Here is a 461,373-nt window from a genome sequence, read left to right as displayed (position 1 = left end):
ACCTAATCTTTACTGCAAGATACTCGAATTCTAATAAGTGCTATCGTAAGTCACATAAAAAATATATAAAAATATTTCTTAGCAAGGTGTAACTTAAAAGCCCTATCTACCCTCATTATATATTTAGCTCCCTATTGGTATGTTTTAAATAAATGTTGTTAGTATTTTTTATGCCCAAAATATGTGACTTTTTAATCTAAGATCCTAATGTAATATTACTATAGGTATCCTTTAAAAAAACTTAATTTATATATATTTTATGATACCGGTTTCTTTGGATTAGCAGATGTCATTACTTTCAGCAAACTTTGCCAAACTTCCTATAGCATGAATGAATTAATGGTTTAAGTAGGATACCTATAAAAAATTCCTATATAGAAACCTACCAATTTATACTTGTCCCAAAATCATAGCTTATAGGGATTTTCGTCCACGTATAAATTAATAGCTGAGTTATGGGAACTTTATACTAGTAGCCTATTCTTAAATATAACTTTCGCTGTTGCAACTATGAAGAAAATGCCACCCACATTTCTTTAATACATTCCTATATAGTAGTAAAAATTAGTATGATACTCTATTGAAAGCTTGTTTCAGGTTAACATTCAATATCAATGCATCTGAAACCCCTTGGAGTTCAATGCCTTATCAACGCATAATTAAAAATATTAATTTCTACCCTATACATATAAATTTTGCTCTCTATCAGTATGTATTAAATAAATGTTGTCAGCACTTTTGATATCTAAAGTACATTCCTCATTAATTCAAGATTATGATATATATTTACTGTTTTAAAAATTTTTAATATAGCTTTCACTGCTGCAACCATAAAGAAAATATCCACCCACATTTCTTTAATACATTCATATATAGTAGTTAAAGTTAGTACTATACTCCCTTGATGACTTATGTAAGATGCATGACTCCTATTAGTATGAAAAAACTGCTATAGAACTTGTCTATTCAATGCAATAATTCAATTCGATCTTGTATTTTATTTGTAAATACTAGCTTTATATGAATTTTCGTCTTCATAGTATAATCTGTATTTTAGTAGTAACTATTTAAATCAATCTTTAGACACATACCTATTTAATACTTTTATCAGAATTTACTTAAATCAAAGTCCTAAAAATATGTTGGAGACTGAAGCCATATTGCTTTAACCTATTATTAATAATTATTTTAAAGATGAATTTCTATTTAAAACCAATATTGCCGCTACTATAAGAAGTACACCCATAAAGGCTGGTGCAGCATGACCTAGTGCTACATAGATTTGACCTCCAATGATTGGCCCAATCATTCTTGCTAAGGCCTGGATAGATTGACTGCCTCCTTGAATTCTTCCTTGTTCACTAGAAGCCACGGACTTTGAGAGCATACCATTGAATGAAGGTCCAAAGATTGAATCACCAAAGCCAAATATAAACATTCCAATGATAAAAATAGGATAGAAGGAGAATAACGCTGATGCCGCAATAAGACCGTAGCCTGTCATCTCAGAGACCATTCCAAGAGTTGCTATTTGTTTATCACTAAGTCTTGTCAAAAGCCTTGGCATGATTAACCCTTGTGAAACAATATCTTGAAATCCCATTATTGAAAACATAAGTCCTATTATTGCAGGCTTCCAGCTGAAGGTATCCATTGTGAACTGTGAAAAAACTGCTTGCAAAGAACCGTTAGGTATCCAAAGTAAGAATGCTGATATAAGAAGTCTATTTAAGTTTTTCATGGAAAGTATGCTTGCAAGCTGTATAAAAGGATTTAGTCTTCCTACAGTGATTTCTTGAAGTCTATTATTCTTAGCAAGACTTTCAGGCATAAAGAAGTAGCCATAAACCACATTCACTAAAGTTATTGCTGCTCCAAAGTACATTGGTACTGAATAACCAAACTTTGCAAGCAAGCCGCCTAGGGTTGGACCTATTACCGTCCCTACACCTACAACTGCACTTATCCAACCAAAGTATTTAGTTCTTTCTTTTGGAGGAATTATGTCTGCAAAATATGCGAAGATAGTGCTTATGCTACCACCGGTTACACCTTCTATTATTCGTCCAGCAAATAGCACCCACAAAGCTCCGCCTATACCGAATACTAAGTATCCAATTGATGATCCTAAAAGGCATACTAAAAGCAATGGTCGACGGCCATATTTATCACTTAAAGCTCCAAGCACTGGAGCTGCAAAAAATACACATACTGCATAAACAGAAGTCAGTAGTGTAACCACTATAGCTTGCTCTCCTGGACTGGTTGTGTAAGGCTTCACTAAGAATGGAACTACAGGTGATATGATACTGAAGCCTATTCCACATAGGAACACAGATATAAGACCAAATATAAGAGCGTGTCTATCTACAGTTTGTACTACATTGTTTTGATCAGATGATTTAGATTTGAACATTTGAATTCTCCTATCTATTTTTTGTTTCCTAGGAAACATATTTGATACATTCATACTATATGATTTTTGTTTCCTTGTCAACAAAAAAATAAAAAAACAATAGTATTATCACCTTCGCTAAACTTTACTATTTTTTCTATCATAAATATTTATTAAGGAATGCAAAGGCTCACTGAAGTAATATTCTTCAGTGAGCCTTATTTATTAGTTGTCTTAGATATGAAAAACTTTATTCTCTTACAATACAACCAAGCTACTTTTACTTATATTTTTAGTAGACTTTGCTTACGTGCTATAAGTATACAACTTCAACTGTTAATTTATATATTCCTGATGATCACCAGCCCCCGGGATCATCTTCCCCCCATAAGCCATGATTATCGAACATACATAAATTAAGTTTTCGTAAATAATACCTATAGATTAATTTACAATAAAAAAGGCAACCTCCTCCCAATTGAGTTGGCTACCATTGAATTTATTCTCATAACTTATTCTTACTCTGACTTATTATTTATATGGTTTTTCTTTATTTCCTCGTCCAAATGTTTACTATAACTTTCTATAAATTTAAGCATACCATCAAACTGCTCATCAGTTACATTCTCAAATATAACTTTATCACGCTCTTGAAACTCTTTATGCAGTCCTTCATGGATTTCGTAAACTTTTTGCCCTTCCTCAGTAAGCCTAAAATAAATTTCTTTCTTATTATCTGGCTTTTGGTAGCTTTCAATTAGCCCTTTACTCATGAGCTTTTTGGTTAATTTACTTATAGCACCATTAGTCATATAGAAGGCCTCAGCAAGCTTTGTCACATTAGGATCAACATTGCCTCCAATATATTCGATGCAATGTACTTCAGAAGACTTATAATCCTTAAGAATATCTTCCATCTTGATTTTATTAAGTGAACTCATCTTGTTAAATAAGTCCCTGAATTCTTTTATTACTTGCTCCCCTTTGTTCATGCTTTATCCTCCCGCTAATTGGTACATTAATACTATTATATTAAATTATTGTTTCTCTTTCAACAATATAGAGTAGCTATTTTACAACATAACTTACCACCTAACAAACTCAACTATTCTAATCCTTCATCAAATAAAGGCTAATTGTCCCTTAACAGTGATTAATTTACTAAATTCACTAAACACTTTCTATCTCAAAGATTTTTTATATTTTTTAAAATACCCTAGCCCAAAATTAAAGTAAAGTGCGCTGAAAGCAAAATAAAATACTGTTCCAAATGTTCTCTTAGAAAATAGATTTATTATTGTAAATGCTAAAAAAAGTAAAGCAAACCCAGTGTTAATAATTCCCAAGCTTTTGTTCATAGTGGCTGACTTCATCTTCCCAGTACTTTCTATTTGATTAACCCTATATTTGTAGGCAACATAAGGCATAAAATTAAATACAAATATAAACAAATCAATTATCACAAGAACAAATAGTGGCCAAAATAAATATTTTGAAATTATCACACTAAAAATCATTAAAATAATTAAAAGTATTCCTGCTATGGAGGAATAGATGGATCCTCTCTTGGTTCGTATCCTCATACTCTCATACTTATCTGTTTCTGTGTTGTAGTCTGTATAGATAGGTTTAGTTCCAGGCTTAGCTGAAAATATATGCATGTTCCCAGCTGAGCAAGCCTTCTTCCAACCTGCTTCCTCAAATAATGAAAAGTATTCTTCATCTGCATCTGCTTGATAATCCAGGCAATATGAAAGCTCCTGTGGTTCAGCTTTCTTAAATTTGTAGAAAATTCCTAAAGCAAAGCCATCGATTAACCACCCTTCACTAGCGTATTTCTTAAACTTTTCCATATCCTCTTCTTCACTAAAGGCAAGACCACCGCTCAATACATATTTGTTTTTCATAAACTCCAACTCCTTACTCACAAGATAGAAATTTCTCAGCAAACTTTATCATCTGTTTTTTTCTTCTTATCTCATTTTTGAGCATCTCTCGTCCCTTTTCCGTTATCTTATACACCTTTTTATTTTCTTCCACCGCTAAGCTTAACTCTACTAGTTCTGCTGATAGAAGCTTTTTCAAGGTTGTATAAAGCGAAGCCGGCCCAATGCTTACTTCATTATCAGTAAACTTTTCAATGGCCTTCATAATTAGATATCCATGCTTTTCCTCAATTACACTAACTAAGATGTAGAAAGCAGAATCAGTTAATTCACCAATATCTATAGAATCTTTTCTCGGCATAAACTACCTCTTCTCCTTCTCAATTATATCATTTAATGATATATCATTTAATGATATATCATTTAATATAATATATCATTAAATGATATATATGTAAACCCCATAATATACATTTTTTGTAGCAACATTTTTTTAATACATTGCTATATAACCGAAATATAATTTAAGAGCTTTCCTCATAAATTTCCACTTCTTTATAGATATTTTATTTCTTCATACCATCATCCCAGCAAAAATGATATTCAGATAAAAATTTATCTAGACTTAATTTTTCAACTTAGGGGCAGCTTTGCTATAATTTCACAAAACGCTTGCACACCATCCGCTACAAGATGTATAATTTAGTAATAATTTCCTAAAGTAACAACCCATGATGCTGCTATCACAGTCAAATGCGGTAATTCATGGACATGGATTTTTTAGTTAACCATCAAATTACTTTTTATAATTAAGGGGGGAAAACAATGGGGTTTGAGGTTGAAAATATGGATGTGCATTTTAATAAATGTGCTTCAAATTATGACAGGCATTTTTATGAAGATCTTGGTATGAGTGAGTTCTATGACGAAATAGAAAAGCAGATTATTAACTGTGGTGAGCCTAAAAACATTTTAGTTCTTGGCTGTGGTACTGGCCTAGAAGTAGAGAGAATTAAACATTCTTCTACAGTTACAGCCATTGATATTTCAGATGGAATGTTAGAGCAACTGAAGGAAAAAACTTTGGATCCAGCTGTGACACTAAATACAATTTGTGGTTCATACTTTGATATTCCTTTTGTGGAAAATAGTTTTGATCTTGTGCTTTCAACTTACTCTTTGCATCATTTTAAGTTAGAACAAAAGTCAGAGCTATATAAAAAGATATACAGTGCATTAAAAGTAGGTGGAGCTTTCATCAATGGTGACACAGCTTGCAATGACAAAGCTACTGAAATAAGCTTGCTAAACCATGCTGAAGAGATCTATGAAAAGCAGCAAGTTCCCTTTGGAACCATTCATATTGATGTTCCTCTTGCTCTTGATACAGAAACCACCCTACTTTCTGACGCTGGTTTTAAAAGTATTTCATTAGAAAAAAGATGGACCAAGGCTGCATTAATTAAAGCAGAAAAATAACATTTTTTATTTAATTGCAAATTTTAAGAGAAGTCACTTCAGACTTCTCTTTTTAGATTTTTTAGAAAAGCAATCATCAAATTATGCATATTCACTACATATTAACTACTTTTCCAACTGAAAATTCTTTAATTTTATATGATAATTAAAACTATTTGATTGAGAATAAGTGGCTAGAGCAGCCCCCACAGATAGTAAATCATAGAGAATTAGCTAAAGTTTAATTCTAAAGACTATTAGAATAGTTAGTTTTCTTAATATATAGAAATGAAAATCTGTTTCTCTGAATAGATATGCTAATTTAATTATTAATATCCCAATAGATATCTCTATAATCTTTTCGATCTCTATTGGGATAAATCTTAATATGAAATTTACGATTGCTTAGCCTTATCTTTTCCACTTATAACACCTTTTAATTCTATACCAAGCCACATCAGCAATGTGGGAAGTAATGCTGCAATGAAGTATACAAAAGGACTTTTTATATTAAAAATATTAATTAAAGGTAAGAAATAGGCAGTATAAACGCCATATATTATCCAATTAGAATTTGACGATATAGAACCAAAACCTATTGCAGCAACACTTATTATCCAAATCACTGTCCCTATGCCGAAGATTATAGCCACAGATTTAAGATTATCCAATACTGCCCCCTTGCTATCCATAAAGGACCCACTTAACAAATACATTATAAATATTAAGGCAATATTCAGCATTGATATTTTTTTATCAGCAAATCTACAAGTGATAGCATAGGACAAATATGCTACTACACATATAATTACATGAGCTTTTAACGCTTTATAAAAATTCATCAATTCACCCCCTTATTAATTATTTTTATCTATATATTTTAAATTGAAATACTGTATCTTCATCCTTTAATTAATGGCTCAATAATCATGAAATAAAGCTTTCCTTGAAAGTAGCTTTTTAAGTTTTCCCAAAATCTCAACTTGTAAGCAAGCCTAATTATAGTATAATATGTACAAATCATAATTGGAATAAAAAGGGGGTGAAAAATATAAATTACACATTCCTTAACTATTGATTTTTAAGTAATTATGCTACCTTTAACTGTCAAAGTAAAGTTATGTTTATTTTCTATAGCTCTGTTAATTTTCAGTTGCTTGTACAAGTTAATGGTCTACTTATAGCTTTGTTTTTGAAGCCTATGCTTATGTATTTAAAAAATGTTGCTAATACTTTTATTCTTGCTCTTATTTTCACTAAATATTTTTTCTAACCTATTAAATATGGATTATAGTTTAAAGGATCATGATTATTTCAGCATGAATATCTTATTTATAAAATGCTCAATTATTCTACAATGATATATTAAACTAACTCCACCATTTACATTGAGAGGCATATATGATAGCCTGTCTTTGCTATAGCCTTATTCAATGTGGGTATATATGCAAGGCTATAAAACCCAGATATGAGGCTGCTCAATGTTAATGGCTAATATATTTGCTTCGTAATTTTGATGCATTTCTATTTTAGAGTTTTTCTATTTTCTACCTTCTGCTATTACTATGGACACTGTTCTTTTAATCCTTCACTCTATTTTTTCAAGTATCTAGCTACCACATTTTATTATCTATATTAATGTACTAAAATAATGTTGCTATTATTGTATATCTATACCGCTTAGTAATAAAACTTATATCTATTTCTATTCTAGAATACCTAATCCAATATTTAAGCCTCACTGAGATATCCTTGTGAATCCCTTATAATATAAGTTCTTATAAAGTTATTCTCTTTTAGAAAATTTTCATTCATTAATTTCAAGTAACTTTGCCCACCGTTGGTATTTACCAACACATAAAGTTCAAGATATCTTTGTAAGTATTTTGTGGCAACTCCTCTGAAAACCGCTATAAACTCTCTAATATTTCTCCTTAAATATATCATCCTAGGATCTTTTTCAACTTCCATAAATCTCTTCCCGTTGTACTCTTTAGCAATTGTAGCTGAGTACCCATCCTGATTATACGGCACAATATAGGATTTTTTGTCAACTCTTGAGAATATCTTTTCTTTAAAGAACTTCATCTTTATATGAGGTTTAACTGAAGTTGCAAACATGCAGCCGTTATCTGAAATAGCGCTAAAAACCCAAATGCTTTTCCTTGGGTTTCTCAAATCCCACATATTCCATTTACTTTCCTTTATTTCTTTACTCTTTATGTCTCTGCAACCTTTAAAGCTTTCTTTACAATGCACTCTTCCTGCATGGACGACTCCCCCTAGGACTTCCTTTTTTACTTGTAAAGTCAAGCTATTAAGGATCTTATGACGCCAATAAAAAGCAGTAGTTAAGCTTATTTTCAATTCTTTAGCAGAAAGTCTCAGAGATTTCTTTTCTAATGTAAATTTAAGAAATCTAGTCCATGCCTTAATATCTTTCTTTGAATAACTCCATAATGAACTAGTAGAATTTGAGAAAGTTTTATCGCATTCACTGCACTTATATCTTTGAATATGATTGTAAAACCCATGTTTATTAAAAGTCTTGCTACCACATTGTGGACAACATTCAACTTTTCTATTTTTGTAATACTCTTCTTTTGAAGTGTATTCAGTATTGAATTTATCATCACTGGATTTGCTTTTTGACTTCACCATGGAAACACTCTCCAATACAAGTTAATAAGAATTATTAGAATGCATATAAAATTTTCATATTAAACATTTCTATATACACTATTGAAATTCTTGACAACTGGCTAAGTTTTTAATCCATTTCTTCAATAAATAAATGCTAACAACATTTTTTTAGTACATTCATATAGGCATTTTGAAAAATAAATCTCCCTATATCTTCTTCAAAGTTAGTTGTGATTTAATTTTTGTTATAGGAAATTTTTGTATAAATAATTATTCATAATTTTAATTGCTGGCTCAAGTCTTACTTATACTAAATTTATCCTAATATTACTTCGCCCACATTTTTTAAATACATTCGCATATAGAGTTAAAACTGTATCCCACACCCCTGCTCTCTTAAAAATGTTATCCATAACACCCAAACTATAGTATCTTCCTCCACATAAAAAATGCGCAAAAAATTGCTGAAGCATCCTTCTCCAGTAATCTTTTTGCGCAAAAATAAAGCATCAAACCAATCTCTTGATTTCACTCCAAACAATTATACAAACAATTCTTTATTAATAATAATTAATTTGTCAGAATTTTATCTTAATAGCTGCCATATTACCTTTTTCATTCTCTATTAATAAAATAAACTATGTTTCAAATCACTACGTAAATTCACATTTCTAAGGCCTAATACTACATCATCTTTCCAATCATTCAATGGGTGTTATATCTTTACCACATATTTAACTGAAGCTAAAGTTAAAGTTAAAGTACTACTTTCTTACATATATATTTGACACCACTGTATCATAAAAACCTGTCTTAGTATAAATCTTAAAAGCCTCATTGCTTATTCCAGTACTTAAATATATGCTTTTCATATTATGTTTACTTGAGTCATTGATAACATGATTTATCATAGCTTCTCCTATGCCCTTTTTCCTATGATTTTCATTAACAACAAGGTACTCTAGTCTTGAAAAGTCTACATTATCTAAGTAAGCCCAAACAACTAAGCCAAGAATATTATTCTCATTGTCCAGTACACAGCCTACCTTATATTCATCTCTAAGCAGTTCATTAAAATTATCTCTAGCTCCATCCCAATCAAAAGTCTTATCTAAAATATAAAAAATCTCATTATTTTTTGAGACTTCGTCCTTGTCCAATTCTAATACTTGCCACTTAACTTCTCTTATTGTATTATCTATATCATATTGCATTTCCCTTTGCGTAGTTTTATATTGCCAGCCCATAGCTGTATAGCTTCCATTTAAGGCTTGGTTCTTATCAGTGCATACCCCTGTTAATTTTTCAAAAGTATATTTCTTGCTTTCCAATATTAATTTTATAGCTTTCATGACATTTTCCTTATTAAGATATTCATCAACTAATATGGGACCTACAAAATAGGCTTCATTTTCCCCTTCAGTATATAAAAAGCCCCCTATGCCTATAGGTTCATCTTCATCTAATATTACACATATGCTTTCACTTAATTTGTTGTCATAAAGCTCAACCTCTGATATCAATTCTTTCATATCCTCACATCTAGGGTACCCTATTCCCATATGATGATTTTCATTTGAAAGCTTAAGCAACTTGTCTATAAAATCATAATCTTTATCTGTATAATATTCTACTTTAAACTCTTTCATAAAGTATCTAGCCCCCTTATTGTATAGTATTTATCATATGTTTAATTATACCCAAGGCTAATACATTACTTAAGATATTTTACATTGCATAACTAATTGTACCTCTAATATTCAGTATCCATAAAGCCACTCATAGGATTATCCCCCTAAGTCTAATATGCTCACAATCTATACAGAACCATTTATTAGATTGAAGTAACATTTTCAATCATGTTATCATTGCCATGTGGAAATCCAATGATAACTGCCTTTTTTATTTGTAGATTGATGAGGCTACAGCTATTGGATCAAATTCAACTATTAAGTTATGCCTGCCTGATGATTACCAGAGCCCGTGATCATCTAATCACCAGAACCAGTGATGATCTGGTTTCCAAAAGCCTAGATCATAAAACATGTATAAATTAGTTTTCCTAAAGGATACCTATATACATATGAGCTATTAGAAAATTAAAAATTTAGAAATGAGGTAAAAACTTACATGAAAACTTTTATAAAGAAAAATCAATTTAATTATATAAAAAGATGCTTAAACGACTTGGCCAATAATTACAAGTCTTGTGTAGATATCAATGTTGTTGAAGCTTCAAAGGCTTATACACAGGATAAAATATTAAATCTATTTACTAATTTATCTGAGGAAGAAAGAGAAATTCTAAATATAAGCAAACTAAAGGAAGCCTCTCAAATAGATAGCTATTTAGCTGATTTAGATAACTATGTCTATGGAATGGCTACAATCACAAGTGCGCAGGTAAGCAAGTTATTTAAGAAAGAAAAGAAGCTTAAGTTACCAGAATTAAATCAAGAAGCTTCAAAGAAGGTGTATTTAGGCTGGGTGGACAAAGCTAGCAACAAACTATTTGTAGCCTACAATATGGACGAAAAACTCATAGGTATGGCTTGTAGAATAACCAACGGCGGTTCCAGCAAAGCTAATATATGTTCATTGTGCAACTGTATTCATGTGGACAATGAAGTGATCTTTGTTTCACCTATTTGTAAAGTCTCAAATGCCGGTGAAGGCGGATACAAGTCAATAGGTTTTAGCATTTGTGCAGATAGTGAAAAATGCAATGAAAGAATAGAATCAGTAGACAATCTTGAGAAAATTTTAAAGGATGTTAATAATATAAAGTGATAAAGATATTAACCATGGGCCCCACCTGCAAATAACAAGGCAAACTACCATTAATAAAAATGCTAATCTATCAAATATTATATTATGATTTTAAAAAAATACATTATTTTGTCGAAATACCGTAAAATTTGTTTATTTTTTCGGTATTTTTTTAATTCACTTCATTTATTTATTAACCAAAGCCATATAATTCTACATTATTTCCATTGCTTTAGCTAGTACTAAAATGATAAAATTTAGATAAGTCTATAGTATTAGAAAGAGGGTATGCATATGCCGTTTCAACTTATATTACTAAGTATATACTTCTTTTTCGCAGCACTGCTTGCAGGACTTTTTGCTACATATGCATTTTCAAAGGGAACCAACTGTTTAATAAGAACTTTTTCAGCCTTGTGTCTGCTAGTAAGTATATGTCTGTTTGGTTATTTACTTGAGCTTAATAGTAACTTATTGCCTCAGATGATATTTTACAACCTTATTGAATATACTGCACTGCCATTTTACCCAGGTTGCTGGCTTTTATTATCTCTAATCCATACCAAAACGATTAGAACCTTTAAAATAAGTGTTGCATGGTTAATATTTATTATTCCCATTTTAACTTTCTTCATAAGGTTTACCAATTCAATACATCACTATTTTTACAAATCAATGACCTTAAAAGAACTGTGGGGCTTGAACTTTTTATATTTAGAAAAGGGACCTTGGTATTTAGTTTTTAATTCTTGTATGGTGCTTTATCTCCTGGTATCAATATACGTATATATGAAAAATTATAAAAAAGTTACTGCTTTTGAAAAATCCACTTATAAAGTTATGATTTTAGCTTCATTACTACCATTTATAGGTTTGGTATTGATACTAGTTAATCCTATGCAATTAGGCCTTAACTATATAGCACTATTATTGCCTTTTTCCCTATCCTTAATTCTTGTAGCACTTTTTAAGTATGATTTTCTTAGGCTAAAGACCTTGGCTAGAGAGGTTTTGTTCGAAAAAAGCACTGAAGCTATGATTTTACTAGACAACACTAACAGAATCATGGATCACAACACTACAGCAGAGAGTATTTTCAGCGAATTGAAAGGTCAAGTAAATGGGAAAACTATAGAATATGTACTATATAGACATCCAGACTTTATTGAAGCTTTGAAAAGCGATTGTAATCAGGACATAAAATCTATCTGCGGAAGCAGCGAGGTATATTTTGAGATAAAAATTCTAAAAATAACTGATGATTTCGGATGTACAGTTGGAAGACTTATAAATTTGGTTAATATAACTGAAAGAAAAAATGCTCAAGAAGCCCTTAGTATATTAGCTACCACCGATTCTTTAACGGATTTGTACAACAGAAGCCGATTTGAGGAATTAGCCAAGCTTACAATGGAAAGAGCAAAGCTTTACAATACCACTTTTTCACTGCTTATGATAGATATAGATCATTTTAAAATAATAAATGATACCTATGGACATGGTGCAGGAGATGCTGTATTAAAGCATTTAGGAACCCAAATGAAAGACTATTTTAGAAAAACAGATATATTAGCCCGTCTAGGTGGAGAAGAATTCATAGTTATTCTTCCAGATACAGAGTTAGAAGATGGTGAAAATCTGTCAGAAGTGTTCCGCAATATGATTTCTAAAAGACCAGTAGTTTACCAGGACAAATCAATATCCTTTACCTTAAGCATTGGAATTTCAAGATTTGATCCTAAACTAAGTAATTTTGATGAAATAATGAAGCTTGCTGATGATGCCCTGTACCAATCAAAGAAAAACGGTAGAAATAAAGTAACTACTAAGGTTGCTATCTAGAAATGTTAAACTGTCAAACCAACAGCTTACCAATTCAACAAGCTAACAATGAAATAAGCTATTCATTTACAAAGGACAAACGGGCTTGAATTGGTCAGGCTTATAAACTAATTATATAATATTATAATAGTACTCTTCTAAGGTATAGTGTTGAACATAGAAAATAATAAAGTAGAAAACAATAAAATACTAATAGCAACACAAGAAAATATCAAGTATTAAAAGCTCTCATTTCCAATTCAGTATCAACGATTAAATTAATTTATGTTTAGAAAATCTTCTTAAATTGATTTTTTCTTTTTCAGAAAATTAAGAAAATATCTTTATTCCGATAATTTTAAAAATAATATCTTAGGTTGCTTTGCAACCAATAAAATTTTTTCTATTTTTTTGTTCCATAGTCTTTCTTTTTATCATCACCTTTGTTAAAATTATATTGTTATAGGTCTCGTATTTTTATATGTTGATTTAATCGTGATATATCTTCAGATATTAGAGGTTCTCGTCGAAAAGATTCTAATATTCTTGAAGATATTTCTTTTATACCAACTTTTAATTCTCTTATTGCTACGCTACCTTTTTCTAACAGTTGTCTTAATATGTCTGATATCTGTATTAATAAATAGTGGTTTTTCATAGCTTGATAATTTAAACAACAAGCATGCTCTATGTCATATCTTATATTCTTCTGGTTATTAAAGCCTTCATTTTCAATTTTCCACCTACTTCTACCAGCAGATACAATTTTGAACGCATTTCTTTTGGTAATCTGTATATTCGTAACAAAAACAAAGTTTTTGGTCGTTTTTTCACGGCTGTCTTTATCTTTAGATTTCTTAAAAATTGTCTCAGTAAAATCTACGGTATTAATAAATCTATGTTTATATGAGACTTCATTAATATAAGTTGCATCCCAACTAAACTCTTGTTTTTCAAAAGCCAATGTAGAAGTAATTTCGTTGTTTTCAAAGCTTTTTATAACCTGAATTTCTTCCCAGAGAGTTTTGGCTCTTCCTTCTTTAAATCTAAAGATAAATTCCCAATTATACTCATCACATAATTCATAAATCGGTTCACAAGCATAAAGACTATCCCCTAGAAGACAGATATTTAGCTTTCTAAACTTGTATTTTAATTTTTTCATTAGCCTTTTAGCTGCATTTATTTCACAATCCTGTTTGCTGACGCTCTCGTCCTCATTTTCAACAAATTCAGTTAATATACTAAATACCATATCTCCTAAGACTAACTTTGCTTCTAAAACCGTATGATAGTATACAGTTTTTTCTACTTCTCCAGTTTCTTTATTTTTATATTCTTTTTTTAAACAGTGATCACAATGCCTTTCGTTAAAAGAATATAGTTGTGAACCATCAATGGCAATACACCAGTATTTATCCATCAATCTATATTTCTCTAATGATCTTTTTCTGAAAAGTTCTCTTATCATGTAGTCTCTAATTTTTTCTAATTCACTTACTTCTAACTCTTTTAGAAAGTTATTAATTGTATCATAATGTGGTATTTCTTCTAAAGAATCATATCCTAATGACGTCGCAATATTTTCTATTACGGCGTCATTATTAAAATCTTTTGTCATTTTGTTCATGCTTACTATGCCTGAAACATTTTTCATTATTACCGTAAATAGTATTATTTCTGGTGTATAAGTAACATAATTCTGATTTCTTTTGTCTTTTACAATTGCTAATTTTTTATTTAGATCTTTAAAAAAGTGGTTTTTAATTTTCGAAAATTCTCCGAAATAATTTATTTCATTCTCTTTTTTTCTCTTTTGTTTTCTTGTCATTTTATCCATATTTCATCCCCGCAAACGTAGTAAATTAGGCACTTTCCCTTATTATATTATACCATATTTTATTACATTTTTGGATTTTTTTAACTCGAAATATATTTACTCCTTAATGCTGTTTCCAATTACAGTGGATAAGAGAGCTTTATTTTTTTCTTATAATCACTACTTATATAATTTAATATTCTAATGATTACTTTCTTACAATTATTTTTCCTACAATTACTTTTTTATAATTACTTTTTTATAATTACTTTTATAATTACTTTCATATAATCAATTTTCTTGTTACTTTAAGCCATGTTACTTAAGGCTACTTCTTTTAAAATCCCCTTAAAATGCTTCAACTTAATAAGTTATCTTAATATACTACCGCTGCTAGCTTTAGCTTCATATAGCATGTCATCAGCTTCATTGATAACTGCTTCAAAATAGGTACTTTCATCAGGTGTACATATTGAATAGCCTAAGCTAATAGATAGCTTATAAGGCTTTTTAGCTGTAGCATTGTACACTTGGAAGTTATTATTTATATTTTCTATTAGATTTCTTGCAGCATCATGGGAGGATTTATTCACTGCTATGGCTATGAACTCATCACCACTTACCCTTGCAACTATGTCTTCTCTTCCGAAGGATCTTCTTAATAGAGATGCAGTCCTTTTTATGGCTTCATCTCCCTCTTTATGGCCAAAGGTATCATTTATTATCTTCAATTTATTCAAATCACCGTAAAATAATGTGAAGCTGCTTCCGTTCTTAAGGCAAGCATTGAAAAAATTCTCTCCTCTTTCATAAAAACCTCTTCTGTTTAGAAGTCCAGTGAGTTCATCAGTATACACTGCCTTATTTTCTTCAACTAATTTTTCCACTTCCATAAATGCATCGGAGAAATTTGATGCAAGCAGATAGGATTGGGAAAATATAAATATGAAAAATCCAGCTGGTATCAGCGAATTTGTATATATTATGCCTGCTTGAAGGATTATATCGTGTATAACACTAATCAAAAATACAGTAAATCCAAACAATATTATCAAGGCTCCCTGATTCTTATTCATAACAGCTTTGATAATCATGTATAAAATATATACGAAAAGGGCCAGTATCCATATTTCATAATACAGTAGAAAATCATCATAAATTTGTATCCTTGTAAATATTGTTACCAAGCTGACAACTATTGATATAATGTTCATGAGCTTTACCAGTTTTGATGAAATCTGATTACCCAAAATTTCTTTAAAAAACATTATTATAAAAGGTAGCGAACAATATACTGTGAGGTATGCAAGCTTATTAAATAAAGAAAATGATATATTAGGAAATACATCAAAGATTATTCTCTCACCTACTATCGCATTTCTCAAAGCAATCAATAAACAAAACACTCCAAAATACAATGTGGCTTTATTGCTTGGCCTCTTATAGTAAAGTGCAAAATGATATATACCCATTATAAATAAACATCCAATGATAAATGCATCTGAAACAACACTTCTTATATAATCGTTTTTCAATTGCTTATTATAACCTATGTAGATGTTTTGAACCTTCCCAGTTACATTATTATAATTGGACATTTGAATAACAATCTCATTTTCAACTACGTCATTTCTGAAAAATGCAATCTGGTGTTCAAAGCTTCCCAAAGCACCATCTACATCCCTGCTTACCTTTCCAGTGGAAGTAACTAACTGTCCATTAATCCATATCTTTGAAGCTGAAAGTATGTACTGACTTTTTATACCATAAAGTGCGTCTTCATTAGGCTTAAGCTTAACCTTTAGCCTAAGGGTAGCATAGCCAAATTTAGGCAGACTTTTGTTCTTAGCTGTAGTAACAAAATTGTTAGGCACCTTGAAATAGTCCACTGAAGCTTTATTATAATTCCCCTGCTTAAAGTCCTTTGGTTCTAGCAATTCTCCACTATATATTTCCCACTGTCCATCCAATTTGGCAAGTCCATCTTTTTGAAAATTCCAACTGCTTAAATCAATTCTTCCATCACTAGCCTTTGGCATTTCCCTTTTCCCATTACTAATAAACCCAAAAAGAATGAATATAATTAAAAACAAAACTATAAGCACTAAACTTTTTCTTTTTCTAAGCAAATTATTTTTTTGTACCATTACCAATAGTCCTTCCCCAAATGTTCTTGCCTATTATTAATAGAATAATACTATATCATAAATAATAAAACCTAAATTAACCTTACATCCTAGTATACACAAAGTAACACTTTTTCAATAATTTAATTAGCTTTCATAAATATTATGTTATTTATACAATATTTCCACTATTACATATAGAATGTTTTTTCTCAATAAATCCAAAGATTTTTTTAACTTTATTTAACAGAACTATACTTACAATTGTAATCTACCTCATTGTTTTTGGAATATCTCATTTGATTATCTATTATACATAGTAAACTAACCATTTGATATAAGGCATAATCTATTGTAAATTCGTATATTTTCAGTAGTAAAAAAACTAAATCGAGTAGGAGCTGAATAATTATTTTATTCAGCGTCCTCTCACACCACCGTGCGTACCGGTCTGGTACACGGCGGTTCTTTAAGTTGAATGAATTTTAATATATTGACGCGTTAGGCTTTTTAAGCCTAAGTCCGAGAAGAATTTATTTGTAAGAGTTGTGTTTAAAATTGCACTATTTGCTACTCGCCAGTATCCTTTGCGGGTATTGGCAAACTTTATAGCTTGGTAGTGTTCAAGTCCCAGCTTCTTAAGGTTTTTATATCTAGTTCTAACTTTCTTCCACTGTTTCCATATACACATTCTTAATCTTTTCCTTATCCAAATATCTAAGTGCTCCACTATTCCTTTGCATTTGGCTATTCCATAATAGTTAATCCACCCAACATTAATTAGGTTAAGTTTTCCTACCCTTTGTTCCAAAGTCATCGGTTTTGACCTAGATAGTATCTCTTTAATTTTATCTTTATATCGATTTAATGATTGCTTTGATATAGATGCATATGCTTTTCCATACATTAGGTTCAGTGTGAATCCTAGAATTTTCTTCTCCAAGGTCTGTCTACTGCACTTTTCTCTCTGTTTACTTTAAGTTTGAGTTTACGTTCAATAAATGCAGTTATGTTCTCCATAACTCTTTTACCTGCTCTCTCACTCTTAACATAGATATTACAGTCGTCCGCATAGCGACAGAATTTATGACCTCTCATTTCTAACTCTTTATCTAGTTCATCTAGCATTATGTTAGATAAGAGTGGACTCAACGGTCCTCCTTGAGGAGTTCCTTCTTCATTTCTGACCACTACACCATTTATCATTATTCCTGACTGAAGGTATTTCCTTATTAGTGATAATACTCTCTTATCCTTAATGCTTCTTGATAATTTATACATTAATATATCATGGTTGACCTTATCAAAGAATTTCTCTAAGTCCATATCAACAACCCACCTATAGCCTTCATTGATATACTGCTCTGCTTTCTTAATTGCATCTTTAGCTCCTCTTTGAGGGCGGAAACCAAAGCTACTTTCAGAAAATCTTCTATCATAAATACTATTTAATTCTTGAGCAATAGCTTGTTGGATAAGTCTATCCAAAACTGTAGGTATACCTAAGAGTCTAGTTCCACCATTAGGTTTTGGTATTTCTACTCTTCTAACTGGCATTGGTCTATACTCACCATTAAGAATATTCTCTCTAATAGATATCCAGTTTGTTTTCAGAAATTGTTTAAGTTCATAAACTGGCATTCCGTCCACGCCGTGGCTACCTTTATTAGATATTACTCTTTTAAGAGCCAAGTTCATATTATCCTTGGATAATATCCTTTCTAGTGAGCCATATTCAAATCCACTGATTTTTCTCCTTTGGAGTTGCCGAGAATTCTCTATGCACTCTTTGCTTATCTTCGAGTTCCACTCTATCTTGGGCACTAGAGCCTAAATATTTAGTTTTCTGCAATCTTTGAGTATTCTTCGAAACTTTCAAACTTGAAAACCTCCTTAAAGTTCAGTCCTTCATCCGCTATCGCGATTAGCGGAGTTACTATGACTTCTGCTGACTTCTGATAGTTCAGTTACATATCGCTATGTAGGTTATCGCCCTAGAAATTCATCTTTGTAAGCGATGTATCTATCAGACCTCCCCAGGTAAGAACAACAACCTTCATCTCATATATCTGCTACATTTACTCCTAGAAATTCGGATAGTGTTGGACTTCGTTTTGTTTTGCAAACTCGTCCGTTCCTAGTAAGCCTTATATGTAGTTCGTATCCCTCAGACCGAGACTTTGCCTTAGGCTTCCTTCAGATTCCACCTCACGATGGACACCCTTGCCCTTAGCTAGTGGTTCCCACTACCAAGCCCACAGCGGACTTTCACCGCCAAGTTGTTGCCCATGCTGGGCACACAAAAATCTTGAAAGAAGATTTTTTTATCTACTTTCAAGACTATCTTTTTTCTGTCCTCAAGATTGTTGTTTATCCAACTTTAGGATTTTTATTGTTCCTTAACTAATTTTTTGTGCTGTTATTAAGCATGTTATTACTCTCTATTTTCTCTATTTCTATAATCTAATTAACGTAATCCTTATCTATTTTTTCTGATCTAATCGATAGTGCTAACCTTCTCTATTAACCTTGACCTTACTAAGCAAGCTATCCTTCTCTACTGTTTTTAACTTGGTAAAGCATGTTGTCGGCCTCATGAATTAACTCTTCAAAGCTTTTATTACTTTTACCATCATATAAAGAGTAGCCTACACTGATTGTAAGCTCATAGGGTTTTCTAGAAACCAAATTATACTTATAAAAATTAGTACTTATCCTATCCACGATCTTCTTTGCTTCATCCAAGGAGCCTCTACCATATGCTATAGCGGTAAACTCGTCTCCGCTTATCCTTGCCACTAAATCTTCTTTTCCAAAAATCCTCTTTAGAATATAAGCTGTTCTCCTTATGGCCTCATCGCCTTCCTTGTGTCCAAAGGAATCGTTTATAGTCTTTAATTTATTAAGATCTCCATAAAACAATATAAGGTTTCCGCCTTTCCTAGCTACCTCATTAAAGATTTTTTCTCCATGCTCGTAAAAACCTCTTCTGTTAAATATTGTTGTTAATTCATCTAAATAAACCTCTTTATTTGCTTCTAGCAACTTTTCTATCTCAACATAAGCGTCTGAAAAAACAGCTGCCATCATGTATGACTGTGAAAAGACAAAAACTAAAAATCCAAAGGTCAAAAGTGAATTCCCTTGCAGCCATCCAAGATGCAACAGCATATCATGGAATATAGTAATTATAAAAATGATGAACCCAAATAAAATCAGTTGAGCTCCATTTTTACCATTGATAACAGCCCTAACAATAATATATAAAATATACGCTAGTAAAACTGTGCCATAAACTTCATAGCCTATCAAGAAATTCTCATACACTTCTATATTGGTAAATATAGTTGCTGTGGCAAGCAGTATTGATACTGTATTTATTCCATATACTATCTTCGGTGAAAGATCTTCAACGAAAAATTCCTTAAAAAACAAAACTATAAACGGCAAAGGACAATAAACCGTCAAATACGCTATCTTGTTAAACAAATCGAAAGTTATATTAGGAAAAAAGCTATAAACAATTCTTTCTCCTACTAAAGTATCTCTTAAGGCAACAAATAAGCAGAATATAGCAAAGTACAATGGGGCTCTTTTATTAACTCTCTTAAAATACAAGGCAAAATGATATATGCTCATTATAAAAAGTGCCCCGATAACAATAGAGTCTAGCACTACATTTTTAATATATTCCCTCTTTATATCCTGTGAATAACCTATATCTATACTTTGGAATTTACCAGTGACATTATTGTAATTAGAAGTTTCTATAACAATTTCAACTTCATTTTTGGTATTCTCAAAGAAGGCCATGTTGTGTTCAAAGCTTCCAACCGCATCTGTTGAAGATTTAGTAACTACACCATTGGTAATTAATAGTTTACCATCAACCCATACCCTTGACGCTGAAAGGAGTGATTGAGTTCTTAAACCATAAGACTTTCTATCGCCATCCTTCAATTTAATTGTAAGCCTTAAGGTTCCATAACCTGACTTTGGAAGCTTATTATTACTTAGGGTTTTACTGAAAGAATTAGGCGCATTAAAAAAGTCTCTTCCTTCTTTATTATAGTTAGCTTCATCAAAATCCTTTGGCTCTATTAACTGACCATAATATAATTCCCACTGTCCATCAAGTCTAGCAAGTCCATCTTTATCAAAATTCCATTTACTTAAATCAATTTTTCCTTGCGCAGCTTTAGGTATATTACTTTTAGGTGTTCTAACTCCTAATAAAATAAATATCACCAAGGCTAATGATAGGATAATCCAAATTAGCCTTGTATTAAAATATTTATTTTTCTGAAACATCTATTTGCGGCCCATCTACAAGTTGTCCCCTTTTTATGAAGGGTAAGCTGCCTGCATTTGAAAAATCCTTAGGTTCATAACTGTTAGGTGGATATTTTTCACTTAATATTCCCATATGAATATAGGTATCTGATATCAATTTACTACAGAAATAATCTCCATTATCTACTGCCTTACCTAAAATCCTACCTTCAAATACTTCCTTTTTAAGATCAAACTCAGTTTTAGGAAAAGTATCCAAGTGAACTTTTTCTATAAAAGCTTTAAGCTTAAGTATCATATCCTCTGTTATATCACAAGTATTATAACGAATCTGGAATATATTATCCTTCTTATCCTTTAAATCTGTTATAAGTCTCTGTTCTAAGTCAACTAGCATAGGACCTATCTTAGTTTTATTTAGCTCAACATCCTCTAAGTTTACTAAGGTATTAGACTCCCACAAAAGTAATTTGTCAGTAGACTTTATACCTAAATCCTCCGGTCTTACTACCATTCCAACATGAGACCAGTGACTACCTGTCAAAAGCTCATTTATCTCGCTGCTTATTAGCATTCCATGAAATAATATAAGGTCTCCAGTTCTTAATTCATTCTTGATTTCATTATAAAATACAGTATTATGTTCCACTATGTAACGCAACCTCCTACGCTATTCAATTCTACAAAATTTATGTTATATCTACATTATTTTCACTATTACATATAGCAATTTATTTGTCAAGAATATTATGGTTAAACCTATATATACTGGAAAATACATTTTCCTGAAATTTTATTAATCTAATTTTCCCCTAAATTTCTATAACTATATTCTAGCAACAAAAGAAAGATCTTTAGGATAGTAAATACTATAATTAAACCAAATAATAGTAATGCTCCTAAAGCTATAAAGTTTAAAGAGTAAAATACCATAAATAAATCCAAAACTACCAAGCATGCTGCTATATACCAAAAATATTTTATGTGCTTTTTAGCCTTAAATATCTCACTTTCATAAAAGCCTCTTTTTAAAGAATAATACTCTTCTGATTTTAAAAATTCTACTATCAATGTATCCTCTTCACTTAGCTTCTCTTTAGTATTCATTAATTCTATTGCTCTCTTTTCCAGTAAGAATATCTTTTTTATTTCTTCCTTACTCAATTGGTCCTTCTCTTTAATATTGTTTATAAAAGTTTCCGTTATCTCCATCTGTTGTCCCCCTCTAGCTGAATATCATGAGTAAATTATACAATAAATTCTATAACATATAAATAAACTACTAATCGAAGTAAGCTAAAAGCCTACAACTTCAATTATTCATTTATGCATGCCAGATAATCTCCAGACTCCAGCACTACCAACATGTATAAATTAAGTTCACATAAAGGCTTCCTATAAATAAAAAAATTATTTTTCCAAATTACTATTGTACTGACATATATCTTAATTGAAAGCGTTAGTGCAGTACCTAATTCATCACTTAATTCTTAGGCTTTTTCACCGTAAAGAGCTGTATATTTACAATCACCACTTGTTTTAACTATTAATACCTCTATGCTTAGAGCTCAGTATAGTAGTAAGGGTTAGGTGTCCACAACTTCAAAGCTCTCTCGCTTCTAATTTTAATAATAAAAAGGAGGAAAACATTATGGCAGTTAACAAAGTTTTAGACTCTACTACATTTTCTATGGAGGTAGAAAGCGGAACCGATAAAACCGGAGCAAAAATCTATAAAAAGAAGACTTATTCTGGAATAAAGAATACAGCAGCTCCTGAGTCTGTATTCGCTGTTGCTGAAGCTATCAAAGCAGTTTTGGCAAATGGCACTAGAGACTACTACCTAAACGAAGCATCTAAGCTAATTAATGCCTAGTTTCATAGATAAGCTAATTAATTCATAGTTCTATATAATAGTAGGCAAGCCGTTTTAAAATGCAAGTCTCTATTTAGTATCCACACATATTTACTATGTATTAGCTTAAAACAATCACTACATTTTGAAATATATCAAAATGTACTAACACAAATTCACAATATAAAAATCAATTAATCATCATCAATAAAACTGTATCACTTTATTGAAAAAGCTATGCTTAAGAGTCTTCTTAATTTTAATCATAAGATTATAAGCACTAATTTTAAATCAAGTGGTACATCAAACAATTAAACTTAATTTCAATAAATTAAAGGAAAAGAAAGGAGATCAATCATGGAATATACATTATCTTTAACATTCGTAAATGTCGCTGGGGACAAGGTTAATTTAAGCATAGCAGGTGTAAAACCTGATATAACAAAGGATCAAATCAACAGTCTTATGGATACCATAGTTGCTAAGGACGTATTTGAAAGCAAAGGCATCGCTTTAGCATCAAAGTATGGTGCCCAGCTAAGCCAAAGACAAACTACTAAGTTTGAACTATAGGACAAGCTGCTAGACTTGAATTATAGGACAAGTTTCCGTATTTGTACTATAGAACAAGCTTTTAGTTTTTAGCTATAACTATAACCCCTTAGAATATTAATTTAATACCCTTTATAAATAAAAAAGTAGCTGAAGCGACCTAAAATGGCCCCTATGTCAAGGACATTTTAAATCTTCTTCAGCTACTTTTTTGCGCATCTGCCTTTCCCAATGAATATTAATAAAATATGGCAGGAGACTAGGCTCTCTTTTTGCTGTTATCTCATATATTTTAATCTTCTATTTGCTGATTCTATATCAAAGCTTTCATATCCCTGATATCTTGCCCAATTGATTAAATCCTCATATTCTGGATCCTCTGCATCTGCCATTACCCTAAGAAACTCCTGATATCCATCTACACCACCAACATCCTCTGGTGGTGCATCTCCACTTCCCTGGATACATATTGGATAATTTTTTTCAAAGTCAGCTACAATTCCTTCTATAACAACTTCATGCTTCCAATAGTCTCCAAAATCATAACAATAAAATATTTTCAAAGCTTTATCCACATAATCAGCTAGATAAACTTGCGATTCTATTGCAATCTTAGATTCTTCCTGCATATCAATAAACTCATTATCTTTACTTACAATTCTTAACCTATCTTCATCCTTTTCATCAAAAATTATAAATTCATGTATATGATTGTTATTCCACGGAATACTTTTTTGAATTATAGCATGCAAATCTTTAAAGGTTATATCATTAGGCGTAACAATTCTTCTCTCTGCTATATAGCTACCTAAGTATAATTTAACTAATATTTCAATTCCTCCGCATTGGATAATATCTTCCCCATAGGCATTTGTAAAATCTTGCATCAGCAAATTGCAAGGTTCCTCATATTTATTGGAAGCATCTATTTTTACATAATCGGTATTTATATATCTTGACATAATCGATTGATAAACCTTATCTTTATCTATACTTTTCTCTTGCCACTGACAATATTCACAGACAGTGTTTAGTCTAGAAACATATTTTCTCCCTCTTGTCTTAGAATAAACCGCCTTCCCTGCATCTTTTAAATAAGCTTCAATAATCTCTTCTTTTATCTTCTGACTTCTAAGAGATTTTCTAATTCCATCTATAACAACATTGTCAAAATTCTTAAAATCCTTTGCTTTCAACCCATAAAGAATAAAGCCGAATCTACTGCTATCATTTACCACTACAACAGACTTTCTTCTATTTATCATAACTATATTAGCAGTCCAAGAAAACAAATCATTTCCATCTTCTATATTTTCACATTTTACTCCAATCTGTTCCTGTAACTTTTTTGTACAACATATAAGCATCTTACATTTTCTCCTCACTTACCATATGTATAGCTATCCAACTTTAACTATTAATTTATGTATGCCTGATATTCCCCACAATCCTGGATTATCTAATCCCAATAACCTGGGACTATTGAACATCTATAAATTAAGTTTTCATAAAGGATACATATAGGTATCCAACTCCAACTATTAATTTATATATGCCCGATAATCCCCAGAAGCCGGTATTATCGAACATTTATAAATTAAGTTTTCGTAAAGGATACCTATATATGAACAACTTCAACTATTAATTTTTTACATGCCACAAAATCGTCAGAAGCCGAGATTTTGTAACAAGTATAAATTAAGTTTTTGCAAAGGTTCCCTATATATAACATTAATATATTTAACAATTAAAGCAAAACATATTACAGAATTGCCCATCTTTATTGAATATATCTTTTATTTTTTATCTGTTAAATTATCATGTCTAAATATACCATAATCTTTAAGTATTTTCTCAACTAATTAAGTTATTCCTCTCCTAGATATAAAGGAGGAGCTTATAAGAATCTTCTTTGCATACTTCCTTTTAAATGGCTTTTCCTAGGTGCTCCACTGGTATTGGTACTACTATTTCAACTCCCTATGGCTATGTATTTAAAAAATGTGTGTGGAGCTTATAGGCGCAATTACGTGACTAAATCTCATTAGAATAATGTTCATTAAATAATTTCTTACGATCATATTTCCTTAACTTTGGCAGTTCCTAAAGCCACTGTTGAAATTAAGCATAATCCTAAGTTGATTTCTAACTGATATAATAATCAACCCTATAGGTATTTTCTAAATTGTTCTCTTGTAAATGATATTTTCTTAGATGCTTCACTGGTATTGGTACTACTATTCTAACTCCTTATGGCTATGTATTTAAAAAATGTGGGTGAAGGTTATACTAGTATCTATTAGTTTAAACTTATAATGATATTGTTTTAGAAGTATGCTTATCCCCTAAGCTTGCATACGTTTATAAAAGAGCCAATAATTTTTCTGACTATCCAGTAACAACATTTTTTAAATACATATATATAGGTACTGAAAATCCTATCACATACGCTGGCCAATGCCTATATTTCCCAAATCTATAAAATAGTCTACATCTATATCCAAAGATATAGCCTTACTGCTATTTTAGAACTTATACCTTCAAATTCTCAGCTCATAAAGAAATGAATTTTTAAAATGGCTTTCCTGCTAAAATACTGCTTATTTAGTACAATAAAATGCTCAACTATATGATAACAACATTTTTAAATACATACATATAGGCACTGAAAATACTATCACACATACTGCCTAATACCTATATTTCCCAAATCTATAAAATCGCCTACATCTATGCCCAAAGATGTAATACTTACTGCTTTTTTAGAATTTATACCGTTAAATTCTCAGCTCATAAAGGTATCTACATCTACATTTGAAGATGCACCACTTCATACCTTTTTAAATTCATACTATTTTAAAGACTAATGGTGTGAATATATTATATTTTAAGAGAACCCATAGAGTCCCCTAAAATTAGATTATATAATCATTGCGTGCTGATTTTTAATATAAACTTTGATAAGTTTTTAGAATTGATTTTATAACATATGCCATTAATCTTATTATTATGGAAAACGTAGTATATTGTTTCATCATCTTTTCTAACTAATTGAATAACCGAATCAGTAAAAGAAATATTCAGTTCCACCAAGCCACCTTCATATTCAGTAACTAAATCTTTTTTAGAGTCCTTTACTGTTTGCAGTATATATTTGGCATCTTCTTTATTTAATGAAACTGCTTTTTTATTATGAGAGCTATCGAACACCTTTGAGTTACTTATATCTCCTTTAGGATATATTTCATTCTCTGAATTTTTTTTAGATGTGCCACTTTTTATATAGACAGTTACAGAGATAAATAGAATACAGAAAATTAATAGCGTTGCTGTGGTTATCATTTTACTTCTTTTTCCCATATACATCACCACAATCCTATTTATTACATCCAAGTAATAGGAATCCAAGATATTTGGATGTTTACTAAATTATATATAATATACCCGAAAATATTCAATCATTTATAATAGCAATTCATAAATTACTTCTCTAATCTTAAATTCCTTTAACTTTGTATTAATATTAGTGGTCTGAGATTGTACTTATAAATCCTTGCTCTTTATAGTTCCTTCTCTTTATTGAAGATTTATGCCATTTAGAACAATACCTAGAATTAGCATGAAAGTTTAAAAATAATATTTCTTTTTTTATTATTTCTCCTAAAAATCTATTCAAAGGCTTTATATTAGTATGTTAAGCTAACAGAGCATTTAATAATTTCCTAGGAAGAATAAAACTTTTTATTGTACTTTTGTTATGGATTTAGATTTCATGTTTGCTTCCTAAAAAAAACCTTTTCATTATACTTGGCAGAGATTTTATCTTTCATAATATATTATTTTACAGAGTAAAAAGGAGCTCAGTTCTGCTGTTGCTACAGACTCTGAACTCCCTTTAAGGGAATATTAGCTAAATGTTAATCTTCTTTTCTTTTTCTTCTAAATACACCTATGGATCCTGCACCAACTAGTAATGATCCCATTAATCCTAGTAGGTTGCTATCTATCATTGCTCCAGTTTTAGGCAATGATGAAGTGCTTGTCTTAACAGTATTGCTTCCAGTACTATTACTTGAACCATTCACTGTATTATTTATAGTACTTGAGCTGCTTCCACCGTTATTAGAATTTGAATTGTTACCTGTATTATTAGTTGTAGTGTTTGAATTACTTCCAGAATTATTAGTGGTGGTATTGGTATTGCTTCCTGTAGTGTTAGTATTTGATGGAGTACTTGGATTACCATTGCTTCCACCATTTCCACTATTATCTGTAGGTTGAGTACTAATTACTGCTTGACCAGATATTGCAACGGTAGTTTGTCCATTTACTCCTGAACCGTCTTTAGCTGTTGCTACTACTTGTACATTGCCATCCTTTAATGCAGTTAATAAACCATTTTGATCTATAGATGCTAAATCTGTATGTTTTCCATCTGCTCCTAAAACTGACCAAGTAACTGATTTGTCAGTAGCATTATCTGGACCTACATTAGCAAGCATTTGTAGCTTACCGCCTCTTGTTGTAATTGAAGAAGCTCCATCTTTTCCGCTTACAGCTATTGTGTTTACTTTTACAACATTTGTATCGACTAATTTTAGACTAATATTATCAGCGTTATAGTCAAGTGAAACCTTATAATTGCTTGGAAGACCTGTTGTAACTAATGAAGTAAATTGTCCAGTACGTCCATCCTTCTTATAAGTTATTATAGGAGTTCCATCTTGAGGTACATAGTTATTTAAAAAGTTTAACTTTAGATTTCCAGAAAGATCAGCTTTGTCTGCTATATTTAATAAATCATCCTTGCTACCTATGCTAAGTTCAAGTGTGCTATTTGGTGCTTGATCAAACTCACTTCCTATATTTGCAGCACCAGCTACAGCTTCAGTTATTGTCCCACCATTATTGTTGACCTTACCAGAACCTAAGGCATTAGCTGAGTCCATTTCTAGAGTTCCGTTGTCCACTTCTGTACCACCAGAATAGCTGTTATTGCCTATAAGCTTTAAGGTACCAGTTCCATTCTTAACTAAGCTTCCATTTCCAGCAATATCATTTTTCCAAATATCTAAAGCATTGAAACCACCTTTAGCAGCGTCCATATTTACATTAACCTTGTCCAATAATGCTCCATAGCCATCTGCTGCTGCGAAAAGATTAAGACGTCCCCATCCTTCAGCATCATCAAGTAATGGGAAACCTGATTGCACACCTGTAGTAGCTAGCACCGCACGACGTTGATTTGCATCAAGATATGGAAGTCTGGTTTCTAGTAACACCTCTGCTCCCTTTGGCACTATCATAGCCTTACTCTTGTCCCCAATCTGAGGAAAACCATAAGTTAATCTATCAGTATAATTCTTCTTATTCTTAGCATAATCACTGAATCTATCAACGGAAGAAGCATTGCTTTGTGCTAAAAGCTTACGTCCATCGTTATAAGCTGCAAGTTTTGCAATTTGATTGTCTGGATTATTTAACGCTGCAGCGGCAATAGCTGTAGAAGTCATACGTCCTCCCATTACGTCAAGAGGTGAATGCATTCCTGCTACGATTCTATCATAACCTAACTCTGAGGCACGAGTAATCATTTCCTGAAAACGCTCTGGAAATGCATAAGCTAAGCCTATTGCAGCTAAGTATGCCGCGTTTGTATGTCCACTTGGGAAGCCTCCATCAGTTTCTGGAGTAGTGCTCTTAGCTGGTTCCAAGGTAGGCAATACTTTTACATCAGTGCTCCAACGCCAAGGACGTGGATATTGATAGTAAGACTTTGCTGGAGTTGTTGAAGCAGCACTACTTCTAAGTACATTAACCAAATTAACCATATTTCCAAGGTTTGAATTAGTCTCAGCCCAATTTCCATTGCTATTACCTTTATCATCGTATTTTTTTGTAGTAGCATCCTGAGGAATATCATAAGGTATTGAGGTTCCCGCATTAGCTCCAGCAATAAAGGCATCAGTGTACTTACCAAGTCCATTAATTATGCCATAGCTCTGATTTCTACGATCATCGAGATAAGCCTGATGAGCTTCAGCTTCAGAACGGTTGTTAGTAATATCTATAGATTTTTGAATATTTGAATTTAGTATTGGTGCATTGAGTATAGTACCATTATTCCAAGCAGTTCCTGGAGTCCATAGCTTAAGATATTCTGAAAGCACCCCAATAGCTGGATTGGTACTTGGAGTCATATTAGAAGTGGTATTATTTTTCCATGAGTCTACATAATAACCGTAAGCTGCCGGTTGTGGTGCATTAGGTGCATCAGCTAGAGCGGTTCTTGTAAAGCAGCTTGTGGTAACCGCCGCCAGTAAAACTAGTGGAACTATCCTTTTATTTAAGCCCATTTAAATCTTATCCTTTCATAAAACCTATATTAATGCTACTTTTAAGATGCATAAACCTACTTAAGTAGAAACTTTAGCCTATCATCTGTATCCAGGAAGTGAAAATTCAACTAATAGAACCTCTACCTTTTTCAACTATAAGATACGACTTATAAGATTTTAGGTTGCCAAAATCTATTATTATATAGATTTATCTTTCCGAATAATACCAGGTTTAAATCTGATTAATTACTAATTCATAATCAGATCTACTACATCTATAAAATCTGCATCAAGTATATTATAGTAAGTATTTTTCCCAACTATATTATGCCAAGGTTAAGCGGATGTTAAAATATGGATAATAATTGTAAAATCTATTAAATATTCAGCTTTATATTTTATATAGCTGTTCCCCTTCAATAGAGAGCAAAGAATGTAACTGCTCAAAGTAAAATATATAAATCAATAAGAATGCCATTAATAGCTAAAATGCTTCCTAGTATTTTCAAAATTATAAAACTGGAATATCTATTTCTTTTAAGAGACATTCCACTTCATTCCTTAGACTCAAATAAAACTTTCAATAAATTTAAGAAGCTTTGCATTTGATAGATATAATTTTGAAGTAGTATGCTATAGGTATCCTTTACGGGAACTTAATTTATAAATGTTCGATAATACCGGCTTCTGGGGATTATCAGGCATGTATAAATTACAGTTGAAGTTAGATACCTGTATCATTATCTTCTTAGAGCTTCTCTAGGTTCTTGTATATCTCATAAGTTAATTTTTATGAAATTATATAAAATATTGGATATTTATTTCCACATACAATATAATTAAACAAAATGCTGTTATTACAATATGAATTTTATTATGTTTTTAGGAGGTATCATGAATAAAAAAATTGGTATGCATTCGGCTATTGTCACTTTAATTGGTGTCATAGGCTTTGCTATTTCTATGATAGTAGGTAAAAATGCTGGAGGTTATTTCTTCAGTATTATTATTTCCTTAGGATTTATTCCAATGATTTGCACCTTTTCTTCGTTAAACAGTAAGGAAAATAAAGCTGCCGGCTATGCTGCAATTGCTTTTTCTTCTGTATATGCTGTACTTGTTGGACTGGTGTACTTTGCACAATTAACAACTATTCGCTTATCAAAATTAAGTCCTGAAGCTCTTGCCATACTTGACTATCAGCACCTGGGCAGTTTATTTTTCAACTATGATTTGTATGGTTATGCTTTTATGGCACTTTCCACATTTTTTGTAGGCTTGACCATAGAAGTCTTTAATAAAAGAGATAAATGGTTAAAGGCATTACTATTGATTCATGGAGTATTTGCATTATCCTGTATTATAATGCCTATACTTGGTGTGTTTAGCACAGCTGCAAAGGGCAGTTATACTATGGGTGTACTGGCTTTGGAGTTCTGGTGTGTATATTTTACTCCTATTTGTATTCTTGCATATCAATATTTCAAAAAGAATCTCTAAATATATATTTATCTAATTTGATAAGGAAGGTTAGCCTTATGATATTTAAAGAATTGGGGTATAATAGCAAACTACCAATTCTATTAATACATATCTATAGGTTTTCTTCTTTAATTTTTTCCTTTATTCCATTATATGTTATAATTATTTGCGTATTTAATATAAGAAACTTATTAAGGGGATTCTATGAAAAAGACTTCATCAGTGTTATTCATAATCTCAGCTATTGTGAACCTTGCAGCAAAAAGAAGAGCTGAAGTAGACACTTAAAGAATTTTTACATATGCAGCAATTTCTCAGTGTGTATAAGGCTAGTAAGAAAGGAGATTACATATGGCTTCTTGGATAGTACATCTTCGTGTAGCAGAATATTTACTTGATAAAATCCCCAATCTCTCACCAACTGAGTTCGTAGTTGGCAATATAGCACCGGATAGTGGTGTCCCAAATGAGGATTGGTCAGCTTTTACCCCAAGTGGAGATGTTTCACATTTCAAAACCACTAATGAAGATGGTTTTAAAGATATTCACCTAGATGAATATGTTGAACAGTTCTATAATTTAGAACAAAGGAAAAAATACACCCCACCGCAAAAGTCTTTTTATCTAGGCTACTTAACTCATCTACTAACTGATATTCTGTGGGTGAAGCAAATATTTCGTCCTTGCAAATACAAGTTTAAAGCTCTATATGCTCAAAACAGAAATGATTGGATATGGGCACAAAAGAAAGATTGGTATGACCTAGATTTTCTTTATCTTAAGAAAAATCCTAACTTCAAGGCTTTTTCTATATATAAGTCTGCAGTTGGATTTCAAAATCACTATATAGACTTCTTCAGCAAGGATGCCTTTTCAAACAGGCGAGAGTATATAATAGACCTCTACAGTGGTGAGAGAGACAACTTGGATAGAGAATATATATACCTTAAGGAAGAAGAAATGGATAACTTTATTATGGAAAGTTCTGAAAAAATAAATCAAATTCTTAAAGAAGAGTATTTATAAAGAAGCGAATGAAGCTGTTCTAAGTAATAAATTTCAATAGGATTCGCTAATATGATTTATAAAATCAAAAGCCAACATCCTAACCCAGCTTCTGGTAACATTCATATATTCACCAATATAATCTATAAAGTAAAAAGTAGTAGTGTCCTTTCCCAAAAAAAGAATCACTACTACTCTACTTACTTATTATATATACCACCTTATGGGCGAGAAATCCGCAGACTTTATAAATATAGTTATCCTACTTACTTATTATCTACCACCTTAGTCCTTAAACTTAGTGATCTTTTCAAGTACCCTGTAAAATTAAGTCGTTAGTCATCCCTCAACCGGCTTCAAATTATATAAGTCCGTTAAAGTACCCTGTTTAAATTAGGTAGCCTGTCATCCTATGCTTTAACTCCAAAAAAACTATCCTACCTTATATTCATCCACATTCTTACTTATCATCTGTGCTCCAACCTTTTGCACCAGTTTTCCCCCTGAACTAGAAAAGGCATTCTTACTTATCACCATATCCATTGTATTCGATATTTCTTGTTGTGTTAGATTGTCCCTTACTCCACGTAGAGATATATTTATCTTATCTCCCTTTTCGTTTTTAAATGCGAGTACAAGGTATTTTACCTCCATAAAGGCACCTCCTTTCTTAATAAATTAGGTCTACACCATTATTGAGGCTATAAGGATGTCCTAATTAATTCTTAAACAACATATAACACTTCCATAATAAGACCCAAGACTTTGCATTTGTAGCTTAAGGCTTTTAAATATCCTCAACTAAATAGTCGTGCTGCTTTCTTATACTAACAGCATCAGAACTCATGAGACCTGCTAGTGCCTTTCCAACTGCATAAAAATCATCATCGCTTATGTCTAGCCTCACATCTGAAAACCTCTGACTGTTAAATATATCATCGCCTTTTTCATTGGTACCAGTCTTGTACTTTATTATCATGGAGTTATTACTCAATATTGAAGTTGCCATATCTTCACCTCCCTTCAAGCTTCACTAAGCCTAATACTTCCGTCACTCTCTCAATTTATGCCTATAGACATACTGATTAATAATGAAATCTATCATAATCCTGTTTAGTAAACTTAGATATATTATTACTTAGAACTAGAACTTATTCTGCATTTCCAACAATCTAAAATTCTTAAACACCTTAGTTACTAGTAAAAGCTAACTGCTTGCCCTTTTTACAATTATTCTTAAAAATTAAAGCTGCTGATAACTTTAGTTGTTTTGTCAGTGTAATCCTTAGCTATAGATTCAACCTTGTGACAGATATAGTTTAAGGAACATCCTTCACAATCTTCTAAAACCTCATTTTCCAGCAATGAACAACCAAGCCCATCCTCATAAGTAGAATCTCTTATGGCCAAAGCAATCTTTAGCTTATCGAAATTTCTTCCCTCCTCTAAGTTAATTGAAATACAGTCATTAATCATAACATTTCCTTCCCTTCTTTAAAAATAGATTGGATTTGAAGTTGTCTATCCTTAAGCCGTCCCTTGTCCACGGCCAAGTATATAATATGTGATTCATAAATCACCTGAAGTAGATAACATACTTTCTCCGTTTTTAATGCCTAGCAAAATAAGCAACTTCATTCCCTTCTAATTAGCTTATATGCTTAAAGCTAATACTTTGGGGAATTTAATATTCTTTCCACTTCTACTTTCCTGTAAAAATCATTTCTGTATATACTGCTTTACCATTTAAAATGATAGTATTTATAAAAAGTCGCTGAAGCGATCTCCTTCAATTAGCTTATTTTGCACCTCTGCCTTTTCTAAAGGTATGTGAAGAAATTCTGCAGGTGACATAATTTTATTTTTTACTGTTTAACCTAAATAGCTACTACAAAGCCTTAATATTACTAGGCTTAGCTAACAAAAAAAATTATACTCTCCTATACAGTAGAAAAGTGACGCCAAGTATCCAAAGCATTTCTTAGTATATCTTAAACTTTTCCTCAATCCCTTTCCTTAAGCATATATACCATATGAATGGAGGTGAATTTCACATTCAGGTTAATGATTTAGTAAACTTAGTAGCCAATGTAGGATTTCCAGTTGTTATAAGTGCCTATCTGCTTATAAGACTTGAGAAACAGATCATCTCACTAACAGCCTCAATCAATAAACTCAATACCATAATCTCAACCAAACTCGGAATTGTTATAGATAATTCTGAGGAAAACAAAAGTGCTTAAACCACTATAAAGAATAAAAAATCTCACTGAAGCGACTATTTCAGTGAGATTTTTGCATATATAATTTTTCAAGCTTATATAAAAAAATTGTACCATTGAATAAACTTTCTTTTTTACTGTATACCTAAAAAACATATTAAGCCCTTTATTTTACTAGGTTTAGCAAGCAAATCATTTTATAATTTCAACCGATTATGTTTATCAGAATATTTGTAACACTCTATTCCACGGATTATGTTTAGCAGATTATTTCTCACATTCTATTCCATAGATTATGTTTAGCAGAATATTTTTACATCGTATTCCATTTCATCACTACAAATAATATAATTGTATTATATTTACATATAGTACCCTTCCAATTATGAACCTCACTAATTCTTAGCGTATGTTCATTAGCCTTTAAAATGGCTTAGCTGTTTAACTTCAGCACTGTAATTTATGTATAGATGCACTACTTCATAATAAATTTATATTTTCAAATTTTCAGCTCAAAACCTAGAGGAGTTTTAAAAATAGATTTCTGATTGAAGCTGTGAAGCTTTAAACTCTCTTACTTAGCACTTGTATATTTTTTTCTCATAGATATATTTTCAATGTCCACGTAATATATCTTACTATAATATGTAACTTTAATATGTAACTTCTATGAAACAGAAAGGCTTTTCCATTATACTTTTGGGGAACTTTAGCCTTTATGGGAAATTCCTACGAAGAACAATGTGGTTTTCATCATACTCTGTGAAGGCTTCACTTTCATATACGGTTCATAAAAAATAAAGAGAGCTTATACAATTGGGGGAATATTACTATGAAACTAAGAATTAATAAGAAAAAAACACTAGGTATGCTTTTTGTTGCACTAATTATATTTAGCATGATATTTTCTTTAGCTACTACTAACTCAGTACCACTGGGGGATATTATCTTAAAAAGATTAGGTTTAAAGACCTGGTCTAATGGAACTGAAGGCTTTCACTATACAGTTCTGTACTCTATAGCAATGCTAATAATAGGCTATAACGGCGCTTATCATTACTTACATGATATTTATCCAAAATTTATTAAAAGAATTCCTCTACTATTAGTAATTTTACTATTAATATTTCCATCAATACAGTCCAGCATTGATAAAACAGCTAAATCCTTCTCAAAGGGAGTTAATGCCATAGATTATAGAAAAGATATTAGCTATTGCAATTTTACCAAGGACTCCTCTGGCAATGTTGTATTGAATACCCATCTTCAATTTAAAAACTATAGCAACAAGGATGTAAAAATTTATATAAAGCTGGTTCCAGATAACCTTGGTCCAGAAAACTCTATTATCAAAGATCCTGTTGTTGCTTTGGACATAAGAAGCAATGCTCCAAGAGAATTTCTCATTCACGCTAAAAGTTTACAAGGCTTAGATGTGCAATTTAAAACTAATTTGCAAACTACAACTTCATACCAAGGCAGTGCCCAAGGCTTAAATCTAATCATCTATGACAATAATCAAGAGAAAAGTTTTACAACTGATTATCAGTACAACCTTCAATAAGGGACTTTGTTAAAATATTGTGTTGAGATTGAATGGTTAATCATCCAGTTTCAACAATAATATTAAACACAGCCTAGTAAAAATTCAAGTTTTTTTTAACAGAGTAATACATAAATAGATAACGAGGAGAGCTAATTTATGCTGAAGGAAAATAAGAAGTATATTCTAATGACCATAGTTAGTGTAATGATAATACTTTGCTATCTATATATTCAAATCTTTGGTATTCCACCTAAATATGATAGTGGAAAAACTATAGAGAAAGCTTTAAATGTAGGCTATGAAAAGAACCATAGTAATGCTGGCTTATCCCAAATACTATCTACAGTCGATCTTCCTAAAGATGAGAAATTAGTATTTTATAAGAGCAATGAAAATATATTATGCTATGGACTAGTAAAAAGAAAATCAAAGGATAATTGGATAGTTCTAAGTAAAGGTGGCAGTTATCAACTGGATCAAACAACAGCTTCCCAATATAAAGATAAGCTTTATTGGGCTTGGTCTAACATGCAGGAGTTTGGCCTAACCGTAGGAGTTGTTGAAGATTCTGATATAGATAAAATTACAGTTGACGAGAAAAATGCTACAATAATAGATACTCCTATCAACAAAAGAGTATGGTATTTCATTGATAGAAAAGCTTCTTCTTCAGGAAGACATGAATATAGCGATAATATTAAAGGCTATGGCAAAGGAAATTTAATTTATACCTTTCCTACTCAAGCTAAATCTTTATAATCGAAACAATGACGCGTATACAAAATTAAATACGCACCTTTTCAATTTATATTCAAGCATATAGATAACTGCTGAATCTAAACGAAAACTACTTTTAATAATATCGTTGATAAAGGAGACACGTTATGAAATTATTACCACCAACACTGGAATATAAAAATCAAATTTTAGAGTACAAAAATGAATTTCTTAAGGATGGGGATAGCTTGGCATGATCATCCTATCTATAAGACTACGAGACATATGAAAAATGACTTCAATTTGTACAGGATAATGAAAATGCAGCTACAAAACATACTGAGATAACTGCAAGCCTATTCTTAGCCATAAGAGAGGAAGACAATAAGTTACTAGGAATGATAAATATACGACATGCTTTAAACGAATACCTCTTCAATTACGGAGGACATATTGGCTATAGCGTAAAAAAAGAAGAACGTAGAAAAGGTTATGCTAAGGAAATGCTAAAGTTAGCTTTAGAAAAATGCTCAGATTTAGGCCTTAAAAAGGTATTGCTCATCTGTGACGCTGATAACATTGCTTCCTCAAAAACCATAAAAGCTTGCGGGGGAATACTAGAAAATGAAGTTTTAGAAGAAGATACTTTAATCCAAAGGTATTGGATAGAATTATAGGTAGGTGGCTTATTATAAAGCCTCACTAAAGTAACATTCTTCAGTGAGGCTTTGCAATCTGCCTACATTCAAATTCCACCACTCATAAAAATACTATAGGTAACCAACTTCAACCATTAATTTATAATTATTATGAATTAAGTTTCATATAGGTTCCCTATACACTAACTATTCATGATATTTTACTTAGTTTGCAGTTTTATTTAGAAGTAGTACATCTTTAGAATTAACATTTTCTTTTATAGTACTCCACCTTTTTTAAAATTCCAGGAGTTTTTATTAGCTTCAAAGTCCTATCAAAATAATCTAAAGCAGAATTCTTATTACCCTTTTTAAAATAGTAGATTCCATAGTATAGGTATAAACTACTTCTAAGAATATCGTTAGGCTTTTCCTCAAGCATTTTATTAATGGAATGCACGCCTCTTTCAAGATCACCATCTAGTATATCTAGTTGTATTTTCCTATATTCTAAGGATAAATAAAAAGACTGCATATGCTTTTCACTCTTTATGTTGGATATTGCTTTTTCCAGCATTAAAATATATCGTCTAGCCTCTGAAAATTTATCCTGTTCAATTAATGGACTAATTAAGTTTATAAGAATAGAGCTATAAAAAATGTCTCCATTTTGTTCAGCTTTACTCATATTGTAATATGAAAGGAGCTCTCGTAGTAAATCTTCCGCCTCTTGATATTTTCCGCAATTAATAAGAGCAGTTGACTTTTGGAAGCGATAATAAGAGATCTTTCTCTCCCACATCTTTTTTTCAGAGGCTCTTATTCCTCTATCTACTGTATCTTTAATATAAGCATCTATGCCATTAATATATCTCATTGGATCTTCATAAAGCAATTTCTTTAGTTTTCTTTTCGGAATAAGTTTAGTTTTTCTTTGTTCCTTTCCAACCTCACTAGCCCAATATCTGCTTGGAAGTATAATAGATGCTTCTGTTTTTTCTGGACACATCAGTACAGGAAAATATTCAAAATCAATGTACCTGTTAGGAAGCTGTTCTCTATGAACCATGAAGGTAGTTAAGTAAACTTCTTTACCAAAAGTAATACTTTCAGGAAGTTTTGCATTAAATAAGGTTACAATCTCATCATCTAATATATCTGCAAATCCTTGCAGCTTCTCATCATTGCATACTTTACCTTTTATCTTAGTAAGCTCCGATGCAATAGCTTTTAATGCTTTTGGATTTTCTTCAAAATATGGATCTTCTGAAAACACCATAACCGCTGGGTTATTATTAATTTCTAAAGAGAACAATCTGTAGTTAGCTTGAACTATAGTTCCTATAGCTATTCTTCCCTTTCTCTTCAAAATGCTCTGATCTTTATATGTAGCCGCATACCTATTATCATTTAAATTTTTCATCCACATTGGCTTTAACAGTATATTATAATCATTAAAGGTAAAAGAGCTTTTTTTCCGCTCATTGTAATAAATCTCTCTCGTCTTGTTCATAAACTCAACCATCTATTTTCCCCCTTCAATCCCTGTCTGCTACCCACATTCAGCTATTTTAAAGCTACAGTACTTCGTTTTCTAAAGTAGCTGTGCCCCCCTAAATCCAAATTGACCATAAGGTTCTTCAATATCATTAACAACCTAACCAAAGCATTAATTTTTGCTTATATAGTTGTACTTCTCAATAAGATTTATATTCTAAAAATTATCTCATATAAACTAATAGTAAAGTTTAAAAAAGATTTAATAAGTATCTTATGCAGCTTTTTATGTCATATCATCTATAATAAAAACAAAACCTATATGCTCATTATCTTAATATTTTTTCATCAAATCTTACTTATAACTTAGTAACAATATTATAGCACAAACAATATTGTGTCCGAAAGCAAACCTTATCTCCTACACTTTAATATACATTAATTGTCTAAAGCATTTTTATTAGTTATAATAAATTGATAAAGCAAATTAAATATAGCTTATATAATAAAAGTATAATTATTGATAATAACACACCACATTAACCAAAGAAGTACTACATCATTATATAGATTGAAAGGCGGTTTATAGAATTTATGAAACCTTGGGCCATTTTAGATATTGAACCTACCGATGATATTTCAGAAATAAAAAAAGCCTATGCTAAAAAGCTTAAAATTCACCATCCAGAAAGTGATCCTGAAGGATATCAAGTTTTGCGTGAAGCCTATGATACCGCTGTAAAATATGCAAAAGCCTCTAAAAAATCTGTCAATATAGATTCCACCACTGAAACAAATGATACATCCATAAATATAGATTTTATCACTAAAACAACTGATATTTCCCCTCAGTTTACTATTGAATATGGACCAGGCTCTCCTTTACATATGGAGGAAGTACCTCATGAAGAATCTCCAAGTATATATGAGCAAAATGCCCATTTCCTAACTCAGGTTGAAGCTTTGTATGATGACTTTTATTCAAGAATTGATATTGGAAATTGGAAAACTCTCTTAGACAGCGATTTATTATGGCTTATAGAAAACAAGCTAGTGCTCAGCAGAATGTTGCTAGACTTTCTCTCTAGTCATCACCACCTTCCAAAAGACATATGGATACTTCTTGAGGATACTTTTAAATGGTGCGACGAAGAAGCTAAGGTCACTTATTCCCATGAGTCTGACTTCGTTGATTATATAAAGAAACAGTTAAATACACCAATACCTTTAAACTACTCCTACTTTAGGATTATAGATTGTGTGGATTATGAATTATTTTTTGACCATAGAGAAAAAGTTCAAGATAACATCATGGCGAATAATATTTCTGCTGCAAAATATCATCTAGAACAAGCAAAAAAACTTTACACTGATGATCCAGACTTATTTCGTCTAGAAGGTATAATCTACCTACTTAATGAAGACTTAGTTAATGCTTATGGTTCCTTCGAAAAAGCTTTAACAATTAATACTGAGGACCCTGCTGCTTTAAAATACGTTATCACTACCTATTGCGAAAATAATCAGACTGCAGAAGCCCTGGAAACCTATAAGTATCTTTATCCAGAATCTGCTGATACCAATGCTCTACCACTTTTCGTCGCAAAAACCTATTTTAAATTAGGTGCCTTAGATAAAGCTAAAACCTGGGCTTTAAAGGCCATTAAAACTTTTCCCCCAGAAAATGAGGCTAATATATTACTTTCCCAGATATATGCAAACCTTAGGAAAAAGCTATCTAAAGCATTGGCCGAAGACCCTTCCAATGAGAAAATTAAACTTAAACTGGATGCAATAAACTCTGAGGTCTTTGGAAGAACCACTGAAAATACCCAACTAAACGAACCTAAAGGCATCCTCAAAGCCATACAGCTGATATTTAAAATTGTACTAGCCATTCTTTTATTTGTGATAAGCCTAGCATTAATCTTTGCATCAAGAATCGGTATAGTAGTAGTAGCTTTCTTCGCTATTATGAGATTTGTATTAAAAAAAGGAAAATAATATATAAGACTAGTTAATATAATTAGCCAATGAAATCTTGATTCTGCTTCCAATGATTGAAGCAAAATGTGTATTCACAGCAATTAAAAAGTTAAGGCTCAAAAGTAATATAGACCTTGCTTACAACAAAACAGCTGATACTAAAGAACCTCACTGTTCCTTACTTTGACCATGAGTCATAGTAAACTTATAACAAAACAACTGATAATAAAGAACTAAAGTAATATTCCCTTAATCAAATATATTATAGTTGTTAATGTCATTGTTGGCACACTAACTTTATTGGTGGAGGTAAAAAAGTGATTACATATAGAGAAATTGATAGCTCATACTTTGACAAATATGATAAGATTCCAATGCTTGTTAATGCTAAAAGCATACTTAAACTAGAAAAAATCCAGAATGGGTTTGGAGGTATTTTATTAAAAGAGCTTCCAGTGGAAGCATATATAAAAGATTTAGGCCAATATGCAGAAGTAAGCAAATATGCAGAAGAATTTGATATAACTAATTGGGCCTTCTTTATGGCTTTTGATAATGAATTTCCTATTGGAGCAGTTACTGTTGTTTCAAAAACAAAAAATATTCATATGCTTGATGGTAGAGATGACATGAGTGTATTGTGGGATATAAGGGTTGACGATAGCTATAAGCAGCAGGGAGTGGGTACAAAGTTATTTAATATGGCTGCTGAGTGGTCAAAATTAAAAGGATTAAAACAAATGAAAATTGAATGTCAAAATAACAATGTCCAAGCATGTAAGTTTTATCATAAACAAGGTGCAGTATTAGGCAAAATAGATGAATATGCTTATTATGAGGATATTGAAGACAGAAATGAAGTTCAGCTTATATGGTATTTAGATTTGTAAAATTATCTTTAGATTTATAGAATCATATTGAGTATGATATGAAATCTTTTTAAAAGTGCTATTTCCTAATGGCCTGGCTAGCCTTGCCAAAGTATAGTAAAATACAGACCTGCCTGTGCTCTGTATGTATATATTTAACTCCCTATAGGTATGTGTTAAATAAATGTTGTTAACCTCTTTGACTTTTAAAAACCTTTCTATTTAATCTAAAATCATTAGATACCTCACTACTAATAATATAAGTTAAAATTCATATTTCATTGTTGAAGTTATAAAAAAATGCTCACCCACATTTCTTTAGTACATTCCCATATAGTAGTTAAAAGTAATATTCTCCACTCTCCAAAGCTAGCTTCTGATATTATGATTATATCAATTCAAAGAAGTTCATAATAAAGTTCAAAACATCTCAAAAATAATACTCAACGCACATTTTTTTAATACATTCCCATATAGTAGTCAAAACCAATATGCTCCACTCTCCAAAGCTGGCTTCTGATATCATGATTATATCAATTCAAAGAAGTTCATAATAAAGTTCAAACCATCTCAAAAGCAATACCCACACACATTTTTTTAACACATTCACGTATAGTAGTCAAAACCAATATGCTTCGCTCCTCAAAAATCACTTTTCAAAGTATCTATTTTGAAGCTAAAAGAGTTTTTTATAAAGCTCACTCCATTCCAAAGAAAATGCTCACCAACAATTTTTTAATACATTCACGTATAGAAACAAAAATCAATACACTATCCTCTCCAAAGTTTGTTTCTACTAATAATATTGGATTATATATCAATACGAAAGAAAATTTCTCTAAAGTTCAGACCATCTCAAGAAAAATACCTACCCACATTTTTTTAATACATTCCCATATAGTAGCGAAACCCAATATGCTTACCCTTGAAGCCTTTTTTAATCACTTCCTATACAAAAGTTTCAAGTTTTAAATAAAGATAGCCTATATTTATTTAGATGCACACATCATATGGCTAATATATTTAATATGGTTGATATGTTATAATTATCCATAGCTCGATATGCAGTTGCATTTTTTTACGAAATAGTGATTATATCAGAACAAAGTATTTAGAAAATATATAATTTCGGAGGTTGATATATTTTGCAAAAGATAGTCTTTATGCGACATAGCGAACCTGATTACTCATTGGTTGAAGAAAAAAAATACATAGGGCATGGGATAGATTTAGCCCAACTTACCGAAAATGGTATTCGAATTGCTGAAAATGCTTCGTTGGACAGTAGATTAGATAATGCAGATATAATTGTTTCTTCTCCATATACACGAGCTTTACAAACAGCAGCAATTATATCAAAAAACAGACAATTGGACATAAAAATAGAACTTGATTTACATGAATGGATGCCAGACCTGTCTTTTCAATATTCATCTAAAGAACAAGCTTCAAAAGCAAATAGGTTATGCATTGAAAATAAGGGGATTTGTCCAAACGATAGCGAGATAAAGTTTGAGAACCTAGAAGATGTCTTTATCCGAGCTAAAAAGGCACTTTTAAAGTACAGCAATTATAAAAAAATCATTGTAGTAACCCATGGCATTGTTATACGACGATTTTCTTTTGAACCCAATATACCTTTTTGCGGGATATCTGAGATTGACTTTGATGAATCATTTATATGTACAGCCTTTCAAGCCTATTAAAAGTAACTAATAGGCATAACCTGAAGAATAGCTACTTCACTTTCTTATTATATACAATCTTAACGGGTGAAATTTATTCGCCCATTAATTTTTAAGCAAACTTATCAAAGCATAATATAACTAGCATTCAAGTACGGTACTTTAACAAAACTAAATTCTATAATAAAATTATACCTATATAAAAAACGCTAAATAGATAAACTATAGAAAAAGCACTAAGGAGATCAAGCTATGGCAGAATTTTGGGAAGCGAGCTTTATAGAAAATCAAAGGATGTGGGGCTTTGAACCTGCAGACTCAGCAATATTAGCAAAGGATTTTTTCCTTGAACATAACGTTAAGGACATATTGATACCTGGCATTGGCTACGGCAGAAATGCAAAGATTTTTCTTGATAATGGAATAGATGTAACTGGAATTGAGATTTCAAAAACGGCAATTGACTTAGCCAGACAAAGCGATCTTAATATTAATATTTATCATGGCTCAGTAAATGATATGCCCTTCGATGACAAAGTTTATGATGGCATATTTTGCTATGCACTCCTTCACCTGTTAAGTAAGGCTGAGCGAAGTAAATTTATTGAGGCTTGCTATAATCAGTTGAAGCCAGAGGGATATATGATTTTTACTACTATTTCAAAGGATGCTCCAATGTTCGGAAAAGGTAAACAACTAGATAAAGACTATTTTGAGATAATGGATGGACTAAAAATGTTTTTCTATGACGCTGAATCTATAGAAGAAGAATTCGGTAAATATGGACTGATGGAAATTTCAGAAATAATTGAGCCTCATAAGAATGCAGAAAATAAGCCTCCATTTAAATTTTTGATGATAAAGTGTCAAAAATAAGACTAACAAAGCTTTTAAGTTTATCTAGGATTTTATTATTATTTTAAATATTAAAGTAGTATATATATTAAGCTGTCAATGCTCCTATATTTGTTATTATAGGATGGAAATTTTCAATATAATTTCTTAGATAGATTGCAACATTATATTAGAATATAGATAAATAAAAAGTCTCACTGAAGCTGCCTTCTTCAGTGAGACTTTTTCAGCCCATCTAACTCAAACTCAACCATTCCAACCCGTTGAAAACACCACATCTCTATCTTAGTATGATCAAATAAACTATGGCTTTTCAACTATCTTAGTGTGATCAAATAAACTATGGCTTTTCAATTAAATATCCCTGCAATTACCTACACCTCAAGCCCCTCAGCTATCCTAAATATTTCAGCCTTCCTAGAAGCGTCAAGTGCTTCAAGGTATTCCTTAAGCTTTCTTTGCCATTCTTTTTCACTTTCTGATCCATACTCATTGTCAAAGGCTTTGCTGGTGGAGGTGGATTTGATTAGAAGTGCCATTTCAAATTCATTTAAAGACTTAAAGATTTCAATAAACTCGTCTTCAAATATGCAGTCAGCACCTAGAGTATCTATTAGGTCCTTTAAGCTATGAAGCCCTTCTCTTATTATTGTTATCTTTTCCTCTGGATTTTTGCAGGCTCTTATCTCCTCAGTAATTTTTCTAAACTCACTATTGGTTAGGACTTCTCCATCCTCATATTTAAAAATATTGTCTTCTGAGCGCTTTAGAGTAATAAATACTTTTTCCAGCTTATCAATTTCTAAAGCATTTTCTAGCTGTATAATTATTTCCTTAGAAACTTCTCTTATATACTTAATAAGCTCCTCATCTATTATGGATAGTTCATCGCAGAGTTTAGCTCCAGCAGAAAATATTAATTTTTCAATTTGTTCACTAGATAAACCTTCCATTCTACTGCTTATATATACCCTATCCCCTTCATTTAAATCCAGAAGTACCGCAGCTTTTCCTACAAGAACACAGCCTAAGCTATTAGTCAGTACAAGCTGAAAAATATTAATAAGCATATGAATATAATCCTTTTTAAAGCCTTTTAGCAAAGCTTCAATATCCTCACCGTTAAAAAAGGCACAGAATTTATTTTCAACCCTCAACCTATTTAAATACTCTTCTAAGCATTCCACTCCAGTCAAGTTTCGAACATCAATAGCCAACTGATAATCTATAGATCCTGGCATGTCGTGGCTTGCAAATCTAGTGTCGTATTCTTTAAAAAACAGAGGAATTCCGTAGTCTATAGTGTCTGTATATGCATAAGTCTCAGTGTTTAATCTAGTTTCATATATATTATTTAATAAACTCTTACATAGCTCTACCTTGTCCCTTAAGATCTTCTCTCCTTCTTTGAAAAGCTGCTTTACCCCTGCATTTTTAATTAAAGCTATATTATCCTTCATGGTGCTCTGCTGTTTCAAATAAAGTCCTATGGTAAAACAAATGGACAACATAATCTGCTCAGCCACTTCTACTCTAACAGAGGAGCTCTCATATCTTGTATAATAAGAAACAGTTTCCTCAAGCAGTTCTATAAGTTGAAACTGAACCTTCTCCAGCTGTTTTGTGCTGAGAAGCTTATTGGAATAAAGAAGCTGAAGCATAGACTGAAAATAATGCTCCTTGCTTACTAAACCTAGTAACGACTCCTCTTGATTAATAATAAAGTTTTCCACTATTCATCATATCCTTCCTCATCAAAGTAACTGTCAGATAGCTCCTCCATATCATCTTTTAAATAATCATTGGAACCGTACTTTACATTGTGAGTCAATTGATATAAGTATCTGTACCTCAATAAATCAAAATCTCCCTGACACTTATTATCAAAACAATCCTTCATAAATGAAATAAGGTCATCATCACTTATCTCGTCTAAGGTTTCATTCTTAAAGTAATAAAAGATTTCTATAAGCTCATCTATGCTTTCCACATAATTTTGCTGGTGAATATACGGCGAATCACAAAAGGCCTCAATTATTTTTGTGATTACACCTCCACCAAACTCTATTCTTCCATTGCTGTTCAATGAACTATTCCTTGTGTCCACGATAGCTCTTATATCTTCTTCAGTAAGCTTTAAGCCATACTCTAAAGTTTCTTCGTTAATCTTCTGAATTTCCAACAAAGTCTTTTTCATTAAACTTGAGCTTTTGATAAACATTAGATTATTTTCCACGAATTAACCTCCTAACTTTTTTTAGAATACCTATTGACTTCTGTTTGAAAATGTGTTATATTTAAATTATATATAAACTAAGTCATTCAATATGAATAATTCTATCATTGCGCTTGTTAAACGTCAATGATATTTTTTATTGTTTAAAAACTTATATTTTAGATAAAACTGTATATAATTATGCTGTATATAGATTAAATGTACATTGATCATAGAAAGAATAAAAAAGAATTTATGTCGCCTGCCAGAATTTCTTCACATACGTTCAGAAAAGGCAGATGCGCAAAAAAATCACTAAAGAAAATCACTTTAGTGATTTTTTATACCCTTTTTTACTTTATTCCCCCCCTATATTGGTATGTACTCAAGGTACCATTAACCAATATCACTAAAGCTTCAAATCTTAAAGCATTAACCTTTTGCTCTATTAAAGAATAGCGTTGAAAGAAGTGTTTGTGTTAGGCTCATTTGCTACAGAGGTTACAAATGAAGTTAAGAAAAACAGATTTTCAAGTGGGAAAGTCTGCCCTCATTATGGTCATGATGAAGTATTAAGAAATGGGAAATATAAAGAGAAACAAAGATATATCTGCAAGTTCTATCGAAAGACTTTTACCGACTTACACTCCCCCCAAAGCATAATATTAAGAAAGATACCATAATTTATTTGTTCAATCCCATACCTCTCATCCTGACACAAAATTAAAGGATTTTAGGATTAGAGAAGAAATCTATGCATAATGTATGTAAAATATTTGAAATTATACCTCTACATGTTATATAATAAAATAATTAGAGAATTATAGATTTTTCTGGCACAATGGTAAGAAATGTGAAGCTAAGAAAGTTTATATAATATACATGATGATGAGGAGGATTTTTATGAAGAACCCATATGAGACATGCCCCACTTTTGAAACAGAAAGTTTTATTTTAAGACTGGTTTCAGAAGAAGATTCCGAAGGTCTACTTAAATGTTATTCTGATAGTAAGGCACAAAAAATTTTTAACTCTGATAAGTGTACAGGTGATTTTTGTATTTACAAAAATGAGGATATGTTACAATGTATTAAAGCTTGGCTTTACGCATATTCTCAACAAGAATTTATACGCTTTGCAATTATAGATAAATCACTATCTAAAGCTATTGGAACAGTAGAAATGTTTGGTTATGTTGGTAAATATAAAGTTAAAACTGGAATACTCCGAGTTGATGTTTCTTCTGAATACGAAAAGGCACATTACTTAACCCAAATATTTAGTGTTTGTAACGAGAACTTTTTTGATTTGTTTGAGGTTGATATCATTGCAACTAAAGCAATCCCTCAAGCTGTTGAAAGGCGGAATACATTATTAAAAATTGACTTTTATGAAGACAATGCCTATGAAGGAGATCACTATTTTGTACGTTCAAAATAAACATAATCTACAGTAAACTTAATATTCTTAAAATGTGCATTAAGGGAACTTTTAAAAAGTTCCCTTAAAAAATTGCATATTAAATTCCATATCTTATAAAATAGCGTAAACTATAAATATAAATTGCATTTTTGAAAGGGGTTTTCTATGTCTTTGTATAAATTACCTTTAGGAATTAGAATTCCTACTAATGATGAATATCCTAATGAATATGATGTTAAATCAATTAACACTGCTAGAGATACCGCAAATATAACTGAAGGTTTTAAAATAGCTAAGGTTTCAGACCAAAATTTCACTTACTTTGCAGAAGTAAATCTCGATGTGGATAAAATCTGGGATGTATTTTCCCATTTAGCAAATAACTTGATAGATCATATTGCTTACGGAATTTTAGGCTTTAAGGATGAAGAACCTCTACTAAGCAATTTTGCTGAAAAACAAGCTATTATAAATATTTTCGAAGAATACAAATTTGAACTAACAAATGACGGCTATCTAGAATTTGGTATAGCCTACTACGACAACAGCACACTGAATGAAATATATATTTCAAGCTTTAAATACATGAGAATATGGACAACAAAAAAAGAGCCATTAATCAAGTGCTTAAATAACTTTGGAATAATTGAATCAGACAATCTTCAATTTATTGATAGCTTTCCTGTTGTATCAGAAGCACTTTCCGCTGACAGTTCTAACGGTATAAGGCACTATTCAGAAGTTATTAGCTGCATAGAAGAAGAGTTCAACAAATTATGAGTTTAAACTTACTGCTTAATAGTGATTATATGAAATATGTCCAAGTTATTTGGGGATATCAATTATGAATATTAACTTAAATGAATACTTTAAAATGCAAAAAAAATTTAGTGGAAGTGTATTGTTATCAAAAAATAACGAAATTATATTTAATGAATCCTATGGATATTCAAATAAGGAAAAAGGAATAAAAAATACACCTGAAACAAAATTCATGATTGGCTCTATGACGAAGTCGATAACTGCATTATGTATTATGCAGTTATCAGAAAAAGGTTTCCTTTCAACACAACAGAATGTTGAAGATTATATTCCAGACTTCTACAATGGTCATGGAATTACAATTCATCATCTTCTAACTCATACTTCTGGGATACCTAATCACTTGACTCTAAAAAATCAAATAAAATGGGGACAACGTCATCCCCCCAAGAAATACTACAAATTGTAAAAGGTTATAAATTGAAATTCCCTGCTGGCGAAAAATGGTCCTACGGTAATACTAATTATCTTATTCTTGGCTTGATAATCGAAAAGATTTCTGGAATGAATTATCACCAATATGTTAAAAATCATATATTTATTCCTGCTAAAATGAATAATTCAGGTTTTATTCAGGAAGAACAAAAAAATGTAGCCAATGGCTATATTAATGGTAAAAAAGGGTTCTATATTGACCCATCACTGTGTTTTGCTGCTGGTGATATTGTATCAACTGTTGGTGATTTTTATTTGCTTGATAGAGCAATTAAGGATGGCAAACTATTGAAACCCCAAACAGTAAAGGAAATGCAAAAGCCTCACTACGACGGTAAATATGTAAAGTATGGGTATGGATTGCTTGTAAAAAACAATTTCGATTGTAAAAGTATATGCCATGGTGGATCACTTCCAAGTGGTTATACTTCTCATTTTGAGAAATATATTGATGATGATATTACCATTGTTGTATTAAGCAATGATATAGTAAGCTACCAATTCTTATCAATGAAAGGGGCTGGTGGTACATATATAAGTAGAGAGATTGCTTCATTAATTTATGGTAAAAAGTTAGGTGCTTTAAAGAAGATATTCTAAAAGAGATTCTTATATATAGGTAGTTACTGCACATCTTTCTTCAATATCGAAATAAAAACAGTATTAATATCCGTGAATATTAATACTGTTTATTTGTTATTATCAATGATATACTTTGTTTTGCACCTAAAAACGGAAGCAGTTGCCTAAAATACTACCTATTTTCATAAACTTCTATGTTTCTTTACTTCTTTACTTTTTTAAAACCTATACAAACTTCTCTCTTGTCCTCATTTTATTCCAAACCTTATGGCATCTCCATATCCTTGAGAAAGCTGATATTATAACCAGCATTAAGGTTATATAAAGCAATATATATCCATACCTAAGGTCTAGCCCTTCATAGCCAAGCATAAATGCTCCTGGTATTAAAAAAAAGTTTACCGCTGCTACTCTTCCAAGATGATCAAATACAAAGAAGGAGCTTTTAAGATCGTCATACTTTTTAATAAGCTTAGAGGTTATCAAAAACTCTGAAAACTTAAATATGATAACTAGTATAAACCACCTTGGGACTAAACCATATAGGCTCAGCACAATATTCGAAGAGCTTATGAAAATCAAATCCGCAGTAACATCGAAGTAGCTGCCAAACCGAGATGAAGCTTTCGTTTTTCTAGCGACTTTCCCATCTATTAAATCTGTTAAACATATTATTATAAATAAAATCACCGCTGCATTTATAAGTGTTTTATGAGCTTCATTTACTTCTACCAGCCTTATAAGATATATCCATACCACTGTCAATACAATTCGTAATGATGTTAAAATATTAGGAAGCCATTTTAACATTGCCATAATCTATTTCCCAGCAAAGCTTTTTCCTGTTTTATAAGCTAAAGTCTCATCTGCCTTCCCACTCTTAAAGCCTATTTTTTCCGTAGCTTTCACACTACCTAATTGTTGTTCCAAGGTATCTAATTCCCCATTATTCAATTGTCCACCAGTGGCAAATAAAAGTATTTTAGCATTTGTTAAGCTTTTTACTGAATTCATGTACTGAGTTAAAACCGGTGAGATTTGCCCCATATACACTGGAGAACCAAAGACTACAATGGAATATTCGGAGAGATCTGTTTTGAGATGCTTTCCTGGATTGTCTAAAGTGACCTCATAGCCAGCATCATGGATTCCCTTAGCCAGGTTCTCAGCTACTTTATCTGTCTTTCCTCCCCTAGAAGGTTGATATACAATTAGCGCCTCCTTACTATTTCCGTTTGTAATATTTAATACCCTTCTGTTATCTCCATAGTCCTTTGTATTTGACCTTGTGTACCACGAGCAAAATACAACTGCTATAACACATATACCAACAAAACCAAAAAACACTTTTCCTATGATTTTTAATATATTGACCATACTACACCTCTCATTAATAAAATTTTATACTATATAGATTAAAGGGTTCCTATAGGGTACCATTACGAAAACTTAAGTTACGCATGTTCAAAAATCATGCATCTATGAACTTTAGGCATGCATGACTTAATAGTTGAATTTAGATGTCCCCCTTCAATCCTTAGAATCAAAATATGCTAAAGTTACACCATGATTACTGGATTAACAACTTATACAAAGTCTTTACATTAGTTAATATCATAGCTTTCGTTCCTTCTCTATCACTGTCTACTAGTCCTCTGTTATTAATCCATTTGCAGAACTCCCCGTGAAAATAGCTGTGCAATATATTGGCCACCTGCTTAGCCTTATCATCATCAATTTCACTATTAGCAATCTTAACAAGAGTTACAAAACCCTCCCCAGGTCTGTGTATACTTATAGCCACTTCCGGAGAAGGTCTCCCTCCTAAAGAATCAAACCACATAAACCTATACCAGCCTGGATGTTCCATAAAAAAGTCTATCACTTTCGATATAGTTAAATATATTTTGTTCTCCCCCTGCTGCTGCTCACTGTCCCCTGAGTTTGAATAATCCATCATCAAACTAAGCAGTTTGCTTAAAGACTCCCAAAATATTTCATCTAAACTTCCAAAATAATTGTATAAGTTCGTATGAGCACAACCAATTTCCTTAGCAATATCTCGTAAGGTTACCTCTTTTATCCCTTGCTTCTCATCAATTAGCCTTAAAGCCGTTTCTATAATAATTTCTTTATTCACCTGTTTTTTATTAATAACCATCTGAGTTGCTCCCTTCATTACCAGCGGTAATTACCACTGGTAATATAATAACAATAATATACTTTTATGTCAATAGTATTCATAACAACCTATAGGATACAGGAATTATATGAGATTTTGTAACCAGGCTTTGAATGACTGCCCCCTTATTTTCACACAGTACTTTTAATAAATCCTTGATTATAAACCAATGAAAAAAGAGCCCAGCCACCGGCCAAGCCCTTTAATATCCTACACAAGCTTCATTTCAAATATTCCGCTCAAATTAAGCTTTTCTATTCTTCTAGCTATTTCACTCTTATCTATAGTATACAAGCCTAAAGCATCCATTCTCTTAAAATACTCTGAGCCAGCAAAGGTGAATCTTGCCTTTCTTCCCTCTCTAGTTTCAGATCTCTCATTTGCATAAGCTATCATATCGCCAATAGCTGTAGCCCTTGGAAGTATCAAAGCTGGCATTCCTAGACCATACCTTACTGCATTGTGACCTGCTAAGGTTCCAGTACATATTGCCTCTGTATGTCCTACAAACAAGCCTGCTTTTTCTCCAGCACAGAATAGATTATCCACTCCTGTTACCTTCATTTCATCAGTTCTTGGTGCAACTGACAAATATCTTATAGAGTTTCCCTTACTTCCTGCATATGGATCCACGTATTTTGCACTCTCTAGTCCCTTTATTTTTCTAAGCTTTTCTAAAGGGTAATAGGTGGTCATAAGCTTGGCGTGGCCAGTATCCAGAAGGATGATATTTTCCGCAAACTCCTTTAAAGCATACTGCTGACATACCTTTGTCTCCAGCTTTCCATAGTTTACATCTTCCTTTGGTATCTGAAGAATAACAACTCCTGTCTCATCCAATTGTTCTACGATTTCATCAGATAAGCTTTCCTTAGCTAGTTTGCAGGATCCGCTAAAAGCTCCAAGCTCATCGCCATTTCTCTCACCCTGTATATCCCTAACCCCTGCTCTCTCACTTATACTAATCCTTGGTCCAAAAGCAGGACATCTCAATATACACATAGAGCATCCATTACCATACCTTAAGCAGTTGCCCATTGGTCCTGTAGAGCCAGTAGCCTCAATAAATACATCGCCCTCCACATAGTCACCATCTGCCAGGTATATGCCAGTTATCTTCTTGCCCTCCATACTTATATCCGTAACTCTAGCAACAGTATGGACATTTATCCCCATATCCTTTATATATCTAGAAACTTCACCTTCTATTTTATTTACATCATATAAGCTTGCATGTTTATGTCCCGGGAAATCAATATCCCTATGCCTGCTTACCTTATCTGTTACATTAATAAGATCTCCTGCTCCCAGTGCGATTAGTTCCTCTGAAGCGGTATACCTTCCGTTGTTCCTCATTATCCCGCCTACGTTTCCTAATCCAAGCAAAAGATCAGTTTTTTCAAAAATGTGTACTTCTGCTCCAGCTTTCTTAGCTGCAATTGCTGCTGCGCACCCAGCCCAGCCTCCACCTATTACAACTATCTTCATATAAATCTTCTCCCCTCAAAAATATTCCTTGGATCTGTCTGCACTTTGCATAGTCTCTTTACCCTGTGTCCCTGGAACCTTGCAGTACAACTACCACAAACCCCTTCCCCACAGCACATTTTTGCATTGTTGCAGCAGGACACCTTAACCTCTCTCTGATTAATGCTGTCTAAGAACTCGATAACCTTATAGCTCAATATATCTGCCCCAGCTACATGAATAAGCTTTACTCCATTCTTTATTTCTTCCTCTATTGTCTTCTTTATTTCATCAGAAAGCTTACCCTTGTCAATGGTATTAATCTCTTCATAGCCATCAGTATATTGAGCAAGGTATTCATCTACATATACTTCTTTATAGGGAGACTTATCCATTATTATCTTTAAAGCATTCTTGTTGTTTGACAGCTTCCTAATAACAGGAATTGCTGGAGCCATACCTATTCCTCTAGCAATAACCAAGGCTTTGCTATCCTTTAATTCATTTATTGATTTAAGCCCAAATACTCCATTCCAGTAAGGCCCTCTAATAACCATCTCATCATCTATCTTTATATCTAATAACTTCTTTGTTTTAATTCCCCTTATTTCAATCATCAATGACACTAAGTCGGTTTCTATATCGGATTCCATAATAGATATTGGCACATCGAAATAGAAGTTTTCATCAGTTCGTATAAATACATAACTACCAGGATGGACTAAATCTAAGGCAAGCTTGTGTGGGGCAATGAACCTTATAAGTAATATATCTCCTTCAAGGTGAGCTACTTCCTTTACCTTACATCTAAAAGTCTCTCTACCCTTTTTAGCCACATTCCCATTATTATTAAACTCTTGATATATACAAACACCTTTCCAACTCAGGCAATCACAAAAACACTTCCCATGGAGCTGCGAGCAAAGTATGCATTCCCCAGCTTCTGCTAAATGACAAGGGCATGCTTCTGTTCTTAAAAAGCAGCCTTTCTAAACGTATTTTTTATAGCAATACATTTTTTAACAAATATAGATCAGGTTTAAGATATATAAACTCTTTAATAGCCATATAGATTTTTATTTTTCCTAAAAAGCCCTTAGCTTTACCAGAGCTCTAAAAATAATTTTGGATTATTAGGAGACATTCTATACTAAATCCTTCCTAGGGGTATATAGATAATATAAATGAATGCCTATAGGTATGTATTTAAAAAATGTTGGTGAATAATAACTTCATTATAAAATGTAACTTTTCAGTGAAAACTTCTTTCTGCATACTTACATTGTGACTCTTTTGTATACTAAATTAATTATTTAACAATACATAGTCCATAACTTTGTCCTCTATCCAATACTCCCAAAACACTTAACAACATTTTTTTAATACATTAATATATAGAGTCAAACCCTACATATAACCCTCTCCTAAATATTAGTGCACCACCTCAAAGTAGAATTTTAAGTCCATACGGCACTCCCAAATACCTAACAACATTTTTTTAATACATTCCCATATAGAGTAGAAACCTTATATATCCCCCCTCTCAAAGCTATATACCACTCTGTAGTAGATTTTTCATTTTCATATTCTTTCACAGAACCATAATAGTATGAAAAATATCTGTTAGCTTAATCATAAAATAATTATATAATTTTATTCCAATAGCATCATAGTCTAAAAACCATAGGAAATTAACACTAAATTTGATAATTAAATCATTGTATGGCATAATGAAATAATTACCAAAACAGATTACTATTCATTTCTAAAAGATTAAAACCCTAACTTTATAATACTTACATTACGGAGGTTCAAAGTTATGACAACATTGCAATCAGAGAACTTATTCTTAAGACCATTATCCTTTAATGAACTGTTATATTTACATAATAATGAATTAGGTTCCTTGAAAATATTTATAGAAGCAGAAGCCTTGTCTGATTCTATCCAATCAGCCATCTCTAAGAAAATAGAAAAGATGAAACATGTTAGTGACAAAGTGCATCAGTGGTATACTTACTGGCTCATCATTGATAAAGCTAGTGAGAAAGGTATTGGGTTTATTGGTTTTAAAGGCTTGTCTAATGAAGACAGCTATATAGAGGTTGGCTATAGCATTTCTCCTAATTATAGAAAGAAAGGTTTTATGACAGAGGCTCTAAAAACACTAATAGACCATACTTATACTTTTAAAACTTTTAAAGGTATAACTGCAAAAAAAGTTTTAAAAACGAATATTGGTTCTATAAAAGTATTGACTAATTGCAACTTCAGCCTCATCGGTTCAGATGAAGAAAAGTATACTTACCTACTTGATTTTTAGTAAAGCAGAACTCATCAATTTCATATAAAAATGATATATCCTTAACTATTTTTCTGGATAAATAAACTATAGACTTCATAGTTGAAAGTCTAAGTTAACTTTCGATACAAGAACTCTTTAGAGGTGATTAAAAACATGAAAGAAATAAGAAAAGAATCTGACTTAATAATTTTAAGGACTACCAGAGAAGATGATTTGAATTTTGTACTAGCTGCTGAAGAACAACCTGTCAACGCAAGGAGTATATCATCTGTATTTATAATAAAAATAGATGGCAATCACTAAGACTTGCCACCTAAAATATTAAATTAGGAGTATATATCTGAAAACTCTATACTGATTCTTTCTACATTAGTTTGTGAATTCATCTCTCTAACCACATTATTGTCCTCTTCTATAACCTCTACAGGTAAAACTATTGAGAATTCTGTTCCTTCCCCTACTTTACTCTTAACAGCTATAGTACCTCCGTGAAGCTCTATTAGTGCTTTAACCAAGGATAATCCTATTCCAGTTCCTTGGGCTTTATTTAAACCTCCATCAGCTTGTCTATATCTTTCAAATATAAGATTTAGCTTATCTTCCTCTATTCCAATACCAGTATCCTTAACGATTATATTTATTCTATCTTCCAAATCTCCAACATATACAAATATCATATCTCCTGGTCCTGTGAACTTAATAGCATTAGATAGCAAATTTAATATTATCCTCTCTAATTTATCATGATCAAAAGCCATAAACTTTTCCTCTATGTCTGTATCAAAAACTATATTTATATTTTTACTTTCACAATAGCTCACTACAGACATAGTTATATCCTCAACAATCTCAACTATATTTCCATTATGCCTATTTAATTCAAAGAAACCAGAATCAATCTTGGATAAATCAATGAGATTATTAACCAACCTTAAGAGCCTGTAGCAATTCTGTTTTATAGTCTTATGATAATTCTGAATTTTTTCTATAGAATTCACTATGGTATTTTCTGTTTTGTAGAATCCTAGTATTTGTATTGCTCCTAATATTACATTTAATGGGGTACGAAGTTCATGAGAAACGTTAGCAAAGTGCTCTGTTATAAGTTTATTCAAGGTTACTGTATCTTCAAGTTGTTTGCCTTTCTCCTCTATATCTACTGATAGCTTTTCTACCTTCTTTTTATCAGTCAAATCCTTCATTACTATTAAAACAGAAGGAGCTCCCTGATATAGTATCCTGGTACACTTAATCTTGACAAAGATACGTTTTCCATCTAAGGTAAAAAACATTGTATTTTTAACAGAAGTATTTCGTTTATTATTAATTACGTCTCTTATCAAAGCTCTACAAACAGTCAAATCTTCCTTATCAATAGTTTTAAAGACATCAGTCTTGATCATTTCCTCAACACTTGAAAAACCGAACATTCTTGCAGCAGTTTCATTAGAGAATACCTGCCTCTTATTGGAGTAAATAAATATAACATCACTAGAGTCCTCGATTAAAATTTTATAACACTCTTCACTATTGAGTAATGCTTTTTCAAACATAATTCTTAACTCATCTTGTTTATCCAATTTATCAGTCACATCCACTAGTGCTCCGCTAATATTATCAAAAGGTTCCCTCAGTCCAATCTGAACTATGGCCTTATATCTCAAGTAAAATGCTATAGTCCTAAGTACAAAGGCACTGGTATTTTCAATGGAATGGTTATGGTTAAAAAATATGAAAAGTAGCTCATTTAAAATATTAAGAACTATTGATAGCTCCATATAAAAAACTAAGCCTATGTTTAATTTATTTAGACTTTTCTTAAAGATTGTTAGACTTGCAAAGAATATTAAAATTATGATTACCCTACTTATATTATTAAAAGTTGTATTACCCACTCCTTCAACATAGTTAACCGGAAAGTTTCTAAAAATGTAAACACTTAAAATAATAGAAATGAAGAGAATTAAATATAAGAGCTTTATTGCTCTTATATTCAATTCTTTTTTATCTAGATACAAGACTATACTGGAAAGAAGAACTGTTATACCCCCAATATACCTGCCAATAATCCAAAGACTTGCAGCTAAATTATTAGGTTCTAATCCAAATAAGCCTACATTAAAATATGAAACAGTGTGAAGCATATCTACTACCCCAACTACAAGAGATCCTATTCCTAAAACCATAAAGAAATCGTTTCTTACCATTCTATGAGTATTATTGGCAAATAGATATATAGCGAAACATACAACTATCCCTATAAGCATAACTATGCTATGAAAAAATAAATAATCTATCTTTACCATTTTTACAGAAACTACTGTGCTTAAAAATATTAATAGTAAACATTTTATAATCTCGTTCCTCATATTAAAATCTTCAAAATTACTAACAATCTCTTTTGCTTTTTTTATCATTTTATCACCTACACTTATAAATTTTGTTCTTTTAATTTTTATCTTTCTACATTCGAGTACTAAACACCTTTTGATTCCTCTTATAACTATAAGTGGTTTTATAGTTCAATAAACATAAACTAATACTCTTACTACTCTAAAACATAATTATTCTGTGAAGTATATTTCATAAAAATAAAAAACAAGCCACATCAAAATCGATGGCTTGTCTAAAAAAATATTTTTATAATATTACTTAAGGATTATTTTATCAATCTGAACTATAATAAGTTTATTGTCAAATTTACCTTAGCATATATTGCCAGCACATTAGATGTCAAATAGTGTAAAAGTATAGATATAAATCTAAAGGTATCTTTAAGCCAACGATTCGCATTTCTGTCTGTAGCTTTAAATAATACATTTTAATTATCCCCCCATTCTTTTAAATTTTTCACTTAATCAACCTCTCCTCCCTATAGAAATTTCATCAAGTTATATTTTCTTGATTAACCATATTATAGCAACTTATTGTGTGCAAGCGCTATATTTACTGTAATAAATTTGTAATACATACTAGCATTAATAACCTTCTACTTTTCAATATTATTATCTTATTTCTTTCTACATATATTTTTAAAATCGAGTAGGAGCTGAATAATTATTTTATTCAGCGTCCTCTCACACCACCGTGCATACCGGTCTGGTACACGGCGGTTCTTTAAGTTGAATGAATTTTAATATATTGACGCGTTAGGCTTTTTAAGCCTAAGTCCGAGAAGAATTTATTTGTAAGAGTTGTGTTTAATATTGCACTATTTGCTACTCGCCAGTATCCTTTGCGGGTATTGGCAAACTTTATAGCTTGGTAGTGTTCAAGTCCCAGCTTCTTAAGGTTTTTATATCTAGTTCTAACTTTCTTCCACTGTTTCCATATACACATTCTTAATCTTTTCCTTATCCAAATATCTAAATGCTCCACTATTCCTTTGCATTTGGCTATTCCATAATAGTTAATCCAACCAATATTAATTTGGTTCAATTTTTCTATTCTTTGTTCCAAAGTTATCGGTTTTGATCTAGATAGGACTTCTCTGATTTTATCTTTGTATCTCTTTAACGATTGCTTTGATATAGATGAGTATGCTTTACCAAACATTAGGTTTAGCGTGAATCCTAGAAACTTTCTCTTCCAAGGTCTATCTACTGCACTTTTATCTCTGTTCACCTTCAATTTGAGTTTGCCTTCAATGAAATTTGTTATATTTGCCATTACTCTTTTCCCAGCTCTCTCACTTTTAACATAGATATTACAGTCGTCCGCGTAGCGACAAAATTTATGACCTCTCATTTCTAACTCTTTATCTAGTTCATCTAGCATTATGTTAGATAATAGTGGACTCAACGGTCCTCCTTGTGGAGTTCCTTCTTCATTTCTGACCACTACACCATTTATCATTATTCCTGACTGAAGATATTTCCTTATTAGGGATAATACTCTCTTATCCTTAATGCTTCTTGATAATTTATGCATTAAGATATCATGGTTAACCTTATCAAAGAATTTCTCTAAGTCCATATCAACAACCCACCTATAGCCATCATTGATATACTGTTCTGCTTTCTTAATTGCATCTTTAGCTCCTCTTTGAGGGCGGGAAGCCAAAGCTACTTTCAGAGAATCTTCTATCATAAATACTATTTAATTCTTGAGCAATAGCTTGTTGGATAAGTCTATCCAAAACTGTAGGTATACCTAAGAGCCTAGTTCCACCATTAGGTTTTGGAATTTCTACTCTTCTAACTGGCATTGGTCTATACTCACCATTAAGAATACTTTCTCTAATAGATATCCAGTTTGTTTTCAAAAATTGTTTAAGTTCATAAACTGTCATTCCGTCCACGCCGTGGCTACCTTTATTAGAAATTACTCTTTTAAGAGCCAAGTTCATATTATCCTTGGATAATATCCTTTCTAGTGAGCCATATTCAAATCCACTGATTTTCTCCTTTGGAGTTGCCGAGAATTCTCTATGCACTCTTTGCTTATCTTCGAGTTCCACTCTATCTTGGGCACTAGAGCCTAAATATTTAGTTTTCTGCAATCTTTGAGTATTCTGCGAAACTTTCAAACTTGAAAACCTCCTTAAAGTTCAGTCCTTCATCCGCTATCGCGATTAGCGGAGTTACTATGACTTCTGCTGACTTCTGATAGTTCAGTTACATATCGCTATGTAGGTTACCGCTTAGAAATTCATCTTTGTTAGCGATGTATCTATCAGACCTCCCCAGGTAAGAACAACAACCTTCATCTCATATATCTGCTACATTTACTCCTAGGAATTGGGATAGTGTAGGACTTCGTTTTGTATTGCAAACTCGTCCGTTCCTAGTAAGCCTTGTATGTAGTTCGTATCCCTCAGACCGAGACTTTGCCTTAAGCTTCCTTCAGATTCCACCTCACGATGGACACCCTTGCCCTTAGCTAGTGGTTCCCACTATCAAGCCCACAGCGGACTTTCACCGCCAAGTTGTTGCCCATGCTGGGCACACAATAAAAAAGCTCGCTGAAGTGGACTTCAACAAGCTTTTTTTGCGCATCTGCATTTCAGATTACATATGAGAAAAATCTGGAGTAGGAATATGTTTTGTTTCCTTTACCACATTGATAAACCCTCCGGATTTCATCTAAATGCCTTATATAAGTTTTAAAGATATGATTGGTATTTTGGGACAGAAACTCCATCTCCGTGTGCCGTTTTAAACGTAAAAAAGACTTCACAAAATGTGAAGTCTTTTTTATACCATCAAGGTATTTTATTCACCTAGCGACCACTTACTCTCCCACACAGTCGCCCATGCAGTACCATCAGCCGTTCATGTCTTAACCTTCGTGTTCGGTATGGGTACGGGTGTAACCCATGAACGCATCATCACTAGATATTGAAAGATTATTCTTTCAAAATTGCACTTAAGTTTACTTTGTAATATTTATTTTGGTTAAGCCCTCGATCTATTAGTATCGGTCAGCTGAACATGTTACCATGCTTACACCTCCGACCTATCAACCTCGTGTTCTTCAAGGGATCTTACTAGCTTACGCTATGGGAAATCTAATCTTGAGGTGGGCTTCACGCTTAGATGCCTTCAGCGTTTATCCCTTCCCGACGTAGCTACCCAGCTATGCTCCTGGCGGAACAACTGGTGAACCAGAGGTCAGTCCATCCCGGTCCTCTCGTACTAAGGACAGCTCCTCTCAAATTTCCTACGCCCGCGACGGATAGGGACCGAACTGTCTCACGACGTTCTGAACCCAGCTCGCGTGCCGCTTTAATGGGCGAACAGCCCAACCCTTGGGACCTACTTCAGCCCCAGGATGCGACGAGCCGACATCGAGGTGCCAAACCTCCCCGTCGATGTGGACTCTTGGGGGAGATCAGCCTGTTATCCCCGAGGTAGCTTTTATCCGTTGAGCGATGGCCCTCCCACGAGGTACCACCGGATCACTAAGCCCGACTTTCGTCCCTGCTCCACTTGTAAGTGTCGCAGTCAGGCTCCCTTCTGCCTTTGCACTCTACGAACGATTTCCGACCGTTCTGAGGGAACCTTTGGGCGCCTCCGTTACTTTTTTGGAGGCGACCGCCCCAGTCAAACTGCCCACCTAACAATGTCCCGTCACCAGCTTCATGGTGCCCGGTTAGAATCCCAGTACTGTCAGGGTGGTATCCCAAGGTCGACTCCACATCCCCTAACGAGGATGTTTCCCAGTCTCCCACCTATCCTGTACAGACAATACCGAAACTCAATGCTAAGCTACAGTAAAGCTCTACGGGGTCTTTCCGTCCAATCGCGGGTAGCAAGCATCTTCACTTGCACTACAACTTCGCCGGATTTACAGTTGAGACAGTGCCCAAGTCATTACGCCATTCGTGCGGGTCAGAACTTACCTGACAAGGAATTTCGCTACCTTAGGACCGTTATAGTTACGGCCGCCGTTTACTGGGGCTTAAGTTCACCGCTTCGCGTTACCGCTAACGATTCCCCTTAACCTTCCAGCACCGGGCAGGCGTCAGCCCCTATACATCAGCTTTCGCTTTAGCAGAGACCTGTGTTTTTGCTAAACAGTTGCTTGGGCCTATTCTCTGCGACCTACTCTCGTAGGCACCCCTTCTCCCGAAGTTACGGGGTCAATTTGCCGAGTTCCTTAACTGTAATTCTTCCGCCGGCCTTAGGATTCTCTCCTCACCTACCTGTGTGTCGGTTTGCGGTACGGGCACTACATTTCTCCCTAGAAGCTTTTCTTGGCAGCGTAGAATCAAGTACTTCAGCCTCAAGGGCCTTCCCCATCACACCTTAACTTAGCAAGCGGATTTGCCTACTTGCATGTCTAAGTGCTTAGACTAGCATCCAATAGCTAGCACACTCTATCTTCCTGCGTCACTCCATCGGTAATAACGATTTGCAGTGGTATCGGAATATCAACCGATTGTCCATCACCTACGCCTTTCGGCCTCGGCTTAGGTCCCGACTAACCCTCAGCGGACGAGCCTTCCTGAGGAAACCTTAGGTTTTCGGCCACTAGGATTCTCACCTAGTTCTCGCTACTAATGCCAACATACTCACTCGTAATCAGTCCACCGCTCCTTACGGTACGACTTCAGCCCGATTACGACGCTCCCCTACCCCAGTAGATTAAATCTACTAGCCGTAGCTTCGGTGATAAGTTTGAGCCCCGAACATCTTCGGCGCAGGATCTCTCGACTAGTGAGCTATTACGCACTCTTTTAATGAGTGGCTGCTTCTAAGCCAACATCCTAGTTGTCTTAGAAATCCCACATCCTTTTCCACTTAACTTATACTTTGGGACCTTAGCTGACGATCTGGGCTGTTTCCCTTTTGACTACGGATCTTATCATTCGCAGTCTGACTGCCGGACTAATACTATATGGCATTCGGAGTTTGATAAGGTTCAGTAAGCGATATGCCCCTAGCCCATTCAGTGCTCTACCTCCATTAGTCATATCCGACGCTAGCCCTAAAGCTATTTCGGGGAGAACCAGCTATCTCCGAGTTCGATTGGAATTTCTCCGCTATCCACAGCTCATCCCATGGTTTTTCAACACCAACGTGGTTCGGTCCTCCACGAAGTTTTACCTTCGCTTCAACCTGGCCATGGATAGGTCACCCGGTTTCGGGTCTACGGCATGCAACTATTCGCCCTATTCAGACTCGGTTTCCCTTCGGCTCCGTACCTTAAGTACTTAACCTCGCTACATACCGTAACTCGTTGGCTCGTTCTACAAAAAGCACATCATCACACACATATGGTGCTCTGATCGGTTGTAGGCACACGGTTTCAGGTTCTATTTCACTCCCTCCCGGGGTTCTTTTCACCTTTCCCTCACGGTACTTCTTCACTATCGGTCATCAAGTAGTATTTAGCCTTGGGAGGTGGTCCTCCCTGCTTCCCACAAGGTTTCACGTGTCTCGTGGTACTCTGGAGCAGAACTATGGTCTTCTTGTTTCACTTACAGGACTATTACCTTCTACGGTGTATCTTTCCAGATATCTTCAATTACAATAGCCACCACATTTATGTTCTGTCCGCAACCCCAAAGATAAATCTTTGGTTTGGGCTCTTCCGATTTCGCTCGCCGCTACTGACGGAATCGATTTTTCTTTCTCTTCCTCTAGGTACTTAGATGTTTCAGTTCCCTAGGTTTACCCTCTTATAGCTATGTATTCACTATAAGATACGTAGGGTTACCTACGTGAGTTTCCTCATTCGGAGATCTTTGGATCACAGGCTATTTGCGCCTACCCAAAGCTTATCGCAGCTTGTCACGTCCTTCTTCGGCTCTTGATGCCAAGGCATTCACCATGCGCCCTTTCTAACTTAACCTATGTCGTATTATTATAACCGGCGCATTACTGCGTCAGCTCGGTCACTGCGCTGCTCACTTGTTTGAAACAAGCTCCGCTGCTCGTTCGGTTGCTTCCTTGTTCTGCTTGGTTCTAATAATACTCCGAATTTGCTTCGCAAATTCTGCGTATGACTTATAGATGTACTGTTCACACTTGAGTGCGTTTGTACTAGGTATAATTCATTGCATAGATGCGTTGAACTAGTAGAACTACTTAGTAAAATGGTTAGTTTTAAGAAGTAATAGTTCGCAAATTCATTACTGACTTCAATACTAGCGTGCATTGTTTGTCAGTAGTTATATTACAAAGAATTAGTAAATATCTTTACTTTAACTTATGTGCAATTTTCAAAGAACAATCTGAGATACTTGGTATCTCAAAATTAAACAGAGTAAATAACAACCAGAATTCGTGTATATTAAGTCTGAAATGCATCAGTGCTTAATAATTTCTCCATAGAAAGGAGGTGATCCAGCCGCAGGTTCTCCTACGGCTACCTTGTTACGACTTCACCCCAATCGCTGACCCTACCTTCGGTCACGCCTCCCTTACGGGTTAGCTCACAGACTTCGGGTATTGCCAACTCTCATGGTGTGACGGGCGGTGTGTACAAGGCCCGGGAACGTATTCACCGCGACATGCTGATTCGCGATTACTAGCAACTCCGGCTTCATGTAGGCGAGTTTCAGCCTACAATCCGAACTGGGACAAGTTTTTGAGATTTGCTCCACCTCACGGTCTTGCGTCTCTTGTACTTGCCATTGTAGCACGTGTGTAGCCCTAGACATAAGGGGCATGATGATTTGACGTCATCCCCACCTTCCTCCCGGTTAACCCGGGCAGTCTCGCTAGAGTGCTCAACTAAATGGTAGCAACTAACAATAAGGGTTGCGCTCGTTGCGGGACTTAACCCAACATCTCACGACACGAGCTGACGACAACCATGCACCACCTGTCTTCCTGTCGATACCAAAGGTACCGACTTCCCCGGTTAAGGGTAATTCAGGAGATGTCAAGTCTAGGTAAGGTTCTTCGCGTTGCTTCGAATTAAACCACATGCTCCGCTGCTTGTGCGGGCCCCCGTCAATTCCTTTGAGTTTTAATCTTGCGACCGTACTCCCCAGGCGGGATACTTATTGTGTTAACGGCGGCACGGAGGTGTTGAAACCCCCACACCTAGTATCCATCGTTTACGGCGTGGACTACCAGGGTATCTAATCCTGTTTGCTCCCCACGCTTTCGAGCCTCAGTGTCAGTTACAGTCCAGAAAGTCGCCTTCGCCACTGGTGTTCTTCCTAATCTCTACGCATTTCACCGCTACACTAGGAATTCCACTTTCCTCTCCTGCACTCTAGATATCCAGTTTGGAATGCAAAGACCCAAGTTAAGCCCGTGTATTTCACATCCCACTTAAACATCCACCTACGCTCCCTTTACGCCCAGTAAATCCGGACAACGCTTGCCACCTACGTATTACCGCGGTCGCTGGCACGTAGTTAGCCGTGGCTTCCTCCTTTGGGTACCGTCATTATCGTCCCCAAAGACAGAGCTTTACAACCCGAAGGCCTTCATCACTCACGCGGCGTTGCCGCATCAGGGTTTCCCCATTGTGCAATATTCCCCACTGCTGCCTCCCGTAGGAGTCTGGACCGTATCTCAGTTCCAATGTGGCCGATCACCCTCTCAGGTCGGCTACGCATCGTCGCCTTGGTGAGCCATTACCTCACCAACTAGCTAATGCGCCGCGGGTCCATCTTATAGCGGATTGCTTCCTTTGATTTTCATTTCATGCGAAACGAAAATGTTATGCGGTATTAATCTTCCTTTCGGAAGGCTATCCCCCTCTATAAGGCAGGTTACCCACGTGTTACTCACCCGTCCGCCGCTAAGAAAGTTCCAAAGAACTTTCTCCGCTCGACTTGCATGTGTTAGGCACGCCGCCAGCGTTCGTCCTGAGCCAGGATCAAACTCTCAATTTAAAGTTTAATCATAGCTTACTTACTTAGTAAGTCTTTTTTCAAAAGAATTGCTGGTTTAAGTCTAGTTTTAGACTTTGTTTATTTTACTCTGTTTAATTTTCAAAGACCAAGTTTGTTATGCTGCATTTCTGACAGCTCATTTATCTTACCACCGTAAGATTTCTTTGTCAACATACTTTTCAAATTTATTTTTTAATTTAATTAAAAAATCTAAACTTAAATTTCTGTGTTTTGTCGCTTTCTGTTCCAACGACATGACTAATAATATCATATAGCTATTCTTTAATATAAATATAATAGGTCCTAAGAGCTAACTACTTGTCCATAATTAAATATATCTCAGTTTTTCGACATTTTTCACCAATTGATACGCCTGGTACTGTATACATAAGATGGATTTATTCAGCTAATAAGCATATCTTTAGCTTTATCTCTTATCCTCAAGCCTGCTTATGTAGGTTACAAGATATAGCAGTTCTAATTGGATACTAGTATTAGGTTATATTTAATCTCAGTTTTAAAATAAGGCCAATGTGCAGGAACTGCTATATTAGCCAGCCATTAACCTAAGCTCCTTAAAGCATAGGTTGATTAGCCACCTAATCTAAAATACTTTAACAATCCTAAAAAATATATAAAAGCATTTTTTAATTAAAACTGTTCATATATTTTTTAGTTAGTCGCTTTGCCCTTCATCAAAATTATAGCCTTAACCTTCAAAACTTACGTTATTCTTACTTTTGTATTATCAGTATTAGTTTACTGGTATTACAAATTTTGAAAAGCAACATTTTTTTGATATTGCTCATAGCTTTTTAACGGTATAACCGACCGCCCACCACCCGCTTAGTAGGTGGTTTTCTTTAAACACTAAAGCACATAATAACAAAGACTCAATATGACCTTTATCATATCGAGTCCTTGTTATTGCTGTGTTATATGTTCTTGAATATACCTTTTAATTAGAAAACATAGATCATACTATTATACTTATTTTTGAGATACTTGGTGAAACTCTATATAATTGTTAAAGTATAAACCTTAGCTATAGATATCCTTTACGAAAACTTAATTTATATATGTTCGGTAATACCGGCTTCTTGGGATTATCGGGCATATATAAATTAATAGTTGAAGTTGAATACCTATATCATAAATATATAAGCTATAAATAAAATCTAGCTTGATATTAAAATTATACTATTAATAGTTAATAAAACTATCCTGTTTTTAAAATAGAATTTCTCTGAACAGATAGCATTAATAGCAGAATTATTATCTATTGATGTTTTATTAAGCATCTAGAATTATCCTACATTTGCTTTTGCCATGTGATCATTGTACCATTTCCCAAAAACAACTTTTATAGATGCAGCCAGAGGCACTGCTATAAGCATTCCTATTAGACCACCTACTTTTCCACCGATTAAAATAGCAAGCATTGTAAACACTGGATGTAGTCCTACACTGTCACCAACAATCTTAGGTGCAAGGAAGTTGTTGTCCACTTGCTGTACTCCGAGCATACCAATAGTTGCCCAAAGTGCTGTGATTGGTTGGCCACTAAGAAGAGCCATAATTATAGCTAAGATAGTTCCAACAAGAGGTCCTACATAAGGGATCATATTGCATAAACCAGCGATTATTCCTATTACAAAAGCATAGTCTATACCTAGTATTGCAAGGACTATAGCTGATAAAATACCTACCATAGCTGCTTCTAAAAGTTGGCCCCTTATATATTTGTTGAAGGTATCATTTAAGATTGCGAAGATCTCTCTTAACTTTATTCCAGCTTTACTTTTCCCAAAAATAAGATTAAATATCTTGTTCCAAATATCTAAAAAATACTCCGAATCTTGAACTAGATAAATACTTAGCACTAATGCTATAAAAAATGATGCTATATTACCACCCATAGAAATTATGAAGTTAGATATTCCCCCTATGCTTGCTACTATATAAGTTTGCACAGAACTAATTATTTGAGCAATCTTCTCATTCAAATCATTAGGTATTGATATATTAAGGCTTTGTAACTTTTCACTTATGTATCCTACAGACAAAGTTGAGCTATTCAAATACTCACTAAGATAGGACGCTATATTAGCTATAGTAGTATTGTTAGAAAGCTTGCCTCCTACCATTATATATATTCCAACCATTATTGCCACAAATACTCCAATAACTGCAGCATATACTATGATTATGCCTATGGTTCTTCTTGGAGCAGCCTTTTTGAATATATTTCTCTTTTCCAGGAACTTTTCAATAAAAGTAACCCCTGGTTTTAATAAATACGCAATAACCAGAGCTATTAATAATGGCTTAATTAGTACAAAGGTCTTACTAAGGGTACCAGTGACCATCATATAAATATTCATTATGTTGTTTAGTATAGCAATTGCTATATAAATCACTATTACTGTTGCAGCAACATATAAAGAGTATTGTAATAACTTTTTATCTAATTTCATCCGCACCTAACCTTCCTATTATTGATGTACCACTTCATGCTAAAACTTATATTTTGGATTGAAGTGGTACATCTATATAACGACTTTTTACATATAATTACTTTACATTATAATAAATGATTGAAGTGCGGTAAAGCTAAAATATTTAATAATAACTCCAATGAACAGCTTCTCTGCTAATTTCTTACTTAATTATAACTAAATAAAAAATGTATCTTAATCATTCTTTGATTTCTTATTTCTAAATAGTGATATTCCACCAAATCCACTGATTACAGCAGCATAAAAACCTAAATCATAAAACCATCCTGTGTTATTCACCTCGTATACCCTCAGATGCTTATTAAATAATCCTCCAACAAGAGATATTGGCGCTATCCAGCCATGCCAAATCCCTGAAAAGAAGCCTGCTGGCTTTGCTACTGTATGGCTTCCATCCCCTGGAATGCATCCTGTTAATAAAGCCAGTGCCCCTACAACCATTAATCCAATTATTAATATTTTTCTCTTCTTCATCGATTACTTTTAATGGAGAAGCTAAAATATTTCCCCATTAAAATCCCCCCTTCTTATTTTGTATTATTTTATATATTTTAGCTTAGTTATCACAGCCATTGGCTGGTGCTATATAGCTCCTAACTCTACCATTAATTTATATGTGCATGATGATCCCCAGAAGCCGGGATTATCTAATTGCCATAAGTCAGGATTTTATAACAAGTATAAATTAAGTTTTAATAAAGGTTCCCTATAGGTATCAAACTTCAACTACTAATTTATACATATCCAAAAAGCCACAAAAACCAGCGATTTTCCAACATTCATAACTTAAGTTTTCATAATAGAACCTGGTATATATATGTATCTCTTAATTTAAAATTTACGTTTCTAAATTGCCATCTCTGAAGCACGGTGAATTTTGAGAATAGATTAATAATGTTGAAGTTGTACATCTTTAATAATTAATATGCCATTGTAACTTTCTCTATGATATGTAAGCTATATAAAAACTTATTTCTATCTAAACTTTCAAAATGGATTGTCCAACTGAAAGAGTACATAATTTATCAAGCGCCCTATTACAAATAATAACATATAACACTCATTATTCCAATCAGCTCTCCACAATTCTGAATTGTCTTAATATTCTAGTAAAGAAAGAATCAAAAGCCTCCGAAAGTTATGTATACATCTAACATAAGACAAAGGAGAGTTTTATATGGGCTTTAACAAAGTTAAATTATCTAACAAGTTGATACTAGGTTTTTCTTTAATTATCCTGCTTTCAGTATTATCTTCAGCTCTAGCTATAGTCAGGCTAAACAGCATAACTAAGACTGTAAACACATTAGCCAATGTAGAAAACAAGAAGGTAACCTTATCTTATCAGATAAGAGGTAACATCAATAAAATGGCTATAAGTATAAGAAATCTATCTATAAGCGCAAGTGACAGCTATATGACAGAGCAGAAAAAAATAGTTGATGAAAATAAAGAATTATTCTACAAGAATTCAAAAAGTTTAGAGTCACTGCTATATTTAGAAAAAGGTAAGGCTTTGTTTAAAGATATCGAAACTAAAGCAGAACCAGCATTGGCTGCCTTTGATGCGGCAACTAAGCTTGGAATGACTGGAGCACTTACAACAGATCAGCTAGAAGCACTAATAAATACTATAGATAAGCCTCAAAATGAACTTGTAACTTCCATACAAACAATGATAGACTTTCAAAATGAATTAGTTCAAATAGATGCGGAAAAGGCAAGACAAACAGCAGTTTCTTCAACTAATCAGATGATCACACTATTAATTATAAGTATTGTAATCGGTATACTATCGACTGTTATGATAAGAAGAAGCATAGTGATACAAGTTAAAGAAGTTATGGATGCGTCTAAAAAACTTGCTGAAGGAGACTTAAATCTTCATATGGAGGCTGCAGCTAAGGATGAAATAGGTAATACTATTGAAGCCCTTAATGATGCAGTAGAAAAACTTAACTCCAGTATGGTATTGATAAAGAACGAAAGCGATAGCATTCTCCATAGCAGTGAAGTCAGTAATAATTTATTCCTAGAGGTAAGTTCACAAATCCAGCAAATATCTGCGGCAACAGAAGAAATATCCGCTGGAATGGAAGAATCCGCAGCTGCTGTTCAAGAAGTATCTTCTATGACTTCTAATTTTAAGGATGAGGTTTCGGACTCTTCAAGAAAAGCTGAGGAAGGCTTAAATATTGCTATGTCCATACAGAAAAAGGCTATATCCATCAATAAAGACTCCATAAACTCAAGGAATACTGCAGAAAACATATATAAGGAAACAAAACTTAATCTAGAAAATGCTCTAAATGAGGTAACTGTTGTCAATGAAATATCTGAAATGGCAAATAGTATTGACGCTATAGCTAAGCAGACTAACTTACTTGCTTTAAATGCAGCAATAGAATCAGCTAGAGCTGGAGAAGCTGGAAAAGGCTTTGCAGTAGTAGCAGATGAGGTTAGAAGACTAGCTGAGCAATCTTCCGTTGCGGTTTCAGAGATTCAAAACAAGGTTAATGCTGTATTAAACTCCGTAGGTAAGCTTTCAAATTCTTCTCAATCAATTCTAACCTTTATAGAAAAAGATGTTTTAAAGGATTATGAAAACCTAATTTTAATAAGTAATGAGTATAAGAAAGATGGAGATACTGTTAAAGATATAATCGAAAGATTGTCAGAGACTTCAAGAAGCATTTCCAATTCTATGGAGCAGATTTCAAGAAGTATGGATGACGTATCAATATCAGTATCAGAAGTGGCAAAATCATCTACAGATATAGCTTCAAATATTGTAGATGTAAGCGGCAAAAATGACTCAATTATGGCGTCCTCAGATAGTAATGCCGAAAGTGCTTTAAAACTTGACAATCTTATTAAACAATTTAAACTTAAATAGCCTGTGTTAAGATAGGTGTCATAGCTTATTTTTATGCCTATGAAAAAGTAAAAAACACTCATATAGGGAAATTAACTTCCCCCATATGAGTGTTTTTTTATATTCTAGCATACTTTATTAACTCTACTTAAAAAGTAACCAGTGATAAAATGCTTTTGTAGAATCTTATTAATTATTTATCTAAGCTTAATTAATTGTGGAGTATATATCCGAAAACTCAATACTAATTCTTTCAACATTAGACTGATTATCATAGGTAACTGGTTTATTGATTTCTCCCTCACTAAGAAATGCAGGAAGTGTAATTCTAAACTCTGTTCCTTCTCCAAATTTACTGCTCACTGCAATACTTCCTCCATGAAGCTCTACAAGTGATTTGACTAAAGATAATCCTATACCTGTACCTTGATTTTCTTTGCATAAAGGACCCTCGGCCTGTCTATATCTTTCAAATATAATATCAAGCTTATCACTTGGTATACCTGCTCCTGTATCCTTAACTATTATATCTACATATTCATCTCTATCTTCAAGAAATACCAATATATCATCGCCTTCTTTTGTAAACTTTATGGAGTTAGATAGTAAATTAAGCATTATTCTTTCAATCTTATCGTTGTCAAAAGCCATATATTTTTCTTCTATATCTGTATCGAAGATTATATTTACGCCCTTATTTTCACAATAACTAACAATGGATAATGTTACATCCTCCACAACCTTTACTATATCCCCATTACTTTTATTCAACTCAAAGAATCCTGAGTCAATCTTTGATAAATCTATCAAATTGTTGACTAATCTTAAAAGTCTATAACAATTTTGTTTTATACTTTTATGGTAACTCTCTACCTTTTTTTTGCAATCTACCACTGAAGCTTCAGTTCTATAAAAATCCAGTATTTGGGTTGCTCCTAATATTACATTTAAAGGTGTCCTAAGTTCATGAGATACATTAGCAAAATGTTCCGTTATAAGTCTATTTAATTCCAAGGTCTCTTCAAGCTTTCTACCTTTTTCCTCCATGTCCGAGGATAACTTTTCAAATCTTTTTTCTGTGCTCAGATCCCTAAAAACAAACATTATACAAGGCTCTGCCTGAAAGATAATATAGGCACTTTTAATCTGTACATCTACATAATTGCCTTGAGCTGTTACTATCTTAATGTTCTTATGTTCTCCTCCCTTTTTACTTTCTAACACTTTTATAACTTCTCTTCTTGCATGGGCAATATCTTCTTTGGGAAGAAAACTTTCAATTTCCATTCCAACTAGCTCTTCTGCATTATTAAGCCCAAATAGCTTGGCGGCAGTGTAGTTAGCAAAAAGATGCTTCTTCTCATTTGCTATTAAAATAGCATCGTTAGAGTCCTCAATTAAAAGCTTATAACATTCATCACTTTTTATCATGGCTTCTTCAAAAAACTTCTTTTGGTTATTTTCTAGCTCTAATTCATTGTTAGCTTGTACTAGAGCTGAACAGACCTTACGATAAGGTTCTCTTAAGCCTACCTTTAACACAGCCTTATAAAGCATATAAAAAGCTAATACTCTAAGTATAAAGGCTGTTATGTGCTCTATGCTGTTAGGATCAATATATAAGGTAAATAATATTTCATTAATTATTCTTAATATTATATATGCCTCTATAAATGTAACTAGTTTCTTGTTAGAATAGTTTTTAGATTTATGTATTACTACAAGACTTATAAAATATATAAGAATTACAACATATCTGCTTATTTTTCCAAACAAGGTATAACCTGTTCCATCTATATAGCAAACAGGAAATCTCCTTAATCCATAGATTTCAATTAGGCTTAATACCAAAACTCCACTATAAATAAATATTATAAGCTTTATATTTGCATCTTTAATACCTTTATAGAGCAATATACTAGCAATTAATACAGTTGCCCCACCAAAATACCTTGATACAATCCAAAGGATTTCAGCTAGATTGGATGGATTAAGCCCAAAAACACCAATATTTAGATGTGCTGATAGATGCAGCATATCTAATATTCCCACAACTCCATAGCCAACACCTAGAACCATAAAAAAATCATCCTTTGCAATCTCATAAGTAGCCATTGCAAAAAGTAGTATACAAAAGCATACCACTATACCTAGTGTCATGATCATTGTATGAAAAAACATATTATCAATTTTGGCTATTGGGCTAAGGACTATTATTGCTAAAATGACTAATAATAAGTATTTAATCGCTTCTCTAAATATAATATTTTTAGAGTTTTCTTCATCAGTGTCACCTACGTTATTATTCATTTTTATCACCTACATTTATAAACCTTTAATTTTTATATAGATATATAGTTTCTATGATATAAAGCTAAATTTATAATTTCATTTACTACTGCGAAGAATTTTACATCTACTTATATGTTTTATTTTGGACTGATATATCTATAAATAGAGCATACAATCACGCCTTAAAGCATGTTTATATAAAAGTACTTATTATTCATTCCCCCTAAATTATTATGCATTTTACTCAAAGACTAATGTTTCTATACTCAAAGACATTTATATGGAAATTATACCATAATGTTACTAAATTTTCATTATTTAATTATAATCTTGTTTATTTTATTATTATGAAATTCAGCCTGTATAAATCTTCCATACCTATTCTATATTACAATCCAGTTATAGCTTAATTTATATAAGTAAGTATTAAATTTTTCTCTTGTTACACTTTGTATTTGATATATGTGGAACCAACTTCAACTATTAATTTATGCATGCATCACAAATCCCCAGAGCCCGCGATTCTCAAACATACATAACTTAATTCTTCGTAATGGAACCCAATATATTCTTCACAGCTAGAAGTCTTAGGCATACTTAAAACTGAAGTTTTACAAAACCTATTAATTACGAGTCCCACACGTAACTTTAAACCATAAACTTTCTTATAAATTGATAATTCCATATATAATTTAAATTACAATTTGAGCTTCTTTAGGACAAGTTTAAATACTAACTTTCGAAAATCAGAAAGTATTGCTCCAATAATGAATATATGGATTTTCAAGAGAATATATTTTAATTGTTAAGGTGGTGAAAAAATGGTCAATGAGTCTATGCATAGCTCCGATTTTCAAAATATTCATTGGTTACAAGATCACATATACCAGATACTAAAATACTATTATCCTAGGTGTATGGATTACGAAAATGGAGGCTATTTTAATTATTTTCTTGATGACGGAACTATTGGCGACTTGGAGAATAAACATCTTATTGAAACCTCTAAATTTATCTACATCTTTAGCATAGGTGCAATTTTAGATCCTAAGTCCTCCTGGTGTACTAAAGCTGCAGAACATGGCTTGAAGTTTTTGCAAGAATTTCATCTAGATAAAAAGAATGGTGGTTACTTTTGGAAACTAAAAGCACAAAATCCTTGTGACTCCACCAAATATGCTTACGGACAGGGCTTTGTACTTCTCGCTGCCTCTAAAGCCTATGAAGCTGGCATACTCTGGGCTAAAGATATAATTGAATATGTTTATGAACTACTAGAAGAAAAGTTTTGGGAGGAACAATACGAATTATACGCTGATGAAGCCAGTGACGACTTCTCAAAGCTTTCTAAATATAGAGGGCAAAGTTCTAATATGCAAATATGCGAAGCTATGATAGCCGCTTATGAAGCAACCTCGGATAAAAAATTTCTTAAAAAATCCTTCGAACTATGTAGAGCGGTTACCTCAAAACTAACACCAAAGTCTGGCGGACTTATCTGGGAACACTATGATGAAAATTGGAACATAAATTGGGACTATAAAGAGCTGGATGAAAATAAAATTTTTCTTCATCCTGAAGGCTTTATACCAGGGCACTCTATTCAGTGGAGCAAACTTCTATTGATGCTGAAACGAAATTTTCCACAAGAATGGATGGGCCAAAAAGCTGAGTATCTATATAACACCTCGATGTCAAAAGCTGTAGACAACGAATATGGCGGACTCTTTTATTCTTTAGCTAGAAACAATTCTGTTATAGATTCAGATAAATATTACTATGTGATGGCAGAAACCCTTGGTGCCTCTGCACTTTTAGCAGCCGACAGCAAGGAAGCCTATTACTGGAACGTCTACACCTATATCTTCACCTATTGTCAGACCTTTTTTATAGATAGTACCCATGGCTGTTGGTACGAAAAGCTCAGTAGAAAGAATGAGAAGTATAAAGATTTGAAAAATATCACTCCAACAAGAGACTACCACCCTATTGCGGCCTGCTATGAAGCTATCAAAGCTCTTAGGTCTATTGAAGAAGAATAAATAAAAGACTTTGTTAAAATCCCCATTTGAAATTAAAAATGTTCAATCCAATGATGCTTAAACTCAGAATAAAGCTTTTCATCAATCTACGAAGTTTTATTTTGGTAAACTTTAACACGAAGTAGTTTACCTATAGCTCATGCACATAATTAATATAAACATATCATATTCTATGGCTAATAATTTAAACTCACTGAAGCTAGTTTCTTCAGTGAGTTTTTTATAAAGATCATAAACATGTACCGCTTCAATATTTAAACTCAGGATAAAGCTTTCAATAACTCTTCAAAATTTTATTAAAATAAATTTTGATACTAAACTTTATTTTAATTTAATAAATTATAAGACGAAGTAGTATGTCTATAGTTATATTGCTTGGGTTAAAACACATCTTATTATTTATTATTCCACCTGCCAAGCCTTCTAAAACAACAAAAAAGTTTTAGAAAAATTTTTTTGATAAAATCTTGACAAATTAATCCAGTAGGAATATATTAATACTGTACCAAGTCAGTATACATTAGGAGATGCAAGATGAAAATAACACAAGAAGCAGATTATGGATTACGTGTTGTATTATATTTATCAAAACTAGAGAATGGTGCAAAAATAAATGCTGCAGTTATCGCTGAGCATGAGGGACTTCCCTTAAGATTTTTATTAAAGCTTCTAAGAAAGCTTATAGCCAAAGGAATTATAAGATCCTACAGAGGTGTAGCTGGCGGTTATTCTCTAAACAAACTTCCTGAAGAAATAACTCTAAAGGATGTTATCGAAGCAATTGATGGACCTATATATGTAAACCGCTGTATCATTGATCCAGCCTATTGCAATGCCCAGAAAGGTAATAGGTGCGAGATTCATAGAGCCCTTGGTGAAATACAGACAAGTCTTATAAAACAGTTGTCAGATATTAATTTTAAAGCCTTAAAGGATGGGACCTATAAACTCCCAGTTTAAAAAGTAAACACAGCAAATTATTAGCCTTTTTGACTTTTTTAATTTGCAGCTGGCAAGGAAATAGCTTTTTGCTATGTAAGCTATACGACTATTTTAAACTCTAAGGAATCGGTAGTTTTAGAGCCATAAACTTTGTATTTTTTAGATAAAATTCTACTGAGGCTACTTTCTTCAGTATGTTTTTATAAGTATCTGCCTTTCCCAAAGTACTATGATGTAAATCGGACAGGCCAATAAATTTTATTTTCAAATTATATGAAAAAGCTAACACAATCCTCAGAAATTACAAGGTTTAGCTAGCTAAAAATCTTATATTTTCAAAACAGTAAATAAGATGTACCACTTCATTGCCCACCTCTTACTATTCACAAAAAAGAGGATTTGAAAAAGTCATTTTCAATAAGAAGTGCTACATCATATATTATAAATTAAAAGTATACCATTTTGGTTAACATTGAGGAGGTATTATTAATGTCTAGTTGTGGAAATTGTACAATTTGTAGCAGTGCTGATAAGGTGCTTGAAAACTTTATCGCAAATACTGAGGTAGAAACCTCTCATCACAGAGTTAAGGATCAAAGCGTAAAGTGCGGCTTTGGTAAACAAGGTGTTTGCTGCCGTCTATGTGCAAATGGCCCATGTCGTATTACACCTAAGGCTCCTCGTGGAGTATGTGGCGCTACCGCTGATACTATAGTAGCTCGTAACTTCTTAAGAACAGTTGCAGCAGGTGCCGGCTGTTATTTGCATGTAGTTGAAACTACAGCATTAAACTTAAAGAAAACTGGAGAAAACAAAGATAAGATTAAAGGTGTAAATGCCCTAAATCACCTTGCTGAGATATTTAACATAGAAGAATCAGATATGCACAAGAAAGCAATACTTATAGCTGATGCTGTATTAAAAGATCTATACAAACCAAGATATGAAAAGATGGACCTAACTGAGAAAATGGCTTACGGTCCTAGATTTAAAAAATGGCAGGAGCTTAATATTCTTCCTGGCGGAGCTAAGTCAGAGGTTTTTGACGCAGTAGTTAAGTCCTCTACTAACCTAAGCAGTGATCCTGTAGATATGATGTTGAACTGCTTAAACCTAGGAATATCAACTGGTCTATACGGTCTTACTTTAACTAACTTATTAAACGACGTTATGTTAGGTGAACCTGTTATACGTCAAGCAAAAGTTGGCTTTAAGGTTGTTGATACTGACTATATAAACATAATGGTTACTGGTCATCAACACTCAGTTATTGCTCACTTACAGGACAGACTTTTAGACGAGGATATAGTTTCAAAGGCTAAAGCTGCTGGTGCTAAAGGCTTCAAGCTGGTAGGCTGTACCTGCGTAGGTCAAGACTTACAGCTTAGAGGTGAACACTACAAGGATGTATTCTCTGGACATGCTGGAAACAACTTTACTAGTGAATCCTTAATCTCTACAGGAAGCATTGATATAATACTTTCAGAGTTTAACTGTACTCTTCCTGGAATCGAACCAATTGCTGAAGAGTTTGAAGTAAAGATGATCTGTCTTGATGACGTTGCTAAGAAAGCTAATGCTGATTACATCAACTATACTTATGAAGACAGAGAAAAGATAACTGATACCATAATTGAAGAAGCTGTTAAGAGCTATTCAAGCAGAAGAAAGAATGTTGGAATAAACTTGCCTGTAGATCACGGTCATGATGATGTTATAACTGGTGTAAGTGAAACTTCTTTAAGAGAATTCTTAGGTGGTACTTGGAAGCCTCTAGTTGACTTAATAGCAAGTGGTAAGATCAAAGGGGTAGCTGGTGTTGTAGGCTGCTCAAATCTAACAGCTAAAGGCCACGATATCTTTACAGTAGAACTTACAAAGGAACTTATCAAGAGAGATATCATAGTACTTTCTGCTGGATGTTCAAGCGGAGGATTGGAAAACGTAGGCTTAATGTCTCCTTCTGCTGCTAGTCTTGCTGGAGATAACTTAAGAGAGGTTTGTGAATCCCTTGGAATTCCTCCAGTATTAAACTTTGGACCATGTCTTGCTATAGGAAGACTTGAAATTGTTGCTTCAGAGCTTGCAGCATTCTTAAATATAGATATACCACAATTGCCATTAGTGCTTTCTGCTCCACAATGGTTAGAAGAACAAGCTTTAGCTGATGGTGCTTTCGGACTTGCTTTAGGACTACCTCTACACCTTGCAATCCCACCATTCATCACTGGAAGCGAAGTTGTTACTAAGCTATTAACTGAAGATTTAAAAGATATTACTGGTGGTCAATTAATCCTTGAAGATGATGTAGTTAAAGCTGCTGATAGACTTGAAGAAATAATTATTAATAGAAGAACTGGTCTAGGCTTAGCCTAAGAAAGTTTTAGGAGGACGATGCTATGAGAAGAATAATCATAGATAAGGCCTTATGTGAAGGGTGCTTAAATTGCACCCTTGCATGTATGGCTGAACACAATGAAACTAGTAAATCAGTAATGGACCTAAATCTTCATGACAGTAAGAATGGAAGCAGAAATCATATTGTATTAGATGAAAACGGTAAACCTACTCCAATCTTTTGCAGACACTGCGATGAGCCAGAATGTGTCAATGCTTGTATGAGTGGCGCTATGACAAAGGATCCAGTTACAGGAGTTGTATCCTATGACGAAAAGCAATGTGCTTCTTGCTACATGTGTGTTATTTCCTGCCCTTACGGAGTGCTTAAATCCGCTGATGACTCTAGAGTTATATTAAAATGTGATTTATGTAATGGCCGTGAAGTTCCAAGATGTGTTGAAAGCTGCCCTACAGGTGCTATTCAGCTTTGTATGGAGGTGTAGTCTTATGAAATATGTAATAATAGGTGCCAGTGCTTCAGGTATAAATGCTGCCAAAACTTTAAGAAATTTAGATTTAACTTCTGATATAACTGTTATCTCTAAAGATGTAAACGTATATTCTAGATGCATGCTTCATCATCTAATAAGCGGTGAAAGAAATCTAGATAGACTTTCCTTTGTGGAAAAGGACTTTTTTGAAAAAAACAACGTAAACTGGCTTAAAGGCCTAGATGTAAAAGACCTTAATACTGCTACTAAGACACTTGTATTAAGTGACGGACAAACTATTAGCTATGATAAGTTACTTATAGCTTCTGGTGCTTCTGCTTCTATACCTCCTATAAAGAATTTAAGAGAAGCTACCAACGTGCATCCTTTGAGAAATATAGAAGACGCTATCTCTATAAAAGAAAGCTGCAAGCCTCAAGATAACGTTGTAATAATAGGTGCTGGACTAGTTGGTATAGATGCTGCAGTTGGTCTTATAGAAAAGAAGGTAAATATTCATCTAGTAGAAATGGCAGATAGAATACTTCCTCTTCAGTTAGACAAAAAAGCAGCAGTAAAATATGAAAAGCTACTAAAGGATAATAACGTTACCCTTCATCTTAGCTCCTCTGCAAAAGAAGTAGTACTTAATGAAAAAGGAGAAGCAACAGGATTAATAATAAACGATAATGAGCTTATTCCCTGCAGTACTATTGTTGTAGCCGCTGGAGTAAGACCAAATATAGACTTCTTAAAGAATTCTAATATCAACTGTGATAGAGGAATATTAATTGATGAATTCTGTAGAACAAATATTGAAGATATTTATGCAGCTGGAGATGTTACAGCATTATCCCCTATCTGGCCTGTAGCTGTAAGACAAGGAAAGACTGCTGCTTCAAACATGGCTGGAAAGGAAATTTCCTGCAAGGATAACTTTGCTTTCCTCAACTCAATGAACTTCCTAGGTCTTCAAGCTGCCTCCATAGGAATAGCCAACGCTCCTGACGACAGCTATGACATAAATACCTTAGAAACCAAGAATGTATACAAGAAAATAATCCATAAAGATGGTGTAATCTACGGTGCTTTACTTGTGGGAGATCTATCCTACTGTGGAGTCTTAACCTATCTTATAAAAAACAAGATAGACGTGTCCCACATTAAGAAGAACTTATTTGACTTAAACTTCGCTGATTTTTATGGAACTAAAGAAAATGGTGAATACACTTATGCTATATAAAATTCGTATTTGTTAAAATGCAGTTTTGAAACTAAGTGTTCAAGTATACCAGGCTTTGATGACATTTCATAAACAATTAACATGCTTTCACCATATCCACTTAAATTTAAAAATATTATTTGACATAGACTAAGACTTAAATAAAAGCTGATAGTAATATATAAACTTACTATCAGCTTTTTCTATTTTATATTTATATTAAGAACATATTCCTTATTTCTTTGTACATTCACCAACATATCATTGATTGCAAATTTATGTTTTACCAATTACCCTCTTTTTAAGTTTCACTTTTCTAGTTAGGACTTTGATGTCCTTTATTATATATAGTGGTTCATTCCTTATATTCAAAATAAATATCTATGATGCTTCGTTTTTAAATTTATATTTTCAAATTCTTTTCTCAGACGCCTGAGGAGCTTAAAAATAAATTTCTGATCAAATTAATTCATCTTAATAAACTCTTTAATTTTTTGGAATAATTATGATCTTCAAATATAAATGTAAAACAAACTTGACATTACAAATGGAATTAATTACAATAATAATGTAAAGTGCATTTTACATAGAAAGAGTGATTATATGAAAAACCATATAAAAGAGTTAAGAGAAGCGCAGAACTTAACCCAAGATGATTTAGCCAAATTAGTAGAAACCTCAAGACAAACTATAATTTCATTAGAAAAAGGAAAATATAATCCGTCAATCATCCTAGCTTATAGAATATCAAAAGTATTTAATAAAATAATTGAAGAAGTGTTTTGCTTTGAATAGGAGGATTTAACATGGAAGATAATAATCAAAAGAAGTCAGATTCAATATTAGTTGGTGCAATAGTATGGACGATACTATTTTTGAGCATTGGATTTTTTAAGTTGATTTTTACAAAAGAAATAGACTTACTTGCCTTTTTATTAGGTTCTTGCTCTCTTATATTTTTAATTTATTTATTAAAGAAAACAAAATCAAATCAGAATGAAAGATATGAAGATGAGAGAAAACATTACTTAAGCGAAAAATCTTCAAGCATTAGTTATGAAGTCATATTTCTCGTAATTGTTGTACTATCAGCCTTAGTTAGAAGTGGAAAGCTTGTAATAGGTGCTGCTGATGTACTTTTAATTATATTATGTAGTGCGTTAATAATAAAATTTATTGCTTATCTGTCAGTATCAACGATTAAATTAATTTATGTTTAGAAAATCTTCTTAAATTGATTTTTTCTTTTTCAGAAAATTAAGAAAATATCTTTATTCCGATAATTTTAAAAATAATATCTTAGGTTGCTTTGCAACCAATAAAATTTTTTCTATTTTTTTGTTCCATAGTCTTTCTTTTTATCATCACCTTTGTTAAAATTATATTGTTATAGGTCGCGTATTTTTATATGTTGATTTAATCGTGATATATCTTCAGATATTAGAGGTTCTCGTCGAAAAGATTCTAATATTCTTGAAGATATTTCTTTTATACCAACTTTTAATTCTCTTATTGCTACGCTACCTTTTTCTAACAGTTGTCTTAATATGTCTGATATCTGTATTAATAAATAGTGGTTTTTCATAGCTTGATAATTTAAACAACAAGCATGCTCTATGTCATATCTTATATTCTTCTGGTTATTAAAGCCTTCATTTTCAATTTTCCACCTACTTCTACCAGCAGATACAATTTTGAACGCATTTCTTTTGGTAATCTGTATATTCGTAACAAAAACAAAGTTTTTGGTCGTTTTTTCACGGCTGTCTTTATCTTTAGATTTCTTAAAAATTGTCTCAGTAAAATCTACGGTATTAATAAATCTATGTTTATATGAGACTTCATTAATATAAGTTGCATCCCAACTAAACTCTTGTTTTTCAAAAGCCAATGTAGAAGTAATTTCGTTGTTTTCAAAGCTTTTTATAACCTGAATTTCTTCCCAGAGAGTTTTGGCTCTTCCTTCTTTAAATCTAAAGATAAATTCCCAATTATACTCATCACATAATTCATAAATCGGTTCACAAGCATAAAGACTATCCCCTAGAAGACAGATATTTAGCTTTCTAAACTTGTATTTTAATTTTTTCATTAGCCTTTTAGTCGCATTTATTTCACAATCCTGTTTGCTGACGCTCTCGTCCTCATTTTCAACAAATTCAGTTAATATACTAAATACCATATCTCCTAAGACTAACTTTGCTTCTAAAACCGTATGATAGTATACAGTTTTTTTCTACTTCTCCAGTTTCTTTATTTTTATATTCTTTTTTAAACAGTGATCACAATGCCTTTCGTTAAAAGAATATAGTTGTGAACCATCAATGGCAATACACCAGTATTTATCCATCAATCTATATTTCTCTAATGATCTTTTCTGAAAAGTTCTCTTATCATGTAGTCTCTAATTTTTTCTAATTCACTTACTTCTAACTCTTTTAGAAAGTTATTAATTGTATCATAATGTGGTATTTCTTCTAAAGAATCATATCCTAATGACGTTTAATATTTTCTATTACGGCGTCATTATTAAAATCTTTTGTCATTTTGTTCATGCTTACTATGCCTGAAACATTTTTCATTATTACCGTAAATAGTATTATTTCTGGTGTATAAGTAACATAATTCTGATTTCTTTTGTCTTTTACAATTGCTAATTTTTTATTTAGATCTTTAAAAAAGTGGTTTTTAATTTTCGAAAATTCTCCGAAATAATTTATTTCATTCTCTTTTTTTCTCTTTTGTTTTCTTGTCATTTTATCCATATTTCATCCCCGCAAACGTAGTAAATTAGGCACTTTCCCTTATTATATTATACCATATTTTATTACATTTTTGGGTGTTTTTAACTCGAAATATATTTACTCCTTAATGCTGGCTTATCTGTTTTGTAGATATAAGTACTAAATAGTTCCTATAAATGTACCCATTCACTACAAAATTTATATTTTCAAAATCCCCTCTAAAACCACAGAGGAGATTTTGAAATAGATTTTACAACTCTGTTATCTAATAATAAAGTTTCGTAATAAATACCCCTCAATTGAAAATGCTCTCTATAGATGTACAGCCTAATTAACTATATGTATTTTCAAACATAGAGTCTTGAAAAAGGCTTTTGACTATTTGTATCACCTCTTGTATATCACCAACATTTATTTAAAACATATAATGGTCTAAGAAAACTCAACAAAAATATGAGTTAAATATAATGAACCTGATATAATAAAAGTATCAAAAGAAAGCAGGTTTTCATTATGAGAAAAAGAACATTCACACCAGAATTCAAAGCTAAAGTAATAATAGAGCTACTAAAAGGCGAAAAGGAGTTGAGCCAGCTGGCAAGTGAACACGAGATTGCTCCAAACCAGTTGCGTAACTGGAAGAGCGAATTCCTCGAAAACGCCGCCAATGCCTTTGATAATAAAAAGGATGAAAAGCTTAAAGAAAGCCTTAAATCAAGCGAAGCGGAGAAGGATGATCTATATAAGAAAGTTGGTCAGTTAACTACGCAGGTTGATTGGCTCAAAAAAATCTGAAGAACTCTTTGGACCTGATTGGGAGAGTAAATTTACTCCGCGCCCAAAAGATAGCAAGGAACTCCCTTTATCCACAGTAGCTGAATTACTGGACGTAAACCGTACCAGTGCATACTACAAGAGTAAAAGTCCGTCTGAAACAGAATTAGCTATAAAAGACTCCATAGATAGAATGCACACTGACAACCCATCCTGGGGCTCCAGGGCAGATTTCAAAGCATTTGCGGCATAAGGATTCGATATAGGTAGATTGAAGACTCGCAGGTACATGCAGGATATGGACATACATGCGATCTACCCTAAACCCAACCTGTCCAAGCCTGCTAAAGGACACAAGATATACCCTTATCTTCTTAGGAATGTGGATATTGTAAGGCCGAATCAATCATGGTCTATCGATATAACCTACATCCGCCTCAAACATGGTTTTGTCTATCTGACAGCCATTATCGACTGGCACAGTCGTCTCATCGTAGGCTGGGAGCTGGACGATACGTTATCCACAAATATGGTTAAAAGCGCTCTTGAAAAAGCCTTTTCTGTTGCTAAACCTGAAACATTGAACTCTGATCAAGGCGGTAATTCACAGGTCATGAGTATATTAGCTTTGTGGAAAACCATAGAGTCAAAATTAGCATGGATGGTAAGAGCAGATGGGCAGACAATATCATGATTGAACGCTGGTTCCGCACGCTCAAATATGACGAAGTCTACCTGAAGGACTATGTTAACATAAGAGATGCCCGTAAGCAGATTGGTGATTTTATCCACAGCTACAATTTTGAAAAGCTCCACTCTGCACTTGGCTATCAAACTCCGGCAGAAAACTACTATCCTGTGCTACTTGGTATTACTGCATAGTGCAACTACATAATGGTAAAATATGGTTCATTGTAAACTTAAATATTTTTGTCTTGACAATCGAGCCACTATAACATTCATATATACATTAAAATTTGTGCTGCTCACCCTTAACTACCCTAAGTTTTTCCAGCATTGATAGAAATGCTCCCCCTCTGTGCTCTCCTCTATCAACTTAAATCCACTAGTGCTTATCAATTTTCTAAAATACTCTGCATCCTGATATGCATCCTTTTTTCCTACTCCATAGGTTGTACTAATAACCTGCTCATCTATGGTAATTTCAATATCTGCTAAAAAAGGATTTGCTTCTTCTATTTTTGTGTCCCATACATATAAACGGCCTCCGTCCTTTAGCACCCTGCTTATCTCTTTAATGACTTTTGGATGATCATCCTTATTAATAAACATAAAACTATAAAAAGCAGTAACGTTATCAAAACATTCATCTACAAAACACATTTCTCTGGCATCCATAATAAGCTTAATAGGGCCTTTAGGCGCCTCCAGAAGTTCATCCTTACGATTATCTATAACAATAGCTTGGGTAGGATATAACCTTCCGATTATACCTTCTCCCCCACCTCCTATATCTAAAATGTTACCTTCTATGTCTCTAAAAAGTTTTATTTTTTGCATACAATATTCTCCCTAATCCCCATAATAAGCTTCTCTATACGGAAAATTATTAATTCTATAACCTCTTACTCAGATTACCTTAGTCTACAATTAGCAACACTGCCAATCATACTCAACCTTTGAAAAGTCTTTATTCTTCAAATCCTCCTTAGAGATAAAGAAATTACAGTTTCCTGAATCGCCAAACATAATACCACATTTATCTTCAACATCTAGCTGAAGAAGCAAAACATCATATTCTCCATAAAATTCAGGTTCTGCTTGAACAAAGTATGGATACCCACCTACTCTGCTTCCTGCACCATCAAATTCTTCCCATGCCTCCTCTTCCAGCTCTTCAGTAAAAGGCTTTCCAACGAAAGCTTTATCAAAGTCCTCACAGCTACAGGTTATTGGCATTTCTCTTAATTCAAAACTCATCTTTCCGTTTTTATTAAAAGGTAAGAATTGTTCATATTCTTTTTCATAAGGATTCTCTGAAAGCAATCTACTTTCTTCCTTTATGTGATTCTCAATATACCTAACCTTACAAGGAGCATCAAAGCCGTAACAATCATCATTATTTATGAAAAACTGAAGAAGCCCTTGCTTTGGCATATCTTCAAGTTCAATCAAATCGGCTAGATTTATCTGTGCTAGGAATATCATTGGTTTGCCGTTCTTTCCTGAAGGATATTCCTCAATATTCTCAAGATAAGGACACCCACCTAGTTTACTATCCCAAGGCTTTGTTTGTTCTATTGTAAAAGTTATTTCGTTAGCTTTGCGCAGTGATTTCTTTATTGTATCCTCATAATCTCTAAATAGTTCTGGAACTTGATATGTCATATATTTTCCTCCAAACATTTATCTAAATTATTTATTTACTTCAAAATCAGTTTTATAGGCAACCAACTTCAACTATTAATTTTACATGCCTGATGATCCCCAGAAGCCGGGATCATCTAATCCCCAGAAGCCGGGATTTTATAACATGCATAAATTAAGTTTTCATAAAGGTTCCCTATATATTATAACTTTAAAGTTTTTCCATAATACCAATTACTAAAAAAGTACGCTGACAAACCTAAAATAATATACATAAAACAATAAATCATTGCTGAGCTATTCAAATAAATACTAGATAATATCATAAAAAAACTACCTTATAATACAATTCTGTACTATAAAGTAGTTTTATTCAAGGAATTTCTATCTACACTTATGTTTAGAAAATAAAACTTCTTATATAATTATTCCTTATATAAAGAGTTATCAACTTAAGTCAAATCTCCTTTAGATGTCTTCTCCATTTGATGCTATAACCTGCTTAAACCATTCAAAACTTTTCTTTTTATATCTCTTTAAATCTTTCAAATCAGTCTCATCACGGTTAACGAATATGAATCCATATCTCTTCTTCATCTCTCCCTGGGAGCTTAAAATATCTGTGCAGCCCCAAGTAAGATACCCTATTACTTCTACTCCTTCTTCCATGGCAAGCTTCATCTGTTTTATATGTTCTCTTAGATAATCAATTCTGTAATCATCATTTACAGTATTATTTTCATCCAACTGTTCTCTAACACCAATTCCATTTTCAGTAACGAATATAGGCATCCTATATCTAGCATATACTTTCTTTAAGGCAATTCTAAAGCCTATTGGGTCAATAGCCCATCCCCATTCATTAGCCTCTAGATATGGATTCCTTTTTATTCCTTTAAGTAACCCTCCATCCTCTTCACCAGCTATATATTCTACAATATCGCTTCTATAATAGCTGAATGTAAGGTAATCTACAGTATTCTCTTTTAATAATTGTTCATCTCCTGCTTCAAATACTGGCTTTATACCTCTCTTTGCCCATAAGCTAGTGATAAAGGATGGATATTCACCATTAGCAAATACATCAAAATGTAAGTCATTAAATAATTCCTTTACTTTCTGGTTGGCCAATGCATCCTCTGGCTTGCAAGTAGCAGGGTAAGTTGTAGTATAAGCTATCATTCCGCCCATCTTTCCATCAGGTATTATCTCATGCAACAGTTTAGTTGCCTTAGCATGAGCTATAAAAACATTATGACATACCTGGAAACCAACTGCTTCCTTATTATCACCTTCCTTTGTTTTAACTCCCCAATGATCAATTCCAAAAACTGAAAAATTCTGCTCATTGAAGGTTATCCAGTATTTAACCTTATTCTTATATCTTTCAAATACAAGCTTTGCATAATTCGCAAAAAGCTCTACTACTTTTCTTGATGCAAATCCATTGTACTTCTCTGCTAAAGCCTGTGGTAAATCAAAGTGATATAGAGTAATTACAGGTTCTATGCCATTTTTCAATAATTCATCAAATAAATCATCATAAAACTTTAAGCCTTCTTCATTAACTTGTCCTTCTCCATCCGGTATAACCCTTGCCCATGAAATACTGGTACGATACGAATTGATTCCTAGCTCCTTAAACAACTTAATGTCTTCCTTATATCTATGATAAAAGTCAACAGCTACCTTCCAATCTGAAAACCCTTCTTTTATTTCTCTTTTATCTACTATGGAAAGTCCTTTTCCACCTTCATTATAAGCTCCCTCACTCTGAAAAGATGTTACTGCACCCCCCCATAAAAATCCTTCTGGAATTATGCCCTTTATATTCTTATCCATTGTCCCACTCTCCTCCTATTAATAAATATTCTGTTTCATTAGTTAGCAAGCAATCATCTACTTTAATCAGCTTCCGTAAAGAATTATAGATGTACCTCTTAATTCAAAATAAATCTTTACCTTACACACGCTAAATGTAATTGATTACTACAAACATATTTTAACTCTCATTTTTATTATATGGGGAGTTTGTCTATACAAGAATTTTATCTTACATCTAATCTAACACATTGCCTTCACTAAAAAATAAAACCACTTCCTCAATAAATTATACTGAGAAGTGGTTATTTAATCACATATTAAAAACCTATCCAATAAAAAAGTCGCTGAAGCGATCTTCTTCAGTGAGCTTTTTTGCGCATCTGCCTTTCCGAATGTATATGAGGAAAATCTGGGAGGCGAATATGATTTATTTTTTACTGTTTCCCCTAAATAGCTGTTATAAGTCCTTGATATTACTAGGTTTAGCTAACAAAAAAAATTTACACTTTCCTTTACAGTAAAAAAGTATCTATTATACCTAAACAAATTAAAAGCCATTATATCCATTATAATTTTTAATCCTTATTCTATAAGCTATCATAAACATACATAACAAAATTATATACATTATGGAGGTTAATACAAACATATTTTCAGTTAAATATGCTAAAGAGAATTTAGAGTTGGCGCTAATAATAAGCAATCCTGGTTGTCCTTTAATACTAGCTAGATTTGAAAAAAAGTCTGTGGCAATATGTATACCTACTGACATATAAAGTGATTTAGTCACTATATAAACATAGCCAAGTAAAATTCCGCCGGTTAAAACCGCTAACAACTGACTTATACTCTGGTATCTTGTACAGTGAAAAATCATAAAAACTATTGAGCTTACTACAAGCCCAAACATCTTCCCTTTATATCTTGAGAAATAATTTAGTAACACACCTCTAAAAAATACCTCTTCACAAACTCCAGCAAAAGCAGCTCTTACAAATAAGCTTAAAACAAAGACTAATACTATATTCCAAGAGTAAAAGCTAAATCCGATTCCGTCATAAAAATAAAGTTTTATTACACAGCCTGCAACAAACATAAATATGGAACCAAAAAGTCCCATGACTACTCCTGACCATATTTTCTTTCCACTGTTTTTTTCCTTCTTAAAACCTATGGTCTTAAAGAAACTTTTTTCACTATATTTTTTTACGATAATAAACTGAACAATAAAGATAACAGCTTCTAATAGTACGTTTCCCAGAAGACTATCTGGCAGTATATCTACTCCCACTCTCTTTAGTGATGAAAGAAGAACCTCTAATACAATCAGTGCTGCAAGGGTAAAAAATATTGACTTTACTGCTACTAAAGCATTTTTATTAAATTTAGTATCTTTCATTTTATCGCCTCTTTTTTTATATGTGCAACCTTAATTTCAGCATAGTTACTAACCCTTATTAAAATTTTAGTTCCGTTTAAAAACATAATGGGTTTAACATGGCCCTAATTTATAATAAGAATTTTTATATTAAAATCGCACATCTATATTTAACTTTAGTCAACATCCAAATTATACCACAACTCTAATTAATATTAAAAGCTTGTACTAAAAAACAGCACCTCACTACAACTATTTATTAATCATATTTTAAGATTTTGCTCAGCATATACTTTTCACTTAGACCTATAAACCCTAATTCAGAATAAAAAGACCCTGCATCATTTCCTACATGGACACTAAGTCTTAGTGCTGGATATTTATCTATTAATAGATTTAAGGTTCTTTTTACCATCTTCGAAGCTAAGCCTCTTCTTTGAAAATCAGGATGCACCACAAAATCTAATATGTACGGAAGCTCATTCACTAATCCAACAGTACAATTACCAATCAATCTATTGGTTTTAGCTTCGAAAATCAGTGTGGACCACTCTCTTGGTACAGCATTAAGGAGTAAATATATTTCGAGTTAAAAACACCCAAAAATGTAATAAAATATGGTATAATATAATAAGGGAAAGTGCCTAATTTACTACGTTTGCGGGGATGAAATATGGATAAAATGACAAGAAAACAAAAGAGAAAAAAAGAAAATGAAATAAATTATTTCGGAGAATTTTCGAAAATTAAAAACCACTTTTTTAAAGATCTAAATAAAAAATTAGCAATTGTAAAAGACAAAAGAAATCAGAATTATGTTACTTATACACCAGAAATAATACTATTTACGGTAATAATGAAAAATGTTTCAGGCATAGTAAGCATGAACAAAATGACAAAGATTTTAATAATGACGCCGTAATAGAAAATATTGCGACGTCATTAGGATATGATTCTTTAGAAGAAATACCACATTATGATACAATTAATAACTTTCTAAAAGAGTTAGAAGTAAGTGAATTAGAAAAAATTAGAGACTACATGATAAGAGAACTTTTCAGAAAAAAGATCATTAGAGAAATATAGATTGATGGATAAATACTGGTGTATTGCCATTGATGGTTCACAACTATATTCTTTTAACGAAAGGCATTGTGATCACTGTTTAAAAAAGAATATAAAAATAAAGAAACTGGAGAAGTAGAAAAAACTGTATACTATCATACGGTTTTAGAAGCAAAGTTAGTCTTAGGAGATATGGTATTTAGTATATTAACTGAATTTGTTGAAAATGAGGACGAGAGCGTCAGCAAACAGGATTGTGAAATAAATGCAAACTAAAAGGCTAATGAAAAATTAAAATACAAGTTTAGAAAGCTAAATATCTGTCTTCTAGGGGATAGTCTTTATGCTTGTGAACCGATTTATGAATTATGTGATGAGTATAATTGGGAATTTATCTTTAGATTTAAAGAAGGAAGAGCCAAAACTCTCTGGGAAGAAATTCAGGTTATAAAAAGCTTTGAAAACAACGAAATTACTTCTACATTGGCTTTTGAAAAACAAGAGTTTAGTTGGGATGCAACTTATATTAATGAAGTCTCATATAAACATAGATTTATTAATACCGTAGATTTTACTGAGACAATTTTTAAGAAATCTAAAGATAAAGACAGCCGTGAAAAAACGACCAAAAACTTTGTTTTTGTTACGAATATACAGATTACCAAAAGAAATGCGTTCAAAATTGTATCTGCTGGTAGAAGTAGGTGGAAAATTGAAAATGAAGGCTTTAATAACCAGAAGAATATAAGATATGACATAGAGCATGCTTGTTGTTTAAATTATCAAGCTATGAAAAACCACTATTTATTAATACAGATATCAGACATATTAAGACAACTGTTAGAAAAAGGTAGCGTAGCAATAAGAGAATTAAAAGTTGGTATAAAAGAAATATCTTCAAGAATATTAGAATCTTTTCGACGAGAACCTCTAATATCTGAAGATATATCACGATTAAATCAACATATAAAAATACGCGACCTATAACAATATAATTTTAACAAAGGTGATGATAAAAAGAAAGACTATGGAACAAAAAAATAGAAAAAATTTTATTGGTTGCAAAGCAACCTAAGATATTATTTTTAAAATTATCGGAATAAAGATATTTTCTTAATTTTCTGAAAAAGAAAAAATCAATTTAAGAAGATTTTCTAAACATAAATTAATTTAATCGTTGATACTGCTCTTGGTATGTTATTCTGGCTTGTATGACTAAAATATGTATCAACGCTTATACTTTGAAATTCATAACTCTGCTCCGAAATAGCTTTAAGTTTATTTGCTCTATAGGTCTCATAATATAACTCTGTCATAGCTTCTTTATATTCTAACTTAGGCTCACAGAGCTTGTATTCTGACCCAAAACTCGCCTCAAATTTTTCAGTAGCACGCACCATTATTTTATTAACCTCATTAAGCTCATACCCTAAGCAAGTATAATAACCAAAACTGTCCTTATCAGCATCTTGTACTACAATCACTTCATTATTATCAGTAATCGTCTCTGCATAATTAGCTACAACCTCAATGATATGCTCCATTTTATACGGAGGAATAACAAATACACATTTAATCATATTAGGCTTTATTATAGCTCCACCAACTCTTATCCCTTTATGTAATACCCAGCAACAAAAATTCCCATTCTTATATCTTTCTATGTCACCCTGAAAGCTAAGCGACATCCACTCATTAACCTTGGTTAATCTGTAAATAGCATGATATCTAGCCCATTCTTCACTAATAGCTTGTACAACTTCATATTGATCTATGTCCATATATAATCCTACCTTTCGTTATCTACTTTTTTCAATAGAACTTACAGTTCTTTAATTCTTAAACTAGTAGCAACCCTTTTAATTATTACTGGTACTTTTCTTGATTTATGTACTTTATCTTGAGCTATTATGCTTTAAGTCCCTTTAGAGTAACTATTATACCTATTACCACAATAATAGCTGCAATAAACTCAAATAACCAAAGGCCTAGCAAAGCTAAAATCCCAGCAAATATTCCTACCAATGTGATTTCAATTCCCAATAGCATCAGTTTAATGTCACTAATATTGCTTTCTTTTATCATAAGAACAAAAGCTGTTAAAATTACTATGCTTACCACTACTGTAATTATTCCTGCTAATATAGACATATAAGCCTCCCTTTTATTCACTTAGAAATTTAAGAACATAATTTCAAATTGAAGTGCTGCATCTTTAAAAAATCTATATTCAATTTGCACTTCATAGAGACATACTACTTCAAGATAAAGCTAGCTATATTCTCGAAAGCTTTATTTGAGTGTAACAATTGAAGTAGCACATCTTTAATCATATCTTTTACAATAATTATACTCTCAGGCTCGGCTCTACGTACAATATTATACATTCAATTTAAAATTTAACATTATCTTAATCATAATTCTAGGGATAAAATGATGCATAAATAAAAAATATATCCCTAATCATAAAGGCTATCTTCATGAGCCCTGCATAAAAATTGACTAACATATAAAATTACTCTTATCAGCTTTATTTTAAATATTCTTTTGTAGATACTGTAGGAGCTTAACGCAGTCTTCTCTTCCATACTCCTCCAGCAATATCTTAGCTAAGGCCTTGGCATATTGTCCCTTCAGCTTATCTGAGAGTGCTCCTTCTAGCTTCACTGTTATTTTATTCTCCATGTTTTATATAACCTCTTAATTATTCCAACTAACATATAATATGAAGCTACTTATATTAATGTCATAACTAAAATTATTGTCATATATAAGCTCTTTAAAAATAGAATAATACCAAAAGCCTCAGGAGGTTTTTATGAAAGCAGCTATCTATAGCAGAAAATCTATATTTACTGGTAAAGGTGATTCAATTGAAAATCAAATAGAGTTTTGTAAGGAGTATGGGAAAAAATTAGGTATTGAGGAATACATAGTTTACGAGGACGAAGGATTCTCTGGTAAAAATACTAACAGGCCAAGATTTCAGCAGCTTTTAAAAGATGCCAAGAAAAAAGCCTTTGATTTTCTAATATGTTATAGACTTGATAGAATAAGTAGAAATGTAGCGGACTTTTCCTCAACCCTAGAAATACTTCAAAAATATAATATAGACTTTATAAGTATTAGAGAGCAATTCGACACCTCTACTCCAATGGGCAGAGCCATGATCTATATAGCCAGCGTATTTGCTCAGCTTGAGAGAGAAACTATAGCTGAAAGAGTTAGGGACAATATGCTTCAGCTTTCAAAATCAGGCCGCTGGCTAGGTGGTCAAGAACCCTTTGGCTTCAAGGCTGAAAGAGTCACTTATCTAGACGAAGATTTTAAGGAGCGTTCTCTCATGCAGCTTTCCCCATATGAGGAAGAACTTACGGTTGTAGCTATGATTTTTTCTAAATATATGGAGTATAATTCCTTATCTAAGGTAGTTAAATATCTAGACTTATGCTGCATAAGAGGTAAAAACGGGGGACATTGGTCAACTATCCAGCTTAAAAGAATTCTCTCTAGCCCCCTATACGTTAAATCTTCAAAGGCTACAAATGACTATTTAAAAAATCTAGGAATCAATGTATTTGGTGAAGCAAATGGCAACGGATATCTTACCTATAATAAAACTAAAAATATTACTGAAGAGAGAAATATAAATGAATGGATAGCTGCTATTTCAAGGCATCCTGGCATCATAGACGCTGATTCCTGGCTAAGTGTACAAAATAAAATTACAGCTACTAAGGAAAAGACTATAAAAAGACTAGGTACAGGCAACAATGATGCTCTGCTATTAGGTCTATTACAATGTGCAAAATGTGGTGCTCTTATGAAGTTAAAGCAAGGTCGATTCTCTCACAAGCTTAATAGAAGACTAGATTATTATGTCTGCTGTAATAAAGATAAAAGCCACGGAACTACTTGTAATAATAAAAATATCAGAGTGGATATAATAGATAAACTTGTCACTAAAAATCTTAAAATATTGGGCAAAGACTTTTTAAGTAAAGAACTATCAGCTTTATTAGATACCTCAGCAGTAAATCAAACTAACAAGGATGAACTTCAAATTATTGATTCAAAAATCAAAGAAAATGAAGCTATTATCTCCAGTCTGATAAAAAAACTGGCTATTTGCGATAGTGAACGAGCTTCGAAGCATATAGTCTCTGAAATTGAAAAGTTAGATACTAAACTACAGCAGCTAAAAGCTGAAAAACTTAATTCTTCTACATTAACTAAAAACTATAAACCTTCTGATGATAACTTAACCAATGATAATTTGAGCAACGGTTCCCGGAATATTAAAATACTTTTAGAAGCTTTCAATAAAATTAACAATGAGTATTCTGCCATAACAACCGCTGAGCACAAAAGAGCCTTACTAAGACTTGTAGTTAAAACGGTACAGTGGGACGGATCTAATGTCCTGCTTACCTTGAATTCTCTTAAGTAGAATTGTTGCTTTTTTATAACTTAAGCACAATATTCTGTTCCAGCATCAATACAATCAATTAACTCTCTGTCCATCTACTCCTCCACAAAGATTATTTAGGATTTTAAACACATATATTTCAAGTTTTTAGATTTACACTGTTCACACTGTAGTGGTTAAGTTATTATCAGTCTTTATTAAAATCCTATACTACTAAATTATTTCACTAGAAGTAATTTGGTTACTATATGATATCTAATTTCAAAAGTTTATTTTTATGCTCTTAAAGCTATTTTTAGAACCTCTTTTGTTATTTGTAGCTATAAAAAACTATAAATATGGAGTGTAATGCTAGAGTAAATTATAAATTTGGATTTGGATTTAGATTTGCATTGAGCTTATATTAAAGTTCACTGTTGAAATTAAGTGGTCAATGATCCTATGCTTTAATGAACTTTTCTAATTTGTCGCTTCTATATTTAATATTGCATAAATAATTGGTGCACCTTAAATTTAAATAATTTAAGGTGCACCAAAAGCTTTATTTTCTATAAACATACTTTTTAATTATCTCATTTCCATCATTATCAAGCACCGTTACTTTTCCACCGATTTCATACTTTTTATTATTTTTATAGTCCTTATAATCTATCTTATAACTTTTACCTTTTGGAAGTACAAAGTCTATATTTTTTTCTCCATCATAATTATTTTTAGCTGCCACTGCTTCACCTACAGCTTCTTTGGTTGGTACTGAGTAAAAATCGTAATTTTCTTTTACATATTTATACACCTTCTCAGTTGCCTCCCATCTATCCGGACAGTTAAGAACTACTATAATAATATCTCTTCCATTATGATTAATAGATGAAACCAAACATTTTCCCGCCTGTCCTGTATATCCTGTTTTTACTCCATTTGCCTCAGGTATCCTGTGAAGTATTTTATTTATATTTGAGTAATCTCTGGTAAAACCATATTTCTCTTTTCTTATTTCCTTTACAGCTGCAATTTCTCTAAACTTAGGCTTTTCCATAGCCACTGAAGTAAGCAGCGCCAGATCATAAGCTGAGCTATAGTGATTTTGACTATCCAATCCATGTGGAGATTCAAAGTGTGCATCCATAAGCCCTAAGCTTGTTGCAAAAGAACTCATATGCTTTGCAAAGTTTTCTACACTTCCACCTTGAGCTTCTGCTAAAGCTATGGCAGCGTCATTGCCTGATCTTGTCATAAGTCCAAAAACAAGTTCATGCATAGATATTTCTTCTCCTGACCTAAAGCCAACAGTAGACCCTCTGATACCAGAAGCGTTTTTGCTTACTACTACTTTTTCTTCTAAGCTTTTATTAGATAAGGTTACAAGTGCAGTCATTATCTTTGTTGTACTAGCCATAGGAACTGGCATATATCCATTCTTGTTGTATAAAACCTGCTTTGAGTTTCTATCCATTGCTAGTACATATCTAGCACTAGGTGTTAAATCCTTGGCATATACCATTTTATTAGTGCCAACAATAGAACTAGTAAGTACTAGGCTCATACAAAAACTTAATACCTTCTTTATATTCATAATATCAATCCCTTTATTTAGTTTGGTTATGGATATACTACTGTAGATGCAGCACTTCATATTAAAATCTATATTTTTATACCTTCTCTCAGAAACCAGCGGAATTTTAAAAATATTTTTCGGATTGAAGTGATACATTTTTAGATGTACCACTTCATATTAAAGTCTATATTTTTAAACCTCCTCTCAGAAACCAGCGGAGTTTTAAAAATACTTTTCGGACTGAAGTGGTACATCTTTAATATGGTAATTGACCTTTGGTACATCCATATTTATAAATTTCCCAAAATTAATTGCAAATAACCTAGATATACATGGTTATAGGTTTAAAAAATGGAAATACTATAACTATAAGGATTGAGTATCCTTTATCTGGAGGAATTTTTAATGCGTGTATTATATATTTTGATAATCATACTCATATTGATGCTCATACCTTTTCCTGTGAAAATTCAAGTGATATTTAAAGATATGGATTTAAAGGTGTATTTATATAAATTCAAGGTATTTTCATTAATTGAGACTTTAAAAAAGAAAACAGAAAAAGATAAAAAAAAGTGTAAGCCTAAAAAAGAAAAGAAAAAAAAGAAGAAGCTTGTAATCAACTTAAGCGTTATACAAAATATCATTTATAAACTAAATAATAATCCAATAAAGCCTAAGATACGACTTTATTACGATATAAATTACTCCACAGGTGATGCTGCTAGCACAGCAGTTATATATGGAATAATTTATCAAGTCATAGCGGTTCTTAACCTTATAATTAATGTTCTATTAAACATTACTTTAAATAAGACTGATATTGCTCCAAATTTTCAGTCAGAAGATGTTTTTGTTAAAATCCAATTTAAAAGTATAATTTTTTTAAATTTAGTAAAAATTATATATATGATTTTATTAATATTATTGTCCTTAAAATATAAGGAGGTGGACCCTAAAGGGGAAAATTATGGAATGTAATCATCCAATCGAAAACTTAATGAAGACAACAATGGAAAGTCTTAGAGACATGATAGATGTAAATACAGTAATTGGGGATGCTGTAGAAACAAAAGATGGCAGTTATATCATCCCTATTTCTAGAGTGTCTTTTGGTTTTGCATCTGGCGGAGGTGAATATGGTAAAGAAGCCTCTGAAAAATATCCATTTGGTGGCGGCTCAGGAGCAGGGGTTACCGTAAGACCTGTTGCATTTTTAGTTCTTAGAGAGAACTCTGTCAGGCTTCTTCCTGTGAACCAAAATAATACTTATGACAGAATAGTAGATAATGTGCCTCAAGTATTAGAGGTAATAAAAGACTTTTTCTCAAAATCAAAAAAAGAAGAACCTTGTGAAAAACCAGAGGATTACCTATAAAACTAAAAATATAGACTTTCATCACTGTTGACGAAAGTCTATATTCTTCAAATCAATATTAAGCATAATCATAATCAATTAAGGCTATGTTTAATAATATTATTGAAATTAAGTGGCTATGAAGGATATGTTCTATGATTGAACTACTACAATTAAAGACATACTTAAAGATTTTTATTCAGTATACTCTTCGTTTTCTTCTTCATTATTATCTATTTCCTCAAATAAATCTAAAGATGGTAGTTCTTTAAGATCTTCAAGTCCAAACTGTCTTAAGAATTCTTCAGTAGTTCCATACTGTATTGGTCTACCAATAACATCTAATCTTCCCATTTCTTTTATCAAGTTCTTTTCCAATAGCTTCTGTAGTGCGCTATCACTTTTAACACCACGAATTTCGTCAATCTCAACACGGGTTACTGGCTGTTTATAAGCTACAATTGCTAAACTTTCTAATGAAGCTTGAGATAATGATTGTCTCGTATTCTTCTTTAAAAGCTTTTGTATATAATCACTATTTTGTGGTTTTGTTACTAGCTGATACATACCATTTATACTAATTATCTTTATTCCTCTTCCTTGATTCTCGTATTCTTCAGTCATAGAATCGACTATTTCTTCAACGAAATCTACTTGACATTCTAATATTCTCGCTAGATCCTTTGCACCTAAAGGCTCTCCCGATACAAAAAGTAACGATTCTATTACTGACATATATTGTTTTTTCGTAGACACTTCTTCAAACCCTAGTTGATCTATACTAATCTTGTCCAATATTTTCATTCCTTTCAATATATATGTTAGCGAAGCTATCCTCTTGCATAACCTTTATCACCCTCTGCTTAATAAGCTCTAGCACAGCTAAGAAAGTTACTACCTTTTCTATCTTTGACTCACATTCATAAAGCAGGTTCTGAAAATCTATATTTCTTCTCTTAAGCACCATATCAGAAATGTAGCTCATCTTATCCTCAAGCTTGTACTTATCTGCATATATTCTCTTTTCGATAACATTTGTATTCTGTTTGTTTTTATAGTTATTTATCAGTTCATTAAACAAATTATATAAATCAAGCATAGTTATATTTAAAAATATATCTTCATTGTTATCTTTACTTAAATCTTCTATAATTTCAGGCTTCTTAGTAAATATCTTTCCTGTATATAAGCTCTTTTTGCCAAGAAAAGCAGCTGCATTTTTAATCTTTTTGTAAATCAAAAGTTTTTCAACTAAGTCAAGCTTAGGATCTTTATCCTCTTCATCTTCCTTCACTGGCTTTGGCAGTAACATTCTCGACTTAATTTCCAGCAAGGTTGCAGCTACTACTATAAATTCTGATGTAATTTCCAAATCCATTTCTTTCATAGAATTCAAAAAGTCCATGTATTGATTTGTTAACTCATATATCTTTATATCATGAATATCCATTTTATTTTGCTTTATAAGATGTAGCAATAAATCAAATGGCCCCTCAAAATTAGTTATCTTAATACTTGGAAGCTGCATGTAATCTCTCCTATAGTTTCAATATTAAAACTTGCTTCAAATTATGTATAAATTAAAATCTCTTATAATACAATAAGATTTATTTCTATTCCAAAACTTAATAATATCACATATTAGCTAAGTAATAAATGAAAAAATACATCTTCTTATATAATATCAATTTCACCGTTATTAAGCAATAAATGTGCAAAAAAGTCACTGAAGCGTCTTTCTTCAGTGAGCTTTTTTGCGCATCTGCCTTTTCTGAACCTATGTGAGGAAATTCTGGCAGGCGACTTAATTTTTCTTTTTTTATTCTTTCTCCGATATATGCATTTAGGATATCTACACATACTTACCAACAGGTCTATCTAAAATATAACTTCCAAAAGAATAAAAAAAGAAGGATGTAAAATCCTTCTTATACTCCACCCTTGAAAAGGTTTTGAAAATTATATTTTATGTTTTCTAGGAAGTTTGCTCTCTTTATGTCTCTATCAGAATATAACTCAACTGAGCCTACCAGCTGTTCACCTAAAAAGAATTCACATTTTCCTACTGTCTCGCCCTTCTTATATTTAACTTTATCAGTATTTAAAGTTATCTTCTTAGCAATCTTGTCTGATGAACCTTTTTCACAAGTTATTACTGCATCATCCTTAGCTTTTGCTATAAAGAACTTTTCTCCGTTCTTACTCATACTTATCTTTTCCACATCTTGATCTTTTGCAAATATCTTTTTACTTTCAAATTTTGAAAAACCAAAGTTTAAAAGCATGCTGGCATCTCTATTTCTTATCTTGAAGGTTGGAGCTCCCATTATTACTGAAAGCATTCTTACTCCATCTCTTGTAGCCGTTGCTGAGATGCAGTACTTTGCATCATTAGTAAATCCAGTCTTCAAGCCGTCACAACCTTTAAAGAATCTAACTAGCTTATTATGATTAACTAGCTCTATAGGTGACTTTCTGCCCTCAGATATATTATCCATATATGTACCGGTATACTTTAATATTTTAGGATGCTTTAGTAATTCCCTTGACATTAATGATATATCATAGGCAGTAGAAAGATGTCCGTCTGCTGGAAGTCCAGTACAGTTTTTAAAAGTTGTATCCTTCATTCCAAGCTCTTGAGCCTTTGCATTCATCATATTAACAAAACTAGCTTCTGTGCCTCCAAGATACTCAGCCATAGCTACTGCAGCATCATTTCCAGATGCTATTGCAATACCTTTAAGTATTTCCTCCACAGTTCTTATTTCACCAGTATCAAGAAGCATTGTGCTTCCACCCATTTTTTTAGCATTTTCACTAGCTGTGATCTTGTCGCTAAGCTTTATTTTTCCGCTATCCACAGCCTCCATGGCTAAAAGCATTGTCATTATTTTTGTTACAGATGCTGGAGCAAATTTTTCATGAGAGTTTTGCTCAAATAATATTTTTCCACTTATAGCCTCCATAAGTATTGCTGACTTTGCTTCTACCTTTATTTGTTCTTCTGCAAATACAGGGAATGAAAATAGTCCTAAGAAGATAATTATTGATAATAGAAAACATATTAATTGATATTTATTTTTTTTCATCATTACTCCTCCTTTCGACATTATTTTTACCAAAATAAAATAAATTATGAAAAAAAACATTAATCATATTAATATAAATATTTTTTCAAATATATCTTTCATAATGCATAAAAGGAAGATAAAGAAAGTAAAAAAATAAACTCTAGGTAACCCTAAAGTTTATTTTTTAATCTTTAACATAAATCTAGCTGTATCACTAGGTAATAAAATTTATATTTTTTTCTATGTTTAGCAACAATGTTGAAATTACAAAGACAGTAATTAAGGATGCCTTTAGTTAGTTAAATAAGAAGATTCCGAAGCACATTAATTTTCTATTTCTCTTTTAAAATAATGCCAAGCCCACCATATACACACTAATTCCCAACCTTGCTGTCCGTATTCAGTTAATATTCTCGATGTTTTCTCTGAACCACCCCGTATGGAAACACATTTATATTCGTATTTTTTCATATCAAGTCCTCCAGTTAAATTTATTCATTATAAATTATTATTGCGAACTTACTTAATTATACATTATATGGATTATATTAACAATTTAAACTTATCTTATTTTCAACAGTATTCTTTTAAATAGAGCCATATTTTTAAATTCTTCTCTGAAAATACAGAGTGATCTTATAAACAGATTTTGTTTTGAAGCTACACATTTTTAGCTATAATCCCCCATTTAAACTACTATGTTTATCTAGCATAAAAACTTTATATTTCCCTTATGATAAAAAAGCTTTATGCCCTTGGATGAAAATTATTATAAGATATGTTAACCTTATCTTTTGAAACATGCTCAAAATATAAGTCCATATAATTCATTACATGAGTTCCCATAAGCTGCTGGACAGTCTTAGGGTGGGCTCCATTTTCCAGTAGATGTATGGCGAAAGAATGTCTTAAGGTGTTTAAGTTTATATCTTTTTCTATTTTTGCTTTTTCACTGTATTCCTTAACTATTCTCCAGATTCCTTGCCTTGTTAACCCTTTGCCATTTAAATTTAAAAATAACATATGACTATCTCTACTTAGCTTTCTTCTTTGCGGAAGATAATCAACTATTGCGTTTCTTGCTGCTCTCCCAAAAGGGATTATTCTTTCTAACCCCTTACCGTCTTTACAATTAATAAAGTTCAAATCTAGGTTAACATCTTCTAAGGTTAGAGAAATTGCCTCTGTAGCCTTAATACCAGTGCCGTAAAGCATCTCCAAAACCGCCCTATCCCTTATGCCTTTTATATTGGTAGTATCAATTGAATCAATTATCTTTTCAACCTCACTTATGGTCAATATAGGCCCTATATTCCTCTTCTCATTTCTATCTAACTTCGGAAACTTTGGTATTTCCTTCACAAGATTCTTGTCACTTAAAAATCTATAGAAACTTCTCAGCGCTATAATACATCTTTCAATAGATTTTGTACTTTTTACATCAGCTATAGCTTGTACATAATAATTCACTGAGTAATCATTATCAAAAGGTTCAACCTTGTTTTCTATAAGATAATTATAATATCCTACAATGTCAGTAATATAAGCCTCTACTGTATTATTGCTTTTATTTTTAGCTATTAAGTTTTCTTTATATAAGTTAATAAATTCATTCATATCATAACATCCTATACATAAAATTTCTTAATTATTATTTTCATTAGATTAGGAACTATATATGTTTCTAAGAAAATTCCAGCAACTAGAAATACCGCTGAAAACAAGTAGAAGTTAATATAACTAACTATTGCTTCATTTGACATAATTGATTTAGTAAATTTGCTTTTAAGCTTTGCCATAGAAAACTGTATTGAAAGACTACTACATATTATTATAAATGGCACAATTACAATATTTTGAGGAAGCAACGCTATGAGGGCTAGTCCAATTCCTCTATTGCCAAGTACATTAACTAATAGCGAAAATGAAAATCCAATTAAAAACCCTTTTCCAAGAACTATAAGAAGAACAAAAGGTGCTCCTATAAAAATAAGTCCTAAAAGCAGTATTGAAACAAAGAATATTAAATTGTTTTTTACAGATTCAATTACCAAGTCCTTATAATTTATCTGCTTGTCACTTACTGAAGAAACAAAACTGTTAAAATAACTTGTAACATCACTTTTACTTGATTGGCTCATGTACAAGGTTGAATACACACCTAAAATCAAACCAATTATAAAAGTGATTGTAATTATGATATAAATCAGTTTATTTTCTCTTAAGTTTTCATTGATCTTATTAATAAATGCGTTCATCTTTTTATCCCCCTTTTTTTCCTTAATAAATATTATGTTCAAATCTCCAAAGATATACTTAAAGAAATTATGTAAATGGTGAATATAAGATGAACTTTTTTTCCTAATTAAGATTTTATACTTTTAAATATCTAACAAATTGTAGTATATATTATGTAAAACGCTAAGTTTATAAGAACTGAAGAGATGCAATTGTCTTGCCATCTTCAATTTTACCTTCTCTAATAAGTATCTTTAAGTCCTCTAAACTAAATTCTTTCAGATTAATAAATTCATCCTCATCAAAATCCGTATCCCCTTTAGTTAATCCCGTGGCCTTATATATAGATATATATTCATCACAAAACCCAGGTGCGGTGGCTATTTTTCCTAAGTACTGAATATCCTCACAGCTATATCCAGTTTCCTCCTTAAGTTCTCTTTTTGCAGCTTCCAAAGGATCTTCTCCTTTATTAAGCTTTCCCGCTGGAATCTCTAGCAATTCTTTCTCAACTGGCTTTCTAAACTGCTCAACTACTAGTATCTTTCCATTATCCTTAATAGCCACTATAGCAACTGCACCAGGATGCCTTACTATATCTCTATAGCCTTCCATTCCATCAGGAAGAGTTACTTTCGTTCTTACAACTTTTATAAAATCTCCAGTATATTTTAATTCTTCTTCCAGAGTATTTTCATTTAAATTATATTCCATAATAAACCTCCATAACTGCTTAGCTCTTATATAGGCGCTCCACTTATTAAGAAATCTATATTGTCAAGTTGAAGTGCTGAATCTTTACAAGATCCCTTAACTCAACTATTAATATTAATATATACATGCCATTAAACTCCAAGAAGTTGCGATTTTAAAACAACCATTAATTAACTTAATGTAATGAAACCCTATATACTTTTAAATTAAATAATATACCAGATATTCACAAAAGTAAACAGACTGTAGGTATCCAACTTAAACTATTAATTTATGAACCCCATATTATCAAACATATATAAATTAGGTTTCCGTAAAGGATACCTATAAATCCTTCTAACTACATAGAAGCTTTTTTTAATTTATCATAATAATTATTTCTTTTATTCAACTCAAAACCATTAGCGGATAATATCTCTATTATAAACTTGTCAAAGGCCAATATGCCTGACTGCCTAAAGCTATCTATATATTTTTGTGAAAGATTTAAGATCTCATCCTCACCATGATATAGATATAGATTTTCCGAATCCATCAGATAATCTACAATTTCCTTTCCACTGAATAAATAATTATTAATCAAAGAAATAACATATGCCACATATTCTTCTGTACTGGCAGTATTCCTTATCAAAGAATCTGTAAAAGTTCCGCCTCCGACTACTACTCTTTTATTTGCTGCATTTATTCCCTTCATATATTTTTCTCTCCTTTATAAAATCATAAATCTCCTATATACCCATAGATAATTAAACTTCCCTAAAACAACTTTCTTTAGTGAACTTTTTGTGCATCTGCCTTTTCAAATAAATATTAGAAAAGTCTGGCAGGCGAATAAGACTTTTTTACTGTTCACCCTAAATAACTGTTCTAAACTCTCTCTATCACTAGGTCTAACTAGCAAAAACTTTATATTTTTCTTAACAGTAAAAAAACTTCCTTTGATCTTACAATCATAAGGAAGCCATAATCTATTAATCTTATAGTCCCATATGAAATATGGTAGGTATTAGCACCACACCTTAGTAGGTTGCTGTAAGTTCATCGAGCCCATTCTCTCCCTTACTCTTTATAAGCAATCTTATTCAATTACAATTTTTCTTTTTTATTCTTTATCATATATGGATTCAAGCTATTTAAGCCTACTTTTCCACGTCTATATCCAAATTATACTTTTCTAAAAAGCAAAAAATTAAAAACCTCTATCAAAGGATAAGAGGTATTGAAATCCAAAACCTACTTATCATTATTAGTTTTACCACCTTGCATTGAGCTGCAGGTTGGTGTCACGGTAATAGCGAGCTAATTCTCTTCCATGACTCTTGATAAATATTATTAACTTTTCTTAATTATATTATTTTTAGACTAGTAAGTCAATAAAGTTATATATCTTTTCAAATTATTAACAATTGATTATTATATAAGTCATCTTAATCTTATAGATAATACCTATAAAGTACTTATTACAGTAATAAATAAAAGTTTTTTCAAAATTGTTTTAATCAATAGCTTAAATATATTCCTATAAATAAAAAGCCTTCTATAATCATATTCCTATGAAAATAGAAGGTTTTTATCAAAACTTTTTAAAGTTTATAAATCAAAATTAAATATCTTACAGTCTATCTTTCTACCACTGAAAAGTTATAAAGCCTCATAATCAGTGTTAGAGAAACAATTTATATTTAGCTCACCTTATTCTTAAGTCTCAATTTATCAGCGACCATAGCGATAAATTCTGAATTTGTTGGCTTGCCTTTATCATTGTGAACAGTGTAGCCAAATAATTTGTTTATAGCATCCACTTGTCCTCTTCCCCAAGCAACTTCTATAGCATGTCTTATAGCTCTTTCAACTCTACTTGCAGTTGTGTTATATTTTTTTGCTATAGATGGGTATAATTCTTTGGTAACCGCAGATAATAACTCCATATCATTAACCACCATGCTTATAGCTTCTCTTAAATACATGTATCCTTTAATATGTGCAGGAACACCAATTTCATGAATTATATTTGTGATTTCTGATTCTAAATCAACAGGTTCCTTCTTTGACTCCACCTTGATTTCAGGTGTTTCCATCAATGGTACAGTTTTTCTAGAAGAATCTCCTGATATTGTATTATTAAACATTTGTCTTATTCTCTTAGTGAATACATCCATATCAAATGGTTTAACAACATAGTAGTCTGCACCTAAAGTGATAGCTCTTTGTGTTATTTTGTCTTGTCCTACAGCAGAAAGAACTATTATTCTTGGAATTGGATCTAAATTCATAGAAGCTAGTTTTTCTAAAACTCCAAGTCCATCTAAATGTGGCATAATTATATCTAGTACGACTAAATCTGGTTTTCTTTCTTCGATTAATTTTAAAGCCTCTAAACCATCTTTAGCGATTCCGGTAACTACTATATCTCTTTGATTAAGTAAATAGTCATTTAATATATTACAGAATTCCTTATTATCATCTGCAATTAATACTGATATTTTTGATTCTTGCATAAAATTCTCCCCTTCGCATATGATTCCATTTATTAACAATTTAATTAATTCGACAAAACTTCTTCAATTCCTTCTTTAAAAAAGATTTTAGATAAAAAAGATATCATTTAAGATATCTTTTTTAATTATACCACAATATTACTTTTTTTGTTAGTTAATAATACCTGCATCTTTTAGCATCCATTCTATATAAATACCATATCCTACATCTGGTTTATTTATAAGAACATGTGTAACCGCGCCTACTATCTTATTATTTTGAATTATAGGACTTCCACTCATTCCCTGCACTATTCCACCTGTTTTTTCTAAAAGTTTAGGATCAGTAACCTTAATAATCATACTTTTTGGTCCTGGCTTATCTTGACTTAATAACTTTACGATTTCTATATCATACATTTGTGGACCACTTTCATCAATAGTAGTTATTATTTTTGCTTTTCCTTCTTTGATTTCATCCCTAAAACCTACTTTTAGAGGTTTATTACTTCTAGTATTAAGTTTATTATCTGAGGTACCGAATATGCCACAAACAGTATTATTTTTTATTTCTCCTAAGGGATTATCTTCTTCTACAAATACTCCTTTTAATTCACCAGGATTTCCTTTTTGACCTTTTCTTACGCTTATTATTGAGGTATTAATCAATGAACCATCCTTTATACTCAAAATTGTATTTGTGTCATTATCTGTTATTGGATGTCCTAAGGCACCAAACTTTTTAGTATTTTCATCATAAAAGGTTAAAGTACCTACACCGGCTGTTGAATCTCTTACCCATAATCCTATCTTGTATTTTTCATCACTAGATGACTTTATACTAATAATTGTCTTTTCCATTATTTCATTATTATGACTTATGGTCACCTTCACATCAGAATTAGTCAAATTATTCAACTTTTTAATTAAATCCTTTGAATTTTCTATGTCTTCACTATTTACTTTTAGAACTACATCTCCTAGCATTATTCCAGCTTTTCTGCTAGGACTTTCTGCTTTCCCCTCATTTGTTTCTATATCTGAAAATCCTACAACTAATACACCTTTTGTTTGTATCTTAACACCAACACAGCTTCCTCCAGGATATATTTCTAAGTCTTCTGATTTAGAAGAAAATACAGATTTCATTGGAGCTGTTGTTATGTTCTTACCCTGAGTCTGCCTTTCTTTGCTACTTACTTTTTTACTATCAGTAGACGCGAAAATATTATATCCCTTCTGCACTATATTCATATAACTTCTAGTGGGTGTTGTTACATTAGAAGAGAATATGTAAAAGCTTACGAACAACACTAAACTTATGGTATAAAATATATTTCTGATAAGCTTCGTATTCATTTTATCTCCTCCTTTTCTTTACCCTTAAGTTACCCACAAATATAGTTGCATATGCTATATTAACTCTGTTATAAAAGACAATAAAATTTAAAAGCTACTAATTTTATCTTCATTTTTTTAAATTTTAACTTGTAAGCTATGAGCAATTTCTCTTGACCTATTTTTGTTTAATATGATGGCAAAATTGTTGAAACTACTTATATAGTGTTTTTAAAAAACTTGGTAATATTAAAACACAGCTATGATAAATATATACAGAACAATAAAACTTTTAAATTGGGAACTTTATAGAACCAATGCAATGCTATCGATTGAATATAGAAATTTAATTTCTACATATATAATTAAATTTATTTAAAAAGCACAAAATAGCTAAGTGGCTAATCATAGAATGCTTTAAAGAACTTACTCAAATAATTAATATATCTTTATTTATATTAAAACTTTATAGCTATTATTATGGTAGGGAAAAATTGTTCTAATGGATTTTTGATATTTATACATTTATAAAGAAAAAAATAGAACTATCATATAGTTCTATTTTTCCTAAATCTTCATTAATTATGTATTATATTTCATATGATTTTTTTTAATATCTGCCATCTCAACCATTTCTTTTGCATTAGTAAGTGTAGCCGAGGTTACTTCTACTCCACCTATCATCTTAGCAACTTCCAGGTTCTTTTCTTCAGTGTTTAAAACTTTTACTTTAGTAAAGGTCTTATGCTGATCAACATGCTTTGAAATAAGAAAATGATTATCTGACATCGATGCTATTTGCGGAAGATGAGTTATGCAAAAAACCTGGTGTTTAACAGATATTTCATACATCTTTTCGCCAACAGCTTGTGCTATTCTTCCACTAATTCCTGTGTCTATTTCATCGAAAATTACTGTAGGTATCTTATCCTTATCCACAAAAACTGTTTTTAAAGAAAGCATTATTCTTGAAAGTTCTCCTCCAGAGACTACCTTTTCCAATGACTTTAATGGTTCTCCAGGATTTGTAGATATTAAGAATTGCACCTTATCCATCCCATTATAGTTGAACTCTTCTGAAGAGACTATTTCTATACTAAAAGTACTCTTTTCTAGTCCTACATACTTAAGCTCTCTACTTATTCTTTCTTCAAGTTCTTTTCCTAGGTTCACTCTTATTTCATGTAGTTCTTCGCCTACTATTCTCATTTCATCATATATTTTATTTTTTTCTTCTATAAGCTTATTGATAATCTGTTCAGAATTAACTATTTGGTTGTATTGGTCTTCTAACTGTTTTCTATACTCTAGGATACTCTCAACAGTTTCTCCATACTTCTTTTTATAAAGACCAATCTCATAGGTTCTTCTATTAACCCTGTCCAATTCATCCTCATCAAAAACATATTCTTCACTAATATCTCTAACTTCATTGGCAACCTCAGCTAAGTTATAAAATATTTCATTAAGACTTTCATAAGCTTTCTTTATTCTATCAGAGTACTTAGTTATATTAGAAAGATCGTGAGTAATGCTGGCTAGGCTATCAATTATGGAACCCTCATCACTTCCACCTCTTAGGCCGTTATATGTATGAGAGAGTGCTTTACTTATCTTCTCAGAGTTTGATAATATTGAAAACGTCTCATTAAGCTCTTCTTCTTCGTTTACATTTAGCTTCCCTTCATCTATATCATCAATCTGATACTTAAGATAATTTACTAACTTTTCATTATCCTCATTACCTCTTAGTTCTTTTATTCTATTTTCTACAGCAACTGCTTCTTGATAAAGTCCTCTGTATTTACTTAAAGGTTTGAGTATTTTTTCCTCACCAAAACTATCAAGATAGTTTATATGGCTGGATTTATTCATAAGATTTTGATTTTCATGCTGTCCATGAATATCTATAAGTGTTTCTGTAAGTCTTTTTAATGATGAGATGATTAAGCTCTTACCATTAACCTTAATTACAGACTTTCCATTTTGAAAAGATTCTCTGGATATTATTATAAGATCATCAGTATCTATGTCCAGCTCCTCAAGAGCATTCTTAGTTCTACTATTTTCAATATCAAATATAGCTTCTACAAAGGTCTTATTTTCACCAGTTCTTATAATATCTTTATTGAACTTTCCACCTAAAACATAATTTATAGCATCTATAAGTATGGACTTACCTGCACCTGTTTCACCAGATAGTATATTAAATCCTTTATCAAAGGATAAACATACTTTTTCTATAAGTGCAAAATTTTCAATAGTAAGTTGTAATAACATCCTAACCCACCTTACTCTTCATTAAGTATTTATCATTTTTCTCATTTTAGATACTAAATCTTCTGCCGTTTCTAAAGTCCTCACAATAATAAAAATAGTATTGTCTCCAGCTATAGTTCCTGCAATATCAGTAAAATGCAAAGTATCTATAGCTTCAGCAGCAGCTGGTGCAGATCCAGACAAAGTCTTTACAACCACCATCTTATCTACATTCTCAACACTTAATACAGTGTTAGTAAAGATACTTGCCATCTTATCAGTCATGTCATTTGTGCTATTATTTATGGAAGCATACTTATATCTGCCTCCATCACCAAGTACCTTTATAAGTTTCAAAGTCTTTATATCTCTAGAAACCGTAGCCTGAGTTACATCAAAACCTTCCTTCTTAAGTATTTCTGCAAGCTCTTCTTGAGTTTCTATAGACTTATTATTTATTATTTCTAAAATTTTTGTATGTCTTTTTGACTTCACGTTTCCCTCACCCTACCAATCGCCATCTTGGCTTAAGATTTTTTTTCTAAGAACGTTAAAATAATCGTAATCGTCCAATAATATTAAATTACAAGATTTATGATTTTTACCTACCATTATTTTAGAATTTTTACTTAACTTTATAGACTTTTGCCCATCCACTGTTAAAAAGGTTTCTTCTCCAAAACTTTCAGCTTGTATTTCAATAGTGCTGTTGCCATTAACTATAATGGATCTCATTGTAGGAGTATGCGAGCATATTGGAACTATGGTTATGATTTCTAAAGAAGGCATTATCAAAGGCCCTCCAGCAGAAAAAGAATATGCAGTAGAACCAGTAGGTGTTGATATTATAACACCATCTCCTTTGAAAGAAGAGTAAAATTTATTATCTACAAAAATTTTGTATTTTACCATTCTAGAAAGAGTGCCTTTTGCAATTACTATATCGTTTAAGGCTATATTGTCATAAACTCCACTTTCACATGACACATTACATTTAAGCATCATTCTTTTTTCATATTTAAAGCGTTTATTTTTAAGACACTGTAGTGCATAGTCAGTGCATTTGCTATCAACACTAGTAAGAAACCCAAGATTACCTATATTTATGCCAAATATAGGTATATCTTCAGGTATAGCAAGGTCTCTAGTAGCACCTAGAATTGTTCCATCACCGCCTAAAACAATTAGGCAATCCGTAGCTTCCTTCCTACTTTGTATATCTTTATTGCTCTGAACTGTAAAAATACAGGAGTCTTGAAAATACTCTTTTGTCTTTTTAGTTATTGTATCTAATATAGAACCATCTTTGTCCTTAGATGGATTTATAAAAACGCCAATATTTTTCATAGTTCCTCCATGTTATATATTATTATGAGAGTCTTGAACTACTTTTTCAATTCTTTCTTCAAGGCTAAATGGAGTTTCAACTCCAGCCTTAGTGAAATATACTAAATACTCTATGTTACCCTCTGGTCCTTTTATAGGCGAGAAGTCTAGTCCCTTAATAGATAAACTTAATGAAGTTATAAACCCAACGATTTTTTCTATGACTTCCTTGTGAGTATTCGGATCTCTAACTACCCCTTTTTTACCAACCTTTTCTCTTCCAGCCTCAAACTGAGGTTTTATAAGAGCTACAACCTCACCCTTATCATCCAATAGATTAATTACAGCTGGAATTACTTTTGTAAGAGAAATAAAAGATACATCTATAGAAGCAAAGTTAGCCTTTTCAGCTAATTGATCTTCGGTCACATATCTTACATTAGTTCTCTCCATGCATACTACTCTCTCGTCTGTTCTAAGTTTCCATGCAAACTGTCCATAACCAACATCTATTGCATATACCTTAGTAGCATCATTCTGAAGCATACAATCTGTAAATCCTCCAGTTGATGCTCCTATATCTAAACAAACAGTTCCTTTTAAATCAATACCAAAGGCTTTTATTGCTTTTTCTAATTTGAAGCCTCCTCTACTGACATAAGGTATATCATTACCCTTTACTACTATCTCAGCGTCAACCTTTACTTTTTCCCCGCTTTTATCTACTCTTCTACCATCTATAAAAACACTACCAGCCATTATGCTAGTCTTAGCTCTTTCCCTAGATTGAAAAAATCCTTTTTCAACAAGCAGGATATCTAATCTTTCCTTTTTATCTGCCATCCTTATCTCCTCTATACAGGTCCTCAAAATTAACTCTCAATTCTCAATTCTCAACTATCAACTAACTAAACTCTTAACTCTCAATTCTCCACTCTCAACTATCAACTATTAACTCTCCACTCTCAATTCTCAACTATCCATTGTCAATTCTAAATTCTCAACTATTAACTCTCCACTAACTCCACTATCTTCTCTCTTATGGAATCAGTATCAAGCCTATTCAATTTATATAATGTAGCTAAATCACCGTGTGTAATAAAGCCATCTTCATATCCCATATTTATAATTTTGCCACTGAAGCCAGTGTTGTTCAAATAACTTAATATCTCTCTTCCTAGTCCACCACTAAGTACGTTATCTTCAATTGTTATTACATGTTTATAGTACGAGGCTACTTTATCTAAAATAGATTTATCGATAGGTTTAATAAATGTAGCATTTATAAGTCCTATACTATACTTTTCATCTACTAATTTAATTGCTGCTTCTGCATGTTGAACCATCTTTCCAGTTGCAATTACTACAACCTCTTGCCCATCTCTTAACTGATCCCACTTGCCTTTTTCTATGTTGTCAATTGGTTTTAACTCTATATCCTTTTGGTCTCCACCTCTTGGATATCTTATAGCAATGGGCTCATTTTGCTTTAATGCCCAAGTTAATATTGGTTTAACCTCTTCCAGCATCTTTGGTGCTATTATAGTAAGATTTGGAATATGAGACAAATAAGAAATATCAAATACTCCTTGGTGTGTCTCTCCATCTTCACCTACTATGCCGGCTCTATCAATAGCAAAAACTACAGGTAAATTTTGTACGCATACATCATGAAGTACTTGATCATAGGCTCTTTGCAGGAAGGTTGAGTAAACAGCAAACACAGGTTTAAGCCCTTCTTTTGCCATCCCTGCTGCAAGAGTGGTTGCATGCTGCTCCGCTATACCTACATCAAAAAATCTATCTGGAAACTCTTTCGCAAACTTTTTAAGTCCTGTTCCATCTGGCATAGCTGCTGTTACTGCAACTACTTCCTTCATCTCTTTAGCTATATCTATTAAGCTTTCTCCAAAGGCATTGGAATAAGTTCTAGTATTTGATGGATTTAATACCCCGCTACAGCAATCAAAAGGTGCTATGCTATGAAACTTATTAGGATTTTCCTCAGCGAAATTATACCCTTTACCCTTTTGAGTTATAGTATGTATAATTACAGGTCCATCTTGTTTCTTTGCTTTATAAAGCATATCACTTATTTCATCTATGTTATGTCCATCTATAGGACCTAGATACTTTAAACCCATATCTTCAAATAACATACTTGGAACTACAAGCTGTTTTATGCTATCTTTTATCTTACTTATAGAACTAGCAATATTCTTTCCCATTGCTGTATGATTTAGCGTATTATTAATTTCATTTTTCAGCTTATTATAGTTAGGATCTAATCTTACTTTACTTAAATAAGTAGATAAGCCACCAACATTGTCTGAAATCGACATTTGATTATCGTTCAAGATAACTATTAGATTTGTTTTACTGTACCCTACATCATTTAGAGCCTCAAAAGCCATTCCACCAGTTAGTGCTCCGTCACCTATAACAGCAATCACATGGCCATCCTTTTTAAGTATATCCTTAGCTCTAGCTATACCTAGTGCTGCAGAAATAGATGTGCTGCTATGTCCTGTGTCAAAGGCATCATATTTACTTTCACACCTTTTAGGAAATCCGCTTATGCCGCCGTACTTTCTCAGATTATCAAACTTATCTTTTCTTCCTGTTAGGATTTTATGTATATAACTTTGATGACCTACATCCCAAACTATCTTATCTTTTTCTAAATTAAAAACTCTAAATAAACTTAAAGTTATTTCTACAACTCCCAAGTTCGATGCTAAGTGTCCACCTGTTTTAGAGACCTTATCAATAAGGAACTCTCTTATTTCATTTGATAATTCATTAAGTTCAGTTCCATTAAGTTTTTTCACATCATTAGGACAGTTGATTTTATCTAAATATTTATACATATTTTTCATTCCTTTTATATTTTATGATTCTCTATGTAAAAGCTCTAGAGTTAACTCCTTAAGTTCACTTGTATCACTATTCAATCTATCCAAAAGAGCTATACACTGTGAAGTAATCTCTTTACATAGCTCCACCGACTTTTCTATACCATAAACAGATATAAAGTTAGTCTTATTGTTATTTTCATCACTTTTTACATTTTTGCCGAGCTTTTCTGTACTTCCTAAAACATCGAGAATATCGTCTTTTATCTGGAATGCAAGACCTAATTTATACCCATATTCGCTTAATATCTCAATATCCTTACTTGAAGCCTCTCCCAAGGTAGCACCAGCTACTATTGAAGCCTTAATAAGTTCTCCGGTCTTCTTTTCATGCATATACTTTAGTGTAGCTTCTGATATTTCTTTACCTTCATAAAGTATATCTACTACCTGTCCGCCAATCATTCCTTCTCCACCAGCAGCATCTGTTATAACCTTAGAGGCCTTCATGGCTTCAAGGCTATTTTTAGATATTGAATAGTCTATCATTATAGAAAAAGCCTCATTTAATAGGCCATCTCCTGCTAAAACTGCTATAGCATCACCAAAGACTTTATGATTAGTAGGTTTACCACGTCTCAAGTCATCATTATCCATACATGGCAGATCATCATGTATAAGTGAATATGTATGAATCATCTCTATAGCTGCTGCCATTGGCAATATATCCTTAATATCTTTTTTATAAAGATTATAAGCTAACATCATTAACATAGGACGTATTCTTTTGCCACCTATATTTAAGCTGTAAGCCATAGCTTCATAAATAAGCTTATTTTCTCCCTCTCTTGACTCAAAATATTTTTTAAGATATTCGTCTATGAGTAATTTGATATTTTCAGTGCTCATAACTTGCTCCTTTTATCTATACGAAATTTTAAGACTTTAACCTACTGTCCTTCAACTGTAAAATCTTTAATTTCTTCCTTACCATTAATAATCTTTATTTTCCCCTCCATGTCATTGAGAGTTTTATAAAGTTTATTAACTAATTTTACACCTTCTTCGTATGCCTTTAAAGACTCTTCCAAGTTTAATTCAGAACTTTCAAGGTCTTTTACAATATCATCAAGTTTTTGTACCATATCATCATAGGATTCATTTCTTTTAACCATAAAACACCTCACCTTTTAGGTTCTATTTTAAAGTCAGCGCTTCCATCTTTCATTTTCACGTTTACTTCATCTAAAGCTTTTAGTTTATCAATATTCTGAATTACGTTTCCATTGTTATCCTCTATTATAGCATATCCCTTGTTTAATACATTTATTGGATTAAGCAATGTTAACATATTATTTATATTAATTAGATTCGATCTATTATTTTCAATTTTCTTCATCATGATATTAGTTAATTTATCTTTTATGCTGTCAATATCTCTATATCTATTGATTATCATATTTCTAGGACTATTGTTTTCTAATATTCTGCTGATGTAGTTTATCTTTTCTTTTTCATTTATCATCCTAGTACTTATAAATTGATCTAAGTACGCTTTATGCCTGCTTAAATTATTATTCAGCTCTTCTAACTTAGGCGCTGCCACTTCAGCTGCTGCCGATGGCGTAGGTGCTCTTAAATCACTAACAAAATCTGTTATTGTAAAATCAATCTCATGGCCAACTCCTGATATTACAGGAAGTTTAGACTTAAATATTTCATATGCTAAGTTTTTATCATTAAAAGCCCAAAGTTCTTCTATAGAACCTCCTCCACGGATTATAATTATCACATCTACGTTTTTCTCTCTATTAAAATACCTTATACCATTTATTAGGCTGGCTGGTGCATCTTTTCCTTGAACTAAGGATGGATATACCATTATATCTACATAAGGGCTTCTTCTTCGTAACACATTTATAATATCTCTCAAGGCAGCCCCTGTTTCTGATGTTATAACTCCAATGGCTTTAGGGAGATAAGGAATAGGCTTTTTGTACTTTTCATCAAAAAGCCCTTCACTAAATAACTGCTTTTTCAATTGTTCAAACTGAGCGTGCAAGTCACCTACTCCATACTCATTTATCTCTTTACAATAAACCTGGTAAGAACCGTCCCTGGTATATACCGAAAGTCTTCCTCTTACCTCAACCTTTGTTCCATCTTTAATAGTAGGCGATACATTTACGGCATCCCCTTTAAAAATCACACAGTTGACTTTGCTATTCTCATCTTTAAGCGAGAAATATATATGTCCACTGGAATGTATCTTATAGTTAGATACTTCACCCTTAACCTTTAAATTATTTAAGATAAAATCATTATCTGTAATTTTTTTTAAATAGTTATTAACTTCTGTTACTGAAAGAGTCTTTAGAATCATATTCTTCCATCGCCTCGCATACATTTAAGAATAGAAGAGTAGTAGTTAGTGCTCCTACGCCTCCTGGTACTGGGGTAGTCATAGCTGCAACATCTACTACCTCATTAAATAAAACATCTCCAGTAATCTTACCATTTAGTGAAGAAGTTCCAACATCAATTACTGTAGCATCTTTTTTAATATAGCTCTTATCTATAAAATGTGGCTTTCCCATAGCTACAACTAATATATCTGCTTCTTTACATATTTCTTGTAGGTTACTAGTTCTTGAATGGCATATGGTCACTGTGGCATTCTTTTGAAGTAGCAATTGAGCCACTGGTTTACCAACTACATTACTTCTTCCTACTACTACTGCTCTCTTCCCAGATATCTCAATATTATAGTACTCTAGAAGCTTCATAACACTTCTGGGTGTGCAAGGGATAAATCCGTCATTTCCACTATAAAACTTTCCTATGGATACATCCGTTAGGCAGTCAATATCTTTTGATGGAGATATTGAAGAAATAATCTTTTTCTCATCAAAGCCTTCTGGCAATGGAAGTAATAAAATGATTCCATTAACACTGTTATCAGCATTTAATTCTGATATTACCTTAATAGCCTCTTCTTCACTACAGCTTGAACTTAGATTTATCTTTTTGTAGTTTATTCCTAGATCCGCTGCAATTTTACTCTGGCTATTTTGATAATATATAGAACCATCATCCTCACCGATAAGAACAGACGCAACTGTCGGAACACTTTTTCCGTCCTTAATTCTGCTATTTACAAATTCTCTTATGTGATCTTTTATACTAGCAGCTACTTTTTTGCCATCAATTATTTCCCCCATATTTTCGCCCCCAAACTATCTATATTTCTTTTAATGCCTTGTCTAAAACTCCATTTATAAACGCTACAGATTTCTCATCTGAGAACTTTTTAGCAACTTCTAGTGCCTCATTTATTGCAACTTTATTAGGGATATCTTCTAAGTGAACCATTTCGTATATAGCTACTCTAAGTATAGCAAGATTAACCTTAGAAACTCTATTTAACTTCCAATTTACTAAATATCTTTCTACTATTTTATCAAGTTCTTCTTTAGTGTCCTCTATTCCTTTTAAAACTTGTTCTAAGTATGTAGCATCTAAATCGTTTATGTCATCAGTATGAGCTTCTTTATAGCTTTCTATAGCCTCTATTGGCTCCTCTTTATTGATCATCATTTGGTATGTAAGCTGTACTGCAATTTCTCTAGTTTTTATTCTGTTCATATGTCCTCCTAGACTTAAAAAAGGTAATATATTTTATAAAAATTAAATTATATCATTATTATATATGTAGATAAACCACTTCGCTTTATTAATTATTCCCTCATAACTACTATATAAGTATTTATCTTTATTATAGTCGCAAAATCAAAAGCTTAAACATCTATAAACAAGGAAATACCCTCTGTAAACAGAGGGTTTTTAATTACTCATGAACTTCTTCTGACTTTTCGTCGTTTTTAGGAACAATTATGTTTTGTATAAAAATATTAACTGCTGCAACAGAAAGTCCTGTCATTGCTTCAACAGTCTTCTTAACATTGTCTTGAACTTGAACAACTACTTCAGGAATTCTAGTTCCATAAAGTACTGCCAATGTTAATTCTATCTGTGCTTCTCCATTTTCAATTGATACCTTTACACCTTTTCCAGTGTTTTTCTTGCCTGTGAATATTTGAGTTATACCACCGGCAACACCTGGATTACTTTCTACAACTCCATTAACTTCTGATGCTGCTATACCAGCTATAACACTAACAACTTCATCAGAGATCTTAACCACTCCGATGTTTGTCTCTTCTCTATTTAATTCCTCCAAGCTCACTACCTCCTTAAGCTTTGCACTAGCAAAACCTGTTAATCATAGGTACATTATATCAAAAGATTAATGTGAATACAATTATTATTGTTTTGACTCAATTACTATATCCTTTATCTTGGCAACGCTAGCTACAGAATCTTGTATCTGTATGCTTTGCTTTTCATTTACATTATCCTTAGACTTAACTATTACTCTTGCCTTATTTCCTTCTATAAGACAAAGTGCATCATCAAAGCCTTTTCCTTTTATACTTAGTTCTATTCTAGTCTCATAATCTCTTGCCATAGTCAATGCTGTAAGTTTCTTTTGTGCTTCTGTTTTTTGATCTGCTGAAGTATTTTTATCTTCTATGATTGACTTTAAGCTTTGCATTGTTTGAGAATCCTGTTGTTCTCTATCATTCCTCGAATCATAGAAATAATCCTTTGTGTTTGATGTTTGCTTGTCCTTATCTTTGTCTTTATCAGAATCCTTTGTGAATGATAATGATGAACTTAGGCTACTGCCTGTCCCATCGTCAACTTGTCCATTAACCCTCGCTGCCAAAATACCAGCACATACTATAAGTGCTAGTAGTGTTAAAATTATACCTGCTTGTTTTCTGTTCATATACAAAAACCTCCCATCTGTTTCTATAAAATTATATGCTACTTTTTCATCGGATATACATTAACTTTATCCATTGGCAAATCGTATAAATTCGACACAGCTTTAGAAATGTCGTATTTTACCTTACTACTCTCTGAACCTTCTGCTACCACAATTACACCAACAACCTTTGGTTTATAGGTCTTAACAATTAGAGGTTCACTACCATTATTATTAGAAGTAACTACTACCTTACTTGAATCTGTTTCCTGACTGTTGCTCTGCTTACTTCCTTCCTTGTCAGAATTTTCATTAGTGTTCTTCTGAGAACTGGTGTCTACAGCTGGCACCTTGGTCTCATCACTCTCAAATGTTATCATTACGTCTACGTTTCCAACCCCCTCTATCTGTTTTAAAATTTGTCTAAGCTCACTTTTTTGCTCATCCTCATATTGAGTTCTCAATTGTTTATCTGCATTGCTTTGCTGTGTATTGTTTTGATTTGAAGAAAATGTAGGTATCATCGGTTTATTGGTAAAGAAAGTGAATACTATATAAATAAAAATAAACGTTAAACATATTAATAATAAATATCTTATCTTAGCATTATCTGAAGAGTTTTTTAGCTTTTGGATTAGTTTTGAAAGATCCATTTTCTACTCACTCACCTTTATAAACATATATTTTTTTCTCATCTATATTTAGCTCCTTACTTAATATGCTTTTGATTTGCTTACTTACGCTTGAAATTAGCTGCTTTTTAGTTATATCATTAGAAGTTTTATTTATATCATCAGTGTTTCCATTACTGCCTACATACACCTCCAAGTGGTCTATGTCCACTTTAGTGTCTTTCATATCTAACTTTCCAATAATTTTCACATTAGTATTTGTACCGTTTAAGTCTTTCTTTATAATTTCCTCACAATTTTTCTCTAGATTAGAAAAAAATCTTTCCTCTGTGGCACTTGAAGATCCACCATTATCTGACTGTACATTAACTGCATTTTCATATTTAGTTATAAAGTTATCTACATTAATGCTATTTCTTGTGAATAGCCTTATGAATGGATTTATGATCACAGCAATTAAAATTAGTCCAAGAACAAATTTCACATACTTTTTAGTGCTGTTATCTGGCAAAATAAGTTCTACTGCTGTCATAAAGATCAGTGTTGCACATAGGGAAATAACCCAACCTCTAAGTACATCCATAGCTAACCTCCTACAACAAACTTTCCTGCACTTGCCATTAGAGCTGTCATAACAAAGAACATAACTGTAATACTTATAAGGCTGGACATTATCAGTACTAATGAATCTCCTGCGGTAGTAATACAGCTAACTATTCTTTTGTCAGCTACAGGTTCAATGACAGCTGCAGAAATCTTGTAGATAAACACCATTACTACTATCTTTATAATTGGAAATAACATCACAATTATCATTATTAAAAGTCCTACTGAACTTATTGCATTTTTTAATAACAGTGAATATCCCGCTACCGTTGCAATGGCGTCTGACAGCGCCTTTCCTACTATTGGAATGAAGTTATCTACTGCAAATTTAGCTGTTTTTAAGGTTACAGCATCTATTGTATTAGAGGCTATTCCTCTTACAGTAAGCAGTCCTATAAAAATTGTTAACACAATTCCCTGACCCCAGAGCACAAACTGCTTAGCCACCTTCACTAATCCATCAATTTTATGCTCGTTTGAAATATTATTTACAAAGCCCAAAACAAAAATCATTAAGATAGCTGGTATTAATACATCAACATAAAATCTAGGAGTCAAGCTTACTGCCCCTAAAACAATAGGGTCCATAGTAGTAGCTTGTGCTATTCCTCCAGCTGTAGATAAAAGTAACACAAGTGCTGGCAATAAGACTGCAGTAAAATCAGATAAAGTTTGAATAGTTTCTTTGGCTAAATTCACCGATACTAAAAAACTTTTACTAAGTACTAATATCATTACTGCATAGCATGCGTAAAAGGCTATATTACTAATACTTTCATTGGAAAAGGCTCCTTGTAGATTTTTTAAAAGCGTGCTTATTATAGCCAGTATTATAACTGATATCATAAGCTTTAAAGCAGCTTGTACTTCTTTTACAAATACACCTATGAAGGCTTTAACAAGCTTATCCAAGCTTATAGGATCTTTGCCATCCTTAAGATAACTTTCTACATAGTCCTTAGGATTCAAGCCATTCATGATTTCCTCATTAGTTTTCATATTGTCCATATACTGATATAATCTCTGTATTTGGTTACTATTATCTATCTTTTGCTTGTCCACTCCATCCTCTGCGTATACTACTTTACTGGTCATTAGGACCAGAAAAAAACTTATTATTAACGTACACCATTTTTTCATATTCACACCTGCATAATATTTAATATTGAGTCCAGTACTGCCATAAGAACTGGTATAGATAGCACCAATATCATTATCTTTCCTGAAAACTCAACTTTTGTTGCTATGCTACTGGCTCCTGAATCCTTACAGATTTCACTGCAGAAAGATGTAAGGTAGGCAATAGCTACTATTTTTAGCACAATTCCAATATAAAGTATGTCTACATTGGCCTTGTTAGCTATATTCTTTATAAAATCAATTATCTGTGTTATTTCTGGAACAAGTACAAGAAATATTAATATTCCTGCAACCACTGATATAAATATTGAAACTTCACTTTTTCGTTCTTTTAATAGCAGATATAAGAATAAAGATACAAAACAAAATCCAACTATCTTAACAATAAGCATGTCCACACCTACAGCATAAACATAGTCTTCACTGAATCAAATAACTTACTTATTAGGTTTATAACCATAGTAAGTATTATTACTATTCCAGCGATATTAGCTATTGTAGCTACATCATCTTTTCCGCTACCTTTCAAAACTTTATCAATGATCAGAAGTATTATTCCTGCACCTGCAATTTTAAAAATGAGAGAAAGATCTAACATTTACTCGCCTCCTACTAAATCAAGAAGATAACTAGCATAAATCCTACGCATACACCTAAAGATTTATACATTTTAGAATATTTATCGCATTCTTTTTCTGCTTTTTCTGTATTATTTTTCATCCTATCTACGGTAATGGAGAATATCTTTTTTTGCCCTTCTATACCAGTAGTTCCTAAAGACTTAGCTAAATCTAATAGTATGCTAGCATCATCTTCATTGATATTTACCTTTTCTTTACATTCTTCCAGGCTTTTTCTGGTGGATAAATAAACATTTTCTGCTTCGTTATTTTTAAGCTTACTTCCTATAGCTTGAAAAAGCTCTCCTACAGGTTCTTTAAGCTTACTGCCTGTACTTACAAAAGCTTCAGGTAAAGGAGTGAAAGTATAGGTCATTTCATTTTCAAGATTTATATAGCCATTCATAAGTTCCTTTAAACAAAATACCCTCTTTTTATATCTATCTCCATATAAAAAACCTGTTGCTGACGATAAGCCCATGATTATGAGTAGTAGAAAATACTTAAACAACATTTACCACCTGCCTATCTAAGGTAGTGTCCACTATCTTTTCTATGGTTCCTACTCCGTTTTTATTACTCAAAACTATAATTCTTTCTATAACTTTATTTTCTAAAAGCTTGTTAAATACAGGTCTATTGTAGAGGTCATTTTCGTCATTTCCATGAATAGTAGAAATAATTTTTACTCCGCAATTAAACGCAGAAACAATAGCTTCCACATCCTTTTCAGTACCTATCTCATCGCATATAATAACATCTGGTGACATACATCTTATGGCCATCATAAGCCCTAGATACTTCATACAATTGTCATAGATATCTGTTCTTACACCTACATCCATTTGAGGAACCCCTAAATGACAGGCTGCTATCTCACTTCTCTCATCAATAACACACACTTTTTTACCTGTTAAATTATATTTTAGATATCCATTAGATATGTTTCTCGTAAGATCTCGTAATAAGGTTGTCTTTCCACACTTTGGCGGCGAAACTAAAATTGTATTATATAACTTGTCCCCTTTTATAACATGCTCTAATAACTTATCAGAGCAGCCTATAACTTGCCGTGCTATTCTTATATTAATAGAAAACACTGACTTCAAGGACTTGATTACTCCATCATCATTTACCCAATGTCCCGTAACCCCTATCCTATGACCACCTTTAATGGTTATAAAACCTTGTTTTATATCCTCTTCAAACGCATAGATTGAAAAATTACTTATCCTATTAAAGATATTATTAATTTCCTCTCTGCTAGTGGTATAGTTTAGAATTACCTCTTTGTTATCAACATTTAGCATAACTGGTTTATTACACTTAAGTCTTATCTCCTGTAACTTACTTAAATCAGGCCTATCTTCAATGAGCTTCAATAAATTCATTGGTAGAACATTTTTTAAATCATCCATAAAATCCCCCTCTCTCAACTTTTGTAATCTTATATAATATTTATTAGGTTAACTAAAGAAATATTACATAATATTTTAAAAAGTTCTTATCCCCTTTCTAAAATGAATATCTGCTTCTTCCCAATGTACATGAGAAAATTCTGAAAGACGGCCAATTTCTTTCTTTTTGCTCTATTCCAATTACTTTAATAACTCAAGGAAATTTAATTTCTTTAATTCTTAAGTAACATAACTCTTTCCCTAGAAAACTAAAAAATTTCTAATACGCTTTTTATTAGAGATTTTTTGCGCATCTGCCTTTTCTGAACGTATGTGAAGAAATTCTGGCAGGCGACTAATCACTTTCTTTTTGCTCTATTGAAGTCACTTTAATAACTCAAGAAAATTTTTACTTATCCTTAAATTCAAGAAATATATCAACACGCAAAAAGAAGCAAGCAAATTAAAAATAATTTGCTTGCTTCTTTTTAAGCGATGAATCCCAAATTTAGTTTTTAGTTGATGTATATATATCTGCCCCACAATACGGACAAGGAATTTCAGTATTATTATCTAAGGCTGACTGCTCAAAGAATATACCTTTTCCGCATTTATTACAAGTGACTTCAACATACTCTTCATCACCACAATCCAAGTCATCCACTGATACATCCTCAAATAAATCCTCTTGTATGTCCGATATATCATTATTTAAGAATTCTATGTTTTCTGTTAGACTTTCTTGATTTACTTGTAAAGCTTCAACTTCATCACAAATATCGCTCAAAATATCTAATACATTAACTTTAAAATCTCTGTTATCAGTGTTCGAATCTTCACTTATTAATGCACTTAGCTTTGATATTTTCTCTCTTAGTTCCTTCATTATTTACACATCCTTCAAACATAGGAATAAAAAATCTTCAATAGGTTTTCTTATGAAATGAATATGCTAAGTCCATATTGAACTTAGCATATATTCAGCCTATACTCTTTCCATGTATTCCCCAGTTCTTGTGTCTATTCTTATAACGTCACCTTCGTTAACAAATATAGGTACGTTTATTACAGCTCCAGTTTCAACAGTTGCAGGCTTTTGAACGTTTGTAGCTGTATTTCCTTTAACACCTGGTTCAGTTTCAGTAACTTGTAATTCAACAAAGTTTGGAGCTTCAACTGAGAAAGCTTGACCTTTGTAGAATTTAATTACTGCAAACATATTTTCCTTTAAGAACTTTATTGCATCTTCAACCTTTTCATGGTTAAGAGGAATTTGTTCAAATGTTTCTTGATCCATGAAGTAGTATAACTCTCCATCTGAATATAAGTATTGCATTTCTTTTCTTTCAATTACAGCTTCTTGAAGTTTTTCAGTTGGGTTAAAGTTTCTATCTACAACTCCTGCTGTCATTACGTATCTTAATTTTGTTCTTACAAATGCTGCTCCCTTTCCTGGTTTAACATGTAGGAAGTCAACAACAGTATACACTTGTCCATCTAATTCAAAAGTTGTACCTTTTCTTAAATCTCCTGCTGATATCATAGTGGTATCCCTCCAAAATCTATTAATTCATTATATATTATAACCCGTTCAGGTATTTTAATACCAACAACCTTAAGCTGTGAATTCAAAATCGAATTCTTTATGGGCTATTGAGCGTAGTGCATAAATCTCTATAAAATATCTAATATCGTTATATTTCGTTTTAAAAATTTAATGATCATTACCTCTCACTCACACACAACAATGATATTTTATCAGAAGGTGAGCTTAATTGCAATTATTTTAATTAAAAATGGATGTTCATACTATTTATGGACACTAGAATCTTATCGCAGATTTCTTCTGGTGTGGCACTAGCACAATCAATTATAATATCAGCTTTTTCATATATTGAGTTTCTTGTATTTAAAAGTTCTTCTAAAGTTTTTATTGCATTAGGATCTTTAAATAGCGGTCTATTTTTTCTATCTAATCTTTCGTTTAAATTTTCTACAGTATTTTTAAGATATATTACCGTACCGCATTTTTTCAGCCTTTCCATATTATCGAACTTTGTAGGCATACCTCCACCGGTTGAAACTATTGTGTTATGGAAAACAGAAATTTCGTCTAATATAACATCTCTTTCTAATTCTCTAAAATAGCCTTCTCCATATTCACTAAAAATATCCTCAATGGATTTCTGAGTTTTCGATTTTATGTAATCATCACTATCAAAAAACTCCATTTTTATCTTCTCTGCTAATATTTGCCCAACAGTAGTTTTGCCAGAACAAGGCATCCCCACTAAAATTAAATTATCCATTTGCTTCCCCCTTATATTGCCCCAAAATATTGCATATTAAATTGCTATCTTTTTCTTCGATATCATATCTTATAATTATAATATCATTGTCTTCCAAAAAATCAAATATTTTAACTAATTTCGAGGCTTCAGTATTGATGTTGAAATTAATTTCCTTGTATCCTTCTTTGCTATTAATACTTGTTATATTCAATCCTTCTATGTTTTTAAACTTATTAATAGCTTCGTAAAAGGGAACTTTGTCACTTTCATCACTAGTATATTTATTCTCTTCCAGTTTCATATTAGTAGGCTCCGCAGAAACAGGGTTATTTTCATTTGTATTGTGTCTAAAATAATCTAAATTGAAAAGCATTTGAGATATCATAACCAATAATAAAATAATAATCATAGACATTTTTACAAAAAACTTTTTCATTGCATCCTCACTACTATTCTCAACAAGTTGTTTTGATTTTCTACAGATACAACCTTAAGCTTATTTTCCGAGAAATATTTAAGATATTTATTTATATCAGCGTAATTGCCACTAAAAGTCAAATTATTATCAGCATAAGCAAAATTCTTAACTGCTAGTTCATCTATAAGCTTAGTTATCTTATTTATAATAGCCTTATCTATATGTTTCTTTTCATGGCTGTCAATCACTATAGGCTTAGGCTGACTAAGCAACCTTCTATTTTCCACCTCTTTTTGTACCTCTATATATTTATTGTAGGAGAAAGGTGCAATCACCAAATTTACTATTATTATATATATAATTACTCTACCTAAAGCACTCAACAGCTCTTTGTTTTTCTCTTCAATTATATTTTCAGGCCAAAAGTCTTTATATTTTCTAAGGTACATTAACAGTCTCTCTTTCTATGATCTTAAATTCATATTTATTTTCAATATCTATAATTACTTCATCCTCTTGTTTTATTACATAAAGAGGCTTTTTCCTGTCATATTGACTATAATCCAGTAGTACTTCAAGATTTATTCCATCTTGCTTATACATTTTGAATAATCTGTTATACTGTATATGTCCATGTTCTAAATCTACTATATATAAACTTTCCTTAAGACTATATATAACCACAAAGCTATTTCCTTTTGAAACCTTCTTAACCGAATAAGCTAAAAGATACTGTATAGGCAATACCTTTTTCACCTTGTACTTTTGCCATATTTCCTTAACCTTCTCAACAGCATTTATACCATATAATATCAGCTTTATTTTATTTCTTGATTTAATTATTTCGTAATGAAATAAGAACTTTGCTGTCTCGAAAGCTACTTTTATGTCCTTATGAAAAAAGTTTTTAAGTTGTTTACCACTACTAAACTCAAATTCTCTTACAAATAACTCCTTATCAATGATTACAACTTCGACCTTTCTAGTTTTATCAAAATTTAAACTAAATTGTTCTTTATAAGAATCCACAAGCAAAAAATTATTTTTCATCTTACCTCGCTCATCTCATTAATAATCTCCTGTTCCTGAAGCTTATCTATATTATATATTCTCTCTGTCCTAGCTATTGCCATTGCACTTAAAGAAAGGGCTATGGACAATATTATCAATACTTCTAAGGATACATATCCTTTTTTTAACTTCTTAAAGGTAAACATTTCTTTATCTCCTCTTCTCCAACCTTTATATAGATGTACATTAAGTTATTCTTTTTATAGAAACTTGCACTGCTTACACCAGAAAGTAAAGTTTTACTTTCTTTCAATACAGCTGTTCTAGAGGCCCCGCTACCAATATAACCAATCCTTAAAAACTTTAACTCACCTGATGTGAAACTTAATATTTCGTCCTCATGGTCAGTATTGTTTAGAGATATTGTAAGTTTGGTATCTGTGACATTAAAGCTCTTGCTTATTGGTTCTCTAATTGCATTATCTATATAAGTGATTAAATTTATCATATTATCGTAGGCTATCTCATCTCTTTTTCCCTGCTTTAATTCTTTCAAGGACAAAATCAGAACATTAAATGCAAGTACTACAATAACCATAGCAATAGATATGTATAGTAATAACTCTGTCAAAACATATCCTTTCTTTTTCATCATATCTTAACCTTTCTCATGGAATAGCACTTACTTATATTTACTCCGTTTTTTATACTATCTATATTTATATCAATTTTTACAAAAGCTCCACTTATATCTTCTTCCATTTTAAGTTGAACATAATTATTGCTACATTCTTTATCTAGAGAAAAAAGTTCTTTTCCTTTGATATTATCTATATTTAGATTTGCTACAGAAAATTTATAAATTCCAGATTGCTGTATAGCTTTTGCTTTTATTTCATCATAGCTGTAATTATATTTAAGTTCTTTTACAACATAGTCAAGAGCTTGAGTATTCAAAGTACTTTGCTTATGCAGAGCTAAATTCTTTTCATTTACTTCAAGTGTAAAAAAGATGGCTACAGACATAGATAATAAAATCGCTGTTCCTACTACAGCATCAATAAGTATGTTTCCTTTTTCTTTTATTTCTCTAAACCTTATATATTTATTCCTTAACTCTAACATATAAACTATCTACTGAAGTACTCATTGTAATTCTGCTCTTATCTGGTACATTTATTAATATAGTTCCAGCAGTATATATCTTGCCGTTATTATTTATGACCATAAGATTATTTATAGAGCTAGCATTAAAACTTACAGTATAACCCTTTCTCAAATCTATTTCTTTCTTCTTGTCTTCACCTATCTTTAAGATAACTCTATCCTTATCAAAAATTATTCTTCCGTCCTGTTTATTGTTTTTGCAGGCGCAAGTAGAATAGGTTATTAAATTGTGAATTTCATTTTTCACTTCTTCTTTATACTTATCTTCATCTAATTTTTTTACGCCCTTGTAGCACATATCAAAGACACTTAGGAAAATAAGCAATATAGCAATATAAACTACCAGTTCAATTAAGGTTAAGCCTTTTTTTATACTTAGACATTTAGACTTGAATAAATAGGAACCATCATTATTAGAATGAGAAAACATACTATTACTCCAATAACTAATATTAATATTGGTTGAATAAGGGCGGTCAACCTATCCAACGCCTTTTTGAAGTTGTCCATAAGCATATCTTTCAGTCTTTCCAAGGTATATTCAAGTCTTCCAGACTCCTCTCCAACAGTAATCATGCTTAATGTTAAATCTGAAAAGCTTTCTGTGCTAGCAAAGGCCTCACTTAGGGTTACTCCATTGTTTATTGATGCTTTTATGTCGTTGAAACCATACTCAATATTACCACTACTAAAGGTATCTATTAGTATTTCTAGTCCATGTACCAAAGGAATCCCGCATTTTATTATAAGTAGCAAGGCTTCTATCTCTAAAACTTCTTTAAAGCCTCTAATTAATCTACTTCTACTAACTACTGCTATTACTGCTTTATTCTTTGCTATAAGATATAATAAAAAAGCAGTTCCTATTCCCCAGCAAATTAAAGCCGTCATAACAAGAGCATTATTTTCTCTTATAAATTTACACCCAGATAAGATTTTCTCAGTATACCACGGGATTTTATTATCCATTCCCTTTACAAATTCCCCTATGGACGGCGTTATAACTTGAATATAGAAAACTATCATTGTCACTAATGTACCTAACAGCATCATTGGGTAAATTGACAGATTAAAAATCTTCTTTCGAATTTCACTTTTTATTTTATAAAATGTACTAAGTTCTTCTAAGGCAGTAACAAGGTTACCACTGCTTTCCCCTATAAATAACATCTGTATAAATAGCTTGGGAAAATAATCTGTAAAGCTTCCAAAAGCCTCAGATAAAGTACTACCCTCACGTATCTTTTCAATAATCTTTTTCAAAATATTTTTATATCTCTTATTACTTATAGAATTAGCTAAGATCTCGAAAGAGTTGAAGATAGATATGCCTGAACTTAATAATATGGCTAGATCTGAACTTATCCTAATTATTGAATCATAATTGACCTTATTTTTAATCAAAATGCTTCTCCTTTTACAAATTCTAAATAATCCTCAAAAGAGATTACACCATTCATAAGCATCACCTTACACTGCCTTTTAAGTTCCTTCTGCGGATCTATAACCTCTTGGTTACTTATAAAAGCCTTAATTCTACTTTTACTTTCAATATCTACAGTTAAAATTTCGCTTATTAAAACTCTTCCAGAATAACCAGTACCCCTGCACTTCTCACAACCTTTAGCCCTGTATAGCTTTGTTCCAAGCTCTACTTCTCCATGGATTTTCTCATGTTCCTCTGCTGCATATTCCTCCTTACAGATACACAGTTTTCTAACTAACCTTTGGGATATAACTCCTTTCACAGCGTCTACAAGTAGATACTCCTCTATTCCCATATCCTTAAGCCTTGAAAATACCTCTATAGCAGAATTAGTGTGTATGGTAGAATACACCTTATGTCCTGTTATTGATGCCCTTAAGGCAATCTTTGCAGTTTCTTCGTCTCTAATCTCTCCAACCATGATTATGTCTGGGTCTTGGCGAAGTATGCTCCTTAATCCACTTGAGAAGGTTATGCCAGCCTTCTCATTTACATTTATTTGACTTATTCCATCTATAAATATCTCCACAGGATCCTCTATGGTTGTGATATTTACATCATTTCTATTTACACTACTTAAGATGGAGTACAAGGTAGTGGATTTCCCACTTCCAGTTGGCCCACAGACCAATACTAAACCATGCTTCAGTTCAACAATATTCTTTATACTCTCAATTTGTTCTTCACTATAACTTAGGCTACTTATATCAAAGGGAAGTATCCTGTTATATAATATCCTTAGGACCAACTTTTCCCCATAAACAGTGGGAATTGATGAAACTCTAATATCATATCTATTACCTTTTTTGGAAAAAAGTATTTTCCCATCTTGAGGCTTTCTTTTTTCCGTTATATCCATATTTGACAAGAGCTTGATTCTAGTAAGAAGTGAATTATATATGACTTTATCGGTCTTTCTAAAAATATAAAGCTTTCCATCAACCCTTACTCTTATAACAGCCTCTGCTTCCATTGGTTCAATATGAATATCGCTTGCCCCTTTATCGATTCCATAACTTATATATTCTTGCATTATATCTGAAACTATAATATCTTTATTCAATTTATTGCCTTTATTACTAACTGCAAGATAAAACTCATCTATGAACCTATCAAATTGATCCTCTGATATCTTCTTATATTTTATAGATTTTTCAAATACAAATCTTAAATATTTACTATTCTCAATAGAGTCTGTTACACACAGCACATAGACGGTTTCCTTATCTTCTCTATAAGGTAGTATCTTCATAGATACCGCCGCATCCATAGAAACTTTCTTTAAGGTATCTATATTTAATTCATCAATATTTATCATAATAGCCCTCCTAGCTTACATTGTATCCTAGTTTTAGTAACCTTAATCACTTTTTTAGTAACACACGAATATTTTTTATCTTTTACATGTAAATAATTTAGCTATTACGTTATATGATGGATTTTTGAATACATATATATATATTTTTTTATCCCTTCATAGTAAAATTTATATCTTCAAATTCTACTCTCAAACCCCAGAGGAGCTTTGAAATTAGATTTTGGATTGAAGCAGTATGTCTGTTCAGATGAATAGATATCTCAGTTTTGTAATCTAAAAAAATACTATAAATCAATAAAACTATCAATGATACTTTTATTGATTTATATAAACCCAAAGAAAAAAGCATGTACTTAAATTTTCATTTAAACACATGCTTAGAATAATATATCGTATTGTCCTATATTATCAACCAATATCTCAATAGCTTTATCGGTTATATTATATCTTGCTACCAATTCGTTATTATCTTCGTCTTTGCCTACTAAAATTATCTTACTTCCCAATTTTAATATCTTTTTGTTCTCAGCCACTTTGCTTGGCAGATCATAAATCAATCTTAATGGCTTTTCTTGAGCCATGGTAATCTTATATAAGCTATATAAATTATCTTTTATTATTCCAGTAAAGTATAAATCTTTTCCATCATAAGTCATATCACCAATACTTTGTATCTTGTCAGAAACTAATTTATCCTTGAAGGTGTTAGTATCTAATACATAAGTTTTTCTCTTATCATCCTTATTTAAGATATAAACTATTGATCCGTTATCTTGTAAAAACTTCTCTACAATCCCTTTTAAAATCAGGCTAGATTCTATTTTCTTAGTATCTAAATTATACTTAAATATTCCTCCTTTGTTTTCTCCATCAATTCCATAAAAGATTATACTATCTTTATCTTTCCAAAAATACATATCCCCAGAAATCATTAAATCGCTTAATTCTAGGCTTTTATTTTTTTCCACATCATAAAGAAAGTAACTTACTGAACCATCCTCTTTTTCTACACTATAAAGTATCTTTTCACCATCAGGACTAATTTGACAGCTCTTTATTTGTTCTTTTATGCTTAATTTTATATTTTTTTCATCCCTACTTAAATAGTATCCCTTTTTATCTGCATCCTGATATAACAATATATGTTTATCAGCATTGACATCCAATATATTGCCCGCTACCAGCGCCTCTGTTTTTCTGACACTCTCATCAGTTATGCTATAATAAGTATAATCATCACCACTAGAATAGAGCATCATATGTTCAGGCCACTGAACAGCAACTTTTTCATTTGTTGAAGGCTCTTTAATGTCATCATCACAGCCAAATAAAATTACGCTCATAATTATAAGCATTAAAGCAGCTATTACTTTTTTCATTTTTTATCACCAGCTCATTTTATTGATATAAAATGGTGAAAAATGTTATACTATTTTTAGTTAAGTATGAAAGGAAGATATTATGGCTTTAGACGGAGTATTTTTATCAACCCTAATAAAGAGTTTAAAAGAAAACTTATTAAATTGCAAAATAGATAAAGTCAATCAGCCTGAGAAGGATGAGGTTATTCTAACGATTAGAGGCTCAAGCCGCCAAAAATTGCTTATTTCAGCAAGTGCCAATAATCCACGAATACATTTTACTAAAATCTCAAAGGAAAACCCAAATCAACCACCGATGTTTTGTATGGTTCTAAGAAAATACCTCATTGGAAGTAGGATCTTAGATATCAGCCAATACAAAGGAGATAGAATAGTATTAATTGATTTCGAATCCACAGATGAACTTGGATTCGATAGTATCTATACCTTAGTAGTTGAAATAATGGGAAGACACAGTAATATAACTTTAATTAGAAAAAGAGATAATAAAGTTATGGAATCAATCAAACATATAACTCCTGATATCAATAGTTATAGGGTGCTTTACCCAGGAGTTCAGTATGTTCTACCTCCAGACAGTAATAAAATAGATCCTTTTTCCTTTGACAAAAATGTTTTAGAAAACTTTTTATCAGATAACAAAATTGAATTTAATGAAAATTTCTTTTCAAAGCTCTTAACTGGTGTTAGTAAAATTTTATCAAAAGAATTATATAATATGTTTACAAAAAAGTATATATTTGATATTAATAATTTATACCAGTTTACAAAAGATTTTTTTGATAGTTTAGATAACAAAAAAACTTTTATATCCTATATGGATAAGGAAACTAAAGTATTGAAGGATTTTTATTGTTTAAGATTAGATATATACGATGGTTATGAGGAAGCTGAGTATGAGGATGCCTCCAGCCTACTTGAAGGCTTCTACTCAACTAAAGATAAGCAAGATAGACTTCATTCCAAATCCCAGGATCTTCAAAAGCTTATAACCACCAACATGGATAGATGTTCAAAGAAGAGAAGAATCCTAGAAAGCACCTTAGAAGAATGTTCAGAAAAAAATGACTTTAAGGTGAAAGGAGATATTCTATCAGCCTTCATATACAATATAAAAAAAGGTCAAAAAGAAGTTACTCTATCAAACTTTTACAGTGAAGACGGAGAAGATATCCTAATAACTCTCGATGAGAACAAAACTCCTTCAGAAAATATTCAGTACTATTATAAAAGATATAATAAACTTAAAAAATCTGAAGAATCAGCAATACTTCAATTAGAAAAGAATGAAGAAGAATATAGTTATCTAAATTCAGTACTTACAAATCTTCTTAATGCTGAAAATTATACTGAAATACAGGATATAAAATCTGAGCTAATTGATGAAGGATATATAAAATTCAAAAAAGCAAAAGGAAAAGCACAGAATCCATCAAAACCTATACACTTTATATCTTCAGAAGGAGTAGACATTTATGTTGGTAAAAATAATATTCAAAACGACTACTTAACTTTAAAATTTGCTGACAAAAATGATACTTGGCTTCACACAAAAGTTATTCCTGGCTCCCATGTTATAATAAAGGGAAAAGATTTTTCTGATGTTACCCTTAATGAAGCTGCCAACTTAGCGGCCTACTATAGTAAAGGCAAAGATTCAACAAAGGTGCCTATAGACTATACTATAGTTAAAAATGTAAAGAAGCCTTCCGGCGCAAAACCTGGAATGGTAATATATTATACTAACAAAACCCTATATGTGACTCCTGAGGAGCCAAAAATAAAAAGAGTGTAAAAACACTCTTTTTTTACTGTTATGAACATTATATATCTTTATTATCTGACCCTAGCAATATCGAGGGTTTACAGTACTGTTTAAGGTAAACAGTAAAAAAACAAAATTATGTCGCCTGCCAGAATTTATTCACATACGTTCAGAAAAGGCAGATAGGCAAAATAAAAAAAGCCGCTTAAGCGACTTTTTTTATTTTGCAAGATATTGATAATAATAACATTTTATCTTACCATTATATAATTTTCTATTTTTACTAGCTTTCTCGCCAAACAATGCTTCAAAGCCTTCAAAGGAAGTAAGAATATTCATATCCCAGCTAGGAAGATTCTCATGGAACTCTCCTAACTTTTTATAAAGGCTCTTTACTTCATCTAACTCTCCAATTCTCTGTCCATAAGGCGGGTTTGTTATAATAAAGCAATTTTTCTTTCTAGATGACAATTCATTAAAGTCTAGTTTTTGGAAATCAATATATCTATCAATTTTAGCCTTTTGAGCATTCTCTCTTGCTTTTCTAAGTACAGGTCCATTTATATCATAACCTATAAGCTTCATATCATTATTTTTTATGGCACTATGTGCACCTTCTCTTACTTGCTCCCAGGTTTCAGCGTCCATAGTAGGCCAATTTTCACACTCAAATCTTCTATAGAGACCTGGAGCTTGGTTAATGCCTATCATAGCAGCTTCGATAAGTATTGTACCTGAACCACAGAAAGGATCTATAAGCAAGCTCTCGTTATTCCATCTAGAAATCAGCACTAAACTAGCTGCTAGGGTTTCCTTTAATGGAGCTTCACCTGCGTTTTCTCTATATCCTCTCTTATGAAGCCCTGGACCAGTAGTATCTATTGTTAGTGTTACAATATCTTTAAGAAGTGCAACTTCTATCTTATAAATCGGACCATCTTCTGGAAACCACTCAGTGTTGTACTTGCTTTGCATACTTTTAACTACAGCCTTCTTAACTATTGACTGGCAGTCTGGAACACTAAACAAAGTAGATTTAATTGATTTACCTACTACATGCATCTTTCCATTAGCAGGAATTAAACTTCCCCAATCAACTGCAAGAGTCCCTTGGAATAATTCTTCAAAGGTTGTTGCTTTAAATTCAGCCATTTTTATCAATATTCTATCTGCAGTTCTAAGCCAGGTATTTGTGATGGCTATATCCATTTCATCTCCGGAAAAAGTTACTTTTCCATTCTCAATCACTAAGTCTTCATATCCTAGCTTTTTTAATTCCTTTGCAGTAATTGATTCTATACCAAAAGTACTGGTAGCTATCAAATCGTAATCCATTTAAAAACTCCTATCCTTAACTTAAGTTTATCTTTCATATATTTTAACAGAGTCAATACCATCAATCTCAAGTATTTCTACCCCTATATTTTCTGATTTTGATGTTGGTACATTTTTTCCTACAAAATCAGCTCTTATAGGAAGTTCCTTATGTCCTCTGTCTATTAACACTGCTAATTGTATATTAGTAGGTCTTCCAACATCCATAATGGCCTCAATTGCAGCTCTTACTGTTCTACAGGTATACAATACATCATCAACAATTATAACCTTTTTATCCTTTACTGCAACCCCAATATCGCTCTCCTTAACTGTTGGTTTGTCCCCAATATCAGTTAAATCATCTCTATAAAGAGTAATATCAACGCTTCCAACTGGAACTTCTATGCCTTCTATCTTTTTTATTTGTTCTGCAATTCTTTGTGCTAAAGGAAATCCTCTTCTTTTTATTCCAACTAAAACAACTTCGTCTACACCTTTATTTTTCTCTATTATTTCATGAGATATTCTTACTAGACTTCTTCTAATAGCTTCTTCATCTAAAAGTATTGCCTTTAGATTCATGTTATACTCTCCTCCAAAATTATTTATTTACCTTCAATTTACTATTATCAATAATTAAAGCTTACTTAAAACCTCTAAAAAGTAGTCTGGTAGCTCCGAGTTAAACTCCACATATTCATTCTTAGTAGGATGAACAAAACCTAAAGTCTTAGCATGGAGCATTTGTCCTTCGAGCTTAAACTTCTGTTTTTTATATCCATATACTGGATCTCCAACTAAAGGATGTCCTAAATACGCCATATGAACTCTAATCTGATGAGTCCTACCTGTTTCTAGTGAACACTTAACTAAAGTATTGCTTTTATATCTTTCCAAAACTTCATAATGAGTCACAGCTCTTCTTCCATCCTTAACTATAGCCATCTTTATTCTGTCCTGTGGATGTCTTGCAAGCGGCTGATCTACCAAGCCACTATCATTTTTGAACACTCCTTCTGTAAGTGCATAATACTCTCTTTTAATTGAGTGAACCTTGAATTGTTCTGTTAGTTTACTATGTGCTAAATCATTCTTAGCAACTACTATTATTCCAGAAGTGTCTTTATCTATTCTATGAACTATCCCAGGACGAATTACTCCATTTATTCCAGATAAATCTTTGCAATGATATAATAAAGCATTCACAAGGGTACCATTGTAATTGCCTAGTGCAGGGTGAACTACCATACCTTGTTTTTTATTGACAACTATTATATCTTCATCTTCATACACTATATCAATTTCTATATTTTCTGGTTCAACCTTTAGTTCCTCTGGTTCTGGCATGTTCATTGTAATAACATCATTTTCTCTTAATTTGTAATTACTCTTTATGTTCTTACCATTGACCAAAACAGCATCATTGTCTATTAGATTTTGGATATGTGATCTTGACCTATCTAAAATTTTCCCCGATAAAAACTTATCTATCCTCATACCTTTTTCATCTAAATTTATTTGAAAAATTACTTCATCCATATCGTTTATTTAAATATCCCCCATCCATAAAAATTAATCTGGTAGTTGACTTTTATATTGTTCGTTACTTATTTTCTCAACTGGATCTACGTACATATCGTCATCATCATAATTATCAAAAACATTATTTATTCTGTTAAAATAATCTACAGACTGAAAAGAGTCCTCTGCATCAAAACCAACCTTTTCATACTCATTGAAGTCATTATATCCATATCCAAAAGGATTACCTATGACAGACTCCTCAACCGGTCTCCTATTGCTTCTATACTCTTTTATTGATCCAATAACATTTTGACACTTAATACAATATTCTGCATATGGAAGAAAGTCAAGTCTTTCTTTACTTATTTCTCCACCACATCTTTTACAAACACCATACTTTCCTTCATCAATAGCCTTTATGCCGTCATCAATTTTTCTTAATATCTCTTTTTCATTACCTTTAAGAGCTTTACCTCTCTCAAAATCAAAAGTCTCCGTAGTCAAATCCGCTGGGTGATTGTCATAAAATGAAAGCTCTGATGCAATTTCAGCATAAGAGTCTACAGCCTCATTTTCTTTAAGCTGCTTGATTAAGCTTAAAACTCTTTCTTTTTCGCTGTTTAATTTAATACGATATCTGTCTAAATCCCTGCCATCCATAATATCATTCCTTTCAAAAGAATTTTGAAATATATTATTATTCTTTCAAAAGAAAATATTTTTATTACATTGAATATAATAAACCAATAATGTGAAGAAATTCTAGCAAACGGCTATTTTTATTCTTCCAAGTATATATATCCAAAGCATCCTGGCTTACTTAGCCATAGCTTTATCTATCGTATAACTTCCTAAATGAATGAAAATAAACCACTTCCAATATATAATATTCTCATTCTAATAAATGAAAATTAAAAATATTATATAACAATGAAGTGGTTTAATGCTTTTACCTTTATAGCTTATCTATTAGCAAAAAAGCTCTTTATTTCATCCATATTTTTGCTTTCAACTTCTTCTTCTTTATAAGTATTGATGGTATTATCTTCAGGAACAATATGTATATCTTTTTCTACTATATCGTTAATAGGGTGTGATATGTTATAGTTCTTTACAAGATCTTTCTCCAAATCATCAAAAGTTTCTAATTGAGTTTTCATGAAGTTTCTGAATTTAGCACGGAACTTCACAAATTCTTGCTTAACTCTATCAAATTCATCATTTATCTGTATTACGTCATTATGAGCCTTATCCAATATCCTTTGTGCTGTCTCATTAGCATTACTAACTATAAGTTCCGCTTCCTTCTGTGCATTTAGCTTAGCTTGCTCAGCGGTATTTTGTGCTAAAAGCAAAGTATTTTGTATAGTATTTTCTATCTTTGCATAATGCTCAACCTTTTCACCTACAGCTGCTAACTTTTCTTTAAGAAGTCCATTTTCCTTATATAAATTTTCATACTCTTCAACTACTTGCTCTAGAAACTCATCTACTTCTTCTGAATTGTATCCTCTTATGCCTCTTTTAAATTCCTTATTTGTTATTTCCATGGGAGTTAACTTCATATTAATCACCTCAGCTATTTATATTTTTTTACCATTAGTTTTAAGTTATCGCTCTTGGTCTTTCCCACTATATCAACTATGATAAACTTTCCTGTCCCTCTTATTGTAATTGTACTATTTAATTTCACTTCCGTACTCTTATTACGATTTTCTTTATAGTTCAAAAGCACACTCCCATTAGAAATTAGATCCATAGCATCATTTCTACTTTTCCTGCTTATCGACGCAACTATGGTGTCCAACCTCATAGAAGCGACTTGTATAATAACCTCTTCAAAATCAACTGCTGGAATATCTTCTGGATTTGCAACGGTTTTAACCGACACACTATGCCTACCTATCTTTGTCACATTAGAAACTATATAATCCTTTATATCGCTGTGTATTGCAACAAAACAACTAAAATCCTTTACTCTTAAATCACCAATTTTTTCACGCTTTATTCCAAGGGATAAAATTGCGCCTAAAAAATCTCTGTGTGCCAAAGTTCCAAACTTACCATTATAGCTTAATTGTATTATCTCAAAAGGCCAGTCTATACTATAACAATTTATAGCCAAGATCCTTCTTTCGCTATCTGTAAATCCACCTTCGGCAACAGAATTTATGCCTATTCCCTGTAAATATTCAAGCAATTTGGTCCATACTACAGGAGAGTAAAATTCATTTGTCACTATGGGTATTTCTCTTTCTAAGGATAATGATATCTTATTATATAAATTACTATACTCGCCTATGTCATCTACACCTAATATAGAAATAAATTCTTTCTTGTTCATGTTAAATAAAACTTAAAAGAATATTTTGCACTAAGGATAAAACTATTATAGCTATCATTGGTGAAAAGTCTAAAGGTGAATTGGGCGTAATCTTGTTTTGTAATTTTTGAAAAGGCGATAGTATAGGAGCTGTAATTAGTTTTATATAATAAGTTACTTTATTTTCCTTACCCATAAAGAGAACGGATGAAAATGCATCAATTAAAATCATAAACTCAATAAAATTAAATAATATGCTTATAAATTCTCTTATAAAAGGTATAAAAATCTCCTCCGATCTTTAAATATACCACTCTATAACTAAATTTTAGTTTTAGGATGCCTTTACGACATATTAAATCTTACAACTTAATAAAATTACAAAATGATATATCTCTACTTAGACCAATTGAAAAGTCCTTTAGTTGAAAGTTCACTCTTAAGTTCATTAGTAACCTCAACATTAGATGGTGATAGTATGTATACTCCTCTTTCAACTTCTTGAAGTTCTCCAGCTAGAGCAAAACATGCACCACTTATGAAATCTAAAAGTCTTTGGGCAATTCTGTTTTCTAAACTACTAGTATTTACAACTACGATTTTTCTGCTCTTAAGTGCATCACATATTTCGGTTGCATCCTCATAGGCTGTTGGTTTAGTTATCATCACTTTCGCAGAAGCTGCGGTATGAATGTTTACAACCTTATTGTTCTTCTTTCCTGCTAAAACAGGTTCAAGATTTTCATCTACTGCCAATTCCTCTGCTTCATCAAATTCATCATACTCTTCATCGTATTCCTCAAAGCCTAAAATCTCTTTCATCTTGCTAAACATCTTTGCAGCCATAGTTAATCCTCCTATTTATATTCTCTTACCAAAAATACCCTCACCTATCCTTACTAAATTAGCACCTTCTTCTAGTGCTGTTTTATAGTCATGAGTCATGCCCATAGATAGTATTTCCATAGTTACATTTTGGTATTTCTGTTCCTTGATTTTTTCATAAATATTTTTTGTTCTCTTAAAATAATATCGGTTACTTTCTTCATCACCTTTAGGAATTATAACCATTATTCCTTTAATTTTAACACAATTACATTTTTCTACCTCAATAAAAATTTCATCAAGGTCTTCTTCGTAAAAACCGTATTTGCTTTCTTCTTTACCGATATTAATTTGTATAAGTGTGTTTACTTGTAATTGTTGCTTATTACATTGTTTCTCAAGCTCTTTAAGAAGTTTTATGCTGTCTAAGGAATGTATCATAAAAGCCTTATCAACTATATACTTAACCTTATTAGTCTGCAAATGACCTATAAAGTGCCACCTAACATCCTTATGAAAAAGCTCAAACTTTTCCATTAACTCTTGAACTTTATTCTCAGCAAAATCTCTAATGCCAGCTGAATAAGCTTCCTCCAAAAGTTCAATAGGTTTAGTCTTAGAAACGGCAACTAAAGTTACATCCTTTGGCATTGATTCTTTTATCTGCTCTATATTGTATTTGATATTCAAAATAATCATGCCTCCACTTCTTTAAAATATTATATTCTTCATAAATATGAAAAATCCTTCAAAATATTTAAATCTTACACCTATTTTGTTTTAGGTGTAAGATTATTATAACTTATATCTCCTATATATGGATCAATTTTCAGATTATTTTCTTTTGTAATATCAACTTGAATTCCTCTGTTGATAAGTGATCTTATAAAACCATCATCTCTTTGAAGAGTACTATCTAGAGTTTCCGGATCCCCTATGGCAGTTACTTCAAATGGAGCTGGTATTTGATGACCGTTAATTCTTAAAAAAGCCCAACTACATAGTATCTCTGTATTTGGGAGAACTCTTTGGCCGTTTATGGATATAGCTTCAGCACCAGCTACTCTAAGCTCATTGACAACTCTTATCATATCATCATCATGAAGTGTCTTTAACAAAATAAGTTGAGTATTTTCCTGTTCATACCCTTTAGGATCATCTATAGTACCATCATTAATGACTAATTTTACTCCGTTCCCTTTTACAGCACTAAATCCTATTTCCATATTATTATCATTAAATTCATTATTAATATCCTGTGTTAACTTTTGATTTTTAGTATCATCATATTTATATTTATTTATTTTATCGGACATCTTTGAATTGGAATCTTTAAGGTTTGAAACCTCAGCATACAATTTATTCTTTTGATTGTAAGCATCTTGGTACTGCTTAGCGCTCATTTGAAAACTTCTTGAGGTTCCCTTTAAATTAATATTAAGAGCTATAAGAATTCCTATTATAATAGAAGCTATAAAAACAAATATTGATGCTTCATTATTTTTCATAAATTCCCCCCTTTATCGGGATCTTGCTTTCTCTATTAAAAGCCTTCTCACAATAGCAAAATTATCGAATATTCTTCCACCAAAAACTATTACCGCTGCAATATATATAGGAATTCCAAGTTTATCTCCTAAATAAGCAAGAGCAACTGCAAGTGCAGCATTTCCAAAAAATCCAGATATAAATATATCTGCTTGAAAGTTTTTTGACAAACTTGCTCTAATAGCTCCAAAGACTGAATCTAAGCAAGCTAGTATTGCAACAGACATGTAAGGCGAAAACTTTTCAGGTATATCAACCTTCCATACTATTCCTACTATAATTCCAATTAAAAGCCCTATAAATGCTATCATTAATAATCAACTCCTACTGTACAGCTTTAATATTATCGTTATGAATTACCTGAGATGATTTAGGGATTGTTATTTCATTACTTTTTTCTATTTTTCTTTCGTAATTGAATAAAACTCCATAATCTAAAGCTCCTTGAAAGGTTAATCCAGCTTCAAGGGTACTCTTTACACCTATTGCCTTTATTACTATCTTATCACTAGGTGATATTCTTTCATTTGCACCTATCCATATGTAGTTACTAGCATTTTTTATACCTGTCTGAGTAGTAACTCTTTTATCATTTATAGAAATGGCCTCTGCTCCTGAAAAGTTTAATATATTTACTATGTGAATGAGTTCATTTTCGGATATATAATCAGCACCATTAGTAGTAAGGAAAGAGGATTTAGGAGTAAGATATAAAATTACACCTGGTCCCTTTACATCTACAGTTCCAAGTATCATTCTTGTCTTATCAAGTTGTTGTTTTATCTCGGTATTAACATCACCTTTTTTTGCAGCAGACTCCTCTATTTTCTTTAAATCATCTGTCAAAGAATTATTCTGCTTTAAAAGTTCTTCTTTTTCTTTCTTTAGAGCATCAAGTTCAGCTACAACATCTGTTTTATCTACATTATCCTTTATGGCACTTTCTTTATTATTTATAAGCTTAAATTGGTAAGCCAATAAAAATCCTAGCAGCGCACATACGATAGCAACAACTATCTGAGAAGTCATCTTTTTCATTGCTTTGCCTCCTATTCCTGTTTTATAACTGGTTGCCCGTCAAAACTAACATCTATATATCCTTTTTTAAGTCCTATATTACTGTCTTTTAAAATCCTTATACAACTATTAAATTTGTCCTCTAATTTTTCATCAGTCCCTAATAGGAGCCTTACCTCTCCTACTTTCATAGTAAGTGAAGTAGGATCTTTTATCTCCAAGGAATTAAACTTCACATCACTTCTGTTAGTTTCTAGATATCTGCCTATATTTGCTGCTATTCTCTTAATCTTCTCGTCATTTGATAGATATGCGCCAACTTCTGTAGCTGTTGGCGTTATTCCAGTTAGCTCTGTCAAACTCATCCCATCTATGTTGTCTCTCTTTTCAAGTATTTTAAGTTCTGAGTTCAACACATAAATCCCATCTGAATTCTTAAAGAAGTACACAGTTTTTCTTTCAGTGACGTTTATTACTATTCCATTGGGAAGTACCCTTTTTAACTGAACACTATCTATATAAGGATTAGCCTGAATCTTGGATCTAACATCCTTCTGATTTATATAGAAAATATTTTTACCATATAGCTCTGACCTGTCGACAATTTCTTTACTGTTTATAATCTTATTATTTCCTACCTTTATATCCTGTATATTAAAAAAAGGAGCTTTCAATAATATAAGAATAGTTATAGAAAAAAAGAAAACAAAGAACAAAATCAACTTTTTTCTAACCTTTTTTCTTTTATGCTTTTTTATATATTCATTTATCTCATTATTCATATATTACCTTCTTAAACATTTGATATAATTACTAAAAATATTATTATATTACCATATAATATAATAACACTATATCCTTAATTTTTCATTACAAATTTATTAAAACATTTAGCTTATTACTTACATAATTTCAGCTCTTCCGGATAATTACTAAGTACATTAATACTATTATTTATATTAAAGTGTTATGTTGAAATCAATTAATTTTAACACATTACTTTAACAGAACCTAATTATATTATCGTACTTCATAAGCTATAGTTAATATTTACTTTTCTTTAGAACACAATATTTTTTAGGTTGTTAAAAAATAAAAAGGTCGCTGAAACGACCTTCTTCAGTTTGCTCTTTTGCACATCTATCTTTCCTAATGTATATGAGAAAAATCTGGCAGGCGAATATTATTTTTTTTACTGTTTACCATAAACATCTCATATAAATCCTTCATAATGCTAGATTTAGATATTGAAAAATTTTATATTTCCCTAGACAGTAAAAGAATCGCTAAGGCTAGGCCTCAATGTCATTAAGTTAAGGAAAGGCTTGCATCACAAATATGTGCTGTGGGTCTTTTTTATTTTTTTTAATTATCACTTGACAGCATTTCAAAAATATGTGGCCGCTTTCACTACCAATTGTTTTAAAGGTAGTGAAAGCGGCCCTTGTAATTAGAGAGAAATTTCAATTACGAGGAGAATACATATGAATACTAAGTCACAAGAATTGAGATCCACTTTATTTGAACTTATTCAAGAGCTTCGCGATAATCCTAAAGAGAATATTAGGAATCCCGACAAGGATTTCCTTAGAAATCGAAAACTTCCCTTTGATAAAATAATTTTTTCTTTGCTAGGAATGGAAGGAAATACTTTAAGTAATGAGCTTTTAAATCAATGGGGATGCTCTATTGACACAGCTACATCGGCGGCCTTTGTTCAACAAAGGGCAAAGATCTTGACTACGGCATTTGAAAAATTATTTCATAACTTCGTTAACAAAACAACAACTGATTATCTATTTAAAGGCTATCGCCTTTTGGCTGTCGATGGATCTGACATACATATTCCAACAAATAAAAACGATTTGGATTCCTTATATGAATTTAAAGACTCTAGGAAACCGTACAACCTTTTGCATTTAAATGCATTATACGATCTTAATCAACATACCTACGAGGACGTAATTGTGCTGAGAAGAAAGCTTTCCAATGAATGTAAGGCATTAACAGACATGGTAGACAGATCTACTATTAAAACTCCAGCAATTATCCTTGCGGATCGAGGGTATGAATCTTATAACAATATGGCACACATTCAACAAAAGGATGGAAATTCCTAATAAGAATAAAAGATTTTCATGGTCATGCATCAGGTATTTTACATGGATTTGAACTTCCATCTGCTGATGAATTTGATGTTGATATTGATTTAAACCTTACTAGAAAACAAACTAATAAAGTGAAAGAATTGCTTAAGGATAAAAACCATTATAGACTAATTGGGAAAAATAAGACATTTGACTATCTCCCAGAGACAAATAGAAAAAGTGATCCTACAGTAATGTACAAACTACCGTTTCGGATTGTACGATTTAAAATTACTGATGATACTTATGAGGTTGTTGTTACAAACCTAGATAGAACGAAATTTTCACCTCAAACACTAAAAGAACTCTATTTCAAGCGTTGGGGAATTGAAACATCATTCCGTGATTTGAAATATACTATTGGATTGCTACATTTTCATTCAAAAAAGGTGGAGTACATACTTCAGGAAATATATGCAAGGCTAATTATGTACAACTTTTCTGAAATAATTACCCAACACGTAATCATAAAGAAAAGGAACAGGAAATACGACTACAAAGTCAACTTTTCTGTTGCAGCGCATATATGCCGACAGTTTTTCCTTGGTAAAGTTACTCCACCTAATATAGAAGCTTTGATTGCTAGGCACATAACACCGATTCGACCTGGTCGTTCGCGACCTAGAAATATGTCTGAAAAAACATCCGTAAGCTTCATGTATAGAGTAGCATAATAATGATTAATTTAATAGTTTTTTTTAGCGGGATATATGCCTGCTTTATTTGCATGCAATTTTTAAAATTATTTTCTTCATTTCGGTTGAACATTTACAGCTAACTCTGAAAAAAGAAGCTATCACTTTATGTAATAGCTTCTTGAATTCTCTTAACTTAATGCCATTGGGCTAGGCCTTAGTGATTCTTTTATTAAATATTAATGTTAAATATTCTATATAACTCTCTTTCTTTCAACCTGTCTGGATATATTTAAGAGCACACCCATGGCGGCCATATTGATGACCAGAGAACTCCCTCCATAACTAATAAATGGTAGTGGCACTCCAGTAACAGGCATTGATCCAGTTACAACTGCTATATTGATTATAGCCTGAACTGCAACAATAGAAGTAATTCCTGTAGCAAGTAAAGTTCCAAAGGCATCTTTTGCTCCCATAGCTATCCTAATGCCTCTAAACACAAAAATTATAAATAGTATTATTATTAAAGCACAACCTATAAGCCCTAGTTCTTCACCTATTATAGCAAATATAAAATCATTATGAGGCTCAGGCATATACAGCGTTTTTTGTCTTGACTGCCCTATACCAAGTCCAGTGACTCCTCCAGCTCCTAAAGCATAAAATGATTGAATCAGCTGATATCCATCACCAGCTGGATCTTGCCACGGATTTAGGAAGTTTAATAATCTTCTTCTTCTATAATCTTCACTAAATATGAAAAACGTAGCAGCCGCAAACATTGCTGGTACTACACCAAAACCAAGAGTAGTAGACTTAGCACCTGCAACGAACATTACTATAAGGGTAACTATCATTATTACTGAGGCTATACTTAGATTCTTTTCTAAAAGTATCATTCCAGCATAAAAACCAGATACTATAAGATAAGGTAAAACCCCTTCTTTAAAGGACTTCATCTTCTCTCCCTTTTTTTCCATGCTAGTAGCCATAAACAGTACTACAACATATTTTACTAACTCAGAAGGCTGAAACTGTCCTAATGGCCCAAGCTGTATCCATCTCTTAGCACCATTTACGTCTTTAGAAAATAAAACAGCTACTAAAAGCGGTAATGATATTATCATCATTATTCTAGTATATTTTTTCATCTTATGATAATCTACCGACATCATAAACAACATAACTGCTATTCCCAGCACTGACCACTGTAGCTGTTTCTTTAAGAAAAACATACTATCATTATTCTTATACATCGCATAGTATGAACTAGCGCTATAAACCATTACTACACCAATAGCCAATAGGAAAAAAATCGTATAAAAAGTAACATAATCGATTTGTCCCATTTTAGGCTTCTTTTTTTTCATTCAAATTCCTCCTATAATTACTACAAAGACAAAAAGGCAACAAGGCAAAGTAAAACTGTACAAATAGCAAAGACTGAAACAATCTTTGTTTCGCTCCAACCTAACTGTTCAAAGTGATGATGAATCGGTGCCATCTTAAATACCCTTTTACCAGTTAGCTTAAAAGAACCAACCTGAATTATAACCGATAGCGTTTCTAACACATAAATTCCACCAACTATTACTATTATCAGCTCCATTTTAAGCATCATTGCTACCGCAGCCACAGCACCTCCTAAGGCTAATGAACCAGTATCCCCCATAAACACCTTAGCTGGAAAAGCATTAAATCTCAAGAATCCTAACAAGGCTCCTGCTAAAGAAACACAGAATATTGAAAGTCTATAATGTCCCATATTTAAACTTAGTATGGATAAGAAAGTCATAACCAATATTGTAATAGAGGTTGCCAACCCATCCAATCCATCTGTCAAATTTACTGCATTGGTTGTTCCAGCAAAGTAAACTATTATAAAAGGTATAAATAACCAACCCATCTCCCATTGATGTCTAGAAAATGGTACATTTATTGAAGTACCTATAGTGTTATATGCATAGTAAGCTAATGCTCCAGATACTATAAGAAGCAAAACCATCTTTTGCCAAGCTCTAAGTCCTAAGTTGTTTCTGTGAATGATCTTTAATATATCATCTAGAAAACCAACAAACCCAAAAGCTAAAAATGCGTAAAGTACAACCATTGATTCATCAGTAAAACTTGGTATCATAACTAACATTGTTATAAGCGTGGCTAACATAAATATTAATCCACCTATTGTAGGTGTTCCAGCCTTTTTTAAATGACTTCGAGGACCATCTTCTCTTATATTTTGTCCAAATTTAAGCCTATGTAAAAGAGGTATTATAATTGGACCTATTATTGATGCCACTATAAAACTTATTAAAATTGATATTATTAATGCTGTATTAGCTAAATTCCCCATATATTGCCGTCCATTTAAAGACAGCTCACCTCCTTGGTTATAAAATAATTTTTCTAAGCTCGCTGACTATATCTTCGAATTTCATACCTCTAGATGCCTTTACAAGCACAGTATCTTTTTCTTTTATTAAATCTTTAAGCGAATTTATAAGTTCTTCTTTTGAGTCAAAAACAATACAATTTTCTCCTTCAAAACCTGTTTTAAAACCTTCCGAATACTGGCCACAGCAAAGTAATAAATCTATGTTATTCTCTTTTGCATACAATCCAGTTTCAGTATGTGCCTTTAAGGATTCATCTCCTAATTCCCTCATGGTTCCCAGTATAGCTACCTTTCGATTTTCTGCTATATTGTTCACCACGTCAATAGCTGCTTTCATTGAAGAAGGACTTGCATTGTAGCAATCATTCACTATAGTTATCTTTTCTTCCTCAATTATCTCTAATCTCATTGAAGTGGCCTCAATATTATTTAAGCCATCATTCATCTCTTTCATAGAGATACCAAGTAACTTTCCTACCTGTAAGCACAACAAACAATTTTGAATGCTATGTTTCCCCAGCATAGGAAGACTAAAGTTAAATTTAGTATCTTCACCCATAACTTCAAACTCGCTATGATCCTTAAATAAAGTCACATTACTAGCAATTAAATCGTTATACTTGTCTAAACCAGTCTTTATTATCTTGTATTGTTCACTGATAACATCTTTAAGAAGATCATCATCACCGTTAACTATTAAAGTATTTTCTTCGTTGAAATAATCAACAATTTCCATCTTAGCTTTTAATATATTTTCTCTACTTTTGAGGTTTTCTATATGAGATAAGCCTATATTGGTTATTAAAGCAATATCAGGTCTTGCTATATCTGCTAGAAGATGTATTTCTCTAAGATTACTCATTCCCATTTCTAGTACAGCTATATCTATACTTCTATCTAATTCTAGAATCATAAGTGGTAATCCTATATCATTATTAAAGTTTCCCTTTGTTTTAAAAACTGAATATTTTTCTCCTAGTATAGCTGCCAATATATCTTTTGTAGAAGTTTTTCCATTTGATCCAGTTATGCCAACAACTTTAAGCCCAAGTTTATTTCTATAATACTTAGCAAGAGCCTGAAGAGCCTTTTTGGAATCCAGAACTTTTATTATGTTACACTGTAAATTAGCAAATTCAGCTCTTTCTTCATCTACTATGCAGACACTTGCACCTTTTTTAACAGCTTCTTCGATATAGTTATTGCCATTAAAATTCTCGCCTCTTAAAGCAAAGAATATACTTTGTTTCTCAATTTTTCTTGTGTCTGTACTAACTTTTACAAAGTGTTCATCTTTATTTCTTTTGATAAAGTGACCATTTATGGCTATTGAAATTTCTTCCAAGGTTAAGTCTAACATTTTTCCACTCCTAATTGCTCTAGTATTTCGATCACAACTTCTCTTTCATCAAAGTGAATTGTCTTATCTTTTAGTATTTGATAATTTTCATGGCCTTTTCCTGCTATAACAATAACATCTCCGGACTTTCCTAGCTTAAGTGCTTCTTTTATAGCTTCTCTTCTATTTTCAACAATTTTATAGCTATCTGCTTCTAAGTTCTCAACTATATCCTTTATTATTGCCATAGGTTCTTCAGTTCTTGGATTATCGGAAGTAACTATAGCAATGTCACTTAGTTCTACTCCAATTTTCCCCATCATAGGTCTTTTAACCTTATCTCTATCTCCTCCACATCCAAATACAGAAATCAATCTATTAGAAGTAAATTCCCTTGCTGTTTTTAATATGTTTTCTAATCCATCTGGCGTATGTGCATAATCAATTATAACTTCGTATGGAATATTGTATTCTAACGCTGTTCTCTCACATCTTCCTGGAACAACAGCCTTATTCAATCCTTCCATTATGGCCTCTATTGGTAAGCTTAAAACCTTTGCTAAAGTTAAAACTGAAAGAGCGTTGTATACATTGTATAACCCAGGCATTTGAAGTTTAATGTCATAGGTTGTACCTTCTAAAGATACATTAAAATGTACTCCCTTAGAAGAATTAACTATATTATCAGCCTTAATATAACTGCTATCATTGATAGAATAGGTATAAACCTTTGTATCTATATTCTTATCTTCTAAGTCCTTAATTATATTTTTACCATAAGAATCATCTATATTAATTACCGATATATCGGTTCTTTCGAACAACTTAAATTTAGCCTTATAATAGTTTTCAAAGGTCTTATGAAAATCTAAATGATCTCTAGTCAAATTGGAGAATATAGCACCAGCAAATCTTACTCCATATACCCTATCAAGTTCTAAGGCATGAGAGGAAACCTCCATAACACAGTAATCAACTTTTTCTTCTACCATCTCATTGAAAAGTTCTTGAAGCTCCAAGGATTCAGGTGTTGTACGTTCAGTTTTAATTACTCTATCTCCTATATAGTTAGCAATTGTACCTATTAGTCCAACCTTATATCCACTTGCTTCAAGTACCCTCTTCATCATAAAGGCAGATGTTGTCTTACCGTTGGTACCAGTTATTCCTATAACCTTAAGCTTCTTAGTAGGATTATCATAAAAGTTTGCACCTACTAAAGCCATGGCTTTTCTAGTATCTTCTACCTTGACAATAGTCACATCTTCATCAAGGTTTATATCATCCATACAGATAATAACCTTAGCTCCGTTTTCTACTGCACCCTTTGCAAACTTATGACCATCACTTGCAAATCCCTTAATACAAAAGAAAACATCCCCTTCTCCTGCTTTTCTATTATCATAAGTAACATTATTAACTTCTTGCTCCAAGCTTCCTTTGATAAGCTCATGTTTTACTTCCTTCAGTAACTCTTTTAAAAGCATTGTCCACTCATCTCCTTAAATAATATGCTATCAAATTCTCCTAAATGATGTATAGTTTTTAATAATGACTATGATTAATACAAAAAGTTATATTTTTGACCTAAAGGTGATTTTTAAGCATAAAAGTTGTTAAAGTATTTTCTCCTATGCTAAAATCAATCCTAATATATCAAAATACTAGCATGTGGCTGAGCCACATGCTAATTAGTCATCTACATCATCACTTAAGGTAAGTCCGATTGAATCTCCTTTTTTAACAACTTCCCCTGGTTGAATAGTTTGTTCATCAACCATAAGGCCCTTACCGGAAAATTCAGCTTTTAGACCTACTTTTTCTAGAATTTTAGTAGCTCCCTCTTTAGTATAGCCTTTTATGTCAGGAACAATAACATCTCTATTATAATTTCCTGAACTTCCACTGTAAAGATTAACCTTACTACCTTCCTTAACGGTATATCCAGGTGTAGGCTTTATATCTGTCACATACTCTCCCTGTCCCTCGATATCAAAATCTATCTTACTATCCTTAAGTTTCTTCTTGGCTTCATCAATCTTCATTCCCCTAACCTCAGGTATTATAGCATCAGGAGCATCTGTATTGCTACTTGTATCCTTAGAGATAACCGAAGGATCTAAATAGTTGAATATATCATTGAAAACAGTTTTAGCTACTGGAACTGCTATAACTCCACCATAGTACTCTCCAGCGCTAGCTTCATCAATTGAAACCATGACAGTTAGCTGTGGATCATTGGCAGGTGCCATACCAACAAAAGAAGATATATACTTCCCTGCCTCGTAAGTTCCATTAGCAGAGTTTACTTTTTGAGCTGTTCCAGTCTTACCAGCAATGTGATATCCATCTATAAAGGTTCTCTTTGCAGATCCTTCCGAAACAACCTTTTCAAGATATTCTCTTAACTTTGTTGTCTTTTCTTTACTTACTACCTGCTGGGTCTTTGGTTCAAACTTTCTATCTACTACTCTATTACCTTGATCATCTACATGGCTTACCTCTCTCATTACATGAGGTTGAATCCAAGTTCCATTGTTTGCTATTGTATTAAACCCAGCCATAAATTGTATCGGATTAACAGTATTTGTTTGTCCAAAAGATATTGTGGCAAGATCTATATCGGTTATTGTCGCCGGTGACTTTGTTATTCCTTTTGCTTCACCTGGAAGGTCTACTCCTGATTTTGATCCAAAACCAAATTTCTTAATATACTCTGCCAGTTTATCTTTACCAAGCTTCTTTCCAACCTCTATAAAGGCAACGTTACAAGAATTCTTTAAGATCTCTCCAAAGGTTTCGGTTCCATGTCCACTTCTCTTCCAGCATTTAATTATTCTATTCAAAACTTTTACACTACCAGCACAAGAATAGGTCTCTCCCTTATCAGCAACCCCTTCTTCCATAGCAGCAATTGCTGTAAAAACCTTAAATATTGATCCAGGTTCAAAGGAGTCACTTACTGCTCTATTTCTCCACATCTTTTGAAGTTTATCACTAGCTGTGGCCCCATCAAAATTTTCTGCTCCTTCATAAGGATTATTAGGATTAAAATCTGGTTTGTTAGCCATGGCTAATATCTCACCATTTTTAGGATTCATTACTATTACACTTACTGCCTTTGCCTTATTGTCACTTAAGGCTTGTGAAGCTGCCTTATCTGCAAACATCTGTATCTGCCTATCTATAGTAAGCTCAACATCCTTACCTGGTATAGGTGCTGTGAAGTTTGATATAGTATATGGCAATTCTTCACTTTTTCTATTAATTTCAGCTATTCTTACACCTGGAGTTCCAGCTAGATCTTTATCATACTGATACTCAACTCCATTAAGTCCTTTACCATCTGAATTTGTATTACCTAAAACATGAGATAAGAGATTGTTATTAGGATAATATCTCTTTGTATCTGGTGATACCATTACTCCGTTTATCTGTAAAGCCTTAACCTTGTCAGCCACATCTTTTTCTATTCTTCTAACTACATGTGCGGCTCCAGCATCTGCTCCGCTGGGCAATTTAGTATTTAGCTTTTTAAGCACATCTTCTTTTGTCAAATCTAATGCAGCTGCTATCTTAGGAGCAATGTCTTCGTTTGTACTTTTATGCTTCTTTAAATATTCCCTTATAGCATTGAGGTCAAAGTCCACTCTATAGACATTACCACTAACAGCTAGTTCTGCTCCATTTCTATCTAGAATCTTACCTCTTACTGCATCAATTTCTATTCTACTTGTCCACTGTTCAGTTGCCATTTTAGAATAGTCGCTGCCTTTAATTATCATTACATAGGCTAATCTTAAAGTTAATCCAAAGAATAATATAGTTAGAAAAACTACTGTTATCCACATTCTCTTCTTAGTGGTAGCTTCGTCTCTGTAATTATGCTCAAACAATAACTATACCTCCAAAAACATTGCTCATACATTCAGAACCGAAGTTATTCCATATATTAACTTATGATATTACATTGTTCTAATCTATAAGTTTATTCATAGATTCCATTTAATTATAGAAACCTTCTATTTACAGCTGTGCTAATTAATCAGTTTATATAGAAAAACTATTTTATAACTCCAAATTTTTCTTATATAAATTTAAAACTAAATCAGCATATCCTTAATACCTATAAAGATGTACCACTTCAAACCCGCGACAAAATCTCAACCCATCATTTTAATATCCGAAGGAATTGAAAAAATATCAAAGGAGTTATGAAGTGGTACATCTTTATCAGCTTAAACAGCTTATATATTTTGATAAATACTTTATAGTGATTAATGTAGTACTTATCAATTTTATAAAGTTTCAAATACAATGTAAAATACTCTCATACAGCTTAGATTTCCTAATACCTATTATGGATGTACCAATTTGTAATAAAATTTATATTTTCAAATTCTTCTCTCACAATCCAGAGGAGCTTTGAAAATACATTTTGAATCAAAGTGGTATATCTTTAAAATAAAAACTCTTTTATTTTTGCTAAAAGGTTCCAAGAATCTTTATTTTCTACATGCTTGTCCTTTGTTTCAGCAGCAAAGTAATTTTCTTTAGAACTTGTCTTCAGAATATCATCTTTTCCAGGAACAATCATTCCAAGTTTACTTTCAGCAGTAGACTTAATACTATCTAGTGAAGATACTTTTAACAATTCTGCCTTTAAAGCCTCATTTTCAGCACTATATTCATTAATATCTGAATTTATTTGAGTCAATTGAGCCTGAACTGTATAAACCTTAACGTCTCTCCAGATAGTTGCTATACCTAAAACAAAAATTGCTATGATAACCTGCGTTGCTGCTCTTCTATTCTTTTTGTGTTTCTCTTTTAGTCTTCTATCCCTGTCTATCTTAGACCTTCTCAGGTCCTCATACTGCTTATCTCTTTGCGGATCATTGACCTTTCTTTTAGGATCTATCGCTGTATTTCCGTTAACATAATCGAATTCCTTCACTACCAACTTATTCACATCCCCACCATAATATAACTAATTTATTTATTTTTTTGTACAACCCTTAGTTTTGCACTTCTACTTCTTGGATTTTCTTCAACTTCAGCTTCTGTAGGATCGATAGGTTTTCTAGTAAGCACCTTTACTTCAGAAACCTTGCCACACACACATATTGGAAATTCTTTAGGACATGTGCATGGATTTTCTAATTCCTTAAATACTGTTTTTACAATTCTATCTTCAAGTGAATGGAATGTTATTATAGCCATTCTTCCATCTTCATTTAGCCTTCTAACTCCATCTTTAATAGCCTTATCAAGAATAAACAATTCCTTATTGACCTCAATTCTTATAGCTTGAAAGGTTCTCTTAGCTGGATGAGGGCCTTCTCTTCTAGCCTTCGCAGGTATGGCAGCCTTTATAATATCCACCAACTGGAATGTAGTCTCTATTGGCCCCTTTTCTCTTTCCTTCACAATAAAATTAGCTATTCTACTAGCAAACTTCTCCTCACCATAATTTTTTATTAATATAAATAATTCTTCACTGCTATATCCATTCACTACTTCATAAGCGGAGAATTTATTTTCTCTATTCATCCTCATATCAAGTGGAGCATCCTGCATATAGCTGAAACCTCTTTCTCCTGCATCAAGCTGATAGGAAGAAACCCCTAAATCCATTAATATTCCATCAACTTTTTCAATATTTAACTCTTCAAGTATGGAGTCTATATTGTAGAAGTTGTTGTGTACTAAAGTTACTCTATCTTTATACTCTTCGAGCTTTTTCCCTGCGGCGCTTAGAGCATCTTTATCTTGATCAATCCCTATAAGTCTTCCCTTACTTGACAATCTTTTTACTATTTCTGAAGAATGTCCTGCTCCACCCAAGGTGCAGTCCACATAAATTCCGTCTTCTTTTATATTCAAAGCTTCTATGCATTCATTTAATAATACTGATACATGCTTAAATTCCATATTTATTTCTCCTTATATTCCTAAGTCACTCATCTTTTCTGCTATAGCATCGAAATCTATATCAGAGTTGTTGTAGTCTACCCATTTTTCTTTGCCCCAAATTTCTATTCTAGTTAATACCCCAATACTTACTATTTCCTTATTTATACCTGCGTATTCAATAAGATTTTGAGGAATAACACCTCTTCCTTGTTTGTCAGTCTCAATTTCAGTTGCACCTGAGAAGAAGAAACGTACGAAGGCTCTAGCATCTTTATTAGTAAGTGGAAGGCTTTTAAGCTTTTCCTCTAACATTTTCCACTCACTCAATGGATAAACGTATAAGCATCCATCTAGTCCTTTAGTCATGATGAACTTACTACCTAGTTCTTCTCTAAATTTAGAGGGCATGATTATTCTGTTTTTACTATCTAATCCATGCTGATATTCTCCAATAAACATTAAACACCTCAAAACTAGGTATAGATGTGGAAAGTTACACCACTTACCACCACTTTTCACCACTTTAACTTTAATATTCTATGTAAATTCGAAAATCCCTCTTTTTTTATATATTTTTTAATATTTTTCAAAATAATATTAATGTTTCCCAATATATTAAATACTTATTTTGGATTGTTATTCATTTTTAGTTAAATATTCAAGTTTTAAAGCTGCTTTTGTGTATTTGCTTTCTACAATCCCCATAACAGAAAACTACTAGATTTATCTGCAGTAAAAAAGTCGCTAAAGCGACCTTCAGTGACTTTCTATTCTCATCTGCCTTTTTGAACCCATGTAAAAAAATTCTGGCAGGAGACATATTTTTTGCTGCTTACCCTAACTAGACTTTTCAAATTCTTAATATCGTTAGATCTCTCTAATAAAAGATTTATATAACTGCTCTAGACAGTAAAAAAAGCCTAGGTCATTTCAAACCTAAGCTTTTAAAGATGTACTAGCTCAATACATTATATAATTAAACATTAAATCTAAATAAGATTACATCTCCATCTTTAACTATATATTCTTTGCCTTCTAGCCTGTAAAGTCCTTTTTCCTTAGCAGCTGCTTCTGAACCACAGTTAACTAAATCATCATAAGCTATAACTTCAGCTCTAATAAATCCTCTCTCAATATCTGAGTGAATCTTACCAGCTGCTTGAGGAGCCTTCATCCCTCTAGTTATAGTCCATGCCCTAACTTCTTGCTGTCCAGCAGTTAAGAAACTAATAAGTCCTAATAGTCTATAGCTTACATTTATTAATTTATCTAAACCAGCTTGATCAAGTCCGTATTCTTCTAAAAGCTCTTTCTTTTCATCATCTTCTAATGATGAAAGCTCTTCTTCAAGCTTAGCGCATATAACAACTACCTCAGCATTTTCTTCTGCTGCATGCTTCTTAACTATTTCAACATATTTGTTGTTAAGATTTCCTTCCATCATATCATCTTCTGATATATTACCAACATATAGTACTGGCTTTGAAGTTATTAAGAATAATGATTTTACAAACTCGTCTTCGTCTTCAGTGACTTCTAATGTTCTTACTGGCTTACTCTGCTCTAAATGAGCCTTTAACCTCTCCATTAGTGCATATTCTTCCTTAGCTTTTTTATCTCCAGATCTAACAAGCTTCATTGTCTTTTCCATTCTTCTTTCAAGAATTTCTAGATCAGAGAATATAAGCTCTAGGTTTATAGTTTCAATATCTCTTATAGGATCAACAGAACCTTCAACATGTACAACATTGTCATCATCAAAACATCTTACAACATGACAAATTGCAGCAACTTCTCTTATATGAGACAAGAACTTATTTCCAAGCCCCTCACCTTTACTTGCACCTCTTACTAATCCTGCAATATCATAAAACTCAACTGAAGTAAATACCTTCTTCTTTGAGTTATACATTTCTTCTAATACATCCAATCTTTTATCTGGAACACTAACCACACCTACATTAGGTTCTATTGTACAGAATGGATAATTAGCTGATTCAGCTCCTGCTTTAGTAATAGCATTAAACAAAGTACTCTTTCCTACGTTTGGCAATCCAACAATACCTAATTTCATTTATGTACATCCTTTCTAACTTTAATACCTCATAATAGTTCTAAATCTTTTAAATGTAAATTTATTTTTATCTAATTCTGAAGTTTCAAAATAATACACCTTTAATCTAGCTTTCATAATACCCATAAAATTATACCTTAGTGCAAGCAACATTTCAATAAGTTATATTATGTGGAATTTAACCCTCTATAAAACCAGTATTTCAATAGATTTTATGAAAAAAATATAATGGAGGTGATTTAGATGCAACTTTCATTTTTAAAAAGCACTTTAATAAGTTTATCGCTGGTTACATCAATGGCTACATCTAATTTAAATTTTGATCTTAAAAAATTTGATTTTTTCAAGTTTAACAGTAGTTCGGAGCAATCTTTAAGCAATAAGGAATATAGCTGGTATTATTTGTACAACAAGGGCGAAGCACCAGATCCACCAAAAGAAACAAAGGATTTTGTATTTAATTATAACTGTCATTATCTTGGAGACACATCAAAGAAAGTCTTATATCTTACCTTTGATGAAGGTTATGAGAATGGTAATACAGGAAAAATATTGGATATATTAAAAGATAATAAGGTTCCAGCTGCCTTCTTCTTAGTTAAGCCTTATATTCTTCAAAATCCTGATTTAGTTAAAAGAATGGAGTCAGAAGGGCACCTTGTATGTAATCATTCTTCACATCACCCTTCCATGGCAAAGGTTACTGATCCGGAAAAATTTAAAAAGGAATTTACAGATGTTGAAGAAGAATATACAAAGATTACAGGTAAGGAAATGCCTAAATTTTTTAGACCCCCAATGGGAAGATATAGTGAAGCGTCTCTGTCAAAAACTAAAGAGTTAGGCTATAAGACAATATTTTGGAGTTTTGCTTACAAGGATTGGATTGTAGATAATCAACCTGATGCTATTTCCGCCAAAAAGAGAATAATGGAGAGAACAAGTAACGGTTGCGTAGTATTGCTTCATGCAGTTTCAGATACAAACACAAAAATCCTTGATGACCTGTTAAAGGAATGGAAGGCACAAGGTTATGAATTTAAATCTTTAGACGAACTATAGATATACCAGTTCAAAGGGAAATATATGAATCAGTGAAGGTACAATTAAATAGTTAAAATGGCTTTTAGTACTTTCCAAGACTATTGAACCGGAATATCTACTCCTCTGACCAAATATACTATTTCAATCCTTAGACTCAAAATGAAGCTTTCGATGAACCTAGTCAGCTTCATTTTAATAGATTTCATCTTGAAGTAGTGTGTCTATAAAGTAAATATCTATAAAACCATGCTAATTAGATAATATTAGTTTTATCTAATTTAGCATGGTTTTTAAATTTGGCCATGTTTAATATTATTCTTAGCATTATATGACTTTCAAGAAGATGATACTTGAATAAGATATAAGAAATTTTTAGTGTTCTCAATAAATTATCATATGAATAACCATTTTTAGACACAGTTATTTAATAGATCCTTGATTTTTAATGTAACTAAATAAGGTTTTAATTATTTATTATATATATTATAATGGTAAATAAATTAATTATTTTGTGTACAAGAAGGTGAAGTTTTTTGAAATATTGCGTTTTATTTCCTCAAGCTAAAAACGTACATCTTATTAAAGATGTTGGTATGATAGCTTATAAGCTTCATAAGCTTTATTCCTGTGAAAGCTATGTAGCATGCTATAATAATGATAAATATGATTATATAGATGGACATTTAAAAGGTCTAAAACTAGACTTTATTGATAAAAAACGTAACAACGATATTATTGATGGTTCTATATACTTAAAGAAAAATGCTAAAAGCATAGATGTGCTTCAACTATTTCACGTAACCATAAGATCAGTAATATATGCAATAATGTATAAGCATTATAATAAAAAAGGAAAAATATTTCTCAAATTAGACTGTACAGAGGAATTACTAAATAAAATAAAGAATCTTAATTTTGCTGGAAAATTATTATTTGACTATTTCTTTAAAAAGGTTGATTTAATAGGAGTGGAGCAAAAGAGACTCTTTAATGAAATAAGATCTCTTTTACCTAGATTTGAAAATAAATTCATATATATACCTAATGGTATTGATTATGACTTAATTCACCTAGATGATCTTACCTATGAAAGCAAGGAGAATTATATTCTTCATGTTGGAAGACTTGGTGCTGAAGAAAAAAATAGTGAGATGATTGTAGATGCCTTTATTAAACTATACAAAGAAGATAATTCTATCCCCTGGACTTTAGTTCTTGCAGGAGATAGTACACCTGAATTCAATGGGTTTATAAAAAATTATACCGATCAATATCCCGGTTTAGATGAAAAAATAATGCTTCTTGGACAATTATCTGATAGAGAAGAACTATTTAAAATGTATAGTAAGTCAAAAATCTTCTGTTTAACTTCACACTTTGAAAGCTTTGGCATAGTTTTAATAGAAGCTGCTGCTGCCGGAAACATAATAGTCTCTACTGATGTTGGAATAGCTAAGGAACTTACCGAACAAGGAGGTTCCATTGTTTCTGATTCTGACGTAGACGATTTAGCTTCAAAATTATTAAGCTTCATAAACGATAACAACTCAAAGAACCTTTGTAAACATAATATTGACTTTGTAAAAGAAAATTATGATTGGGATAAAATAGTAATGAGATTATACAAAGAAATTACTAGCTATTAAGGAGAATATATGATTAATGAACCACTAGTATTTATAGTAATATTAAATTTTAATTCCTATACGGAAACTTTAAGATGTCTAGAAAGCGTTTTAGATAATGATTACTCTAACTACCAAGTTGTTGTAGTTGATAATAATTCTACTGATGCTTCCAAGGAAATATTGGATAATCATTCAGATAAGTTCAAACTGCTAACCAATAGTACAAATCTTGGCTACGCTAATGGGAACAACGTAGGAATAAAATATGCTTTAGAAAATAATGCTGATTATGTCTGTATTTTAAATAACGATGTAGAGGTTGAGAAGAATTTTTTATCCGAACTTATAAACTACATGAATGTAAATGAAAATGTAGGTATAGCGGGGCCATGCATATGTGATTTTCAAGAAAGAGATAACGTACAATCCATGGGCGCAAACATTAACTTATTTACCGGTCTAGCTCAAGCAAAAGGGAAAAATACTTCTTACACTTCTATTAAAGAAGATTCACTATCTGTAGATTATTTAGGTGGTGCATGTTTTGTTGCTAGAAAAGAAGTTTTTAAAAAAATAGGTTTAATACCAGAAATGTATTTTCTCTTCTTTGAAGAAACTGAATTTTGCTTAAAAGCAAAAAAAGCCGGTTACAAACTTATATGTTTAAATAGCAGCAGAGTTTATCATAAACAATCTGCTACCATATCAAAATATAAAGGTTTAAGCTATTTCTTTTTAAACAGAAATAGAATCGTATTTATGAGAAGAAACGCAAAACTGTATCATAAGGTAATATTCTCTTTTTATATAATAATAGAAACCTTTGCAAGAAAAGTTTTAAAAAATGAACCTTTATCCTTATTTAGGGTATATCTTGATGGTCTAAAAGCTGATGTTAATAATATTAATATGAACCAAGTAAACTCTTTTTTTAAGAAAAGTTAAGGAGGACAAAAGATGGATTTTAAAGATAAAACTATAATAGATTTTGTGAATGAATTAAGTTCTAATAGCCCAGTACCAGGAGGTGGGGGTGCTGCTGCTCTTGTAGGCTCTTTATCTGCTGCATTAAGCAATATGGTGTTTAACCTTAGCATAAATAAAAAGGCTTTCACAACCTTGAAGGATAATGAACAAAGATCCGTTATTGATGCCTTAGATGTTTGCGAGCGAAAGGCTAAGGAATTTCTTGACTTTATCGATAAAGATGGAGAAGCATTTTCAACACTGATGAAAGCTTATAAAATGCCTAAGGACAGTGAGGAAGCTTTGAAGGTAAGAGAAAAAACGATTCAAGAAGGCTTAAAGAGCGCAATGCAAGTTCCACTAGATCTTTTAAAAAACTTAGTTGCCATGATGTCTTATATAGATATAGCAGCCACCTACGGCAATGCCAACGTAATATCAGATGCTGGCGTATCTGCAATACTAGCCTATGCTGCTATCGAAAGTTCAGTGTTGAATGTAATGGTAAATCTAAACTTTATTAATGAAATAAATAAAGATGAAGTTATAAAAACTTGTACTGATTTACTAGATAAATCCGAAAAACTAAAAAAAGAAATAATGCTAAAAGTTTATAATAAAATTTAGTTATAGATAAAGTAATCTAAAAGAATATAAATTTTAGAACTTAAGATGATACACCCATATGCTCTTAAACTCTAAATAAAAAAAAACATGCAAGAGAACCCTCTTTCTTTTGCATGTTTTTCTATGTATAATTCATACTACCTATTTATATATTTTCTACACTTTTAAGTATACCTATCTTATTAAGAATTACTATTAGTATGAACTTAGGTATCTTTCCTAGTCGCTTTATTCGAAAAGGCTCTTTCCATACTCTATAAAGCCACTCAAGCCCCAGCTTCAACATAATATTAGGTGCCCTTTTAAGCTTTCCTGCAAAAATATCGAAGCTACCCCCTACAGGCATATATACCTTACATGGCAACTCCTCCATATACTTCAGTATAAAGTCTTCCTGTTTTGGTGATCCTAATGCTACAAATAGCATATCCGCCTCTAATTTCTTTATTTCATCTACTATTTCATTAACATCCTCATTTTTAAAATACCCATCTCTAAAACCGCAAATATTTATAGTTGGATACTTATTCTTAATATTTTCACTGCACTTACCTATAATATCTTTCGAAGCACCTAAAAGATACACTTTAAATCCCTCTTTGGCCGATATACGTAAGAGTTCATCCATTACCTCTATTCCAGCAATCTTTTCTCTAACCGGTTGTCCAATTAGCTTTGCTGAAACCACAGTACCTACTCCATCTGGAATGATAACAAACTCATTACTATTAAACTTATCATAAAATTTCTTATCTTTCATTCCGTTTAAAAGCACTTCTGGATTTCCTGATATAACACATACCTTATCCTTACCAAGTACATATTGAACAAGCTTATCCTTGTTTAAATTAAAAATCTTATATCCAAGTATATTACTAAACACTTTATCTACTCTCCATTGTTATATTGTAAACTTTTAATACATCTCTTATAAATAGGTCTACAGTAAAGTTTTCCTTATAATAATTATAACCTTTTTTACCTATTTTATTAAGTATATCTTTATGTTCAAAAATATATTTCAATTTATTATATAACTGCTCAGAACTTTCTGGGGCAACGATAAATCCATTCTTGCAATCTTCAATCATATCTGTCAAAGCACCAACTCTGGTACATAGTACTGGTTTAGAAAGAGTCATGGCTTCTAAAATAACATATGGCATGCCTTCTTTTACTGATGGTAGCACAAATAAATCCATACAGTTTATCAAATCATAGTTGTCTTTTCTATATCCCAAGAACTTCATATTAGTATAACCTTTAGCTCTCTTTACCATATCATTCTTAGTAGTTCCTTCGCCTACAAAAATACAACTAAAGCTATATCCTTCATCAGTTAATTTAAGTAATGCATCTATCAAAAACTTATGACCTTTTGTTTCATAAAAATTTGCCAAAACTCCTAAGACAAAGGTATTTTCAATACCTAATTGTTTCTTTAATTCTTCTCTATTATTTAAAGATGCTCTATCGATTTCATGCACAGCATTTGGTATATAGTATATATTTTTTTTATTTCCAAATCCATAATCTAAGGCACAGTTATAATCCTTTTTAGATACCGCAATAAGTTTGTTTCCAAATAAGGATCCTATTTTTTCAATTATTATATATAATCTTTTCTTAATTTTACTCATAGGTTCATTGAAAACAAAACCATGAGCTGTATATACCACAATTTTTACGCCTGCCAATCTTGCAGCAATTCTTCCTACAAGCCCTGCCTTTGAACTATGGCAGTGTACTATATCGTATTTCTCCTTTTTAAATATCTTCATAAGCTTTATAATAGCTTTAAAATCATTTAATAAAGATATTTCTCTCTTCAATAATTCTATTCTTTTAAAATCTATATTTAACTGTTCTAATTCCTTATCAAGCCCTTGGCCTTCTCCTGCATATACTGTAACACAATTATCAAGTTTCTTCAATTCATCGCTTAAGATTAGAAGATGCTTTTGAGCTCCCCCCATCTCTGCCTGAGTTATTATCTGAGCTATTTTATAAGACATCTCTTCACACTCCTAAAAGCATTTTCTAATTTAATATATACTCCTCTGAACAAACATAATACTTCAATCCTTAAACTCAAAACAAATCTTTCCATGAATCTATGAAGATTTATTTTGATAGATTTCAGATGGAAGTTATGCATCTTTAAATGTACCACTTGGTAATAAAGCTTACATTTTCAAATTATCATCTCACACCCCAGAAGAGCTTTGAAAATAGATTTCCAATCGAAGTGGTTCATCTTTAATTATGTTTTAAAGGTACTAAAAAACTATCATTGCTTATCCGTATTTCTTATATTTCTGACTCCCTATATGAGAATAACATTGCTACCATGATCCAAAAGAAAGTTGAAACCTTAGGTACAAATAAAATATTATCAAAACAGTTCATAAACAAAAATGGAATTAATCCAACTAAAAATCCTTCAATAAAATAGGATGTCAAAGTTTGTGATTTGTTTTTCATGAAATGAGCAGCTTCTCTAAGAATAAATATAATTATCAGCCAGAAGCTTAGTTCCCCAACAATCCCCAATTCGCTTGCTATTTTTAAATAGGAGTTATGGCTAGGAAAAACATCTACACCTTGCTCTTTAAACTGTGGATAAAGCTTAGTATACTTAGGATACTTTACTATAAAATTACCATTTCCCACTCCAAAGTATGGTTGCTCCTTTATCATTTTTATAGCCGAATTCCATATTCTTATTCTTGATTCATTTTGATTACTGTCAGTAATCTGCTTTATCCTACTAATACTGCTTGGAATAGCTAATATTATCCCTGCAACTGGAATCAGAATAAGCAACAGCCTTTTTCCAAAGAGTAATAGTAACAGTACCAATCCAATTGCAAATCCCATCATAGCACTTCTAGACATAGACATAATTAAATTTATAAAGCACATTACACTGGTGACTATAGATAATACTTTAAATACAACGCTCTTATTTTCTGCTCTAGTGATTGATATTAAAGGAAAAAGCATTAAAACCTGAAACGCTCCTAAAGTATTGGGATTATCTAAAGTAGATTGTACTCTAGGCCTTACCGAAGAAAATATATGTGTTTCTGCTCCTATACCTGTGAAGTACTGTACTATACCTAATATAGAAACTGTGAATGATATAAATAAAATAGTAAATATAATTTTTTCTCTTTCTCTTTTATTAAACCCCCTATCAATCATAAACATAATTATGATATAAGTAAAAAATCTCATACTCTCTTTTAAAGCTATGGATTTATCCTCAGCATAAATTGTAGATAATAACATCAACAGTAGGAAAACAACCATTAGTATGTATACTTTCTTACTAAAAAAACTAATTATATCTAGTTTTAACTTTATAAAGTTTTTGTCTTTAATAAAAAGATAGATATATAAAATAAATACTATAAGTAGGATCATTTGAACTGCATTATTATAATTATTTCCTCTTATTCCAAAAGGAATCAAAGGGATTAAAAAAATATATATACAAAATACTATACTTATTAATTTTTTCATAATACCTCTCTCCCTAAAATAATTAGGAGACTAAAAAGTCTCCTAAATTAAACCTAACTAAAGTACTTTCGTTAGTATCTTATACATTAATTAATCTTCCATTTTATCTATTGTTATTTCAGCATTTGTATTTTTTATAAGCTTATTTAATGGCAAATCATCCTTCAGACCTTGTGAACTTTCTCTCACGAACATAATCTTTATAGTTTGAAGTATTAACTTTAAATCTAAAAGTATTGAATAATTCTTAATATATAGTATATCGTATATTGCTTTATCTTCCGGTGTTGTTGAGTATTTACCTAATACTTGTGCCAGTCCTGTAAGCCCGGCCTTAACAATTGTTCTATACTTGTAATCTGGTATTTCATTTTTAAATTGCTCTACAAAAAACGGCCTTTCAGGTCTAGGTCCCACAACACTCATATCTCCAAATAATATGTTTAAAAATTGAGGTAGTTCATCTATTCTAGTGGCTCTTAAAATCCTACCAATCTTTGTTATCCTCGGATCTGACTCACCAGCAAGTACAGGTCCAGTGAGCTTTTCGGCATTCATTACCATGGTCCTAAATTTCAGTACAAAAAACTTTTTTTCATTGATTGTAACTCTTTCTTGCTTGTAGAATATCTCTCCACCATCTGATAATTTTATAGCTATTATAACGAATATCATTATTGGACTTGTCAAAATTAAACCAATCAAAGAAACTATTATATCCAGCATTCTCTTAAATATCCTAGCTTCAAGAGTAAGCCCAAGTTTTTTCACCTTGAACATAGGAATGTCATCTGCCCTATTTAGCTTTGAGTTTAGTATTGCAATCTCATATATTCCAGGAATTATATATACACTCTTCCTGCTTGTAAGACAGCTATCAACAATTTTCTGCTTTACATTTAACTCTACGTCATTGCATATAAAAACTACATCTACATTAGCAACATATTGATCTAAACTCTTACTTTTACTTCCACATATATATTTTATGTTGTATAAATCTCTCTGCTTCATAAGGATTTTCTTAGTTAGATACTCTAGTGAACCTTCCCCAACAATGAGACATTCCTTTACCCCATGAAGTATTCTGCTTATGCTCCAAATAACCACTCTCCAAATAGATAAAATTACAAACTGTACAATAGTACTAATAACAAGAACCATTCTAGGATATGCAAATCCTCTTGCAAAGAATGTTATTCCCGCAGTAGTTATAAACAAGGCTACCACTGTGATGCCAATTGAATATATAGTTTCACCTATTCCCTTTTTTAATAAATCACCAAGGCCGAATACATACATATATATCAAATAAGCTAAAACTATAAATGGAATTATATTAAAAAATGGAGTAATATTATATTCTGGCGGATCTGACTTAAACTGTATTAAAAAAGATAAATATACTGAAAAAACTACTAGTACTGCATCTACAAAATAAGTTGCAAATTTAAAAAGTTCTGTTCCCATATTTTTTCTTTTCATAATATACCTCTAAATCATTTTAAACTCTTACTAATTTTACACTTATTACAATTTAAAGTCAAATTTTATGCAAAAAAATTTCCAAATATAACCTTTGTCCTACTTTTGTCATCAAATAACCCGCGTTAGACAGACATTTTTCGACTTGCATATTGTAATAAGTTTCCATCTTTACAATAAATAGATAAGAGCTTTCTCATTATATTTCATAAAATTCACGCTTTCATGATCAATTATCGGAAAAAGCAAAGCATATTTCAATTATATTTTTGCTATACATATGACTCTTAAAATTATAAAAAGTCGCTGAAGCGATCTTATTCAGTGAGCATTTTTACACATCTGACTTTCTGAATATGCTTTTACAAAATATAGCAGGTGATATAATTTTATTTTTTTACTGTTTCCCCTAAACATCTGTTCTAATCTCTTGAAATCACTAGGTTTAGCTAACAAATACCTTTACAATTTTTTAACAGTAAAAAAAGAAGTAATTAGAATTTCTAATTACTTCTTCTTAAATAATCTTGATAGAAGGCCTTGCTTCTTAGGCTCTCTAATAGACAATGGATTTACTTCTTCACCATTCAAAATATTAAGCTCGTTACTTTCAATCCATTTATATAACTCTATATTGACTTCCTTTATTACTTCATAAGCCTTATCAATATAAGTATTTCTTTTTTCATTGTTGTGGCCATCACTACCAACTATGTGAACTAAGTTTCTAGCCACCAGCTGTTCTGCCACATCTTTTATAGTGTTACCATATGCTCCTGTTAAGCTACCTGCATTTACCTGAGCTAAGTTTCCTTGTTCTACAAGGTTCTTTAATAACTCTATGTTGTTAGCAATTTTAAAATTTCTCTCAGGATGAGCAAGTATTGGAGTAACTCCCTTTAACCTAAGTTCATAAAACACATCCTCAGTATAAAGGGGAAACTCTCTCATCGGAAGCTCTATCAGCATATATTTTTTATCATTTATGCACCAAATTAAACCATCACTATAAAGATCAACGAGATTAGGTGTTATATATACTTCTAATCCTTTAATAACCTTTATGCCTTCTTGTTTTCCAAAGTCACTAACTTCTGAGAAAATGTTATCATAATTATTTTTTTCTTGCTCAAACTCCCCAGGAATATAATGAGAAGTGGCGCAAATATGAGTTACTCCTTGACTTATAGAATTTCTTATCATATCTTTTGTAATCTCAAAAGACTGAGAGCCGTCATCTACACTTGGTATTATATGACTGTGAAAATCTATCATAATTTCACCTACTCTTTATCGTAGTATCCATAATATTTACTATAGTAATACTCATTCGCCTTAGATGGTACCATGTTTAACACAACCCCGATTAATTTAGATCCAACTTTGTCCAACATTTCTTTAGACTTAATAATCGCCTTCTTCTCAGTTTTTCCGTAAGAAGCAACAAGAAGAGTACCGTCTGCATTTACAGAAAGTATTTGAGCATCAGTCACAGCTAAAACTGGCGGTGCATCTATTAATACAACATCGAATATTTCTTTAAACTCGTTTAAATACTTAGTCATCGCCTTACTACCCAATAACTCCGATGGATTAGGAGGAAGAGTGCCACAGGTAAGTATGTACAGATTTTTTATTTCAGTACTCTTTAGACATTCTTCAATTTTATTTTCTCCAATTATTATATTGGCTAATCCTTTCGAATTAGGAATTCCAAATTTTTTATGAACTGTTGGTCTTCTAAAGTCACAATCTATCAAAAGAACCTTCTTACCAGCTTGAGCCATTGATGAGGCTAAATTAGATATTACTGTACTTTTTCCTTCAGAAGGACTCGAAGATGTTATTACAATAACGCGCATTTTTTCATCTAACGATGAATATTGTATGTTTGTTCTTAAAGTTCTAAAAGCTTCAGCACCTCTAGATTTATTACTAACTAAAGAAATTAAGTTTTTATCCATTTTAAGCCTCCATTATTCTTCTATAATAGGAATTACTCCTATTACAGGAACTTCAAGTAGTCTTGATAATTCTTCTTCATCCTTAACGGTGTTATCAAGGTATTCAATTAGGAAAACAAGTCCCACAGATAACATTAGTCCTACAAACAATGCTACAGCAATATTTAACAGTGGTCTAGGACTATCTGGACTAGTTGGAGCAACGGCCTCATCAACTAACTTAACATTATCTCTATTATATATCTCCATAGATTCTTTTTTTAGTGATTTAGCGATTTGATTAGCAATCTTTGCTACTTCATTCTTATTCTTTGACTTTACAGTTATAGTTAAAAACTCTGTATCTCCTTTAGGCGTAACAGAAGTCATTTTTATAAGTTCTTCAGGTGTCATATCTAAGTCTAGTTCTTTTATGACATCATTTGCTACAACTTTAGTCTGCACAAATATACTGTAGGTCTTAACCATCTTCTGATACATCATCACATCATTATAGTTTTCTTTTGTCTGATCTGCTTTATCATTTTGACCTATTATTACTGATATATCAGCTTTATATACTGGCTTTATTACAAAATAACTTACTACTGCTGTCAACAATGTACAGCTCAATGTTATTAGTATAACTAACAATAGTCTTTTTCTTATAATGTTGAAATATTCTCTTAATTCCATTACTTATCCCCCTATTATATTATTTAATTGTTTTACAATTTCATCATCAGCATTTAATTTATTTGCTATATCAAGATGAAGCCTTGCTTCTTCAAGCTTACCTATATTGTAGTAACACATTATCAAATTTGTACAAACTTCAACGTCCTTTGTAGCTTCAAAGGCCTTTCTAAAATACATTATAGCACTTTCAAAATCCCCAATTGCTGCATAATTAATACCCAACTCATTTACAGTTTCTACTATAGAACTATCTATTCTTAAACTTTCATTAAGATAGTAAATAGCTTTCTCGTAATTTTCAATTTTTCTATATGATAAACCTACATAATAATATATAAGTGCGTTATCCTCAAACTTATCTACTAAAGGAAGAAGCTTTTTCAAGGCTTCCAAAGGATTTTCATCAATCTCTTCCTTACCTTTTTCATAGTTAGCTATATCAGAAACTTCATCAAGCAAATCGTCAACATCTGAAGTTCTAGCTCCCCCTAGTCTAATATATTCATTTAGGCACATAAAAGCCTTTGAGTACTCACCTTCTGCTTTAAGTAAAACTGCCTCGAACATATAAGGCATAGCACTCTTAGGATATTTGTATTTGTAAAAAGAAATATCCTCTAAGAGAACACTTTTAAAGTCTTTATTAGCTGATCTTATTATTTCTCCAATGCCGACAAGTCTTTCAAAAAATTCCTCTTTTCCATATACTCTACACAGTCCTCTTAAAAGTACATAGCCATCATTATAATTTTCTTCTTTTACTTTGTTCGCTACTATTCCTTTAATACACTCTTCGGAATCATTTATAGAAACTATAATTTTTATATAGTCCTCGTTATATTTAAAGTCCTCATCTGCACCTATAGCATAAAACATACCTTCAATAAATTGATATATAGGTATTTCTTTAAGTTCCTTATTATTTTTCACTTTATCAGCCAAAAACTCCATGCTGATTGGCATAAACAATTCTTTGCTTGCAAGTTTTATTCCATTATAACTAATCTTTCTCAAAAAGGCATCGATATCTTTTATTTCAAGGAATAATAGTTTTGATAGCTTATCCTTAAAAAGTGAATTATAGTCCATAATATTCACCCCTATTTATAAATCTTTTGTTTTTAATATTGAATTAAAAATCACTCAAATCAATTACTAAGAGCATGTAATTTAAATATGTATAGATTACCACTTCATAACTTTCAACTATATTCCCATCTTTTACTGCCATAATTACATAATGCCAATGAAAATATATACAAAGCTGAAGTGGTATCTTTGTAAAGAGTTCCTATAACGAAACTTAATTTATAATTGTCAAAAATCACAAGTTCTATGGATTTTCGGTAATATACAAATTAATAGTTAAGTTAGGAACTCAATAGATATAATCGTTAATTAACTAATTACTATTATAAATTTATAAAATACATCTTTATAAGAACCAATTCATAATAATACTTTTTTGTTCACTAAGGACATCCCCCTGTATAACATAAAAATATTTACCTACTAGAACTGGTCCATCTATAATGATTTCTTAATTCAATTTGTCATTAATAATCTGCATCACATCATCAGTATACTTTTTAATCTTATTTTCTGCATCCTCTAAACTGCTACCAACAATGGATAAGTATACCTTCATTTTAGGTTCTGTACCAGAAGGTCTTACTACAAACCATGAATCATCTTCTAAAATATATTTAAGAACATTTGATTTAGGTAGGTTTATAGTGCTCACAGCATCTTTTTCCACATCTGTTTCTTCACTCTTTTTGTAATCAAATCTCTTAACAATTTTAATTCCATTAACGCTTGAAATTGGGTTGTTTCTCATATTATCTATGCAACTTGCTATTTTTTCTTGACCTTCTTTTCCTTTAAGTTCAATTGACACCAAGTTTTCTCTGTAGAAGCCATATTGATTATATATATCAATCAATCCATCGTAGAGAGTTTTCCCCTTAGACTTATAGTATAATGTCATTTCAGCTATTAACATAGATGCAATTACAGCATCCTTATCTCTTACGAATTCTCCTGCTAGATATCCGTAGCTTTCTTCAAAGCCAAAAAGGTACTTATGACTACCTGATTCCTCAAATTCTCTAATCTTTTCACCAATATATTTAAAGCCAGTTAAAACATCTATAAGTTCTACCTTATACTCTGCTGTCATTTTTCTTACTGCTTCAGTAGTAACAATTGTCTTTATAATTGCGCCCTTTTCAGGAAGTTTATTAGTATCTTTAAGTGAGTTTAAAACATAATGAGTTAATAACATTCCAGTTTGATTTCCAGTTAAAACTCTATATTCACCTTCATTATCTTTAACCACTACACCTATTCTATCACAATCAGGATCCGTACCAAATATTATATCTGGTTGCACTTCTTTTGCTAGATCTAAAGCTAACTTAAATACTGCTGGTTCTTCTGGATTAGGATAAGAAGCTGTTGGGAAGTTTCCATCTGGCTTTTCTTGTTCCTTTACTACATGAACATTATTATATCCTAATTCCTTTAAAACTCTTCTTACAGGCATATTTCCTGAACCATGTATAGGAGTATATATTATTTTTAAATCCTTTGCAGCGGATTCAACTAATTCTTTTCTGATTGTTAATTCTTTTACTCTATCAATATATGTTTTATCAACATCTTCTCCTATATATTGAAGTAAGCCTTTCTCCAAAGCCTCAGCTTCAGTTAATGACTTAACATTAGCGTAATCCTCTATAGCATTTACATAACCAATTATCTTCTTTGCAGGTTCATCAGTAACTTGTCCACCATCATCACCATAAACCTTATATCCGTTATATTGCTTAGGATTATGAGAAGCTGTTATTACTATTCCACCTTTACAATTAAGCTTTCTAACAGTATATGATAACATTGGTGTAGGTCTTAAATCTTCAAAAAGATATACCTTTATATCATTAGCACACAATGTTAAAGCCGCAGCTTTAGCAAATTCTCTTGACATATTTCTTGAGTCATATGCTATTGCAACTGACTTTTCGTCTTTATATGCTTCATTTATATAATCTGCTAGGCCCTGAGTTGCTTTCCCTACTGTGTATATATTCATTCTGTTAGTTCCTGCCCCTATAACACCTCTTAATCCACCAGTACCAAACTCTAATTCTTTGTAAAATCTATCTTCTATTTCCTTTTCGTCAGTTATATTTTTCAATTCATCTTTTATTTCATCGTTAATAGTAGGCGACTGCAACCATTGATTGTATTTTTCTAGATAAGTCATTGATATCCCTCCTTATAATTTAACATTAAATATTATACAACAAAAATAATACAATTGGAACTTTTATATGTAAATTTATGAAATTCTGTGCATTTATATATATAAGTGCACTTATTTCACATTAATACTCATTAAAATCCTATTATCATCTACATCCAAAATTTATTATTATATTCATAGTAAAATTTTTAATTTTATCAAATTGTGCAAATTTACGATAACAATACTTATATTTTTACTTATGTAAATACAAGTATTCTTGTAATTTCATATTGGTAAAAAAGAAACCCTATGTTATCATAGGGCTAATTTATTCTTTTCTTTCCTCAGGTTCTACAGCCTCTTGTATTTTATGTTCATAACTAACAGATCCAAGTACTGTATTTAAGTCATCAATTATAGATATCTCTTTACCTACCTCTATATCGCTTACTTTGTAAGTACTTCCTATTGAAGACTGAGAAACATCTAGTTCCAAATACTTTGGCAAATTACCTGGAGTACAGCTAACCCTTATGTTCGATTTCTCCTTTTGAATTATAGCACCATATGAATTAAGTATTCCTTCACCTTTGAAATGTAGTGGTACTGTAGTTATAATTTTTTGATTTTTATCTATAGTTTCTAGATCTAAATGTATAATTTTATGAGTTACTGGATCTCTTTGAAGCTCTTTAATCAGCACAGTCTTTTTTTGTTCATTTAAATCAATATCTATTACTCCATGCTCACCATGTTCAGTAATAACATGATTTAATTCTAGCTCACCAATTTCAAACATAAAGTTCTGCATACCTTTTCCGTAAACTATGCCTGGAACCTTTCCAGATCTTCTTACTTTACCCGCAGTCTTGCCTATTTTGTTATCTCTACTATTTAATTTAATATTTTCCACTTTAATCCCTCCTGCCCTATATTATTGTCATAATAAATAAATCTTATTCATATTAATTTTTTTATTGCATTACAGTTACTCATAACATATAATTATATTGTTTTTCATAAGAGATATTTATTTGTTGAAAGAAGGTGCGGTATCAAAGTGTACAGATTTGACCAAAATGAAACTCCTTTGTTTGATGCCCTAATGGAATATGTAGATAGAGATACAATTCCATTTCACGTTCCCGGTCATAAGAAAGGCGTAGGAATAGATGAGGAATTCAAAAACTTTATAGGTGAAAACCCATTTAAGATAGACGTAACGGTGTTTAAATTAGTCGATAGTCTACATCATCCAACAGGACCAATAAAAAAAGCACAGGAACTTGCTGCTGATGCATACGGTTCAGATGCTTCTTTTTTCTCGATCCACGGAACTTCTGGCGCAATTCAAGCTATGATTATGTCAGTTGTAAACCAAGGCGATAAGATAATTATTCCTAGAAATGTTCACAAATCAATCACCGCTGGGATAATCCTTAGTGGAGCAATTCCTGTATTTATGCAACCAGAGCTTGATAAGCAATTAGGAATAGCTCATGGTGTTACCCCTGAAACAGTAAAAAAGGTTTTGGAAGAAAATAAAGATGCTAAGGCTGTGTTAATAATAAACCCAACTTATTATGGTGTTGCCACTGCTATCAAAGAAATCGCTGATATTGTTCATAGCTATGATATTCCTTTAATAGTAGATGAAGCCCATGGTCCTCATCTAGCTTTTAATGAAAAACTACCTATGTCTGCAATGGAAGCAGGTGCTGATATCTGTGCACAGAGCACTCATAAAATAATAGGCGCTTTAACCCAATGTTCTTTACTTCAAGTAAAAAGCAACTATATAGATCCAGCTAGAGTTCAGCAAGTTTTAAATCTACTTCAAACAACTTCACCATCATATATATTGATGGCAAGTTTAGATTGTGCTAGAAGACAAATTGCTTTAAATGGAGAAGAGCTTTTAGATAAAGCTATTGATTTAGCAACTTATGCTAGAAATGAAATAAATAAAATAGATGGTTTCTACTGCTTTGGTGAAGAGATTTTAGGAAGACCTGGAGTGGTAGCTTTAGATCCAACTAAAATCACAATAACTTGTAGAGACCTCGGGATAACAGGTTATGAATTAGATATGATATTATCCAATAAGTACCATATACAAATGGAGCTATCTGATTTATACAATGTTCTTGCAGTAGGATCTTTTGGGGACACAAAAGAGAGTATTGATAAATTAATTCAAGCTCTAAAAGAAGTCTCTGAAGAGTATTCTTCTAAAGGTAAAGTAAGACCAGACTTTTTAGATATTCCGTCTATACCTGAAAGTGTTCTGATTCCTAGAGATGCTTTTAACAGCAAAAAAGAATCAATACTTCTTAGAGATAGTATAGGAAAGATAAGTGGTGAATTTTTATTAGCTTATCCACCTGGAATTCCACTACTTTGTCCAGGTGAAATAATAACAGAAGAAATTATAGATTATGTTGAAGAACTAAAAGAAGTTGGTCTATACGTACAAGGTACAGAAGACTCAAAGGTTGAATATATTAAAGTCGTAGCTAAATAGACTTTATATAAAAAAATCACTGAAGCGATTTTCTTCAGTGATTTTTTTGCGCATCTGCCTTTTCTGAACGTATGTGAAGAAATTCTGGCAGGCGAATAAGTTTCATTTTTACTGTATATACTGACAATCTGTTCTATACCCTCTATAATTGTTAGTTTTAGCTAATAAAAATTTATGCTTTTCTTTACAGTAAAAAATCACTGAAGCGATTTTCTTCAGTGATTTTTTTTTTGCGCATCTGCCTTTTCTGATTTATATATAGTCTTCTTCACTGAGCACTTGAATTTTATTTGCCTTTAAAAGCTCAGCAGTTACCCCATTTCCTTCTTTGAGAGTTCCTGTAAAGGTACCATCGTAGATTTTCCCAGTGCCACAGGAAGGGCTTTTAGCTTTTAATATTGCCGTTTTTACGTTATTTTTTAATGCAATATCTAAAATTTTATTTGCTCCATTTATAAACTTTTCAGTAACATCAGTACCTTGGGCAGATAAAACTTTAGCTCTTCCTTCCAATACGTCAAATCCTGTACCATTTTGTATTTCCACAGGTTCTCTAGGAGTACTTAGCCCTGACATTTCTTCCGGGCAAACAAGTATTGCATTCCCTTCATCATAAAGCCTTTTTATTTTTTCATTGTAATTATTTCCGCCATTATACTTACAGTTGCATCCACATAAGCATGCACTTATCAATATCATACTTAGCCTCCTACTTAAGTTGAACTACTGTTACTCCATTTCCACCCTCTCCATATTCTCCCAATCTGTAAGACTTAACATGAGGATGATTCTTAAGCATATCATTTATACTTTTTCTCAGTATTCCTGTGCCCTTACCATGGATTAAAGATACCTCTCCAAGTCCTCCAAGATATGCTTCATCTAGATATTTATCAGCATTATAGCATGCCTCCTCAGCATCTAAGCCTCTAAGATCTACTGAGCTAGAAACAGACTTGGTGTTCAAGTTTACCTCTCTTCTGGTCTTTTGCTTTACTTCCTTGGTTTCTTTGGATTTTCTAAGATCCTTTAATTTAACATTGATTTTCATTATACCAGCTTCTACCTGTACATCACCTCTAGAATCCGGCATTGTAAGTATTACTACCTTTTGATTCAAAGAAGGTAAGAAAGCTTCCATTCCAGGCTTAACATTTTCTATAGTCTCACCATTATCCTTTTCAGCCTTATTTATTACACTTTCAGTTTTATCTAATTTATCTTTTAACTTACTTCTCTGCGCTTCTAGCTTTCTTCTTGCATCAGAGTCATATCCAAGCCTCTCAAGCTCTCTCATGTTCTTAAGTATTTGATCAGCCTCTTCTTTTGCTTCTCTAAGGATTTGTTTAGCTTCTCTTCTAGCTTCGCCGAAGGCATTTTCTCTTGTTTTTTCTAGATTCTCAAGCTTAACATCATACTTTTCTCTTAGTTTCCTAGCTTCAAGCTTAAGCATCTCAGCTTCTCTGGCATCCCTTTCAGCCTTCATGCTCTTTTCCTGAAGACTTTGTATCAAATCTTCAAATTGAAGAGATTCACTAGAGATAAGTTCTTTAGATTTTTCTATTACGTCATTGCCAAGTCCAAGCCTTCTAGAAATTTCAAAGGCATTAGATTTACCTGGTATACCTATTAAAAGCTTATAGGTTGGTCTCAAAGTTTCTACATCAAATTCCACCGAAGCATTTTCTACTCCCATAGTTCTTAAAGCATATCCTTTAAGCTCACTGTAATGGGTAGTGGCTACTATTTTACAGTTTCTATGTCTAAGGGTTTCTAGAATAGCCACTGCAAGTGCTGCACCTTCAGTTGGATCAGTTCCTGCTCCTAATTCATCAAATAGTATAAGAGATTCATTATCTGCTTCTTCCATTATGGAAACAATATTTGTCATATGAGAAGAAAATGTAGATAAACTTTGTTCTATACTTTGTTCATCACCTATATCTGCATAAATTTCTCTAAAAAAGCTTACAGCAGAATTTTCTCTAGCAGGTATTAAGATTCCGCTCATAGCCATTACATGCAAAAGCCCAATAGTCTTTAAAGTTACTGTTTTACCACCGGTATTAGGTCCTGTTATAACAAGGCTTGTAAATTCTCTTCCCAAGTAAATATCAGAAGATACAACCTTCTTAGGATCTATAAGCGGGTGTTTAGCTTGAACTAAATCCACTATTCCGTTGTCATTAACTGCAGGACAAATACCTTCAATGGAACTAGCATATTTAGCCTTTGCAAATATAAAATCTAATTCATTTAGTATGTTAGCATTATTTTTTACTGCTATAATTTCATCATAAACATAGCCTGATAATTGTTGAAGTATTCTCTCAATCTCAGCCTTTTCCTTAAGCATAAGTTCTTTAATTTCATTATTTATCTTTACTAAGCTCATTGGCTCTATAAATAAAGTGGCACCAGTGGAACTTTGATCATGGATAAGTCCTGGGACAGAACCCTTATGCTCAGACTTTACTGGAATTACATATCTATCTCCTCTCATGGTATAGAGGTTATCCTGTAAAAACTTTGAATTTTCTCTTATTATAGAGTTAACCTTGTCTCTAACTGAGGAATTCCTTTCTTTTAAAGCTCTTCTTATATTATAAAGAGTTTGACTAGCCTTATCTGATATTTCTTCTTCGCCTATTATAGCATTAAAGATAGAATCCTCCAGTTTTCTTATCGGAGTAAGCCCAGCGCATATATCTTCTAATATATTATAAGCTTCCTCTTCATCTTTTCTTTTTATGAAATCTATGAATCTTCTGGCACATCTAACCATGTTCCCTATTTTTAAAAGCTGCCCTGGATTTAATGTACCACCCTTTTCAGCTCTTGTAACTGCTTCCCTTACATCATACAACCCTTCAAAAGGAGGCGCTCCTTTTTTCATAAGAAGAAATAGTGCTTCCTTAGTTTCTTGAAGATGTTCCTTTACTTCATGAATATTGTCATATGGAACTAGTTCATCTATAGTATCTTTTGAAGCACCTGTAAGTGCATATCTTTTTATCTCTTCTTTTACCTTATTAAATTCTAGAACTCTTAACGCTTTATCGTTCATAAAATTTCTCCTTTATTCTACTCCTCTTTTATAATGTCCCTTAGTATACTTATTACTTTTATCATCTTTTTCTTCTTTATTAATAATTGATATTATACGACTAACCTCGTTATAATCTTCATCAATAAAATCAGCCCTAAAGCTTGTTATTCCAACTTGCTCCATTCTTTCTATCTCATCTATAAGGTTAATAGGCACGCTATTATATATATGAGATCTACAGAATCTATCAGTAGTCATGACAAATCTTTCTTTCATTCTATCTTCTAAAACAAAATCATCCTTGATACAGCTTTGATTACAGTTACTATTTGATGTCTTTTGTCCGAAGGTACTTCCTATTGGACAATACTCACTAACCATCATCTCCACTCTTCCATAAATCAAGGCTTGGTATGAAGCTTTTCTTCCTTTAGTTATAGAAGTCATCTCACCTTTATTTAGCTCAACACTTGTTGGAACTACATCCATAAATCCCTTATAGAATTCTGCTGCTTTGCTGTTAAACACATTAAGCTTATAATCTCCGATAATGCTAGTTTTTCTATTATATCTATATATAATTCCTGCATTAGCAGTTATAATTCCTTTTATTCTGTCAATATACTTATCAATGACACTACATACATAATTATATTCCTCTTTGATTATATTAGGAATTTTCAAATAAACCTTTGATAAATCTATATTTTTCAAATCCTCTTCTTTGAAGGAATTTAAGCTTTTGCCAAATACATCTATACCGTAGTTGTCACAATTATTATCAATCACAGCCTTTAACTGCTCTTTAGTTCTAACAATGTATAAGACTCCATTAAATTCTTTAGAAGTTCTACTGTTTTTATCAGCAATACCCAAATCATGAATATCCACTTTTCTCTTATGCTTACTAATTTCATTCTCCTCTATAGCTTCTATGATTTGTCTTCTTAATGAATTTATAGCTGATACAGGTACAAAACCCTCTTCGAACTCTAAAAACTTGATAGAATTTATCTTATATGGAGTCTCTCCGGACTTCATCATATTCTCTTCAACTTTCTCAACAGATAAAGGCTTCTTAACTGCAGCTTGAACTACTTCACCTTCAATCTCATAGAACTTTCCATTATAATCTAGACTAACCTTTAAAGGCTCTCCAACTTTAAAAATCATAAATGCTTCAAGCTCTATTTTATTTTCATAAGGATTCACATAAGATGGCTTGTAGTGTTCCATTAGAGCTACGTCTAAAGTCTTATATAATTTATCGTTATTTCTATACTTAGCAGGTAGAAGTTTAACTGCCATTCCCTTTGACGCCTTATCTAAACTATTCTTACCTTGAAGTATTTTACTAATAGTAAAACCTTCTTTTCCACTGCTTATACCATCTCCTAGCATAACATCCTTTTCAAGTAAAACCTCGCCTTTATTATTAACAGAACCAATATATACACCAGTATTCTTTGGATTTTTAAAAGCCATCATATCCTTGCCTTCATTTTTATATAGATAGGCTTTAGAAAAACCTTCTCTATTAAATAACTGCATAAGGGTATCTTTAGAATCTTTAACATTAAACCTAATGTTTTTATCTTCTATAGTATCTATCGCAGTCCTATAGGACTCTACAACTCCAGCAACATACTCAGGTCTTTTCATTCTGCCCTCTATCTTCAGAGAAGAAGTACCTGTATTGACAATTTGTTCCACATCCTCTATTGTACACATATCCTTTGGACTTAGTAAATAGCCTTCTTTTTTAATATCATCGCTCAGTCTTATAATATTGTATGGAAGCCTGCAGGATTGAGCACATCTTCCTCTATTGCCGCTTCTTCCTCCAATCATACTACTCATCAAGCACTGCCCTGAATAGCATACACATAAAGCTCCATGCACAAAAATCTCAGTTTCTATGTTAAGCTCTTTAGAGATGTATTCAATTTCTTTTAAAGATAACTCTCTAGAAAGTACAATTCTTTTGAATCCACTTTCTTTGAAGAAAAGCGCTCCATCTCCATTGTGCACAGTCATCTGAGTAGATCCATGAAGTTCGATATCTTTATATCTCTTTCTAGCTTCGTTAAACACACCTAAATCTTGTATTATAAGTCCATCTACACCTATCCTATATAAAAAATCTATATAATCTAAAGCTTCTTTTAACTCATTCTCTTTTATCAATGTATTTATAGTTATATAAACCTTAACACCATATAAATGTGCATAATCCAATACTTCTTCAAGCTGCACATCATCAAAATTAGAAGCATATGCTCTAGCTGAAAACTTACTTCCACCTAAATATACCGCATCTGCTCCTTTATTTATTGCAGCGTATAAACTCTCTTTGCTTCCTGCTGGTGCTAAAAGCTCTATATTATTCATTAGTCCATCTCTCCTATAGATATATACTCCATATGAAAACTAATATTTTATCTTTTTCATATTGATAATAATGAAATTTTTCTAAAATATCCGGCAAATTGGAGTAATATCATCTTAATATTATCTATGCTTTGTTGTAGGTCAATAAATATAATTTATATATCCTATAGGTATCCTTTACGAAAACTTAATTTATACTTGTTATAAAATTCCAGTTTCTAGGGATTGTGTTGCATGTATAAATTAATAGTTAAAGTTGGATACCTATATAGGGTTCCATTACGAAAACTTAAGTTAGAACCCTATAACCACCATTCTAAAACTTAATATCCGCTATTAAATCGATACTTTAAACATACTTTATATTATAACAGAAAAATAACTTACTTGTCATGCAAGTAAGTTTCCAAGTATAGTAAGTGTTATATAGTTAATCTATTTTTTATCTTTTAGAAAAGCCTCTTTCTTTTTCTTTTCAGTTGCCAATTGGAATTGGCTGTCTAAATACTTTTTCTCTAAATCCAAAACCTTATATTTAAGACTTTGTAACTCAAATTTTATTTCCTTATTAGTTTTCCTTAAGGAGTTATTCTCCTCTAGTAATTTCTTAGAGGCATCCTCAAGTTCTAGAATTTGCTCGGATAAATCCTCAGTATCTTTATTATTTTGCATACTCTCTATATTTCTAAGCTCTTCTTCCTTAGTATTTAAGGCTTGTAATAAGCTTTTATTTTCTTCTTCATATCTAATGTTTGCTATTTTCAAATCATCATTTTCTTCTTTTAAAGTAAAAGTTTGTTGTATTAAAACCTCTTTTTCTTCTTCTAAGCTTTCTATATCTTTTACTGATTTTAGTTCTTCTTCTTGCCTTAAATTAGCTTCTTCACATATTTTATTCATCTGTTCTTTTAATTCAGCATTCTCTTTTTGTATTTTTTCAAAGTTATCTAATAGATCATTAAAATCATTGTTAACCTTAAAAAGCTCATCTGATATATTTATAGCAGCGAGAACTGTAGCAGCTAAGGAGCTTAACTTAACATTTTTACCAAGAATCTCTTTTACCTTGTCATCAACATAATTTGCAATATAATTTAGATACTTTTCATCATCTTTTCCTTTTAGATTATATTCAATCCCATTTATCTTTACAGTTACGGAAGCCATTTTAACACCTCTTAGCATTCAATCTCTTAACTTTATGTTAACATATATACGCCTATGATTTCAAAGTTTTATTTGATAGTTTTAATAATATTTAAATTATTATTGTAGCTGCTAGCTAGCAAAAAAGCTGGTTCACTTGAACCAGCTTTTTTTTGCTTAACTATTAATTATCTTAATTGAGCACCTAACTTGTATTCTAAAGAACGTAATATCTTATCATGTACTTTATTAACTTCATTATCAGTTAATGTCTTATTTTCATCTCTATAAGAAATTGCATAAGCTATACTCTTCTTGCCCTCTGGAATTTGTTTTCCTTTGTATACATCAAATAGTTTTACAGTTTCAACTAAGTTTCCACCAGCTTTTCTTATAGTTTCTTCAATCTCTTGAACTAGTATAGCATCCTCTACTAAAAGAGCAATATCTCTTGTTACCGCTGGATACTTTGGTAGTGGTCTATATTTCTTCAATGTATTCGAGTTTGAGTATAATACATCTAAATCAAGCTCAGCTACATAAACACTAGTGTCTATTCCATAGTTATCAGCTACATCTGGATGAATTTCTCCTAAAACTCCAACTCTTTCTTTACCTACGTATAAGTCAGCAGTCTTACCTGGGTGATAGCTTACATTGTCACTTTGTCTCTTGAATGAAGGGTTCTTTACCCCTAAAACTTCTATAAGATTTTCAACTACTCCCTTTAAATCTAGGTAATCTACATCGCCGTAAAGTCCAATTGTAAGTATATTTTTCTCATTAGGAAGTTGATTTTCGTCTTCCTTAGGAATATATACCTTACCAAGCTCAAAAAGACTAGCAAACTCGTTGCTTCTTGAGTAATTTCTACCAAGGCATTCAAGCATAGATGGAAGTGTAGATGTTCTCATTATGCTATAGTCTTCACCTAATGGATTCTTAATCTTTACAACTTTTCTAAGGTCGCTATCCTGAGGTAAGTTTATCATATCAAATACCTTAGGACTTACGAAAGAATAAGATATTGATTGATTTAATCCACTTGAAATCATAGTGTTTATAACTAAATCATCTAATTTAAGCTTCTTGTTTTTAGCATCCTTAGGAGAGTTAGCACCTATTACAGTCATAGGAACCTTATTGTAACCATAGATTCTAGCAACTTCTTCTGCTATATCCTCTTTTATTGCAATATCAATTCTAAAAGTTGGTACTGCTATAATTAAATCATCATTTTCTATAGTTGTTTTAAGCTCTAGTCTATCAAGATACTCTTTCATTTCCTCATTTGAAATAGTAGTACCTAGGAATTTATTTATCCAGCTTCCACTAACCTTCATTGTATGAGGTTCTTTTTTATCATTGTATATATCTATAGTTCCATTAACTATTTCTCCAACCTTCAATTCCTTTATTAGAGCGCAAGCTCTATCTAATGCAACAGCTGCAAGATTAGGGTCTATATCTTTTTCAAATCTTGAAGATGCTTCTGATCTAAGATTAAGTTTCTTAGAGTTTACACGGATATTAGTTCCATCAAAGCTAGCACTTTCAAAAATTATATCAGTTGTATCTTCTTTTATTCCAGACTGAAGCCCTCCCATTATGCCTGCGAGGCCTATAGTTTCTCCTCCATCTTTAATACAAAGAATTTCTGTATCTAGATTTCTTTCAATTTCATCAAGAGTAATAAACTTTTCGTTCTCTTTTGCTCTCTCAACAACTATTGTATTAGATTTAACTTCTCTCTTGTCATAAGCATGCATTGGCTGGCCAAGTTCTAGCATAACAAAGTTAGTTATATCTACAACATTATTTATAGGTCTTACACCAGCCTCTAAAAGTCTTTCCTGCATCCAAGCTGGTGAAGCTTCTACCTTAACGTTCTTTACTGCTCTTGCCATATATCTCTTACATAGAGAATCTTTTACTTCTACCTTAACAAGCTGATTCACATCACCTTCTCCTGTAGCTTTGTAATCAAGCGAAGGAGTCTTATATTCTATTCCTAGTGTTGCAGCAGTTTCTCTAGCTATACCAACTACACTAAGACAATCAGGTCTATTTGAAGTTATTTCAAAGTCTATTACAGCCTTGTTTAACCCTAATACATCCTTTATATCTTTACCAAGAGGTGTAGTCTCAGGTAGTATCATAAGCCCGTGAACTGGTTCATCTCCGGCTATACCAAGCTCTTCTTCTGAACACATCATACCATTTGAAGGAACTCCTCTAAGCTTACCCTTCTTAATCTTCAAGCCATTTGGAAGTGTTGAGCCATGAAGTGCAACTGGAACTATATCATTTTCCTTCATGTTCTTTGCACCAGTAACTATTTGAACTGGTTCTTCTTGACCTACTTCAACTTGACATATAACTAACTTTTCTGCATCTGGATGTGGTTCTATCTTAAGTATCTTTCCAGTTACAACGTTAGTAATGTCTTCCCCGGAAGTTATTACTTCTTCAACCTTTGAACCTGATAGAGTAAGTCTATCAGCCAATTCTTTTGCATCTATATCTATATTCACATAGTCTTTTAACCATAAATAAGGTACTTTCATATTAAATTCCTCCTAAAACTGATTTAAAAATCTCATGTCACTTTCATATAGTTGTCTTATATCATCAATGCCATACTTAAGCATAACCATTCTGTCTACCCCCATACCGAAAGCAAATCCGCTATACTCTTCTGGATCAATACCACAATTTCTTAGTACTTGTGGATGAACCATACCGCAACCATAAAGCTCTATCCAACCACTACCCTTACATACTCTGCAGCCTTCTCCTCCACATACGAAGCAAGTAGCATCCATTTCAGCTGAAGGTTCAGTAAATGGGAAGTGATGAGGTCTGAATTTAGTTTGAACATTTTCTCCAAACATCTTTTTAGCGAATAACTCTAAAGTTCCTTTTAAATCAGCAAAAGTTATACCTTTGTCTATAACTAAGCCTTCCATTTGATAAAATATTGGAGAATGTGTTGCATCAGCAGCATCAGATCTAAATACTTTACCTGGAGATATCATTTTTATAGGTGGTTTTTGTTTCTCCATAACTCTTATCTGTACTGGAGAAGTTTGAGTTCTTAAAACTAGATTATCATTTATATAGAAAGTATCTTGTTCACTTCTAGCTGGGTGATTTTTAGGTATATTAAGAGCTTCGAAGTTATAATAATCCTTTTCTATTTCTGGACCTTCCTCTATACTAAAGCCCATGGATATGAATATTTCCTTCATATGCTCTAAAGTCAAGTCTAGCGGATGTCTCTTACCTATTAAGTTTTTTCTTCCTGGCATAGAGATATCTATAACTTCACTTTCTAACTTTTTCTTTTTCTCTGCATCCTTTATTTCCTTGGAAATTTGCTCTAATCTATTTTCAATCTCTGCTCTTACTTCATTGGCAAGTTTTCCTATAATAGGTCTCTCTTCAGCAGTAAGACCTCCCATACCTCTTAAAATTGTTGTTAACTCACCTTTTTTACCTAGAATTTTAACTCTAATGTTTTCAATATCACTACTATTTTTCACATCTTCAAGCACTTTTAACGCATTGTCCTTGATTTCTAGAAGTTTTTCTTTCATGTTATTTTCTCCTTCCTAAATCTAAAAGTTATTTTTTTGCAAAATAAAAACCGCCCCTATAAAGGGACGGAGGTTCCGCGGTACCACCCTAATTAGTAAAATACTCACTTAATATATATAACGGTTCCCCGCTAACTACTACTTTATTTCACAGTTAGAACTCCTGAGTGAACTTCAGAATAGATACCAATAAAGAGACTTTCAGTCTTTGATCTCTTCTCCCTGAAAAGTTAATATATTCTTACTCTCTCATTCACAGTTTTTTCATATTTGATTATATAGCCTATTATACATATTAATCCATGTTAGTTCAATACTATTTGCTCAAGTTTTGCCTAACTTTTTCATAAATCATTATAGAAGCAGCTACTGAAGCATTTAAAGACTCCGCATTACCAGGCATAGGAATCTTTGCCTTCAAGTCGCAAAGCTCATATATTTCCTCAGAAACTCCATTTCCTTCATTTCCAACCACTAATATTATTTTGCCATTTAGATCAACTTCATAATAATTAAAATCTGTATCTAAGGAACTTGCTAAAAGTTTAAAACCTTTTTCTTTAAACTGGTTTATAACTTCCAAATTCTTATCTTCTATTATATTAGTATAAAATATGGATCCCATAGTACTTCTCAAAGTTTTATCATTATATATATCTACAGTTCCTTCTCTTATAATGATTCCATCCACTGCAGCAGCATGAGCAGTCCTTATTATGGTCCCTACATTACCAGGATCCTGAAGCTTATCTAAAAGAACATAAAAACTCCCATCTATATTATTACCACAATTACTCATTTTAACTACAGCCATTATACCTTGAGAATTCTCAGTATTACATACTTGATTAAACAAAGAAGGCTTGAGTAAAGTAATCTTACTGTCATCTATTCTTTCGTAAACAGCTTCAAATCTGCTTTGCTTACTCTCATCAATTATAAGCTCCTCAATCTCTGCATCGGCTTTCATTGCTTCTTCAACAAATCTTAAGCCTTCAATTATATACACTCCAAACTGTTTTCTATATTTTTTCTCTTTTAATTTCTTTATTTCTTTAAAATGTTTGTTGTCAGTACTTTCTATTAAATGCACAGCATACACCTCTAAATTATTTTCTAGCTACAAAAGATTCCAATTTTCCTAAATCTTCTGTAGAACCTATGGCTACAATTATATCACCTGGTTCAATTATCTCCTCGGCATTTGGAGTAATATTTATATCATGTTCCTTTTTTATAGCCATAACATTTATTCCAAATCTTGTTCTAAGACTTAAATCCCTTATACTACTATTGTGCCATTCTTTTGGTGTTTCTATTTCAATTATACTGTAATCTGGAGATAGATCTATATAATCTAGTATAGTTGAAGAAACTAAATTATGCGCTACTCTCACTCCCATATCTTTTTCTGGAAGCACCACTCTATCTGCTCCTATTTTATATAAAACTTTGGCATGAAGATCACTATGTCCCTTTGCTACGATATATTTTACCCCTAACTCTTTAACTAAAAGTGTTACCATTACACTAGCTTGAATATTTTCACCTATAGTAATTACAGCTACATCAAAATTTCTTAGTCCTAGTGTCTTTAAGGCGCTCTCATCTGTTGCATCCATTTGGACAGCATGAGTTACGCTATCTGATATATCTTGAACAAGATCTTCATCTACATCTATAGCTAATACATCATTTCCTAAATCATAAAGAGTTTTAGCAACAGAAGTACCAAATCTGCCTAATCCAATCACAACAAACTGTTTATTGCTCATTTACCTTCCTCCTATCCAACTAATATCTTATCCTCTGGGTATTTATAATTCGGCTTTTTCTTAGCTTTTGTTAAAGCTACTGCTACAGTCAAAGGACCAACTCTACCACAATACATAGTTAATATTATAACTACTTTGCCAATAATACTTAGTTTAGGCGTCAATCCTAAAGTTAAACCTACTGTTCCAAAAGCAGAAGTGGCTTCATATAACAGATATTCGAAGGGCTGAGAGATTTCAGTAACAGATAATATCATTGTAACCGAGAGTACCAATGCTAGCGCAATACTGAATATAGCAAAGGATTTATATACGGTTTCCTTTGATATTCTTCTTCTAAAGACTTCTGTATCCTCTCTTCCCTTTATTGTTGATATCAAAGTAAATACCAAAACTCCAAAGGTAGTTGTTTTAATTCCTCCTGCAGTGGAACCTGAAGATCCACCAATGAACATTAGTATTATAGTAAGAAGCTTACCTGCTGCAGTCATATCAGCAGTGGAAATAGAGTTAAAACCAGCGGTTCTAGGCGTCACTGATGCGAAAAAAGAATTCAAAAGTTTATCTTTTAAGTTCATTTCCTTCATGGTTCCAGGATTATTAAATTCAAAGATAAACATCAATAGTGCTCCAGCAGTTAACAAAATCAAGGTAATAGTCAAAACCATCTTAGTATGAAATGATAGCTTTTTTATACCCTTAAAATTATAAATTTCTATCCATACTGCAAATCCTAAGCCACCAATTATTATAAGCGCTGCAGTTGTCAATATGATTACTGCATTATCATTATAAATAGTCAGACTTCTAAACTCTCCAAACAGATCTATACCAGCATTGCAAAAAGCTGAAACAGAATGAAATATACTATAATATATCCCTTTTGCGATTCCGAAACTTGGAATAAATTGAGTTGAATAAAGCAGCGCCCCTAAGCCTTCCACTGAAAATGTAAAAACCATTATATATCTGACCATCTTTACAAGACCTTGAATATTAAAAGTATTCATAGCCTCCTGCATAACCAGTCTATCTTTTAAGGTTATCTTTTTTCCTATAAGTATAGCTAAAAGTGTAGCAAAGGACATGAACCCAAGTCCACCAACCTGTATCAATATCATTATAATTGTCTTACCAATATAGTTCCAGTGAGTCCCCGTATCAACAGTCACTAGCCCTGTTACACATACTGCTGTCGTTGAAGTAAATACACTGTCAATAAAACTTGTGGCAGAACCATCCTGTGAGCATATTGGCAAACTAAGCAGAATCCCCCCAAGTAGAATAACCAATGCAAATCCTATGGCAAGAGTTTGAACTGCGTTAAATTTAAATTTGTCTTTCCAGTTATTTTTCAGCACTTTTCCACCTCTATTCTTAAAAAGGTATTTATAGCTACACGCAATTATAAGAAATTCATTATAAACTACCATTCCTTTATCTTATATAGGTGTCCAACTTCAACTATTAAGTTATGCATGCCTCAAAAATCCTCAGAAGCCACAATTTTCGAACATGCATAACTTAAGTTTCCGTAAAGGATACCTATAGCTTCAAAGTTTACAGCTAAACTTAGATAAGCATTTATATTAATTATACAATATTTTCATTGCTAACAAAAGCTAATACTAATAAGACCTACTATGTAATACTGAATTATCAGAACATTTCTGTAAAGCAACGTGAAAATTTTACTAAAGTACTCTTCTTCAGTTATTTTGCCACATATATTCTTTCTAATCGTAATTTAAAAAAATTCCGACAGGAGCCATAATTCTCCACAGTTAAAGAAAGCTTTCTTCATTGTACTTTCGTGATTGATTCAGCATTCATTGGAGATTCTTATAGAATAAAAAAAACGCGACATAAAGTCGCGTTTTTATACTAAGCGTTTAAGTGCTTCTTTGCTAATTCAACTAAATCAGCAAATGCTTTTGCATCGTTGATAGCTATTTCAGAAAGCATCTTTCTGTTTATATCAACACCAGCTAATTTTATTCCGTTCATAAATCTTGAATAAGAAAGTCCATTTATTCTTGTAGCAGCATTTATTCTTGCTATCCAAAGTTTTCTGTAATCTCTCTTCTTTAATCTTCTACCAACATAAGCATTTCTTAATGCTCTAACCACTGATTCGTTTGCTGTCTTAAATAACTTGCTCTTTCCACCGTAGTAACCTTTTGCAAGTTTTAATACTTTTTTATGATTTTTACGAGCGTTTACTGCTCTTTTAACTCTTGCCATATTACAAACCTCCTACTCCGTATTCTTATAGATATGGTAATAATTTCTTCATTGCTTTTTCTTGTGCAGTTGAAACGTAAGCAGTTTTTCTAAGATTTCTCTTTCTCTTAGAACTCTTCTTAGTTAATATATGGCTCTTGAAAGCTTTAGCTCTCTTTAGCTTTCCTGTTCCTGTCTTTTTAAATCTCTTTGCTGCACCTCTATGAGTTTTCATTTTTGGCATTATAGTTTCCTCCTCTCAGATTATGCTTTTTTAGGAGCCAGAATCATAGTCATATTTCTGCCCTCTAGTTTAGCAGGCTTTTCAACAACACATAGATCAGACACTCTAGCTAAAAAGTTTTCAAGTATCTTAAATCCTACATGTGCATAGTCAGCCTCTCTACCTCTAAACCTTATAGTAACTTTAACCTTGTCTCCATCATCAAGAAATTTCTTGGCATTATTTGCTTTGATTTCAACATCGTGTTCTTCAATATTAGGGCTAAATCTGACCTCTTTAACATTAATAACTTTTTGTTTTTTCTTGGCTTCCTTTTCTTTTTTAGACTGTTCGTATATGAATTTTCCATAATCCATAATTCTGCTTACTGCTGGATTAGCATTAGGCGAAATCAAAACTAAATCAAGTTCTTTTTCCTCAGCTAGCCTTAAAGCTTCTTTTGTAGACATTACGCCTAACTGGCTACCATCATCAGAAATGACTCTCAATTCTTTTTGTCTAATTTCATCATTAATCGAAAAATCTTTATTGATACTTTTCACCTCCGGTAGATAAGAACACCTTTATATAAATAATAAAAGGGCGGCATAAAGCCGCCCTCAATTACCACATTCATAAACAAATAGTAAGTAATCCATAACCTTACTAGCTTTGCTGTAAGGTGAGAAACGGCTGTTTCTTCTTAACACAATAAATAATATATCATCCGTAGTAATCAATGTCAATACAATATTAAATTTTTATTTTATTTCTATTACATATTTTACATTCATTACAGTAGGTAACTCTCTCTCCAAACACATTATCTATGGTATCTAGAAATTCTTTATTTAGACACATTTTACCGTTATGAATTACAATCTTATTTGGAGAATTGGTTATTAGTCCACTTATTATAACATCTTCTACATTCACATTATTTCCAAGCTTGCATTCACTTAAATCACTTATAAAATCCTGAAATATATCAGCTCCATAGCTATCAGTGATTCTATACTCCCCATCATTTTCTATGATTAAATTAACTTCTTCAATTCTACTTTCCTGTATGTCAACGAAGTACTTGAGAAGTTTTATAAACTCTTTATACTCCTTCTCAACCATATACTTTTCAACAACCTTATCGATTATTCTTTCTATCTCACCTATAAGTTCTTTCATTCTAAAAGTTATAAAACCGTTTATATTTATTTCTTCGTTTTCTTCTATACATTCTCTTATATTTTCAATTATTGTATTTATCCTATTTATGCAATATATGCTTGTTTCATCTGATATGGCCTCTTTCAAATTTAGAACATTCATTATATCTTCTTCAACTTCAAGTAGTTCATCATGCTTTAGAAAAAAATATGTGTCAGTTAGGTATTCAAACATTTCTCTTTTTTTAAATACGTCTATTACAACTTTGTATAATATATTGCTTATATATAAATATATTATAGATTTCAATCTATCGTTATAATCATCATCATCACAAAATATCTTTACGAAATGAGTATTATTCTCTATACTTTCAGAAATACCGATAGTTATATTTTTTTCTTTTAGAATATTTCTGATACTCTGTATATCTTCTATGAAGTATTGTTCTCCTTCGTAAGCAAGCTTCAGCAATAACATTCCGCTCACTCCTTTCTTAAATATAGTATGTATTAAAATCTCTCCTATATACAGAATTTAAACATCCACAAATCGACATTTGCATCTTACTTTACACTGCGATACACTTACTTTACTAGGAATAACACGCTTTAAACTCACTTTATTTTATTTAAAAGTAATTTTCTTCAAGAGATTTAATTCTATGTTTTTTGTAAAATATACTTATGTACAAGATTTTTATAAGAAGAGGAGTGATAACTTGAATTATTGTTTTGCTGACTACCGAATATCCATGGAAGAAGAACAAAAACTTAAAGCTTTAAGTATATCAGTTATTAAAGTTCCCAAATGTGAAAAGATTTATGATGCCATAAATGGTCATCCTGATATACAAATAAATATCCTTGATAGTAATACTATAATAGTGCAAAGAGATGTTCCTTTAGCTTTCTTAAAGCAGTTAGATTTACTCGGCATAAAATATATGCTTTCCTCAAAAAGCTTAACCAAAAACTATCCTGAAGATATAATATTGAATGCCGTAAATTTAAAAAATCACTTTATACACAACTTAAAATATACTGACGAAACTCTTAAATGCACCATAAAGAATAAAATTAATATACAGGTCTCTCAAGGTTATACCAAATGCTCTTGTGCAATTGTTAGCGACAATGCTCTGATTACGTCAGATGTTAAAATACATAATGAGTTAACTAACAACGGCTTTGATGTATTGCTTATTCCTCCAGGAGATATATTGCTCCCTGGTTTAAACTATGGCTTCATTGGCGGTACTTGTGGTTTGACTTCCAATAATGAACTTATTTTTTATGGGAACTTAAAAAACTATAAATATGGGGATATGATAATAGAATTTCTAAAAAAATATAACGTTACTCCCATATTTTTAAATGAAGGTCCTCTAGTAGATAGAGGCAGCTTACTATTTCTCTCTATCTAGTCCATATATTTTACGCTTTTAATGAATAAAAGTTGATAAATATGCATATAATAATTAATTCTTATTTATGCCAAAAACTTTTATAATTCCACAAACAATTTGCAACAACATATATTAGGACACATTTAGGACACAGACATCTTTTATAATATGCCTATACAAAATTAAGGAGGCAAATTATGAATATAAAATTAATCCTTGCTATAGTATCAATTACTGCAGCATTATTTTTCTATACTATAGGTGTACTTTATGAAAGAAAAACAAAACTACTTCAGCTATCTCAAGTGTTTTTATTTTGGACAGGCTTCCTTTTCGACACTTTGGGAACTTCACTTATGACATCCATAGCTAGAAGTGAAGCTGTATCGACAAAGTCAAATCTTGCCCAGAGCATACACGGCTTAACAGGTAGCTTAGCAATATTACTAATGGCATTTCATGCAATTTGGGCTACATATGTTATATACAAAAATGATGTAGAGAAGAAAAAAGTATTTCACAAATTTAGTATATTTGTATGGTTAGTATGGCTTATTCCATACTTCATAGGAATGTTTATGGGGATGTCTAAATAAATTTCTTTCTAAAAGTATAGCTACCTATAAATTTTTAAATTAGGCGCTGTTAAAGTACCCTGTTGAACATAGCCAAAAATTAAAATACTAATGGAAAACTCCAAGTCTTTCCATTAGTATTTTTTTCATTGTGAAGCTTGTATAAAAAATTCAGCATATTTTCTATCAGATAAAATATTTTTTACTTTATATTTGCCATTTCAAAATAAGATATAGTCTTCTATTAAATTACTACTAATAGTTAATTAAACTATCATCTATTTGTCAGTTCCTCACAATAAAACTGATCTATTTGCTTGCGAAAAAACACAGACTCCTTCAATGAAAAAAATATAAACCTTTATACAAATTTTCTCACTTATGATAAAATAATCTCATTGACCTTTTTATTAACAAGGAGTTTAGTATGACTACTTTTTATTCGTTATTCTTAGAGTTTCCAGAGTTAGAAACAGAAAGATTTATCTTAAGACAAGTTAACGTAAAAGATATCAATGATTTGTATGAATTATACTCAGATGCTAGTTCTCTACAATATCAGCAATCTGAAGCTATGACTAATATTGATCAAGCAAAAAAAACTGTAATTGCTTTTCTTAATGGTTATGCTAGTAAAAAATTTATACGCTGGTGTATTGCTGATAAAAACTCTGACAAGATAGTTGGAGTAATTGCTTTACATAGCTTTGATCTAATTAATTCAAAAGCTGAGATTGGCTATATGCTGAATTCTAATTACTTAATGCATAATATAATGACCGAATGTGCAAAGGTAATACTTAATTTTGCTTTTAATCAAGCCGGATTCAGCAAAATAGAGGCCTCTATTCACCCAGACAACCTAAGATCAATAAATTTAGTACAAAAACTAGGTTTTAAAAAAGAGCTTCTCCTTAAAAATATATCTTTTAATTTCAAAACAGGTATCTTCGAAGATAGAGTTATATTTGGCCTATATAAAGCTGTACCACTTGGATCCTAAAACTATAAAGAATGGAGTCTTTTCTATGATTAATTATGTTACTACACTGGAAGGAGTCAATGAAGATAATATACAGGGTTTCTTTGTAGACTGGCCTAATCCTCCTTCCGCTAAAAAGCATATAGAAATACTAAAAAACAGTTCCTACTTTTGGCTAGCCATAGATACTTCTACTAATAATGTCATAGGCTTTATAAATGCTATATCTGACAAGACTCTATGCTCATATATACCTCTACTAGAAGTATTACCCAGCTATAAAAATAAAGGAATTGGAACAGAACTTATTAGATTAATGCTTGGTTCCTTAAAAGATTTTTATATGATAGATTTACTTTGTGACGATGATCTAGTGAACTTCTATAAAAAGTTTGAAATGTTTAAAAGTTCTGGCATGATTATAAGAAATTATAAAAAACAAAATGAAGTTTGATAAAAAAATCGCTAAGCTATATTCTTGGCGATTTTTCATAACCTAAATTTTAATAAAGATCTAACCATTGGATTCCAAAGCTATTTTTAAATCGCCTCTATAATCTAAAAAGAGATTTCGAGAATTTCTTACCTTTACTTGCAGCCATCCTTAACATACATCATATTGGGGTATATTTTTTTAAGCATTGAATCAGGGTAATGCTTGTCAAAAAATATATCAACTGAACTAGATGCTGAAACCCCACAATGCCTCTGAGTACCTCTGTAAACTGCTGCTCCTGAGATAGAGGAATCAAAAATCATAAACATTATCAAAAACCAAGTAAGTATAACTCCAACATTATTAGGTATTTTTTCAATGATATTTGAGATTTTAGGGTATATAATCTTAATCCAAATTAGTGACAGCCCACCCCAAAAAACACAATAAAGAAGGCTTGTTCTACCTTGGATATTCAACACAGTCTTGCTATACTCCCAAGATACCGTCCCAAATATAATTTGCTGAAACAAACTGCACAAGTACTCATATACTCCACCAATAAAAAAACCTCCTACAAAAATAAATTGATTACTTCTATTGCGAAGCCAATATAAACTTAAGGTTATAGCAACTGCTCCAACCCCATACACAAGATTGAACGGCCCATAAATTAGCCCACTTCTACTCTCGTATCTATGAAGTGTAAGTATACACCACAAGGTTTCAACCACAACGCCAAAAATACAACCTATAAAGAAGATCCAAAATATCTTATATAGATTTAATCCTTTAGCAAATATTTTACTTTTGTTTTCTGAATGGATTTTTGAATTTAGCATACTAATTCTCCTTCATAAAATCATATTTAGAGATAAATTGCTACCATCCTAGATCCAAATAGAAATCCTAATATTATGAACTATTTATTAAAATCTATTAAGGAAGTTATTTATCTTAGAAAATAACCTTTTAAACTAGTAGATAATTATTTATATTTAGTTTCATGCCAACTAATACCATGTAAAACCTACATAACCTTAATAAGTTGTCCTATGTTGTTTTCCTATATCTATTTATGGTAATTTGGGTATGAGAAAAATATAACACTCTCTAGATTATCGCTTATATTTATTAATATGCTGAAATGTTTATATTTGACAAATTAACATTCGTAAATCCTTTATTTTAAAAAGTGATACCTCAAGCAAATTGTTTTCTAGTTGGTCAACTGCCTTTCCTAATTAATAAATGAGAAGAATCTAGCATGCGAAAAAACAAGTTTTTTTATTATATTTTTTGAGCCTTTAGCCTTCATGGTGAATTCCTAGACAGTAAAAAAGCTCAGCCTAAATTATTAGAACTGAGCCTTAATGGTATATAATACTTAAACTACCTCTTCTTAAATTACTAATACAACTTAAAATTTATTTGAATGTAGTCTGCTTCTTATTTCATTTAAAGAGTATTCTTTCACCAAAATTCCATCTTTAAAAACTGTTTTTAACATATTGTCCTGCAAGCTTTCCTGCTCACCTATAGTAAGCTGGTCTTTATAAAGAATATCATGTCCATCTCTATAGACATAGCACATTCCTTTTTGTGACTTTTTAAAGTTATCTGTATCTGTCTTAGGCGCTTTAAAAATAAACTTTTCTTCTCCATTTATTATGGCATGAGTTGCTTTTAAAGCAAAACCAAAGGTATCTCTTGTATTGTACTGGTAAGTAAACGACCCAATACCTAAAGTACAATTGCTTACAGCAAACCCTTTCTCCTCTAAGCCTTTACAGATGTCTTCACACCTTTCAACAGTTATACTATCACCGTATATGGTTCCAATCTTATCATTTAGAACTTTATATCCCTTAGAGTTTACATATCCTCCAAAGATTTCATAGAGTAGTTCAACAGTCCCTTTATATTCTGGAGTACCTTCTAAGGCACTCTTATCACCGCATATTATCTTAACAGGATCACCGCTGTCTCCTCTTATTATTATCTTTCCATCTCTGCTTAAAATATCTTCCTTAAGTTTTGGAAGTATATTGGTTATTACATTCCAATAATCGTAAGTATCCGATACTATACTTAGGTTTCCATTTGGAAATTTATCATTTATCAGTGTCTTATAAGCTTTAAGCTCATCTACTCCGTAACTGCACATTACACTGTGCTCTGTAGAAGGGGTTCCTAATGCTACCACTTCCTCTTCTATATTACAATTATAGTATTTCTCTAAATATGGAATAGTTGGAATAGTTGCTGTTCCTATAAATGAAAGCAAATGACCTGAACTGCTTGCTTCAGCACTTTCTATGGAACTGAAACCTCTCATACTAAAATCTCCACAAGCTCTTTTAATCTCGCCCTTATCTACAGTCTTATTGTAATAGCTTTCTACTATTTCTCTATATCTATAAGCTATAGTGGCGCTAGTCATAGGCTGCCATATATTGCAGCTCATAAATGTCTCTAGATAGTTTACTAGCCAAGCAAAATCCTCATGAGTATTGGTAATTTCAATCATAGGAGTTTTTATATTTACTCGTTCTCCTTCTTCTATGGCCTTTATTTGTATTGGTAAATATCCAAGATCATGAAGAGCTTCTATATGCTTGGTATCTGCCGCTGACTCTCCCATAGTTCTTGAAATAATTCTTTTATATTCCGCTACTATATTCTCCTTTGGTACTTTAAAAAAATTCTCATTAAAGTATTCAATAAGATATTTCTTTAAGAAAGGTTGAAGCCCAAACATAACAACCTTATTCATATTCTCTTTTCTAGACATTCTTGGCGTCCAATAACTTACAAGCTTTGTCATGCCCTCAGCATAACATATATGATGAATTGTTTTATAAAAATCAGTTAGTAGTAATGGATTCATAATTATCTCCCCTCATACTTCGGCAAAGCCTTTTATTATCTTAGTTCTTATCTTATTATCTTCACTTGTAAGCTCTCAATTACGTCTAGTGCCTTACGATGAAGCTCTTCGTCAAAGCTGGCACACAGTCTTCCATCCACCTTAATATCTGCGTTTGTATATTGCGATTGAAAAGTAACTACATTACTTACAACGCACATATTCGTAACCACTCCAATTAACTCTATTGCATCTATGTCCTTACCTATATCTTCAGTTATCTTTATCATTTCCGAAGGACTTAACCCAAAGCTTCCTTTATTGTAATGATAGGTATTTTCTCTTCCAACAAAATCCTTTAAGCTTCCATAAAGCTTATGACCTTCTGAACCTTCTATGCAGTGAATAACAGGAAGGTTCTTCCCTTCTCTTGTTTCTAAATAATTTTTATTATGAGTATCATAAGTAAATAATACCTTTGAACCTTCCTTAAGATACTGCTCCACTTTATCATATATAGGTCTTTCAAGCTCTACAGCCTTGTCAAATCCTAAAGTTCCATCAACAAAATCCTTTTGATAATCTACAACTACTAATAATTTTTTCATAACTTTCTCCTCCTAAATCTCATGAATTTCTATCTTATCATGACCTTTACTTAAAATACTATTTGTTGTATATACCTTTGTAATTAAGTCGTTTTTTAATATATCACCCTCAAATATGGTGTCTTCACAGTGAGTGACTACTAAATATATTTCTTTAGCTCCAAGGTCTTTTAAGGCTTCTGCTGTCAATATAAAAGTACCACCTCTTGAGCACAGATCATCAACGATTATTGCTTTAAATTCCTTTTCCTTTACCTCACCATTAATCTTTAGACTCTTAATATATCCAGTATTAAAATCTCTCTCTTTATTAGCAGTAAGTACCTTTTTATAATCTATTTGCTTCTCATATCTCTTTGCTGCTCCTGCATCTGGATACACTAGATACAAGTTTTCCTCATAATTAAGTTCCTTTAGTAGCTCTTTAGTTAATGCCTGAGACATATTTATAACCTTAACTCTATCTAAAAGAGCTACCGAAACCTCTGAATGAGGCTCATAAATAGTCACCTTGTCAAAATTCAAACTATTTATTAGCTTACATAAATACTTCAGTGTAAAAACTGTAACGCCTTCAGTTCTGTCCATTCTAGAATAAGGCATATATGGTATTATAAGATTAGATTTTTTATTTAGTTCATCAAGATGATTTTTTAGAAATATAAGCTGTGTTATATCTTCATCACTTTCAAACTTTAGTTTAATCTCATTATCATAGCTGTTTATTACTAATCCTTCATTATTTATTAAGGATTCTCCATTTGGAAACTTCTTAATTTGAACTTTTTTATTATTTAAATAAATCATGATATATTCCTCCAAATTCTAAAAATTGTGTTCCCAGTTTTCATTAAATTTAAATACCTTTGCTGGTCTAAAAGGCTTTCCTTCAATCTTTTCATCAGTTTCTATAATCATGTCATCCATCTTTCTTCTGAAGTTTAATATTTCTCGTCCCATAATGGCCTCATAAACATTTTGAAGCTCTTTCACCGTAAATAATCTTGGTAGAAGATTAAAAGCAATAGGTGTATATTCAACCTTATTCCTAAGTCTGTCTATAGCATAATCAATAATCTTATAATGATCAAAAGCTAGTATTTCATTTGATTCTTCTAAAAGCTTATAGATTACCTCTTTCTTTCTATATACATTCCTGTCTACCTTTTCTAAGACTTCATAACTTATTTGAGTTTCACCATCTTCAGACTTAAAGACAAGGGTATATGTATTTTCTGAATAAAAATCATATTTCTTCGTACTCTCAAGAAACTTATCTACCCAAAACCACTTAATTTCACTTGTATTTTCTGGGTTATTGATATTTATGCTTTCTTTCTCCACTAAAGCCATATTAGCTATACTAATAACTCTAGTTCTTTTATCTCTATTAACATCTCCAAATGTATATAGCTGTTCTATATAAACATCTTCCACACCAGCTTTATCTTTTAGTTTTTTCTTAGCACCTTCCTCCAAACTTTCTTTAATGTCGATAAAGCCGCCAGGTATTGACCATTTACCTTTATCAGGGTATTGCTCTCTTTTCATTAAAAGAATCTGCATCCCCTTCTTAGGAACCTTTCTTTGATTTTCTTCCTTTATATCATCTGTTGTAAATATTATTACGTCATTGGTAACACTAGGCCTCTCGTAATTATTCACATCATAATTTTTTAGAAACTCATCCTCACTATCTATAAAGCTATTAATCAAGATTCACACGCTCCAACTTATTATCCTTTAGATAATATCAATTTGATACTATGTGTTTATAGTACGCCTTCTTCTATTTTTTGTCAACAATTTTATATCTACTTAGATGTAAAATAGTATAATATACTCATAAAACTTTAAGTTTCCTTGTAACTCATTATAGGGTTGCCTATATAATCTATCTTCAACTTAAAATAATAGACAAAAGCAATCAAATATATAGACATATTACTTGATAAAGAAATCTATGAAAATAAATCTTTGTCTGTTCATGGAAATCTTTATTTTGAAATAAGTATTTATCACAAAGACATTTTACGAACCTTATTTGCTTTCTTAAATAACAATTTAGAAATACTGACAATAAACTCGTAAAGCCATATCTTCTTGTATAAAAAGTAATTATAGGAAATTTGAAGCAATTACTGTATAATTAATTTATATAATTAATATTTGTTTTTGTAAAAAGGTGACTTTATGAAAAAATTTGAAATTTATAATGCAAAAAAACTAGGAGTTGGCAGTTTATCATTAGTACTATCTATAATAGGGATAATGTTTTCCTTCACCTATCTAGGTGGTGATCGCCCTATAGGTGCAATTATTTTGAATTCTATTCACATCTATGGATTGACCTCTTTTGTTTCCCTAGTTCTATTTATAACATCCATTTTAATAGGAAATAGGTATAAAAATGATCTAGGCGCTAAACAAGGAAAGTTTTTATCCATATTCATAATATTATTGATCGCATCATTAACAATTCTTAGTTTAATGAAATAAAAAATCTAACTGAAGCGATTTTTCTTCAGTTAGATTTTTTTGCGCATCTGCCTTTTCTGAACGTATGTGAAGAAATTCTGGCAGGCGATATAATCTTATTTTTTACTGTTTACCCTAAATCACTATTATACTAATTTGAATTTACTAAGTTTAGGTAGCAAAATCTTTGTATAACTGATCTTTACAGTAAAAATTCTAACTGAAGCGATTTTTCTTCAGTTAGATTTTTGCGCACATTCCTTTACTATCTTTTATCCAACTAATAATTTATACATGTCCCAAGTTTTTTCTTAATTAAAATATTGGAACATGTATAAATTAAGTTGAAATCAAGTACTTTCATAACCTACCTATATTCTCCCTGTTGATTGACCTATAACAAGCTCTCCTTGAAAGGTCTTATGTTCAACCAACTTCTTCTTTCCTATAACGTCAAACAATATCTTTATTGTCTCCTCTGCTATCTTTTCTACCGGTTGCCTAATTGTAGTTATTGATGGATTGTAGAACTTAGCTAAATCAAGTCCGTCAAAGCCTGCTACTGAATAGTCCTCTGGCACCCTTTTACCATAATCAAAAATTGCCTTGCAAGCACCTATGGCCATACTATCACATATAGCATAAACCGCTGTAAATTCTTCTCCTGATGCTAAAAGTTCCTTTGTAACCGCATATCCATTATCCATTGAATAACTTTCAATATTAGATTTCATTATACCTATTATATTTTTATCCACTTCAATTCCATTATCCCTTAATGCACTAACGTAACCTCTAAATCTTAGGGTACCAATGCTTTCATCGTCTAATGGTGCAGTAATAATGGCAATCTTTTTATGACCTTGTTTACATAAATAATCTACAATTTTATAACTTTCTTTATAATCATCTAAGGATACAGATGAACATAATGATTTGTCCAATTTCTCTATTGTTGCTATTGTACTCAAAACAAAAGGTACATTAAGCTGCCTTAGCTTTTCATCAGGATGTGAAAAATGTCCTCCTAGGAAAACTATTCCTTTTAGCTTCTTTTCTTTTATCAGCTCAATAGCTATGTCTACTTCATCTTCTCTATCATCAACATGTTGAAGTATGAAGGAATATTTCTTTTCCTTGATCTTCTTTTCAAATATCTTTATCATGTTGCTAAAAAAAGGATTTGTTATTCCTTTTATCAGTACCGCTATGGCTTTAGAATCAGTTCTTTTAAGATTACGGGCGCTATTATTAGGAATATAATTATTCTCTTTTATAACTTTCATAATCATCTCTTTAGTTTCTTCATTAATATCAGGGTGATTGTTTATGGCTCTAGAAACAGTGCTTACTCCGACTCCACATAATCTTGCAATATCTTTTATTGTAGTTATCTCCATCTTATCCATCCTTCTCATTCCCTAAAAAATACTAATCTATATTACAAATGCCAACCTTTTTAATATAACACTATTATAATAATAAAATTTTGTAAATGTAAATGTTTTAATGACGAATTTTAAAATATAGTTCATATAAATGTAAAACAGTTCAAAGTATAGTTAAGTTCTTCTAACAAATACTTACATAAGTTACATCTATTTAAGCAACTTTAAATATAAATAGCTAAATTGAAATCCCCAATATTTCACTGGGGATTTCTCAGATTATCTTCCATATAGTTTAACTATTCTTCTTATCTTTTCTACCAACTGATCAGTGAAATCCTCTTCTAATAATCTCCACTTCCAATTCTCACCTAAGGTAGAAGGTATATTAATTCTCGCTTCAGCTCCAAGCCCTAGATAATCCTGAATTGGTATTATTGCAAGATCCGAAACTGTTGAAAATGCTAGCTTTATAAACTTCCAATGTACATCTTTGATTTTAGACTCATCTATATCTAAATATTCATTGGCTAAATCTCTATCTTCAACATTGATTCTGTTGTACCATTCTGTAATAGTCTCGTTATCATGGGTTCCTGTGTACACAACAGAATTTCTATTGTAGTTGTGAGGCATGTAATCCCCGGCTTCCCTTGAATCGAATGCAAACTCTAATACCTTCATTCCAGGATATCCAGTTTTTCTTACTAATTCTAGCACAGTGTCAGTAAGGAATCCTAAGTCTTCTGCTATTATATTAACATCGCCAAGCGCTTTTTTCACTGCATCAAAAATCTCATATCCAGGACCCTTTCTCCACTGTCCATGCTCAGCTGTTGGTTCTCCAAAAGGTACTGAATAATATTCATCAAAGCCTCTAAAATGATCTACACGGACAACATCATATAATTTAAAAGAATAGGCTATTCTCTCAATCCACCAAGCATATGATGTTTTTTTGTGATATTCCCAATCATAAAGAGGATTGCCCCAAAGTTGTCCTGTGGCAGAAAAAGCATCTGGTGGAACTCCAGCCACTGATATAGGTTTACTTTCTTCATCAAATTGGAATAACTCTGGATTAGCCCAAGCATCTGCACTGTCAAAGGCAACATAAATAGGAATATCGCCTATTATCTTGATGCCATTTTCATTGGCGTAAGTTTTAAGTTTTAACCATTGTTTTATAAACATGAACTGCTGAAATTTATAAAACATTATTTCATCTTCAAACAATTTCTTTAGCGACTCTATGGTTGAAGACTTTCTTACTCTAAGGTCCTCCTCCCATTCACTCCAGCTCTTTCCTCCGTTATGATTCTTAATAGCCATATAAAGCGAATAATCCTCTAACCAAAAAGAGTTTCCATCTATGAATTCTTTAAATTCTACGTTATCATTGATATTACTTCTCTCATAGGCGATTCTTAGCGCCTTAAATCTTGAAAGGTATATCTTTTCATAATCTATATATCTTTCATCATCTCCAAAATCGAAAGCTTCACATTCTTCTTCGGTCAAATAACCGGACTCAATTAATGCTTCTAAATCAATAAAGTAAGGATTGCCAGCAAAAGTAGAAAATGATTGGTAAGGGGAATCACCATAACCTGTTGGCCCTAAGGGCAGTATCTGCCAATATTTCTGTCCTGCTTCTTTTAGTTTATCGATAAATTTGTACGCATTTTTTGAAAATGTTCCTATTCCATATTTTGAAGGTAGACTTGCAATTGGTAACAATATGCCGCTGCCCCTCATACTTTTCCTCCTTTTATACAGTATTTTTATTTTTTATTTTAACCCTTGACAGCACCTGCTGCAATACCTTTGATAATGTGCTTTTGACAAGCAAAATAGAATATTACTATTGGTAAAATAGCTAAAACTAACATAGCCATCATTGCACCCATATCTATGGAACCATATCCGCCTTTTAAGTATTGTATTGCTAATGGTATAGTCTTATAGTCATTACCAATCAGAAGAGATGGCAGTAAATAATCATTCCATATCCACATAGCATTTAGTATTGCTACAGTTATTGATATTGGTTTCAATACGGGAAAAACGACCTTAAAGTATGTTTGGATAGGGCTGCATCCATCAATTAAGGCAGCTTCTTCTATCTCTAAAGGAATTGACTTTACAAAGCCTGAAAACATAAATACAGACAATCCTGATCCAAATCCAAGGTATATAACAATTATGCCGATTGGATTATCTAAGTAAAGCATATTAGCAATCTTAGTTGTAGTAAACATAACCATTTGAAATGGCACAATCATTGAAAATACAAATAAATAGTACATTGCCTTAGTCAATTTAGTTTTAACTCTAGTTATATACCAACCTGTCATAGATGTAAATATTACAATCACCGCTACAGAGGAAACCGTAATAAACAATGAATATCCAAAAGCTTTCAAAAAGCCTGTTTTTTCCAATCCGCTTGTGTAGTTTTCTAATGCTATAAAAGTTTTACTTGTAGGAAATACAAATGGAGTATCACTAATGAATAACTTTCCTTTAAAAGAGTTCATAAGTACTATCAAAATAGGTATTATAAATGCTACCGCTAGAACAAATAATATTAAGGTTATTACACTATTCTTTAACTTCGAAGTTTTCATTAACTCTCAACCTCCCTATTCCTAGTAAACGCCAGCTGCGCAAATGCAAATACTCCTACTAACAAGAAGAACATTACAGCTTTAGCTTGGCCTATACCTTCTGCACCTACAGAACCATAGAAGGTATTAAAGATATCTAAAGCCAACATAGCAGTCTTCTTTGCTGGTGCTCCTGCAGTCAATGCTAAGTTTTGGTCAAATAGCTTGAATGAATTTGATATAGTTAAAAACAAGCATATTGTTATAGAAGGCATAATCATAGGTATCTTTATACTTCTTAGTATCTTGAAAGAGTCTGCGCCGTCTATCTTTGCGGCCTCAACCAAATCCTCTGGAACATTCTGTATACCTGCGATATAGATTATCATCATATATCCTATCATTTGCCAATTCATTAAAATAACTAAGCCCCAAAAACCATACTTTGGATCATAGGTCATAGTTACTCCAAATTTATATAGCACACCGTTTATTATTAATTGCCATATATAACCTAGAACTATTCCACCTATTAGGTTTGGCATAAAGAAAGCTGATCTCAGTATGTTTGAGCCTTTCAACCCTCTAGTAAGAAATAAAGCTAAAATAAAAGCAAATATATTTATGGTTAGTACCGAAACCACAGCAAACTTAGCTGTAAAAATCAATGCGTTTAAAAAATCTTTATTATGAAATGCCTTCACATAATTACTAAGTCCTACAAATTTAGAATTAGTTACAGTGGTAAACTCAGTAAAGGATAAGTACATTCCAAGTATAAATGGTACAAAAAAAGCTATTAAAAACGCTATTAATGTTGGAAGGGCAAAAATATGAAAATATTTTTTTAATATCTTTTCCACGTTATCTTCTCCTACTCTTAATTTTAAAATGGTGAGTCAGAGTTAATTCTCTAAGCTCACCATTGGTATTATTTATACTACAATACTTACTTCTTATTTGCCTTTTCTGTTTGCCATGATTCCTTAACAGTCTTTACAACATCATCCCAAGATTTACTTCCTTGTGAATACTCTAATAGCGCATCTCCAAAGGCATTCTTAAAATTTTCACTTGGGAAGGCTGCAAATGACCAAGCTACGTTTGTCTTACCTTTTGCCATCCAGCTCAATACATCCTTAGCTAGTGGATCTGATGGTTTTTCACTATCACTAAATGTATTAAATGGTGCTATAAACCCTAAATCATTTGTTACATACTTCTTTCCTGTATCACTTGAGAATAACCATTCAAGAAAATCTTGAGATTCTTGTTGCTTTTCCTTTGATACTTTGCTGTTAACCGCGAAGAAGTTTTCTGTACCTATACATAAACCTTGATTCTCTTCTCCACTAACTCCTGTATATATTGGTAGGAACTTAATATCTGATTCCTTAACTGTATTACCACTAACACCTTTAATCTGTGCCCAAGCCCAGTTACCATTTTGAACCATTGCTGCATTACCTAAAGCGAAATCTGACATGGAGTCATCAACAGATTTAGTTCCCAATAATTTCTTATCTGTACATGAGTTGTTTATATATAAGTCAAAGATATTTTTAAAGTTATCTGAGTATTTAAAATCAACCTTGTCTGCTGCAAGACCAGCTAAAAGCGGGCTGTCATATTTAGTATTTTCTTTAAATTCATAATAGAAAGGTACGTTAGCAAGGTGAGTCTGCCATCTCCATTGTTCTCCAGACTTTAAGGAAGTAGAAGCAAATACGCCCTTTATACCTAGTTGATCCTTATGTTTAGTCATATCATCTACTACTTTTTTGAAAGTATCATAATTAGTTATCTCAGCTGTTGAGCTTATTGACACTGCTTTGTCAGAAAGTGCGAAGTACTTTTTCATGATTGCATCATTATAAATTATTCCGTAACCTTCTATAGCATATGGAATTCCATAAACTCCATCACCACTTTTTACTGCTAAGGTTTTATCAGTAAGAGTACTGTATAACTTTGAATCTTTTAGATCTGAGCAGTAATCCTTCCAGTTTTGGTAACCTACTGGACCATTTATTTGGAAAATTGTTGGTGCATCAGATTTTGCTATTTCTGACTTTAAAGTTTGCTCATAAGTACCGCTAGCTGCTGTAACAACCTTTACTTTAACACCCTTTTCCTTTTCATAATCCTTTGCAATTTTGTCATAAACTTGAGCGATTTCAGGTTTGAAATTTAAAAAGTAAATTTCCTTTGATGATGAAGATGATTTCCCCTTATCACCACATCCTGCTAGTATAGTGGAGCCTACGGCAACGCACATTACAAGAGCTAGCAATTTCTTTTTCATAATAAATCCCTCTCCCCTTATAATTTTTTAATCCATCAAATATACTTGATGTTGATATAATGTACGCAATCGGAATCGTTATCGGTATCGTTTCCAATCACTACAATATAAATATATCATCATTTTTATACGTTTACAACCCATATAGCGGAATTAAATACAATTTTTAATCGACTGTTTTCATCATAATTTCCTATTCTCTAGAAATAGCATGTACACTTTCTATTTATTATTATAATTAAATCATTAAAAATTATAAAAACATTTACTTAGATAAAATAAAAACCATCATATTAGCTTAGCAAAACTTTCTATGTGTATGGTTTTAAACTAATATTTTTGAAAACAAAATATAGAAATTCCGTCAAATAAGCACAATTAATATATTACTACAAACTTAAATTATCAAAAATGCAGTATTATATCATAGTAAATGAACTGTACTTTGATTTCTACTTAAACTGGAATTGTTCATAATGAAATTCTTTAACTTTATAATTTTCTTTTTTTAATTCTTTTGCAATATTTTTTCTCATTGGCTTTGGTCCACAAAAAAATACTTCTACAGTTTCATCTTTATTTAAGTATTTGCTAATATGCTCAACACCTAAAAAACCACTCTTAGAACTGTCTAATAGATGTATCCTAACATTCTTCTTAGACTTAATATCTTCTAATTCTTTTGCATATGGTGCATCCTGCTCATTGTTATACGCATAAAAAAAATCTATATTATATTCATTTGGAATATCAGACTGCAAAAAGCTTCTGAATGGGGTTATACCAATTCCCCCTGCCACCCATAACTGTCTTTTTGTTTCTACTCTATAATCAAAGGCACCATGTGGCCCAGCAACGGCTATGGTATCTCCTGTTTTTATATTATTTTGAAGCTTCTTTGTATGATCACCTAATACTTTAATTGCAAACTGAATTTGCCCTATTTTTTCTGATTGGCTCATTGTAAATGGGTGAGATGGAAATCCCTTCTTTCTGCCAATCACCTTCATAAAGGCAAACTGTCCAGCTTTATAAAGCAATGATTTGCCATTAGTAGTTCCAGTTATCTCATACGTATCCTTAGCTATCTCCTTAACACTAGTTACTTCGTATTTGTATCTAAAGGCTGTATATTCATATATACAGATACTATATACCGCCGACAGTACTCCAATTGCATTCATTATATTCATCCATATACTATAGGCACTTAGAGCAAATACAGGATAGTCTGAATCTAAGTAGTAATGCACTACACCAAAGACATATGGTACTATCATAAGCTTGTGAAGAAGTTTCCATTTTTCATATTCTAATTTATATGCAATTAGAAAAAATATAGTAAGTCCAGTGAAAATATATAAGCTCAAAGTACCTAGCTGTTTACCATTTGTAAACATACTAAGAATGTTTCCACCACCCTCTCCCCCTCTTTCAAAGCCAGCAGGAGGTTTAAATCCAGAAGGCTTTCCCCCAGAAGATCTTCCCGTCTTCAATGTTAAATCATGCCCCCAGATTAAGATAATTGCTAAGATACTAAGATATTTATGATATGCATAGGATTTATCCAATCCATGAAATATCTTGTCAATTAATCTATGTCTGCTAGATATATAATTTATCCAAGTAAACACAACCAGAGCTATAGATGCTATAAGCTGAGAGTATTGTCTATTAGCATACATAGAGCTTGCTAATCTTTCTGGAATCCAGCAAAGCCAAGTAATAATAAAGCTTAATAATATTAAGATTAATCCGAGACGTTTTTTCATCATGTCCTCCTTTTTAGATATTGTAAATTAACATTTTTAAAACTAAATTTTTATAAAAATTACTATATCTAATTATTCTCAGCAATAGTTATTTTTATGTGACCTAATTACTTAAATTGCATTTTTATTATCAGTGTTTCATTCAAGCGAAGTATTTTTAAATTCAAAAGCTGCTACCATACTAAAATTATGTTAACTGCTTTTCTTTATATATAAATGTTCTTTACTACAACAAATTCTAATATGTAGCCTTTAATTTAATCGCTACTCATAATTAAGTGATAAAATTCATATCTATAAAACGTAGAGCTCAGATTAAATGCCATTATTAGGGATAAGCATTTATATGTATAAGTTATTCAGATTAATTACATGCTGCATAAAGTTGGACAAGTCTCTTGATAAGCCACTCACTTTTTAATGATTATTTATTTTTGTATAATAGTCTCTCGGAATTATGAGTGATTATTATAGTCCTATCGGGGTAGCGTACATTAAAAAGTGAATATTATCCAAAGATTTACAGAGAATGTGGAATATTAATAAAAATGAGCATAACTAATAGACATAGCTGCCGCTATGTTTTAAAATAATTATGTATTGATTAAGCGGCTTGCAAAATCAATTTTTTGAGATCTGACTCAAAAGGCAGATCCCAGGCATCGAGATGTTGTAGCATCAAGATGTTATAGAGGCGGCAGTACCACATCTTAGTAGAGCGGTGTCTGCCGCTTTCTAATAGAAAGTCTATTTTTTGTCGTTTATTAGAACGTTCTACGGAAGTTCTTGAATTATATTCTACTTTCCATTCTTTACTATCCCTTGGTGGGATGTTTATCAATCTTGGATTATCTTTCATTGCCAGATGCACCGTTCTCCCGTATTTGGAATCAGAACAAGGGTGTTCGCAGGAACATCCATACTTTCTACTTGTTAGAGGACAATGGAATTTGATACGGTGTTTCTTTTTTTCAACACCATCACGATTCATCTTACGGCCTGCTTTGCAGACGGGAATACCATCTTTACCAATGATAAAATCATCTTTATATTTAACTTTGATGCCACGTTTCTCATTCAAGTCAATAAACGGAGTTATTCCTTCTTGCTTGAAGTATTCATAAAATGGCATGGCATCATGAGCAGAGTCGAGAATAATTTTGTCTATTTTAAAGTCATGAAGTAAACTTTTCATGCGAAAAAACGCATGGAGAAATCCATGGGAGTCATGCCTTGAGGCTGGCCCAAACAAAGGGAATACTGGAAGATCACTATCAGAATCAGATGCAACAAACATGTAGAGATCATATCCATGATAAAAACAGTCTCTTGATGAATCCCAGCCGATGTCACAGTCAGGCTGAGAAAAGAATCTATCGCAAGTACAGTCAGTAATACCTTTGGAAATACAATCACATACACGGTGTTTTCGTTCTCTTGCAGAGGTAGCGACTGGTGTGCCATCACCTGCAAGAGCTAAGTTCTCTGTATTGATCAGTCCCTTTGTATAGAAAGATTAAGAAACTCATTTTTATATAAATTAAAAAGGGAACTATAAGGTTGTTCATCACTTAAAAAAGATACTCCTTGTAATTCTTTTAATAGTTGTTCTACTGTTGTCTTTTCAACTGGATCAGCTTTTAAACCTTTCTTTTTAGGTTTTTTTACAGAAGTTTTTAAAGGTTGTAACTGAGATGAAAGATTGTTATTATCAGAATCCCATAAGCGGCTAAAGAAGTCATAAAAAGTACCAACACCAGGAGTGTCGCCTACTTCAAATCCGCTCAATATAGCATAAAGAGGGTTGATCTTAAGTTGTGCAACCCAATCAGTTACTGAAGTAACTTTAAAATCAATAGATAAAAGATATGATCTATGCATACAAGAAGGATTTCTCGGCTTCGGACCGAAAATGGAATATTTATTTTTCAGATGTATTTCAGTATATGAGAGGTCTAGGTTCCAGAAACGATCAATGATATCCCAGGTAGAACGCGCGATAGCATCCGGATTAGGATAATATTTACGAAGCATTTCAACAACAAATTTTTGATAGGCGGAATGGCCGCCAGAGTAAACAGGTAACATTAAAAATCTCCTCCAATCGAAAAATATACCTTATATTTAAGGGGCGCGTAGCGCCGCATTTTTCGATATTTTTGTCAAGTGCTTTTAACAAAAAAGTGGGGGATTTCAATAAAAAAGGAATCTTTAAGCCAGATAAATCAAGGCTTAAAGATTCCGAGAGATTATTATATTTAAATGGAGGATATTTAATGAATAATATATTATTTGCTTTCAGTTTAAGTCTTTTAGCCGGACTATCTACTGGCATAGGAAGCACCTTGGCATTCTTTACGAAAAAGACAAATACGAAGTTTTTATCCTTAAGCCTTGGATTTTCTGCAGGAGTCATGATATATGTCTCTATGGTTGAGATTTTTGTAAACGCTAAAGATTCCTTAACTTCTGAAATTGGAATAAAAGCTGGTTCTTGGCTCACAGTAATTTCGTTTTTTTGCGGAATGCTTCTTATATACCTTATTGATACCTTTATACCAAGCGAAGAAAGCACAGCTGCAGCCTATAATATTAAGTACAGTACCGGATACTCAGATATAAAGCTTCTACGAATAGGTATCCTAACCGCACTGGCTATTGCTATCCACAACTTTCCTGAAGGCATCGCAACCTTCATTTCTGGAATACATAAACCTTCTATAGCAATCCCAATCGCTGTAGCTATAGCTATACACAATATACCAGAAGGTATATCAGTATCTGTACCCATATACTATGCTACAGGTGATAGAAAAAAAGCGTTTTTGTATTCTTTCATTTCTGGACTGTCTGAACCCCTTGGTGCTGTAATTGGATATCTTATTCTTATGCCTTTTATAAATAATCTGACCTTTGGTATCATTTTCGCAGCAGTAGCTGGAATAATGGTATTTATATCACTAAATGAACTTCTTCCAGCTGCAAGAGATTATGGCGATGATAATCTCTACATATATGGACTTATTGCAGGTATGGCTGTAATGGCTATAAGCTTACTTTTATTCTTATAGATTAGCTGATAATAATATAAGTTGAATACCCTATATCTATCTCTATATCTATAATTATGATAAGTGTTTATATTTTATGGATGTACACATAGACATACTACTCCAATCCTTAAAATAAAAAGAAACATTTATATAAATATGCCAATCTTTATCTAAATGTATTTCGATACCAAGTAGTATATCTATACTCCCCCTTAATAGGATATATATTTTCAGTAATGTATAAATTTAGATAGTTGAGTTATAAATTATCCAAGAGTTCTAACTTCAACTATTAATTTATACATGCCACAAAATCCCCAGAAGCCGGTATTATAGAACATGTATAAATTAAGTTTTCGTAAAAGATACCTATATATATACTTACCACTAAGTTAGTATGTAACAAAAATGTGCATACTTATTTATTATAATAAACTACTATATAATTCTTTAGTAGATAAATTATAATAAGAGTTTAAGATATATTATTAAGAGGAGGTATTTTATGAGCTTTATTGATCTTGTAAAAGAAAGACATTCTGTAAGAAGCTTTGATGAAAAAAAGGTAGAAAAAGAAAAACTTAATCTTATATTAGAAGCAGGAAGGTTAGCTCCAACAGCAGCAAACCTTCAACCTCAAAGAATTTTAGTCATAGAAAGTGATGAGGCTGTTGCAAAGCTAAAGGATTGTACAATTTACTCTTTCAATGCTCCTATGGCCCTTATTGTATGTGCTGATAAAAACGAAGCTTGGAAACGTAAGTATGATGAAAAAACTCATACAGATATTGATGGTAGTATCGTCGCAACCCATATGATGCTTCAAGCTGCTGAACTTGGCCTTGGAACCACTTGGGTTGGTCATTTCGATCCAGAAGCAGTAATGAAAGTGTTTAATATACCTGCAAACTTGGTTCCAGTATGCATCTTCCCATTAGGTTATCCAAGTGCTGATTCAAAGCCACACCCCAATCATGAAAAAAGAAAATCTCTTTCAGAGACTGTTTTTTATAACAAGTTTTAATATGAAAAGTAACTAAAGAGAACTTTTTTGCGTATCTGCCATTACTAATATAAATGAGTAAAATCGGGCAAGCGAAATAATTTCATAAAGCAAGAAGGCCCTAAAATACTGCCTTGTATTTTAGGGCCTTCTTGCTTTAATAAAAACTTTACTCAAAAAATCTCATTAGGTACCATAAACTTATGGTACAAATTGTTCATCAGCAGAAACAATTATAGAATTCTCAGTATTTATCCAAAATATTTCTCTTTCCTTATGCTTGGCTATTCTGTCAGAAAAATCACTATAAGTGCACTGATTTAAGTTTCCGGTCCAATTAACGTAATCATAATCTTTAAAAGTTGCCTTACTTGATATCTCATATACCTTCAACTCTGCACTCTTGTTTCTTATATAATATCCATCTTCAGCATAATACCTGCCATCGCTTTCAAAAATAGCTTTCCCATCTTTTTTAGCTTCATCTGCAGCCTGTCTATCTTTGTAAAACTCTATTTCATCAAACTGAAGGTATCTCTTTCCATCCTTCTCATATACAGATTTGACATAGCCACATTTTCTTTCTTTTACTATTGGCTTTACTGTTAAAATTAATTTTACTGCTCTCTCATAATTACCTACCACCACACCGTCGAAGTTAAACTTTCCACTCTTACTAGTATCAACATTAGAATTATTCCAATTTACTGCTTGTTTAGTTTCTTCACCATTAATTTTTATATTTACTTCCTGGGGCAGAGTATAGTTCGTATCAGTATACACTGTGTCTTGTAACACAGGCACCTCAAGTTTTCCTTGTATTTCATTAAGAATTGACTTCATGTTTTCTACATCAATGTTATTCTCTATTGCTAGCTTTACTATATAATAAGCATCATCTAATCTATTCTTTTCAACATATCTATCCTTTATTTCTAAATAGGTACTTTTATTTCCTGTATCCAAAGCTATAGCACTTTCAAATACCTTCTTAGCATCCTCATATTTCTTTTCTTGAAGATACTTACCTCCCTGTTCTATCTTTTCTTTTATCTCATTTTCTTCTGACTTTACTTGCTGACTCACATCTTTTGATACTACAATCTCTTTATCTTTTTTACTACACCCAATACATAGCATAGAAGCTGAAATGATTGCAAAAAATATACCGCACATAGACTTTTTCAAGAAATTATTCATCATATTAACTCTCCTTTTCTTATCTTTAAGTTAATAATATCATTAAGTTTTTACCATCTTTCACAAACTTGTTTCCAAGTTATTGCCACTTAAAGGGAGTTCAATATTTGCAGTAATAATTTCTCCATTTTCTATACTAATCTTTCCATTGTGCATTCTTACTATTTCACTACATATATATAAACCAAGGCCTCTACTGTCTTCTCTAACATCTGACCCCTTAGTAAAAGGCTGAAAAATGTTATTATAGACCTCTCCAGGAATTAATTCTCCTTTATTCACTACCTCTATTATATAAAAATTTTCTTTAATATAAGTTTTTATTAAAATAGGACTACTTCCCACAGAGTACTTTATTGCATTATCTAATATATTTATCAACAACTCTCTTATCTTGTTGATCCTGCCTGGAATTGTTCCTTTGCTTACTTTTTGCTCTATCTCTAAAGAATACTTTTTAGCTTTAATACTCATGTCGTCACATATCTCACTTATGAGTAGCTTCATATCAATATCTTCAACATCCTCTTCTATAAAAGAAATTCCTTTAGAAATATCAATAAGTTCAAGAACAAGTGAGTGTAACCTCTCGCTCTCTGAATATATTCTTTCTAACGCTCTATTCTTGAAATCTGAATCTGTAACTATACCTTCTAGCAATAATTCAGCATATCCTGAAATTGCGGTTAGCGGTGTTTTTAATTCATGAGTAACGTTATTAAAAAAATCTCGCCTAGCCTTTTCTAGCTTTTCAACCTTTTCCTTCTCATTTTTTATTGTGTTTATTTGATTACAAATCTTTTCTTTCATGTTTATGAACTCCATTGATAAGATACCTACCTCATCTTTAGAATTAACTCTTATATTAATGTCATAAATTCCCTCTCCAACTTTTTTCACTGCATTAGTTAAGTCAGATACTGGCTTTGTTATTTTAGCTGTAATTAAAAATGAAGTTGCAAGGATTATAACTAATATAATTATCTGAATAATAGTAATTGTGTTAATTGTATTTTTATATGTTACCAATATATCAGAGTAACTTTTATTTAAGTAAATAATACCCAAATACCTACTGTTTATATAAACTGGGAATACCATATCACCTTGCACATTATCTTTGATATATTTAATTTTCACTACTGCCTCACCTTTTTTTGCATTTGCTATTAGCTTGCTTTCTCCACCCATGGATTCATTACTATCATCATTGTTAAGTATATTTCCTTGCATGTCCATAACCTTACTATTACTTTCATAGTTTAAAGAAATATATTTAGATATATAGCTTGCATCATTCTTTAAAATATCATCATCTGATAGCTTATCATTTACCATTAGCCTATACTTTACATATTCTCTCGAACTTTTCATTATATCTTCCATGGATCTTGAAATGCTGTTTTCCATATTATAAACCAGCACTTGCCTTATCAATATATTTAAGATTAATGAAAAAGCAATCAAAATTATTGATATCGCTAATGTAAATTTAAATTTTATTTTCATCATAACCTCTCATTACATAACCAACCCCGAATACTGTTTCTATCAATGACTTACTGCTCTTATCATCCAACTTACTTCTAAGTCTCCTAACATGAACATCAACGGTTCTAAAATCACCTTCATAATCTAAGCCCCAAACTTTGTCTAAAAGTTCTTCTCTAGAAAATACTCTATTTCGATTCTTAACAAAAAACTCTAGCAAGTCATATTCTTGAGGCTTTAACTTTACCTCTGAGTTTACTTTAATTACAACCCTTGCTTCAATATCTATTTTTACAGATCCACTCAATTCAATGTATTTTGTATTACTAAAAGATTTGTATCTTTCCACCCTTCTTAGAGCAACTTTAACCCTAGCCAATACTTCTTTTATATGAAAAGGTTTAGTTATATAATCATCTGCACCAAGTTCTAAACCTAAGACCTTATCGACTATATCGTTCCTAGCCGTTATCATTATTATTGGTATATAGAATTTTTTATTAATAAATTTACAGAGTTCAAAGCCATTTTCATCTGGCAAATTTATATCAAGAAGGGTTATATCAGGAATAAAACTTTCTAATATCTTTCTAGCTTCTTTAGATGAAAAAGCACTCTTAACCTTATATCCATCCGCTATTAAAGCAGAAACCAATATATCATTAATTGATATTTCATCCTCTACAACCAATACTCTTAAGTCCATATTAATAGTTACCCTCCATTATTCCTATTAAGTTTTGTTTTTCATAATAAAACTATAGTAGTAATCCACAATCAATAGGCCGATATCTTTATTTATATCACCACATTTATTGTAACATAAATCAATTATAGTTAAATTATACCATGACACTATGTTTTTATAAAATATTAATTCAGGAAAACCGTTATTCCAACCAAGGCATTAAATATATATCCAGTAGGTTATTATTCCTATAAAGTAAAAAAGCTCACTTAAGTGAGCTTTTTTTGTACATCTGTCTTTGTAAATTAATATCTAAAAAATCTAGCATACCAATAAGTTTCAGGTTGCATTTAACTTCAATATGTTTCCAAACTAATCACTATGAAAATTCAATTTCATCAGTATACATGGACTTTACAAACCTTCCACCTAAAAGAGTATTGTGATGCTCCACTATCTTATCAGCAGTAAGTACTGGCCCATCAAAGGTGGAGTTAGCATCTCTTACTAGTACATTTTCATGATACCCCTTGCTATATGCCGCTCTACAAGTAGTATCTAAACAAAATTCTGTTTGCATTCCCACTATTATTAGCCTCTTTATTCCCTTTTCCTGCAGAACTTCTTCAAGCCTAGTTTTATAAAAAGAATCCCAAGTAGTTTTTTCTACTACAGTTTCACTTTTTAATGGTGCTATTCTAGGGTGAATATGCCACGTTGGTTTTGCTCTATTGTATTCATCATCTTCCTCGCTTGTATGCTGTATAAAAATTACTGGTATATCAGACTTTCTTGCTTTTTCAAGCAAAAATACTATATTATCTAATACCTTTTCACCGTTGTACAAAGCTTGATCTTCATAAGAAAACATAGCAACTTGTACATCTACAATCATAAGTGCTGTATCCTTTGACATCTTAGTTCATTCCTCACTTTCAAATTTTTGTATTAAATTATTGCTATATAATTAGCATATATGTATTCTTCCTTTGTAATAAAGTCTAATTATATCACTTGCCTACTTTTTATAAAATATTAAATTAATAAAAATCCTATCAAAGCTCTAAGCTCTAATAGGATTCTTAATATATCTTAGCAATAATTATCTCTTAATAGCTCAACAAGTTTACTTACCCTTTCATCTAAAATGAAATAGGTACATGTAAGCCCTTTTTTATTATAATCAACTATTTTATGAGCCTTAAGCATAGCCAAATGCTGAGAAATAGCTGACTGAGTCAAATTACTAAGACTTTCATTGAGTTCACTTACTGTCATTGGTTTTTCGATTAAATGACATACAATCATAAGCCTATTTTCATTTGAAAGTACTTTTAAGACCTCTGAAACCTCTTTTGCTTTATCAAGCATATTTTACCGCCTCTCTTTTAGTTCAAATAAAAATTAATCATTTGAACATATACCTCTTCACGCTATATCTTATATAATTCAATTTTCTATACTCATATAATGAGCAAATAACATTATTTCTCCTGGTAATATCTAAAGCTTTAACACTATAAGATTTTATATTAAATACAAATGTAATTATTCTCCAAGTTTCAAAAAACTATCATACTAGATAAAAATTTAAGTCTTAATAATATAAACTTATAACACCTCTCTAGTTGCGTATTCCATAAGCCTTATAGCTTTATACCCACCAGTTATATTTTTACACTTAAATCCATTTTGCTTCAATATTCGTTCGGCAATATAGGATCTAATTCCTACAGCACAGTGAAGCCAATATTCCTTATCCTTATCTAATTCATTTAGTCTATTTCTAAGTTCATTAACATTTATACCTATAGAGTTTTCTATTTTTCCTAAAGCTCTTTCTTCTTCCGTTCTAACATCCAATACTACAATATTATCCTCTGGTTTTATCTTCTTTAACTCTCTTGGATGAACCAACTCGCTCTTCTCAGTAAGATAGTTCTCTGCAACATAGCCAGAGAAATTAACAGCATCTTTTGCTGATCCAAAAGGTGGTGCATAAGATAGTTCAAGCTCAGTTAAGTCGTAGACTGTTCCTCCATACCTTATAGCTGTTGCTATAACATCAATTCTCTTATCTACTCCTTCTCTTCCTGCTGCCTGAGCGCCTAATATCTTTCCTTCATCATTAAAAATTAATTTTAATGTCATTTGCTGTGCCCCTGGATAATACCCTGCATGACTAAATGGATGAACTATCAGTGAATGATGTGGTATATCAAGGCTTTCAAGAATTCTCTCATTATTGCCAGTAGCTGCTAAAGCTAAATCAAATACCTTTATTACTGTGGTACCCTGAGTATTTTTATATATGGATGGAACTCCACATATATTATCTGCAATAATTCTTCCTTGTTTGTTAGCAGGACCAGCCAATGGTATAGCAGTTTTATTTCCATTTACAAAATCAATTACTTCCACAGCATCTCCACCAGCATACACCCCTTCTAGATTTGTCTCCATTCTATTATTGATTAGTATATGACCTCTCTCGCCTAATGCTATTCCTGAGTCTTTCAAGAATTCAGTATCAGGACTCACTCCAATTGCAGAAACTACTATATCAGCTTTTAGGATATTTCCGTTATTAAGGTAAGCTTCTATTCCATCCTCTACCTCTTTGAAACTAATTACTTTACTGTTTAATTGCAAATTGATTTTATTTTTTTCCATAGCCATTTCAGCTGCAGCTACTATTTCTTCATCAAAAGGAGACAATATGTGCGATGCTGCTTCTACTAAAGTTACTTGTAGATCTAACTTTTTGAGATTTTCAGCCATCTCTATACCTATATATCCTCCACCAACTATTATCACTGACTTTATCTCTTTAGTAACAGACTTAAGCTTATCAGTATCCTGAACATTTCTTAGATAAAATATTTTTTCACTGTTTATTCCATTTATATTAGGCTTAAATGGTTTTGCTCCTGGTGCCAAAACTAAATAATCATAGGTTTCTTCATAATTACCTCTATCTTTAGAACTTATAGCTACCTTCTTTGAATTACCATCAAGCTTGATCACTTCACTATTAACTCTTACATCAATATTAAATCTATGCTTCATCAGTTCTGGTGTTGAAACTAAAAGTTCTTCTCTTTCTTCTATAACTCCTCCAATATAATAAGGCAAGCCACAGTTTGCAAAAGATATATAGTCTCCTTTTTCAAATAGAACTATTTCTAAGCTCTCATCTAACCTTCTAAGTCTTGCTGCTGCTGAAGCACCTGCTGCTACCCCGCCAACTATAACAACTTTACTCATATTATCTTCCCTCCAGGTTTTATCTTTCTAATGGTCTTAAGTAAGAGCCGGTTCCACCAGTTACATTTACAACTTTATAACCTTTGGTACTAAGCTCACTGCAAGCCTTGGCGCTTCTTCCTCCAGATTGACATATAATGTGGTATTCTTTTTCTTTATCAAGATACTTCTCTGGATCTTTAAGAATGGTAGCCATAGGTATGTTCTTAGCATTTGGTACATGTCCATCTTCATACTCATAGGGTTCTCTTATATCAATTAGATCTATCTTAGTAACTATATCATCCACATCATGTATGCTTATTGCTTTAAAGTTCCCTCTTTTAATAAATGAAAACATAATACTACCTCCAAGTTATTCATATATAATTTAGTATTTGTTAAAAAAGTAATTTTTATAAGTATATTAGCACTTTCTTATATACTTATATATTATTCAGAAGTCACTATTATGTCAATAGCTATTTTTATAATTAAAAACTTTTCCATTAGGTGTATAAAAGCTTAGTTTTATTAACTACTGAAAATCACTAAACTTTATAAGTTCCAATTCTATTGTTTAATATTGAAGTGGCACATCTTTATTAAGATTATAAAAACAAAAAGCTAGTCCCAACTTAAATTAAGTGTTACTTAGCTTTTTATATTCTCTATCCATCAATATGAAATATTCCGATCTGCTTATAGTGGTCCAACTTATAGTCTATAATCCCAAGACTATTATTGAGTCTTTCAATTTGATTTAAAATATTCTCTTTATGTTTTTGAAGTATTTCTTTTCTTTCCTCGCAGGTTTCTTCCCCTTTTAGACATAGGTTCATAAATTCTTTAATCTCCCCCAAAGACATGCCGCTATTCTTAAGACAGTTTATAAGTTCTATCCAACAAATATCGTTTTCGGAATAATTTCTTATTCCAGAGGCACTTCGCTTTAAAAGTGGCATCAGCCCTTCCCTATCATAATATCTTAAGGTATGATCAGATAAATTTGTTCTTTCAGCTACTTGCTTTATTGTGTAACTCATGACTATCCCTCCGTTTCAGGCTTAATAATACATTGATGAATTTAATATTGCAATCAAGAATTTAACTTTTCATTTTACAGTAAATAATCTTATATACTCTTGACTTTGAGTTAACTCAAAGGTTTATATTTATTATATATTATAAATTTGGAAAGGTATAGGTGGGTTTTATGAATTATAGAAAAGTAGGAAAATGGGGTTTAAAGGTAAGTGAAATTGCGTTAGGTAGCTGGATGACAGATGTAAGCGGAGGTAATGCTGTAGATATTGCTAAAAATACAGTTAAACTAGCATATGAAAACGGTGTAAATTTCTTTGATTGTGCTGATGCTTATAGCGGAGGAGAAGCAGAGAAATTCTTAGGAAATATATTAAAAGATTTTGAAAGAAGCTCTTACGTAGTATCTAGCAAGGTATTTTTCCCTGTTGGTACTGGACCTAATGATAGAGGACTATCAAGAAAACATATCTTTGAACAAATTGATAAGTCTTTAAAGAATATGCAAACTGACTATCTGGATATGTATTTTTGCCATAGATATGATGAGGAAACTCCCTTAGAAGAAACATTACAAGCTTTGAGTGATCTTGTTGAAAAGGGAAAAATACTTTATTACGGAGTAAGTGAATGGAGCCCAGTTCAGATCACAGAAGCTCTTGGCATAATTAAATCTATGGGGTTAAGACCACTATCAGTAATACAACCTCAATATAATATGATGGATAGATATATTGAAGATGAAATCATAGGAATTTGTGAGAAAAACGGCATAGGTATAGTTCCATTTTCTCCACTTTCTCAAGGATTGCTCACAGGCAAATATAGAAAAGGACAGCCTATCCCTGAAGGATCAAGAGCCACTCATCAAAGTGATAAACAAATTAATAACTTATTAACTGAGGAGAATCTTGATAAAGTTGAAAAGCTTTCAAAAGTAGCTGATGACTTAGGAATTAGTCTATCTGTTTTAGCACTATCTTGGGCTCTTCGCAAACCATCTATAAGTAGTCTAATAACAGGAGCTACAAAACCAGATCAACTTGAAAATAATATAAAAGCTAGTGGAGTATCTCTTCCTTTAGACGCCTTAAATGAAATAGAAAACATTCTAAATTACCATCCATTTTCACGTAGAATAGGATAACTTAAAAATAAGACACCAAGCATTTTATCTGGTGTCTTATTCTATATGTTGTTGAATGTAGGGCTTTAACTTCAACTATTAAGTTATGAATACCGCAAAAAGCCGAAGAACCCAAGATTTTCAGACATGCGTAACTTAAGTTTTCGTAATGGAACTCTATAGGGAACCAACTTCAACTATTAATTTATACATGCCATAAAATCTCCAGAAGCCGGGATTTTATAACAAGTATAAATTAAGTTTTCATAAAGGTTCCCTATACAATATATACCTACTCAAACCTATATATTTATACATGATAAAACTAATATTTAGTTTATACTTTAATAACTGTATTCTTAACCGGATAATATTTGTCATTAAAAAATATCGGTACTCCTTTTCCTTTCCAATAATATCCGTCCTCACAATAAGATACCTGCATGTGTAAATGAGGTCTAGGAGTTAATCCAGCGTTACCGATGATAGCTAATAATTGTCCTTCTAAGACCTTATCACCAGGTTTTACAGTTATGCTATCCTTTGCTAAATGCCCCATAACTATATAATAGTTGTCCTTCTTTAAAACCACCCTATTACCAACATTGTAAGGATAATTACCGCTAAAAGGTATATTATCTTCCATTCCATCTACTATATCAACTACAATAGCATCACAGGGGCAATACACTTTTTCATGAAATATTTCATACTCCTTATTTTCTCTCGTAAGAACGCTATTTACTGTAAAACCAAACTTACTTAATTTAGCTATGTCAGTTGCATATCTCATAGATGTATTAGATCCGCCATTCTTATGAATCTGAGCCTTATTATGATAATTTATTAGAGAGCTAGTCTTTCCGTCTCCACCATCTGTTATGATATACTTACCATTCTTGAAAGGGAAGCATAGTTTTATATATTGTTCTGGCTTTCTTGAAGCAAAAACTGTGGATAGGTTCAAATAAAGCATAATAAGAGAAATCATCGACAATAGCAATAAAACATAAATATTGTTATTTATCACAGTATTTTTATAGGAAACGACCAAAAACAAATTTCTTGTTCCTATAACTAAGTATACAAGAATAAGAACATATCTAATATAATAATTAGTAAATTCCCAATAACCTGCTTTAAATAATAAAAATATAAAATTGCCCACAAATAATAAGTATATAATAGCACTTATAAGATTCACTGTACCAAATTTAAATATGCCTAATATAAGTAATATAGGCATTACTATATTTAAGATATTAGTTATGATAAATATTTTGGATCTACTTAAAAACACCTTTTACAACTCTCCTTTATTAATATTATTTTGTATTAAGGTAAATATAACCAGTAAACAAAGTGATTATAACATAATATCAAGTTACAATAAATGCAATTTAATCAAATAAAAGGTTTTTATTTTGTAATACTTTAAATACTTCAAAAATCATAAATATAGGAACATATTAATCTACTTATATATTATCTCTAAAAATATTAACACATCAAAAACTTTGATATGTATAAATAATTTCATTTTATGTTTATAAAAAGTAAAAAGTCCAAAATAAAAACTGTGATCTATCAAAAGATAAATCACAGTTTTTATTTTGGAGGCGCCACCCGGATTTGAACCGGGGCATAAAGGTTTTGCAGACCTTGACCTTACCGCTTGGCTATAGCGCCAGAAATATTTAAATAAATGGTGGCCAGACCAGGAATCGAACCAGGGACACGAGGATTTTCAGTCCTCTGCTCTACCGACTGAGCTATCTAGCCACGTGGCGACTCAGAAGGGGCTCGAACCCTCGACCTCCGGCGTGACAGGCCGGCACTCTAACCAACTGAGCTACTGAGCCATGTGCTTCTATCGTCCACGTATTATATTATATGAACTTTAGAAGACTTTGTCAACAAATTATTTTTTCAAAGTATTAATTAATTCACCAATTTGTTCATTAGTAAATACATAAGATTTATTACAGAAGTGACATTTTAACTCTTCTTCTTTTCCTTCTTCATATATTTCATTAAGATCTTTAAGCCCAATACTTATAAAGGCTCTTTCAACTTTCTCTCTTGAACAATCGCATTTATATAAAGGTTCTATGCTTTCATTTATTTTTAGATCCATTCCGTCAAATATATATTCTAATATTTCTTCTATAGTCTTTCCTTCAGTAATCATATTTGTTATAGGCGGTATCTCTTCCATTCTGTAAGAAAGAAGATCTGCTAAAAGCTCATCTGCTCCAGGCATCATTTGAATTATAAATCCACCTGCTGCTTTTATTGATAGGTCATTATTTACTAATACTCCAAGTGATACAGCTGATGGTGTTTGTTCTGAAGCAGTAAAGTAGTACGCAAGATCTTCAGCTACTTCTCCAGTATAAATAGGCACTTGTCCTACATAAGGATCTTTTAATCCTAAGTCTTTTATTACCGTTAAATTACCGTTTTTACCTATGGCCCCAGCAACATCTAATCTTCCGTTAATGTTAAGAGGTAAATTAACAGCAGGATTACCTACATACCCTTTTACTGAACAATCTGAATAGGCTGTTACAGTTACTCCCTTAGCCTCTCCTCCACCATTTATCTGAAGTGTAATTATCTCTTTTTCAGATTTTAACATTGAGCCCATTAAAGTTCCTGCTGTAAGCATTCTACCAAAAGCAACTGCTGCTGTTGAGCTGCATTCATGAATTCTTGTTCCTTCGTCAACTAGATTAGTAGTAATACCTGCTATTATTCTAACCATTCCATCTTTAGCCGTAGCTCTTATAATTTTATCTTTCATATCTAATTTACCTCCAAACATTTAAGTACATAAACTATTCTTTCACTATCTTCTTTTACGGCACTTTCTTTGTAACCATCATATTTTCCTACTACTTCAAAACCACACTCTTCTAAGATATCTTCAATAGTTTCTTCTGTATAAGCTCTCTCTTCATGAATTTCTTCAAATCTTTCATAAAGCTCTCCATTTTTCACAAAGAAAGTTAAATTCATTTCTACTATTTCATCTTCAAAGATGTTCTCCCAAGCATAAAATATATCTTCTGAATTGTATGTATAAACATTATTTCCAAGTATCTCACTAAGTTTATAATATGAATTTATATCAAAGACAAATATTCCGTCTTCACTCATATGCTTTTTTACTGAAAGAAAATAATTTTTCAGATCTTCAATATCTAATATGTAATTAGTTGAATCAAGAACACAGGTTACAAGATTGAATTTTCTATTAAGAGCTAATTCACTCATATCCTGACATACAATCTTACACTTCATTCTTTCTTCCCTAAACTTTTTATCAGCATTTATTAGCATACTTTCTGATGAGTCAACGAGAAATATATTTTTAAAATGCTTTCCTAGGATTGCGGCCACGTTTCCTGTGCCACAGGCTAAATCTAAATAGTACTCATAATTTATGTTATTATTTTTACATAGATTAAGTACAAAACTACTTATATCATCATAATTTATATCTTCATATATCAGTTGATCATAAAGATTTGCAAACTTATTATAGCTGTCCATCTAATAATTATCCCCCAAACTAAATCTACTAAATAATATATTATTAAATTTCAGCTAAGTCAATGATATAAATATAATAACAACGTAAACTGTACTACATACTATCTTCTACCTAGAATTTCATCATTACTAGGTATCTTTAGATTTTTCTTTCTTTTAGTCATAATACCGCCTATTCTACCGGTCTCCTCAGCGGTTAGTCCTCCCCAACCTTCTGAATCAACTTTATCTTTTAATCCAAGTTCTTCTGCAATTTCATATTTCATAGCTTCTCTAAGCTTTTCGGCTTCAGTTAGCTCCTTATTTGACTTTATTTTTGACTTAATGATTTTTTTTAATGGTGTTTTACTCATAAGAAATTCTCCTTTCTTATTTTTTCTATTATTGCCACATCAATTTGCGGATATACTGAATAAATAGAGCTATCACTATCTATATATCTAAGCAAAGACTATGTAAAAAAATAATGTTAAAATCAAGTGCTTATCCAGAGAAATATGTATGAACTAGCTACTAGAATTAAATGATCCTTGTGTAAGATCATTAGAGCCTATGATTATTAACCACTTAATTTCAATATAGTACTTTAACATCTCCAGTAAATAACAACTCCTAAAAAGCTATTATCTTTATAAAGAAAATATACTTTTTAATATGAAGTGACACATATATATTATGCGAAAATTAAAATTTAAAATTCAAAAAATTTCATCTGCTTATTAAATAATAGTGTATAATTAATTTAACGTGACAAAGTATTATGATATAATTAGACCTGATTTATATTTATGCATAATTTATAAAAAACTTAGGAGGGATTGCTTTGTTTAATGTAGCAATAGTTGGGGCAACAGGTAACGTTGGAAGAAAGTTTATTGAAATACTTGCAGAAAGAAATTTTCCAATAAAGAACCTGTACTTATTTGCATCAAAAAGATCTGCAGGTAAGATTATGAAGTTTAAAGATAGTGATTATGTAGTTGAAGAGTTATGTGATGAAAACATAAAAAATAAAGAAATTGATTTTGCATTATTTTCAGCTGGTGGAGATGCAAGCTCGGTGTTTGCTCCAAAATTCGCAGAAATTGGTGCAGTTGTTATAGATAATAGTAGTGCATGGAGAATGGATCCAAAGGTTCCTCTAGTAGTTCCTGAAGTTAATCCAGAAGATATTTCTTGGCACACTGGTATAATTGCAAATCCTAACTGCTCTACTATACAGGCTGTGGTTGCTTTAAAGCCTCTATATGATAAGTATGGTATTAAGAGAATAGTATATTCCACTTATCAAGCAGTTTCAGGGGCAGGGCTTCAAGGGATCTTAGACCTACAAGACGGTCTTAAAGGAGAAGCTCCTAAAAAGTTCCCTTATCCGATAGCAGGAAACATCCTTCCTCATATTGATGTATTCACCGAAGATGGCTACACTAAGGAAGAGATAAAGATGATAAAAGAAACTAGAAAAATACTTCACAATGAAGACTTAAAAATAACAGCTACTACTGCGAGAGTTCCGGTTTTAAATAGCCATAGCGAAAGTATAAATGTTGAGCTTCTAAAAGACTTTGATATTAAAGAAGTTATTACTTTACTTGACAACTCTAACGGCATAGTTGTATATGATGATACTAAGAGTAATAAATATCCAACACCATTACAAGTGGATGGAAAAGATGATGTCTATGTAGGAAGAATCAGAAGAGATTTTAGTATAGACAACGGTTTAAATCTATGGGTGGTTGCTGATAACATAAGAAAAGGTGCTGCTTTAAACGCAGTACAAATAGCAGAGTTAATGATAAAAAACAAATAATATATAAAAAGTGAATTACTTTTTAAATTAGTTAGACATGGAGGTATAATTATGTCTTTGTTTAAAGGATCTGGAGTTGCTATAGTTACTCCTTTTAATGAAAGTGGAGTGGACTTTAAGAAATTAGAAGAACTTCTGGAGTGGCATATAGCTAATAGCACAGATGCCATAATAATATGTGGTACTACTGGCGAAGCTTCAACCATGACTGAAGCAGAAAAAAAAGAAACCATAAAGTTTACAGTTGATGTTGTAAAAAAGAGAATTCCTGTAATAGCAGGTACTGGTACAAATAATACCGCCTACTCCATTGAAATGAGCAAATGGGCTGAAAGCATAGGTGTAGATGGCCTTCTAGTAATAACTCCTTATTATAATAAAACCTCTCAAAGAGGAATGATTGAACATTTCAAGGCTATAGATGCTGCAGTAAATACGCCAATAATTCTTTACAATGTGCCAGCAAGAACTAACATGAACATTAGTGCTGAGGTTCTACTAAAACTAACTGAGCTAAAGAATGTTGTTGCAGTAAAGGAAGCAAGTGGAGATTTGAGCCAAATAGCTAAAATTAAAGCTCTTTGTGGAGATAAGATAGATATTTATTCTGGAAACGATGACCAAACTATTTCTATATTATCACTAGGAGGAATAGGTGTAATATCAGTGCTTGCCAATGTTATGCCAAAGGAAGTTCATGACATGTGTGAACTATTCTTATCTGGTAAGACAAAAGAAGCTTTAGAAATCCAAATAAACACCTTAGATCTTGCTAATACACTATTTATTGAACCAAACCCAATTCCAGTTAAAACAGCTTTAAACTTGATGGGATATAAGGTCGGCACTTTGAGATTGCCTCTTTTTGAAATGGAAGGCTCAAATCTTGAAAAACTAACAAGCGTTTTGAAAAAGCATGATCTTGTAAAGTAATGGAGGGAATACTATGACTAGAATAATATTAAACGGCTGTTGCGGTAAGATGGGAACTGTAATATCTAATCTTGTAGAAAAAGAAGAAAATCTTCAAATAGTAGCTGGAATCGATAAATTCCCAAAGGGTGAAAGAAGCTATCCAATATTTAGCGACTTAGATGAATGCAATGTAGCTTACGATGTATTACTTGATTTCTCAAGACCTGATTCATTGAGTTCTATAATTGCTTTCTCAGAAAAGAATAACAAACCAATGGTTCTATGCTCCACTGGATATACTAAGGAAGATTTAGCTTTAATAGAGGAAAAATCTAAGTCCCTTCCAATATTCAGATCAGCAAATATGAGTGTTGGGGTAAATCTAGTTAACATGCTTCTTAGAAAGATCTCACCGGTTCTTTATGAGAACTTTGATATTGAAGTAATAGAAAAGCACCACAATCAGAAGGTAGATGCACCTTCTGGAACAGCAGTTATGCTTGCAAATACAATAAAAGATTCTATTGAAGAAGAAACTCATTTTGTATACGGAAGAGAAGGCATAGCTAAGAGAGAGCATAAGGAAATAGGCATACATGCTATACGTGGCGGAAGCATAGTGGGAGACCATGATGTAATATTTGCCGGTGACGGTGAAGTTATAGAAATAACTCATAAAGCTATTTCTAGAGAGGTTTTTGCTGTGGGAGCACTAAAGGCAAGTGCTTATATGGGCACAATATCAAATCCAGGACTTTATGACATGGAAGACGTTTTAAATCTTTCTTTTTAAATAAATTTATAAAAAGGCTGAATTGAATTATTACCTTCATTTCAGCCTTTTTTCTTGTCCAAGAAAGCATATTTTTTTGTTATATATAGGTATCCAACTCAAATTATTAATTTATACATGCCCGATAATCCCCAGAAGCCGGTATTATCGAACATACATAAATTAAGTTTTCGTAAAGGATACCTATAGATATCCAAACCTATCAAGATTAAGGCTTTAAAGCAGCTATCTAAGTTGATCAGTAAAAAAACAAATCTTATCTATATAAATAGCTCAACTGTTTACTCTCAATTTTAATAAGATTTTTTATAGATGTAGCATGTACTAGATTTCCTTTATAAACTCCTCTATCAGGTCCAAAGCCCTTTCTAATTCCTTATCGCTGTAGCAGTAGGAAATCCTCATAAAGCCTTCTCCTCCAGCTCCAAAAGCGCTACCTGGTACACATGCAACCTTCTTCTTTTCCAAAAGAAGTTCACAAAACTCTTCTGAAGTCATATTAAACTTCTTTATTGATGGAAATATATAAAACGCACCCTTAGGAAGATTTACTTCAAAGTTCATAGCTTTAAGTCTACCATATACATAATCTCTTCTTCTAAGAAATTCTGATTTCATGTACTCAACGTCTCTAAGACATTCTCTAAGTCCAACATAAGCTCCATATTGGGATATAGAAGTGGCACAAGAAACATTGTATTGATGAACCTTCATAAAATCATCCATAAGCTTCTTATTAACGCAGAAGTACCCTAATCTAAGTCCAGTCATTGAAAATATCTTTGAAAAGCCACCTATAAATATTACCCTATCCTTCAATTCTTGAAGCTGAGCAATTGAATGGTATTCATCATAACATAACGCACTGTAAATCTCATCAGTTATCACCATAAGATCATATCTTAGTATAAGATCCTTCAGAGCATTTAACTGTGTCTTCTCTAATATTGCACCTGTTGGATTAGTTGGAAAAGATAATAAAAGGTACTTAGCACCACTTTTCAATATAGCTTCTTCTAAATAACTAATATTAAGAGAAAAGTCTTCATTTAGTTTATAATTAACTACCTCGCCACCAACAAGCTTAACACCGTTTTCGTAAGCAGGGTAAGCTGGAGTAGGTATAAGTACTTTCTCACCTCTATCTATAAGAGTGGTGAATACTGTAAAAAGAGCTTCACTTCCTCCTACAGTTATGCAAATTTCCTCTTTATCATAACTTATTCCAAAGCTTTCTAGATATTTACTTATCTCTTCCCTTAATTCTACTAGCCCTGCATTTGATGTATATACTGTCTTACCTTGCTCCAAAGCCTCTATCATAGCTTCCTTCACTCTTTTAGGAACAGGGAAGTCAGGCTGTCCCAGTGTAAGAGATATTGCTCCTGGCACCTTTGCCACCTTGTTAGAAAATTTTCTTATTCCTGAAAGCTCAATCCTATTTACATTACTGTTCATCTTAATACTCTATCCCCTCTCTAGCAACTACACCTTTTTCATAATAATGCTTTATATCCTTCATTTCTGTAACCAAATCTGCTCTTTCAATCAACTCTTTGGGAGCGTTTCTTCCAGTAAGAATGATTTCCATATCCTCAGGCTTATTATTTATAAGCTCTAAGACCTCTGAAATCTCCAAGAAGTTGTTATACATTGCCGCCATTATTTCATCTAATATTAATATATCGCACTTTCTTTCTCTAACCACAGCTTTGGCAAAGGAAAATGCCTCTTGTATCTCTCCCTTTAACTCAAGCTTCTCTGTTTCATTTAAAGTCCAAACAAAGCCTCTTCTCTTCTCAAATCTATGTATTTGAAAATTAGGAGAATGAAATTGAGCTGAATTTAGCTCTCCAGTTTTATTACTTTTTAAGAACTGAACCATAACTACCTTCATTCCATCACCGACAGCTCTAAAGGCCAAACCTAAGGCTGCAGTAGTTTTCCCCTTACCATTTCCAGTATATATTTGAACATATCCTTTTTCTAACTTTGCCACTAATCATCACTCCCGTTTGTTCTAATACGATATATCTGTAACTACTTAATATATTCTAACTGAAGCATTTACAGATCAACCTTTTTGCATATATTTGCGCAAAAATTGCATATTAATACACAAATTTAAAGCCAGCAATACTTTTTAATGTTAAAATCATTGTACTTTAGTTGCTTTTAAACTGCACTCATAATCCACATAACTTTTTAAAACATATATTGTTTAATTGCTTATATGCTCAATATCATCAGGTATAATATGCCTATAAATGGCTATTTAAAGACATTACACAATAATATTTTCTATAATTTAAACTAATAAAATAGATTTAAAAATTAAAATCCTATAAGTTATATTTTACTTTACATGTTGAACTTTCGCCATAATATTTTATAAAAATTGAATTTCTACCTCTAACCCCTTTCATAATTGAGTAAGTTTTATTATAATAATCTTATTGCGTAATACATATCTAAGCAATAGAGGAAAGGATGATACAATGAGTTATAATTTTACTGATCCATATGAAATAGCTAGATTTATAAAAGAATCAAAGAAATCTACTCCAGTAAAAGTATATGTAAATGGAGATTTAAAAGATAGCGAAATGAATAACATCGAATGGTATGGCTCTGACAACTTCTACGTACTTTTCGGAGAAAGTGATGACATAACAAAGGTAATTCTTGATAATAAACATAAAGTAAAGCACTTTAGAGTTGAAAATGATAGAAGAAACTCTGCAATTCCTATGTTAAACCTACTTGATATAGATGCTAGAATAGAACCAGGTGCTATAATTAGAGATAAGGTTACAATAGAGAAAAATGCAGTAATCATGATGGGTGCTGTAATAAATATAGGTGCTGAAATCGGTGAAGCTACTATGGTTGATATGAATGCTGTAGTTGGTGCTAGAGGTAAGCTTGGAAAAAGAGTTCACCTTGGAGCAGGTGCAGTTGTTGCTGGAGTTTTAGAACCGCCAAGCAAAACACCATGTATCATAGAAGATGATGTACTTATAGGAGCAAATTCTGTTATTCTTGAAGGAGTTAAGGTAGGAAAAGGATCAGTAGTTGCAGCCGGTTCAGTGGTTGTAGATGATGTACCTCCTGGAGTTGTAGTTGCTGGTACTCCTGCTAAAATAATAAAAATAGTAGATGATAAGACTAAAGACAAGACTCAATTACTAGACGACTTAAGAAAATAAACAAATTTATACTTTTATTAACAGTAAAAAAGGGCGAATACTCGCCCTTTTAATATGTTATGAAATAGGTTTTAAACTGCGCCTATTTGATCATCAACTAACTCATTTTCCCCATTAACTCTTTCCATCTTAGATATTGAAACTTCGTAAGCTACTTTCTTAATCACTTCTTCTTCTGAAACTTTCTTTTGGTATTCTCTACTTTGAAGTCTTCCCCATATTCTGATATTGTCACCAACACTTAAGGTTTGACAAAATCTTGAGTTTCTACCCCATGCTATTGTGGGTATATAGTCGGACTTATTATATGCTCTATTTACAGCAAGCAGTACGTCAGCAATCTCCCTACCAAAAGGAGTTGTCCTATATACTGGCTCCTTACATATATACCCGTCTAAAAAAATTTCGTTTGGGTTTTTACTTCTCTCCTCACATGGTCTAATATCACGAGCAAAGACTGTCAATATAAGCTTATTAGCTCCATCTACAAATTTATTATAAGACCTTAATTGTCCTTCAACAATTATATCAGTACCTATACTTAAATCAAAGTTAGTAAGCAATCTTTCAGATATAGTTATATTTAACATATCTTTAGAATCACTTAATCTCATTACCTCCAAAGAAAAAGTAAGAAATTTCTCCCCATACATTTCATGGCTAAAGTCTAATTCTGAAGCAACAGTTCCTTCAAGGTAAATTTTATTATTTAACATTAAATTATCCATTTAAACCCCTCTCTCCCTTGTTTTTTAAAATTTTTATTTTTTGTAATAAAGTATAAATTAGAAAATAACTTATTTCCATTATAATACATTTCATGCCTTTTTTACAATATGTTTTTTTTCTAGTTAACCATATGTTGTTTACCATCGCTGTCAATGGTGAAATTATTCTTATAGATAAGGTCACCAACAGGTACAAATTCATAGCCTTGAGCCTTCAAATTCTTGAAAATTCTTTTTAGATTTTCAGGAGTATATTTGCCATTATTATGAAAAAGCAAAATAGAACCTGGCTTTACATTTTTCATTACTCTTTCATATTCTTGATCTGCCCCCTGATTCTTCCAGTCTACACTATCCACATCCCACTGTATACAATAATATCCCATATTTTTAACTGTATTTATAACAGTATCATTATAAGAACCGCTTGGACATCTAAAAAGCTTTGTCTTATAACCTGTATTATTGTAAATTATATCCTCAGTTTTCTTTATTTCAGATACCATTCTATCTGTAGATATGTTTGCAAAATTAGGATGTATATAACTGTGATTTGCTATTTCGTTTCCTCCCTCCTTTATTTTTTTCAACTCCTCAACGTTTTCTTCATTTGAATTTACCCAGCCTCCCATGATAAAAAACGTACCTTTTACATTATATTCCTTCATTATGTCTAATATACTTAAAAGCTTATCATCATCAGTCCAATTCACATCAAAGGTTATAGAAATCTTTTTCTCCTTGGTGTCTACAGAATATATAGGTAAGGATTTTTTTATCATCCATGCATTTACTGCAGTAGATGCTGCTACAGTAACAACAACTAATACTAAAATTAATATTAAGATTGTTTTATACTTTCTCAAATGTATTCCTCCATAATGAAGTCTCTTTAGAATAATATTCACTTACCTACTAAATAATGACAATAAAATTTTCATAGAGAAATTAATAAGTTTTATGCTATAATATAGACATACTGGTGATTGGGAGGATAATCGTATGAATGACAACACATTAGAACTTGCTGAAAACAAGCTTCTGCTTTTATATATAATTAAATCTATTAAGTATCCAATATCTAATGCACAATTAACTGAAATTGTTTTGGAAAACAGCTTTATTAATTACTTTTTCCTTCAGCAGTATATAACAGAACTTATTTCTTCTGGTTTTATAAAATACGAAGCTAGCAATGATAAGAAACTTTTATACATTACAGATACAGGAAATAAAGTATTAACTTTATTTAAAGATAGGATATCTCCACAAAGACTAAGCTTAATAGATGATTATTTAAAATCAAGCATAGAAAAGATAAAAAGAGAACTTACTATCTCAGCAGACTATACTCCAGATCAAAACAATACCTTTATAGTTAACCTTAGAGCAGTTGAGGATGATAGCTTGCTTATGGATTTAAAGATAAGTGTAGCCTCTAAGAAGCAAGCTATTGCCCTATGTAGTAAATGGAAGGAAAATCCTTCGTTAATCTATAACAACATTATTAATATACTTATTGAAGAGAAATAGATTTACAAATGAGTGAAAATTCGCTAAAGCAAACCTTCTTTAGTGAATTTTTTTCGCATCTGCCTCTTTATTTACTTAATTTATTCAATTTAGCATCATCACTTAATTTAGAGTAAATATGATTTTATACTATATTCGCTTCTATAAAACCTAGTAATATAGTATAATTACTAATGACAGTACTATAAAGATACTACAATTAGAGGTATTACTTTTTATAAAGTATAGTTGTTTAATCTTTTAGTTAATAAAATAACATAATGAGGGGGAGTCTCAAATGAATTCTTATAAAACTGCTGGTGTGTGCTCAAAGCAAGTAAGCTTTGACATAGTTGATAACAAGATATCTAGCGTAAACTTTGTTGGCGGATGCAATGGTAACCTAAAAGGAATATCTTCGCTTATAGAAGGTATGGAAGTTAATGAAGCTATAAAAAGACTTAAAGGAATAACTTGCGGTAATAGAGATACATCTTGCCCAGATCAATTATCAAGAGCATTAGAGGAATATGTAGCTAGCTCAATATAAATCTCATCAAGGTAAAAATATTAATTTGAATGCATCAAAAGAACTATTCTAATATTCTTTTGATGCATTTTATTCTTTATTCCACCAATGTAGTTTCCCAACAAAATTTTCCAAACTAACCTTTTTATCAAATATATAATATTAAACACTCCATTAAATTATGATTTTTTTATTGATTATGGCATATTTATCTAATTTACTACATCTCAAAAATATAGTATATTAATACTACTAAGTATTTTATATATTAATTATCATAAAAAACTTCTTATTACTCTTACAAATGAAATTTATTAAGTATTTAAAAGAATTACTAAATCATCTTATGAATTTTAATTTTTCAGAATTCATAGAAAATTAGTTATATAAAATACATAAAGCGTAAATAAGCAAGAGCTATTATGCAGAAAGGTGGTAGCAATGGAGAATTTCAAAATGCAAAACTATCCTAATCTAGAAGAGATACAGATTTCAATTCATGATGCCGAAACAATACATTACGGCGGTAATCAGTACTGGTTTCCAAAGAAAGCTCATCAGCTTAGCGGCTGTGGCCCTGTTGCTGCAGCGAATATAACTGCATATCTTTCTAAATTAGCTCCAGATAAATTTAACAAATTATATCCATATAAGGATATTATTAATAAAAATGATTTTGTAGAGCATATGATTGAAGTCCGTAAGTATGTAATCCCTGGGATGTTTGGACTTACTTCTGTAGAGCAATTCAGCGAAAATGTTTTGTCTTTTTCGCAAAGTAGAGGGGTATCTTTGGTTCCCCATATATTAGACGAACAAGCTACCATGGACAATGCAATAGATTTTATCTATGAGGCTCTAAACTTAAAACTTCCTATAGCAATTTTGGTATTAAAGCATCCAGTGAAAGAACTTGAAGATTATACTTGGCACTGGATGACTATAACAAATCTGTTGATTAACCCTAAAACCAATAAACACTATATCTCTATATCAACCTATGGGGAATTTCATCAAATTGATTTGGACTTACTATGGAATCATAGACGACCGAAAGATGTAATAAGATTAGCCTACTTTACCTAAAGCCAAACTATATCTTTATATATTTAGCTGTGGTTAAATTACCTGTAAAAATTAAATTTCTATAACTTTGGATATAAGCTATTCTTTTTGCTTATATCCTTTTTTATTTTATACACCATCAAAAGTTTCCTCTTGAAATCAGCGAGGCAAATAAGTTTTCTTTTTACTGTTTATCATAAAAAACTATGACCTCCTATGCAATTAAATTTAAAAATAGGAATATACATCGGAGTTTTACAGAAACTAAATATATCTCAATTTATATAGATGTTCCACTTCATACTAAAATTTATATTTTCAAATTGAAATGTAACATCTTAAGAAGGAGGTTTTTTAATGCCAACCATAAATATGCTTTCTTCTGCTGATAAAGTAAAAGGGCAAGGAGTTCTATCGGCTTATATTGAACAAGTAAATTTAGTAAGGACTGGACTTAAAGATAAATATAATATAAAGGTTAATAATTTATATTTTTGTGATATAATGCACTATCACACTATAGATTTAAAATTCTTTTTAAGTATTCCCTTTACTAAACTTTTAGGAACTTCTGTAGCTTATGTTCATTTCGTTCCTGAAACTATAGAAGAAAGCCTAAAACTTCCCTATTTTATAAAAAAAATCTTTTACAAATATATGATTACTTTTTACAAAAGTGTGGATCATTTAGTAGTAGTAAACCCATATTTTATAGATGTTTTGAAGAGCTATAAAATAAGTGAAAGTAAAATCACCTATATACCAAACTTTGTTTCTGAAGAAAACTTTTATAAGTATGATGGTGACAAGGCTAATTTAATAAAAGAAAAATATAACATACCTTTGGACAAATTCGTGGTTTTAGGAGTTGGTCAAGTACAAACTAGAAAAGGTGTTATGGACTTTATAGAAGTTGCAAAAAACTTACCTGATGTACAATTTATATGGGCCGGTGGCTTTTCTTTTGGTTCCATAACTGATGGCTATAAGGAATTAAAACGCATTGTAGAGGATCCGCCCAAAAACGTAAGCTTCTTAGGCATAGTAGATAGAAATGAAATGAATAATGTCTACAATATTTGTGATCTGATGTTTCTACCATCATATAATGAATTATTTCCAATGTCTATACTAGAGTCAATGTCGCTAAAGATACCAATACTATTGAGAGACTTGGATATCTATAAAAGCATATTATTTGACTCCTATATAAAAGGTTCTAATATAGAGGATTTTATAAAAACTATATCGGCTCTTAAAGATAAAAGAAGTGACTATTATCATTGGTGCAACGAGTCCTCTAAGTGCCATGAATTTTACTCGAAAGATTATGTATTAAAGTTATGGGAGCAATTCTATGATGAAATATATGCACAGAAACTAGGAAGAACTAGGAGAAAACTTAATGAAGAGTAAAGTTTTTAACCTTGTTATAGTAATTATCTCAGCTTTTATCTTCATAACTTTTTTTCTATTTACTAAAGGACTAAATACCTTAATAAATGAAATAAAGACTTTGAGCTTTCCTTGGCTACTTGCAGCTATAATACTGATCATAGCATTTTGGCTTTTTGAGAGTCTTGTTATATATGTAATAACCAAGGAGTTATATCCTATAGACAATTTATATATTAAGTCTCTTAGGTTTCAGATAATAGGACAGTTTTTTGGCGCTATTACTCCCTTTTCTGCTGGAAGTCACCCAGCTCAACTATATGAGATGACAGAAAGTGGAATTCCAATCGGCATTGCAGGCTCTATCTCAATGATAAAGTTTATAATTCATCAAGTAACAAATATACTAATTTTGCTCATGGCATTCCTGCTTAGATTTAATTACTTTTACTCAAGAGTAAACTACTTTATATATTTATGTTTTTCAGGACTTATTGTTCATATAATAACCATGATTTTGGCTATACTATTTCTGTTTAGTAGTAAGCTAACTAAAAAGTTACTAATATTCATCTTTAGGATATTAAAAAAATTCAGGCTATTAAAGGATATTGATTCTACCTACACCAAGATAGAAAAAGAGTTAGAAAACTTCCATGAAAATGCACTACTCATAACAAAATACAAAAAAATGTGTGCAAAAGCCTCAATCTTCACAACACTTCAATGGTTAGCTTTCTTCTCTATTCCTTACTGTATATATAGAAGTTTTGGATTTAATGCTGAAGACCTTGTAACAATGATAGCTGCCCAGGTATTTTTAGTAAACTTTATGGTAATAATTCCGCTTCCTGGTGCTGAAGGGGGTGCTGAAGGGGGGTTCTATTTAATCTACGGATTATTTTTCAAATCAGGAACCATAATAACAGCTATTTTTTTATGGAGGCTTATAACATACTACTCTTCAATAGCAGTTGGAAGCATACTAAGTTTACTGTTTCCCCGTACTAATCTTGAAAAAAAGAAAACCTAGTATTTACTCAATGTCATTAAGTTAATGTTTTGCCACAGCAAAATTAAAGTCAATTGAAAGTGTATATGCTTTCCATTGGCTTTTCTCTTTTATATTGTATATTTTTTTGCATGCAAATAAGACAGAGTTAAATCTCTGCAAAAAAAAATTTATATTAGCATAAATTTATGCTACTCTATATATGAAGCTAACTGCCGATTTGGTTTTGACTTTGCGAGGGTCTTTTCTGCCATTTCGAACAGGTAATATATTTCTTTTAATTAGTGCTTCAACATTAGGCGGTGAATCTACATTGCTACATCTGAAATATTGCATACAAACTGCTATGGCCATAGTGAAATTAACCTGATAGCTGTATTTTCTGTTTTTCTGTTGTACAACTACCTGTGTTGTTATTATTTCGCAAAAGTTATACATGGTAAGTCTTGCAAATATCTCTTGTATGATGTAGTCCGCCTTTTTAGAATGAAAACTTGTTAACCCAATGGCATACTTCAATTCTCTAAATGATGTCTCAATGCCCCAACGCATGTGGTATATTTCTTTAAGCTTCTCTATTGAAAACTCTTCTTTGCTAAGATTAGTAATAATAACTTCGTAAGTGTTGTCTGATATTGGAAATCGAACAACTCTAAAGTTTACTGGATAGGTTCCTTTATCTTTAACCGGAAGATAATCAAACCTTTGATTAGCAGGCATAAACTTATATTTTTCAGGATGTGCCTTTATATCCTTAGTTTGACGTCTAGTCAGCAAAATACTATGCTCTATATCAAATGTTTCATCATTAGGTATAGATATACCTGATACTATTCCATTACTATGTATATCTTTAACTCTTATAACATAATTCCAATTTTTCTTTATGATATGTTCAAAGACATTATAACTTTCGTATCCACGGTCGGCTATTATTATAGTTTTATCATTAATATTAGAGCGATCTACCATGTCAATTAATGCCTGAAATTCATTTTCTTCTCTACCTGATTGAATAACTGCATCCATATATGTTCTACTACATAAATCATACATAGCATTTAAGTGAAGAAGGTTATATCCTTTTGAATTTTCAGTAGCTTGAAAATGATTTTTTTCATCTTTAGGATTATGTGCAATACATAAATCTGAACCATCAACTGCCAATAATCGATAGCCATCATAATATTTAGGGCTTACTGCTAATGATGTAAACTTACTAAAAAGATAGTTAAGTGCTTCAGGGAGAATCTTTTTGCGCTGCTGAACGAACGCGGAGCAAGTGGCTGATTCAGTATCATACGAAAAGTATTTTAGAAGCTCAAGATTTAAGCTACTGCCTCCAATAGAAAGTAAAATATTTAGCATCTCTTTGAAATTCAATTTTCGATTTCTAGTGAAATCCTTATCGGGGTCGTTGACAAATAACCATGAGTATTCATGCATTTCCTTTAATACCGTATCTAATTTATTCTTTATAAAATCTGCATATTCGTTCATGAGCGAACCTCCTAAAAAACATTATATTTAAGGGGCTTCGCCACATTTTTCTAACTATTTGTCAAGCTTTTTCTAATGTTTTGATAAAAATTATTATACGTAAATTGTTATAAAAAAAGAACAGGTATGTATTTGTAAACATACTCTGTTCCATAACTATAATATTTATTTCTTAACTTAATGACATTGAGTATTTACTAGGTTTTTTTCTGCAAAAAAGGCATCCCAATTATGTTTTGTGGTTTATTACTTTGGTTAAGTCCATTTCTATATTTTCTGTATTCTTTAGTACTCTATAATATTCATAGAGCACCCTATTTCCGAAAATCTCACTAGAATACTCATTAGCTTTATTTAGAGCACTTTGTTTCATATTGCACCTTAAAGTATAATCATTGAGGATTTTATTTATGTAATGTACATATTCCTTTCTACTTCTATAGGCAAATCCATTTTCCCCTTGCTTTATTACACCATCTATGCAAGGATCATACTTGCAAACTACAGGACATCCACTACTAAGAGCCTCTATGTAAGTAAGTCCTTGAGTTTCACTAGTTGACGCAGTAACAAATATTTCAGCTATTTTGTAATATTTGTAGACCTCTTCTGATTTTATCATCCCAGTAAATATAACACTTTTTTCTATTTTCTTTTCTATTACCTCTTTTTTCAATGTTTGTAGGTATGGGCCATCACCTACAACTAAAAGTTTTATCTTTCTATTTATACCTATTAAATCATCCATAAAATCTATTATTTCACCTATATTTTTCTCTTGGCCTATCCTGCCAACATAGGCTATAATCCTGTCATCTTTGCTTATATTAAAGTACTTTTTTATCTTCCTCTTTTCTTCTTCTAAAAGTTCCTTTTTAAAATTTTTTAAACTTATTCCTGAAGGTATGACACTTATAGATGTATTAACCCCATAGCTTATCAACGAGTCTTTTGCTTTTTGCGTAGGTGCTATAACGCTATCTAAGCTGTTTAATAGCATCCTAATAAATTTGGCTGAGGTCCTCTTAGTGATTAGCCTTCCTCCAAAAACATATCCCAAATAATCCTCATACATAGTATGATATGTATGAATGATTGGTATATGTAATTTGTTTGATATATATTTAGATACAAGCATCATTGAAAACTCTGTTTGCGAATGAATAATGTCAGGATTCCATCTCAGTATTTCACTTATGAGTCTATTATGTAAGGGAAACTTTATTCTAGCATCTGGATAAACACCTATTCCAATGGATTTTAAGTAATATATGTCTCCCTGAATTGATTCTTTGCTGTCATGGGACAGAGTTAATATTTTAACTTGATGCCCTTTGAGTTTTAGCTCATTATATAAGTTATTTACTGAAGCAATCACTCCATTAATCATGGGATAATAAGTATCTGTAGTTATTAATATTTTCATAAAGCTATCCTCCTTAGATATCCAGACTATAACTTAAGATCTTAGTGGTTCCTTAGCAATGAAAAGTCATCATTACATCAACCAACTTAGTTAAAGCCTTTAAATACAGGATATTCTAAATAATCACATCATTAGAGGCTAATTTTCTTCATATTTGTATATTTAATTGCTTATAATTAGCACATAAAAATAGTGTTTCCATTAATGTAAAACCCATTCATATTCATGATTATTTTAAAGATAGCTATATAGAGTAACTCTTAAAAAATGTATTGCTTCATTCCTAAATCTATTTCTAAAACTTCTTTTGCTTATAAGAGAAGACTTTGAAAATATAAATTTTATTATGAAATAGTAAATCTGTTTTTATAGTATAAAATCTATTAATACTCATATAATAAAACTCATAAAGAACACTTGTTCTCATTTCAATTTTTGTATATAATATATTTATTAACATAAAGATGGTGATAACATGGATATAAATGAAAAACTTAGAATTCTTAGTGGTGCAGCAAAATATGATGTTTCTTGCTCTTCTTCTGGGTCAAGCCGTTCCTCGAAGAAAGGGGATTTAGGCTCGGTAGCAAGCGGTGGAATCTGTCATAGCTTTACTCCTGACGGAAGATGCATATCCTTATTAAAGATACTCTTAACAAACTATTGCATATATGATTGTGCTTATTGTATAAATAGAAAAAGTAATGATATTGAAAGAGCTGCTTTTACAGCTGATGAAGTTGTAAATCTCACTATGAATTTTTATAGAAGAAATTATATAGAAGGTCTATTTTTAAGTTCTTCAGTTTTTAATACTCCTAATGCTACTATGGAGACATTAACCAGAGTAGTTGAAAAACTAAGAACAGAGCATGGCTTTAAGGGATATATCCACTTAAAAGCTATTCCTGGGGCTGACGAAGCACTTATAAAAAAAGCTGGTACTTTTGCTGATAGGATGAGTGTCAATCTTGAACTTCCTTCTTCTCAGTCTTTAAAGTTACTTGCGCCAGATAAAACAAAAGAAAATATTTTTCAGCCTATGAAGCTTATAAAAAACGGTATCCAAATTAGTAAATCTGAGAATAAAGTCTTTAAACGAGCTCCACTATTTGTACCTGGTGGTCAAAGCACTCAACTTATAGTTGGCGCTACAAAGGAAAGTGATCTTAATATACTTAATTTATCTGAAGGTTTATATCAAAAATACTCACTTAAAAGAGTATATTACTCCGCTTATGTCCCAGTTAATACAGGTCAAAACCTGCCAGAGTTAAAGAACCCTCCCACTTTAAGGGAACATAGACTTTATCAAGGGGATTGGTTATTGCGTGTTTATGGTTTTAAAGCTGAGGAGCTATTAAATGATAAAAATCCTAATTTTGATATAAACTTTGATCCTAAAACCTTTTGGGCTTTAAATAATATCCACCTTTTCCCAGTTGAGATTAATAGAGCTCCCTATGAGACCTTAATTAGAATTCCAGGAATAGGGGTAAGAGGTGCACAAAAAATTCTCAGTGCTCGTAAGATATCATCTTTAGACTTTCAAGATTTAAAGAAACTGGGAGTTGTATTAAAAAGAGCTCAGTATTTCATAACCTGTAAAGGAAAGTATTTTGGATCTGTTCCACTAGATGAGGAAAAAGTAAAAACTGCCCTAACTCCTAGATTTGACTTAAACATTCTAGATAACCAAGGAGAACAATTAAACTTTTTCGATAAAATAGATAAAAAGCTACTTTTACCTGATAATTACGACTTAAACAATGCTAGCAGTAAGATCTTATTATTAAATGATAGACCAAGTTCATTAACCGGTGAGTTATAGGAGGGATGTTTGTGAAAGAGTTTATTTATGACGGTACTTTTGAAGCACTATTAACAGCTGTATTTTACGCTTTTTCTACCAAAGAAGCTTCAACTATTAAGAGAAAACTCAACTACTCTCCTAGTCTCTTAAACGAAACAGTAGACATCCAGTTTGAAAAAGATAAGTTCGATAAAGTATACTATGCTATAGAAAATAAGCTTAGCACCAATACTCTTGAGAATGTATACCATGTTTATCTTAGCGAATATGATAACTGCGAGGATATAATATTGAAATACCTAAGATTAGCCTTCAAATATGGCGTTAAGGTCAATCTTGCAAAAAATAATGATATCATATTATTAGTTGATAAATATTGTAGACGAGTTACTTATGAAGCTCATAGATTTACTGGTTTTGTTAGATTTAAGGAAATCGGACCATTAAGCTATTATGCTTCTATTGAACCAGATCATAATATATTGCCTATACTAATAACTCACTTTACTAATAGATTCTCAGATCAAAATTTTATATTACATGATATAAGGCGTGAAAAGGCTATAATTTATAACAAAACCGAAAGCCTAATAATTGATCTTTCCAAAGAGGATGGACTAAGAATTGAAAGTTCAAGTAATGACTCAAATTTTGAAGGTCTTTGGAAGACCTTTTATACTTCTGTAAATATTGAAGAAAGAAGAAATGAAAAGCTAAGACGTCATTACATGCCTAAAAGATACTGGTCTCACCTTACTGAAGTTAAGTGATACCCAGTAGTCAGTGAAAATTATTTTATCCCTGTCAATATCAATAGTTTAAAATAGTTTCTTAGGATAGACAGTTAAAAATCTTATTCAACTGCTAATTGCCCTCATATGCATTTGAAAAATCAAATATGCAAAAAAAGCTAACTGAACATCGCTTCAGTTAGCTTTTTCATTATGCTATTTAATTTCTTTAACTATAGCTTAAATGCTATTACATCAATAATTTAACCAAATAATTACTTACAAAATACACTATGAAATTGTAAAGTAAAACTATAAATCCACTCATCACCAAATAAGTAATAGATTTTTTTAAAGGCTTATTAGTTGTTGCTATAGCCTTTATTCCTTTATAACAGAAATATACTGCTACAGCCCATGGAACTAAACCTTCCACAGATAGTATTGGAAAAATAATATTTAGTAAAGGTATTATATAAAGGAATTTATTATTATTAACTTCCATAGTAGCTTTTTTATTTATTGAATTATTGTCTAGAGTTTTATTTTCCATAATTGCCTCACCTACTTTTTGTAATAATTTGCTCTGATTAGCTTATCTCCCAAGTCTATGCTTTCAAGCATTCTTTCCTTTTCTCCTGGGTAACTTTCTGTACCTAAAAATTGTCTAGTAGATAAAACAGTATAATTTTTCTTTGTATTTAAAAGATTACGTCCAAATATTTTATCTTCCATTTGATTAACATCAGCACCAAAAAGATATGCTAAAGTAGGTAATGTGTCACACTGTCCACCATAAGTTGATATTGTCTTTCCATTCTGTCCTTTTGAGTATATTATAAGAGGAACTCTTCTATTGTTTTCCTTCCACCAGTCCCCTTTGTATGAAATATTCTTTATTTCATCATCATAGAACTTATGAACTCCCTCATGATCTCCATAAAATACTACTACTGTATTGTCTAGTACTCCTGACTTGTTTAACTGTTCAAGCATTTGCCCAATATATTTATCGGTGTATTGAATACTTTGGAAGTAACCTCCAAGTTTAGTACCTTCCAGTTCTTTAGGAAGCTTTATCTCCCTATACTTATCTGGTATATCAAAAGGTGCATGACTTGTTAAAGTAACTGTATAAGCATAGAAAGGAGATTTCAATGCCTTAATCTTATCTGGCAGTTGCTTTAAGTAACTTTTATCGCTGATACCTAAATTTATAACTTCATCAATATTGTAATTAGTTGAATCTATAGCCTTTTCAAACCCAATTGATCTAAGCGCAGGCATCCAGTTCCAGTATGAACCCTTGTCTGGATGAGAAGCAAAAGTATTATATCCTAAGCTCTTCATAACGTTTGGCAAGGAATACTGATAAGTATTATTAGGATATCTAAAGAAGGTTGCTCCTTCTCTAACTGGAAACGCCGAAGTTTCTGTTATAAGCTCACCATCGGAACTTGTTCCGTTATAGGTCTGTTCATAGAAATTGTTAAAGTATATACTGTTAGATAATAATTTATTTAAAGTTGGAGTGATCTCCTGACCTTCTAATTTTTGATTAATAACAAAGTTTTCAAGAGATTCCCATTGAACCACTAAAAGATTCTTCCCCTTAAACATTCCTTTGTATTGATTGTCAGGTAAATTTTCCTTTTTATCATCAAACCATTTTTGTATATTCTTTTGCTCACTACTTGATATTACATAAGGCTTACTTTCTACATAGAAATTATAGGAATCAAAAATATGATATCCTAAGGGTGTTAAGTTTGACATGGTCTGATTAGGTGACCAGCTTTTTCTAAATATCATTTGGTTAGTAAAACCTCTGTCATATTTATCAATCTTAAAATGCGCATAGGTTAAATATAATGTTGGAACAATTAATAAAAGTAAAAAAGCAGTTACACTTCTTCTGTGGTATTTGGCTTTTGAACGTCTCTTTAGCATTAGAACCACCTGAAGAATAATATCTATTACAAATACTATATCCACAACTCTAATCATAGAAATAACACTACTACTTAGGTTGTCCAGATTTGAAGTCATACTGAACATATGTAAGCTTAAAAAGGAGCTGTTACTTCTGAAATACCATATATCACCTATATACAGTACGCTTACTAAAATATTTATAACTAGAAATCCAATAGTTTGTCCTTTGTTTCTGAATAAAAAACCAAAGGATAAAACAATACAAATAAAACTGAAATATACTAGAAAAGGAGGCATAGAATAAAAAACTCTCATTGGAACAATTCCATTTGCTTTATCATCAGATATTAATGCTATAAATAAAATTGATTTTACTAGTATAGCAACAAAGCAGTACCAAAAGAAATAGCTTTCCTTTATTGTTAAAGCAGCTTTTTTTATTACTTCGCCTGGGTTAGTTCTTTTTATAGGTCTCTCGTGATTTAACATATAATATAACCTCCAAATTGAGCTTAAAAGAGTTATTATTTAATTTTAGAAAATTGAAAAGCATATACTATTATAACACGACAAAATCTTTTGTCTATGAACAAAATTTTAACAAAAGCTTAATGAAAGCTTACAATTTGTATACAAATTGATTACAAACTAATATTTGTATATAAAGTATAAAAACCATAGAAATTCAAAATATTCATTAATCTCGGATATTGGTTTTTATATCATACTTAGCAGTAAACATATAAAAAAATATGCTTATAAGAAAAAAAGATGTATCATAAAAATATACTTTATATATTCAAAATCTACTGTTAGATTAAGTACTAATTTTGAATATATATTTATAATTTAATAGATACATCTTTAATATTATATTCAATTACTTTTGCTAAAGGTATTTCTTATAACTCTTCTCATATCACCAATCATATACAGCGAGCCACAAACAAGTATTAAATCATCCTTATTAGAAGTTTCAAGAGCCTTTTTAAAGGACTGTTCATAGTCTTCAATGATCTCGCTATCTACTCCATTTTGATCCAATAATTGCTTTATTACCTTTGACGACTCTGCTCTATCATTATGAGGGGATGTAACTATAGCTGAATCTGCTATTTTACTGATAGCTTCTATCATACTACTAACCTGCTTATCTCCAAGTATTCCTACTATAACCTTCAATTTTTTATAATCAAAATATGTATTTACACTTTCAACAAGCTTGGTTACACCATCAATGTTATGTGCACCATCAATAACTACTAGTGGAGAGGTATTCATCACTTCCAGCCTTCCACTCCATCTTACCTTAGCTAGTGCTCTTATTATATGTTCCTTGGTTATCTCTACACCAATATCCTTAAGTACTTCCATAGCTTTTATAGCCACTGCACAGTTTAACAATTGGTGCATACCAAGAAGTGATAGTTTAAGCTCATAGCTCTCTTTATCAGTTTCAATCAGGATACTTTGAGAGTTATCTTTCTCCTTTGGATTTATAAGCTTTGCCCAGGTATACTCTACTTTATATAAAATAGACTTTCTTTCAGCTGCAACTGTTTCTATAACCTTCATAGCTTCATCTACTTGAGGATATGAAACTACGGGAATATTAGGTTTTATAATACCAGCTTTTTCACCTGCTATCTCAGATAAAGTATTTCCTAATATATTCATGTGATCATAGCTTATTGAAGTTACCACTGAAAGTATAGGAGTTACTACATTAGTCGAATCAAGTCTGCCACCAAGTCCAACCTCTACAACAGCATAATCTACAGCTTCATCATAAAAATGTTTAAACATTGCTGCAGTTATTATTTCGAATTCTGTTGGACTATCATAACCTAAGCTTATTACTTCATCTACTGCTATCTTTACTTCTGATACTACTTTAGCTAAATCATCCTTTGAAATATTATTCTTATCTATCTGAATTCTTTCTTCAAATTCTTCAATATAAGGTGAGGTATACATTCCAACTTTAAATCCAGCTTCCATTAATATAGAAGTTATCATTGAAGTGGTTGAACCTTTTCCATTTGTTCCAGCAATATGTATGGCCTTAAGCTTTTTATGAGGAGAACCAAGAAGCTCTAACAGCTTCTCAGTCCTCTCTAAACCATAATTACTTCCAAACTTTGCAGTTTCAGTTATATATCTTATAGCTTCTTCATAATTCATAGCAATTACCTATTAAAGTGAGCTAATTCTTGCAAGTACTGCTTCAAGCATTTCTTTATACTTGTCGCCCTTTGCTCTTTCAGCATCTACAACTTCCTTAGGAGCCTTGTTTACAAAGCCTGGATTGTTAACCTTCTTTTCTACTCTTTGTATTTCACCTTCAAGCTTAGCTTTTTCTTTGTTTAGTCTTTCTAATTCCTTTTCTCTATCAACTAGATCAAGTAAAGGCATGAATAACTCTCCGCCTTGAACTACAACAGAAACAGCATTTTCAGGAACTTCCTTTTTATCTCCTATAAATATAACTTCTGAAGCTGAAGCTAGCTTTTCTATATATGATCTACCGTTTTCGAAAGCTCTCTTACTTTCCTCAGCTATATAAGCTATAACCTTAGCTTTTCTTGATGGAGGTACATTCATCTCTGCTCTTACGTTTCTTAATGATTTAATTGCTTCTATTATGAAAGTCATATCCTTTTCTGCAATGTCATCATGAAGCTTTTCATCATATACAGGCCACTTTGATATAGTTATTGATTCGTACTCTGCATCTAAGTGAGTGTATATTTCTTCAGTTATAAAAGGCATAACTGGATGTAAAAGCTGTAGTCCAGTTGTAAGGACCTTGAACAATACATTATATACAACACCCTTTGACTTTTCATCGTTACCATATAGAACAGGTTTTGCAAGCTCTATATACCAGTCACAAAGCTCAGTCCACATAAAGTCATAAACCTTTTGTAATGCTATACCAAGCTCAAAGTTTTCAATGTTGTCAGTTACTTCCTTAACTATAGTGTTAAGCTTTGATAAAATATATCTGTCAGCTAAGCTGTATTCTGTACAATCCTTATATTTATCCATAAGCTCTCTATCAAGATTCATCATAACAAATCTTGAAGCATTCCATATCTTGTTTGCAAAGTTTCTAGCTGATTCAACCTTTTCTGGGTAGAATCTAATATCATTACCTGGAGCATTACCATTTACAAGCATAAATCTTAAAGCATCTGCACCGTAAGTTTCGATTACATCCAATGGATCTACACCATTGCCAAGAGACTTACTCATCTTTCTTCCTTCTGAGTCTCTTATGATTCCGTGAATCAATACATTCTCAAATGGAACTTCTCCCATGTTGTGAAGACCTGAGAATATCATTCTTGCAACCCAGAAGAATATTATATCGTACCCAGTAACTAAAGTACTTGTTGGATAGAAGTACTTTAAATCTTCAGTATTATCTGGCCATCCAAGAGTTGAGAAAGGCCATAAGGCAGATGAGAACCAAGTATCAAGTACATCTGTTTCTTGATATAAACTTTCAGAATGACATTTTGAACATGAAGTTGGAGTTTCTTCTGAAACTATTATCTCTCCACAGTCCTTACAATACCATACTGGTATTCTATGGCCCCACCATAATTGTCTTGATATACACCAATCTTGAATATTTTCCATCCAGTTAAAGTAGATTTTTTCAAATCTTTCTGGTATGAATTTTGTCTTCTTTTCTCTTACTGCATCTACTGCCGGTTTTGCTAAGGATTCCATCTTAACATACCATTGTTTTGATATTATTGGCTCTATTACAGTACCACATCTATCATGAGTTCCAACATTATGAGTGTGTGGCTTAATCTTTACTAATAGCCCTTGTTCATCTAGATCCTTAACCATTTGCTTTCTAGCTTCGTATCTATCTAAACCTTGATATTTTCCACCTAATTCATTTATAGTTCCCTTGTCATCCATAACTCTGATTTGAGGAAGATTGTGTCTCTTACCTACTTCGTAATCATTAGGATCGTGAGCTGGAGTTATCTTAACTGCACCAGTACCAAACTCTATGTCAACATAGTCATCAGCTACTACAGGTATCTCTCTTCCTACCAATGGAAGTATTAGAGTTTTTCCTATAAGATGCTTAAATCTCTCATCATTAGGATTTACTGCAACTGCTGTATCACCTAGTAAAGTCTCTGGTCTTGTAGTTGCTATTTCTAAGAACTCCTCAGAGTCTTTTACAGGATACTTGATATGCCAGAAGCTTCCTTCTTGCTCTTCGTACTCTATTTCTGCATCAGATAATGCAGTTTCACATTTAGGACACCAGTTAGTTATTCTGTTTCCTTGATATATAAGTCCTTCATTATATAACTTAACAAATACATGCTTTACAGCTTTATTTAAGTTTTCATCCATTGTGAAGGCTTCTCTTGTAAAGTCTGCTGAACAGCCCATCTTCTTAAGCTGAGTTCTTATTCTTTCTCTGTACTCATCAGTCCATTCCCAAACCTTTTCTAAGAAAGCTTCTCTTCCCATTTCTTTTTTCTTAAGACCTTGCTTTAATAGTTCATTTTCTACCTTTACCTCAGTAGCTATACTTGCATGGTCTTCACCTGGAAGCCATAAAGTACTAAAACCTTGCATTCTCTTAAATCTTATAAGCATATCTTGAAGCGTGTTGTCAAGTGCATGCCCTAAATGAAGCTTACCTGTTATATTTGGTGGTGGCATTATTATTGTATATGACTTCTTATCTTTATCAACTTCAGGAGTAAAATATTTTTTTTCTTCCCAATTCTTATAAAGTCTTTCTTCAAATTCTTTTGGATTATAGGTAGTTGCAATGTTCTTTTCTTCTAGCATCTAGATTCCTCCTTAATTTCCCGGTAAATAATTTAAATTATTATGAAAGTGTCTCTGAAGATACTCCTTCAGTGAACTTTTTACCAATCTAATTTTTTGCCATCTGCCTTTTTGAATCTATACAAAAAACTGGCAGGCTAATAAGATTTTTTTGCTCTTCACCCTAACTATCTGTTCTAAATTCTTGCTATTGCTAGGTTTGGCTATCAAAAAATTTCATATTTTCCTATGAAAAAGACAAGCTCTCTCGTTATACTTTTATGAGATGTTTAGCATTCATATGTGATTCCTAAACAATAAAAAAAGAGCCTTCATCCATAAAAGGACGAAGACTCGCGGTACCACCTTTTTTCTCTCAACTAATAAGTTAAGAGCTCTTTAACCTTTAACGATATCGCTACCGTCTCTGCCTACTTTAGAAGTCATATCCCAATAATTAACCAGAATTAAACTTGTATCTTTCAACAGAGAAGCTCAAAAGCTACCTTCAAAGCACACCATACAAAAAACCTTACAGCCTACGGGTTTCTCTCTCTTGCTATGTTCTATGCTTTTACTCCTCTTTTTCAAAGCTTTTTCATATAAATTATAGTAATATTATATTACAACATCAATTTTTGTCAACTATTCCATGACTATTTTTTAGCTGATGCTACTTCTTCAAAGGCTTCTTTTTTCACTTCATTTTGCTCTTTAAGATTCTTAAAAGCAACAGAAAGCATTAGTTTTATTCTGTTAAGCTGATTAACCTCTGAAGCACCTGGATCATAGTCTACTGCAGTTATATTGGACATAGGGTATTTATGTCTTATAGCCTTAATCATCCCTTTTCCAGTTACATGGTTCGGAAGACAAGCAAATGGCTGCATACAAATTATGTTATTAACCCCACTTTCAATAAGCTCTAGCATTTCTGCTGTTAAGAACCAACCTTCTCCGGTTTGATGTCCAAGAGATAGTATATTAGATGCAAGCTTTCCAAGTTCTTTTATATGCTTTGGCGGAGAAAATCTCTTACTTCTTACAAGTTCTTCCTTCATTGTGTTTCTGTATCTTTCCATGAACCAAATTGCAGCGTTTGATAAATCTCTTCCCATCTTGCCAAAGGACAGATACTTATACTTAAAGTCTTGATCATAAGCTGAGTAGAAGAAGAAATCAAGTAAATCTGGCACAACTGCCTCTGCACCTTCTTCTTCAAGCAGGTTAACTATATCGTTATTTGCTGTCGGATGGAACTTAACAAGAATTTCACCAACAACCCCTACTTTAGGCTTAACAATATCATTTAATTCTAGACTGTCAAATTCTCTTATTATGCTCTTTACATTGTTCTTAAATAATCTATGTCCACCATTCTTAACATTTTCTTTAGCTAGATTATTCCACTTTTCATATAAAGCATTAGCTGATCCCTTAACCTTCTCATAAGGTCTTACTCTGTACAGAACTCTCATTAAAAGGTCACCATAAACTAAAGCCATCAATGCCTTATCCAGAAGCTTTGGAGTTATCTTAAAGCCTGGCTGTGGTTCTAATCCTACAGCATTTAATGATATTATAGGAATATTTTGATATCCTGCTTCTCTTAAGGCTTTCTTTAAGAAGCCAACATAGTTAGTTGCTCTACATCCACCACCAGTTTGAGTTATTATAACTGAAGTGTTGGCTGGATCATACTTTCCAGACTTAAGTGCATGAATCATCTGACCTACAACTATTATTGATGGATAACAAGCATCGTTATTTACGAATTTCAATCCTTCTTCTACAGCTTGTTTATCTGTAGAAGGCAATACTTCCATGTTATACCCACTTGCTTTAAAAGCTACTTGAACTATTTCAAAGTGTATAGGTGACATCTGAGGTGCCAAGATAGTATGATTCTTTCTCATTTCTTTAGTGAAAGGAACTGTATGGTAACTTGTATCCTCTTTATGTGGAACATAACCATTTCTTTCTCTTTCCTCTAAAGCAGCCTTTAAGGATCTTATTCTTATCTTTATAGCTCCTAAGTTATTACCTTCATCTATCTTTAATACAGTGTATATCTTACCATCACTTGCTAAGATTTCTTGAACCTGATCAGTAGTTACTGCATCTAATCCACAACCAAAGGAGTTTAGCTGAATTAATTCAAGATTTTCTTGAGTTGCTACAAAGCTAGCAGCAGCATAAAGTCTTGAATGATAAACCCACTGATCCACTACTCTAAGTGGTCTTTGAACCTTTCCTAGATGGCTTACACTGTCTTCAGTAAGTACTGCCATCCCAAAGCTTGTGATAACATCTGGAATACCATGATTTATTTCAGGATCTATATGATATGGTCTACCAGCTAGTACAATACCCTTTTTACCAGTTTTCTCTAAGTATTCTAGTACTTCTTCACCCTTAGCTTGTATATCTTTCTTATATTGCTCTCTTTCTTCCCACGCAGCATCAATTGCTTCCTTTGCTTCTGCTGCAGTTACATTAAAGCCTTTAAATTCTTCTTCTATTCTCTTATACAATCTTTCCTTATTGTTTAGAGAGAAGAATGGATTAAGGAAGTTTATGTCTTTTTCTTTTATAACATCCATATTGTTCTTAATAACTTCTGGATAGGAAGTTACCATAGGACAATTGTAATTATTGTTTGCTTCCTTAAATTCTTTTTGTTCAAAGGCAACGCTTGGATAGAATATATTTTTTATTCCTCTTTCTATTAAAGCTTCTATATGTCCATGAACAATCTTAGCAGGATAGCAAGCTGATTCTGAAGGAATTGACTCTATACCAAGCTCATAAATTTTCTTTGATGATATTGGTGAAAGTTCAACTCTAAAACCAAGCTTTGTTAGCATAGTAAACCAAAATGGATAATTCTCGTAGAAATTAAGAACTCTAGGAATTCCAATGGTTCCTCTCTTTGCTTCTTCCTTCTTAAGCGGTCTATAACTAAAAGTTCTCTTTAGCTTATAATCATATAAATTTGGTATGTCATTCTTCTTCTTATCTTTGCCTAGTGGTCTTTCACATCTATTACCAGATATGTACTCTTCATCAGTAGAGAACTTGTTTATAGTTAATAAGCAGTTGTTTCCACAAAGTCCGCATCTTCTTAAATCAGTATCTATAGTAAAGCTTTCTAACAGTTCTTTTGCAAGTAAGGTTGTCTTTCTTCCTTCTTCAAGTCTTTCCTTAGATATTATTGCTGCTCCAAAAGCTCCCATAAGCCCAGCTATGTCTGGTCTTACCGCTTCTCTTTCAGAAACTAACTCAAAGCCTCTAAGTACTGCATCATTGTAGAAAGTACCACCTTGAACGATTATCTTCTTACCTAGTTCCTTAGGATCTCTAATTTTTATAACCTTAAATACAGCATTTTTTATTACTGAATAAGAAAGACCAGCGGAAATATCTCCCACTAAAGCTCCTTCCTTCTGAGCTTGTTTAACTCTTGAATTCATAAACACTGTACATCTAGAACCTAAATCAACAGGTCTTTCTGATAAAACTGCCTCTTTAGCAAAATCTGCAATTTCCATATTCAAAGAATTTGCAAAGGTTTCTATAAAGGAACCACAGCCTGATGAGCAAGCTTCATTTAAAAGAATACTGTCAATTACTCCATTCTTTATCTTGAAGCACTTCATATCCTGTCCACCAATATCTAATATAAAGTCAACTCCAGGTAAGAAGTGTTCTGCAGCTTTATAGTGTGCTATGGTCTCAATTTCACCTATATCAATATGAAGAGCAGCTTTAATAAGACTTTCTCCATAACCTGTAACAGTGGAATTAGCTATTTCAACTTTTTCTGGTAGTTTTGAGTAAAGTTCCTTTAATACACCTATTACTCTATTTAAAGGACTTCCTTGGTTACTGCCATAGTAGGAATATAATATTTCGTTGTTTTCGCTAATCAATACCACTTTAGTGGTTGTTGATCCCGCGTCTATCCCTAAATAAGCTTTACCTTCATAGCTATCTAAATCTCTTCTAATAGCCTTTGCATTATCGTGTCTAGCTTTAAAGTTGTCATAATCTTCTTTGCTCTTAAAGAGAGGATCTAATCTCTCTATTTCATTTGACTGCATTGTTTTTATTTCACTAACTTTTTCAAGAAGCTTTTTGTAAGGTATTATATTATCTTCCTTTGAAGATAATGCAGCACCTATAGCTACGAAAAGCTGAGAGTTCTCAGGAAATATTATTTCATCTTCTGTTAATTCTAGAGTTTCTATAAATCTTTGTCTAAGCTCAGATAAAAAGTACAAAGGTCCTCCTAAAAAGGCAACTTTACCTCTTATTGGCTTTCCACAAGCAAGTCCACTGATTGTTTGAGTAACTACTGCCTGGAATATTGAGGCTGCTATATCTTCTTTTCTAGCTCCTTCGTTTAATAGTGGCTGAACATCTGTCTTAGCAAACACACCACACCTAGCTGCAATTGGATATATAACAGAGTGCTTCTTAGCCATATCGTTTAATCCACTAGCATCGGTTTTAAGCAGTGATGCCATCTGGTCTATAAATGCTCCAGTTCCTCCAGCACAGCTTCCATTCATTCTTTGCTCTAGATTCCCATCAAAATATGTTATCTTTGCGTCTTCTCCACCTAGTTCAATTACAACGTCTGTCTCTGGGATATAACTTTCTACTGTCTTAGTGCAAGCAATAACCTCCTGTATAAAGGTTATATCAAGCCATTTCGAAACTGAAAGTCCACCAGAACCGGTTACATTTACAGTAACATCAACGTCTTTCACATGCTTATACCCATCTCGTATAAGTGCTATTATAGTGCTTCTTATATCTGAAAAATGTCTTTTGTACTTGCTATAGACTATGTTGTCACGATTATCAAGTAAAACCATCTTTACAGTGGTAGAGCCTACATCGAGTCCCATATGAAACTTAGTCATATTCTCATCTCCAAACTAATAATAATAAGTAATTATAAATAATACCATTAATATATTATAGAATATTTTTGTTAATTATGTAAGTAGTATTTTTAACATGTATATTCTCATATACTATGTCAATAATTATTAAAGAGAAATAATTACATTTGTTGTAAAAATATTGGAGGATTTTTATGAGTAGTTTTGTTAAAGGAAATGAACTTTATAACAATAAAAATTACGGGGAAGCCCTCTCCTATTACATTAAGGCTATAGAAGAAAAGGATAATGAACCTTATTCCTATTACAACGCAAGTGTCTGCTATATAAAATTAAAAGATTTCTCTAAAGCTATAGAAATGCTTACAAAAGCTATAGATTTAAACTTAGATGCCAAATATTTCTTTAATTTAGCCTATTGTTACTCAATGATTAATAGTCCTCGAAAGGCATTACGCTACTTTAATATGGCGTGGGCATTAGATAATAATGATAAGGATTGTGAAAAAGCTATCAACTTGATCGTAAATAAGTATAAAAACCGCTAATGACTTCTCATTAGCGGTTTTCTTTTAACTTTTTTTAATATGTCTTAAACTTTTCAGCTTATATATTAAATAAATTCTAGTCATTCTTTGAATAACTCATTGAAGCATCGATTAATCACGTATTTAATTTCAAAGCTGTGCTTTAAAACTTTTGAGAAAAATACTTTTACCATTCCCCTGCTATTTTTTCTATCTTATGATCACTATAAAATCTCTTAGAATCGAAATAGTTTCCGGCTTTATAGAAGGTTGTATCCACTGTAATCCATCTATTCTCATCTTTTATAAATACCTCATTCCAAGCATGATTTACCCATTGTTCTCCATTAAAACCTTGACCAATGACTAGCCTTACCTTTAAGTTCGCAGCTCTCGCCATTGCAACATAAAGACAAGAATAATCAAAACAAATACCTGTCCTACTTTCAAAGGTAGGTATAGCTCCAGATTGAACTCCAAAATTATTACTTAGTACCTCACTTGCTTTATTGTCATCATACTCAATGTTCGTACCAATCCAAGCATACAAGGCCTTTGCTTTCTCTTTGTCACTACTCTTAAATCTTGTAAGCTTAAGAGCTTCTTGATTAATTTCATTATTGGATTTAATACCTTGATCCAAGGTTACTCCATTATAATATACTATTTCTCTAGGATTATTACTCTTACTGTTATCCTTAGTCTTAGCATTTTGGTTTTGATTTTCATCAACTCTTACTACTTTGATCTTAAGAGAATCATTTAATACCCTTGGTATTTCCTTCATTATAGGAGAAGTTGTAATAGGATTTATTACATTTTGACTTATGGTCTTGTAGATTGCGCTTTCATTTATTGACTTTTTCACATCGCTAGGAAAGCTAAGGTAATTAGCAAAGTTTAGTGTTATACAAACAACTATTAAAAATATTATTGCTCTTGGCAATGAAAATATTGCTCCAATAACACCTCTAAAAGTGCTCCCTTTTTTCTGAGAATACCTGTTTAAAGTATTTATAACAGGTTGAACTGTAAGCTTATTAAGTATTCTCATAACTAAGAGTATAATATTATAGGTCAGATATATTAGAATAAGAAATAGTCCGTAATAACTAACTTGTCTATAACCATTTAATAAGGTATCCAAGTAGTCAGACAAACTACTTAGATATTCTACTATCTTTGGCAATAGATCCTGTTTAGAACAATACACTATTGCAATAACAATAGATAGAAACAAAGCTATGCTTTTTTCTATATCTAAAATTTCCTCCATAGCATCCTCTGAACTAAACTTATTTATAAAACCAGTTATAACAGGAATTAGAAACACCACTATAAGTATAAGGTTTGTAATATTTATTTTCATTGTTATCTACTCCATAAATTGATCTGTATTCATAACCTCTTTTATCAATCTATTAATCATATCAAATTCATAACCCTTAGATGCCATAAATCTAAATAATTTTTGAGATATCTTAAACTTATCTTCTTCCCTCTTAGCTAGGGATTCGTATTTCTTTTTGCATAAAGTATATGCTCCATCATTTTCTGCTTCAGTATTTATATTATTTATTTTATCCTTTAATAATTCTTCTGAAACACCTTTTCTTAATAAATTATAATAAATCTTGTTTTTGCCTTGAGTGTTTATCTTTTCCTTTAGGTACATCTCTACATACATTTTGTCATCAACAAAGTTATACTCTCTTAAAAACTCTAACGTTCTTTTTATCAAAGGTTCAGGAAAACCCTTTTCAAAAAGCTTATCCTTTATTTCCTTCTCTGTCTTGTGGCTTCTTTCTATTACCCTTAAAGCTGAATTCTTACATTTCAGAAAATCTTCTTCTTCTATTATGCTCTTAAGTTTATCTATTTCCACTGCAGTATCTTTTTTCAAACCATATCTATAGATAAGTTCTGCTTCGCAGGCAAAGGAAAACTCCTCGTCTATATATACATTAACTCTATTCTTGTTTCTCTTTTGTACCTCTATATTGGTAATTTTATTCATCTATTTCCTCTGCTTCCTTATCAGCTCTCAAAATGTGTATGGTAGGCTTATTAAATACCTTCCTTGCTGTGTTGTACAGATCAATATTCTCTATATGATTAAGTCTTTCCATATCATGTATAAATTCATCAATTGGCTCGCCTTCAAGCACTTGATTAAGCACATAACTTGAAAGTTCAGCACTATCATCCAAAGTGGAAACTACAGCAGTTTTATGGACCTTTTTCATAAGCTCAATGGTGCTCTTAGGAAAAGGTATCTCTTCTAGCTTAATCTTTTCAATACAATCATCTATAGCATCTAAGGCTTCCTCAATGTTTTCATCTTCAACAGAGGTAAAGATATAAAGGGTCTTTATATCTTTTCCAAGATCCAAATTAGTATATACATCATAGGCAAGGCCTCTTTCCTCCCTTAGTTCTCTAAAAAGTATTGAATTCGCACTTTCTCCAAACTTATGGTTTAGTATCTTCAGCGCTAATTCCTCTTCAATAGCAATATGATCCAAAGTATATAGATAAGTTATTGTACTAAGCTCAATATCTCGTTTATAAGTAGTTAAAGTTACTTCTTTATTTTTTTCTCTTGCTATAGAACTACTACTTCCTAACTTACCACTCCAGTTGCCAAAATATTTAGAAAGAATGCTAATAGCCTCATCATGATCATAAGAAGATACAATAGTTATTACGGTATTGTCTGGAGTATAGAATCTCTTATAGAAATCCACTAAGTCTTCTCTAGTGAAGCTGCCTACACTTTCTTCATCTCCACTTATCTCATATCGTAAAGGACTATGTTCAAAGGCAATTTCGTTGATTCTCTTAAAACTTAAGTCCTCTATGTCATCCTTACTGGTCTTGATTTCTGCTAATATTACTCCTCTTTCCTTCTCTAGTTCTTCTTTATCAAAAGTTGAAGCTATAACCATATCAGCTAAAAGTTCAATAGCCTTTACTATCTCTTCATGCAAGCAAGTAACACCATATACCGTTGAGCAATAATCAGTATATGCATTATACTCTCCACCTAAAAACTCCAATTCGTCATTTAAGGCCTTATTATCTCTGGTTTTAGTTCCTTTAAACAACATATGCTCTATAAAATGCGCCACACCTTTTTCTTTAATTCCTTCGTTTAAGGAACCAACCTTAACCCCTACATTTATAGATGCAAGTTGGGTTTCCTTTTTTACAGTTATTATTGTAAGGCCATTTTCAAGCTTTATAGTATTACTATCTAAGTTCAATCTATACATTAAAAATCTCCATTCTGTTTTAAAATAGATAATTGTCTATTCACGATAAAATATATCCACATTTTTACCTTTTAATTCTATACAAATGAATTTAAGCAACTCTATCTATACATTTTATAATAATATTAATATAAACTCAATGCGAAAAAATTTCTGATATTACTCATATTAGCATTTTTTATTCTTTCAAATTTCTTTCTATTTTCTCCACGCCTGTTAACGCTATATATAAGTAGCATTCTACAGTAGACCTACTATAGCTTTTATTCTTTGCTTACGTTAAAACCTGTACCTTACAAAAATACTTATGCTCACCATCCTCTTACCATATAAACATGACTTCCACTAACGATAAAAATATTTATTAAATAATAAAACTCTGTTTATTGTCTACATATTGACACATTTCTTATGTATAATAAAAGTGTAATAATTGCAAGGAGGGTTAACTATGTCCTTATCACTACTTATAGTTGAAGATGAAATTAGAATAAGATTCCTTTTAAGAGACTATTTTATAAAGGAAGATTTTAAGATATTTGAAGCAAAGAATGGAAAAGAAGCCTTAAATATTTATGCTGAGGAAAAAATAGATTTAGTTATTTTAGATATTATGATGCCTGAGCTTAATGGTTTTGAGGTCTGTAAGAAAATTAGAGAGGTTTCAACAACACCTATAATTATGCTTACAGCTAGAAGCGAAGAGGATGATAAACTTCTAGGCTATGAATTAGGAGCCGATGACTATGTTACCAAACCTTTTAGTCCAAAGGTTTTAGTAGCTAAGGTAAAAGCCTTACTTAAAAGAACAAGCAATAAAACTGACACAAACATAATGGACTATGATGGCCTTAAGATAAATAAGATTTCCCACGAAGTGCTAGTTTATGATAAAACAATCAACCTATCCCCTAAAGAGTTTGACTTACTTCTTTATTTAGTTTCAAATGAGAGTATTGCTCTTACAAGAGATCAAATACTAGACAATGTTTGGGGCATTGATTACTACGGAGACTCCAGAACTGTAGACACAAACATAAAAAGACTAAGGGAGAAACTTTTAGATAAGGCTGAATTCATAACTACCGTCAGGGGAAGTGGATATAAGTTTGAGGTGAAGTAATGAAAAAAAGTATATCAAAAAGAATCTTCGTAATCACCTTTGGATTGATTGTAGGTTTGATGCTGGCTGCAGCTATATTTCAGATATTCTTCTTTGAGAGTTTTTATGTTGATAAGAAGGCTAAAATTTTAAGTAAAAGCCTTGAAAACTTTAAGAGTCAGTACTCTTATAACATACCTAATGAAGATGTGCTTTCAAGAGCTTTAGTGACCTACGGATATGAAAACAACTCCATATTAGGCATATTTTCTGTAGATGGGTACGGTCGTTATTTCTCTAATCCAGATTCAAGTAGGAACGTGGTTTCTAAGATATTTAATAGCATTTTCACAAGTATTGCTGATAGCCCCGGAGGTGTAGATAGCTTCTTAAATGACGGAAAGTCCTTAAGTAAGATCTATGCGGATACCTCAAATGATGGTCTAAGACATATTGCTATAATCAGCCCTATGTCCCTAAAATCAAAAAATGATTGTATTATAATAGCGGTGACTTCTTTTCAAAGCGTTGAGGAAGCTTCATCAATCATAGGAGAATTTTATAAATATATATTTTTAGCTTTAATATTTATTGGGCTTATCTTATCCTTTATCTACTCAAACTTAATATCTAAGCCTCTAGTTAGATTAAATAATGTAGCTCACAGAATGTCCTCTATGGACTTTTCGGAGAAATGTGTTACCGATAGAGAGGATGAGATAGGAAATCTGGCAAACACTTTAAATTTTTTATCAGAAAACCTATCAAAGTCTTTAACTGATCTTACTATCAAGAATAAAAAGCTTCAAGAGGACATCGAAAAAGAAAGAAAGCTGGAAAAGATTCGTAAGGACTTTATAGCAGGTGTTTCTCATGAACTTAAGACCCCTATTGGTATTATTGAAGGCTATGCCGAAGGACTAAAGGATAACATAGTGGAAGGTGAAGCAAAGGATATCTATTTAGATATAATAATTGATGAATCAAATAAGATGAATAAATTAGTTATGGATATGCTAGAATTATCAAGGCTTGAATCTGACAATAACAAACTTCAAATAGAGGCTTTCGATATTATAGCTTTGACTGACACCATATTATTTAAATATGCAAATAACTTTGCTGAAAGAAACCTGAATATAAACAAAAACTATCCTGATACAAGTGATATTCTAGTGTTAGGAGACGAATTTAAAATAGAGAGTGTTATAACAAACTTCATAACTAATGCAATAAAATATACTAATGAGGGTGAAGCCATAAATATTACTATAGGTATAGATGGAAAAAGAGTTCAGTTTTCCATAGAAAATACCGGTGCTTTCTTAGATAAAGAAGATTTGGAAAAGGTTTGGGTTCAGTTTTATAGAGTGGATAAAGCTCGTAGCCGTGCTGAAGGCAGCAGCGGTCTAGGTCTTGCTATAGTTAAGCAAATGCTTAATCAACATAACAGTACATTTGGTGTAAGAAACACCTCTAAGGGAGTAGAATTCTTCTTTGACTTAGCCTTAGCTAATACCACTAATGAGGAAGAATAACAAACCAAATTAATTTTTAATTATTAAATAATACAGATATCACTTTAAATCAATATATAAATCAATAAAAATACCACTTCATAATAAAATTTATATTTTCAAATCCTCCTCTCAATAGCAGGAGCTATTTTGAAAATATATTATTGATTGAAGTGGTACTTATTTATATCATCTTATATATCATCTTACTTAGTAATTATAATAGTAAATCAAATTATTAAAGTATATGGCTACTACAATACTCCACTACCCTATTAAATAATTTATCATGAATTGATGGATAAGTTAGCTTATCCGGCAAGTTATCAAACATTTTAACTTCTTCAATTTCTGACTCTGGCAGCCTCCCTAGTTCACTTATTTCAGAATAGCATAATAGTCCATAAGATTCTTTACCTTCAATATTTACAGAAGTTATGGCTATTGGTACTAGACTGAACCTTATAGCTCCAGTCTCCTCAAATAATTCTCTCTTAGCGGTTTCAGTTATAGATTCTCCACTTTCATGAGTGCCACCTGGAAGTTCCCATGTTTCCTTGCCCTTTTCTCTTACGAAGATCCACTTACCCTGATATCGACTTACTACTACAGCACATAAAAAATTAACGTCTTCCATCTTAGATAAATCAAGTATTTTTATATTAAACATAATAAATGTCCTTCCATATAAGGCAGATATCTTACAGTAATAATTAAAGCTACATCAAGTATAATATTATATATGGTTATAGAATCAACTTTTAAGTATAAGTCCTATCAATAAGGATTGTATATAAGTACACCTTAAATTTCTAACTGTAATCTATATAACTTTATTATCTAGCAGTAATATTTACACTTTAAAAATTCTTCCCTCACAACCAAAATGAGTTTTAAAAATTGATGTGATAAATTCTTAAATCATACCGCCATCAACAGTTATCACCTGTCCAGTTACATAGGAAGACTGCTCAGAGCAAAGAAAACTTACCACTTCTGCCACTTCACTTCCTTCACCAAATCTTCCCATAGGTATTTCCTCTGTAAGTTCAGCTGCTTCATCTTCTGATAACCATTTGTTCATAGCTGTATTTATAACCCCTGGAGCAACGCCATTAACTCTTATGCTTGATGGTGCCAGTTCTTTAGCTAAAGCCTTAGTAAAGCTATTTATTGCTCCCTTAGTTGCACTATAAACAACTTCACAAGCAGCTCCACTCTTGCCCCATATAGAAGATATATTAACTATATTTCCTTTTCCCTTACTCAAGAAATGTGGAATAGCAAGCTTCGATGTATATATAACTCCCTTTATGTTAGTATCTATAAGCTTATTAATTTCTTTCTCACTTATATCCATAAGTAATCCTATAGAAGATATCCCTGCATTGTTCACAAGAACATCTAGCTTTCCAAAGGTTTTTATAGTAAATTCTATAAGCCTCTCTGCTTCTACATATTTCCCTACGTCTCCTTGGCATGCTACAGCATAACCACCATTTGCTTTAATAAGTTCAACAACTTCTTTAGCACCTTGCTCATCCTTATTGTAATTAACCACTAAGGATGCTCCCTTGGAAGCTAGACTAATAGCTATCTCCTTGCCAATTCCCTTGGATGCTCCAGTTACCATAATCACTTTTCCACTTAAGTCATTCATAAAATAATCCCCTGTAACCTATCTATAGTACTTCTCTTATTATTCTTTCCGCATTTCTAAAGAATATCTTTTCTACTTCTTCATGAGAAAAATTATTTTTCAGTAAAGCCTCTGCGAGCTTGCCCATTTCACTAGCATCCTTTATTTCAACTTCGTTTTCTATTCCATCAAAATCACTGCCTAGCGCTATACAGTCAATTCCACCTACTTGTCTTATATGCTTTATATGTTCAACCATATCATCAATCCTAGCTACCTTGGTTGTTCCCATAAATCCACTACAGAAGTTTAATCCCATGACCCCACCGGCAGAGCTTAGTAGCTTAATCATTTCATCAGTTAAGTTTCTAGAATGATTTCTAACTACTCTAGAATTTGAATGAGAAGCCACAAAAGGTTTCTTAGAGTATTTAACCACATCATAAAAGCCTCCATCAGAAAGATGGGATACATCTACTATGATTCCAAGATCATTCATCATCTCAACTGCTTCAATACCAAATGGTTTAAGTCCCCTTTCCTTAAACTCCTTCTTACAATGAGGATATCCAATCTCATTTTCAAAGTTCCAAGTTAAGGTTATAAGCCTTACTCCCAAATCATAAAATTCTTTTAGGTTTTCTAAGCTTCCCTTTATGGCTCCGCCCTCTTCTATAGTAATAAATGCACCAAGCTTATTTTCCTTGATAGTCTTTGAATACTCCTCATAGTTTCTTACTATAGCTATATCAGAAGAATTCTTTTCAATTTCTTCCTTTAATCTTTTGTACATATCAAGGCAGTCATTTTTAAGATCAGCACATTGATCTTTTTCTAAGAACAACGCAAAAAATTGAGCTCTGGCATTACCTTTCTTAAGCTTTTCTATATCTACAGAAAAGTCATTTTTTCTTAAACCTGCAGTTTTATCATGTACAAGTTTATATGCTGTATCACAGTGTAAATCTATAAATTCCATATACTCTCTCCTTTAAATACTTATATATTTATTTATGCTATTATTTATTAGTAGGTTAAACTTATTTAAGATATTATCTTAACCAAATTAAGGAACCACTTTAGCTATATAGTGCAGTATCTTGCTTCGATACAGTAACCTATTGTCAGCTTCAGTGGTTCACATTTGATAGAATCTCTTTATTTATAATTATCTATATAATGGATACTTATCGCAAAGAACCTTAACCTTTTCTTTTGCTACTGTAAGATCTCCATCCTTGTTACTTATAGCATAGTCTATTATTTCAGCTATTACCTTCATATCTTCTTCCTTGAACCCTCTAGTTGTAACTGCAGGAGTTCCTATTCTTACTCCACTTGTTACAAATGGACTTCTAGTTTCATTAGGTACAGTATTTTTGTTTACAGTAATACCTATTGAATCAAGTAATATTTCAGCTTCCTTACCAGTTATATCTTTGTTGCTTAAGTCTACCAATAAAAGATGGTTGTCAGTACCATTAGATACTAGCTTAAACCCTCTAGCTATAAGTTCTTCTCCAAGTACCTTTGCATTCTTTACCACTTGTGTTGCATACTCTTTAAAGGAAGGCTCTAAAGCTTCTTTAAAGCATACAGCTTTTGCCGCAATTATATGCATAAGTGGTCCACCTTGCATGCCTGGGAATATAGTCTTATCTACATCCTTAGCATACTTTTCCTTACAAAGTATTAGTCCACCTCTTGGTCCTCTTAACGTTTTATGGGTAGTTGAAGTAACAAAGTCTGCATATGGTACTGGTGATGGATGTTCTCCAGTAGCTACAAGCCCAGCAATATGAGCCATATCCACCATAAAGTATGCTCCTACTTCATCAGCAATCTCTCTAAACTTAGGAAAACCCAAAGTTCTTGAATATGCACTTGCACCAGCAACAATCATCTTAGGCTTACACTCTAAAGCTATTCTTCTAACTTCTTCATAATCTATGGTTTCTGTAGTTTTATCTACTCCATAAGAAACAAATTTAAATAATTTTCCTGAAAAGTTTACTGGTGAGCCATGAGTCAAATGTCCGCCATTGCTTAAATCCATACCTAAAACTGTATCTCCAGGATTTAATACAGAAAAATATACTGCCATGTTAGCTTGAGATCCAGAATGTGGCTGTACGTTTGCATGTTCAGCACCAAAAAGCTTCTTAGCTCTTTCTCTAGCAATTTCTTCAACCTCATCAACTACGTGACATCCGCCATAATATCTCTTGCTTGGATATCCTTCAGCATATTTGTTAGTTAAATAAGATCCCATTGCCTCCATAACTGCTTCACTAGCAAAGTTTTCAGAAGCTATTAATTCAATACCATCTTGTTGTCTATGTAGTTCTTTTTCTACAAGCTTAAAAATATCCTGATCATTATTTTGTAAACTATTAAAATTCATTCTATCACCCCAAAATCTTTCGTTTATATAGATTATAAGTTTTAATTACAATTTAATCAACTTAATATGATTATAAAAAATGGAATGAAAACATTATAATCAGTGTTATTGTAAAAAAATCTCATTATTACTATTTTAGGTATAGCTACATTATATAGCTGCATGGCTTTATTATAAAGAAAAAGTTTATATCAGCTTTCAATATGCACTAAAGTTATATATTTTTTCGAAAGAATGTTTAAGATAAAACAATTTTAAAGAAGAATCAAATTTAAAACATAACTACTATCATAAGTTAATACAGCCATAATGTTACTTTGCTAGAATAGTATTATAATATGTAAAATTACCAATTAAGTTAAGTTGATTTATGTGTTATAATACAACTGGAATTATTTAATGACTAAAATTTATTTAAAACAATGAGGTTATCATGGACATTAATAAAATCTTACATGTGGCCACCTTTGCTGGGCAAATCATATTAGAAAGCGGTGGTGAGACCTATAGAGTTGAAGAAACTATTTGGAGGATCTGTAAAGCTTTCGGTGTAGAGCATGCAGACAGCTTTGTTACTCCCACGGGTATAATGGCTACGGTTTCTGATGAAGATCACAAGACTACTTCTTTGGTAAAAAGAATCCATAAACGCACAGTTAACCTAGAGAAAATTTCTAGAGTTAATGATCTATCGAGAAACATACAAACCCAAAACCTATCAGTAGATCAGTTCTACGATGAGCTTCTTAAGATAGAAAATGGTAAAAGATATAGCACTCTGATAACTCTGTTTTTCTCAGCTTTGGGTGCAGCTGCTTTTTCTATACTATTTGGTGGAAATATAAAAGATGCCATTGCTGCCTTTATTATAGGTATAGTAATAAAATTGTTTTCTAATCTCTGCAATGAGTTTAATATAAATGACTTCTTTATAAATAGTATAAGTGGTGCTATTGTAGCTGGAATGGCCTTAGTTTCAGTGAAATTAGGAATGGCTTCAAACACAGATATAGTCATAATAGGTGCAGTAATGCTTCTTGTACCTGGTCTTGCTATAACTAATGCAATACGAGATACAATAGCTGGAGATTTGGTTTCTGGACTTACAAGAGCCGCTGAAGCTTTTCTTATAGCAATTTCCATAGCTGTCGGAACTGGTGCGATTCTTATATTATGGTTAAAGAACTTCGGAGGTATCTAAAATGTTACTAAAAGAAACTATTGCTGCACTTATAGCCACCTTAGGTTTTGGTATTATATTTAATATTAAGGGAAAAAACCTTATATTTGCTTCCATAGGAGGCATGATAAGCTGGCTTATATATAAGCTAGCTCTTCAATCTACTGGTTCAGACATAGTTGGATTATTTATTTCATCAATAGTCTTCAGCGCATACTCAGAAGCCTGTGCAAGAATACTAAAAACTCCTGTAACAACAATAGTTATATGTGCACTAATACCTCTTGTACCTGGCGGAGGCATGTACTATACCATGTATGAAGCTGTTAGAGGTGATACCGCAAAATCTTTCAACACTTTACTTACTACTTTAGCAAGTGCAGGCACACTAGCTTTAGGAGTAATATTTGTATCAACGCTTACAAGACTGATAAGCTCAGCAAGACATCACTATATGGAAGTTATAACTAAAGAAAGACGACCTTATTAAGTTTACAAAATAGGTAGCTTGCAAAAAAAAATTATCTTTGGAGTAATTTTTATCAATAAATTACTCCAAAGATAATCTTAAAACATCACTTTTGTTTAATCATTAAGTAATATTTCCATTGACTTTTTAAAAAAGGTCTTATTCGATAGTCAGGAATATAATTCCAGTAAAAACATACGTAGGCTCAGAATTTTTCAATGTAAATTTTAAAAAAAACTATATTTTAGTTTCATATTTAGGAGCTATTAAAAATATCAGACCATTTAAATTTGCTTGCTTCGTAAATTTCAAAGAAATTATTTTTTATAGCTCTCTTAATATTAATTAGTGAAATTTTTATTTCAACTAATTTCTCTATAATCTTAAATATAGCAAAAGTCATAATTCCAGTAATTATCTGAATCATTATTGCATTAAGTGAGCGACCTATAAAGGTTTTAAATTTTAGATTTTGCTTTATCCACTTGAAGAAAATTTCTATTTCCCAGCGTTTTTTATAAAGCCAGGGCTATTTCTTCACTAAAGAGTTCATCAATGTTTGTTATGAATGTTAACTCTTTACCAGTTTTGTCTAAGATTTTTATAAGGCGATAAGTCTCTTTGGTCTGATAAGTGTATAGAGATCCTAACTTTACTACCTTGTCGCATAATATTTGAGTTCCTAAATCCAAAAGTCTGTTATCACTACGGCTTATCCTTAAGTCTTTGACTTCAGTTACTACTGCATTATCCTTTAATCTAGTTACAAAGTATTTTTCATCTCTTGTATATTGGTCAAATTTTTTATAATCACTATATGCTTTGTCAAATACATAGATACAGTGCTTCGTATCCATCAAGGAATCCATTGTAGTCTTGTCGTGTTCGACAGCATTTGTTACAACAAATGCATCCGGAAGCCCATTATTTAAATCAAACCTTGTATGAATTTTTACACCTGCTTTAGTAGATCTAAATAGTGCCCAGTGATAAAGATTTAAACTCATGCTTATGGTGGTTGAATCTATTAGCTTGACAGGTCCGAAACGTTTTAACGATTCGTTTACTGAGCCTATATTTACAGCTTTATTAATAAGTTCAGTTAAAATTGGTAAAAACACTTCAAAATTTCTTTTGTTATTGTGATGTGATAAGGTACCCAAACTAACACTTACGATGATTGTTTTCAATTTCTTAGACATACAAATACCAGAACTTAGATCCCTTAAATTATCTTTTTGGAGTATATGATAGTAAATCATTGATTTTAAATGTTCTTTTGTGAAAAACTTAGAAACTTTATTGTCAGTATTTAGTTTAAATACTGAATATTTCAGTGTATCCCAATTGATAAACTCTATAATTTTATCGAATAATTTGATATAATCAACCACGTAGCCAGTAACCTCCTTTGGGTTTATTGTTTTTTGGTGATTACATTAAATCAAAGGTTACTGGCTATTTCACGTCTAAATTTATGGTAATTAGACAACTTATAACCATATTAAAATTGTCAATGGAAAGTTTAATCAAAGATTAAACGGTAGTGTTAAAACATAATTATTCAAAAACTTTTTTTATCTCTAAGGATAACCCTTCAAAAATACTTGATTTAACTAAATCATTTTCAAAATAAATTTTAGGCTCTCCGTATACATCATTTTCTAAATTAAATATTTGTATAGTTCTGTTTTTAGGACTTACTATCCAGTATTCATTTACCCCAAACCTCATATATAGATTTAGTTTCTTTATGTAATCATCGGAAGCATTTGAGGGTGACACTACTTCTACAATAAGTCTAGGTACTCCATTAAACTGATTTTCATTTGTAAGATTATGCCCACAAATTACACTTATATCAGGTTGAACTCTTTTTATTTCCTCATTTTCATCATCTAAAATTATATCAAAAGGAGCTATATATGGCCTGCAGCCTTTTCCCAAAAAGAAGTTTCTAAATTCACTTGCAATATTTAACACTATACTTTGATGCTGAGCTGTTGGTGTAGCTTGCATTATAATTTCTCCATCAATAAATTCTGCTCTATCCACATCTTTAGTAATTTCTAAAAATTCTTTGTAAGTATATCTTTTTCTTTGGGGCAACATATGAAATCACTCCTTCCATACTGCAACTTATTTTAATAATTATATCATAAATCCATTGTCAACTAAAGATTTTAATAATAGACCATATTATAGAAGTGTTCTCCACAATATGGTCTATTTTCTCTAGGTTATTATATAGTTATGCTGCTTAATTACTTCATAAATGTATTGATTGTCTTAATGAGCTGAGCTAATCCCTCTTCTGCTTCTGAGTCGTCAGGTATGCCCATGCAGTTTCTAGCATAATCCTCTATGATCATGCCTCCTACTTTGTTTATTGCTGCTCTTATAGCAGCTATTTGAACAAGAACATCTGGACAGCAAACATTCTTGTCTATCATATTATGAATGCCTTTTACTTGCCCTTCTATTCTTCTTAGTCTAACTAATATATCTTTTTTAAGCTTTTCACTTTTTTCATCTACAACATCATCAAATGTTTCGTCCATAATTTATCACTCCTATTAGTATACCTATATACCGTATATATTGTATCATCTGACTATATTTTATACAATATTAAGATATAATTTCCTAGTTCCATATATAAATTCGTAATGAGTTATAAACCTAAAACTTAAGAGTTGCTTTTTTCAAGCAACTTTACCTAAAGTATAAGTTTCTAAAGCATAAAAAAAGTCGCTGAAACTCTTCAGCGACTTTTTATCTCATATGCCTTTCCGAATATATAAAAAGTTCGTAAGACAAATAAGTTCTATTCTCTATATAAGCTATGTTGATTCTTATTATTTTTCATTCTTAACTGTAGCAATTCCTAATTCAGTTAATTGCTTTTCATCTACCACATTAGGAGCTTCTGTTAAGTAACAGAATGCATTTTGGTTTTTAGGGAATGTTATAACGTCTTTTATGTTATCTGTTCCAGCTAAGAACATTATCATTCTATCAAGTCCAAAAGCTAATCCGCCGTGAGGTGGTGGTCCGAACTTAAAGGCTTCAAGTAAGAATCCGAATTTCTCCCATGCTGATTCTGTAGTAAATCCTAAAGCTTCAAACATCTTCTCTTGTAACTTAGTATCATGGATTCTTATGGATCCTCCACCAAGCTCTTCTCCGTTTAGAACTAAATCGTAAGCCTTAGCTCTTACTCTTCCTGGTTCTGAAGTTAAGAACTCTATATCTTCATCCATTGGCATTGTGAATGGATGGTGAGCTGCAAAGTATCTTCCTTCTTCTTCGTCGTACTCGAAAAGTGGGAACTCAGTGATCCAAGTGAAATTGAACTCATTCTTATCTTTTATTAAATCAAATTTCTTAGCTAATTCTAATCTTAGTTGACCTAAACTTTGGAACACTACAGAGTTCTTATCTGCAACTATTAGTATTAAGTCACCATCTTCAGCATTCATAGTATTTATTATATTCTTAAGTTCGTCTTCCTTCAAGAATTTAGCTATAGGTGATTTAACTTCATTTTCCTTAAGTTGAATCCAAGCTAATCCCTTTGCCTTAAAGGTCTTAACGAATTCGCCTAGTCTATCTATATCTTTTCTTCCCATAGAAGCTCCACCTTTTAAGTTAAGAGCTCTTACAGATCCGTTATTAGCTATAGCATCAGCAAACACTTTGAATTCTGCAAACTTCACAACTTCAGTAAGATCAGTTATTTCCATACCAAATCTTAGATCTGGCTTATCTGAACCGTACTTTTCCATTCCTTCTTTGAAGGTCATTCTCTTAATTGGAAGCTTAACTTCTACACCTAATACTTCCTTAAATACATGAGCTATAAGACCTTCATTTAAAGCCATTACATCATCTGCTTCAACAAAGCTCATTTCAAGGTCAATTTGAGTAAATTCAGGCTGTCTGTTAGCTCTTAAATCTTCATCTCTGAAGCATTTAGCTATTTGGAAATACTTATCAAAGCCTGACACCATTAGAAGCTGTTTAAATAACTGTGGTGATTGAGGCAATGCATAAAACATTCCTGGATAGTTTCTTGAAGGCACTAAGTAATCTCTAGCTCCTTCTGGAGTTGATTTTGTAAGTATTGGAGTCTCAACTTCTAAGAAACCATTGTTATCTAAATAATCTCTTACAGCCTTAGTAGCTCTATGTCTTATCTTGAATATATTTTGCATATCTGGTCTTCTTAGATCAAGATATCTATATTTTAATCTTATATTTTCTGCAGCATCTAAATTTTCTTTTATATATATTGGTGGAGTTTCAGACTCTGATAATATCTTTATGTATTTAGCCTTAAGCTCAACCATTCCTGTAGGAATATTGTTATTTGGTGCTTCTCTTTTTACAACTTCACCTGTAACAGCTATACAGTATTCTGGTCTTACAGCACCTGCTTTATTAAAAGCTTCGCTGTTTATCTCATCTCCAAAAACAACTTGAAGGATTCCAGTTCTGTCTCTTAAATCTACGAACTCTAATCCACCTAAATTTCTTTTTCTTTGAACCCATCCCATTACTGTTATGCTTTCACCGATATTGCTTTCTCTTACTTCACCACACATTATGGTTCTCTTTAATCCTTGTAATGCTTCACCCATGGTGTATCCTCCTATTGCTCTTTTATTAATTTTGCAAGGCAAGCTAAATCATCTAGATTTACAACCTGTTCCTCACCACTTTGCATATTTTTAATCTTTGCAGATCTATTAGCAATTTCGTCTTCACCTAATACTAAAGTGAATCTTGCTCCAATCTTGTTAGCATATTTCATTTGAGCCTTTACGCTCTTTTTCATATGGTCACATTCACAGTATATTCCATATTTCCTTAAATCGCAAATCAATTTTAAGGCTTCAAAATTGGACTTTTCCCCTATTGAACCTACAAATAAATCTATATAAACTGGCTTAGGAATATCTACTCCTTGATTTTCGATTATCATAAGCAGTCTTTCTAGTCCTAATCCAAATCCAAAGGCAGGCATTGAAGGACCACCAATCTCCTCGATTAGCTTATCATATCTTCCGCCTCCACAAACAGTAAGTCCATCGTGTATTATCTCAAAAACTGTCTTTGTATAGTAATCCAAGCCTCTTACAATCTTAGGATCTACATTATACTTTATTCCTAAAGCATCTAGATAACCTTTAAGGTTCTCAAAGTGTGAACTACATTCTTCGCAGATAAAATCTAGGATTATTGGAGCTTTTTCTGTTATCTCCTTGCACTTCTTTTCCTTACAATCAAGTATTCTCATAGGGTTTCTATCGAATCTAGTCTTGCAAGTAGGACAAAGGTTATCATGATTTTCCTTAAGATATTCTTTTAGAGCGTTATTGAACTTTTCTCTGCAGTGTGGACATCCTAAGCTGTTTATGTTTAAACTTAGATCATTAAGTCCAAACTCTTCTAATGCTCTCATTGCTAGAGATATTATCTCTGCATCTACAGAAGCTTCCTTAGATCCGAAAACCTCTATACCATATTGGTGGAATTGTCTAAGTCTTCCCTTTTGAACATTTTCATATCTAAATGCTGGTGTAAAGTAATAAAGCTTTGTAGGCTGAGCATCTGCATAAAGGCTGCTCTCAATGAAAGCTCTAACTGCTGGTGCTGTACCTTCAGGCTTAAGAGTTACGCTTCTTCCACCTTTATCTTCAAAAGTATACATTTCCTTTTGAACTATATCTGTAGTTTCTCCTACTCCTCTTAAAAATAGTTCTGTGTGTTCAAATATAGGAGTTCTAATTTCTTTTATTCCATACTCTCTTGATAATTTTCTAAACTTCTCTTCTACGTAATGCCACTTATATGCATCTCCTGGCAGCATATCCTTTGTACCCTTAGGTGCCTGTATTGATGACATGTAAATTACCTCCAAAACTTAATATAGTGTGTTAAGCAAAGCTATTTTGCCTTCTATCATCTCATCTATTCTATTAATGTACTCTTTAACATCCTTTACATTTCCAAAACGCTCTATTCTACTTTCTTCTAAAAACACTACCTTTGAAACCGCATCCGCTCCTAAAGCAATTATAGTTTGATTGTCTTCAATCATTTGAATGTTATATATACACTCTTTCTCTTCTTTAGAATAACCTACGTTCTCCATATTTCCCACCATATTTTTTTGTCTATACATATAATATGGGTGCATGCCTAAGTCTTTCGCTAAAGCTTTAGTCTTATCATACATTTTATTTAACTCATCCTGTTTAGGGATATGTATACTTTGCTTTAAAACTAGATTTTCATGAAGTCTTGAGCTTCTTTTAATAGACATTCCATGAACTGTAAGGCTATCTGGATTCAAATTAAGTATACTTTCATAGGTATTGTGGATTTCTTTTAGACCTTCATTAGGAAGTCCTACGATTATATCCATATTTATATTATCAAAGCCTAGACTTCTAGCCAAGTTGAACTTTTCAACCACATCCTGTACACTATGATTTCTACCGATTTCTTTTAAGCTAGCATCATTCATACTTTGAGGATTGATACTTATTCTATCTACAGAATATCTCTTCATAGTCTCCAGCTTTTCAACAGTTATACTGTCAGGTCTTCCACACTCAACTGTAAATTCCTTGATATTTCTGTTATAAACAAAACTATCATAGACCTTCTTCATTAGGTCCTCAAATTGTTCATTGTCTACAGAGGTTGGTGTTCCACCACCAAAATATACAGTTTCTATTGTTAAACTTTTGCTATCTACATATTCCTTAATAGCAGCTACTTCTTTTGATAATGCTTCTAAATAAGGGTCAACTTGCTTCTTGCAACCAGCTATTGGATTAGATGCAAAAGAACAGTAAAGGCATCTAGTAGGACAAAATGGCATACCTACGTAAATACTTATTGTGTTACTATCTTTATTTACAAACTTTTCTTCATACTTAGCTACTTCTATGCAAAGCTCAGCTTTTTCTCTTTGTACTAAGAATTCATCCTTATAGTGTTTTATTATCTCTTCTTCAGATAGTCCTTCGTTTATAAACTTTAGGGCTCTCTTACTTGGTCTAATGCCAATCATAGTCCCCCAAGGATATTTCTCTCCTGTGAGCTTAGATAAAGCTATAAAAATGTTTCTTTTTATTTCTTCTTTCTTACATTCTTCAATATTTCCTTTATAAAGGACTTCTTGAGATTTTTTCAGTTCCATATTGTCAGCATTTATTGACACGCAGAAATCTTCACCTTCCTTGACAAAAGAAATGTCTTGAAAGGTGAAGAAAATATTGAACATCTGATACACATCATATCTATATTTTTCATCATTTAGTTTTATCTTAATTTCCATAAGTGCTCCTTACATAAAGGGAATTGTTATAAACTATTCTAAAAACGGATTATTATTTCTCTCAAAACCAATAGTTGTAGTATCTCCATGACCAGGTAATACTCTTACAGAGTCATCTAGAATCATTAATTTTTCAGTAATGCTACTTATTAGGGCTGCAAAGTCTCCTCCAGTAAAGTCAGTTCTTCCTATTGACTGCTGGAACAAGGTGTCACCAGCTATTAGTATATCACCCATTAAAAAGCACATTCCACCAGGAGTGTGTCCCGGAGTATGTATACACTTAAGCTTTATGCCTGCAAATTCTAGTTCATCTCCATCATTTAAATAATGGTCAGCCTTTGGAAGATTACCAAAAACATAAGTGTTTTTTAAGATGAGCTCTTCTTCTATTTGATTTATATAAAACTCTATTCCGTACTTATCCATTATATCTACTACTGCTCCTACATGGTCGAAGTGTCCATGGGTTATAAGAATAACTACTGGTTTTATATTTTTACTTTCTAAATAGTCTATTATCTTTTCGCTATCTGCACCGGGATCAATAACAATTCCTTCACTGGTAGTGTCATTGACAACGATGTAGCAATTTTCGAAGTTTGATCCTACTGGAATTCTAGCTATATTCATATCAAGACCTCCTTAAAAATTCTTTTTACTATCTAATATCAAGGTTACAGGACCATCATTTAGAATGTCTACCTTCATATCAGCTCCAAAGATTCCTGTCTCTACCTTTATGTCTTCTTTTTTGCACATATCTACAAATAGATCATAAAGCTTCTTAGCCTCATCTCCTCCAAGAGCTTCCATAAAGTTAGGTCTTCTTCCTTTTCTGCAGTCTCCATACAAAGTGAACTGGGAGATTAATAAAAGTTCTCCCCCTACTTCCTTCAAAGATTTGTTCATCTTCGCATTTTCATCCTCAAATACTCTAAGGTTTATTACTTTATCTTTTATATACTTTAAATCTTCTACAGTATCATCTTTACTGATTCCTATAAGCACATTAAAGCCTTTTTCTATTTTCCCTACAATTTCATTATCCACAGTCACAGAAGAGCTTTTTACTCTTTGAACCACTGCTCTCATGACATCACATCCCATTACAATTATATTAGAATTTTTACAAAACATATTTATAAAATGCTATGTTTAATAATATAGTTATATATTAATCTAGCTATTCATTCTATATACATCAAGAACGCCTTTAAGCTTTCTTATCTTTCTCATTAGCTCCTTAAGCTGTTCTACATTATCTATCTTTACCTTTATATTTACTAAAGCTGTATTAGTCTTTGTAGAGTTTGCATTAAGGCCATTTAGAGGAAGTTTTGATTCTGTTATCACCGTCATGATATCTGCAAGAAGTCCATCTCTATCTTCAGATCTAACTTGTATCTCTGCAGTGTAAGCACCTTTTGCAACACCCCAGTTTACTTCCACTATCTTTTCTGGTTCTTCAGTCATTATGGTCTTAAAGTTACTACAGTCTTTTCTATGTACTGAAATACCTCTGCCTCTAGTTATAAACCCAACAACCTCATCTCCAGGCACTGGATTACAACACTTTGCAAATCTCACCATAAGGTTACTTTCACCTTTAACAGTTATTCCATAATTGATATCTTTTTTATGTACTCTTTCACCTTTAGATATATGTTCTTCAATATTTTTTGTTATCTGTTCATTAGATTGAATAACTTTTTCAGTGGCACTGTATTCTTTAAGCCTAGAAATTATAGTCGAAGCTGATACCATACCTATTCCAACTGCTGCATATATATCATCTACAGTTCTTAGGTTATTGTATCTCTTAAGAAGCTTTTCAAAACCTTCACCTTTAACTAAATCAGAAAAATTAGTAAGTTGCTTTTTTGCTTCCTTTTCGATTATATCTTTACCTTTATCTATATTTTCTTCTCTCTTAGCTCTTTTAAACCATTGTTTTATCTTACTCTTAGCTTGGTTGCTAGTGGCAATATTAAGCCAATCTATATTAGGACCCTTTGCCACTGAGGAAGTAAGTATTTCTACAATTTCACCAGTCTTTAGCTTATAGTCTAAAGGAACCATCTTCCCATTTACCTTAGAGCCTACGCACTTATTACCTACATCTGTATGTATCTTATAAGCAAAGTCTATAGGTGTAGAATCATTAGGTAGACTTATAACTATACCCTTAGGAGTAAAGACAAAAATCTCGTCTGAGAATAAGTCCATCTTGAAGCCTTCCATAAACTCCTCTGCATCTGCAGTATCTTTCTGCCACTCCAGCATATCTCTTAACCAAGAAAGCTTAGTTTCAAAGGTATCTTCCTTGTTTTCAGAACCGCCTTCTTTATACTTCCAGTGAGCAGCTATACCGTATTCTGCAGTTTTATGCATCTCGAAGGTTCTAATTTGAATCTCGAAAGTCTTTCCTTGATGGCCTATTACTGTGGTGTGCAAGGATTGATACATGTTAGGCTTAGGCATGGCTATATAATCCTTAAATCTGCCAGGTAGTGGTTTATATATGGTATGAACGATTCCTAAAGCTGCATAGCAATCTTTTACTGAATTTACTAAGATTCTTATAGCAGTAAGATCAAATATTTGCTCAATATTCTTATTCTTGTTTACCATCTTTCTGTATATGCTGTAAAAATGCTTTGGTCTTCCATCTATATCAGAATCTATTCCAGCAGACTCAAGATTTTCCGTAAGTTCATCAATTATACTAGCTATGTAATTTTCTCTTTCAATTCTCTTTTCAGCAATCTGCTTAACTAAGTCGTAGTATTCCTCTGAATGTAAATACCTAAAGGCTAAATCTTCAAGCTCCCATTTTATCTTAGACATACCTAGTCTGTGTGCAAGTGGCGCAAATATATCAAGGGTTTCCTTAGCTTTTTCTTTTTGCTTAGCCTCAGGCATAAATTTTAAAGTTCTCATGTTATGAAGTCTGTCTGCAAGCTTTATTATTATGACTCTTATGTCTTTAGCCATGGCAAGAAGCATTTTTCTAACATTATCTGCCTGCTGCTCTTCTTTGGTCTTATATCTTATCATGTCTAGCTTAGTAACACCATCAACCAGATCAGCAACCTCTTGGTTGAACATATCTTTTATATCATTATAAGTGTAATTCGTATCCTCAATTACATCATGTAAAAGTCCAGCCGCTATAGTACTAGTATCCATACCTAGCTCTGCTAAAATGGAAGCAACACTCTCAGGATGTATTATGTACGGTTCACCGGACTCTCTCTTCTGAGACTTATGTGCATCTGCCGCTAAATTATATGCTTTTTCAATAAGTGCAAGGTCTACGTTATTACAGTTATGTTTAATTTTATCAATTAAGATCTCAAGCATACGAATTACACTCCTCATTCATAATTGTTAAATTGCTCATTTAAAGTCAAAGGCTGGTTTTATAACCAGCCAAATATATCTTTTATTATATTATATCTATAGAAATAAGTCTATAGTATTACAAATCATATTGAACTAAAGATGTTATATCATAACCCTCAAGTTTTTCTCTACCATTTAATTCTGTAAGCTCTATCGCAAACGCAAGTGATACCACTTCTCCACCAACTTGTTCTATAAGCTTTGCAACTGCTCCTATAGTTCCTCCAGTAGCTAATAAATCATCAACTATTGCAACTCTAGCACCTGGCTTTATTGCATCCTTATGGATTTCTAAACAGTCCTTTCCATACTCTAATTCGTATTCAACAGCTACTGTATCATATGGAAGTTTACCTTTCTTTCTAACAGGAACAAATCCCACACCTAAAGCATATGCTACTGGCACTCCAAAGATAAATCCTCTTGCTTCTGGTCCGACTACTACATCTATTTGTTTTTCTTTAAGGTAACTAGCTATTTCGTCGATTGAAGCTTTTAAGCCTTCGCCATCTCCTATTAGTGTAGTGATATCTTTAAAGCTTATTCCTTCCTTAGGGAAGTTATCAATAACTCTTATTTTATCTTTATAATCCATTTTTTCTCCTCCAAATAATTATTAATTGATTATGTATCATTATCTTATCTTTTCATTGTATAAGTACTTTGTAATTTGTCTTGCTCTTGATATGTCATTTGTTGTTAGGAGTTCCACCACTATTCTAGCATTATCTTTCTTGTCCACAGCTCCAATCGCAGGAGTTATAACATTTATTATTTTTCTTATACTATCACAATTAAATTCATCAATATTATAAAATTCCATTATAGCTCTTAGCCCATAATTATTCGTATTATTAAGAAAGTTTATGCCTTCCTTGATAAAAATAGAATTTTCTCCTTTGCTTTCAGCATCAGATGATATAGTACCTAATAAAATCAAATCTAGGTATCTATTTATACTCTTCATATTATAGTATATAGCAATAGCCTGCATCAACTTAAAAGTTACTCCTGAGGCGGATAGATTTTTATATCTATAAGAACATCCTTCTTGGCTTGGATTAATGTAAATCGATTTTAAATCAGATTTAACTTTTTTATTTTCTGTGACAATCAAATCTATACCTAAACTACCACAGAGAATTTCTTGCTCTTTTGATTCTAGTCCACATCCACTGGTTATCAAAAGTTCTGCACCAAGAAAATGAATATGATTCCTTAGGGTTTCTGTTTCTAAACTGTGCGAATTATTTTTTTCATCACCTATATAATATTCAACATCTGCATTCAAGTATTTTAAAACAAGCAAAAGGGAGGCTAAGCCGCACAAACCATCAACATCGCACCCTGAATATATAACGATCTTTTCCCTTTGGTTTATTGCTTTAACCAATCTTTCTATGGCCTTATTCATATTTTTTATTATAAATGGATTGTATCCAGTTATATAACTAGGGCGATATATGCTCTCCCAAATCTTTTCCATGACTAACTCCTCCAAAAATAGAAAACAACTATATTATAATTTAAAATTACAGTTTTGACAAACACTTTTGGAGAAAATATGACAGACCTCCACAAAATATGTAGAGGTCTGTCAAACTTTATCGTCAAATTATGCATTTCAAGGATTGTTAAGCTGCTTCTTTTATCTTTTCTTTTCTATTTCTTAGCATTACCCAAATTGGACTTGCTATAAATATTGAAGAATAAGCTCCAGATACTATACCAACTATAAGTGGGAAAGCAAAATCTCTTACAGAAGGTACAAAGAAATATACAGCACTGGTAGTTATCAATGTAGTCAAAGCTGTATTTATAGATCTTGCAAAAGTTTGAGTTATACTTCTATTAGCAAGCTCTACATAATGCATCTTTCTATATTTCTTAGTATTTTCTCTTATTCTATCAAATATTACTATAGTATCACTCATAGAGTAACCTATTATAGTAAGTATGGCAGCTATGAATGGTGTATTTACAGGTAGATTGAACACTGAATACACTGTTAAGGTTATAAGTACGTCATGAATTAACGCAACAATAGCAGCTATACCAAAATTAAATTCGAATCTTATTGCTATATAAGCTAGTATTATTACTAAAGATATCGCTAATGCAATGAAAGAGTTTTTTGTAAGCTCAGAACCAACAGACTTACCGATTTGTTGCTCTGAAAAATCCTTATCCTCAATTTTGTACTTATCTTTAATATCCTTCTTAATGTTACCAACCTTAGTGGTATCCATATATTTGGTCTTAATTTCAAGCTGAGTATTATTAATAGTGTTTGTAGTAGCATCATCAAGATACTTTTTAACAATTGCATCAACATCTGATTTATTAAAACTCTTTTTAAAATCTATTGTAATCTGAGAACCACCTTTAAAATCTATACCAAAATTAAGTCCACCTCTATATATCATAAAGCCAATACCAATTGCTATTATTAACAAAGAGGAAATAAACCATATTTTTGTTTTTTCTATAATCTTAAACATCTGCTTTACCCCCTTTTGACTCTAAATGCAACTGGTTTATTAAGCAATCCCATATTAACAGCTAAATTCATAAGTGCTCTAACTACTACTATAGCTGTGAACATACTTAGTACAACACCTATAAGTAATGTAAGCGCAAAGCCTTTTACAGGACCTGAACCAAAGAAATATAATACAAGTGATGATATTATAGTAGTTAAATTGGAGTCAATTATTGAAGACATTGCATTGTGGAATCCAGCTTTAACAGCTGTTTTTACTGACTTACCAGTTCTCAATTCTTCCCTTATTCTTTCAAACATCAGGACATTGGCATCTACCGCCATACCTATTGTAAGCAATAAAGCTGCAATACCAGGTAAGGTAAGTGTAACTCCAACACCTACAAAGGTGAATAAAACTAAGGATATAAATAATGTTAATCCTAAACAAGCAATTAAGCCTGGGCCTCTATAATATAAAATCATAAATAAGAATATAATTGCTATACCTACAGCTCCTGCTTTTAAAGCATTAGGAAGAGCATTTGCTCCTAGCTGAGCTCCTACTGTTTGAGTAGATACTGCTTTTACAGGCATAGGAAGTGCACCTGCATTTATTATGGAAGCTGTTTTTGTAGCTTCTTCTACTGTCCTATTTCCAGTTATTTGAGCTTTTCCATCGATTATTGCATTTTGTACAGTTGGGCTAGTAAGCTCATCTTGGTCCATATAAATAGAAATCTTTTGTCCTATTAATTTAGCAGTAGCATCTGCGAATTTTTTCTTCCCAGATTCATTAAATTCTAATTCTATGATTACCTGACCAGTGTTTGGATCATTACCAACACTTGCTTTGGTAACATCTTTACCAGTTAATAAAACATTTCCACTAGGATCTTTAAAGCTTAGTTCTCCAGTTTTACTTAAACTATCAACTATACTTTTTGAATCGTATTGACCTGGAATATCAACTCTGATTCTTTTGTTACCTTCTGTTGTAACAACAGTTTCAGCAACTCCAGCTTTATTAACTCTTAGAGAAATCATTTCCTTAGTCTTATCTAAGTCTGACTTAGCAACTGCTTTGTCAGATTGGATTTCCATTGTAACTGTTACTCCACCTTGTAAATCCAACCCTTTTGTAATTGATTTCTCGAAAGACTTAAATTCCCATTGGTTTGCTCCTGAGCCTATAACCAACCCATGGAACCCCGCAAATGCCAGAAAAGCTATTCCAGCAACGCAGAGAATAAAAAGTATGATACTTTTGCCTTTGCCTTTTGTTTTCATTTTTATCCCCCTCTGTTAATTCTCATACTGTAGATTATAATACCTAGCTAATATTATGTCAATAAATGGGAGGTTACTATTGCATTGTAACAGCTTTTAATGCGATAGCGCACTCAATTCTCTTTTTTTGCATCTCACAACCTATCTCATATGGTACATGAATATCACCATTGAAATTGAAGTTATTAGCTTGACATCCACCGCTGCAGTAGAATCTAGCCCAACATTCCTTGCACTTTGGCTTATTATATATATGAGCTGTTTTAAATTCTTGCTCTAAATCTTCATCAATGTCTAAGCTATCTAAGTTACCTATAAGGAAATCTTTGTTTCCTACGAACTGATGACATGGGTATATCTCTCCATCAGGAGTTATAGCTACATACTCATGCCCTGCTCCACAGCCTGAGATTCTCTTATACACACATGGCCCACCGTTTAGGTCAATGTTAAAATGATAGAAAGTAAACTGATTCTTACCTTCGTTATGTCTTCTTACCATTTCTTCATATAACTTATCATATTGTTCAAATATAACTGGTAGGTCTTCTCTTCTTAAAGAAAGTTCATGTTCATCTGGAAGTACAACTGGTTCTATTGATATTTCCTTAAAACCTTCATTTGCTAAAGCCATTACATCTTCAAAGAAATCAGTATTATTTCTTGTAAAAGTACCTCTAGCATAGTATTGCTTAGACTTATCTCTCTTATCTACCATCTTTTTAATATTAGGTAGAATTCTGTCATAGCTACCGCTTCCATCTACTCTTACTCTTACTGCATCATTTACATCTTTTCTTCCATCTATAGACAATATTATATTTCCCATGTTTTTATCCATGTATTCCATTATTTCATCATTTAATAATGTAGCATTGGTAGTCATGGTAAATCTAATATTCTTTTTGTGTATTTTCTCTTGTTCTCTAGCATAATCAACTATTTCTTTTATAGTATCAAATACCATAAGCGGTTCTCCACCAAAAAGATCCACTTCTATATTTCTTCTTGGACCAGATTTTTTTATAACCCAGTCAATTGCTTTTTTACCAATTTCCGCACTCATTGGCTTTCTGCATCCCTTATATTCTCCCTCATCAGCAAAACAGTATTTGCATCTTAGGTTACAATCGTGGACTACATTTAAGCATAGAGCTTTTATGTAGCTGTCATCTCTATCACTCATTGCTATATCTTCATATAAATCTTTAGAGTAAAGCATACCCTCCTCTATTAATTCATTTATATCATAAAGTGCTTCTTCTATTTCTTCTTTTGTGTAAATTCCTGAAAAATCATTTGTTAATTGTTCTTTATCTCTTAACTTTTCATCATCTATAAGATCATAAATAAGCTTGTCAACTATATGAACGCTACCAGAATTTACATCAATCACATAAAAATCATTACCTTTAGTAAACTTGTGGATTAATGCCAATTTAAATTCCTCCTAACTAGATTGATGGCAGTAACTTAAAAGTTACTGCCACTACTAACTTCATTATGTTATAATTAATTTTTTAAAGCTTATAATTAATTTTCACACGCTAAGTTCGCTACTGTACATGAAGTCTTACAAGCTGATTGGCATGAATTAGCACATTCCTTACATCCTGGCTTACAAAGACTGTTCTTAAGGCTTGATCTGTTTATAGTTTTAATATGCTTCATTTCATACTCCTCCATTCTATTGATTACTAAGCCATTATATCACATACATTAGCCATAATAAAGACTTTTTATATATTTATTCCTAACATTCCAGATAATACTCCTACTGACAAAGCCAGCAGTCCTCTCCATAAATCATTTACAGAAAAACTCATATTACCTCTAAAAACTGCGGAGACTATTAAAATAAGTATAAAATAGCAGAGACCAACTCCAAAGCCTACAATCCAGCCTTTTTCGCCATTCTTTCTAGAAGCATAGACTGCTCCCAGCAAGATGCTTAAACATGTAACAACAACCCAGGTTACACTTAGGGTTTTTACACTTAAAAGACTAAAGCTCATCACTATGCTTATGGCAACAACAAAAATCATAGTCGCTATAAGCGATCTCAATACTCCCTTTGCCACATTCGAAAAATACTTGCTCCACTCCAAAACAAACACCCCCTATCCACTAAATCTTATGTGGACAAGGGGTGTAATATAACCTATTTATTATCTTCTTTTTGATTTACAAGACTACCTATGCCTTGTCTTGAGAGCTTTATTCTTGCTCTATCTGGACCGCTTTCTAATATTATGTAATCGTCTTGAAGATTTACTATCTTTCCGATGATTCCACCTTTAGTCATTATTTCATCATTGACTTTTAGATTTTTTAGCATCTCACCGTACTGTTTTCTTCTCTTTCTGTCTGGAATTATAAGTATAGCGTAAAAAACCACTAACACTAACACCATAGGTAATAATTGAATAAGATATGGCATATGAATCCTCCTCTACAAGTTTATACAATATATATATTAAGCTCTTCCTCCCCATTCTTCAAGCTTTTGTTTCTTGAAGTCTGCGAAATAGTCTCCATCGATGGCATCTCTTATGTCCTGCATCAATTTATTATAGAAATACAAGTTATGAAGTACACACAATCTCATTGCAAGCATCTCCTTAGCCTTAAATAGATGTCTTATATAAGCTCTTGTATAACTCTTACAAGTTGGACATTGACACCCCTCATCTATAGGTCTTGCATCAGTTTCAAACTGCGCATTCATTATGTTTATCTTTCCGTTTTTAGTGAACACATGACCGTGTCTTCCATTTCTAGCAGGTAGAACACAGTCAAAGAAGTCTACCCCTCTTTCTACTGCTTCTAAAATATTGCTTGGAAGTCCAACTCCCATAAGATATATAGGTTTGTCTTCTGGTAGATGAGGCACTACAGAATCTATTATTCTATACATCTCTTCATGAGTTTCACCTACAGCCAAGCCTCCAATTGCATATCCGTCAAGATCCATCTTCGCTATGGTTTTAGCATGCTCAATTCTTATATCATCATATACTCCACCTTGATTGATTCCAAAGAGCAATTGTTCTTTATTAATTGTGTCTTCTAAAGAGTTAAGCCTCTTCATCTCTTTAGCGCATCTTTCAAGCCATCTTGTAGTTCTTGCAACTGAAGCTTCTACATATTCTCTTGGAGAAGGATTAGGTATGCATTCATCAAAGGCCATAGCTATAGTAGATGCCAGATTGCTCTGTATCTGCATACTTTCTTCTGGTCCCATAAAGATTTTCTTACCATCTAAGTGGGAATTAAAATACACCCCTTCTTCCTTTATCTTTCTCATTCCAGATAAAGAAAACACTTGGAATCCACCGGAATCGGTAAGTATAGGTCTATCCCAATTCATAAACTTATGAAGTCCACCCATAGTCTTAACAACCTTATCACTTGGTCTTAGATGTAAATGATATGTATTAGAAAGTTCAACTTGGCAGTTTATCTCTTTCAAATCCATGGAAGATACTGCGCCTTTAATGGCAGCCAAAGTTCCTACATTCATAAATACTGGTGTTTGAATGGTACCATGAGGAGTAACAAACTGTCCTCTTCTCGCTTTTCCATCTTTTTTTAGTAAAGTATATCTTTTAGTCAAAGTTCCACTTCCTTATCTTACTTTTAGTGTATAAACATAGCATCTCCAAAGGAGAAAAATCTATAGCCTTCTTTTACTGCTGTGTTGTAGGCATTTAATATATTTTCTTTTCCAGCAAGAGCACTTACTAACATTATAAGCGTTGATTCTGGAAGATGAAAATTAGTTATTAATGCATCTACTACTTTAAAGTTGTAGCCTGGATATATAAAAATATCCGTCCATCCGCTTGATTCACTTAAATTACCTTCGCTATCTGCTATTGTTTCTAAGGTTCTAGTAGATGTGGTCCCAACAGCAATAACTCTTTTACCTGCCTTTTTAGTATTGTTTATAATATCAGCAGTTTCTTTAGAAAGCTGGTAAAACTCAGAATGCATATTATGATTTTCTACATCCTCAACCTTTACTGGTCTAAAAGTGCCAAGCCCTACATGAAGTGTAAGATAAGCTACATTTACACCTTTTGCTTTTATTTTCTCTAACAATTCATTAGTAAAGTGCAAGCCAGCTGTAGGTGCAGCAGCAGAGCCCTTTTCTTTTGAATATACAGTCTGATATCTTTCTTTATCATCTAACTTTTCATGAATATATGGTGGAAGAGGCATTTGGCCTAACTCATCCAAAACTTGTTCAAAGATCCCTTCATAAGTAAAATCTATTATCCTGTTTCCTTCTTCTCCTATTTCTTTAACTTCAGCCTTAAGCTTCCCATCTCCGAAACTGAACTTTGTTCCTATCTTAGCCCTTTTACCAGGCTTAGCAAGACATTCCCATCTATCATTCCCTAGTCTTTTTAGAAGCAGGAATTCTATTTTTCCTTTAGAGTCTTCCTTTTCTCCTATAAGCCTTGCTGGAAGCACTCTAGTATTGTTTAGTACCAAAGTATCTCCTTCATTAAAATAATCTAAAACATCGTGGAATATCTTATGTTCTATCTCTCCACTATTCTTATCAAGAACCATCAATCTTGAAGAATCTCTTTCTTCTAAAGGAACTTGAGCTATAAGCTCCTCTGGTAAATCAAAATAAAAATCACTTGCTTTCATTTTATCCTCCTATTTGTCAAATAAGCTAGACTGTCCTAAATATCCATTGTTATTAGCTTTTCTGCTTCTTCCTAGATGTTTATAAGCTTTATCTGTAGCAACTCTACCTCTTGGAGTTCTAACTATGAACCCTCTTTGTAAAAGATATGGTTCATAAACATCCTCTATGGTATCAAACTCTTCCCCTATAAAGTAAGCCAAAGTCTCAATTCCAACTGGACCGCCTTTAAAGTTGTCTATAATAGCTTCTAGTATACTGTTATCGATTCTATCAAAGCCTTGACTATCAACTTCTAGAAGCTCAAGAGCTGCTCTTGCTGCATCTACATCAACAATATTATTACCCTTTACTTCTGAGTAATCTCTAACTCTTTTCAATAACCTATTAGCTATTCTTGGCGTTCCCCTAGACCTTCTAGCTATTTCAAAAGCACCTTCTTCTGTTATCTCACAGTCAAGTATGCTCGCAGATCTTACTATTATCTCCTTCAGCTGCTCATCAGTGTAATATTCCATAGAGCAAAGCACACCAAATCTGTCTCTCAGCGGTGCTGTAAGCATACCAATTCTAGTGGTAGCACCTATCAAAGTAAACCTTGGGAGATCTATTCTTATGGATTTTGCAGACGCCCCTTTTCCTATAACTATATCAAGGGCATAATCTTCCATAGCAGGATACAGTATTTCCTCAACACTTCTGTTGAGTCTATGGATTTCATCTATAAAAAGCACATCGTTATCACTTAGTGTTGTTAAAATAGCCGCTAAGTCTCCCGCTCTTTCTATAGCTGGACCTGAGGTTATTTTTAAATTACCACTCATTTCCTTAGCAATTATATTTGCCAAGGTAGTCTTACCAAGACCAGGTGGCCCGTATAATAAAGCATGATCTAATGCTTCATTTCTATTTTTAGCTGCTTGTATAAAAATACTTAATCTCTCTTTTACTTTGTCTTGACCTATGTATTCGCTTAACTTTTGAGGCCTCAAGCTATATTCAGAGTTAATTTCTTCTTCCTTCTTGTCAGATGACGTTATTCTCTCTTCCAAACATTTTCACCTCTTAATTCATAAGTACTTTTAAACAATTCTTTACTATATTCTCTAAAGTATCATTTTGATTAACACTTCCAAGAGCTTTTTGAGCTTCCTTTTCTGTATACCCTAAGGCAAGCAAAGCAGATAAAGCTTCTGAAATATTTGATGCATAACTATTATCATCTGTAAAGCTATTTTCAAAATCCGTTGGTGTCAAATCTTCATTAGGTTTCAATTTATCTCTAAGTTCCAATATTATTCTTTGAGCAGTCTTCTTTCCTACTCCAGGAGCTCTTGTTATATGCTTTTCGTCACCTGTCATTATAGCATACTTTAGATTGATAGGTGAGCTTATAGAAAGAAGAGATAGTGCTGCTTTAGCTCCTACGCCATTTATAGTTAAAAGCAATTTAAATAAGTCTAGCTCTTCCTTGGTTAAAAAGCCATATAGTCCAATAAAGTCTTCTCTAACTATCTGTTCCAAAAACAACTTTACTTCCTCATCCACCTTAGGCATCTTTGCAAGGGTACTTCCAGATGTAAAAATCTTATATCCAATTCCTAAATTTTCAACCACAGCATAATCTTTATTTATGCCTTTATACTTTCCTATTATATACTCATACATTTTAACCCCTCCAAATGCACTTAAGTAGTTTCAAACCTACATATTACTTTAACATTTTAACTTAGTTTTATCAACAGAGGAAATTTTAAGATATATCAGTTTTAAATAAACTCTAACGCTATATCAAGTTTTTCCTTACCATACACTTTAATCATTGATAGAACCTATAAATTCTTAACAATTTAAGAAGTAAAAAATATAAAAATTTATAATTATATAAACTTATAATTATATGCGTAAAAAAAGCTCACTGAATCCTTCTTCAGTGAGTTTTCTACGAATCATTACAAAAAACAAGTATTATCCGACCAACATCAAATTACTATAACTTGATGCTCATCGAATTTCCACTTCATTTTTTGGATGTATCACTTCATATTAGATTTATTTTCTCAAACTCTCCTCTCAGAATCCAGAGGAGTTTTGAAAATAGATTTAGGATTAAAGTGCTACATCTTAATTATTTAAAAGTATCCGCTGGCAGCTTCCTCTGCATCATCTCTTGTCTTGAATTGCATCTTAAAGTTTACTATGTCTTTTTTATCTTGTTCAGGTAAAGAACTTACTTTCTTTTTATCCGCGAATATGTCCTTTGAAGCATTTTCTATAAAAGGCACACCTTTAGAATCAGTCTTATATATAGCAAAAAAATCATTCTTTTCTCCTAAATAATATCTGTTAGGTTGTAACTTGTTTATGAAAGATCTGCTAAGTATAATCTGAGAGTCATCCATGCTTTCAATTGAATAGCTAAGGGCTTTAAAGTGATTTACTAGATCATCTTTTTTAAGACCTTGTTCAATTCCCAAATCTTTTTTTAGTTCTTTTACAGTATATTCTCCATCGATTATAAACTGTTCAGAATCCTTGCTTTTAGATTTAAGTACTAATTTCATATCATCCTTCAAATATCCATTTTCAGAGTTATATACAACGTTATTGCCATTAGTCTTTTTATCCGCAAGATAATATGATTTTGTAAGATAATAGCTCAAAATAAATACTGCAGAAGAAAGTAGTATTAATATTGATATTTTCAATAATTTTTTCTTCATATAATCACCTCTAATGGATATTTTTGACTTTGAATTAAATATTTATACATCTTTCTTTTTATTATTTGCATTAGCATTAAAAAACTGGGAAATACTAAATAGAAATTATATAGAATCATGCAATATTGACTAAATTCCCACATAGTGCTATGATTTAAATATAATTCAGAGTAAAACACTCTACATTAAGAAATTGAGGTGCGATGAAATGAAAGATTTACTTTTGGAAATTAATAACCTTAAAACAAAGGTTGATGATAAGGAAATATTAAAAGGGTTAAACCTAAAGATAAATAAAGGTGAGGTTCATGTGGTTATGGGACCTAATGGTGCTGGTAAGTCAACACTAGCAAACACAATAATGGGTCACCCTAAGTATTCTGTAACTGATGGTGATATTGTCTTTGAAGGAGAAACAATTAATGAGCTTAAACCAGATGCAAGAGCAAAGAAAGGTATATTTTTATCCTTCCAAGCTCCTGAAGAAGTACCTGGTATAACAGTAGAAAACTTTATAAGAACTGCAAAATCTAATATTGAAGATAAGCAAATAAGCTATCTAAGCTTTAATATGAAGCTTCAAAAGAAAATGGATTTATTAAAGATCAATAAAGAATACGCAGAAAGATATTTAAATGTAGGTTTTTCTGGTGGTGAAAAGAAGAAAAATGAAATTCTTCAAATGATACTTCTAGAGCCTAAACTAGCAATATTAGATGAAACTGATTCAGGTCTAGACGTAGATGCAGTAAAACTTGTATCTCAAGGTGTAAGCATGTATAAGAACGAGAATAATTCAATGCTTATAATAACTCATAATACAAAAATACTAGAGCATATTACTCCAGATTTTGTCCACGTGTTAGTAGATGGTAAGATAATTCATACTGGCGACGCAGCTTTAGTTGAAGAAATAAACACTAACGGTTTTGAAAAATTCCTAAGTGAGATAAATAAGTAGGTGATGAGATGAGTAAAACATATGTTGAGGATATAGATAGAGGTATTTATGATATCTATAATGAAGACAATTTTAGTTACAAGTCAGAAAAAGGATTAACTGAAGAGATCATAATTAACATATCAAAAGAAAAGAATGAACCAGAATGGATGTTAAACTTTAGACTTAAATCTTTGAGAATATACAATTCTATATCTGTACCAACTTGGGGACCAGATATAAGCGAACTTGATATGGATAACATCGTAACCTACGTTAAGCCAGACACCCCTATGACTGGTTCTTGGGATAAGGTCCCTGAAGATATAAAAAGCACTTTCGAAAGACTTGGTATACCTCAAGCTGAAAGAGAGTCACTAGCCGGTGTAGGTGCTCAATATGATTCAGAAGTTGTTTACCACAATGTTAAGGAAGAACTAGTTAAACAAGGCGTAGTATATACAGATATGGAAACTGCAGTTAGAGACTATGAAGATATAGTGAGAGAACATTTTATGAAACTTGTTCCTCCTAGTGATCATAAGTTTGCTGCACTTCATGGTGCTGTTTGGTCTGGTGGCTCCTTTGTATATGTTCCTGAAGGAGTTCAAGTAGATATTCCACTTCAAAGCTACTTCAGATTAAACTCTCCTGGTTCTGGTCAGTTTGAACATACTCTTATAATTGTAGAAAAGGGAGCAAAGCTTCATTTTATAGAAGGTTGCTCAGCTCCAAAATATAGCGTAACCAACCTACATGCTGGATGCGTAGAACTATTCGTAAGAGAAGATGCAAAGCTAAGATATTCAACCATTGAAAACTGGTCTAGAAACATGTTAAATCTTAATACAAAAAGATGTGTTGTAGAAAAGAACGGTACTATAGAATGGGTATCCGGATCCTTTGGTTCAAAGGTTTCTATGCTTTACCCAATGAGTATATTAAAAGGTGAAGGTGCTAAATCTGAGTTTACTGGAATAACTTTTGCTTCAAGCGGTCAAACCCTTGATACTGGTACTAAGGTGGTTCACGCTGCTCCAAACACTTCATCAACTATACACTCAAAATCTATCTCAAAAGATGGTGGAACTGCAGTTTATAGAGGTGTAGTAAAAATAAATAGCAACGCTGTTAATTCAAAATCTTATGTATCTTGCGAATCATTGATGCTGGACAGCAAATCAAAGTCAGACACAATACCTGTGATACAGATTGAAAATGATGAAGTAGATATCGGACACGAAGCTAAGATAGGAAGAATAAGCGACGAAGCTATATTCTACTTGATGAGCAGAGGTATAGACGAAGAAGAAGCTAAAGCTATGATAGTTAGAGGTTTCGTAGATCCTATCACAAAGGAACTCCCTCTAGAATATGCTGTAGAAATGAATAATTTAATTAATATCGAGCTTGAAGGCACTATAGGATAAGGAGGGGTGAAGATTGGAAAACAAGATTTTAAAAGAGTTAAATCAAATACCGGTAAGCACATTTAGATGGCTTAAGATAAACAGTGTTTCCTTAAAGGAAGAAATAGATATACCTGAAGAAAATTATGAGAGAGAATATTGTGAATTCAAAGAAACTCCAGAATACTCCCTTCATCCCATAGCAAAGGCACAAACTCTGGAAGCGCTATTTAGCGATAGTGATTATGAAGGAGTTTCAAAAATACAGCTTGAAGAAATTATAGAATCAAGCAACGCTGGCTTTGCTCTAACTGTACCAGCTAACAAAACTGTGGATGAATTAATTTATGTAGATTATGAATTAAATACTAAGAATCCTAAGCTTATAGATAAAAGTTTAATATTTGTGGGAGAAAACAGCACAGTAAGTATACTAGTTAAATATACCTCTAAGGATGAGGAAGCCTACTATCACAATGGATTAACTAAAATACTAGCTAAAAAGGGAGCTACTATAAACCTTTATGTAGTTCAAGATTTAAACTATAACACTAACCACTTTAATTCATTATTTTCTATGGTTGAAGAAGGCGCTAAAGTTAACTTAGTTCCTATAGAACTAGGTGCTAAAAAGGCAATTACCAATTACTCCTCAGTACTTTCAGGAAATAACAGCGAAAGCACCATAGAGTCAATATATTACGGTGATTCCGATAGGCTAATAGATATTAATTATAAAATGACTCACCTAGGTAAGAAAACCACTAGTAATATAGATGTAAAGGGTGTTTTAGCAGATAAGGCTAAAAAGACTTTTAGAGGAACACTTGATTTTAAAACTGGCGCTTCAAAGTCCAAAGGCTCTGAAGAAGAATACGTAATGCTTCTATCTAAGAACGCTAGAAATAACTCAATACCGTTACTGCTTTGTGAAGAACATGATGTTGAAGGACAGCATGCTGCTTCAGCAGGTAAGATAGATGAAGATGCTCTATTCTATCTTATGAGCAGAGGTATAAGTGAAATAAATGCTAAGAAGCTTATGATTGAAGGTTATCTAACACCAATAATAGATAAGATTCCAGTAGAAGATCTAAGGCAGCAATTAATGGATTCTGTAAAGAACAGGCTTCAAAATGAATAACTTAAAAGAATTATTTCCTATTTTAGATCAGAGCTTCAATGGCTTACCAGTGGTATATCTTGATAGTGCTGCCACCACTCAAAAGCCAACTTCTGTAATAGAAGCTTTGAACAAATACTATAGGGAAATAAATGCAAATCCTCATAGAGGAGCTTATACTTTAAGCGTTATGGCTACCGATAGCTTTGAGCAAGGAAGAGAAAAAGTTAAGGATTTTATAAATGCAAAGTCTTCTAAGGAAGTTATCTTTACCAAAGGTACCACTGAAGCTCTTAACCTTATAGCCTACTCTTACGGTAACTTCAACTTAAACAAAGATGATGAAATAGTTATAGGAATAACAGAACACCATTCAAACCTTATTCCTTGGCAGCAAATAGCAAAAGCTAAAGGCTGCAAATTAAACTACTTCTATTTAAGCCCCGACTATGAGTATACTCAGGAAGAAATAGATAAAAAGATAACATCGAAAACAAAGCTTGTCGCTATAGGTCATGCATCCAATGTTCTAGGTACTTTAAATCCAGTTGAGTATATTATTCATAAAGCTCATGCTGTAGGTGCAAAGGTTGTTGTAGATGCTGCTCAAAGCATAGCCCATAGAAAAGTAGATGTTCAAAAATTAGATGCAGATTTCTTAGTTTTTTCTGGTCATAAAATGTTCGCTCCTATGGGCATCGGTGTTTTATACGGAAAACAAGAGCTTCTTGAAGAAATGCCTCCCTTCCTTTACGGTGGGGACATGGTTGAATATGTATATGAACAAGAAACAACCTTTGATGAATTACCTCATAAATTTGAAGGTGGAACTCAAAATGTCGAAGGTGTCATAGGTTTATCTGAAGCTATAGACTTTATAAACTCTATAGGTATTGACAATATAATGAAACATGAGCATGAAATTATATCTTATGCTTATGATAAATTGAACGAATTAGGATTTGTGAAGATTTATACTACAAGTAATAAGGATCTTTTAGGATCTGTAATATCATTTACAATAGATGGTATACATCCTCATGACTTAGCAACAATTCTTGATTCAAAAGGTGTGTGTGTAAGAGCTGGAAATCATTGTGCCCAACCACTAATGAGATATCTTAATATAAATTCCACTTGCAGACTTAGCGTTTCAGTCTACAATAATAAGGAAGATATAGATGCTTTAGTTTCTGCACTAGAGTATGCTAGGAGGTTATTTGGTTATGGATCTAAGTAATATTTATACTCAATTAATAATGGAACACAACAATTCAACTAGAAATAAGCGTCATCTTGAAGTACTAGATAGAGTAGAAAAAGGCCATAATCCTAGTTGTGGTGACGAAATACAGCTTGAAATTAAATTTGAAGGTGACTTTATAAAAGATGCTGCTTTCACAGGAACAGGCTGCGCTATATCTCAAGCTTCAACTTCAATAATGATAGACCTTATTAAAGGCAAGAGAAAAACTGAAGCTTTAGAGCTTGTAAACACTTTTATTTCTATGATTAAGAAAGATATCACTGATGATGAAGAGCTAGAAAAATTAGAAGATGCTCTTATATTCAAAAATATATCTAATATGCCTGCTAGAGTTAAATGTGCAGTTCTAGCTTGGCACACTCTAAATGAAGCTATAAAAAGTGAATAAGAAAACTATTAAGACGTACTACTTCATATTAGAACAGCGTTCCAATATAAAATAGTACGTCTTTTAACTAATCATTAAAGTAATGTTAAAAAGCTCTTTAATTATTTGCCACTTTTTGATTTTGTATATATATCAAAAGCAACTGCAAGTAGTAATACCATACCTTTTATGGCTTGTTGCCAATCAATACCTAAACCTACAAGGGACATACCGTTATTCATTACTCCCATAACTAAACCACCAATAATTGCTCCTATTATAGTTCCTACTCCACCACTAGCGGAAGCTCCTCCTATATAACAAGCTGCGATGGCATCAAGCTCAAATCCATTACCTGCCTTAGGTGTACCAGCATTAAGTCTTGCTGCAAAAACTAGACCAGATAAAGCTGCTAAAACTCCCATGTTTATAAATACCCAGAAAGTAACCTTCTTAGTCTTAATACCAGATAAGGCAGCAGCTTTTTCATTTCCTCCAACTGCGTATATTCTTCTTCCTATTATAGTTTTACTTGTAATGAAAGTATATCCGGCAATAAGTATAAATAATAACACAAGAACATTTGGAAGTCCTCTATACTCAGCAAGTACTATTGTGAAGGCATTCACAGCCAATAACACAACTACTATTTTTGCTACAAAAACCCCTATAGATTCTTGTGCAAAGCCGTATTTTTGTTGAGTTTGTTTCTTCTTTATTTGACTTATAATATATATTATCGAACCTATTATTCCTATTAAAACAGTGGTTATATGAATTCCTTTACCATGAAAGAAATCTGGGATAAAACCTGATGCTATCTTTTGAAAACCTGTAGGGAAAGGCCCTATAGATTGTCCCTTTAGCGTTATCATCGTTAATCCTCTAAAGATAAGCATACTAGCCAAGGTTACTATAAAGGATGGTATCTTGACATATGAAACCCAAAAACCTTGAAATGCTCCAATAAGAGCACCAACTACTAAACTTATTACTATAGCTAAAACAAAAGGCATCTTATTAGTAACCATAAAAATTGCAGCTAGAGCTCCTATGAAGGCAGCTACTGATCCGACAGACAAGTCTACATTAAAGTCAACTATTACCAAAAGCATTCCAATAGCTAGTACCAATATATAACTATTCTGTAATATCAAATTAGTAACATTTAAAGGTTTTAGCAATGAACCTCCGGTCAAAATCTGAAAAAGAATTATTATAGATATTAATGCTATTATCATTCCGTATTGTCTGATATTATTTTTAAATATTTTCTTTATATTATCCATTTTCCTTCCCCCTATGATTATTAACTATATATTTCATAATCTTTTCTTGAGTGGCATCCTTACCATCTAACTCTCCTACTAACCTTCCTTCGTTCATTACGTATATTCTGTCACACATACCTAATACTTCAGGAAGCTCTGAAGAAATCAAAAGTACTCCTTTTCCCTCTTCAACTAACTTATTTATTATTGTATAAATTTCATATTTAGCTCCTACATCTATACCTCTAGTAGGCTCATCCAATATAAGGAGATCAGGATCTGTAAAAATCCATTTACTAAGTACTACCTTTTGCTGGTTTCCTCCACTTAGGTTTCCTGTAGCTTGAAAGACATTTGGCGATTTTATGTTCATCTTATTTCTAAAATCTTCTGCAACTAAGATTTCTTCATTTTCATTTACAACTAGATTTTTAGTAATCTTTTTTAAGTTAGCCATTGAAATATTTTTCTTAATATCATCCATTAATATAAGTCCTGCACTCTTTCTATCCTCAGTAACGTAAGCTATACCACTTTCAATAGCTTTGCTTACATTGTTTAGATGCAGCTCTTTCCCATCTTTTATAACCTTCCCGCTTATTTTCTTACCATAGGATTTTCCAAAGACACTCATGGCAAACTCTGTTCTACCTGCTCCCATAAGTCCTGCTATTCCAACAACTTCACCTTTTCTTATGTTAAGATTTACATTGTCGATTATTTTTCTATCTTCCTGTAGAGGGTGATATACCTCCCAGTTCTTAACTTCAAAAAACACTTCTCCGATTTTTACATTATCTCGTTTTGGGAAACGATCAGTAAGGTCTCTTCCAACCATACCCTTTATAATTCTGTCTTCACTTATTTTTTCATCTCCAACATCTATTGTTTCTATGGTTGCTCCATCTCTTAAAATTGTGATTGAATCCGCCACCTTAGAAACCTCATTTAATTTGTGAGATATCAATATGCATGAGATTCCTTTATTCTTTAACTCCACCATAAGGTTGAGTAAGTTTTCACTATCATCTTCATTTAAAGCAGCTGTAGGTTCATCTAAAATAAGAAGTCTTACATTTTTAGATAAAGCCTTTGCTATTTCTACTAACTGCTGTTTACCTACCCCAAGATTTATAATAGGGGTCTCTGGGTCTTCATCTAACCCTACAGATTTTAAAAGTACAGAGGTTGATAATCTAGTCTGCGTCCAGTCAATAACTCCACGATTTAAAGGTTTATTTTTACTCAGCTCATTTCCTAAATATATGTTCTCGGCTATAGATAGATATGGAATCAAAGCAAGCTCTTGATGTATGATAACAATTCCAAGCTTTTCACTTTCTTTGATACTTGCAAAACTACATACCTTTCCATCAAAAAGAATATCTCCTTCATATGTTCCATGGGGATAAACTCCACTTAAAACCTTCATCAAAGTAGACTTACCAGCCCCATTTTCCCCTACTAAAGAATGAATCTCTCCTTTTTTAACTTTTAAATTAACGTTATTTAGAGCTTTTACACCTGGAAAGGTCTTAACAATATTTTTCATCTCTAAAAGAACTTCCGACATCTTTAATCATCTCCTTGTTTTAGTAAAGTTTGAGATGTAATTTTATAAAGATGTACCAATTGGTACTGAAATCTACACTTCTCCCAAGAGCAAAATAGATTGCATAATCGTTTTCAAACTCAACTGGTACATCTTTAAATAAAACACTTCAATTTAAATTCTTCGTTTCAAACTAAATGTCGAAGATTTTGATTATTAATTACATGTGTTAATTAATAAACTCTAACTAATTCTACTATTTAAGTTTATCCTCACTATAGTAACCACTGTCTACTAATTCCTTCTTGTAGTTATCCTTATCCACATTTACCGGAACACATAGGAAGGATGGAACTACTTTATTACCATTGTTATATGTCTTTTCATCATTAACCTCTACTTTTTCTCCCTTTATCATTTGATCTGCCATCTTTGCTGCTTGCTTAGCCAGTATTCTGGTATCCTTAAATATTGTTTCAGTTTGGTCACCAGCAATTATAGATTTTACTGAAGCTAATTCTGCATCTTGTCCTGTAACTAAAGGCATCTTCTTATCGCCTTTACCATATCCAACACCCTTTAATGATGAAATTATACCCATTGAAATTCCGTCAAATGGTGATAAAACTACATCTACCTTATCTGTTGCATAATACTTACTTAAAAGATTATCCATTCTTGATTGAGCTGTCGCTCCATCCCATCTCAAAATAGCCATCTGATCAAATTTAGTCTGTCCACTCTTTACTACTAATTTACCTTTATCTATATATGGTTTTAGTACAGACATAGCTCCATCAAAGAAATAATAAGCATTATTATCATCTGGTGAACCAGCAAATAGTTCTATGTTAAAAGGACCTTTTCCATCTTTTAAGCCTAATTTCTCTTCTATATATTGACCTTGTAGAACTCCTACCTTAAAGTTATCAAAACTTACATAGTAATCCACATTGGAAGTCTTCTTTATTAATCTGTCATAGGATATAACTGGAATATTAGCGTCTTTAGCCTTTTGAAGTACATCTGATAAAGCTTCTCCATCTATTGAAGCTACAACTAGAAGATTAGCTCCTTTGGTAATCATGTTTTCAATTTGAGAAACCTGATTTTCTACAACGTCTTCTGCGTATTGAAGATCAGTATCATATCCTAACTTTTTAAGCTCTGACACCATGTTGTTTCCATCATCAATCCATCTTTGAGAAGACTTTGTAGGCATTGCTATACCTATTTTCTTTTTTGTAGCAGAAGCAGCAACGCTATCTCCTGTCTTACTTGTACCGCAAGCTGTCATAGTGAACATCATTGCAGCCGTTAATAAACCCACCAATAACTTTTTCATAAAAATACCCCTTTCAATAAATAGATAGTGTAAAGTTATTTACACCACTTTTAAAATTTATTCTTTATATATCAAGGGTTACAGAGTTTTTCGTAATAAAAAAACAATGACCCCCTAAATTCATGTTATAATTGAAGCGCTTATCCAACAAAAATCACATGAAAGGGTGTCATCGTCTTGGCTTCAATTATAACTTATTTACTTTTATATAATCAATATCTAATAAAAATTATTTATCAACTAACCATCTTCATTTCAAAACATATTCCTTTAAATCAATGGGCATTTGAAGATTCAAAAAGCCCAGAATATCAAAAATTTAAAGTTGATAATTTGCCTAAAATCATTCGCTTTGAAAAAGTTGATTATAAGCTTTTATTAGCTTATTATCAGCACAAATACAAGAAGCAAGTGAAACCCGTCCAAAGACGTTCCGGTATAACTATCTCAGATAAAATTGTTTGCCCAAAATGTGGAGCACCTCACCATTTTATCTACGATAACAACGGTAATAGAGGACAGTTCCAATGCAAGGTTTGTGGCCTAAATTTCAATGAAAGTAATTACGCAACTAAACCTTTAGTTCTTATATGTCCTTATTGTGGTAAGACTCTCACTCAAAAGAAAGATAGAAAGCATTTTCGTATTCATAAATGTACAAACCCTAAATGTTCTTATTATCTAGATGGTCTCAAGATACTTCCAAGTAACATAGAAGAATCCGAGAAGCATCAATATAAACTTCATTATATTTACAGAGAATTCACCATAAATTTCTTTAAGATGGATTTGCGTGCACTTCCAAAACGTGCTGTCAATTTTAATTTCAAGAAGTTCAATCCCCACATTATGGGACTGTGTTTGACTTATCATGTTAACCTCAAGTTATCAACTCGCCAGACCGCTCACGCGTTAGCGGAAGTGCACGGTATAAAAATATCTCACACCATGGTTGCTAATTATGCTTTAACTGCTGCCGCTGTAATAAAGCCTTTTGTTGATACTTTTGACTACAAACCTTCCAATATCCTTTCTGCTGATGAAACTTACATCAAAGTAAAAGGGATTAAACATTATGTGTGGATTGTCATGGATGCTTGTAAAAAATCAATTCTTGGTTATCAAGTATCTGATACAAGAGCAGTAGGTCCATGCATACTAGCAATGAGAATGGCTTTTGACAAGTTTAAGATATTCCCTGGCAAGCTACTAAAGTTCATTGCTGATGGTTATAGTGCTTATCCTTTAGCTAAACAGCAATTTGAGTTAGAAGAAAATAAAGACTTTAACATTACTCAAGTAATTGGACTTACCAATGACGATGCTGTTTCTGAAGAATTTCGTTGGGTAAAACAAGTTGTTGAGCGATTAAACCGCACTTTCAAGTCATCATACCGTGTTACTTGCGGTTACGGAAGTCAAGACGGCGCCCTTTACGGAGTTTCTCTTTGGGTCGCATACTACAACTTCTTAAGACCTCATCCTTATAATTACTGGCGTCCTTTAAACGAAATTGATCCTATAAGCATTGCTGATAATATGCCAGCAAAATGGCAAATTCTTATCAGTCTCGGTCAACAAGCAATTATTGAAATGCAAGAAAAAGCTAAAACCTCGTGATAACCTCCAAAAGTCTATATTGTATTTTTTTCCTCCGTCACCCGAAGGCTTTTTTTGCATACCATAAATCTGAAAAACGTAACCTTCTAAATACTATTTTTCCATAAATATCTACCAAGGGCTTGCCAATCGATTTTTAAGTTTTTTTCATAGGATACTTTACACTATCAATAAATAAATATTTTGATCTCCGATTATACAATCTACATATACTCGAAGATTTTTAAACACAAATGAACACAAACGAATACTTATAAAAATTATATAATCATTAACGTTTCCATGTTTACGTTTACTATCGATTACAACTTTATATTATCACCATTTTTTTACTAATGCAATACTATTTTTTATTTTTATTTTCGTTTATGTTCAATTTGTTTCGTTATATTTAGTTTTAACTTTGATACAAGTACTTATTTTTACTTGTTTTCATTATTAAATCTACTTAGAAATTAATGCGAATGAATAATTTTATTTTTATTTTCGTTTATGTTTTTTCCTTTTCTTTATTGTACATAATTACACTATAATATATAATTTTCTATATACTTACCGAATTTTTGGAGGATAATATGTTCGCAGCAGAAAGACTAAGAATCATAAAAAGTATTTTATTAGATAAGAAGCATATAAATGTAACAAGCCTTAGTAGTATGCTAAATGTTACTGAAGTGACCATAAGAAGAGATCTTGAAAAACTGGAGTCAGAAGGCTTCCTTTCCAGAACTCATGGTGGTGCAATACTCAACGAAACTGCTTCTGAAGAAAATATAGAAATCTCCCCATCGAGCTATGACCCGTTAATGAATGAAAGAGAAGAAATAAGCAATATAGCTTCTCATATGATAGAAGATAATGATGTTATAATGCTAAGTCCTGGTCTTACCAACTTACATATAGCAAAAAAAATCTTAACCAAAAAGAACGTCACCGTGCTTACTAATGACCTCAACATTGCATATGAGTTAAACTCCAATCCTTCTATCAAAGTTATAATTCCAGGCGGGGACTTGGACTCATCATCAATGACCTTAAATGGTAAATTAACAGAAGAAAACCTAAGAAGGTTTTACGTTTCTAAGACTTTTATAGAGGTTGATGGAGTATCTACAGACAGGGGCTATACTATTCAAGGCATGGATAAAGCTTCTGTGATAAAAGAAATGCTCCAGATAACAAAAGAAATCATAATAGTATGCACTTATAATTGTTTTGACGATATAGCTTTCTACCAGATTGGTTCATCTTTGGATATTGCACATAAGATAATTACAAACCCTAATATACCAGATAACTATAAAAATTATTTTTTTGATAATAATATAAAGCTATTTACAGCATTTAATTCTTATGAAGGTGGAATGTAGATGAATGACTTGGTATTGGAATTATTTAATGTTTCCAAAAAATTTTCAGATTACTTTTCATTAAAAAATATATCTTTAAAACTTTATTCTGGAGAGGTTCTAGTTCTTTTAGGTCAAAACGGCTCAGGCAAATCCTCCTTGATGAATACAATCATAGGCATTAACCCCTTAGATTCAGGTTCAATTTTTATTGAATCAAAAAAAGTATCCATAAATAATCCCAGAGAAGCTAAGGATTATGGAATTGAAATGATTCACCAAGACACCTATCTATTTGAGCATTTTTCCGTAGCAGAAAATATATTTATAGGTAGCCTTCCTTATAAAAGTAAGCACCTAAAATTAATAGATAAAGGAAAACTTTATAAGCAATGTATAAGCCTATTTAAAAAATTCAATATCAATATAGATTGTAAAAAAATCGTATCTGAACTAGACCTGGCTGAAAAACAAATAGTGGCTATATGCAAAGCTTATATATCAAAAGCTAGGTTAATTATAATGGATGAACCCACTTCTTCCCTAACAGAAATGGAGTGTAAATTTCTCTTCGATATGATAAGTGAATTAAAAAAATCCGGGGTAGCAATCATATATATAACTCATAATCTTGAAAACATAAAGAACATTGGAGATCAAATAATTGTAATTAGAGATGGTGAGTTAGTGGGAAATCAAAGTATTGCTAACTATAATATAGACGAGCTATTGCATATGATGTCTGGTCTAGAACTGAGAAAACGATATCCAAAGCTAGATATGAAGTTAGGAAAAGAAGTTTTCAGAGTTACCAATTTAAATTATAAAAACTTCGCAAAAGATATATCCTTTTCACTAAGAGAGAAAGAAATCTTAGGAATAGTAGGGTTAGCAGGCTCTGGTAAGAGTAACATGATAAAGTGTTTATTTGGAGCAAATAAGATGGACTCCGGTCATATATTTATTAATAATAAAGAAATTTCTCTAAGTTCTACTTCTAATGCTGTTAAAGCTGGCATAGGATATATCCCTCAGGACAGGGTAAGCGAAGGACTATTTAATAATATTTCCATATGCAACAATATATCTTCTGCAAGCTTGGATAAGGTTACAAATAAACATATTATAGACGGAAAGATTGAAAAAGAGCTTACTAATAATTATTCTAAACGAGTAAACATAAAATCATTTTCAATCGATGATAAGGTAAATTATTTAAGCGGCGGTAACCAACAGAAAACCTTATTCTCTAAATGGATTATGTGCAAATCAAAAGTTTTAATAATGGACGAGCCAACTAGAAGCATAGATATTCCATCTAAGGTTGATATTTATAATATCATGAATGAACTAGTATCAAAAAATGTTTCTATAATACTTATTTCTTCCGATATCAACGAACTTATAGGAATGTGCGACAGAATCTTAGTTATATATGAAGGCAGACTTGTGGCTAATATTGAAAGAAATGTAGCCACCCAAGAAAGAATAATGTACTATTGCACTGGTAGTTTTGATGAAAAATAGTCAAACACTTTAATTAAGAGAGGAGCAAATCATGAATTCTACAAAATCAACTAAATCTAGATTCGAAACTTTTGAAAACCTTTTCTTGCGACTTATTTCAAAATTGAAAACTGTTAGAGAAGGTACTGTTATGATATCAATCATCGTAAGTTCTACTTTTTTGGCTATTGTCTCCCCCCATTTTTTGACTGAAAAAAATATTTTTTCTACAGCTATAGGACTTTCTTCTGACGGCATAATTACAATAGGCATTACTTTAGTGCTTATATCCGGAGGTATAGACTTTTCCCTTGGTTCTATTATGTCTCTATCCTCAATTACCACTGCAGTACTATTTAAGTCTGGCCTTAATATCTGGCTTGCCTGTATCATAGGACTTGCTGTTGGATTACTCTGTGGTCTACTTAACGGTTTCTTTATAGGTAAAGTTGGACTAAGCCCTTTTATAACAACTATAGCTGTAATGGGAATAGTTCGCGGTTTAGCCTATGTTATCACAGAAGGTTCTCCAATATCAATATTTAATGCCCCTGCTTCCTTCTTTAAAATAGGACAAGGTATATTTTTTAATATTCCAATAGTTGTTCTGTTATTCGTAGCACTTACTATCATTTTCGATTTTGTAGCAAAAAAGTCTGACCTTCTTAGAAAGATCTTCTATACAGGAAGCAACGAAAACGCAGCTATACTTACTGGTATAAACACAGCTAAAGTAAAAATAAGCGTTTATCTATTAGCAGCCTTTTTAGCAAGCTTTGCTGGAATAATCAATATGGCTAGATTTTCAGTAGCAACACCATCTGTTGGTTTAGGTGCTGATGTTAGTATGCGGGGTATTTCAGCTGCAGTAATAGGTGGTGCAAGCTTAAGCGGTGGTGAGGGAACCATTCTCGGAGGAGTATTAGGCGTTATCTTGCTTAACATAATAAATAATGGTCTTATTCTACTAAACGTCCCTGTATACTGGCAAGATTTTATAAACGGTATTATATTGTTGATTGCAGTTACTTTTGACTTCTTCTCCCACAAGAGAAAATTGAACAGGTAAAAGGATGGTTTAGAATATGAAAAGAGCTTTATTATCTTTAGTTCTATGTATAACCCTTATTTCAACTTTCACTTTTATTATTCATAAAAATCAAACTAAAAAAGAACAGCAAACCAAGGATTTTTACATGATTACCTTTCTCTCAGGAATAGAGTATTGGAAAGGTGCCTACCAAGGCTTTTCTGAGAAAGGTAAGTCTTTAGGTGTCAACACTCACTACACAGGAAGCATCCAGTATGATATAAATCAAGAAGTTACAATTTTAGAACAAGTTCTTTCAAAAAAGCCTGCAGGAATTGCAATTTCTTGTGCCAATCCAAATGCCTTCTCAAATTCCATAAATAAAGCAATTTCTATGGGAATACCTATAGTAACCTTTGATGCTGACTCACCATCTAGTAATAGGTTCTCATATTTGGCTACAGGCAATGAAAAAGCTGGAGCCATTGCTGCAGAAACCTTAGCAAATCTTATGGAGCCAACTGGCGGAGAGATTGCAATAATGACCTTGCCCGAGCAAGAAAATCATGAACAACGGTTACAAGGATTTATTAATAAGATAAAAAGAAACTACAATAATATTAAAATTGTTCAAATAGGCAATTGCAAAGGCGATAGCATAGAATCTGCAAAGCTAGTTTCTAGCTTTCTTCAAATTCATCCAAATATAAGAGGAATTTTTTGCTCTGATGCTAACAGTGGAGTTGGAGCTGCAACAGCTGTTACTGAAGCCAAACTTCAAGGTAAGGTAAAAATAGTTGGTTTTGATACAGACCAAGGTACTCTTGGAGCCATAAAAACCGGTGTAATTAATGCAACTATAGCACAAAACACCTACAAAATGGGTTCTACTGCAATGGATTTTTTATACGATTTAAGCGACCCAAACTTTATCAAGTCCAAGGACAAAGTATATGATATTCCGTACTTTGTAGATACTGGCGTAACTGTTATAACAGATAAAAATGTAGATAAGTATCTACATAATTAAAAACCGAGGTGTTCTAAATAATATCTAAACTGATAGTTCTATGAATTGCTAATAGAGCTATCAGTTTATTTTTTCCTGTGTATCTGTCCTTTGATTCTACATATTTTTTTACTATATTCACAATACTAATATAATATGCACACTACTTTGTTACATTTTTTTATGATAATAATGAATTATATTAAATTTTGAAGATTTCATGATTAAAATTTAATATATTAGTATAAATTTATTGGATTCAATGTAGATTTATGGTATATTTATAAATAAAATTATAAGTTTTTCAATTTAATGGGGAGTTCTTATGGATAAAGAAACTAATATAAATGAAATAGACATGCTTCTTTCAAAAATAAATGAAATCAGATACGTTAGCCCTGAGAAGACTATTGAACTTTCGCTTAACACTCTAGAAAGGTCTAAGGTATTAAATTATGAATTAGGTATAGCTGCCTCTAAACATATGCTAGCTAGCGCTTATTATAACATTGGCAATTATGAAGAAGCTATAGACCTAATCTTCGACTCTCTTAACTATTTTATTAAAGAGAATATATACGATCTTCAATGGAGTTCATACAATCTACTAGGCAATTCCTTTAGCGAACTTGGTGATTACGAAAGAGGTATGGACTTTTATAATAGTGCCGAAGAAGCAGCATATCTAATAGATTCTGGTAAGAAGTTTGATAAAAATTCAACCAAGGAAAAATGTATAGTTCGTACACTAAATAATACCGCAGAAAACTATAAGTTACTTAAAGCTTATGATGAATCCCTAGAGTACTGTACTAGAGCTTATAATATAGATGAAAATTATGACTTCCAATTATCTAAAGGTGTTGCAGTATTAAGTTTAGGTGAATTATATTATCTGCTGGAAGAATATGATAAATCTAAACTTCTATCCTTTATTGCCTTAGAATGCTTTAAAAAATATAATTATCCTTTAGGCGAGCCAGAATGTTATAAGCTTCTTGCACTCAGCTATTGGAAGAAGAAAAACTTTGAAATGGCTGACAAATATTTTAATATTACAATTAACAGCACTTTAAAAGAACGGTCGCCATATAATGAGATTGATATTTACATAAGTTATTATAATTATCTTAAGGATAGAAATAAACTAGATGAAGCTCTAGCTTCATTACATAAAGCCTACGATTTATCAGTTAAGAATAATTTTGTAGAGAAAATTTCTGAGATAGCTTCTATTCTATCAACCTTCTATGCAGAAAAGAAAGATTACGAAACTGCTTTTAAGTATTTTAATATGCACCTAGAGAACGAGAGAATAAATGCATCTTTTTTAAACAAACACAGAATAAACAACTTAAATATCAGTAAAAAGATCAAAAAGATAGAAATCGAAAAGAAGGAAATAATCGATAAAAATGAAAACTTAAGAATGCAATCTGAATCCTTAAAGCTATTAGTAGATAAGCTATCAATTATAAGTGAATTAGGTCAAAAAATAACCTCCAACTTAGATTTAGATTCTATTGTTGGCATACTTTATTCAAGTATAATGAACTTTATGGATTTGACTTACTTAAGCGTAGGTCTTTATGATGAAGAAAATTCTGTGGTTAATTATCTAGATGTAATAGACAATGGAGATAAAACCAAAAGACCAAGTACAAATGTTGGTGACTACTCAAATTTCACAAGCATATGCATAAAGAGTGAAGATTTTATAATTATAAATGATATGAGTAATGAGTACTCCAAATATATAGATACAGAAACCTATATGGCTGTTGCTGATCAAAATAACTATGAGCTTCAATCCATAATATTTTGTCCACTTAAGGTAAACACAAAAATCATAGGAGTAATGTCTATACAAAGCAAGGAGAAAAATGCATTTACAGCTTATCATATAGAAATGATTAAATCACTTTCTTCCTATGCTGCCATAGCTATAAACAACGCCATAAAGTCAAAGCAATTAGAGATGGAAATAGAAAAAACTCATAAGGTTCAATTTGAACTAAAAAAACTAAACGAAAAATTACTTTTTCTTTCAGAAAATGACAGTATGACTAAAATTCCAAACAGAAGAAAACTAGATAAGTTTCTAGATAACATTTGGAAAAAGCATCTTAAGGAAAAAAAGGTTATGTCTTTTATTATTTTTGATATAGATAACTTTAAAGAATATAATGACAACTATGGTCATACTGCTGGTGATGACTGCATCATAAAAATAGCAGATATACTTTCTAGTGTTAATGATGAAACATATTTCCCTGCAAGATATGGAGGAGATGAATTCGTAGTAGTTCTACCAGAATCCCCATTAAACAGAGCTGTGTCATTCTGTGAAAACTTAAGAAACAAAGTAGCTCTAGCACATATACCACACAAGTACTCTAAAGTATCTGACAGAGTAACTTTATCCATAGGAATAACTTCAGTTATTCCTAATGAAGACACAACAATTAATGACTTTATAAAAAAGGCAGATGATGCTCTTTACCTAGCGAAAAAGAGAGGTAAAAATCAGATAGCTACTTTTATAAACTAAGTTTTGATAATCATGTTTATGTTTGAATTACTTAGAACTAGTAATCAATCACTCTCTTAAGCAAAGAATGCTCTTAAAAGTTTAACCGCTAAACTTTTAAGAGCATTATAATTTTTTAATCTATTATTTCTATCCTTCCCATCATTCAGGGAACTCAGCATTGTGATAAACATTTTGAACATCATCATCTATGAATATAAAATTTAAGTAATTCCAATATTTAAAAGTAGTATTTTCCTTTATTCAGCTTATACAATTACCATTACAGAAATTAATCATTTTCCATAATGCAGTGACAGTATACCATAACATAAAAAGATTTGGAAAAACCTACATTATGGTATACGTTCATGAAAATAAACTATAATTATAGATTATGTTAAAACAACACTATTGATTTTTTCAATAACTTTAAAAAAGGCATACACAAGGATTTTTTAATTCGCTATATATGAAGAATGTTCATTACATTATCTAAAGTTATTTTCATTATCTATGAGTTTCAGAATGCCTCCCCATTTATCATCGCCCATAATTCTGTCAATTATATGATTTGTATGCCATGCTGCTGTCGCTTCTAAACCTATACAATTTTCTTTACAGGAAGAATATATTTCTCCCTTATGATAAATTTGATACTTCCCACTTATTGCATCATATATATAGCTTGGAGGAGGCCACTCTAACTCTTCACTTTCAAAAGGAATATTCTTAATATATATTAAATCCTTGTTAATGTCAGTTTTATAAATTCCAACAATAAACTGATATTCTTCATTTACTGGCAAATCATTAATATCAGTTCCGATATGACTATAAATCGCAATACCTGCGTCCTTCATTAGCCTTCCGAAAGCAAATTTTCCGTTTGATAAAGGTATTCCATATAGGTTTCCCACCTTAATTCTTTTAGACATTGTATTCACCTCAAATAATTAGTCATGCTTCACATTTTATTAAAATTACGCACTAATCACATTATATAGCGTTTGGTTAATATTGCATATAAATAGTATACATTTCAATACTTTCCTTAAACTAACAATTGTATTAACACTTTAAAGTGGGCTTCATTTACCTCTTATACTCAGTTACTAAGTAAGTTTTGATGAATAGGATAACTACAAATAACAAAAGGAACTACAAACCTATTGTTCATAGTCCTTCACCAATTTATAGAATGTATTCCGTTCAAGTCCAAGCAACCCCATAGCATTATTGCCAGTAATTTTTCTAGTCTTGCATTGGTTATAAACATCTTCCCAGTTAGACTGATAGCCTATTTCCTTTCTACCCTTGTATTTACCGTCAGACTTAGCAAATGCTATGCCTTCCCTTTGTCTTTCTAAAATGTTCATACGTTCAAACTCATTTATAGCACCTATCATAGTCAACATTAGTTTACCAGTTGGTGTAGAGGTTTTAATATTCTCCTTGTTACTGACTAGATTAATACCCTTATCTTGAAGAAATTCAATCAAGTTTAACAAGTCCTTGGTGCTTCTAGCAAGTCTACTAAAATCATGTATGTACATTGTATCTCCTTCTCTAGCAAGTTCTAACATAGCTTGTAACTGTGGTCTATTGGTGTCTTTAGCACTTACTTTCTCCTTAAACCACTTTTCAATATTGAGTTTAGCCAATGCTTCAATTTTTTATCTTTCCGTATCTTTAGTAGGAGTTCTTTCCTTTATAAGTTCCTTTGCATAGAATTTACTCTAAGAAGAGTAATTATTTACGCTATTGGAAAGATGGATAACTAAAACAAAATGCCTTACTATCATTTATTTTAGAAGTAAGGCTATTTTTATAATATATATATCTTAAAGCTGTTTATAAACATATCCGGAACTAATGACGTATTGCCTTTCCTGAAATCTAGTTCTATAAAAGAGTAGAAACTGAAAAACAAATTAACTTCATCCTCTGAAGAGCCTTATCATTATGTGGCAATGTAATAAGGATGTGAATCAGCCATAATGTACCATTATACTTATTAAGTTCATCAAATTTCTTAAAATGGTCTCTTATTAAAAAAACCATTTTCTTTCCAATACTCATATGGATATTTGCCTATACCAACATATTTTCTTAATATAAACTTTGACATGTGATACATGAAAATCGTAGAAATGTATGGGTATTCTTGCCTGGCATGATAAAATATATTTGCAGTTCTGCGTATCTTTTTTTCAAATCTCTTTTGTTTTGGTTGCGACATTTTATCCCATCTATCAATGAACATCCTAAACCCAAGTGAGTAAACACGATTGATACCCCAATTCTTAAGATACTTCTTAATTGGTTTTATCGCTGCAATAGAACCTGCACCTGTCGTAATGATAAATGCTTTCTTTTTAAACAACTCGACCCTGGGTGCAACATTCATAGTCAAAAAATCCAGATGGTCCAATAAGTTTTTCATACAAGATGACATGCTGCAAGCACCAAAATGCGGAGTTGCAAATATCAGTGCATCAGAATTAATTATATTATTCAAAATTGGAGTTACATATTGAGAATGAGGACATCTTTCATTAGAGTTGCCAAGACAAAGTTGACACCCTGTGCAAAACTCTGGCATGGCTTCAGGTAGAAAAAACTCTGTGTATTGAACATCTCTGTATTTAGTCAACTCATCTAAAAATATTTTTGTAGCCTTATAGGTATTACCCTTGCGGGGACTCCCGTGAAACACTGCAATCTTCATTATATCTCTCCTATTAAACAACAAATTGCCGACAAACAGTGCAAAAATAACTTTCGCAATTGCCAACAATTGTACATTGATTTTATTATACATCACATAATTGCATAATTACAATCACTTCCAAATTAATTGTATTCTGTAAACTCTTATAACAATTCTTTTACAATATGCCCCGCCTTGGCTATTCATTTTGTTATTTTAATTAGAGAGGTTTTTAAACACCTCTCTAATTAAAGTATGGACTTGAGTAAAATGGATTTAACAAAAGAAAATCAATGCCATAGGTATTTATTATTAGTTAGCTTAAAAAAGTTGAAGCAATCAAATAAAAATTCCTTCAATACATCTTTTAATAACATAAAAAATACACCTTTATGAAACTTATATATAAGCTTCATAAAGGTGTACTACTTGCATATCCTTAATGGAACTAACAGAAATTCAACATATACCATAACGGGTTAGCCTTTGCATGTATACCATAATGGATAACAGCAACCTAACATAAACCATCTAGGCTAAACCATTTATATCACGACTACCCTTCCCATCCTTCAGGTAACTCTGCATTGTGATAAACATTCTGAACATCATCATCTTCTTCTAGCTGATCAAGCATCTTTTGGAACTTAACTGCTGTTTCTTCGTCTATTGCAGTATATGTATCTGGAATTCCTTTTATATCAGCTTCTAAGAATTCAAGTCCATTAGATTCTAAAGCTTCTCTTACTGTTCCAAATTCTTCTGGTGCAGTTGTAATAACATAAACTTCATCTTCTGCTGAAAAGTCTTCAGCACCAGCATCAAGTGCTAGCATCATTAACTCATCTTCATCTAAAGAATCAGATTTCTCGATTACTATTTCACCCTTCTTTTGGAACATAAAGCTTACGCAACCTGTTGAGCCCATGTTGCCACCTTGTTTAGTGAATGCGTGTCTTACATTTCCTGCTGTTCTATTCTTATTATCAGTCAATGTTTCAACTATAACAGCTATTCCTGCAGGACCATATCCTTCATAAACTATTTCTTCGTATGTAACTGTGTCAGCTTCTCCCGCTGCCTTCTTTATTGCTCTTTGTATATTATCATTAGGCATATTTGCTGCCTTTGCTTTAGCTACAACGTCTCTAAGTTTTGAGTTTGACTCAGGATTGGCTCCACCATTTTTTATTGCCATAGCAAGCTCTTTACCTATCTTTGTAAAGATCTTACCTCTTTTAGCATCAACCTTACCCTTTTTTGCTTGTATATTATGCCATTTTGAATGTCCTGACATTATTGTTCCTCCTAACCATTATCTGAATACAATAAATTCCTAAATATTATATCATAGCCATTTTCTATATTCAACTTTAGTAAAATGGCTCTATCGTTTAAATATCACTATCCTTGCCAATGAATCCTTATTAATTTAACTTTTTATATTGCTGACAATTATAACTTCTTAAACAATCTCTTGTCTTGTCTAAAGTACATATCTTCTTCATCTTCAGAAATCAATATATTACCATTAGTTTCTTCTATAAATCTTTCCTTAATCATTTCAGCCTCTTCCTTTTCTGCTAAGATGAATAAATCAATTACATCAGTATACTCTACATTCTCAATATGCCATTGATTTTGACCACAGAGATATTGAATTTTTCCAAAAAGATCATATTCCAAGGTAACACTTAGTTTAACCCCCAATACCTTGTCAACTATACCAGCTGCACTTATGGCTATAGAGGCTCCTTTTGTATATGCTCTCGTCAATCCTCCAGCACCTAAAAGTATACCTCCAAAGTATCTAGTTACTACTACGGCACAATCAGTAATACCACTTTTCTTTATAACTTCTAGTATCGGAATACCAGCGGTTCCTTGTGGTTCACCATCATCACTATATCTTTGAATATTCATATTTTGTCCAACAACATAGGCATAGCAATTATGAGTAGCATCCTTATGTTTAGCCTTAATTTCAGATACAAATTGCTTTGCTTCCTCCTCTGTTTCAGTTCTTTTTATATATCCTATAAACTCGGATTTCTTCTCCTGGAAGCTATCCTCCCCATAACCTTTTACAGTTAAGTATTTCATATATGCTTTTCCTCCTACAATAAAAGTTTACTGAAGCGTATTTTTCCAGTAAACTTTTTTACGCGTTTGCCTTTCCTGAACCTATGTGAAGAATTTCTAGCAGGCAACATTTATCTTTTTTATCTTTCTGCTTCAATCAATATATCTGCAATTATGTCTATTCCCTTTTCTATTTTATCGCAATCAGTCTGGGAAAATCCAACCTTGAAATATCTCTCCCCTTGGTTAGAATGCTTGTAGAACATAACTCCAGGTGTTATTAAAACACCTCTCTCCCTGAGCTTATAAAAAAGTTCAATAGTAGTCAAGGATATTTTCTCACTCAGTCTAAGATAAAAATGTAACCCTCCCCCAGGAGGACTGAAGTCAATTTTCCCACTAAGCTTAACTTCAATTTCCTTTTTCATGAACTCATATCGTTCTTTATACTTAATATTTAAAAGTTTTATATGCTCAATCCAGTAATCTCTTTCCATATACATCTCAAGCGCTCTTTGCATCAAAGAGGATGTAGATATATCTGTGTTAACTTTAGAATTCTGCACCGAGTCCTTATATTCCTTAGGACATATCAGGTACCCTATTCTTATACCAGGTAAGAATATCTTTGAAAAACTTTTTATATATACCACTCTATCATATCTATCAAAAGACTTCATTGATGAATATTTTATATCAGAATCATAAATAAGCTCCGAAAGATAATCGTCTTCTATTATAAAGAAGTCGTGTTCTTCTGCAAGTTTTAAAAGCTCTTGTTTTTTGTAATCTGAATAACTTACTGTAGATGGGTTCTGAAAGTAGCTCATAAAGTAGAAGCATTTAATCTTATTCTTTTTTAAAATAGCTTTTAAAGCATCTAGATCTACACCATCATTTTCTATGGGAACTTCAAATATATTAGCTTTTCTTGATTTAAACACAGATAAAGCTCCACTATATGTAGGTTTTTCTACAATAATATTGTCATTTACATTAATTAGAGCTTTAGAGACAATATCTATACCTTGCTGAGCTCCTGAGACGATTAGTATGTCATCATAGTCCAGAGAATTGCCCCAAAACTTCTCATTTATACGTTCCCTTAACCTTTCATAGCCTAAAGCATCCTGATATATCAAAGCTTCAGCACCATCTCTATCTAAGACGTCATTTAATACAGCTTTAAGGTCTGCTACAGGAAAGAAATCTGCAGATGTGGTTTCCCCAGTAAAATCAATCATATCATTAAGCTTGCCACTATTTAGTCTTTTAAAAGTAGCTGAATAGCTCTTTTTAAAACCTCTAATAGCATCCTTTTTTTTAGCGTATGTGCCGCTTCCTATCTTTTGATTTGCATAGCCCTCCATTTGAAGTTTTTTATATGCATTAATAACGGTGACTTTATTTAAATGTAGAAAGTCTGCTAACTCTCTAATGGAAGGTAGTTTTTCTTCATCCTCGATTTGGTTTATCTCAATCAAGTGCTTTATATGAGCATATAGCTGTATATATTTATTTACCTCTTCATTAAAAATTAATCTATACTTATCCATAAAATTCCCCTAAACTAAGAGGCATCCACAAAGTGGATACCTCTAACAATATACATTTTCCTCGCCTATAAGGCTTCCAGATAAACTCTTTATGCTTCTGTATCCCTTTTTTAAGATTTTTCTACTTGCTAACTCTATCAAAATATCTTCCATATGTATTTCAAAGTCATTAAAGTAACTATGTTTTTTTATCTCTTCAGAACTCATGTAATTCTTATTTTCCCTGAAAAATTTAACTAGTGCAACGCAGCAATTCTTAATATTTTTATCTAAAAAAGCTTCTATAAAATCAATAGTTCTAATCATTTCGCTTTCTAGACTATCTCCTTGGCTAATAAGGTTGTCTACCACCTGCTGTAAAGCATCATCTAAGTTTGAAGCTACACTTATAACATCCTTACTTACCATATATCCATTATAATTGAGAAACAAACTACAAAACTGTTCAACAGCTTTCATACAAGCCAAATAACCTGCTCGTATACTGTTATTTGCTATAAGTTTTTTACATTGGCTTATCTCTTTTAAAATATTGCCTAAGTAAACTAAATTCCACTTCTCTCTTTCGCTATCACTTATATATCTAAAACTATTAAAAGTATTTGTTATATTTTCATCATTAGAAAAAATAAGTTTTGAAGATATCAATATCCTATGCATATAACTGCCAGCAATATTATTCTTATTAAAATTCAAGAAATTATCTTTGCTTAGAAGTTTCATATGCACTGAGATATTATTCTCTTCAGTATATATATTTCTTATATCTTTATCATCATCCCCTATAATGACAAAGATGTCTATATCAGATCCCTGCCATAAGTCTCCAGTGACCATACTTCCAAAGACCATAACAGCTAGAACATCTTCATTCTTCTTTAATCTTTCAACAACAGAATTAAATGCCTTCTGATATCTTAAAATCTCCTTTGACATATTTTCGCCCCCTTACATATCACATATATCTACGGATATACTTTACTATAACTATTATACTATGAAGTACAATAGTTAACCATAATAATGTAATATATAACCCTATATAAAGACACTTTTTATACCAATATTTTTAAGTTCATGACAATTTATACACTGAAACACATGCCTGCAATCACCATTTTCATACTCTAACTCATCTTCTGGAGCATAAGAATCTCTAAATTCCTGGACCCTTCCACTATCCTCCATAACCTTACCACAGTTAGGACAGGTTATTTCTATATTTGTTAAGCTATTACATAACGGACAAACTTTTTCCATAATAAATCCCTCCAATAGTTTATAATATAATATAAACCTTAATCTTGGAGGGTTATTCATATGGATCAATATTATCTTTAAAGAAATCAACTCTAGTTTTTGCCAAGTCCCACAACTCTTCAGCTTCATCAAGAATATCTAGTGAAAAGTCCAAAGCTTTTTTTACATGTCTCTTCTGACCGTAATTATTAGCTTGATACAGATTGGACATACCTGCAAAGTTTTGTGCTGCTGTACTAAGCTCCCATACCAAATCAACTATAGGCTTAACCTTTCTATCGTAATATATCCTTTCTAGTTCATTTACTTGTAAGGACTGGGTAGCTGTCTTTAATTCATCTGTCTTAGCTATCACATCACCGGCCATTATATACTTTTCTGCATTACTTAACCCACTTCCGCTAGCATTACCGTTGCCGCTACCAAGTTGTTTTTGTTTATCTACCGCTTGCTGCAGTTGCCAAAGTGGATGCCCTGGGTTTATTGCTAAAGTGGGATTATTACCAACCAATCCTTGATTAAATATTCTACTATTATTTTCTTCGTTATTTCCATTTCCATCATCTTCCGAAGTTCTTCCGCTTTGATCTGAATTACTATCTAAATTATCCTTATCTTTTTCATCCATACGATAATCTTCTCTCAATAATAATTATATATATATATGTTGCAAGATGAAAATTTCGATATGATATTTAGGTAAGAACATCCATTAATATAAGATAACTAAAATATCCAAACTAGAATATAAAATAAAAATTATAGCGAGGTTTTAAATATGGATATTTTGATTCTTAATAAGATTGCTGGGCATGAAGATGATATAAACGAGTTAAAATCAGCTTTAAAAAAGACTAAAAACACAAGGTTATATAAAAGATATTCTGTTTTACTTAAGCATTTTGATGGATTTACAAATAGAAAAATAGCTGAAATGGAGAATCTAGAAGAACATACTGTTTCTACATATATAAAAAATTATAAATCAAAAGGAATAGATGGATTAAATATTGGCCACGGCGGCGGAGCGCAAAGAAAATCAATTCACTTCAAGAGAAGCTCATTGTAGAAACTATAACTACAAAAACTCCAGAAGATGTAGGCTTCGAATCTAAAATGAATTGGACTATTGAATTAGTGAGGCAATGGGTTATTAAAGAATTTAATATAAATATGTCACATAGAGGAATAGCATATGTACTTCATAGATTAAATTTAAGTTATACTAGACCTACTTACGTCTTAGCGAAAGCTGATAAAGAAAAGCAAGAAATTTTTAAAAGTGACTTTAAAGCTTTAAAAAAAATGCCTCAATGGCTTAGTTGATACCATCTTATTTGAAGATGAATCAATGATTAGAGATTATCAAGCAATTCAAAAGAGCTGGTTTATAAGAGGACAACAAAGGAAAATTCCTACGTTCGGTAAAAATGCAGGTGTTAAACTTATGGGAATATTGGATTACGAGACTGGTAACGTATATTGCGAGGAACATGAAAGATATGACGCTAAGATATTTAATGACTTTTTAGAAAACGTACTTAAGCAGTATCCAAAAGGAAAAATTGTTGTGGTATTAGACAATGCTAAGATTCATCATGCAAAGCTGATTCAGCCATTTCTTAATAGAGTTAAAGATAGGCTTGAATTGATGTTTTTACCACCGTATAGTCCAGAAATGAATCTTATAGAGGGGTTATGGGGATGGCTAAAGGCATCTGTTATTAACAATGTCTTTTATAAATCTCTGCCACAAGTTAGAACTGCAATTCAAAAGTTTATAAGTAACATAAATAAGGTTCCTACTCAAACAATAGACAGGCTATGTGTTAGATTGTAGAAACCAATTTGCAATATATATATATATTTATATTAAGAGAAAAAACTTTTTATTCTGAATGAAGCCGTAATATATAGACATGCCATAACTACTTAGCGGAACTATCTTTATAATTTGGGCTATGTTTAAGAATATCGTTGAAATTAAGTGGTAATGAAGGAGATGCTATATGAACGAGCAAATAGCGTAAGCTCATTTAAGCATTGGATGACTGACCACTTAATTTCAACACGACACTTTAATAGAGCCAAAAATTTAAACCTGAAGCTCATACTCTTTGCTTTTATTATAGATTTCCTCGTCAACTACAGCCTTAATATAGGTACCATCTTCTTTATACTCCTCTTCAACAACTTTTCCATTTCTATGAAGGAATGCAACCATATGTTGATCAGAATATGGCACTAGAACCTCTATATCTCTCATTTTGTTTGGCAGAGTATTTCCTATTTCTTTCAATAATCCTTCTAGATTAACATTGTTTCTTGCGGAAATTTCTACTATGGTATATTGATTATTTTTTTCCTTAATAGCTTCTAGAGCATCAGTTGTTGTCTTATCTATTTTATTAAGCACTAAAATAATCGGTTTATCCCTAACACCAAGCTCCGCTAAAACTTCCTCTACAGCATATATCTGTTCCTGTGCATATGGCGAAGAAGTATCTACTACATGGCATAATATATCTGAAAATATCACTTCTTCTAAAGTAGATTTAAATGCTTCCACTAGATCATGAGGTAACTTTCTAACAAATCCAACGGTATCTGTCAGTGTAGCTATTCTATTATCTAAGAGAGTGATTGCTCTTGTAGTAGTATCCAAAGTTGCAAATAACATATCTGCTTCAAAAACCTTTTCCTTATTCACTGTATCCCTTGAAGCTGCCATGTCACAAAGTGTATTTCTAAGCGTAGATTTACCTGCATTTGTATATCCTACTAAAGATATCTGAGGTATATTTTGCTTATTTCTTTTTTCCCTTTGAGTCTCTCTATTCTTTTTTATCTTTTTTAATTCACTGGATAAATCATAAATTTCTTCTCTTATATGTCTTCTATCAGTCTCTAATTTCTTTTCTCCTGGACCTCTTGTTCCTATTCCACCACCAGTTCTTGAAAGAACAGTTCCAAGTCCTGAAAGTCTGGTAAGTCTATATTTTAACTGTGCAAGCTCTACTTGAATCTTTGCTTCCCTAGTCTTAGCTCTTCTCGCAAAGATTTCAAGTATCAATGTAGTTCTATCTATAACCTTTGTTCCTATAGCTTCCTCAAGATTTCTTACTTGTGACCCTGACAGTTCATCATCGAATATTACTAAGTTAGCTCTATAGGTCTGTCTTAAAGTAGCTATTTCATTAACCTTTCCACTTCCTATATAATACGCAGCATCTATCTTACTTCTATTTTGGAAAACCCTTGTTATAACAGGTATATCACAGGCTCTAGTAAGCTCATCTAACTCATCTAAGCTCTCTTCGCTGTCACAACCTACAATAATAGCTTTTTCTGAGTAGTCTTCAAAAACATTATTAGATCTTATTATATCTTCAATATGATTAATCCTGTCTAATATATTTAGACCTAAAACCGCTTCAAGTGAAAGATTCTTCTCTTCCTCCGCAATGAGATTTTCATCTTCTACAAAGCAATAGCCTAAGGATAAATCTGTAACCTTTCCTTCTGATACGCCTACTGCTACTATACAATCTAACTTCAACTTAAGAAGCGCTGAAATATCTAAGGCAGAAAGGTTTGAAGCTCCATTGGGATGAGTATGTATTATTCTAACACCAGAAAGCTTCTTCTCACTTATGTCAATAAGAGGCATCTCTACAGAAGTACTGTCTCCAATTGCTACACTTTTCACAGATCCCTTTCTATCTATGGCTACACTTATTTCTCTATCTAAAAACGTCGTAATCTCAGAAATCTTATTTACAACTTCTTCTATACAAACTGAGTATTTAGGTATCTTAAAATCATAGATTCTTTCTAGTTCATTTAAGATGCTATTTCTAACTCCTTCTACGTTACCGTATATCATTATATTACTACCTCCTTTAAGGCATCAGCTTACTTGACAACTTTCATATTATTTTATATTATAAAAACAACTTTGTAAATGTTGTAGAAATATATATCCTACATATATATTTATGGTTAAATTAATTTTAATTATGTAAGGTTATGAAATTAAATATGTACTCTTTATTACATAATTGAATCGCTATAAGATGCAATATTAATGACGTAATAGAGAAACATATCAATTAATACTATAATTTAATTTGATGGAGGATCATCATGGAGGATAAAAAACGTAATATACTTTTTAGTGAAGAGCAGATAGCAGCTAGAATAAAAGAAGTTGGTAAAGTTATAGCAGAAGATTATAAAGATAAAAACCTTTATGTTTTATCTTTACTTAGAGGAAGTTTTATATTTGCAGCTGATTTAGTTAGAAATATAGATACTAAGGCTAAGATAGGATTCATGACTACATCAAGCTATGGACATTCAGAAGAAAGTTCTGGAGTCGTAAAGATTGTAAATGATGTTCCAGACAATATAGAAGGATATGATGTGCTTATTGTTGATGACATTGTTGACTCAGGAATTACTATGGATTTTGTAGTAAATCATGTTAAAACTTTAGGTGCAGCTTCTGTAAAGACTGCGGTTCTATTAGATAAACCATCAAGAAGAAAGGTATCAATAGAACCTAATTACTGCTGTTTCCAAATAGAAGATGTCTTTGTAGTTGGATACGGATTAAACTATGGAGATTATTACAGAAATGTTCCTTATGTTTTCAACTGGGAACAATAAATAAAAGAATAGTTTATATAGAAAAAAATGTACTTGCTTTAAAAATTCCTATAACTTAGGGAGCTTAGAGCCTGTACATTTTTTTATTATTTCTTCATTCCATCTAAATTTAAATCTAGTGCAGTTCTAGGTACTTTTCCTACAATCACGGTTTCTGCTATAGGAATTTGATTTTTCACCTCAACCTCATCATTTTCCAAAGGAATTATCACTTTCATCTTGGTATAAACTTCTACATAAATCTTATGTCTAGTTTGATTTATTCCTGCGGTTTCAAAATCAGATGAGTATTTAGTCTCTATCCTTCCTATAGGCTCCATTTTAACTGTGATCTTAGGTCCCCAGTACGACATTATATTACTCTTGGTCACATAACCCAAAGGAAGTTTTATTCCTACTGATCCTATTGCATTTAGTTCCTTTTGGGACTTCAACGCAACCTCTGAGGCTATGGCATTCATCTTTACAGTATCAGCCTTAAGCATTACTATATTTCCTTCTTTATCCTTATCCACTCTTATTATATCATCATAGTTAAATTTATTTGAGTAGACATCTAAGATATTTTGGTTTATTATTTCTGTAGCCCTAGATCTCATTTCTGCATTGGCTACTACCATAACCGTAGGAGTAATTATTTTATCGAAATAGTATATAAAACCAAAAAAAGTGGATATGATTATAAGTAAAGATGAAATAATAATTAATTTATAATTTTTATTTTTGCTTGTCCTCAATTTTTTCACCAACTTATCATAGTGTATTCACTTTATTAATATGCTATAATATTGTAGAATATTTTTTATTTCCTGCTTGAAATTAAATTTTAGGAGGATGCGATGGCAGATAAGAAGAAAAAGAATATAAATAAAAAACGTAAAAAGAAGAAAAAGTCTAGGAAAGTACTTAGAGCGTTTCTGTTTTCATTTTTATTTTTAATACTCACAGTGTTTGTAGTTGGTGCAGGGTATGTTTACGCAATAATCAAAAATGCTCCTGAATTAAATGTAAATAATGTACTCTCACTTAGCCAGCAATCAAGAATATATGATAATAAAGGTGAATTAATGGACAATGTTCAAACGGACGTTCAACGTATAGTTGTCCCTTACAATGATATTCCTGATGGACTTAAGGATGCCTTCGTCTCAATAGAAGATGAAAGGTTCTACTCACACAAGGGTATCGACGTTAGAAGAATATTGGGAGCTGTATATATCGATGCTAAAAACATAATAACAGGTAGAAAAGGTCTTCACGGTGCTTCAACCTTAACTCAACAATTACTAAAGAACACAATATTGACTAACGATATATCTCCTCAAAGAAAGATAACTGAAATGTACTTAGCTTTGAAGTTGGAAGGACTTCTAAATAAACAACAGATACTAGAAGCCTATTTAAACACGATACCTTTAGGTGGACAGGTTTATGGTGTAGAAGCTGCCTCACTTAAATATTTCGGACAAAGTGTTAAAGATAAAAAACTTACTTTGGTTCAATGTGCATACCTTGCTGGTATGAATCAAGCACCATCTTACTATGATGCTTTCTCTCCACAGAATCAAAAAAATCAAAAACCATATAAAGACAGAACGAAAACTGTCTTAGGAAAGATGCTGGAAATAGGAAAAATACATCAAGACGAGTATGATAAGGCTATTAAAGATGTAGATGCAGGTAATTTTGGATTTAAACCAAAAACAAGTACAACTGAAAAGATGAACTTTGAGTGGTTCTCAAGACCTGTAATTCAACAAGTAAAAAATGACTTAATGCAAAAGTATAAATATAGCGAAGCAGAAGCTTCAAAGATGCTAACAAATGGCGGGCTAAAAATTTATACTACAATGGATAGAAATCTTCAACAATCTACTCAACAGATTCTTGACGATAATAACAGCTTCGGTAAACTTATGAATAACAAGGACGATTACTCCCAAGTTGGAAGCTATAAGTGGCCTAAGCTTCAAGCTTCAGCTACTATAATAGACTACAAAACAGGCCAAGTTAAAGCTATGGTAGGCGGCAGAGGTGACCAACCTCCTATGAGTATCAACAGAGCTTACAGTACCGCTGGACTACGTTCAATTGGATCTGCTACAAAACCACTTACAGTCTATGGTCCTGTAATAGATATGAAGCTGATGACTCCAGCTACTATGGTAGAAGATAATCATTTACCTGAAGAAATAAGTAAGAAGTATCCTAGAGATGCAGATGGAAGGCTTTGGGATCCATTAAATGAAGATTTATCTTATAAAGGAACTATTACCTTAAGGGATGCTCTTAAATACTCCAGAAACCCAGTAGCAGCAAGAATAGAAGATGCTATTGGACTTAATGTTGGACTTTCTTATGGTGAAAAGTTTGGACTGAAATATAACAAGGTTTCTAAGTCCAGTATCGCAACCTTATCCCTAGGTCAGTTTAACAATGATCCAAAGGATAGAGATGGTGGAAACAGTTATATCATGGCTGCAGCCTACGGAACCTTTGGTAACTCTGGTGTATATACTCAGCCCGTACTTTATACAAAGGTAGTGGATGCTACTAATAAGGTTATACTTGATAATAGCACTCCTACAACTAAAAAGATTTTATCACCTGAATCGGCTTATGTAATGTATGATTTGTTAAAGGGACCTGTTAGCTGGTCTTCTCATTATGCTAAGTTTGGCGATATACCTGTAGCGGGAAAGACAGGTACTACAACTGAGAATAAAGATCTTTGGTTCTCTGGCTTAACACCTTATCTTTCTGCTGCAGTTTGGGTAGGTTATGATCAACCAACTTTACTAAAAGGATTTAGTGGTGAGACCGTATCTCCTATTTGGGGAAAAATCATGGCAAAAGCTCATGAGGGCCTTCCTTACAAAGAGATTGACATGCCTTCTGGAGTAGTTAAAGCTTCAGTATGTATGGATTCTGGAAAGGTAGCTACAGATTTATGCAGTAAAGATCCTAGAGGAAACAGAGTAATTCAAGATATCTTCGTTGAAGGTACAGTTCCAACTGCCCTTTGCGATGTTCACGTCGCTGCTAAAATAAATAAAGCAAATGGTAAGTTAGCTACTGACAATACCCCAGCTAGTTTAGTTGAAGATAGAATATTCGTTAAAACTCCAAATCAAGGTGGTGCTTCACTACCAACAGAACAAGATGATTCAAAACCTACAACTCCAGCTACTGATAGTAATAGTAATCCTAACGGAGCAGCTACTACTGATCCTAGCACTACAGGAGGTTCTACTACTGGTGGAAGTGGAACAGGTACAGGTGGTAGCAACAATAATGGAAGTGGAACTACACCTGGTGCAACCACTCCTCCAGCTACGACAGGAGGAACAAGTGGTACAGGTACAGCTGCAGGTACAGGTGGAACAACTACTCCCCCTGGTACTGACCAAAAGCATTAGTCTTTTGGCTCTACTTAAACAATATTGTTGAAATTAAGTGGTTAAAAAGGCTATGCTATATGAGCAAGCTACTAGAATTAAATGATTTATTCAGATGGAATGGCGTAAAAAACCTATACTGTCCGAACGTAGTGAGTTTACAGTTTTTAGCCATGTAATATGAAAAAATCATATTAATTCTTTGCGTAAGCTCATTAAAACGTCGGATGACTAACCACTTAATTCAACCTAGTGCTTGAATAGCACCAAAAAAGGTAGCTCTTATGAGCTACCTTTTTTTACATCATCCTTTGAAATGCTATACTCTTATCTATTTCTTTTTTTTCAATGTCTAATGTAACCCTATATATTTTGGGGCAACCTACTTCTCTCCATCTTTTCATATACTTAACATTAGCTTCTGTTTCATAGTAGTAGCATTCATCATACTCATCAGAAAACTCTAAGAAACTAAGTATACTATTTTTATGTATCTTTACCATATCTTTGTCTAGATTATTTACAATTGTATTAAGATACTTTAACGGAATAACATAAGGATAGATAGTCTTTCCCTTTAGCCTTTTGCTATCAAATAAACACCTTTTTATTATAGAATTATCTTTAAATTCTTCTTTTATATGAGCTCTCAAAATCAAAGCTCCTGTTTTATTTTTTTCAATTCTAATTCCTATCATTTTATCCTTCCTTCTCATTAGTAAAAAAATCGTCAAAGCTATATTCTTTAGTTGTTTAATTGATCATCTGCCTTTCCAAATATATATGATGAAAATATGACAGACGAATAAAAAAATCTCATGTTAAACTTTACCTATTCTCATCATATTCTGTTAGATCTTCCAACTGGTAAATTATGGCATTAACTGATATTTGAAGCTCCATAAGCGAAAGCAGTAGCGATATAAGTAACGCTACTAGGCTAATACCAAAGGTTATCTGCCCTACCAATTGCTTATTCAAAAACAAAGAGAGCATTGATAGAACGCATAAAAAGAAACTAAAAACTCCCATTATCTGCATATACTTTATAAGTCTAACTCTCTTATTCAAGTTCTTAATCTGAGCTAAAATTCTCTTCTCTGGATTTTTTCTATGCTGTAAGTCTAATTGCCTAAGCAATTGAGCGAGAGTAGCAAATCTACTTGTATATGCTGATATCAATAATGAAATTGCAGTAAAAAGCAATGCTGGTGTAGTAAGTTCCAGTTTCAAAATATCCCTCCTAAAACTATTTGTTTTCCATATAGTTCATTATCTCTAGTACTTTTTCTTCTCCTAAAAGTTTTTTTATGGCATTTAGTGATATATCTAGACTGCTCATTATACTAGATCCTATCATTATTCTTCCATTGTCCACTATGGACTTATTAACTATTTTTAAATTTGGACACATATCTAATATTTCACTTCTTAGTTTTGAATGCACAGCTACTGGCATGTCTTTAATTAGGTCGCTTTTAGCAAGCATCATTATACCTGAATCTATTACTAATACCATTTCACATTTGTAGTAACATCTCTTTAAAAATTCTACCAAATCTTGATTTGATAAAATATCCCCATCATATTTGCCACTTGGTATAATCAATATATTAGGACAATCACTATCTTTAAAACTTATATTTGAGGATATTGTAAAGCTACTAGAAGTTTTAACTTCACCTTCTTCTACACCTACTGTATTTATAGAAAAAACGTTTCTCTTATATATTTTATTAGCTAAAGAAAAAATTTCAATAGGTCCGCTTACACTAAGTAAATCTACACCTTCTAATACTATAATAGAAACATTCTTATTTTCACATCTCTCTCCTATTAAAAACTTTTCCTTGGTAAGCTTAAAAGTTATATCATTACCATGTCTTGCAACGGCTTCAAATCCCAATTTCACGAAAGATTCTTGAGCTTTTTTACTTGAAACTGTGTCCATCATAACTAGACCGCCAAACTCATAGAAAAAGTATTCTAAAATCAGCCTTGTAGCTTCAGAGCCATAACCATTCCCTCTGTGACTATTTTCTATTTTTAAATTAAATCTTGCTATCTTGGTCGCTGAATCATAACCGTGGAAACTCACTTCTCCCACTGGTATATCCTGCTTATTAAAAACCAAACAGTAAAAGTTTTTTCCATCGGTAGGCATTACCATCTTCTTATAAAAACTTTCCCACTTATCCTCTTGAAAAGAAAATACACCACCTATTTCCTTCATAGTCTCATAATCACACCAAAGCTTTTTAACATAATTAAGCTCTTCAAATCTTGGTTGTTTTATATAAACTAAGTTTCCATCTCTTCTATATAAATCATTAATTTTCACTAAAATCACCTAATTTCCATATTTGAAACTTAAACATTACTAATATTTTCATTAAACTTATTATATCTCAATAACCATACTTTTTATAGAAGAATCTTGCAAATGGATCATAATTTTATTCTAAATTAAATTATATCAATTGACGGAATTAATAGTTTTATTAGTTATTACTTTTACAAAAATCATATATTAGCATCCACTAAATAGACATATTTTAAAAAACAAATCATTTTCCATTTTTTTTGCGAAAACTATTGATTTATATGAAAAAAATTACTATAATTACCTTGTTTGTTTAGTAATTATAAACTACATGTTTAGTAATACATAGGTATAATTTTATCTAATTTATAAGTTGGAAGGTGTAGAAAATGCAAATTGGAGAAAAGATTAGAAGATTAAGAATTGAAAAACAGCTTACTCAAGAAGAACTTGCCAATAGATGTGAATTGTCCAAAGGATTCATATCTCAGCTTGAAAACGACCTAACTTCACCTTCAATTGCTACTCTTATTGATATTCTAGAAATCCTTGGTACAAATCTCACTGAGTTTTTCAGTGACGATTCCAATGAGAGAATAACATTTACATATGATGATATGTTTGAAACTGAAAGTGAAGATTTGAAGTATAAGCTTATGTGGCTTGTTCCAAATGCTCAAAAAAATGCAATGGAACCCATTATGATAACATTAGAACCAGGTGGAAGATACGTTGAAGAAGAACCTCATGAAGGTGAAGAGTTTGGTTTTGTTCTATGTGGTACTATAAATCTCCATTTAGGTGATAGGAAAGTTAAGGTCAGAAAAGGGGAAAGCTTCTATTTCAAACCAAAAGCTAATCATTTTATTTCGAATTGTGGTAAAACAGAGGCTAAGGTCATTTGGGTAAGCACTCCCCCTTCATTTTAATATAAAAGAGGTGTTTGTTGTGAATGATAATATTATTGAGATTAAAAATGTATCTAAAAGCTTTAAAAATCAAATAGTAATTAATAATCTAAACTTAGATATAAAGAAAAATGAATTCTTGACGCTTCTCGGACCAAGTGGATGTGGAAAAACAACTACTCTAAAAATGTTAGCTGGTTTTGAGATTGTTGATTCTGGAAGTATAACCTTTGAAGGTAAGGAAATTAACAGTCTTCCATCTTATGAAAGACAAATAAACACAGTATTTCAGAACTATGCTCTTTTTCCTCATATGAATGTATATGAAAATATCGCCTTTGGTTTAAAAATAAAGAAACTTTCTAAAGCTTTAATAGATGAAAAAGTAACTAATATCCTAAAACTTATCGATTTAGAGGGCTTTCAGAAGAGAAGTATAGAATCTCTCAGTGGTGGTCAGCAACAAAGAGTTGCTATTGCTAGAGCTTTAGTCAATGAACCTAAAGTACTTCTTTTAGATGAACCCCTAGGAGCTTTAGATCTGAAGCTTAGAAAAGAAATGCAGCTAGAATTAAAAAAGATACAGAAACAGCTAGGAATAACCTTTGTCTTTGTAACTCATGACCAAGAAGAAGCTCTTACCATGTCAGATACTATTGTAGTTATGAATGAAGGAAAGATTCAACAGATGGGTACTCCTGAGGATATATATAACGAACCAATTAATCCTTTTGTAGCTAAGTTTATTGGTGAAAGCAATATTATTGATGGAGTTATGTTAGATGATTATAAGATTAAATTCTGTGATAGGGAATTTGAATGTGTTGATAAAGGTTTTAGTAAAAATGAAGATGTTGATGTTGTTGTAAGACCAGAAGATATTAAGATAGTTGACTATACTTCAGGAATGCTTAAAGGTAAGGTTACTTCAACGGTTTTTAAAGGAGTTCATTATGAAATTGAAGTTTTAGGACAAGATAGGAATTGGTTACTCCATAATACTAAAAGCGCTCCAGTAGGCACAGAAATAGGATTAAATATATATCCAGAAGATATACATATAATGAAAAAAGGAGCTACTGCATAATGAAGAAAAAATCCTATGCAGCTTATCCTTATTTTGTTTGGAGTATTTTATTCATCATAATTCCTCTTTTTATAATCCTATTCTTCAGCTTTACCCAAAAAATTGATGGAAGCACTATATTTTCATTGGACAACTATCACAAACTATTAAGCCCAATTTATCTGAAAGTATTTTGGAGATCTATATACCTTGCTTTTATATCTACGTTGTTATGCCTAATTATAGGATATCCTGCAGCATTATTTCTATCAAAGGTAGATATCAGGAGAAGGAATTTACTTATTTTATTATTTATACTTCCAATGTGGATGAATTTTCTATTAAGAACTTATGCTTGGATGTCTATACTAGGGAAGAATGGTTTTATAAATACTGTTCTAACTAAAATAGGACTTCCATCCATGACATTACTATATACTGATGCAGCGGTTCTTCTTGGTATGGTATATAATTTCCTACCTTACATGGTGTTACCTATTTATACTGTACTCATAAAAATAGATAAGAATCTTATAAACGCAGCTCATGATTTAGGCGCAAATAAAACTCAAGTATTTAGGAAAGTAATTTTCCCTCTTACCCTTCCAGGAGTTATTTCTGGAATCAGTATGGTATTTATGCCTGCAGTTACAACCTTTGTAATTTCTAGACTACTTGGCGGAGGCCAATATATGCTTTTAGGAAATCTTATTGAAGGTCAATTTACAAACATAGGTGATTGGAATTTTGGATCTGCAATTTCTATATTTATGATGATAATTATTCTAATATCTATGGCGGTTATGTCTAGATTTGATAGCCAAGATAATAAAGAAGGGGGTGGCCAACTATGGTAAAGAAGTTAGGCTCAAGATTTTATTTAGCCTTGGTTTTCTTATTCCTTTATGCCCCTATAATTGTTTTAATAGTGTTCTCTTTTAACAATTCTAAGTCCATGGCTCTTTGGGAAGGTTTTACTTTCAAATGGTATGGAGAACTGCTAAACGATGATAGAATACTCACAGCTCTTTATTATACCTTAGCTGTTGCTATAACCTCTGCTACCATTTCAACGGTAGTTGGAACCCTTAGTTCAATAGGTATTTATAAAATGAGAGGACTAAGTAAAAAACTTATTTTGAATATTAACTATCTCCCAGTATTGAATCCAGATATAGTTACGGGAATTGCGTTAATGAGTCTATTTGCATTCTTCAGTCTACAGTTTGGACTTACTACAATGCTTTTAGCCCATATAACTTTTAATATTCCTTATGTTATATTATCTGTGCTGCCAAAATTAAGACAGCTTCCTAGCAATATTGAAGAAGCAGCTATGGATCTTGGAGCTACTCCAGGCTATACACTAAGAAAGGTTATTATTCCTCAGATAAAACCTGGTATAATATCTGGTTTTTTAATAGCATTTACTATGTCCATTGACGACTTTGTTATAAGCTTCTTTACTACAGGCTCTGGCGTTACAAATCTTTCCATAGAGGTTTACTCAATGGCCAAAAGAGGCATAAAGCCTGAAATAAATGCTTTATCTACAATAATGTTCCTAGTGGTATTAACATTACTATTAATAATAAATAAAAAAGAATCATTGATAAGAGGTGAACAAATTGATTAAATCGAGAAAATTTATTGCTTTACTTGCCGCAACCATAGTTGCTTCTTCTTTATTTGTAGGTTGCAACAACAAGACAAAAGACTCCAGTAAAAAAGTATTAAACGTCTATAATGTTGGTGATTACATAGACGAATCTCTACTTAAAAAATTTGAAGATAAAACAGGAATAAAAGTTAATTATGAAACTTATGATACAAATGAGATAATGTATCAAAAACTCAAAGGTGGCAATTCAAGTTATGATATAGTTGTTCCTTCAGACTATATGGTAGAAAAAATGATAAAGGAAGATATGTTAGAAAAAATAGATTTTAACAGCATTGAAAATTATAAAAATATAGATGATAAATTTAAAAATCTTTCTTATGATCCTAAAAATGAATACTCTGTTCCTTATATGTGGGGTACCTATGGTATTCTATACAATAAAAAATTAGTTAAAGATCCTGTAGACAGCTGGGACATACTTTGGAATGAAAAGTATAAAGGGCAGATATTTATGCTTGAATCAATAAGAGACTCTATGGGAGTTGCTTTGAAGAAATTAGGCTATTCACTTAATACTACTAAGGATGATGAGATTAATAAAGCCAAAGAAGCTCTTATAAAACAAAAGCCTTTAGTACTAGCTTACGTTAATGATGAAGTAAAAGACAGAATGGTACAAGAGGAAGCGGCACTAGCCGTTGTATACTCAGGCGACGCAGTAACTATGAAGCAAAAGAATGCTAACCTTGAATATGTAATACCAAAGGAAGGAAGTAACAAATGGTTTGATACTTTATGTATACCAAAAGGAGCCAAGCACAAAGAAGAAGCAGAAAAGTTTATAGACTTCCTTCTTGATCCTGAAGTATCAAAACAAAACACAGAATACATTGGTTATTCAACACCTAACAAAGCTGCTTTAGATTTGTTAGATGATAAGGTTAAAAATGATAAGACCGCTTATCCTTCTGATGATGTACTTAATAAATGTGAGGTTTTCGTCGATTTAGGAGATACATTAAAGAAATATGATGATGCTTGGTTACAAGTAAAATCAAAATAGATCTAAAGTTTATTTTTATATATTCTCGTGTAAGAGAAAAGCTTATTCATTAAAATTTTGTTAGGCTTTATCCTACATGGGGGACTATTAAAGAAAAAATCACTAATGTAATTATTTCATTAGTGATTTTTTCATGTATATGCATCTTTCGCATAGGTTAAAGCTCTTTTTATACGTCCAGTAAATAATCCTAGCTCAAATTTGTTCAATTTCAGGAAACCATAGACTTATTTCTTTTTCAGCATTTTCTCCACAGTCAGAAGAGTGTACTGAGTTCTCAGTTTTGTTTACTCCAAACTTTTTTCTTATGGTTCCGTACTCAGCCATCTCAGGATTAGTATTACCATTTAACTTCCTAACCTTCTCAATAGCATTTTGTCCTTCAACGATAGCTGCAATTAATGGGCTTCTAGTTATATACCTTATAAGCTCATCAAAAAAAATTTTGCCGCTATGTTCGGCATAGTGAGTCTTTGCTAGTTCTTCATCAACTTTAATCATCTTAAGTGCAATCAGTCTCAGTCCATTACTCTCATATATATCTATTATTTTTCCTGTAACATGTCTTTCTACCGCATCTGGCTTTATAAGAATTAGACTTTTTTCTATATGTCCCATACTTCCCTCCTGTTATAGATGTACCACTTCATAATAAAATTTATATTTTCAAATTCTCCTCTCAGAAACCACAGGAATTTTGAAAATATATTTAGGATTAAAGTGGTACATCTTCAATGTTAATCCTTTAATATTATTGTATTTAAAACCTTTTAAAATGTATCTATTAAAATGACTTATATATGTAATTTTTGCTCTTTTTCACAAAAAATAAACACCTATATGTATATTTTATAAATAAACTTTCATTCGGTTAATATTATGCTTTTTTCTACGATAATATATTTATATTTGTTAAGTGAAATAAAAATCTGTTATAATTCTATTAAATAAATCTTGAGGAGGAATGACTATGATACGCTATCATATCATTGTCCAGGGAAGGGTACAGGGTGTAGGTTTTAGATATTTCGTTCAATATACTGCATCTCTGCTTAATATAACAGGTACTGCTACAAACCTTGATAATGGCGATGTAGAAATCTATGCACAAGGTGATAATGAGCATGTAACTGCATTTTTAGCTAGAGTTAAGAGAGGTAATGGCTTTTCAAGAGTTATTGGTTGCGAAGTTCAAGAAATACCTACCATTGAAAAAGAAAAATCTTTTAAAATAGTTTAAGGCCACTTCGGATTATAAAAAGCAAAGTATGTCACCTGCCATAATTTTTTCACATACATTCAGAAAAAGCAGATGAATAAAAAAATTCACTGAAGGTTGCTTCAGTGAATTTTTTTACTTAATTTAATTATTCTTCTGAATTAAGCTGTTCTAATACATAGTTAGGAAGTGCAAAAGCTCCAACATGTATATTAGTATTGTAATACTTTGTTTTTAAGCCGCGTTTTTCAAAATTAGCTGCATTAAAGTCCTTGATAGGATGAAGAGTCTTTGATGCAAATCCAAATAACCAATGTCCAGAGGCATATGTAGGCATATGGTACTGATAAGCCTCACAGATTGGGAATATTTTCTTTAGTTTTGAATATGCTCTCTTCATTTCTCTTGAATTATTAGGATAATAAGGACTTTCTCCTTGATTAACTAATATTCCTTTTTCAGTAAGTGCTTTAAAGCAATTATTATAGAATTCAACAGTAAATAAACCTTCTCCAGGACCTATTGGATCAGTAGAGTCTACTATTATAAGATCATACTGATTTACTTTTCCTTCAACAAACTTAATTCCATCTTCAAAGTATAAATTTACTCTTGGATCATCAAGTTTTCCTGCTGTAAATGGTAAAAATTCCTTAGAAGCCTTAACAACTACTTCATCTATTTCCACCATATCTATTTTTTCTATAGTTTCATATCTTGTTAGCTCTCTAACAGTTCCACCGTCACCTGCTCCTATTACTAATACCTTTTTAATGTCAGGGTTTGTAGACAATGCTACATGTGTAATCATCTCGTGATATATAAACTCATCTTTTTCAGTAACCATAGTCCAACCGTCTATTACTAGAACTCTTCCAAATTCGTAAGTATCTATTACTTCTATCTCTTGAAATGGACTTTTTTCTGCATATAGATGACTTTTTACCTTCATTGAGAACTTTACATTAGGTGTCTGATTTTCTGTATACCACAATTCCATTTTAATTCCTCCAAACACTATTCATTCATTGGCTTATGTGTAACATCAACATTGTCATACTGACCATCAGAATAGTTTCTTATCTTTTCTATAATTCCTCTTGATACTTCAGTTGATTCGCTTCTTTCAGCCTTTAGCATATCTTCTAAATAGTTAAATGCCTTCCATGGGTTAACACTATCACCACAGGTATATAAATCAACAGATGCATAACCGTATTCAGGCCATGTATGAATTGTTAAGTGGGACTCTTGTATAATTACTGCACCACTAACTCCCCATGGATTAAACGTATGAAAACAACTTGTAACTATAGTTGCACCTGATTTCCTTGCAGCTTCGTTCATGTATTCTTCTATCAAACTATGATTACTGATTACATCCTTATCACAATTATAATATTCTACCAATATATGTCTTCCAAGTTGCTCAATTTTCATAATAACCCCTCCTAATATTAAAGAAACCTTGTATTAAAAATATTAAAATTTAATATAAATATTTGCGTATTTATCTTCTAAACTCAACTAAACTCTTGGTTTAATAAAGTTTACTTTTACTAAACCAAGAGTTTATCAATATTAAGTACAAATAAAATATATCATATTTTAAAAATTTGTCAATAGATTTTAGAATATACCCATATTCTTCTTTTTTACTCATCAATTTAGTAGATATAAAAAAATAGACTGTATAATACAGTCTATTCATTAGTATCAGTATGTACTTGCCTTGGCTTATTTTTCCCTAACTTTCTTGATTCCTTTGAGTATCCTATCTCATTTGCAGTTTCTATTTTCATATTCTCTAATTCTTTCTTTGTCTTGGGGTTTGACTTTTTGTTATTCTTACTATTTTTATTGTTTTTATGTGACATGCATAACCCTCCTTATAATAAGCTACTATAATAATATTAAACTATTTCATTTAATAATATTATTAGTACTTTTTGAAAGCCTATACCTGAAACATATTAACAAAGAATTCTGCAGGTTATATATACCAATTACCCAAGTGCAAAAACTATAATTCCTCCCATAAGTCTTCTATAGAAGGATAGTCATCAAATATCTTATCCATTAAATCTTCTATATCATTATCTTCCCAGGTAGTATGCTTTTCTACCTTATCCAATTTAATAATATTATCATTTTTATCTTTTTTTATCAAAATCTTTTCAGAACATTTCTCTATATAATCATCTATATGTTCTTTAACGGTATTTTCAAATTCTAAAGTTATATGTCTTTCATTGTTCTCGTCTCTGAAGTCTACCACTACTCTATGCTGTTTTCTTAAAAGCTCTAAAAAATCCTTATGGTTATCGTCCCCATAGTCAAACCAAATATCATATATATTATCAAAATTCTCTCCAAATTTTATTATAATCGCATATACATTGCATTTCTTGTCACCGATAGAAGTGCTTTTTATACCTATAGGAGTATCCTCATTTATTGATACTAGGTCTTCTTTTCTCTCTTTAATTATTATAATGGGAAATAAACTTTCTTCTATACCCACAACTAATGGAGTTACACTGCCACAAGGTCTCTCTGCTATAATATCATTTACTGTTAAATCAACCATAAGCACATCTCCTTAACTTAATACTTATCATAGTATTATACTTCAAATGGAAATAATTATACAATAGAAAATTTATATATATAGTTTACAATAATATTGAATTTCTATATATATTGCTACTAGATAGCCACTTTGCTATAATGAAGTAATAACTTGTTTAAATTGGGGGTATTTCTATGAAAATTGATTTTATTAAATGTCATGGTTCAGGAAATGATTTTATATTAATAGATGAACTAAAGGAATCACTTAATATAAGTGAAAAGGATAGAATAAACTTAGCAATCGAACTATGTAACAGAGAAAAAAGCATAGGTGCAGATGGTATTCTATTTGTTCAGAGCAGCTCTTTCTGTGATGGAAAAATGAGAATATTTAATGCAGACGGTTCAGAGCCTGAGATGTGTGGTAATGGCTTAAGGTGTGTAGGTAGATATCTAATAGATGCTCTAGGAAAAGATTTTATAACCGTTGAAACAATGAAAGCAAAATATGATGTAAAAGCTGTTTCTGAAATATTTAATGGAGTAAGAACAGTAGAAATCGAAATTGATACAGTAAGCTTTGATGTCACTACTCTTCCACTTAATCATTCAAAAAACACATTAATAAATGAGGCCATTCCAGCTTTATCTGATGAACTAGTTTTTACAGCTGTTAGCATAACAAACCCTCACATAGTAACATTCATTGAAGACTTAAGCAGGGATGAGATAATAAGGATAGGCAAAGAAGCGAATACAAATAAAACTGTCTTTCCACAAGGAGTAAATGTAAATTTCGTAAAGATAATAGACAGCAATAGCATCTATGTAACTACTTATGAACGTGGTGTAGGAATAACTAAATCTTGTGGTACTGGTATGACTGCTTCAAGTGCAGCCTATTGTCTAAATAATCCTGAGCAATATTATAAGGAACTTAAAATATACAACGATGGCGGAATGATAAAAATATATGTTAATAAAGATGAACTAAACAATTATAAGATTAGATTTATTGGTAACGGCTCTTACGTATATTCCTCTACAGTAGAAGTAGATGATAATTTAAAAGTAACCTATCTTTCCGATAAAAAAGAATTTGAAGACGAGATTTCAAGCTACAATGAATTTTTAAAGTACACTAAGGAAGTAATTTCTAAGTAATTATTTATATGTACTATTTATATTATAGAGTTATCTCATAAAGTAAACATTAAGGAGTTCCTATATGAAAACTTAATTTATACTTGCTATAAAATCTCGGCTTCTGAGGATTTTGTGGCTGTATAAATTAATAGTTGGAGTTGGATACCTATATATACTTACATTAAATATTATTATCTAGCAAATTAAGAAAAGCCATTATCATTTTTATGATTATGGCTTTTGTTTTATTGCTTTTTCCCAATATGGTAAAATAACTATTTATTAAGTTTCCTATATTACCTCATAATTAAATTTCTTTGCTAGTTCCTTCGAATGCATTTATATACATCTGTCTTATTTCTCCCATAAGTGGATATCTTGGATTGGCACCTGTACATTGATCATCGAAAGCCTGCTCAACCATTTCATCTAAGGTAGCATAGAACTTTTCTTTAGAAACGCCCCATTCTGATATTGTTTTTGGCATGCCTACTCTAGCTTTAAGGTCATCTATAGCCTTAATTAAATTAGCTATTTTCTCTTCTTCTGAAGCTCCACCAAGCCTTAAATAATCAGCTATTACACTGTATCTCCACTTAGCATTAGGATATCTGTACTGTGGAAATGCAGTCTGCTTTCTTGGATCATCTACTGCATTAAATTTTATTGTTTCATTTATTAGCAATGCATTTGCAACTCCATGAGGTACGTGATGCATTGAGCCTAGTTTATGTGCCATTGAGTGACAAACTCCTAAGAATGCATTTGCAAAAGCCATTCCAGCTATTGTAGCCGCATGAGCCATCTTCTCCCTAGCCTTTATATTTGTAGTACCTTCGTCATAAGCCAATGGTAAATATTTAAATATAAGTCTAATAGCCTCTAAGGCTAAGCCATTTGTATATTCTGAGGCTAAAACTGATACATAAGCCTCTATGGCATGAGTTAAAGCGTCAATTCCAGATGCAGCAGTTAAGCTCTTTGGCATATTCATCATAAGCTCAGCATCAATTATTGCCATTCCTGGAGTTAATTCGTAATCTGCTAATGGGTATTTTATTCCTGTCTTTTCATCTGTAATTACTGCAAAAGGCGTTACCTCCGATCCAGTTCCTGCAGATGTAGGTATTGATACCATCATAGCCTTACGTCCTAACTCTGGGAACTTATAAACTCTCTTTCTTATATCCATAAATCTCATAGCTAAATCTTCAAATCTTACATCTGGATGCTCATACATTACCCACATAATCTTAGCGCAATCCATAGGTGATCCACCACCTAAAGCTATAATAACATCTGGTTTGAATTTATCCATTTGTTCTGCACCGTTCTTGGCAGTTGCTAGTGTTGGATCCGGCTCTACATCATAGAAAACTCTAAAATCAACATGGCCTTCCTCTAAAACTTTTATAGCCATATCAGCATAACCTAAATCATATAGAACCTTATCCGTAACTATAAAGGCTCTCTTCTTACCCATATCAACTAATTCCCTTAATGCTACAGCAAGAGATCCATACTTAAAATATATCTTCTCTGGTACCCTGAACCAAAGCATATTTTCTCTCCTCTCAGCCACATTCTTGATATTTAGTAAGTGTTTAGGACCAACATTTTCTGACACTGAATTTCCTCCCCATGAGCCACAACCTAAGGTTAAAGATGGCGCTAGCTTAAAATTGTATATATCTCCTATTGCACCCTGGGATGCTGGCATATTTACTATTGTTCTTGCAGTCTTCATCATATTTCCAAAGTCTGAAATTCTATCAGCACTTCTTGTCTGGTCTGTATACAATACTGAAGTATGACCAAAACCTCCAAGTTCTACTAACCTTGAAGCTTTTACCAAAGCTTCTTCAAAGTTTTCAGCCTTATACATTGCTAGTACTGGAGATAATTTTTCATGTGAAAATGGTTCTTCTAACTCAACTGATTCAACTTCTCCAACTAAGACCTTAGAGTGCTTTGGTACTTCAACTCCTGCAAGCTCTGCAATTTTATGTGCAGACTGGCCAACAATATCTGAATTCAAACCACCTTTATCATTAAGTATTACTTTTCTTACCTTCTCTGTTTCCTCTTCATTTAAGATATAAGCCCCTCTATCATAAAGCTCCTTTTTTACCTCATCGTAAACCTCTTTTAATACAACTAAGGCCTGCTCAGATGCACAAATCATACCATTATCAAAGGTTTTTGAAAGCAATATAGAGCTTACTGCCATTTTAATATGAGCAGTCTCATCAATTATTACTGGTGTATTTCCTGAACCTACACCTATAGCTGGTTTTCCTGAAGAATAAGCAGCCTTTACCATTGCTGGTCCCCCAGTGGCAAGTATTATATCCGCTTCTCTCATAACCATTTGTGAAAGTTCCACTGATGGCTCATCAATCCAGCCTATAATATTTTCTGGAGCTCCAGCTTTAACAGCAGCGTCTAATACAGTTTTAGCAGCAGCAATTGTGGATGCTTTCGCTCTTGGATGAGGAGAAAAGATTATTCCATTCCTTGTCTTTAAGGATATTAGAGCCTTAAAAATCGCAGTTGAAGTTGGATTGGTAGTAGGTATTATTGCCGCCACCACACCAATAGGCTCTGCTACTCTTGCTATACCAAATGCTTCATCATAATCTAGAAGCCCACAGGTTTTATCATTTTTATATTTATTATATATATACTCTGAGGCAAAATGATTTTTAATTACCTTATCCTCAACTACACCCATACCAGTTTCTTCTGCTGCTAATTTTGCTAGGGCTATTCTGGCATTATTAGCAGCCATGGCTGCTTGCCTAAAAATTTCGTCCACCTTTTCTTGACTATAAGAAGCAAAAGTTCTCTGAGCTTCTCTTACCTGTTCTATTCTTTGCATTAACTCCTCTGAATTAGTTACCTTCATACGATAAATTTCCTCCTTCCAAAAATACAACATAATTATTGTTGCCTATGTTTAAAAACACCACATAAGCTTAGTAGTATTAAAAATCTATACATAAGTGTATTATTCTCAACGTATACCTAATAATATTCCATCTTATTATCAGTATATTTCTAAGTTGAATTCAAAGTTATAGGTTTCCTAACCATATTAATTATATTTATATATATTTTCTGAAAGCTTAATATTATAATATTCTTGTATACTAAAAACTTCTAATATAAAGGGGGCTTCTATGAACGCAATAACTTCTAAGATTATAAGTAATATGATTAAATATTTCGATGGAGACATCAAAAGAATAAATCACGCCTTAAAGGTACATTCCTTTGCAAAACTCATTGGCGAATTGGAATACATAGATACTGATAAACTTTTCATTGTAGAGATTTCCTCAATACTCCATGATATAGGAATAAAAGTAAGTGAAGAAAAGTATAATTCTTCAAACGGAAAGTACCAAGAAATAGAGGGGCCACCTGTAGCAAGAAGTATTTTGATGGGTTTTTATATACCTGAAGAAACTATTGATAGAATCTGCTATCTTATTGGCAATCATCATAGCTATGATAAGATAGATGGATTAGACTTTCAGATCCTCATAGAAGCTGATTTCCTAGTAAATATATATGAGGACGAAATTCCTATGGAAAGTCTATGTACTATAGAAGAAAAAATATTCAAAACCAATACTGGTAAAGACTTGTTAAATTCTATATATAAATTCTAGATTTGATATAAATTGCTGAAGAATAAAATCTGTATTTATTAAAGCTCCTCTCAAAACCAAGAGGAGCTTTTAAAACATGCAAGAAGATCCATAGAACTCTGGATTTTCCATCAAGTATAAACTTAGTTCCGATATATTAGATCTTTAACAAAATCATATTAATTCTTTGAATATCATTAAAACATTGATTATTATCCATTTAACTTCCAAACAGTACTTACATAGATCAATAAATAGATGTTATTATTATTTCAGAACAACTTTATGTTATACTTGTCCAACATAAACTCTTGAAACATCTGATTGCATGCACACTTACCTTCACAGTTAAAACTATCACTCTTCAAATTTGTAATGATTGCTTTTCTTATAGCTTCCACCCTATTTATGGCTGGCGCAGTCAATTTCTCTACTATTTCAATGCCTAATAACACTATTATTGGAACAAATAGCATATTAGTATAATCTTTAAAATCCACATACAACTTAAGTAAACCTATAATTACTATAGAAGGGTACATTACAGTTCTAACTTTTTTCATATTCTCTGCAGGCCCTAAAGCCTTTATAAGACTAGCTACATTTCTTCTGCATGCAAAGGTCATATGCTTGTAAAACTCTTGTTTTTCAATATCATTCATATATTAAGTACTAAACTTATATAAAATCAATAGTAGTATTATTCTATAGATTTATTTATGTTTAGTTGCGCTCCTCCTTTCTTTTCTCTATATTGTAAATGTATGCTCAATAAAGTAAATGAATTCTATTAATTACTTAGAACTTAGAGCATGGACCAATATAATTTGCTTCACAGATAATCTCTTATATAAGATATAAAAATATAGTTATTTTCGCTTTTTAAAAGGTATCGTCTCGCTTACAAAAAGCACCTTTTATCATACTAAGTTAATTAAAAGCAAATTATACAAATTTGCAAAGTAACAACTTATATGTTATTATAAAGTTGTTACTTTGTAAAACAAGGAGGTTTATTTATGATTGAATTTAAGAATATATCAAAACAATTTAATAATAAAAACATAATAGATAAATTCAATTTATCCATAGAAGATGGAGATTTCGTAGTTTTAATAGGTCCTAGTGGTTGTGGAAAAACTACCTTACTAAAGATGATTAACAAATTAAATATACCAACATCAGGTGAAATATTGATTGATAGCAAAGATATATCTACTATTGACACTATTGAACTTAGAAGGAACATAGGTTACGTAATACAAAATACTGGGTTATTTCCTCATATGACAGTGAGAGAAAATATTGAGCTTATTCCTAAATTAAAAGGTGAAGACTTAGAAGCTCTATCTAATAATTGTAAAACTCTCTTATCTATGGTTGGTTTGAATCCTACTGAATATCTTGATAGATTTCCAGAAGAACTAAGCGGAGGACAAAGACAGAGAGTAGGTTTTGTAAGAGCCTTAGCTACTAATGCCAATATTATATTGATGGATGAGCCCTTTAGTGCTCTTGATCCAATAACTAGAAGTTCACTTCAAGAAGAACTATTTCAAATGCAGCAAGAATTGAAGAAAACTATTGTTTTTGTAACTCATGACATGGATGAAGCTATAAAGCTAGGCAGTAAGATATGTATACTACAAAATGGTAGGATAGCTCAGTATGATACTCCTGAAAATATATTAAAAAGACCTGCTAGCAGTTATGTTGAAGACTTCATAGGTAAAAATAGGATTTGGAATAACCCATCATTTATAAAAGCAAAAGATATAATGATGACAGACCCTATAAAAACAACACCTAAAAGATCAGTACTTCAGGCTTTTGAAATTATGAAGTCAAATAAAGTTGATAGTCTTCTTATTACAAACAAAAATAATGAACTTGAAGGACTAATAACATTAAAACAGCTAAAACTAGAAAATCGATCAGCCTCTATAGAAGATTTAATGACTAAAGATATAACGAAAATCAATGAAGATACAAACCTTATAGAAGTTTTGACACTTATGAATGAGCAAAAAATAGGTTACGCTCCAGTTGTTGATTCGGAAAATAAACTTAAAGGATTAATTACAAGGACAAGTATTCTGTCTACAATAAGTGCTCATCTAATAGATTTGGAGGTGAATTTCTAGTATGAATTTTCTTAATTTTATAAGTAATCAAAAAAGTGATGTTTTTCAATTATTATTTCAACATTTGTATTTAACAGTTTTTGCAGTTTTAGTGGCAATATTAATAGGAGTTCCCTTAGGCATATTAGTGTCAAAATCCAAAAATTTATCAAAGCCTATAATAGGTTTAGCAAATATCGTTCAAGCCATTCCTTCCTTGGCCCTTTTGGGATTTTTAATTCCTTTTGTAGGTATAGGAAGCAAGCCATCAATAATAATGGTAGTTCTATATTCGCTTTTACCTATAATAAAAAACACTCATACAGGCCTTACTAATATAGATCCTGATCTCATAGAAGCTGCTAAAGGTATAGGCCTCACAAAACGTCAAATATTGAATAAGATACAGCTGCCTCTTGCACTTCCAGTAATAATGGCTGGTGTAAGGATTTCTGCTGTTACCGCAGTAGGTCTTATGACCATTGCTGCTTTCATAGGAGCTGGCGGCCTAGGTTACTTGGTGTTTTCTGGAATACAAACTGTGGATAATAATATGATTTTAGCAGGTGCTATACCAGCATGCATTTTGGCTTTAGCAATAGATTTTATATTTAGTAAGCTTGAGAAATTTTTATCTTATAAGAATAATAAAGTAAAAAAATATAAATCAACTCAAAAGAAAAGAAGAGTTTATAACTCCAAACTCTTTAGAATTGCTAGTATAATAATAATTATAGTAATTTTTAGCTCAGCTCTAGGATACCATTATCATATGAAATCTAAAAGTATTACTATTGGCTCTAAAAACTTTACTGAACAGCTTATACTAGGGAATATGTATGCAGACTTAATAGAAGCGAAGACTGACTTGAAGGTAAATAGGAAATTAAATTTAGGTGGTACTCAAGTGGCCTTTGGCGCATTAAAATCTGGAGATCTTGATTTATATGTTGAATATACTGGTACTGGGTTAATAGATATATTAAAAGAAGATTTAATTAATGATCCTGATAAAGCCTACGATATTGTCAAAAAAGATTTTAAAGAAAAATATGATATGAACTGGCTAAAGCCATTAGGTTTTAATAACACTTATACCTTAGCAGTTACTAAGGAGCTGGCAAAGCAGTACAATTTAGAAAGCCTTTCAGACTTAGCAAAAGTGAGTAATACGCTAATACTTGGCTCTACAATAGAATTCTCAAACAGAGAAGATGGCTTATTAGGATTGAAAAAAACTTATAATATGAATTTTAAATCTGTAAAACCTGTAGATGGAGGTCTTAGATATACAGCTCTTAACAGTGGAAACTCAGATGTTATAGACGCTTTCTCTACAGATGGATTGATAAAGGCTTTTGACCTTAAGGTCCTTAAAGATGACAAAGAGTTTTTCCCTCCATATTATGCTGCACCTTTAATACGACAAGATACACTTGATAAGCACCCTGAACTAAAGCAGGTTTTAGATACTTTAGCTGGAAATCTAAATGATGAAACCATGCGAAACTTAAACTATAAAGTAGACAAGTTAAATGAGTCTCCAGCTGACGTTGCAAAACAATTTTTATCAGACCAAGGTTTAATATAAAATTTAATAAAAACCATATGTAGCCAGATTTCAATCTGATTACATATGGTTTTTATCTATAATTCTCTATATTTTAAAGTGTAACATAGTAATATTCATACTATTTACTTTGTTGCATTATACTAATCCTTTAGGAATGTTACTACTCTCTCCATTATGTTTTCATCACCGATTACAAGAAGTATGTCATCCTTCGTAATTAATGCATACGGACCAGGTGATATAACTATGCTTCCATTCCTCTTTATACCTACAACTGTTCCTCCTGTATTTTGCCAAAACTTCAACTCCGATATAGTTTTCCCTATATGTGAAGATTCATCAGGAACTTCAACCTCTACCGGTACCATTGGATTGCTGTCTTTTAATTTTGATGAATACTCCTCTATCTTATTTATTGAGTCTATTAATATACTATCTAGTTTTCTTTTTTCTTCTATTATATTATTAATCTTTATCTTCAAATCTTTCACAGACTCAATGTTAGAAAATCTACTAATATACTTGAAAGCATTTTCTCTAGAGATAATTAATACACCACTACCTTTGGTAGATTCAACTATATCAACATCTTCTAGTAACTTTATAGCTCTTCTTATTGTTTCTGGAGAAACATTGTATTCACTAGCTAAAATAGATCTACCAAATAATCTTTCCCCAACTGCTAACTTTCCAGAATTTATTTTATTTGCTATATCTATAGCTATCCTTTGATATACAGGTATTATAATATTGTTTTCCATGATGTACCCCTTTGTTAATTGTCAGAACTGCTTACAAAATAATGATCAATCAATTTCTCAGCTATTTTCCTATAGCCATTTGCCATATCAATTACGGAAAGTATGTACAATAATACATCCCCTTCTTCGTCCTTTACTTCTCTAAGTTTTTGCTCTGCTGAAGACTTAATTTCCTCTGAATTATTATTCTTTATCAAAAGATATTTATTGTACAATAAATCTAAAGCTACTTCATCACCAGTTTCATTCTCAATGCTATCTACTATAGGTTTAAGGATACTTTTAATATCATTAATAGCCAAGCTTTGCTTTAGGTTATATATTATAATCATTAGTATTATATGCTCTCTAGTATATTTCTTCTTCTTTGCAGCCATTAGTAGTTTATCTTTTGTATAATTGTTTATCATGGTTTTAGTAAGCAACTTATTCTCACTATTTCTCTTTGTCTCAAACAAGTTACTTTCAAATAAAGTTATAACTTGGTCCATATATAAATCTAGTTTTGGTATTTGTTCAGGCTGTATTTCTTTATCAAAATGTAAATCATCAAAAATTTCTTTCAATATATCTAAGTCAAATTGTAAGTTTTCTTTATCCATAGTCTCCTCCATCATTTGCATGCACAATAAGTAGTTCTTAAAACTACTTATTTTAATATTAATAGAAAATATTAGTTTATTCAAGCATTTTATAGTTAGCATGAATAAATATAGAAAAATGATTCATAATAACTATTGCAAAGCTATTATATGATATCGTATAATACAATTACAACAACAAGTAGTTAAGTTAACTAGATAAAAAATCTATAGGAGCTGATGTTATGACAAAGTATATAAGAGAGCCTGTTAATAGTTTAACTCATGTATTAGGAGCTATCGCTTCACTTATAGGGCTGATATTTATGATTGAAAAGGTAATAGTTGTTGATGGCTCTTTACCTGGCAAACTTACAGGAGCCATAATATTTGGACTGTCTCTAATTTTCTTGTATAGCGCTAGTTCTATATATCATTGGGCAAAAACTTCTGATAATAAGCTTTTATTATTAAGAAAAGTAGATCACTCGATGATATTCGTACTTATTGCGGGAACCTATACCCCTATATGTATTGGAGTTTTGGACGGATTTCTGAAAACTTTTGTATTATCAACTGTGTGGACTTTAGCTGTAGCTGGAATAGCATTAAAGATCTTTTGGTTTAATTCTCCTCGTTGGTTATACACAGCCTTTTATATAATAATGGGATGGTTAGCTTTAACTTTTAGCGGACCTCTTTACAGAGCATTACTTATGCCTGGCTTCATTTGGCTTTTAATAGGTGGATTACTATATACTATAGGCGGAGTAATTTATGCCTTAAAATCACCTAATCTTTCTTCTAAATTCGGATTTCATGAACTGTTTCATGTTTTCGTACTATTAGGAAGTTTAAGCCACTTCTATTTAATTTATGCTTACATCTTATAAAGAATTAATAAAAATTTGTATGTTTTTATAGAAAAAATCACTAATGAACTTTCATTAGTGATTTTTTTATCAGTCTATTTTTTTCGTTAATATTTTATTCTTGTCTATGTTTAATAATATTGCTTAAATTAAGTGGATAAGAAGGAGATGCTATATGCGCAAGCCCATCTAAGCATCTAATGACTGACCACTTAATTTCAACACAGTACTTTAACAGAGCCAAATTAAAAACATTCTATTTTATAAGAAGACTTCCATCATTTATCTTCCAGCTATTATCTTCATAAACTAGCTCAACATTACAAACATCAGTTACATCAGCATCTACATACTCAATTCTAGCATTGATTTTATTACCATCTTCAGTACTACCTATAACTCTTGTAAACTTCTCCAATGTATTCAGCCCATCTCCACAAAGAACATACTTTTTGCTATCAATTACCTTAAAGAAATTTTTCACATGACCGTTAATAAAGTCCTTTGAAAAATATTGTGAGAAAGCCTTTATCTCATTATCAATATTTACACTTTGATTTTTCATAATAGCATAACTTATGCCATCTGGTGAAATAGTTTGACTACTATCTCCATCTTCTAGCAACCTGCTAGCTTCAAAGTTTCTTCCAACGGCAAATAAATTAAGTATCTCTTCATCTTTAGGTGGCTTTATATCATTAATACTTGAATTACTTTTCACTTCTACAGGCTTTTTAGTTGAATCATCAGTCTTAGGCTTATCTTGAGCTTTTACTTCTGAAGCGACCTTTATCTTTTCTTCCTTAACTACTGAAACCCTTAAATCTTTATCAAACTTATACCAACTTAATTTGTCCGAATTATTTAGTTGAGGTATTTCAACTATACCATCACCATCTATATCCTGAGCAAATTTACTCATACCAGCTACAGTACTGTTGATAAGTCTAGAAAGCTTTTCCTTGTCCATAATGTATACATCTATATTGGAATCTTTTGAAACCATAGCATTACTTATTAGTCCATAGGTATTTTCATTTATCTTCTTTACAGCCAATTCACCCGGGAATATTCTGTTTGATGGTGCATATTTTGAACTTACATCCTTATACTGATCTTTCTCATACTTATATATCTTGATACCTGCTTTATTATCATCGCTAGCTTTAATATCTAACTTATATATTTCAGGTATCTTATCACCATCAAGATCTCCGAAGGCATAACCATCTTTATTCATATCTTGAACGCTTGTCCAATTCTTTCCTTTTGAGTATTTATCTTTAACAAAATCAAGCATAAGTTCATCTAATTTACTGAATTTTTCACTTCCTCCTAATGAGATGTATTCAGCATATTTTGATATAGCATCAGAGTATTTTTTTTCATCATATAATGTACTTAATTGCTTAAAGACCTCTTCTTTTGTATACTTGCCTTTATTTGAAGTGCTACTACATCCTGATACCAACAAAGCAATTACTAAAGTTGAAATAACAATTATACTAAATTTTTTAGCCACGTTTTCTCTCCTACCTTTACTGTACTTTTACTTTTTTTCAACTATAAAATTATATCACAACAGAACATTTATTCCCATAGCAATAAATCTCAGTTTAAAGTGGATTTAATTAGTTTAGTTTATTTAATTGACATAAGTCTTTTATTTTCATATCCTTATAATAAACACAAAAATTTATAGAGAAATGAGGGTAGTTTTTATGGATTATATAAAAAAAGTAATAGATGAAAATATAGATGAAGTAAAAGAAATGTGGCATAAACTGCATGCCATACCAGAGCTTTCTTTTGAAGAGTACAAAACTCAAAAATTGCTTATGACTTTACTAGACTCTATGGGATATGAACCTAAAAAAATTGCAAAAACCGGCGTAGTTACGTTGTTAGGAAATGATTCTAAGGCTATCGGCATAAGAACCGATATTGATGCTATAAATGTAAATGGACCTCGCCATTCTTGTGGACATGATTTTCATATGTCAACAGTTTTAGGGGCTGCTCTTGTTTTAAAGAAACTAGAGATAAACAAGACAGTAAAGTTTTTATTTCAGCCAGCAGAAGAAGCAATAGGCGGAGCAAAAGTCATGATTGAAGAAGGAGTTCTAAAAAATCCTGAAGTAACAGAGATGATAGGTTTCCACGTTTGGCCTAGTGTTCCAGTTGGAACTATAGAAGTATCTCCTGGTCCATCAATGGCTTCAGTAGATGATTTTATAATAACTTTTAAGGGTAAAGGCGGACACGCAGCAATGCCTTATGTATGCATAAACCCTTTATATCCTGCGATGGATTTTATTAATACAATGACTATAAAAACAAAAATAGAAAACAATCCTCTTAATCCACATATACTTACCTTCACTACTCTACAGTGTGGTACTGTTGGTAATGTTATATCTGAACAAGCAGTAGTTAAAGGTACTGTAAGAACTTTTGATATGAACTTTAAGAAAAAGCTTCAAGAACAACTTTTATCAGAAGCTGAAGTTATAGCAAAAAAGCATAACTGTACAGTAGCAACACATTATAATGTTTATTATCCACCTGTTATAAGCGATAAAGACCTTACAGAAAAATTTGTTGCTATAACAAAGAATCTTCTAGGAGAAAGCCATGTAAGGCCATTAGAAAAAACCTTCACTGCTGAAGATTTCTCATTTTACTGTGAGGAAGTTCCATCAGTACATTTTAGATTAGGCATATCAGATGGAGAAAAAGGAGAATTGCCACTTCACTCACCAGATTTTGATGGCTCCTTAGAAGCTTTATATTACGGTATCTACACTTTAGTAAACTATGTAATAAACTCATAATACTGCAAGGCTAAAGTGGTATTATTCTTAAAAACATTTTATTTTATCGAATACGTTAGGGGGAAAAGTCTTGCTAGGTACTTTAGTTAATTTCGGGGCTATAATTGCTGGAAGTGTGTTAGGATTGCTATTAAAAGGGGGAATACCTGAAAAAATAAGCAAAACAATCATGAATGGTCTTGCGCTATGTGTGTTGTATATTGGGATTTCTGGAACTTTAAAAGGAGACAATCCATTATTAATAATAATATCTATAGCAGCTGGTGCATTAATTGGTGAACTTGTAGATATTGATAATCTATTAAATCGCTTTGGTGTCTTCGTTGAAAAAAAATTTAATAAGCTTACAAAAAATTCACCTATTGCTGAAGGATTTGTAACTTCATCTTTATTATTCTGTGTTGGTGCAATGGCTATAGTTGGCTCATTACAGAGTGGACTTCAAGGTAATCATACGGTTCTGTTCAACAAATCTATTTTAGACGGAATTTCAGCTATAGTTTTTGCATCTTCATTAGGTATCGGTGTTGTTTTATCAGCTTTTGCAGTGCTAATATATCAAGGTTCTATAACTATGCTAGCAAGCTTGCTTCAAGGTGCCTTGACTACAGCAGTAATTAGTAATATGACCGCTGTAGGGAGTTTATTAATAATAGGTTTAAGTTTTAATATGCTTGGTATAACTAAAATAAAGGTTGCAAACCTGCTTCCTGCAATAATTGTACCAATCATTTATAGTATTTTTTCTTAAAATAGTCACAATAATCATTATTTATATGCTATAACCTTATAAAACTAATCGAGTAGGAGCTGAATAATTATTTTATTCAGCGTCCTCTCACACCACCGTGCATACCGGTCTGGTACACGGCGGTTCTTTAAGTTGAATGAATTTTAATATATTGATGCGTTAGGCTTTTTAAGCCTAAGTCCGAGAAGAATTTATTTGTAAGAGTTGTGTTTAATATTGCACTATTTGCTACTCGCCAGTATCCTTTGCGGGTATTGGCAAACTTTATAGCTTCGTAGTGTTCAAGTCCCAGCTTCTTAAGGTTTTTATATCTAGTTCTAACTTTCTTCCACTGTTTCCATATACACATTCTTAATCTTTTCCTTATCCAAATATCTAAATGCTCCACTATTCCTTTGCATTTGGCTATTCCATAATAGTTAATCCAACCAATATTAATTTGGTTCAATTTTTCTATTCTTTGTTCCAAAGTTATCGGTTTTGATCTAGATAGGACTTCTCTGATTTTATCTTTGTATCTCTTTAATGATTGCTTTGATATAGATGAGTATGCTTTACCAAACATTAGGTTTAGCGTGAATCCTAGAAACTTTCTCTTCCAAGGTCTATCTACTGCACTTTTATCTCTGTTCACCTTCAATTTGAGTTTGCCTTCAATGAAATTTGTTATATTTTCCATTACTCTTTTCCCAGCTCTCTCACTTTTAACATAGATATTACAGTCGTCCATGTAGCGACAAAATTTATGACCTCTCATTTCTAACTCTTTATCTAGTTCATCTAGCATTATGTTAGATAATAGTGGACTCAACGGTCCTCCTTGTGGGGTTCCTTCTTCATTTCTGACCACTACACCATTTATCATTATTCCTGACTGAAGATATTTCCTTATTAGGGATAATACTCTCTTATCCTTAATGCTTCTTGATAATTTATGCATTAAGATATCATGGTTAACCTTATCAAAGAATTTCTCTAAGTCCATATCAACAACCCACCTATAGCCATCATTGATATACTGTTCTGCTTTCTTAATTGCATCTTTAGCTCCTCTTTGAGGGCGGAAGCCAAAGCTACTTTCAGAGAATCTTCTATCATAAATACTATTTAATTCTTGAGCAATAGCTTGTTGGATAAGTCTATCCAAAACTGTAGGTATACCTAAGAGCCTAGTTCCACCATTAGGTTTTGGAATTTCTACTCTTCTAACTGGCATTGGTCTATACTCACCATTAAGAATACTTTCTCTAATAGATATCCAGTTTGTTTTCAAAAATTGTTTAAGTTCATAAACTGTCATTCCGTCCACGCCGTGGCTACCTTTATTAGAAATTACTCTTTTAAGAGCCAAGTTCATATTATCCTTGGATAATATCCTTTCTAGTGAGCCATATTCAAATCCACTGATTTTCTCCTTTGGAGTTGCCGAGAATTCTCTATGCACTCTTTGCTTATCTTCGAGTTCCACTCTATCTTGGGCACTAGAGCCTAAATATTTAGTTTTCTGCAATCTTTGAGTATTCTGCGAAACTTTCAAACTTGAAAAACCTCCCTAAAGTTCAGTCCTTCATCCGCTATCGCGATTAGCGGAGTTACTATGACTTCTGCTGACTTCTGATAGTTCAGTTACATATCGCTATGTAGGTTACCGCTTAGAAATTCATCTTTGTTAGCGATGTATCTATCAGACCTCCCCAGGTAAGAACAACAACCTTCATCTCATATATCTGCTACATTTACTCCTAGGAATTGGGATAGTGTAGGACTTCGTTTTGTTTAGCAAACTCGTCCGTCCCTAGTAAGCCTTATATGTAGTTCGTGTCCCTCAGACCGAGACTTTGCCTTAGGCTTCCTTCAGATTCCACCTCACGATGGACACCCTTGCCCTTAGCTAGTGGTTCCCACTACCAAGCCCACAGCGGACTTTCACCGCCAAGTTGTTGCCCATGCTGGGCACACTAAAATAAAAATCATGCATATACTCTATGCATGATTTTTTCATATACTATAAATTAAAATGCTTGGCTGCTATTTCAATAGCCTTAATCTTGTGTTCTTGCTTTATAGCACAAGTAATTCTAATCTCAGAAGTTGTTATCATCTTAACTTCTATATTTGCTTCAGAGATTCCAGAAGTTTTTATTCCTATCTGGTAAGCAGTGTAGCTTATGGCATCATACCCTTTACTTTTTAAAGACATTGCTAGAAGAGATGATGATATCATTTCTCCTGTGGAAAGCAATGCGTCAAGCTCTCTTTTATCTGGGTTTGAGCTAACAGCCATTGCTAGATTTATTAAGTCATCTGTAGTGTCTCCCATTGCTGATACTACAGCAACCACATTATTACCTTCATTTTTCTTTTTAATAAGTGCATCTGCTACCTTTTGTATTTTTTCAGAAGTAGCAACTGAACTCCCACCATATTTCTGTACTATTGTCTTCAACTAGAAGCCCCCTTTTCCCTTCAAATATAAGTCCCCAAGGTTTATTGCTGCCATACTTTTCACTGTATTTCCTTAAAATTGCAAAAAATAAATGCAGCCAAGGTACACCTTAGCTGCATAAAAATACAATTGTAAATACGCATCTCGTGTCACCTTGTAGCTCTCCACTTACTATATAAGTGACAACTATACATATCTTATACGTATAGCCAGAGAATATATTTTGCTTTACATTCTCTTCGGCTGCTGTTCCTTTTCTCATGTATCATCACTTGCCAGTTACTCATGAGTACTATTAACATACAGCACCTCTACCCTAGGTATATCAACAAATCATTATTAAGTTCAATTAATGCTAACATATTATATAAAGTTTTTCAACCATTAATTTTCAATTAATATACTAGTATATTCAAAAATTATTAATAAATATACAAAAATACCCTGGAATATTGATTAAACATACTAAAAATAAACTCTTAAATTATCATACATATCTATTGCTTAATAATTAAGTCCATAGAATTAATTTTTTGCCCATCTGCCTTTTTATGGACTTAATGAAGAAATTCTAAAACTAACTTTATTACCATATATTTTTGCAATATAATTATATAAAAGTATTTAAAGAAAGGAAGTCTTCAATGATAGAAAGTTCTAGAATAAAAGCACTAAATAATAAACCTATTACTGACGGAAAATACGTATTATATTGGATGCAAGCTAGTCAAAGAACTGAATATAATCATGCTCTTGAATACGCTATTCTGAAAGCTAACGAACTTAATCTTCCCTTAGTTGTATACTTTGGTCTTGCTCCAAACTATCCTAATGCAAATCTCAGACATTATAGTTTTATGTTAACAGGCCTAAGAGAAATTAAGTCGCAATTGTTAAGTGAAAATATAAAGTTTTTAATGTTAAAATGCCAGCCTAACTTAGGAGCTATCGAGCTTGCAAAAGACTGTGCTATTTTAATTACAGATAGAGGTTATTTAAGATTTCAGAGAGAACTTAGAACCGATGTTTCTATGAATATATCTTGTCAAATGCTTGAAATAGAAACTGATGTAATAGTCCCTATTGAGTTAGTTTCAGATAAAGAAGAATATGCTGCTGCAACCATACGAAAAAAGATTTTTAGACACCTAGATGCATTTAGATTTGAGTTTCCTCATAATAGGATTAAAATATGTTCACTAGGTTTTAATGTTAAAATAAGCGATAAATTTTCAGAAGTAGATTTAGATGATATACCTAGTCTTTTGAATAGCTTGCCTATAGATAAAAATGTTAAAGATTATGGTTTCTATAAAGGTGGACCAAGCTCTGCAAAAGCTATGCTTGAGGATTTTATTCATAATAAACTGATACATTTCAACGATAAACGGAATGATCCATCTGAGGATTATCTTTCAAATATGAGTCCTTATCTCCACTTTGGTAATATTTCGCCACTTTACATATTACTTAAAATCGACACAGTTCAAGGCTTTAATGAAGCTAAAAGCTCTTTTATTGAGGAACTAGTCATTCGTAGGGAGTTAAGCATGAATTATTCCTACTATAACGAATACTATGATTGCTATGAAGGAATACCTAACTGGGCCAAACTTTCACTTGAGCAACATAAGGAAGATACTAGACCTATAATTTATTCCCTAGAAGAACTAGAGAGTTTTGAAACTCATGATCCCTATTGGAACGCTGCCCAAAAAGAACTTGTTATAAAAGGAAAGATGCACGGTTATATGAGAATGTATTGGGGAAAAAAGATTATAGAATGGACTAAATATATAGAAAAAGCTTACAGCATAATGATTTACTTAAATGATAAATACAGCTTAGATGGTCGCGACCCCAATGGATACACAGGGATTGCATGGTGCTTTGGAAAACATGATAGACCCTGGAAAGAAAGAGAAATATTCGGCAAGATTAGGTATATGAATGCAGCTGGTTTAAAAAGAAAATTTGATATTGATAGATATGTGTCTAATATAGATAACCTTGAATATTAATACTCTACTTATATTGTCTATATTTCATTCCTAATATATAATGATTATTAATTGAATATAACTATAGTTATATTACTAAATTAAAAATTCCTTTGATCTAAAGATCTACACCTAAAATCCATACTCAAAATAAAGCTTAAGACAATTTGCTAAGCTTCATTTTTATAGATTTCAATATGGAACAGTATTTCTATAGACCAAAGAATAAAATACTAAGGAGATCTTACAAATGCCAAATACCTTTGAACATAAGATCAGTATTGCGCCAATGGTGGATAAGACTGATAAGCATTTTAGATTTTTTGCCAGATTACTTACAAAAAAAACCTTACTATATACTGAAATGATAACAGCTCAAGCTATAATAAATGGTGACAGAAAACGACTTTTGGATTTTGATTCTATAGAAAATCCTTTGGCTCTACAAATTGCTGCATCAAATCCTGAAGAGCTTTATCAAGCTGTAAAACTTGCTGAGGATTGGGACTATGATGAAATAAACTTAAATGCTGGTTGTCCATCTGACAGGGTTTCAGGAAACATGATGGGGGCATGCCTAATGGCTTATCCTGACTTAATTTTTGAAATGCTTTCGGCAATGAAAAGTGCTACTAATAAACCTATTACTGTTAAACATAGAATAGGTATAAGTAGTTCTAAAGTAACCTCTCCCTTTATGCCTTATGGTGAATTTAAAGATTATGATCAGCTTGTAGAGTTTATAAATATAATAAATAAGGCAAATCCAGTTCGAAATATAATACATGCTAGAATTGCTATCTTGGAAGGATTAAGTCCTAAGGAGAATAGAGAAATTCCTCCTTTGGATTATGAATTAGTGTATAAATTAAAAGAAGATACTCCTAAAGCTAACATAGAAATAAATGGAGGTATAAAAGACTTAGACCAAATTAAAGAACATCTAAATCATGTTGACAGCGTTATGATAGGAAGAGAAGCTTACTCAAATCCAGTCTTCATGGCTAAATTTGATTCACTATATGATTACAAGCATCCCGTATCATTGACTAGAAGAAGTATTATAGAAGATTTTATACCATACATAGAAAACTTAGAAAGAAGTGGAGAAAATGCACATTTAGCCTTATCTCATACACTAGGATTGTTCCAAAATATGCCTGGAAGTTCTCAGTGGAAGAGATTAATTTCTACACCTTCTAGAGGAAGTAAAAGCCAACTTCTTAGAGAAGCCCTATCTTCATTACCTCAAGATATCTTAGACAAAGAAATCTAAGTTCAGCTTATTCCATAAACTATTTTTATATAATAAGCTTAGCTGTTATTAAGCAATATAGTTTTCTATATCTATATAGTAAAGAATATTATAATTTCTTGTATAGTAAAAAGGAGTTTGAGAAATCTCAAACTCCTTTAAAGTACTATTTTTTAGGTGTATATTTGTGATGAAGTAACTTATGAGCTCTTCCTTCACCTGGTGTTCCCATGTAAGTTTCATACATTTTTAATAATGCAGCATTTTCATGAGACTTTCTCTTCTTCATATCTTTATCTTGATTGTAAAGTACAGACGCTCTTACTGCCTTTATATCAACCTTTTCTAAAGTAGCAGCATTAACGTGAGGTTGCCCTCCACCATTTACGCAACCACCTTCACAAGCCATAACTTCGATAAAGTGATATTCTTTTTCCTTCATCTTGTTTGAATTCATGAAGTCGAATAGGTTAGCAGCTCCATTGATAACAGCAACATTGTAGTTGTTTCCGCCAATCTCAACTGTAGCTTCTTTTATTCCCTTTAAGCCTCTTACTACTTCATAATCTACATTTTCTAGTTCTTTCTTCTCAACAAATTCTTTAGCAGTTCTTAATGCTGCTTCCATAACTCCACCGGTTGCTCCAAATATAGTACCAGCACCAGTGTATTCTCCCATTGCAGGATCAGCTATACCATCTTCAAGAGCTGCGAAGTTCATCTTAGCTTCTTTTATCATCTTAGCTATTTCTCTTACAGTTAAAACAGCATCGATTTGTCTAAGTCCGTTGATTTCCATTTCTGGTCTATCAGCTTCAGCCTTCTTTGAAGTACAAGGCATAACAGTTACAGTGAATATGTTTTTAGGATCTAAACCAGTTAGTTCTGGGTAGTAAGTCTTAGTTGCTGTACCGAATATTTGTTGTGGTGACTTAGCTGATGAAAGATTTCCAAGCATTTCTGGATAATAGTTCTCTGCTTGTCTAACCCAACCTGGACAACAAGAAGTAAACATTGGGAATGGACCATTAGCTTCTATTCTTTGAATTAATTCTGTAGCTTCTTCCATTATAGTCATGTCAGCTCCAAAGTTAATATCAAATATCTTATCAAAGCCTAAGTTTCTTAAAGCTGTATAAGCTTTTCCAGTTACATCCACACCGAATCCCATGTTGAATAATTCACCTAAAGATGCTCTTACAGATGGAGCCATAGCAACTATAACGTGTTTTTCTGGATCATTTAAAGCTTCTTTTACTCTATCAATATGAAGTTTTTCTGACAAAGCATCTACTGGGCAAGCTATGATACATTGTCCACATAATAAACAGTTTGTATCGTCAAAGCATTTTCCGCTTTCATTACCGATAACCTTTTGTCCATCTTTTTCAACAAACTTTATTGAGCTTGTTCCTGTCTTCTTTTCACACTTAGCAACACATCTACCACATAGTACACATTTTGTTCTGTCAATAACTAGTGAAGCACTTCTGTCATCAACGTATTCTGATTTGTCTGCAACTACAAATGGTTTTGAAGCCTTAGCTTTAGTTTTTATAACTAACTTTAAGAATTCGCAGTTTTCTCTTCTTTTACAAGGTCCACACTTAAATTCATGTCTATCAAGCATAGTTGAAACTCTTTCCTTGATATGATTCTGAACTTTCTCGGAGTCTGTTGTGATTACCATTCCATCTTCAACATATGTATTACAAGAAGTTGCAAGCTCGTCCCTTCCTTCTATTTCAACAGCACATACTCCACAATTACCAACATCGTTACAATCCTTTAAAAAGCAAAGAGTTGATATGTCTATACCGTTATCTCTAGCAAGTCTTAGAATTGTCATATCTTCATTGACTTGAATGCTATTACCATTTAAAATTACATTTTTCATTTTTCCACCTCTGATTAAAATATTATTTGAATAACTGTTACTGTAGCATGGTTTTAGCCCATGCTTTTTTACCTTCTATAAATCCAAATCATAATGTGCATTTATATTTTATCAGATTGTTAAAGAAAATCCTATGTTATATTTTAAAATAAATAACTTTTTTCGCTTCTAAAACCGTTTACATGAATATTTTTTTATATTTTTTCTTTTTTGTCAAAAAAATATCTATATTTTTAATAAATCAATTGGTTTAAAAAACAAAATTTTCAAAAATTGAAGCTTTTCTCATTAAATAACTAGTCAAAACTATGCAAAACCAATTTTATGAAAAGATTATATTGTTATTTTTTTAACTATGATTATTATTTTTGATTTGCTTAGAACAAAAAGAACTCTCATACAATATGAGAGTCTTACAACTTCTTTTTAAAATAATGATAGTGCTAATATTACTATAGAAATTAAGTGGTTAAAGAATTCCTATATCGAAGCTTAAATTATACTTGTTCGAAAATCACAAGTTCTAGGATTTTCAGGCATATATAAATTAATTGTTTAGTTAGGAACTCTATAAAGAACCTAAATACTGCATTCCATTAGATAACTACAAACTTAAAATGGTGTTACCTAAGTGGATTCTTAGTATAATACGCTATTCCTACAGTCCCTGGACCTACATGCAAACCTATAACGGGACCTATATCACTTATTTCTACTTTTCTATTAACAATTTCCTCTACCCTTTTAGCCAGTTCTTTTCCATCAGCTTCAGAGTTTATATGGTGAACTATTACTTCGCCTAATTCTTTTTTATTGATATCATTTTTAAAAGCCTCTATCATTGCATCAATAGCTTTCTTTCTAGTTCTAACCTTAGTAAAAACCGAAGTCTTTCCATCCTCAACAGTTAGTATAGGACGTATCTGTAAAAACGCCCCAATTAAAGCTGATGCTCCGCCTATTCTACCACCTTTTTTTAGGTAATCTAAGGTATTAGGCACAAATAAAAATCTGCTTCTAGCCTTTATTTTTTCTACTGCTTCTAAAACTTCTTCTATGGTCTTACCTTCTTCAGCAGCCCTTGCTGCAGCTAGTGCTGCATACCCCATCTGCATAGAATTAGTTTTTGAATCAACTATTTCTATCTTAGCATCAGGATATTTATCCAATATCATTTCTTTTACAAGATTTGCACTAGAGTATGTACCGCTCATATCAGAGGACAAGAATATACCCACAATTGAATTATTGGCAACCACTTGCTTTTCAAATATTTTATAAAAATCCTCTAAGCTAGGCTGTGAAGACGTAGGAATATCACTGGCTACTATTATTTTTTCATAAAAAGCAGTCCTGTCCATTGTAGTCTCATCATAACTTTGTCCTTGAAATATAACGTTTAGTGGACATATAGAAATGTCGTATTTTTCTATTAGTTCCTTAGGTATATATGAAGTGCTATCTGTAATTATTTTTATACTCAAGATTAATACCTCCAGCAAGTTTCTATGACTAAATTATACTCTTTTATATAAATTTATACAAATATATGTGCAGCTATTATTTTTTCGTAAAAACTAAAGGAGCCTTCAAGATGATTTTTTAATCAGAAGACTCCTTAGTTCCACAAATTATTTATATATTCAAATTCTTTTATAAAATATATCGTTGCAAACTCTTATTTTTCTATATTAATTTTGATATAGCATATCTAGCTATATCTCTTATATTCTCTTTTACATTATATTTAATCTTATCCATTATCTGTTCTTGATCTATAGGCTCGGAAACTATAGTCCTAATTGCTATCTCTGTAATAATATCGAATCTATTAAGCTTTGTAAGCCCATCTAAAGTAGTATACTCATTATACTTTATTACATTATTAATTATTTCTATGGCCTCTATTATATCCTGATCTGTATTATTTCTTAATACACCTTTTTTACCTAAGGCCTTAAAGGTAGATAATGCTAATATACATAAGTTTTCATCTAAAAGCTCTTCCACATCTGTAAGAGTCCTTGCCACATATCTAATCCCTTTATCTATTTGCTTATTATATAAGTTCAGATCTTCTTTACCTAATCCAAAAGATAGTAAAGCTAAGCAAGTATTTTCAACCCTATCATATAAAGTACTTTCTTCTGAGTTATCAAAAGATCCTTCTGCAAATTGATTTCTTGCAATTATTCTCAAAAGCTCTTCTCTACTAACTAACTTAGTACTATCTATTTCTGACTTCTTTTTATTGGCCTTCTTTGAAGCATCATATAAGAAACGAGGTGAATCTATAAAATACCCACTACCAAGATCTTTCAGCGCTTCTTCATCTACTATTAATGGAACAGCCTTCTTAATTGTAGCTCCTAAAACTGGATCTTGGAAGCCTTCAACCATAAGTAACTCAGTTTCTTCACTTAGTATCTTATGTTCCTTGGAAATCTCTATTATCTTGTTTTTCATAGACTCAGCTACTTCTCCTCTTTCTCCTCTCATTCTTTCACTTATGGATTCAATTCTCATTCTCCCCCAAGCTCTTCTTATAAGATCTACATTCTCTTCTAAGTCGAAGGAATCCATATTTATAGTTACCTTATAATCCTCATCTCCAACCTTTCCCATTATACTTATATTACCTTCCAGAGACCCTTTTACAAGAGCAAATATAGAAAATTGCTCTCTATCATATAGATACTCTATACTTCTTGGATAGGTCCTTAAAACGTCTAGGTTTGCCCAGTCAATCTTTAAAACATCTATTTGTGGACTATTTATCCTGCTGAATTGCCTTACCACCATATCTTCGATTTTTTCATCATAATATATAAATTCTGGTTTACCATATCCATATTCAGCAATCTTATTAATGAAATAACTGTTTACCGATGTATCCATTCCAAAAGGGAATATTCTGTTATCTCCAATATTATTCTTAACATAATCCAGTATTTGATCTTCTTCTTCGTCTTCAACATTGTCATCAGTGAATAGCAATATTGTAGAAATCCCTTCATTATTTTTCTCTTCAAGTGCAATTTTTAAGGCTTCCATAAGATTCTCTTCTTCACTGCTTGGTTGAAGTGAATTGATAAATTCACTTGCTTTTCTTAGATTCTCTTGCGTATAAGGTACTTTTCCTTTTTCAGAGAAAATTATTATCTCCTCATCGAAAGCTATTATATTAAAGGTATCAGTATCATCTAAATTCCTTAAGCAAAGCTGTAAAGCATTTTTCCCTTGCTCTAGTTTTTCTCCCATCATAGAATTTGATTTATCTAATATAAACGTATAATTATTCCCCTGATCATTAATCTCTTCATCAAGTTTTGGTAGTATGTTTAAATACAATATAGATTCCTCTTTTTCCTCATCGATGGTATAATACATTCCGCTTGCTTCTATTGGATGCTTTTCCGTAAGATCAAGTACAAAATCTCTATCTAAAACCTCTGTATCTTCCAAGGTTATTTTACATAAAGTTTCATCTTCTCTTTCTATGTCTATCTTATGAGATGGTGATTCAATTACCATTTCAACCATAGACTTCACTATTATACTGAAGTAAAATTTATTTGGCATAACATCATCATTTATTATCTTAGGAAGTGTTAATCTATATCCATCATCCTCATAAATCATATGATCCATATAAGATACCTTTATCTTCACTAATTCGCTTGGCAATATGTCCTTTATAGTTAGCTTATATAAATTATTTTCATAACTTTCTAGCTTTAGAGGGTTTAGTCCATCAAAAGATTCCTCACTAAATATATTTTCTACATCCTCTTTGCCTTCAACTACTGATTCCAAAGTTCTATCCCCTAATCTTATCTCAAGACCTGTAAGCACAGCAGTTTCAGGCATAGGAAAAACATATTCACCATCTATTGTTTTGCCAGTATTATTTTTAAATGATTCAGAAAGGGTAAACTCTACAAACTCACCGCATATATGTCCATTAATACTCAATCTCTCCAGTTTTACATCCTTTACGCTCATAAATTACTTTCCTCCTATATTCTTCTGTTATTGCTATATATGAAATATTTTCTACTTTTATAATCTCACCATATTTTTCTAGCCTTTTTTAAATTTTATTTCTAATCTCTTAAATTGTAAAGAGTTTTTTTAATATTCTAAAATAGTAGTTTAATCAAAATATTTAGAATAAATTCCTTATACAGCTGAAAATATTAAATTTGCATTAGGTTCAAATCAATAACATAACTTTATATAAAAATATAATTTCTAAAGAATAAAAAATAAGGAGCATAGTTTTTTTATCTATACCCCTTTATTGATTTATTTTATTAAATATATTCTACTTAAAATATTGAAACTACTTTTTCTCAGTGTCTGAAGTATGGGTTATTTGCCATATTGATTTCTAAAATCATGATTTTAACTGCTTGATGCAGCAGAGGCACTTACTGCTGCTATACAAGCTGCTGATATAGCAGCTTGTTCCTGAGCTATTAATATAGCAACCAGACTATTGCTCAAAGCAACATCTGTTATTCCATCTTTAATACTATCTATATAATAGCTAGATACAATATTTGAAGATAGTATAGTTCTAGTAGAACCGTCTAAACTCCAGAAACCATAGCCATCTACGGAATGTATATATTCATAAACTTCTTTGATTTCTGATACCAGTACATCTACATCCTGAGGCAGCAATACAAGAAGCCCTATAGTTGACAATGCATTGTGTTGTAGTCTGCATTTATTCTCCTTTAGCTTGTTATACAAAGAGACAGCTCTATTGCAATTAACTTCTATCTCTCCATCACTTAGAGCCAAAATATGAGATAGTGTCTGTAAGTCATTTCCTTTATAAAAACCATTTTTATTTAATATACTATAGTATTTTTCAACTTTATCCATGGTTTCTTCAACCTCTAGGTTAGAAGTGGCAAGTACAGCAGAATACACGTAATCATCCTGGGAAGTTAACCAAAAATGATTTTTCTTCATACCATTATAAAAGTCCATCATTCTTTTTATTCCTTCATCCCACTGAGATCTTTCCAACTTAGTTGCTAATGTGTAAGCCGCCATTGGTAAATACGGCCCTCTAGTAAAGCCATTTTTCTTCATAAGTTCATATATATCTTTAATATTGTTAAAAGTTTCTTGGTAATCCACCTGTGAACTTAATAAGTTTACTAATAAAAGTTCATTTGTTCCTCTGAAATAAGAAGTCCAGCTTGAATGTCCTTTTATATAGTTCTTTATATTTGATAGATTTTGTATATCAACTTTTCTATTAGAAATGGCATGAGACATGGCCACAAAATGTTTAATTAAATGAGAATCCCACCTAAAAGCTGATTTTAATTTATGAAAATTATCCACCATCAAATGAGCTCTATCTGCTATCAACGAATTCATATTTACCTCCATATAATACAGTATTAATTAACTCTTTATATATTATAATAATATATATTCAATATTTTGTAAATAGCTTTTATCAATGAATATTTATTTTTTATGTCTATATTTAATAATATTGTCAGAATTAAGTGGTCACATAAGAGATGTTATATAAGGGTACTAATAGGATTCTTTGATTTTTTTAGATGTAATGAGTTTAAAACAGTGTACATCTTAATCTATACATTAATAAAATTTATTTTATTCCTTATGTAGGTAAATAGTTCAACATATTTTATTTCATTATTTTAGAAAAACACATGCATTATGGAAGGTTTCACTCCATAATGCATGTGTTTTTTTATTTTTCTGTATAATTTATAAAGTTTCCTTTAAGTTAATCCATTCATCTCTAAGCAAACCATATAGATACATGGAATATCTCTTATAATCTCTCAGTATGAATTCTCTGTACTCTCCTTCTCTTTTAAAGCCAACAGCTTCGTATAACTTTATAGCACTAGTATTATAGCCTAATACATTTAACTGAATCCTATGAAAGTTTAGTTCCGAAAAACCAAATTCTAATAAAAGCTTAATTGCCTGTTTTCCCAAACCTCTATTTCTATACTTGGTATCTCCTATTCCTATAAATAGCGTTGCCACACCATTGCTCCAAATTACGTCATCGAAACCTGCAACACCAATTATTTCATTGGATTCATTATTTCTTATTGCAAAAATAACTCTTTCTTGAGTACCTTTAAATTCTTCAAAAACATCTTTTACTTCCTTGTCTAACTTTGGAATTGCTGGTACCATATCATAGAATCTTAAAAAATCAGCATCATCATACCAACTATTAATACTAGGAAAGTCTTCCTCTTTAATTGAATTAAGCTTTATGTTTTCACCTTTAAGCAATGAATTCATTTAATAACACCTCTATATATTAACTATATATTTTCTTTCAAGTCTCACTGGTTGATAAGCTAGCTTTGCTTTTCTTAGACCAGCTACCCCTCTATCTTCTTCTCTATTTACATAATTTATTTCACTTAGATACTGTTCCACAAAGGTTTTATTGATAAACGCATATATACCTTGATAGTTTACATCACCTTTTTCAATATGAACTATAGCCATATCCTTATTTACTATTTCCCCTATGGTAAAGCCTGCAATCTCACCTTGTACATATACTGCCATACCTATAGCATTTAAAGCTTGTAGATTTTCTAATACACTTCTAATTCCCTGTTCTTCAATCATTAGCTGATCATCCAAGTTGTCCTTATCTAAGTTCCATTTTGCTTCAAACTCTATGCAGTCATCTATTACAGACTTATCTCTAATATCCTTAACTTCATAATCATAGGTTTTAATAAATTGATTATATTTATTCTTTTTACTGTGAAGTTTCTTTCCAGACAATGATATTAATTTTTCTGATTCATATATATAATCATAGTTATCTTCATCTTCTTCTATGGTAATTTGCTCCCCATATAACTCTTTCAACTTTATAAGAAAGCTTTCTTCGATATCCCTAAAAAGAGTTTTAATATTAGAATCTTCTTGCTTTATTTTAACCAGTTCATCAATCACTGTTTTTAAATTATCTTCTTTATAACCAATAGGCTCCATAAAATACGTGCCAGTATGGCTTTCAGTTTTTTTAATGATCAATACCTCATCAAAAAATCCAAATTCAACTTTAAATAAATTTTTCCACAAATATAAGGTCAAAAATGAATATTCATAAGTGGAAAATTTATAATCTTTTATATATTTTTCAAATATATCTTTATCACTAAGCTCTAGAGTTTTAAACTGTATCATTGGTATCCTCCTCTAATGTCTACATAACACACCCTGATTGCCTTAAACATCTTCTATTATATTACTATTAAATTCAATTTGATATATAGTCTTTATACTTCGGCCTCTTCTGCTTTCCCATAAGAAATATCCCACTGTTTTCTTACTTCATCCATTATTGTTAAAACATCTTTAGATAGAGTTAGGCTGTTTAACTCTTCAGCCCTATCGGTATTTAGAACACTTTCATTCATATCTTCCACTTCATATAAAAGTGCTTTTGATTTATCTCCATATTTTATCTTTTCTAATCGTCCATCTATATAGGTTATAACAGCCTCATCAGCTCTTGGATAATCGTCAATAGTTATATATCCCAAATCTCCAGCTATAACTGTTCTCTTAGGAAGCTTAGACCTCATAGCTAAGGTAACTACAGCCATCTCATCCTTTTCATTCTTTAGGATTATTCCTGACTGTTCATCAACCCCTGTTTCAAACTTTTTAACTGTACTTATTATTTCATTTGGCTCTACAGATAAGAATAATCTAGTTATGGATAGTGCATAGCTACCTATATCAAATAAAGCCCCTCCTGCTAATTCCTTATTAAAGAATCTATTAGTTACATCATATTCCTTGCAGCTACCAAAGGAAACATTTATCATTTTTATATCTCCAATTTTTCCTTGTCCAACTATTCTCTTCAGCTCTTTAAATAAGGGCATATGAAAAATAGTCATAGCTTCAGCAACAACAAGATTCTTTTTTCTAGCTAAAACAATTATGTTATCCAACTGTTTTCTATTAAGTACTATTGCTTTCTCACAAATAACATGTTTATTATACTTTAGGGCCATCATTATATATTCATAGTGATTGCTATGAGGAGTTGATATGTATACAACATCGATTAGCTCATCTCTAAGCATTTCTTCATAGTCACCATAAGCCTTAGAAATATCATATTTCTTAGCAAAATCTAAAGCTCTATCATAAGAACGAGAACCAACCGCATATATCTCTCCATTTGCTTCTAGTATTGCACTAGCAAAATCTTTTGCAATAAGTCCTGGTCCTAAAATGGCCCAATTTAATTTCTTCATAAATACACCACCTAAACAATTACTAATTATAATCTACTATAATTATACAACCTACTTTGCAATTTTAACAAATAGAAATTAGTACTTTATCTTCATGTAAAGCTTATTTACTTATTTTTCTTTAAAATTAATTACTTTTACAGCTCTATCGTAGGCTAAAGATGTGTTTACAAATGTATTAGTGGCATTTTCTATATACTCCTCCGGATTCATTAATGAAGGGCTGAAATGAGTAATTATGAGTTCATCTACTTTGGCATCTCTTGCAATTTCAGCACTTTCCCTAAAAGTCATATGTTTATTCCTTACTGCCTTCTCCAAGTCTTCCTCAGCCCCATAAGTACCTTCGCAAACTAGTACATCACTATGTTCTACAAAGCTTTTAATTTCATCAATTGGTCTAGTATCTGTTATATAGCTGACCTTTATGCCTTTCCTCTGCTCCGCTAAAACCATGGAAGGTGTATATATCTTTCCTTCAAATTCTTCTACCAAGTTTTTTTGAAGTCTACTCCAAAGTATTTTAGGTACCTTGTTATCCTCGGCTTTTTTAACATCAAACTTAGGTGCTCTTCTAATATAAAAGCTAAAGCCAATACATGGAGCTGAATGTTCTAAATCTAATGTATTTATTTCCAACTGTACAGAGTTAAATTTTTCATTATCTGATTTATCCTCTATTATCTTAGCACTATCTTTCGTAAACTCTATGGAGATAGTGTTTTTAGGGTTTTCAATTATTCCTATTTCGAAAGGTAAATAAGGGATCACTACGCTTAAGCCTTTCATTACCTCAAAAAGCCCTTCCGGACCAACTATATATATAGGTTCCTCTCTGCCACTGTTTCCTATTGTAGCTAGTAGACCCGGTAATCCAAGTATATGATCACCATGAAAATGAGTTATGCATATTATATCTATGGTTTTAAAGCCCCAACCAAGCATTCTCATAGATACTTGAGTTCCCTCACCACAGTCTACTAAAACCTTTCTGCCATTATATTTTAATAACATTGAGGAAAGATATCTTTCCGGTATTGGCATAGTTCCACCACAACCTAAAAAAGCAAGATCCACCACTATTATCACCTCTCAAACTAAAATATTAGATATGTTTAGCATATTGATTTTATCTTATTATATACTTAATAATCACAAATTTCATTTTAAATAAAGGTATATATTTACAACCATGCCATTAGGATGTACTATAATAAATATATACTCTCACTTCTATTATTAAATTTATATCTTTAAAGTCAATTATAATTAAAAGAATTGATTTTTATACACTCTAAATAGTTGAAAAATTCTTAATATATTGATTTTACAATTATATTAAGATCAAATACAATAAATATATAATATATCTTTTAGGCTAGCAAATATGCTAATTTGAATTGAAAATAGTTAACCATTTAGGAGGTATTATCATGTTTTTGAATGAATTATCAAAGAGGGAATCAATATTATTTATTAATTTAGTAAAGAGTTTAGCCACAGTAGATGAGGTATTCTCAGAAAAAGAGCAGCAACTAGTAGCTGATTATCTAGAGGAGCTTTCATTAAAAGATTCTGACTTAGAAGAAATATCCTTTGAGGAAAGTTTAGAAGGATTAAAAAACTCTACAACAAAAAATAAAAACATAATTTACTTTGAATTAATCGGACTAGCATTAGTAGATGGCGTTTACTCTGAAGAAGAATTAAAGCTTCTTGAAAAAATCTCAGCTAGTCTAGAAATTTCATCTGAAAAAGAAACTGCTTTTTTGAACTTCTTCAAAGAGGTAAAAGACTTATATGATGTTACAGTGGTAGACTATGAAAGCAAGATAACTCAATTAGAACAAACTGTAGCTGCATTACTAGCATAATAAAATACTCATTTAATTAATTTTTATCCTATTACGACAGGTAGACTTTTAATAGAGCGCTATGGCTATTATTTAAAATAGTCCTGGTGCTTTATTTTTTCACTTTTTTGAAGTGTCCTTGGTAAGCTAAAAATTTATGTAAATTAAACGATTCTAGCTATAAATAAAAGATAATGAATCTCATTTACATTTTATTTTTATTATGCTATAATTATTCTTGGCTGTCTGGTATAAAATTTGAAACCGCAAAATTATATATTGTTGGAGGATTCAAATGGCAAGATCAATGGGACCAAGATTTAAAGTTGCGAGACGTCTTGGAGTAAATGTATTTAACCACCCTAAAGCATTAAATAGAGGGATAAAGAAGCAAAAACTCTCTGAATATGGAGAGCAATTATTAGAAAAGCAAAAGTTAAAAGCATATTATGGAGTGTTAGAAAAGCAGTTCAGAAGATATGTATTTGAAGCTATGAGCTCTAAGGAAAAATCTGAAGTTGTACTAATACAAAGATTAGAGATGAGACTAGACAATATGGTCTACAGAATGGGCTTTGGTTCAACTTTAAGACAATCTAGACAGATGGTTTCTCATGGACATATAAGAGTCAACGGACAAAAAGTAGACATACCTTCCTATAAACTTCAGGTTGGAGATGTTATTTCCTTAAAGGAAAATTCTAAGAAGACTCAAATGTTTGTGGATAACTTCACTTCAATATTACCAATGGTGAACTATATAGAAAAAGACTTAGAAGCTTTAAGTGCTACAATTAAGGTTATGCCAAATATTGAAGATGTTCCTGTAGATGTAAAATTCCCTAAGATAATAGAATTTTACTCTAAGAACTAGTATAAACATAAAAATTAATAATAGAACGTAAAAGTAGCTATACTTAAATTGTCTTATATTTAGGTATAGCTTTTATATTAAGGTTCTGTTAAAGTACCCTGTTGAACATAGCTTATTTTAAAAATTCATTGCCACTGATAAGATACATAATATATGCAGTTGTTTGAAAGTACCAATTCTATTATGAAATATGTATTAATACACTCACCAACCTCTAATGTACTCCTCTAATGTAATATTCTTAGCTTGTATTACCCTGGAAATATCTTTTCCAACATATCTTATATGCCATGGTTTATACTTATAACCTGTTACATTTTCCTTTCCTTGTGGATATCTCAATATAAAACCATACTCATAGCAGTTCTTAGCTAACCACTGCCCTTCCTTGGTTTCGGAAAATTTAACCTTATTATAACTGTTCTCTCCATCATTATTGGTAATATCTATAGCCAATCCAGTTTGATGCTCATTAGCTCCTGGAGTAGCAACATACTTATCATCCTCAGCTTCTTCTTCCTTGCCCATTTTTTTAATAAGTATCTCCTGACTTTTGTAGGATATATAACCACACTCTATATAAAGATTTACATTCTGTTTTTTAGCTGCTTCACACAATTTTTCTAAAGCCTCTCCAGCTTCTCTTTTAATGAGCTTTCTCTCACAGGTTATACTTTTTGAAAAATCAACTTTTGGTACAACCAAATCTGAAGGGACATAGGAATCCTTAAGCATACAATCTTTATTCACTAACACAGATATGCTTTCTGGATTATTGGGCACATCTAAATTTATAAAAGCCCTAGTAGTATAGGCTTTGTATATCACTAAAACAAATATAGTCATAAAAATAAAAAGCTTAATAAAATTTTTAATAATTCTAACCATTGCATTTACCCCCACCATTATTAATGATAGAAGATAAATCCTAAAATAAACGAAAGAATTTCTTAAGAATTTATTAAGCTTATAATTATTATTTTATGTCATTAACTCACAGTATTGAAATTAATTACTAAACATATAGATAACCACTTCAGGTCTAAGTGGCACACCTTTATAATCCCTTAACTAACTTTATTATTTTCCTTCTTTTTAATATATAAGTATATAGGAAAACCAATAAGGGTTATGCAGATGCCATATAATGCATTATATGTATCAGTTATCATAGTACTAATTAAAATATATAATCCGCCTACTATACCTATTAATGGTACTAAGGGATATAGTGGAACAGTATATTCTCTTTTTATGTCTTTATGCTTTGCTCTTAATATAAAAATTCCTGCTACTGTCATCACAAAGAATATCCACATTACAAAAACCGCTAGGTTAGTTAATGTATCAAAGGATCCAGAAAGCACATATAAAATAGCAAGTATAACTTCAAATATAAAAGCATTCATAGGGGTACTAAACTTCTCATTCAGTTTTCCAAAGAATGATGAAAACGGCATTAACTTTTCTTGCGCCATTGCGTACGGAATTCTAACACCAGTCATCAAATACCCATTTAAGGCTCCAAATATTGATATCATTATTCCTGCAGCTATTAGTGCCGCCCCTCCGTTACCAAATAAAACAACCGCAGCATCAGATGCTGGCTTTTTAGATGCAACAATATATCCTAAAGGTAATATCTTTAAAAGAGCTAGATTAACTAATAGATAAACAGAAATTATTATAGCCAAACCTATTATTATTGCTTTTGGAAGATCCTTTTTAGGCTCTTTTAACTCACCAGCCATGTTTCCCACACTTATCCAACCATCATAAGCCCATAGAGTTCCTAAGATAGCTGCACCAAATCCAGCAAGTCCTGAAGCATTGCCCTTTGTTATAGCTGACGTCATAAAGCCATGTTCTGTTCCGTTTATTAAACCAAAAGCAATTATTACTATTATAGGTATAAGTTTTGCTATGGTTGCGATAAACTGAACCTTACTTCCTAACTTAGTGGATAGTATGTTTATTGTCATTATGAATAATATAATAAAAATCGCTAATATTTTTTGACCTGTTACAGATAAATCTATAAAGTATGTTGCCTGAGTTACAAATACTATAGAAAGTGCTGCTACTACCCCAGGAACATATATAACTGTTTGAACCCAACCAAATAAGAATGCCCATTGTTCTCCATAAAGTTCTTTCAAGTACGCAAATACTCCACCGGTCTTCGGTATTGCAGCTGCAATCTCTGCTACTGTAAGCGCTGATGCCATGGTTATTATACCACCTATAATCCATGCCAATATGCCCATCACTGAATTTCCTGCATTTCCAAATACAGTGGTAGCCTTAAAGAAGATACCTGATCCTATAACAATTCCAATAACCATGGTTATTGCTTCAGGTAATCCTATTTGTTTCTTTAAAGTAGATTCATCTACTTTTTTTCTATTATCTTTAGAATAATTCATCAATTTCATCCCTTCATTTGAATTATTAAACTCATTTTCTTTTTCTAATTCTATAGACAAAACTCTTATAAGTCAACTTATTATTACTGGTTATATTTATTATTATTTTAACAATCAATAAACATTATATTTAAATAATAAAAGTAAGTTATATCAATAGGTTATATATAAAAACCATGCATATAAATAGCCAATTAAAATGTCTTTATGAAGATTCATTTTAATGCTTCTATTCATAGCATGGTTTCATTTATAGGGAACCTTTATGAAAACTTAATTTATTTAACTAACCTTCTCAACATTTTCAAATACGTTTTTTTTAGAAGCCCTGTTATTATAAAGTCTAAAAGCTGTAATTACTGCTCCAGTTGCACATATAACACAGGCAGCAATGTAAGAATACCTCATCCCATAGACAAAAACATCTTCTCTGCCTTCAACGAAATTTGCAACCTGATATCCTATCTTATAACTCATCCTATTGTATAAAATCGCAGTTGATAAGGATATACCAAAATTCATTCCTAGGTTTCTAACAAGTGCATTTATGCTTCCTGCTATTCCTAACTTATTTTTAGGAACCGTAGACATTACTAAAGAGTTATTTGGTGATTGAAACATTCCATTACCTAGTGATAACGCAATTAGAAATATAACTAAGATTATCATTGAAGAATTTTGATTTAAAGTTGACATCAAAAATAACCCTAAGCTTGAAGCCACAAGTCCAATAAAAGTTAATATCTCAGATCCAATCTTATCAGATAAATGTCCACTTATTGGTGCCACAAAAGCTAATATAATCGGAGATACCATCATGAATAAACCTGTTACTGAAGATGATAGTTTCATTACATCCTGTAAATAAAATGGTTGTATTATATTAGGACAACTTATTGCTATGAAGGATATAAATCCACAGAATATACTAAGTGAAAATAATTTATTTTTGAATATAGATAAATCTAGCATTGGTTCAGCTACTGTCTTTTCAACAAAAATGAATGCTATGAAAGCAAGTATAGCAATCAAGAAGCTTCCAAGTATAATAGGACTTCCATAACCTAGCTGTTGTCCCTTTATGATTGCCACAAATAGCATAACCACAAAAATTGTAAACAAAGCTGCACCCTTCAGATCTAACTTTTCTTCTGATTTATTTCCTTGTGCCTTAGGCAGTATTTTATATGACATTGCAAAAGCAACTAAGCCTATAGGTACATTTATCAAGAATATATACTTCCAACTCACAAGATAAACTATGAAACCACCTAAAGGAGGACCAACCATAGTTCCTAAGGCTACAGCAGTACCAGACATTCCTAAGGCTTTACCTCTTTCGTTGGCAGGAAATACATTAGTTATTATACCTTGACTTGTAGACATTGTTGCAGATGCGCCTACTGCCTGAATTATTCTCGCCAATACCAAGAACCATAGAGAGTTTGATAAACCACACATAAGTGAGCCAATTGTAAACATAATTATTCCAAAGCTAAAGACCTTAGTCTTTCCTTTTATGTCCCCAAGTCTTCCAAATATAAGTATTATTGATGAAATTGTTATAAGATAGCTTGTAACTACCCATTCTATTGATGCCATATTGACGCTAAGCTTCTTAGACATAACCGGCAAGGCTACATTCACTATACTACTATCAAGACAAGACATAAAAGTCATAAGAACCACATTAAACAATATGAGCCATCTGTTTTTATAAATTTTTTCATTCACATTTTCCATGTATCTTTTCCCCCTCCATATTGCCATCTTTATAGGTTTGTGCATTTATCAATGCATTATTCAGAAAGTCAACCACTTTATCTATTTCTTCATCTGGTAATCCATTGGATATAATATTAATCCACCCCCAGATTTCCCTTCTTATTTCTGGTATAATACTCCTCGATTTTTCTGTTAAATATAGTCTAAAAGCTCTGGAGTCATCTTTATCTACTTCTTTTCTTATGTAATCTAATTCAATAAGCCTTTTTATAGTTCTTGCAGACATTGCCTTATCTACCTTAAGCATTTTACTTATGCAATTTTGACTTATACCTTCACACTGTTCCAATTTTAATATAAATGGATACATTCCACTTGTAAGATTAAACTTCTCTAATGCCACATCTAAATGCGCTTGAGTATGCCTATACAATCTATTTACAAGCTTTATTAATGTCGCTCTTTTCTCATTCATTATCTCACCTTCCTAATAGGTTGATTAGTCAACCATATATTATATTACCATGATATAGTTGACTAATCAACCTATTTTTTTACACGTCTGCCCTTTCTAAATATCAGTGAAGAAATTCTGACAGGGAACATAATTTTTCTTTTTTATTCTTTATCCTTTATAAGCTTCCTCTCCTATGCATACTTATCCTTAGGTTTATTTAAAATACATTATCAAAAGAATAAAAACCACTTCATTCATTAATATTTTTCAGAATGAAATGGTACAATCTTATAACTTATACTTTCATATTAAATTACCTTAAGGATTTCTTATATCAGCTACCTATTTAGTACTAGATTAATGTTATATGAACCGATTAGTATTATTACACTATTATACGTCTTGTAAAATGCTCATCTATTTCTGTATTTATTCTACTATAAGCATCAAGAACATCTTTAGGAATGTCTACATGTCCTATAAAATTCTTACCCTTAGGTCCATATCCAGCTTCATCATCTCTTAACCTTGGAACTTCACCCATAATAAGAGATAAATATCTTTCTATCCCCCATATCCCTTCAATATAATCCTGCTGAAAGGTTACTTTTTCGCCTTCAAATTTAATGCTTGGTAAAAATGGTGCATAATTTATAAAGTTAATTAATTCATCCCCTTCAAAATATTTTTTAAAGGCTTCATAACTTCTAAGCTGCATAGTAGGATCCTGAATTAATAGCACTGAACTTGGTTTAATTTTAACTTTTCTTAAGGTATTTAGTGCTTTTTCAGCATTATCTCCACAGTTGGTGGATTGATTTTCTACTATTATGTATTTTTCATTTACAGAGTATACGTCCTCAAGGACATCCTTCATAATATCTGCTTCTGCTCTACCTTCACTTTTAATATCACTGTATCTATTATATTTTGTTATATTATCATACAAATAAGAAGTGGAATGTCCTATTCCACCAACTATCATAAGATACTCTGCAGATAAGTTTTCAAAAGCCTGTTTAGCTACTTCAATACTATAGGTTATACTGTTGCCAAGTAAAATAACCATATCAATTTTTTCTAGACCATACTTATTATATAGTTCACTTACACTTAAAGTGCTGATATCCCTCTTAGCAAGATAAAGTCCAATTTTATTAATATCATTTATTAGCTCTATATTAAATTTAACTTCTTTTAAATCCATTTATATATTCTCCTATTATTAGTTGATTTTTGGATTATAGTGCCTTAAAATTTAATTATTAGCATAAAGGCAGAGTAGGTTATAGTGCGTTAAGTGCCAGTTGGACGGGAAGTTTGCCTCTGGACGAAAAGTTAAGTTAACTTGCGGTACTATGATTGCATTCCGCTGCCACATAAAAGAGTGCTTATCTCTTAGTGTGGCTTATTGCCATAATTGAAGAGAGGAGGTGCTTTTTTTGAAAAATACAAAGACAGTTGTGTATTTAGCTTTTTTTATAGCTTTACAAATAATACTTACAAGATTTTTATCTATTCAGACTCCTATAGTTAGAATAGGTTTTGGATTTATTCCATTAGTTTTGTCATGTATATTATTTGGACCTATATTAGGTGGAGTCTGTGCAGCTATATCAGATGTGCTTGGTATGGTAATATTTCCTCAGGGGACTTATTTCCCAGGATTCACATTCAGTGCCCTTTTATCTGGCATAATTTATGGAAGTATTCTTTATAAAAACAAAATATCTATCTTAAGAATCTCCATAGCAACAATTTTAGTTAAAGTACTTGTAGATATAGGTCTCAATACCTATTGGCTTTCCATATTAACAGGTAAAGCAGTATTGATACTTTTAATTCCTAGATTGACTAAGACTCTAATTATGCTACCAATTGAAATATTACTTATTCATCTATTATGGACATGTTTGTACTCCAGATTGAAAACTCAGTTAAATTAGGTTAGAAAAGCAAAAAGGCATGTTTAGTATATTATTTATACTAAATTATGCCTTTTTAATAGAACTTCCCTGCCAATAATGAAGTTATAACGCTTCATTCTCCGCTTTTGCTACCTTTACCTTAACATTTATAACTATCATTCCCAAAAATATTAAAAAAGATCCAATTAAGCTGTTTCCAGTAAGTTTATCCCCTATAAAAATTGAAAATATAGCACCAAAAACAGGTTCACCAAGGTATATTATGGCAGCATGAGTTGGATTAGTATACGGCTGCATTTCATTTTGGACCCACATAGCTATTACTGTTGAGAATATTATGGTTATCACTAATGCCATCACTACTGTCTTAGTGATTTCAAAATGAAGCCTCTCTATTCCTATTGCAGGTATAAAGCTTAAAATCCCCACTATAAAAAGTTCTAATGTAGTTAAAAGCCCTGAATCCACTTCTTTGGCATACTTATCAACTAATATTATTTGTGCAGCAAACACTATAGAACAAAGTAATGTTAAAAAATCTCCAAAGTTTATACCTGAAGATCCTTTAGCCGATAAAATATATAATCCTATGATAGATAAAATAATTCCTATAATCGTCCTATAATCAGGAAGTCTTTTGTATATTAAAGCTAACATAATTGGTACGAAAACCACATTTAAACCTGTAATGAAAGCCGATTTGCTTGAGGTTGTATAGGTAAGTCCTACTACCTGAAGTATTATTCCTATTAAAAGTGTTATACCAATTATTCCTGCTATTCTAAAGTCTTTAATACTTATTGATTTTAGCCTCTTACGAAAAAATGTTCCTAATATTATTGCTCCAATAGTATATCTTATAGCAATATAGCTATACGGAGGAATGGTTTTCAATGCCACGCTCATTATAGGAAAGCTAAGTCCCCAAAACACCGTGACAGCAATTAAACTTATATCTGCCTTCAATTCTTTAGTCATACTAAAACCCCTTAAATATATATCCTAATAAGATTATTTCTCTTTATAAGATATATCCAATTCCAATTTATCCCCATTATCAAAGTTCAAAGGAACACTTATTACAACTGAATTCGCTTGACTTACTTCTATATTACTTCCAGTCATTATTATAGGAGGTGTAATATCAATATTTATATTATTAGAATAGAATATGGTTGCAGCATTACCTAGTATCATATTACACAACTCTGATATAGCGCTCTTGGCCAACTCATCTAACTCTTTGACCTCCATTCCTCCCATCATTGCCGATACTATTTTTAATGCCAATCCCTTATTAAGTGAAACATTTACGCTACCCTGAATCTCTCCTGTAAGTCCAATAAGTACAACAATGGTATCTACAGAATAAGGTACCTGCTTTCTATAAATCTTACCTAGGCTAGGATTAAGTCCTGTTATCTGATTTATAACATTTTTACTAGCCTCAATAATCGGATTAATATATTCTACTTTCATCTTAAGCACTCCAATCTCTTATGTAATAGGTTGTTTAATAAATTATATCATCTTTATTATTTACTTATCAATTCAAATTTATTGGTGTATAAAAAATCGATTACATTTTTCTTTTTATACTATTAAAGACAAAAAAATATATAAATTATAGTTAGATATAATATACAATCAAATAGGAGGTGGTAAAACTATTTATATAATAGTCTTTCCTCACCTCCCTTAATCTTGCTATAAAAGATTAACATTTTTTCTGTAATAAATAATCTATACTCTATCTAAAGAAATATTAACCTCAAAAGGCATATCATTCACAAACATCTCAACACAAAGCACCTTACTTGATGTAGCCTTAGCAGTAAAATTACCATAAATAAGGGTTGGGGTAGAAATATCTATATTTATTCCTTCATCAGCAAAATTCATACAAGCATTGGCAGTAAGCATATTAGTAAGTTCTGATATAGCACTCTGTGCCATTTCATTTAATTCTGGCACTGGCATACCCATCATCATTGTTTGAGCAATACTTTTTGCCGTGTCTATAGTTGTTGTATACATTACATTACCTTTTATATCTCCTATAATTCCTAAGATAATTATAACCCCTGGACTTTCTATGTATCCATCCTTTACACTTAAGTTACCCTTTCTTATCTCACTAATACCTAACATAGGAAAAACATTAGAAAAGGCTTTAAGAAATGGATTTATATATTTGACATCCATTCTCCATCCTCCTTTTGGAAGCCTACACTCATGTATATTTCACCGAATATAGTATCTACTATAGCAGAGGTTGTAGTATCTAATTCAGCTTTTGATATATTAATAGATTCTCCGTGGAATATTGCTGGTGGAGCTACTCTTAATCCAAATAACTTATTTTTTCTGTTTATGATCGAGCAGCCTTGACCTGATATTATGTTGTTTAGTTCTCCCATTACATTAAGAATCTCTTCGAAGCTCTTAGGCTCTCTCTTAAGTACAGATTTTGCAATATTTTCTGAAGTTTCGTGAGACATATCAAAAATTATTCTTCCAGAATATTTTCCTATTATACCTATAACAACAGATATTCCTCTAGATACTTGTCCATTGTTTGCATTGTTTTCTTCTCTAAACTCCGGAATAGTTTTAGCAACCTTATTGAAGGTGTCCATAAAGGCTTCTCTATAGCAAGAATAATATAATCCTGTAAGCTCATTATATAGCTCTTCGCTTGCCATTATTCTATTGATAAGCAAAGTTACTTCTTCTGGATCTGCTGGTTTTTGAATATAACCAGAAACCTTATTTTTTCTAGCCTTTCTAAGTATCTCTTCATCCATCATTGAACTTATTACAATTACTTTTATATTTGGGTCAATATCATGAACAGCTCTAGTGCATTCTAATCCATCGGTTCCCGGAATAGTCATATCCATGGTAACAAGATCTGGCTTAACTTCACTAACAACGCTGATAACTTCTTCTAACGAACCTGCTTCCCCAACCACTTCAAAACCATTTTCCTCAAGTATATCTCTTATGATAGCAATGGAAAACGGTGAATCATCAACAATAACAATTCTTGCTTTTGCCATAAATAACACCCCTATTTAATATATTATTAATCTTTATATCGTAGGTATTTGTATTACCTTTATAACCGACTTTACTGAAAAATATGTATTTTCGAAAAACTTCTTATATTTTCTATATTTTTTTAATTTACAATTCATTAAATTGACTATTAAGTATTTTATTAGATAATGTGTCCATAATATAAGATATTGACATACTACTTCAAAATGAAATCTTTCAAAATAAAGCTTAGTAAATTAATCGAGAGCTTTATTTTGAGCCTAAATCTTGAAGTAGTATGTCTGTTCATAGAAATAGATATATCATTTCTATGATATAAATTTAATTTTATAATGCAATTAGCTATTGATATAAATATAATTATCCACTATATTTATTAGCAAATGTTACATCTTTGTATATATTAAAGCTAAAAACCCAAAATCCTTATGTCAGCATAAACTCTATATATTCATATAATGTTATAAATATATAATTATAGTTTGCAAGAATATTAATAAATATAATTGAAAAAATAATAGAAGAAAATCACTTAATTACTTGCATAAAATGGATTAAAGTTATACTATTAAATAATGAGCCACGTGCTTATTATTTTGGAGGTGTTGTATATTAATAAAAATTTAGAACTCAATGAAAATATTAGAAGTAAGGAAATAAGACTAACTGGTGAAGAAAGCAAAATCATGAAAACTGAAGATGCTTTAAGAATGGCTAGAGAACAAAATCTTGATTTAGTTATGATTTCTCCCACTGCTGTACCGCCTGTATGCAGAATAATGGATTACAGCAAATATCTTTATGAGCAATCAAAAAAACAAAAAGAAGCCAAAAAGAATCAGAAAGTAGTAGAACTTAAGGAAATAAGATTAAGCCCTACTATCGAAGAGCATGACATAGATATAAAATGTAACAATGCTAAAAAGTTTCTATCTAGTGGAAATAAGGTAAAAGTATCAGTTAGATTCAGAGGAAGACAAAATAATGCTGCTGCCGTAGGAAACAAAGTTTTAGATGTTTTCATTGCTAAACTTGGAGATGCAGGTGTTATAGAAAAATCTCCTCAATTCGAAGGAAGAAATATGTTTTTAATTCTTTCACCTAAAAAGTAATTGATATAGATATGATATATCTATTTAATGCAGAAAACCTATAAGCAAATAAGCTTATAGGTTTTTTTATTCTTCAGAAAAATTTATTGATATTTTTTTATTAAAACTGTTGCGACGGGAAATTATTGACAAGCACATATAATTTATGCTATCATAAAAATTTGCTATTTTTCTACTTATACATTATAATATATAAATAGACTATATTCTTGGAGGTGTTGTTTTGTTTAAAATCGGTGATAAAATTATTTATCCTATGCAAGGCGCCGGAGTAATAGAAAAAGTAGAAGAAAAAGAAATATCTCAAATAAAGATTAGTTACTTTATCATAAATATGTTGAACAACAACATGCAGGTGATGATTCCGCAGGATAAGATTTCAAATTCTGGGATAAGACTTGTCACAAATGCTAATGATCTTGAAACAATCTTAAGCAGTATCGTAGTTAGTGAAGAAAGAACTGATATAGATCTTAATTACAAAGAAAGATATCAGACAAATTTAAGAAAAGTAAAAAGCGGTGATTTAAAAGAAAACTCAGAAGTATTTCGTGATCTAACAATTTTAAATAGTAAAAAGCCTCTGAATTCTAGTGAGAAGCAGATGCTAAATACCGCAAAAAAACTTTTAATCGGTGAGATATCCTTAGTAAAAAATATTTCAGAAACTGAAGCAATAGATATAGTCAATTCGATTATAGCATAATGAACATATCTAAAAAAAGAAGCCACTGACATTTTAGTCAGTAGCCTCAACATTTGATCTACATATTGTTTGAATACTTATATAAGTTGCTTCTAATTATGATATTTTTAAGCTATAATATTTTAGGCAAAAAAATCATATATCTACAACAAAGTTCTGCTGCAACTTATATATAATTTTTATTTTATTTAAACAATGTATGTATTTCTCTAATTAACTTTTCTAAACAACAAAACTATCTTATATAATTAACCGTATTTTCTTTTCTTGGTGCAGCCTTTGCATTATCATTAGCTTTATATCCAAATATAGCTGAATATAAAGGCTCATATCCTTCAGGTATTCCTAGCATATTCTTTAATTCTTCAGCTTTTGGTGAGTTAAATATAGCATCTGAACTTCCAAGCCAGCAAGAACCTATACCTAGTGCTTCTGCAGCGACTAACAAGTTTTCTGTAGCTGCTCCACAGTCTGCCTTTGGAGCTATTGCATTCTTGTCTCCAGAAACAATTATTAAAGTTGGAGCATTATAATATGGCTTAAAGTTATCACTCTGTGCTCTCTTGACCATTGCTTCTTGATTTGAATTTAGTAGAACTTGTCTAAATGTTTCTGCAAGAGTATTTATAACTTCTTTGTTTTGAATTACTGTAAAATGCCATGATTGTTGGTTCATAGCACTTGGTGCAAATCTTCCTGCTTCTAATATTGTTTCTAATTCTTCATCTTTAATCTGCTCATCTTTAAAAACTCTCGTACTTCTTCTGTTCAATAAAACCTTTATTGCCTCACTCATTATTTTAGCCTCCTCTATTATATACAGCTATATAACTGTATTTTCAAAAACACTCTAGGAACAGAGAATCTTTGAAACTATCTTTAATGCTTAGTTGATACACAATATATTATACGCCTTCAAAAACAAAAGTAAAGCAAATATTTTAATATAATCAACTATATTAAAGTAACTGCAATTTTAAATACAAATATAAAAAGATCCTATTCTTTCTTTTCGCAAGCTCATTAAAGCATGAAATGATTACCTACTTAATTTGTACACTGTACTTACATGATCTATTGCTCTGAACAGACATACTAATTCAACACTTAGACTCAAAATAAAGCTTTGTATGAATGTACAAAGCTTTATTTTGATAGATCTCATTTTGAAGCAGTATGTCTATAATATTTTTTTCAATGCATTGATTAAAAGATTATTACTATGCTTGTCCTTTATAGCTATTCGAAAGTTAAATCTACTTATACCATTAAAGCCTTTAGGAAGTCTTATCAATATGTCATACTCTAACAATTCTTCTTGCAGCCTATAGGCATCAATCTTCTCATCTAAGATATTAATAAAGAAAAAGTTTGAACTAGACTTGTAAACTTTTATAGATGAAATCTTTGAAAGTTCATCATAGAAACGTGCTCTCTCTTCGTTAATCCACTTTAAGGTGTTTTTTATATATTCTTCATCATCGAAGATACTTTCTGCAGCTATTTCAGCGGCAGTATTTACACTCCATGGCTCCATGCTGTCTTTTATTTTTTTAACAAGTTTAAGGTTAGCAGATACCCCATATCCCAATCTAATACCAGGCATACCAAAAAATTTCGTTGCAGCTCTTATTATCAACAAGTTATCATATTTATCAATAAACTCTACCATGGAGGCATTTTTAAAGCCAGGTGCAAATTCTATAAAAGCTTCATCAATTACCAAAAATGAACTTATGCTTTTTAACTTAGCCAAAAGTTTTTCTATATGCTTTCTAGGTATTAATGTACCTGTTGGATTGTTTGGATTACATAGCAAAACTACAGATTTTTCTTTCACCTTCTCAAATATATATTCTAACTTTATATTTTGAAAATCATCCTCATATATATCAAGCTCCTCTACTTTCATATTAGCTCTTTCACCAGCTCTCTTATACTCAGCAAAGGTAGGTAATGAAATATATAATCTACTATAATTCATTACCTCAAGAGCTCTATATATTATATCTACTGCTCCATTACCTGGAATAATTTTATCTATAGCATTAACCTCTAAGTACTTAGCTATCTTTTCTCTCATCGCTTTATATTCCCTGTCTGGATAAACTGAGAATCTATTTATATTATCACTTATAGATTTTTCAAACCCTTTAGGAACTCCTAAAGGGTTTATATTACTGCTAAAATCTATTACTCTTCTGTTATGTTCGTATATATTACCACCATGATATTCCATGTGAAATTACTCCTTTTACAATAGAAAATATTAAAATCGAAAATACGTAAGCCCCGTACATAAGCTTGATTGAATCTTTTATATATTCAACATCTAATCTATTTTTACTTATTCCAATAGTAGGCTTTTCTACTGGCTTTCCAAAATAATAATTTGTTCCTCCAAGTTCTACACCTAATGCTCCAGCTACTGCTGCTTCTGGATGAGCAGAATTGGGACTTGAATGATTTTTTCTATCTCTTCTAAATATATAAGCGCTGTTCTTATAATCATATCCAAGGATAAAAGCTGAAAAAATCATCATTATACCAGTTATTCTTGCTGGTATGAAATTGACTAAATCATCAAACTTAGCTGAGGCCCATCCAAAGTTTAAATACATCCCTTCCTTGTAACCAACCATAGAATCTAAAGTGTTCACTGCCTTATAAGCCATAGCTAAAGGTGCTCCTCCAATGAACATATAAAACAAAGGTGCTATTACGCCATCAGAGCAATTTTCTGATATTGTTTCTATAACAGCTTTAGCTATCTGACTTTCATCTAAGTTCTCTGTATCTCTTCCCACAATATATGAAAGCTGCTTTCTAGCACTTACTATATCACCAATCTTTATTATCTTATATATCTTAATTCCTTCACTAGCTAAGCACTTAGCTGCAACAGTTGTCCACATTGTGAATACATTAATTATAAAGTATAGGTATATTGATATATCTTTGCAAAGTTTCAGTAACAAAAATGTAATACCAAAGGTTATTCCTACTGTAGTAATCGTCAATATAATTCCTGCTATCTTAAGGCCAAACTCTTTTAGTTTCATATTTTCAATTAACCTTTGGAAGGCACTTATATATTTCCCTATAAACCTTACTGGATGTGGAAACCAATATGGATCTCCTAATATCAAGTCTACTAATAATGCTACGAATATACTTATCATAATAATTCCTTTCACTAAAGCAAAAATCACATAAATCGTAGCACTTTAGCAAGCATTTAGTCAATAATTTATACAAATTACTTTTACTTATTGAAAATATTTAAATATGTGTTATAATTTTATTAATTTAATAATTCCGGTTGAAACTAGCGGGATATTTAGTAAACCGCTATTGGACGGAACTCTGGAGAGACTCGTTTTGAGCACCGAAGGGGAAAATCATTTATATGGTGAAACTCTCAGGTAAAAGGACAGAGCATTAGGAAGGTTTATGCATTTATTTGTGCATAATCGTTTTTTAATATTCATTCTTCAGAGGCTAAGTATATTTAGGCTCTTTTTTTATTGTCTAGGAAAGCATAATTTTTTCCTATTTAAACCTAGCCATATGAAGTTTTTACAACAGCTATTTAGGTTAAACAGTAAAAAATTAGCTAAAGCATTATCTTTAATAAACTTTATTTTTTCAAGTAATCAGAATAAATATTAATTTTAAGGAGAGATAATTAAATGAGATCATTAATAACTGTCATAGGAAAAGATAAAATAGGTATAATATATGAGGTTACTTCTGTACTAAAAGAAAGTAATGTTAATGTTTTAGATATAACTCAAACTCTGCTTGATGGATTTTTTACCATGATAATGCTTGCGGATCTTTCAAAGCTTAATATGGACTTCTCTGAATTAAAAACTAAATTAGATAATTTAGGATCTGAATTAAATGTATCTATTAGAATACAACAAGAAGCTCTTTTCAATTCAATGCACACAATATAAAACTCTAATATTCCTGAACATAGTCAGAATAATAGACATACTTGATCTAATAGTTAAATAAATAGTACTGGAGGAATTAACTTTGATAAATACTCAAAATATACTTGAAACCATAAACATGATAGATAAGGAAAAACTAGATATAAGAACAATAACTATGGGTATATCCCTACTTGATTGCTGCAACAGTGATGGAAAGATATCAAGACAACTTATATATGATAAAATAACAAAAAAAGCTGAAAACCTTGTTAAGGTGGGAAATCAACTTGAGGCTGAATTTGGTATTCCAATAATAAATAAAAGAATAGCTGTAACCCCTATCTCACTTATAGCCCAAAGCTCTAGCGATACAAGTTATGTTGAGTATGCCAAGATACTAGACAAAGCTGCGAAAGAAGTTGGCGTGAACTTTATTGGAGGATTCTCAGCTTTAGTTCAAAAAGGCTATTCAAAAGGTGATAGAATATTAATTGATTCTATTCCTGAAGCCTTAGCAGTTACTGAAAAAGTATGTGCATCTATAAACATAGGCTGTACTAAATCTGGTATAAACATGGATGCTGTAGCCCAAATGGGAGAAATAATAAAACAAGCAGCCTTCCTAACTAGAGATAGAGACTCTATTGGTTGTGCAAAGCTAGTTGTTTTTGCTAATGCTGTCGATGACAATCCTTTTATGGCAGGTGCATATCATGGAGTAGGCGAAGCTGAATCAATAATAAATGTTGGAATAAGTGGTCCTGGCGTAGTTAAAGCTGCTTTAGAAACAGTAAAAGGTGAGTCTTTTGATGTGGTGGCTGAAACTATTAAGAAAACTGCTTTTAAAATAACTAGAGCTGGTCAGCTTATAGCTCATGAAGCTTCAAGAAGACTTGATACTCCATTCGGAATAATAGATTTATCACTAGCACCAACTCCAGCAGTAGGTGACTCAGTTGCAAGAATTCTCGAAGAAATGGGACTTGAAAGCTGCGGTTGCCACGGAACTACTGCTGCCCTTGCAATGCTAAACGATGCTGTAAAAAAAGGCGGAGTAATGGCCTCTTATCACGTAGGTGGTTTAAGCGGTGCCTTTATACCAGTAAGTGAAGATGAAGGAATGATCCAAGCTGTAAAGAATGGATCATTAAATATTGAAAAGCTTGAAGCTATGACTTGTGTATGCTCAGTAGGTTTAGATATGGTTGCAATCCCAGGAGATACCCCTGCTTCTACAATATCAGGAATAATTGCTGATGAAGCTGCAATTGGTGTAATAAACAACAAAACTACTGGAGTTAGAATTATACCTGTATACGGTAAGACCTTAGGTGACGAAGTTGAATTTGGAGGCCTTTTAGGTACTGCTCCTATAATGGCTGTAAGCAAATATTCTTCTGAAGATTTTATAAAAAGAGGTGGAAGAATCCCAGCACCTATACATAGCTTTAAAAATTAGTAGCTAGTATATACAATGCTGAATGAAATAATACAGTAGTTTATATGGAACCTTAAGCAGCTTATATAAAAAACTACTATAATAAATGTTTATACTATACCACTGGAATCACCACTTTGGTACTCCAGTGGTATTTTTACGTATCTGCTATTTCCGAATGAATATGATTAAAATCTGACAGGTAATAAGTATAAAGAAAAGATATACTATATTTAGATACTTAGATAACTTATATTTGACAAAGTATTATACTATGTGTAGAATTAGAGAGATTTTTTATTATATTTAATAATAATAAAGTTCCATACAAAAAGGAGATACTATTTATGAGTTCATTTGATAAATTATCAATTCCTGATTATATTATAGAAGGTTTGTCAAAATCCGATATATTAAATCCTACATCTATTCAAGAAAAAGTTATACCACTTGCTTTAGAAAATAAAGATATAATAGGTAAGTCTCAAACTGGTAGCGGAAAAACTCTAGCATATTTAATTCCTATCTTTAATAAGATTGATTCATCTAAAAGAGAAATGCAAGCAATCGTACTTGCTCCAACTCATGAATTGGTTATGCAGATAGACAGAGAAATAAAGCTTTTAGCTACAAATTCTAATACGCCTGTAACCTCAATTACAATTATTGGAGAAGTAAATATTAAAAGACAGGTAGAGAATCTTAAAAATAAGCCACATATCATCGTAGGCACACCTGGTAGAGTTCTAGAACTTATAAAATTAAAGAAGATCAGTGGTCATACAGTGAAAACTATCGTAATAGATGAAGGCGATAGATTACTAAATGATAAAAATATTTCTTCTATTAAAGACATAATAAAAACAACACTTAAGGACAGACAGCTAATGTTTTTCTCTGCAACTATTACACCAGAAAGTGAGAAGGCTGCCAAGGAATTAATGAAGGAGCCTATTATAATCAAATTAGATGAAGATACTAGTGTTAGTCCTACAATTGATCACTTATTCTTTGTTACAGAGCGTAGAGACAAAATAGAACTTCTAAGAAAGTTAATATATGCTTCTGGTACAAAAAAAGCAATTGTGTTTATAAATAAGAGCGAGGAAACTGAAACCACAACCTTAAAACTTCAGTTCCATAAAGTAGAAGCTTACGGCATATATGGTGATAGTACTAAAGAAGAAAGAAAAAAGGCCCTAGAAGGTTTTAGAAATGGTAAGTATAAGATTCTAGTAGCTTCTGACATAGCTGCAAGAGGACTAGATGTAAAAGGAGTTACACATATCTTCCACCTAGATCTTCCAGAAGACCCTAAAGAATATCTACACAGAGCAGGAAGAACAGGAAGGGCTGGTAAAAGCGGAACTAGTATATCAATAGTTACTGACAAGGAAATACCAACAATACATAAATATGAAAACACCTTTAATATAAAAATACATCAAAAAGAAGTTTATAAAGGACAAATCTTAGAGCTTGAAGAAATGAAACAGCTTAAAGCAACTAATTCTTACCACTCACCTAATAAGAGTAAAAAAGCAACATCAAATAAAACTACTTTTAAAAAGAAGAAATAGTTTTATATTTATGTTCATACTACTCTCTTAGTGGAAGAACTTACTTATATAGAAAAGTTCACTGAAGCAACCTTCTTCTTCAGTGAACTTTTTTACTGTTTATTCTTAAAATCTATTTTAAAAGCTTAATATTTATTAGCTTTATATAATAAATATCATCTCTATTTAAGAAGACTATTTTTGTATATCTTTATAATATCTTCAGTTGTAACCACTTCAGTATGATTTTTTAGTTTGGCCTTATTTGCAGCGAAACTAGTAGCATACTCTACAATCTCTTGTTCTGTTATAGCTATATCCACTTTGAAAAGCTTATTAAATATTTGAGAAAGTTCATCAATACTTTTTAAATCAAGTAGCTTAAGCATTCTTCTTATTTTACTTTGCTCTTTAAAGGATTTTAAGTACTCAATCGTCAAAACTCCATTAGCCAATCCATGTGGAAGCCCTTTATTATATGTTAATGCATATCCCATACCATGAGGTAGAGAAGTTCCTGTTTGTGCTATCTGTATTCCAGCTATAGTTGATGCAGCCATTACTTCTTCCCTAAATTTCTTGTCCAAATTATTATCAAGAAGTTTCTTGAAACATCTACTAAATATCTCAAAACCTTTTTCTCCATATATCTCTGAGGCTAAGGTACTATTGACATTTAGATATCCTTCTACTAGATGAGTAAATGCATCTATAGCAGTATTTACAGTTATCTCATAGGACAATGCACTTGTATATTTGCTATCTAAAAATGCTATCTTTGGAAAAACTTCTTGTCCTAAATTCTTCTTTGTTTTTTCCTTATTCACTGTAACAATGCTATATTGAGTCACTTCTGAACCAGTACCAGAAGTGGTAGCAATAGCAGCCACAGGGATACTTTCAAGCTTTTCACTAGTAAAAGCATTATCTATATTTAGGTCAGGATTTTTAATAAATAGAGCAATTGCCTTTGATGCATCTAGAGGAGATCCGCCTCCTACCCCAATAATAAAATGAGCATCAAATTTTTTTCCGATTTCTGCTCCCTTTTCAATAGTCTCTAGAGATGGATTCTCCTCAACTTCATTAAATACTTTATACTCTATTTCTTCTTTTTCTAAAGCTCTTATTACATCATCCAATGATCCATTAATTTTCGATGAATTTCTTCCAGTAACTATCAACGCTTTTCTACCAAGCTTTCTAAACTCACTACTGTTTTTTACTACTACATCGTCTCCGAAAAATATTTTTACAGGTAGATAAAATCCAAATTCCATTTTCTATTCACTCCTATACTTCATTAATCTATCAATAACTATTATAACAGATTATCTAGATATGCTATCAATTGACAATTTAAAATTAGCCCTCGCCTAGACTACCATATATGGAACCAAATTCAACTATTAATTTATGCATGCCCGATAATACCCAGAAGCCAGGATTATCGAACATACATAAATTAAGTTTCCGTAAAGGATACCTATATATAATTACTTAACGCAAATAATATGAAAACTTAGTGGAGAATAATATTTCGCTTAAGAATAAAATAAGGCTTTATCATGAAATATTACTTCCATAATAAAGCCTTATTTTAAATCAAAGAATTAGACTGCAAACAGCATTAAGCAGTTTTATTTGTAGTTGTACCTAAAACCTTTGACTTAATATAATCAAACGGAAAATTGATTCCTGGGCATTCAGTTGTTGGCTTTACATCTTTATGTCTTCTTAATTCCTTAATTCCATACTTATTAACTAAATATTTCGATAATATTATAGCAGAATTTAACTGCTGCTCTGTTGGTTTTTCAACCATGAAGTTTCCCTCAAAGGCTATTCCTAGCGCTATATTATTAACACCTGGTGCATGTGAACCTACCGCATTTTCAGGTCTTCCTCTATAGATTGTACCATCTTTTCTTATATAGAAATGATATCCTATGCCAGCCCACCCTCTATTAACATGTAGCTGATGTATCTCTTCTGGTGTTTTTCCTATTTCCACAGTATGATGATATACTATCATCTGAGGCTTCATGGTAAACTGCAATGGCTGAGCCCATTTATAGTTAACTTCCACTATCTTAGGTTGAACTTGTCTTGCTTTAAAAACCCGTCTCAAAGCCCTTCTAAATATATTTTTCATCATGCTCTCCTTAATATTACTCTATAATAGCTTATGTTAAACCATCTTTGATGACACAAATTTATTAATCTATAGCAATTTAGTATAGTAGTGTGTTAATATAAAGTGTGCTTCTAAAGAGATTTATTTCTTTGCACATAATATCAACAATATATTCATACATAGTAAACTTATCAACTTGGGAGGTGGACAATTTGTTTCATTCTAACATAGGTGAACTAGCAGCTTTAGCTTCAGCTCTATGCTGTACGGTTTCTCCAATTGCTTTTGAAACAGCTGGAAAAAAGGTAGGATCTCTTTCTGTAAACTACCTAAAACTTATTTTTGCTTTTGTTTTTACTGGTTTATACACCCTTGTAAATAGAGGTATGTTTCTTCCTCTTGATGCGTCATTAACTAACTGGACTTGGCTCTTCGTTTCAGGAATCATAGGTTTCGTTATTGGTGATTTATTTCTATTTCAAGCCTATATAGAGATAGGGTCTAGATTGTCAACTTTAATAATGGCTACAGTTCCACCAATTTCAGCTATAGCAGGATATTTCATTTTAGGCGAAAGACTATCCTCGAGAGACTTATTAGGTATGCTTATAACCTTAGCAGGTATAGCTTTGGTTATATTAGTAAAAGGATCTGATGAAAAGAAAATTAAGCTTTCTCATCCCCTAAAAGGATTGATATATGCTCTCATAGGCGCATTCGGACAAGCATTTGGATTAATTTGTAGTAAGTTCGGGATGGGCAATTACGACCCATTTGCAGCTACCCAAATTCGTGTAATATCAGCCTTTGTAGGTTTCACCATAGTTATAACTATTGCTAAAGGATGGAAGAATCTATTTTCAACCTTTAAGGATGCAAGTGCAATGAAAAGTATAACCATAGGTTCAATATTTGGACCATTCTTAGGTGTTGCATTGTCTCTACTATCAGTTCAATATACAGCCACTGGTATAGCTTCAACTATAAGTTCTATATCAAGAATACTTATAATTCCTGCATCTATGGTTATATTTAAAGAGAAAGTTAGTGCTAAAGAAGTTATTGGGGCCTTAATAACAATACTTGGTGTTGGAATCTTATTTTTATGATAATTACAGCATCTGATAACTAATCTCTTAAGCTCAACAAGATTTCTAAGCTTAGAATATAGATAAAAGCCATGAATAAAAAGGGTTACCTTGCCTTTTTATACATGGCTTCTATTCTAAAAGGGCTTCTCTAACTTTTGAAACAGCTCCTTACTAGATTTCCTTCACTCTTATGGTAAAAAAGTTTTAAAAATTTTTATATATACCTTTCATGAAGCTTCTTTACCTCTTCTTTAATGGCATCTCTTACTTCAGGAGGTTCCATAACTTTTGCTTTACAACCAAAATGAAGAACCCAGCTTATAAGTTTATTATAATTACTAGTCTCTATTTTTGCTATAAAAGTTCTCTCCCCATCACTTAATATATCCACAACCTCTTTTAAATTATTGATTTCATCTCTAAGCTCATTATCGAACTCAATTTTCACTGCAATTTTATTTGAATAATTCATTGATACATCAATGCAATAATCATTATTTATATTTGATGAGTTTAAGTAATATCCCCTCTTATTCTCGGAATATTCTCTTATGTCAAAGCCTAATTCCTTAAAATTCTTTATGTACTCATATATAGTTCTTCTGTCAATCTTATCCCCTGTCTGTTCTTCCATCATCTGTAATATCTTTTTCATTGATAGCATATTTTCATTATTACTGTGTTTTCTTAAAATGTCAAAAAAGGTATAAAACTTAATATAGTTACTTGCCATAATATCACCTTTTTCTATATATTTTATCTAATGCTAAAAATCCATATATTGTATAAAATATGAAATAAAATCTAGTTTATATAAAATAAACTTACATAAATTTAGAACATTTATACATTTAATACTATATATACATTATAGAATCTATAATGGCAAATAACAACATTTTTCATAACTATTATGTTATATAAAAACTACTCTTATCGATTCTCTTCCATTCTGGTCTTAACTCCTCTATATCATCTGCTAGCTTATATAGAGACAAGTCCTTTTTCTTTGCTTCTAGCATAACATCCATATCTCTGTTAACATCCTTGCACAAGTCAATAAATCTTACAAAGGCTTCAGCATCTATATAATCTGCATGTTTTCTATCCCTCTCACTCTCCTTAGGAGAAGAAAAGTGGAATTTTGCTGGAAGACTCTGACCATTCCATGTATCAAAGATTTCAAATATAAAATCTTTCAATTCCTCCCCATCATTATTACAAAGATGATGATGGGCATCCAATACCATGGGAGCATTAAGTTCCTTACATAAAGAAAGTACTTCCTTTACATTAAAAGTCTTATCATCATTCTCAATCATAAGCCTTGAGGTAATCTCCTTAGGAAACTTTCTAAAGTTCACTTTAAACCTCTCTAAAGCTTCCTCTTTTCCTCCTGCACTACTTCCTACATGCAGCACCATCTTTCCCTCGGGATAATCTATATCTTCGAATAGATGAACGTGAGGCCATAAATTTCTCTCAGTAGCAACTACAACTTCCTCTTTAACTGAATTTATTACGTTAAATTCGTCTGGATGAGTATCTACTCTCATTTGCTGTCTTCTAACCAAATCTCCAATTCTCTTAAAATCCTTAGAAAACATATCTCTGTATTTCCACATTACCTCTGGATGAGTTGCTAATGGAATTAACGCAGAAGTTATCCTATAGAAATGTATTTGATTTTCTACATTATATTGAAGTATTTTATACAAATCATCCAAATTTGATAATGTGGTAGATTTTAATTTATTAATCCTGCTTTCCTCATTAGTGAGTTTACTATAAGTTGCATATGTAACTGTGCTTGATGATGTAGTTTTAGGTAGATTTAATGCAATTGCTACATATCCTAATCTCAAAATCAAGTTATCATCTCCCTATATTTTTGCTATTAGGTTTCTCTATAGTATATATATTTATTAATCTGCTTTATCAAAAATATAATGATCTAAAGAATAAAAAGTCACTGAAGCGATTTTCTTCAGTGAGCTTTTTTTGCGCATCTGCCTTTCCGAATGTATATGAGGAAAATCTGGCAGGCGACATAATTTCTCTTTTTTTATTCTTTCTCCGATATCTATTTCTAGACCGTATACACATACTTATTTGAAGCTTTATCAAAAATATAATGATCTAAAGAATAAAAAGTCACTGAAGCAACTTTTCTTCAGTGAGCTTTTTTTGCGCATCTGCCTTTCCGAATGTATATGAGGAAAATCTGGCAGGCGAATATGATTTCTTTTTTTACTGTTCAGCTTAAATAACTACTCTAAATCGTTTATATTACTAGGTTTAATTAGCAGAAAATCTTATACTTTATTAAACAGTAAAAAGTCACTGAAGGGATCTTTCTTCAATGACTTTTGATACTATTCTCCTAAATATGCACTTCTAACCTTTTCATCTTTTAGTAATGCATCTGCACTACCGCTTAATACTACATTACCAGTCTCAAGTACATAAGCTCTATTAGCAATAGACAACGCCATATGAGCATTTTGCTCAACTAAAAGTATAGTTGTTCCACCCTTGTTTATTTCCTGTATGGTATCAAATATATTTTTTACAACTATTGGTGCAAGGCCCATTGATGGCTCATCTAAAAGCAATAACTTCGGCCTATTCATAAGGGCTCTTCCTATTGCAAGCATTTGCTGTTCACCACCGGAAAGAGTTCCAGAAAGCTGGCTCATTCTTTCCTTAAGTCTAGGGAACTTATCATATATCATTTCATAGTCTTTTTTTATACCATCTTTATCATTACGAAGATAAGCACCTAGTTCAAGATTTTCTTTAACACTTAAGTTTGCGAATATCTTTCTTCCTTCAGGCACGTGTCCTATACCAGATCCTACAAGCTTATGTGGCTGAATATTTTTTATAGCCTTATCCTTAAAAAATATTTCTCCTGTTTTATAAGGAGTTAGTCCTGAAATAGCTCTAAGAGTAGATGTCTTTCCTGCTCCATTTGCTCCTATCAATGTCACTATTTCACCTTCATTAACCTCTATATTTATATCCTTAAGGGCATGTATTCCTCCGTAATAAACATTCAAGTTGTTAACCTTAAGCATCTATATAGCCTCCTCACCAGTATAAGCTTCTCCTAGATAAGCTTCTATAACTCTTGGATTATTTTTGATTTGCTCTGGTGTTCCTTCTGCAATCTTCTTACCATAATCTAATACAGCAATTTTTTCACAGATTCCCATTACCAGCTTCATATCATGCTCAATTAAAAGCACGGATACGCCAAACTTATCTTTAATCCAATTAATTAGCTTCATTAAGTCTTGAGTTTCTTGTGGATTCATTCCTGCAGCTGGCTCATCTAGAAGTAATAGTTCTGGTCCAGCAGCTAGAGCTCTAGCAATCTCAAGTCTTCTTTGCTCTCCATAAGAAAGGTTTGTTGCTAGTTCAAAAGCTTTATCTCCTAACCCGAAAGCTTCTAAAAGCTCTAAGCACTTTTCCTCAATTTCCTTTTCAACCTTAAAGTATTTAGGTGTTCTAAATATAGCCTGAAAAATATTGTATTTTACTCTATATCCAAAAGATATTTTTACATTATCTAAAACTGTAAGACTGCTAAACAATCTTATATTTTGGAAGGTTCTAGCTATTTTCTTTTGAGTAATGCGATAAGGTTTTAAACCTTGTATCTTCTCGTCCCTATAGGTAATTGAGCCTTCAGTTGGTGAATAAACTCCAGTAAGCATATTAAACACTGTAGTTTTGCCAGCTCCATTTGGTCCAATAAGACCTACTACCTGTTTTTCATCAATTTCAAGTCCGAACTCAGATACTGCTTTAAGTCCACCAAATTGAATAGTTAAGTTTTCAACTTTTAGCATTACACAATTCCCCCTTCCTTCTTTTCCTTTTTAAATAATTTACCAAATACACTTAGACTTACTTCTTTAGTTCCAAGTAAACCTTGCGGTCTAAATATCATTAATACAATAAGTGCAACAGCATAAATAATCATTCTAAAGTCCTTAATAGGTCTTAAAACTTCTGGTAAGAAAGTTAATATACCAGTTGCTATGATAGATCCAGATAAAGATCCCATACCACCAAAAACCACAAAGGTTAATATCTCAATAGACTTCATAAAATCAAAGTAGCTTGGTATCAAGAATTTAGAGTAATGAGCGTAAAGTCCACCACCTACACCAGCTAAGAACGCTGCTATTACAAAAGCAGTTACCTTATATCTTGATGTATTAACTCCCATAGCTTCAGCAGCTATCTCATTTTCTCTGACTGCTATCATACTTCTTCCCTGAGCTGAATGAATTATGTTATACACTATTATTACTACAGCTACCATAGTAAAAAATGCCCAAGTAAAAGTAGTTTTTGGAGGTATACCAGTAAATCCTCTTGGACCTCCAGTATAATCTATATTTGTAAGTATAACTCTTATGATTTCTCCAATACCTAAGGTAGTTATTGCAAAATAGTCACCTTTAAGCTTTAAAGTAGGTAATCCAACTATTAAGGCAACAACTGCAGCTAATACTCCACCAACTATCAAGGCTAATACAAAATTATATTGTAGCTTTGCAGTGAGAATAGCAGCAGTATATGCGCCTATAGACATAAAACCTGCATGTCCTAGACATAACTGGCCTGTAAACCCTGTTATAAGATTTAAGGAAACTGCTAATATTATATTTATACAAGCTAAAGTAATAAGCCCACCATAAAATCTATTTATGATTCTTTCATGCAATAAATAATTAAGCAAAAAGAAAATTCCTAATATTATAACTGCATATACTAAATAATTTACTATCTTCTTCATGCTGTCACCTACACTTTCTCTCTAGTTATCTTACCTAGTAGACCTGAAGGTTTGATAAGAAGAATTATTATTAATATTGAAAATGCTATTGCGTCTGAAAGTCTTGTGGAAACATATGCCTTAGTCAAAGTTTCAGCCACTCCCATGAATAATCCACCTATAAGAGCTCCAGGAATAACTCCAATACCACCAAGTACAGCTGCTACAAAGGCCTTAATACCAGGCATCATTCCCATATATGGATCTATTGTTGTCCATGCTAGTGCTACTAAGACACCAGCTGCACCTGCTAATGCAGATCCTAAAGCAAAGGTAAATGATATTGTGTTATTTACGTTTATACCCATTAGGGAGGCAGCTTCTATATCAAAAGAAGCCGCTCTCATAGCCTTGCCAACTTTGGTTTTGTACACTATAAACTGGAGTAATACTACTAGGAGTAGCGACACACCTAAAGTTATAAGCTGTATGTTGGTTACTTGAAGAGAACCTATATTTATTTTTGAAGATTCAATAAGACTTGGAAAACTCTGAGGAGTTGGTCCAACTATAAATCTCATTCCGTTTTCTAGTAATAACGATACACCTATAGCTGTAATTAGAAGCGTGATTCTAGGTGATTTTCTAAGTGGTTTATATGCTACCTTTTCAATTACAATTCCTAAAACTGCTGAAACTATCATAGCTATTATCATAGTTGGCAGGAAGGATAAATGAAGCTTAGTAGCTACATAGAACCCTGTAAAGGCACCAATCATATATATGTCCCCATGGGCAAAGTTTATAAGTTGGATTATACCGTATACCATTGTATATCCTAATGCAAGAAGAGCATATATGCTTCCAAGTGATAGTCCATTAATCAATTGCTGTAGTAACTCCATAGTAGTCCTCCTATTTATTTCCTTAATCCTTATCTATCTTATTTGCTAGGATCAACCTTTGATACAAGTGAGTTCTTTTCTCCCTCAACCTTTAATATTGCAGCACCTTTTACTGCTGTTCTTTCTGAGTTGAACTTTAACTTTCCTGTAACTCCAGTATATTCAACCTTAGCTAATGCATCCTTAATCTTATCTCCATCAGTACTCTTTGCATCTTCTATAGCTTTAAATAATACTTTTGCTGAGTCATAACCTAAAGCAGCAAGAGCGTCCGGTTCTTTATTATATTCTTTCTTATAAGCTGAAACATAGTCTTGAACTTCCTTAGCTGTATCACCAGGGAAATAGTGATTTATAAATAAAGCACCCTTAACAGCATCTCCACCGATCTTGTATAAGTCAGCTGAATCCCATCCATCTACCCCAAGCAATTGAGCATTAATTCCAACAGCCTTAGCTTGTTTAGCTATAAGGCCAACTACATTGTAGTAATCAGGTAAAAGCAATACATCAGGGTTGTCATTCTTGATCTTAGTTAATTGAGCATTAAAATCTTTATCATCATTATTGTAAGTAGAAAACTCAACAACCTTTCCACCTTTTGCTTCAAATTCTGCTTTAAAGGCCTCTGCTATACCTTTTGAATAGTCAGATCCTAAGTTGTATAGAACTGCTGCAGTCTTTTTACTTAAGTCACCAGCTGCATATCTAGCCATTACTTGACCTTGATATGAATCAACATAACATCCTCTAAATACATACTCTCCACCAACCTTTGTTATAGTTGGTTCTGTTGCAGTAGGTGTTATCATTGGGATCTTTGCTTGAGTTGCATTAGGTGCAACCGCTAATGTTGCCCCAGAAGTAACTGCCCCTATTACTGCAGAAACTTTTTCTTCATCAACTAATTTATTAAAAGCATTTATAGCTGCATTTTGATCAGCTTGGTCATCTTCAAAGACAACCTTAACTTTCTTTCCATTAATACCGCCATTTGCATTTATTTCTTTTTCAGCTAATTGAACCCCTTCCTTAACTGATTGTCCATAAGTAGCAACTTTTCCTGTTAGTGGTGCGATAGAACCAATTTTTATAACCTCAGCACTGTCACCATCTTTTTTACTGCTACAACCTACAAATAAACTTGCAACCATAGCTACTGCAAGTGTAGCTACAAGTATTTTCTTTTTCATAATTAAGTCCCCCTCTTTATACATTCCTTTTTATTTATATTAGCAACTAATTAATAAAAAATCAACAACATTTTTCGGCTTTTTTTAATAATTATCTATATTTTAGCATTTTAGATTAACTATAATGTTCAATTAAAGCTATTTTTTTAACAAATTAATAATTTGCCTTTTCAAGTAAACGTTTTTCTGTTTATATCAATTTCAAAATAATCAAAATATTAATAATATGTTAATAATGAAGAAAAATAAAAATTCCTTCATGTTTTTAACGTTAAAATACAAATCAATATTATTGCCGTAATTCCATTAAAAATTTAACTTTTAACAATCAAACATATTAAAGTAATATATTTTCATTATAATTACGTTCAAATTATTAAAACCGTGCAAACAAGATTTAATGCTAATCCCTTGTTTACATGGTTTTAATTTTTTATGAACAATGTTAAATATATATCACTTAGTTCCGAAATCTATGTTCAAAGCTCCTCTGAGTTACGAGATGATAATTTGAGAATTGAAATATTATTATGAAGTGGCACATTCATAAATATCAGATATCAGAAAATTCTATTTTTATTTTCTGAAGTAATTCCTCTTCTAAAATCTCATAGTTGCATTTATTGTCATCACCAGCTGTAATAATTTCCTTACCTTTGATAGGTATCTTTATTATAAACTCATTTGATGTGTCCTCAACACAATTAGATACTTCAATACTCCATTGATGAAGTTCTACTATATTTTTCACAATAAACAGCCCCAGTCCTATGCCTTCATGGCTTTTTGCCAGATTGCTCTTCTTGGCAGAAAACCTTTCAAATAGTTGATTTAAATCATCTTCTTCAATTATATTTCCTTTATTACAAACTACTATTTCTATATTTGTTAAATTACTCTCCTTTATACAAACATATATGGTATCTCCATTATTGTTAAACTTAAAAGAGTTTGATAACAATTTTAAAAAGGCATTCTGAAACCTGTTTAAGTCCAGGTAAACAAACTTATCTTTAACATTTGTAAAAAATTCAATAAAGATTCTTTTGTCCTTTATATTTTCTCTTACATAATCGCTTATAGTAAAAACCATATCTTCTACAATATCTCCTATGTCATAAAGCTTCAAATTAAGAATAACAGCTTTAGCATCTAGCAATGTTGAGTCTATTATATTATTTATTAATTTTAATAATCTAAAACAATTTTGCTTCATTACTACAGAATTGTGTTTCATCTTATGTAAATTCTTTTCTAATGTACTTAAGTCTTCAATATAAATATCACTCATTTGTATTGAACACATTAGAATATTTAAAGGGGTTCTAAGTTCATGGGCTAGAATCGGAATCAGTCTAGCAATATAATCCTCATATTTGATTTTGTTCAACTCACTTTCTTCTAAATATTCAGACTCATAACCTCCACTACTTTGAACAACTTCCTTAGGTGCTACTTCATCATAAACCGTAAAGTTTTCATTTTCATAATAATATCGTATATAGGTAACCTTATACTCCTTATGGTCAAAAAACATACTACAGTTCTTAACCACCACTTTTTTTAGTCCCTGCTTTCTATCTATTAAATTCGTTCTAAATGTACAATGATGAAATGCTCTACATATCTCTTCATCTATTTCTCTGTAATAAGTTAAGTATGTTTCTAAAATTTTAAAGACATCTTTATCTATAATCTCATCAACAGCATTCATTCCAAATAGCTGTATTAAACTCTTGTTAGCAAACACTATATTGCTACTATCATGGATGATTATGCCTTCTGATACTTGATCTAATAAATCAGCATAAAATTTATATCTATTCATAAAATTTATTAATGAATTAGGAAACATATCAGAATCACACTTTACACTCAAATTATCTACAAGAACTCTATTATTTTTTGCCATTCCAATCATCTCCTTCAAAATATTTTGAATATTTATAATATTCTACGATATCCATCTTTTTCCTCTATTTTCCGGAGAATTGTGCACCACATTTTACGACACCCTTCGCAGTTTTACCAATCTTTTATAGCTTCAATGATTAAAACTCTAAGTTTATTTCAAACTATAGGTATCCAACTTCAACTATTAATTTATATATGCCCGATAATACCCAGAAGCCGGTATTATCGAACATTTATAAATTAAGTTTTCGTAAAGGATACCTATATATAGGGTTCCCAGCTGAAAACTTAAGTTATACAAGGTAGTTTCTAGCATATGCTAACGAATAAATCTCATCTTTCTTAACATTAAGTTCGGTAAAGATATTTTTAATATCTGAGATAAGTTCATAAATAGAAGACCTTACAGATGGTCTAAACAGTTTTGCCTTCAAGTTACGCCATATATGCTCCTGCGGATTCATCATTGGAGAATATTTGGGAAGATTTATTATCTTTAATCGATCTCTATTTTCAAAATAAAATTTTTTCATAGAGTTGCTTGTATGGTTTTTAGCATTATCCATAAATACGACTACCTTTTTACCTTCATTTAAGTTAAGCAAATGGCTAATGTGAGATTTTACTTCTTCTGATGTTATTGATTTATTTGATGGGTAGATATCATTAACAGTATGGAAATCATTTAAAATTGAAGTTGAGCCAATAATATTAACACCGTCGTGAGAACCGTTTTTTTCAAGAACAGGGGGATGGCCAATAGGGCTCCAAAATTGACGATTATCTGACTCTACGCTGACGCCAGTCTCGTCTAGTGCATAAACCACTGTATCAGATGAAGACTCTAAAGTACTCAGTAGATTTGGCATTTTTTTTAAACGCCTCTTGTTCCTTAATATCTGCTTTTGTTGGCTTAGGTTGAGCGCGTTTATAGGATATACCTTTGGAAAGTAAAACTTGCCTTATGGTTTCTTGACACACTGTTATTCCATATGTTTGCTCAACATAATATGATAAAAGGGCACATGTCCATGTATGCGCGGTAAACTGAAAATCTATAGGAGTTTTATTATTAACAACATATACTATGTCATCGATTATACTAGGTTCTAATTTACTAACAGATCCGCCACGATGATCTACTATGGCTTTCAGTCCAGACCTATTCCAATCAACAATATATTTTACGATTGTAGGGTTGCTCAACCCAGTGAAAGCCATGATTTCTGGAGTGCTTTTATTAAAATATCTCATTATTATTACAGTTAAAAACACTCTACTATATTTAGATTCTATGGTGTTTTTTAGCTCAATCAGATTTTCAATTGTTTCTCCATGTAAGGACTCTATTTCAAAATGTTTTCTACCCATGATCTAACCACCTTTCTCCGTACATTTAGTATTTGATAAAGAAATGTGGTTATTCAGAATAACTTAAACTTAGGGCTGGGAACCCTATATAGGGAACCAACTTCAACTATTACTTTATACATGCCACAAAATCGCCAGAAGCCACGATTTTATAACAAGTATAAAGTAAGTTTTCGTATAGGTTCCCTATAGTACATATTAAACTTTTAAAGTATGATTAATATAGATATATAAAACTTTTACTTTACTTTTGAGGTGATTTTACATTGGATATAAAACAAATAAAATACTTTCTTGCAATAGCGGAGGAAGGTCAAATTACTAATGCTGCAAAAAAACTTAATATAGCCCAACCTCCTTTAAGTTATCAGTTAAAGATGCTAGAACAAGAGCTTGGAGTTAAATTAGTTGAACGAGGAAGCCGCAAAATTCGTCTTACTGAAGCAGGAAAACTTTTAAAGATCAAAGGGGAAAAGATTTTAGCACTTGAAAAAGCAACTGTTATGCAAATAAAAGATTTAGGAGATAAAGCCATAAAGACCCTTTCTATTGGAGTAGTTTCTTCTTCAGGAGCAGCTTTACTACCTAATCCAATAAATGAATTTCATGAAAATAATCAAGAAGTCAACTTTGAACTTTGGGAAGGAAACACCTATAGGATTTTAGAGATGTTAGAAAATGAGCTGATAGAAGTAGGAATAGTTAGAACACCTTTCAATATTGATGATTATCAATATAAGTATCTATCTTCTGAACCCATGATAGCAGTTTTCAATGACAATTTTCTTAAATATAACTTTGATGATAAACTTTCAATATGTGCTTTAGAGAAATTACCTCTAATTATCTATCGACGCTTTGAAGCACTGATCATGAAATGTTTTGATAATAATAATATAGAAGCTAATATAGTTTGTAGATGCGACGATGCCCGTACTGCTCTTCTATGGGCTAATTCAGGTATAGGAATAACCTTAGCACCCAAGACAGCAATTAATCTTGTAAATAACTCAAATTTAAAATATGTAGAATTGACTGAAAGTAAATTAGAAACTAGAGTGGTAGCAATTTGGTTAAAGAATAAGTACTTATCAAATCAAGCTTATAATTTTTTAAAAACCTTTGATAGTTAATAACTATTTTCATAAAGGTTCCCTATATCCTTAAGTTTAATTCTCTGGATCTTGACAATAATACTAATAATATAGGTATTCCACTGCTATCCTGAGTATTTTAGAAAGTGGTGAATATATAGTTTTGAGGTGAATATATGAAAATAAAAAGCTTTATCCCTCCAGATGTAGTTCTTACTGTTGTTATTGGTCTTATTGTACTATTAATTAGCGACATTCTTCTTAAATTGTATTTTAGGTAAAACTCCTTTTGAAGAATGTACATATTAAATTACTTTTCATTTCAATGTTTTTAAAACCACTAATAATTTTCTCATTAGTGGTTTTTTGCTTATCTATTTTTCTGAACTTATTTATAAATTTATCTATGGTATAAATTTCATTTTTAGCACAAATTTTCTTTTATTTCATATAACATTTAGTGTAAGATATATTCTTTTGGAGGAAATCATGTACACCGAGCAATACGAAATAAACGACGATTCAAGAAATGATGCATCTCAGATGAATTCTAATATGCAAGGCACAACTCAAGATACTTCTACCTATCAAGGTACAATGCAAGGAACCGAATATATAAGCTTTGGAAACAACCTAAGCCAAGTACCTTTCATTCCTAATCCATATTATCAAGGTAATGTTCAATTTAATTATCCAGATACAATGGGACAAATGATGCAAAATCCTATGTCTCCTATGAATACTACTGGTCAAGTTATTCCTGGTTCTATGTCTCCTAATCCCTACATGGGACAGACCATACCTGGTTCAACTATGTCAACTACAACACCTATGGGACAGATGATGCCCGGTTCTATGTCACCTATGCCATATATGGGACAAATGCTTCCTGGTTGCCCAACACCTTACATGGGCCAAATGATGCCTGGTACTCCAATAACCCCAGGTTCACCTATGGGACAGATGGCGCCTGGTTCTAATATGATCCCAGGCTCATCTATGGGACAAATGACTCCTGGTTTTAATATGACTCCAGGCTCATCTATGGGTCAAATGACTCCTGGCTCTACTATGACTCCAGGCTCATCTATGGGACAAATGGCTCCTGGCTCTACTATGACTCCAGGCTCATCTATGGGACAAATGGCTCCTGGTTCTTCAATAGCTCCAGGAACTAATAGCGGACAGACTCCTTCTACAAATCAAATGAGTGATGCTGAAGACGGTTCACAGCAAGTAATGGCAAGGCCATTCCATAATAACTGGGGATATCCTGGTTATGGATACCACTATGGATACAAGTATCCATATTACCAACCATATTACTATAACAATTATAATCCTGGATTTAATCCATTACCTTGGTTTTTACTAGGTTCCATACTTTAAAAGAATATAAGGCAACTCAATAAATTTGAGTTGCCTATTTTCTTATTTTAAAAAAAAATATTTAGATATAGCTGTAGATAAGTATGTGTAGACGGCCTAAATATAGATATCTAAGAAAGAACAACAAAAGAAATTATCAATTATAGCATAAATTTATCCTATAGTTTCATAAGCTTATAAATAGCGAAAGCATTACAGGAATTTGGCATATTAAAAATTTGTGGTATAATATGCATAAGTCACTGCAACAAAAAAAGGAGAATTTTGCTATGCATAAAAAAATTATTTGTATGATCCTAACATTAGTTATTCTATTTAGCTATAGCTTAACTGCAATAGCTTCAGATAATGATACGGAACAAACTATAGCAGAAAGTAAAAAGAGTTTTCAGCAGTTAGATGGTAAGATACAATCATTAAATTCTGAAATGGCTAGCATGAACATAGAGATAGATAAATTGACAAAAAAACTTGATGATAACAATAAAAACATAATTGAAACAGAAAAACAAATAGATGCAACAGAAACTAAGATGGAACAGTATAGAAAAGAGATTGAATCAAATCAAAGTGTTTTAGACAGCCGTCTAAGAGGAATGTATAAAAGTGGTCTAGATAAAAATTATTTAGCCATATTATTAGGATCTTCTGGCTTAACTGATTTCTTAAATAAATTATCTGCTATAGAAAAAGTAGTATCTTTGGACAAGCAGTTAATTGATGAATTGAATTCTAAAAAGGAAGCTCTAAGTAAAACAGCCAATGATCTAAATAAGAAGAATGAAAATCTTAAAATATTAAAAAAAGAAACTGAGGCAAGTCTAAAAACTCTTAATGATAAGAGGCAAGAGGAACAAGCTTTAGCTACGCAATTTGAAAAAGAAAAAGAAGCTCTCGCTGCAGTTATTGAAGCCAACGAAACAAAATTAATATCACATTCTGTTAGTGTTATAGATTCTGCTTCCCCATCAGAAGCAGATGTAAGAAATGCAATATCTACACTAACTAGTTTATCGCCTCAAATAAGTACAGCTTCAGTAAAAGCTAAGGCTCAAAAATACATCGGATTAGGTAAAGATAAACTTTCGGCCATTTTGGCTAGTGCTACTATTTCTAGAGGACAGCCTTCTACTAATACAAGCGTACAGTACAAGACTTCCTACACTATGAGTGCTACTGCTTACACAGGTGGCGTATTTACTGCACTAGGTCTAAAACCAACTCATTCTCCTGAGGGACTTAGTACTATAGCCGTTGATCCTAATGTAATACCTCTTGGCTCAAAGGTATTCATCCCTGGGTATGGAACTGCAATTGCTGCTGACACTGGCGGTGCAATAGTCGGAAATATTGTAGACTTATACTTTAATTCTTTAGATGAATGTAATTCCTGGGGAAGAAGAAATATTACTCTGTATATCGTAGCTTATCCAAACGAATGGTAGCTACTACAGAACGTAAAATTTTATATTTTCTTTTACGGTAAAAAATAACCACTTCAAATGCAAATAATATTTTGTTTTGAAGTGGTTATTTTTAGTATAAATATGAAAATTTATACTTTAGCCTATGTCTAAGAATATTTTTGAAATTAAGTGGTTATTAAAGCGACTCTATATGATCGACTATTAGCATTATATGATTTTTTTGAGCAAGCATCTGATGACTGAGCAATTAATTTCAACATTATACTTTAAAAAAGGCATATTAAAAACATCTTTTGATTTTTCTAAAATTTATTAACCATTATTTCTCTTGGGTCTACATATGGCAGCTCTAGGCTCTCCGCTACAGCCTTGCAGGTTATACTTCCTGCATAGGTATTTAAACCTAAAAGTAGAGCCTCATCTTTTAAAATAGCTTCTTTCACTCCATTGTCTGCTATTTCTATTAGATATGGTAATGTGGCCGCTTCAAGTGCCAAAGTAGATGTTTTTGGTACAGCCCCTGGCATATTAGCTACTGAATAGTGTATAACTCCATACTTTTCATAGCATGGATCGTCATGAGTTGTAACTCTATCTATTGTCTCTATTGATCCCCCTTGATCTATTGCAACATCCACTATTACAGATCCCTTTTTCATTGTCTTCACCATTTCTTTAGAAACTATCTTAGGCGCACTTGCTCCTGCTACCAAAACTGCACCTATTAATAGATCAGCCTTTTCCACTGCCTTAGCTACATTATACTCATTACAAGTTAAGGTTGTTATCCTACCAAAAAATATATCATCTAAATAAGCCAATCTCTCATTACTTATATCCATTATAGTAACTCTAGCCCCTAGACCACAGGCAATCTTAGCTGCATTAGTTCCAACAATACCTCCACCAATTATAACCACCTCACCTTGCATTACTCCCGGAACTCCTCCAAGCAGTATGCCAGATCCTCCATTATATTTTTGTAGTAGATTAGCACCTATCTGTACTGACATCCTACCTGCAATTTCACTCATAGGTACAAGTAATGGAAGACGTCCATTTTTAAGCTGGACCGTCTCATAGCCAATTCCTGTAATCTTCTTTTTTAATAAAACCTCTGTCAATGGTTTATTGGCTGCTAAATGAAGATAGGTATATAAGGTTTGTCCTGTTTTAAACAAATCATATTCCTCTTCAAGCGGCTCTTTAACCTTTACGATAACATCTGACTGGTTAAATACATAACTTTTCTTATCTACTACCTCTGCTCCAACGTCCTTATAAAACCCGTCTCCAAAGCCGCTTCCTATTCCAGCACCCTTCTCAACTAAGACCTTATGTCCTCTCTTGATAAGAACTTCTACCCCACTAGGCGTTAATCCTACTCTATTTTCATTATTTTTTATCTCCCTTACTAATCCTATAACCATTTTATCCCTCCTTAATTTTCAAAAAAAAAGTGTACAGAAGTAAAAAATTATCTGTAACACCATTGTATTTTATGATATTAATATACAAAACTATTCACTAACACTATATTATATTTTTACTTTCTAAATTTGATACTAATGTTCATCAAGCTTTTGTTGTAAAAGTTTATTATACTGGTTAAGTGTGGCATTAAGTATTTTGCTGGCTGCAACGACTTCATTATCGATTAAATTCCCTTGTTTTTTTTCTATTAATATTTGAAGGTTATTCCTTAACTTCTCAATATCCTTTAAAAGATCTTCTAATTCGGCCATATGTACTCCTCCTACTTTTAAAAAAATATATATAGTAACAAAGTAATAACTTAATCATAGAATGTACTATAAGTGTAACCATTAATCTAAAAAATATTTTTATGTCTTATCAGAATAATTAAACTACAGACAAAGGAGAGATTCATATGGCATATGAACACTCAAAGAGACCTTATGATGATTATGAAGATTATGAGAATTCTTCAAACCTAGAAGGTGAGTATATGCAACAAAGACATGTTCATGAATTTTTAGGAAGCACTAAACTTGCTGAACAGGGTGAAGAAAGACATAATCACCGTTTTGCAGGAGTTACAGGACAAGCTATTCCCTGTGGTTCATCTCATGTTCATAGATTATATGTGAATACTGATTTTTTTGATCATTTTCATATCATAAGCATCACCACTGGTCCAGCAATAGATGTTGGAAACGGAAAGCATGTTCATTTGGTAAGAGGAATAACAACCTCAAACGATGGCCATAGGCATAGCTTTATTTTCACAACACTTATAGAAAGCCCTTTAACTAATTGTTAGTATTTTCTCAGTAATTTAATATATAAAATTCGCTAAAGCAGCCATGATTTAGCGAATTTTTTGCTCATATGATTTTTCTAAACATATTAATTCTAATTAAGACATATTTATGCACAAATCGACTATATTTTTTATATCATAGTACTATAGATATCATCTTATCTATAAATATATTTATGGAGAGGAAAAATAAGTATGTCTGGATGTTATGAAAATAATTTATCTTTAACTGGTTATGATAACATTTTACCTAGCTATGACTATCTACCTAATCCTTGCTGCCTACCAAGAATAAGGGGCGGACTTAGAAGTAATACTAGATTTGCATTTGGTTCAATTATTCCTTTTGCATCAGGTTTACCTGTAATTCTTACTACTCTTGCTAGTGGCTTGGTAAGTACAGTAAGTGCACTAGGTTTTGGTAGCTCTGCTACAGGTCTAACTGTAGCTGGCTTAACTATAGACCTTACAGGTACAGGAGCATTAATAAACGAAGCCTTCTCAATGCCTCGTGATGGTGTTATAAGGTCAATATCTGCTTTCTATAGTAATTTACTTGCTCTTACTCTTGTTGGTACAACAGTAAATATTACTGCACAGTTGTACAGTGCACCACCTACAAGCAATATCTTTACTGCTATACCAGGTGCTTCAGTTCAATTAGATCCACTTCCTGGAGTATTAGCTATTGGTGGCACAACTAGCGGTATAACTACTGGTCTTTCAATTCCTGTACCAGCCGAAACTAGACTTCTTCTTGTATTTTCAGCTACAACTACCGGCATTCCTATTGTAGCAACAGTAACTGGTTATGCAAGTGCTGGTATCGCAATTAGCTAGAAAAAATTTATTAACCAAATAAAAGAATAGATTCTTATAAAAAAACCTAGAAGGCTTCCTTCTAGGTTTTTTAATATACTCTCATAATGATTAAAGAGTTCGCTGAAGTGACATCTTCAGTTAGCTTTTTACCGACAGGAAAATCTAGCAAGCAAATAAGCCTCCTTTTATACAGTTTAGTATAAAAACTATTTTATCCCCTTAATATTGCTTTTTTACCTTAAAAAATTATAATTTCTTCTACAGTAAAAAGATTTGATTTTTACATGTATTCTATCAATTTTGCCATTGTATATTTCCTATATTCTAGGAAATTATATTAAAGAGCATTCTATTTTATTGCTCAGCAGTGTTTCAACTGTATCCTTAATTCATATTGATAAAAACTTATTAAGTATGAATTAATAAAGATACCTATATAACACAAATACTTTTTAAGGTTGGTGAGTTAAGAATGAATAATGTAATAGTAGATATTCCAAGAGATACTGATGTAAAAATATATTCCGTTGAGATCCCTAAGAATTTCAAATCTGGCTATCAAGAATTTGAAGATGGAACAGCTCTCCTACTAGATGAAAACGAATATTTTCAATGGGCCTGGTACTACATAGGTCACACAAAAGGTGAATTTGCTGTAGATTTTAATAATGTAGCCGGTTTCGCTCCAGTAACTGGTAACTGCTGTGAGTGGGATGTTCATAATAGAGTTCCTTCAATTGGCAATGCATTCTTTCATACCTATGGAGTTATGAGAGGTATAAACACTGTAAGAGTGTTTGGTAATCATTCTTCAGACGGACCATTACACGTAGCAGTTGGATATGTTGTTATAAAGAGCCAAATTTAATTAATATACTCCAAAACTCTTTCAATTTAATATAATTATTTAAATATAAATTTAATTCTACTCATTAGTTATGTTTCTACTTTATATTAAAATATTTGCTAGTTATTATAAGTAAAAATTCGCTAAAGGATTTTAATCTTTAGCGAATTTTTTTATATCTGCCTTTGAGTATGTATATGTTAAAATTACGATTATCTAGCATTTCTATTTACCAAACCTTACTAGGATTACAGTCAATAAAAAGTTTCCAAATAGCAATTTTCTATTGGCCAATTTTAATTTTAGCAGGGTGCTTTATTAATAGAGACTTTCTATTATATTAGTTATATCAGTATATTTACTTTAAGCAATCTAAATAAAACAATATATTTTTCACCTGTATCTTTTGTTTTCTATTGTAAAACATCTTAAATACGAGTTATAATATAGGTGGTTGCACACGTGTGCAAAATAATATTAATGAGGTGTCACTGTTATGGAAAAGGTAAGTTGTTTTTATTGCGAAAAGGATCAGAGACTAGATGACTTAATGATAAAAGTCACTAAGCTAAGTGTTTCTACTTTATATTTATTCAAGGAACAAACTTATAAAGGTAGATGTGTCGTTGCCTACGATAACCATATAAATGAATTATTTGAACTAAGTGATGAAGAACGTACATCTTTTATGAAAGATGTTGCTACTGCTGCAAAAGCTATAAAAGAAGCCTTTGGCGCTGATAAGATGAATCTTGGAGCATACTCAGACAAGCTTCCTCACCTTCATTTTCATATAGTTCCAAAATATAAGGATGGTTACAGCTGGGGTGGAACTTTCGAAATGAACCCTTCAGCCAATCTTAAACTTAGCGATGCAGAATATGAAGAAATAATAACTTCAATAAAACAAAAATTATAAATCTATACATAAAAGCACTTAAGTTTACCACTTAAGCGCTTTTATATACTAAAGCTATTTATTTGATTTATTTTTTACTTCCTGTCTATCACTGCTATCGGTTCTTTTAGTGCCGATATTGGTTCTCTGCTTATTTTGTTCTTTAGGATTATTTTTAGATTTTGCCATGAACTTCACTCCCTTCAGGAATTATCTTTTCCTTTTAGAAGGGCAATATTCATTGGATCTTTAGTTAACTAATTGATGTACTTATCTACATTGCTCTTATCTACCTTTTCAAAAGGAACCCATATAAACTTACCATCAGTAGTAAGATTTTCTATACCTGATAAAGAATCACCTGAACCCATTTTGATGGCTGCTTTTACAGCACTTATACTTTGTCCCTTTGCAGACTGATAAACAGTAACTCCAAGAGTTCCATTCTTAACTGCTTTCAAAGCATCGCTTGTGGCATCTACACCTAAAACAGGAATCGATGAAGGATCTATATGGTTCTCTAATAATGAATCCACTACTCCTAAGGCCATGGAATCATTATTAGCAATTACACAATCAAACTTTTTTCCAGTAGCTAAAAATATATTTAACATCTCTTTAGCTTTTTGCCTACTCCAATCCGCATTATCCTCAAAAACATATTCTGCATTTATTCCGTTGTCTTTAAAAGTTTGCTTTACTGCATCGGATCTTCCTTTTGATGCATTATGCCCTTTTTCTCCTTTTAGCAATACTACCTTTATATCTTTTTTACCGTTAAAGTGATCAATAATGTACTCAGCTTGAAGCTTTCCAGCAACTTCTTCATTGGAAGCTACGTAAATGTATTTATCTTTTTCCAACAATTTATCCTCAGGCTTACTATTCATAAACACTATAGGAATTCCTTTAGAAGCTCTTTCCAGTTCTAATGCTGTACTAGGATTTACAGGTGCACATATTATAACATTATATCCACCAGAAACTGCTTCTTTCATATGTTCAACCTGACTTTCTATAGATCCAGCCGCATCTTTTACTGTAATATCAATATTCTGACTCTCTGCGTAACTTTTAGCATTTGAAACTATTAATTTACGATAATCATCAGACCCGTCTGATATAGATAAGAGAATCTTAATTTTATTATTCGAAGCTGTTGTTTTATTCGAACTGCAGCCAGATAATATAACAAAAGTCATGATTATGCTTAACAACACTGCCAATCTCTTCTTCATACTTCTCCCCCTTTTGAAATGTATTGCCTATAATTTAAATATTTGAATTTGCTTACCAAGCTCTTCTGCAGTATCTGCAAGTTTATCTGCATCACTAGCTACCTTTTCACTATTGCTAGTAATACTCTTAGCTTGAGAAACCATAACCTCAGAAGTGGCTAGTATTTCTTCTGCACTTGCAGCTTGCTCTTCTGATATAGCAGCTACAGAAGCTGCAACTTCATCTAGATTACCTATCTTTTCAGTCATATCCTGAATCAAATTATTAGTTTCGTTGATCATATCAAATATACTATCAAAGGTATCCGCTGTACCACTTATTAAGTAACTACTTTCTGTTATATGTTCCGCACTTTCATTGGCCTTCTTAACTGTATCCAAAACCAATCCATTTATTTCAGTTACAAGTGTCGATATATCATTGACGGATTCAGAACTTGTCTTTGCCAATTTTCCTATTTCCATGGCTACTACTGCAAAGCCCTTTCCAGCTTCCCCAGCTCTTGCTGCTTCTATAGATGCATTTAGAGAAAGTAAATTTGTTTGCTCAGCGATATCTCCAATAACATGTATGATATTAGTAATTTCATTTGAAGATTTACCTACTTTGCTTATAGCTTGCTCAAGAGAAGTTATAGAATTTCTTATATTTTCCATAGCCCCATTAACCTTCTCCATATCTTTACGGCCTTTTTCTGAAACATTAATTGTTTCCTTCATCTTTTCATTAACATTGGCACTATCATCTCTAGTAGTGGTAACTACAGTTGCTAAAGTTGTTGTATTTTCTGCAACCTCTCCTACAGAGCTTGCTAATTGATCTACTGTTTGGTTTAGGCTTTCCATAGATTGGGACTGAACCATAGAAGAATCAAACATTTCTTTAGAAATAGCACTGCTACCATCTGCCTGTACGCTTAATTTTTGTGACATAACACTTATATTATTAATCATACTTCTCATAACTGTTATAAATTCTTTTACACTTTTAAGCATAACTGATATTTCATCATTGCCTTTTACCTCTACATCCACAGTAAAGTCTCCATGTGTCATTGCTACTATAGCATCTGTAAGTTTGCTAATTGGTTTAATTACAACCTGAACTATTCTCTCAACCAATCCAGTGAGAACAGCAATAGATAATATAGCAATTATAATCATAAAAGTACGTAGCTTTAGTAGTTCAGCTAAGATAGACTTTTCAGGCACATATGATACTAAAATCCAGTCAGTTCCCTCGATTTGTTTAAAAGAAACCATGTTTTTTTCAAGTTCAGCAGCGCTATATTGCTTTTTATCTAACCTTTCTCCAATATCCTTAAGAAAGCTATTACTACTTCCACTAAGCTTTGTTGAAATCAGTGAACTATCCTCATAAGCTAAAATTGTATTGTCATTTTTATTAACTAAAAGAGACTGTGCATTTTTCATTTCAGCTAATGAATTTACTATTATTGATATCTTGTCCAAAGAAAGATCTGCTGATAAAACCTTTATCTTACCGGAGTTATCGTTAAGTATAGCTGATGCACTAATAACATTTTTACCCTGTTCGTTAACATAAGGCGACCCCAATGCCATGTTTATTCTAGTAAGCCCTTGATTGTACCATAATGAACTCAATACATTTTTATTTGACATTGTAGATTTCTCTGCCTTCAATAAATTCCCAGTAGAGTCTCCAATATAAACACCTTCTGGGAAGTTGCTATTATATCCATAATAGTTGTTTAATAAATTCTGCAACTGCCCATCACTTAGGCTTGAACTCTCAATTGAATGTTTCACCGCATTAAAAGATGCTAAATTTTCGTTTAACCATGATTCTATCTGATTAGCTTGTTTCTTCGTGGATGTCTCTAATAAATCATTAGCAGAGTTAGTTATTATGCTATTTGATTTAGTATAAGATATACCAATTAATAGTGAAACAGCCATAGCCATCATTGGTATTATGACGCCAAGTAATTTAACCTTAATAGAAATCTTGTGTTCCTTTTCTTTTTTACTCATATAAATCTCCCTTCAACACTATTCGACAAGTTTCTATTATATTCATCGTATATAAATATATTTTTCTTTATATTTTTATTAAATTTAATTTTCAACACACTTAAGTGACATATAAATACTTTTATTTAATAAACATCCAAAAAAAACTCTTGCAATATAGTTCCACATTAGCTACTTTTAAATTCTTCAGTGATCTTTTCTTATGCATATGCATTTCCTAATACATATGATAAAAATCTGCTAGGCCAATAATATTTCCTTTTTAATGTTTATGGTAAAAACCTGTTCTAATTCATTGATATTACCACTTTTACCTAAAAAAGTTTTATAACTGGTCTTAATAGTAAAAAAAGACCCCCGATTAATCAGGGTTCTTAATTAAAGATGTACCAATTTGAAAATATAAATTGTAATATGAATTGGTACATCTATAGTTTTAATTCTATTGTAAAAAATATCAGCTTATGCTTTCTACAGAAACTCCAACTTTTGCTACCTCTAAATTCAGAGGCTTTATATCGTTGTGTTTCCAAGCTTCATAAAGTTCCTTCTTATTATTACTTCCTTCTAAAAAAGCAATACCGCAGTCCCCACCACCAGCTCCAGAGGACTTTCCACTACCAAATCTTTCAGCAATTGAGCATAATCTTTTTAGAGTTTCAGTTTCAATAGTTATACTAGAAGCTTCTTCTAAGCTTTGCAACGCTTTTCTATTTTGATTAAGGCTTTTTATTGCTTTATTACAATCGTTTCTCTCAAAGCCATCTATCATTGCTTCAACAGCGTGGAGGCTTTCTCTCAAAAAGTAGTTGTATTTCTCTGTGTTATTCTGTTTAAAATTATGAACACTCTTAATCATAGGTGCTGTTGATATAGGTGACTTTGTCCATCCTACCGCCAATTGAAGTTCTGGTGGTGGTAAGAGCTTCTTAATTGATAAGTTAGGCCACTTCTGATTTATTATATCTATTATACTTTTATTTTGACGTAATTCATATATAACCCATTTAGAGCTAAATGATGAATACTCCAGCCACCCACCATAAACAGATGCCGCAATATCAGCTCCTGAACCACTCTTTTGAGTTCTTAAATGAGCTATAGCAGAAAGTTTAAAAATCTGTTCCAAGGAAGGCTTATCTTTACTAATCCAATGAATACTCAATATGGCTGAGATAACTGAAACCACAATTGCAGCACTTGATCCTAGTCCATACTTTTCTCCAGTTGTAGTATCATCAAGCTCACTATTAACCAATAATCTAAAAGGACGTATTTCTATGAAGTTTTCTTTTAAATATTGATTGGCTACAGCAATAGAGTTTTCGATAAAGTTTAATCTAGCATCTCCCACACTAAACTTAACCTTTTCATCAATTATTTCCCAAGCAATATTCTCTAAACCAAGTTGAGGAAGAAACAATTCATTCTTTTTAGAAGGCTCAATATGAATATTGACATAACGATTTACTGCTACTACAATAGCCTTTTGATTAGGCTCTAATACAGCATACTCCCCTGCAATCATTAATTTTCCTGGTACTTTCACATTATAGCTTGAATAATCCATAACCTTCCTCCCTTCAAATTTTATAATTTATAAACCTAGTTTCATATATTTAAGCAAGTTTTACAGACCAGCTAGTTTTGTAACTATCCATGGTGCTGAGTATAATATCATAAACTGAACGCCATAGTTAACCCCTAGACGATACAATACTCCTCCAACTATTCCTATAAGAAGAACACCACCAACATTAATCAGACCTGCATCCATGTAAGCAAGTAATATAACTAAACTAAAGAATAGACCAAGCATAGCTTCGTGTGGAATCTTCTTAAATACAAAAGCACAAATTTGCTGTGAGTATTTAACTGTAACATAATAAGTAATACATAATGCTACAACCGCTCCAATTATAGTAGCCCACACAAAGTCTGAATTAGTTAATAAATGATGCATATTATTCTTCAAAGTGTATACTGGAGGGGCATTGAATAATGGATTTGCAGGACCTAAAGCCATTGGTGACAACGGAATACCTAGAGCAATAAGTGGAATCAAGGTTCCTGAAATATATGTTGCGTGGGCCAAAGCTTCCATACAGGAAATGGCTAGAGATGCTTTTTCTACAGGATCCTTTGTACGACTAGAAAACAGCTCTCCTAAAAAAGTAGTAAGCCCTACAGGACTTAAAATAAAGGTTAGTGATCCAATTATAGAAGTCAACGCGCTATAGGCAGTTTCTTTCTTAGTTAGTATCTTAAACGGATTAGGAACAGTCTTAATTTGTTCTCCCTTTTTAAAGTAGATAGTCTTTTTATCAAATCTTTCAAGACCTTCTCTCTTATTCTTATTTAAAAGTTCAAACAAGGTCAAGATAACAGGTCCAATAGTAATTCCTAAGAAAATAGATGTAGATACATTAGTTCCTTTTGGAACTGCTCCTGTGCCCCAGTATAAATGACGAAGACCTTGTATCAATAAAGCAAAGGGAACTATTGAAACCAGTGATACCCATTTACTTTTACTCATCAAAGCTAAGAATATCGCACCAACAAAAAATACTATATCTCCATATTGCTTGATGGTAGTTGAAAATGGTATTAGTGCCTGTGCTAATAGTAAGCTCACAGGCACTGATACTATTGTACCAATAATGGAACCTGAAGCCATCTTCCTAATGCTTGTGTCTGTAAGGCCAAATTTTTTCAGCACCATTGCATGTTCTATCATAGGAGTAGACATTACTCCAGCAGGAATTCCTGCTATAGAAACAGGGATAGCATCTGTTAATTTGCTTGCTACGATAGCTGAAATGAAAAATGATAAAATTACCGCAGGGTGTAACCCTGATAAGACAAGAACCAAAGTTACTGGCGCAATTGTTGCAGTTTCATCTGTACCAGGTGCTGCCCCAATTATTGTATATAAAATAGCTGCTACAACAGCTGAAAGAATCATCTGTAAAATCAATGTAGTAGTCATGTTAATCCTCCTGATTAGTTTCTATAAATTCTCTTTTAGGTTTTATTATGATACTGCATATCACAAAGCCAATTATTGCACCAAGCAAACCTAAAAATAATTGTTTTGGTCTCTCTTTTGGCGCTAGTAAATATCCTCCAAAGGCACCTAAAGAGCATATAACCAATGACATTACCAATTCTTTAATAGAAACTAAATCCTCCCAAACTTCAATATTATTCTTAAGTGAATCACCTTCTGATGATTTTTTCATATCCTTATTTATGTTATTCATTCACTCAACTCCTATTATCTAAAATTCTATAGGTAAGTGACTCCTTCTCCAGGATGACAAGTAAAAACTTTTTTAACTTTTGGAAGCTTTATTAGCGATTCATATACTATTTGCTCATGCTTAGGCATACAAAGCACCTTTACATTTGGTCCAGCATCAATAGTAAAATAAACCGGAATACCAGAACTCCTAAGAAGTTGAATATGATGTATCACATCCATAGTTCCACTTTGCCAATATAAGATTGGAGGCTCTGCTCCCAGCATAGTCCCATGCATCTTCAATGCATTTGACTCCATCACCTTACCTAAGCTATCAAAATCCCTATCCCCTATAGCATCTCTTAAAGCACTTAGATCTCCTTCAATAGTATCCAACCAGCCTTTGTAAAAAGGAGACGTTAATACCGTCTGCCTCATTCCATCCCTGCTAGATACATTCTTTTGTTCTGAGGCTACTAAAACTGAAAGAATACTAAAATCCCATGCATTTTCATCCAATAGCTGATTAGCAAAAGAATCACTTCCATCAGCTTCTATTCCTTTATGCCATTCAACGAATCCCCCATATATAGATCTACAAGCAGATCCAGAACCTTGACGAGCTAAAACAGATAACTCTCTTCCACTCAAATCCAGTTGAAGTGCTTTTGCAGCTGCAGCCGCTAATGCAGCAAAGCCTGAAGCTGAAGATGCAAAGCCTGCTGCTGTTGGTACTTTATTCTCAGAAGAAACTAGCGCAGGATATGTTACCCCTGCAGCTATTCTTACCTTATCAAGAAACTTTGATACTTTCTCTACTTCCTTATCACTAGCAATTACATTATCTAGAAAGAAAATATCCTTCTCAAAGCTTTCATTGAACTCAACAGTTGTGATGGTATAAAATCTATCGAGAGTTACTGATAAACTGCTATTCATAGGTAAAAACAGCTTTTCGTCGCGCTTTCCCCAGTATTTAATAAGCGCTATATTAGTATTTGCTTTCGCTGTAGCTTTCACTTGACTTCCTCCTACTTTTTCTTATGGTATATAAAGCTTGTTATCATTACTTGAAAAGTACCAACTTTTAAAGGCACCAGCCTTAATAAGCTCTGATGAAATTAATCTAGCATTCTCTAAACTACTGGCTAGAGCTATCATACATCCCCCTAGACCTCCACCAGTTAGTTTTGCTCCTAAAGCACCTGCCTTCATAGCAGTCTCAACCAATAGATCTAACCCCTCATCACTAACTCCCAAGTTGATAAGTTCCTTATGATTAATATATAGTAGTCTCCCAAGTGAGTTAAGCTCTCCGTCAATAATACAACTCCTTGCAGAATCTACAACTTTACCTATCTCATCCAATGACTTTTGTACTTTTAGAGGCTCCATATCATACTTCTTTCTTACATTACCTACAGCTGTGTGAGTATCTCCGACCCTTCCAGTATCTCCAACCACTATAAATAAAGTTTTTGTACTTTCAATAGTAAATATATCCTTTCCTTTTTCAAACCAAATAGGACATTCACTTATTTCTGAAGCAGTATCAATTCCACTTGGCTTTCCATGTGCATACCTTTCGGAAATTTGAACTATATAAAATAATGCTTCATCTGAAAGCTCTTCCTCAAAGAAAGAAAATAGACTTCTTACAATGGCTATAGCAACTGCGGCACTTGACCCTAAGCCACGACCTGAAGGTACTTCCGAATCTATTAAAATTCTTAATCCATAACAAGGTTGGTTTAACTTATTTAAAGCCTCCCTTATACAGGCTGATATGCCCTGCATCTTCATTGGTACATTTTCTATAAACCCAGTATAAATAGATGATTCTAACATAATATTGCCAGAATAACTAGTAGTCACTGCCTTAACCTTAAGTGGAAAAGGTATTGCTATTGCTGGTTTACCATAAACTACTGCATGTTCCCCAACTAGAATCAACTTACTATGTGCTTCCCCCACAGCTGATTTAGTAGATTTTGTATTCATATATAACCATCCTTTATTGTTCACCGTAAAAATTTAATACTCTCCCTATAACCTTTGGGATATTTTTCATCAAAAATCTATATCCATTGATAATAATAATTGATTAATATTTAATTGTCAAATAATACTTATTATCAATCAAGGACATTTAAATTGGATTATATTTTCATTCTTTATTATTAATTAGTCTTCTAACACACTGTTTTAGCTGAATTACATTTGTCCAAAGTATAAAATATTCACCGGATATATAATTAAACCTAATAGCTTTATACCATAAAAGTGATATTCTAATATTGTCAACTCAAAGAACATGTGATATAGTATATCTTAATATAAAGTAAATAATACTAGTTACGGTTGGGTAAATTGAAAAATTTACTTTCAAGCAATTTAGTTTCTGGGGTGGGAAGCTTTTTCAAAGCGTTCCCATCTTTTTATTTTTCAATATTTTTTTAACTATTACAAAAACTATGAACAGTTATATTCCTTATTTGTCTTTATCATAACAGTAAAATATGAAATAACTGGGTATAGGTTAATTAGAAAAATAGGTTGAAATTTATATTTTATTAACTACAGAGAAAGGATGTATTATATGCAAAACACACTAAAAGACAAAAACTACAACTTTTTCCTTAACTTTTTTAGAAGTGAAGCCTCCAGTGGAATACTATTACTGGCCTGCTCTATTATTGCGATCCTGGCCATAAACTCTGATTTTGGGCCATCTTATAATGAATTTCTTCATAAAAGCTTAACAATTGGATATAAAGAGGTTTCTATTTCAATGTCAATAGGACACTGGATTAATGATGGCTTGATGGCTATATTTTTCTTTGTGGTTGGAATGGAAATTAAGAAAGAAATCTTAATAGGAGAATTAAAATCGATAAAAACTACTATATTGCCAATAGCTGCTGCTATAGCAGGAATGATTGTACCTTCTGTTATATATGCTATAAGCAACTATAATCAGCCAACTATCCATGGTTTTGGAGTTCCTATGGCAACAGATATAGCCTTTGCCTTAGGTATAATATCTTTAGCCGGTAAAAAAGCTCCCAAAGGGATTGTTGTATTTCTTACTGCACTAGCTATAGTTGATGATCTAGGTGCTATAATAGTTATTGCATTATTCTATAGCAGTGAACTTTCTTGGATTTATTTACTAATAAGTGCAGCTATAGTTTGCTTACTTATTTTAGCTAATAAACTAAAGGTTAAAGCCCCAGCAGTCTTTATAATGATGGGAGTTATATTATGGTTTACAGTACATAAGTCTGGTATCCATTCTACCTTTGCTGGAGTATTATTAGGTATGACAATACCTGGCTCAAGAGACGAGCAAGAATTTGAAAAATCAATGTTACATAGGCTTGAAACAGCTATTTCTCCATGGTCTTCCTACTTAATAATGCCTTTATTTGCATTGGCAAATGCTGGAGTAGCAATAAGTACAAATAGTATTTCTACCATAATGGCAACCCCAGTAAGTATAGGGATTATCCTTGGACTTTTCTTAGGCAAGCAACTAGGAATATTCGGCATATCAGCCTTACTTGTAAAGTTAAAGATAGCTGAGCTCCCTACTGGAGTGAATAATAAGCATTTGTATGGTGCCAGCATTCTTGGTGGTATTGGATTTACCATGTCAATCTTTGTTTCATCCTTATCCTTTTCAGATGAAGCCATACTTTCTACAGCAAAAATGAGTATAATGGTAGCTTCCCTTCTATCTGCAATATTTGGATTGTTAATTTTTAATCTTATAAAAACAGAACCTGAAGAAGCCTCAATAGACTGAATTTAACTAGTATTATATTATCTACAACATTTAATATATAAACATGAAAATCCCTTATAAGTATGTACCTATAAGGGATCTTTCTCTATTCAATTGCAACTCTTACATTATTAATGTTCACCTTCAATGTGATAACATTTCTAAAAAATATTAAATTATACTTTTAAAATTAAGTCCCTAAACATCAAATACCATTATATTTATGCTAATCGCTTGGCTCTACATGAATCATAGCTTCAGTAATATTAAAGTTCTTCTTTAAATTCTTCTCTATTTCTTCCGTAATGTTATGAGCTTCCACTACATTCAATGTTGAATCTACTGCTACAGTAACATCCAAGAGTATATTATTGCCAAGGACACGAGCTCGTATTTGCTTTACCTTCTCAACTCCTGATATTATTCTTATCCCCTCTGTCATATCATTCAACTGTTGCTGACTAAATCCATCTGTCAAGTTATGGGAGGACTCGCTAAATATCTCCCATCCAGTTTTTATAATCAATATTCCAACTATTATTGCAGCTAGAGGATCAATCCAAGGCAACCCAAACTGAGAAGCCATAATTCCACTAGAAGTTCCAACACTTACCCATGCATCTGATAGATTGTCCTTAGCTGCAGCCATAAGCCCTGAACTATTTATCTTTATTGCTATTTTTCTATTGTATCTATATACAAAATATATGGCTATGGCACAAAATACCCCTACTATTGCTGCTATCATATCTGGAGCCTTTGCTTTAAAATGGATGACTGACTGAACCGCATCAAAAAGTACATTCAAGCCTACTGCTATCATAATTAGGGAGGCTACTAAGGACGCTATAGTCTCAGCCCTAAAATGTCCATAAGGATGATCCTCATCTGCTGGTTTTCCTGATAGTCTTAATCCTATTAGCACTGCAATAGAAGCTATTATGTCAGTTGTATTATTTATTCCATCTGCAGATAGAGCTTCTGAACCAGATATATACCCGATTCCAACCTTAACTGCAGCCAATGCAACATAGGCTAAAATGCTAATTCTAGCTCCTCGCTCTGCAAGTTTTAAGTTAGTATACTTTTCATCCATTAACTACACTCCTTATACACTAAATCCCTCTAAATAATTTAACGCTTATTATCAATATTTATGTACTATACTAAATTATTATTTTCCCATAAGCTTTATATAATCCTGAAGAAAACTTGTAAATTGACATTTATTTTTTTGCCCATCTGCCTTTCCTTATGTATATGAGGAAAATCTGGCAGGCACAAATAAGATTTACTTCTTTACGGTTTAACATAAATAGCTATTCCAAAGCCTTGCTATCACTGGGTTTAGTTAGCAAAAAAATTACGTTTTCCTCAACATTAAAAAAGACTTTTAGCACAATATAAAAATTGTGCTAAAAGTCTCACTTAACTAAAATTAGTTATAATATAGCCAGACCTATGGTCAGTATGTTGACTATATCCCCTTACCTAAGGTAGTTACTCCCTTTTAACTATTATAATAAACAGATTATATGATAAATTCATTATTGTTGCAAATCTATGACAACCTAAAAAAGCTTATATTTTAGTTTAAGAACAAATCGTCATCAAAGGTTAATATAAAATAGCCTTTTATACTATATGCTTACTATAGTATAAAAAATGTTAAGTATTCTACTTATAGAACACTTATTGTTTAATTATTTTATAATATACTTCTTTTTTCCTGCAAGAACAGTCTTATTTCTACCACATTTTTTCGCTGTATAAAGAGCGTTATCAGCTTGACTTACTAATTCATCAATATCATCAATCATATCAGGATACACCGCTACCCCTATTGATACAGTAATGCTTATTACCTCATCATTGGGCATTTTGAAACTATATCTTTCAACTTCTAATCTTATTTTCTCTGCAACTTTACTCGCTACATCTTCAGAACAGTCAGGTAATATTATAGAAAACTCTTCTCCACCATTCCTAAAAATAAAATCTGAGCTAACTCCTATATTTTTCAATATGTAGCTAAAATCCTTAAGTACTATATCTCCACCTCCGTGACCAAAGGAATCATTAATTTTCTTAAAGAAGTCTATATCTAAATAAATTAAAGCAACTTCTTTATAATGCTTTTCTTTTACCTTAAGAAACACTTCATTAATTACATTATCGAATTGTCTAACATTATTTAGTCCAGTCAAGTAATCTTTCTTAACTTCTTCCCTATACCTTCTATATAAGTTTCCTGATTCATATAGGTACATCATATAATAATATATAAAAATACACATTACTATACTAGCTCCCCAGTAACAAAGCAGACTATCTATCAGTAAGGATTTTTCTTTCAAGTTAAGAACAAATCCAATTGTCCCTAATAAAAGCGAAACTAATGTGGAAAGAGCCCACTTTTTTCCTGAGGATAAATTAGTTTTGCCTATTAATCCACAGCCGGCCCCTATTGTCGCTGCTATACTAAACCCAACTACTGAAGCATTACTAATACCGAAAAATAAGATTCTAAATACACCAACTATAATACCAGCAGTAACTGATGAAATACATCCTGAAAAAACTGCCGCCAAAATTATTGGTATGTTTCTAAAATCAAGAATAACTTTTGAATTTATATGAACACTAAATTTCATCAATATGCACCCTAATATCCCAATCAGTGCCCCTGTTAATACCTGTGCAGATTTGGTTTTTATTGCTGTAAGAGACTTTTCCCTAAAACACTGAGTACCAACACTTAAAATTGCAATTAATATTGCTGAATTTATAAATAAATCTCCTAACACTGAATCACTCTCCATAATAAGGAACATATTTTTCTTATTCTCTAATCCTCGGTAACCTTATCATCTACCTTATGATATTTATCGCAACTTTTAAGTTTATGCTTTAATGACAAGTTATGGTACTCGCTTAATGCTTATACAGAGTATTTGACATTATATATACTAAATTAGTAAAAGCACTCCTCTTATATAATAAATCATTTTATAATACTTATTATGATGACTTTTTTTCATAACCTATAAACAAATAAGACCATGTTCAACAAAGTACTTTAACATCTGCAAAAATAGAAATCTAGCTTAATTCAGCAATTTCATTTGATTCATAAGTATGAACCCCATGATCATCTTTCTTAGCTGCAGCAATCATACCCCTAGCTACTACCTCACCCTTTATTGGCCTATATTTCCTTAATGGTCCTAAAAGCAATGGAGTAAATAAACCTGATAACGCTGCTGTCATTCCTTCTCCCATACGAAATTCTCCACGATCACCCAGTAAAAGTGATGGACGGAAGATCTTCAGTATTGGAAGATTCAATTCTCTTAAAGCTTCTTCAATCTCACCTTTTACTCTATTGTAGAAAATACTAGATGTAGAACTAGCCCCCATTGCTGTTACTATTAATAACTGTTTTGCTCCCTGTTTTTTTGCCATCTTCCCTAAGACTAAGGGATAGTGATAATCTACTTTTTTGAAGTTCTCTTGAGTCTTTGCTTTTTTTATAGTTGTACCAAGAGTACAAAATACGTCTGCATCTTTTAAATCAATATCTATGCTCTCTAACAAATCAAAATCTATTACCTTTTGTTCAAGCTTAGGATCAGTAATTCCTATAAATCTTCTTAATATTAATGTTATAGAATTATATTGTGGATCACTTAATAATTGCTTTACTAGCGCTTTACCTATCAAACCAGTGCCACCTGCAACCACAGCTCTTCTTTTCATGCTTATTCTTCTCCTTTATACAATTAACTTGTTATATGTGAATTACTTTTAATAATAACTACATTCTATAGTGGTCCATTACAAAGACTTAAGTTGTGCATGTTCGAAAATCGCTGTTTCTAGGGATTTTTGTGGCATGCTTTAATTAATAATTGAAGTTGGCCCCCTGTAGAACTCTCACAAACCCGTGAAAGTTTTATATTTATCTTATACACTCTAATATAGGACTAATTCCTGTAGTTTACAATACAGCTTCCTAACTCCAACTATTAATTTATATATTACAGTTAGGCTTTCTACTAAAGACTATAGAACATTTTGTGTAAAATATAAATCTCTTTTTCTACTTTTTTACTTATATTCATTTAGCCATCTATGGATACTTATAGAAAATTTTCTTTATAATTAAAGCTTATAAAGAATAAAAAAGTTATATTTGTCAAATTATAACCTTACAAACAGTATAGAAAGGATGTTGTATTATGGACGAAGATTTCATAACCCTTGATGAATTAACAGAATCTCTTGAGGAAAAAGGAGAAATTAGTATCACTGATGGAATAAATGAACTATTTATTGAAGCTATAGATGACAAAGAAGGCTACTCCTACGTAAGTAGTACAAATGAAGAGTTTGATAATAGCAGAGAAGCTGTAGAATGGGCTGTAAAGAAAATCAAAGGGATTGATAATATAGTAACCTGGGACTAATTAGACTAGTTATAACTAATAATTAGTAACAATAAAAGGTCGCTGAAGTCCTTCTTCAGCGACCCTTTTATATATCTTCCATTACAATATACAAGGAAAATCTGCCAAGCAACTATGTTTAATCTAAACTACCACTTAATATTGGAAGCCTTATACTTACATTAAAAATATTCTTATCATTTTTAATTACCATGTTTCCCTTATGACTTTCAATTATCTTTTCACAGGTCTTAAGGCCAATTCCAGTACTATCCACTACTTCTAAGTCAGTAGTTATATAATTTTCAATCTCTAGCAATAACACTTTATTTTCTATACTATACTTTATCTTTATAGATTTTTCCCTGTCTGAATACTTTATTAAATTTGAAAATAAATTATCCATAACTCTTCGTATAGATATCAAATTTAGTTTAATTAAGAATGGCGTTCTATCACAATTTAATTCTAGCTTATATTTTTTATTCTCTAATATAAACACTTGTTCATCTAATAATTGTTCGAAGAGCTCATTTCCATCAAAAAGCTCTTTTTCTAGCATTTCTTCATTAGTATTAAAAACTAAAAAATACTCAAATAATTTATCAGAAAGATACTTAATTTGATAAGCCTTTTCTCTACTATTATGTATATACTTTTTCAATTCCTCATCAGTCTTATATTTTCTGTATTCAACTATATCTAAATATCCAACCAAAGCTGTCAGTGGTGTCCTTAGGTCATGAGACATTGCAGTAATTAAATCACTATTGGCTACCCTTGCTTTTTCTTCATTCTCTAATCTTTCTATAAAGGATTTTCTCATTTCATTAATACTTTGAGCCAATGAAGAAAGCTCATCATTTCCTTTGCTCACTATTTCATAAGCCAATTCTCCACCTTCTAATATTTTTATCTCGCTATCTATTTTCTCAATATACTTTATCTTTCTTCTTATGAAAAATAGATTAATTGCAAGAAAACATAAAAAGGCAATCAATATACTTACAAGGCTTATAATAAAATAATACTTGTATTCAAAAAAACATTCCAAGTATATCTTTCCAGTATGATCTGCAAATTCTATGTTCTGCAACGCACTTATCTCTGAGATCTGATTTCTAAAATTCTCTTCATATCCTATATTTGATTCAAATTTACTAGAATCATATATCAGCTTATTATCTTTATAAATATTTACAATTACATACTTTTCACTTTTTACCCATCTATTTATAGCGTCAAAATCAGATATTCTCAGATTTTTCTCCATAACATATTGACGAAAATCAACCATAGTCTTATCTCTTACATTATCAAAAAAAGAAATTTTATTGAAATGCTCATCCACTACATTTTCTCCTGTAGTGTCCAATACAAAATATACTCCAACAGCTATTAGAAATGATATCATCAAAGATAAAACTAACTTAAATTCCAATCTATTTACAGTAAATTTTCTACTCAATCCTATATCCCTTGCCCCAAACAGTTTTTATATACTCAGGATTTTGGGGGTCTTTCTCCAGCTTACTTCGTAGATTTCTTATATGTACCATAACGGTATTATTACATGAATAAAAGTAAGGCTCAGCCCATACGCTTTCATACAAATTTTGTGCTGAAAATATCTTTTTTCTATTTTGAGCCATAAGTAATAAAATTCTGTACTCAATCTCTGTAAGTATTATTTCTTCTCCATATTTAGATACTTGATTAGAGGCTTTACTTATTGTTAATCCATTTATGTTTATACCTTCATCAGAATTGATTTTCTCTTTTCCTTTATATACATAGTATCGTCTAAGCAACGCTTTCACTCTTGAGATAAACTCAGTATAAGAGAAGGGCTTCGATAAATAATCATCACTACCTGAAGAGAATGCCATGATTTTATCTGAATCTTGAGTTTTGGCTGTAAGAAATAAAATAGGTGCAGTAGTTTTTTCTCTAATTTCACTGCAAGCCTTAAAGCCTGATTTTATAGGCATCATTATATCAAGTATTACTAAATCTATCTCACTATCTACTTTCTCTACAGCTTCTGCTCCATTTGATGCCTCAATTACATTATAACCTTCACTTTCTAGTAAAACCCTAACTATTTCTCTTATTTCTTCATTATCATCAGCTATTAATATATTTTTACCATAGTCCATCAGCACACCTCCACTTTTAATATTAGTATATATTGATGTTTTTACAAAATCCATATACTTTATATCACTTAAGAATTCTTAAGATTTATCCTACAAACTTCTTAAGATTTATAAGATAAGCTGTGATTATTAGATTTCTTTTTGAAAGGATACGTTAAAATGAATAAAGCTGAAAAAATGATAATTTATAAAATATGCGCCTTTTTGCTGTGTATATTAATTGCCATCCCTATAATAAAGTATTTACCTGATATTATTGCTTTAACGATGTCTATGGAAAAGTTCAGCAGCTACATAATCTCTCTAGGTAGCCTTGGAGCTATCGTATTCACTTCTTTTCAAGTACTTCAAACGGTTATAGCACCAATACCTGGAGAAGTTATTCAAGTAGCTGGCGGATATATATATGGTGCTACCTTAGGTACTATTTACTCCATGATAGGTCTTTTGTTAGGAGGTATAATAGCTTTTTACTTCACCAGATTTATAGGTGCTAATCTCATTGAGAAATTATTACAAAGAGAAAAACTTAGCTGGTTATCAAAGATAATGCATAGTAATAAGTTTGACCTTGTTATATTTATAATATTTTTAGTACCAGGTCTACCAAAAGATTTTTTAATTTATGTAGCTGGTTTAACACCAATTAAACCATTGAAATTTTTCATTATTTTAACCATAAGCAGATTTCCTTGGACACTAGCTTCTGTAAGCATCGGTTCAAACCTTCACTATGGTAACTATACTGCCACAATAGTAGTGGCACTTATTGCATGTGTAGCATTTATTCTTGGAATAATTAATAAAGACAAGCTTATCAACAAGTTCACACCAAATAACAATTAACAAAAATAGGAGTATATATATGATTAAAAAATGGATTCCAAACCTACTTACTTTTGCAAATCTATCCTTTGGTATTTTTTCGATAATATCTGCTTTCAAACATAATTTTATATTTGGTGCAGCCTTTATACTTATTGCGGCTTTAATAGATAGATATGATGGTAGAATTGCTAGATTACTCAATGTATCCAGTGAATTAGGAAAAGAATTAGATTCTTTATCAGATTTAATTTCCTTTGGAGTAGCACCTTCTCTTCTACTGCTTATTAAGTATGCTCCACTATCTAATATTTACATAATAGACATAGGCTTTGTACTACTTTATATAATTTGTGGTGCCTACAGGTTAGCAAGATATAATACAAGCACTTTTAATGGAATTTTTACTGGAGTCCCTATAACTATAACCGGTTCTCTACTAGCTTTATTTTCATTTTCTACTCCAGCTAATAGCATTTACTACTTAGTGTCAACGATATTACTTGTATCTTTTAGCTATCTTATGATATCAAAACTTGAATTTAAAAAATTGTAATGCACTTGTTTTAAAGAACACTAATTTATAAAAATAAAACGGACAATATTAAGTCTGTTTTATTTTTCTAACTATCAGCTTTCTTTAATCCCTGCTCTTTTGCTAATATTTTCTCTTCATATCCATCAATTTTATTATCTAGCCTTTGCAAAGTCTGCTGCATCTCACTAATCTTCTCAGCAAGCTTGCTTCTTTGCTCTATTAAAAGCTCTTTTCTTGCTTCTACTGTTTCATCACCTTCTTGGAACAGTGAAACATATTCAATTAATACTTCAATTGGAAGGCCAGCACTCCTCATACACTTAATAAATTCTACCCATCTACAGTCTTCCTCTGTATAACTTCTTATTTTACTCTTATTTCTATTTACGTGAGGAATCAATCCAATACGCTCATAGTAACGTAAAGTGTCTTGAGATATACTAAACTTTTCACTTACTTCTGCAATAGTCATTTATCTTCGCCCCCTATTTATCTTTCTTACCTTACCCTAAAACGAATATCTTCAATATTGGTTATGTTTAAATATATATATGGAACCTTTACGAGAAATTAATTTATACTTGTTATAAAATCGCGGCTTCTAGGGATTTTGTGGAATGTATAAATTAGTAGCTGAAATTGGCTCCCTATATCAACTTTACAGAACCTAAATTTTATTTAACTTCTTTGTAATTTCAATAAGCTCATCTATTAATATTTTCTCAGAAATAGCATTCATTAAGCGATTTTGCCAATGGAGAAACAACATAGTTTATTACTAAAAAAATAAAAATCTCATTCTATTATAAATTGAATGAGACTTTTAGTACAACATATTTTTGCGCTTATGTTCCATGTAAACTATATCCATACCTAAGCTTTATTTCTTACTATTTGTGTAAGCAATATACTTATCTCCCCATATTCTAAACTGATCAAGCACTGGTTGAAATTCTCTTCCTAACTCAGTTAAGGAGTATTCTACCTTAGGCGGTATTTCCGAATAAACCTTTCTAGAAACTAAGCCATAGTCTTCAAGCATCCTTAATTGCTTAGTAAGGGTTGCTTGCGTAATATCTTCAAGCCTTCTTTGAAGCTCACCGTATCTCAAGGTACCTTCACTAAGATGATGCATTATAAGTATTGACCATTTACCAGAAAATACTTTTTGCGCAGTAAAATATGGACATCTGCCAAATAAACTTTTATCCTCTTCCATTACAAGTAACCTTCCTTAGTATATTTTTTATATTATAACTTAATCGTCCCAATCATCTATTTTGATTTTTATTTTATCATAACAGTCATAAGTGGACAATAATTAAAAATTTATATGCTTTATATCCCTATACATAAGGATTTTTATATTGCTAATACCTATATATATCTTTTATTTGGCTATATTTAATAATAACTTTGAAATTAACAGAGTCTTTTATTTTTACATTAGCTTACCACTTTATTTAAGACTTCTTCTATTGATGTACAGTTTCTCCCTATTAGGTTCTCTAAATCCTTAGATACTTTAGAAAATTGTCCTTCGGCTATTGGAAGATAAAGTCCATAAACATTAAAACCTGCAACAGCTTCTGGATCTCCCATTGATATCAGATTTTTAACTGCATCACCTGGTTCCAAGCTAACATGTGTAACTTGTTTTTGGGAAAGTTTTGATAGTATATCAGCATATTCATCAAAAGATGTTGTACTTGAATTTACCAAATTATAAACTTTATTTTCATGCCCTTCTCCTACAATAGCTGAGGCAGCAGCAAGTGCTAAATCATCTATCAATACAAAATTAAATCTTCCATTACCTGCTGCTGTAATTAACCTTCCACTGGAAACAGCTTTATTAACTAAATCTCCTGTTATATTCTCTAAGTAAAACCCATTTCTAAGAAAAGTGTAGCTAATTCCTGTAGTCTTTATCATATATTCGGTTGCAAGGTGAACGTTTTGTAATCCTACTACATTCATATCTTCTGCATATGCAATACCTGTATAAAAAATATGTGATACCTTTGCATCTCTCGCTGCTTTAACCACATTGGCATGCTGACTTATACGTAAAGTGTTATCAAAGTCTGGGGAAGAAACAAACATCAATTTTTCTATTCCTTCAAAAGCATTTCTTAAAGAAGCTTCATCATTGTAGTCTCCAGTTTTAATTGTGACCCCTAAATTCTTAAGCTTTTCTCCTTTTTGTTCATCTCTAACTAAGACAGCGATCTCTTTTGCCTCTACCCCTTTTTCTAATAAATGTGTTATTATAGCTCCACCTAATCTCCCTGTTGCTCCTGTAACTAAAAACCTAAACATTTTATTGTCATTCCTTTCATTTCATTTATTTTTAAAATTTCATCTCTATTAGAATTCAAAAACTATTATAAATACTATTTTTAAAATAGACTGTTCAACTATCCACATAATTATGACTTAGAGTTTAAACTATGAGTATACACGAACAAATCGACATCAAATATCTGTTGATAGTAATTATCACTTAGTACAATATTATTTTATCTTTAAATATTAGTTTTGCATAGTACAATCTTTTATTAATGTTAGTATCTAACTAGATAGACTTATGTATTGGCCTTATCCCTTTTACAATGCAAATTACTTAAATAATCATATTCTACAATATACTAAACGTTCCATTTCCCTAAGATACATTGCATAAGACCTAATACTTAACTCTCTAATATTAGGTTTGGCAAACAAAAGTATCTTATACCTTTACTTACAATGAAAAAGCACCAAAATATTAGATAAATACTCTAATACTTTGGTGCTTTAATAAATCTTACTATAATTAACCTGCATCACTTTCTTACAACTTCTAGCTTCTCATTTGCTTACCTTTATTGATAAGCTCTTGAAATTTCTCTAATCCCTTTACAACTTCTTCTAATTCTTCAAGAGATGCGATCTTAGCCATATCTGAAAAGTACTGGCTTCTAATCTCTGGTATATTGAATTCCCTAAGAAAATCTTCAGATAAATATAAATTTACAGATCTACGATTATCTTCTGGTATTTCACGTATTACACTACCTTGCTCTACCAATTTATCAATTAGTGCTGAAACAGTACTCTTTGATAAACTTAACTTTTTACTCAGCTCTCGAATATTTATCCCTGGATTTTTATATATAGCATGAATCGAAAACAATTGTGAGCCAGAAAATCCATATTGCTTAGCCTTTTCTATAAAATAATCATTAAAATCTTTCTGTAAATTTCTAAAAAGAGTCATTAATTTTTCTATATATTCACTAGTTACCTGATTCTTATCGTCACTATCTATCATCTTTCCTCCTAAGCCTTAGTTATCATATAGTTAAATAAATTAAAATATGTGCTTATTAATATTATAACGTTTTATCTGCAAAAAACCTATCATCTACTTTTTAGAGATATGTATAAATTATCTGAAGCGAGCTTCTTAAGTTAGCTTTTTGGGGACATCTGCCTCTCCCAATAGTTAAGAGGGAAATCTGGCAGGTGATATAATTTTACTGTTTACTGTAAACAGCTGTCCTAAACCCTTAAAGTTGCTAGGTTTAGCTAGCAAGAGATTTCATTCTTTACTTAACAATAAAAAAATGTGGCTATATGTGAGTTATAAATTCTACTTACATAATAGCCACTTTAATCTTTTGTTTGGTTATTAGGTATTTTCCTAACCCACAGCCTCAGTTTCTAAGTCTGCCCCTGAGAATTGGCTGTTGTAAAGATCAGCATAGAAGCCTCCCTTTTCTAACAACTGGTTATGATTACCCATCTCTATTATTGTTCCCTTATTCATAACTAAGATAAGCTCTGCGTCACGAATAGTTGAAAGTCTATGAGCGATTACGAAGCTTGTTCTATTAGCCATTAAGTTAGCCATAGCTTTTTGTATTAATACTTCTGTTCTTGTATCAACACTACTTGTCGCCTCATCAAGTATTAATATTGTAGGATTTGCAAGTATTGCACGGGCAATAGTTAATAACTGCTTTTGACCTTGAGAAATATTTGTTCCTTCTTCATTAAGAACAGTATCATAACCTTCAGGTAATGTTCTTATGAAGTGATCAGCATGAGCTGCTTTTGCGGCACGAACAATATCCTCCATAGTAGCACCCTCTGACCCGTAAGCTATATTGTCCTTTATTGATCCATTGTATAACCATGTATCTTGAAGAACCATACCAAACATCTTACGTAATTCGCTACGTTTAATATCATTGATATTTACACCATCAATCTTTATCTTACCAGCATTTATTTCATAGAAACGCATTAGAAGATTAACAAGTGTTGTCTTACCGGCACCAGTAGGTCCAACGATAGCCACTGTATGACCTTTCTTAACATCTAGGTTCATATCTTCTATTAGAGGAACATCTTCTACATATCTAAAATCAACATGTTCGAAAGTAACTTCCCCATTAGGATTTTCAAGAACTACTGCATCAGCACTATCTGGTATTTCTTCTTCTTCATCAAGAATTTGGAATACACGCTCAGCACAAGCTATAGTTGATTGAATAACATTTGCTATATTTGCAGTTTGAACTATTGGCATAGTAAAGGATCTTGAGTATTGGATGAAGGCAAGTATGTCACCTAAACCTAGTAAGCTCTTTGTGATCCAGATACCACCAACTATACTTATTCCAACATATCCGATGTTACTTATGAAGTTCATAAGTGGGAACATGATACCAGAAACAAATTGTGCTTTCCAGCCTGCATTTCTAAGTCTGCTGTTTATAGCTTCAAACTCTTCTATAGAGTCCTTTTCATGTCCAAAAGCCTTAACTATCTTATGTCCAGTATACATTTCTTCTACGTGTCCACTTAGAAGACCAATTTCCTTTTGTTGTGATGCAAAGTACTTTTGAGATTTCTTCGCAATTGTTGCTGTAGCTAAAACATATAGAGGTAATGTTGCTATTACAATAAGTGTTAGTATTGGGCTGATTGTAAGCATCATTATGATATAACCAATTATAGTGATAACTGAAGTAATTATCTGTGTTAAACTTTGTTGTAGTGTAGTTGCTATGGTATCAACATCATTAGTTACACGGCTTAATATATCACCATGTGCGTGCATATCAAAATACTTAAGTGGTAATCTTCCAAGCTTTTCGTCAACTTCTCTTCTTAAGTCACGAACAGTCTTTTGAGCTACTCCTGACATTACAAGTCCCATTGTTAAGCTGAATAAGGCACTTATAACATACATACCAATAAGTATTAAAGCTATTACTCCTATATAGTGGAAGTCATATTGTCCATTAGTTTCTCTTATTGCTGTAATTGCTGAATCAATCTGTGCATCAGTAAGCTTTACATCATTTTTAGGACTTGAAGGTGCATTGCTCATAGTCTTACTTAATTCACTGCTTAAATCTAAGATTTGCTTAGCAGTATCTGCTTTTGCATTAGCATCTGTTAATGTATCCAATCTTGGAAGTGCAATGAACTTCTGGATTGACTTTATACTCTTAGTATCTATCTTATTCTTTGAATCTGTATCAGTAGTTCCCATATCTGGCATACTACTGAAGATATCTAACATTTGATTTGTAACCTTTAGCTTTTCATCAGCATTAGTTATTGAGTTTAAAACTGGTAAACTTAATAACTGTTTAACGCTGTTAAGTTGATCTGGGTTCATTGTATCCTTTGACTTATCATCTGTAGTAGCATCTGTCTTAGGCATCTTATTGAATATATCAACTAATTTAATTGCAGTTTCATTCTTTTCCTTAGCATCTGTAACAGAGCTTATATCTTTAACTGCTAATAAATCTTTAATAGTTTGTATGTCTGATTTGTTTACCTTGTTTCCAGAACTATTACTGTCACTTGACATATCAGGCATATCATTGAATATATCTAATAATTGATTTAAGTTATTTTTCTTTTCATTAGCATCCTTAATGTTGTTAATTAATGGAAGCTTTAATAACTTTTGAACAGCATCTGTAGCCTTTTGATCCATTTTGTTAGTTGAAGAGTTTGAGCTCTTTGCAGTGAAATCTGTCATCTTTGCTATTCTAGCATATACTTCATTCATCTCTGCAGTATCAAGGCTCATAGAGCTTTGTGTAGAACCTCCTCCTGGTAGCTTTTTAGCAACATTCATGAAGTTCTTTATTACTGTAACTTTGTCATTTCCAGCCTTAGCCTTGTCTAACATTGGTATATTTAATAACTCTTCTAATGGAGCTAAAGAAGCTTTATCTATTTGACCATTTGCTGGCATTGCTTTAAGTATATTTATAAAATCTAGCGTAGTTTTAACTCTTGTAGCCCTATCATTTGAAGCATCAATCATTGGAAGCTGCATTAGCTTTTGAAGAGTTGCTATAGTTTGAGCATCTGGCATAGCTGCTGCACTTTTAGCTGCTGCTGCTTGACTTGCTTGTGCACCACCTTGAGCTGCTGCTTGTTGCATCTGTTGTAGCTTTTGCATCTGTGCCATTTGTTGTTGTACTTGAGCTACCATAGTCTTTTGAGCAGAAGCCATCTGAGTAGTAATCTTATCTACAGCAGTTTTCTGTCCTGTAAGCACACCTTGGTACATTTGTGTAGCTACACTATTATAAATTTCATCTACTGCCTTTGACTGTGCATCACCCATGCTTGTAGTAATCTTATCTACTGCAGTTTTTTGACCATCAGCCATCTTATCTATTATTTTGTCACTAACTTCTTTTTGAACATCGCCCATCTTGTTGTTCATTTCATCTATGGCCTTATTCTGTCCTTTAGACATTTCTGAAACCATCTTACGAGCCATGTAAGCATTTTGAAGTTTATTCATTGCTTTACTTGATATCTTTGGTGCTGCTATTGTAAATGTAGTACTTAATATAGCAAATAAGAATACTACTATCAAATTCATTTTATGAGGTCTTAGGTATCTAAGAAGTCTTTTGAAAGAGCCTTTAAAGTCCTTAGCCTTTTCTACTGGTCTTCCCATACCTCCCATTGGGCCGCCTCTTCTGCCGCCTGCTGGTTTTTTGGTATTTTCACTCATGCTATCTCCTCCTCTGAAAGTTGTGAGGATACAATCTCACGGTAAACATCACAGTTTTGTAGTAATTCTTTATGAGTTCCCATTCCTACAACAGAACCTTCATCAAGAACTATAATTCTGTCTGCATCCATAACTGTACCAACTCTTTGTGCAACTATTATTACGGTTGATTCCTGAGTTTCTTGCTTTAAAGCAGCTCTAAGTTTTGCATCTGTCTTAAAGTCTAGAGCTGAGAAACTATCATCAAAAATATATATTTCTGGCTTTCTAACTAAGGCTCTAGCTATAGAAAGTCTTTGCTTTTGACCACCAGATACGTTAGTACCACCTTGTGCAATCTCGTGATCATAGCCACCTTCCATTGTTGCTATAAAGTCAGCTGCTTGTGCAACTTTAGCCGCATGTTTGATTTCTTCATCAGTAGCATTATCATTTCCAAACTTAATATTTTCAGCAATTGTACCTGAGAATAAAACTGCCTTTTGAGGTACAAAACCAATCTTATTTCTAAGAACTTCTTGTGAAATATCTTTAACGTCTACCCCGTCAACTAATACACTACCACCTTGTACATCATAGAATCTTGCTATTAAATTTATTAATGTAGACTTACCAGATCCTGTACTTCCGATGATAGCAGTAACTTCACCTGGTTTAGCTGAGAAGGAGATGTTTCTAAGAGCTGGTTCTTCAGCACCATGGTAGCTAAAGCTTACATCCTTAAACTCAACATAGCCTTTACCTTCAAAGCTTTCATTTAATACTTTTGCATCTTCTATATCTGGAACAGTATCAAGCACTTCATTAATTCTAACTGCTGCTGCTTGAGCACGAGGAACCATTATAAACATCATTGAAAGCATAATCATTGAAAACATGATTTGCATAGCGTATTGAGTAAATGCTGAAAGAGCACCTAAATCTAAAGTTCCATCAGCTATACGTAATCCACCAAACCAAAGGATTGCAAGTGATGTAAAGTTCATTATAAGCATAATAGAAGGCATCATGAAAGCCATAATTCTATTAACTTTAATGTAGTTTTGTGTAAGATCATCATTGGCATCATCGAAACGCTTCTTTTCTCTGTCTATTGTATTGAAAGCACGAATAACTCTTATTCCTGTAAGCTTTTCACGTAATACTAGATTAATTCTATCTATCTTAACCTGTACCATTTTGAAAAGCGGCATCATTCTTGTTGCAAGTATTGCTATGACTAATATAAGAACTGGCATTGAAACTGCAAGCACCCAAGTAAGTGATCCATCTTTTCTGTATGCCATAATGATACCACCAACACACATTATAGGTGCACTTATCATCATACGCATTATCATAACTGTAACTGTTTGAATCTGAGTGATATCATTTGTAGTTCTAGTTATAAGTGTTGCTGTACCTAACTTATCGAATTCATGTAAAGAAAAGCTTTCAACCTTTCTAAACACCTTATTTCTAATAATTTCTCCAAGTCCTGCTGCAGATCTAGCTGACAACAAACTCGCTAAGATTGAACAAATAACTCCTCCTAAAGCAACTAGGATCATTATACCTCCAGTGTGAAAAATCTTGCTTGTATCTCCTTGCATAACGCCATCATTGATTATATCTGACATTAAAGTTGGAAGATAAAGATCACCGATAGCTTGACAAGCTACGAAGATTATTACTCCTATTACCGAAATGGTAAATGGTTTTAAAAATTTATAAAGTCTTAACATAAAGCTATCTCTCCTTTCTAGCCATTAATATTCTTTTTAAAGTACTTAATCCCTCAACTATTTTATCCATATCCTCTTCAGTTGCTGAACTAAGCAAATCCTCAAAACTTTCTTCTGCTTTCTTGTGCAATTCTTTATGATTTTCTTCGAAGGCTTTAGTAACACTTACATAAACAGTCCTTCTATCTTCATCATTTCTTGTTCTTTCCACCAAACCATGCTTTTCTAATCTATCCACTATACCTGAAACGGTACTCTTTGACAAATGAACCTTATCGCTTAAGTCACTAATTTTCATCTGACCATATTCTTTTAATATATGCAGAACCATGCCTTGAGGCATAGTAACTTCACTATCTTCAAAATTTTTTCGCATGCTTTGCTGTATAAGCTTACTTACTTCAACAAAAAGCCTGGTCGTTTCTCTACCTGTATCACTTGAATACATTTTTCCCCTCCTATTATTCACAGGAATTAATTCGCTTTCCAATTGTTCGTATCCGATTAATTCGTGCACGAACTAATTATATCACCCTATATATTTCAGTCAAGATATCTTTTATTAGGGAATACGATTACAGAAAAATTTTTTTTATTTATTTTGTTAATTCTTGCTACCATAAGCTATTCATACGTTTTCAAGCTATTGATCAATTATAATAAAACTTACATTATAGCCTCTCCCCCTAATTATGGATGCGCTACTTATCAATAAAACTTATATTTTCTAATGGTCTCTCAAAAAACAGAGTACCTATGAAAATACTTTTTTCCACATAAGCAATACATCCTTATTTATGCTTCTCATAATTTAGTTTCGGTGAGAAAGGTAAAAAGGTTATAGCTAAAACTTTATTTTTTTAATCTATTAAAGTCTCTTACCAAAATTAATCTGTTAGTTCAAAGGAGTTTTAAAATAACCTTCCAAGTAGGACTTGTACATTATTTCACATCTGCCTTTCATCAACAAATGTGAAGAAATTCTGACAGGCGAATAAGATTTCTTCTTTACTTTTTACCCTAAATAGCCATTTTCAAATCCTTACATTTATAGGTTTGGCTACCAAAAATTTTATACCGTTCTTAACAGTAAAAAAAAATCATGTATATACGGATTATTTACCTGTATATACATGATTTATACTTATCTTAAAAATTATCTCTTTCCTATAGCTATATGAACTTCTATTGTAATAATAATCTAAGCTTCTTAATATTATAAAACTCTATTACATATGAGCTTTATAAAACTTTTTTCCTCTCATAACTATATTTATTCTCTCACTGCTGTAAAGCATGGTGGATATATATGTTAAAACAAAGAAAGGCATAATACTAATGGTTGTTCTAGCTGCTATAAAGCCTAAAACTGGTGGCAGGAACGTTGCCCCTATATAACCAGCCGCCATTTGATAACCTATGATCTTTTGTGACTGTACTTTGCCAAACCTAACTGGTGTTTCATGAAGCATGCATGGAAATATTGGTGCAAACCCAATTCCAATCATTATAAATCCTAAAAATGAGCAGGCCTTAGGTAATGGAAGTATCAATAGTAATACACCTATGAAAGAGATAATTTGACCTGCTCTTATAAGTATTTTATTTGAAAGCTTCATTGTAATAAAGCCTGTTATGAGCCTGCCTACTGTAATTCCCCCATAATATAAGGATACCCAGCTTGCTGCTGTAGCTGGAGCAAAATGTTTTGTATTAACTAAAAAACTGCTTCCCCACAAACCAATGGTAGATTCTCCAGCGCAGTAAAATAGAAAGGAGATTAATGCTAAATTTACGCCAGGAAATTTTAATACATTCTCTTTTCCTTTATAGTTACTTCTCTCCTCTAACTCAATAGATGCTGAGTTATCTTTTTCTATTTTTACATCACCACTATCTTGGGAAGTATCAATTTCTCCTACTTTATGCTGTTCATCATTGCTAGCTTTCCCCTCGCCTCCAACCTTCTTCCATAAAGGCAAGGTCACAAACAGTAGGATAACTAGAGAAAATTGTAAGAAAGCAACTGTTCTATATCCATTTCTCCAAGAACTATTATTACCTATGAAACTTGACATTATTATTGGTCCTAAGGTAGCTCCCACTCCCCAAAAACAGTGAAGCCAGATCATATGATGTGCTTTATAATGGTTTGCTACATAGTTATTAAGTCCAGCATCTACAGAACCAGCTCCAAGTCCTAGAGGAATAGCTAATAATATAAGCCAAAGGAAGGATGGTACTAAGGAAAATCCTAAAAGTGCAGAGGCAGTCATAAAACAGCTTATTAATGTAACCTTTCCTGTTCCTAATTTTTTTAGTACATAATTACTAGCTAAGCTTGATGCAATTGTACCTCCAGCTATGGACATAGATATAATCCCTGCGGCTTCTAACTTGGCACCAAGATCTAAATGCATAACTGGCCATGCTACACCTAGCAATGAATCAGGCAATCCTAAACTAATAAAAGCTAAATATATAATAATTAAAAAGAATATCGGCAATCTTTTTTCCTCCAAATTTAAAGTTATAATGTTCAATTATAATTTTATCACAAATACATACATTTATATATTTATTTTCCAATTTAGAAAAGATAAATAACCCTTTTTTAGTTTTTTGTGAACTAATTTTTAAGCATATGTACCAATTCTGTATAGTTTTTTGAAAACTCAACGCCAGCATTATTGCACCACTGCTTAAATATAATCTCTTTCTCTTTCTTATCATACAGCGTAACATTTAGCTTCCCACATAAGGTTTCTCTTGCCGTAGGTACCATATCCCCATCATAAGGCGCATATAAATTCATAAAAGAGGATTCTGCATAAAAAGCCTCTATTTTTAGGTGATATCTTTTATTTTCAGTTGATAAAATAATTTTATTTTTATCATAATTGATTGATAACTTGCTTCTATTTATTGTTGTGAATTTATAAAATCTATCCTTAGCATATAGCCCTATCAAAAATCCAGTAAAGCTTTTAAGAGGTGTTGGAAGTGGAATATGTCCAATGGAACAGCTAAGTGATCCATCTCCATTTTCAAAAGAATTTCCTTGCACCCATATATAGGAATACGGGAAAGCTTTTCCCCAGTTCTTTTCAACATATAGCTTTCCACCTGTGAAATCAATATCTCTTCCATTAATATTAAGCTTTCCTTTTATGTCTCCATCCACAGCACAAACCTGGCTATAGCACTCCATAAAATTTAAATAATTATAGAAGCCCATACTTCCTGGATTTATAGAACTATCTGGCCACTTTATTATATTTTCAAAATGCAGACTGCCACATATCTTTTCTTTATTCTCATTGATATTTAAATTTATCCCATCAAGTGAAAATGAATTATCTCCTAGCTTTACGTAGAATTCAAAGGATTTAGCCTTAAATTCATCTTCTTTAAACCTCAAATAACTAAAATCACATTCATTTCCCTTTAGCACTTGTATAAAACTGTGTGACATCTCTTCCTTTCTTGACATAAAAATCCCAGGGATAAAACAATAGGTATTCCCGTTATTAGGGTGAACAAGCTTAAAGTACCAGCCTTCAAAGAAATTTATCTTCTTATTTTTACCATGAAAAACATCAGGGTTTCTAATAATTTCGATCACTTAAACACCTCTTTTCTGTAAATAAAAGTTTTGCTCACTAATATTCTAGCGAACAAAACTTTTATAAACTGTTATGCTTTTGAAAATATTTATCTTAGTAAACTATTTTATATTACAAAGCTTATAACACTACTCTTCTTCAGCCTTAATGCTTTTCAATCCTTTAAAGGTTCTATTTACTACAAATCCTGATATTAGGAATATGAGCATAAAGGTTAGAAGGAAGAAAGAAATTTGAGTTAATCTTATACTATTAATACCACTTATTATCATCCTAAGACCTTCCACCGTATAAGTCATTGGGAAAAATGGTGAAAGAACTCTGAAGAATCCTGGTGCGGTCTCTATAGGAAAGGTTCCTCCAGAGGATGCCAGCTGAAGTATGAATAGCACAAATAATATCGGTGTACCTACCACTCCTATAGCATAAGACACTCCATACATTATGCTAAAAAACACAACAGATATAAACATATTTTCTAAATAAAATACAAACTGATTTGTAGGTTGAAGTCCTAACGCTGCTATAAGGACAGAACTTAATATAACTGCCTGTAGCATAACTAAAACCGATCCAGCTATAAAAGTACCTAAATATGTCTTTATGTATTTATTTTGAACTACCTTTGACAGCTTTGTAAGAGACAATATCAAGTTCATTAACATTGCTCCCAGCCAAAGCGATAAAGAAATAAAATATGGTGCAAGACCTTCACCATAATAATTAACAGTATTTATAGATACATCAGATAAAGTCAATGGATTAGTTACAAAGCTTGATATATCTTCTATCCCGAACTTTAAGCTATTATTCATAGTATTATAACCACTGTTTAATCCATCTCTTAGTTTTACAGTTCCATCACTAAGTGAATTAAGTCCATTAGACAAATCCTTAGTACCATTATTTAGAGTGGCAAGCCCTGAAGCTAACTCTCCTGTTTTTTTTACTGCTGTATTTAATCCGTTGCTAAGCTCCTGACTTCCACCTTTAAGTTTGTTAGCTCCGTCTATAAGCTGGTTAACGCCAGAAAGTGCATTGCTTTGAGTAGTTGAAAGAGTACTGGCTACTGTATTTGTTCCTGCAGATACCTTACTTGCCGCTGTACTCAATTGATTTAGATTGTTTGTTAAAGAGCTGGCACTACCTGCTGCAGTTCTGAGATTTTCTTCAAGTTTCTTCGTATTAATAGTATTGACCAACCCATTTAAAATTGTTTGAGCAGTACCTATACTCTGAGGATCACTAGAAGTTGCCAATATTGATGCCACCTGATTTAAAGCTCCTTTAATCTGAGCTATGCTGTCTGCAGCAGTTGTTAATCCCTGAGAAAGATTAGCTTTTGAAGTTCCAGAGGCTACTGCCGCCATACCATCTGACAGAGCCTTAGCTCCACCTACCAATTGATTGATCCCCTCTGAGTTTTGAGTTAGTCCTCCTTTAAACTTATTTAATCCACTTAGTAATGAATCTACTCCTGTTGTAAGTTGTGCTTCTCCAGTATAAGCTTTCTCTAAGCCACTTTGAAGTTGCTTTGCTCCTGTTGCAGCTTTCGCTAATCCTGTATCTAATTGATTTGAACCATTTAATAACTTTACCGTACCATCCACCAATGAACTGGCACCTTTATTTGCCTCTGACAAAGAATCCTTTACATTGTACAAGCTACCTGCCAGTGATTTTGTAGTTTGCTCCTGAATGCTAGAAGCAACTTCTGACTTAATACTTTCAGCTGCTCTTTCAGATACTTGAGCAAACACAAAGTTTTTACCCTTGTTTGCTTCATAAAGCACCGTAGGCTTAACCAAGTTACCACTAGCAGCTTCAGAGATATTTTTAGAGAAATCCTCTGGAATTAGTATTAAGGCATAATATTTAGTACCGCTTACTCCTTTTTTAGCTTCATCATAGCTAACAAATCTCCAACCAACCTTATTATTTTTTCTTAGATTATCTTCTATATCCTTTCCAACGTTATACTCTTTTCCTTCCTTAATAACCTTCTTATCTAAGTTTACAAAGGCTACCGGCACATCATAGAATCTTCCATATGGGTCCCAAAAGGCATACAGATAAATCCCAGAATATAATATAGGTACAAATATAATTGCTACAATGGATATTACTATTATTTTAAACAAAGTCTTTCTTCTATCTTTATTTACTTTTTCACTCATCTCTCACCTGCACATAGCTAAACGTACTTTATAGTCCTCTATAAAATAACTGTGCAGGCTGTCACCTACCTTTCTACTATCCTGGAATAAAAAGTCTCTGAAGTGAAGCTTTCTAAATATTATTAGGTTTAACTCATAAAAAATTTCATTCTTTCCTTAACAGTAAAAAACTTACTAAAGCCACCTTCTTTAGTGAATTTTTTTGCGCATCTGCCTTTTCGAATGTATATGAGGAAAATTTGGCAGTCGACATATTTTTACTGTTTACTCTAAATAGCTATTCTAACCTTTTCGTATTATCAGTTTTATCTATAAAAAACTTTATATCATACTTAGCAGTAAAAATAGTTTTTGCATAGTAGCATCACAATATGTGTAATAAAAACAATAGTATCTTTAATCATACTTTAAGCTACAAATTTAAGTTAATAATGCTCTTAACCATCATGTTTTCAATAAATTCTTAACTTGTTATATTGTTTTATTCTTATCTTTTTTACAATTAAACAAGTTATCTTATTTACAGATTCTTTTATTATATTAAAATATAATTATTCAAATATTTTTATAAAAACTAAGATATTAAGGAGATAAGCTATGGAACTTACCGCTTTCAACTATGGAGCCAATGCTGTTAGCTTCATAAAAAATGAAAAGAATTATGGTATGATTTGTGCCTGGGCTATGCAGGCAGACTATGACAAGATTTTAATGCTACTAGGAGCTCAAAGCATAACTGGGAAGAATATCTGCAAAGGAGATATAATAGGTTTAAGTGCATTGAATGAAGACCAGGAAGATGTGATTAAAGCTTTAGGAGAGAACCATTCAGACGATACAGATAAGTTTACAAACCTAAAGTATACAGTAGATGACTCTGCTATATTAATAGATGGAGCCACTAATTGCATGGTTGTAGAAGTAATAGATGTACTGCATCTTGAAGGAATTGAACAAGACAATCTTGTATACGGACTTGTTAAGTCAGTTGTCAGCAATAATTCTAAGAAATACACTCTATAGTAACCTATAAATAAGAATGGAACGGAATAAATCAGTTTTACGCTCCATGAAATCTTTTAAGCAAGTAAAAACACCACATTTCTGTGGTGTTTCTTTATCATTAATCTTCCAACTTTTCTCCATTTGAAGCTATGACTTTTTTATACCAGTAGAAGGAATCCTTACGATAACGATCTAAGGTCTTTAAATCAAATTCTTCTCTATCTACATAAATGAAGCCATAACGTTTTACCATACCTTCATGAGTAGATATTAAATCAATAGCAGACCAAGGGCAATACCCCATCATATCCACCCCGTCGGTTATAGCTAAACGGAGCTGCTCTATATGTTTCCTCAAGTACTCAATACGATATGGATCATGGATTGAGCCATCTTCTTCCAACTTGTCATAAGCGCCTAAACCATTTTCAGTAACTATTAATGGCAATCTATATCTTGAATATATTTCTCTCATTGTAGCCCTGAAGCCCTCTGGATCGATCTCCCAACCAAATTGAGTAGTTGGCAAGTTGGGGTTCTTAAAGCCTTTAAACAAACCTGGCTCACCCATTGATTTCTGCTGATCCTTTTTACCATTTTCACTTGTCTCCATGTTACTAGCTTGTACAGTAGCAGTATTATAATAATTGAACCCAATAAAGTCTGGTTTACCTGACGCAAGTATATCCATATCTCCTGCTTCAATCTCAGGAACAGCATCGATTTCTTCCAAGTATGACCAGGCCAAACTATTGTATTTGCCATATACCGCCATGTCTAAATATAACCAGTTACGTATAGCATTGAAATTTTGAGCAGCTAAATTATCTTCTGGTTTACAGCTAGCAGCATAGACCAATGATATATTTGGTGCTGGACCAATTTTTGCGTCTTTAATCATTTCATGACACAGTGCCATAGCCTTAGCTTGAGCAACTAACATATGATGGTTTTGCTGATAGATTTCCTTGCGTACATTGGTACATCCTTCAGGAATCATTGCAGTACCAATTACTTCTCCAGCTAATGTTAGAACATTTTGTTCATTTATAGTAAGCCAGTGCTTAACTCTGTCACCAAAGTTTTCATACATAACTTTTGCAAAGTTTACAAACCAATCAATTGATTCTCTTTTCGACCAGCCACCCCTTTTATCTAGCGCTGCTGGCATATCGAAATGAAACATTGTGACTAAAGGAATTATGTTATGTTTAAGACATTCATCTATTAAATTGTTATAGTATTCTACTCCTTTAGGATTTACCTCTCCTGTTCCTTCTGGAATTAATCTCGACCATGAAATAGAGAAACGATAAACCTTAAATCCCATTTCAGCCATTAAAGCAACATCCTCTTTATAGCGATGGTATTGATCTGCACAGACATCTAACTCAGAAGTACCTTCTGGTACTTTTTTTACGTCTTGGCAGGATGGCCCTTTGCCATCTATTAAATTAGCTCCTTCAACTTGATATGCAGATGTAGATGCACCCCAAAGAAAATCTTCAGGAAATGGTTTTAACTTTTTATGAAGCATTTTATCTACTCCTTTACAACTTAATTTTATAGTAAATAATTATATTAACTTTTTCCCCGTTAATAATTAGAGCAACCTAGGATTAACAAATAAACTTCAGCATGGTGCTTTAACACCAACACTATATTAACCCCAATGTAAACATTCTCTCTATTTATAATTATAATTTTCTAATTTAATTATTACAAACCTCACAATTACAATCTGTATTAATACAGATTGTATATAGTGAACATGACTTCTTTGATATACCTATAAGATTTTCCTATGCCTCCTAGAGAAACCACTAAAAATTTCAAGTTTACACTAAAATCATATTGATTAAATGTTTTTTTGATAGTACAATAACACTATAGGTTGTACGTACAATATTATTCTGTAGTAATTTCATTCTAATATATACAGAAAATATTTAAAGTACTAGTTTCAACAATGGACGAGACAGTCTATAATTTTGCATAGAACACAGTATTATTAGCACAACTATTGATCCTAATATTTACAAAAAAGTTTCGCCACAAGTTGTACGTACATAATCTATAACCTTTCAATCATATATTTTGTTAAGGAAGGTTTATAGCAAAACATTTAAACGTTATCAATTCAAATTATATAAATATTACAATATTTTATGGAGGAATAAAAATTGAGTATTACAGTGAATGATATCAAAAATTCAATTATCAACGGAAAAACAGTACTTGGTATTGAACTTGGTTCAACAAGAATCAAAGCAGTTCTTATTGGTGAAGACAACTCACCTATCGCTTCTGGCAGCCATGACTGGGAAAACAGTTACATTAATAATATCTGGACTTATAGCTTAGATGATATTTGGACAGGTATACAAGACAGTTATCAGAAGATGGCTAAAGATGTAGAAGCTCAATATGGAGTAACTCTTGAAACAATCGGTGCTATAGGTTTTAGTGCTATGATGCATGGATATATGGCATTTAATAAGGAAGGAGAACTTTTAGTACCTTTCCGTACATGGCGTAACACTATTACTGAACAAGCTTCTGAAGAATTGACTAAGCTTTTCAACTACCATATTCCTCAAAGATGGAGTATAGCTCATCTTTATCAAGCTATTTTAAACGGTGAAGACCATGTAAGTGATATAAACTTCCAAACAACTTTAGAAGGATATGTTCATTGGAAGCTAACAGGCGAAAAAGTTATAGGTGTTGGTGAAGCATCTGGAATGTTCCCTATAGATATAGAAACAAAGAACTATAACTCAAATATGATTGATCAATTCAATCAGTTAGTAGCATATAAAAACTTCTCATGGAAGCTTCAAGACATACTACCAAAGGTTCTACTTGCTGGTGAAAGTGCTGGAGTTCTTACAGTAGAAGGAGCAAAACTACTAGATGTTAGCGGCAGATTAAAAGCTGGTATTCCTCTTTGCCCACCAGAAGGTGATGCAGGAACAGGTATGGTTGCAACAAACAGTATTGCAAAGCGTACTGGTAATGTTTCAGCTGGAACTTCAGTTTTTGCTATGATCGTTCTTGAAAAGGATTTATCAAAGGCTTATGAAGAAATAGATTTAGTTACAACTCCTACTGGTAACCTAGTTGCTATGGTTCATTGTAACAACTGTACTTCTGATCTTAATGCATGGGTAGGACTATTTAAAGAATACTCTGAAGCAATGGGCATGGAAGTTAATATGGATAAACTATTTGCAACTTTATATAATAAAGCACTTGAAGGAGATGCAGACTGCGGCGGATTATTAGCATACAACTACTTCTCTGGAGAACATATAACTAATTTTGAAGAAGGCCGTCCACTATTTGTACGTACACCAGAAAGTAAATTTAACTTAGCTAATTTCATACGTGTACACTTATTCACATCTTTAGGCGCTCTAAAAACTGGCTTAGATTTACTTCTTAAAGAAGAAGGCGTTAAAGTTGATGAAATGCTAGGTCATGGCGGATTGTTTAAAACTAAAGGTGTTGGACAAAAGATTATGGCTGCTGCTATAGACGCTCCTGTTTCTGTTATGGAAACTGCTGGAGAAGGTGGAGCATGGGGAATAGCTCTACTTGCATCTTACATGCTTAACAAGTCAGAAAATGAAACATTAGAGCATTACTTAGACGAAAAGGTATTTGGAGGAAAAGTTAGTACAAAGATGAATCCAGATCCTAAGGATGTTAAAGGCTTTGATGAATTCATGAACCGTTATACTAACGGACTTGCTATAGAAAGAGCTGCTGTAGATAATCTTAAATAGAGACGCTGTTAAATTATTCTTTTAAAATTAATGGTTCAGTAATTCTATGCTTAATTCAGTTTATACAAATAACTAATATAGCATTTTCATAACCACTTAATTTCGAGAATAACCTTAAACATAAATAAAAATGGAGTAACCTTAAATATCCTATGGTTGCTCCATTTTTATTTATAAATTTAATATGAAGTGGTACATTTACATATCATTACTCTTTTCTATATTATAGACGCCAAATAATATGATAAGAATGCCGAACAGTTGAATCAAATTCATCCTCTCACCAAATATAAGAAGCCCCGCAATAATTGCTGTAGGCACCTCTAGATTGCCAATCACAGAAGTATTAAATGACCCAATCTTCTTTATAGAATAATAAAACAGCATAAGCGGCAAAAATGCACATAAAAATGCTAGAAGCACTATAAAAATATAAGCCTTTATTGGGAGGTTTAAATCTATTCCTTTTGAAGGCAGTCTATATATACAAAGAAAAATCAATGAGAATAGCATTGAGTAAAAAGTTAGACTCATTGCATTAATATTTTCAAGTTTCTTAGAAGAATACACATTCATAAACCCAAAGGCTGCTGCTCCTAAAACACCGTATAGTATACCTATTGGTGAATAAGAAAATGGTAGGATTCCTATAACCATGGAACACCCAATAAATATAACTATTAGTAAACTAAAGCTTTTAATAGTAAACTTCTTATGTTCAAAGAATATTGAATATAAATATATAAAAATAGGCGATGTATAAAGTAGTACTGTAGCTATTCCCACTGGAAGGTAGTAAAAGGACTTATAATAAAATACTGTCATAAAACAGTCTCCTACTATTCCTAATATAATAAGTCTAAAAAAATCCCGCTTTCCTACTTTTAATATGTTGATATTAAAGACTGCTAGTACAACAAACAATATAGCTATAATAAAAGCATATTGTAATATTATTAAATCAATAGAATCTATGTTATAAGAAAATATAAGCTTAATAAGCACTCCCGCAAGACCAAATAAAACGGCTGATAATATAGAAGTAATGTAGCCAAGCTTCATAAGTATACCCTACTTTCTAAAGAAAATTTACTAATGTCCTAGGCTTCGTTAAAAACAATAATTTTGAACATAGCCTTATTTTTAAGATTTACAAATCAATTTTAATATGAAGTGATCCATATGTATTTATGGTTGTATTATTCCAACCTTTAATAAGTTAACATAAAGTATGGCATAGTATCAAGTTAATCCTTTAATAAATTTTCTACATCTACCTTTTCTCAACCTATGTAATGGAGTTTTAGCAGGTGAAGAAGCTTTTACTACATATCATAAATATCCATTTAAAACCTTATAAGTTCTAGACTTAAATTTCAAAGAATTCATACTTTTTTACATATTAAAAACGCAGAAGCAAAAGCTCTGCGTTTTAAATATACTTGCCTATAAACTCTTATCCCAAAAACTCAAAAGTAATAGAATGAAGCTTTAATCCACTTTGACCAAAGTATAGCTTCATATAGTGGTTAACTCCAAACATATAAGTTTCTCTGCTTAGAGTTACTTTCTCTCCTCCTGTTCCATTAAAGGAATAGGTTCCTATATCGCTACCACTTCTAGATAGAGTCACAGGAATTTGTGCAATTTCGCTAGCAGTTGAGGATGCAGTTAAGGAAATCCTGTAGTTACCCATTTTAGCCAAAGTAATTCCCATTAAATAGCTACTTCCTCTATCAGTGTTTATGCCTTCCAAAGATATAGTTGTTATTTCATCAATTTTCTTATACTCCATATCAAAATCACTAGTCATACACTGATCTTCAGGCTTGTTAATTATTTCAACCTCTCTCTCTACTCCCATCATACGTTCCATAGCTGGCGTACGCATTAAAAAGCTGCAAATATTAGAAGCAGATCTAACCAGTTCTCCACGAGTTAAGGTTCCTTCTTTTAAGGAAGCTAATAAATTATCACCATACGTAACTGCATCTTGAGTAACCATATATACATCATTTTGAGAGCGTACCATTGCTGCTAGATTTTCTCTTGAAGGTTTTTCTCCTTCATCATTTGCCATGGCCCACCAGTCAGTCATAACAAATCCGTCATATTTCCATTCATTACGTAGTATTTCAGTATTTTGATCGTAATTACCTGCTGTCCATACTCCATTCACTCCACCATAGGTAGTCATAATTGAATATGCCCCACTGTTTTTTACTGCCATTTCATAGCCCTTTAAGTATATTTCACGGAGTGCACGCTCTGATACTATGCAATCAATTTCAGTACGCTTAAACTCTTGGTTGTTTGCGCAGAAATGTTTAATAGTTCCTGTAACCCCAACACGATGCATACCCTTCAGTTGAGCTACTGCCATCTCACCAGTCAAAAATGGATCCTCAGAAAAATATTCAAAGTTACGCCCATTTAGAGGATGTCTATGAATATTAATTCCAGGTCCAAGCAAGGTATCTACACGATTGTTACGCATTTCTAAGCCTTCCAGCTCAAATAAAGCCTCATTAAGCTCTGTATTAAAAGTGCAAGCCAGTAAGGTTCCATTTGGCAAGCTAAAAGCATTAGTTCCTGAGTCTAAACGCATACCAGAAGGCCCATCAGTGCAGCAACCAGTTGGAATACCAAACTCTAAAAGTCTCTCAGTAATACCTCCAAAGGCAGCAGCAGTTCCAGGTGTTACCTTAGGACTACACATTCCCTCAGCTTTTATCATATAACTAAGCTCTTCATCTGATAACTGTGCTAAAAATTCATCTATAGAAACTGTACCAGTATTTACATCCTTAAGCTTATAGCCTCTATCGCCAGTATATTCTTTGCAGCTTGGAACACTAGCTTTACGGCGACTTTCTACATCAATAGTTCTAGTTGGCACTTTATCCATAGTAATTGTAAAAGTACCTTTTTCATTTCTTTGTGGCTTTATTCTATCAAACTCATTAACAGGAGCCATAGCTTCTGAAAGTTTGCTGACTTCAATTATCTCATCTAAATTAAAACCTCCAACTAAGGTTGCTGAGCGTACATCTGAACCAGCAAATAATTCGTAGTAACCAGCCTCCAAAACATAACAAGATTTGTGCCCAGTCACGCCGCTATCATCATAGGAAGCCATTATAGATTTTTCCACTGATATTTCTAAAACTTCACTTTCTCCCGGTTTTAGAATCTTTGATTTTTTAAAACCAACTAAATTTTTGATTGCCTTTCCAAGTAATCCTTGTGGTGGATTTACATAAACCTGAACCACTTCCTTGCCTGAAACCTCTCCAATATTAGTAACTGTAACCTTCAAATTAACCTTTTCTTCAGCTTCATAAAATTCAGTTTCCATAGAAAAACTTGTGTAGGAAAGACCAAAACCAAAAGGATATTGTACTTTTTCCTTTGCAAAGGTTTCAAAATAACGATATCCAACATAAATATCTTCTTTATAAATATTAATAACATCACCACCAAAGTTTGAATCTGATGGATAATCACTTAAATTATATGCTATGGTATCTGATAGCTTACCGGAAGGAGAAACTGCTCCAGTTAGTACATCTGCAACACCCATACCGCCTTCCATACCGCCATGCCATGCATATAAAACTGAGGATGGGTTATACTCCTCCACCCACTTCATATCAATTATATTACCTACATTTAAAACAACAGCAACTCTTTTAAAGCTTGCACATACCTTAGATATCATATCCTTCTCTAAGTCACTTAAATAATAGCTTCCTGGCTCACTCTTATTATCTTTATCCTCACCAGCAGTTCTTCCAATAACGATAATAGCAATATCTGACTTATCTGCTGCAGCAGAAACTATGCTGTCACTTAGAGGCATTTCAACCTGTGACCAAGGTTCTCCAGCCCAGCCGCTTCCCTTATCAATTGGGTTTTCCTTACACCAAGCCTTGTAGATATTCACTAATTCTTCATTTATGCGTATATCTTTGCAAGCCTTAAGACCATCTAAAATTCCATGTACATAGTTCACATTGACCAAGCCACCAGAGCCTGTTCCACTTTTATAATAATCAAATTGAATACGGCCAAATACAGCTACGTTTTCACCTTTTAAAATAGGCAAAGCTTTGTTGTCGTTCTTTAACAAAACACAACCTTCTGCTACTGCAGTTCTAGCAATTTCCACGTATTTTTCCCAATCTAATTTATATTCCTTCATTAATTTACCCTCCCAACCATATATTGTGGAGCTATTTTATATATAGATGTATCACTTCATATTGAAATATATCTTCAAATTGTCCTCTCAGAACCCAGCGGAGCTTTGAAAATAGTTTTCAGCTTGAAGTTATACATCTGTAGATGTACCACTCCTTAATAAAATTATATCTTTAAATTCTCCTCTGAGAACCTAGAATAACTTTTAAAGATAAGTTTCTGATTTAAACGATACGTTTTTAATTAGTTCCTTTATCGAAACCCTATAGCTCCACAACTCTCTACTTCTATAATCTTTATAAATTAATTTCTACACTGGTGCTTCCAGCTACTGCTTCTACAGTTCTATCTGCTCCTGCAACAACTACCTTGAAGTTCTTATTAACTGCATTGTAAGTAACATTGATTACATTACCACTTCTTGTTGCAGTTATATCAGTAAGCTTATTTGCCTCACTGTCATATATTGAAGCAGTGGCTGACTTACCATCTTCTAGTCCATATATAGTCACTTCTGCATCCTGAAGATAATCATAGACAACATTATTATTTGTAAATTCACCATAGGTTACAATTGAATTTGGTCTTGCAAGGATAGGCATTTGATAATAATCGCACTTTCTTTGATAGTATCTACCGCCTTCATAAGTATCCTTTGTAACTATGTCATACCAAGTTCCTTCTGGTACATAGAATTCAGCTAGTCCCTCTTCGTTCATTACTGGAACTATCAAAAGGTTATCCCCTAACATATATTGCTGATCGAGATACTTACATGCTGTATCCTTTGAAAAAGCTATAATCATTGAACGCATCATCGGAACTCCAACTTCATGGGTCTTAATTGCCTGAGCCCAAAGATATGGCATCATTTTTCCTTTTAACTTAGTATAGAAACGTAGCACGTCACAAGCTTCCTCATCAAAAGTCCATGGCACTCTATAAGAAGAAGATCCATGAAGACGACTGTGAGTTGACATCAATCCAAAAGCGCACCATCTCTTGTATACATCTGCTGGTGCTGTTGCTTCAAAGCCTCCGATATCATGACTGAAGAAGCCAAATCCTGAAGAGCAAAGTGAAAGACCTCCACGAACAGTTTCAGCCATTGCTGAGTATTCTGCATAACAGTCTCCTCCCCAATGTACTGGGAACTTTTGTCCACCTACTGTTGCACTTCTAGCAAACAAGCAAGCCTTGTCCTTTCCGTAGTATTCCTCCAATGCCTCAAATACGCATTTATTATAAAGGTAAGTATAGTAATTGTGCATCTTTATTGGATCCATACCATTGTGGTATACGCACTTTGTTGGAATTCTTTCGCCAAAGTCAGTCTTTATATTGTTAACTCCCATCTTGAACAGTTCCTTCAAAAGATCCTTATACCACTGACAAGCTTCCGGATTCGTAAAGTCCACAATGGCCATTCCTGGCTGCCAAAAATCAGTTTGGAATACACTTCCGTCAGAATTTTTTATAAAGTATCCCTTTTCCTTACCTATATCAAATAACTTTGATCTTTGCCCTACATAGGAATTTATCCATACACAGATTTCTAGACCCTTGTCATGAAGTCTCTTAAGCATACCTTGAGGATCTGGGAACTGTCTATTGTCCCATTCAAAGTTACACCATTCATATTCCTTCATCCAGAAACAGTCGAAATGGAATACTTGTAATGGAATATCTCTTTCAGCCATTCCATCAATAAATGAATTAACTGTTTCTTCATCATATTTAGTTGTAAAGGAAGTTGATAACCATAAACCAAAGGAATATGCTGGTGGAAGTGCTGGCTTACCGGTTAAGGTTGTATAATGCTTTATAACCTCTTCCAAGTTTTCTCCTCCAATTACAAAGTACTCTAGTTCCTCACCAGGTACTGCAAAGGATACCTTGGATACTGTATCTGACATAACTTCAAAGGACACCTTATCTGTGCTGTTTACAAGTACTCCATAGCTTTTTGAGGAAATATAGAATGGTATATTTTTATAGCTTTGATCTGAACAAGTACCACCATCATTATTCCAGGTCTCAACGTTTTGTCCATTCTTAACAAATGGAGTGAATTTTTCTCCAAATCCATAGATACATTCACCAATATCTGTTTTCAGTTGTTCTCTTATATATGCTGTATTTGGATCCTGTGGGTAGTTGAAGAATTGGTCATCCTCCTGTGCTGCCATTCTTGCGTTAGCAGCAAATTGACTTTCTTTTATATAGGAAGTTGCACGCCATGCGCCCCCTGTAAGGTGTCTATCTTTATAATAAAACTGAACATTCCACTCAGTTCCTTTTTTAATTACTACTCTTGTATCACCAGAAATTAACTCAACATAATCTTCACCTTCATTAATAGTAGGAGTATATCCTGTATCTTCATTCAATTCGAAGTAAGGCACATTATCAAGTCCACCTTTAAAATGAGTAATATTTATTTTTATAATATTCTCAGAGGTTGATGAATACGTTATCTCTAAGTTCGGACCACTTAATGTCATTCCACGATTCTGTATAACATATGGTGTCGCCAAAACCTTTATTGAGTTTTTTGTTGTTTCAATTTCATAAGGTTGCGAAGCATAGTTTACTTCATATCCTCTTTTACTTAACCAAAAGCCGTCTGCTACCTTCATTTTTAACCCCTTTCTATTGCCTCATAAAGAAACAATACTACCCTATTATTTTTATTTCTTTCAAACTTAATTTATTGGCTATACTGAAAAATATTGTTTAAATTAAGTTAAAATCATATTAATTCTTTGAACAAGCACATATAAAAATTGGATGACTGACCACTTAATTCAAACACGTTACTTTAATATAGCCAAACTATTAAAGATATTTAAATAACCTATTTTACATTCTGAGAATGAACATATATAGAATTACAACTAACACATTTACTATCACCCTTCTATATGTTATTATATTGATGTTTAGATATGAATTCTTTAACTATAATGCTTATTTCTTGCACTATTTTGATGTTATATAAATTTTCTGTGATCTAGGAGGATTTTTAATGAAAGAACACCGCAATTTTGAGGAAAAAATGCTTCATGGTACTGCCGAACTGCCAATAGCTCTCCATAAGCTTACTTACCCTGAAGGCACAGATATGCTTTTCTATCTTCATTGGCACAAAGAGTTTGAAATACTTTTCTTAACAGAAGGAAGTGTATTCTTTACAATAGAACAGCACGAATACCTTTTAAATCCAGGCGACTATGTTTTTATTAACTCAAACTTCAACCATTCTGCTAAAGCGGCCTCCAAAGAAAGATGCAGTTTTTTTGCTCTTGACTTTTCCTATCAGCTCTTTCATGAAAACTTAAACTCCCGTTTCTGCAAAAAATATATCCTGCCTATACTAAATAGCAGCCTTGAACCTTGCGAAGTTATAAGAAAAGCTGATGCAGATGCCAATCCTGATTCTTGGCAAGCTAAGATAATGAAGCTTCTTATAGATATCAATAAGTATGAGGAGTATGAGCTTGAGTTACACGAGCTAGAGATAAAAAGCCACCTATTTATAATTTGGGATCTATACTACAAGCACTCTAATGTAAAAAGCGATTTTAAGGATGCAGATCTCCTCAACTTAGAGCGCTTAAAACCAGTCATACAGCATATACAGGATAACTACTCCTATGAGATTACCTTATCAGAGCTGGCAGGTTTCATTCCTATGAGTGAAGGTCAGTTCTGTCGTATGTTCAAAAAGACTATGAAGGTCACTCCAATTCAATACATAATGCGCTATCGCATCCTTCAAAGCTGTCATATGCTTCTAGGCACAGATAAGAAAATCAGTGAAGTAGCTAATCTATCTGGTTTTAATAGTATAAGCTATTACAACAGATTATTTACCCAGACCATCGGCTGCTCGCCTAAGCACTATCGTAACAGCCAAAGCTAGTGGTACAGTTGTATTGCTAATTGGCAACCTGTTATAACAACAGATGTAACCTATGATATTAATCAATATAACAAAAAAAGCTGGCTTCTCTTCATCAAAGAAACCAGCTTATAATTATATAATTTTTTAAAACTGTTCTAATATAATTTCTTATTACTAGACCTTTTTATCCAGTAAAACACCATGACCAATGTCTCCGTACATTAAGGCTTTCTTTACTTCCTCAACATAACTTTTATCCTCCATATAGTCATCATCCACTTTATCTTCAGTAGCTTTATCTTCAGCGGCTTTACCATCCTTGTTACGCCACTGTTTCTTCTTTTTAAGGAGAAGATTTCTAAACCTATAATCTTTCTGTACGATACGGACCTTAGGTACTGCTATAATCCTTTCTACCTTTTTTTCAACCTCCATGCATAAAACTCCTTCCTTGGACTTTATGATTAATTATCGTAGTAAATAGGCAAAAATAAATACTTATAATACAGAAAATTCTAAAAACTCCAGTTCACTAAATGCCTTTACAAATTCCTTCACTCCATAGTTCTCGAATTCAACCTCCAGTATCATATCATCTTCACTGATAACTTTTCCTATGCCATATTTTTTGTGTTTTACTTTTCTTATAGCCTTAGCAGCTTCTGACTCAGCATTTTCAATATTTTCAGCTAAGCCTTCTACGGCTACTTCTTCTTCCTGTTCCTGATTTCTAGCTTCTATAATTTGCTTTTTAAGCTCCTGTAAGCTTACGCCTTCACCTTTATTGTTATCATTCTGTATTAGCTGTTGTGGCAGCATATGAATATATCTGCTTTCTCCAGGCACTGCTCTGTGATAGTCTGGATTGGTATAGTAAGATAGCTCTAGGCAATCTTTTGCTCTAGTAAGACCAACAAAAAATAGTCTCATTTCTTCCTCTTCTTCTTCCATAGCCCTAGTCTGTAACGGAATAAGACCATAGTTTACACCTGTAATGAACACATAGGAAAACTCTAATCCCTTAGAGGCATGTAAGGTCATTAGCTTTACAGTATCATTATCATTACTTATATCTTTTTTAAATATATTAACTCCGTACAAAGCTGAGGAGTTTACAAAATCTCTAAGTCCGTCAACGAATTGCATTTCTTTTTCTTTCACATACTCCGTAATAATATCAAGCAGAGCATAAATAGCTTCTTTATCGTCTTCATAGCTAGCTGAGGTTGGTCTTATATACTTATCCAATTGAAAATAGTTATAAAGCTCCTTTGCCTCTTTTACATAAGAACAAGCGTTAAGGAAGCTATGCATTTTGGAATATAACTCTGATTTTTCTATAACCTGCTCTTTCAAAAGCTTTCTTGCTGCTGCTTCCTTTATCCTCTCACCATAATCCTTATTACTAATAACATATAAGCCAGAGGAAAAGTCATTAGGATTTATGGAAAATCGAAGTAATTTTATCATCCAATTGAGCACCGGAATATCTCGTATATTTTTCTTCATGGATACTTCATAAGGAATCTGATTTTTTAAGAATACATCCTCAAAAACCTGTGATTGATTCTGTAGTCTATAAAAAACAGCCATTTCACTATACTTTATCCCTGAGCTATGTAGTTCCTTTATCTTATCAACTAAATAGCAAGCTTCATTAAAAGGATTGTAATGATTCTTAACTATAATGTTACTTCCTGTCTCCCTAATACCTTTTAGCTCACTTCCATCTAGTAAGAAACATCTAGCGGCCTCTAAAATAGAAGTACTTGATCTATAATTAATTGGAAGCGTCAGTTCTTTTGCCATGTATTTATGCTTTAGTGTATAAAATACATTGAGAGTACTTCCGCGCCAGCTGTATATAACCTGATTTGGGTCACCTACTGCAAATAATTTTGTATCTGGCCTTTTAAGCTTATCAATAAAATCAAGCTGCAATTTATCACTATCTTGGACTTCATCTATTATTATCCACTTAGGTGCAGCCTCACTATGTTCCAACAGAATATTTACATTCTTTAATATATCTTCAAAGGTCATTTTGTTTTGCTTGACTTTTTCTTCTTTTATTAAATCTACTAACTTAAATATATCATCATTATATTTCGAAACCTTTTCCCCTTCCTTCTCCAAGCAAGAAGCCTGCTCCAGCCTCTTTTTCAAACGATTCTTATACTTAATTGTAAGCTTTTCTTCCTGTATTATTTCCAGGGCAATATCTAATTCTTCTTCTGGTTCTATAACCATAAACTCTTTAGTATAGCCTAACTTATCAACAGGTAACGAATTTTTCAACAAATTAAGGGCAACGCTATGAAAGGTTCCAAAGCCTTCTAGCTGTTCTAGCTGAATACTGCTATCAAGTGCTACTAACCTCTCCTTTATCTCATTAGCCGCCTTATTAGTAAAGGTTAAAACAATCATATCCTTATAACTTACATTCTTTTCGTAGTGAAGATATATAACCTTTGAAGTCAGCACGGTGGTCTTTCCGCTTCCCACGTTTGCTTTTACAATGCAGGCTTCACTTTCATTCAGTACTGCTTCTCTTTGATATTCATTCAATCTTTCTAGTTCTTTTTTATAGTCCATGGAATCCTCCTATTCCACAAGATCTTCATATCTTTTCTCTAATTTATTTTTTATGATCTTTCTGTCAGCGTCATTAGCTTCAAGTCTTACTTTTAGAGTGATTCCCGCTGGAGCATCGGTGTGGAAGGAAATTATATTCAATATGCTCTTTTTATTTGTCTCTTCCATCACCCATTCCTTATAAAAAGGATTATTTAACACCAAAGTAATAGTTCTATTATCTATCTCAATTTCAGGAATTGTACTTAAAAATGTTGCAAAGGAATCACCATTTTCCTTAATGTACTCACAGAATTCACTCCACTTTTCCTGTAGCTTAGTAAACTTAAATGGCTTTCTAATAAAGGTTGACTCAGCATACTCCACCAGCTTAACATCCTTTGGAGCTTCCATTTCATCTAATAAGTTTTTTAACCCCCATAATACCATAGCCTTGTTTAGCTTATAATCACCGATACATGCAGCGCAGCCACTTTCGCACTTGCAGCCTCCTACCAGCTTAATAGCACCATCAATAATCTCATTAGCAAGATCAAATACTTTTTCTGAATAACCTAAACCACCTATATATTTATCATAAATGAACATATATACTTCATCTTCAAAATTGTCACTTAACTCTATGGCGTTATTTGACATTGCAACTCCAATATCCTCCTGCTCAGTCATGGTAATCATCATTGCCACATTTTTAATAGCATAACATAACCCTTCAAAATGATTGTTTCTTATAAACATTCCATTTTCACTTTCCTGAAGCATCCATCTGTATACCTTAACCACATTGTTAGGAATCCTTATCCAAGTACTTTCCGTATCAAAATCCTTTGATAATGGTCTTTCTAATTGCTCAAAGCCTAAGTTTTGATGGTTGTGGAATTGAAGTTTCTTATACATATAAACTATCTCATCCACATTTATATCACCAAAGGCAACCTTTACCCTTTTATAGTCCATATCTCTATTTCCTTGAATAATCCTGATACTTGTATTGCCTCCAGGCATAGTGTAGTAGTTTCCGTTAAAGGGAATAGCAAAAGCAGTCTTACTTTCCAAATCAAGCCTTATAACTTGGTACTGAACACCATCATGCATATATATGGCTCCATTATGAATCTCACGGAAGGCCTGCATTTCATCCATCTCTGTTATTTCTTTACTATTCACTTGATTAATAAGTTTATATCTAAATTTATCAATATTTCTTAAGCTAAAATCTCCTGCCGGAAAGGAGTTGCCACACCATGCAAACTTACCACTTTGATTAGTCAGTTCTTTTGCCCTTATAAGCACTGGAATGGTTTCGCCAAGGTCAGGGAAAATAGAAATATCATTTAAGGTTAAAGGTATCTCAGCAGCTGCAGCACGTATATGGGCAAGCTCTATAAGAAGATTATTCTTGTCAATCACTGCATTCTCACTGCCGCTTTCAAAGAGCCAATCTGGATTAATACCTATATATTGATCAAAAGGCAGATTATCAAGAATTAAACAATTAGAACTTTCTTTGCCGCTTCTACCTGCTCTTCCTGTCTGCTGCCAAAAGGAGGCTCTAGTACCTGGATATCCAACCAGTATTGTAGTATCAATTTTTCCAATATCTATTCCTAGTTCTAGAGCATTGGTAGAAATCAATCCACGCAAACCCCCAGTGATCATCTTATTTTCTATTTCCTTACGCTCTAAGGGAGTATACCCGCCCCTGTAACCTGATATCTTATCTGCTAGGGATGCGCCAAAAAAGCTTTCCGTTTCTAATTTATCTCTTGCTTCCTTTAATATTACTTCCACATTTCTTCTTGATTTTGCAAAGGCTATGAAGCTATTATCATTCTCCACTAAGTCAGGTATCAAATCTGCTGCTACCGTTGTTGTTTGTACTTGTCCGTAATATTTTTTATCATCCCCCATTATCTTTGGCGGTTGTACAAGCATATATTTCCTTTTTGCAGCAGGTGAGCCATCCTTATCGATTCTAATAAATTTTTGTCCACAGATTTCTTCTGCAAGTTCTACTGGATTGGCTATGGTTGCTGAGCTACAAAGGTACTGAGGAGATGAGTTGTAGTACCTGCATACTCTTCCTAGTCTTCTAAATACATTGGCTAAGTGAGATCCAAAAGCACCTCTATAGGTATGTAACTCATCGATAACTACAAATTTCAGATTAGAAAATATAAAATCAAATCCGAACTTACTATGATTAGGCAAAAATGCTGCATTTATCATTTCTGGATTAGTTAATATAATGTTGGCATTTTTTCTAATTCTACTTCTTTCATTTACAGTTGTATCTCCGTCATATACTCCTGCTGAAATTCTGTTTTCTCCAAAGTATTCTAGATAAGGCTTAATAGCACGATATTGGTCACTGGCCAATGCCTTTGTAGGGTATATAAAAATAGCTCTTGCCAAAGGATTTGATAATATTTCCTGAATAACAGGCAATAAAAAGCTTAGTGTCTTTCCGCTTGCTGTGGAAGTAGTTATCACAACATTATTTCGTTCCATTGCCTTTTCAAACATTTCTGACTGGTGACAGTATAACTTATCAATTCTTTTTGAGGAAAGATATTCACTTAACTCCTGCGAAAGGTTACTTGGAAATTCCGAATACTTTCCTGCCCTCTTAGGTATTGTCTTATTATATATGATTAAATCATCTATGTTCATTAAGTTTGCTCCTCTTCTAATAAATCAACCGTATATAAGGTTCTTCATGTTTAATAGTTCCACCAAGGAGAAAAAGTCCTGTTTAGATCAGCTTCCAATATTACAGTTTCACCAATTTTAGGTGCTATTAAATTAACCTCTGATTTTTCTGCTTCCTTTGAAGCTCTTTCCACTGGTTCCTTCCAGCCATGAAAGGCTAAGGTAAAGGCCCCCCAATGCATTAGCATCATATTCTTTCCCTTTACATCTAAATGAGCCTGAACGGACTCTTCTGGTATCATATGTACTGAAGACCAACGTCTATCATACTGAGCTCCTTCAATCAAGGTAATATCAAAAGGACCATATTTTTCTCCTATCTTCTTAAAATGCTCACCATAACCACCATCTCCGCTGGTATAAATACTTGTATGGCTTCCAAAAATAGCCCAGCCTCCCCACAAGGTTGTGTCTCTATTCAAAATTCCTCTACCTGAAAAGTGCTTAGAAGGAAGAAATGCTAGTCTTATATCATCAAAACTTGTTTCCTGCCACCAATTAAGCTCCGTGATTTTATCCTTTGTTATACCCCAACGTATCAAATGAGCGCCTACCCCTAAAGGTACAAAGAAATGTGAAGCTTTCTTTTTTAGCTTAATAATAGACTGATAATCTAAATGATCATAATGATCATGGGTAATAAAAACCGCATCAATATCTGGCATTTCATCAATAACATGTGACATATTCTCACTATATTTATATCTTCTACTTCCTGCAAAGGAAACAGGAGATGCAATAGCTCCAAGCATTGGATCTAAAAGAAGCTTTTTATTATCTACGCTAAGTAAAAAAGCAGAGTGTCCTAACCAAGTTAAGCTATCCTCTTCACTTCTAATTTTCTCCCAATCAATAGCAGAAACAGGAATCTTCCCAATAGGATTTCTCTCATTATTATCCTTTACAGAGTCTTTAAGCATTGAAAAACCACTGGAGGCTCCCATATTCATTTTTGTGTCACTTTCATTGACAAATTTTCCATTAGAGTAATTAGCTAAATGCTTGTAAAGCTCTTTATTAGCTTTCCCCCCGAAAACAGGACTTAAGTTTATAAACAATGCTATTGCTATACATAGTAATACTAAAAAAACAATTACATATACCATTCTTCTACTCCTTTCCCTTTATCTTCATTCTTTAGATTACCTGAAACCTGCGCCAAATTAAACCACCATACTGCAATTAATTTGTGAACAAAACTTATTATAAATCCTACTGCTTATATATCTTTTTATGTCATTATATCAATGTATATAGAAAAAGTATAGAAAGATAAATCAGTTATAATACCAAGTTTATATTATATTTTCCCTAGATTTTCTGTACAGATTGCTAAATAATAATTGTATGGCTTCAACAAGTGTTATTGCTTTAACTAAAAGTATTATTAGAAGAACTTTATAATGCTATTGAGAAATTTTCAGGTAAAAAAAAGAGCTAGCTAGTTCAACCTATAGCCAAACTATTTAGCTCTATTTTTCCTGAACACTAGCGATGTATATCCAGAATGTTCTAAAATAAGTCATTAACCCCTATTTACTAACTTTTTCTTTATGCACTACTCCTGCAGTAGCCTGATGAGTTGGAGTTACTGTAACCTCACAGATCTGTACATGTGCAGGTACAGAAGCAGTATAAAGTATTACGTCTGCTATATCCTCTGCTGTTAATGGCTCAATTCCTTCATAAACAGCATCAGCTTTTTCCTTATCACCATGGAATCTTATCACACTAAAGTTAGTCTCCACCATACCAGGTTGTATATTAGTTACCTTAATAGGAGTATCAACTACATCCATTCTCAAGCCATCACTTATAAATTTTACTGCAGCCTTTGTAGCGCAATAAACAGTACCTCCTGGATATGCGACTATACCTGCAGTTGACCCTATATTTATCACATGCCCTCTTCCATTGTTAATCATGATAGGAACTACTTTTCTAGTAAGGTATAAAAGGCCCTTAATATTTGTGTCTATCATAACATCAAAGTCTTCCATATCTTCTTCCTGAACCTTCTCTAGACCTTGAGCAAGACCTGCATTATTCACCAATATATCTATATTTTTTAGCCTTTCAGGCATACTTTCAAAAACGCTGTTAATTGCCTTCTTATCACGAACATCTAACTTATAGGTATGAACCTCAACTCCATAATCTTTTACCAACTGCTCTTTTAAAGCATCAAGCTTTTCTAAATTTCTTGCACAAATAATAAGGATAGCACCTTCCTTTGCAAATCTCACCGCTGCAGCCTCACCAATACCACTGCTAGCTCCACTTATAAAAACTATTTTATCCTTTAACATTTACTTCACCTCTTCTAAAATTGCTTTGTTCTGATAAATATATAATATAATACAAAATTAACCGTTAAGTTTAATTTTAATTATTGATGAAGTAAATTGCAACACTTCGTAGTTATTCATATTTCAGGTATATAATATTATACTTTGATTAAATTGTGCAGACAGTGTCTGCACAATTTAATAGCAATATTTTCTCTCATCTTCACGTATTTCACAATCAAACAATATAGAGTAGTAGTATCTTAAATCTACTATCTAATTTTCTTACTAATTAATGATTAATATTTCATATTCTTTCAATCTCATTTAATTAATTACTTTAGAATTCCATCTTATTCCCCAAACCAAAAAATTATTCTTACATCCTCTGGATCACCTAATTCTAATAGCTTAGGAATAGTTTCTTTAATAAAAAGCGAACACGTATTTCTTGTATTAAAATACTCCCCATAGTAGTAATATCGTTGATTCCAATCAAAATCAATTAATTCTTTTACCAATAACCAGCTGTGATAGTATAAATCATCCTTATCTATAAATGAAAAGTCTTTCAACTCAGGTGACATATCATAAGGGAGTCCCCTTGGAGAAGATATATATCTCAAATTGCTATCATTTCTTACATTTGCTAGTACACTGAATAAGTCGTAGTTTCTATCTCCATTATAGAACTCATTTTTATTAGCTAAAATTAATTTGCTTACCTCGCAATCTGAATTTGATTGATAATATGGATTTGCAATCCACTTATCCATACTAACCCAAA

General features: G+C 32.1%; 409 protein-coding genes, 3 tRNA genes, 3 rRNA genes, 8 pseudogenes, 4 riboswitches and 4 other annotated features (1 of these 431 running past the window's edge). Of the genes and pseudogenes, 122 read left to right on the top strand and 301 right to left on the bottom strand.

Features of this window, described 5'->3' with window-relative positions; translation table 11 throughout:
- Positions 1 to 1,183: 1,183 nt before the first annotated feature.
- The 4 genes from C1I91_RS11065 to C1I91_RS11050 form a co-directional block, all read right to left on the bottom strand.
- Positions 1,184 to 2,416, bottom strand: coding sequence for an MFS transporter (locus C1I91_RS11065; RefSeq protein ID WP_238475967.1), 1,233 nt, complete (start codon positions 2,414 to 2,416; stop codon positions 1,184 to 1,186).
- A gap of 497 nt (positions 2,417 to 2,913) precedes the next feature.
- Entirely contained in the window at positions 2,914 to 3,387 is a 474-nt protein-coding gene (locus C1I91_RS11060) for a MarR family transcriptional regulator (protein WP_128212941.1), read from the bottom strand.
- Between the two features lie 189 nt (positions 3,388 to 3,576).
- On the bottom strand, positions 3,577 to 4,302 hold the full coding sequence (locus tag C1I91_RS11055; protein ID WP_128212940.1) for a DUF2812 domain-containing protein: 726 nt from the start codon (positions 4,300 to 4,302) through the stop codon (positions 3,577 to 3,579).
- A gap of 13 nt (positions 4,303 to 4,315) precedes the next feature.
- A complete protein-coding gene (locus C1I91_RS11050) occupies positions 4,316 to 4,642 on the bottom strand; it encodes a PadR family transcriptional regulator (RefSeq protein ID WP_128212939.1) in 327 nt (108 codons plus the stop codon).
- Positions 4,643 to 5,106: 464 nt separating this feature from the next.
- Here C1I91_RS11050 and C1I91_RS11045 point away from each other — a divergent pair, with 464 nt between their 5' ends.
- The gene (locus C1I91_RS11045) at positions 5,107 to 5,760 is read left to right on the top strand and encodes a class I SAM-dependent methyltransferase (RefSeq protein ID WP_128212938.1); all 654 of its coding nucleotides are present in this window, start codon (positions 5,107 to 5,109) and stop codon (positions 5,758 to 5,760) included.
- Between the two features lie 374 nt (positions 5,761 to 6,134).
- On the opposite strand, the gene C1I91_RS11040 is transcribed toward C1I91_RS11045, so the two are convergent.
- The 3 genes from C1I91_RS11040 to C1I91_RS11030 form a co-directional block, all read right to left on the bottom strand.
- Entirely contained in the window at positions 6,135 to 6,581 is a 447-nt protein-coding gene (locus C1I91_RS11040) for a hypothetical protein (protein ID WP_128212937.1), read from the bottom strand.
- Between the two features lie 889 nt (positions 6,582 to 7,470).
- Positions 7,471 to 8,400 (bottom strand): IS1/IS1595 family N-terminal zinc-binding domain-containing protein, encoded by a 930-nt coding sequence (locus tag C1I91_RS11035; RefSeq protein WP_128212936.1) that lies wholly within the window; start codon positions 8,398 to 8,400, stop codon positions 7,471 to 7,473.
- A 746-nt stretch (positions 8,401 to 9,146) separates the two neighbouring features.
- A complete protein-coding gene (locus tag C1I91_RS11030; protein WP_128212935.1) occupies positions 9,147 to 10,031 on the bottom strand; it encodes a GNAT family N-acetyltransferase in 885 nt (294 codons plus the stop codon).
- 481 nt (positions 10,032 to 10,512) lie between these two features.
- Between C1I91_RS11030 and C1I91_RS11025 the strand changes: the two genes are divergently transcribed.
- Together C1I91_RS11025 and C1I91_RS11020 are read left to right on the top strand one after the other, a co-directional pair.
- The gene (locus C1I91_RS11025; protein WP_128212934.1) at positions 10,513 to 11,172 is read left to right on the top strand and encodes a FusB/FusC family EF-G-binding protein; all 660 of its coding nucleotides are present in this window, start codon (positions 10,513 to 10,515) and stop codon (positions 11,170 to 11,172) included.
- A 273-nt stretch (positions 11,173 to 11,445) separates the two neighbouring features.
- Positions 11,446 to 12,993 (top strand): diguanylate cyclase, encoded by a 1,548-nt coding sequence (locus C1I91_RS11020; RefSeq protein WP_164880502.1) that lies wholly within the window; start codon positions 11,446 to 11,448, stop codon positions 12,991 to 12,993.
- Positions 12,994 to 13,432: 439 nt separating this feature from the next.
- On the opposite strand, the gene C1I91_RS11015 is transcribed toward C1I91_RS11020, so the two are convergent.
- The 8 genes from C1I91_RS11015 to C1I91_RS10985 form a co-directional block, all read right to left on the bottom strand.
- Positions 13,433 to 14,812, bottom strand: a complete 1,380-nt coding sequence (locus C1I91_RS11015; RefSeq protein ID WP_128212932.1) for a transposase — start codon at positions 14,810 to 14,812, stop codon at positions 13,433 to 13,435.
- A 350-nt stretch (positions 14,813 to 15,162) separates the two neighbouring features.
- Positions 15,163 to 16,938, bottom strand: coding sequence for a diguanylate cyclase (locus tag C1I91_RS11010; protein WP_128212931.1), 1,776 nt, complete (start codon positions 16,936 to 16,938; stop codon positions 15,163 to 15,165).
- Positions 16,939 to 17,386: 448 nt separating this feature from the next.
- Positions 17,387 to 17,860 carry a group II intron maturase-specific domain-containing protein gene (locus C1I91_RS28830; protein WP_238475966.1) on the bottom strand — a complete coding sequence of 158 codons (474 nt, stop codon included), beginning with the start codon at positions 17,858 to 17,860 and terminating at the stop codon, positions 17,387 to 17,389.
- Positions 17,842 to 18,615 carry a group II intron reverse transcriptase/maturase gene (ltrA, locus tag C1I91_RS28825; RefSeq protein WP_238475965.1) on the bottom strand — a complete coding sequence of 258 codons (774 nt, stop codon included), beginning with the start codon at positions 18,613 to 18,615 and terminating at the stop codon, positions 17,842 to 17,844. The genes C1I91_RS28830 and ltrA (C1I91_RS28825) overlap by 19 nt, the downstream gene beginning before the upstream one ends.
- Before the next feature lie 37 nt (positions 18,616 to 18,652).
- Positions 18,653 to 18,796 (bottom strand): hypothetical protein, encoded by a 144-nt coding sequence (locus C1I91_RS28820; RefSeq protein ID WP_164880501.1) that lies wholly within the window; start codon positions 18,794 to 18,796, stop codon positions 18,653 to 18,655.
- A 668-nt stretch (positions 18,797 to 19,464) separates the two neighbouring features.
- On the bottom strand, positions 19,465 to 21,165 hold the full coding sequence (locus tag C1I91_RS10995; protein ID WP_164880500.1) for a diguanylate cyclase: 1,701 nt from the start codon (positions 21,163 to 21,165) through the stop codon (positions 19,465 to 19,467).
- Positions 21,166 to 21,211: 46 nt separating this feature from the next.
- A complete protein-coding gene (locus C1I91_RS10990; protein WP_128212929.1) occupies positions 21,212 to 21,859 on the bottom strand; it encodes a hypothetical protein in 648 nt (215 codons plus the stop codon).
- A 152-nt stretch (positions 21,860 to 22,011) separates the two neighbouring features.
- On the bottom strand, positions 22,012 to 22,422 hold the full coding sequence (locus C1I91_RS10985) for a hypothetical protein (RefSeq protein WP_128212928.1): 411 nt from the start codon (positions 22,420 to 22,422) through the stop codon (positions 22,012 to 22,014).
- 439 nt (positions 22,423 to 22,861) lie between these two features.
- Here C1I91_RS10985 and C1I91_RS10980 point away from each other — a divergent pair, with 439 nt between their 5' ends.
- Both C1I91_RS10980 and C1I91_RS10975 read left to right on the top strand, forming a co-directional pair.
- Positions 22,862 to 23,086 carry a DUF1659 domain-containing protein gene (locus C1I91_RS10980; RefSeq protein WP_128212927.1) on the top strand — a complete coding sequence of 75 codons (225 nt, stop codon included), beginning with the start codon at positions 22,862 to 22,864 and terminating at the stop codon, positions 23,084 to 23,086.
- Between the two features lie 336 nt (positions 23,087 to 23,422).
- Positions 23,423 to 23,638 (top strand): DUF2922 domain-containing protein, encoded by a 216-nt coding sequence (locus tag C1I91_RS10975; RefSeq protein ID WP_128212926.1) that lies wholly within the window; start codon positions 23,423 to 23,425, stop codon positions 23,636 to 23,638.
- A gap of 257 nt (positions 23,639 to 23,895) precedes the next feature.
- Here C1I91_RS10975 and C1I91_RS10970 read toward each other — a convergent pair whose 3' ends face one another.
- From C1I91_RS10970 to C1I91_RS10960, 3 genes are all read right to left on the bottom strand, one after another.
- Positions 23,896 to 24,984, bottom strand: coding sequence for a plasmid pRiA4b ORF-3 family protein (locus C1I91_RS10970; protein ID WP_128212925.1), 1,089 nt, complete (start codon positions 24,982 to 24,984; stop codon positions 23,896 to 23,898).
- A gap of 1,561 nt (positions 24,985 to 26,545) precedes the next feature.
- Positions 26,546 to 26,977: a hypothetical protein gene (locus C1I91_RS10965; protein ID WP_128212924.1), complete on the bottom strand. Its 432-nt coding sequence runs from the start codon at positions 26,975 to 26,977 to the stop codon at positions 26,546 to 26,548.
- Between the two features lie 557 nt (positions 26,978 to 27,534).
- A complete protein-coding gene (locus tag C1I91_RS10960; protein WP_128212923.1) occupies positions 27,535 to 29,973 on the bottom strand; it encodes a phosphatase PAP2 family protein in 2,439 nt (812 codons plus the stop codon).
- A gap of 876 nt (positions 29,974 to 30,849) precedes the next feature.
- Here C1I91_RS10960 and C1I91_RS10955 point away from each other — a divergent pair.
- A complete protein-coding gene (locus tag C1I91_RS10955; RefSeq protein ID WP_128212922.1) occupies positions 30,850 to 31,455 on the top strand; it encodes a hypothetical protein in 606 nt (201 codons plus the stop codon).
- Positions 31,456 to 31,788: 333 nt separating this feature from the next.
- The gene (locus tag C1I91_RS10950; RefSeq protein ID WP_128212921.1) at positions 31,789 to 32,463 is read left to right on the top strand and encodes a zinc dependent phospholipase C family protein; all 675 of its coding nucleotides are present in this window, start codon (positions 31,789 to 31,791) and stop codon (positions 32,461 to 32,463) included.
- A gap of 411 nt (positions 32,464 to 32,874) precedes the next feature.
- On the opposite strand, the gene C1I91_RS10945 is transcribed toward C1I91_RS10950, so the two are convergent.
- The 3 genes from C1I91_RS10945 to C1I91_RS10935 form a co-directional block, all read right to left on the bottom strand.
- Positions 32,875 to 33,096 (bottom strand): DUF2922 domain-containing protein, encoded by a 222-nt coding sequence (locus C1I91_RS10945; RefSeq protein WP_128212920.1) that lies wholly within the window; start codon positions 33,094 to 33,096, stop codon positions 32,875 to 32,877.
- Between the two features lie 133 nt (positions 33,097 to 33,229).
- A complete protein-coding gene (locus tag C1I91_RS10940; RefSeq protein WP_128212919.1) occupies positions 33,230 to 33,451 on the bottom strand; it encodes a DUF1659 domain-containing protein in 222 nt (73 codons plus the stop codon).
- Between the two features lie 227 nt (positions 33,452 to 33,678).
- Positions 33,679 to 33,918, bottom strand: a complete 240-nt coding sequence (locus C1I91_RS10935) for a hypothetical protein (RefSeq protein ID WP_128212918.1) — start codon at positions 33,916 to 33,918, stop codon at positions 33,679 to 33,681.
- 578 nt (positions 33,919 to 34,496) lie between these two features.
- On the opposite strand from C1I91_RS10935, the gene C1I91_RS10930 reads away from it, so the two are divergent.
- The 4 genes from C1I91_RS10930 to C1I91_RS28815 all read left to right on the top strand — a co-directional run bounded on the left by C1I91_RS10930 (position 34,497) and on the right by C1I91_RS28815 (position 37,604).
- Entirely contained in the window at positions 34,497 to 34,685 is a 189-nt protein-coding gene (locus C1I91_RS10930; protein ID WP_128215965.1) for a YvrJ family protein, read from the top strand.
- An 811-nt stretch (positions 34,686 to 35,496) separates the two neighbouring features.
- Positions 35,497 to 36,228 (top strand): hypothetical protein, encoded by a 732-nt coding sequence (locus C1I91_RS10925; protein ID WP_128212917.1) that lies wholly within the window; start codon positions 35,497 to 35,499, stop codon positions 36,226 to 36,228.
- A 138-nt stretch (positions 36,229 to 36,366) separates the two neighbouring features.
- On the top strand, positions 36,367 to 36,969 hold the full coding sequence (locus C1I91_RS10920) for a hypothetical protein (protein WP_128212916.1): 603 nt from the start codon (positions 36,367 to 36,369) through the stop codon (positions 36,967 to 36,969).
- Between the two features lie 356 nt (positions 36,970 to 37,325).
- Positions 37,326 to 37,604, top strand: a complete 279-nt coding sequence (locus tag C1I91_RS28815; protein WP_338032606.1) for a GNAT family N-acetyltransferase — start codon at positions 37,326 to 37,328, stop codon at positions 37,602 to 37,604.
- Between the two features lie 226 nt (positions 37,605 to 37,830).
- Here C1I91_RS28815 and C1I91_RS10910 read toward each other — a convergent pair whose 3' ends face one another.
- The gene (locus tag C1I91_RS10910; protein ID WP_128212915.1) at positions 37,831 to 39,090 is read right to left on the bottom strand and encodes a tetratricopeptide repeat protein; all 1,260 of its coding nucleotides are present in this window, start codon (positions 39,088 to 39,090) and stop codon (positions 37,831 to 37,833) included.
- A 566-nt stretch (positions 39,091 to 39,656) separates the two neighbouring features.
- On the opposite strand from C1I91_RS10910, the gene C1I91_RS10905 reads away from it, so the two are divergent.
- The 4 genes from C1I91_RS10905 to C1I91_RS10890 all read left to right on the top strand — a co-directional run bounded on the left by C1I91_RS10905 (position 39,657) and on the right by C1I91_RS10890 (position 44,478).
- Positions 39,657 to 41,066 carry a J domain-containing protein gene (locus C1I91_RS10905; protein WP_128212914.1) on the top strand — a complete coding sequence of 470 codons (1,410 nt, stop codon included), beginning with the start codon at positions 39,657 to 39,659 and terminating at the stop codon, positions 41,064 to 41,066.
- Positions 41,067 to 41,365: 299 nt separating this feature from the next.
- Positions 41,366 to 41,938 (top strand): GNAT family N-acetyltransferase, encoded by a 573-nt coding sequence (locus C1I91_RS10900; protein WP_128212913.1) that lies wholly within the window; start codon positions 41,366 to 41,368, stop codon positions 41,936 to 41,938.
- Between the two features lie 1,124 nt (positions 41,939 to 43,062).
- The gene (locus tag C1I91_RS10895) at positions 43,063 to 43,623 is read left to right on the top strand and encodes a histidine phosphatase family protein (protein ID WP_164880499.1); all 561 of its coding nucleotides are present in this window, start codon (positions 43,063 to 43,065) and stop codon (positions 43,621 to 43,623) included.
- A gap of 231 nt (positions 43,624 to 43,854) precedes the next feature.
- Entirely contained in the window at positions 43,855 to 44,478 is a 624-nt protein-coding gene (locus tag C1I91_RS10890; protein ID WP_128212911.1) for a class I SAM-dependent methyltransferase, read from the top strand.
- 353 nt (positions 44,479 to 44,831) lie between these two features.
- Here C1I91_RS10890 and C1I91_RS10885 read toward each other — a convergent pair whose 3' ends face one another.
- Together C1I91_RS10885 and C1I91_RS10880 are read right to left on the bottom strand one after the other, a co-directional pair.
- Entirely contained in the window at positions 44,832 to 46,190 is a 1,359-nt protein-coding gene (locus C1I91_RS10885; protein ID WP_128212910.1) for a DUF6179 domain-containing protein, read from the bottom strand.
- Entirely contained in the window at positions 46,190 to 46,693 is a 504-nt protein-coding gene (locus C1I91_RS10880) for a DUF6323 family protein (protein WP_128212909.1), read from the bottom strand. The genes C1I91_RS10885 and C1I91_RS10880 overlap by 1 nt, the downstream gene beginning before the upstream one ends.
- Before the next feature lie 440 nt (positions 46,694 to 47,133).
- Between C1I91_RS10880 and C1I91_RS10875 the strand changes: the two are divergent.
- The 5 genes and pseudogenes from C1I91_RS10875 to C1I91_RS29365 form a co-directional block, all read left to right on the top strand.
- A pseudogene (locus tag C1I91_RS10875) lies at positions 47,134 to 47,313 on the top strand (IS1/IS1595 family N-terminal zinc-binding domain-containing protein); the annotation flags it as partial.
- 262 nt (positions 47,314 to 47,575) lie between these two features.
- Positions 47,576 to 48,112, top strand: a complete 537-nt coding sequence (locus C1I91_RS10870; protein WP_128212907.1) for a GNAT family N-acetyltransferase — start codon at positions 47,576 to 47,578, stop codon at positions 48,110 to 48,112.
- Positions 48,113 to 48,259: 147 nt separating this feature from the next.
- Complete coding sequence (locus C1I91_RS10865) at positions 48,260 to 48,874, top strand: hypothetical protein (protein ID WP_128212906.1); 615 nt, start codon at positions 48,260 to 48,262, stop codon at positions 48,872 to 48,874.
- A gap of 64 nt (positions 48,875 to 48,938) precedes the next feature.
- Entirely contained in the window at positions 48,939 to 49,325 is a 387-nt protein-coding gene (locus C1I91_RS29370) for a serine hydrolase domain-containing protein (RefSeq protein WP_275051654.1), read from the top strand.
- Positions 49,326 to 49,336: 11 nt separating this feature from the next.
- The gene (locus C1I91_RS29365) at positions 49,337 to 49,951 is read left to right on the top strand and encodes a serine hydrolase domain-containing protein (RefSeq protein WP_275051653.1); all 615 of its coding nucleotides are present in this window, start codon (positions 49,337 to 49,339) and stop codon (positions 49,949 to 49,951) included.
- 207 nt (positions 49,952 to 50,158) lie between these two features.
- Here C1I91_RS29365 and C1I91_RS10855 read toward each other — a convergent pair whose 3' ends face one another.
- The 5 genes and pseudogenes from C1I91_RS10855 to C1I91_RS10835 all read right to left on the bottom strand — a co-directional run.
- Positions 50,159 to 50,749: a CDP-alcohol phosphatidyltransferase family protein gene (locus C1I91_RS10855; RefSeq protein ID WP_128212905.1), complete on the bottom strand. Its 591-nt coding sequence runs from the start codon at positions 50,747 to 50,749 to the stop codon at positions 50,159 to 50,161.
- A 3-nt stretch (positions 50,750 to 50,752) separates the two neighbouring features.
- Positions 50,753 to 51,310, bottom strand: a complete 558-nt coding sequence (locus C1I91_RS10850) for a flavodoxin family protein (RefSeq protein ID WP_128212904.1) — start codon at positions 51,308 to 51,310, stop codon at positions 50,753 to 50,755.
- A 193-nt stretch (positions 51,311 to 51,503) separates the two neighbouring features.
- Entirely contained in the window at positions 51,504 to 52,094 is a 591-nt protein-coding gene (locus C1I91_RS10845) for a TetR/AcrR family transcriptional regulator (RefSeq protein WP_128212903.1), read from the bottom strand.
- Between the two features lie 231 nt (positions 52,095 to 52,325).
- The gene (locus C1I91_RS10840; RefSeq protein WP_128212902.1) at positions 52,326 to 53,603 is read right to left on the bottom strand and encodes an FAD-dependent oxidoreductase; all 1,278 of its coding nucleotides are present in this window, start codon (positions 53,601 to 53,603) and stop codon (positions 52,326 to 52,328) included.
- Positions 53,600 to 54,553, bottom strand: a pseudogene (locus C1I91_RS10835) (sulfide/dihydroorotate dehydrogenase-like FAD/NAD-binding protein); the annotation flags it as partial. The pseudogene C1I91_RS10835 and the gene C1I91_RS10840, both read right to left, overlap by 4 nt.
- 848 nt (positions 54,554 to 55,401) lie before the next feature.
- Here C1I91_RS10835 and C1I91_RS10830 point away from each other — a divergent pair.
- Both C1I91_RS10830 and C1I91_RS28115 read left to right on the top strand, forming a co-directional pair.
- Positions 55,402 to 55,905 carry a GNAT family N-acetyltransferase gene (locus C1I91_RS10830; RefSeq protein WP_128212900.1) on the top strand — a complete coding sequence of 168 codons (504 nt, stop codon included), beginning with the start codon at positions 55,402 to 55,404 and terminating at the stop codon, positions 55,903 to 55,905.
- Between the two features lie 135 nt (positions 55,906 to 56,040).
- Complete coding sequence (locus C1I91_RS28115; protein ID WP_164880498.1) at positions 56,041 to 56,190, top strand: hypothetical protein; 150 nt, start codon at positions 56,041 to 56,043, stop codon at positions 56,188 to 56,190.
- 23 nt (positions 56,191 to 56,213) lie between these two features.
- Here C1I91_RS28115 and C1I91_RS10825 read toward each other — a convergent pair whose 3' ends face one another.
- From C1I91_RS10825 to C1I91_RS10790, 7 genes and pseudogenes are all read right to left on the bottom strand, one after another.
- Positions 56,214 to 58,304, bottom strand: a complete 2,091-nt coding sequence (locus tag C1I91_RS10825; protein WP_128212899.1) for a sensor histidine kinase — start codon at positions 58,302 to 58,304, stop codon at positions 56,214 to 56,216.
- 700 nt (positions 58,305 to 59,004) lie between these two features.
- Positions 59,005 to 60,415, bottom strand: a pseudogene (gene ltrA / locus C1I91_RS10820) (group II intron reverse transcriptase/maturase).
- A gap of 691 nt (positions 60,416 to 61,106) precedes the next feature.
- A 5S ribosomal RNA gene (rrf, locus tag C1I91_RS10810) occupies positions 61,107 to 61,224 on the bottom strand.
- A gap of 55 nt (positions 61,225 to 61,279) precedes the next feature.
- A 23S ribosomal RNA gene (locus C1I91_RS10805) occupies positions 61,280 to 64,185 on the bottom strand.
- Between the two features lie 482 nt (positions 64,186 to 64,667).
- Positions 64,668 to 66,187, bottom strand: a 16S ribosomal RNA gene (locus C1I91_RS10800).
- The 16S, 23S and 5S rRNA genes sit together here, the layout of an rRNA operon.
- A gap of 1,307 nt (positions 66,188 to 67,494) precedes the next feature.
- Entirely contained in the window at positions 67,495 to 68,670 is a 1,176-nt protein-coding gene (locus C1I91_RS10795) for an AI-2E family transporter (RefSeq protein ID WP_420808455.1), read from the bottom strand.
- 210 nt (positions 68,671 to 68,880) lie between these two features.
- Positions 68,881 to 69,180, bottom strand: a complete 300-nt coding sequence (locus C1I91_RS10790; RefSeq protein ID WP_128212897.1) for a hypothetical protein — start codon at positions 69,178 to 69,180, stop codon at positions 68,881 to 68,883.
- Between the two features lie 703 nt (positions 69,181 to 69,883).
- Here C1I91_RS10790 and C1I91_RS10785 point away from each other — a divergent pair.
- Entirely contained in the window at positions 69,884 to 71,602 is a 1,719-nt protein-coding gene (locus tag C1I91_RS10785) for a methyl-accepting chemotaxis protein (protein ID WP_128212896.1), read from the top strand.
- 186 nt (positions 71,603 to 71,788) lie between these two features.
- Here C1I91_RS10785 and C1I91_RS10780 read toward each other — a convergent pair whose 3' ends face one another.
- Complete coding sequence (locus tag C1I91_RS10780) at positions 71,789 to 73,891, bottom strand: sensor histidine kinase (protein ID WP_128212895.1); 2,103 nt, start codon at positions 73,889 to 73,891, stop codon at positions 71,789 to 71,791.
- An 803-nt stretch (positions 73,892 to 74,694) separates the two neighbouring features.
- Here C1I91_RS10780 and C1I91_RS10775 point away from each other — a divergent pair.
- The 7 genes from C1I91_RS10775 to C1I91_RS10745 all read left to right on the top strand — a co-directional run bounded on the left by C1I91_RS10775 (position 74,695) and on the right by C1I91_RS10745 (position 82,130).
- A complete protein-coding gene (locus tag C1I91_RS10775) occupies positions 74,695 to 75,915 on the top strand; it encodes an AGE family epimerase/isomerase (protein WP_128212894.1) in 1,221 nt (406 codons plus the stop codon).
- A gap of 534 nt (positions 75,916 to 76,449) precedes the next feature.
- Positions 76,450 to 76,875: an RrF2 family transcriptional regulator gene (locus C1I91_RS10770; protein ID WP_128212893.1), complete on the top strand. Its 426-nt coding sequence runs from the start codon at positions 76,450 to 76,452 to the stop codon at positions 76,873 to 76,875.
- A 471-nt stretch (positions 76,876 to 77,346) separates the two neighbouring features.
- Positions 77,347 to 79,233 carry an anaerobic carbon-monoxide dehydrogenase catalytic subunit gene (cooS, locus tag C1I91_RS10765; RefSeq protein WP_128212892.1) on the top strand — a complete coding sequence of 629 codons (1,887 nt, stop codon included), beginning with the start codon at positions 77,347 to 77,349 and terminating at the stop codon, positions 79,231 to 79,233.
- A gap of 23 nt (positions 79,234 to 79,256) precedes the next feature.
- Positions 79,257 to 79,700, top strand: coding sequence for a 4Fe-4S dicluster domain-containing protein (locus C1I91_RS10760; protein WP_128212891.1), 444 nt, complete (start codon positions 79,257 to 79,259; stop codon positions 79,698 to 79,700).
- 4 nt (positions 79,701 to 79,704) lie between these two features.
- Positions 79,705 to 80,931: an NAD(P)/FAD-dependent oxidoreductase gene (locus C1I91_RS10755; protein ID WP_128212890.1), complete on the top strand. Its 1,227-nt coding sequence runs from the start codon at positions 79,705 to 79,707 to the stop codon at positions 80,929 to 80,931.
- A gap of 582 nt (positions 80,932 to 81,513) precedes the next feature.
- Positions 81,514 to 81,705 carry a helix-turn-helix transcriptional regulator gene (locus C1I91_RS10750; protein WP_128212889.1) on the top strand — a complete coding sequence of 64 codons (192 nt, stop codon included), beginning with the start codon at positions 81,514 to 81,516 and terminating at the stop codon, positions 81,703 to 81,705.
- 11 nt (positions 81,706 to 81,716) lie between these two features.
- Positions 81,717 to 82,130 (top strand): DUF2178 domain-containing protein, encoded by a 414-nt coding sequence (locus C1I91_RS10745; RefSeq protein WP_128212888.1) that lies wholly within the window; start codon positions 81,717 to 81,719, stop codon positions 82,128 to 82,130.
- A 167-nt stretch (positions 82,131 to 82,297) separates the two neighbouring features.
- Here the strand turns inward: C1I91_RS10745 and C1I91_RS28560 are convergent, their stop codons facing one another.
- Both C1I91_RS28560 and C1I91_RS28555 read right to left on the bottom strand, forming a co-directional pair.
- Positions 82,298 to 83,092 carry a transposase gene (locus C1I91_RS28560; protein ID WP_205694303.1) on the bottom strand — a complete coding sequence of 265 codons (795 nt, stop codon included), beginning with the start codon at positions 83,090 to 83,092 and terminating at the stop codon, positions 82,298 to 82,300.
- A 310-nt stretch (positions 83,093 to 83,402) separates the two neighbouring features.
- Positions 83,403 to 83,675, bottom strand: coding sequence for a hypothetical protein (locus C1I91_RS28555; protein ID WP_205694302.1), 273 nt, complete (start codon positions 83,673 to 83,675; stop codon positions 83,403 to 83,405).
- Between the two features lie 492 nt (positions 83,676 to 84,167).
- Between C1I91_RS28555 and C1I91_RS28810 the strand changes: the two genes are divergently transcribed.
- The 4 genes from C1I91_RS28810 to C1I91_RS28795 are packed head-to-tail and all read left to right on the top strand — an operon-like array spanning position 84,168 to position 85,310.
- Positions 84,168 to 84,449: a transposase gene (locus C1I91_RS28810; RefSeq protein WP_238475825.1), complete on the top strand. Its 282-nt coding sequence runs from the start codon at positions 84,168 to 84,170 to the stop codon at positions 84,447 to 84,449.
- Complete coding sequence (locus tag C1I91_RS28805) at positions 84,427 to 84,681, top strand: hypothetical protein (protein WP_238475964.1); 255 nt, start codon at positions 84,427 to 84,429, stop codon at positions 84,679 to 84,681. The genes C1I91_RS28810 and C1I91_RS28805 overlap by 23 nt, the downstream gene beginning before the upstream one ends.
- A 36-nt stretch (positions 84,682 to 84,717) precedes the next feature.
- The gene (locus tag C1I91_RS28800) at positions 84,718 to 85,122 is read left to right on the top strand and encodes a DDE-type integrase/transposase/recombinase (protein WP_338032605.1); all 405 of its coding nucleotides are present in this window, start codon (positions 84,718 to 84,720) and stop codon (positions 85,120 to 85,122) included.
- Complete coding sequence (locus C1I91_RS28795) at positions 85,119 to 85,310, top strand: integrase core domain-containing protein (RefSeq protein WP_238475963.1); 192 nt, start codon at positions 85,119 to 85,121, stop codon at positions 85,308 to 85,310. The genes C1I91_RS28800 and C1I91_RS28795 overlap by 4 nt, the downstream gene beginning before the upstream one ends.
- A gap of 114 nt (positions 85,311 to 85,424) precedes the next feature.
- Here C1I91_RS28795 and C1I91_RS10730 read toward each other — a convergent pair whose 3' ends face one another.
- From C1I91_RS10730 to C1I91_RS10710, 5 genes are all read right to left on the bottom strand, one after another.
- A complete protein-coding gene (locus tag C1I91_RS10730) occupies positions 85,425 to 85,949 on the bottom strand; it encodes a class I SAM-dependent methyltransferase (protein WP_128212887.1) in 525 nt (174 codons plus the stop codon).
- Positions 85,950 to 86,039: 90 nt separating this feature from the next.
- Positions 86,040 to 86,777: a YwqG family protein gene (locus tag C1I91_RS10725; RefSeq protein WP_128212886.1), complete on the bottom strand. Its 738-nt coding sequence runs from the start codon at positions 86,775 to 86,777 to the stop codon at positions 86,040 to 86,042.
- 447 nt (positions 86,778 to 87,224) lie between these two features.
- Positions 87,225 to 88,598: a glycoside hydrolase family 1 protein gene (locus C1I91_RS10720; protein WP_128212885.1), complete on the bottom strand. Its 1,374-nt coding sequence runs from the start codon at positions 88,596 to 88,598 to the stop codon at positions 87,225 to 87,227.
- Between the two features lie 529 nt (positions 88,599 to 89,127).
- Positions 89,128 to 89,979, bottom strand: a complete 852-nt coding sequence (locus C1I91_RS10715; protein WP_128212884.1) for a CPBP family intramembrane glutamic endopeptidase — start codon at positions 89,977 to 89,979, stop codon at positions 89,128 to 89,130.
- A 238-nt stretch (positions 89,980 to 90,217) separates the two neighbouring features.
- Positions 90,218 to 90,445, bottom strand: a complete 228-nt coding sequence (locus C1I91_RS10710; protein ID WP_238475962.1) for a GNAT family N-acetyltransferase — start codon at positions 90,443 to 90,445, stop codon at positions 90,218 to 90,220.
- Between the two features lie 186 nt (positions 90,446 to 90,631).
- On the opposite strand from C1I91_RS10710, the gene C1I91_RS28550 reads away from it, so the two are divergent.
- Positions 90,632 to 90,880, top strand: a complete 249-nt coding sequence (locus tag C1I91_RS28550; protein WP_205694264.1) for a hypothetical protein — start codon at positions 90,632 to 90,634, stop codon at positions 90,878 to 90,880.
- Between the two features lie 461 nt (positions 90,881 to 91,341).
- A complete protein-coding gene (locus C1I91_RS28545) occupies positions 91,342 to 92,010 on the top strand; it encodes a transposase (RefSeq protein ID WP_205694333.1) in 669 nt (222 codons plus the stop codon).
- 167 nt (positions 92,011 to 92,177) lie between these two features.
- On the opposite strand, the gene C1I91_RS10700 is transcribed toward C1I91_RS28545, so the two are convergent.
- The 3 genes from C1I91_RS10700 to C1I91_RS28110 all read right to left on the bottom strand — a co-directional run bounded on the left by C1I91_RS10700 (position 92,178) and on the right by C1I91_RS28110 (position 93,708).
- On the bottom strand, positions 92,178 to 92,804 hold the full coding sequence (locus C1I91_RS10700) for a hypothetical protein (protein ID WP_128212882.1): 627 nt from the start codon (positions 92,802 to 92,804) through the stop codon (positions 92,178 to 92,180).
- A 127-nt stretch (positions 92,805 to 92,931) separates the two neighbouring features.
- Positions 92,932 to 93,174, bottom strand: a complete 243-nt coding sequence (locus C1I91_RS10695) for a hypothetical protein (RefSeq protein ID WP_128212881.1) — start codon at positions 93,172 to 93,174, stop codon at positions 92,932 to 92,934.
- A gap of 384 nt (positions 93,175 to 93,558) precedes the next feature.
- Positions 93,559 to 93,708, bottom strand: coding sequence for a hypothetical protein (locus C1I91_RS28110; RefSeq protein ID WP_164880496.1), 150 nt, complete (start codon positions 93,706 to 93,708; stop codon positions 93,559 to 93,561).
- A gap of 133 nt (positions 93,709 to 93,841) precedes the next feature.
- Here C1I91_RS28110 and C1I91_RS10690 point away from each other — a divergent pair, with 133 nt between their 5' ends.
- The gene (locus C1I91_RS10690) at positions 93,842 to 95,473 is read left to right on the top strand and encodes a recombinase family protein (protein ID WP_128212880.1); all 1,632 of its coding nucleotides are present in this window, start codon (positions 93,842 to 93,844) and stop codon (positions 95,471 to 95,473) included.
- Between the two features lie 712 nt (positions 95,474 to 96,185).
- Here C1I91_RS10690 and C1I91_RS10685 read toward each other — a convergent pair.
- Positions 96,186 to 96,995: pseudogene (locus C1I91_RS10685) on the bottom strand (D-alanyl-D-alanine carboxypeptidase family protein); the annotation flags it as partial.
- Positions 96,996 to 97,412: 417 nt separating this feature from the next.
- Between C1I91_RS10685 and C1I91_RS10680 the strand changes: the two are divergent.
- Together C1I91_RS10680 and ytfJ are read left to right on the top strand one after the other, a co-directional pair.
- On the top strand, positions 97,413 to 97,988 hold the full coding sequence (locus tag C1I91_RS10680) for a DUF2953 domain-containing protein (protein ID WP_128212878.1): 576 nt from the start codon (positions 97,413 to 97,415) through the stop codon (positions 97,986 to 97,988).
- The gene (gene ytfJ / locus C1I91_RS10675; RefSeq protein ID WP_164880495.1) at positions 97,978 to 98,385 is read left to right on the top strand and encodes a GerW family sporulation protein; all 408 of its coding nucleotides are present in this window, start codon (positions 97,978 to 97,980) and stop codon (positions 98,383 to 98,385) included. Before C1I91_RS10680 ends, ytfJ begins: the two co-directional genes overlap by 11 nt.
- A gap of 174 nt (positions 98,386 to 98,559) precedes the next feature.
- On the opposite strand, the gene scpB is transcribed toward ytfJ, so the two are convergent.
- From scpB to C1I91_RS10470, 42 genes are all read right to left on the bottom strand, one after another.
- Positions 98,560 to 99,168: an SMC-Scp complex subunit ScpB gene (gene scpB, locus C1I91_RS10670; RefSeq protein ID WP_128212876.1), complete on the bottom strand. Its 609-nt coding sequence runs from the start codon at positions 99,166 to 99,168 to the stop codon at positions 98,560 to 98,562.
- Positions 99,146 to 99,892, bottom strand: a complete 747-nt coding sequence (locus C1I91_RS10665; protein WP_128212875.1) for a segregation/condensation protein A — start codon at positions 99,890 to 99,892, stop codon at positions 99,146 to 99,148. Before C1I91_RS10665 ends, scpB begins: the two co-directional genes overlap by 23 nt.
- Before the next feature lie 400 nt (positions 99,893 to 100,292).
- The gene (locus tag C1I91_RS10660) at positions 100,293 to 101,456 is read right to left on the bottom strand and encodes a D-alanyl-D-alanine carboxypeptidase family protein (RefSeq protein WP_128212874.1); all 1,164 of its coding nucleotides are present in this window, start codon (positions 101,454 to 101,456) and stop codon (positions 100,293 to 100,295) included.
- A 306-nt stretch (positions 101,457 to 101,762) separates the two neighbouring features.
- Positions 101,763 to 101,909, bottom strand: a complete 147-nt coding sequence (locus C1I91_RS10655; RefSeq protein ID WP_128212873.1) for a DUF4177 domain-containing protein — start codon at positions 101,907 to 101,909, stop codon at positions 101,763 to 101,765.
- A gap of 276 nt (positions 101,910 to 102,185) precedes the next feature.
- Positions 102,186 to 103,055: a tyrosine-type recombinase/integrase gene (locus C1I91_RS10650; protein WP_128212872.1), complete on the bottom strand. Its 870-nt coding sequence runs from the start codon at positions 103,053 to 103,055 to the stop codon at positions 102,186 to 102,188.
- An 11-nt stretch (positions 103,056 to 103,066) separates the two neighbouring features.
- A complete protein-coding gene (gene spoIIM, locus C1I91_RS10645; protein WP_128212871.1) occupies positions 103,067 to 103,696 on the bottom strand; it encodes a stage II sporulation protein M in 630 nt (209 codons plus the stop codon).
- Between the two features lie 169 nt (positions 103,697 to 103,865).
- Positions 103,866 to 104,390: an NUDIX hydrolase gene (locus tag C1I91_RS10640; protein ID WP_128212870.1), complete on the bottom strand. Its 525-nt coding sequence runs from the start codon at positions 104,388 to 104,390 to the stop codon at positions 103,866 to 103,868.
- Positions 104,391 to 104,730: 340 nt separating this feature from the next.
- Complete coding sequence (locus C1I91_RS10635; RefSeq protein WP_128212869.1) at positions 104,731 to 105,087, bottom strand: hypothetical protein; 357 nt, start codon at positions 105,085 to 105,087, stop codon at positions 104,731 to 104,733.
- Positions 105,088 to 105,367: 280 nt separating this feature from the next.
- Positions 105,368 to 105,468: riboswitch (SAM riboswitch) on the bottom strand.
- Between the two features lie 607 nt (positions 105,469 to 106,075).
- On the bottom strand, positions 106,076 to 106,891 hold the full coding sequence (gene spo0A / locus C1I91_RS10630) for a sporulation transcription factor Spo0A (RefSeq protein WP_128212868.1): 816 nt from the start codon (positions 106,889 to 106,891) through the stop codon (positions 106,076 to 106,078).
- A 150-nt stretch (positions 106,892 to 107,041) separates the two neighbouring features.
- A complete protein-coding gene (spoIVB, locus tag C1I91_RS10625) occupies positions 107,042 to 108,229 on the bottom strand; it encodes a SpoIVB peptidase (protein ID WP_128212867.1) in 1,188 nt (395 codons plus the stop codon).
- A 561-nt stretch (positions 108,230 to 108,790) separates the two neighbouring features.
- The gene (gene recN / locus C1I91_RS10620) at positions 108,791 to 110,488 is read right to left on the bottom strand and encodes a DNA repair protein RecN (protein ID WP_128212866.1); all 1,698 of its coding nucleotides are present in this window, start codon (positions 110,486 to 110,488) and stop codon (positions 108,791 to 108,793) included.
- 21 nt (positions 110,489 to 110,509) lie between these two features.
- Positions 110,510 to 110,962, bottom strand: coding sequence for an arginine repressor (locus C1I91_RS10615; RefSeq protein WP_128212865.1), 453 nt, complete (start codon positions 110,960 to 110,962; stop codon positions 110,510 to 110,512).
- 12 nt (positions 110,963 to 110,974) lie between these two features.
- On the bottom strand, positions 110,975 to 111,814 hold the full coding sequence (locus C1I91_RS10610; RefSeq protein WP_128212864.1) for an NAD(+)/NADH kinase: 840 nt from the start codon (positions 111,812 to 111,814) through the stop codon (positions 110,975 to 110,977).
- A gap of 12 nt (positions 111,815 to 111,826) precedes the next feature.
- A complete protein-coding gene (locus C1I91_RS10605) occupies positions 111,827 to 112,636 on the bottom strand; it encodes a TlyA family RNA methyltransferase (protein ID WP_128212863.1) in 810 nt (269 codons plus the stop codon).
- A gap of 164 nt (positions 112,637 to 112,800) precedes the next feature.
- Entirely contained in the window at positions 112,801 to 114,663 is a 1,863-nt protein-coding gene (gene dxs, locus C1I91_RS10600; RefSeq protein ID WP_128212862.1) for a 1-deoxy-D-xylulose-5-phosphate synthase, read from the bottom strand.
- A gap of 21 nt (positions 114,664 to 114,684) precedes the next feature.
- Positions 114,685 to 115,557 carry a polyprenyl synthetase family protein gene (locus C1I91_RS10595; protein ID WP_128212861.1) on the bottom strand — a complete coding sequence of 291 codons (873 nt, stop codon included), beginning with the start codon at positions 115,555 to 115,557 and terminating at the stop codon, positions 114,685 to 114,687.
- 41 nt (positions 115,558 to 115,598) lie between these two features.
- Entirely contained in the window at positions 115,599 to 115,823 is a 225-nt protein-coding gene (locus tag C1I91_RS10590) for an exodeoxyribonuclease VII small subunit (RefSeq protein WP_128212860.1), read from the bottom strand.
- Positions 115,824 to 115,831: 8 nt separating this feature from the next.
- Positions 115,832 to 117,031, bottom strand: a complete 1,200-nt coding sequence (gene xseA / locus C1I91_RS10585; RefSeq protein WP_128212859.1) for an exodeoxyribonuclease VII large subunit — start codon at positions 117,029 to 117,031, stop codon at positions 115,832 to 115,834.
- Positions 116,997 to 117,869: a bifunctional 5,10-methylenetetrahydrofolate dehydrogenase/5,10-methenyltetrahydrofolate cyclohydrolase gene (locus C1I91_RS10580; RefSeq protein WP_128212858.1), complete on the bottom strand. Its 873-nt coding sequence runs from the start codon at positions 117,867 to 117,869 to the stop codon at positions 116,997 to 116,999. The genes xseA and C1I91_RS10580 overlap by 35 nt, the downstream gene beginning before the upstream one ends.
- 19 nt (positions 117,870 to 117,888) lie before the next feature.
- Positions 117,889 to 118,293 carry a transcription antitermination factor NusB gene (gene nusB / locus C1I91_RS10575; RefSeq protein WP_128212857.1) on the bottom strand — a complete coding sequence of 135 codons (405 nt, stop codon included), beginning with the start codon at positions 118,291 to 118,293 and terminating at the stop codon, positions 117,889 to 117,891.
- A 202-nt stretch (positions 118,294 to 118,495) separates the two neighbouring features.
- Positions 118,496 to 118,888 carry an Asp23/Gls24 family envelope stress response protein gene (locus C1I91_RS10570; RefSeq protein WP_128212856.1) on the bottom strand — a complete coding sequence of 131 codons (393 nt, stop codon included), beginning with the start codon at positions 118,886 to 118,888 and terminating at the stop codon, positions 118,496 to 118,498.
- 84 nt (positions 118,889 to 118,972) lie between these two features.
- The gene (locus C1I91_RS10565) at positions 118,973 to 119,500 is read right to left on the bottom strand and encodes a SpoIIIAH-like family protein (RefSeq protein ID WP_128212855.1); all 528 of its coding nucleotides are present in this window, start codon (positions 119,498 to 119,500) and stop codon (positions 118,973 to 118,975) included.
- Positions 119,501 to 119,538: 38 nt separating this feature from the next.
- A complete protein-coding gene (spoIIIAG, locus tag C1I91_RS10560) occupies positions 119,539 to 120,132 on the bottom strand; it encodes a stage III sporulation protein AG (RefSeq protein WP_128212854.1) in 594 nt (197 codons plus the stop codon).
- Between the two features lie 7 nt (positions 120,133 to 120,139).
- Positions 120,140 to 120,694, bottom strand: a complete 555-nt coding sequence (gene spoIIIAF / locus C1I91_RS10555; RefSeq protein ID WP_128212853.1) for a stage III sporulation protein AF — start codon at positions 120,692 to 120,694, stop codon at positions 120,140 to 120,142.
- A 2-nt stretch (positions 120,695 to 120,696) separates the two neighbouring features.
- On the bottom strand, positions 120,697 to 121,812 hold the full coding sequence (gene spoIIIAE, locus C1I91_RS10550; protein ID WP_238475961.1) for a stage III sporulation protein AE: 1,116 nt from the start codon (positions 121,810 to 121,812) through the stop codon (positions 120,697 to 120,699).
- A gap of 47 nt (positions 121,813 to 121,859) precedes the next feature.
- Complete coding sequence (gene spoIIIAD, locus C1I91_RS10545) at positions 121,860 to 122,249, bottom strand: stage III sporulation protein AD (RefSeq protein WP_128212851.1); 390 nt, start codon at positions 122,247 to 122,249, stop codon at positions 121,860 to 121,862.
- 8 nt (positions 122,250 to 122,257) lie between these two features.
- Positions 122,258 to 122,455 (bottom strand): stage III sporulation protein AC, encoded by a 198-nt coding sequence (gene spoIIIAC / locus C1I91_RS10540; protein WP_128212850.1) that lies wholly within the window; start codon positions 122,453 to 122,455, stop codon positions 122,258 to 122,260.
- A 14-nt stretch (positions 122,456 to 122,469) separates the two neighbouring features.
- Entirely contained in the window at positions 122,470 to 122,988 is a 519-nt protein-coding gene (gene spoIIIAB / locus C1I91_RS10535; RefSeq protein WP_164880494.1) for a stage III sporulation protein SpoIIIAB, read from the bottom strand.
- The gene (gene spoIIIAA / locus C1I91_RS10530) at positions 122,981 to 123,895 is read right to left on the bottom strand and encodes a stage III sporulation protein AA (protein ID WP_128212848.1); all 915 of its coding nucleotides are present in this window, start codon (positions 123,893 to 123,895) and stop codon (positions 122,981 to 122,983) included. Before spoIIIAA ends, spoIIIAB begins: the two co-directional genes overlap by 8 nt.
- Positions 123,896 to 124,382: 487 nt before the next feature.
- Positions 124,383 to 124,760 carry a CD1247 N-terminal domain-containing protein gene (locus tag C1I91_RS10525; protein WP_128212847.1) on the bottom strand — a complete coding sequence of 126 codons (378 nt, stop codon included), beginning with the start codon at positions 124,758 to 124,760 and terminating at the stop codon, positions 124,383 to 124,385.
- 99 nt (positions 124,761 to 124,859) lie between these two features.
- Positions 124,860 to 125,417, bottom strand: coding sequence for an elongation factor P (gene efp, locus C1I91_RS10520; protein WP_128212846.1), 558 nt, complete (start codon positions 125,415 to 125,417; stop codon positions 124,860 to 124,862).
- A gap of 247 nt (positions 125,418 to 125,664) precedes the next feature.
- Positions 125,665 to 126,183, bottom strand: coding sequence for a shikimate kinase (locus tag C1I91_RS10515; RefSeq protein WP_128212845.1), 519 nt, complete (start codon positions 126,181 to 126,183; stop codon positions 125,665 to 125,667).
- A complete protein-coding gene (locus C1I91_RS10510) occupies positions 126,176 to 126,601 on the bottom strand; it encodes a hypothetical protein (protein ID WP_128212844.1) in 426 nt (141 codons plus the stop codon). Before C1I91_RS10510 ends, C1I91_RS10515 begins: the two co-directional genes overlap by 8 nt.
- Positions 126,598 to 127,032 carry a hypothetical protein gene (locus C1I91_RS10505; protein WP_128212843.1) on the bottom strand — a complete coding sequence of 145 codons (435 nt, stop codon included), beginning with the start codon at positions 127,030 to 127,032 and terminating at the stop codon, positions 126,598 to 126,600. Before C1I91_RS10505 ends, C1I91_RS10510 begins: the two co-directional genes overlap by 4 nt.
- The gene (locus C1I91_RS10500; protein WP_128212842.1) at positions 127,022 to 127,633 is read right to left on the bottom strand and encodes a hypothetical protein; all 612 of its coding nucleotides are present in this window, start codon (positions 127,631 to 127,633) and stop codon (positions 127,022 to 127,024) included. The genes C1I91_RS10505 and C1I91_RS10500 overlap by 11 nt, the downstream gene beginning before the upstream one ends.
- Entirely contained in the window at positions 127,630 to 127,800 is a 171-nt protein-coding gene (locus tag C1I91_RS28105) for a hypothetical protein (protein ID WP_164880493.1), read from the bottom strand. Before C1I91_RS28105 ends, C1I91_RS10500 begins: the two co-directional genes overlap by 4 nt.
- Positions 127,779 to 128,249, bottom strand: coding sequence for a hypothetical protein (locus tag C1I91_RS10495; protein ID WP_128212841.1), 471 nt, complete (start codon positions 128,247 to 128,249; stop codon positions 127,779 to 127,781). The genes C1I91_RS28105 and C1I91_RS10495 overlap by 22 nt, the downstream gene beginning before the upstream one ends.
- The gene (locus tag C1I91_RS10490; RefSeq protein ID WP_128212840.1) at positions 128,246 to 128,719 is read right to left on the bottom strand and encodes a hypothetical protein; all 474 of its coding nucleotides are present in this window, start codon (positions 128,717 to 128,719) and stop codon (positions 128,246 to 128,248) included. Before C1I91_RS10490 ends, C1I91_RS10495 begins: the two co-directional genes overlap by 4 nt.
- On the bottom strand, positions 128,700 to 129,191 hold the full coding sequence (locus C1I91_RS10485) for a prepilin-type N-terminal cleavage/methylation domain-containing protein (protein WP_128212839.1): 492 nt from the start codon (positions 129,189 to 129,191) through the stop codon (positions 128,700 to 128,702). Before C1I91_RS10485 ends, C1I91_RS10490 begins: the two co-directional genes overlap by 20 nt.
- Positions 129,137 to 130,165: a type II secretion system F family protein gene (locus tag C1I91_RS10480; protein ID WP_128212838.1), complete on the bottom strand. Its 1,029-nt coding sequence runs from the start codon at positions 130,163 to 130,165 to the stop codon at positions 129,137 to 129,139. Before C1I91_RS10480 ends, C1I91_RS10485 begins: the two co-directional genes overlap by 55 nt.
- Positions 130,162 to 131,565: a GspE/PulE family protein gene (locus C1I91_RS10475; RefSeq protein WP_238475960.1), complete on the bottom strand. Its 1,404-nt coding sequence runs from the start codon at positions 131,563 to 131,565 to the stop codon at positions 130,162 to 130,164. The genes C1I91_RS10480 and C1I91_RS10475 overlap by 4 nt, the downstream gene beginning before the upstream one ends.
- A 377-nt stretch (positions 131,566 to 131,942) precedes the next feature.
- The gene (locus tag C1I91_RS10470; RefSeq protein WP_128212837.1) at positions 131,943 to 132,944 is read right to left on the bottom strand and encodes a hypothetical protein; all 1,002 of its coding nucleotides are present in this window, start codon (positions 132,942 to 132,944) and stop codon (positions 131,943 to 131,945) included.
- 82 nt (positions 132,945 to 133,026) lie between these two features.
- Here C1I91_RS10470 and C1I91_RS10465 point away from each other — a divergent pair, with 82 nt between their 5' ends.
- Positions 133,027 to 134,742, top strand: a complete 1,716-nt coding sequence (locus C1I91_RS10465) for an Rqc2 family fibronectin-binding protein (protein ID WP_128212836.1) — start codon at positions 133,027 to 133,029, stop codon at positions 134,740 to 134,742.
- 189 nt (positions 134,743 to 134,931) lie between these two features.
- Here C1I91_RS10465 and C1I91_RS10460 read toward each other — a convergent pair whose 3' ends face one another.
- From C1I91_RS10460 to C1I91_RS10400, 13 genes are all read right to left on the bottom strand, one after another.
- Positions 134,932 to 136,047, bottom strand: coding sequence for a THUMP domain-containing class I SAM-dependent RNA methyltransferase (locus tag C1I91_RS10460; protein ID WP_128212835.1), 1,116 nt, complete (start codon positions 136,045 to 136,047; stop codon positions 134,932 to 134,934).
- A 27-nt stretch (positions 136,048 to 136,074) separates the two neighbouring features.
- Positions 136,075 to 136,611 (bottom strand): bifunctional pyr operon transcriptional regulator/uracil phosphoribosyltransferase PyrR, encoded by a 537-nt coding sequence (gene pyrR, locus C1I91_RS10455; RefSeq protein WP_128212834.1) that lies wholly within the window; start codon positions 136,609 to 136,611, stop codon positions 136,075 to 136,077.
- 54 nt (positions 136,612 to 136,665) lie between these two features.
- Positions 136,666 to 137,568 carry an RluA family pseudouridine synthase gene (locus tag C1I91_RS10450; RefSeq protein ID WP_128212833.1) on the bottom strand — a complete coding sequence of 301 codons (903 nt, stop codon included), beginning with the start codon at positions 137,566 to 137,568 and terminating at the stop codon, positions 136,666 to 136,668.
- Positions 137,569 to 137,601: 33 nt separating this feature from the next.
- Positions 137,602 to 138,213 carry a TraR/DksA C4-type zinc finger protein gene (locus C1I91_RS10445; RefSeq protein ID WP_128212832.1) on the bottom strand — a complete coding sequence of 204 codons (612 nt, stop codon included), beginning with the start codon at positions 138,211 to 138,213 and terminating at the stop codon, positions 137,602 to 137,604.
- A 302-nt stretch (positions 138,214 to 138,515) separates the two neighbouring features.
- Entirely contained in the window at positions 138,516 to 139,118 is a 603-nt protein-coding gene (locus C1I91_RS10440; RefSeq protein ID WP_128212831.1) for a DivIVA domain-containing protein, read from the bottom strand.
- A 14-nt stretch (positions 139,119 to 139,132) separates the two neighbouring features.
- Entirely contained in the window at positions 139,133 to 139,897 is a 765-nt protein-coding gene (locus tag C1I91_RS10435) for a YlmH family RNA-binding protein (RefSeq protein WP_128212830.1), read from the bottom strand.
- Position 139,898: 1 nt separating this feature from the next.
- Complete coding sequence (locus C1I91_RS29735) at positions 139,899 to 140,072, bottom strand: YggT family protein (RefSeq protein ID WP_420808468.1); 174 nt, start codon at positions 140,070 to 140,072, stop codon at positions 139,899 to 139,901.
- A gap of 200 nt (positions 140,073 to 140,272) precedes the next feature.
- Positions 140,273 to 140,722 carry a cell division protein SepF gene (locus tag C1I91_RS10425; protein ID WP_128212828.1) on the bottom strand — a complete coding sequence of 150 codons (450 nt, stop codon included), beginning with the start codon at positions 140,720 to 140,722 and terminating at the stop codon, positions 140,273 to 140,275.
- A gap of 15 nt (positions 140,723 to 140,737) precedes the next feature.
- Positions 140,738 to 141,391 carry a YggS family pyridoxal phosphate-dependent enzyme gene (locus C1I91_RS10420; RefSeq protein WP_128212827.1) on the bottom strand — a complete coding sequence of 218 codons (654 nt, stop codon included), beginning with the start codon at positions 141,389 to 141,391 and terminating at the stop codon, positions 140,738 to 140,740.
- Positions 141,392 to 141,471: 80 nt separating this feature from the next.
- The gene (locus C1I91_RS10415) at positions 141,472 to 142,209 is read right to left on the bottom strand and encodes a DUF881 domain-containing protein (protein ID WP_128212826.1); all 738 of its coding nucleotides are present in this window, start codon (positions 142,207 to 142,209) and stop codon (positions 141,472 to 141,474) included.
- 12 nt (positions 142,210 to 142,221) lie between these two features.
- Positions 142,222 to 142,560: a small basic family protein gene (locus C1I91_RS10410; protein WP_128212825.1), complete on the bottom strand. Its 339-nt coding sequence runs from the start codon at positions 142,558 to 142,560 to the stop codon at positions 142,222 to 142,224.
- Positions 142,561 to 142,573: 13 nt separating this feature from the next.
- The gene (locus C1I91_RS10405; protein ID WP_128212824.1) at positions 142,574 to 143,287 is read right to left on the bottom strand and encodes a DUF881 domain-containing protein; all 714 of its coding nucleotides are present in this window, start codon (positions 143,285 to 143,287) and stop codon (positions 142,574 to 142,576) included.
- A gap of 11 nt (positions 143,288 to 143,298) precedes the next feature.
- A complete protein-coding gene (locus C1I91_RS10400; protein WP_128212823.1) occupies positions 143,299 to 144,048 on the bottom strand; it encodes a cell division protein FtsQ/DivIB in 750 nt (249 codons plus the stop codon).
- A gap of 702 nt (positions 144,049 to 144,750) precedes the next feature.
- On the opposite strand from C1I91_RS10400, the pseudogene C1I91_RS29730 reads away from it, so the two are divergent.
- Positions 144,751 to 146,087 (top strand): annotated as a pseudogene (locus C1I91_RS29730) (IS4 family transposase).
- 215 nt (positions 146,088 to 146,302) lie between these two features.
- On the opposite strand, the gene spoVE reads toward C1I91_RS29730, so the two are convergent.
- The 9 genes from spoVE to ychF all read right to left on the bottom strand — a co-directional run bounded on the left by spoVE (position 146,303) and on the right by ychF (position 157,775).
- Entirely contained in the window at positions 146,303 to 147,421 is a 1,119-nt protein-coding gene (spoVE, locus tag C1I91_RS10390; protein WP_128212822.1) for a stage V sporulation protein E, read from the bottom strand.
- 20 nt (positions 147,422 to 147,441) lie between these two features.
- Positions 147,442 to 148,404, bottom strand: a complete 963-nt coding sequence (gene mraY / locus C1I91_RS10385) for a phospho-N-acetylmuramoyl-pentapeptide-transferase (protein WP_128212821.1) — start codon at positions 148,402 to 148,404, stop codon at positions 147,442 to 147,444.
- Between the two features lie 37 nt (positions 148,405 to 148,441).
- Positions 148,442 to 149,806, bottom strand: a complete 1,365-nt coding sequence (locus C1I91_RS10380) for a UDP-N-acetylmuramoyl-tripeptide--D-alanyl-D-alanine ligase (protein WP_128212820.1) — start codon at positions 149,804 to 149,806, stop codon at positions 148,442 to 148,444.
- Positions 149,800 to 151,272, bottom strand: a complete 1,473-nt coding sequence (locus C1I91_RS10375; protein ID WP_128212819.1) for a UDP-N-acetylmuramoyl-L-alanyl-D-glutamate--2,6-diaminopimelate ligase — start codon at positions 151,270 to 151,272, stop codon at positions 149,800 to 149,802. The genes C1I91_RS10380 and C1I91_RS10375 overlap by 7 nt, the downstream gene beginning before the upstream one ends.
- A 204-nt stretch (positions 151,273 to 151,476) precedes the next feature.
- Complete coding sequence (locus tag C1I91_RS10370) at positions 151,477 to 153,636, bottom strand: stage V sporulation protein D (RefSeq protein WP_205694332.1); 2,160 nt, start codon at positions 153,634 to 153,636, stop codon at positions 151,477 to 151,479.
- 608 nt (positions 153,637 to 154,244) lie between these two features.
- Positions 154,245 to 154,757 carry an FtsB/FtsL family cell division protein gene (locus tag C1I91_RS10365; protein WP_128212817.1) on the bottom strand — a complete coding sequence of 171 codons (513 nt, stop codon included), beginning with the start codon at positions 154,755 to 154,757 and terminating at the stop codon, positions 154,245 to 154,247.
- Between the two features lie 23 nt (positions 154,758 to 154,780).
- Positions 154,781 to 155,719, bottom strand: coding sequence for a 16S rRNA (cytosine(1402)-N(4))-methyltransferase RsmH (gene rsmH, locus C1I91_RS10360; protein ID WP_128212816.1), 939 nt, complete (start codon positions 155,717 to 155,719; stop codon positions 154,781 to 154,783).
- A 12-nt stretch (positions 155,720 to 155,731) separates the two neighbouring features.
- Positions 155,732 to 156,160: a division/cell wall cluster transcriptional repressor MraZ gene (gene mraZ, locus C1I91_RS10355; protein WP_128212815.1), complete on the bottom strand. Its 429-nt coding sequence runs from the start codon at positions 156,158 to 156,160 to the stop codon at positions 155,732 to 155,734.
- 517 nt (positions 156,161 to 156,677) lie between these two features.
- The gene (gene ychF / locus C1I91_RS10350) at positions 156,678 to 157,775 is read right to left on the bottom strand and encodes a redox-regulated ATPase YchF (protein WP_128212814.1); all 1,098 of its coding nucleotides are present in this window, start codon (positions 157,773 to 157,775) and stop codon (positions 156,678 to 156,680) included.
- 243 nt (positions 157,776 to 158,018) lie between these two features.
- Between ychF and pdaA the strand changes: the two genes are divergently transcribed.
- From pdaA to C1I91_RS10330, 4 genes are all read left to right on the top strand, one after another.
- Positions 158,019 to 158,837: a delta-lactam-biosynthetic de-N-acetylase gene (pdaA, locus tag C1I91_RS10345; protein WP_128212813.1), complete on the top strand. Its 819-nt coding sequence runs from the start codon at positions 158,019 to 158,021 to the stop codon at positions 158,835 to 158,837.
- A gap of 515 nt (positions 158,838 to 159,352) precedes the next feature.
- Positions 159,353 to 160,465, top strand: coding sequence for a glycosyltransferase family 4 protein (locus C1I91_RS10340; protein ID WP_128212812.1), 1,113 nt, complete (start codon positions 159,353 to 159,355; stop codon positions 160,463 to 160,465).
- A 9-nt stretch (positions 160,466 to 160,474) separates the two neighbouring features.
- On the top strand, positions 160,475 to 161,392 hold the full coding sequence (locus tag C1I91_RS10335) for a glycosyltransferase family 2 protein (RefSeq protein WP_128212811.1): 918 nt from the start codon (positions 160,475 to 160,477) through the stop codon (positions 161,390 to 161,392).
- Between the two features lie 12 nt (positions 161,393 to 161,404).
- A complete protein-coding gene (locus C1I91_RS10330) occupies positions 161,405 to 162,040 on the top strand; it encodes a cyclodeaminase/cyclohydrolase family protein (protein ID WP_128212810.1) in 636 nt (211 codons plus the stop codon).
- Between the two features lie 145 nt (positions 162,041 to 162,185).
- Here the strand turns inward: C1I91_RS10330 and C1I91_RS10325 are convergent, their stop codons facing one another.
- From C1I91_RS10325 to C1I91_RS10280, 10 genes are all read right to left on the bottom strand, one after another.
- The gene (locus tag C1I91_RS10325; protein WP_128212809.1) at positions 162,186 to 162,923 is read right to left on the bottom strand and encodes a WecB/TagA/CpsF family glycosyltransferase; all 738 of its coding nucleotides are present in this window, start codon (positions 162,921 to 162,923) and stop codon (positions 162,186 to 162,188) included.
- Between the two features lies 1 nt (position 162,924).
- Positions 162,925 to 164,055 (bottom strand): glycosyltransferase family 4 protein, encoded by a 1,131-nt coding sequence (locus tag C1I91_RS10320; protein WP_128212808.1) that lies wholly within the window; start codon positions 164,053 to 164,055, stop codon positions 162,925 to 162,927.
- A gap of 295 nt (positions 164,056 to 164,350) precedes the next feature.
- Positions 164,351 to 165,568 carry an O-antigen ligase family protein gene (locus C1I91_RS10315; RefSeq protein WP_128212807.1) on the bottom strand — a complete coding sequence of 406 codons (1,218 nt, stop codon included), beginning with the start codon at positions 165,566 to 165,568 and terminating at the stop codon, positions 164,351 to 164,353.
- Positions 165,569 to 165,658: 90 nt separating this feature from the next.
- Positions 165,659 to 167,053 carry a sugar transferase gene (locus C1I91_RS10310; protein ID WP_128212806.1) on the bottom strand — a complete coding sequence of 465 codons (1,395 nt, stop codon included), beginning with the start codon at positions 167,051 to 167,053 and terminating at the stop codon, positions 165,659 to 165,661.
- Positions 167,054 to 167,560: 507 nt separating this feature from the next.
- Entirely contained in the window at positions 167,561 to 168,328 is a 768-nt protein-coding gene (locus tag C1I91_RS10305) for a tyrosine-protein phosphatase (RefSeq protein WP_128212805.1), read from the bottom strand.
- An 8-nt stretch (positions 168,329 to 168,336) separates the two neighbouring features.
- Entirely contained in the window at positions 168,337 to 169,017 is a 681-nt protein-coding gene (locus C1I91_RS10300) for a CpsD/CapB family tyrosine-protein kinase (protein ID WP_128212804.1), read from the bottom strand.
- Positions 169,018 to 169,029: 12 nt separating this feature from the next.
- Complete coding sequence (locus tag C1I91_RS10295; protein WP_128212803.1) at positions 169,030 to 169,692, bottom strand: YveK family protein; 663 nt, start codon at positions 169,690 to 169,692, stop codon at positions 169,030 to 169,032.
- Between the two features lie 3 nt (positions 169,693 to 169,695).
- On the bottom strand, positions 169,696 to 170,784 hold the full coding sequence (locus tag C1I91_RS10290) for a tetratricopeptide repeat protein (protein WP_128212802.1): 1,089 nt from the start codon (positions 170,782 to 170,784) through the stop codon (positions 169,696 to 169,698).
- 451 nt (positions 170,785 to 171,235) lie between these two features.
- Positions 171,236 to 172,966, bottom strand: a complete 1,731-nt coding sequence (locus C1I91_RS10285; RefSeq protein WP_128212801.1) for a phospho-sugar mutase — start codon at positions 172,964 to 172,966, stop codon at positions 171,236 to 171,238.
- 310 nt (positions 172,967 to 173,276) lie between these two features.
- Positions 173,277 to 173,861 (bottom strand): 50S ribosomal protein L25, encoded by a 585-nt coding sequence (locus C1I91_RS10280; protein WP_128212800.1) that lies wholly within the window; start codon positions 173,859 to 173,861, stop codon positions 173,277 to 173,279.
- Positions 173,862 to 174,008: 147 nt separating this feature from the next.
- Here C1I91_RS10280 and C1I91_RS10275 point away from each other — a divergent pair, with 147 nt between their 5' ends.
- The gene (locus C1I91_RS10275; protein ID WP_128212799.1) at positions 174,009 to 175,472 is read left to right on the top strand and encodes an aminotransferase class I/II-fold pyridoxal phosphate-dependent enzyme; all 1,464 of its coding nucleotides are present in this window, start codon (positions 174,009 to 174,011) and stop codon (positions 175,470 to 175,472) included.
- Between the two features lie 252 nt (positions 175,473 to 175,724).
- Here the strand turns inward: C1I91_RS10275 and C1I91_RS10270 are convergent, their stop codons facing one another.
- The 13 genes from C1I91_RS10270 to ytxC form a co-directional block, all read right to left on the bottom strand.
- The gene (locus tag C1I91_RS10270; protein WP_128212798.1) at positions 175,725 to 176,171 is read right to left on the bottom strand and encodes a 2-thiouracil desulfurase family protein; all 447 of its coding nucleotides are present in this window, start codon (positions 176,169 to 176,171) and stop codon (positions 175,725 to 175,727) included.
- A gap of 10 nt (positions 176,172 to 176,181) precedes the next feature.
- Entirely contained in the window at positions 176,182 to 178,539 is a 2,358-nt protein-coding gene (locus C1I91_RS10265) for an endonuclease MutS2 (RefSeq protein ID WP_128212797.1), read from the bottom strand.
- Between the two features lie 12 nt (positions 178,540 to 178,551).
- Complete coding sequence (locus C1I91_RS10260; protein WP_128212796.1) at positions 178,552 to 180,912, bottom strand: U32 family peptidase; 2,361 nt, start codon at positions 180,910 to 180,912, stop codon at positions 178,552 to 178,554.
- 435 nt (positions 180,913 to 181,347) lie between these two features.
- The gene (locus C1I91_RS10255; protein ID WP_164880492.1) at positions 181,348 to 182,079 is read right to left on the bottom strand and encodes a cell division protein ZapA; all 732 of its coding nucleotides are present in this window, start codon (positions 182,077 to 182,079) and stop codon (positions 181,348 to 181,350) included.
- A gap of 167 nt (positions 182,080 to 182,246) precedes the next feature.
- A complete protein-coding gene (gene pheT, locus C1I91_RS10250) occupies positions 182,247 to 184,625 on the bottom strand; it encodes a phenylalanine--tRNA ligase subunit beta (RefSeq protein ID WP_128212794.1) in 2,379 nt (792 codons plus the stop codon).
- A gap of 12 nt (positions 184,626 to 184,637) precedes the next feature.
- Positions 184,638 to 185,657: a phenylalanine--tRNA ligase subunit alpha gene (gene pheS, locus C1I91_RS10245; protein WP_128212793.1), complete on the bottom strand. Its 1,020-nt coding sequence runs from the start codon at positions 185,655 to 185,657 to the stop codon at positions 184,638 to 184,640.
- Positions 185,658 to 185,716: 59 nt separating this feature from the next.
- Positions 185,717 to 185,923, bottom strand: a binding site (T-box leader).
- 50 nt (positions 185,924 to 185,973) lie between these two features.
- Entirely contained in the window at positions 185,974 to 186,750 is a 777-nt protein-coding gene (locus C1I91_RS10240; RefSeq protein WP_128212792.1) for a TrmH family RNA methyltransferase, read from the bottom strand.
- Between the two features lie 16 nt (positions 186,751 to 186,766).
- The gene (locus C1I91_RS10235) at positions 186,767 to 187,432 is read right to left on the bottom strand and encodes a potassium channel family protein (RefSeq protein ID WP_128212791.1); all 666 of its coding nucleotides are present in this window, start codon (positions 187,430 to 187,432) and stop codon (positions 186,767 to 186,769) included.
- 11 nt (positions 187,433 to 187,443) lie between these two features.
- Entirely contained in the window at positions 187,444 to 188,790 is a 1,347-nt protein-coding gene (locus C1I91_RS10230; RefSeq protein ID WP_238476030.1) for a TrkH family potassium uptake protein, read from the bottom strand.
- Positions 188,791 to 189,316: 526 nt separating this feature from the next.
- Positions 189,317 to 189,676 carry a 50S ribosomal protein L20 gene (gene rplT, locus C1I91_RS10225; protein ID WP_128212789.1) on the bottom strand — a complete coding sequence of 120 codons (360 nt, stop codon included), beginning with the start codon at positions 189,674 to 189,676 and terminating at the stop codon, positions 189,317 to 189,319.
- A 25-nt stretch (positions 189,677 to 189,701) separates the two neighbouring features.
- Positions 189,702 to 189,899, bottom strand: coding sequence for a 50S ribosomal protein L35 (gene rpmI / locus C1I91_RS10220; protein ID WP_128212788.1), 198 nt, complete (start codon positions 189,897 to 189,899; stop codon positions 189,702 to 189,704).
- Between the two features lie 20 nt (positions 189,900 to 189,919).
- Positions 189,920 to 190,441: a translation initiation factor IF-3 gene (infC, locus tag C1I91_RS10215; protein ID WP_128212787.1), complete on the bottom strand. Its 522-nt coding sequence runs from the start codon at positions 190,439 to 190,441 to the stop codon at positions 189,920 to 189,922.
- Between the two features lie 26 nt (positions 190,442 to 190,467).
- Positions 190,468 to 190,589, bottom strand: a sequence feature (ribosomal protein L20 leader region).
- A 42-nt stretch (positions 190,590 to 190,631) separates the two neighbouring features.
- Positions 190,632 to 191,522: a putative sporulation protein YtxC gene (ytxC, locus tag C1I91_RS10210; RefSeq protein WP_128212786.1), complete on the bottom strand. Its 891-nt coding sequence runs from the start codon at positions 191,520 to 191,522 to the stop codon at positions 190,632 to 190,634.
- A gap of 241 nt (positions 191,523 to 191,763) precedes the next feature.
- Here ytxC and C1I91_RS10205 point away from each other — a divergent pair, with 241 nt between their 5' ends.
- The 4 genes from C1I91_RS10205 to C1I91_RS10190 all read left to right on the top strand — a co-directional run bounded on the left by C1I91_RS10205 (position 191,764) and on the right by C1I91_RS10190 (position 194,461).
- Complete coding sequence (locus C1I91_RS10205) at positions 191,764 to 192,468, top strand: DUF6873 family GME fold protein (protein ID WP_205694301.1); 705 nt, start codon at positions 191,764 to 191,766, stop codon at positions 192,466 to 192,468.
- A 179-nt stretch (positions 192,469 to 192,647) separates the two neighbouring features.
- On the top strand, positions 192,648 to 193,046 hold the full coding sequence (locus C1I91_RS10200) for an HsmA family protein (protein WP_128212785.1): 399 nt from the start codon (positions 192,648 to 192,650) through the stop codon (positions 193,044 to 193,046).
- Between the two features lie 406 nt (positions 193,047 to 193,452).
- On the top strand, positions 193,453 to 194,028 hold the full coding sequence (locus C1I91_RS10195) for a GNAT family N-acetyltransferase (RefSeq protein ID WP_128212784.1): 576 nt from the start codon (positions 193,453 to 193,455) through the stop codon (positions 194,026 to 194,028).
- A 25-nt stretch (positions 194,029 to 194,053) separates the two neighbouring features.
- Entirely contained in the window at positions 194,054 to 194,461 is a 408-nt protein-coding gene (locus tag C1I91_RS10190) for a GNAT family N-acetyltransferase (protein WP_205694300.1), read from the top strand.
- A gap of 134 nt (positions 194,462 to 194,595) precedes the next feature.
- On the opposite strand, the gene C1I91_RS10185 is transcribed toward C1I91_RS10190, so the two are convergent.
- From C1I91_RS10185 to C1I91_RS10165, 5 genes are all read right to left on the bottom strand, one after another.
- Entirely contained in the window at positions 194,596 to 195,285 is a 690-nt protein-coding gene (locus C1I91_RS10185) for a putative ABC transporter permease (protein WP_128212783.1), read from the bottom strand.
- A 578-nt stretch (positions 195,286 to 195,863) separates the two neighbouring features.
- Positions 195,864 to 197,336, bottom strand: coding sequence for a nicotinate phosphoribosyltransferase (locus C1I91_RS10180; RefSeq protein WP_128212782.1), 1,473 nt, complete (start codon positions 197,334 to 197,336; stop codon positions 195,864 to 195,866).
- 44 nt (positions 197,337 to 197,380) lie between these two features.
- Entirely contained in the window at positions 197,381 to 197,920 is a 540-nt protein-coding gene (locus C1I91_RS10175; protein WP_128212781.1) for a cysteine hydrolase family protein, read from the bottom strand.
- Between the two features lie 12 nt (positions 197,921 to 197,932).
- The gene (gene prs, locus C1I91_RS10170; RefSeq protein ID WP_128212780.1) at positions 197,933 to 198,727 is read right to left on the bottom strand and encodes a ribose-phosphate diphosphokinase; all 795 of its coding nucleotides are present in this window, start codon (positions 198,725 to 198,727) and stop codon (positions 197,933 to 197,935) included.
- Between the two features lie 18 nt (positions 198,728 to 198,745).
- A complete protein-coding gene (locus C1I91_RS10165) occupies positions 198,746 to 199,636 on the bottom strand; it encodes an NUDIX hydrolase (RefSeq protein WP_128212779.1) in 891 nt (296 codons plus the stop codon).
- Positions 199,637 to 200,113: 477 nt separating this feature from the next.
- Between C1I91_RS10165 and C1I91_RS10160 the strand changes: the two genes are divergently transcribed.
- The gene (locus C1I91_RS10160) at positions 200,114 to 200,419 is read left to right on the top strand and encodes a hypothetical protein (protein ID WP_128212778.1); all 306 of its coding nucleotides are present in this window, start codon (positions 200,114 to 200,116) and stop codon (positions 200,417 to 200,419) included.
- 350 nt (positions 200,420 to 200,769) lie between these two features.
- Here the strand turns inward: C1I91_RS10160 and C1I91_RS10155 are convergent, their stop codons facing one another.
- The 8 genes from C1I91_RS10155 to C1I91_RS28775 all read right to left on the bottom strand — a co-directional run bounded on the left by C1I91_RS10155 (position 200,770) and on the right by C1I91_RS28775 (position 210,560).
- Positions 200,770 to 201,798, bottom strand: a complete 1,029-nt coding sequence (locus C1I91_RS10155; protein WP_128212777.1) for a LacI family DNA-binding transcriptional regulator — start codon at positions 201,796 to 201,798, stop codon at positions 200,770 to 200,772.
- Between the two features lie 267 nt (positions 201,799 to 202,065).
- Positions 202,066 to 203,544 carry a 4-alpha-glucanotransferase gene (malQ, locus tag C1I91_RS10150; RefSeq protein WP_128212776.1) on the bottom strand — a complete coding sequence of 493 codons (1,479 nt, stop codon included), beginning with the start codon at positions 203,542 to 203,544 and terminating at the stop codon, positions 202,066 to 202,068.
- A 38-nt stretch (positions 203,545 to 203,582) separates the two neighbouring features.
- Entirely contained in the window at positions 203,583 to 204,416 is an 834-nt protein-coding gene (locus C1I91_RS10145) for a carbohydrate ABC transporter permease (protein WP_128212775.1), read from the bottom strand.
- The gene (locus C1I91_RS10140) at positions 204,416 to 205,258 is read right to left on the bottom strand and encodes a carbohydrate ABC transporter permease (RefSeq protein WP_128212774.1); all 843 of its coding nucleotides are present in this window, start codon (positions 205,256 to 205,258) and stop codon (positions 204,416 to 204,418) included. Before C1I91_RS10140 ends, C1I91_RS10145 begins: the two co-directional genes overlap by 1 nt.
- A gap of 86 nt (positions 205,259 to 205,344) precedes the next feature.
- Positions 205,345 to 206,700, bottom strand: a complete 1,356-nt coding sequence (locus tag C1I91_RS10135; protein ID WP_128212773.1) for an ABC transporter substrate-binding protein — start codon at positions 206,698 to 206,700, stop codon at positions 205,345 to 205,347.
- Between the two features lie 452 nt (positions 206,701 to 207,152).
- The gene (locus C1I91_RS10130) at positions 207,153 to 208,472 is read right to left on the bottom strand and encodes a ferredoxin reductase family protein (protein ID WP_128212772.1); all 1,320 of its coding nucleotides are present in this window, start codon (positions 208,470 to 208,472) and stop codon (positions 207,153 to 207,155) included.
- A gap of 604 nt (positions 208,473 to 209,076) precedes the next feature.
- Positions 209,077 to 209,769 carry a transposase gene (locus C1I91_RS28780; RefSeq protein WP_128215075.1) on the bottom strand — a complete coding sequence of 231 codons (693 nt, stop codon included), beginning with the start codon at positions 209,767 to 209,769 and terminating at the stop codon, positions 209,077 to 209,079.
- Between the two features lie 197 nt (positions 209,770 to 209,966).
- On the bottom strand, positions 209,967 to 210,560 hold the full coding sequence (locus C1I91_RS28775; RefSeq protein ID WP_238475958.1) for a hypothetical protein: 594 nt from the start codon (positions 210,558 to 210,560) through the stop codon (positions 209,967 to 209,969).
- Positions 210,561 to 210,748: 188 nt separating this feature from the next.
- Here C1I91_RS28775 and zupT point away from each other — a divergent pair, with 188 nt between their 5' ends.
- Positions 210,749 to 211,543, top strand: coding sequence for a zinc transporter ZupT (zupT, locus tag C1I91_RS10115; protein WP_128212771.1), 795 nt, complete (start codon positions 210,749 to 210,751; stop codon positions 211,541 to 211,543).
- A gap of 487 nt (positions 211,544 to 212,030) precedes the next feature.
- Positions 212,031 to 212,549 carry a nitroreductase family protein gene (locus tag C1I91_RS10110; protein WP_128212770.1) on the top strand — a complete coding sequence of 173 codons (519 nt, stop codon included), beginning with the start codon at positions 212,031 to 212,033 and terminating at the stop codon, positions 212,547 to 212,549.
- Positions 212,550 to 212,729: 180 nt separating this feature from the next.
- On the opposite strand, the gene C1I91_RS10105 is transcribed toward C1I91_RS10110, so the two are convergent.
- From C1I91_RS10105 to C1I91_RS10070, 8 genes are all read right to left on the bottom strand, one after another.
- Complete coding sequence (locus C1I91_RS10105) at positions 212,730 to 213,731, bottom strand: tetratricopeptide repeat protein (RefSeq protein WP_128212769.1); 1,002 nt, start codon at positions 213,729 to 213,731, stop codon at positions 212,730 to 212,732.
- A gap of 57 nt (positions 213,732 to 213,788) precedes the next feature.
- On the bottom strand, positions 213,789 to 215,240 hold the full coding sequence (locus C1I91_RS10100) for a HAMP domain-containing sensor histidine kinase (protein WP_238475957.1): 1,452 nt from the start codon (positions 215,238 to 215,240) through the stop codon (positions 213,789 to 213,791).
- Positions 215,221 to 215,925, bottom strand: a complete 705-nt coding sequence (locus C1I91_RS10095) for a response regulator transcription factor (protein ID WP_128212767.1) — start codon at positions 215,923 to 215,925, stop codon at positions 215,221 to 215,223. The genes C1I91_RS10100 and C1I91_RS10095 overlap by 20 nt, the downstream gene beginning before the upstream one ends.
- 361 nt (positions 215,926 to 216,286) lie before the next feature.
- Complete coding sequence (locus tag C1I91_RS10090) at positions 216,287 to 216,823, bottom strand: cysteine hydrolase family protein (RefSeq protein WP_128212766.1); 537 nt, start codon at positions 216,821 to 216,823, stop codon at positions 216,287 to 216,289.
- A 176-nt stretch (positions 216,824 to 216,999) separates the two neighbouring features.
- Positions 217,000 to 217,278 (bottom strand): ArsR/SmtB family transcription factor, encoded by a 279-nt coding sequence (locus C1I91_RS10085; protein WP_128212765.1) that lies wholly within the window; start codon positions 217,276 to 217,278, stop codon positions 217,000 to 217,002.
- Positions 217,279 to 217,518: 240 nt separating this feature from the next.
- Positions 217,519 to 219,174 carry an FAD-dependent oxidoreductase gene (locus C1I91_RS10080; protein WP_128212764.1) on the bottom strand — a complete coding sequence of 552 codons (1,656 nt, stop codon included), beginning with the start codon at positions 219,172 to 219,174 and terminating at the stop codon, positions 217,519 to 217,521.
- 19 nt (positions 219,175 to 219,193) lie between these two features.
- The gene (locus C1I91_RS10075; protein WP_128212763.1) at positions 219,194 to 219,514 is read right to left on the bottom strand and encodes a rhodanese-like domain-containing protein; all 321 of its coding nucleotides are present in this window, start codon (positions 219,512 to 219,514) and stop codon (positions 219,194 to 219,196) included.
- Positions 219,515 to 219,824: 310 nt separating this feature from the next.
- Positions 219,825 to 220,199, bottom strand: a complete 375-nt coding sequence (locus tag C1I91_RS10070) for a MerR family transcriptional regulator (protein ID WP_128212762.1) — start codon at positions 220,197 to 220,199, stop codon at positions 219,825 to 219,827.
- A gap of 170 nt (positions 220,200 to 220,369) precedes the next feature.
- On the opposite strand from C1I91_RS10070, the gene C1I91_RS10065 reads away from it, so the two are divergent.
- On the top strand, positions 220,370 to 221,344 hold the full coding sequence (locus tag C1I91_RS10065; RefSeq protein WP_128212761.1) for an aldo/keto reductase family protein: 975 nt from the start codon (positions 220,370 to 220,372) through the stop codon (positions 221,342 to 221,344).
- Between the two features lie 316 nt (positions 221,345 to 221,660).
- On the opposite strand, the gene C1I91_RS10060 is transcribed toward C1I91_RS10065, so the two are convergent.
- The 7 genes from C1I91_RS10060 to C1I91_RS10030 all read right to left on the bottom strand — a co-directional run bounded on the left by C1I91_RS10060 (position 221,661) and on the right by C1I91_RS10030 (position 225,234).
- Positions 221,661 to 222,623 carry a M23 family metallopeptidase gene (locus C1I91_RS10060; protein WP_128212760.1) on the bottom strand — a complete coding sequence of 321 codons (963 nt, stop codon included), beginning with the start codon at positions 222,621 to 222,623 and terminating at the stop codon, positions 221,661 to 221,663.
- Between the two features lie 314 nt (positions 222,624 to 222,937).
- A tRNA-Cys gene (locus tag C1I91_RS10055) sits at positions 222,938 to 223,012 on the bottom strand.
- Between the two features lie 17 nt (positions 223,013 to 223,029).
- Positions 223,030 to 223,105: transfer RNA gene (locus tag C1I91_RS10050), tRNA-Phe, on the bottom strand.
- 3 nt (positions 223,106 to 223,108) lie between these two features.
- Positions 223,109 to 223,185: transfer RNA gene (locus tag C1I91_RS10045), tRNA-Asp, on the bottom strand.
- 59 nt (positions 223,186 to 223,244) lie between these two features.
- Positions 223,245 to 224,129: an Hsp33 family molecular chaperone HslO gene (gene hslO, locus C1I91_RS10040; protein ID WP_128212759.1), complete on the bottom strand. Its 885-nt coding sequence runs from the start codon at positions 224,127 to 224,129 to the stop codon at positions 223,245 to 223,247.
- A gap of 2 nt (positions 224,130 to 224,131) precedes the next feature.
- The gene (locus C1I91_RS10035; protein WP_128212758.1) at positions 224,132 to 224,881 is read right to left on the bottom strand and encodes a class I SAM-dependent DNA methyltransferase; all 750 of its coding nucleotides are present in this window, start codon (positions 224,879 to 224,881) and stop codon (positions 224,132 to 224,134) included.
- A 101-nt stretch (positions 224,882 to 224,982) separates the two neighbouring features.
- Complete coding sequence (locus tag C1I91_RS10030; protein WP_128212757.1) at positions 224,983 to 225,234, bottom strand: alpha/beta-type small acid-soluble spore protein; 252 nt, start codon at positions 225,232 to 225,234, stop codon at positions 224,983 to 224,985.
- 470 nt (positions 225,235 to 225,704) lie between these two features.
- Between C1I91_RS10030 and C1I91_RS10025 the strand changes: the two genes are divergently transcribed.
- The 3 genes from C1I91_RS10025 to dapB are packed head-to-tail and all read left to right on the top strand — an operon-like array spanning position 225,705 to position 228,402.
- Positions 225,705 to 226,694: an aspartate-semialdehyde dehydrogenase gene (locus C1I91_RS10025; protein WP_128212756.1), complete on the top strand. Its 990-nt coding sequence runs from the start codon at positions 225,705 to 225,707 to the stop codon at positions 226,692 to 226,694.
- Positions 226,695 to 226,745: 51 nt separating this feature from the next.
- The gene (gene dapA, locus C1I91_RS10020; protein ID WP_128212755.1) at positions 226,746 to 227,627 is read left to right on the top strand and encodes a 4-hydroxy-tetrahydrodipicolinate synthase; all 882 of its coding nucleotides are present in this window, start codon (positions 226,746 to 226,748) and stop codon (positions 227,625 to 227,627) included.
- Positions 227,628 to 227,640: 13 nt separating this feature from the next.
- On the top strand, positions 227,641 to 228,402 hold the full coding sequence (gene dapB / locus C1I91_RS10015; protein WP_128212754.1) for a 4-hydroxy-tetrahydrodipicolinate reductase: 762 nt from the start codon (positions 227,641 to 227,643) through the stop codon (positions 228,400 to 228,402).
- Between the two features lie 324 nt (positions 228,403 to 228,726).
- On the opposite strand, the gene C1I91_RS10010 is transcribed toward dapB, so the two are convergent.
- Together C1I91_RS10010 and cobO are read right to left on the bottom strand one after the other, a co-directional pair.
- A complete protein-coding gene (locus C1I91_RS10010; RefSeq protein ID WP_128212753.1) occupies positions 228,727 to 229,860 on the bottom strand; it encodes a pyridoxal phosphate-dependent aminotransferase in 1,134 nt (377 codons plus the stop codon).
- A gap of 1 nt (position 229,861) precedes the next feature.
- Complete coding sequence (cobO, locus tag C1I91_RS10005; protein WP_128212752.1) at positions 229,862 to 230,401, bottom strand: cob(I)yrinic acid a,c-diamide adenosyltransferase; 540 nt, start codon at positions 230,399 to 230,401, stop codon at positions 229,862 to 229,864.
- Between the two features lie 499 nt (positions 230,402 to 230,900).
- Between cobO and dapD the strand changes: the two genes are divergently transcribed.
- Complete coding sequence (gene dapD, locus C1I91_RS10000) at positions 230,901 to 231,611, top strand: 2,3,4,5-tetrahydropyridine-2,6-dicarboxylate N-acetyltransferase (RefSeq protein ID WP_128212751.1); 711 nt, start codon at positions 230,901 to 230,903, stop codon at positions 231,609 to 231,611.
- 71 nt (positions 231,612 to 231,682) lie between these two features.
- On the opposite strand, the gene C1I91_RS09995 is transcribed toward dapD, so the two are convergent.
- Positions 231,683 to 232,339 (bottom strand): single-stranded DNA-binding protein, encoded by a 657-nt coding sequence (locus C1I91_RS09995; protein WP_128212750.1) that lies wholly within the window; start codon positions 232,337 to 232,339, stop codon positions 231,683 to 231,685.
- A 119-nt stretch (positions 232,340 to 232,458) separates the two neighbouring features.
- Positions 232,459 to 233,205, bottom strand: coding sequence for a polysaccharide deacetylase family protein (locus C1I91_RS09990; protein ID WP_476695901.1), 747 nt, complete (start codon positions 233,203 to 233,205; stop codon positions 232,459 to 232,461).
- A 136-nt stretch (positions 233,206 to 233,341) separates the two neighbouring features.
- On the opposite strand from C1I91_RS09990, the gene C1I91_RS09985 reads away from it, so the two are divergent.
- The 5 genes from C1I91_RS09985 to C1I91_RS09965 all read left to right on the top strand — a co-directional run bounded on the left by C1I91_RS09985 (position 233,342) and on the right by C1I91_RS09965 (position 237,873).
- On the top strand, positions 233,342 to 233,872 hold the full coding sequence (locus C1I91_RS09985) for a DUF4364 family protein (RefSeq protein WP_128212749.1): 531 nt from the start codon (positions 233,342 to 233,344) through the stop codon (positions 233,870 to 233,872).
- 277 nt (positions 233,873 to 234,149) lie between these two features.
- On the top strand, positions 234,150 to 234,401 hold the full coding sequence (locus C1I91_RS09980) for a TIGR03905 family TSCPD domain-containing protein (RefSeq protein WP_128212748.1): 252 nt from the start codon (positions 234,150 to 234,152) through the stop codon (positions 234,399 to 234,401).
- 420 nt (positions 234,402 to 234,821) lie between these two features.
- The gene (locus C1I91_RS09975) at positions 234,822 to 235,466 is read left to right on the top strand and encodes a hypothetical protein (protein ID WP_128212747.1); all 645 of its coding nucleotides are present in this window, start codon (positions 234,822 to 234,824) and stop codon (positions 235,464 to 235,466) included.
- Between the two features lie 336 nt (positions 235,467 to 235,802).
- Positions 235,803 to 236,861 (top strand): glycosyltransferase family 4 protein, encoded by a 1,059-nt coding sequence (locus C1I91_RS09970; RefSeq protein WP_128212746.1) that lies wholly within the window; start codon positions 235,803 to 235,805, stop codon positions 236,859 to 236,861.
- Entirely contained in the window at positions 236,851 to 237,873 is a 1,023-nt protein-coding gene (locus C1I91_RS09965) for a lysylphosphatidylglycerol synthase transmembrane domain-containing protein (RefSeq protein WP_128212745.1), read from the top strand. Before C1I91_RS09970 ends, C1I91_RS09965 begins: the two co-directional genes overlap by 11 nt.
- A gap of 165 nt (positions 237,874 to 238,038) precedes the next feature.
- On the opposite strand, the gene C1I91_RS09960 is transcribed toward C1I91_RS09965, so the two are convergent.
- Positions 238,039 to 239,352, bottom strand: a complete 1,314-nt coding sequence (locus C1I91_RS09960; RefSeq protein WP_128212744.1) for an IS4 family transposase — start codon at positions 239,350 to 239,352, stop codon at positions 238,039 to 238,041.
- A gap of 229 nt (positions 239,353 to 239,581) precedes the next feature.
- Positions 239,582 to 240,778, bottom strand: coding sequence for a glycosyltransferase family 4 protein (locus C1I91_RS09955; protein WP_128212743.1), 1,197 nt, complete (start codon positions 240,776 to 240,778; stop codon positions 239,582 to 239,584).
- A 475-nt stretch (positions 240,779 to 241,253) separates the two neighbouring features.
- On the opposite strand from C1I91_RS09955, the gene C1I91_RS09950 reads away from it, so the two are divergent.
- Both C1I91_RS09950 and C1I91_RS09945 read left to right on the top strand, forming a co-directional pair.
- On the top strand, positions 241,254 to 242,609 hold the full coding sequence (locus C1I91_RS09950) for a putative DNA modification/repair radical SAM protein (protein ID WP_128212742.1): 1,356 nt from the start codon (positions 241,254 to 241,256) through the stop codon (positions 242,607 to 242,609).
- Between the two features lie 11 nt (positions 242,610 to 242,620).
- Positions 242,621 to 243,361 (top strand): TIGR03915 family putative DNA repair protein, encoded by a 741-nt coding sequence (locus C1I91_RS09945; protein WP_128212741.1) that lies wholly within the window; start codon positions 242,621 to 242,623, stop codon positions 243,359 to 243,361.
- A gap of 211 nt (positions 243,362 to 243,572) precedes the next feature.
- Here the strand turns inward: C1I91_RS09945 and C1I91_RS09940 are convergent, their stop codons facing one another.
- The 5 genes from C1I91_RS09940 to C1I91_RS09920 form a co-directional block, all read right to left on the bottom strand.
- Positions 243,573 to 243,875 (bottom strand): hypothetical protein, encoded by a 303-nt coding sequence (locus tag C1I91_RS09940; RefSeq protein ID WP_128212740.1) that lies wholly within the window; start codon positions 243,873 to 243,875, stop codon positions 243,573 to 243,575.
- Between the two features lie 11 nt (positions 243,876 to 243,886).
- The gene (locus C1I91_RS09935; protein ID WP_128212739.1) at positions 243,887 to 245,746 is read right to left on the bottom strand and encodes an LTA synthase family protein; all 1,860 of its coding nucleotides are present in this window, start codon (positions 245,744 to 245,746) and stop codon (positions 243,887 to 243,889) included.
- A 387-nt stretch (positions 245,747 to 246,133) separates the two neighbouring features.
- Positions 246,134 to 247,441 (bottom strand): bifunctional folylpolyglutamate synthase/dihydrofolate synthase, encoded by a 1,308-nt coding sequence (locus C1I91_RS09930; RefSeq protein WP_128212738.1) that lies wholly within the window; start codon positions 247,439 to 247,441, stop codon positions 246,134 to 246,136.
- 12 nt (positions 247,442 to 247,453) lie between these two features.
- Positions 247,454 to 250,096, bottom strand: a complete 2,643-nt coding sequence (locus C1I91_RS09925) for a valine--tRNA ligase (protein ID WP_128212737.1) — start codon at positions 250,094 to 250,096, stop codon at positions 247,454 to 247,456.
- Positions 250,097 to 250,414: 318 nt separating this feature from the next.
- Positions 250,415 to 250,675, bottom strand: a binding site (T-box leader).
- Between the two features lie 56 nt (positions 250,676 to 250,731).
- On the bottom strand, positions 250,732 to 255,006 hold the full coding sequence (locus C1I91_RS09920) for a 2-hydroxyacyl-CoA dehydratase (RefSeq protein ID WP_128212736.1): 4,275 nt from the start codon (positions 255,004 to 255,006) through the stop codon (positions 250,732 to 250,734).
- Positions 255,007 to 255,182: 176 nt separating this feature from the next.
- Between C1I91_RS09920 and C1I91_RS09915 the strand changes: the two genes are divergently transcribed.
- On the top strand, positions 255,183 to 255,536 hold the full coding sequence (locus C1I91_RS09915) for a tetratricopeptide repeat protein (protein WP_128212735.1): 354 nt from the start codon (positions 255,183 to 255,185) through the stop codon (positions 255,534 to 255,536).
- A 166-nt stretch (positions 255,537 to 255,702) separates the two neighbouring features.
- On the opposite strand, the gene C1I91_RS09910 is transcribed toward C1I91_RS09915, so the two are convergent.
- Genes C1I91_RS09910 through C1I91_RS09900 form a run of 3 tightly spaced genes read right to left on the bottom strand, consistent with a single transcriptional unit; the run spans position 255,703 to position 258,790 of the window.
- Entirely contained in the window at positions 255,703 to 256,884 is a 1,182-nt protein-coding gene (locus C1I91_RS09910) for a transglutaminase domain-containing protein (RefSeq protein ID WP_128212734.1), read from the bottom strand.
- A gap of 6 nt (positions 256,885 to 256,890) precedes the next feature.
- A complete protein-coding gene (gene recX, locus C1I91_RS09905) occupies positions 256,891 to 257,532 on the bottom strand; it encodes a recombination regulator RecX (protein WP_128212733.1) in 642 nt (213 codons plus the stop codon).
- Positions 257,525 to 258,790 (bottom strand): M16 family metallopeptidase, encoded by a 1,266-nt coding sequence (locus C1I91_RS09900; RefSeq protein WP_128212732.1) that lies wholly within the window; start codon positions 258,788 to 258,790, stop codon positions 257,525 to 257,527. Before C1I91_RS09900 ends, recX begins: the two co-directional genes overlap by 8 nt.
- A 451-nt stretch (positions 258,791 to 259,241) precedes the next feature.
- Here C1I91_RS09900 and C1I91_RS09895 point away from each other — a divergent pair, with 451 nt between their 5' ends.
- On the top strand, positions 259,242 to 259,913 hold the full coding sequence (locus tag C1I91_RS09895; RefSeq protein ID WP_128212731.1) for a response regulator: 672 nt from the start codon (positions 259,242 to 259,244) through the stop codon (positions 259,911 to 259,913).
- On the top strand, positions 259,913 to 261,430 hold the full coding sequence (locus C1I91_RS09890) for a sensor histidine kinase (protein WP_128212730.1): 1,518 nt from the start codon (positions 259,913 to 259,915) through the stop codon (positions 261,428 to 261,430). The genes C1I91_RS09895 and C1I91_RS09890 overlap by 1 nt, the downstream gene beginning before the upstream one ends.
- 217 nt (positions 261,431 to 261,647) lie before the next feature.
- Here the strand turns inward: C1I91_RS09890 and C1I91_RS09885 are convergent, their stop codons facing one another.
- The 4 genes from C1I91_RS09885 to glyA all read right to left on the bottom strand — a co-directional run bounded on the left by C1I91_RS09885 (position 261,648) and on the right by glyA (position 265,452).
- Positions 261,648 to 262,079: an NUDIX hydrolase gene (locus C1I91_RS09885; protein WP_128212729.1), complete on the bottom strand. Its 432-nt coding sequence runs from the start codon at positions 262,077 to 262,079 to the stop codon at positions 261,648 to 261,650.
- A 246-nt stretch (positions 262,080 to 262,325) separates the two neighbouring features.
- Entirely contained in the window at positions 262,326 to 263,069 is a 744-nt protein-coding gene (ymfI, locus tag C1I91_RS09880) for an elongation factor P 5-aminopentanone reductase (protein ID WP_128212728.1), read from the bottom strand.
- A 22-nt stretch (positions 263,070 to 263,091) separates the two neighbouring features.
- On the bottom strand, positions 263,092 to 264,027 hold the full coding sequence (locus tag C1I91_RS09875; RefSeq protein ID WP_128212727.1) for a dipeptidase: 936 nt from the start codon (positions 264,025 to 264,027) through the stop codon (positions 263,092 to 263,094).
- Between the two features lie 189 nt (positions 264,028 to 264,216).
- Positions 264,217 to 265,452 (bottom strand): serine hydroxymethyltransferase, encoded by a 1,236-nt coding sequence (gene glyA, locus C1I91_RS09870; protein WP_128212726.1) that lies wholly within the window; start codon positions 265,450 to 265,452, stop codon positions 264,217 to 264,219.
- A 433-nt stretch (positions 265,453 to 265,885) separates the two neighbouring features.
- On the opposite strand from glyA, the gene C1I91_RS09865 reads away from it, so the two are divergent.
- Positions 265,886 to 266,653: a threonine/serine exporter family protein gene (locus tag C1I91_RS09865; protein WP_128212725.1), complete on the top strand. Its 768-nt coding sequence runs from the start codon at positions 265,886 to 265,888 to the stop codon at positions 266,651 to 266,653.
- 1 nt (position 266,654) lies between these two features.
- A complete protein-coding gene (locus C1I91_RS09860; RefSeq protein WP_128212724.1) occupies positions 266,655 to 267,122 on the top strand; it encodes a threonine/serine exporter family protein in 468 nt (155 codons plus the stop codon).
- Between the two features lie 235 nt (positions 267,123 to 267,357).
- Here the strand turns inward: C1I91_RS09860 and C1I91_RS28770 are convergent, their stop codons facing one another.
- The 23 genes from C1I91_RS28770 to C1I91_RS09750 all read right to left on the bottom strand — a co-directional run bounded on the left by C1I91_RS28770 (position 267,358) and on the right by C1I91_RS09750 (position 289,021).
- Positions 267,358 to 267,528: a hypothetical protein gene (locus C1I91_RS28770; RefSeq protein WP_238475907.1), complete on the bottom strand. Its 171-nt coding sequence runs from the start codon at positions 267,526 to 267,528 to the stop codon at positions 267,358 to 267,360.
- Between the two features lie 88 nt (positions 267,529 to 267,616).
- Positions 267,617 to 268,495 carry an IS4 family transposase gene (locus C1I91_RS09855; protein ID WP_238475955.1) on the bottom strand — a complete coding sequence of 293 codons (879 nt, stop codon included), beginning with the start codon at positions 268,493 to 268,495 and terminating at the stop codon, positions 267,617 to 267,619.
- 166 nt (positions 268,496 to 268,661) lie between these two features.
- A complete protein-coding gene (locus tag C1I91_RS09850) occupies positions 268,662 to 269,213 on the bottom strand; it encodes a Uma2 family endonuclease (RefSeq protein WP_238475954.1) in 552 nt (183 codons plus the stop codon).
- A 152-nt stretch (positions 269,214 to 269,365) separates the two neighbouring features.
- Entirely contained in the window at positions 269,366 to 269,662 is a 297-nt protein-coding gene (locus C1I91_RS09845; protein ID WP_128212723.1) for a metal-sensitive transcriptional regulator, read from the bottom strand.
- A 297-nt stretch (positions 269,663 to 269,959) separates the two neighbouring features.
- On the bottom strand, positions 269,960 to 271,744 hold the full coding sequence (gene aspS, locus C1I91_RS09840; protein WP_128212722.1) for an aspartate--tRNA ligase: 1,785 nt from the start codon (positions 271,742 to 271,744) through the stop codon (positions 269,960 to 269,962).
- Positions 271,745 to 271,755: 11 nt separating this feature from the next.
- Positions 271,756 to 273,012, bottom strand: a complete 1,257-nt coding sequence (gene hisS, locus C1I91_RS09835) for a histidine--tRNA ligase (RefSeq protein ID WP_128212721.1) — start codon at positions 273,010 to 273,012, stop codon at positions 271,756 to 271,758.
- Positions 273,013 to 273,030: 18 nt separating this feature from the next.
- Entirely contained in the window at positions 273,031 to 274,455 is a 1,425-nt protein-coding gene (locus C1I91_RS09830; RefSeq protein WP_128212720.1) for a coproporphyrinogen III oxidase, read from the bottom strand.
- A 33-nt stretch (positions 274,456 to 274,488) separates the two neighbouring features.
- Positions 274,489 to 275,088, bottom strand: coding sequence for an MBL fold metallo-hydrolase (locus tag C1I91_RS09825; RefSeq protein ID WP_128212719.1), 600 nt, complete (start codon positions 275,086 to 275,088; stop codon positions 274,489 to 274,491).
- 12 nt (positions 275,089 to 275,100) lie between these two features.
- Complete coding sequence (gene dtd / locus C1I91_RS09820; protein WP_128215958.1) at positions 275,101 to 275,550, bottom strand: D-aminoacyl-tRNA deacylase; 450 nt, start codon at positions 275,548 to 275,550, stop codon at positions 275,101 to 275,103.
- Positions 275,551 to 275,637: 87 nt separating this feature from the next.
- Complete coding sequence (locus C1I91_RS09815; protein ID WP_128212718.1) at positions 275,638 to 277,821, bottom strand: RelA/SpoT family protein; 2,184 nt, start codon at positions 277,819 to 277,821, stop codon at positions 275,638 to 275,640.
- Positions 277,822 to 277,939: 118 nt separating this feature from the next.
- A complete protein-coding gene (locus C1I91_RS09810) occupies positions 277,940 to 278,458 on the bottom strand; it encodes an adenine phosphoribosyltransferase (protein WP_128212717.1) in 519 nt (172 codons plus the stop codon).
- A gap of 39 nt (positions 278,459 to 278,497) precedes the next feature.
- On the bottom strand, positions 278,498 to 279,349 hold the full coding sequence (locus tag C1I91_RS09805) for a DHH family phosphoesterase (RefSeq protein ID WP_128212716.1): 852 nt from the start codon (positions 279,347 to 279,349) through the stop codon (positions 278,498 to 278,500).
- A gap of 148 nt (positions 279,350 to 279,497) precedes the next feature.
- Entirely contained in the window at positions 279,498 to 280,364 is an 867-nt protein-coding gene (gene secF / locus C1I91_RS09800) for a protein translocase subunit SecF (RefSeq protein WP_128212715.1), read from the bottom strand.
- Positions 280,365 to 280,369: 5 nt separating this feature from the next.
- Positions 280,370 to 281,635 (bottom strand): protein translocase subunit SecD, encoded by a 1,266-nt coding sequence (gene secD / locus C1I91_RS09795; RefSeq protein WP_128212714.1) that lies wholly within the window; start codon positions 281,633 to 281,635, stop codon positions 280,370 to 280,372.
- Between the two features lie 76 nt (positions 281,636 to 281,711).
- Positions 281,712 to 283,073, bottom strand: coding sequence for a thioether cross-link-forming SCIFF peptide maturase (scfB, locus tag C1I91_RS09790; protein ID WP_128212713.1), 1,362 nt, complete (start codon positions 283,071 to 283,073; stop codon positions 281,712 to 281,714).
- Positions 283,074 to 283,168: 95 nt separating this feature from the next.
- Positions 283,169 to 283,306, bottom strand: a complete 138-nt coding sequence (scfA, locus tag C1I91_RS09785; RefSeq protein WP_128212712.1) for a six-cysteine ranthipeptide SCIFF — start codon at positions 283,304 to 283,306, stop codon at positions 283,169 to 283,171.
- A gap of 68 nt (positions 283,307 to 283,374) precedes the next feature.
- A complete protein-coding gene (locus C1I91_RS09780; protein WP_128212711.1) occupies positions 283,375 to 283,743 on the bottom strand; it encodes a TIGR04086 family membrane protein in 369 nt (122 codons plus the stop codon).
- Between the two features lie 53 nt (positions 283,744 to 283,796).
- Positions 283,797 to 284,075 (bottom strand): preprotein translocase subunit YajC, encoded by a 279-nt coding sequence (gene yajC, locus C1I91_RS09775; RefSeq protein ID WP_128212710.1) that lies wholly within the window; start codon positions 284,073 to 284,075, stop codon positions 283,797 to 283,799.
- A gap of 36 nt (positions 284,076 to 284,111) precedes the next feature.
- On the bottom strand, positions 284,112 to 285,251 hold the full coding sequence (gene tgt / locus C1I91_RS09770) for a tRNA guanosine(34) transglycosylase Tgt (RefSeq protein ID WP_128212709.1): 1,140 nt from the start codon (positions 285,249 to 285,251) through the stop codon (positions 284,112 to 284,114).
- Between the two features lie 23 nt (positions 285,252 to 285,274).
- The gene (gene queA, locus C1I91_RS09765; protein ID WP_128212708.1) at positions 285,275 to 286,300 is read right to left on the bottom strand and encodes a tRNA preQ1(34) S-adenosylmethionine ribosyltransferase-isomerase QueA; all 1,026 of its coding nucleotides are present in this window, start codon (positions 286,298 to 286,300) and stop codon (positions 285,275 to 285,277) included.
- A 9-nt stretch (positions 286,301 to 286,309) separates the two neighbouring features.
- The gene (ruvB, locus tag C1I91_RS09760) at positions 286,310 to 287,350 is read right to left on the bottom strand and encodes a Holliday junction branch migration DNA helicase RuvB (protein WP_128212707.1); all 1,041 of its coding nucleotides are present in this window, start codon (positions 287,348 to 287,350) and stop codon (positions 286,310 to 286,312) included.
- Positions 287,351 to 287,363: 13 nt separating this feature from the next.
- Positions 287,364 to 287,966: a Holliday junction branch migration protein RuvA gene (ruvA, locus tag C1I91_RS09755; RefSeq protein ID WP_128212706.1), complete on the bottom strand. Its 603-nt coding sequence runs from the start codon at positions 287,964 to 287,966 to the stop codon at positions 287,364 to 287,366.
- A 464-nt stretch (positions 287,967 to 288,430) separates the two neighbouring features.
- Complete coding sequence (locus tag C1I91_RS09750) at positions 288,431 to 289,021, bottom strand: hypothetical protein (RefSeq protein WP_128212705.1); 591 nt, start codon at positions 289,019 to 289,021, stop codon at positions 288,431 to 288,433.
- A gap of 208 nt (positions 289,022 to 289,229) precedes the next feature.
- Here C1I91_RS09750 and sufC point away from each other — a divergent pair, with 208 nt between their 5' ends.
- From sufC to sufU, 5 genes are read left to right on the top strand one after another with little or no spacing between them, the layout of a single operon-like run.
- Positions 289,230 to 289,982 carry a Fe-S cluster assembly ATPase SufC gene (gene sufC / locus C1I91_RS09745; RefSeq protein ID WP_128212704.1) on the top strand — a complete coding sequence of 251 codons (753 nt, stop codon included), beginning with the start codon at positions 289,230 to 289,232 and terminating at the stop codon, positions 289,980 to 289,982.
- An 8-nt stretch (positions 289,983 to 289,990) separates the two neighbouring features.
- Positions 289,991 to 291,391: a Fe-S cluster assembly protein SufB gene (gene sufB, locus C1I91_RS09740; RefSeq protein WP_128212703.1), complete on the top strand. Its 1,401-nt coding sequence runs from the start codon at positions 289,991 to 289,993 to the stop codon at positions 291,389 to 291,391.
- Between the two features lie 13 nt (positions 291,392 to 291,404).
- On the top strand, positions 291,405 to 292,514 hold the full coding sequence (gene sufD, locus C1I91_RS09735; protein WP_128212702.1) for a Fe-S cluster assembly protein SufD: 1,110 nt from the start codon (positions 291,405 to 291,407) through the stop codon (positions 292,512 to 292,514).
- Positions 292,507 to 293,733, top strand: a complete 1,227-nt coding sequence (locus C1I91_RS09730; RefSeq protein ID WP_128212701.1) for a cysteine desulfurase — start codon at positions 292,507 to 292,509, stop codon at positions 293,731 to 293,733. Before sufD ends, C1I91_RS09730 begins: the two co-directional genes overlap by 8 nt.
- The gene (gene sufU / locus C1I91_RS09725; protein WP_128212700.1) at positions 293,720 to 294,148 is read left to right on the top strand and encodes a Fe-S cluster assembly sulfur transfer protein SufU; all 429 of its coding nucleotides are present in this window, start codon (positions 293,720 to 293,722) and stop codon (positions 294,146 to 294,148) included. Before C1I91_RS09730 ends, sufU begins: the two co-directional genes overlap by 14 nt.
- 101 nt (positions 294,149 to 294,249) lie before the next feature.
- Here the strand turns inward: sufU and mmsB are convergent, their stop codons facing one another.
- The 3 genes from mmsB to chvE all read right to left on the bottom strand — a co-directional run bounded on the left by mmsB (position 294,250) and on the right by chvE (position 298,295).
- Entirely contained in the window at positions 294,250 to 295,416 is a 1,167-nt protein-coding gene (gene mmsB / locus C1I91_RS09720) for a multiple monosaccharide ABC transporter permease (RefSeq protein WP_128212699.1), read from the bottom strand.
- Positions 295,409 to 296,971 carry a multiple monosaccharide ABC transporter ATP-binding protein gene (mmsA, locus tag C1I91_RS09715; RefSeq protein ID WP_128212698.1) on the bottom strand — a complete coding sequence of 521 codons (1,563 nt, stop codon included), beginning with the start codon at positions 296,969 to 296,971 and terminating at the stop codon, positions 295,409 to 295,411. Before mmsA ends, mmsB begins: the two co-directional genes overlap by 8 nt.
- Before the next feature lie 235 nt (positions 296,972 to 297,206).
- Entirely contained in the window at positions 297,207 to 298,295 is a 1,089-nt protein-coding gene (gene chvE, locus C1I91_RS09710) for a multiple monosaccharide ABC transporter substrate-binding protein (protein WP_128212697.1), read from the bottom strand.
- Positions 298,296 to 298,472: 177 nt separating this feature from the next.
- On the opposite strand from chvE, the gene C1I91_RS09705 reads away from it, so the two are divergent.
- The 6 genes from C1I91_RS09705 to C1I91_RS09680 all read left to right on the top strand — a co-directional run bounded on the left by C1I91_RS09705 (position 298,473) and on the right by C1I91_RS09680 (position 307,360).
- A complete protein-coding gene (locus tag C1I91_RS09705; protein WP_128212696.1) occupies positions 298,473 to 299,915 on the top strand; it encodes a DDE-type integrase/transposase/recombinase in 1,443 nt (480 codons plus the stop codon).
- A gap of 575 nt (positions 299,916 to 300,490) precedes the next feature.
- Entirely contained in the window at positions 300,491 to 301,285 is a 795-nt protein-coding gene (locus C1I91_RS09700) for a DeoR/GlpR family DNA-binding transcription regulator (protein WP_128212695.1), read from the top strand.
- Positions 301,286 to 302,791 (top strand): sugar ABC transporter ATP-binding protein, encoded by a 1,506-nt coding sequence (locus tag C1I91_RS09695; protein WP_128212694.1) that lies wholly within the window; start codon positions 301,286 to 301,288, stop codon positions 302,789 to 302,791. It abuts the gene before it with no gap.
- Positions 302,792 to 302,894: 103 nt separating this feature from the next.
- Positions 302,895 to 303,839, top strand: a complete 945-nt coding sequence (locus C1I91_RS09690; RefSeq protein ID WP_205694299.1) for an ABC transporter permease — start codon at positions 302,895 to 302,897, stop codon at positions 303,837 to 303,839.
- A gap of 16 nt (positions 303,840 to 303,855) precedes the next feature.
- Complete coding sequence (locus C1I91_RS09685) at positions 303,856 to 304,830, top strand: substrate-binding domain-containing protein (protein ID WP_128212692.1); 975 nt, start codon at positions 303,856 to 303,858, stop codon at positions 304,828 to 304,830.
- Between the two features lie 304 nt (positions 304,831 to 305,134).
- Positions 305,135 to 307,360, top strand: coding sequence for a sensor domain-containing diguanylate cyclase (locus C1I91_RS09680; RefSeq protein WP_128212691.1), 2,226 nt, complete (start codon positions 305,135 to 305,137; stop codon positions 307,358 to 307,360).
- 141 nt (positions 307,361 to 307,501) lie between these two features.
- Here the strand turns inward: C1I91_RS09680 and C1I91_RS29585 are convergent.
- The 10 genes and pseudogenes from C1I91_RS29585 to C1I91_RS09635 form a co-directional block, all read right to left on the bottom strand.
- A pseudogene (locus C1I91_RS29585) lies at positions 307,502 to 307,603 on the bottom strand (YebC/PmpR family DNA-binding transcriptional regulator); the annotation flags it as partial.
- A 227-nt stretch (positions 307,604 to 307,830) separates the two neighbouring features.
- Positions 307,831 to 308,277, bottom strand: coding sequence for an Imm26 family immunity protein (locus C1I91_RS09675; protein WP_128212690.1), 447 nt, complete (start codon positions 308,275 to 308,277; stop codon positions 307,831 to 307,833).
- Positions 308,278 to 308,508: 231 nt separating this feature from the next.
- Positions 308,509 to 309,003, bottom strand: a complete 495-nt coding sequence (locus C1I91_RS09670; RefSeq protein ID WP_338032604.1) for a recombinase family protein — start codon at positions 309,001 to 309,003, stop codon at positions 308,509 to 308,511.
- A gap of 371 nt (positions 309,004 to 309,374) precedes the next feature.
- Positions 309,375 to 310,070, bottom strand: a complete 696-nt coding sequence (locus C1I91_RS09665; RefSeq protein ID WP_128212688.1) for a flavodoxin family protein — start codon at positions 310,068 to 310,070, stop codon at positions 309,375 to 309,377.
- 538 nt (positions 310,071 to 310,608) lie between these two features.
- On the bottom strand, positions 310,609 to 311,349 hold the full coding sequence (locus tag C1I91_RS09660; RefSeq protein ID WP_128212687.1) for a YebC/PmpR family DNA-binding transcriptional regulator: 741 nt from the start codon (positions 311,347 to 311,349) through the stop codon (positions 310,609 to 310,611).
- A gap of 158 nt (positions 311,350 to 311,507) precedes the next feature.
- Positions 311,508 to 312,155 (bottom strand): YigZ family protein, encoded by a 648-nt coding sequence (locus C1I91_RS09655; RefSeq protein ID WP_128212686.1) that lies wholly within the window; start codon positions 312,153 to 312,155, stop codon positions 311,508 to 311,510.
- A 119-nt stretch (positions 312,156 to 312,274) separates the two neighbouring features.
- Positions 312,275 to 313,690: a MocR-like pyridoxine biosynthesis transcription factor PdxR gene (gene pdxR, locus C1I91_RS09650; protein WP_128212685.1), complete on the bottom strand. Its 1,416-nt coding sequence runs from the start codon at positions 313,688 to 313,690 to the stop codon at positions 312,275 to 312,277.
- Between the two features lie 42 nt (positions 313,691 to 313,732).
- Positions 313,733 to 314,626, bottom strand: a complete 894-nt coding sequence (locus tag C1I91_RS09645) for a nucleotidyltransferase domain-containing protein (RefSeq protein ID WP_128212684.1) — start codon at positions 314,624 to 314,626, stop codon at positions 313,733 to 313,735.
- A 102-nt stretch (positions 314,627 to 314,728) separates the two neighbouring features.
- Positions 314,729 to 314,950 carry a hypothetical protein gene (locus tag C1I91_RS09640; protein ID WP_128212683.1) on the bottom strand — a complete coding sequence of 74 codons (222 nt, stop codon included), beginning with the start codon at positions 314,948 to 314,950 and terminating at the stop codon, positions 314,729 to 314,731.
- 52 nt (positions 314,951 to 315,002) lie between these two features.
- Positions 315,003 to 315,578 (bottom strand): hypothetical protein, encoded by a 576-nt coding sequence (locus C1I91_RS09635; protein WP_128212682.1) that lies wholly within the window; start codon positions 315,576 to 315,578, stop codon positions 315,003 to 315,005.
- 150 nt (positions 315,579 to 315,728) lie between these two features.
- Between C1I91_RS09635 and C1I91_RS09630 the strand changes: the two are divergent.
- Positions 315,729 to 316,790 (top strand): annotated as a pseudogene (locus tag C1I91_RS09630) (IS630 family transposase).
- A gap of 255 nt (positions 316,791 to 317,045) precedes the next feature.
- On the opposite strand, the gene hflX reads toward C1I91_RS09630, so the two are convergent.
- Positions 317,046 to 318,836 carry a GTPase HflX gene (gene hflX / locus C1I91_RS09625; RefSeq protein ID WP_128212681.1) on the bottom strand — a complete coding sequence of 597 codons (1,791 nt, stop codon included), beginning with the start codon at positions 318,834 to 318,836 and terminating at the stop codon, positions 317,046 to 317,048.
- A gap of 260 nt (positions 318,837 to 319,096) precedes the next feature.
- On the opposite strand from hflX, the gene hpt reads away from it, so the two are divergent.
- Positions 319,097 to 319,621, top strand: a complete 525-nt coding sequence (hpt, locus tag C1I91_RS09620) for a hypoxanthine phosphoribosyltransferase (RefSeq protein ID WP_128212680.1) — start codon at positions 319,097 to 319,099, stop codon at positions 319,619 to 319,621.
- A gap of 86 nt (positions 319,622 to 319,707) precedes the next feature.
- Here the strand turns inward: hpt and yunB are convergent, their stop codons facing one another.
- Entirely contained in the window at positions 319,708 to 320,367 is a 660-nt protein-coding gene (yunB, locus tag C1I91_RS09615) for a sporulation protein YunB (RefSeq protein WP_238475953.1), read from the bottom strand.
- 93 nt (positions 320,368 to 320,460) lie between these two features.
- On the opposite strand from yunB, the gene C1I91_RS09610 reads away from it, so the two are divergent.
- Positions 320,461 to 323,040, top strand: a complete 2,580-nt coding sequence (locus C1I91_RS09610) for a transglycosylase domain-containing protein (RefSeq protein WP_128212679.1) — start codon at positions 320,461 to 320,463, stop codon at positions 323,038 to 323,040.
- A 278-nt stretch (positions 323,041 to 323,318) separates the two neighbouring features.
- Here the strand turns inward: C1I91_RS09610 and C1I91_RS09605 are convergent, their stop codons facing one another.
- The 3 genes from C1I91_RS09605 to C1I91_RS09595 all read right to left on the bottom strand — a co-directional run bounded on the left by C1I91_RS09605 (position 323,319) and on the right by C1I91_RS09595 (position 325,360).
- Entirely contained in the window at positions 323,319 to 323,735 is a 417-nt protein-coding gene (locus tag C1I91_RS09605; RefSeq protein ID WP_128212678.1) for a hypothetical protein, read from the bottom strand.
- A 112-nt stretch (positions 323,736 to 323,847) separates the two neighbouring features.
- Positions 323,848 to 324,252 carry a DUF2721 domain-containing protein gene (locus tag C1I91_RS09600; protein WP_238475952.1) on the bottom strand — a complete coding sequence of 135 codons (405 nt, stop codon included), beginning with the start codon at positions 324,250 to 324,252 and terminating at the stop codon, positions 323,848 to 323,850.
- A gap of 16 nt (positions 324,253 to 324,268) precedes the next feature.
- A complete protein-coding gene (locus C1I91_RS09595; protein WP_128212677.1) occupies positions 324,269 to 325,360 on the bottom strand; it encodes a GNAT family N-acetyltransferase in 1,092 nt (363 codons plus the stop codon).
- Positions 325,361 to 325,731: 371 nt separating this feature from the next.
- On the opposite strand from C1I91_RS09595, the gene C1I91_RS09590 reads away from it, so the two are divergent.
- From C1I91_RS09590 to C1I91_RS09570, 5 genes are read left to right on the top strand one after another with little or no spacing between them, the layout of a single operon-like run.
- Positions 325,732 to 326,271: a helix-turn-helix domain-containing protein gene (locus C1I91_RS09590; RefSeq protein WP_128212676.1), complete on the top strand. Its 540-nt coding sequence runs from the start codon at positions 325,732 to 325,734 to the stop codon at positions 326,269 to 326,271.
- Between the two features lie 19 nt (positions 326,272 to 326,290).
- Positions 326,291 to 327,337 carry a spermidine/putrescine ABC transporter ATP-binding protein gene (gene potA / locus C1I91_RS09585; protein WP_128212675.1) on the top strand — a complete coding sequence of 349 codons (1,047 nt, stop codon included), beginning with the start codon at positions 326,291 to 326,293 and terminating at the stop codon, positions 327,335 to 327,337.
- A complete protein-coding gene (locus tag C1I91_RS09580; RefSeq protein WP_128212674.1) occupies positions 327,337 to 328,173 on the top strand; it encodes an ABC transporter permease in 837 nt (278 codons plus the stop codon). The genes potA and C1I91_RS09580 overlap by 1 nt, the downstream gene beginning before the upstream one ends.
- Complete coding sequence (locus C1I91_RS09575) at positions 328,167 to 328,952, top strand: ABC transporter permease (protein ID WP_128212673.1); 786 nt, start codon at positions 328,167 to 328,169, stop codon at positions 328,950 to 328,952. The genes C1I91_RS09580 and C1I91_RS09575 overlap by 7 nt, the downstream gene beginning before the upstream one ends.
- Positions 328,945 to 330,003, top strand: coding sequence for an ABC transporter substrate-binding protein (locus C1I91_RS09570; protein ID WP_128212672.1), 1,059 nt, complete (start codon positions 328,945 to 328,947; stop codon positions 330,001 to 330,003). Before C1I91_RS09575 ends, C1I91_RS09570 begins: the two co-directional genes overlap by 8 nt.
- A gap of 195 nt (positions 330,004 to 330,198) precedes the next feature.
- Here the strand turns inward: C1I91_RS09570 and ndk are convergent, their stop codons facing one another.
- A complete protein-coding gene (ndk, locus tag C1I91_RS09565; protein WP_128212671.1) occupies positions 330,199 to 330,621 on the bottom strand; it encodes a nucleoside-diphosphate kinase in 423 nt (140 codons plus the stop codon).
- A gap of 352 nt (positions 330,622 to 330,973) precedes the next feature.
- Between ndk and C1I91_RS09560 the strand changes: the two genes are divergently transcribed.
- Entirely contained in the window at positions 330,974 to 331,243 is a 270-nt protein-coding gene (locus C1I91_RS09560; RefSeq protein ID WP_128212670.1) for an acylphosphatase, read from the top strand.
- Positions 331,244 to 331,370: 127 nt separating this feature from the next.
- Here C1I91_RS09560 and speE read toward each other — a convergent pair whose 3' ends face one another.
- From speE to C1I91_RS09540, 4 genes are all read right to left on the bottom strand, one after another.
- Positions 331,371 to 332,222, bottom strand: coding sequence for a polyamine aminopropyltransferase (gene speE, locus C1I91_RS09555; RefSeq protein WP_128212669.1), 852 nt, complete (start codon positions 332,220 to 332,222; stop codon positions 331,371 to 331,373).
- A gap of 17 nt (positions 332,223 to 332,239) precedes the next feature.
- Positions 332,240 to 332,656, bottom strand: a complete 417-nt coding sequence (gene speD, locus C1I91_RS09550) for an adenosylmethionine decarboxylase (RefSeq protein WP_275051665.1) — start codon at positions 332,654 to 332,656, stop codon at positions 332,240 to 332,242.
- A 269-nt stretch (positions 332,657 to 332,925) separates the two neighbouring features.
- Complete coding sequence (locus C1I91_RS09545) at positions 332,926 to 333,099, bottom strand: small, acid-soluble spore protein, alpha/beta type (RefSeq protein WP_128212667.1); 174 nt, start codon at positions 333,097 to 333,099, stop codon at positions 332,926 to 332,928.
- A 146-nt stretch (positions 333,100 to 333,245) separates the two neighbouring features.
- Complete coding sequence (locus C1I91_RS09540) at positions 333,246 to 333,812, bottom strand: hypothetical protein (protein WP_128212666.1); 567 nt, start codon at positions 333,810 to 333,812, stop codon at positions 333,246 to 333,248.
- A gap of 176 nt (positions 333,813 to 333,988) precedes the next feature.
- On the opposite strand from C1I91_RS09540, the gene dapF reads away from it, so the two are divergent.
- Positions 333,989 to 334,960: a diaminopimelate epimerase gene (gene dapF, locus C1I91_RS09535; RefSeq protein ID WP_128212665.1), complete on the top strand. Its 972-nt coding sequence runs from the start codon at positions 333,989 to 333,991 to the stop codon at positions 334,958 to 334,960.
- Positions 334,961 to 335,249: 289 nt separating this feature from the next.
- Here the strand turns inward: dapF and adhE are convergent, their stop codons facing one another.
- A complete protein-coding gene (gene adhE / locus C1I91_RS09530; protein WP_238475951.1) occupies positions 335,250 to 337,850 on the bottom strand; it encodes a bifunctional acetaldehyde-CoA/alcohol dehydrogenase in 2,601 nt (866 codons plus the stop codon).
- A gap of 274 nt (positions 337,851 to 338,124) precedes the next feature.
- Here adhE and C1I91_RS09525 point away from each other — a divergent pair, with 274 nt between their 5' ends.
- Positions 338,125 to 338,619: an HD domain-containing protein gene (locus tag C1I91_RS09525; protein WP_128212663.1), complete on the top strand. Its 495-nt coding sequence runs from the start codon at positions 338,125 to 338,127 to the stop codon at positions 338,617 to 338,619.
- A 251-nt stretch (positions 338,620 to 338,870) separates the two neighbouring features.
- Here the strand turns inward: C1I91_RS09525 and C1I91_RS09520 are convergent, their stop codons facing one another.
- Positions 338,871 to 339,260, bottom strand: coding sequence for a hypothetical protein (locus C1I91_RS09520; RefSeq protein WP_128212662.1), 390 nt, complete (start codon positions 339,258 to 339,260; stop codon positions 338,871 to 338,873).
- Between the two features lie 357 nt (positions 339,261 to 339,617).
- Between C1I91_RS09520 and C1I91_RS09515 the strand changes: the two genes are divergently transcribed.
- A complete protein-coding gene (locus C1I91_RS09515; protein WP_128212661.1) occupies positions 339,618 to 340,742 on the top strand; it encodes an ABC transporter ATP-binding protein in 1,125 nt (374 codons plus the stop codon).
- Between the two features lies 1 nt (position 340,743).
- Entirely contained in the window at positions 340,744 to 342,312 is a 1,569-nt protein-coding gene (locus tag C1I91_RS09510; protein WP_128212660.1) for an ABC transporter permease/substrate-binding protein, read from the top strand.
- 122 nt (positions 342,313 to 342,434) lie between these two features.
- Here the strand turns inward: C1I91_RS09510 and C1I91_RS09505 are convergent, their stop codons facing one another.
- The gene (locus tag C1I91_RS09505; RefSeq protein WP_128212659.1) at positions 342,435 to 343,055 is read right to left on the bottom strand and encodes a GntR family transcriptional regulator; all 621 of its coding nucleotides are present in this window, start codon (positions 343,053 to 343,055) and stop codon (positions 342,435 to 342,437) included.
- A gap of 14 nt (positions 343,056 to 343,069) precedes the next feature.
- Complete coding sequence (locus C1I91_RS09500) at positions 343,070 to 343,657, bottom strand: DUF1836 domain-containing protein (RefSeq protein ID WP_128212658.1); 588 nt, start codon at positions 343,655 to 343,657, stop codon at positions 343,070 to 343,072.
- A 224-nt stretch (positions 343,658 to 343,881) separates the two neighbouring features.
- Between C1I91_RS09500 and trhA the strand changes: the two genes are divergently transcribed.
- Entirely contained in the window at positions 343,882 to 344,529 is a 648-nt protein-coding gene (gene trhA, locus C1I91_RS09495) for a PAQR family membrane homeostasis protein TrhA (RefSeq protein WP_128212657.1), read from the top strand.
- A gap of 235 nt (positions 344,530 to 344,764) precedes the next feature.
- Here the strand turns inward: trhA and C1I91_RS09490 are convergent, their stop codons facing one another.
- Positions 344,765 to 346,030 (bottom strand): DL-endopeptidase inhibitor IseA family protein, encoded by a 1,266-nt coding sequence (locus C1I91_RS09490; protein ID WP_128212656.1) that lies wholly within the window; start codon positions 346,028 to 346,030, stop codon positions 344,765 to 344,767.
- A 199-nt stretch (positions 346,031 to 346,229) separates the two neighbouring features.
- Here C1I91_RS09490 and C1I91_RS09485 point away from each other — a divergent pair, with 199 nt between their 5' ends.
- Complete coding sequence (locus C1I91_RS09485; protein WP_128212655.1) at positions 346,230 to 347,342, top strand: M20 metallopeptidase family protein; 1,113 nt, start codon at positions 346,230 to 346,232, stop codon at positions 347,340 to 347,342.
- Between the two features lie 70 nt (positions 347,343 to 347,412).
- Positions 347,413 to 348,093 carry a DUF554 domain-containing protein gene (locus tag C1I91_RS09480; RefSeq protein WP_128212654.1) on the top strand — a complete coding sequence of 227 codons (681 nt, stop codon included), beginning with the start codon at positions 347,413 to 347,415 and terminating at the stop codon, positions 348,091 to 348,093.
- Between the two features lie 127 nt (positions 348,094 to 348,220).
- Here the strand turns inward: C1I91_RS09480 and ltrA (C1I91_RS09475) are convergent, their stop codons facing one another.
- The 3 genes and pseudogenes from ltrA (C1I91_RS09475) to C1I91_RS09465 all read right to left on the bottom strand — a co-directional run.
- Entirely contained in the window at positions 348,221 to 349,630 is a 1,410-nt protein-coding gene (gene ltrA / locus C1I91_RS09475; protein ID WP_205694297.1) for a group II intron reverse transcriptase/maturase, read from the bottom strand.
- A gap of 468 nt (positions 349,631 to 350,098) precedes the next feature.
- Positions 350,099 to 350,194, bottom strand: coding sequence for a hypothetical protein (locus C1I91_RS29725; protein ID WP_420808467.1), 96 nt, complete (start codon positions 350,192 to 350,194; stop codon positions 350,099 to 350,101).
- 27 nt (positions 350,195 to 350,221) lie between these two features.
- A pseudogene (locus C1I91_RS09465) lies at positions 350,222 to 350,539 on the bottom strand (amino acid kinase family protein); the annotation flags it as partial.
- Between the two features lie 149 nt (positions 350,540 to 350,688).
- Positions 350,689 to 350,861, bottom strand: a riboswitch (Lysine riboswitch).
- Between the two features lie 322 nt (positions 350,862 to 351,183).
- Here C1I91_RS09465 and C1I91_RS09460 point away from each other — a divergent pair.
- Complete coding sequence (locus C1I91_RS09460) at positions 351,184 to 352,560, top strand: deoxyribodipyrimidine photo-lyase (protein WP_128212652.1); 1,377 nt, start codon at positions 351,184 to 351,186, stop codon at positions 352,558 to 352,560.
- Between the two features lie 229 nt (positions 352,561 to 352,789).
- Positions 352,790 to 353,815, top strand: a complete 1,026-nt coding sequence (gene dusA, locus C1I91_RS09455; RefSeq protein WP_128212651.1) for a tRNA dihydrouridine(20/20a) synthase DusA — start codon at positions 352,790 to 352,792, stop codon at positions 353,813 to 353,815.
- Positions 353,816 to 353,960: 145 nt separating this feature from the next.
- Here the strand turns inward: dusA and C1I91_RS09450 are convergent, their stop codons facing one another.
- The 8 genes from C1I91_RS09450 to C1I91_RS09415 form a co-directional block, all read right to left on the bottom strand.
- Positions 353,961 to 355,691 carry a ferredoxin hydrogenase gene (locus C1I91_RS09450; protein WP_128212650.1) on the bottom strand — a complete coding sequence of 577 codons (1,731 nt, stop codon included), beginning with the start codon at positions 355,689 to 355,691 and terminating at the stop codon, positions 353,961 to 353,963.
- 623 nt (positions 355,692 to 356,314) lie between these two features.
- A complete protein-coding gene (locus tag C1I91_RS09445; protein ID WP_128212649.1) occupies positions 356,315 to 357,175 on the bottom strand; it encodes a DegV family protein in 861 nt (286 codons plus the stop codon).
- Between the two features lie 202 nt (positions 357,176 to 357,377).
- Complete coding sequence (locus C1I91_RS09440; RefSeq protein WP_128212648.1) at positions 357,378 to 359,696, bottom strand: VIT and vWA domain-containing protein; 2,319 nt, start codon at positions 359,694 to 359,696, stop codon at positions 357,378 to 357,380.
- A 402-nt stretch (positions 359,697 to 360,098) separates the two neighbouring features.
- Positions 360,099 to 361,094: a DUF4003 family protein gene (locus tag C1I91_RS09435; protein WP_238475950.1), complete on the bottom strand. Its 996-nt coding sequence runs from the start codon at positions 361,092 to 361,094 to the stop codon at positions 360,099 to 360,101.
- 363 nt (positions 361,095 to 361,457) lie between these two features.
- Positions 361,458 to 362,012, bottom strand: a complete 555-nt coding sequence (locus C1I91_RS09430) for a GNAT family N-acetyltransferase (protein WP_128212647.1) — start codon at positions 362,010 to 362,012, stop codon at positions 361,458 to 361,460.
- 12 nt (positions 362,013 to 362,024) lie between these two features.
- Positions 362,025 to 362,921, bottom strand: a complete 897-nt coding sequence (locus C1I91_RS09425) for a DUF2156 domain-containing protein (protein WP_128212646.1) — start codon at positions 362,919 to 362,921, stop codon at positions 362,025 to 362,027.
- A gap of 92 nt (positions 362,922 to 363,013) precedes the next feature.
- On the bottom strand, positions 363,014 to 364,006 hold the full coding sequence (locus tag C1I91_RS09420) for a Gfo/Idh/MocA family protein (RefSeq protein ID WP_128212645.1): 993 nt from the start codon (positions 364,004 to 364,006) through the stop codon (positions 363,014 to 363,016).
- Positions 364,007 to 364,117: 111 nt separating this feature from the next.
- Complete coding sequence (locus C1I91_RS09415) at positions 364,118 to 365,086, bottom strand: ribonuclease Z (protein WP_128212644.1); 969 nt, start codon at positions 365,084 to 365,086, stop codon at positions 364,118 to 364,120.
- Positions 365,087 to 365,439: 353 nt separating this feature from the next.
- Between C1I91_RS09415 and C1I91_RS09410 the strand changes: the two genes are divergently transcribed.
- On the top strand, positions 365,440 to 365,880 hold the full coding sequence (locus C1I91_RS09410; protein WP_128212643.1) for a hypothetical protein: 441 nt from the start codon (positions 365,440 to 365,442) through the stop codon (positions 365,878 to 365,880).
- Between the two features lie 274 nt (positions 365,881 to 366,154).
- Positions 366,155 to 366,733, top strand: a complete 579-nt coding sequence (gene rpsD / locus C1I91_RS09405) for a 30S ribosomal protein S4 (protein ID WP_128212642.1) — start codon at positions 366,155 to 366,157, stop codon at positions 366,731 to 366,733.
- 204 nt (positions 366,734 to 366,937) lie between these two features.
- On the opposite strand, the gene C1I91_RS09400 is transcribed toward rpsD, so the two are convergent.
- The 5 genes from C1I91_RS09400 to C1I91_RS09380 form a co-directional block, all read right to left on the bottom strand.
- Positions 366,938 to 367,621, bottom strand: coding sequence for a M15 family metallopeptidase (locus tag C1I91_RS09400; RefSeq protein WP_164880490.1), 684 nt, complete (start codon positions 367,619 to 367,621; stop codon positions 366,938 to 366,940).
- 179 nt (positions 367,622 to 367,800) lie between these two features.
- Positions 367,801 to 369,159, bottom strand: coding sequence for an APC family permease (locus C1I91_RS09395; RefSeq protein ID WP_128215953.1), 1,359 nt, complete (start codon positions 369,157 to 369,159; stop codon positions 367,801 to 367,803).
- Positions 369,160 to 369,441: 282 nt separating this feature from the next.
- Positions 369,442 to 370,902, bottom strand: a complete 1,461-nt coding sequence (locus C1I91_RS09390) for an MFS transporter (protein WP_128212640.1) — start codon at positions 370,900 to 370,902, stop codon at positions 369,442 to 369,444.
- Positions 370,886 to 371,359 carry a MarR family winged helix-turn-helix transcriptional regulator gene (locus C1I91_RS09385; protein ID WP_128212639.1) on the bottom strand — a complete coding sequence of 158 codons (474 nt, stop codon included), beginning with the start codon at positions 371,357 to 371,359 and terminating at the stop codon, positions 370,886 to 370,888. Before C1I91_RS09385 ends, C1I91_RS09390 begins: the two co-directional genes overlap by 17 nt.
- 367 nt (positions 371,360 to 371,726) lie before the next feature.
- Positions 371,727 to 372,548, bottom strand: coding sequence for a YdcF family protein (locus tag C1I91_RS09380; protein WP_128212638.1), 822 nt, complete (start codon positions 372,546 to 372,548; stop codon positions 371,727 to 371,729).
- A gap of 68 nt (positions 372,549 to 372,616) precedes the next feature.
- A riboswitch (THF riboswitch) is annotated at positions 372,617 to 372,718 on the top strand.
- 65 nt (positions 372,719 to 372,783) lie between these two features.
- Between C1I91_RS09380 and C1I91_RS09375 the strand changes: the two genes are divergently transcribed.
- A complete protein-coding gene (locus C1I91_RS09375; RefSeq protein ID WP_128212637.1) occupies positions 372,784 to 373,287 on the top strand; it encodes a folate family ECF transporter S component in 504 nt (167 codons plus the stop codon).
- An 84-nt stretch (positions 373,288 to 373,371) separates the two neighbouring features.
- Here the strand turns inward: C1I91_RS09375 and C1I91_RS09370 are convergent, their stop codons facing one another.
- The 4 genes from C1I91_RS09370 to C1I91_RS09355 all read right to left on the bottom strand — a co-directional run bounded on the left by C1I91_RS09370 (position 373,372) and on the right by C1I91_RS09355 (position 376,331).
- Entirely contained in the window at positions 373,372 to 374,247 is an 876-nt protein-coding gene (locus C1I91_RS09370) for a DMT family transporter (RefSeq protein WP_128212636.1), read from the bottom strand.
- 33 nt (positions 374,248 to 374,280) lie between these two features.
- Complete coding sequence (locus C1I91_RS09365) at positions 374,281 to 374,748, bottom strand: chemotaxis protein CheX (protein ID WP_128212635.1); 468 nt, start codon at positions 374,746 to 374,748, stop codon at positions 374,281 to 374,283.
- Positions 374,749 to 375,012: 264 nt separating this feature from the next.
- Positions 375,013 to 375,474: a chemotaxis protein CheX gene (locus C1I91_RS09360; RefSeq protein WP_128212634.1), complete on the bottom strand. Its 462-nt coding sequence runs from the start codon at positions 375,472 to 375,474 to the stop codon at positions 375,013 to 375,015.
- Positions 375,456 to 376,331: a response regulator gene (locus tag C1I91_RS09355; protein ID WP_128212633.1), complete on the bottom strand. Its 876-nt coding sequence runs from the start codon at positions 376,329 to 376,331 to the stop codon at positions 375,456 to 375,458. Before C1I91_RS09355 ends, C1I91_RS09360 begins: the two co-directional genes overlap by 19 nt.
- Before the next feature lie 576 nt (positions 376,332 to 376,907).
- Here C1I91_RS09355 and infC (C1I91_RS09350) point away from each other — a divergent pair.
- Together infC (C1I91_RS09350) and C1I91_RS09345 are read left to right on the top strand one after the other, a co-directional pair.
- Entirely contained in the window at positions 376,908 to 377,444 is a 537-nt protein-coding gene (gene infC / locus C1I91_RS09350) for a translation initiation factor IF-3 (protein WP_128212632.1), read from the top strand.
- A gap of 223 nt (positions 377,445 to 377,667) precedes the next feature.
- The gene (locus C1I91_RS09345; protein WP_205694296.1) at positions 377,668 to 378,150 is read left to right on the top strand and encodes a CarD family transcriptional regulator; all 483 of its coding nucleotides are present in this window, start codon (positions 377,668 to 377,670) and stop codon (positions 378,148 to 378,150) included.
- A 235-nt stretch (positions 378,151 to 378,385) separates the two neighbouring features.
- On the opposite strand, the gene C1I91_RS09340 is transcribed toward C1I91_RS09345, so the two are convergent.
- The 3 genes from C1I91_RS09340 to cbiB form a co-directional block, all read right to left on the bottom strand.
- Positions 378,386 to 378,946: a nitroreductase family protein gene (locus tag C1I91_RS09340; RefSeq protein ID WP_128212631.1), complete on the bottom strand. Its 561-nt coding sequence runs from the start codon at positions 378,944 to 378,946 to the stop codon at positions 378,386 to 378,388.
- A gap of 384 nt (positions 378,947 to 379,330) precedes the next feature.
- The gene (locus C1I91_RS09335) at positions 379,331 to 380,389 is read right to left on the bottom strand and encodes a pyridoxal phosphate-dependent aminotransferase (RefSeq protein WP_128212630.1); all 1,059 of its coding nucleotides are present in this window, start codon (positions 380,387 to 380,389) and stop codon (positions 379,331 to 379,333) included.
- A complete protein-coding gene (gene cbiB / locus C1I91_RS09330; protein WP_128215951.1) occupies positions 380,370 to 381,332 on the bottom strand; it encodes an adenosylcobinamide-phosphate synthase CbiB in 963 nt (320 codons plus the stop codon). Before cbiB ends, C1I91_RS09335 begins: the two co-directional genes overlap by 20 nt.
- A 174-nt stretch (positions 381,333 to 381,506) precedes the next feature.
- Positions 381,507 to 381,597: riboswitch (glycine riboswitch) on the top strand.
- Between the two features lie 245 nt (positions 381,598 to 381,842).
- On the opposite strand from cbiB, the gene C1I91_RS09325 reads away from it, so the two are divergent.
- From C1I91_RS09325 to C1I91_RS09315, 3 genes are all read left to right on the top strand, one after another.
- Positions 381,843 to 382,112 carry an ACT domain-containing protein gene (locus C1I91_RS09325; protein WP_128212629.1) on the top strand — a complete coding sequence of 90 codons (270 nt, stop codon included), beginning with the start codon at positions 381,843 to 381,845 and terminating at the stop codon, positions 382,110 to 382,112.
- An 82-nt stretch (positions 382,113 to 382,194) separates the two neighbouring features.
- Complete coding sequence (locus C1I91_RS09320; RefSeq protein WP_128212628.1) at positions 382,195 to 383,553, top strand: PFL family protein; 1,359 nt, start codon at positions 382,195 to 382,197, stop codon at positions 383,551 to 383,553.
- A 326-nt stretch (positions 383,554 to 383,879) separates the two neighbouring features.
- Positions 383,880 to 385,112 carry a DEAD/DEAH box helicase gene (locus C1I91_RS09315; RefSeq protein ID WP_128212627.1) on the top strand — a complete coding sequence of 411 codons (1,233 nt, stop codon included), beginning with the start codon at positions 383,880 to 383,882 and terminating at the stop codon, positions 385,110 to 385,112.
- 161 nt (positions 385,113 to 385,273) lie between these two features.
- On the opposite strand, the gene C1I91_RS09310 is transcribed toward C1I91_RS09315, so the two are convergent.
- Together C1I91_RS09310 and C1I91_RS09305 are read right to left on the bottom strand one after the other, a co-directional pair.
- Complete coding sequence (locus C1I91_RS09310; protein WP_128212626.1) at positions 385,274 to 386,371, bottom strand: iron-containing alcohol dehydrogenase family protein; 1,098 nt, start codon at positions 386,369 to 386,371, stop codon at positions 385,274 to 385,276.
- Positions 386,372 to 386,721: 350 nt separating this feature from the next.
- Positions 386,722 to 387,246, bottom strand: coding sequence for a peptidoglycan recognition protein family protein (locus C1I91_RS09305; RefSeq protein ID WP_128212625.1), 525 nt, complete (start codon positions 387,244 to 387,246; stop codon positions 386,722 to 386,724).
- Positions 387,247 to 387,431: 185 nt separating this feature from the next.
- On the opposite strand from C1I91_RS09305, the gene C1I91_RS09300 reads away from it, so the two are divergent.
- On the top strand, positions 387,432 to 388,337 hold the full coding sequence (locus C1I91_RS09300; RefSeq protein WP_238476029.1) for a DMT family transporter: 906 nt from the start codon (positions 387,432 to 387,434) through the stop codon (positions 388,335 to 388,337).
- A 196-nt stretch (positions 388,338 to 388,533) separates the two neighbouring features.
- On the opposite strand, the gene C1I91_RS09295 is transcribed toward C1I91_RS09300, so the two are convergent.
- The 10 genes from C1I91_RS09295 to C1I91_RS09250 form a co-directional block, all read right to left on the bottom strand.
- Positions 388,534 to 389,052 carry a WYL domain-containing transcriptional regulator gene (locus C1I91_RS09295; RefSeq protein ID WP_128212623.1) on the bottom strand — a complete coding sequence of 173 codons (519 nt, stop codon included), beginning with the start codon at positions 389,050 to 389,052 and terminating at the stop codon, positions 388,534 to 388,536.
- Between the two features lie 178 nt (positions 389,053 to 389,230).
- Positions 389,231 to 390,190: a UV DNA damage repair endonuclease UvsE gene (gene uvsE / locus C1I91_RS09290; RefSeq protein WP_128212622.1), complete on the bottom strand. Its 960-nt coding sequence runs from the start codon at positions 390,188 to 390,190 to the stop codon at positions 389,231 to 389,233.
- 504 nt (positions 390,191 to 390,694) lie between these two features.
- Entirely contained in the window at positions 390,695 to 391,399 is a 705-nt protein-coding gene (locus C1I91_RS09285; protein WP_128212621.1) for an ABC transporter ATP-binding protein, read from the bottom strand.
- The gene (locus tag C1I91_RS09280; RefSeq protein ID WP_128212620.1) at positions 391,400 to 392,176 is read right to left on the bottom strand and encodes an ABC transporter ATP-binding protein; all 777 of its coding nucleotides are present in this window, start codon (positions 392,174 to 392,176) and stop codon (positions 391,400 to 391,402) included.
- Positions 392,176 to 393,132, bottom strand: a complete 957-nt coding sequence (locus C1I91_RS09275; protein ID WP_128212619.1) for a branched-chain amino acid ABC transporter permease — start codon at positions 393,130 to 393,132, stop codon at positions 392,176 to 392,178. The genes C1I91_RS09280 and C1I91_RS09275 overlap by 1 nt, the downstream gene beginning before the upstream one ends.
- 8 nt (positions 393,133 to 393,140) lie before the next feature.
- On the bottom strand, positions 393,141 to 394,016 hold the full coding sequence (locus C1I91_RS09270; RefSeq protein WP_128212618.1) for a branched-chain amino acid ABC transporter permease: 876 nt from the start codon (positions 394,014 to 394,016) through the stop codon (positions 393,141 to 393,143).
- Between the two features lie 38 nt (positions 394,017 to 394,054).
- A complete protein-coding gene (locus C1I91_RS09265) occupies positions 394,055 to 395,209 on the bottom strand; it encodes an ABC transporter substrate-binding protein (protein WP_128212617.1) in 1,155 nt (384 codons plus the stop codon).
- 553 nt (positions 395,210 to 395,762) lie between these two features.
- Positions 395,763 to 397,121 (bottom strand): sensor histidine kinase, encoded by a 1,359-nt coding sequence (locus C1I91_RS09260; RefSeq protein WP_164880489.1) that lies wholly within the window; start codon positions 397,119 to 397,121, stop codon positions 395,763 to 395,765.
- A gap of 295 nt (positions 397,122 to 397,416) precedes the next feature.
- Positions 397,417 to 397,992, bottom strand: a complete 576-nt coding sequence (locus C1I91_RS09255; RefSeq protein ID WP_128212615.1) for a transposase — start codon at positions 397,990 to 397,992, stop codon at positions 397,417 to 397,419.
- Positions 397,955 to 398,494: a helix-turn-helix domain-containing protein gene (locus tag C1I91_RS09250; RefSeq protein WP_128212614.1), complete on the bottom strand. Its 540-nt coding sequence runs from the start codon at positions 398,492 to 398,494 to the stop codon at positions 397,955 to 397,957. Before C1I91_RS09250 ends, C1I91_RS09255 begins: the two co-directional genes overlap by 38 nt.
- A 266-nt stretch (positions 398,495 to 398,760) precedes the next feature.
- Here C1I91_RS09250 and C1I91_RS09245 point away from each other — a divergent pair, with 266 nt between their 5' ends.
- The 3 genes from C1I91_RS09245 to C1I91_RS29360 all read left to right on the top strand — a co-directional run bounded on the left by C1I91_RS09245 (position 398,761) and on the right by C1I91_RS29360 (position 402,422).
- Positions 398,761 to 399,627 (top strand): LysR family transcriptional regulator, encoded by an 867-nt coding sequence (locus tag C1I91_RS09245; protein WP_128212613.1) that lies wholly within the window; start codon positions 398,761 to 398,763, stop codon positions 399,625 to 399,627.
- Between the two features lie 450 nt (positions 399,628 to 400,077).
- A complete protein-coding gene (locus tag C1I91_RS09235) occupies positions 400,078 to 400,977 on the top strand; it encodes a mediator complex subunit 15 domain-containing protein (protein ID WP_128212612.1) in 900 nt (299 codons plus the stop codon).
- A 269-nt stretch (positions 400,978 to 401,246) separates the two neighbouring features.
- A complete protein-coding gene (locus tag C1I91_RS29360; RefSeq protein WP_275051652.1) occupies positions 401,247 to 402,422 on the top strand; it encodes a 3D domain-containing protein in 1,176 nt (391 codons plus the stop codon).
- A gap of 284 nt (positions 402,423 to 402,706) precedes the next feature.
- Here the strand turns inward: C1I91_RS29360 and ald are convergent, their stop codons facing one another.
- Positions 402,707 to 403,834 carry an alanine dehydrogenase gene (gene ald, locus C1I91_RS09225; RefSeq protein ID WP_128212611.1) on the bottom strand — a complete coding sequence of 376 codons (1,128 nt, stop codon included), beginning with the start codon at positions 403,832 to 403,834 and terminating at the stop codon, positions 402,707 to 402,709.
- A gap of 135 nt (positions 403,835 to 403,969) precedes the next feature.
- The gene (locus C1I91_RS09220; protein WP_128212610.1) at positions 403,970 to 404,149 is read right to left on the bottom strand and encodes an aspartyl-phosphate phosphatase Spo0E family protein; all 180 of its coding nucleotides are present in this window, start codon (positions 404,147 to 404,149) and stop codon (positions 403,970 to 403,972) included.
- 224 nt (positions 404,150 to 404,373) lie between these two features.
- Here C1I91_RS09220 and C1I91_RS09215 point away from each other — a divergent pair, with 224 nt between their 5' ends.
- From C1I91_RS09215 to C1I91_RS09200, 4 genes are all read left to right on the top strand, one after another.
- The gene (locus C1I91_RS09215) at positions 404,374 to 404,688 is read left to right on the top strand and encodes a YmaF family protein (protein ID WP_128215948.1); all 315 of its coding nucleotides are present in this window, start codon (positions 404,374 to 404,376) and stop codon (positions 404,686 to 404,688) included.
- Positions 404,689 to 404,883: 195 nt separating this feature from the next.
- Positions 404,884 to 405,528: an exosporium glycoprotein BclB-related protein gene (locus C1I91_RS09210; RefSeq protein ID WP_128212609.1), complete on the top strand. Its 645-nt coding sequence runs from the start codon at positions 404,884 to 404,886 to the stop codon at positions 405,526 to 405,528.
- Between the two features lie 454 nt (positions 405,529 to 405,982).
- Positions 405,983 to 406,378, top strand: a complete 396-nt coding sequence (locus C1I91_RS09205; protein ID WP_128212608.1) for a hypothetical protein — start codon at positions 405,983 to 405,985, stop codon at positions 406,376 to 406,378.
- A 475-nt stretch (positions 406,379 to 406,853) separates the two neighbouring features.
- Positions 406,854 to 407,276, top strand: coding sequence for an HIT family protein (locus tag C1I91_RS09200; protein ID WP_128212607.1), 423 nt, complete (start codon positions 406,854 to 406,856; stop codon positions 407,274 to 407,276).
- Between the two features lie 236 nt (positions 407,277 to 407,512).
- On the opposite strand, the gene C1I91_RS09195 is transcribed toward C1I91_RS09200, so the two are convergent.
- The 7 genes from C1I91_RS09195 to mvk form a co-directional block, all read right to left on the bottom strand.
- Positions 407,513 to 408,493, bottom strand: coding sequence for a substrate-binding domain-containing protein (locus C1I91_RS09195; RefSeq protein WP_128212606.1), 981 nt, complete (start codon positions 408,491 to 408,493; stop codon positions 407,513 to 407,515).
- A 27-nt stretch (positions 408,494 to 408,520) separates the two neighbouring features.
- A complete protein-coding gene (locus C1I91_RS09190; protein ID WP_128212605.1) occupies positions 408,521 to 410,509 on the bottom strand; it encodes a methyl-accepting chemotaxis protein in 1,989 nt (662 codons plus the stop codon).
- A 457-nt stretch (positions 410,510 to 410,966) separates the two neighbouring features.
- Positions 410,967 to 412,079: a phosphomevalonate kinase gene (locus tag C1I91_RS09185; RefSeq protein ID WP_128212604.1), complete on the bottom strand. Its 1,113-nt coding sequence runs from the start codon at positions 412,077 to 412,079 to the stop codon at positions 410,967 to 410,969.
- A 60-nt stretch (positions 412,080 to 412,139) separates the two neighbouring features.
- Entirely contained in the window at positions 412,140 to 413,498 is a 1,359-nt protein-coding gene (locus tag C1I91_RS09180; protein ID WP_128212603.1) for a tripartite tricarboxylate transporter permease, read from the bottom strand.
- Between the two features lies 1 nt (position 413,499).
- Complete coding sequence (locus C1I91_RS09175; RefSeq protein WP_205694295.1) at positions 413,500 to 413,772, bottom strand: hypothetical protein; 273 nt, start codon at positions 413,770 to 413,772, stop codon at positions 413,500 to 413,502.
- 26 nt (positions 413,773 to 413,798) lie between these two features.
- On the bottom strand, positions 413,799 to 414,773 hold the full coding sequence (gene mvaD, locus C1I91_RS09170) for a diphosphomevalonate decarboxylase (protein WP_128212602.1): 975 nt from the start codon (positions 414,771 to 414,773) through the stop codon (positions 413,799 to 413,801).
- A 21-nt stretch (positions 414,774 to 414,794) separates the two neighbouring features.
- Entirely contained in the window at positions 414,795 to 415,754 is a 960-nt protein-coding gene (mvk, locus tag C1I91_RS09165) for a mevalonate kinase (RefSeq protein ID WP_128212601.1), read from the bottom strand.
- A gap of 358 nt (positions 415,755 to 416,112) precedes the next feature.
- Positions 416,113 to 416,169 (top strand) — a sequence feature (sodium ion sensor (DUF1646 type); this cis-regulatory element may regulate processes involved in with the transportation of sodium ions).
- Between the two features lie 183 nt (positions 416,170 to 416,352).
- Between mvk and nhaA the strand changes: the two genes are divergently transcribed.
- Positions 416,353 to 417,561, top strand: coding sequence for a Na+/H+ antiporter NhaA (gene nhaA / locus C1I91_RS09160; protein WP_128212600.1), 1,209 nt, complete (start codon positions 416,353 to 416,355; stop codon positions 417,559 to 417,561).
- 205 nt (positions 417,562 to 417,766) lie between these two features.
- On the opposite strand, the gene C1I91_RS09155 is transcribed toward nhaA, so the two are convergent.
- The 3 genes from C1I91_RS09155 to C1I91_RS09145 all read right to left on the bottom strand — a co-directional run bounded on the left by C1I91_RS09155 (position 417,767) and on the right by C1I91_RS09145 (position 421,299).
- Positions 417,767 to 418,636 (bottom strand): cation diffusion facilitator family transporter, encoded by an 870-nt coding sequence (locus C1I91_RS09155; protein WP_128212599.1) that lies wholly within the window; start codon positions 418,634 to 418,636, stop codon positions 417,767 to 417,769.
- 607 nt (positions 418,637 to 419,243) lie between these two features.
- Positions 419,244 to 420,362, bottom strand: coding sequence for a GGDEF domain-containing protein (locus C1I91_RS09150; RefSeq protein ID WP_164880488.1), 1,119 nt, complete (start codon positions 420,360 to 420,362; stop codon positions 419,244 to 419,246).
- Between the two features lie 280 nt (positions 420,363 to 420,642).
- Positions 420,643 to 421,299, bottom strand: a complete 657-nt coding sequence (locus tag C1I91_RS09145; RefSeq protein ID WP_128212597.1) for an oxidoreductase — start codon at positions 421,297 to 421,299, stop codon at positions 420,643 to 420,645.
- Between the two features lie 482 nt (positions 421,300 to 421,781).
- Here C1I91_RS09145 and C1I91_RS09140 point away from each other — a divergent pair, with 482 nt between their 5' ends.
- Positions 421,782 to 422,009 carry a hypothetical protein gene (locus C1I91_RS09140; protein ID WP_128212596.1) on the top strand — a complete coding sequence of 76 codons (228 nt, stop codon included), beginning with the start codon at positions 421,782 to 421,784 and terminating at the stop codon, positions 422,007 to 422,009.
- A gap of 118 nt (positions 422,010 to 422,127) precedes the next feature.
- On the opposite strand, the gene C1I91_RS09135 is transcribed toward C1I91_RS09140, so the two are convergent.
- Together C1I91_RS09135 and C1I91_RS09130 are read right to left on the bottom strand one after the other, a co-directional pair.
- Complete coding sequence (locus C1I91_RS09135; RefSeq protein WP_128212595.1) at positions 422,128 to 423,456, bottom strand: sensor histidine kinase; 1,329 nt, start codon at positions 423,454 to 423,456, stop codon at positions 422,128 to 422,130.
- Positions 423,449 to 424,147, bottom strand: a complete 699-nt coding sequence (locus C1I91_RS09130; protein ID WP_128212594.1) for a response regulator transcription factor — start codon at positions 424,145 to 424,147, stop codon at positions 423,449 to 423,451. Before C1I91_RS09130 ends, C1I91_RS09135 begins: the two co-directional genes overlap by 8 nt.
- Positions 424,148 to 424,306: 159 nt before the next feature.
- Between C1I91_RS09130 and C1I91_RS09125 the strand changes: the two genes are divergently transcribed.
- Positions 424,307 to 424,993: a TVP38/TMEM64 family protein gene (locus C1I91_RS09125; RefSeq protein WP_128212593.1), complete on the top strand. Its 687-nt coding sequence runs from the start codon at positions 424,307 to 424,309 to the stop codon at positions 424,991 to 424,993.
- Positions 424,994 to 425,012: 19 nt separating this feature from the next.
- The gene (gene pssA / locus C1I91_RS09120; protein WP_128212592.1) at positions 425,013 to 425,528 is read left to right on the top strand and encodes a CDP-diacylglycerol--serine O-phosphatidyltransferase; all 516 of its coding nucleotides are present in this window, start codon (positions 425,013 to 425,015) and stop codon (positions 425,526 to 425,528) included.
- Positions 425,529 to 425,595: 67 nt separating this feature from the next.
- Here pssA and C1I91_RS09115 read toward each other — a convergent pair whose 3' ends face one another.
- From C1I91_RS09115 to C1I91_RS09070, 10 genes are all read right to left on the bottom strand, one after another.
- Positions 425,596 to 425,982 (bottom strand): MerR family transcriptional regulator, encoded by a 387-nt coding sequence (locus C1I91_RS09115; protein WP_128212591.1) that lies wholly within the window; start codon positions 425,980 to 425,982, stop codon positions 425,596 to 425,598.
- A 408-nt stretch (positions 425,983 to 426,390) separates the two neighbouring features.
- Positions 426,391 to 426,729 (bottom strand): winged helix-turn-helix transcriptional regulator, encoded by a 339-nt coding sequence (locus C1I91_RS09110; protein ID WP_128212590.1) that lies wholly within the window; start codon positions 426,727 to 426,729, stop codon positions 426,391 to 426,393.
- A 227-nt stretch (positions 426,730 to 426,956) separates the two neighbouring features.
- Positions 426,957 to 427,832: an SDR family oxidoreductase gene (locus C1I91_RS09105; protein WP_128212589.1), complete on the bottom strand. Its 876-nt coding sequence runs from the start codon at positions 427,830 to 427,832 to the stop codon at positions 426,957 to 426,959.
- Positions 427,833 to 428,355: 523 nt separating this feature from the next.
- A complete protein-coding gene (locus C1I91_RS09100; RefSeq protein WP_238475949.1) occupies positions 428,356 to 428,826 on the bottom strand; it encodes a MarR family winged helix-turn-helix transcriptional regulator in 471 nt (156 codons plus the stop codon).
- A 372-nt stretch (positions 428,827 to 429,198) separates the two neighbouring features.
- Complete coding sequence (locus C1I91_RS29580) at positions 429,199 to 431,061, bottom strand: ABC transporter ATP-binding protein (RefSeq protein ID WP_338032616.1); 1,863 nt, start codon at positions 431,059 to 431,061, stop codon at positions 429,199 to 429,201.
- Between the two features lie 1,493 nt (positions 431,062 to 432,554).
- Positions 432,555 to 434,282 carry an ABC transporter ATP-binding protein gene (locus C1I91_RS09090; protein WP_128212588.1) on the bottom strand — a complete coding sequence of 576 codons (1,728 nt, stop codon included), beginning with the start codon at positions 434,280 to 434,282 and terminating at the stop codon, positions 432,555 to 432,557.
- 4 nt (positions 434,283 to 434,286) lie between these two features.
- Positions 434,287 to 434,730: a MarR family winged helix-turn-helix transcriptional regulator gene (locus C1I91_RS09085; protein WP_128212587.1), complete on the bottom strand. Its 444-nt coding sequence runs from the start codon at positions 434,728 to 434,730 to the stop codon at positions 434,287 to 434,289.
- 781 nt (positions 434,731 to 435,511) lie between these two features.
- Positions 435,512 to 436,789 (bottom strand): MFS transporter, encoded by a 1,278-nt coding sequence (locus C1I91_RS09080; protein WP_128212586.1) that lies wholly within the window; start codon positions 436,787 to 436,789, stop codon positions 435,512 to 435,514.
- Positions 436,790 to 436,911: 122 nt separating this feature from the next.
- Positions 436,912 to 437,907, bottom strand: a complete 996-nt coding sequence (locus C1I91_RS09075; RefSeq protein WP_128212585.1) for a tocopherol cyclase family protein — start codon at positions 437,905 to 437,907, stop codon at positions 436,912 to 436,914.
- Positions 437,908 to 438,036: 129 nt separating this feature from the next.
- Positions 438,037 to 440,085, bottom strand: a complete 2,049-nt coding sequence (locus tag C1I91_RS09070; RefSeq protein ID WP_128212584.1) for a YhgE/Pip domain-containing protein — start codon at positions 440,083 to 440,085, stop codon at positions 438,037 to 438,039.
- A gap of 597 nt (positions 440,086 to 440,682) precedes the next feature.
- Here C1I91_RS09070 and C1I91_RS09065 point away from each other — a divergent pair.
- Positions 440,683 to 441,108 carry a flavin reductase gene (locus C1I91_RS09065; protein WP_128212583.1) on the top strand — a complete coding sequence of 142 codons (426 nt, stop codon included), beginning with the start codon at positions 440,683 to 440,685 and terminating at the stop codon, positions 441,106 to 441,108.
- 100 nt (positions 441,109 to 441,208) lie between these two features.
- Here the strand turns inward: C1I91_RS09065 and C1I91_RS09060 are convergent, their stop codons facing one another.
- The gene (locus tag C1I91_RS09060; protein ID WP_128212582.1) at positions 441,209 to 442,627 is read right to left on the bottom strand and encodes a glycoside hydrolase family 1 protein; all 1,419 of its coding nucleotides are present in this window, start codon (positions 442,625 to 442,627) and stop codon (positions 441,209 to 441,211) included.
- Between the two features lie 646 nt (positions 442,628 to 443,273).
- Here C1I91_RS09060 and C1I91_RS09055 point away from each other — a divergent pair.
- Positions 443,274 to 444,881, top strand: a complete 1,608-nt coding sequence (locus C1I91_RS09055) for a xylulokinase (RefSeq protein ID WP_128212581.1) — start codon at positions 443,274 to 443,276, stop codon at positions 444,879 to 444,881.
- Between the two features lie 198 nt (positions 444,882 to 445,079).
- On the opposite strand, the gene C1I91_RS09050 is transcribed toward C1I91_RS09055, so the two are convergent.
- The 3 genes from C1I91_RS09050 to yicI all read right to left on the bottom strand — a co-directional run bounded on the left by C1I91_RS09050 (position 445,080) and on the right by yicI (position 451,723).
- Positions 445,080 to 445,943: a DMT family transporter gene (locus tag C1I91_RS09050; protein WP_128212580.1), complete on the bottom strand. Its 864-nt coding sequence runs from the start codon at positions 445,941 to 445,943 to the stop codon at positions 445,080 to 445,082.
- Between the two features lie 394 nt (positions 445,944 to 446,337).
- Entirely contained in the window at positions 446,338 to 449,085 is a 2,748-nt protein-coding gene (locus tag C1I91_RS09045) for a glycoside hydrolase family 3 protein (RefSeq protein ID WP_128212579.1), read from the bottom strand.
- A gap of 295 nt (positions 449,086 to 449,380) precedes the next feature.
- Positions 449,381 to 451,723 carry an alpha-xylosidase gene (yicI, locus tag C1I91_RS09040; protein ID WP_128212578.1) on the bottom strand — a complete coding sequence of 781 codons (2,343 nt, stop codon included), beginning with the start codon at positions 451,721 to 451,723 and terminating at the stop codon, positions 449,381 to 449,383.
- Positions 451,724 to 452,112: 389 nt separating this feature from the next.
- Here yicI and C1I91_RS09035 point away from each other — a divergent pair, with 389 nt between their 5' ends.
- The gene (locus tag C1I91_RS09035) at positions 452,113 to 453,009 is read left to right on the top strand and encodes an AraC family transcriptional regulator (protein WP_128212577.1); all 897 of its coding nucleotides are present in this window, start codon (positions 452,113 to 452,115) and stop codon (positions 453,007 to 453,009) included.
- 156 nt (positions 453,010 to 453,165) lie between these two features.
- Here C1I91_RS09035 and C1I91_RS09030 read toward each other — a convergent pair whose 3' ends face one another.
- The 6 genes from C1I91_RS09030 to C1I91_RS09005 all read right to left on the bottom strand — a co-directional run.
- Positions 453,166 to 453,426, bottom strand: coding sequence for a hypothetical protein (locus C1I91_RS09030; protein ID WP_128212576.1), 261 nt, complete (start codon positions 453,424 to 453,426; stop codon positions 453,166 to 453,168).
- A gap of 63 nt (positions 453,427 to 453,489) precedes the next feature.
- Positions 453,490 to 455,586: an ATP-dependent helicase gene (locus C1I91_RS09025; RefSeq protein WP_128212575.1), complete on the bottom strand. Its 2,097-nt coding sequence runs from the start codon at positions 455,584 to 455,586 to the stop codon at positions 453,490 to 453,492.
- A gap of 9 nt (positions 455,587 to 455,595) precedes the next feature.
- Positions 455,596 to 458,259 (bottom strand): DEAD/DEAH box helicase, encoded by a 2,664-nt coding sequence (locus C1I91_RS09020; RefSeq protein WP_128212574.1) that lies wholly within the window; start codon positions 458,257 to 458,259, stop codon positions 455,596 to 455,598.
- 50 nt (positions 458,260 to 458,309) lie between these two features.
- Positions 458,310 to 459,404 carry an MBL fold metallo-hydrolase gene (locus C1I91_RS09015; RefSeq protein ID WP_128212573.1) on the bottom strand — a complete coding sequence of 365 codons (1,095 nt, stop codon included), beginning with the start codon at positions 459,402 to 459,404 and terminating at the stop codon, positions 458,310 to 458,312.
- 426 nt (positions 459,405 to 459,830) lie between these two features.
- Positions 459,831 to 460,607: an SDR family NAD(P)-dependent oxidoreductase gene (locus tag C1I91_RS09010; RefSeq protein WP_128212572.1), complete on the bottom strand. Its 777-nt coding sequence runs from the start codon at positions 460,605 to 460,607 to the stop codon at positions 459,831 to 459,833.
- Between the two features lie 332 nt (positions 460,608 to 460,939).
- A protein-coding gene (locus C1I91_RS09005; RefSeq protein WP_128212571.1) for a hypothetical protein crosses the window boundary here: on the bottom strand, positions 460,940 to 461,373 show its 3' portion. The gene runs 37 nt beyond the window's last position; only the last 434 of its 471 coding nucleotides appear in the window; its start codon lies beyond the right edge, outside the window; it ends in the stop codon at positions 460,940 to 460,942.

This window comes from Clostridium manihotivorum, from assembly GCF_004015185.1.
GTDB lineage: Bacteria > Bacillota > Clostridia > Clostridiales > Clostridiaceae > Clostridium_AR > Clostridium_AR manihotivorum.
The sequence above is the reverse complement of the archived record's forward strand: the minus strand, read 5'-3'. Positions and strand labels throughout refer to the sequence as shown.

Bases quoted from the DNA above. Each gene is read 5' to 3' on its own strand.
- C1I91_RS11065 (WP_238475967.1), bottom strand. From the start codon at position 2,416: ATGTTCAAATCTAAATCATCTGATCAAAACAATGTAGTACAAACTGTA.
- C1I91_RS11060 (WP_128212941.1), bottom strand. From the start codon at position 3,387: ATGAACAAAGGGGAGCAAGTAATAAAAGAATTCAGGGACTTATTTAAC.
- C1I91_RS11055 (WP_128212940.1), bottom strand. From the start codon at position 4,302: ATGAAAAACAAATATGTATTGAGCGGTGGTCTTGCCTTTAGTGAAGAA.
- C1I91_RS11050 (WP_128212939.1), bottom strand. From the start codon at position 4,642: ATGCCGAGAAAAGATTCTATAGATATTGGTGAATTAACTGATTCTGCT.
- C1I91_RS11045 (WP_128212938.1), top strand. From the start codon at position 5,107: ATGGGGTTTGAGGTTGAAAATATGGATGTGCATTTTAATAAATGTGCT.
- C1I91_RS11040 (WP_128212937.1), bottom strand. From the start codon at position 6,581: ATGAATTTTTATAAAGCGTTAAAAGCTCATGTAATTATATGTGTAGTA.
- C1I91_RS11035 (WP_128212936.1), bottom strand. From the start codon at position 8,400: ATGGTGAAGTCAAAAAGCAAATCCAGTGATGATAAATTCAATACTGAA.
- C1I91_RS11030 (WP_128212935.1), bottom strand. From the start codon at position 10,031: ATGAAAGAGTTTAAAGTAGAATATTATACAGATAAAGATTATGATTTT.
- C1I91_RS11025 (WP_128212934.1), top strand. From the start codon at position 10,513: ATGAAAACTTTTATAAAGAAAAATCAATTTAATTATATAAAAAGATGC.
- C1I91_RS11020 (WP_164880502.1), top strand. From the start codon at position 11,446: ATGCCGTTTCAACTTATATTACTAAGTATATACTTCTTTTTCGCAGCA.
- C1I91_RS11015 (WP_128212932.1), bottom strand. From the start codon at position 14,812: ATGGATAAAATGACAAGAAAACAAAAGAGAAAAAAAGAGAATGAAATA.
- C1I91_RS11010 (WP_128212931.1), bottom strand. From the start codon at position 16,938: ATGGTACAAAAAAATAATTTGCTTAGAAAAAGAAAAAGTTTAGTGCTT.
- ltrA (WP_238475965.1), bottom strand. From the start codon at position 18,615: ATGAACTTGGCTCTTAAAAGAGTAATATCTAATAAAGGTAGCCACGGC.
- C1I91_RS10985 (WP_128212928.1), bottom strand. From the start codon at position 22,422: ATGGAGATAACGGAAACTTTTATAAACAATATTAAAGAGAAGGACCAA.
- C1I91_RS10980 (WP_128212927.1), top strand. From the start codon at position 22,862: ATGGCAGTTAACAAAGTTTTAGACTCTACTACATTTTCTATGGAGGTA.
- C1I91_RS10975 (WP_128212926.1), top strand. From the start codon at position 23,423: ATGGAATATACATTATCTTTAACATTCGTAAATGTCGCTGGGGACAAG.
- C1I91_RS10970 (WP_128212925.1), bottom strand. From the start codon at position 24,984: ATGCTTATATGTTGTACAAAAAAGTTACAGGAACAGATTGGAGTAAAA.
- C1I91_RS10965 (WP_128212924.1), bottom strand. From the start codon at position 26,977: ATGGGAAAAAGAAGTAAAATGATAACCACAGCAACGCTATTAATTTTC.
- C1I91_RS10960 (WP_128212923.1), bottom strand. From the start codon at position 29,973: ATGGGCTTAAATAAAAGGATAGTTCCACTAGTTTTACTGGCGGCGGTT.
- C1I91_RS10955 (WP_128212922.1), top strand. From the start codon at position 30,850: ATGAATAAAAAAATTGGTATGCATTCGGCTATTGTCACTTTAATTGGT.
- C1I91_RS10950 (WP_128212921.1), top strand. From the start codon at position 31,789: ATGGCTTCTTGGATAGTACATCTTCGTGTAGCAGAATATTTACTTGAT.
- C1I91_RS10945 (WP_128212920.1), bottom strand. From the start codon at position 33,096: ATGGAGGTAAAATACCTTGTACTCGCATTTAAAAACGAAAAGGGAGAT.
- C1I91_RS10940 (WP_128212919.1), bottom strand. From the start codon at position 33,451: ATGGCAACTTCAATATTGAGTAATAACTCCATGATAATAAAGTACAAG.
- C1I91_RS10935 (WP_128212918.1), bottom strand. From the start codon at position 33,918: ATGATTAATGACTGTATTTCAATTAACTTAGAGGAGGGAAGAAATTTC.
- C1I91_RS10925 (WP_128212917.1), top strand. From the start codon at position 35,497: ATGAAACTAAGAATTAATAAGAAAAAAACACTAGGTATGCTTTTTGTT.
- C1I91_RS10920 (WP_128212916.1), top strand. From the start codon at position 36,367: ATGCTGAAGGAAAATAAGAAGTATATTCTAATGACCATAGTTAGTGTA.
- C1I91_RS28815 (WP_338032606.1), top strand. From the start codon at position 37,326: ATGATAAATATACGACATGCTTTAAACGAATACCTCTTCAATTACGGA.
- C1I91_RS10910 (WP_128212915.1), bottom strand. From the start codon at position 39,090: ATGGTTGAGTTTATGAACAAGACGAGAGAGATTTATTACAATGAGCGG.
- C1I91_RS10905 (WP_128212914.1), top strand. From the start codon at position 39,657: ATGAAACCTTGGGCCATTTTAGATATTGAACCTACCGATGATATTTCA.
- C1I91_RS10890 (WP_128212911.1), top strand. From the start codon at position 43,855: ATGGCAGAATTTTGGGAAGCGAGCTTTATAGAAAATCAAAGGATGTGG.
- C1I91_RS10870 (WP_128212907.1), top strand. From the start codon at position 47,576: ATGAAGAACCCATATGAGACATGCCCCACTTTTGAAACAGAAAGTTTT.
- C1I91_RS10865 (WP_128212906.1), top strand. From the start codon at position 48,260: ATGTCTTTGTATAAATTACCTTTAGGAATTAGAATTCCTACTAATGAT.
- C1I91_RS29370 (WP_275051654.1), top strand. From the start codon at position 48,939: ATGAATATTAACTTAAATGAATACTTTAAAATGCAAAAAAAATTTAGT.
- C1I91_RS10855 (WP_128212905.1), bottom strand. From the start codon at position 50,749: ATGGCAATGTTAAAATGGCTTCCTAATATTTTAACATCATTACGAATT.
- C1I91_RS10850 (WP_128212904.1), bottom strand. From the start codon at position 51,310: ATGGTCAATATATTAAAAATCATAGGAAAAGTGTTTTTTGGTTTTGTT.
- C1I91_RS10845 (WP_128212903.1), bottom strand. From the start codon at position 52,094: ATGGTTATTAATAAAAAACAGGTGAATAAAGAAATTATTATAGAAACG.
- C1I91_RS10840 (WP_128212902.1), bottom strand. From the start codon at position 53,603: ATGAAGATAGTTGTAATAGGTGGAGGCTGGGCTGGGTGCGCAGCAGCA.
- C1I91_RS10830 (WP_128212900.1), top strand. From the start codon at position 55,402: ATGACAACATTGCAATCAGAGAACTTATTCTTAAGACCATTATCCTTT.
- C1I91_RS28115 (WP_164880498.1), top strand. From the start codon at position 56,041: ATGAAAGAAATAAGAAAAGAATCTGACTTAATAATTTTAAGGACTACC.
- C1I91_RS10825 (WP_128212899.1), bottom strand. From the start codon at position 58,304: ATGATAAAAAAAGCAAAAGAGATTGTTAGTAATTTTGAAGATTTTAAT.
- C1I91_RS10790 (WP_128212897.1), bottom strand. From the start codon at position 69,180: ATGAAGAAGAGAAAAATATTAATAATTGGATTAATGGTTGTAGGGGCA.
- C1I91_RS10785 (WP_128212896.1), top strand. From the start codon at position 69,884: ATGGGCTTTAACAAAGTTAAATTATCTAACAAGTTGATACTAGGTTTT.
- C1I91_RS10780 (WP_128212895.1), bottom strand. From the start codon at position 73,891: ATGAATAATAACGTAGGTGACACTGATGAAGAAAACTCTAAAAATATT.
- C1I91_RS10775 (WP_128212894.1), top strand. From the start codon at position 74,695: ATGGTCAATGAGTCTATGCATAGCTCCGATTTTCAAAATATTCATTGG.
- C1I91_RS10770 (WP_128212893.1), top strand. From the start codon at position 76,450: ATGAAAATAACACAAGAAGCAGATTATGGATTACGTGTTGTATTATAT.
- cooS (WP_128212892.1), top strand. From the start codon at position 77,347: ATGTCTAGTTGTGGAAATTGTACAATTTGTAGCAGTGCTGATAAGGTG.
- C1I91_RS10760 (WP_128212891.1), top strand. From the start codon at position 79,257: ATGAGAAGAATAATCATAGATAAGGCCTTATGTGAAGGGTGCTTAAAT.
- C1I91_RS10755 (WP_128212890.1), top strand. From the start codon at position 79,705: ATGAAATATGTAATAATAGGTGCCAGTGCTTCAGGTATAAATGCTGCC.
- C1I91_RS10750 (WP_128212889.1), top strand. From the start codon at position 81,514: ATGAAAAACCATATAAAAGAGTTAAGAGAAGCGCAGAACTTAACCCAA.
- C1I91_RS10745 (WP_128212888.1), top strand. From the start codon at position 81,717: ATGGAAGATAATAATCAAAAGAAGTCAGATTCAATATTAGTTGGTGCA.
- C1I91_RS28560 (WP_205694303.1), bottom strand. From the start codon at position 83,092: ATGGTATTTAGTATATTAACTGAATTTGTTGAAAATGAGGACGAGAGC.
- C1I91_RS28555 (WP_205694302.1), bottom strand. From the start codon at position 83,675: ATGGATAAAATGACAAGAAAACAAAAGAGAAAAAAAGAGAATGAAATA.
- C1I91_RS28810 (WP_238475825.1), top strand. From the start codon at position 84,168: ATGAGAAAAAGAACATTCACACCAGAATTCAAAGCTAAAGTAATAATA.
- C1I91_RS28800 (WP_338032605.1), top strand. From the start codon at position 84,718: ATGCAGGATATGGACATACATGCGATCTACCCTAAACCCAACCTGTCC.
- C1I91_RS28795 (WP_238475963.1), top strand. From the start codon at position 85,119: ATGATTGAACGCTGGTTCCGCACGCTCAAATATGACGAAGTCTACCTG.
- C1I91_RS10730 (WP_128212887.1), bottom strand. From the start codon at position 85,949: ATGCAAAAAATAAAACTTTTTAGAGACATAGAAGGTAACATTTTAGAT.
- C1I91_RS10725 (WP_128212886.1), bottom strand. From the start codon at position 86,777: ATGACATATCAAGTTCCAGAACTATTTAGAGATTATGAGGATACAATA.
- C1I91_RS10720 (WP_128212885.1), bottom strand. From the start codon at position 88,598: ATGGATAAGAATATAAAGGGCATAATTCCAGAAGGATTTTTATGGGGG.
- C1I91_RS10715 (WP_128212884.1), bottom strand. From the start codon at position 89,979: ATGAAAGATACTAAATTTAATAAAAATGCTTTAGTAGCAGTAAAGTCA.
- C1I91_RS28550 (WP_205694264.1), top strand. From the start codon at position 90,632: ATGGATAAAATGACAAGAAAACAAAAGAGAAAAAAAGAAAATGAAATA.
- C1I91_RS10700 (WP_128212882.1), bottom strand. From the start codon at position 92,804: ATGGACATAGATCAATATGAAGTTGTACAAGCTATTAGTGAAGAATGG.
- C1I91_RS10695 (WP_128212881.1), bottom strand. From the start codon at position 93,174: ATGTCTATATTAGCAGGAATAATTACAGTAGTGGTAAGCATAGTAATT.
- C1I91_RS28110 (WP_164880496.1), bottom strand. From the start codon at position 93,708: ATGGAGAATAAAATAACAGTGAAGCTAGAAGGAGCACTCTCAGATAAG.
- C1I91_RS10690 (WP_128212880.1), top strand. From the start codon at position 93,842: ATGAAAGCAGCTATCTATAGCAGAAAATCTATATTTACTGGTAAAGGT.
- C1I91_RS10680 (WP_128212878.1), top strand. From the start codon at position 97,413: ATGCGTGTATTATATATTTTGATAATCATACTCATATTGATGCTCATA.
- ytfJ (WP_164880495.1), top strand. From the start codon at position 97,978: ATGGAATGTAATCATCCAATCGAAAACTTAATGAAGACAACAATGGAA.
- scpB (WP_128212876.1), bottom strand. From the start codon at position 99,168: ATGAAAATATTGGACAAGATTAGTATAGATCAACTAGGGTTTGAAGAA.
- C1I91_RS10665 (WP_128212875.1), bottom strand. From the start codon at position 99,892: ATGCAGCTTCCAAGTATTAAGATAACTAATTTTGAGGGGCCATTTGAT.
- C1I91_RS10660 (WP_128212874.1), bottom strand. From the start codon at position 101,456: ATGAAAAAAAATAAATATCAATTAATATGTTTTCTATTATCAATAATT.
- C1I91_RS10655 (WP_128212873.1), bottom strand. From the start codon at position 101,909: ATGAAAAAATACGAATATAAATGTGTTTCCATACGGGGTGGTTCAGAG.
- C1I91_RS10650 (WP_128212872.1), bottom strand. From the start codon at position 103,055: ATGAATGAATTTATTAACTTATATAAAGAAAACTTAATAGCTAAAAAT.
- spoIIM (WP_128212871.1), bottom strand. From the start codon at position 103,696: ATGAACGCATTTATTAATAAGATCAATGAAAACTTAAGAGAAAATAAA.
- C1I91_RS10640 (WP_128212870.1), bottom strand. From the start codon at position 104,390: ATGGAATATAATTTAAATGAAAATACTCTGGAAGAAGAATTAAAATAT.
- C1I91_RS10635 (WP_128212869.1), bottom strand. From the start codon at position 105,087: ATGAAGGGAATAAATGCAGCAAATAAAAGAGTAGTAGTCGGAGGCGGA.
- spo0A (WP_128212868.1), bottom strand. From the start codon at position 106,891: ATGCAAGAATCAAAAATATCAGTATTAATTGCAGATGATAATAAGGAA.
- spoIVB (WP_128212867.1), bottom strand. From the start codon at position 108,229: ATGAATACGAAGCTTATCAGAAATATATTTTATACCATAAGTTTAGTG.
- recN (WP_128212866.1), bottom strand. From the start codon at position 110,488: ATGTTATTACAACTTACTATTGAAAATTTTGCACTTATAGAAAAAGTA.
- C1I91_RS10610 (WP_128212864.1), bottom strand. From the start codon at position 111,814: ATGAAAAATATTGGCGTTTTTATAAATCCATCTAAGGACAAAGATGGT.
- C1I91_RS10605 (WP_128212863.1), bottom strand. From the start codon at position 112,636: ATGGCAGATAAAAAGGAAAGATTAGATATCCTGCTTGTTGAAAAAGGA.
- dxs (WP_128212862.1), bottom strand. From the start codon at position 114,663: ATGTATAAATATTTAGATAAAATCAACTGTCCTAATGATGTGAAAAAA.
- C1I91_RS10595 (WP_128212861.1), bottom strand. From the start codon at position 115,557: ATGAGCACTGAAAATATCAAATTACTCATAGACGAATATCTTAAAAAA.
- C1I91_RS10590 (WP_128212860.1), bottom strand. From the start codon at position 115,823: ATGGTTAAAAGAAATGAATCCTATGATGATATGGTACAAAAACTTGAT.
- xseA (WP_128212859.1), bottom strand. From the start codon at position 117,031: ATGATTCTAAAGACTCTTTCAGTAACAGAAGTTAATAACTATTTAAAA.
- C1I91_RS10580 (WP_128212858.1), bottom strand. From the start codon at position 117,869: ATGGGGGAAATAATTGATGGCAAAAAAGTAGCTGCTAGTATAAAAGAT.
- nusB (WP_128212857.1), bottom strand. From the start codon at position 118,293: ATGAACAGAATAAAAACTAGAGAAATTGCAGTACAGCTTACATACCAA.
- C1I91_RS10565 (WP_128212855.1), bottom strand. From the start codon at position 119,500: ATGAACAGAAAACAAGCAGGTATAATTTTAACACTACTAGCACTTATA.
- spoIIIAG (WP_128212854.1), bottom strand. From the start codon at position 120,132: ATGGATCTTTCAAAACTAATCCAAAAGCTAAAAAACTCTTCAGATAAT.
- spoIIIAF (WP_128212853.1), bottom strand. From the start codon at position 120,694: ATGGATGTACTTAGAGGTTGGGTTATTTCCCTATGTGCAACACTGATC.
- spoIIIAE (WP_238475961.1), bottom strand. From the start codon at position 121,812: ATGACCAGTAAAGTAGTATACGCAGAGGATGGAGTGGACAAGCAAAAG.
- spoIIIAD (WP_128212851.1), bottom strand. From the start codon at position 122,249: ATGCTTATTGTTAAGATAGTTGGATTTTGTTTTGTATCTTTATTCTTA.
- spoIIIAC (WP_128212850.1), bottom strand. From the start codon at position 122,455: ATGTTAGATCTTTCTCTCATTTTTAAAATTGCAGGTGCAGGAATAATA.
- spoIIIAA (WP_128212848.1), bottom strand. From the start codon at position 123,895: ATGGATGATTTAAAAAATGTTCTACCAATGAATTTATTGAAGCTCATT.
- C1I91_RS10525 (WP_128212847.1), bottom strand. From the start codon at position 124,760: ATGAAGGAACTAAGAGAGAAAATATCAAAGCTAAGTGCATTAATAAGT.
- efp (WP_128212846.1), bottom strand. From the start codon at position 125,417: ATGATATCAGCAGGAGATTTAAGAAAAGGTACAACTTTTGAATTAGAT.
- C1I91_RS10515 (WP_128212845.1), bottom strand. From the start codon at position 126,183: ATGGATAATTTAATTTTAGTGGGGATGCCTTGTTCTGGCAAAACTACT.
- C1I91_RS10510 (WP_128212844.1), bottom strand. From the start codon at position 126,601: ATGAAAAAGTTTTTTGTAAAAATGTCTATGATTATTATTTTATTATTG.
- C1I91_RS10505 (WP_128212843.1), bottom strand. From the start codon at position 127,032: ATGTACCTTAGAAAATATAAAGACTTTTGGCCTGAAAATATAATTGAA.
- C1I91_RS10500 (WP_128212842.1), bottom strand. From the start codon at position 127,633: ATGAAAAATAATTTTTTGCTTGTGGATTCTTATAAAGAACAATTTAGT.
- C1I91_RS28105 (WP_164880493.1), bottom strand. From the start codon at position 127,800: ATGTTTACCTTTAAGAAGTTAAAAAAAGGATATGTATCCTTAGAAGTA.
- C1I91_RS10495 (WP_128212841.1), bottom strand. From the start codon at position 128,249: ATGATGAAAAAGAAAGGATATGTTTTGACAGAGTTATTACTATACATA.
- C1I91_RS10490 (WP_128212840.1), bottom strand. From the start codon at position 128,719: ATGTTAGAGTTAAGGAATAAATATATAAGGTTTAGAGAAATAAAAGAA.
- C1I91_RS10485 (WP_128212839.1), bottom strand. From the start codon at position 129,191: ATGTTTTCTCATTCTAATAATGATGGTTCCTATTTATTCAAGTCTAAA.
- C1I91_RS10475 (WP_238475960.1), bottom strand. From the start codon at position 131,565: ATGATAAATATTGATGAATTAAATATAGATACCTTAAAGAAAGTTTCT.
- C1I91_RS10470 (WP_128212837.1), bottom strand. From the start codon at position 132,944: ATGAAAAAAGTAATAGCTGCTTTAATGCTTATAATTATGAGCGTAATT.
- C1I91_RS10465 (WP_128212836.1), top strand. From the start codon at position 133,027: ATGGCTTTAGACGGAGTATTTTTATCAACCCTAATAAAGAGTTTAAAA.
- C1I91_RS10460 (WP_128212835.1), bottom strand. From the start codon at position 136,047: ATGGATTACGATTTGATAGCTACCAGTACTTTTGGTATAGAATCAATT.
- pyrR (WP_128212834.1), bottom strand. From the start codon at position 136,611: ATGAATCTAAAGGCAATACTTTTAGATGAAGAAGCTATTAGAAGAAGT.
- C1I91_RS10450 (WP_128212833.1), bottom strand. From the start codon at position 137,568: ATGGATGAAGTAATTTTTCAAATAAATTTAGATGAAAAAGGTATGAGG.
- C1I91_RS10445 (WP_128212832.1), bottom strand. From the start codon at position 138,213: ATGGATGGCAGGGATTTAGACAGATATCGTATTAAATTAAACAGCGAA.
- C1I91_RS10440 (WP_128212831.1), bottom strand. From the start codon at position 139,118: ATGAAGTTAACTCCCATGGAAATAACAAATAAGGAATTTAAAAGAGGC.
- C1I91_RS10435 (WP_128212830.1), bottom strand. From the start codon at position 139,897: ATGAACAAGAAAGAATTTATTTCTATATTAGGTGTAGATGACATAGGC.
- C1I91_RS29735 (WP_420808468.1), bottom strand. From the start codon at position 140,072: ATGGGTAAGGAAAATAAAGTAACTTATTATATAAAACTAATTACAGCT.
- C1I91_RS10425 (WP_128212828.1), bottom strand. From the start codon at position 140,722: ATGGCTGCAAAGATGTTTAGCAAGATGAAAGAGATTTTAGGCTTTGAG.
- C1I91_RS10415 (WP_128212826.1), bottom strand. From the start codon at position 142,209: ATGAAAAATAATGAAGCATCAATATTTGTTTTTATAGCTTCTATTATA.
- C1I91_RS10410 (WP_128212825.1), bottom strand. From the start codon at position 142,560: ATGATAGCATTTATAGGGCTTTTAATTGGAATTATAGTAGGAATAGTA.
- C1I91_RS10405 (WP_128212824.1), bottom strand. From the start codon at position 143,287: ATGAAAAAGATGACTTCTCAGATAGTTGTTGCTATCGTATGTGCGCTG.
- C1I91_RS10400 (WP_128212823.1), bottom strand. From the start codon at position 144,048: ATGAATAATGAGATAAATGAATATATAAAAAAGCATAAAAGAAAAAAG.
- spoVE (WP_128212822.1), bottom strand. From the start codon at position 147,421: ATGAAAAAAAAGAAGCCTAAAATGGGACAAATCGATTATGTTACTTTT.
- mraY (WP_128212821.1), bottom strand. From the start codon at position 148,404: ATGGGGAATTTAGCTAATACAGCATTAATAATATCAATTTTAATAAGT.
- C1I91_RS10380 (WP_128212820.1), bottom strand. From the start codon at position 149,806: ATGTTAGACTTAACCTTGGAAGAAATTTCAATAGCCATAAATGGTCAC.
- C1I91_RS10375 (WP_128212819.1), bottom strand. From the start codon at position 151,272: ATGCTTTTAAAAGAGTTACTGAAGGAAGTAAAACATGAGCTTATCAAA.
- C1I91_RS10370 (WP_205694332.1), bottom strand. From the start codon at position 153,636: ATGTGGATAACAGTAGTTTTTCTAACTATATTATTCTTTGGATTAACT.
- rsmH (WP_128212816.1), bottom strand. From the start codon at position 155,719: ATGGAATTTAAGCATGTATCAGTATTATTAAATGAATGCATAGAAGCT.
- mraZ (WP_128212815.1), bottom strand. From the start codon at position 156,160: ATGTTTATTGGAGAATATCAGCATGGATTAGATAGTAAAAACAGAATA.
- ychF (WP_128212814.1), bottom strand. From the start codon at position 157,775: ATGAAATTAGGTATTGTTGGATTGCCAAACGTAGGAAAGAGTACTTTG.
- pdaA (WP_128212813.1), top strand. From the start codon at position 158,019: ATGCAACTTTCATTTTTAAAAAGCACTTTAATAAGTTTATCGCTGGTT.
- C1I91_RS10335 (WP_128212811.1), top strand. From the start codon at position 160,475: ATGATTAATGAACCACTAGTATTTATAGTAATATTAAATTTTAATTCC.
- C1I91_RS10330 (WP_128212810.1), top strand. From the start codon at position 161,405: ATGGATTTTAAAGATAAAACTATAATAGATTTTGTGAATGAATTAAGT.
- C1I91_RS10320 (WP_128212808.1), bottom strand. From the start codon at position 164,055: ATGTCTTATAAAATAGCTCAGATAATAACTCAGGCAGAGATGGGGGGA.
- C1I91_RS10315 (WP_128212807.1), bottom strand. From the start codon at position 165,568: ATGAAAAAATTAATAAGTATAGTATTTTGTATATATATTTTTTTAATC.
- C1I91_RS10310 (WP_128212806.1), bottom strand. From the start codon at position 167,053: ATGAAAAGAAAAAATATGGGAACAGAACTTTTTAAATTTGCAACTTAT.
- C1I91_RS10305 (WP_128212805.1), bottom strand. From the start codon at position 168,328: ATGATAGATTTTCACAGTCATATAATACCAAGTGTAGATGACGGCTCT.
- C1I91_RS10300 (WP_128212804.1), bottom strand. From the start codon at position 169,017: ATGGATAAAAACTTAATTTCTTTAGTTAGTAATAAATCTAGAGGTGCT.
- C1I91_RS10295 (WP_128212803.1), bottom strand. From the start codon at position 169,692: ATGGAATTAAGAGAATATTTCAACATTATAAGAAAAAGACTATTGTTA.
- C1I91_RS10290 (WP_128212802.1), bottom strand. From the start codon at position 170,784: ATGGACTATAATTCACTTTTTAAGGATAAGCTATCAAAACTATTATTC.
- C1I91_RS10285 (WP_128212801.1), bottom strand. From the start codon at position 172,966: ATGACTTATCTAGAAAAATACAATCAATGGTTGCAGTCGCCTACTATT.
- C1I91_RS10270 (WP_128212798.1), bottom strand. From the start codon at position 176,171: ATGATATTGATAAGTGCATGCTTATGTGGATGCAACTGTAAGTATAAT.
- C1I91_RS10265 (WP_128212797.1), bottom strand. From the start codon at position 178,539: ATGAACGATAAAGCGTTAAGAGTTCTAGAATTTAATAAGGTAAAAGAA.
- C1I91_RS10260 (WP_128212796.1), bottom strand. From the start codon at position 180,912: ATGAATAATATAGAGCTTTTAGCACCAGCAGGAAGCAAAGAGAGTTTA.
- C1I91_RS10255 (WP_164880492.1), bottom strand. From the start codon at position 182,079: ATGGCTTCCGTAACTGTAAAGATAAATGGGATTGAATATAATCTAAAA.
- pheT (WP_128212794.1), bottom strand. From the start codon at position 184,625: ATGAAAGTACCTTATTTATGGTTAAAAGACTATGTGAATATAGATATA.
- pheS (WP_128212793.1), bottom strand. From the start codon at position 185,657: ATGAAAGAAAAACTTCTAGAAATCAAGGACAATGCGTTAAAAGTGCTT.
- C1I91_RS10235 (WP_128212791.1), bottom strand. From the start codon at position 187,432: ATGAGCAATAAACAGTTTGTTGTGATTGGATTAGGCAGATTTGGTACT.
- rplT (WP_128212789.1), bottom strand. From the start codon at position 189,676: ATGGCAAGAGTTAAAAGAGCAGTAAACGCTCGTAAAAATCATAAAAAA.
- rpmI (WP_128212788.1), bottom strand. From the start codon at position 189,899: ATGCCAAAAATGAAAACTCATAGAGGTGCAGCAAAGAGATTTAAAAAG.
- ytxC (WP_128212786.1), bottom strand. From the start codon at position 191,522: ATGTTATTGCTGAAGCTTGCTTACGAAGGAGAACAATACTTCATAGAA.
- C1I91_RS10200 (WP_128212785.1), top strand. From the start codon at position 192,648: ATGAATATAAAATTAATCCTTGCTATAGTATCAATTACTGCAGCATTA.
- C1I91_RS10195 (WP_128212784.1), top strand. From the start codon at position 193,453: ATGACTACTTTTTATTCGTTATTCTTAGAGTTTCCAGAGTTAGAAACA.
- C1I91_RS10190 (WP_205694300.1), top strand. From the start codon at position 194,054: ATGATTAATTATGTTACTACACTGGAAGGAGTCAATGAAGATAATATA.
- C1I91_RS10185 (WP_128212783.1), bottom strand. From the start codon at position 195,285: ATGCTAAATTCAAAAATCCATTCAGAAAACAAAAGTAAAATATTTGCT.
- C1I91_RS10175 (WP_128212781.1), bottom strand. From the start codon at position 197,920: ATGAAAAAATTATTAGTAGTTGTAGATTATCAAAAGGATTTTGTTGAT.
- prs (WP_128212780.1), bottom strand. From the start codon at position 198,727: ATGATTTATTTAAATAATAAAAAAGTTCAAATTAAGAAGTTTCCAAAT.
- C1I91_RS10160 (WP_128212778.1), top strand. From the start codon at position 200,114: ATGAAAAAATTTGAAATTTATAATGCAAAAAAACTAGGAGTTGGCAGT.
- C1I91_RS10155 (WP_128212777.1), bottom strand. From the start codon at position 201,798: ATGGAGATAACTACAATAAAAGATATTGCAAGATTATGTGGAGTCGGA.
- malQ (WP_128212776.1), bottom strand. From the start codon at position 203,544: ATGAGGGGCAGCGGCATATTGTTACCAATTGCAAGTCTACCTTCAAAA.
- C1I91_RS10145 (WP_128212775.1), bottom strand. From the start codon at position 204,416: ATGAAAACTTCGAAGTTAAAGAATAGTGTAATAACCTTAATATTATTT.
- C1I91_RS10135 (WP_128212773.1), bottom strand. From the start codon at position 206,700: ATGAAAAAGAAATTGCTAGCTCTTGTAATGTGCGTTGCCGTAGGCTCC.
- C1I91_RS10130 (WP_128212772.1), bottom strand. From the start codon at position 208,472: ATGAAAAAACGTCTCGGATTAATCTTAATATTATTAAGCTTTATTATT.
- C1I91_RS28780 (WP_128215075.1), bottom strand. From the start codon at position 209,769: ATGTTTGTTGCATCTGATTCTGATAGTGATCTTCCAGTATTCCCTTTG.
- C1I91_RS28775 (WP_238475958.1), bottom strand. From the start codon at position 210,560: ATGTTACCTGTTTACTCTGGCGGCCATTCCGCCTATCAAAAATTTGTT.
- zupT (WP_128212771.1), top strand. From the start codon at position 210,749: ATGAATAATATATTATTTGCTTTCAGTTTAAGTCTTTTAGCCGGACTA.
- C1I91_RS10110 (WP_128212770.1), top strand. From the start codon at position 212,031: ATGAGCTTTATTGATCTTGTAAAAGAAAGACATTCTGTAAGAAGCTTT.
- C1I91_RS10105 (WP_128212769.1), bottom strand. From the start codon at position 213,731: ATGATGAATAATTTCTTGAAAAAGTCTATGTGCGGTATATTTTTTGCA.
- C1I91_RS10100 (WP_238475957.1), bottom strand. From the start codon at position 215,240: ATGATGAAAATAAAATTTAAATTTACATTAGCGATATCAATAATTTTG.
- C1I91_RS10095 (WP_128212767.1), bottom strand. From the start codon at position 215,925: ATGGACTTAAGAGTATTGGTTGTAGAGGATGAAATATCAATTAATGAT.
- C1I91_RS10090 (WP_128212766.1), bottom strand. From the start codon at position 216,823: ATGTCAAAGGATACAGCACTTATGATTGTAGATGTACAAGTTGCTATG.
- C1I91_RS10085 (WP_128212765.1), bottom strand. From the start codon at position 217,278: ATGCTTGATAAAGCAAAAGAGGTTTCAGAGGTCTTAAAAGTACTTTCA.
- C1I91_RS10080 (WP_128212764.1), bottom strand. From the start codon at position 219,174: ATGAGTAAAGTTGTTATAGTTGGCGGGGTAGCAGCAGGTGCTTCAGCA.
- C1I91_RS10075 (WP_128212763.1), bottom strand. From the start codon at position 219,514: ATGTTTTCATTTATTAAAAGAGGGAACTTTAAAGCAATAAGCATACAT.
- C1I91_RS10070 (WP_128212762.1), bottom strand. From the start codon at position 220,199: ATGAGTTACACAATAAAGCAAGTAGCTGAAAGAACAAATTTATCTGAT.
- C1I91_RS10065 (WP_128212761.1), top strand. From the start codon at position 220,370: ATGAATTATAGAAAAGTAGGAAAATGGGGTTTAAAGGTAAGTGAAATT.
- hslO (WP_128212759.1), bottom strand. From the start codon at position 224,129: ATGAAAGATAAAATTATAAGAGCTACGGCTAAAGATGGAATGGTTAGA.
- C1I91_RS10035 (WP_128212758.1), bottom strand. From the start codon at position 224,881: ATGGACAGCTATAATAAGTTTGCAAATCTTTATGATCAACTGATATAT.
- C1I91_RS10030 (WP_128212757.1), bottom strand. From the start codon at position 225,234: ATGAGTAAAACACCATTAAAAAAAATCATTAAGTCAAAAATAAAGTCA.
- dapA (WP_128212755.1), top strand. From the start codon at position 226,746: ATGTCTTTGTTTAAAGGATCTGGAGTTGCTATAGTTACTCCTTTTAAT.
- dapB (WP_128212754.1), top strand. From the start codon at position 227,641: ATGACTAGAATAATATTAAACGGCTGTTGCGGTAAGATGGGAACTGTA.
- C1I91_RS10010 (WP_128212753.1), bottom strand. From the start codon at position 229,860: ATGAACAGTAATGTAAATAGGATTGAGCTTTCAGGAATAAGAAAATTT.
- dapD (WP_128212751.1), top strand. From the start codon at position 230,901: ATGAGTTATAATTTTACTGATCCATATGAAATAGCTAGATTTATAAAA.
- C1I91_RS09995 (WP_128212750.1), bottom strand. From the start codon at position 232,339: ATGGATAATTTAATGTTAAATAATAAAATTTACCTTGAAGGAACTGTT.
- C1I91_RS09985 (WP_128212749.1), top strand. From the start codon at position 233,342: ATGAATGACAACACATTAGAACTTGCTGAAAACAAGCTTCTGCTTTTA.
- C1I91_RS09980 (WP_128212748.1), top strand. From the start codon at position 234,150: ATGAATTCTTATAAAACTGCTGGTGTGTGCTCAAAGCAAGTAAGCTTT.
- C1I91_RS09975 (WP_128212747.1), top strand. From the start codon at position 234,822: ATGGAGAATTTCAAAATGCAAAACTATCCTAATCTAGAAGAGATACAG.
- C1I91_RS09970 (WP_128212746.1), top strand. From the start codon at position 235,803: ATGCCAACCATAAATATGCTTTCTTCTGCTGATAAAGTAAAAGGGCAA.
- C1I91_RS09965 (WP_128212745.1), top strand. From the start codon at position 236,851: ATGAAGAGTAAAGTTTTTAACCTTGTTATAGTAATTATCTCAGCTTTT.
- C1I91_RS09960 (WP_128212744.1), bottom strand. From the start codon at position 239,352: ATGAACGAATATGCAGATTTTATAAAGAATAAATTAGATACGGTATTA.
- C1I91_RS09955 (WP_128212743.1), bottom strand. From the start codon at position 240,778: ATGAAAATATTAATAACTACAGATACTTATTATCCCATGATTAATGGA.
- C1I91_RS09950 (WP_128212742.1), top strand. From the start codon at position 241,254: ATGGATATAAATGAAAAACTTAGAATTCTTAGTGGTGCAGCAAAATAT.
- C1I91_RS09940 (WP_128212740.1), bottom strand. From the start codon at position 243,875: ATGGAAAATAAAACTCTAGACAATAATTCAATAAATAAAAAAGCTACT.
- C1I91_RS09935 (WP_128212739.1), bottom strand. From the start codon at position 245,746: ATGTTAAATCACGAGAGACCTATAAAAAGAACTAACCCAGGCGAAGTA.
- C1I91_RS09930 (WP_128212738.1), bottom strand. From the start codon at position 247,441: ATGAATTATGAAGAAGCTATAAGATATATAACTGAAACTGCAAAGTTT.
- C1I91_RS09925 (WP_128212737.1), bottom strand. From the start codon at position 250,096: ATGCTAGAAGAAAAGAACATTGCAACTACCTATAATCCAAAAGAATTT.
- C1I91_RS09920 (WP_128212736.1), bottom strand. From the start codon at position 255,006: ATGACTAAGTTTCATATGGGACTCGATGTAGGCTCTACCACTGTAAAG.
- C1I91_RS09915 (WP_128212735.1), top strand. From the start codon at position 255,183: ATGAGTAGTTTTGTTAAAGGAAATGAACTTTATAACAATAAAAATTAC.
- C1I91_RS09910 (WP_128212734.1), bottom strand. From the start codon at position 256,884: ATGAAAATAAATATTACAAACCTTATACTTATAGTGGTGTTTCTAATT.
- recX (WP_128212733.1), bottom strand. From the start codon at position 257,532: ATGAATAAAATTACCAATATAGAGGTACAAAAGAGAAACAAGAATAGA.
- C1I91_RS09900 (WP_128212732.1), bottom strand. From the start codon at position 258,790: ATGTATAGATTGAACTTAGATAGTAATACTATAAAGCTTGAAAATGGC.
- C1I91_RS09895 (WP_128212731.1), top strand. From the start codon at position 259,242: ATGTCCTTATCACTACTTATAGTTGAAGATGAAATTAGAATAAGATTC.
- C1I91_RS09890 (WP_128212730.1), top strand. From the start codon at position 259,913: ATGAAAAAAAGTATATCAAAAAGAATCTTCGTAATCACCTTTGGATTG.
- C1I91_RS09885 (WP_128212729.1), bottom strand. From the start codon at position 262,079: ATGTTTAATATAAAAATACTTGATTTATCTAAGATGGAAGACGTTAAT.
- ymfI (WP_128212728.1), bottom strand. From the start codon at position 263,069: ATGAATGACTTAAGTGGAAAAGTGATTATGGTAACTGGAGCATCCAAG.
- C1I91_RS09875 (WP_128212727.1), bottom strand. From the start codon at position 264,027: ATGGAATTTATAGATTTACACTGTGATACAGCATATAAACTTGTACAT.
- glyA (WP_128212726.1), bottom strand. From the start codon at position 265,452: ATGAATTTTAATAGTTTACAAAATAATGATCAGGATATTTTTAAGCTT.
- C1I91_RS09865 (WP_128212725.1), top strand. From the start codon at position 265,886: ATGGACATTAATAAAATCTTACATGTGGCCACCTTTGCTGGGCAAATC.
- C1I91_RS09860 (WP_128212724.1), top strand. From the start codon at position 266,655: ATGTTACTAAAAGAAACTATTGCTGCACTTATAGCCACCTTAGGTTTT.
- C1I91_RS28770 (WP_238475907.1), bottom strand. From the start codon at position 267,528: ATGATTCAGATAATTACTGGAATTATGACTTTTGCTATATTTAAGATT.
- C1I91_RS09850 (WP_238475954.1), bottom strand. From the start codon at position 269,213: ATGTTGCCCCAAAGAAAAAGATATACTTACAAAGAATTTTTAGAAATT.
- C1I91_RS09845 (WP_128212723.1), bottom strand. From the start codon at position 269,662: ATGGACGAAACATTTGATGATGTTGTAGATGAAAAAAGTGAAAAGCTT.
- aspS (WP_128212722.1), bottom strand. From the start codon at position 271,744: ATGGGTGAAGCATTACAAGGATTAAAGAGAACCATAATGTGTGGTGAA.
- hisS (WP_128212721.1), bottom strand. From the start codon at position 273,012: ATGTCATCAATACAGGCACCTAAGGGTACAAAGGATATGCTGCCAGGA.
- C1I91_RS09830 (WP_128212720.1), bottom strand. From the start codon at position 274,455: ATGGAAATTAAGATAAAACTAAATGATGAAAAATATAGATATGATGTG.
- C1I91_RS09825 (WP_128212719.1), bottom strand. From the start codon at position 275,088: ATGAATATAGCTAGAATTCCAGTAGGATCAAACTTCGAAAATTGCTAC.
- dtd (WP_128215958.1), bottom strand. From the start codon at position 275,550: ATGAGAGCAGTGGTTCAAAGAGTAAAAAGCTCTTCTGTGACTGTGGAT.
- C1I91_RS09815 (WP_128212718.1), bottom strand. From the start codon at position 277,821: ATGCTTGAGATCTTAATTGATAAAATTAAACATAACTGTAATAACGTA.
- C1I91_RS09810 (WP_128212717.1), bottom strand. From the start codon at position 278,458: ATGGATTATAAAGATAAAATAAGAGTTATTGATAACTTCCCTAAGGAA.
- C1I91_RS09805 (WP_128212716.1), bottom strand. From the start codon at position 279,349: ATGGAAAAGATTTGGGAGAGCATATATCGCCCTAGTTATATAACTGGA.
- secF (WP_128212715.1), bottom strand. From the start codon at position 280,364: ATGTTTAAGATTATAGAAAAAACAAAAATATGGTTTATTTCCTCTTTG.
- secD (WP_128212714.1), bottom strand. From the start codon at position 281,635: ATGAAAACAAAAGGCAAAGGCAAAAGTATCATACTTTTTATTCTCTGC.
- scfA (WP_128212712.1), bottom strand. From the start codon at position 283,306: ATGAAGCATATTAAAACTATAAACAGATCAAGCCTTAAGAACAGTCTT.
- yajC (WP_128212710.1), bottom strand. From the start codon at position 284,075: ATGCCATATCTTATTCAATTATTACCTATGGTGTTAGTGTTAGTGGTT.
- queA (WP_128212708.1), bottom strand. From the start codon at position 286,300: ATGAAAGCAAGTGATTTTTATTTTGATTTACCAGAGGAGCTTATAGCT.
- ruvA (WP_128212706.1), bottom strand. From the start codon at position 287,966: ATGTATGAGTATATAATAGGAAAGTATAAAGGCATAAATAAAGATTAT.
- C1I91_RS09750 (WP_128212705.1), bottom strand. From the start codon at position 289,021: ATGAAGAAAAAATTATTGAAAATATCAATATTAATACTACTTTCTTCT.
- sufC (WP_128212704.1), top strand. From the start codon at position 289,230: ATGAAAGATTTACTTTTGGAAATTAATAACCTTAAAACAAAGGTTGAT.
- sufB (WP_128212703.1), top strand. From the start codon at position 289,991: ATGAGTAAAACATATGTTGAGGATATAGATAGAGGTATTTATGATATC.
- C1I91_RS09730 (WP_128212701.1), top strand. From the start codon at position 292,507: ATGAATAACTTAAAAGAATTATTTCCTATTTTAGATCAGAGCTTCAAT.
- sufU (WP_128212700.1), top strand. From the start codon at position 293,720: ATGGATCTAAGTAATATTTATACTCAATTAATAATGGAACACAACAAT.
- mmsB (WP_128212699.1), bottom strand. From the start codon at position 295,416: ATGGATAATATAAAGAAAATATTTAAAAATAATATCAGACAATACGGA.
- mmsA (WP_128212698.1), bottom strand. From the start codon at position 296,971: ATGTCGGAAGTTCTTTTAGAGATGAAAAATATTGTTAAGACCTTTCCA.
- chvE (WP_128212697.1), bottom strand. From the start codon at position 298,295: ATGAAAAAGTTATTGGTGGGTTTATTAACGGCTGCAATGATGTTCACT.
- C1I91_RS09700 (WP_128212695.1), top strand. From the start codon at position 300,491: ATGTTCGCAGCAGAAAGACTAAGAATCATAAAAAGTATTTTATTAGAT.
- C1I91_RS09695 (WP_128212694.1), top strand. From the start codon at position 301,286: ATGAATGACTTGGTATTGGAATTATTTAATGTTTCCAAAAAATTTTCA.
- C1I91_RS09685 (WP_128212692.1), top strand. From the start codon at position 303,856: ATGAAAAGAGCTTTATTATCTTTAGTTCTATGTATAACCCTTATTTCA.
- C1I91_RS09680 (WP_128212691.1), top strand. From the start codon at position 305,135: ATGGATAAAGAAACTAATATAAATGAAATAGACATGCTTCTTTCAAAA.
- C1I91_RS09675 (WP_128212690.1), bottom strand. From the start codon at position 308,277: ATGTCTAAAAGAATTAAGGTGGGAAACCTATATGGAATACCTTTATCA.
- C1I91_RS09665 (WP_128212688.1), bottom strand. From the start codon at position 310,070: ATGAAGATTGCAGTGTTTCACGGGAGTCCCCGCAAGGGTAATACCTAT.
- C1I91_RS09660 (WP_128212687.1), bottom strand. From the start codon at position 311,349: ATGTCAGGACATTCAAAATGGCATAATATACAAGCAAAAAAGGGTAAG.
- C1I91_RS09655 (WP_128212686.1), bottom strand. From the start codon at position 312,155: ATGAAATACTTAACTGTAAAAGGTTATGGGGAGGATAGCTTCCAGGAG.
- pdxR (WP_128212685.1), bottom strand. From the start codon at position 313,690: ATGGATAAGTATAGATTAATTTTTAATGAAGAGGTAAATAAATATATA.
- C1I91_RS09645 (WP_128212684.1), bottom strand. From the start codon at position 314,626: ATGTCAAAGGAGATTTTAAGATATCAGAAGGCATTTAATTCTGTTGTT.
- C1I91_RS09640 (WP_128212683.1), bottom strand. From the start codon at position 314,950: ATGGAAAAAGTTTGTCCGTTATGTAATAGCTTAACAAATATAGAAATA.
- C1I91_RS09635 (WP_128212682.1), bottom strand. From the start codon at position 315,578: ATGGATGAAAAAGATAAGGATAATTTAGATAGTAATTCAGATCAAAGC.
- hflX (WP_128212681.1), bottom strand. From the start codon at position 318,836: ATGATATACGGTAACGTAGAAGGAGTTAGAAATAGCATCTTAAATGAA.
- hpt (WP_128212680.1), top strand. From the start codon at position 319,097: ATGGAGGATAAAAAACGTAATATACTTTTTAGTGAAGAGCAGATAGCA.
- C1I91_RS09610 (WP_128212679.1), top strand. From the start codon at position 320,461: ATGGCAGATAAGAAGAAAAAGAATATAAATAAAAAACGTAAAAAGAAG.
- C1I91_RS09605 (WP_128212678.1), bottom strand. From the start codon at position 323,735: ATGAGAAGGAAGGATAAAATGATAGGAATTAGAATTGAAAAAAATAAA.
- C1I91_RS09590 (WP_128212676.1), top strand. From the start codon at position 325,732: ATGCAAATTGGAGAAAAGATTAGAAGATTAAGAATTGAAAAACAGCTT.
- C1I91_RS09580 (WP_128212674.1), top strand. From the start codon at position 327,337: ATGAAGAAAAAATCCTATGCAGCTTATCCTTATTTTGTTTGGAGTATT.
- C1I91_RS09575 (WP_128212673.1), top strand. From the start codon at position 328,167: ATGGTAAAGAAGTTAGGCTCAAGATTTTATTTAGCCTTGGTTTTCTTA.
- ndk (WP_128212671.1), bottom strand. From the start codon at position 330,621: ATGGGACATATAGAAAAAAGTCTAATTCTTATAAAGCCAGATGCGGTA.
- C1I91_RS09560 (WP_128212670.1), top strand. From the start codon at position 330,974: ATGATACGCTATCATATCATTGTCCAGGGAAGGGTACAGGGTGTAGGT.
- speE (WP_128212669.1), bottom strand. From the start codon at position 332,222: ATGGAATTGTGGTATACAGAAAATCAGACACCTAATGTAAAGTTCTCA.
- C1I91_RS09545 (WP_128212667.1), bottom strand. From the start codon at position 333,099: ATGTCACATAAAAACAATAAAAATAGTAAGAATAACAAAAAGTCAAAC.
- C1I91_RS09540 (WP_128212666.1), bottom strand. From the start codon at position 333,812: ATGGTTGATTTAACAGTAAATGATATTATAGCAGAGAGACCTTGTGGC.
- dapF (WP_128212665.1), top strand. From the start codon at position 333,989: ATGAAAATTGATTTTATTAAATGTCATGGTTCAGGAAATGATTTTATA.
- adhE (WP_238475951.1), bottom strand. From the start codon at position 337,850: ATGAAGGTAACTAATTCAGAGGAGTTAATGCAAAGAATAGAACAGGTA.
- C1I91_RS09525 (WP_128212663.1), top strand. From the start codon at position 338,125: ATGAACGCAATAACTTCTAAGATTATAAGTAATATGATTAAATATTTC.
- C1I91_RS09520 (WP_128212662.1), bottom strand. From the start codon at position 339,260: ATGAATGATATTGAAAAACAAGAGTTTTACAAGCATATGACCTTTGCA.
- C1I91_RS09515 (WP_128212661.1), top strand. From the start codon at position 339,618: ATGATTGAATTTAAGAATATATCAAAACAATTTAATAATAAAAACATA.
- C1I91_RS09510 (WP_128212660.1), top strand. From the start codon at position 340,744: ATGAATTTTCTTAATTTTATAAGTAATCAAAAAAGTGATGTTTTTCAA.
- C1I91_RS09505 (WP_128212659.1), bottom strand. From the start codon at position 343,055: ATGGAAAACAATATTATAATACCTGTATATCAAAGGATAGCTATAGAT.
- C1I91_RS09500 (WP_128212658.1), bottom strand. From the start codon at position 343,657: ATGGATAAAGAAAACTTACAATTTGACTTAGATATATTGAAAGAAATT.
- trhA (WP_128212657.1), top strand. From the start codon at position 343,882: ATGACAAAGTATATAAGAGAGCCTGTTAATAGTTTAACTCATGTATTA.
- C1I91_RS09485 (WP_128212655.1), top strand. From the start codon at position 346,230: ATGGATTATATAAAAAAAGTAATAGATGAAAATATAGATGAAGTAAAA.
- C1I91_RS29725 (WP_420808467.1), bottom strand. From the start codon at position 350,194: ATGATAACAACTTCTGAGATTAGAATTACTTGTGCTATAAAGCAAGAA.
- C1I91_RS09460 (WP_128212652.1), top strand. From the start codon at position 351,184: ATGATAGAAAGTTCTAGAATAAAAGCACTAAATAATAAACCTATTACT.
- dusA (WP_128212651.1), top strand. From the start codon at position 352,790: ATGCCAAATACCTTTGAACATAAGATCAGTATTGCGCCAATGGTGGAT.
- C1I91_RS09450 (WP_128212650.1), bottom strand. From the start codon at position 355,691: ATGAAAAATGTAATTTTAAATGGTAATAGCATTCAAGTCAATGAAGAT.
- C1I91_RS09440 (WP_128212648.1), bottom strand. From the start codon at position 359,696: ATGAGCGTAAAGGATGTAAAACTGGAGAGATTGAGTATTAATGGACAT.
- C1I91_RS09435 (WP_238475950.1), bottom strand. From the start codon at position 361,094: ATGAATTCGTTGATAGCAGATAGAGCTCATTTGATGGTGGATAATTTT.
- C1I91_RS09430 (WP_128212647.1), bottom strand. From the start codon at position 362,012: ATGAATTCATTGCTTAAAGGTGAAAACATAAAGCTTAATTCAATTAAA.
- C1I91_RS09425 (WP_128212646.1), bottom strand. From the start codon at position 362,921: ATGATACAGTTTAAAACTCTAGAGCTTAGTGATAAAGATATATTTGAA.
- C1I91_RS09420 (WP_128212645.1), bottom strand. From the start codon at position 364,006: ATGAAGAAATTAAATTGGGCCATTTTAGGACCAGGACTTATTGCAAAA.
- C1I91_RS09410 (WP_128212643.1), top strand. From the start codon at position 365,440: ATGTTTTTGAATGAATTATCAAAGAGGGAATCAATATTATTTATTAAT.
- rpsD (WP_128212642.1), top strand. From the start codon at position 366,155: ATGGCAAGATCAATGGGACCAAGATTTAAAGTTGCGAGACGTCTTGGA.
- C1I91_RS09400 (WP_164880490.1), bottom strand. From the start codon at position 367,621: ATGGTTAGAATTATTAAAAATTTTATTAAGCTTTTTATTTTTATGACT.
- C1I91_RS09395 (WP_128215953.1), bottom strand. From the start codon at position 369,159: ATGAATTATTCTAAAGATAATAGAAAAAAAGTAGATGAATCTACTTTA.
- C1I91_RS09390 (WP_128212640.1), bottom strand. From the start codon at position 370,902: ATGGAAAATGTGAATGAAAAAATTTATAAAAACAGATGGCTCATATTG.
- C1I91_RS09385 (WP_128212639.1), bottom strand. From the start codon at position 371,359: ATGAATGAGAAAAGAGCGACATTAATAAAGCTTGTAAATAGATTGTAT.
- C1I91_RS09380 (WP_128212638.1), bottom strand. From the start codon at position 372,548: ATGGATTTAAAAGAAGTTAAATTTAATATAGAGCTAATAAATGATATT.
- C1I91_RS09370 (WP_128212636.1), bottom strand. From the start codon at position 374,247: ATGACTAAAGAATTGAAGGCAGATATAAGTTTAATTGCTGTCACGGTG.
- C1I91_RS09365 (WP_128212635.1), bottom strand. From the start codon at position 374,748: ATGAAAGTAGAATATATTAATCCGATTATTGAGGCTAGTAAAAATGTT.
- C1I91_RS09360 (WP_128212634.1), bottom strand. From the start codon at position 375,474: ATGGATGTCAAATATATAAATCCATTTCTTAAAGCCTTTTCTAATGTT.
- C1I91_RS09355 (WP_128212633.1), bottom strand. From the start codon at position 376,331: ATGGCAAAAGCAAGAATTGTTATTGTTGATGATTCACCGTTTTCCATT.
- infC (WP_128212632.1), top strand. From the start codon at position 376,908: ATGAGCCACGTGCTTATTATTTTGGAGGTGTTGTATATTAATAAAAAT.
- C1I91_RS09340 (WP_128212631.1), bottom strand. From the start codon at position 378,946: ATGAGTGAGGCAATAAAGGTTTTATTGAACAGAAGAAGTACGAGAGTT.
- C1I91_RS09335 (WP_128212630.1), bottom strand. From the start codon at position 380,389: ATGGAATATCATGGTGGTAATATATACGAACATAACAGAAGAGTAATA.
- cbiB (WP_128215951.1), bottom strand. From the start codon at position 381,332: ATGATAAGTATATTCGTAGCATTATTAGTAGACTTGATATTAGGAGAT.
- C1I91_RS09325 (WP_128212629.1), top strand. From the start codon at position 381,843: ATGAGATCATTAATAACTGTCATAGGAAAAGATAAAATAGGTATAATA.
- C1I91_RS09315 (WP_128212627.1), top strand. From the start codon at position 383,880: ATGAGTTCATTTGATAAATTATCAATTCCTGATTATATTATAGAAGGT.
- C1I91_RS09310 (WP_128212626.1), bottom strand. From the start codon at position 386,371: ATGGAATTTGGATTTTATCTACCTGTAAAAATATTTTTCGGAGACGAT.
- C1I91_RS09305 (WP_128212625.1), bottom strand. From the start codon at position 387,246: ATGAAAAATATATTTAGAAGGGCTTTGAGACGGGTTTTTAAAGCAAGA.
- C1I91_RS09295 (WP_128212623.1), bottom strand. From the start codon at position 389,052: ATGGCAAGTAACTATATTAAGTTTTATACCTTTTTTGACATTTTAAGA.
- C1I91_RS09285 (WP_128212621.1), bottom strand. From the start codon at position 391,399: ATGCTTAAGGTTAACAACTTGAATGTTTATTACGGAGGAATACATGCC.
- C1I91_RS09280 (WP_128212620.1), bottom strand. From the start codon at position 392,176: ATGCTAAAAGTTGAAAACTTAACTATTCAATTTGGTGGACTTAAAGCA.
- C1I91_RS09275 (WP_128212619.1), bottom strand. From the start codon at position 393,132: ATGAAGAAGATAGTAAATTATTTAGTATATGCAGTTATAATATTAGGA.
- C1I91_RS09270 (WP_128212618.1), bottom strand. From the start codon at position 394,016: ATGGAGTTACTACAGCAATTGATTAATGGACTATCACTTGGAAGCATA.
- C1I91_RS09265 (WP_128212617.1), bottom strand. From the start codon at position 395,209: ATGAAAAAGAAAATACTTGTAGCTACACTTGCAGTAGCTATGGTTGCA.
- C1I91_RS09260 (WP_164880489.1), bottom strand. From the start codon at position 397,121: ATGGCAAAAAATAATAGAGTTCTTGTAGATAATTTGAGTGTAAAGTGT.
- C1I91_RS09255 (WP_128212615.1), bottom strand. From the start codon at position 397,992: ATGCCAAATCTACTGAGTACTTTAGAGTCTTCATCTGATACAGTGGTT.
- C1I91_RS09250 (WP_128212614.1), bottom strand. From the start codon at position 398,494: ATGGGTAGAAAACATTTTGAAATAGAGTCCTTACATGGAGAAACAATT.
- C1I91_RS09235 (WP_128212612.1), top strand. From the start codon at position 400,078: ATGTACACCGAGCAATACGAAATAAACGACGATTCAAGAAATGATGCA.
- C1I91_RS29360 (WP_275051652.1), top strand. From the start codon at position 401,247: ATGCATAAAAAAATTATTTGTATGATCCTAACATTAGTTATTCTATTT.
- ald (WP_128212611.1), bottom strand. From the start codon at position 403,834: ATGGTTATAGGATTAGTAAGGGAGATAAAAAATAATGAAAATAGAGTA.
- C1I91_RS09220 (WP_128212610.1), bottom strand. From the start codon at position 404,149: ATGGCCGAATTAGAAGATCTTTTAAAGGATATTGAGAAGTTAAGGAAT.
- C1I91_RS09215 (WP_128215948.1), top strand. From the start codon at position 404,374: ATGCAACAAAGACATGTTCATGAATTTTTAGGAAGCACTAAACTTGCT.
- C1I91_RS09210 (WP_128212609.1), top strand. From the start codon at position 404,884: ATGTCTGGATGTTATGAAAATAATTTATCTTTAACTGGTTATGATAAC.
- C1I91_RS09205 (WP_128212608.1), top strand. From the start codon at position 405,983: ATGAATAATGTAATAGTAGATATTCCAAGAGATACTGATGTAAAAATA.
- C1I91_RS09200 (WP_128212607.1), top strand. From the start codon at position 406,854: ATGGAAAAGGTAAGTTGTTTTTATTGCGAAAAGGATCAGAGACTAGAT.
- C1I91_RS09195 (WP_128212606.1), bottom strand. From the start codon at position 408,493: ATGAAGAAGAGATTGGCAGTGTTGTTAAGCATAATCATGACTTTTGTT.
- C1I91_RS09190 (WP_128212605.1), bottom strand. From the start codon at position 410,509: ATGAGTAAAAAAGAAAAGGAACACAAGATTTCTATTAAGGTTAAATTA.
- C1I91_RS09185 (WP_128212604.1), bottom strand. From the start codon at position 412,079: ATGGATTATTCAAGCTATAATGTGAAAGTACCAGGAAAATTAATGATT.
- C1I91_RS09180 (WP_128212603.1), bottom strand. From the start codon at position 413,498: ATGACTACTACATTGATTTTACAGATGATTCTTTCAGCTGTTGTAGCA.
- C1I91_RS09175 (WP_205694295.1), bottom strand. From the start codon at position 413,772: ATGAATAACATAAATAAGGATATGAAAAAATCATCAGAAGGTGATTCA.
- mvk (WP_128212601.1), bottom strand. From the start codon at position 415,754: ATGAATACAAAATCTACTAAATCAGCTGTGGGGGAAGCACATAGTAAG.
- nhaA (WP_128212600.1), top strand. From the start codon at position 416,353: ATGCAAAACACACTAAAAGACAAAAACTACAACTTTTTCCTTAACTTT.
- C1I91_RS09155 (WP_128212599.1), bottom strand. From the start codon at position 418,636: ATGGATGAAAAGTATACTAACTTAAAACTTGCAGAGCGAGGAGCTAGA.
- C1I91_RS09150 (WP_164880488.1), bottom strand. From the start codon at position 420,362: ATGGAGAGTGATTCAGTGTTAGGAGATTTATTTATAAATTCAGCAATA.
- C1I91_RS09145 (WP_128212597.1), bottom strand. From the start codon at position 421,299: ATGAAAAGAAGAGCTGTGGTTGCAGGTGGCACTGGTTTGATAGGTAAA.
- C1I91_RS09140 (WP_128212596.1), top strand. From the start codon at position 421,782: ATGGACGAAGATTTCATAACCCTTGATGAATTAACAGAATCTCTTGAG.
- C1I91_RS09130 (WP_128212594.1), bottom strand. From the start codon at position 424,147: ATGGACTATGGTAAAAATATATTAATAGCTGATGATAATGAAGAAATA.
- C1I91_RS09125 (WP_128212593.1), top strand. From the start codon at position 424,307: ATGAATAAAGCTGAAAAAATGATAATTTATAAAATATGCGCCTTTTTG.
- pssA (WP_128212592.1), top strand. From the start codon at position 425,013: ATGATTAAAAAATGGATTCCAAACCTACTTACTTTTGCAAATCTATCC.
- C1I91_RS09115 (WP_128212591.1), bottom strand. From the start codon at position 425,982: ATGACTATTGCAGAAGTAAGTGAAAAGTTTAGTATATCTCAAGACACT.
- C1I91_RS09110 (WP_128212590.1), bottom strand. From the start codon at position 426,729: ATGGAAGAGGATAAAAGTTTATTTGGCAGATGTCCATATTTTACTGCG.
- C1I91_RS09105 (WP_128212589.1), bottom strand. From the start codon at position 427,832: ATGTTTAGGTTTTTAGTTACAGGAGCAACAGGGAGATTAGGTGGAGCT.
- C1I91_RS09100 (WP_238475949.1), bottom strand. From the start codon at position 428,826: ATGATAGATAGTGACGATAAGAATCAGGTAACTAGTGAATATATAGAA.
- C1I91_RS29580 (WP_338032616.1), bottom strand. From the start codon at position 431,061: ATGGGAACTACTGATACAGATTCAAAGAATAAGATAGATACTAAGAGT.
- C1I91_RS09090 (WP_128212588.1), bottom strand. From the start codon at position 434,282: ATGTTAAGACTTTATAAATTTTTAAAACCATTTACCATTTCGGTAATA.
- C1I91_RS09085 (WP_128212587.1), bottom strand. From the start codon at position 434,730: ATGTATTCAAGTGATACAGGTAGAGAAACGACCAGGCTTTTTGTTGAA.
- C1I91_RS09070 (WP_128212584.1), bottom strand. From the start codon at position 440,085: ATGAGTGAAAAAGTAAATAAAGATAGAAGAAAGACTTTGTTTAAAATA.
- C1I91_RS09065 (WP_128212583.1), top strand. From the start codon at position 440,683: ATGGAACTTACCGCTTTCAACTATGGAGCCAATGCTGTTAGCTTCATA.
- C1I91_RS09060 (WP_128212582.1), bottom strand. From the start codon at position 442,627: ATGCTTCATAAAAAGTTAAAACCATTTCCTGAAGATTTTCTTTGGGGT.
- C1I91_RS09050 (WP_128212580.1), bottom strand. From the start codon at position 445,943: ATGAAGCTTGGCTACATTACTTCTATATTATCAGCCGTTTTATTTGGT.
- C1I91_RS09045 (WP_128212579.1), bottom strand. From the start codon at position 449,085: ATGAAGGAATATAAATTAGATTGGGAAAAATACGTGGAAATTGCTAGA.
- yicI (WP_128212578.1), bottom strand. From the start codon at position 451,723: ATGAAGGTAGCAGACGGCTTTTGGTTAAGTAAAAGAGGATATGAAGTA.
- C1I91_RS09035 (WP_128212577.1), top strand. From the start codon at position 452,113: ATGAAAGAACACCGCAATTTTGAGGAAAAAATGCTTCATGGTACTGCC.
- C1I91_RS09030 (WP_128212576.1), bottom strand. From the start codon at position 453,426: ATGGAGGTTGAAAAAAAGGTAGAAAGGATTATAGCAGTACCTAAGGTC.
- C1I91_RS09025 (WP_128212575.1), bottom strand. From the start codon at position 455,586: ATGGACTATAAAAAAGAACTAGAAAGATTGAATGAATATCAAAGAGAA.
- C1I91_RS09020 (WP_128212574.1), bottom strand. From the start codon at position 458,259: ATGAACATAGATGATTTAATCATATATAATAAGACAATACCTAAGAGG.
- C1I91_RS09015 (WP_128212573.1), bottom strand. From the start codon at position 459,404: ATGGTATATGTAATTGTTTTTTTAGTATTACTATGTATAGCAATAGCA.
- C1I91_RS09010 (WP_128212572.1), bottom strand. From the start codon at position 460,607: ATGTTAAAGGATAAAATAGTTTTTATAAGTGGAGCTAGCAGTGGTATT.